The following is a 341817-nucleotide window of genomic DNA, read 5'->3' on the forward strand; positions in this document are numbered from 1 at the left end:
GTGGACGTGCTGAACAGCGCACTCACGAGCTCATACGGCCATACGGAAGCGCAATCGCCCACGCTTACCGACGATTCGGGCGGCATCACCACCACGCTCACGCAGGCCGTGCAGGCGGGCACCTATCAGGTGCGTATCGTCACGAACTGGGCGACCTATGCGGTGATCTCCACGCCGTGGACGAGCAGCCTGCTCGGCCAGCAGAATCAGGACATTCCCAATACGCCGCTCGTTTATGGGTGGACGGTCAACACCTACTATTGATCCGGTAGCAAGCGCACGTCCTCATCGCCGGCGCTCGCGCGCGAAAGGACGTGCTATAGCCGGAAGCGAGCAGGGCAAGACGCCCCTTCGCGCGTTGACGAAAAAGGGCCGCGAACCAATCATCGTCCTCACGACCAGCCTTTCGTGCGAACGAGACGATCATGCCCAAAAACGCCCTCAGCCTGCTGTTCATTCTCATCGCCGCCTGCGCGGCGGCCGTCGCTCACGCTGCGCCTGTCAACTGGCACACGCGAATGGTGGACTACACGGCCGATTCGAAAGACATCAAGGACGTCCTGCGCGATTTCGCGGCGAGCCAGGGGATTCCGGCCGACATTTCGAAAGACGTGCAGGGTACCGTCACCGGCAAGTTTCATATGCCGCCGCAGCGCCTGCTCGACACGCTCGCGTCATCGTTCGGGTTCGTCTGGTACTACGACGGCCAGGTGCTCGATATCGTCACGCCCGACGAGATGAAGAGCACGCTGATCAAGCTCGATCACAGCAGCACGACGCAATTGCGCAGCACGCTGGCGGCGATGAACGTGACCGATCCGCGCTTCAAGATCACCTACGACGACGTGCAGGGGGCGGCGATTGTCAATGGGCCGCCGAACTACGTCAAGCTGGTGGGCGACGTGGCGCAGCGCCTCGACTCCACCACCCGTCATCGCGCCGGAACGGTCGTACAGGTCTACCCGCTGCATCACGCGTGGGCGATGGATCGTGCGGTGGTGGCCGACGGGCAGAGCATCAATCTACCCGGCGTGGCCACGGTGCTCGCCAATATTTACCACCCTCAGCAGGGCAATTCCGGCAATGCGGGGGGCTCCGGCACCGGCCGGACGTCGAACGTGCAGCGAGCGCAGCCGATGGCGAACGCCGGCGGCAGCACGCGCATGCAGGGCGGCGGGCCCGGAACGCCGCTGCCCCAAGGCACGACGCTTGCTAACGGCGAATCGTCGCTGGGCGTGTTTGCCGGGCTCTCCGGCCGCCCGTCGCAGCAATTGACGTCCGTCGTCAACAGCAACGGGCCCGGCGCCGATGCCCCGTCCGGTTCGAGCGACGACGAGACACTGCCCGTGATCGAGGCCGATCAACGCACCAATTCCGTATTGATCAGGGATACCCCGGATCGCATGTATCAATACCCGGCGCTGATCCAGCGGCTCGACGTCAAACCGTGCCTGATCGAAATCGAGGCGCACATCTTCGAAGTCGATACGTCGTCGATCCGGCAACTGGGAGTGAGCTGGACAGCGCACAACAGCCATATGGACATTCAGACCGGCAACGGTCTCACGGCGCAGAACACTTATGGCGGCACGATCGCGCAGAATTTCGGCACCACGACGCTGTCCGGCAACGCGATCGCCGCGGCGACACCGGCAGGTGGCGTGCTCTCGGCGGTGATTGGCAACGCGGGCCGTTATCTGATGGCGAACGTTTCGGCGCTCGAGGAGCGCAACCTTGCAAAAATCGAAGCAAGCCCGAAAGTCACGACACTCGACAACATCGAAGCCGATATGGCCAATCAGACCCAGTTCTTCGTGCGGGTCAGCGGCTACACGTCGGCCGAACTTTACAGCGTCTCGACGGGCGTGTCGCTGCGCGTGTTGCCGATGGTCGTCAACGAAGCCGGCCGGACGCAAATCAAGCTCGATGTCGCCATTCAGGATGGGCAGCTTTCGAGCCGTACCGTCGACAATATTCCGGTCATTTCGAGCACCAACATCAATACGTCCGCGTTTGTCAACGAGGGCGAGGCGCTGCTGATCGCGGGTTACAAGGCCCATGACCGAAGCGATAACACCACCGGGGTGCCGCTACTGTCAAAAATTCCGGTAATCGGCAATTTGTTCAAATATACCGATCGGGAGGACAGTCGTATGGAGCGCCTTTTCCTGCTGACACCGCGCATCATCGAACTGTGACCGCGTAACGACAAAGGTGTACTGTCTTTGCGTTAAATGAGAGTGCGTATTCATGCCACTATCCGGAACGAATTTTGGCGAATGTTAGGCTGTTGACTATTTCAATAATACAAATGATATGCTCGCTCAATTGCTCGCTTTTGTTAAACGGGAAGCTGGATGGCCTCGATATCGACGATGGCTGGATCCGATGTGCGCCCAGCAATGGCGGATTGCGTGCCGAGCGCGACTGAGTGGGGGCAGATGCTGCTTGACGAGCAGCCTCTCGGAGCCATTGCTGTTGACGCCCGATTGGCGATTTTATTCGCGACACCGGCCGCGGCACGCCTGCTCGGCCGGTCGATAGACGTGGGCACGCCGCTTGGCCCGCTGCTGGATGAGTGCCTGCGGCGCGAAGAGACTATCGACGAAGGCGCGGACGCTGCCGACACCCTGCGGCACGACCTCGAACAGGGCGTCGAGTTTCAGGCGGACGGGCGGTGGCTGTGGGCCCGGCTCGATCGGACCCGGCCGGGGAGCAGGGCGGCGGCGGTACTGTGGCTGTTCGACATGACCGATTTGCGCCGGGCACTCGATCACCGTACGGAGTCGCTACGCTTTCTCTCCCACGATTTGCGCTCGCCGCAGAATTCGATCGTCGCGCTTACGCAGTTGCACGAACATGATCCGCAGGCATTCGAAGACTGCGGTGGCATGCAGCGCATCGCCGAACTCGCGCGTTACGCACTGTCGCTCGGCGATCAGTACATCTTCACCTCGGTGGCGGGCGCCTTGCGCCACCGCGATTTCGTGCGCTTCGATCTGCGTGCCGCCGTGCGCAGCCTGATTCCGAAACTCGAGGTTGCCGCCGTCTATCGCAACGTCGCGCTGCGGCTATGGCTTGCCGAAGGGCCCGCTGTGTGGGTGAGCGGCGTGCAGGTGTTCGTTATGCGCGCGCTGCAAAATCTGATCGATAACGCGATCCAGGCATCGCGTGCCGGCGGGCGCGTAACCGTATCGCTAAAGATCGTTAAAGAAGATGCCGTTATTATCGTGTGCGACGAGGCGGGTGGATTGCCGGGCCTGTCGCACGGCTGCCCGATGACGAATTTCGACGCGCTTTCTCCCAAATCGGCGGGCGGCTACGGCATCGGCCTCAAGCTGGCTGCGCGCATCGTGATGCTGCATGGCGGTGCGCTGCACGCACAGATCAATCGCGAGGCCGGCACGGATTTCGTTCTGCGCTTGCCACGGCTCGTGCTGCAGACGAGCACCCGAAGCTCGCCGGACGGCAGGCGCACTGGCCCTTCGGCGGGCGCGCCAACGCCGCAGGGCCAGTCACCACGTCAGCGGCGCTTTACACCGGGCTGAGCCCCTGGGCGGAAAGCAATTATGATCAATCAGACTCGAATCATGTTGTTGGAGGACGACCCAATCCAGCAAACGATGCTGGCCTCGTGGCTCAGAGCGGAAGGCTACCTGGTGGAGGCATTCGACAATGGCATCGAGGCGCGCAATTACCTGTCGGATCATTGGGCCGACCTGATGATCCTGGATTGGGACGTGCCGGGCCTGTCCGGCGACAAGCTGCTCAGCTGGATACGCGGGCGTTCGCGTTCCATGGTGCCGGTGATCTTCCAGACTGTGCATTCCGACGAAGAGGAAATCGTGCGGATTCTCGACACCGGGGCCGACGATTTTCTGATCAAGCCCGTCGATCGGATCGTCTTTCTCGCACGCATCCGTGCGCTGCTGCGGCGTTTTCAAACCGCGGGCAGCGAGCGGCGCCGCATGGTGGTCGGAGAATACATACTCGATCGCGCCAACCTGAACATCAGCCGCGGCGCGATCTCCCACACGCTTGGCGCGAAGGAATTCGATCTGCTCTGGCATCTTGCGGCGCATCGCGGCATCGTCGTGCAGCGCCAGGATCTGCATTCGGTCGTATGGGGATGGGACGGCGGATCGCAAAGCCGTTCGGTCGACATGTACGTGAGCCGCCTGCGCGCGAGGCTCAAGAGCTTGAATGTCGACTGGGTGATCCAATCGGTTTACGGCAGAGGCTACCGGCTCAATCTGAGCGATATGCCTGCCGAGCAGGAAATCGAGCAAGGCGACGAGGCGATCGAGTTCAAGCGTTGAACACGCTCCTCACGAGCTTGTGCATGCTGCTGCATCTCGGTTGCGGCAAGCCTGCACCCGCCGTGCCGGCGCCGGCTGCCCACCCGCCGGCATCGGCTGTCGCGGCGGCATCGCCCGCGTCGGCGCCGCCGCGCGCCCGCGGGGCGGCGCGCATGCCGTCGGCGGGCAAGGCCGCACACGAAGCGCGCGGCGCTCAGGCCGAGGCACGCCGGAGGTCGTCCGCTTGCCGCGTTCACGCGTGTGCGCTGCCCATTTTGCCGCCATGGCCATCCGGGTCGTACCGGTATTCCACCAGCGGGGCGACGCTGGCGGAAGCGCTGCGCGCGCTCTCCACCGCGACGCATGTGCCGATCGCGTTCGCCCCCGATTTGCCGGGCCGCGTCGAAGGCCGCTTCGACATGTCGCCGCAGCGTTTCGTCGAGGCACTCGCGCGCGCGTATGGCCTGGTCTGGTATTACGACGGCGCGGTGCTGCATGTCGATGCGGCCGGCGCGCAAACGACGTTGATCGTCCGGCTCAACTATGCGCGTCGGGCCGACCTGCACGCGTTGCTCGCGCGAACCGGCATTGACGATGTGCGCTTTACCGCGCGCGACGACGCACCGTCGCGCGGCCTCGTCACTTTTCGCGGCCCGCCGGCGTGGATCGCGCTCGTCGCTCGCGCGGCGCAACAGCTCGATGCCGAGGCGCGCGCCCGCGTGACGACGGCGGTGCGCATCGTACCGCTCCACTATGGCAGCGCGGCCGATCGCACCGCGTTTGCAAATGACCGGACCAACATCGTGCGCGGCGTGGCGAGCCGCGCCGCGCGCCTGCTCGATCCGCACGACAGCCTGCGCGCGGACATCATCGAATACGAGGCGCCGTTGCCGGTGCTCAGCGCTGACGCCCGCACGAATTCCGTGCTCGTGCGCGATCGCCCCGAGCGGCTCGATGCCGACGTGCGCGCGATTGCGGCCCTCGATCGGCCGCAGCAAAGCGTCGGCATCGCCTTGTTCGTCACGGATACCGACGTCGGTACCCTGCGTGCACTGGGGCTCGGCACGCAGGGTACCGTGATCGTACGCGGCCGCGAGGCAAGTGGCGTGGCGGCCGCCCTGCGCGGCTCGCACGGCGTGCGCGTGCTCGCGGACAGCGAATTGCAGACGGTCGATGGCGTGGCCGTGGCATGGCAGCGACGCGCCGAGCGTCCGGTTGTCGTGATGCGCGAGCGGCGGGAGGCGGCAGGCTCCGGCTCGACGGGCGCGAGCGGCGCCGGCAGCACTCCGAATGCGCATGGCGGTGAGCGTATTGAGCGCGTCGAGCGCGCTGCGAGCGCGGCCGCGCAACCGCCCGCCGAAGCGGCCGACGCCGCACCCGATGAAAACGCGGCCGGCGACGGTGCGCTGCGCATCGTGCCTACGCTCGACGCGCGTGCCGGATCACCCCGGGTCGTGCTGGCCGTCGAATGGCGCGGCACCGCGATCGATGTCGCGCGTGCGGCGCTCGGGCCCGGCGACGCACTCGTCATGGTGGAGCCTGCTGGGGCCGCGTCCACGTCCGCGTCCGAAGCCGATCGCGTGCCGATGCGGGTGATCTTTCTGGCGCCGCATGCGATCGACCATGTCGACGACGCCTATTGAACGCGAGCGGAACGGGCGGCTGCGACGATGACCGGGCGCTCGCGGCGCGGGCCGCGGACGGCGCACCGGGCTAAGCGCGCAGCCACTCGTAGTCGCCATTGACGATGCTCTGAAACATTTCGTCGGTCGATTCGATCATGTTGCGGCGCCAGTAGCGGCCATGTTCGGTGTAGTGCGAGACGGTGTCTGCAACGACGGTACCGTTCACATCGGGGGTGAGCGGCAGCCTCAGGATCAGAATGATGCCGCCGGTATCGGCATCGAGCCCGAGCTGGGCCTGATCCTGAGCGTAGATCAGCAAATTCGCCTCGAGCATGAGGCGGAAGATCACGAGCGTACGTCCGGCGGTGACTGTGCCGTAGTGGAAATTCACGTACATGGCCTCGGGATCGTTCTCGAAGTGGTCGAGCCGTACATCGAAGCCCTCGACCTCGATCATGCGTGTCTGCAGCACATAGTCGGCATCGGGCAGCCCGACCACGGCACAGGCGTCGCGTACGACTTCGGCGAAGCGTTCGATGCTCATGAAAATACGCCATGGCAATGGCGGAAAGGCGGCCTCGGGCCGCCTCGGTCCGCGATAAACCAGCTTGAACAACCACGGAATCGGAATCAGCCTTTCTTCGCATCCTCTTCCGTATCCTGCGCACCCGTCTTGGCGATGTTGCAGACCGACTGAACCATCGACATCATCACCTGGAGCATGGTTGCCTCTATCATGGTGGATATCATCGTACTCGCCATTCCCATCATTGCTGCACTAGCACCAAACGACATAACGACCTCCGGAAAAGTCAAACGACGGACAAGGCGACAAGCAAAACGTGACGCGAAAGCGCGCAGCGTTGCCTGAGCGCCCGATAACGGCGGGCTCGCGCCCGACGGCTGGACGAGACGCCCAACACCGGTTCAACGCCCGACGACCGCGTCTTCGAGCGCAAGTTCGTTGAGCCGATACACGATGCGCTGGCCTGCGATCATGCCGCGGTAGATCTTTTGCAGCGCTGCGCGCTCGTCGGCGTCGACGCAGGCGCTCGTTGCATCGCTCACGCGTTGCGCGCAGTCCTCGAATGCGGCGGCGATCGCTGCGACGCGCGAGCCTGCGTGGCCTTTCGCAAGAATCTGCTCGAGGTTGTTCATGTCGGCGATCATGGTTTCCAATGCTTCGTACATGGTGGCTCCTTCGTTGGCCTTGCTTCGGCCCCTGTGTTCGGCCCCTGTGCGGGCCGGGTTGATGTAACTAATGGATCTCGCCGCGGCTGGGCGTGATCGACTCGCGCAACGTGCGCGGCCCACCGGCAAAATTTCCGGTGCCGGCCGTGAAGACATGCTTGACGCCGTCGGTCGTCTGCACGTAGCGCGTGCCGCCCACGTCGAGCGTCGCGCTATACAGCACCACGCTCGCCTCGGGTGCTTCCGCCACGTTGATATCCACCCGTTTGATGTTGGCATTCAGATCCGCACGCAGCGGGCTCAGCGCCGCCTCGAGGCGCGCAAGCGACGGCGCGACGCCCGTGACCTCGAATACGCCGTCGCCCGCATAACGCACGTGCACGCCGTCGATCCCGATCGATTCCTGGATGCTCGACACGTCGTTGTGCGCGACGTCATACTGGCGCGCAACCGCGTGATAGCCGGACTGCACGAGCAGCGCGCGCGCCGCGATGTCCTGCGAGATTTCGTCGACGATCCCATCCACGACGACCGTGTCGCCCTGGGCTCGCGCACGCAGCCCGACGATATGCGCATCGTGCAACTGCTGCTGCAGTTTGGCTGCCACGGAGCGTGCATCGCGCGGGGCAGGCGGCGCACTGCGAGCAGGCCATACGTTGGCGATCACCGAGCCACCCGCCACCAGCAACGCGGCGAGCATCGCCACGACAAGCAGCGCGTGCACACGGCGGCGCGCGGGCGTTGCGTGTCCGGCGCCATCCCGATCGCCCACCTGCGCGGCGCCGGTGCCGTGATACATGCCGGCGAGCAATTCGATGTCGGGCGGCCAAGGGGCGTTTTCGTCGCCGAAGCACAGCACGGTCGTCCCGAACGGGAAGGCGACAAAATCGGGAATGCGCACGACGGACTGATCGGGGGCGGTCGCATCGGCGCGGCGGGCGCTGATCACGCCCTGTTCATCGAGCTCGACCAGAACATCGTCGTCGTCCCAGTCGGTGATGCAGATATCGGTGTCGTCGGCCTTGCCGATCCGATAGCGCCCGGGCGTGAGGCGCGCCTGAATCCCCGCATGGGTGCCGGTCAGGATGCGCAGGATCTTCATGTGAATGAGGACAAGGTCCGGTTAGCGTGCAAAAGGATTCGGCGATCGCACCGCGCAGGCGTGGCGTTGGCGCTCAAGGCATGTCAACGAGTGTAGGAACGGCATCGCTTCGCGCCGGCCGATATTGCGAAGCCATGGCGGGCGCCGCGAATCGGGGCGCTCATTGCGCCTTGTCACTTGGTGCGGGGCCGCGCACGAGCGTGATCGCTTCCAGTTGAACGAGTGAGCGGGAGCGCAGCGATGCCGTGGATGGGCGCAGATCGTGAAACGCCAGCAGCGGGGTCAGCGCTCCTCGAGCGCCGGTTCCGGCGCTCAGACGCTTGAAGTCGGCAAGAAAGCTTTGCAGGTCGTCGTAGCTGCTGCGCGAATCGTCTTTGGCCTGCTGGCGCGCGTGTACGACGTCGGTTGCAACGGCAAGGGGGTCATGCCCCGCGCAGCGCTGCAGGATGACCGCTTCGCGCATGGTTCGGGGATAAACGAGCGGCAGGTCCGCCGTGCGAGCCGCGAGCGTCTGCAATTCCGTGCGCACCACGGCGGCCAGGCGCTCGATCGCATCGGCACGGCGACGCTTCGTCTCGGGCGGTGCCTCGCGGCCTCCACCGTTCGAATTCGATCCGCCATCCTTGAGGAGCGGGGCCTCGTTATCGCCGCCACGTGCCGAGCGTGGTGCGTCCCGCCGTGTGTTCCAGATGCCGTGCATCGGATGACGGGGGCCACGGTGCTCGTGTTTCGGCATCTGCGTGGCGCTCTTTGCGTGACGCGGCGGGGGCTGTTGCGGTTGCCGATGTTGCTGCTGATGCTGCGGTTGTTGTTGCTTGTGCTTCTGTTGATGATCGGGCTGCGAGTTCGGTTGACGGTGGGGATGCGTCGCATTGCCGCCCGAATGGTGTTGGCGTCCGCCGTGGCCATCGTGACGCGGGAGCCCATGGGGCGCGCCGCCATGTCCTCCGAGCAGATGGTGCAGATGTTGCGCGGCGGCGTGTTGCGCGTGCGACGGCTGCCCCGCATGCTGCGTGTGCCGGAACAGGCTGTTGCGATAGAGGCGGGCGCGCAGATCGGGCCGCCCGCTCTTGTGCGCGGCCGTGCCGGGTCCGGTGTGCTCGATCTCGTGGGTGTGGGATGCGCCACCGGTGTGGCGGACGGTCGTCATGTCGGCACCGCTGCGCTCATGAGGCGCATCGCAAAGCGCAGGATCGTCGAGCCGCCCCAACCGGCGGTGAGCAAGAGCGTACCCGTCACCGCGAACAGCTTGATGCTGTGGGAGATCGTCTGATCCTGCAGGGACGTGATCGCCTGAAAGAAAGCGACGATCAGCCCGGACGCGGCGGACACGATGATGGCGGGCAACGAAATGTAGAGGCAGATCAGCAAGCCTTGCGAGGTCAGCCCGATCAGATTGTCGGTGTTCATCGCGCACCTATTTGTAAGTGAGGATCAAGCCGTGAATCAGCGTCGACCAGCCGTCCATCGCAACGAACAACAAAAGCTTGAACGGAATCGCAACGTTGGTCGGCTGAATCTGGTTCAACCCCATCGCGAGCAGGATGTTGGCGATTACGAGATCGACGATGATGAAGGCGATGTAAAGCAGAAAGCCGATCTTGAAGGCGTCGGCGAGCTCGGTCAGCGTGAACGCGGGTGCCAGCACGATCAGATCGTCTTCGCGCAGCTTGTTCGCCAGATTCTCCGGCCAGATCACATGCGCCGAGCGCAGAAAGAAGAGACGTTCGCGTTCGCGGGAATGCGTCTGGAGGAACTTCCGAAACGGCTCCTTGGAAGCGCCGAATGCCTGGACCATGATCTCCGCGGGCGAATTCGCCAGTTTCTCCCGGCTCATCGTGTCCGCCGCGTTCATGCCGATCGGCGCCATCACGTACATCGTCACGAGAATGGCGAGGCCGTTGAGTACCATGTTCGGCGGCACCTGCTGCACGCCGAGCGCGTTGCGCAGCAGCCCCAGCACGACGACGATCTTGGCGTAGGAAGTCACGACCATCGCGACGAACGGAATCAGGCCGATCGCAATGACCGTGACGAGCAGTGCCGTGAGTTCGTTAATCTGCGTCATGGCTGCCGAACATTTCGACGACACGCACGCCCAGTTGCTCGCCGACCGTCACGAGCTCGCCCAGGCCGATCAACTGTCCGTAAGAGACGAGCCGCACGCGTGCGTCGCGCAGCGTACCCGGCAGTTCGAGCACATAGCCCGCGCGCAGTGCGGCTAGTTGCGATAGCGGCAAGTTGACCGTTTCGATTTCGAATTTGACGGGCAAGTCGAGCTCGTCGATCGACGTTTGCGAATCGGCGTCCGGCGCGCCGGATCCGGGGTGATCGTTGTGGTAGGTCATGGCGGGGTCCGTGTCGAGAACGAGTCGTGAGCCGTCGAGCGTCGCGCGCGCGACATATTGATGCGTGCCGGGCACGCCCCAGCGCAGCGCGAGCGCGGGCGAGGGGGTAGTACCGTCAAGTTCATGAAGGGAGGGGGCTGCGAAACGCAACACGACGTCGCCGGGACGCAGACGCCTGAGGGTCGCGATCGCGAGTGGCTTTTCGCCCACGAGCAGGTAGCCCGGTACGCGAATGTCGGCGAGGCGAGGCGCCAACGGCGGCCGATGCATCGCGAGCTGACGCTCGATCAGATCGGCCCAGCTTTGTCCGGCAGGGCCGAGGCAGCACGCGTAGCGGCGCGTGTCGTGCACGCAGCTTATGTTCAGTGCGAGCGTGCCCCGGGTGTCGCCTGCGTTGCCGCCATCGTTCCGGCCGTCCGCGTTGCGATGCGCGGGTGCCCGGCGGCCGATGGAGACGACCCTGGCATCGGCTGCACCAAGCGTCTCGAGCAGATCGATCAGCGGCGTAAGCAGCAGGCCGGCAACCGCGCATGCGAGCGGTGCCGACTCGTCGCCGTCGAGCGCTGCAAGCGCGGGGTACTCGGCCACATCGAGTCCGATCCACGCGCGTGCCCCATCGTGTTGCAAGCAGATCCAGCAAAGCGCGTCACCCTGCGCATCGCCGAGCGAGACTTGCCACTTGCTCACGTCGCAGCGCTCGCGCAACCGCGTCTGCAGCCGTGCGTCGCAGAGCAGGCGTGTGAGGCGGGCGAGTTCCGGATCGACGCGCGGCAGTCCGTTCGGGTTGTCGCGCAGCGGGCGGACAGCTTGGCGGGCAGAGTGGCCGGGGGCTTTCATCGTGTCGTGCGTGAGCGGTTCTTTCGACGTGGCATCAATGGCATGCGGGAAGCCGTTTTCGATCGGGATCGGTCACGGCACTTCGATCGACACGTGGCGCGCAATTGCGAGGCGGTGCATAAGATTCACCAGTTGTTCGCGCAGCACGTGCACATGGCGGCAGATTAATTGGCGGGTGCTCGGCGAGTGGGCATCGAACCGAAGCACGAGTTCGAAATACGAAAGATGCAGCTCGAGCATGCATTCGGGCAGCAGCGCGGCATCGAGCTTGAGACGGATGGTCCAGTTTCCGTTCTCGATTACCGCCTGATCGCTGCAGAAATCGGCGACATGCGCGGCGACGAAACGCATCAGCTCGACCACACGCAGTTGTTCGGCGCCAAGCGCTGCGACAAATGGCTGCGTTTGCGCGTCGATGCGCCGTGCGCGGGCAGCCTCTCGTGCGTCCGGTGATGCAGCGCCGGCTTCGATGTCGAGATCGTCGTCGTCATGCTCGCCTTGAGCGTCTTCGTCGGCCGAGACGTCGTCCGGATCCGGACCCGCCGGAGCCGGCTCTTGCGCGACCGAGTCGCCTTGCGCGGTGGCCCCCGTGTCCATATGGGCGGCACCGCTGCGCAACCGCTGGCCATGCGCGCGTAGCGCCTCGCGCAGCGCGGCGCGTTCCCCGCGCTCGCGCGCGTTGCGAACGAGTTCCGCATAGTCGATGCCGCGCCGCGCACGTGGTGTGCGCGGCGGGCGGTGCTCGGCGTCATCCGGGTCGTCGTCGAGGATGTGGATGCGCGGCGTAATCGCGTTGCTCGTCATGGCGGGGCCTTTGCAAGGGCGTCGCGCGGGCGGCTTTACGCGGTGACGCGCCCAAGCGGACGCAACTCGACGTAATCGCCGAGCTCCTGGTACGAATACACGCGCAGCCAGGGCAGGTGCGCCTCGATCATCCGCCGCACGTACCTGCGGATATCCATCGACGTGACCAGGGCAACCTGGTTGTGCGGCACGTCGCCCACATAGGTGCCGATCCGTTCGGCAAGCGTGCGGACCTCGTCGGGAGAGAGGGCAAGATAGTTGCCGGTGGGCGTTTGCTTGATCGACTGGCGGATGTGTTGTTCGAGGTCGTTCGTAAACAGCACAGCCTGCAGCGAGGGGGCGCCGCCGGTGGCGCTGTAGGCGATGTAACGGGAGAGATCGCCGCGCACATACTCGGTCAGCAGCAGCATGTCTTTTTCCTTGGGGCCCCAGTTCACGAGGCTCTCCATGATGCTGCGGGCGTTGCGGATCGGTACGTTCTCCTCGAGCAGGCGCCGCAGGACATCGGCAATGCGCTGCAGCGGCAGCGCCTTTTGCACCTCGGCGATCAGTCCGGGGAAATCTGTGCCGAGCTGGTCGAGCACCCACTGCGTTTCCTGAATCCCGACGAAAAGCTTCGCGCGAGCACGCAACAGGGTGATCGTGTCGTTGGCGATGACTTGTTCCGCGCGCCAGACGGCCGCGCCGCCGAGCGGCTGGCGTTCCGCCGCCCAATAGCTTTCCGGCTGGCCGCCGGCGGCGCCCGCCTTTTCGCATTGCGCAGCCAGGGCGGGGTCGCTCGCTGCGCCGGGCACCATGACTTTTCCCGGGGGAACCTTGAACCGTGCGGTCGGCACGTCCTGCACCAGGATTTCGAACTCGCCCGGCTCGAGATCGGGCGCGGTCCACATCGTGATACCGGGAAATGGCAGGCCGACCTGTTCCTGAAGCGTGGTGCGCTGCGCCTCGAATGCGTCGTTGAGCGCGCTCGCGGAGAGGCGCTCCGCGAGGTCGGGCGCGAGCCGCACGCCGAGCGCACTCGTGAACTGCGGTGCGTGCTTGAGGATCGTCGGCGTATCGCCTTTCGAGCCCGCTCGCTGCAGCGCCATCACGGTCTTGCCCGACTGTGCCGACGAGGTGCCGTCGCCGCGCTGCCCGAGCCGGTAGCCCGCAAACGCGAGCAATGCGGAGAGCAACAGGAAAAGCTCCCACGGAAAGCCGGGCACCATCGCAAAGCCGAGAAGGAGCACGGACGCGAAATACATCGCGCGCGCGTTGGTCCCGAGCTGGCGCAGCATGTCGTCGCCGAGAGAGCTGCCTTGCTTGGCCGTTTCGTCGGACACGCGCGTGATCATCACGCCCGCGGCAACCGCGATCAGCAGCGACGGGATCTGCGACACCATGGCATCGCCGATCGAGAGGATCGAGAAGCGGTTCGCCGCGTCGCCAGCGGTCATGTTGTGATAGGCCATGCCGACGGCAATGCCGGCGGTCATATTGACGAGCGTGATGATGAGGCCCGCGATCGCATCGCCTTTGACGAATTTCATCGCGCCGTCCATCCCGCCGTAGAGCTGACTTTCGACCGCGAGCCGCGCCCGCTTGCGGCGTGCTTCGTCGGGCGTCAGGATGTTCGCGCGCAAGTCGGCATCGATGCTCATCTGCTTGCCGGGCAGAGCGTCGAGGGTAAAGCGCGCCCCGACTTCAGCAACGCGCTCCGAGCCTTTCGCGATCACGATGAACTGCACGGTCGTGATGATGAGGAACACGACGAGGCCGACGACGAGATTGCCCCCGACCACGAGCTCGCCGAAACTCTCGATGATATGCCCTGCGTCGGCGTGCAGCAGGATCGACTTGGTCGACGCTATGTTCAGCGACAACCGGTAGAGCGTGGTGAACAGCAGCACTGAAGGAAATGCCGAGAGCTGCGTGATCGAGGGCACGTACATGGTGACCATCAACAGCACGACGCTGATGCAGATGTTTACCGAAAGCAAGGCGTCGATGATGACCGGTGGCAGCGGCAGAATCATGAGCGCGACGATCGCGGTGACGAGCGCCGCAATGCCGATCTCGCCGCTCGCGGGTAGCTTCAGGTTCTTGAGCATGTTCGGCTCCAAGTGGTGTTCAACGAGCTTCGGACGAGGGTGCGCTCTGGCCGATCGCATCGACCCAGCGCAGGATGGCTGCAACCACCTCGAACAGCTCCGATGGAATCGGTCGGTTCTCGGCAACTTTGTGCAGGGCGCGGGCGACGGGAGGATTCGCGACGATCGGTATCTGGTGCCGTGTCGCAAGCGCGCGAATCTCGAATGCGGCGCTGTCGACGCCTTTGGCGAGAACGATCGGAAGCGGTGTTTCCCCGCGAACGTAGCGCAGGGCCACCGCGTAATGCGTGGGATTGACGACCACCACGTTGGCGCGGCCCACTGCGCTCGAAAAGCCTTCGCCACCGCCGTTGACGAGCTCCTTGGCGCGTTTGCGCCGCTCTTGCTTGAGCTTCGGCTCGCCCTCGCGTTCCTTCAGGTCCCGCTTGACCTCGTCCTTCGACATGCGTTGCGAGCGAATCATGAGCCAGTGCTGGATTTTCCAGTCGAGCACGCCGATCACCACGAACAGAATGCCGGCCGCGAACAGCAGCTTCAGCAGCGCGCGCCACAGGATTTGCGTGAGGGCAGCGAGCGGCTCGTACATCGCGGACGTGATCAGCGGAAACAGCGAGACGATCACTTGCCAGAGTGCGGCGGCGATCAGCGCCGCCTTGACGGTCATCTTCAGCAGATCGATGACCGCACGCTTCGAAAAGATCTGTTTGAGGCCCGTTGCGGGGGAGAGTCGATCCATCTTCGGCATGACCGGATCGAACGAGACCTGCAGGCCGACCTGCGCACCGAGCGAGAGAGCCGCCGCCAGCGCGGCGACGAGGCTGATTGCGCAGCAGATGATTGCGCCATTGGCCAAGGTATGGGTGAGCACGGACCAGAGACCCTGCATCGAGCGCTCCGACGCGCAGAAGTCGATCACGAGCGTGATGTCCTGATGGAGCACGTCGAGTAGCGGCCGCCATGCGAACGTGAGGAGCGCGACCGTTACGAGCACGAGCACCGCCGAAACCAGGTCGACGCTTTTCGCCACGGTGCCCTTCTTACGTGCTTCCTTCAGCTTGCGCCGGGTGGGCTGTTCGGTCTTTTCGTCGCTCATGAGCGCTCCGTTACGCCTCGCGCGAGGCCAGATCATGCGTGGCGGCAAGATAGCGCGGCGATATCAGCGCAAGGCGAAGGCGGGCGAAGGCGCAGCGGGCTTCCCGAAGCGTGCGCGCGGCTGCCGGGTGGCGTGCAGTGGTTGAAGGGGCGGCTTCGCGAGCCGAGGGATGGCTTCGCACTTCGAGGCAGCGGTGCAAATGCCATTTGCTACTTTGGCAGCGTGCAAGGCAGTCGTATTCCCGATATCGGGCACTCCCACTACCTGAAGGCGGACTTGAAAATGGATGGCAAACCCGAGTACATGAAGTGCAGCAACAAGCTCGTAGGTGCGATGCGCGAGGTCGTGCGTCTCGCACTGGTCGACAAGTTTCCGAATCCGCGCATGGCGAGCGATGAAGCGGAGTATCTGCTCGATGCGCTCCATACGATACATCCGGCGCGGGCCGAGCTGATCCTTTACGACGGCTTCGTGCATATCGTGCATCGCAATTGGATCGAGGCGATCGCCGTGTTCGAAGGGCTTGCCTCGCGCGGCGAGTGCATGCCCGGCAGCAAGGCGATGCTCGTGTACTGCCTGGCGGCAAGCGGCAACACGGATTGGCGCATCGTGGCGGGAAGGATGCGCGAGGACGAAAGCAGCTTGACCGAGGACGCGCGCGTGCTGCTCGATTCCGTCGAGCTGCGCGAGGAGCTGGAGCGCGCGAATCGCGACGCTCAGGCCACCGGGGCCTTCCATATGACGGAATCGATGAAGCGCCTGCGCGATCGCCTCGGTATCAAGGTGCCCACCGCGCAGGACGAGGCCAACGCCGAGGCCGGCGGCGATCGGCAGCCTGGCTCGTTATCGAGCGCCGAAGACAGTCAGTATCTGCGCCTTTGAGTCCGACGTCCGCTTTTCCGAAGGAGCCTACGATGAACTCGCCTCTCCCGATATACGAAGTCCAACAAGCGCTGGCGTATGCCCCCGATGCCACCGGGGTCAACGCTCCGGTCATGCCGGTCGCAGTGCCGCGCGACGCCGCCGCGAGCTTCGAGCAGATGATGCAGCGAGGCGTGAGCGCCGCTCCGGAGCCGCACGGCTCCAAGGCGGGGTCGCTCGCCACGGAGTTGATTCTCAGCGAGGACGCGGCGTTGCAGACGGTTTCGAACGATGCGCTCTACATGCTGAACCACGCGGACGAAATGTCGTTCAACCAGATCGCCGCCGCGTCCGTGCAGATGCAGATCGAGACGTCGAGCCTGCAGGTCGACATGTCGATGAAGATCAGTGTGGTGGAGTCGTCGAAAGGCGCCCTGGAAACCTTGATGAAGAACCAGTGACCATGAACCGTCGTCCCCGTATCGGCAGCCGTGCGAGCCTCTTTGCAGGCGTCGTGCTTTGCATCGCGCTTGCCGGCTGCAAGCAGGAGCTATATGGCAACCTCAGCGAGCAGGATTGCAACGAGATCGTCGCGGCGCTGCTGCAGGCGGGCATCGACGCGAAGAAGGAGAGTGCGGACGGCGGCAAGACGTGGAGCGCCCAGGTCGACAGCACGTATATCGTGCAGGCGATGAACGTGTTGCGCGAGCGCGGGCTGCCCGGGCACAAGTTCGACGATCTCGGCGCGCTTTTCAAGAAGGACGGGCTCGTGTCGACGCCCACCGAAGAACGCGTGCGCTTCATCTACGGCGTCTCGCAGGAGCTTTCGCAGACACTCTCGCAGATCGACGGCGTGGTCGTTGCGCGCGTTCACATCGTGCTGCCGGATAACGATCCGCTCGCGATGCATGTGAAGCCGTCTTCGGCGTCGGTGTTCATCAAGTATCTGCCGACAGCGAACCTGGCCACGATCGAGCCGCAGATCAAGAACCTCGTCGTGCATAGTGTCGAGGGGCTCTCGTACGACAAGGTGAGCCTGACCGCCGTCGCCGGCAGCCCGCTCGACATTGCGGCGCGCGAGCAGTCGGGGGGCGGCGTGACACGCTGGATCGCGCTCGCCGTGTTCGTGCTTGCGGGCCTCGCACTGCTCGTCGCTGCGGGGCGCAAGAAGGGCAGCCGCTCGGGTGGCACCGACGAAACGGCGGGGCGCGAGGAACCGCATGGGAATGCGGCGGAGCGCCTTGCCGCGAAACTGCCGGTCGGCCCGTTCCGTGCCCGGCAGCCCGCCGACGGCGCACCGCGCTGACCGGTACCCGAGGGCTGCAGCCGCGGAGGGCGCACGACGATGGATATCGACAAGCACGGTAGCGTCGCCTTTGAGATCGCACGTCGCCTCGCGCAGTACCAGGCGAATCGGGTTGCGCTGCTCGAATGGATCGAGCCGGGCTGGCTGCCGCGCGCGTGGCGGCAGCAGCCGGTGGCGGCGAGCGCGAATCTCGCGCGGGAACGTGCGAGGGCGGTCGAAGCATGGCTCACCCAGCAGGGCACGCCGGTGCCCGCCTTTCAGCGTTTTCGCGGTGACGATGGCCTGCTCGGCGGCCTCGAACTCGACGACGCACTGGGCGCGCTCTGTCTGCGAGCCCTGTATTTCCGGCGGGCAGAACTGCGCTATTGGGTCGATCGCGAGAGCCGCGAAAAAGTGGCGTATTGGCTCGGCCGATGCGGCGCCGCGGCGCTGCGTTGGCTGATAGAGACGCCGCACCCGCAGCCGGTGGAGCGGTTGATCCGCGATTTCGGCATGCTGCCGCTCGATCATCTCGACGAATTTTCGCTGAGCTGGGAGGGTTTCTGTCTTTTCAGGGCAAGCGGGCTGTGCGAGCCCGCGTCGCCGGCTGCGCTACTGCGCTACGCATGGCCGCGCGATGCGGTGCCGCCGCCCTGGCTGCACGTGAACGATGCGGATTCAACACACGAAGACAGCGTGCGGGTCCTGAAGCGGTTCGACGATTTCTATGCGAAGGAGAGCACGACATGATCATCTGGCTCAGGCAACCGGGCACGGAACGCGCAACGCGCGGCAGCGGCGCGGGCGTCGGCGTGCAATCGGACGTCGTGCCGCGCGAAGCCCTTGCATTGCTCTCGCAGCTCGACGCAGGCTATGTCGCTTTGCAGCACCAGCACGCGGAAGTGATGGCCCAGGCCGCGCGCGACGTGGATGCGATGCTCGCGGCCGCGCGCGCGGATGCGGAGGCGTTGCGAGCCGAAGCACGCGAAGAATACGATACGGCGCAACGGCGCGGATACGACGCGGGCTGCCGAGATGCACTCTCGCAATGGTACGCGCGCACCGCGCAATTGCTCGAGCAGCGTTACGAACTGCAGATGTCGCTGAGACAGCGCGTTGCCGAACTGGTGGTGTCCGCGGTAGAGAAGATCGTTGCCAACGAGCGTCCCGCTGCGCTCTTCGCGCGCGCCGCGGAGGTGGTCGAACGCATTGTCGAAGGGAGCCGTACCCTGCAGGTGCGGGTGCATCCCGACGAGCGCGACGCCGCTGTCGAGGAATTCGCGCGCGCAGTCGCGCAATGGCGCGAGCGCGGACAGCTCGTGCAGTTGACCGTGCAATCGGACCGCTCGCTGGAGCCGGGCGCATGCGTGTGCGATACCGATATCGGCTCGGTCGACGCGAGCCTGAAGGTTCAGATCGAAGCCGTGCGCATGGCTGTCGACGCCGCGCTGCGGCGCGTCGCGAGCGAGTCGGGTGTGCCGGGTGTGCCGGGCGAGCTTGCGCAGGACGCATTCGCCGAGGTCAGGACACATCCGGCGGCCGGGGCCGAACCGGCGCCATCCGGCCAGACGGGCGCTGACGCCGGTGCAGAGGTGACCGCATGAGCGACGTCTCTCAACGCGCCCGGCTCGACGCGGCGGGGCTCGACGCTTTGATTCAGCTCACGGATACGATCGAAAAGGAGTTCGAACGCGCAGCGCACCTTTCGACGCGGGGCAAGGTCATGGAGGCGTTGGGCACGTTGATTCGCGTGAGCGGCATCGACGTGCGTTATGGCGAACTCTGCGAGCTGAGGACGGGGCACGGCGAGTTGATGCAATACGCCGAGGTGGTGGGTTTTTCCCGCGATACCGTCCTGCTTTCGCCGTTCGGGCGGCTCGACGGCCTATCGCGCGATACGCAGGTAGTGGCCCTGCGTCGGCCGCTGGCGATCCCGGTGGGGCCGGCACTCTTCGGGCGGGTTGTCGACAGCATGGGGCAGCCGATCGACGGGCGCGGCCCCATCGAGACGGAGCAAACCGCCGCGCTTTACGCGGCTCCGCCCGATGCGATGAGCCGACCGCTGCTCGATCGCCCGCTCGATACGGGCGTGCGCGTGGTCGACGGAATGATGACCCTCGGCGAGGGCCAGCGTGTCGGCATTTTCGCGCCGGCCGGCGTCGGCAAGAGCACGCTGATGGGGATGTTCGCCCGCGGTACGCGCTGCGACCTCAATGTGATCGCCCTGATCGGCGAGCGTGGCCGTGAAGTTCGGGAATTCATCGAGCAGATCCTCGGGCCCGAGGGGATCGCGCGATCTGTCGTGGTGTGTGCCACGTCCGACCGCTCGTCGATCGAACGCGTGAAGGCAGCCTATTCGGCCACCGCCATTGCCGAGTACTTCCGCAACCGGGGTATGCGGGTCCTGCTGATGATGGACTCGCTGACGCGCTTTGCGCGCGCGCAACGCGAGATCGGCCTTGCGGCGGGCGAGCCGCCTGCGCGACGCGGCTTTCCGCCTTCGATCTTCGCCGAGCTGCCGCGCTTACTGGAGCGCGCAGGGCTGTCGGAGCACGGCTCGATCACGGCGCTTTATACGGTGCTGGCCGAAGATGAATCGGGCAGCGATCCGATCGCCGAGGAAGTGCGCGGCATTCTCGATGGCCATATGATCCTGTCGCGCGAGATCGCCGCGCGCAACCAATACCCGGCGATCGACGTGCTGGCCAGCCTCTCGCGCGTGATGCCGCAGGTCACCGACAGCGCACACCGGGAAGCCGCCGGGCACGTGCGGCGCCTGCTCGCGAAGCACCGCGAGATCGAGACGCTGCTCCAGCTCGGCGAATACCGTGCGGGCGGCGACCCGGTTGCCGACGAGGCGGTGCGCAAGATCGAGGCCATCAGGCAGTTTCTCTGCCAGCGCACCGACGAGTTCAGCGCCCGCGACGCGACGCTTGCCGCACTGCGCGGCTTGCACGCGTGAGCGCCGTGGCGGATGGCGACTCGCGCGGCAAAGGAGAACAATGATGAAAGACGCGCGCTTCAAAGCATTTTCGGTGATAAAGAGCCGTCTTTTGCGGGCACGCGATGGGTTGCGCGAAACGCTGGTCGAGCAACAGAACGAACGCGACGAGGCGAACGCGCAGCTTGCCGAACAGCAGGACGTGCTTGCGCGCGCCGTGGCGGAGGTCGAGCGGCGCAAGACGCGCATCGACAGCCTGCTCGACGGCCGTCGGCCCGTGCGCATCGAAGAACTACTCGACTGGGAGAAGCTGCTGGCCGATGCGCATGCGCAGCGCGGGCGCGAACTCGAGACGCTGGGGCGGATGCGCGACGGCGTCGCGGCGATCGAGCAAAAGATTGCGACGACGCGTGCCGCGATACTTCGCCACGACGTGCGCATCGACTTGTGCGACGCTCGCCTGGAGCGCCTGCGCCGTGCCGCCGAAGCGCAAGCCGACGACGTGCAGGACGAGGAGAGCGAGGAGGCCTATGTCGCTCGCGGAATCGCGCGGAACGCCAGGAAGCAGCGCTTGGAAACCGAGGTCGCGCGATGATCGATCCGTTCTCGACCGGCATTCCCCAGTTCGGTCACTTGCTGCTCCAGTTCCTGATCCTGGTGGCCGTAAGCGGTCTGCGCCTGCTCGTGCTGCTGACGATCTTCCCGCCGACGGGCGGTGAACTGATCACGAAGCGCATTCGCAACGCGATGGTCATGTTGTGGTCGGTCTACATCGCGTACGGCCAACAGGCCTTGCTGACGAAGCTGCACGGCGAGTTCCTGCTGCTGGTGGTCGTGAAGGAGGCGGTGATCGGACTCGTGATCGCGTTCGTCGCATCACCGGTGTTCTGGGTTGCCGAGGCCGTCGGCACCTATATCGATGACCTCACCGGCTATAACAACGTGCAGATATCGAACCCGAGCCTGGGCCAGCAGACCACGCTCACGTCCACGTTGTTGATGCAATGCGCGACGGTCGCGTTCTGGACCCTCGGAGGCATGACGTTTCTGCTCGGGGCGGTGTTCCAGACGTACGTCTGGTGGCCGCTCGGCAGCCTCGCGCCCGTTCCGCGCGCGTTCATCGAGTCGTTCGTGATGCAGCAGGCTGACTCGCTGATGGCCTCCATTGCGAAGCTGGCCGCGCCGGCGGTGCTGCTATTGCTGCTCGTCGATGTTGGCGTGGGTCTGCTTTCGCGGATTGCGTCGAAGCTCGATCTCGTGTCGCTCGCGCAGCCTGTCAAGGGCGCGCTCGCCGTGCTGCTGCTCGCGCTGATGATCGGCGTGTTCATCGGGCAGGTGAAGGATCAGGTCGCGCTGTTGCATATCGGCGATCAACTGCACGCGCTCGCGCTGTTGAAGTAACCCCGACGCGCCGCGCGGGACTGGACGCGGCGCACGACACGCACCGAGGAGGCATCGATGCCCGTCGCACCCAGTGTCAGGCGGTTTCTCGAGCGCCGGGCCAAGCCCGGCTCGATATCGGTCGACCAGTTGCCGTTGCAAGAGGCGCGCCGCTACTTTGCGTACTACGTGCCGCTTGCCGATATCGCGGCGCGCGACATCGAGCGCGTCGAAGACATTGCCGTCGACGTGCGCGACGGGGCGCAGGTGGCTGCCCGCGTCTATTACCCGCGCCCCGCCGACTGGAGCGATCCGCAGCCTGCGTTGCTGTACTTTCATGCGGGCGGCTACGTGCTCGGATCGCTCGAGACGGCCGATGCGGTTTGCCGCATGCTCGCGGCCGAGGCGCAGTGCGCGGTGGTGTCGGTCGCCTATCGGCTCGCGCCGGAGCACAAGTTCCCCTGCGCGGTCCAAGACGCGATCGATGCGCTGCGATGGCTGCATCGTCGGGCGCTCGTCTACGGCCTCGATCCGTCGCGTCTTGCCGTGGGCGGCGAGAGTTCCGGCGCAACGCTGGCGGCGGTGGCCGCCGTACACGCGCGCGAGCTGAACATCGGGCTGGCGCTGCAGTTGCTCATCTATCCGGCGCTGTCGGCCTCCACTGGCAGTGCGGCACACCGGCTCTACGGCGATGGACACTTTCTGACTCGCGACGTGATTCGATGGATCCATCGCAACTATCTGCGAGATAGCGGCGACGCCCGGGACTGGCGTTTCGCACCGCTCGACGGCAGGCGTAACGCACCGGCGGATCTGCGCGGCGTCGCGCCCGTGTGGCTGGTCTCGGCCGAATACGATCCGTTGCGCGACGAGCACGCGGGCTATGCCGACAAACTGCGCCGCGCCGGCAATCGCGTCGATGCGCGCTGCTATCGCGGGATGATTCACGGCTTCTTCTCGATGGGGCGGGCGATTCCCGAAGCGGCGCACGCGCACCATGACGCCGCCGCGGCGCTGCGCGAAGCGTTGCGTACCGAGGGGTGACTGTGAGATCGGCCGCGATTCACGCAGCATGCGTCACGCCAGCCGAAGTTTTTTCCTCAAGCTCGCATCAAGGAGCCCCGCGGGCATGAAGCGCCGCAACTTGCTGAGCAGCGACGCTTCGCCAGAGACATCGACAGTCGCGTCTCGTTCCGGCATGGCGCGTCACGACGGGCACGTGGCGACACGAACCGACCCGCCCTGCGATCCAAGCGGATTTGCCCTAAGCAACCTGTCGTGCCTCCAGGCGACTCCAGAGCATCCGCGATCGGTTTCCGGTTCGGCAATACGCGAGAACAGGCTTGGGCAACGCATCGAACAGCGCTGCAAATGCACCGACTTCCGCATCGCCGATCTGGCCGGATGTAACGGGCAGATATCGCGCCTGCAGGCCGAGTTCACGAGCCGCGGCAGCGATATCGTCGAAGCGCGGCTGCTCGATGCTCTCTCCGTCCGGCCGGTTGCAGATCACCGAGCGAAAGCCTGCATCGCGAATCGCGCTCAGTTCGCCCGGCGTAATCTGGCGCGACGCGGTAAATCCAGTTGATGTGGCCGACCGGCATTGCTCGATAGCGCGTTGAAAACAGGCGATTGCGAAATCGACGTCCTCATCCGCGGTGAAGCGACCGAAGCTGATGCGCACGGTGCGGCTGGCCGCTGCCGGATCGAGGCCGATCGCCGTCAGTACGTGCGACGGTTTGCCCGCTGCCGAGTTGCAGGCGGACGTCGAAGAGACGGCGAGTGCATCGCCCAACATGAACGGGAAAAAGCCGGGCTCGTTCACCGTCAGGCTCAACGTATGCGGAATCCGTCTGGCCGCATGAGCGTTGTGCGTGACATTCCCGAGCGCTGCAATCGAATCCCTCAATCGCGCGCTGAGCGCCGAAACAGGGGCCGTGCCGCTTTCAAGTTCCTGTGCAGCCAGTTCGCACGCGGTCCCCATTCCCACGATCTGGTGCGTAGCGAGCGTGCCCGAGCGCAATCCTCGCTCGTGGCCCCCGCCATGCATTTGCGGTGCGATCCGTGCCAAGACTTCGCGGCGCACGAACAACGCGCCGATGCCTTTAGGCCCGTACACCTTGTGCGCCGACATCGACATCATGTCGATGCCCAGCGCGCGCACGTCGATCGGCGTTTTGCCGAGCGCTTGCGCTGCATCCACGTGCAGCAGCGCCCCCACGGCATGCACAACCCGCGCGATGGCAGCGATGTCCGTCAGCGTGCCGAGTTCGTTGTTGACGAGCATCAGCGAAACGAGCCCTGTCTCCCGGCCAATCGCCGCGGCCACGGCGTCGACGGTGATCTCCCCATCTCGTGTAGGCGCGACGTAGGTCACCGACAGGCCGCGCTGCGCAAGACTGGCCATGGTGTCGAGAATGGCCTTGTGCTCGATGCGGCTCGTGACCAAGTGGCGCCGGTCGGCCTCTGCATCCGCAAAGCCTTTCAATGCGAGATTGTTCGACTCCGTGGCGCCCGAGGTCCAGACGATTTCGTCGGCGTGTGCGCCGATAAGCGCGGCCACCTGCTCGCGTGCACGCTCCACCTTCGCGCGGGCCAGCGTGCCGGCTCGATGCGAGGTCGAGGCGGGATTGCCGAATACGCCATCCATGCCGAGGCACGCCGTCATCGATTCGATGACCCGCGGGTCCGCAGGCGTGGTGGCCGCGTAATCCAGGTAATGCAACGCGTTGCTATCGCTCATTTTCGTCTTCTTGCCGCACGGGAGTGGGGCAATCATACGGCGAGATGCATGGAAAATGGCTCTAAATTTAATTGCGTACGGCGTCGGAGATAGAAAAATTTTCTAACGGGCCGTGCGTGGAACGAGGGAGCGGGCGCCCCGCCCTTGCCCCGCGTTGTACTCGCTCGCCTGTTCGAGCAGCCATTCTCGAAAACGCTCCAATGGTTTCCCGTGGCTTAGTTCCGTGGGATACACAAGGTAGTAGGCCGACTCGGCCGGCGAACTCGACTCGAATGGAATCACGATGCCCAACTGCTCCAGTTGATCTTCGACGAAGAACTTCGGCACGAGCGCAACACCCAACCCCGCTGCGGCCGCCGCGATCAACATCGTATGCAGCTCGTAGCGCACGCCATGCATCGTGGAGTTGTCTTCCACGCCGAGTTCGGAAAACCAATGCGTCCAGGCATCGGGCCGCGTCGTGGAATGAAGCAGCGGGTAGGCGAGCAACTCGTGTGCTTTCTTCACCGGCCTGCTCAAAAGCGACGGCGAGCAGATCGGCACCACCTCTTCTCCGAAGAGATAATCCGACGACGTGCCCGGCCAGTTCGGCTTGCCGTAATGAATGGCGGCCTCGAAGTGCGACTCCTCGAACGCGAACATGTCCGTTCGAACGCCCATATTGACCCGCACGTCGGGCGTGCGATCGTTGAAGCCCTTGAGCCGCGGTATCAGCCATTGCGAGGCAAACGTCGGCAGCACCGCCAGCTCGAGGTACCCGCCGCCGCTGCCGTGCGCGATGATCGACAAGGTGTCCCGGTCGAGCGTTTCGAGCGAGCGCCGCACCTGCGTGGCGTAGAGCCGCCCGGCACGCGTCAGCACCACGCGCTGCTTCGAGCGCACGAAGAGCCGTACCCCCAGATTCGATTCGAGCGTCGCGATCTGCCGCGACACCGCACTCTCCGTCAGAAAGAGCTCCTTGGCGGCATGGGTGAAGCTCTCGTGCCGCGCTGCTGCCTCGAAAGCCGTCAGCGCGCCCATGTTCGGGACTTTGAATTTGCGCATCATAGTTCCAAAAACTCATCAAGTAACAATTTAATCTCGCTTTACGGCGCACGCAAGCGTTCGAATAATGCAAATCGCGTAAGGCAGGTCTCCAGCCGGAGGCCGACACCAACACCCCTTGCCGCCATCGGGCGGCCGTGCTTTGAGAGATTTGGCGATGCGCAATGCAAACGTGGAACGTCTGTTGACGAAACTGCTCGGCGAGGAGAAGACCGGGTTCCTGTTCTCGACTCTCAACTTTCCCGCGGTGCTGGAAGATTGGGAAGAGGGGACCGTGACGCGCGCCGAACTCGCGCAGGCCATGAACATGGCACTCTTCGACGGCTTGCTGCAACGCTCGGAAAACGGCCGCATCTACACGGACGACGCCATTGCGAGCGGGGGCTCGGTGTTTTTCGATCATGGCGCGCTGCGTACGGTTCGCTGGCCGCACAACGGCGCCTTGCCGCCCGGCGAAGCCGCATTTACACGCATCCTGCGCCCGCTGGGATTCAAACTCAACGGCCGCTATCCGCTCGACAAGCTCAATATGACGGGACGCGCCTATGCACATGAGGACGCGCCCGACGAGATCGCGCAGTTCTTCGTGAGCGAGCTCCATCCCGAGCGTTTTTCGAAGGAGTTCCAGCAGGCCGTGACCAACGTGGTCAGTTCCTCGAAAGACCCGCTCACGCCGTTGGCCGTCTCACAGCTATCCGAGCTCGAGCGCGACGGCGCCTTGCCGATCGATGCGGCCGAGCAGTTGCTGCCCGTGATCGTCGGCGCGTTCGCGCGTCAACACGATATTCCTGGCGAAGTGGACTACGACACGCTTCTGCTCGAATCGGCGGAAATGGCCTGGATCGCGACCGAGGGCAACGCGTTCAATCACGCGACCGATCGCGTGCAGGACGTACACAAGCTCTCCGACATCGAAAAAGCGAAGGGCCGGCCGATCAAACCCGAGGTCGAGCGCTCGCGCTCGGGCCGCGTGTTCCAGACGGCGTATCGCGCCGATACGGTGCGGCGCCAGTTCAAATCGCCCGATGGCAAAGTCGTGACGCGTCAGGTCCCGGGCTCGTTCTACGAATTCATTACGCGCAAGCGCACGTTCGATCGGATGTCGCGCCGCTGGCTGACGGATCTGCGCTTCGACGCGGGCAACGCGACGGGCATCTTCAAGATGACGGCGAACGCAGCGAAGTGACGTGAAAGCAGCGACGCCGTTTCAAGCCAGCGAGCACCTTCTGGCGGTGCTCGAAGCGCAACTGCGCGCCGGCGTACGGGGGGAGGTCCGCTTCGATGCGGGCACCCAGGCACTGTATGCCTCCGATGCGTCGAACTATCGCCAGATTCCGCTCGGCGTGGTCGTGCCGGCCGACGTCGACGATCTCGTCGCGGCACTCGCGGTTTGCCGGCGCAACGATGTGCCGTTCCTCGCCCGCGGCGGCGGTACGTCGCAAAACGGGCAATGCGTAAACGTCGCGGTGGTTGCGGACGCAAGCAAGTATGTCAACCGTGTCGTGTCGATCGACCCCGTCGAGCGGACCGCCATCGTCGAGCCCGGTGTCATTTGCGACACGCTGCGCGACGCGGCCGAAGCTCATGGGCTGACGTTTGCGCCGGATCCGGCCACGCATAGCCGATGCACGATCGGCGGCATGATCGCAAACAATTCCTGCGGCGCGCATTCGGTCATGGCGGGCAAGACGGTGGAGAACGTCGAGGCGCTCGAGATTGCGACCTATGACGGGGAGCGCTTCTGGGTGGGACCGACGAGCGAGCCGGAGCTCGAGGCCATCGTTCGCGGCGGCGGGCGGCGCGGTGAGATCTACGGCAGGCTGCGTGATTTGCGCGACCGGTATGCCCATCACATTCGCCAGGAGTTTCCTCAAATCAAGCGGCGTGTCTCCGGTTTCAACCTCGACCAGTTGCTTCCCGAAAATGGATTCAACGTGGCGCGAGCGCTTGTGGGCACCGAGGGAACATGTGCGCTCACGCTGCAAGCGAAGGTGCGGCTCGTTCACAGCCCGTCGTGCCGCGTACTGCTCGTTCTGGGGTTCGCCGACATCTACACGGCAGCCGATGCCGTGCCTCACTTCACGAAGTTCGCGCCGATCGCCATCGAAGGGCTCGACCGAGGCATCATTCGTGGCCTCCAGGCACGTGGGCTCAAGGCCGAAGAGATTTCGCTGCTGCCGGATGGTGACGCCTGGGTCGTGCTCGAGTTCGGCGGAAATACCGTTCAGGCAGCACTCGTGCAAGCGCAACGAGCCGAGGCCTATTTCAACGCGGGTAAAGGCGGCGATGGAGTGGCAGGATTCGTCGTCGAAGAAAAAACGAAGCAGCAGAAAATCTGGTCCATTCGCGAGACCGGTGCATCGGCGGTGGCCTTATCGATCGATCCCGCGAGGCCCGATCCGATCGTCGGCTGGGAAGACGCTGCCGTCGATCCATTACGGCTCGGTGACTACCTGCGCCAATTTCAGGCGCTCGTCGACCGCTTCGGCTACGAGACCTGCCTTTATGGCCACTTCGGCGACGGCTGCGTTCACGCGCGGATCACATTCGACATTCGCACCCATGAGGGTGTGAGCAAGTGGCGCGCATTCCTGCGCGATGCGGCGCAACTCGTCGTCGATTTCGGCGGCTCTCTCTCGGGCGAGCATGGCGATGGTCAGGCCAAGGCGGAGTTTCTGCCCATCATGTATGGGCCGGAGATCATTCGCGCGATGGAGGAGTTCAAGGCGATCTGGGATCCGGCCAATCGCTTGAACCCCGGCAAGGTCGTCCACGCTTATCGCGCAGACGAAAATCTGCGCATGGGCCCCGCGTACAAAGCCGTGAAATGGGCGACGAAACTGACTTTCACGAGCCCCGAAGGCGACGGGCTGCGGCGCGCCGTCGAACGTTGCATCGGAATGGGCAAATGCCGCTCGCTCGATGGCGGGACGATGTGCCCGAGTTTTCGTGCAACGAGAGAAGAGCGTCACTCGACGCGCGGGCGTGCGCATTTGTTATGGGAAATGCTTCAGGGCGAGGTCGTCACCGGCGGATGGGCGAGCCGCGAAGTCAAGGAGGCGCTCGATGGATGTCTGGCGTGCAAGGGCTGCAGATCGGATTGCCCGACTCACACGGACATGGCTTCGTACAAGGCCGAATTCCTTTCGCACTACTACGAGCATCGTCGCCGCCCGAGGCAAGCGCTGTTCCTGGGGCGCATCGGGCAGTGGGCGCCGTGGGCGAGCCGCTTTGCGCGGTTGACGAACTTCATGACGTCGGCGCGCGCTTTCGCGCGCATCGGTAAATGGATCGCCGGCGTTGCGCCTCAGCGCGACCTGCCGGTGTTCGCTTCGAAGACCTTTCGGCAGATCGCTCGCGCCGATCGCCGGTCAGGCGCGAAAGACCGCGCGAATTCGGGCCGCCGGGTCATGCTCTGGGTCGACACGTTCAACGATCATTTCTCGCCGGAAGTGGCCGGCGCGGCGTGCGATGTGCTCGCCCGGCTGGGCTATGAGGTGATCCTGCCGCGCAAGCGGCTGTGCTGCGGGCGGCCGCTCTACGACTATGGGCTGCTCGACGAAGCGAAGGCGCTGCTGAGGACCGCCGTCGACGAACTGGCCGAGGACATCGTCGCGGGTGTCCCGCTCGTCGGCCTCGAACCGGGCTGCCTATCGGTTTTCAAGGACGAACTGGCGAAGCAACTGCCCGACGATGCGATGGCCCAAAAGCTTGCTGCGCAGACGTTTCTCTTCTCCGATTTCCTGGCCATGGCGGATGTCGAATGGCCACGGCTCGATGCAGAGGTTGTCGTGCATGGGCATTGCCATCAGAAGTCACTGTTCGGCATGAACGGGGAGACTGCTCTGCTCGAGAAGCTGGGCGTCAGATGGAAGTTGCTCGACACGGGGTGCTGCGGGATGGCCGGTTCGTTCGGCTTCAATACCGATCATTACGACCTTTCGATGAAAGTGGCCGAAGACGCTCTCTTTCCGTTGCTGCGAAACGTACCCGCCGACGCGTTCGTCGTAACGAACGGATTCAGTTGTCGCGAGCAGATCGAGCACGGCGTCGGGCGCCGCACGCTTCACATTGCGCAGCTCGTACTCGCGGCGTTCGAACGCCGCGGCTCGGGAATTCATTGATGCTGATGCCCAACGGCCGACGAGGGTTTCGCTCGATGCCCCTGTTGCTGCTGGCTTGATGATAAAACTGCATCACGTTTTGCATAGATATCGTTTGAAGCAGCGTAATTGGCTACCGACAATCGCGTCACGTCTTCGCCATTCGCGGCTGCATACGCAGACCGGAACTGGAGACGAGTCATACGCGCTGGCACCGTTGACGGTCATCAAAGTGCGTTTCGTAGAGATCATCGATATCCCGGGAATTACTCTTATGATTAGCCGTTTTCGCACTCGTCGTCCCGCACTCGCGGCTGCAATGTCTTGCCTTCTCGTTGCCGGTGCGGCCGGCGCACAAGAGAACGTGGTGAAGATCGGCGTGGCGGCACCGCTGACCGGTAGCGGCGCCGCTTACGGCAAGGATATCGAGAACGGCGTGCGGATGGCTGTGGACGAAGCGAATGCCGGGCATCCGACGATCGGAGGCAAGGCCGTGAAATTCGTGGTCGAGGCGCAGGACGACCAGAGCGATCCGCGTATCGGCGTACAGGCCGCGCAGCAACTCGTGGACGACAACGTCGCCGCTGTCGTGGGGCACTTCAATTCCGGCACGACGCTGCCGGCCTCGAAGATCTATGCCCGCGCCGGTATCCCGATGATCACACCGGCCGCGACGAATCCGGCTATCACGCAGGCGGGCCTCGATACGGTTTATCGCGTGATCGCCACCGATTCGCAGAACGCGGGCAATGCGGGCATGTACGCGGCCACGGTTGCGAAAGCGAAGCGGATCGCCATCATCGACGACCGTACGGCCTTCGGTCAGGGCGAGGCGGACGAGTTCGAGAAAGCCGTGAAGGCGGCCGGTGGAACGGTTGTCGCGCGCGAGTTCACCAATGACAAGGCGGTGGACTTCAGCGCGCAGCTTACGAAGATCAAGAGCGCAAACCCGGATCTGCTGTTCTTCGGCGGCCTCGATGCCCAGGCAGCCATGCTCGTCAAACGCATGCGCCAACTGGGCATGAAGGCGCAGTTCCTGGCCGGCGGCGGCGTGATGGACGCGACATTCATCAAGCTCGCCGGCGATGCGGCGGACGGTTCGTCGGTCTGGGAATACGGTCAACCGCTCGCCACGCTGCCGAAGGGCAAGACCTTCGAAGCGAAGTTCAAGCAGAAGTTCGGTGCGGACATGCTCGCCTACGCGCCGTTTGCCTACGACGCGGCGTGGGTGGCGATCGAATCGATGAAAAAGGCGAACTCGGTCAAACCGGCCGAATTCAACGCCGCGCTCAAGGGCACGAACTACGACGGCATTACCGGAAAGATCGCTTTCACGCAGAAGGGCGATCTGAAGAACCCGAGCTCGACGATGTATCAGGTCAAGAACGTCGCATGGGTGCCAGTGACGACCAAGGCCGCGGATTGAGGGGCGAGTATGACGCGGCCCGGCGACCCCTGGGTTGCCGAGCCACTTCGCGCGCTCCGGAATCGATGTGGTCACGCAGTCACGCCTGTCCCGCATTTCGGATGGGAAACGGGTGGCCCATGACGGGGGTGTGGCCGTCCCTGAACGGCGGCGACTGCTCGCAACCATTGAGAACAAGGAAAGGAGGGGTGTCGCCGATGTTGTTGGCGCCCCACCGGAAGTGTATAGTTTCCCGGCTTACTGAAATTTCGTATCGGAAACAAAAGGAACATCGAACGTGAAAGCATCGAACATTCTCGCGGATCTCGGCATTTCGCACCTGGCGGAAGCCGGCGATATCGCAGTCCATTCGCCTATCGACGGCGGGCTGATCGGCCGCGTGGCGAGCCAGACCGTTGCCGATGTGGATGCGGCACTGGCGAAAGCGCAAGAGGCCTATAAGGTTTGGCGCAGTGTTCCCGCGCCGCGTCGCGGCGAACTCGTTCGTCTGCTCGGCAACAAGCTGCGCGAGCGCAAGCAGGCGCTCGGTAGCATGATCACGCTGGAAACGGGCAAGATTCTGCAGGAAGGCCTTGGCGAAGTGCAGGAGATGATCGACATCTGCGATTTCGCCGTGGGTCTTTCGCGTCAACTCTACGGTCTGACCATCGCCTCGGAGCGCCCGGGCCACCGGATGGCCGAAACGTGGCATCCGATGGGCGTTTGCACGGTCATCTCGGCATTCAACTTCCCGGCCGCCGTATGGTCGTGGAACGCCGCACTCGCGCTTGTGTGCGGCAACGCGGTGATTTGGAAACCGTCGGAAAAAACGCCGCTCACGGCGCTGGCGGTGGACAAGATTCTGCAGGACGCGCTCGAGGCGTTCGGCGATGCGCCGGCCGGCCTGACGGCGGTGATCAACGGCGGGCGCGACGTGGGTGCCAAACTCGTGGCGGACCCGCGCTCGAGCATTGTGAGTGCGACCGGCAGCACGGAAATGGGGCGCGCTGTGGGCGTGGAAGTCGCGCGTCGTTTCGGTCGCTCCCTTCTCGAACTCGGCGGCAACAACGCCGGTATCGTTTCGCCCACCGCGGACCTCGAACTGGCACTGCGCGGCATCCTGTTCTCCGCGGTCGGCACGGCAGGCCAGCGCTGCACGACGCTGCGGCGCCTGTTCGTGCACGAAAGCATTTACGACAACGTCGTTCAGCGCCTCAAGACCCTTTACGGCAAGGTCGCGATCGGCAACCCGCTCGAGCAGGGCACGCTGATGGGGCCGCTCATCGACGAGCAGTCGTTCGGCCGGATGCAGGCGGCTCTCGCGCAGGCGAAGCACGAGGGCGGCACCGTGTTCGGCGGCGAGCGCCACACGGTCGCTGGCAATGAAAAGGGTTTCTATGTACGGCCCGCCATCGTGGAGATGCCGTCGCAGACCGACGTCGTGCTGACCGAGACGTTCGCGCCCATTCTTTATGTGTTGAAGTACCGCGATTTCAGCGAAGCCGTGGACGGCAACAACGCCGCGCACCATGGCCTGTCGTCGTGCGTGTTCACGACAGACCTGCGCGAGAGCGAACGTTTCCTGTCGGCCTCGGGCAGCGATTGCGGGATCGCGAACGTCAACATCGGCCCGAGCGGCGCCGAGATTGGCGGCGCGTTCGGCGGCGAGAAGGAAACCGGGGGCGGACGCGAATCGGGCTCGGATGCGTGGAAGGCATACATGCGCCGCGCCACGAACACGGTGAACTTCTCCTCGGCGCTGCCGCTCGCGCAAGGTATCGACTTCAATATCGGCTGAGTTTTTTCGTTTCGAGCGGGGGCGCAAGCGCTCGCCCCCGAACGGTCGATCGCAGACGCCGAGGCGAAACCGAATCGGCAAATGATCGCGGCGGGCGCCCGCAAGCGGGTGCCTCTTTATTCGGTACTGTGGAGCAAGACGTGAGTTCTCAAGTCGTTATCGTTGGCGGCGGCGTGGTCGGCAGTTCCATCGCTTACTTTTTGCGCGCTTCGGATCCGACGGTGTCCGTGACCGTCATCGAGCGCGACCCGAGCTATGCGAAGTCGTCGTCGGCGCTATCGGCTGCCTCCATCCGGCAGCAATTTTCCACGCCGCTTTCGATTCGGATGTCGCTTTACGGCATCGAGTTTCTGCGCAACATCGGCGAGCTTCTCGAAGTGGATGGTAACAAGCCCGAGATCGATCTTCACGAGGGCGGCTACCTGTTTCTTGCCACGCCGGCCGGCGAGGGGATCCTGCGCGAGAATCACGCGCTGCAGCGAAGCCTGGGCGCCGATATCGATCTGATGCCGGCGGATGCCCTCAAAGCCAGGTTCCCCTGGCTCAACGTCGACGATCTCGCGGCGGGCGCGTATGGCTTGAGCGGAGAAGGCTGGTTCGATGGCTACGGTCTGGTTCAGGCGCTGCGCAAGAAGGCCCAGTCGCTCGGCGCCCGTTATGTGCCTGCCGACGTGATCGGCCTCGAGCGCAGCGGCCGCAGGGTCACGCACGTCATCGCCAACGACGGCGAGCGTTTCGCTTGCGATACCGTCGTCAATGCCGCCGGTGCATGGACGCGACGCATTTCGCAGATGATGGGTATCGACATTCCGGTCTATGCGCGGCGCCGCAGCATTTTCAATGTTTCGTCGCCCGCGCGCCTCGAGCACTGTCCGCTGCTGATCGACCCCACTGGCGTGTACTTTCGGCCTGAAGGCAAGACCTACATCACGGGCACATCACCCTCGCCCGAGAACGACCCCGACGATCTGCCGCTCGACGAGGTCGATCACGGCATCTTCGACGAGATAATCTGGCCGACCCTGGCGCATCGCGTTCCCGAATTCGAAGCGCTGCGAGTGGAGAATTGCTGGTCCGGCTACTACGAGTACAACGTATTCGACCACAATGCCATCATCGGCTATCACCCCGACGTCGAGAACTGTGTATTCGCCAACGGCTACAGCGGGCACGGTCTTCAGCAAGGGCCGGCAACGGGGCGCGGCGTGAGCGAGCTGATCCTCACAGGCCAATACCGCTCGCTGGACCTTTCCTCGTTGAGCTGGGCACGCGTGCTCGAGAATCGCCCCATTGTGGAGCGCAATGTCGTGTAGTTTCGACGTACCCCATCCTCGCTTGGTGGATGGGTTCCTCCAGGTATCGTCGATACATTGGCCCGGCTTTGCCGGGTTTTTTTCGTTTCCGCGGGAGCGATTGCGGGCCAACGGAGTTGATGACGGCAGCGCATCATCTTGTGCATAGATATCGTTTGATGCGCGCGTATTGGCTGACCACAATTCAAGCATCGACGGGCCGTCAATAGTGTGAAGACGACCGCTTCAAGCGCGGCATGCCGGACGAGGCAGCCGCGATGGCCCGGCTCTTCTCAGCCAACCACAATGTACGCGTTCACAGCTCCCTTTCAGAACCCATCGGGCTCGCCGATCCGCGAGTTGTTCAAGTATCTCGGCGAGCCCGGAATGATTTCGTTTGCGGGCGGCTATCCCGCGAGCGACCTTTTCGACATCGACGGGCTCCAGGCAGCGGCCGCGCGTGCCTATCGAGCGCCTGCGCGTTGTCTCCAATACGGGCCCACCGACGGGCTGCCCGAGCTCAAGACGGAACTCGTTGCGCTGATGGCGCGGCGCGGTGTGGCATGCGCGAACGATGAACTGCTCGTGACGACCGGCTCGCAACAGGGGTTGGATCTGCTGCTGAGGATCTTCGTGGCCCCCGGCGATACGGTGCTCGTCGAGCAACCGGCCTATCCGGCAACGCTGCAGGCATTGAGGCTGCAGCAGGCCAACATCGTGACGGTGCCCGTCGACGCGGACGGCCTCGATGTGGACCGGCTCGCGGCGCTGCTCGCATCGGGCGCCGTCGCTGCGCCCAAGCTGCTTTACACGGTGCCGACGTTTGCGAATCCCACGGGAGCGACGCTTACGCGCGAGCGCCGCATCGCGTTGCTCGAACTCGCGGTGAAATACCGGTTCGTCATCGTCGAAGACGATCCCTACGGCGACTTGCGCTTTGCCGGCGAAGGCGTGCCGTCCATCATGGCGCTCACGCGCGAGGTCGCTGGCTCGCACGCCTGGGTCGTCCATTTCGCCAGTCTGTCGAAAATCGTTGCACCGGGCCTGCGCGTGGGCTGGATGGTGGCGCCCGCCGAGATCGTTCGGCGGTGCGTCGTGGCCAAGCAGACCGTCGATCTTTGCAGCGCGCCCTGGACGCAGGTCACGGCTGCGGCGTATCTGGCCGACGGGGCGCTCGAACGCCATCTGCCGCTTATCGCCGAGATGTACAAGCGCAAGAGCCATGCGCTCTGCGCCGGGCTTCGAGCGGCGTTTGGCGAAGCAATCGCTTTTCACGAGCCGCACGGCGGCATGTTCGTGTGGGCGCGCATCGCGGGCGTCGATGCCGCCACGCTGCTCGGGCACGCGGTCGCGAACAAGGTTGTTTTCGTTCCCGGCGCGGCGTTCTTCGCCGATAACGTCGATGTCTTCGCGTTGCGTCTGTCGTTCGCGGCGCCTGGTGTCGCGCAGATCGAGGAGGGCGTGACGCGACTCAAACGCGCCTATGAAGCGGCATGTCCGGTCCGGATTTGATCGGTTCAATCGTAGCAGGAGAAGGTGCTCGAAATGAAAGTGTTGGCTGCCGTGAAGCGGGTGGTCGACTTCAATGTGAAGGTCCGAGTCAAAGCGGATCAGTCGAGTGTCGAACTCGCCAATGTGAAGTGTTCGATGAATCCGAGGAATGCTGACGGCTTTTGTCGTGCCCTGCCGAAGCACGCGGCCGCGCTCTGCTTCACGCAAGCAGGCCGGTACCGGTAAGCGACTGCGCGAGCGCTTCGAACTGGGCACAAGCGGCTTCCCATTCGCCCGCGGTACAGATCGCCTGTAAGTTCAGGCATTGAGCCGCGGGCTCGTCGAGCCCCATGGCCAGCAGTGCGCCCTGAAGCCGATGCAGGCGCCGGCGCCCGCGATTGACGTCGCGCTGGGCCAGTGCCTCCTTGATGGATTCGTACTCGCCGGGCCAACTGCCGAGAAACGCCTCGCGAAGCGTCGCATCGAGCCGATCGAGCGCGCGCTGCCGCACCGCGTCCGCCGTGTGCTCGTCCTTGCCGTGCGCCGGGTCCGCGGCCTGCGCTTTTTGCAGCGCTTCGGCAAGATCCGCCAGCAGTACGGGCTTCAGCAGCACGTGAGAGAACAGCGCGGCGGCGGCCGGCGTAATGTCGCTCGAGCCCGCGGCCGTCGTCGCGATCACGAATGCGCCAGGGTTGCGTTCGCGGATGGCGGTGACCAGTTCGACGCCACCGACATGGGGCATGCCCACGTCCGTCACGACAACGTCTGGCTCGCGCGCTTGCCACATAGCGAGTGCCTCGCGCCCGTCCTTCGCGCTGCGCACCGACGTGTAGCCGAGCATCTGAAGCTGATGCTCGATCAGTGCCCGGTTGACAGGGTCGTCTTCGGCGATCAGGACGTCGAGCGAGCGATCGAGCCGATACGGCGACGCGCCAGCCTCGGCTGGCTCGCGCCGAGGCTGGCCGGACAGCGCCAGCAGGGCCGCGAGCAGTGCTTCGCTCGAATACAGCGAAATCGTCATGCGGTTGCCGGTTTGCGACGGCGCGAGCGGTCCGAGCGGCGTCGCCTCGACGATGCCCATGCAGCCCGCGTGGTCGCCCGCCCCGCCGTGCGTGTCGTCCTGTGCTTGCGCAGGCTCGGCCCGGGAGACCAGCAGAATATCGGCCGCCGTATCGCCGGCTGCGGCGGTACCCGGCCTTCGCACGCCCCAGCCGTCGAGCCGCGCTTCCCACATGCGTCGCAATGCGGCGTCGGGGGTGGCGATCGCCACCGATATCCCCTCGAGCGGCCGGACTGGGTGCTGCAACGCGGCATGGACGCCCAGCGGCAATTCCACGCCGAAGACGCTGCCCGTTTCGGGCTCGCTTTGCAGCGTGATGCGGCCGCCCATCAACTCCGCGAGGTTACGGCACAGGAAGAGGCCCAGCCCGGTGCCGCCGAACCGGCGGCCGATCGACGCGTCGGCCTGCGTCATCGGATTGAAGATCACGGCCTGCAGCGAGGAGGGAATCCCGATACCGGTATCGGCCACTTCGATGCGGGCCCACGTGCTGCCGCTATCGCGGCGAAGCAGCGCGGTGGACAAGGTCACCGCCCCGTGCTGTGTGAACTTGGTGGCGTTGCTCAGCAGGTTCTGCAGGATCTGCGCCACGCGATGATCGTCGGCTTCGACGAGGCCATCGAGGCCAGGGTCGGTGTAGCAATGCAACGCGATGCCGCGCCCGATCACGGTGGGCGCGAACTGCTGCGCGCAGTGCTCGACCACTCGATTGAGGCTGACGGGGCGAGGGTCCACCGTGAGCGCATGGGTTTCGATCTTGGCGGCGTCGAGCAGATCGTTGACGAGCGACAGCAACCCATCGAATGCGCGGCGTATCAGCGCAACGCGTTCGAGCTGGGACGGATCGAGCGCGCTGTGCTCGAGCAGTTCGAGATGACCGACGGCACCATGCATCGGTGTTCTGATTTCGTGCGTCATCATCGCCATGAACATGGACTTGGCTTTGTTCGCGCGATCGGCCTCGCGCCTCGCGTCGATGAGCATGGCTTCGCTCGCCTTGCGCTCCGTGATGTCGACAAGGCCGAGCAAAACGGCGTCATGCCCGCGAAAACGCGTCATGGACGACGCAACGCCGAGATAGCGCTCGCGTGCGCCCGCGGTCCAATGCACTTCGAAGAAGCGATGCCCCTCGGGCGAGGGCGCGTTCGCCGCGGCCGCTGCCTCGGCGCGAGCCCGCAACGCCTGCCGATAGAAAAGCGCGGCGTTCGCGCCGTCGGAGCCACCCAGCAGGTGTTTCGCCACCGCGTTTTCGAGCACGAGCGCCTGGGCGTGCAGGTCGAACACGGCGATGCCGACCGGAGCGGTATCGATGATCGACCGGTTGAACTGCTCGGCCTCGACGAGTTTTTCAGCATCGGTCTCGAATGGCCGGGCGACATGCCGGTCGAAGTAGCCGACACCGCTCCAAAGTAATCCGAGCGCACCGATGCACAGCAGACACGAAGCGATGACCTCCACGAGCATGCCCGTGGCAATGCCGCGCCAGTCGAACACGTAGGCCGCGATCCAGCCGGGGCCCTCTATCCTTTGCGCGACGATGAAGGTCAGCCCGTCTCGGATCACGACTCTCGTGTCCTTCAACTGCCGCATTTGCCCGGCGTGTTGCTGGATGATGCCGAGCAGGCGGGCATCGTGCGGAGACAGCGCGCCGTGCGCGAGCGGGCCGCCGGCGTCGCCGCTCAGCACGAAAAAGCCGGCGGGCCGCGTCTGACGAACGAAATACTGCAGGAACTGATCCTGGGGAATGTTCGCCACGAGCGTGGCGATGCGTTCGCGTCCATGGAAAATAGGGACGATGATTTCCGCCAGTGTTTGACCGCGGGCTGTGCCGGCCGTCGACGTCCACGACGTCCAGATAGGCCGCTCGGCTCGTAGTGCCTGCGTGTCGCGGCGCGCAAGCAGCGCCTCCACCGGGCCGACTTGTTCGTCTATGAATGCGCCGGGGCGGTTTCGGAGCCGAGCGGGCGATTCGAACGGCGGCTGCGGGGGCACCGCGGCAAGCAACGCTCGGTCCGGCGAGTACAGGTACCCCGACATGGTGATGTCGTTGCGACGCGGATCGAATGCCGGTGCGGCCGAGATGCGGCGCAGCAGGTGAAGCATCGTCTCGAGGCGCGGCGCATCCGCGATGCCCGCGGGCGTGGCCGCGAGCAGGAACGGAATGGCCGTGAGATCGCTTGCGGTGATCGTCACGCCATTTTGACGCGACAGTTCGCTGCGGTAGTGCTCGAGCGGGATGCGCTCCTGCTGATGAAACGCCCAGTTGTCCTCGTAGATATCCACCATGCTCATGACGCGCGACGACAACCGCACGGCTTCGGACTGTACGTATTCCTGGTTCTGGACGAACGTGTTTTCGCGATCCGAGAAAAATCGTGCGAGCGCGCTGTCGACGAACAGCACGGTCGCACCGCCGATCGTCGCCGAAAGAAGCACGGCGAATCCGTAAAGCAGGCGCCGATGAAAACGTGCGGTTTGTGCGAGGGACCGTTTCGGTCGCTGCATATCAAATCCCAGATGATGGGTTTTGTGCCGTCACTCGCGAAAAGGCCCGGTGCTGTATTGGAGCTTGGAGCGAGTTTCGAGTGGAGTGTACTTCAGCCATGGCGTAACGAACTGCGGAATTAGGCAGGCGCCTATCGATCTCTTTTGCTCCCGCCCATCGCGATGACTAAAAATGGCGAATAATATCCTGGCGACGAGCAACCCAGAACGTTCACGGGCGCAGGAAAAATCGTTTTTTGCGCGCCGCGAAACGAAACCTGAGTCGAGGACGGAATGAACGTTATCAAGGTGGCGGTGGCCGATGATCATCCGATCGTCGTGGCGGGCGTGAAAAGTATCCTGCTCGAAGAGCCGGATATCGGCCTTCTCTTCCACGCGGACAATATCAAAGATCTACTGGCTAAAATTCGCGACGAGCGGCCGGACGTGCTCGTATGCGATTACGAATTCGAGGACGACCCGGAAGCCGATGGCCTCAACCTGCTGCGCCGGCTCGTTCATATCGCGCCGAATACCCGCGTTCTTTTTCTGAGTTCCCATTCCGCGACGCATATCGTTTCGACGGCGCTCGCCAACGGCGCGGCTGGCTTCATCGGCAAATCGAAGGCCGACTTCGCCGCGCTCGCCGATGCAATCCGGCGCGTGCATGGCGGCGAGACCTACATCCCGCCTTCGATTGCGAGCGCCGTGCTGTCGAACATGTTTGCTAACAGAACGCGGGAGGCGGGCGGCGTTGCGACGCTGTCGCCGCGCGAACTCGAAGTCGTGCGGCTGATTTGCGCCGGGCATTCGATCGCCGAGATCGCGGAGCGCGTCCGGCGCAGCCCGAAAACCATCAGCAATCAGAAGAACGCGGCGATGAGAAAACTGGCCGCGCGAAACGACGTGGAACTGGCCAAGGCGGTGCGCGACCTGGGGCTCTTCGGTGCCGTCTCGCCCGGGGCTGTCGCTACGCAGTCATAGCGACGCGATGGCGAGCGAGATCGCGGCCGCGACCGAGACCAGGAGTACTGCCGTCCCGATCGCGCGGCGCCGCTCGAGCTTCAGCCACAGCAGCAGCCCCGTCAGCGACAGGAACACGAGCCCAACGGCAACCGAATCGCTCAGCAGTGCCCACGCGAGGCTCGTGCCGAGCGCCTTGTGCAGTCCTTCGAGTGTGCCGATGGGCCCACGCGGCTGACGTTTGACCTCGACCGCGTTCTCGCCTTTCCAATATTCCGCGGTGACGATGTAGTCCGGCGCGGCGAACCGGATCTCCCAGCGCTCGGGCTGCATGATGGAGCGATCGCCCCACGGCATGCGTCGCGCCGGTTCGCGTCTGATGCGATCGGGCGCGCGATCGAGGCCGAGCTGCGCACGCAGAAATTCTGCGAGCGCATCGGGCGTGCCGGCCACCTCGGCGCCTGGCAGCGCGACATGAACCGTCGATGGCTTCGGCGTCTCCGCCTTGAGGCTCACCCGGTGATTCTGCAAGATGCCCGTCACGCCGAACAGGAGCGTGAGCGCCATGGCCCAGAGCCCAACCCATCCATGCGTTTTGCGCAGCCATTTGAGGAACGCGGCGCGTTTCGCGTGCCGCGTGTCGGGGGTGCGCACGGTACGCTGCACGGTGTTCGATCGTTCGACGATATCGGACATGCTGGCTCTCTGTGAATGGATAAGTGGCGCGAGTCGAGCGGTGGCGTTTATCAGAACGAAACGGTGGTGGTGAGCGTCACGAGGCGAGCTTCCCCCACGGCGATGATCAGATTGCTCGAGCTCGACGGGTAGTACGTCTTGTCGAACAGGTTTTTCACATTGAGCTGCACGCGCGTGGGCAGTTTCCCGACTTTCGTTTCGTAGGCTGCGAACAGATCGGCCACGACGTAACCGGGCAGCGTGAAGCTGTTGGCCGTATCGCCGGGGCGCTTGCCGACGAGCCGCATGCCGCCGCCGAAGCGCCATTGCCCGCTGATATGCGGCAACGCCGTGTTGTAGACGGCGAAGAGGCTGCCCGAATGACGCGCGGCGTTGACCATCGGCGTGTTGTCCGAGCGATCGACGGCATCCGTGTAGGCATAGCTGCCGATCAGGCTCCAGTGATTCGACAGCCTGCCCGCGACGTCGAGCTCGACGCCGCGCGAGCGGGCGCTGCCGATCGTCGACGTGACGTCGCCGACGGTTACCGCCACGTTGTGCTTGTCGATCTGGTAGACCGCGAGCGTGCCGGCGATACCGGGCTTCAGATCGAACTTGAGGCCGGCCTCATAGATCTGCCCGCGCTCCGGCGCGAGCGGGGCATCGACGTCGTCGGCCACGTTCGGCTTGAACGACCGGCTGTAGTTCGCGTAGAACGCGAGCGACGGCGCGATCTTGTAGACGAGCCCGAACTGCGGCAGCCAGACATTGCCGTGCGAATCGTCGGCGACGACGAACGGCCGCCCGACGCCTGAATATTGCTGGTACGTCTCCCAACGGATGCCGGCCGAGGCGATGAGCCGATCTGTCAGATGCACGGCGTCTTGCGTGATGAGCGAGTAGGTGTGGACTTTCGTCAACGAGTCGCTTTGCGAAGCGCTCGCCTTGCCGCCCGCCGCAAGCGTGCCGTACACCGGATCGTAGAGATCGAAGCCCGAGACAGCGTTGCCGCGAATCGTATCGCCGCGGAAGACGCGTTGCCGCTCGTACTCCGCGCCGAAGTAGACGTCGTGCCGCATTCCGGCGATGTCGAGTTCGCCGATCGCGCCGATCGTTGCGATCTCGTCGGATTCGTTGCGGCCGAGGTTCGCATCCGACGAGCGGCTCAACGCGCCCGTCGTACTGTTGAACGAGCGCGCGCGGGTCAGGTATTGCTGATAGCGGTCGCGTGCCCAACCATAGCTCGCACGCAGTTTCCATTGGTCCGACAGGCGATGCTCCACACGCGCGCGGAATGTCTCCTGAATGCCCGTGCTCTGCGACCACGGCTCTTCGTAGCGGCGGTAGCGCAGGGAATCGTCGAGGTGGCCGTTCACGAGTACCGTGCCGCGATCGAACGGCATCGTGTAGTCGACATACTGATAGCTGACGTCGATCGACGTCTTCGCGTCGTGCCACGACAGCGCGGGGGCGATCAGCGAATCGCGCTGCCGGCCGAAGCTGCGCCAGTACCGGCTCGTGTCGTATTCGCCGATGAGGCGAAACGCGAGCGTGCCGCCGGCGACTTGTCCCGCCTGCCCGATCGGCCCCGTGAGGTCGAAGCTCGCACCGCTGCCGCCGTGGCTCGTGCGCGTGGCCGACACCGATCCATGAAACTCGTCCTCGGGCTTGCGCGTCACGAGATTGATCACGCCACCCGGTTCCTGAATACCGTAGAGCAGCGACGCCGGGCCCTTCAATACTTCGACGCGATCGATCGTGGCGAGGTAATTGTGCAGAACCGGCGAGCGCATGCCGTCGACGAGAATCGAGCCGTCGTCGTTCTCGCCGAAACCTCGCTTGATGAAAGCGTCGCGCGTGCCGCCGAGCGTGTTCGTTTGCGTGATGCCGCTCACGTTGCCAAGCACGTCGTCGAGCGAGCGCGCCTGCTGATCCTCCATGACGGTGCCGCTCACCACGGCCACCGCCTGCGGAATGTCGAGCAGCGATTGCGCGGTGGCGCTTGCCACGGCGCTCGTGCGCGGCTCGTATCCGCGTGTCGGGTCGGCCTGCGCGCTCGTGCGCGTGGTGACGGTAGGCAACTGTGTGGTCTGCTCGCTGCGCTGCGTGGTCGCGGCGGCGGGCGCGGCTGCGTCGGTGGCCGCCGCGCACAGGTTGCTCGCAATGGATGCGAGGAACGTTGCATAAAGCCGCGCACGCGCCGTCGGGCGCCGTGCTTCGCGCGTCTGCGCGTATTTGATTTGCATAAGTCAGCGGTGTGGAGGGCCGCAACATCGAAAGAAGCGGTCACGGCGGTTTCGGCAGCCCGCTCCCCGGGTGGGGCGCCGATAGGAAGGCGTGATCATAGTGCTAATACGAATCATTCGCAATATTAACGTTTTCATTTTGAATTCGACGGGTCGGTCCCTGCTTATAAATCAAGGGTTTACGAGAATTCAGCGGTGCGCGGAGACCTGCCGTTAAGCATCTGCTGAGCAGGGAATCCCACCTGCCGTGTTTCGATGACGTCTCATGAACTATCTCTCGCAGGTGTCTGTCAGCAGGAAGCTGCAGATCGTTCTGGCCGTGGCGCTGGCCAGTCTTCTTCTCGTCGGGGTCTTCGGCGCGGTGCAGATCGGCCGCATTGCCGCGAACACCGGTGCCATCGGCGGGCGCTGGATGCCGATGGCTGTCCAGGCGCAACGCATCGCGCAGCTCGCGGCTACTGTCCGCAACAAGGAATACGCTTACATTCTCGTGCGCTATGACCAGCGCGATCAGGTCCTGCCCGGCCTGCAAAAAAGTATCGAAGAGATGTCGGGCCAATTGAAGGCATTCGGCGGCCTGGCCCTCGGCGAGGCCGAGCGCAAGACATTCGATCGAGCCGCGGCCGAATGGCGCGAATATCTGGCCCTCAGTGCGCGGATTCAGGACGAGGTCGACAATGCCTCGCCGAATGCGGCGCGCGCGATCATCATGCAGGACAGCGCGAAGAGCTTCGAGCGGCTCACCGCTTCGCTGACCGATCTTTCGAAGGCCAGCCAGACGGAAGCATCGGGCGCGAGCGACGATGCCACGAGCGCCGCCAATCGGTCGCTGACGCTGATCATCTCGGCCGTGGTCATCGCCGCAGCCGTCGCCGCCACGCTGATGACGCTCGTCTCGCGTGCCATCACGGTGCCGCTCAACGCGGCCGTGGACATCGCGCAAACCGTTGCTCGCGGCGATCTCACGCGGCGCATCGACGCGAGCGGCAACGACGAGGTTTCGCACGTGCTTCGTTCGTTGTCCGAAATGTCGGAGCGTCTGCGCAAGCTGATCGCCGAAGTGCGCGAAGGTGTGGAGTCGGTCAATACGGCTTCCAATGAAATCGCGGCCGGCAACCTCGATCTCAGCGCGCGCACGGAGAAGGTGGCTTTCAGCGTGCAGCAGACCGCGTCGTACATGACTCAGCTCGGCAGCGCCGCTTCGCAATCGACCGATACGGCCTTGCAGGTCAACGACCTGTCGCGAAAGGCGTTCACGGCAGCCGAGCGCGGGGGAGATATCGTTTCGCGCGTGGTCACGAGCATGAACGAGATCACCACGTCGTCGAGCAAGATCAACGACATCATCGGCGTGATCGACGGCATTGCGTTCCAGACCAATATCCTGGCCCTCAATGCGGCCGTGGAAGCGGCGCGCGCGGGCGAGCAGGGGCGCGGCTTCGCCGTCGTGGCGAGCGAAGTGCGCGGGCTGGCTCAGCGTTCGGCCGCAGCCGCCAAGGAAATCAAGGAGCTCATCGAATCGTCGGTCAGGAGCGTCGATGCGGGTGGCCAGCTCGTGGGCGATGCCGGTACCGCGATGAGCGACATCATCGAGGCCGTGCGGCACGTGAGTGCGCTCATCAGCGAGATCGCCGCGTCGTCGCAGGCGCAGCAGCGCGACCTCGTGCAGGTACGCGAGGCGGTCGAGCATATCGACGAAACGACGCAGCAAAACGCTGCGCTCGTGGAGGAGTCCGCATCGGCGGCGGCTTCGCTGCGCGACCAGGCCGACCGGCTTGCAGCGCTCGTATCGATCTTCCGGGTGAGCGCGGCATGAAGCTGATTCGTGTTCTCGTTGCCGCGGCCGTCGTTGTTGCCGCCGCGGCCGGTTGCGGGCAAGCGTTTGCGCAGGCTGCCGAGGTGTCGAAACCGAAACTCGGCGTAGCCATGGCGGAATTCGACGATACCTTTCCCACACTCGTGCGCGAAGCCATTTCGAAGGAGGCGCGCAATCGCGGCTGGAAGCCCGTGTTTGCGGACGGGCATTCCGATCAGAAGCGCCAGGATCAGGAAGTGCAGGATCTGATCGCCAGGGACCACGTGGCCGCACTCGTCATCCTGCCGGTGGACGCCACCGCAACCTCGGTCATGACGAATGCAGCGCGTGCCGCCGGTGTGCCCGTCGTCTACGTGAACCGCAAGCCGGCGGAATCGCTCGGTAAAGGTTTCGGCTATGTCGGCTCCGAAGACATCGTCGCGGGGCGTCTGCAAGGCGAGTACGTTGCGCAGCAGCTCGGCGGCAAGGGCGATATCGCCATCATGATCGGGGTACCCAGCACCGCTGCGGCCGCACAGCGTACCCAAGGGGTGAAGGAAGTGCTGTCCCGCCACCCGGGGATGCACATCGTCGCGGAGGAAGTCGGCGATTGGCGTCGAGACAAAGGCCTCGAAATCACGAAGAACTGGTTGACGCAGGGCAGGAAGATCGATGCGATCGTCTCCAACAACGACGAGATGGCCATCGGTGCGATCATCGCCTTGCGCAAGGCAGGGCGCGCGCCTGACAGCATCTTCATCATGGGCGTCGATGCGACCCCTGACGGGCTCGCGCAAATGGACAAGGGCGCGTTGAAGGCGACCGTCTATCAGGACGCCGTCGGCCAGGGCAAGACGTCCGTCGACCTCGTGATGCGCATGAAAGCGGGCGATGCGTCGGCACCCGCCACGATGACTATTCCTTTTCGGCTCATTACGCCGCAGAACTACAAGGAATTGCTGGCCTACTGACGTCATGCGCCGGCGTGCCGCACGCCACGCCCGACCACGCCGGCGGCGCCCTTACTGAGTGGCGTCGCCGTCTTCCGCGGCCTTGCGCTCGCGGCGTTCCTCGTTGCTGCGGCGCGCGCGCAGGCGCTGCCGCGACAACACGGTGATCACTTCCTTGGTGCTCGCATCGGGAGGAATTTCATTGCGGATGACGTTCGGCACCATCGGCAGACCGGCGCGCTGGCGACGCAGCGCGCGGGCGATCGCCTTTCGGCAGTCGTCACCGTGACATTCCCATTCGTCCCGAATTTTTCCGCAATATCGGCACTTGTTCATAGGGCTCAGTCTAACCGCATTTGCCCGGGCTTTCCGGCGGCGCCTTGCCGACGGGGAGCCTGCAGGTCGCCCGTGCCGGTCGGCATTTTGCGCGTCTCATTCGATCATTCGAGCGACAGTCGCAACCCGCGTTCCCGCGTGCGACCCCGCGGCTCACACCTGCGTCATCGCCACGGCCAGTTGCTTCCAGAGGTGATCGGCTGCGGGCGGCAGGCGCCGGCCGCTTCTCGTCATTAGCTGGCTGCGGAAATTGCGCGCGATCGGATGATCGAGTGGTACGGCAACCAACTGCTTTTCCTCGATCCGGCGGCGCGCGGCGGCGGCGGACATGAACGCGATGCCGAGCCCGGCCGCCGCCAGCGTCTGGGCCGTCGAAAAGAGATCGCAGCGATAGGCCGGTGCGAGCGTCAGCGCTTCCGCATCGAGCATGGCCTGCAGGTGCTCCTGCACGGCGAAATGACTCGCCATGAAAATGAGCCGATGCCCCGCCAGCGCCGAAGGCTGCACTTTCGATGTGCCGGCCAGCGCATGGTCGGGTGTCATGACCGCGCATAGCGGCCCGAGCGAGAACGTTCGCGTCTTGCAGCCCGGCTCCCGGCCGGCGCCGACGCAAAGCCCGATGTCCACTTCGTCGTTACGGACCATGGCGACGACAGCGGACGTCGAGCCCGAACGGATATCGATCGAGATGTGGGGGTGCTTGAGGCTGAAGCGCTGCAGTGCGCCGGTCACGAACCCTTCGACGAATCCCTCCCCCACGGCCACCGTGATGCGGCCACGTTCGAGACCGCGGTATTCGGCCAACTGCGCGTGCAACTGCCGCGTGCCGCGTTGCCGGTCGCGGTGAAAATCGACGAGCATCTGGCCGACTTCGGTCACCACGACGGTGCGGCCCTGCCGCGTGAGCAGCGGCATGCGCAGCGTGCGCTCGAGCAGTGCGATCTGGCGGCTCACGACCGACGGATTCACGGCCAGTGCCTCGGCGGCCGCACGCACGCCGCCCTGCACGGCTACTTCGTAGAGGTAAGTCACTGCGCGCGAATTCAACGGATCGGTATTCATGCCGGGCAGTCGTCGGGATCGTTGCCTTGAAGGCAACATTGTTGCATGGTCACAGGCATTTCAGCGGCAAATTGGCGATGCAATACTCGGCGGCAACCGTATCGACGAGGATCCTGCCGAAATGACCGACCAATCCACCGAAGCCAGCGTGGCCGAACTTGAATCGTTCGGCGAAGAGCTCACCGCGATTCGCCGCCATATTCATCGCCATCCCGAGCTGTCGTTCGAGGAAGCGCAGACGTCGCGCTTCGTCGCCGAAAAGCTCGCGGCATGGGGGTACGAGGTGACGCGCGACGTGGGCGGCCACGGCCTCGTGGGCACCCTGAAAGCCGGCACGGGCACGCGATCCATCGGTATTCGTGCCGACATGGACGCCTTGCCGATTCGCGAAATGACGGGCTTGCCTTATGCGAGCGTGCACGACGGCAAGATGCATGCGTGCGGCCACGACGGCCATACGGCGGTGCTGCTCGGCGCGGCCTGGCATCTGGCCCGTACGCGCCGCTTCGCGGGTACGGTGCACCTGATTTTTCAGCCCGCCGAAGAAGCCGGTGCGAACAGCGGCGCCGAGCGGATGATCGCCGACGGCCTCTTCGAGCGCTTCCCGTGCGATGCGGTTTTCGGCTTGCACAATCATCCGGGCATGCCCGCAGGCACCTTTCTGTTTCGCCCGGGCCCTTTCATGGCCGCTTGCGATACCGTGAAGATCACGATTCACGGCAAGGGCGGGCATGCCGCGCGGCCGCATTTGAGCGCCGACCCGATCGTGATGGCGAGCAGCCTCGTCATGGCTTTGCAGACGATCGTTTCGCGCAATGTCGATCCGACGCAAACGGCCGTGGTGACGGTCGGCTCGATGCATGCGGGCCACGTGGCGAACGTCATTCCCGAGTGTGCCACGCTCGAACTCAGCGTGCGGTCGTTCGACGACGACGTGCGCCGCCTGCTCGAAGCGCGCATCCGTGCGCTGGCCGAAGGGCATGTCGCGGGCTATGGCGGACGGGTGGAGATCGACGTGATCCGCGGCTATCCGGTGCTCGTCAACAGCGAGGCCGAAACCGAGTTCGCGCGCCAGGTCGCCGTGGAGCTCGTGGGCGAGGAGCATGTCGTTGCACCGTTTCCGGCCATAGCTGGCAGCGAGGATTTCGCCTACTTTCTGCAGCAGCGCCCGGGCTGCTTCCTCCGTATCGGCAACGGCGCAAATGCGCCGATGCTGCACAACGCCCATTACGACTTCGCCGACGAGAATCTCATGCTGGGCGCGGCGTTCTGGACCCGGCTGGTCGAACGGTACCTGCCACGCACGTAAAAAACAAGGAAAAGACCATGAAGCGATACCCTCGCCCGTCGTTGCAGCAATACGAAGCGCAGGTGCGCACCGCGGGCGCGCAAGCGGATGCGGCGCCGGCAACCGGCCACATGTCGTCGCGCAAGATCGTGGTGGCCGCCGTCATCGGCAATCTGCTGGAGTTCTTCGATTTCACCGCCTACAGCTTTTTCGCATTGACCATCGGCCAGTTGTTCTTTCCGGCGCGCGATCCGATCACCTCATCGCTGCTGTCGTTCGCCGTATTCGCCGTTGGCTTCGTGATGCGCCCGCTCGGCGGCATCGTGATCGGGCGCTATGCCGACCGGGCGGGCCGGCGTGCGGCGCTGACGCTGACCATCGCGCTGATGGCGCTCGGCGCCGGCATCATCGGGCTTGCACCCACCTATGCGCAGATCGGGCTCGCGGCCCCGGCGCTGATCGTCTTTGCCCGGCTCATGCAGGGCTTCGCGCAAGGCGGCGAATTCGGCGCCGCCACGGCAACGCTGCTCGAAACAGGCGAGGACCGCAGCCGCGGCTTTCGCGCGAGCTGGCAGCTCGCGAGCCAGGGCGCGGCTGCGCTGCTGGGTTCGGGCATCGCGGCGTTGCTCACCAACGTGCTCGAAGAGCCGCAACTGCACGCCTGGGGTTGGCGCGTGCCCTTCCTCATGGGCACCCTGATCGCGCCGGTCGGCATCTACCTGCGCCGCCACATCGTGGAGGAGCCGCCCGCCGTGCGCGGTGGCGCGCGCAATTGGCGCGGGGTGGACGTGCGCAACTGGTTCCTCGTCGTATTCGCGATCATGGGCATGACGGTGGCGACCTATCTGCTGATGTACTTTCTGCCGACCTATTGCATCCAGACGTTGAAGCTGCCGCCGAAGCTCTCGATGTTCGTAGGCGTGGGCGCCGCTGCCGTCTCGCTCGTCATGTGCCCGATCTACGGCGCATGGTCCGATCGCATGGGGCGGCGCAAGCCGCTCGTCGTGACTGGCCGCGTCGCGCTGCTGTTGCTGATCTATCCGGCTTTCTGGGTCATGACGCACTTCCCGGCGCTGCCCGTCGTGCTGGCGATGATGTTCGTGCTCATGCTCTGCTACACGATGGGTTCCGCGCCGGCGTACGCGCTGATGCCCGAGAGCTTTCCGAAATCGATCCGTGCCGGCTTCATGGCTAGCGCCTATGCCATTTCCGTTTCTCTTTTCGGCGGCACGGCGCAACTCGTGGCCGGCTGGCTCATTCGCGCCACGGGCAATCCGATGGCACCGGCCTGGTACATGATCGTCTGCGTCGTCATTTCGCTCGTCGCCGTGCTGCTCTTCGAGGAAACGGGCGGAAAGGCACTCCAGTAATCAGCCTGACTTGCACGCCGAAGCGCGTTTGTGCGCGTACATTGCCTCGTCGGCATGCTCGAGCAGCTTGCCGATCGGCGGATTCTCCGCCGGGTCGTACACGGCGTGCCCGACGCTGTAGCGCAGTTCGTAGCGGCGTGCGCTACCGGCGTCGATCGCGCTACCCGCGCCACCCGTGTTATACGCGGCCACTTCCTCGCGCAGCCGCTCGACGATGCGCGCCTCCACCTCTTCGCTCGTATCGACGAGCAGCGCAACGAATTCGTCTCCCCCCAATCGCCCGATGACGTCCGTTTGTCGCAATGCGCGGCGCAGCAGCCCCGCGAAGGCCATGATCGCGCGATCCCCTTCGGCGTGACCGTACGTATCGTTGATCCGTTTGAAGTCGTCGAGGTCCAAAAAGAGTAGCGATGCGCGTGAATTCATGCGCTTGCACACGCGCAGCGCATAGCTGGCAAGGACCTCGAACCCGCGGCGGTTCGAGAGGCCCGTGAGTTCGTCGGTGGTCGCGAGTTGCAGTGCGACCAGCTCCTGCTCGGCCATGCGGCCGAGATCGTGCAGCAGCGCGAGTTCATCGCTATCGAGCGAGCGCGGCTTGATGTCGGCGATGCACAGGGTCCCGATGCGGATGCCCGGACCCAGTGCCAGCGGGCACCCCGCATAGAATCGGACGTTGGGCGCCGCCGTTACCAGCGGGTTGTCGCTGAAGCGCGGGTCGGCGAGCGCATCGGGCACGACGAGCAGGTCGTCCCCGAGAATCGTGTGGCCGCAGAATGACACGTCACGCGACGTTTCATGGATGGCCATCCCCATGCACGACTTGAACCACTGCCGGTTCGCGTCGACCAGCGAGACCGTCGCCATCGGCACGTCGAACAGGCGCCGCGCGAGGCGGGTCAACCGGTCGAACCGCTCTTCCGGGGCGGTGTCGAGCAGGTTCAGCGAATGCAGTGCCGCGACGCGAGCGGCTTCGTTCGGTGGTTTGTCTGGCGTCAGCATGCTTGCGGCTTGTCCCGGTTCAGGGTGCGATGGTGCGACTTCGCGCCCTCTTTTGCGATGAGTCGAAGAATAGTATGGCTCCGCCCGCGGCGATTCGTCGATAAAAGAACATGAATCCCGTCGCTTCGCCGAATCGAAACGCGTCGTTCGATCGGCCATTGGACTTTCGTACTACGAGACGTCGAACGATGTGCCGCCAATCTCATGCCTGGGGGCCCCGTGCCTTGCGGCGCGTCGTTCTCTTGCACGCTCAAGAACGGTAACCGTTCTGCCGTTATCCGCTTTACACCGGATTGGGCCGCCAGTGCCCGAACGTGCCTGTTTCGTAGGAGGAAATGTGAATCGTCTCAGTCTCAACGCCAAATTGTGGCTGGCGCTGCTCGTTACCTGGCTGGGCCTGTCGTTTCTCGGCGGCTGGGCTGCCTGGCAGACGCGCAGCATCACACTGACTGAGCGCAAGGCGGCGATACGCGACGTCGTGGAAGCCGCGGACAGCCTCGTTGCGGAGTACGCGAAGATGGCGGAGCGGCACGAGTTGACCGAAGAGCAGGCCAGACAGCAGGCCATGGCGCGGCTCGCAACGATTCGTTTCCCCGGCAACGGCTATCTCATGATCACGACGGCCGCGCCCGTCGTGATCATGCATCCGACGCTGGCCGATCTGCGCAACAAGGATGTGAGTCAGTACGCGGACACCGACGGCAAGCGCTTCTTCGTCGATCTCGTGAAGGTCGCGCAGGCCGACGGTCAGGGTTTCGTCGACTATATGGCGCGACTGCCCGGCAAGAAGGATCGGGTGCCGAAACTCAGCTTCGTCAAGCGCTTCGCGCCGTGGGACTGGTATTTGATCTCCGGCCTTTATGTCAACGATATCGATGCGGCCTTCAGAGCGGACTTGATGCGCTATCTCGTCGCCGTATTGCTGATCGGCGCGCTGGGTTCGGTCGCGCTCGTGGCCATCATTCGCAACGTCAAGCGCAGCCTCGGGGGCGAGCCAGGCTACGCGGCCGACGTCGCGCACGCGATCGCCGGCGGCGATCTGACGCAATCGGTGCACGTGGCGCCAGACGATCGTGGCAGCATGCTGCTTGCGATGCAGACGATGCAGCGCCGGCTCGTGGAAGCGATTCGCCGGATCCGAGGCAGTACCGAGACGATCGAGGAAGCCGTCCGGCAGATCGCCGCGGGCAACCTCGATTTGTCCTCGCGTACCGAGGAGCAGGCGGCCTCGCTTGGCGAAACGGCCGCGAGCATGGAGCAACTGACGGCGACGGTCAAGCAAAATGCCGACAACGCGCGGCAGGCGAACCGCATGGCGGATGAGACGTCGCGCGTCGCGGCCGAGGGCGGCGATGCGGTGGGGCAGGTCGTCACGACCATGCAGAGCATCGCCGAAAGCTCGTCGCGCGTGGTCGACATCATCGCCGTCATCGAGGGCATCGCGTTCCAGACCAACATCCTGGCCCTCAATGCCGCCGTGGAAGCGGCGCGTGCGGGCGAGCAGGGGCGCGGCTTCGCCGTCGTGGCCGGGGAGGTCCGCAACCTTGCGCGACGCAGCGCCGATGCAGCCAAGGAGATCAAGACGCTGATCGAGGATTCGGCCGGCCGCGTCGAAAACGGCAAGGCGCTCGTGGAAGTCGCCGGCGCGAAGATGCACACGCTCGTGCAATCGGTGGAGCGCGTGGGATCGATCATCCACGAGATCTCGGCGGCCTCCGAGGAGCAGAGCCGCGGCATCGAGCAGGTCAACATCGCGATCGCCCAGATGGATCAGACCACGCAGCAAAATGCCGCCATGGTCGAGGAGGCGGCCGCCGCCGCCCAGTCGATGGAGGAGCAGGCGCGCACGCTCTCGGATGTCGTCAATGCGTTTCGTCTCTCCACGGCTGCGGTTTGAGCGGGCCCGGCCGTATCGGTACTTTCAGGTAAACTCCGGCGCCGGATGGGTTGGATGGCGCCGGGTTTGCTGAAGGCGGGCGGCGCGCGGCGCGTGCAATACATCCCGTGCGCGTAGAGCGTGCGTCGGGCACCGAAGCAATCGGAGGCGGCAATGGACGAGACATGGCAATTCCAGATCAGAATCACCGCGTCGGCAGAATTGGCGCAGCGCTTGCGTGCCGCCGCCGACGATCCGCGCGACGAAGTGCTCAAGCGCATCCTGCGCGAGCATGACGCCTCGCTGGTGTGCCAGTACGATGCGTTTGCCGACTATGTCGCGCAAGCCGAGCGCGACGGTATCGACGGTTATCCGTTGTATCACTGGACGAAGGCGACGATCGAGAACCCGCAGAAGAAGGCAAGGTACCTGCAGTCGTTTACCGTCTACGTGAAGGGCGATCAGGTCTACGATCAGACAACGGCCGATTCTCTACAGGCGAAGCTTTCGGCGCACGCGGGCGAAAGCGGCATCGAGGCCGTCAGCAAGTTCGACACGAATCCCGCCAACAACCCGCAGCCGCCGATGCAAGGCGGCTGAGCGCCGGCGCTCGTGTCGCCGGCGAAGAAGGGCGGCGCACCGCGCGCCCTCTTCGTCGTGCGGAATCATCGGCCGTTGCGAAAGAGCCGTACCGCCAGCGCGCCGAACGAGGTGGCCGTGGCGAGAATCGTCACGGCCATCCACCCCCATTGCACGAACACGAGGTTGCCGAGGCCCGCGCCCGTCGCCATGCCGATGAACATGCCGACGAACAGCACGGCGTTGAGGCGGCTGCGCGCGCTCGGATCAGTGCCGTAGACGATGGACTGGTGGGCGATCAACGTTACCTGCACGCCGAGGTCGAAGCCGACCGTTGCGGCGGCCAGCAGCCACAGTTGGGCATGGGGGGGCAGGAGCGGTGTGAGCGCCATCGTGGCGAACGAAACCGCTGCGAGCGTTGCGCCGATGCGCGTTACATGCTCCGGGCCGCGCCGGTCGGCCAGGCGGCCGGCGAGCGGCGCGCCCAGCGCGCCGGCGGCGCCCGCGATGCCGAATGCCCCGGCGGCTGCACTGCCGAGGTGGAACGGCGCCGCGCCCAGCATCAGCGCGAGCGTGGACCAGAACGCGCTGAACCCGACAGCCAGCAGCGCCTGTGCGAGCGTCGCGCGCCGCAGCTTGCCATGACGCTTCCAGAGCACGAGCAGCGAATGGAGCAGCGCCCGATAGGAAAGATCGGTCGTCGGCGCGAAGCGCGGCAGTGTCCGATGTGCGCCGATGCCGACGGCCACGATACTCACGGCTGCGATCAGGAACATCGTGCGCCATCCGGCGTAGGCCGCGACAAGACCGCTCACGACACGCGAAAGCAGAATGCCGAGCAGCAGCCCCGTCATGACCGACCCCACAGTCTTGCCGCGCTGTGCATCGGGTGCGAGCGTGGCGGCCGCCGGTACGATGTCTTGCGTCAATGTGGCCGTGAGGCCGATGACGAGGCTCGCGGCGAGCAGCGAACCGATCGAGGGGGCCACCGCCGCCAGCACGAGCGCAATCGCGAGCGCGACAGCCTTGGCGCGGATCACGTTGCGCCGGTCGAAGCGATCGCCGAGTGGCGCGAGCAGCAAGAGCCCGAGCGCATAGCCGAGTTGCGTGAGCATCGGTACGAGCCCGATGGCGCGGTCGTTCGCGCCAATCGATGCGCCCATGATGCCGAGCATCGGCTGGCTGTAATAGAGCGAGGCGACCGCGAGCCCGGCTGCGGCGGCCAGAAAGATCACGAGCTGCGTCGAGAGGCCGTGCACGGCTGGATGCGTGGGTTGAAAGCTTTTTGAAATTTCATGTGGCGTATTGGCCGTCTGAAGCTGAGACATGGCGGAAACCCTCGGTTGAATCAGGATGGTTCGCAGTGTGACGGGTACGACGCAGGTCCGGTAGTGGCGGAAGATGTACTTCTGTTATACGCTCGGCGTATGACCATCCGCAAAACGTTGCGCTACCCCTGAATCGCCATGCCCCGTACCTCTCCGCGTATGGCCCCCGCTTCCTCCGATACGGGCGACCGTCTCCAGTTGATGGAGACGTTCATCCGTATCGTCGAGGCAGGCAGTTTGTCGGCTGCTGCGGCGCAGATGTCCGCCACCCAGCCGACCATCAGCCGGCGCCTGGCCGCACTCGAGCGTTCGCTCGGCGTGCGGCTGTTGCAGCGCTCCACTCATGCGATGCGGCTGACCGTCGACGGCGAACGCTGCTATAAGCGGGCGAAGGAACTGATCGCGAACTGGGCCGCCTTCGAGGCCGACGTGCGCGGCACTCAGGATCAGCCGCAGGGCACGTTGCGTGTGGCGGCGCCGCACGCGTTCGGGCAGGAACGCTTCGTCGGCCCGCTCGCGACGTTTCTGCGCCGTTACCCCCGCGTGTCCGTGGAGTGGCTGCTTTACGACGAAGTCAACGATTTCATCGGCGACGGCATCGATTGCGCGATTCGTGCCGGCGAGCCGACCGATCCCTCCGTGGTCGCGGTTCGTTTGTCGTCGGTGAAGCGCATCGTCGTCGCTTCGCCGGCGCTCTTCGAAGGCAGGCCGTTGCCGCAGGAGCCTGCCGAACTGGCGGACTTGCCCTGGCTCGCGCTGCGGACCTACTACCGCAACGAGGTTTCGCTGACGCACGAGGCGAGCGGTGAACGGCAGCGCATCGCGATCCGTCCGCGGCTCAGCACCGACAACCTCTATGCGCTACGCAGCGCGGCGCTCGAAGGGCTCGGCGTAGGTATCGGCTCGGCATGGCTGCTGACCGAGGCGCTGGCCGATGGGCGCCTCGTTCAATTGGTGCCGCAATGGCACGCGGCGCCGCTTCCCATTTATGTCACCTATCCGCATGCGCAGTTCTATCCGTCGCGGCTGTTGGCCTTTGTGGCGCTGATGCGCGAAGCCGTGCCTCCGGCGGTCGAAGGCTGAGGGTGCCGGCGCGCCTGCCGGGTCTGCTTCTTGCGCGTTGTGCCGAATCGGATTCAACGCGCAGTGGAGGCACAGATGGCGCAGACAGTAGGCGATTTCATCGTCGAAAGATTGCATCAGTGGGGCGTGCGGCGCATGTACGGCTATCCCGGCGACGGGATCAACGGATTGTTCGGCGCGCTCAACCGGGCCGAGGGCAAAATCGAATTCGTGCAGGCGCGCCATGAGGAGATGGCGGCATTCATGGCGAGTGCGCACGCGAAGTTCTCGGGCGAACTGGGGGTGTGCGTTGCCACGTCGGGGCCGGGCGCAGCTCACCTCGTGACGGGCCTCTACGACGCACGGCTCGACCATATGCCCGTGCTGGCAATCTGCGGGCAGCAGGCGCGGGCCGGACTCGGCTCGCATTATCAGCAGGAAATCGACATCGCGGCCATGCTCAAGGACGTAGCGGGCTCGTATGTGCAGCAAGCGAGCGTGCCCGCGCAGGTGCGGCACATGGTCGACCGCGCGGTGCGGATCGCGTTGGCCGAGCGCAAGGTGACGGCCATCGTATTGCCGAACGATCTGCAGGAACTCGAGTTTTCTCCGCCACCGCGCAAGCATGGAACCGCGCATTCGGGCGTAGGCTATGCGCGCCCGCGCATCGTGCCCGCGGCCGCCGACCTCGCGCGCGCGGCCGAGGTGCTCAATGCCGGTAGCCGGGTGGCGATCCTCGTCGGAGCCGGCGCACTGGGCGCGACGGACGAGGTCATTGCCGTGGCGGAAAAGCTCGGTGCCGGCGTGGCCAAGGCGCTGCTCGGCAAGGCCGTGGTGCCCGATGAATATCCATGGGTCACGGGCTCCATCGGCCTGCTCGGAACAAAGCCGAGCTGGGAGCTGATGACGAGCTGCGATACGTTCCTGATGATCGGTTCCGGATTTCCCTATTCCGAATTCCTGCCGAAGGAGGGGCAGGCGCGCGGCGTGCAGATCGACCTCGATGCGGGCATGCTGAGCTTGCGCTACCCGATGGAAGTGAGCCTGGTTGGCGACGCGTGCGAGACGTTGCAGGCACTACTGCCGCTGCTCGATCAGAAAAGCGACGATGCGTGGCGCAGAAAAATCGGCGGCTGGACGCAGGAGTGGTGGGATACGCTTGAAAAGCGCGCACTGCAGACGGGCAGAAACGGTGTGAATCCGCAGCGCGTATTCACGGAGCTTTCGCCGCGTCTGCCGCACGACGTGATTTTGACGAGCGATTCCGGATCGTGCGCGAATTGGTACGCGCGAGACTTGAAGATCCGGCGCGGCATGATGTGCTCGCTTTCCGGGGGGCTCGCCTCGATGGGGGCCGCCGTGCCGTACGCGATCGCTGCGAAGTTCACGCATCCGGGCAGACCGGTGATTGCATTCGTGGGCGATGGCGCCATGCAGATGAACAACATGGCCGAGTTGATCACGGTTGCGAAGTATTGGCACCGCTGGCCCGACCCGCGCTGGATCTGCATGGTCCTCAACAACGAGGATCTGAATCAGGTCACGTGGGAGCAGCGCGTAATGGAGGGCGACCCCAAGTTCAACTCGTCGCAGGAACTGCCGAATGTGCCGTTTCATCGATTCGCCGAATTGATCGGGCTCAAGGGCATGTATGTCGACGACGCCGAGCAGCTTGGAGCGGCGTGGGACGAGGCTTTGGCGGCGCGCGAGCCCGTGGTGCTCGAAGTCAGGAGCGACCCGGAAGTGCCGCCGCTGCCACCGCATGTCACGCTCGATCAGGCGCGCCATTTCATGCGCACGCTCATGCAAGGCGATCCGCGGGAGGGCAGCGTGATCGTCAATACGGCGAAGCAGGTCATGGCTTCCGTGCTGCCCGGGAGGAAGGAGTAACGATCCGGATCGGGGCTGAGTGCGCCGCCCGCGCGGGCGGCGTCGGGGGGCGTCTTCGGTCTTCGAAGCGGCACTATGGCGAGCGGCGCAAGCGACCCCGTGTCAACAACGCGACGAGCGCGATCGCCACGGTGGCGCCGAGCACCGTGCCGCGATGCATGTCGAGCCACAGCGCGGCGCTGTGTTTTTTCGTTTGCTTCTCGAACGGCCCACGCAAGCGGTGCGCGCCGGGCACCGGATGCCACAAATTGTCCGGCTTGAGCGGATCGGCCGGCTCGTCTCGCTGCTGAGCGCCGTATGCGGTGCGCGCAAGATAACGATCGAGGCAGCCGGGCGCCAGTTTATTGGCCAGGATCGCTTTTATCGACGATGTACCCACTTGCATCTCCCGTCGCGGATGCAAGGCCGACCAGACGATCGCCTCGGCCGCGACCTCGGGCTCGTACACCGGAGGCAAAGGGCGCGGGGCGCCTGGCATCCGGCATGCGGCCCACTCGAATTGCGGCGTATTGAGCGCCGGCATCTGCAGCATCGTGATGGCGATGCGGCTTTTCGCGTGCATCAATTCGCAACGCAACGCATCCGTAAAGCCCCGGATCGCGTGCTTCGCACCGCAGTAGGCCGACTGCAGCGGCACCGAGCGGTAGGCGAGCGCCGAGCCCACTTGGACGATGACGCCGCGATCGCGCACGCTCATTCGCTTTAGCGCCGCCATCGTGCCCCAGACGAAGCCGAGGTAGGTGACCTCCGTCACGCGCGCGAATTCGGCGGGCGTCATCCGGGCGACTGGCGCGAATATCGTCACCATCGCGTTGTTGACCCACACGTCGATCGGCCCCAACGCCGCCTCCACTTTCGCCGCGGCGGCATCGACGGCCTCGGCGTCGCTCACGTCCACCGCGATCGGCAGTGCTTGTGCGCCGAGCGCGCGTACGCCGCGCGCGACGGTATCGAGTGCCTCGGCATCGCGTGCCAGCAGCGCGACATCGGCCCCCGTGCGCGCAAATGCAAGGGCCGCCGCACACCCGACGCCGGCGCTCGCGCCTGTGATTACGACGACCTTAGGACGCACCATTGCCTGTGCGTTCCAAGGTGAACAGCATCTCCGCCCGCGTGCCGTTGCGCTGAGCGATGTCGATTGCGCCATGGCATTGCACACGCCAGCCTTCGCGCGTGGCGATGACGGGCATCGTGCCGCCCGCGCGCGTATCGATGTCGACGAGGCCTTCGGCCGGTGTCGGAATGTTGTTCTCGAGCGTGGCGTTCGAGTAGATCACGTTGTCTTGCCACTGCGACGATTCCCGGCGCGCTTCGAGGCCCTTGCCGTCGGTATCGACGGTATTGTCGGACGCCGCCATGCCCGCATTGTCGACCGACACGATTCTCGCTTTTGCGCGTGCCACGGGGTCGCCCGATTCGTTCCCGGCGCGAGTGGAGTCGATGGCCGGCAGCGGCGCAGGGTCCTTCGCCGCGACCGACTCGGCCGACGTCGCATGCCTGGTCGATCCGAATTCGCGGGCCTGCGTTTTCTCGTCAGGAGAAGCCGTGCCGGCTGCTGGTGTCTTGGCCGGACTCTTGGCTGCGATTTCCTTTTGCTGACCCTGCGTCGGGTTGTACTCGTTGCTTTCCACGGTTGTGCCCTCCGTGCGATTGCGAATGCCGGATGCTTTTGCCCGCCATGTCTGGCAGCGAAAAAAGCGCCTGCCTTTCATCCTCGCAACGAACGTGCCGGTTCCTCCGAGACGCTCGCTCGCCGCTACAACTCCCCACGCGCGCGCATCGCGGCGATGCGGTCGGCCGTGCGGCATGCGATGGCCTGGATGGTCAGCGAAGGATTGACGCCGCCCACGGTCGGAAAGACGGATCCGTCACAGATCCAAAGGTTGCGGATGTCCCAACTGCGGCAATCCGCATCGACCACGCTCGTGCGCGGGTCGTCACCCATGCGCGCCGTGCCGTTCAGGTGGCATGTGTCGTCGAGCTGCCGCCAGATCTCGCGGCCGCCCGCCGCGGCGAGCGCGTCGGCCATGAAGTCGAGCGCATGGCCGACGAGGCGTTTGTCGTTTTCGCAAAACGAGTGGGTGACACGCGCGACAGGCAGCCCCCAGGCATCTTTCTCTTCGGCGAGCGTGACCGTATTGCGCTCCTGGGGCAAGGTTTCGCCGACGATCTTCAATCCGGCCTGGTGGTTGTACTTTTCCATTTCGTCGTGCAGCGCCTGGCCCCATAGTCCGCGCCCGTTTTGCACGGCCACCCAGGCATTGGGTAGCGGGCCCTGGCTCATGTAGCAGTAACCGCCGAAGAAATCCTTGCCTTTGTCCGTGTAATTCCAATGCTCGGTCAGTGCCAGCGAGGGCGGTCCCTTGTACCAGCGGATTTCTTCTTCCATGACGCCCCACACGGCCTGGTTCGATTGCACCATCAGGTTCCTGCCTACGAGCCCCGAGCTGTTCGCGAGGCCGTCGGGAAAGCGCGGCGTGGCCGACATCAGCAAAAGCCGCGGCGTTTCGATGGCATAGCCCGCAACCACCACATTGCGCGCGCGCTGGAAGTGCCAGCGGCCTTCGCGGAAATATTCCACGCCGGTGACGAGATCGTCCGGACCGACATCGATACGGCCCACCATCGAGAGATCGCGGATTTCCGCGCCGGCGTTTACCGCGCGCGGGATCCACGTCACGAGTGCGCTTTGTTTCGCGTTCGTCGCACAGCCGGCGACGCAGAACCCGCGATAGACACAAGGATGCGCACGGCCGCGCGGCGCCGAAAGCGTGGCGAGCGGCGTCGGGCTCCAATCGATGCCGAGCGCCTCGGCGCCGCGCGCGAGCACGAGCGCTGCCGCGTTCAGTTCGTGCGCACGATACGGGTAGCGTCCGCGCCGCGGCCCCCATGGGTAACGTACCGGGCCGGAAATCTCGAGGGCGTTTTCCACCACGCCGTAGTAACGCCACATCTCGCGCCAGTCGAGCGGCCAGTCCGCGCCATAGCCGAGCAGGCTGCGCGACCTGAACCACTCGGGCCGGAAACGCAGCGACACCATCGCGAAGTGCACCGTGCTGCCGCCCACTGCGCGGCCGCTGTTGTTGCTGCCGAGCTTGAGCGGATCCTCGCCGTCGCAAATTCGCTCGTCGGTCCAATAAAGTTTGGCCTGATGCGTTTCGTCGGACGCGAACTCTTCGAGCGGTCGCCACCAGCCGCCCGCATCGAAGGCGACGACGGAGAACCCCTGTTCGGCCAGCCGGCACGCCAGTGTGCCGCCGCCCGCGCCCGTGCCCACGATCGCGAAGTCGACCGGTTCGTCTTCGCGGTATTCGCGCATCGGCACCCATCCGCCGATCGTGAAGACGTCGGGTGCGCGGCCGCCCTTGCCGCGTGGAGTATGCAAGGCGTCATCGGACACGGGCGTTCTCCCGCTTGGCCCGCGCCTCACGTCCGGGCCGTGCCTCCGATGCTTCCCACGGGTCGCGCCGGTCGGCCTGCATGCGCACATAGCCGCGCGGATTGGCCGGGCCGCCAAAGCCGATCTCGTTCCACGCGTGCGGATGCGAGTAGTAGGCGGAGCCGATGTCGTGCAGCACACGCAGGCTGAAGAAGACGTCGCTCGGCATGCCCTGCCAAGCGGGGCCACGCAGCTCGCCGCGCTGCATGCGCAGCAGCAGGTCGTGCTGCGCCTCGTCGCCCAGATCGGCAAAACCGGCACCGTGGAGCGCGCGGCTTTCCTCGTCGATGGCGGCCAGTCCGATGCGCCACGCCTGCCGCAGGGGAGGCAGCCGGGCATCGCGGTAGCCGTCGCGCGCATCGTCGGCGAGCTTCGTATCGACGAGCCCGGCCACCGGTACGCGCGGTTCGGCGAAGCGTGCGCTCGCGGCGGCGTCCGCGCGCCCGAGCGATTGCGGCACGATGGCCGCACACAATGCCGAAAGCGCGCGCCATTGCGCATCGGTGCAAAAGCGCGGCACGTTCGGCTGTGCAAGCCGCCTTTCCACGACGCGGCGCGTGACCCCGTCCCATGACGGCGTGTCGCGCTTGGCGAGCACGTCGTAGCCCGGATAACGCGACGCCCGATTGGGCGTGTGCTGCTGGCTCATCGCTCGGTCTCCCGTAGACGCAGCGCTGCCAAGCCAGCCGTCGCCAGGGCCGTGAAGCTCGGCGGCGCCGGAATCGGTGGCCCGTTCAGCACGTTTTGCGACCAATTGCGCCAGCCGCCCTGGTTACGGGCGACGCCGCGCACGTGAAATACGACCCCGATCGCACCGAGCGCCGCTGTCGCGCGCAGCATCGCGCGCGTCCACCAACGTGTGCGCGGCGCTCCGAGCGCGGCCCGTGCGAGCAGCGTGGCCGCGACGGGCGGCAGCACCACCGGCGCGTACATTGCGCGATGTTGAAACGAGCCGCGAAAATGGAGCAGCGCCACTTCGCCGACCGTGCCCGCGAGCCCGGCCGCCGTGAGCAGCGCCAATGCCTTGCCTGCCGGCAAGCCGAAGAGATTCGGGTCGTGCGCGGGCTCGTCGCGCAACCGTTCGCCGACCGTACCGAGCGCCCCGGCCAGAAAGAGCGCCATTGGCGCACCGAGCGGTGCGCCATAGAAGAGGTTGTGCCAGCTCATGCGCCCCGGCCGCTTCGTGACGTTGTAAAGATGGAAGCCGGTGCCGGCGATGCCGATACCGGCGGCCGCGAGATAGATCGCGTGACGCAGGCCGTGCGTGCTCGCGAGCCGGTCGGCGCTGCCGTGAAGGCCTGCCGCGAGCGACAGTGTGCCGGCCGCGAGCGGTGCGAACATCGCAGGGTTCGCGAACGAGCCCCGGTAGTGCTCGACGGCCGCGTCGGCGAGGGCGGACCAGGCAAGCAACGCGGAACTGCGGTTGAATGCACGCGCGGCGGCAATATGCGCTGCCGCGCCCCGGGGCGCCGCCGCCGGCTTGCGCGCGCGCAGTGGTCCGGATCGGGCCACGTGCCGCCCGTCCGTGCCGGCGCGCCTCGCTCGAGCCGCCGTCAGCGCGGTCGCGGCGCCGGCTGCGATACCGAGGCCAAGAAGCAGTTTTGCCGTCGCGTCGCTCATCTCTGTTCGGTTCGATGTCGTCGTTTCGGTTTCATACCGATAGCGCAAAGCGCTCCGCGTCGCGGTGCTTCAGTGCGAGCCCGCATCCAGGGCGTGTGAGATCCGGGGCGATCGACCCGTCGCGCAAGGGCGGGGCGCCGTCGAACAACATCGCTTCGATGCGCACGTGATCGTGAAACCACTCCTGATGGCGCAGGCCAGGGGCCGCCGAGGCGGCATGCAGATGCAACGCCGGAGCGCAATGCGCGGAGAGCGGCACATGCGCGGCGTCGCAGAGCGCGGCGGCCTGCAAGAATCCTGTGACTCCGCCGCAACGCGTCACATCCGCCTGAACGACATCGACGGCGTGCGCGTCGAGCAGACGCCGGAAATCGTCGGCGGTATAGGCGTATTCTCCGGCGGCAATGTCGATCGTGACGGGCGCCGCATCGCGCACGGCGGTGAGGCCGGCGAGGTCGTCCGACGACACGGGCTCCTCGAACCAGACCACGCCGAATTCGGCGAGGCGGTTTGCGCATGCCAGCGCCGATCTGACCGATAGTGCGCCGTTCGCATCGACGAAGAGCGCGGCGTCACCGATCGCACGGCGAGCGCATTCGACGCGAGAGACGTCGCGGGACGGGTCCCGCCCGATCTTCATCTTCACCGCGTGGCAGCCGTCACGTTCCACCCAACGCGAGAACTGTTCTTGCAATTGCGCGGCGGTGTAATTGGTGAAGCCGCCGCTGCCATAAACCGGCACGCGCTCGCGCAGGGCGCCTCCAAGCAGTTTGACGAGCGGTTGCCCGAGCAGTCGGGCGTTCAAATCCCACAGCGCACAGTCGATCGCCGAGATCGCCGTGGCGGCAACGCCGCTGCGGCCGAGGTTGCGCACGCGTCGCCAAAGGCGCGCTCCGAGTGCATGGGTCGACCTCGCGTCCGCGTGCAACATCTCCGGCGCGAGCGTTTGACGAATCAGTGCGGCCACGCAGGCATCGCTATACGTGTAGCCGAGCCCGGTGCAGCCGCCCGCGTCGATTTCGACCACGACGATCGTGGTCGCTTTCCATTCGAACGTGCCGTCGGCCTCCGGTCCATCGGTGGGAACGGTATAGGCTCGCGCACGCACGGCCGCGATCGGCGTCGTGTCGTGCGCGGCGTGCAGGGCATGGGCAACATCGGAGGAATCCATCGTATCGGCGGTGGGAGCGAAGGCAAACAACGACCGTTCAGCAATCGCCATGCCGCATCGAACACTTCGATAAAGCTGAGGCTTGCCTTGGCATGCGGCTTGCGCCGCTGCTTTCGATAGCCGGACGACGATGGAGGATTTCGCATGACCACGAACGACACGCGCAAACAGGGTCAGCAATCGAAGCACGAGGAAGAGCTGATCGACAAATCGGTGGAGGACACGTTTCCCGCGAGCGATCCCCCGGCGGTGGGCGGGACGACGAAGATCGGCCCGAAGAGCGGAACGCACGGAGAACGCCAAGGCGATGACGCGGGTGGGAGCAGCGAGGACGGCGGTGGCAGCGACGACAGCAAGCGCGCGCCCTCTCAGGGCTCGCGTTGAGCGATGACCGGTGACCGATGAGCAATGAACCCTGAGCGATGAAGGCCGCGCCGCTCGAGTATCTCGCGCACGCGGCCGGTCCGGCGAGCGTGCCGACGCAGCGGCTCGAATGGGTGCTGATTGCGCTCGTTGGCAGCGTGGTGGCGATCGTGGCTGCGTTGCTCGTGGCCGCGTTGACGCGGCGGCGCGCGAAGTCGGGCGAGATCGGAGCCGAAGCGGGGGGCATGGGGTGGATATACGTGGGCACCGGGCTGTCGTCGGTCGCGCTTTTTGCGGTGCTCGTGTACGTCATGGCGACGCTCGAATCGGTGGCTGCCCCGCCCGCGGCGCCGGTGCTGACGATAGACGTCACCGCATATGACTGGTGGTGGAAGGTCGAGTATTCCGACGTCGACAATCCGTCGCACGCGTTTGCAACGGCCAACGAAATCCACATACCGGTCGGCGAGCCCGTGCGGCTGGCGTTGCATAGTGCGGACGTCATCCATACGTTTTGGGTTCCGCAACTGGCGGGCAAGACCGAGATGATCCCGGGCCAGACCAACGAGCAATGGGTTCAGGCCGACAGGCCCGGTATCTATCGCGGGCAGTGCTCGCAGTTCTGCGGCGCGCAGCACGCGCACATGGCATTCGAGGTCATCGCGGAACCCGCCCCACAGTTCGACGCGTGGCGCCGGAGCCAGATGCGGGGCGCCGCTGTGCCGCCCGAAGGCGCGGCACGGGCCGGGCAGCGCATATTCGGCGAGCGATGCGCCGGTTGCCACGCGGTGCGTGGCACCGACGCAGCCGGTGCGCAGGGCCCGGACCTCACGCATCTGGGCGCACGCCGTTTGCTAGCCGCAGGGCAACTGCAAAACACGCCGGAAAACCAGCTCGAGTGGATCGAGCACGCACAGCGCATCAAGCCCGATTCGATGATGCCGTCCATCGCGCTGCCGGCCTCCGAGGCAAGCGCCTTGTCCGCCTACCTGTCCACGTTGCAGTAGATCGAGGAGTACCGATGCCCGATATGCCCGCGTCCGCATTGCCTGGAGATCCACCCGAAACGGTGCGCCTTTCGAGGCCGTTGCCGCGCGGGCGCATCGACGCCGAGAGCGAGCGGCGGCTCGCCGCGATCTGGGAGGCGCGGCCCGGCTGGCGCGGAATGTTGTCGACGGTCGACCACAAGACGATCGGGCTGCGCTATCTCGTCACCGCCTTTGCGTTCCTATTGCTCGGCGGCGTGGAAGCGCTCGTGATGCGCGTGCAGCTTGCACAGCCGAACGAGACGCTGCTCACGCCCGAGCAATACAACCAGCTTTTCACGATGCACGGCGTGACGATGATCTTTCTCTACGCGTTGCCGGTGCTGTCGGGATTCTCGAACTACCTCTGGCCACTGGTGCTCGGCTCGCGCGACATGGCTTTTCCTCGCTTGAACGCGCTTTCGTATTGGGTTTTTCTATTCGCGGGCATTTTTCTCTATGCGAGCTTTCCGCTCGGGCAGGCGGCCAATGCAGGGTGGTTCAACTATGTGCCGCTCGCCGGGCTGACCTACGACACGGGGCCCAACATCGACGTTTACGCGCTCGGCATGGTCCTGCTCGGCATCTCGACGACGGTCGGCGCGATCAACTTCGTCGTGACGCTGCTGCGCATGCGCGCGCCGGGCATGTCGATCGACCGCATCCCGGTACTCGTGTGGGGCACCTTGACGGCCTCGGGGGCGAATCTTTTTGCCGTGCCGTCCGTATCGCTCGCGTTTCTGATGCTCTGGATGGACCGGCGTACGGGCATGCATTTCTTCGACGTGCACGCGGGCTCCCACGCGCTGCTCTGGCAGCATATGTTCTGGATCTTCGCGCACCCCTGGGTCTATGTGGTCGTGTTGCCGGCGATGGGAATCGTCTCTGATGCATTGCCCGTCTTCTGCCGCCGTCCGCTCGTCGGCTACGGCCCCGTGGCGATCTCCACGGTGGCGACGATGGTGATCGGTTTCGTGGTGTGGATTCACCATATGTTCGCGACGGGCCTGCCGCCGCTCGCGTTGTCGTTCTTCGGCGCGGCGAGCATGGTGATCTCGGTTCCGAGCGCGGTGGCGACGTTCGCCTGGCTCGCGACGATCTGGACGGGACGGCCCGTGTTTCGCGTACCGTTTCTGTTCTTCGCCGGCTTTGTGCTGCTCTTCGTGATCGGCGGCGTTTCGGGCGTGATGACGGCGGCCGTGCCGCTCGATTGGCAACTGACCGATACCTACTTCGTCGTGGCGCACCTGCACTATGTGCTTATCGGCATCAACGTGTTTCCTGTCGTGGGCGGAACCTATTTCTGGTTTCCGAAGTTCACGGGCCGCATGATGGGAGAGCGGCGCGGCCGCATCGCCTTCTGGCTCATGTTCGTGGGTTTCAACCTCGGATTTTTCCCCATGCACCTTGCGGGCTTGCTCGGCATGCCGCGGCGTATCTATACCTATGGCGCCGACATGGGGTGGACGACCGTCAACCTGCTGACGACGATCGGCTCTTTCGTCTTCGCCGCGGGCGTGCTCGTTTTTCTCGTCGATATCGTCTACAGCCGCAGGCACGGACGGATTGCCGGCCCAAATCCGTGGGATGCGCCCTCGCTCGAATGGGCCGTCTCGTCGCCGCCACCGGTGTACAACTTCGCCGTGCTGCCGACGGTTGCGAGCCGTCATCCGCTGTGGGAGGGGCGCATGGAGGGCGAGCACCCGGTCGGCTCGCCGCGTTCGCGGACCGACGAGGGTTATCTGCTCGATCAGGGCCGTGAGGCGCTGGGCACGACGGCGCTCGAGGCATCGCCGTACGTCATCCTCAAAATGCCCGAGGATTCGTACGCGCCGTTCCTGCTCGGCGTTTTTTCCGCGCTGTTTTTCGCGGCGCTGGCGTTTCTCGCGTGGGTACCCGCGGCGTTGATGCTCGGCGCCTGCGCCGTTTCCGTGATCGTCTGGCTTTGGCCCGAGCGGCGTTTGATTCAGCGCGAGCCCCAGGCGGCCGCAGGAGGGTGAATGTCGTCCGATGCCACGCAAACCCCGCTACTGCTGCAGCCCGGCAACACCGTGCCGGTGGGCAGTGCAGGGGAGCGGTCGAGCGGCTGGCTCGGCTGCCTGATGCTGATCGCGACCGAAGGCGCACTCTTCGGCTATTTGATCTTCGCGTATCTCTATCTCGCCGTGCAGACGAAGGAGCATTGGCCCCCCGAGGGCTTGCCGGAGCTGCCGCTCGGCGCGATCAACACATTGATACTGCTGTCGAGCAGCGTATTCGTCTGGCTCTGCGAGCGGTACGTCAAGCGCGAGAGACGGGGCGCGGCCGTGGCGTCGATGGCGTTCGCGGTCTTGCTCGGCATCGTGTTCGTGGCCATCCAGTTGCACGAATGGCATGCCCATCCCTACGGCCCCGCCGCGCATTTGTATGGCTCGCTCTATTTCACGATCACGGGCTTTCACATGGCGCACGTACTCGTCGGCCTGGTGGTGCTGGTGTTGCTCGGTGTATGGACGGCACTCGGCTATTTCGACGAACGGCGACACGCGGCACTGAAGATCGGTGGTCTTTATTGGCATTTCGTCGACGTCGTATGGCTGTTCATTTTCAGCACGCTTTATCTGACACCCTATTTGTTTTGAAGTCCTGTGCGCGACGAGGCGCACGAAGAAGGAAACACGGGCATGAGCCAGCAGACCGACCCCGCAGCGTCGCCATCGCCATGGCGCCTCTTCGCCGCAGTGCTTGCCGCGCCCGCGGCATGGACGCTGCAAGTCTGCATTGCCGAGGCGCTCGTCGCGCAAAGCTGCTTTCCCCATGATGCGCCGACGCGCGCATCGTACGCGGATGCGGCGCTTGCAGCCGCCGTTGGTGTGAGCGTGGCCGCGCTGGCGGTGGGCGCCGCGGGTACCTGGTGTGCATGGCGCAACTGGCGGCGCCTTGCGCAACGCATGCGCGCGTCCGCACCGCGCGGCGCACCGCCGATCGTCTCCGGCGAGGCGTTCATAGCCGAGGTCGGCTTCATGGCGAGCGTGCTCTTTCTCTTTGCGCTCGTCGCGACCGATATCGCGTCGATGCTCGTATCGGCATGCGGGTGAAGGCAATGAACGGTCGACGTCGAAGCTTGTCCGCCGCCGTCTGCGCTGTGCTCGCTCTCGGGCTTCCGCTTGCGGTGCTCGCCCTCGTCGCCTCGTTGGCGGCCAACGGCGCCGCCGTCGCACAGTCGCGTGCGGCGAACGGACAAGGACCGGCCGCAGCCACGCCGGGCGCGAGCGTTTCCCCGTCGCTGATCGGACGCGGGGCCTATCTGGCCAAAGCAGCCGATTGCGCGGGTTGCCACACGGCTGCGCCGCGCAGCGACACCCGGCAGCCACCCCCCGCGTTCGCGGGCGGTTTGGCCGTCAATTCGCCATTCGGCCCGATCTGGTCCAGCAACATCACGCCCGATCCCGCGGCGGGGATCGGCCGTTATAGCTACGAGGACTTCGTGCGTGCGGTGCGCGACGGCGTCGCACCGGGCGGAACACACTTGTATCCCGCGATGCCGTTTCCGTCTTTCGCCAAGATCAGCGACGACGACATGCGCGCGCTTTATGCGTACTTCATGCATGGCGTCGAACCGGTGCCGGTACAGTCGCCGCGCACGCACCTGCCGTTTCCGTTCAATCAGCGTTGGGTGCTTGCGGTGTGGGACGAGTTCTTCGCGCCGCACGAACGGTTCCAGGCACGCGAAGACCTGGGAGCCGAATGGAACCGCGGGGCTTATCTCGTGCAGTCGCTGGGCCACTGCGGTGCCTGTCACACGCCGCGCGGGGTCGCCTTTCAGGAGCGCGGCTACAGCGATGCCGATCGGCTCTATCTGACCGGCGGCCGGCTCGACAACTGGTATGCGCCGAATTTGACGAACGCACCCAGTTCGGGCGTGGGGCAATTTTCGGCGGACGACATTGCTGCGTTCCTGAAGCATGGCCATGGCGGTGGCGTGACTGCTTTCGGCAGCATGTTGCAGGTGGTGGAAGATAGCGGCCAGTACCTGGACGATGCCGATCTGCACGCGATCGGCGTTTATCTGAAATCGCTCGCGCCGCACAACGAGCATGCGCTTGCGAGCCGGGACCCGGCCAGGCGCGATGCGACCGTCGATGTCTTGCGCACGGGCGCGGTCCAGTATCCGGGCGCGGGCATCTATAGCGGTTTTTGCGCGAAGTGCCATCATGCGGATGGCATGGGAGAAGCCGGGAAGTACCCCCGTCTGGCCGGCAACCCGGTGCTGCTCGCGCCCGACGCGACGTCGGTCGTGCGGCTCTTGATCGAGGGCGGGCGGACCGCCCGGACGCGCGGTGGTCCGGCGCCGCAGCGTATGCCCTCGTTTGGCGGCCGTCTCACCGATACCGAGGTCGCGCGCGTGTTGACGTTCGTGCGCAACGCGTGGGGCAATCAAGCCGCACCTGTTACGACGCGCGAGGTGGCGCGCGTGCGGCGGGCTATCGGTAAATGACGCGGCGGATGAAGTGCCTCAGGCCGAGCGCTCGCGTGTGGGCAAGCTAAGGAGGACGAAATGCGTTCGTATCGGGTGAAGATGTTGGCCGTTGCATTGGTGGCGTTGGCGCTGCTTGGCGTGTCGTCCGCGGCCGCAGCGCAGGGCAGCACGACGGGCGACGCTTCGGCTGGCGTGCAGCGCAAGCCGGGGTCCGAGGGGGCGACGAGCACCGCAGGCGCTTCGCGGCCGGGGAACGGCGGGCCGTCCGCATCGACGGCACCCGGTCCGGGTACCGGGCAGGGTGCGCAGGCGCGAACATGGGGGCCCCATACCACGGCAGGCACCCGCGGCAAGCTGAGGCGGCCGCCCGCGGCGAGCGATACGGCGCCGCGATAAATCGGGCTGAGCGCAGCCGAGAGAGCGCGAGCGATTTGTGCCGGGCCCCGCAGCCGCTGCCCGACGCGCGGGCGAGAAGCCGAAAGTGGTGGCCCTGTCTGGCTTAGAGCGGCTTGGAGCGGCTTACGGGGCGATGACGGCTTAGAGCTTTACCCCGCCGGCCTCGGGTGCATCGGGGTCGAGATCCTCGGCCCCGGCGCCGGCTCGCCGCTCGTATTCGTCGTCGGCGCCGAGCCCATGCCAATACGGTTCCCGTCCATAGAACTGATGGATCGAGGTGGCCCAGGTTCTGTCCGCCATCGACGGCCAGTGATCCTTGTCGAAGCCCGGCGCATGCCTTACGCGTTCCGACGAGAGGGAAAGAAGAAAGCACTTGCGTGTGGTATCGAGCGTGAGCGCGTTCCACGGAATGGCGAGCAGCTTGTTGCCGATGCCGAGGAACCCGCCGCTCGACATCACGACGTAGGCAATCCGCCCCGCCTGAACGTCGAGCATGATCTCCTTCACCTTGCCGACCTCCTCGCCGTCGGTGCTCAGGATTTTGTCGCCGTCGAGTGTGCTTGCAGCCATGACGTCCGGCCCCGGTCCGGCGGCTGTTTCGCTGCCTTTTCCAACGATGTGCGCACCCGTCGGGCGCGTCGTTTCGGTAGAGGTTCCATGTGTACGCATGATGTGTCCCTGCTCGGAGATTGATTCCGCTGAAGAACCAGCAACGCCCATTCCCGCTCTCAACGGCATTTGCCGCCACCGTCGATGCCGCTGCCTTGCCGCCAAACCTGCTTGCCTTGCTCCGACAGTTCGCCGCAACTGCGCGTGCGGTCCGCTTCGGTGCCCTCGACGGCCATTCGGCCGCCGGGCTGCTCGAGCGAAGGCAGTTTCGTCCCGTTGCGGGCCGCCACGCGCTCATCCTGCGATCTACCTGCATGCGAATTCATGGTCACCTCCTACGTTGCCGGGCGTTCGTCCGGGCGACGACCGCGCGGTGTTCGCCCTGCACTGCCGCATCGCGCATGCCGGCGCCTGACTGTCCGTGGCCCGCGCATTGCTGCACGAGGGGCAGACTGTGCGGCTGCGGCGACGCGGCCAAGTTGTTCGACTTCACGTTCGACTTCGGATTTCGAGGAGGTGGATATGAGCAGTACGCTGGATCCCGATAACCCGCTGCCGGAACCGGACGAGAAGGGCCGCGACACGGGGGCGCTGGGCCCGAGCGATTCGTCCGATAGCGGCAGCGACATTGCCGGCGCCAAGCGCCACGATTTCGATCGGGATACGGAGCTCGACGAGCACGCGTTGGAGACGGGCGAAGCCGAATTGGCGAGCGATACCGATCGCGCCGGCACGGGCGAGCGCTCGTCGGCCGACGGAGACTCGACGCTCAGCGACGACGCCGATATCGAGCCCGACAAGATCGAGAGGCCTTTTCAACAAGGGGACGAGCCCGAGTAGGCAACGGGAGGCTTCGCCGGACGAGCCTCCCGCTTTCCGCTTTTCTTGCGGAGGCGCCGCGGCCGATCGAGCGCCGGCGGGCGCCCCGGTCATTGGGCGTCGCGCCCGGCGGCCGCCTCCGGCTGCGGGGGCGATGCCGGCGTGAGTGCGCGAGGGCTGGGCTTCGCCGTGCTCGCGTCGACCGCTTCCGGATAGGCCGCGAGCAGTGTGCGCAGTACGCCGTTGGTCCAGCCGAAACCGTCCTGGAGCGGATATTCGCCGCCCCCGGCGACCGCCGCGGCGGATGCCGCGCCGCTGATGTCATATTTCTCGACGAGTTTTCCGGTGCGCACGTAGGCGGCCACGCTCGTGCGAATCCACCGTGTCGCGATCTCTCGCGCCAGTTCTCCCTGCCCATAGCGCCGAAGCCCCTCGACGGCGAGATACTGCAGCGGCGCCCATCCGTTCGGCTTGTCCCATTGCTGCCCGGTCCGGGTCTCCGTCGTCGCCAATCCCCCCGGCCTCAGCAAACGGGCCCTGATGGTCGCGGCGATCTTGACGGCTTGTTCGCGCGTGGCCATGCCGGCAAAGAGAGGGTAGACGGTGGCCGCCGTCAGACGATGCGTGAGCTGGCGGGCGACGAAGTTGTAGTCGCCGAACGCTTCGATGCGGGGGTCCCAAAGCACGCGAGCGACGGCTTCCGCGCGGGTACGGGCACGCATTTCCATGTTCTCGGCATGCGCGGCATCGCCCTCGAGGCGATAGGCTTTGGCCAGCGTGCGTTCGAGGCCATAAAGCAGCGCGTTCAGATCGACGGGAATCAGCGACGTCACTTCGATCGAGGCCAGCGTTGCATTGTCGGCGAACCAGCGCGAGCTGAAATCCCATCCCGTTTCTCCGCCAGCTCGCAGGTTCCGCCAGAGATCGCCCGGATCGCGTGCGGGGATGCGCCCGGCCGTTGCGACGTCTTCGCGATACGACTCGTCGCGCGGCGTCGCGAGATCGTCCCAATAGCGGTTCAGCAACGTCCCGTCCGCAAGCCGGACGACATGGCGATAGGCTTTGCCGGCTGCGAGCTTGTCCGCGCCGTTCATCCAATAGGCATACTCGGCTTTCAACTCGGGCAGGTATTGGAGATAGACGTCGTCGCCATCCCTGCCGGCGACGAGCCCGACCATCTGCGCAAAGAACGGCGGCTGCGAGCGGCTGAGGTAATAAGTGCGGTTGCCGTTCGGAATATGCCCGTAGCGGTCGATCAGCGTTGCGAAGTCATGCAATTCGTCACGGACGAGTTCGTGACGCCCGCTTTGCTCGAGCCCGAGCATGATGAAGTACGAATCCCAGTAATAGACTTCATCGAAGCGCCCCCCCGGCACGACGTAAGGCGCGGGAAGCGCAAGCAGCGACGACCAGCGGCTTACGAGCGGATCGGGCGCGCGGCGCAGCACGTCCCAGAGCGTATCGATGTGGGCGGTGACGTTTTGATTTGGATCGGACACGTAGTTCGACCTGTCTTGCGGCGGCGCGCTGAAGTGGCTTTCGACGAATTGCCGCAAATCGAACCCCGGTTGCGCGCGTGCCGCGCGGTATTGCGCGACGAGTTCGCGGGGCGTGGCCCGCGGGATCATGTCCGCGAAGGTTTTGCTGTCGGCGTAGAGGTGGGCGAGCTGCACGTCGCGATAGAGCGCCCCGTAAAGCTCCGCTGGCGAAGCGGGCTCGACCGGAGATGGCTGGGCATGCGGGTTCGCCTGAGAGGCCGCGATCGGGGGCAGGCGCGGCGCTGGGCTGTCCGGCAATACGGGTGCGACGGCAGGCGGTGCGCTTTGAGCAGCGGCGGCGGCGCCGAGCAGCACCGTGACAACGAGGCGCCTGGCGAGGGAAAAGCGCATGACGGCACTCCTTCGTTTGCCAACGCAGAGCAGGACCGCGGCGGGGAAGTGCGGCGAACCGTCGCGCGCGGGCGGGGGCGAATGCCTGCAGCGGGCCGCAAGGTCTATGCCGATGCGCGCAAGCCGCGAATCAGCGCGGGCGGAACATAAAGAAGCCGCGCGTTGGGGGACCCGCGGCGCGGCCAATTCCGTTCGAAAGACGCCTTATGCGGGGGCTAAAGGCGCCCGAACGGGGGCGGAAGGGGGCTATTGCAGATGTTGGCCGCCGTTGATCGAGATGTTCGCGCCGGTGACGAAGCCGGCATCGTCCGAACACAGATAGGCGACGAGCGCGGCCACTTCCTCGGGCTTGCCGAGGCGTCCTACCGGGATCTCCGGCAGGATTTTCGTCTTCATGATCTCTTCGGGCACGGCCGTGACCATACGCGTGGCGATGAAGCCGGGCGAGACGGTATTGACCGTCACGCCCTTGCGCGCCAGTTCGAGCGCCAGCGACTTCGTGAAGCCATGCATGCCGGCCTTCGCGGCCGCGTAGTTGGTCTGCCCGAATCCGCCCTTGCAGCCGATCACCGACGAGATATTGACGATGCGGCCCCAGCCGCGCGCCGTCATGCCCTCGTACCACTGCTTGGTCATGTTGAAGAGCGAATCGAGGTTCGTGCGCAACACGGCGTCCCACGCGCCTTTCTCGAGCTTTTTGAAGCTCGCGTCGCGCGTAATGCCGGCATTGTTGATCAGGATATCGACCGGGCCGATCTCCGCGCGGATTTGCGCCGCGCAGCGCTCGCAAGAGTCGTAATCGGCAACATCCGCCGGGTAGGCCCGAAACGGCCGACCTTGCGCATCCATTTGCGCGAGCCAGTTGTCGGCGTTCGTGTTGCTCGGCGAATAAGTGACGACCACCGTATGGCCGGCATCCTGCAGCTTGACGCTGATCGCTTCGCCGATTCCGCCCATGCCCCCAGTCACGAGGGCGAGTTTTCTTGTCATCTGCCGTTCTCCGGTAGTGTTGGAAGGACGAGGAAAGAGGCCGCGCCGCGCCCGGGCGCGCCTACCGTACGCGCGAGAAAGCCTCGAGTACGGAGTGGCCGTTTTGCGTGATCCGAGGCTGCGGCATGCCGCGTTCCGCTTGCTCGAGCGCCACGAGCTGCTGCTCCAGAAGCGTGCTCAGCTCGGCGCGATCTGCCGAGATCTGGTCGGGGGCATCCCGCACCAGGATCAGCGTGGCGAATTCATGAGGGCTCAACATGCTCAACTCCCAGTAAAACGTGACATCAACCGTTTTTCGATTCCCGAGGGGCCCGGAATCGCCTTGCGCAGAGAACACGTATCAGTTACATCGTCGGCAAAAACGGTGGGCGAAAACCGGAAAATATTCCTTTAACCGATTAAAGCGAAGCATGCGACCTCTAACGATATTTCGTGCTATGAATAAAAACGTTTTCTATCCGTCCGATGTCCCCTGACAGGAGATAGGTAGTAGTTACAGGCGGTATAGGCCAAGTCCGAGCTGACCCAGGTAATAGTTTCGGATGCCCCGGGGCCCGCTGCCAGCCAAGTGTCGCGCGGGTTTCGAAGTTTCACAATACTAATCCCGCCGCTTTCGATTCGCAATACGGCATCTGCGGTATCCAGGCGTGGATGCAAATCGAATGCAACTACAAAGATTTTGTACCCGATTCGCGTTTTATCGGATGCCGGCTGCGTATGGGCTTTCATTTATTTGAAACGTTGCCGTGCCTCGGCCGGAGCCGGACCCTCCGTTAATGTCGCCCGAAGCCGGCGGCCGGGGCGGTTTTCCTTCGACATGGAACGCGGCCGAACGCCATTCGTGAAATGTGCCGGGGTCCGCTTGTTGCTGTTCCCCACTCGACGCGGCGTGTCTGCGCCGCACTTCTGTTTGGAGAAAACGATGCAACAGGCAACGAACGAGCCGCCTCGCAACCCCGGCGACGAGGCGCCGCCCGATACAACGGGTGCGGGCGAAGCACCGTGTCATGCGTGCAAGGGTACGGGGATGGTGGAGGGGCGCCCGTGCACCATCTGCGGGGGCACGGGCAGGATACTGCAGGGAATCGGCGGGGGCTGAGCGGCCGACGGCGCGCCGCCGGAGGAGGCGACGCACCGCAGCGCGTGCGCCCGTCGGTCAGTGATGGCGCTCGTCAGGCCGCATCGAGCCCGAGGCCGCGCCGGTGGTCTCCATGCGCTCGCCCGTGTCCCAGTATGGCGCGCTGCCGTAGTAGTCGTGCAGCTCGCTCGCCCAGGCCACGTCCGCCATGGCCGGCCAGTGATCCTTGTCGAACCCCGGGGCGTTCTTCACGGTATCGGACGAGACCGAGAGCTGGAAGCACTTGCGGTCCGTGTCGAGCGTCAGGGCATTCCAGGGAATGGCGAGCAGTTTGTCGCCGATCCCGAGAAAGCCGCCCACCGACATCACCGCGTAGGCTATACGGCCCGTATAGACGTCGAGCATGATTTCCTTGATCTTGCCGACTTCCTCGCCGTCGGAGCACATGACCTTGTCGCCCTCCAGCGTGCTGGCGGCCATCACATACGGCCCCGGACCTTCCGCAGTCGCGCTGCCCTTACCGATGATGCGTGTTTCGCCCTTGCTGCCGAGCGGGTCTGGTGAAATGCTCATGATTCCTCCTTTCTCTGAAGACTGTCGAATCGGCTTGACGCCGAACCACTACGGAACAACGCGGAGCTACTGCATTTGGCCGATCGCCTTCGATACGGCCGCGGGACTGTCGTAATCCTTGTCGGGCAGGCGATCGAGCAGATCGACGATCTCCCGATCGGCATGGTGAGCCCGCGCGGTTTCGGCCAGGCGCTCGCGCGTCGTCGGATAGTCCACGCCCGCCAATGCCTTTTGGACTGCCACAGGCGTGGGCTGCCCCGAATGCCGATGACTCTGCGAATGAGCCGGGTGTTGGGCCATGTATGCCTCCTTCTGACGCAGCCGCGCCGATGCGGTTACCCGCGGTGGCCATGCCGGGCCATCGAGGCAGCAACGCGCGGCCGTCGGGTTGAACACACCCGGTAATGCAGCAACGGCCGTTCCATCGGACGATCCGATCGCGCTCCCGCGTACTTGCGTGTGCCTGGCCGGCGCTCGGCCGCTGCTGGAAAAATCTGCAACGTCCGATGCAGCCTTGGCACAACCGCATGGCCGCGCGGCCGCAGCCCGCCGTTCTCGGGTACGGACATTGCGCGCCACGGGGCGCATTTCGTTCACTCTCGACGAGGACTTTCCATGCGCGAAGATTCCGCTCTCGACCGGCTTGCCATCGATACGATCCGCACGCTTTCGATGGATGCGGTCCAAAAGGCGCGTTCGGGGCACCCCGGCACGCCGATGGCGCTCGCGCCCGTCGTCTACCAGCTGTGGCAACGCCATCTCGTCTACGACCCCGAGGCGCCGCTGTGGCCGAACCGCGACCGCTTCGTGCTGTCGGTCGGCCATGCGTCGATGTTGATCTATTCGATGCTTCACCTGGCGAGCGTCAAGGCTGTCGACGAAGCGGGCCGGACGTTGCCCGAGCCGGCCGTCTCGCTCGACGACATCCGCCGTTTCAGGCAGCTCGACAGCAAGACCCCGGGCCACCCCGAATACCGCATCACCACAGGCGTCGAAACGACTACGGGGCCGCTCGGGCAAGGCCTGGGCAACAGTGTCGGGATGGCCATTGCGGGGCGATGGTACGGCGCCCGCTTCAATCGCGACGATCTCGCGCTCTTCGATTACCGCGTGTATGCGCTTTGCGGCGACGGCGATCTGATGGAAGGCGTCTCGCACGAGGCGGCTTCGCTTGCGGGTCATCTCGGGCTCGGCAATCTGACGTGGATCTACGACAGCAACCGCGTGACGATCGAAGGGCATACCGATCTGGCCTATAGCGACGACGTCGAGGCACGTTTTCGCGGCTATGGCTGGCACACCCTGCACGTGGACGATGCGAACGACATGGCCGCGCTCGATGCGGCGCTCGACGACGCGAAGGCGAGGACCGATGCGCCGACGCTGATCGTCGTCAAGAGCATCATCGGTTGGGGCGCGCCGAACAAGCAGGACACGGCGGCGGCGCATGGCGAGGCGCTTGGCGAAGACGAGGTGGTGCTGGCCAAGCGCGCTTATGGCTGGCCCGAGGACAAGACTTTTTATGTGCCTGCGCAGGTTCCCGGACGTTTCGCGGAGGGCGTAGGGGCGCGCGGTGCGCGCGCGCGGCAGGCGTGGGAGCAGCGGCGCGAGGCCTACGCGCGCCGCTATCCAGAGTTTGCGCGCGAGCTGGCGCAGATCGAGGCGCAGACGTTGCCCGACGGTTGGGACGCCGATATCCCGCGCTTCGCACCCGACGCGAAAGGCGACGCCACACGATCCACGGCAGGCGAGGTGCTGAATGCGATCGCGGCGCGCGTGCCCTGGCTGATCGGCGGTGCGGCCGATCTTGCCCCCTCCACCAAAACGTTGCTGAAGTTCGAGGGTGCGGGCAGCATCGCGCGCGACAACCCGGGCGGGCGCAATCTGCACTTCGGTGTGCGCGAGCACGCGATGGGAGCCGTGGCCAATGGCTTGGCGCTCTCGAACCTGAGGCCGTTCGCGGCGACGTTTCTCATTTTCAGCGACTACATGAAGCCGCCGATCCGGCTCGCCGCGATCATGGAGGTGCCGGTCGTCTTTGTTTTCACGCACGATTCGATCGGTCTCGGCGAAGATGGGCCGACTCACCAGCCGGTGGAGCAACTCGCGTCGCTGCGCGGCATTCCAGGGCTCACGGTGTTGCGTCCTGCCGATGCCAACGAGGTGGCCGAAGCGTGGCGCGTTGCGCTCTCCGATCCACGGCGCCCCGCTGCGCTCGTGCTCTCGCGCCAGCCCCTGCCCACGCTCGATCGCTCGCGTTATGCGTCGGCCGAGGGCTTGCGCCGCGGTGCGTATGTCCTGGCCGATCCGCCGGGCGGCGAGGCGCCGCAAGTGTTGCTGCTTGCGACCGGCAGCGAGGTGCCGGTCTGCATCGATGCCTACGAGCGTCTTACGCGCGAGGGAATTGCGGCACGTGTGATTTCGATGCCCTCCTGGGACATCTTCGAGCGCCAGGACGATGCGTACAAGGACCACGTCCTGCCGCCCGAAGTCGAAGCACGGGTGGCTGTGGAGCAGGCCGCGACGATCGGCTGGGATCGCTACGTGGGCAGGACGGGTGCGAAGATCGTCATGCATACGTTCGGGGCGTCGGCCCCGATGCGCGATCTACAGAACAAGTTCGGCTTTACGCCCGAATGCGTGTATGAAGCGGCCAAACAGCAGATCGCGCGCACGGTGGCAAGCAAGGGGCTGCCGACCGGCGATTGACGAGCGCGGCGCGGCCGGCCTCTCGGCCGCTGCCGCTCGCGCGCGTGGGCCGTGCACCGCCAACGGAGGGCAGCGGCACGGCAGCGGTGCTCAGTGCGCGCGATCGGGACCGGACGGCGACGATATCGCGCCCAACGTCGAAGACATATTGCCGTCCTCGTGGGTAGCCAGATCGCCGAGCGAGACGACGCCGACGAGGTGTTTTTCGTTGTCGACCACCGGCAGCCGCCGGATTTGCCGATCGGCCATCTTGTCATGCACGGCGTTGACGTCGTCATCTTCGAAACACCACGCAACCGGCTCACTGGCGATGCGCTCGACTGGTGACTCGAGGTCCATCCCCGCGGACACGGCGCGTACCGCGATGTCGCGGTCGGTCACCATGCCGACGAGCCGCTTGCCATCGCAAACAGGCAACGCGCCCACGTTCAATTCGTCCATCATCCGCGCCGCGGCGCGTACCGTTTCGTTCGGGGCGAGTGTGACCGCGTCCCGGGTCATGACGTCTGCCACTCGTGTCATGGTGTGCTCTCCTTCGCTTTGACGGGCTGCGCTTCGCGGCAGCCTCGTTGAATGATGCGATCGACAGGGGCCGCCGCCTCTCGACAGACGGCCCCGTTGCCATGCGCCTGCCGCGCCCGCCAAGAGGGCGGCGGCCCGCGAGCGGCTGCAGGAAGACAGCACGCTTCGGCCGCCGCCTGGACGAGCGCGACCCGTGGTTACTGACGGCGCTGGTACGACGGGTCCTGCTGCGGGGTGGTGCCGTATCCGCCGGTCGTATTCGAGTTGGATGGGTTCGTATCGCCCGGCTGCATGGTCGAATTGCCCGAGCCGGTGCCCGTGGTGCCGGGGCTGCCGTAGCCGCCGCGATCGCGCTCGCGCTCGCGGGCGCTGCGATGGCTGCCGCGCGTCGACGGCTGGTTCAGCGTACTGCCCCCGGGCGTCGCGCCATAGCCCGGGCCGCCCACCGCACCGGAGTCGTTACCGCCGCCCGAGCCCGTGCCGCCCGCGCCGGTGCCGCCGCCAGCCTGGGCATAGGCGCCGCTCGCGCAAGCGAGGGCGAGTGCCGATACGAACAAGGCCTTCTTCGTGGCTTTCATCATGGTTCCTCCATCGAAAGTGCTTGTGTGATATGCGTCCGATTTGCACGCATGGAACGATGCGCAAAGGCCGTGCCTTTTTTCGTGCGGCGCGCCGGCAAAGCAGGAACGTGGCTTGCGCGTGCTTCGGCTGCTTCCGATGCGGCTGGTGCGCGCGTGGATCGATGCGCGCGGCGGCTGCGCAGCCGAAGGAGAATGAAATGACCGCCGCACTCGATGTCCGGCCGAGCGTCGTGGAAATCGAGCACGCGCTATCGAAAAGTTTCCCTTATCCGTCTACCGCGATTACGCACGTGACCGACTCCAGGGGCGTCGTGACGATCCGGGTGTCATGGGTGGCGTCTGCCGCGACCATGAGCATTCTCGATTCGCGCTGCGCATTGAATCTGGTGTTCGAGCCCGAGGCGACCGCGCGTTACGCCGCGCTGCGCGGTGCCGATCGTCTGCGCGCGCGCGAAGGGCTCCGCACGCTCGCGGAGGATGAAGTGCGCGCACACCTGCCCACGGGAGACTCCGATCTGACCGAGTGCAATCTGACGGTTGGAGTGCGGGCGTCGACCATCGACGAGGCTGTTCGAGGGCGCGCGTGAACGTCAGCGACCGACGTACCGCGCAGCGCATGCGCACCCGCCTCAGGCGGCGCATCGCCGCCGACCTCTGGGAGGCGGTCTGGCGCTATCGCCGGGAGACGCTCGGCGCGGCTGCGCTGATGGTTACGGCGAAACTGGCCGGCGTCTCGGTACCGCTGGTATTGCGCTCGATCATCGACGACCTGGGCCACCCGGCGCCGCTTGCACTCTTTCCGGTCTTTCTCGTGCTGGCCTATGCGCTGCTGCGGTTTCTCGGCGATGCGCTCGGCGAAGCCCGCGACGTCGTCTTCAGCACGGTCACGCAGCATACGGTCGCCTCGCTCGCCGAGCGCACGTTCGCACGCCTGCACCGGCTCGGCGCGCGTTTTCACGCGAAGCGGGAGACCGGGGCGATCGTGCGCGACGTGCAAAAAGGCACCGATGGCGTGGGATACCTGCTCGGCGTCGGTCTTTTCACGATCCTGCCTGCGCTCATCGAGATCGGCACCGTGATTGCGATCATCGCGACGAATTTCACGGTCGGCTTCAGCTGGATTATTTTTGCCACGCTGATCTGCTATGCGACGTATACAACGATCTTCACGCGGCGGCGCATGGTCGTACAGCGCGAGGTGAACCGGCTCGAATCGGCGGCCGACAGCCGGCTCGTCGACAGCATGCTCAACTACGACACCGTGAAGTACTTCGCCGCCGAAGAACTGGAGTCGGACCGATACCGCGGTGTGCTCTCGCATTGGGTCGTCGCACGGCTCAGAAATCAGCGTGCGCTGACCGCGCTGCATCTCGGCCAGAGCGCGGTGGTTTGCCTCGGTATCGCGGCGACGATGCTGCTCGCCGTGCAATACGTCACGGCCGGGCGTATGAGCCTGGGCGATCTCGTGCTCGTCAATGCCTACATCGTTCAGGTCTGTATGCCGCTCAACACGCTGGGCTTCGTCTTCCGCGAAACGAACGATGCGCTCGTGAACGTGGAGCGCATGTTCACCGTGCTCGCGGGCGAGAGTTTCGAAGAAGGCGCGGAGGCGGCCACGGACGAGGACCGCGACGAGCCCGGCGCGCCGCCGCTCGCCGTCACAGCTGGCGAGATCGCGTTCGAGCACGTGGAGTTCGGCTACGATCCCGCACGCCAGATCCTGCACGATGTCAGCTTTCGGGCGGCGCCAGGGCGCACGCTCGCCGTCGTCGGCGGCAGCGGATCGGGCAAATCCACGCTCGTACGCCTGCTCTTTCGTCTTTATGCGCCGAGCGCGGGGCGCGTGACGATCGACGGGCAGGACCTGCGCAACGTCACGCGCCGCTCGCTGCGCGAGGCGATCGGCATCGTGCCGCAGGATACCGTGCTCTTCAACGAGACGATCGCCTACAACATCGGCTACGGGCGCACGCAGGCGACGCGCGCCGACATCGTGCGCGCCGCGCGCGCCGCGCAGCTCGACGAGTTCATCGAGCGCCTGCCCGACCATTACGACACGCGCGTCGGCGAACGCGGGCTGCGGCTCTCGGGCGGCGAGCGTCAGCGGATTGCGATCGCGCGCGCGTTCTTGAAGGACCCGCCGATCATCGTCTTCGACGAGGCCACGTCCGCGCTGGACACGCGCTCCGAACGTGCGATCCAAAACGAGTTCCGCCGCCTCTCGGAGGGCCGGACGTCGATCGTGATCGCGCACCGGCTTTCGACGATCGTCGACGCCGACCGCATCCTCGTGATGGAGCACGGGCGCATCGTCGAGCAGGGCCGGCACGACGAACTGCTGGCGCGGCTCAATGGCGTCTATGCGCGGATGTGGGCGCTGCAGCGCGAGCAGGGTGAACTCGAGCATGCACAGCGCCGATTCGCCGCGCATCCGCGGCAGATCGGGGAGCTGGCCGCGGCGATTGCCGGGCGCGTGGCAACCGAGGCCGCGGCGCGCGCAGTCACGTTCGATGTGGAGATTGCCGACCCGCTGTTGCCCGTGACCGGCGAGACGGAGGAAATCGAGCGCGTGGTGGCGATGCTCTGCGCGAACGAGATCGCGCATGCGGCGGCGGGCGAGCGCGTCGCATTGCGGGCGCAACGGGCGGAGAACGCCGCGTGGCTCGTCGCGTTCGGCGCTCGGCCGAAGCCAGCGCCGCTCACCGACGAGCAGGCCGCCGATGCCGAGCAAGTGCTCGGCGCGGCCGGTGGCACGTTCATGCCCGCTTCGCTCGATGGCCGCGTAGCCTATGTGGCGGCGCTGCCGCTCGTGCCGGTGGTGCCGGTGGCTTCGCCGGCACGCGTGACCGAGACCGATGGCGCCGCGCAGACCGTTGCGGGTTCGGCGCCGCGGCTCGACGGTATCGCGGTACTGGCCATCGACGACGACGAGGAGGCTCGCGATGCCCTCGAGGCCGCACTCGTCGCGAATGGCGCGCGTGTGGCGCTGGCGGCGTCGGGCGAGGATGCGATTCGGCGGCTGGCCGATACCGCGCCGACGCAGTGGCCGGAAGTGGTCGTGTGCGATGTCTCCCTGTGCGACGAGGACGGCTGCGACGTACTTTCCCGCATCCGCGAGGTGGCGCGGCAACGGACCGCGCCGCCGCCGCCCGCGATCGCGCTGACCGGCCATGCCGATGCCGCCACGCGTCGGCGCACGGAGGAAGCGGGCTTTGGTGCACACCTCGTGAAGCCCGTGCGCATCGATGCGCTGGCTGGGGAGATCCGCCGGCTTGCCGCGCACGCTTGATCACGTGCTGCCCCGACGTCGATCTCGTCGGGATGGTTCGCGAACTACGGATTCAATGGAAGAATTTCGTCGAGGGCCACTTCGATCTGGCGCACGTGCGACATCGTCTTTTGCCGGTCGGGCGGCACATGGGCCGGCGTTCAGGCCACGCGCGCTGCTCAGGAAGACCAGCGTCGTTTGGGTTCCGCCGGGCGTTGCGCCGTCTGCTGCTTGTCGAATGCCCGGCTCAACGCGTCATCTCCGACGTTGGCATGCGCGGCCGCGTCCGCTGCCGCGCGCGAGCCGGCGCCGTGCTCGTCCGGCACTTCGCCGCTGAACACGAAATAGCCGTCCTCGGGATCGAGTGCGCCGATATCGAAGCCGTTGCCGATATCGATGCTCGACTCCCGGCCGGTGACGAACCTTACCCGCAGCCGCGTGAGGCCGGCCGAGCTGAACGTCTGCAACAGGGCGTCGATGACGCCCGCCGGCCGCGGCTCGTCGAGAAAGCCGCTCGGCCGCTCGAGGCTGACGGTGCCGCCGGGCCGGGTGACGCGCGCGACGTCGCCGAGTACCCCAGGGCGATCGGCCAGTGCCGGGCCGAACTCATGGCTCAGCAGGACGGAGTCGAAGCTGTCGTCGGCGATCGGCGAGAAGTCGTAATACGGGTTGTCGAGACGCAGGTTCGTGACTCGCGGCGTGGTGGGCCGTTGCGTCGAATGCGGCGCGCGATGATGCGGGCGCGGCTCGTTTGCCGCATCCTGCCGAACGGAGGACGCGCGCGGCGTATCGGCATGGTCAAAGCCGCGGTAGAGGGGCGTTGCCCGGAACGCCGTCATCGGCGCGCCCACGCGCAGCGTCTCGCCGGTGAGGCGCGTCAGCCGCACGGTTGCCGTGCCGTCCGGCCAGACCAACAGCTTGTCCGGTGGCGCCCAGACCGTTACTGGCCGCCCGGTGGCATCCGCGAGCCGCTGGGCCAGCGCGTCGGCGAACGCTGCGTTCGTACGCGGGCCGCGGCGCGCTTGCGCCGCGCGCAGCGGGGCGGCTTTCGGGGATCCGGCATAGCACGAATAGAGCGTGACGTCCTGTCCCGGTTCGAGCGAAGCCGCCACGCGTGCAGCCACGTCGTCGACGGTTATCGGGTGACCGTCGGGTCCCAGCATCTCGTCGGGCGAAATGCCGTGGCCGAAGATGACGTGGTGTCCGGGCGGCGACATCAGGCCGCGCTCCCCGACCGCGTGCAACGGATCGTCGGGCGGCATCAGCAGCGTCTCGGCGGGACGCAGGAATTCGGGATGTTCGTTCGCGGAGAGGCCTGTGACGTCGTCGAAGCCCGGCTGTATCAGTGCGCGCCCGTCGCGCGCGAGCGTCGTAACCACGCCGCTGCCGTCGGCGAGCAGCGCACGCCGCGTATAGGCTTTGCTGTCCTTCGGATAGATCGTCTGCGTTTTGCCCGACAGGTCTTCCTCCGTGCCGCGCGCCTCCCACTCCTCTGCCGTGAAGATACGATCGCCTTCGAGTACGACGGGCGGCTCGCGAAAGGGCTCGGGCAGGTTCCGCCCGGGCGGCTCGGGCGACAGCCGTGCGTTCGGCGATGCCGTTCCAGGTTCGTCGTCGGGCGCCCCGATGATGCCGTGCTGCTGCGTTCCCGGGTCGCCATCGTGCTCGCCGACGATAGGTTCGACCGGCGCGAGCCGATTGCTCGCGCGCGGAGTCTGGCGGCCGGCGCGCGGCCCGACGATGGGATGCCCCCCTTGTTCGACGATCGGTAGTCCCGGCATGAACCGAAAGACGCGCGGCCCGTTGAGCACGGCGTCTTCGATCTTGCCCGTGCGATCGTAGGCGCCCGGTTCGACCACGAGCCCGGTCGTGTAGCCTGAGGCGGGCAGGCCGTTTTTGCCGAATGGCGAGCGCCAGGCAACGAAGCCGCTTCCGCCATAGACGTCCACGCCCAGCACGTTCGCGAGCAATTGCGAGAGCGGGGTCAGGCGCGAGGCGGCACCGCATGCATAGAGGATGACCGGGGAGTGGCCGTCCCATCCGGCGGCGTGGATCAGGTTGGCCATTTCCTCGGGATCGAACGCGCGCCCATTCGAGGCGGCGAACGCATCGGTCCAGGCATGGCAATACACGGCGAAATGGCCGGGCGGCACCGGCAGCAGCGGCCGTTCGCCGGCAGGCAGCATATTCTCGGGCCGGCGCGGGTCGTCCGAATAGATGGCGAGGTCGGCTTCGCGGCGCGGGTAGGCCGCCCATTGCGTTTCGGCGTGGGTTGGCAACGCGTTGACCGCATCGATGCGGCGGCCGTTCTCCGCGCGGATCAAGGGCTTGCCCGGCGCGAAATTGCGCGGGTAGAGAATCCGAAGATCGCCTTCGAACTTCTCGTTCAGCGTCAGCGCAAGCCGGGTTCCGTTCGCATTGGGCGCGATCCGGCCGACGATCGCGTCGGCGCCCACCGCCCTGTTCGGCAGCACGGCCGAGCGGTCGACGAGCGCGAGGCCGTAGCGCCCGGCGAGCACGCCGTCGCTGCCCACCATCAGCGCATCCTGGAACGAGCGGTAGCGTGTGACGTCCAGCGGCTCGCCCGCTTCGGTCGCACGCGCCGCCGCCGCAGGATTGGCGGACGCCGCGGCCCGGCGTTCGTCCACGCGTGCGGCGTGCAGGTCCGAGCCGAGATCGCCCTCGTCCGTCGCGGGCAAGCCTTCTTCTTCGGGCACCCGCGTGCGCCCTTGTTCGTCGCGCAGCGCGTAGACGTAGAATTGCACGCCGTCGAGGCCGCTGCCGCTCCGGAGTGCGGAGATGATGACCTGCTCGAGCAGCGCGGTGTTGGATCGCACGTTGGCGGGAATCGGCCATGACGCGGGCGCGGCTCCGGCACGGGCGGAAGACGGGGCCGCGAGCGGATCGGCGGAGTTCGCCTGCGTGCCGCCGTCGAGCGGCACCGCCCCGCTTTCGCCCTGGGAGTCGGGCGCGAGCCGAACGAGCAGCGAGCCGCCCGCGGCGTCTTCGCTTTGCAGCCCATCGTGCGCCATCGTCTGCCGGAGAGCGACTGCCTTCGCATCGAGGCCCTTGTCGATTTCGAAGAGATCGAGGCCATCGTTCCTGACGCCGCCCGCCTCGTTTTCGCCTTCGAGCGCGCCCCGGCGCGGATCGCCGAAGCCGCCGGTCGAGCGGCGCTGGTTCTCCATGACGTCGAAACCCGGCCGGAAGGCCGCGTCGGTCACCGTGGGCGAGACCTTCGGTACATTCAGCATCGCGTGCAGCGGGCGCTCCATCACCGTCCTGGAGCCGGCGGCCGATTGGGCGAGGCCCAGACCGAACTGCAGCAGATTTTTCGCGCGCTCGGAGCCCGACATCGCATCCCAGTTTCTCAGCAGCGATGCACCCTGTTCGACGAGAAGGTCGGTGCCCGCGGCTATGCCCGCGACGTTGAATGCTTTCGAGACGAACTGCGTCGTATTGGCCAGGCCTTCGAACGCAGTGGCTTCGTGTGCGAAGCGTGCGGTGCCGCTGAGCGCGGTCGCTTCGTCGATCATGCCGCTGGCCGCGCCGACCTGATCGGACACCTCGCCGGTCACGCGCAAGAGCGACGCGGCTTCGGCGAGCGACTTCGTCGCGAACCCGAGGCCGCCGCTCGCTGCGCCCGTGCCGGCCCCGATGAGGCTGACCCAGTCCGCGCGCGCCTGGGCATTGCCGAAGCCGATCGATTGCCCGTGCTCGCGCAGGTTGTAAAGGTCCGCCGTGGCAACCGGCACGCCCACCGCCATGCCCGCGCCGATCGCGATCCAGGCGCCGGCCATCAGCGGCTCGGCGACGACGGCACCGACGCCGCTGGCCACGAGCACCACGCTGCCAGCCGCGGCCAGGATGCCGGTCGTGATTTCGAGTGCGTGTTCGACGTGCTGCCAGCCCGTGGTGATGTGCGCATCGATCGAGCCGTAGAGGGCGGAGCCGTCGACTTTCGCTCCCTGCACATCTTTCGGCACGTAGAGCTTCGCGTCGTCGGACAGTGCATTGTCGTGCTGGTAGTTGTCGATGCCGTCGTATTCCCAGCCGCGGTCGTCGACGTAGCGATACTCGCCGGGCTTGCCCTCCACCTCGACTTTGAAGAGCGCGCTCGGGCTCGCGCCGGATGCTTTCGACACGTAATAGGTCGGCACGAGCGTGACCGCGGGATGATCGCCGCCGACCTTCCGGATATGGTCGGCGACCGTGTCGATCATTTTCGTCGCCGCATCGTTACCGCCATAGAGCGATCGGCCGTTGGCCAACGCATTGTTGTTCAGCGTGCCGTTGCCGACAATCAGCTGGACGAGCGTCGCCATCGACGGGTTGTCTTTCGCATCGGTTGGCACGACGCCCGGATCATCGGGCTGGATGCCGAGGCCTGCGCCGATGAAGTTCGTCAACTGCGTCGAGTTCGCGGAAAAGGTGTGGGGCGCGTTGTCGTAATGCTGCTGAAAATCGTTGAAGTAAGGCGCGAGGGTTTTCGAGGGATCGACCTGAAACATCTTGTAGGTCGCCACTGCGTTGTCGTGCTGCTGAGTATGCTGCGCCGTATCGATACCCTGGCTCAGCATCAGTTGAAAGTCCTGCGCGAAATTGTTGCGAAAACGGTTGTCGCCCAGCATCTGTTTGAGCAGAGCCTGCGACAGCGTCGCACCGTAACCGCCTCCCACGGTGTCGCGCACACTGTCGAAGCCGTAAGAGGTGCTGTCGCCGCGCAGTATGTTGATCACTGACTGTGCGTTGCCCTTCGGATCCATCAGCCAGTTGACGACGTCATCCTCGCGCTTGACCGGCGTGCCGTCGGCCGTGGGCTGCAGATCCGCGTATTCGACGGCCAGACTGAGGCCCTTATAGAACTCGGTGCCGCGCTCCATCGCCGGTGTGCCGGCATTCGATTGCAGCCATTTGTCGCCGAAGCTCGTCTTGACCGTATCGAGCACTTCTCCGGCGAACTCCGGCGGCGCATCGGGCAGGATGCCCTGCATCCACTTGCCGACCTTGTCCGCGTACATGGTGCTGTCGTTGCGCGCGGACATGCTGGCCGGATCCGAGGCCGTGGTGTCCGGCTTGCGCATGAGCGGATCGATCTGGCTGTGGATGAATTTCGCGTCGAAGTGCGGCAGGCCGGCCTGGTTCCAAAGCGTTTGCCGCTCGTCGACGGAAAACGCCGCATTCATGTTCGTGTTAAGCAGCTTCAATGCCGCCTTGGGATCGCTGCCGGCACCCTGAGCGAGGAGGTCGACCTGCTGCTTCGTGTAGAGCAATCGAACGTCGGGCGCCGCCGCGGCCAGCATCTGCATCTGCGCTTTTTCGGCGGGATGCCGATCGGCGTACTTCATCGCATAGCCGAACACGCCGAGTTGGTCGAGTTCCTTCTTCTGCGTGTCGCTCATATGCGTCGGGTCCACATCGACCTTGAGCATCTTGACGAACGCGCAGGCAAGCGGGTTTTGCTCCGCGAGCGCTTTTTCCTTCGGCGAGAGGCCCGGTGCGTTCGGATCGACCTTCTGGCCCGTTTCCTGAATCAACGCGAACGTGACCGGGTCCGACTGCGCCAGTTGCTTCATTTGCGGCGTCAGCGAAGGATCGTTGGGATCGATCTGCCCGATATCGCGATAGAGCGCGCTTTGCGTACCGTACACGTCGACGAGACCCGTGTACCAGGCGCCCTCGTGCGCGCTCTTGACGTCGGAGACAGCCTGCTTTTGTTCGTCGGCCGTCACGTAGGTCAGCGCGTTGTCGTCGCCGGTCGCGACCTTGTCGTATTGCGTTTGTGCCTGCGAAAGCTCGCGCGACGCATCGGCCTCGTCCGCCCGGCGCGCGCCCGAAGGTTCCTTCTGCCACGCCGCGTAATCGGCTTTCGCATCCTGCAGGCGCAGTTTCGCCGCCTGCAGGCAGTATTCGTGGCGCAGCGCTTTCTCGAGATCGTCTTCGGTGCCGCCAAGGTTCTGGTCGGCCGTGTTCTTGGCCTGCGTAATGCTGTAGGCGTATTCGTCGCCCTGCTCCTGACGCTTGCCGTCAGGCAGTGCATTGTAGGCGGCGACTGTGTTCGTCGCGTCTTCGTCCTTTTGAGCGGCGATGGCGACCTGGAATGCTTTTTCGTTTGTGGCACGCTCCGGCGCCGTCTCCTTCGTCACGGCCTGCTGCGAGTCGGTCACGACCGCATCTAGCGTGGGATCGTCCGGGGCGAGCGCCCGGATAGCCGAAGCAGCGCTTGCAACGGCCTTTTTCGCGTCGTCGCCGCCATCGATCGCAACCCGCATCTGGTTTTGCACAGCCGCTTCGACAGCGCCCCAGGCTTGGGCTGCTTTCTTGTATTGGGCGTCGATATCGGCCTGCGATGCGCCGTTGTCGCGCAGCTTCAGCCATTGGGTGGTTTCGGCCTGCGCCGCTTTCAGCAAGGCGAGCGTCTGCGCCGCCGCGTCGGCGGCCGCCCGTTGCTGCGCCGTTTGCGCCGTGTTCGCCGTGTTGGCCGGCGGGCGCTTGGGCGTATCCGTATTCGAAGGGGGCGGCACGTAGGCCGTGCTTCCTCCGCCAATGGCCATCAATGACATTGTCGACACTCCGCAGATCGAGCGCCGCCACGCGGGATCCTGCCCCAGGCTCTGCGCACAGCCTCACATCATGGCTTTGGCAATATTTTCCGGAACGGCGTGATCGCGTAGTTTGGGGGGCCGCAACGGCGGGAACGCACGGCGATGCTACGAGGGCGCGCGCCCGCCCAACGCGGATTGCGCGCCGTGCAAGCCTGGGCGCGCCGGCGCCAATCCGCTCCCCGCAGCCGGACGGGCGAGGCCCGACGCCGGTTTCTCCGCCAGCCCGCGACGCTGGGCAGCCGACCGGCTCGGGCCCTCGCGTTGCTTGCGTTCGCTACCGAATGCGCATTTTTTTTCGGAGGGCAAACATGAAAGCAGTGGTATTTCACGGCATAGGCGATATCCGACTCGACACCGTACCCGATCCGACGCTGCAGGCGCCGTCGGACGCGATCGTCCGGCTCACGTCGAGCGCGATATGCGGCACGGACTTGCATATGGTTCGCGGTACGTTGAGCGGCATGAAGCCGGGCACGATCCTCGGGCACGAAGGCGTGGGTATCGTCGAAGAGGTCGGCGCGCAGGTGCGCAATCTGTCGAAGGGCGACCGCGTATTGATTCCGTCGACGATTTCCTGCGGATACTGTTCCTATTGCCGCTCGGGCTACACGGCTCAATGCGACAACGCGAATCCCAACGGGCGCCTCGGCGGGACTGCCTTTTTCGGCGGCCCGCAGGCAAGCGGCCCGTTTCACGGGCTGCAGGCGCAGTACGCGCGCACGCCGCTCGCGCATGCGAGCCTCGTGCGTCTGCCCGACGACATCGATGACGACCGCGCGATTCTGATGTCCGACATCTTTCCGACCGGCTGGTTCGGGGCGCAGCTCGCAGGCGTGCGCGTGGGCGATACGGTGGCCGTGTTCGGCGCGGGGCCGGTCGGTCAGTTCGCCATTGCAAGCGCGAAGCTCATGGGGGCCGGCCGCGTATTCGCGATCGACCGACTGGCGTCGCGGCTGACGATGGCGCGAGCGCAAGGCGCCGAGACGATCGATTTCGATCGGGAGGACCCCGTCGAGATGCTGCGGCAGTTCACGGGTGGCATCGGCGTGGATCGCGTAATCGATGCGGTGGGCGTGGATGCGGAGCGCGCGCAGGGCGGTCCGGCATCGAGCAGCGGCGCGGCACGCGCGTTCGACGCCGAGCTCAGGCAGGTTGCACCGCAGCACGCGCCCGAAGCGGATGCTGAAGACGGTAGCTGGAAGCCGGGAAGCGGGCCGACCCAGGCGTTGCAATGGGCCGTGCAGGCCGTGGCGAAAGCGGGAACGGTCAGCGTGATCGGCGTGTATCCGCCGAGTCTGACGACGTTCCCGATCGGCGAGGCGATGAACCGCAATCTCGTCGTGCGCATGGGCAACTGCAATCACCGCTCCATCATTCCGCATCTCGTCGAACTCGTGCGCAGCGGCGCGACGGATCCGACATCGATCCTCACGCAACGCGAGCCCATCATGCATGCGATCGACGCCTACAAGGCATTCGATGCGCGCGAGCCCGGCTGGATGAAAGTCAAGCTCGAGCCCTGAGCGCCCTCAGCGTATACGCGTGCGAGCCGCCTGCACCCGCTGCGTCGAGCCGTTCCCGGAAGTAGGCGGCGGTTTTGCGCAGGCCCTCGTCGAGCGACGTCGTGGGCTCCCAGCCCAGCAGCGCGCGCGCGGCGGAGATGTCGGGCTGCCGGTGCCACGGGTCGTCGATCGGCAGGGGACGAAAGGCGATCCGCTCTTCGGCGTCGGTTGCGTCGGTCCCATCGCTTGCATCGGTTGCGTCGAGCACGCGGCGCGCGAGCTCGATCATCGTGATCTCGTGCGGATTGCCGAGATTGACGGGATTGCAGCTTCCGTCGGGTGCATCCATCAGCCGCATGAACGCATCGATCATGTCGTCGACATAGCACAGCGAGCGTGTTTGGGCACCGTCGCCGTACACGGTCAGCGCGTCGCCCGACAGCGCCTGCACCATGAAATTCGATATCACGCGCCCGTCGGCCGGATGCATGCGTGGGCCGTACGTATTGAAAATGCGTGCGATTCGAACTTCGAGGCCGTATTGCCGACGGTAGTCGGCAAAGAGCGTTTCGGCGCAGCGCTTGCCCTCGTCGTAGCACGAGCGCGGACCGATCGGATTGACGTGCCCCCAGTAGTCCTCCTTTTGCGGATGCACGCGGGCGTCGCCATAGACTTCGCTCGTCGAGGCTTGAAATATTTTCGCCCGCACGCGCTTCGCGAGTCCGAGCATGTTGATGGCGCCGTGTACGCTCGTTTTCGTCGTGCGAACGGGGTCGTACTGATAATGCACGGGCGATGCGGGGCAGGCGAGGTTGTAGATCTCGTCGACCTCGACGTAAAGCGGGAACGTGATGTCGTGCCGCATCAGCTCGAAATTGCTGCGTGGAATCAGATGCGCGACGTTTTCGCGCGTGCCCGTGAAAAAATTGTCGACGCATAGTACGTCGTGGCCCGCTTCGACGAGCCGTTCGCACAGGTGCGAGCCTAGAAAGCCCGCGCCACCCGTGACGAGAATCCGTTTTCGATCGAGTTCCTTCACGTCGTCCCTCCGCTTGCTGTTCGAATGCCGTCGTATTGCCGATACGGCCGACAGGCAGCGCCGCCGCCCGGATCCTGCGGGCGCGTCGGGCCTTGCCTGCGGCGCTCAGTGCGTCACCTCGCGCAGTACGGCGCACCAGTCGTCCACGAATCGGCCGATCGCGAAACGCTCGAGTGCCGTGCGGCGTGCGCCGTCGCCGAGGCGCTTGGCCTCGCGCGGGTCGCGCAGCAGCGCTTGCATGGAGGCAACGAGTGCATCCGCGTCGGTTGCCACGAAGCCGTTCTCGCCGTTGCGTATCACCGTGGCCAGTTCCGTGGTCGCAAGTCCGACGATCGGCATGCCGATCGTCATCGCCTCGACGATCGCGAGGCCGAGGCTCGTCCAGCGGATCGGGTTGAAGAACAACCGGTAGCGGGCCGTAAACGCGGCGAGATCGAGATTGCCGACTTCGCCCAAGCCGCCGGCCTGCTCGGAATTCATGCCCACGAGATCGAGCGGCACGCGCGCCGATACCTGCTCGAAGACGTCCGCGCCGAGCCGCCGGCCGCGGCTCGCCAGATTATTGATGACGACGACGCCGCGCTCGAGCTCGCCCGTGTAGCGCACGCCCTCGGGCACGACGACACCGTGCTCGATGACGCGTGTGGGTGTGCCGCCGTTGTCCCACATCAGGCGGTTGAAATGCGTGACGTGCACGAGCAGCGTGTTTTCGTCGTCTACCCAGTGCCGTTCGCAAAACGCGTTGTTCTGCGGCGGGTCGTGCTCGAGATAGACGCGCGGCAAGCGGCGCTGCGCGTCGGACAGCACCGTCAGGCGGTCCTTGTCCCAGTGCTCGCGATGCTGGTAGAGCACGAGATCGAACTCGTGGGCAGGCACGTCCGCCGCGTCCACTTCGTGCACGTTGTCGCCCCAGGGCAGCACGCCCGTGCGCCCGGCATGCCCGGGCGGATTGCCCGGGCGCGTGACGAGCCAGAACTCGTGCGGTGCCTGTGTGAGGTAGTAGAGGTAGTTGCCGTGCACGTGCCAGGTCAGCACGCGCAGACGTCGCTCACGTCGCATGACTGCGCTCCTTTGCGCGCCGTGTGCGGCGCGCATGCAAGACACCCGGCGCCGCGGGACGCGCGCGCAGGCGCCGCGCCAGTTGCTCGAGCGCCGTGTCGACCACGCGCTCGACGCTCACGTTCAGCGCGCACGCGTGACCGTACGGGCAGTGGCGGAAAGAGCAGGGGCGGCAGGTCGGATAATCGGCCAGCACACGATGGCGTTCGCGGTCGAGCGGCGCCCACCTGCGCGTGTCGCTGCCTGAGGCGATGACGACGCTCGGCGTGCGCATGGCCGCCGCAACGTGCGAGATACCGGTGTCGTTGCAGACCACGAGCCGGGCGCGCGAGACGAGCGCGGCGAGCCCCCCGAGCGTCGTGCAGCCGGTCAGATGCAGCGCCGGTGCCGACATCGCGCCGAGCACGTCGGCGGTGATCGAGGTTTCGCTCGAGGTGCCTGTGATCGCGATCTGCCAGCCGTCGGCCGAAAGCGCGTCGCCCACCTCGGCGAAGCGCGCGGGCGGCCACCGGCGCGACGGCAACTGTGCGCCGGGATGCAGCAGCACGAGTCGTTCCGGCTCGATGCCGTGCGCTGTTTCCAGCGCGGCGTATTCGCAGCGATCGGGCGCCGTCAATGGAAACCAGAGCGTGTCGTCGGCGCCTTCGATGCCGAGCGCGCGGACGAGCGCAAGATAGCGGCGCGGCTCGGGCAGTACGTCGGGCCAAAGGATGAAGCCGGGCGCGGGCGCCTCGTGTGGCTGCAGGAAGCCCGCGCATGCCTCGGCGCCGAGCGATCGGACGATCGCATTGGCCGGCCCGCCGCTGCCGTGCAGCTGGATCGCGAGGTCGAAGCGGCGCTCGCGCATCGCCGCAAAAAAGCGGGGCAGGCCGGCATCCGTTTCCTCCTGTTCGGGAAAGCCGCGCGCCCCGGGGAACACGATCAGTTCGTCGACCAGCGTATCGAATCGCTCGACGAAGCGGGCGGCCCAGGGCAGCCCGATCAGGGCGATGTGCGCGCGCGGCCACGCGGCCCGCAGCGCTCGCAGGGCGGGTACGGCACACAGCATGTCGCCGAGTTGGAGCGCGCGGAAAATGGCGATGCGGCGCGGCGTCGGAAAGCGCGGTGAGCCGGGTGTCGTCGTAGTCACAGGAACCATATGCGGTAGCGAATGGCGCCGCGGATGCGCCAGTAGATGGAGAGGAACGGGATGACCGCCGAGGTGACGGCCATTTCGGCGACGTGCTTCCAATGCCGGCTGCGCGCGCGCATGCGCTGCGCGAAGAAGCGTGCGGTCAGCACGGCCCACACTGCGCCCGCGCTCGCGGCGACGCCATATGCCCCGCCGATCGCCGCGGCGCAGGCCGCCATCGCCGCGAGCACGATCGCGTAGTAGCGCCATGGTGCCGTGCGCGCGATTCGTGTCTTGTAGAGGTCGCGATGTTTGCTATAAAGCAGTGCTTCGAAGCAGCTCTTTTTCTGCTGCGAAAGACTCACGCCCCACCGCGCCGGCCGCACCGGATGCACGACGACGGCGTTTTCCGCTCGCACGATCTGTGCGCCCGTGCGCAGCAACGCAAACTGCAGATCGGAGTCTTCGCGCCATGCCGCGGTGAATCGTTCGTCGAATCCGCCGACGGCAGCCAGCGCCGCACGTCTGACGAATGCGTTCGCGGTGGCGAACTCGGCGCGCGCCAATCCGCTCGCGTCGGCTTCATAGTCGGTCGGCGCGCGGCCGATCGGCGCCACGGGCACCACGATCGCGCCCGACGCTGCCATCGCACCATCGGCGAGCGCGGCGAGGCCGGCTTCGAGCCAGCGGGCGTCGGGTATCGTGTCGTCGTCGGTGAATGCGACGATGGGTGCGCGGGCGCGGCGCCAGCCGGCATTGCGGGCGGCGGCCGGCCCTTGCGTCGCACTGATCGGCAGATAATCGACGTGTAAGCCGCGCGCGGCATGGGTATCGGCGACGTTCGCGACGAGTTCGCGCGTGCCGTCGTCGGGCCCGTCGTCGCATACGACGATTTCGTAGCAGTCGGGCGGCAGCGTTTGCGCGGCGAGCGCGCGAAGGCAACGCCCGAGCAGATCGGGCCGCCGCCAGGTGGGCACGACGACCGATACGCGCAGCGCCAGCGCCTCCGCGCACCGGTCGGCGCACGCGCGCTGCGTGCCGCCCGTTTGCGGCGCGAGCGTCGTTTCGCGTTCGAGCGGCTCGAGGGTCGTTTGCTGCTCGCGAACGTTCATGAGCGGCTCCCTCGCGCAACGTCCTTGCGGATCAGGAACGGCCCGATCACGAGCGCATCGAGCGGCGAGGTCCAGAACGATTCGAGCGCGTCGCGCGGCGAATTGACCATCGGCTCGCCGCGCGTGTTGAACGACGTATTGACGAGGATCGGTACGCCGGTGCGCGCGTGAAACTCCGCGAGCAGATCGTAGTAGAGCGGGTGCTGCTGCCGGTTGATGGTCTGCACGCGCGCTGTGCCGTCCACATGCCGCACGGCCGGAATGCGCTCGGCCCGCTCAGGCCGTACGTCGAAGATGAAAAGCATGAAGGGGGCGGTGCGTGCGCCGACGAACCAGTCGGCGGCCAGCTCTTCCATGACCACGGGCGCCACCGGCCTGAAGTCTTCCCGATCCTTGATCTCGTTGAGCTTTGCCTGCATTTGCGGGTCGACCGGCGACGCGAGAATCGAGCGCGCGCCGAGCGCGCGCGGCCCGAATTCGGTTCGGCCCTGGAACCAGCCGATTACCTGCCCCGAAGCGAGCAGATCGGCCGTTTGCGCCGCAACGTCGGTGAGCCGCTCGAAAGGCACCTTCGACCAGCGCAGGAATTGCTCGATCTCGGGGTCTGAATAAGCCGGGCCGAGATAGGCGTGATCCATGGCCCAGCGGCGCTCGTGATCGCCGAGCCGGCCGCGCTCGCGCCAGTCGATCCATAGCCCGGCGCCGAGCGCGGTACCGGCGTCGCCTGCCGCCGGCTGTACCCACACTTCGTCGAACGGCCCTTTGTCGCGAATGCGCGCGTTCATGACGCAGTTCAGCGCCACGCCGCCGGCCATGCAAAGACGCGGCAATCCAGTACGCGCGTGCAGCCAGTTCGCGAGTTCGAGTACGGTTTCCTCGAGCACCAGCTGCAACGAGGCGGCGATGTCGTAATGGCGCTGCTCGAGCGGGCCGCCGCGCTCGCGCGGTGCGCCGAAACGCTCCACGAGCCGCGGCTCGTCCACGGTATAGCTGCCGTCGCCGCGGTAGCGGACGATTTCGCGGAAGACGTCGGCATAGGCGGGTGTGCCGAAGGCGCCGAGCGCCATGACCTTGTACTCGTCGGACGAGTGCAAAAAGCCGAGCCATGCGGTCACGGCCTCGTAGAGCAAGCCGAGCGAATGCGGCAGTTCGACTTGCTTGAGCCGCTTGTAGTGCCCGCCGGCGAATTGCCCGAGGCTCGTCGTCACGCCTTCGCCGCGCCCGTCCATCGTGAGTACGGCCGTGTCGCCATAGGGCGCAGCGAGAAACGCACTCGCTTCGTGCGCGAGATGATGCTCGACGTAGTGCCAGGCGAACCGGTGCCCGTCTTCGGGGGCGCGAAAGCGTCTGGCGAGATGGTGCGGGGCGCCGTCGACGAGTTGGTCGCGCGCGTTGACGATATAAGTCAGAAAAAGCGGATCCCACGGCGAGGCCGACGGGTCGGCCGGCCGGTGCAGCGAAGGCTGCAAGGGCAGCGGGACCGTCGCGCCGCCGCGCGTGGTGGACGGCATCGCCGGCAGCAGCGACGGATCGTAGGAGTAGGCCACATGGTCGATGTCGGCGAGCGTGATGCCGGCCTCGCGCAGGCAGTAGTCGATGGCATCGAACGGCAACTGCCACGTGGAGAACGGCACGGGCCGCTTGGCGTGCTTGACGTGCGTGAATCGCTCGTCTTCCGCGGCGGCGATGACGACACCGTCGTGCACCAGGGCTGCGGCACTGTCGTGATAGACGGCATTGATTCCAAGGGTGTACATGGCTGCACTCGTCGAAGGTCGAAACTGAAAGGTCAAAACGGCAGGTCCGCCGCATGAGGCGCAGTGGTCGGATGCACGCGCTCGGCTTCGGCCGGCAGCCTGCCGTCCTTGAGCGCGAGTTCGAGCGCGGCGCTCGCCACTTCGGTGGCCGGCACGCCGAGCAAGCAGGCGTGATGCCCTTTGGGACAGACACTGCGGTAGCACCAGCGGCAATCCACATCGCGAAAGAGCACGCGCTGCTCGGTTTGCCAAGGGGTGTGCTGCGGGTTCGTCAGCGCATAGAGGTCGACCACGGGGGTGCCGAGCGCGGAGGCCAGATGCACGGGCCCGCTGTTGTTGGCGATGAGAACAGCCGCGCGTTCGATCAGCGCGGCCAGCTCGCCGATGCCGAGCTGGCCGGACAGATCGTGCAGGCGTGGTTGCGCCGATGGGCCCGCCGCCGTCATGACCTCGCGAATCAGATTGCGCTCGTCTGCGGCGCCGGTCAGCAGGATCGGCAGTGCCGTCAGTCGGGCAAGGCGCGCGGCGGCTTCGCCGAAGCGCTCGGGCGGGTAGCGACGCGATGCCGCGCTCGCACCCGGGTGAATGACGAACCACGGGCCGTGCGGCGCGATGCCGCGCGCAATGAGACGCCGCGTGAGGGCACGCCGTTCGCGCGCACCCAGGTCGAAGCGCATGCGCGGGTCGGCCGTCGTCGCGCCGATCTTCGCAACGAGATCGAGCTGCCGCTGTGCCTCGTGCCGCAGGCCGCCTTGCGGCTCGGTTTCGCATACCCAGTCGGTGAGCAGGTCGTAGGGGTTCTCTCGGCAGTAGGCGAGCCGCCGCGGAATGCCGGCCAGATGGCACAGCATCGCGGCGGGCAGCGGGTTCTGGCTGTACACGGTGAAGATGACGGCTGCGTCGAAGTTCCGTGTGCGCAACGTGTGCACCATCGCGAGATCGGCCATTGGATCGGGCGGGCTGGCGAAGCCGTGCCAGGGCGCGTCATAAGAGATCGCTTCATCGACATCGCGCAAGAACGGCGCGACATCCGCGCCGACCGACGAGCTCAGCAATGTCACGTGTCGTCCCGGCACCGCATGGCGCAAGGCGTGTATGGCCGGCGTAGTCATGAGCACGTCGCCGAGCCGGTCCAGGCGCACACAGAGGATCCGCTTCACGTCCGGGCCCCAGGGCGCGAGCGTCGATTCGCGCCCGTTCGCATGGGCGAGCACCGGCGCGATCGAAAAAGGCAGGCCGTTCATGAGCGCTCTCCGCTCGCGGGCGCGGCGGGCGACGCGTTCTTCGATTCGGCACACTCGTAGGCGGCAATGGCGAGCGCGGCGCGATGCAGGTCCGGTGCCCGCAGCGTCGGGCGGCGCAGCGGGCCGTCGCGCCACTCCGTTTCGTTCCCGTTGTCGACGAGTGCCGTGCGGCAACCCGCGCGTGTGCCCGCTTCGACATCGTCGAGAATGTCGCCGACGAACCAGCTTTGCGCCAGATCGAGCGCGTGTTCGCGCGCGGCACGCACGAGCAGTCCAGGAGCGGGCTTTCTGCAAGTGCAGGATACGGCGTACTGCGCGACGGTGCCCGCGGGATGATGAGGACACCAATAGGCGGCGTCGAGCGTGGTACCGCACGCGGCGAACATCTCGCGCAGCCGCGCTTGCACGGCGCCGAGCGCCTCATAGCGAAAGCGCCCGAGCGCGACGCCGCTCTGATTGCTGATGACGATGAGCCGGAAGCCATGCGCCGCGAAGAGCGCGAGCGCTTCGGCCGCGCCGGGCGCGAACCGCATCAGCGAGGGAGCGACGTTGTAGGGCACGTCGTCGAGCAGGGTTCCGTCCTTGTCGAGCAAAACGGCACGTTTTTTCATGGCGTTCGGCTGCCCTCATCCACGGCCCGCAGCCGCGCGCACGCTGGCCGCTTCGGGGGCGCGCCGGTCGCGGCGCGTTTCGGCGGCGACGGTTTCGTCGGCGACGGTTTCGTCGGCCGGCACGCGCGCCACGCGCCGATAAACGTCCTCCAACTGTTGCGCCACCCCCTTCCACGTGAATTGCGCATGCGCGCGCTCGTGTCCCGCCTGGCCCATGCGGTCGGCCAGCGCCGGGTCGTGCGCGAGGCGTGCGAGCCGCTCCGCCAGTGCTTCGGGGTCGCGGGGCGGCACCAGGAAACCGGTTTTGCCGTCAACGACCGTATAGCGGATCCCCCCCACGTCGGCGCCGACGACGGGGCGTGCGCAGGCCATTGCTTCGATCGGTGTGATGCCGAACGGCTCGTACCACGGCGTGGTGACGAAGACATCGGCGGCGCCGTAGAACTCGCGCAACTGGGCGCGCCCACGCCGTCCGACGAACGTTACGTGTTCGCTCGCGCCGCAGGTCGCGGCCACTCCGCGCAGTCGCGCGATTTCGGGCGTGGCGATTTCATTCGGCAGATCGGCATTGCCGCCGACCACATACAGATGCGCATCGACGTTTTCGCGCTGGCGCAGCAGCGCGTGTGCACGCACGACGTTGTCGATGCCCTTGCGCGGTACGAGGCGCCCGAGCTGCAGCACGGCGAACTGGCTGCTCGGCCAACCGAGCGCGGTGCGGGCACCCGCGCGGTCGGTCGGCACGAACTCGGCGGGGTCGAAGCCGCAGGGCACGATTTCGATGCGGGCCGGATCCATTGCGTAGTGCTCGCGAAGATCGGCGGCATCCTGAGGGCACTCCGCGATGACGAGATCCGCCTCGCGCACGAGCCGCTCCTCGATCGAAAAGCGCGCATCGGGGAAGCCGTCGTCGGCACCCTGATGCAGCCGGCGGACCTTGCCAAGCGCATGAAACGTCATGACGAGCGGTACGCCGAGCGCGTCTTTTGCCTTCAGCGACGCCAGCCCCGACATGAAGAAGTTCGCGTGAATGACATCGTAGAGCGTGCGTTCCTGCCGGCAAAAGCCCAGCAGGAAATCGGCGAATGCCGGCATATACGGCAGCAACGCTTCTTTCGGCATTTGCGTGGGCGGGCCGGCCGGTACATGGACGACGCGCACTCCGTCCATATCGGACACGGCCGGCAGCAGCGCGCGGTCGCGCCGCGTGAACACATCGACCTGGTGACCGGCGCGGCGCAACTGCCGCGCGACGTTGGCCACGTAGATGTTCTGTCCGCCGCTGTCGACGCCCCCAGCCACGGCGAGCGGAGACGCGTGTTCACTGACCAGTGCGATTTTCATGAGCAGTCCTTGTGATGGTAACGGCGCCTGACGTGCTTGCCCGACGCGCCTCGCGCGCCATCGGCGCGCACAGCGTTCGAAGCCGTTCGAGCATGTGCTGTGCCCATCGTCGAGAACCGACGAGTCAAACGTGCAGAAGCGTTGCATCGCGACGCAACGCTTCTGTGATCTTTACCGCCCGGCGGCGCGGGGCGCGCCGCTCTTACAGGGATGAATGTAATTACGCGATGGGCGGTGCACGCCGTGCCGTACCGGCATTGGCATCGGTTAGCGTTCCTTGGTCCATTGGGGCGGGTTTGCCGGGAGAGCTTCTTGCTGACCGCCTCTGCTGCCTCGCGCGTATTGCGCGTATTGCGCGTGTTGTTCGGCGAGCAAGATCGAAGGCCGCACAGCACAGCGGGAAGAACAGGAGGCCGAAACCCATGAGCGCGCGCATTTCGGTGGTGGTGCTGACGCACAATCGCGTGGACGAAGCGACTCGCACCGTGGCGCATTTGCTCGCGCTGCCCGAGCGGCCGCCCATCATCGTGGCCGATAACGGCTCGACCGACGGCACCGTTGTCGCACTGAGACGCCGCTTCCCCGAGATCGACGTCGTGGAGTGCGACGGCAATCTCGGCGCCGCGGGGCGTAACGTGGCCGCCGGGCGCGCGCATACGGAGTACATCGCGTTCAGCGACGACGACACGCAATGGGCGCCGGGGTCGCTCGAAGAGGCCGTGCGCGTGCTCGACGCAGCGCCCGACGTGGCGGTTCTTTCGGGCAAGGTGCTCGTCGGCGACGCGGGCCAGCTCGATCCCACATGCGTGCTCATGAGCGAAAGCCCGCTATCGCGCGCGGGCCTGCCCGGCCCCGCGCTCGTTGGCTTCATGGCGGGCGCCTGCGTATTTCGGGCGAGCGCGTTTCGCGCCATGGGGGGGTATGAGCCGCATCTTTTCATCGGCGGCGAGGAGGAGCTGCTGTCGCTCGATCTGCTCGATGCGGGACACGCGATCGTCTATTGCGGCACGATCGCCGTCACGCATCGTCCGTCGTCCACGCGGGATGCGCCGCTGCGCCGGCTCATGCTGGCGCGTAACGCCGCCATCGTGGCGTGGCTGCGCTTGCCGGCCAGCGAAGCGATCGTTCGCACGTGGCGTGCATTGGCGGTATTCGTGCGCGAGCGCCGCCTCGCGGCACGCGCGTGGCCGTTCTTGCGCGATATCGGCTGGGCGCTGAAGCGTCGCCGCGCCGTCGGGGCGCCCGTTCTCGCCATGCGCCGTCGGGTTCTCGACGCGCAGCGCGGTGCGGGTGCCGCACTTGCATTTCAGCCGCGCGAAGGCGGAGGGCGGTAGCGGGTGCGGTGCTTGGCCAACAACCGCCAGTAGCGTTCGGGTTCGGCAAGATCGTGCGGATACGCATCGTCGAGCGCGCGCAACTGACTGCGATAGGCGCGCACGCTGCGCCACTTCGGCGCCGCGGCGCGCGCGCCGGTGAGCGGTGCGAGCGCATCGGGCAACGTGGCATCGAGTTCGAAGCCGCGGCGGGCCAGTGCTTCGCGGCGCGCACGCATCTCGTTCGGGATGCGCCGATAAAGCGCGTCCTCGTACGCGACGGCTGACGGCAGTGCGCCGCGGGCCAGCAAGTCGCACACGGCGTCGGACGCGAGCCGGTGGTCCGAATGGAACAGCCCGAGCGGCGCGACGACGGGCGGGCTGTCCGCCGCGCGCCACGCGTCGAGCAGTGCGTCGGCGATGGCCTGCATCGACTGCGGGGTTTCGTATTGGCTATCGAGAAAGCCGAGCCGCACGCCGCGCGCGGCGAGTATGGAGAGCGCCCGATCGTCTTCGCGCCGGCGCGCCTCGAGGGCGGCGTCCGAATGCGCAAAGCCCGCGCTGCGGTCCCATGAGGTCGACATGGGCAATGACGGGCGGCCGGCGAACACCGTGCAGACCACGGACCCGGGATGGAGCGCGAGCAGCGTGCCGCATCCGAACGCGGCATCGTCGAAATGCGGCGAGACGACAAAAAGGGGAAGGGCGGTCATGGCGGTGGAGGCAGTCGGCGGATAGCGGAGCGCGAGAGCAGGCAGCGCCGCAAGGGCGGTGCCCGGCGCTGCGGTACCATGCGAAGCATTCTTTTCGGAAACGTGAGAAGTGGCAAGCATGGAGCTCGACAAGACCGACCGGGGAATCCTCATGGCCGTTCAGGCCGATGGCCGCACCACGCATGCGCAACTGGCCGAGACGGTTGGCCTGACGGAAACGCCGTGCGCCCGGCGGCTGCGGCGGCTGGAGTCGGACGGCTATATCGAGGGCTACCGCGCAATGCTTTCCAGGCGTGCGCTGGGCATTGGCGTGACGGCCTTTGCGCTCGTGCGCTTCGGCGTGCACGACCGGCACCTGGCCGACCGGTTCGAACGGGAGATTCAAGGTCTGCCGCGCATCGTTTCCTGTCACAACGTATCGGGCAGCGCCGACTACCTGCTGCACGTGGTCGCGCGCGACCTGGAGGATTACGGCACGTTCGTTCGCGACGAACTGCGGGCGTTGCCCGGCGTGACTTCGGTGGAATCGGTGCTGTCGCTGCGCGAAGTCAAACACGACACGGGCCTGCCGTTGCTTTGAGCGAACGGCAGGCCCGGCGAGGGCGGGCTCAGGCGGCCAGTGCCTGCCGGATGGCGGCGGCGAGATCGCCGGCCTGGAACTTCGCCACGTAGCCCGTGGCGCCCGCGTTCTTGACGTGGGCTTCGTTGGCCGTGCCCGTCAGCGACGAGTGGATGATGACGGGGATGTCGCACATGCGTTCGTCGGCCTTGATCTGGCGCGTGAGCATGAAGCCGTCCATTTCCGGCATTTCGAGGTCGGTCAGCACGAGCGCGATTTTGTCGCGGGCGCGTACACCTTCTTCCTGCGCTTCGGCGGCGACGTCGCGCAGGATATCCCATGCTTCCTGGCCCGTTTTGGCGACGATATACTCCGCTCCCAGTGCGGCGAGGCTCTGCTCGATGAGCTTGCGGGCGAAGCCCGAATCGTCGGCCGCGAGGATCTTGGCGCCGCGTTTCACGACGACGCCCGCGCCGACTTCGGCCGGATCGACACTCGGATGCTGGGCCGGGAAGACATCGCGCAGCACCTGCTCGACGTCCACGACCTGAGCGAGCCGCGAATCGCCGGTATTGCCGTCGATGCGCGCGATGCTGGTGACGGAGCTGCCGCCGGCCGAAGCCTCGGCGGACAGCACCTGGCTCCATTCCAATCGGACGATATCGTCGACTTCCTCGACGGCGAAGGCTTGAGTCGAGCGGGCGAACTCGGTCACGAGCAGGATATTGAGCCCGCGCGACGGGTTGCATCCCATGAGGCGGGGCAAATCGACGACCGGAATGATCTGCCCGCGGATGTCGACTGCGCCCAGCATGTGCTCCGACGCACCGGCAATCGGCGTAATTGTCGGCATCGTCATGATTTCGCGCACTTTGAACACGTTGATGCCGTAGAGCTCGTGCGCGTCGTCGTTGCCGGGGGCCGCGCCGAGCCTGAACAGCAGAAGTTCGAACTTGTTCGAACTGGTCAAATTGGTGCGTTCGTCGATCGAATGGTGATCTGCGGCCATTGGGGGTGTTTCCTTTAGGTTGCGCCCTGCGTGGAGGGGTTGCGCCCCAAATTCAAAAGAGGCATCGTCGACGCCGGGGCTGTACCGCTGATAACGGCGGGCGACGTGGAAAGTTGATAGCGCCTCTGGTTTCTCCCAGGGCGGGCGGCCGGGACCGGCATACCCGAAGCGGCGGGCCGCGCGATGCACGTGGACTTTTAAGCAGTTGCGGACAAACGCCTGATACGACCACCGATCACCGATTTTTCGACCGATTCTTTCATGAGCGACGTCCAAGAGAGCGGCTTGCCGCTGATAGAAAGCGCCTTCCAGCCGATCCTGTCGCTCGCGCATGGCTTGCCGATCGGATACGAGGCGTTGCTGCGCGCGTCCGACCGCGGCGTGCCTTGCTCGCCCGACAAGGCGTTCGGGATGGCGCGGGCGAGTGGGCGCTATGGCGAATACGAACGAGCGTGCGCGCACCACCATGTGCGGCGCTTTTGCCGGTCGGCCGACGACGAGAGCGTCCTCTTTCTCAATGTGCACCCGGACGTCCTCGTCGATCCTCACGACAGCGCGTGCCTCGTCGAAGACGTGCTGGAAAGCGGCATGGCGCCGTCGCGGGTGGTGCTCGAAATTCTCGAAGCGGGCCAGGAAACGACGGACGTGTTGGCCGATTCGGTCGAGCGGCTGCGCGGGCAGGGATTTCGCGTCGCCCTCGACGATTTTGGCGCCGGGTTGACCAACCTTGGGCGCGTGTGGGACTTACGGCCCGATATCGTCAAGCTCGATCGCGAACTGATCTGGAAAGCGGCGGCCAGCTATCGGAATGCGCGCAGTCTGCTACGGCTCGTGGATCTTCTGCACGATATCGGCACGCTCATTGTCATCGAGGGCATCGAGACGGAGGCGCAGGCGATGCTGAGCTTCGATTGCGACGCTGATTTCGTGCAGGGCTATTTTTTTGCGATGCCGGCGTTCGAGCTGGCGCCGCCGGCCGTGGCGTCTCCGGCGGCGGGCGAATTGGGTAGCCGTCTCTCTCGCGCGCACAAGCTGCGTCACGTCGCCGATATCGAGGAGCTGGGCCCGTATCGGAAAGCATTCGCGCGGGTAAAGCGCGACTTTTGCGCCGGGCGGGATATCGCCGAAAGCGCACGCCATTTTTTCGCGCTCGAATGGGGGCAGCGCGTATTCGTGCTCGATGAAGAGGGCTGCCAAGCGGGGGAGACGATCGAGTCGGACCGCCGCCCGCCGGGGCGCGACGTCATCTTCCCGCTGCTCGCGCGGCGCGTCGGGGCCAATTGGTCCAAGCGGCCGTACTTTCGCCATGCCCTGTTTCGGCCCGGGCAGATCGCGATCAGCGACCCCTATGTGTCTTCGAGTTCGCGCGCGCTTTGCGTGACGTTTTCCGTCTATGTGTCGCGCGGCGGCGGCGGATGCGTGCTGTGCGCCGATGTGCTGTTCGACGAGCTGAGCGCAAAGCTGCGATAGCCGCAGGTCGAGGGGGCAAACGGTATCCGTCTCTGCTCGCGCCAGGCCGAGTGAGCGCAAGCCCACTGGCGCTCATTCAGCGCCGCGCGAGGCAAAGGCGCGCTTCCTCGCGTTGCGCGGGCGTCAGCTCGGCCAGGAATGCGAACTTGCCGGCGATGAGCGTGGCGATGGCGGCCCCGTCGCGCAACAGCAGCCGGTTGCCGACGAGCGCCGGCACTTTGTCGCCGGGCAACACGGTGCCGACGAGGTTGAGCGGATCGGCGCCGCTCACGCAGACCAGTTGACCGTCGAGCGGGGCGCCACGGACCTTGCGCAGCAGCGCGACGGCTTCCGGCAGCGCGAACTGTTCGCCTGACAGGCCGTTCACGAAGCGGCCGCCGCGAACCTGCCCCCGTGCCTCGAGGCGCTGAAACGTACGCAGCAATTCGCGCCAGCGCGGCAGCCAGGCGGGTTCGCGCTCGAGCAACTGCCAGAACACCACGCCGTAGCGGCGCAGCAGCGCCATCGCTACGTGCTCGAGCACCTCGGCCGGCGCATCGTGCGTATGGCCTTGGGAATGGCCTGTGGCCGGGCGGAGGGCAGGCGCGGCGTCATCGGTTCGCGGTGCGCGGCGGATCAACGCCCAGCGGCCCGCGTCGTCCATGCCGCCGATGAACGCGCCCGCCTGCGAGGCTCTCGAGCGGCGACGCGCGTCGGCCCGGCGCGCCTGCTTGCGGGCGGCGGCGGGCTTGATGAGGGCGCGCAGGCCGGCGAAGCTGTCCGCGTTGACGAGACCCGAGGCAACGAGTTCGCCGAGCGCGGCTTCGAGTTCCATCGGCAGCGATCGGACCTCGTGCGAAAGCTCGTCGAAGAACATCGCGCCGTGCCGCGCGAGCGCATCGAGCACAGCCCGCGCCCGAGCGGACAGCGCGGTATCGTCGGGCGGCGGCGCGAGCGTATGCCAGAGCGGCATCTCGCGCCGTGGCAACAGGACCACGGGCGTCGCGCGCACGGGACCGTGCGCGGCCTGCGCACGGTCGACGAGCCGTGCCCAGGCGAGTTTGCCCGAGCGGCACAGCTCGTCGAGCGACGTGCCGGTGTAGTCGCGCACGCGCGCCGGCAGGATCTCTTCCTCCCATGCCGCGGCGGCCGCCTCGAAGCCTTCGAGCTGTTGCAGCGTGGCCGCGAGCGCATCGCGCCCCATGCCGCGCGCATCGCGCGCCGCATGCTGCCATTCGACGAGAAAGCGCACGAAGTCGGCACGCTCGACGGGTTCGATCTCGCGCCGCAGCCGGCGAATCGTATAGCGATGGATGCGCGCGAGCAGATGCCGCTCGCACCATTCGTCCTCGCTCGCGCCGGGACTGAAGCGGCCCGACATCGCAAAGCCCTCGCTCTGGAGCCGCACGAGCGCCGCGGCCACGCTCGATGCCGGCAGCACGAGCGCGCGTGCGAGGAGCGGCAGCGTAGCGGGGCCGAGTCCGCCGAGCCGCGAGCGCACGAGTTCGACGATCGCATCGTCGTGCGTCCACTCCCTGTCGATCTGCTCGGGCAAGGCGAGGTGCGGTGCGCAATGCGCATCGGGATAGACGGCCCGCACGCACGCGAGCCGTTCGAGCGCGAGCCATAGCCCCTCGTGCTCGGCTACCTGCATGCGCGTGGCGCGGCCGGTCGTGGCGAGCTGTCGCAACCACGCGAGCCAGCCTTCGTTCGCGGCGGCTTCCGCATCGGTGATGCAGCCGAGCGTCGTCAGCGCCTCGTGCATTTCGTCGGCATTGCGTGCTTGCGGCCAGGCCTCTTCGCGCACGGCGGCGACGGCATCGGCATCCAGGGCGCCGAGATCGTCGGCGGTATCGGGGTCGCGAAACCGGCGCGACAGCACGGCCTGCGTGCGGCGCTCCTCGAGTGGCGCATCGTCGAGAAACGCATAGGGGCGCGCGTTGAGGATCTCGGCCGCGAGCGGAGAGGGTGCAGGCAATTCGCGCGTGACGAGCCGCACCTCGCCGCGCTCGATCCGTCGCAGCAGCGCGAGCCATCCGTCGCAGTCCATTGCTTCGTGCAGGCAGTCGTCGATCGTTTGGTCGACGAGCGGGTGCGCAGGCAGTTCGCGTTCGCCAACGATGTTTTCGAGGCACGCCACCTGATCGGGGAACACGGCGGCGAGCAGGTCCTCGCTTTTCATGCGCTGCAACTGCGGCGGTGTTTTCCGCCCGCCTGTGAAACGCGGCAGCGCGAGCGAGGTCGTGGCATTCCAGCGCCAGCGCACGTTGAAGAGCGGCGCGTCGAGCAGCGCCTGGATCAGCACGTGTTCCGCGCTCGACGAATGCAGATAGCGCCAGACTTCGTCGAGCGCGAAACTGTGGCTGCCCGTGAGCGAGAGCACGATTGCGTCCTCGGTCGCGGCCGCCTGCAGCTCGAAGTTGAACGTGCGGCAAAACCGCTTGCGCAGCGCGAGGCCCCACGCCCGATTGATGCGGCTGCCGAACGGCGAATGGATCACGAGCTGCGTGCCGCCCGATTCGTCGAAAAAGCGCTCCATGACGAGCGTGTCCTGCGTCGGCAAGACGGTCAGCGCGGCGCGGGCGCGCGCAAGGTATTCGACGATCTGCCGCGCCGCGCTTTCGTCGATGGCAAGCTCGCGCATGAGCGCGGCGATCGTGCGCTCGATGGCCGCGGCGGGCGTTTCGTGCCCCTGGGCCGTGCCGTTCCCGCCTTGCAGCAACGCGTTGACGCGCCCGCGCAGGCGCGCGACGGCTGCGGAAAGCTCGTCACTGCGCCCCGGCGCCTCGCCGAGCCAGAACGGAATGTTCGGTGCCTCGCCGGCGGCATCGACCACCCGCACGCGCCCCGGCTCGATCCGCTGGATCCGATAGGCGCTGTTGCCGAGCTGAAAGACGTCGCCGGCCAGGCTTTCCACGGCGAAGTCTTCGTTGACGGTGCCGATCTGAATGCCCTGGGGTTCGAGGAGCACCGCGTAATCGGCATTGTCGGGGATCGTGCCGCCCGAGGTCACTGCGGTGAGCTTGCTCCCGCGGCGCCCGCGCAGCGTGCCGCTGACGATGTCGCGATGCACATAGGCTCCGCGCGGGCCGTGGCGGCTCGTATAGCCCTCGGCGAGCATGCGCACCACGGCGTCGAAGCGCTCGCGCGTGAGATTCGCGTAGGGTGCCGCGCGGCGGACGCATTCGAAGAGGTCGTCCTCACGCCATTCCGCGCAGGCCGCCTCGGCCACGATATGCTGCGCGAGCACGTCGAGCGGCGCATGCGGCACGATGAGTGCATCGAGCTCGCCGCGCCGCGTGCAGTCGATGAGCGCCGCGCACTCGATCAGATCGTCGCGCGAATTCGGAAAGAGCCGGCCCTTGGGCGTTGCGCCCACCTGGTGCCCCGAGCGGCCCACGCGCTGCAGGAATGCGGCGATGCCGCGCGGCGAGCCGAGCTGGCAGACGAGCTCTACATCGCCGATGTCGATGCCGAGCTCGAGCGAGGCGGTGGCAACGAGCACGCGCAAGGCGCCGCGCTTCAGGCGTGCTTCGGCATCGAGCCGATGCTCCTTGGCCATGCTGCCGTGATGGGCGGCGACGGCGTCCTTGCCCAGGCGCTCGCTCAGGTGCCGTGCCGCCCGCTCGGCCATGCGGCGGGTGTTGACGAAGACGAGCGTCGTGGCATGCGTGGCCGCCAGTTCGGCCAGCCGGTCGTACACCCGGTCCCACACTTCGTTGGCCATGACGGCTTCGAGCGGAACGGGCGGCAGTTCGAGCGCCAGGTCGCGTGCGCGCTGGTGGCCGACGTCGACGATCGCGCATTGCGCATGTTCGCTCGCGCCAACGAGGAAACGGGCAACGGCTTCGATCGGTTTTTGCGTGGCCGACAGGCCGATGCGCGGCAACCGTCGTTGGCAAAGCGCATCGAGCCGCTCGAGCGTCAGCGCGAGATGGCTGCCGCGCTTCGTCGCGGCGATCGCGTGGATCTCGTCGACGATGACCGTGCGCGTGGTGGCCAGCATGCGGCGCCCCGAGTCCGATGAGAGCAGGACGTAGAGCGATTCGGGCGTGGTGACGAGGATGTGCGGCGCCCGCTTGCGCAGCGCCTGACGCTCCTGCTGCGTCGTATCGCCCGTGCGCACGGCCGTGCGGATCTCGACAGGCGGCAGCCCCTCGCGCGCGAGTTCGGCACGGATGCCGGCGAGCGGGCGCTCGAGATTGGCGTGAATGTCGTTCGAAAGCGCCTTGAGCGGCGAGACGTACACGACCAGCGTTTCGTCGGGCAGTGCGCCGCCCGAGGCCAGACCGTCGCGCACGAGCGTATCGAGGGCCCAGAGAAAGGCCGTAAGCGTCTTGCCCGAGCCCGTGGGCGCCGCCACGAGCGTGGAGCGCCCTTTGCGGATATGCGGCCATGCGCGGCACTGTGCGTCGGTCGGCGCCGCGAATGCCGATTCGAACCATGCCGCGACGGCGGGATGGAACGCGGCGAGGGCTTCATGGGCGACAGCGGGGGTCATGGCTCTGAATTGGGGTGTCCCGGCGGATTATCAAGCGCGCAACCACGGCGCGATCAGTCGTCCTCGGTAAAGACAAAAAGATCCCGGCATGCCGCATAGGTCGACAAATAGGCGAGCGGCGCGACCACGACGAGCCCGATGCCCAGCGTGAGCAGCGCCGCACCGGCCAGCCCCGCGATGACGGCGCCATAGACGAGCGTGGCCCACGGATTGTGGCGCAGCGCGGCAAGGCTCGCTTTGAGCGCCTCCATGGGCGTCGCCCGGTGCAGTACGACGAGCGCGGGCGCGAGCCAGAGGGCCATGGCGGCGCCGAGCGCGACGGCCATATAGATTAGCGCAGCCAGCCACGCCATGCCGGCGCTCCCGTCGGCATGGCCGCTCACGAGGGCCTGAAACGAGGCGACCACGCGATCGCCGGCGAAATCGCAGACGATCACGGCGGCCAGCGACACGAGGCACAGCATGCAAAGCGGTTGCAGATGCTCGCGAATGCCGGCGAAGGCATCGGAGATCGAGACCGTGCCGCGTATGCGGCAGGTTTCGGCCGCGGCGCTCATGCCGCCGGCCCAGAGCACGGCGAAGACCGGCGCGAGGCCGTCGATGACGGGCAGACTCGCGAGGACGACGGTGACGAGCAGATCGATCGCCCCCAGCGCGATCCAGGCACCCGGCCTCGCGCGAAACAAGTCCCAGCCTTCGGCGACCCAATCCATTGCGCCCGATGCGCGAATGCTGCGCGTGATCAACATAGAGAAAACCCCGAAAGATGCGAGCTGTGATGGTAGTTCACTTGCGTGATTATGATGCGGCGGCATTGCGTCTTTCGCATCCCGCACTTTGCTCCGGGGGCGTGTCGCGCGAAGCCAGCCATGACGCGCCAAAGAAGCATGCCTACGGAACGGCGTCGTTTCGTAAATCATTTCAGCATGGTATAAGCGCGGGCATGGCATCGTGGATCAAGGAGGAGGCGCTATGAATTCGGAAAGCCGGATCAAATCGGTCGCGGCCGCATCGGCCTTCGTTGCACTTGCAACGACTGCGCTGGGCTTCGTCGAAAGCAACCCGGCCATTGCCCGCACAACGGCGAAGCCCGTACTGAGCGCATCGGCGATGGCCGTTGCCGACGAGTACAGCGCGGATGCTGCGGAGCAGATTCTCAAGGAAGGCGGCAACGCCGTCGATGCAGCGGTGGCCATTGCCTTCACGCTCGCCGTGACTTATCCCGAGGCGGGCAATATCGGGGGCGGCGGCTTCATGACGCTCTACGTGAACGGCAAGCCCTATTTTCTCGACTATCGCGAGCGCGCGCCGCTGGCGGCTACGAAGGACATGTACCTCGACAAGGACGGCAGCGTCGTGAAGGGCATGAGCCTCGTCGGCCCGCGCGCGGTGGGCGTGCCGGGCACGGTTGCAGGCATGTGGGAAGCGCAGCGGCGTTTCGGCAAACTCAAATGGAAGCAGGTGCTTGCGCCGGCGATCCACTACGCGCATGACGGCTTCGAGGTCAGCGATCAACTGCAGCAGCGCCGCGACAATGCGGCGAAGGACTTCGGCGATAAAACGAACTTCGGGAAGTACTTCGGAGGGCTGAATACCGGCGTCACGTTCAAGCAGCCCGAACTCGCGGCCACGCTCACGCGCATTGCCGAACGCGGTGCCAAGGAGTTTTACGACGGCAAGACGGCGGACCTGATCGCCGCATCGATGAAAGAGAGCGGTGGCCTCATCACCAAGCGCGATCTGCAGGAATACAAGGCTGTGTGGCGCCAACCGATCGAGGCCGACTGGAACGGCTACCGCGTGATCACGGCGCCGCCGCCGAGCTCGGGCGGCATCGGTCTCGTGCAGTTGCTCAAGATGAAGGCCGACCGCAAGGACGACTTCGCGGGCGTGCCGCTCGATTCGGCCAAGTACATTCATCTCGTGGCGGAAATCGAAAAGCGCGTCTTTGCCGATCGCGCCCAATACCTCGGCGATCCCGATTTCTTCAAAGTGCCGGTGGCGCAGTTGATCGACGATGGCTACCTCGCCAGGCGCGCGGCCGAGGTCAACCCGGACAAACCATCGGACACGAAGAGCGTGCAGCCGGGGCTCGGCACGTCCATGCCCGAAAAAGCCGAGACGACGCATTTCTCGGTCATCGACAAATGGGGCAATGCCGTATCGAACACGTACACGATCAACGGCTATTTCGGCTCGGGCGTCGTGGCCGAAGGCACCGGGGTGCTGCTCAACGACGAAATGGACGATTTCTCGGCGAAGCCCGGCGTGGCGAACATGTTCGGCGTGGTCGGCAGCGACGCGAATGCGATCGAGCCGAAGAAGAGGCCGTTGTCGTCGATGACGCCGACCATTCTCACGAAGGACGGGAAAGTGGCGCTCGTCATCGGTACGCCCGGCGGTTCGCGCATCTTTACGTCGATTTTTCAAGTCATCAGTAACGTTTACGACTTCAAGATGCCGTTGCCCGACGCAGTGGCTGCGATGCGCTTCCACCATCAACTGCTGCCGCCGAACACGATCTTCTGGGAGCCGTACAAGCCGATCGACGGCGAGCTAGCCCAACAATTGCAGGCGATGGGCTACGTGCTGCAAAAGCAGGGCTTCAACGGCGATATTCAGGCGATTCAGATCGACGGCCCGACGCCCGTGCCGGCCTCCGATCCGCGCGGCCGTGGCGTGACGCGGGTCGTGCAGTGAGGCGCGGCGCCGGCCGGAGCGCCGAACGATGGGGAGCGGGCGTGCCGGCGTTTGCTTACATTCGGTAAGAAAGGGGCCGCAGGTGCGGCCTCGCGCACGGGAAGGCCCGTGTCGATCTTTCGTCGTCGGGTGAGCGGGCGACGCAGGCGGCCTTGCGCGCCCGACATGGGAATGAGCTTTGCTGGTTTTCGGGCCAGGTGGGGCGGAGCACGCGCTGAAGCGCGCCGATTGCATTCGACACCCGGTTGGCAGACAGCAAGCGACACGTTCAACGATGACCATTCGCATCGGCATTTCCGGCTGGCGCTACGCGGGTTGGCGCGGCGTCTTCTATCCGAAGGAGCTGCGGCAGGCGCAGGAACTCGCCTATGCCTCGCGCGCCGTCGATACGATCGAAATCAACGGCTCGCACTACTCGCTGCAGACAGTCGGCAGCTATCGGGCGTGGCATGACGCGACACCCGCCGGATTCGTCTTCAGCGTCAAGGGGCCGCGCTATCTGACGCACATGCTGCGTTTTCGCGACGAGTCCGCGCGGCCGGCGATTGCCAACTTCTTCGCGTCCGGCGTGCTCGCCCTGGCGCCGAAGCTCGGCCCGTTTCTTTGGCAGTTTCCACCGAATTTCCCGTTCGATGCGGATCGCCTCGAGCGGTTTCTCGCTTTGCTGCCGGCCACGACCGGCGATGCGGCGGCACTCGCGGCCCGGCATGACACACGCGTCAAGCAGCCCTGGTTCGAAATCGATGCGAACGCGCCGCTGCGTCATGCGGTCGAAATCAGGCATGCGAGCTTTTGCACGCCCGAGTTCGTGGCGATTCTGCGCCGGCATGGGGCGGCGCTCGTCGTGTCCGATTCGGTGGCGGGCTGGCCCTATGCGGAGGATGTCACGAGCGATTTCGTCTATATGCGGTTGCATGGCACCGAGACCCTCTATAGCGGTGCCTACCCGGATCCGGCGCTCGAACGCTGGGCCGAACGCGTGAAAACCTGGGCGAGCGGCGCGCAGCCGTCCGATGCCCAGTTGATTTCCAAGGTGGCGCCGCCGCGGGCAAAGCGCGACGTCTACTGCTATTTTGATAACGACCAGAAGGTCGAAGCGCCGTTCGACGCGCAGCGGTTGCAGCGTTTCATCGCAGGCGACGAGCCGGTGCGGCCCTCGCAAAAGCGCGAGGGCGCGCGGCGGCGGCCCGTGTCGCGTGCGCCTGCCGGGCGAAAGCCCGCCGCGCGGGTGTCGGCGCGCCGGGAGCGCCGTAGCGAGCGGTAATCAACAAGACGAGGCGCCAGTGGGCGCCGAGGCATCAGCCGGCGCTGCGGCCGGCACGATGCATTCGATGAGGAGCAACGCCGATGGTCCGCGACGTATCGCGCCTGCAGCAAGCTTTCAGCGACATTCGCCAATACAGCGTCGAATTGGCGGCCCCGCTCTCGGCCGAAGACCAGCAGGTGCAGTCGATGACGGATGCGAGTCCGACGAAGTGGCATCTCGCGCATACCACCTGGTTCTTCGAAACGGTTCTGCTCGTGCCGCACGCTGAAGGCTATGCGCTTTTTCACGAACGTTACCCCTATCTCTTCAATTCGTACTACGAAGCGCTGGGGCCCCGGCACGAGCGCGCCCAGCGCGGATTGCTCACGCGTCCTTCGCTCGAGGAGGTGCACGCCTATCGGCGCCATGTCGACGAAGCGGTGCGGGCATTGTTCGAGACGGCCGACGAGGCGCAATTGGCCGCCATCGAGCCGATCGTCACGCTGGGCCTGCATCACGAACAGCAGCATCAGGAACTGATCCTCACGGACATCCTGCATGCGTTCTCGTGTAATTCGCTGATGCCCGCGTATCGCCCCTGCACGGACGCACGGGGCGCGGCCGGTGCAAGCCGGCCGATGCCGGGGGCGGGCGAGCTCGAGTGGCTGCGCCAGCCTGGTGGAATAGTCGGCATCGGGCACGGCGGTGTGGGCTTTTGCTTCGATAACGAAGAGCCGCGCCACGAAGTGCTGCTCAGGCCATATGAAATCGCACATCGTCTCGTCACGTGCGCGGAGTACGCTGCCTTCATCGCCGACGGCGGCTATACCCGTGCCGAATTATGGCTCTCGGATGGCTGGGCGATGGTGCAGCGCGAGTGCTTGCGCGCCCCGCTTTATTGGCGCAACGCGGCAGGGCGGAGCGAGCAGGAAGCGCAGCCGGGAGACTGGCTCGTATTCGGCCTCGACGGATTGCGGCCGATGAATCCCGACGCCCCGGTGTCGCAACTGAGCTTTTACGAGGCAGCCGCGTACGCCGAATGGGCGGGGGCGCGGTTGCCGACCGAGTTCGAATGGGAGGCCGCCTTCGACGCGCCCGGTATCGAGCAGATGGCGGATCACGTCTGGCAGTGGACGCGTTCCGCCTATGACCCGTACCCGGGCTTTCGCCCGCGGGCCGGCGTCGCGGCCGAATATAACGGCAAGTTCATGGTGGGGCAGCTCGTACTGCGCGGTGGCAGCGTGGCCACGCCGCCCGGGCATACGCGTCGCAGCTACCGCAATTTCTTCCCGCCGGCGGCACGCTGGCAATTTTCGGGAGTACGCCTTGTTCGAGACCTCTGAAGCAGCGCGTCTGGCCGGCACGGCCCGCTTTTCCGCCCCCGTCGACCGGACGCAATCCGCTGCCGGCACGCTCGAGTTCGAGCGCGATCTGATCCAGGGGTTGTCCACCAAACCGCGCAGTGTGTCGCCGAAATACTTCTACGATGCCGCGGGCTCGGCGCTCTTCGATCGCATTTGCGAGCTGCCCGAGTACTATCCGACGCGCACGGAACTCGGGATTCTCGACCGCCATGCGGGTGCCATCGCCGAATGTGTCGGCCCGCGTGTGGATATCGTCGAGTTCGGCGCGGGCTCCCTGGCAAAGATCCGACTTTTGCTCGATGCCTTCGACACCGAAGATGCGCCACGCCGCTTCTATCCGATCGACATCTCGGCCGAGCATCTCGAGAATGCCGCGAGCCGGCTGCGAGCGGACTACCCGTGGTTGCACGTGCATCCGGTCGCGGCCGACTATCTGAAGGACGGCGTACTCGCGGCGCTCGAAGAGTCTTCCGCGCGACGGGTGGGATTTTTCCCGGGATCGACCATCGGCAATTTCAGCACGAACGAGGCGCTCGATTTTCTGCATCTGGCGGCCCGATTGCTCGAGGGCGGCGGGCTGCTCGTGGGCGTCGACCTCGTCAAGGCTCCCGACGTCTTGCACCGCGCCTATAACGACCGGCAAGGTGTGACCGCCGCATTCAACCTGAACCTGCTCAAGCGGGCCAACGAGGAACTCGGCGCCGATTTCGACCTACGGCAATTCGCGCACTACGCGTTCTACGAGCCCATCAAACAGCGCATCGAAATGCATTTGATCAGCCGCCGTGCTCAGGTCGTGCGGGTGGGCGGCGAGGCGTTCCGCTTCGATGAAGGCGAAAGCATCCATACCGAAAGTTCGCACAAGTTCACGATCGACGGATTTCGCGCGCTTGCGGCTTCGGCCGGTTTCGAGCCGGGGCCTGTGTGGACCGACGAGGCGCGATTGTTCAGTGTGCATTGGCTCGAGAGTCCAATGCGCGGCGCGCGCGCGAACCGGTACTGATCGCGCTTGCCGGTCCGCTCACGCACGCGTGCGCACCCAATGACGTTGCAGGGGCATCGGCTGATCGCGCCGGCGCCCCGGCTACCGCGAGACTTCTATCCGCGGTCGTCAATCCCATCCGTGGCGCTCGTGCCAGTCACGCTGGCGCCACGCCTGCTCCCGCCATTGACGCTCGCGCCATTCGCGCCTGCGCCATTCGCGTTCGCGCCAATCGTCGCCGCGCCAATAGCCGGTAGCCACGGGCGCAGCGTAGACGGGGGCCGCATAGGCGGGGGCGGCGTAGGCGGGCGCGACATAGACGGGCCGTGGAGCGGGAGCCGCATAGACGGGTGCCGGGATGCCTACGCCGATTGCCAGGTCGACGTGCGCCGAGGCGGCGGTGGAAATCCCCAGCACCGTCGCGCCAATCAGTAGTCCGACGAGCTTCTTGTTCATCTGTACGACTCCGCGTGTGGTGACGACGAGCCCAGTGTAGAAGCGCATGCCGGATACATGTGAAAGGGCGCTGCGAGATCCGTAACGCCGCATTACCGAGTCTGCTTACATCGAGAATAAGCACGTAGGCGGACCCTGACGCGGTGCGTCAGTCCCGCACCTCGGGAAAAGCGGCTCGGCCTTGCGTCAGATCACGCAGCGCGGCGCGCGCGCCCTCGAGCCCGGTGGCGGGAAGCTGCACCACGAGGCGCACGTCGGCGTCGTGCTCGCTGGCGACGAGCGCGACGCCGTTTTGATCGATCCAGCGTCGCACGCGTGCTTCGTCGGGGTAGCCGATCGCCACGACGAGCCGCGCCTGCGCGATCCGCTCGATGCGCTCGGCGTCCTGCAGCGCCGATGCTACGGCGTCTGTGTAGGCGCGCACGAGTCCGCCCGCGCCGAGCTTGATGCCGCCGTAATAGCGCACGACGGCGGCCAGCACGCCTTCGAGATCCTGGTGCCGCAGTACCTCGAGCATCGGCCGCCCGGCAGTGCCCGACGGCTCGCCGTCGTCGGACATGCCTGATTGCCCGCCCGCCAGCAGCGCCCAGCAAACATGCGTGGCGGTGGGATGAGCCTCGCGTAGCCGGCGTATTTCGTTCATCGCGGCATCGCGGTCGGCAACCGGCATCACGTGCGCGATGAAGCGGCTCTTGCGGATTTCGAGTTCGCGGGTGCAGGCGGCGGCGAGCGAGTAGGACATGATGTTGCAAAGGAGGTCCGACGCGCTGGATTCGGACGGTGGCGGATTGCAGGATTGATCGATATTTTCGCCGGGGAGGCGCGGCCGGACGGTTTGCCCAGCCCTCGTCGGCTGCGGGAATGGCGATGATTCTACCTTGCCGCCGCAGCGGGGGCCCCTGACGGGCGAATGGCCGCGGCTCTCGTCACGGGCAAGCATGTGCGGGTGGGCCGCGCCGGCTGCCGCAGCAGCGACGCAGCGGTCCGTCCAGCGTGTGCACGGGCGGCACCGGGTTATCCCCAGTTTTTGTTGGCAAGCCTGTGTATAACTCGCGCACAGCAGGCGCAAGTGATTGATGCGAAAGCGAGTGCGCCCGCAGGTCGCATCGCGGGCAGCGGCGCGGTTGCCGGCCGCTGGCGTGCGAGCCCGCGAAGGCGGCGGCGAGCGATGCGCTCGAAAGGCAGCCACTGCAGGTTTTCCGACCCGCCCGGCACCGGCAATGGCATGATATGCGCCTTGGCTCCGCCATTTCGGCTCCGTTTTCACCCACCGCCCGTTTTCTGCCCAAAATGTCTGACCTGATCGTTCACGGCGGTCTGCCGCTTCGCGGCGAGATCGTGCCGTCCGCCAACAAGAACGCCGTTCTCCCGATCCTCTGCGCCACGCTGCTGACCGATGCGCCCTTGCGGCTCATCGGTGTGCCCGATATCACCGATGTCAGGAAGATCCTCGATATTTTCCGTACGCTCGGCAGCGACGTATCGATGGACTTTTCCACCGGCGTGCTCGAGCTCCACCACCGTGCCACGCGCTTCGATCCTGCCGTGCATCATCTGCCAGAGGAAATGCGCTCGTCGATCATGCTCGTGCCGCCGTTGCTCGCGCGCTTCGGCGTGGCGCGGCTCGAGAACGACGTCAAGGGCTGCACGCTCGGCGTGCGCGAGATCGATCCGCATGTCGAGGTGTTCGAGCGCTTCGGCGCGCGCATCGAGCGCACGAGCGATTCGCTGATCGTGCACAGCGATGCCGCGCTGCGCGCGAACGACCACTGGCTCGATTACGCGTCGGTCACCACGACCGAGAACTTCGTGCTGTGCGCGACGGCTTCGGCGGGCACGTCGACGCTCGTCAATGCCGCGTCCGAGCCGCATGTGCAGGAGTTCTGCCGGTTCATCGCGATGCTCGGGGTGCCGATCGACGGCATCGGCACTTCGCGCCTCAGCATCGAAGGCGGGCATGCGCTCGGCGGCGGCGAGTTCCGCTTCAGCGAGGATTTCCACGAGATTGCCACGTTCCTCGCGCTCGGTGCCATCACGGGCGGCGACATCGTGGTGAAGAACAGCGCGCCCGAGCAGTTTCCGCTGATCGACCGCACCTTCGCGAAGTTCGGCGTGGACATCGTTCACCGCGACGGCTGGTCGCGCGCGCTGCGCGAGGGCCCGCTGCGCGTGCGGCGGCCGTTTACGCCGAATATTCTGACGAAGGTCGAGGCGGCACCGTGGCCCTATCTGCCCGTGGATCTGCTGCCGATCTTCATCGCGCTCGGCGTGCGGGCCGAAGGCAGCGCGATGTTCTGGAACAAGGTGTACGACGGCGCGATGGGCTGGTCGGTGGAGCTGTCGAAGTTCGGTGCCCACGTCTTCCTGGCCGATCCGCATCGTCTCGTCACGTTCGGCGGTATCGGGCTGACACCTGCGAAAGTCGAAAGCCCCTACATCATTCGCGTTGCAATCGCGCTTTTCATGGTCGCGGCGAGCATCGAAGGGCGTTCCGTCATCAAGAATGCGGTGCCGATTCGTCGTGCGCATCCGCACTTCGTCGAGAACCTGCGCTCCGTCGGCGCCAACGTCGAATGGACTGAAACCGAGTAAGGTGCAAGGGCGCAACGGCACGCCGGCACGCCGCGCGGGCAGTCGTGCCGGCTATCGAGGCCCCCGTTACTCGCTCACGCCTTTCTTCTTGGCGAGGTCCTGCGCCATCCGGTAGTGCTTCTCGATGACGGGCAGGCCTTTTTGCGCGAGCTTTTTGAGGTCCGCGTTCTGCCCGTCGGAGATCTCCTTCTTGAAGGCCTCGATGGCTTCCTGGTGGCCCTTTACCCCGACCTTCGCGATATAGGCGTTGTCGAACTCCTTGCCCTTGAGCGGACGCAGCGAGTCGAGCAAGCTCGTATCGCTGTTGTCCTTGGGCGCCTCGACGTCATGCGGCACAGCCGCCTTCAGTTGCACCGTCATCTTCGTGTGGTCGTACATCATGTGCCGGGCGAACGATTTGACGTCCTTGTCGTTCGAGTTCTTCTGCGCGAGCTTGCCGGCGTCGATCTCGGTCGAGGAAGACATCGAAGCGGCCTGTACGAAGGCGCGATCGGCATCCGGCAGCGGATTGGCCGCCGTCGTGGAGGCCGCCTCGGTTTGGGCCAGCACTTCGGCGGCAGGCATCAGCAGTACGCAACAGGTCAAGGCGATGAAAGTTCGCTTCATATCGACTCCTCGTGGGTAAACGCTTCACGGAATGCCCGGTGCGGCAAGCAACGCGGGCTACCTGTCGATGCTGTGTCGCAAGCGCCGTACCGCTTTTCCCAGCCTGATGGATTCCTGTGTGTCGGAAAGGCGCAGGCCGGAGCTTGCCGGGCTGCTGGACCGCGGCTTCCGAGCACGGGCGCATGAATTGCTGTCCCTCTTTGCGGCAGTGAGAGGCAATGAGAAACGGGAGGTGTTGGCAAACATGGATACGATGCCGCTTACGCTCGATTGGCCCGCGGTCGTGACGCGTCTTGCCTTAGCGGTCGTGGCTGGCGCGGCCTTCGGCTTCAATCGCAGCGATTCGGGCAAGCCCGCTGGTTTGCGCACGACCTTGCTCGTTTGCCTCGCCGCCTGCCTGTCGATGCTGCAGGCCAATGCGCTCGTCACGCTCTCTGGCAAACACCCGGATTCGTTCGCGCAGCTCGACCTCATGCGCCTGCCGCTCGGCGTGCTGACCGGCATGGGATTCATCGGCGCGGGCGCCGTGCTGCGCAAGGACGGGCTCGTGACGGGTGTCACGACGGCCGCGACGCTCTGGTTCGTGACGATGATCGGCCTGACGATCGGCGGCGGACAGTATCGTCTCGCGATCCTGGGGACAGTGCTCGGGCTCGGCGTGCTCTGGGGCTTGCGCTATGTCGAGGAAAGGCTCGAACGCCGAAAAAGTGCGTGGCTCGTGTTCGAGTACGAGGCGGGCAGCGATTGCGCGCACCGGATCGCCACCGACCTGCGTGCCGCGGGGTGCTCGCTGAGCCGGCGCAGCGCCTGCTGGCGGCGCGGCGAGGACGTGTTCGAAGAGCGCCTTCTCGTGCGCTGGCGCGAGCAGTTCGACCTCGAATCCACTTCGCCGCGCTTCGTGGAACTGGCCAGACGAGCGGGCGCTCAGTCGGTGCAGTGGGCGATGATCGAATGAGGTCGCCCGAAGGCCAAGGGCCGGCGCGAGCGGCCTGGGAAAGCGGCGCGATCCGCGCGCGCCGCGGTGCCCGCGCTCGGTGGCGGCCGTCCGGTCAACCGCCGCGCAGCGGCGGCAACGATGGGTTTTCCGGCTGGGTATAGCGCCGTTCGACTGCCGCCCTGATGCGTGCGCGGCTCTCGTCGGCTGGCAACGCGAACGCTGCCTCGACCGCTTTTGCCTCGCTCGCGAGATCGTCGTCGCCGATCACTTCGCCGAACCAGCGCGAGTAATCGCCCCTTCGCAGGTGGAACTGCCAAGTGTCGGCATCTACGCCATCGGCCATTTCCAGGAACAGCACGAGGTTGTGCGCACGCAGGTTCAGCTTGCCGTCGGGGCCGCGAAAATAGAAGCTGCGCTCCGGTATCAGCAGTCCTTCGGCGTACTTGCGGTGGTGCCGGCGCCGTTGCGTCGAACCCGGCTCGACCGACACGAGCGCGGGCGCCACCTCGCCTTGCGGCGGATGCCAGACGAGCACCTGCCCGCGCTCGAGCGCATCGGCACCCAGCGAAACGCGCGGGGCCGTCACGCCGAGCGCGGACGCGAACGCTTCGAGCGTGGCGCGCGGTGTCGCGCCCGTGACGAGGGCTGTATTCATCTGCCGCAGGAACGGCTCGGCCACCTGATCGGGATGCACGGTCACGGCCAGTGCCGTTTCGAGCGCGAGCGGCAGCAGTTGTTCCGCAGGCGCCCAATCGGCTGGGAAGAGCTGATGGGCCTCTTCGAAGACGAGCCAATGCGGCCGGCCCGTGCGTGCGCGCAGTTCCTGCAGGCGCGCGAGCAGGCTCGCACAGAACCGAGGCCGCTCGAGCAGCGGAATGCGCAGCATATTGACGGCAACGCTCTCGGCCGGATGCGACAGCAACTGCAGCGCGTTGTCGATCGACGGCGGCGTGCGCGCGTCGCCGAGCGTGACGAGATTGCCCTCGCTGTCGTAGTCTCCTTCGGGATCGAAGATGCAGGCCTGATAGCCGGCTTCGCCGAGCCGCTCGAGCAGGGCGGCGGTGACCGTCGATTTGCCGCCGCCCGATGGGCCCGCCAGCAGGGCGATGGTGCCGTGCGCATTGAGGGTGAGCGCTTCGTCGCGGCCCATGCGGTGGCCGAGCAGTACACGGCAGCGCTCGATGCCCGCGGCCCGCGCCGCCAGATCGTCGTTCATCAGCGCGTGCGCGAGTTCCGCCACGCCTTGTCCGGCCGGTGCATCGGTAATCATGTCGGCATGGGCCTTCAACGCCGGCAACGCGTTGGCAACGGCCGTGGAGAAACCGCAGGCGGAAAGTAACGGATGGTCGTTTTCGGCATCGCCGACCGCCACGACGTTCAGCGGAGAAATCCCGAGTTCGTCGAGCGCCGCGAGGAGTCCGCTCGCTTTCGTCACGCCGGGCGCAAGAATCATCACGGCATCGCCGTTGAAAACCACATGCAAGTCGAGCCCGAGGTCGCGGATCGCCTCGAAGGCAATTCGCTCGTTCGGCTTCATCATGGCCACGAGCGTTTCGCTCACGCTGAAATCGGCAAGCCCTCGTTCGCGCAGCGCGGCAACGAAGGCATCGGGGGGCGGCGGCGCGAGCAGCCGCTTCTCGCCGCAATCGGGGCGATACAGTACGCCGCCGTTTTCCGCCACCACGCGCGAGAACAAATCGAGCCGCGGGCAGATCGTGCGCAGGTCCTCGAGTTCGCGCCCGCTCACGAGCAGCAATTGCCGCCCGGACTGACGCAGGCGTTCGAGCACAGTCCAGGTTCGCTCGGCCACGCGGCCGTCGGTTGCGAGCGTGTTGTCGTAGTCGGTTGCGAGTGCAACGAAGCGCATAGCTGACTCCTCATCGATCGGAACCCGTGCGGGCCGGATTGCTCGATTCGCGCACGAGCTTCGTATAAAGAGCGGCGTAATCGTCGGTCATTCTGTCGACTGTGAAGCGCTGCTCGAATGCGGCCCTGCATGCCGCGCGGTCGATTTCGGGCAGCCGGGCGAGTGCGTCGACCGCGCCTTGCACATCGTCTACGACGAAACCCGTGACGCCGTGCTCGATGATCTCTGGCACGGAGCCGCGATTGAAGGCGATGACGGGCGTGCCGCAGGCAAGGGCCTCGATCATCACGAGGCCGAATGGCTCAGGCCAGTCGATCGGGAACAGCAGCGCGCGCGCACTGCCGAGAAATCCGTTTTTTTCGTGGTCGCCCAGTTCGCCGCGGTACTCCACGCGCGGGTCGCGAAAAAGCGGTTCGATATCGCCGTCGTAATACCAGCGGTCGCCGTTGTCGATTTTGGCCGCGATCTTGATCGGGATATCGGCTCGCTCGGCGATTTCGATCGCAAGATCGGGGCGCTTGCTCGGCGCGATTCGGCCGAGAAATGCCAGATAGCCGCCGCGGCCGTCGCCGAGCGAGAACTGATCGACGGGCAGACCGTGATAAACCGTGCCGATCCAATCGGCCCACGGCAGCGGTGCGCGCTGCGCTTGCGAGATCGAGACGAGCGGTACGTCGGAGAATGCGCGATAAAGCGGCTCCAGGCCCGGCAGGTCGAGCCGCCAGTGCAGCGTGGTCAGATGCGCAGACGATAGGCGCCGGGCGAACGGAAAGCTTTGATAATCGGTGTGGAAGTGCACGACGTCGAACTCGGCGGACATATGCACGACTTGCTCGAGCATGGCGAAATGAAACGCTTGCGGGTCTGCCGTATCTTCGATGAGGCGCAACGCGCTCGGGCACGCCTTCACGAGCCTGCCACGCGTGGAGGAATCGCCGCTGGCAAAAAGGGTGACGTCATGCCCGCATTCGACGAGCGCTTCGGTGAGCCAGGATACGACGCGTTCGATACCGCCATATGCGCGGGGCGGTACGCTCTCGTACAACGTTGCAACTTGCGCGATTCGCATGGTCGGTTCTTACCGGGGGCCGGCTTGGTGCTGTCGTGCTGTCGACGGTCGAGCAGGCGTGCTCCGCTGAACTCGGCGACGCCGTGGCGCCGTGGCGTGTGGACGGCACGGCGTCGCCGGATCATGTCGGCTCGAATGCGCTCGAGCCAGGACGTCATATTCGGCCGAAAACGACGAGCAGAATGACGATGAGCAGAAGCAGGCCGAGGCCGCCTGAGGGCCCATAGCCCCAGCCTCGGCTGTACGGCCAGGCGGGGACCGCACCCAGCAACAGCAGAATGAGCACGACGAGCAGGATGGTTCCTAACATGTTTGCTCTCCCATGAGTGATGAAAAGGGACGCGGTAGCCAGCGCCGCATGGCTTCCGGTCCGCAAATGCCGTGCCGGGGCGGCCGGTAACGCGGGTATAGTCGGTTGCTCGGAAGGTCGGAATGCACGGATTCGGATGAAAGACGCGAAAAAGCCGCTCGCGGCGGCACCCAAAACGAGAGAAACCGGGTTGGTATGGTTCCGGCGCGATTTGCGCCTCGACGATCATGCGGCGCTGCATTACGCGCTCGCCGAATGTAATCATGTCGCCTGCGTGTTCGTATTCGATACGACGATCCTCGAGCCGCTGTTACAGCGCAAGCGGGTGAGGGGGCGCGATCGGCCGCCGGCCGATCGCCGCATCGAGTTCATCCTTGCTTCGTTGCAGGATCTCGAACGTGCATTGCGGCGGTGGGGCGCGCGCCTGGTCGTGTTGCATGCGGATCCGCGCAAAGCGATCCCGCGGCTCGCCGAGGCGCTCGATGCCGATGCCGTCTACGCGAATCGCGATTACGAGCCGGCGGCGATCGAACGGGACGCTTTCGTTGCGACTGCCCTGAGGCGGGCGGGGCGGGAGTGGCGCGACTTCAAGGACCAGGTCGTGTTCGAGGGCGACGATGTGCTCAGCACGCAGGCCAAGCCCTATACGGTGTTTACACCTTACCGCAACGCATGGCACAAGCGGCTCATGGCTGGCCACCTCGACCCTTACCACGTCGCGCCGCGCGATGGGCAGTTGCTGGCGCCGCCGCGGGTCGAGGGCGAAGCACCCGCATGGGAGCTCGACGCACTTGGGTTTTCGCCCAGCAACTTCGCCGAATTGAAACTGCCGGCCGGCATGAGCGGTGCGCGCGCATTGATCGAGGACTTCGAGCAGCGCATCGAGCGTTACGCGGCGCAGCGCGATTTTCCGGCCGTGAAAGGGCCCAGCTACCTCTCGGTGCACCTGCGTTTCGGCACGGTCTCGATCAGAGCGCTCGTGCGTATGGCGAAGTCGCTGTCATTGCAGCCGTCGGGGCAGGGTGCAACGGCATGGCTCAACGAACTCGTGTGGCGTGAGTTCTTTTTCATGATCCTCTCGCATCATCCGCGGCTCGCGCGCGGTGCATCGTTCAGGCCCGAGTGCGATGCGCTTCGATGGGAGCACGGCGCGCGCGCGGACGCGCATTTTGCCGCCTGGTGCGAAGGGCGCACGGGTTATCCGCTCGTCGATGCGGGCATGAGGCAACTCGTGCGCACGGGATACATGCACAACCGCCTGCGGATGGTGACGGCGAGCTTTCTCGTGAAGGATCTCGGGATCGATTGGCGGCTCGGCGAGCAGTTCTTTGCCGAGCATTTGAACGATTTCGATTTCGCCGCCAACAACGGCGGCTGGCAATGGGCGGCGTCCACCGGTTGCGATGCGCAGCCCTGGTTCCGGATCTTCAACCCCGTGACGCAATCGAAGGAGTACGACCCGCAGGGTGCATTCATCAGAAAGTACGTGCCCGAGTTGCAGACGTTGCCTGCCTCGGCCATACATGCACCGTGGATGGTGCGCGGCGCGTCGGGTGCTTTGCCCGAAGTCGATTATCCGCCTCCGATCGTCGACCACGCCGAAGCGCGCCAGCAGACACTGGCGCGCTTCGGCGCCATCGCCGGCGCCGGGGTACGCGCGCGGTAGAGCGCGATGAAGCGTCGCATGCCCGCTCAGCTCAAACCGAGGCGCGGGACCGGTAGGAATAGGCAAGAAAATGCAACGGCTTGTAGTCTCTCGTATCGCCGGCGAAGAGCCACTGCGGCTGGCCGGGCCGCGCGCATAGTCCCATGCGCGTCGGGCCCACTTCGCAAACGAGGGTGAACTGACCGCCCTCGTGCCAGTTGATCTGCCATTCGGTTGGTGGGGTGCTGCTGTTCTTGTCGGCCCAGAAGACCCAGTTCCATTTCGTCGATTGTCCGCGCACATGGAAGTGGCCCGCGGCATTGTCACGGTAGATGACGAGCGTGCGGCGCCCCGTCTGCGCGTTGCGCTCGAAACCGATGGCGAAGAGATGTTCCGCGCGCGTGGCGCGCGAACCCATGTACGGCTCGTCGCCTTCCATCAATAGCGTGCGTTGCGATCGTCCTGTTGCGGCATCCACGATCAGATAGGTCTCGCCGTCCACGATTTGCTCGACCGGGGTGGCTTTGCCCGTGTCGAAAAAAGGCAGCCAGGCGCGGTCGGCCACGGTTCTGCCAACGGCAGGCGGGTCTGTCCGCTGGGCGGGGGATATTGCCGGCATGGATTCCGATGACGGCTGAATTGTTTTCGCATCCATAACCACACTCCTGCGTTAGCGTGGGACAACATGAGCCACTTGCCTGCGGTATTGCATCGGTTGCAATACATCGAGGCAACACTGCTGGCGGCCGAATTTTCTTGAAGCGGATTGCGAATTCTCGGTGGGAGGATTCGAGCCGCGGGAGCGTCGACTGTCCAACCAAGGGGGACGGCGGTCGCGAATGAAATGCGGCCGCGGCGCAATGCCCGGATAATAAGCGATTCGTAATTGGCCAGGGCTCGGAAAAATTGTAGTACCCTCCGCGAGCCCGCCGGCCTTATCGTCTGCTATTTCGACGCGGGCCGTCCGAAGCCTGACGCCGACTCGGCGCGGCGGCTGCGAGTCCATCTGTTTTTTGTAATTGGAACAAGGGGTTAGTGAACGCGCGGGCGGTCGCGTGCTCCCCGGGGACGCCGCGGCGGCGCGGTGGAAGTAGCGCCGTTTCGCCGAGGCACGAACGTTGCTCGCACGCGACGCTGCACGTCGCAAGGACGCGCCATCCAAAAAAAATCGGCGCGGGGCGGGGAATTATTTTTTTTATTGAAATTCGATCAAAAATACGGCGTGCCCGCAGCTCAATGTGACAAGTGTTTGCATGTAATGAACTATTAACAAACGGTTTTAATTGTATCGATTCGTCTCCGCCGCAGTGGCGATGAAAATGACGGCTGTTTCTGCTGAAAATAGTCCGACCGGGCCCGGCTGCCGAGCGCCCCTTTTACAGCCGGCCGATCAATGGCAGAGCGTGCATTAATCGGCTAATTGGAGATCCGATATGACGGCGCCGAGAAAGCGAGCCGCTTCGCCGCCTGTCACGATGCGGTGATCGAACGTCAGGCTCAGGGGCAGCACGCGGCTCACGACGGCCTCGCCGTTTCGGGCCAGCACCGCGTCGTGCATCCGTCCGGCGCCGAGTATGGCGACCGTAGGCGGGACGACGATGGGCGCGGCGTATTTGCCGGCGATCATCCCGAAGTTCGACAAGGTGATCGTCGCGCCGCGCAGTTCGTCGGGCGGAATGCGGCGGGCCCGCGCATCGGCGCGCATGCGGTCCAGCCCCGACCGCAAATCGACTGCGTCGCGGTGTGCGACGTCGCGCAACACAGGCACGAAGAGGCCGTCCGGCAGATCGACGGCGATGCCGACATCGATCTTGGCCAGAACGTGCCGTCTTGCCGCGCGTCCGTCGAACCAGGCGTTCAGTCCCGGCTCCGCCCGGCAGCCCGCCACGAGCGCGCGGATCAGACGAACCGTCACGTCGGTGCCGGCGGGCCATGCGCCGATATCGGCGTCGTCGATGACCGTGGCCGCGGCTACCTCGCTTTGCGCGCGCGCCATGTTTTGCGCCATCGCGCGCCGCACGCCGCGCAGTTCCTCGGGCGGCCCCAGTTCCGTCAGCAAGCGGGCGGTGCGCTGTACATCGGCCGAGGTCACGATGCCGTCAGGCCCGGATGGCGTCACCATTGCCAGATCGATGTCGAGCGTGCGCGCGAGCGCGCGCACGGCGGGTGTCGCTTTGATGCCGGGCGCGCCAAGCCCGATGCCCATACCGCTTCCAGCGTGCGTGCCCCGGCTGACCGACGGCATTTCGCGCACCGTGCCGGCCTGCGCGCTCGAGGGCGCGTGCGGCATCGTGCCGACGACGGTGCCGGCGTCGTTCGCGGCACCCTCGAAGCCGACGAGCGCCGCGCCAAGGTGCATGATGTCGCCTTTCTTGCCGAACAGTTTCGCGATGCGTCCGTCGTGCGGCGACGGAATGTCGACGATGGCCTTGGCGGTCTCGACTGACAGCAGCGGCTGGTCGGCCTTGACTTGCTGTCCTTCTTTCACGTGCCATTCGATGATTTCGGCTTCCTGCAGCCCCTCTCCGAGATCGGGCAGCTTGAAGATGTTCATGTCGATGCCTCTAGCGTTTTACCGACCGCGCTCACGATGCGCGCAACGCTTGGCATGTATTGCGATTCGAGTCGAGAGAGCGGCACGACGACGTCGTAGCCGGTGACCCGCTCCACCGGGGCGAGCAGCGAATAGAGCCCGCGTTCGGCGAGAGTGGCGGCAATCTCTGCCCCGAGCCCGCAGGTGCGCGGCGCTTCGTGGACGATGACACAGCGCCCTGTCTTGGCTACGGACGCAACGATGGTTTCGATGTCGAGCGGCTTCAAGGTCGCGACGTCGATGATCTCCGCGCTGACGCCATCGTCGGCGAGCACATCGGCGGCGGCTTCGACTTCCTGCAGCATGGCTCCCCAGCTCACGAGCGTCACGTCGGTACCCTCGCGCAGCGTGAAGCAGGTATCGAGCGGCAGCGCCTCGCCGGAATCCTCGAGCGGGCGTTTGAACAAGCGATACAGCCGGGTCGGCTCGAGAAAGATGACAGGATCGGGGTCGCGGATGGCGGCGAGCAGCAGCCCGTAGGCGCGCTCGGGCGAAGACGGCATCACGACGCGCAGCCCGGGAATATGCGCGAAGAGTGCTTCAGGACTTTCCGAGTGATGTTCGGGGGCATGGATTCCCGCGCCGCACGGCGAGCGAACGACGAGCGGGCAGGTGAGCCGCGAACGCGTCCGGTGGCGCAGGCGCGCGGCATGATTCAACAAATGGTCGATGGCCGGGTAAATGAACCCCGTGAACTGGATCTCGGCCACCGGCAACAGGCCCATCGCCGCCATGCCCACAGAGGCGCCGGCAATGCCGGTCTCGGCGAGCGGCGTATCGATGACGCGCTGCGCGCCGAAGCGAGCCTGCAGACCGAGCGTGGCGCGGAATACGCCGCCATTCGCGCCGATGTCCTCGCCGAGCAGCACCACGCGTTCGTCGTGCTCGAGCTCATAGGCCAGCGCCAGGTTGACGGCTTCGACGAGATTGCGCTCAGTCATGGCCGCTCTCCGCTTCGGGGGCGAACCTCGAGGCCGTTTCCCGCTGCGCCTCGAGCGAGGCGGGCAGCGTCGCGTAAAGATGGTCGAACATTGCCGCCGTATGCGGCTGCGGCACCGACAGGTAATCCTGCACGGCCTGATCGACCGCATCGCGGCACTCCCCGCCGAGCGCTTCTTCCTGTGCCTTGTCCCACGCGCCGAGCCGCATCAGATATTTGCGCAGCCGTACGAGCGGCTCGTCGGCCCACGCGGCCGCCACCGCCTCGGGGTCGCGGTACCGCGTGGCGTCGTCGGCAGTCGTATGGTCGCCGAGCCGGTAGCTGAGTGCCTCGATCAACGTGGGCCCCTCGCCGCGCCGTGCCCTGTCGAGCGCGCGGCGCGCGACGTGATGCACGGCGATGACATCGTTGCCGTCCACCTGGAGCCCTTCGATGCCGGCCGCGAGCGCCTTTTGCGCAAGCGTGGCGGTAGCCGTCTGCCTGCCGCGCGGCATCGAGATCGCCCATTGATTGTTGTTGACGACGATGACGAGCGGCGCCTGCCAGACGCCGGCGAAGTTCATCGCTTCATAGAAGTCGCCCTTGGAGGTGCCGCCGTCGCCCACGATCGTCACCGCGACGGACGGCTCGCCGCGCAGCTTGAGCGCATACGCCGCACCGACGGCATGGCAGACCTGCGTGCCGATCGGCACGCAGTTGGGAAAGTCGCGCCTCGGTCCCGCGAAGTCGCTGCCGCGTTCGTCGCCGCCCCAATAGAGCAGGCTTTCCACCATCGTGACGCCGCGCAGCAATTGCGCCGCATGGTCGCGATACGAGGGGAACAACACGTCGTCGGGCTGCATGGCGGCGGCGACCGCCACGCCGATGGCTTCCTGTCCGAGCGAGGACGCGAACGTACCGAGTTTGCCCGTGCGCTGCAACGCGACGGCCTTGGTATCGAATGCGCGCGTAAGCGCCATGGCGCGATAAAGTGCGATCAGGGTATCCGGTTCCAGCGCGAAATCGGGTAACGGCTGGCTCGCGTTGCCTTCGGGATCGAGGTAACGCGTGTGGTCGATCTGAAAACTGGCGACCGTCGTCATTTCGAGGTCCGGATTTTTTGTGCACGCATCTTCTCAGGTGCCCGCAAACCGGCACCGACGATGCTGCCGTCTCCTTCGGCGGCTCGTGGCCGTCCACTCAACGTTAGTACGTTTGCCCGCGAAAACAAGGACAAGGCGCAGGCAACGCGCGCCGGCGCGCGTTGCCTGCGTAAGCGCTCCTAAACTTCGGGCGGCACGCCGAGCAGTTGCAGCGTGCCGCTGGCGATCGAGGAGAACACGGGTGCGGCCACCGCGCCGCCGTAATAGGAGCGGCCGGACGGCTCGTCGATCATCACGGCCACGACGATGCGCGGCGTGCCGATGGGGGCGAGCCCGACGAAGAGCGCGCGGTACTTGCCTTTCACGTACGCGCCGCCGGCGTGCTTCCAGGCGGTGCCGGTCTTGCCGCCGATGCGGTACCCGTCGATGCGCGCACGGCGACCCGTGCCGCCTTCCTCGGCGGCGGCACCCAGCATTTCGCGTATCGCGGCCGCCGTGGCCGGCGTGGTCACGCGCCGCGCCTCAGGCGGTTCGCCGCTGCGCTGCGGCGAGCCGAGGGCGAGCAGCGACGCGGGCCGTATCGTGCCGTCACCGGCAAACGCCGTGTACGTCTGCGCGACCTGAAGCAGGGAAGCGGAGAGCCCGTAGCCATAGGACATCGTGGCCTGCTCGATCGGACGCCATCGCTGCCATGGCCGCAGCCTGCCGGCCGCCACGCCGGGAAACGGCAGGGCCGGAGGCTGCCCGATTCCGTACTCGCCGTATTTGCGCCAGATGCGTTCGGCGGGCATGTTCAAGCCTATCTTCGCGAGCGCCACGTTGCTCGACTTGGCCAGCGCATCGAATACCGTGATCGTGCCGTGGTTCGACGTGTCGTGGATCGTATTGGGGCCGATGGTGTAGTAGCCCGGGCCCGTTTCGACCTTCGTTGCGGCGTTTACCACGCCGCTATCGATCGCCAGCGCGACGAGCAGCGGTTTGATCGTCGAGCCGGGCTCGAAGGTGTCGGTCAGCGCGCGGTTGCGCAATGCCTGCCCGCTGCGGCGGTGCGGCTGATTCGGATCGAAGCTCGGCGCGTTCGCGAGCGCGAGGATTTCGCCCGTATGTGCATCGAGCACGACGGCGCTGCCCGCTTGTGCGCGGTGCTCGACGAGCGCCGCCTTCAATTGGCTATAGGCGAGTTGCTGGATACGGCGGTCGATGGTGAGGCGGATCGTTTCGCCGTTGCGGGGCGGCATGGTGCCGCCGAGCTCGGAAACGACGCGGCCGAGCCGGTCGCGGATCACCTCTCGCGTGCCCTGCTCGCCAGTCAGCGCGGCGTTCGCCGCGAGTTCGATGCCTTCCTGGCCTTCGTCGTCGATATCGGTAAAGCCGACGACATGGGCGATCGATTCGCCCTCTGGATAGAAGCGCTTCGATGCGGCCGCCTGCGAGATGCCCGGAATGCCGAGCCGGGCGATGCGCTGTGCCGTCGGACCATCCACATGGCGCTTGAGCAGCACGTAGGCGCGATCGGTGTCGAACCGCTGCGCCAGCTCCGCCGGCGCGAGCTGCAGGGCGGACGCGAGTTCGGCGAGTGCGGAGCGGCCCGCGCGATCGAGGCGCTTCGGCTCGGCCCAGATTTCGTAGGTCGTCAGACTCACGGCGAGCAACGCGCCATGACGATCGACGATGGCACCGCGCATTGCATCGAGTTCCATCGTGACGCGATGGCGTTTTTCGCCCTGCGCCGCATGAAAATCATGCTCGATCACCTGGACCCAGAACGCGCGGCCGGCAAGTACGGCGAACGCGGCGCTCAGCGCGGCCACGACGACAGCCGAGCGCCAGCCCGGCAGGCGAGGTGTCAGTACACGGTTCCTTTCGAACGGAGCGAAAGCGGAGCGGGATTTCGGGTCGTGCGGCATCGTCGCGTGAGGTCACCTGAACGGAGCAAGCAAACGGCAAGCAAAAAAAGCCAATAGAAGGCAGTAAGGCCGGGCAATAAGAACGACCGGAGGCGCGCTACCCAAAGGCCGGCGGCCCGAGCGGCCACGTGCAGCAAGACATGCCTCGGGGCTGCTGCGCATTGTAATCAAAATGTAAAGAACGGGCGAGCCGATACATTCGGCTGCCGCGCGTGACCAGGCCGGCGAGAGCGCGAGGGGCGGAAGGAGGGGAGGAGTGAGGCGAGCGCTGCCGCACGAGGGGCGGCAGCCGGCGAGCGCGACTCAGGCGGGCAGGTTGAAGCCGGAGATGGCTTCGCGCAGAGCGGTGGCCTGGTCTTTGAGCGATTGCGCCGCGGCGGCGGCTTGTTCGACGAGCGCGGCGTTTTGCTGGGTCACCTTGTCCATTTCGCCGACAGCGCGGTTCACCTGCTCGATGCCGGCGCTTTGTTCGTGCGAGGCATGGCTGATTTCGCCGAGAATCTCGTTCACGCGCCGTACCGATTGCACGATCTCGCTCATGGTGGAGCCCGCATTCGTCACGAGCGCGGCACCTTGCTCGACGGTATGGGTCGACGCCTCGATCAATGCCTTGATCTCCTTGGCGGCCGTGGCGGACCGTTGCGCCAGGCTGCGTACCTCGGATGCCACCACGGCGAAGCCGCGCCCCTGTTCGCCCGCGCGCGCAGCCTCGACGGCGGCATTGAGCGCAAGGATATTGGTTTGGAAGGCGATGCCGTCGATCACGCCGATGATGTCGCCGATCTTTTGGGAGCTCGACGTGATTTCGTTCATCGTCTTGACGACATCGTCCACCACGCTGCTGCCGCGCGTAGCCACGTCGGCCGCTTGTTCGGCGAGCCGCGCGGCCTGAGTGGCGCTCTCGGCGTTGTGCTTCACGTTCGAGGTCATCTCGTCCATGCTCGACGCCGTCTGCACGAGAGCCGCGGCCTGCTGCTCGGTGCGCTGCGAGAGATCGATGTTGCCGGCGGCAATCTCGCTCGCGCCGACGTTGATGTTCTCCGCACCGGCGCGAACGCGCGAGACCGCTTGCGTCAAGCCTTCCTGCATCCTCGCCAGCGCGTGGAGCAGGCTTCCCTGATCGTCTCGGCTCACGGCCATGCGCGTCGTCAGGTCGCCCTCGGCGATGCGGTGGGCGGCCGATATCGCCTTCTCGAGATCGCCGCCGAGGCCCCGGCGTACGCTGCGCAGCACGAGCACCATGGCCGCCGTGGAAAGCAGACCGAGCACGCCGGTAATCAGTGTCCAGCGCAGGATGGCGTCACGGAACGCGGCGTTGACGTCGTCCATGTACATGCCGGTGACGATGAAGTAGTCCCACGGCGCAAAGCGCAGCGAGTACGACGTCTTTTGCACCGGTTCTTCGCTGCCGGGTTTCGACCAGAGGTAGCTTGCGAAACCGCCGCCTTCCTGGCTGCCCGCCTTGACAATGTCGAGGAACAGATGAGTGCCGGCCGGGTCGGTGAAGCTCGACATGTCCTTGCCGACGAGTTGCGGCTTGATCGGGTGCATCAGCATCACCGATTTCGAGTCGTTTACCGAGAAATAGCCGTCATGTCCGTAGCGCATGATCGACAGCGCTTCGAGCGCTTTTTTGCGGGCCTCGTCCTCGCTCATGGCGTGCTGCTGAGAGAGGGCGTAGTAATGCTTGATGACGCTTTCGCCCTGCTGAACGATCGCCTTGAGTTGCTCGCGGCGGTCCTGCAGCATGGACTCGCGGTATTGCCAAACGCCTGCTACGGCGATGAGGATCAGCCCGATCCAAAGCACGACCACCATGGAGCCGAGCTTCTGGTTTAGGGTCATCTTGTTCATTGCGTGCTCGCTTTTCCGGGAAGACAGATCGATCTGATAAAACGGCGGCCTTCGCGCCCAAAGAGCCTGCCTGACCGTTTTAACGACCGATCGAATCCACGGGCGCAGAGCGGGGAAACCCTGACCCCAAAACGCAATACGGTATGACGGATCCGCGCGCCTGAACCGGCCGGATCAGACCGGATCTTTATCGGGCGGCCCCTCGGGGCGCTGCGGCTCGTCGTTGTGGTGCCCGGGCGGCGGGGGAACGATGGGTTCGCTCTCCGGGTCTCGTGCCGGATCGGTGAGCGGATCGGGCGTTGGTGCAGTGTGCATCCAGTAGCTCATGGGCGGCCCCGTGGGAAAAACAAGGACATTGAAAAAACGCGGCAAACGGTCGCGCACCGAATCTGTCGAGCGTCGAGCCGAGGCTCTTTTCTTTATACGCTATCGACGCGCGCGTTGCGCGCCGCTTTGCCGGATCGCGCCGACGCGCATCTCTTCTTTTTCATGTCTCGCCGCGGAGATCGCCGGGCGTGTCGACGTCGGCCAGGATGCCGCGATCGGGCACTTCGATCTCCGTCAACTGCGCCGAGGCCAGCAGGGCGCGTGCGCCGACGTCGCCCCCGAGTGCGGCGAGCGTCTGCGCGTGCGCCGCGCCGAATCCGACGGGGTGCCCGCGGCGGCCTTCATGACGCGGCACTACGATGGAGGCGCCTTCGTCGAGCCGGCGCGCGACGGTTTCGATCGTTTCGGGCGCGATCCACGGCATGTCGGCGAGCGCGACGATCCAGCCCGGCGAATCGGCGCTCGCGCGCACGCCGGCGGCCAGGCTCGCACCCATGCCGCGCTCCGATTCGACCGAGAACAATACGTCGCAGCCCGCCTCCTCGAGCACTTGCGCGAGCAGGTCCGCGCCGGTACGCACGACGGCCACGACGCGCGGCACGCTCGTGAGCAGATGGCGGGCCGCGGCGCGGGCGACGGGTGTGCCGTCGGCGAGCGGGGCGAGCAACTTGTTCTGCAAGCCTTGCGGATCGAAGCGGGAGCCGCGGCCGGCCGCGAGCAGAATGCCCGTGGCGAGTGAGGCATAGGTCATGAGCAAAAGGAGAAGTGGCGCAAGCGTGCCGTCGATTGTGCGGTGCGAGGAGCGACACCGCAAGCGTCAGACCGTCGCCCGCGTCATCAACTTATCGAGCGTGATAGGCAGATCGCGTACGCGCACGCCTGTGGCGTGGTAGACCGCATTCGCCACCGCCGCGGCTACGCCGGTAATGCCGATCTCGCCGATGCCGCGTGCGCCGAGCACGTTGAACTGATAATCCGGGACATCGAGCACGGTTATGTCGATCGTGCCGATATCCGCGTTCACCGGCACGTGATATTCGGCAAGGTTGGCGTTCACGAAGCGCCCGTAGCGTGCGTCGAGCACGCTCTCTTCCTCGAGCGCGGCGCCGATGCCCCACACGATGCCCCCCATCAGCTGGCTTCGGCCGGTCTTCGCGTTGAGCAGACGGCCCACGTCGTAGACGGCGACCACGCGCGGCACGCGAACGACCGCAAGATCCGCATCGACGTGGGCCTCCACGAATACGGCGCCGAACGAATCGAATGCGAAGCGCTCATGTTCGCTGCCGCTGCGCGCCGTTGCGCTGGCCTCGATCGGGCGCGAGCCGGCGCGCGCGAGGATCGCAGCTGCGGGGTCGCGCTGCGTGGGACGCACGCGGCTCACCACCCAGCCGTCGACGACGGTCAATTCGTCGGCCGGCATGCCGTGCAGCGGCGAGCCCTCGTCGGCGCGCGCCAGCTCGATGAGTTTCGCGCGCGCGGCGCTGGCAGCTTCGTACACCGCCGGTGCGACGCTTGCGACCGATTGCGACCCGCCCGACACCGGCGCGTGCGGCAGCGTCGAATCGCCCAGAGCGAACCGCACGCGCTCGAGCGGGAAGCCCAGTGCATCGGCGGCTACCTGCGTCATGACGGTGTAGGTGCCCGTGCCGATGTCCTGCGTTCCCGAGACAACGGTGGCCGTGCCGTCGGGCAGGATCTGCGCCATGGCCGATGCCTCGCTGCGGCGGGCGGGGTACGTGGCCGTGGCCATGCCGAGACCGACGAACGTGTTGCCCTCGCGCAGCGAACGCGGGGTGGGCGGGCGCCGGCTCCAGCCGAAATGGTCCGCTCCCACGCGATAGCATTCGCGCAACTGCTTGCTCGACCAAGGTTTGCCTTCCTGCCCCGAGACATCGGCATGGTTCTTCAGACGCAACTCGACCGGGTCCATCTTCAGGGCATACGCGAGCTCGTCCATTGCCGATTCGAGCGCGAACGAGCCCGTGGCTTCTCCTGGGGCGCGCATGAACGTGGGTGTGCCGACGTTCAACGACACGAGGCGATGTGTCGTGACCAGATTCGGCACCGCGTAGAGCATGCGCGTGACCACACCGCAGGTCTCGGTCCAGTCCTCCATCGTGGACGTGTTCGCATGCGTGTCGTGACGCAAGGCCGTGATCGTGCCGTCCGCTCGCGCGCCCACCGCGATGCGTTGCTCCGTGCGCGGGCGCCCTCCCACGGAGCCGAACATCTGAGGGCGCGTGAGGGCGAGTCGCACGGGGCGTCCCACCTCGCGGGCGGCCATCGCGCATAGCACCACGTGCGACCAGACGGAGCCCTTGCAGCCGAACCCGCCGCCGACGAAAGGCGATATCACGCGGACGTGTTCGGCCGGCATGCCGAGCAGCGTGGCCACCGCGCGCTGGGCGTTGCTCACACCCTGCGTGGTGTCGTACAGCGTGAGTTGCGGGCCGTCCCACAATGCCAGCACCGCGTGAGGCTCCATGGGATTGTGATGCTCCATCGGCGTGGTGTAGAGCCCATCCACGCGTAGGCGTGCCGCACGCATAGCCGCATCGAAGTCGCCGCGCTTCGTGTCGGCGGGCCCGCCGATCATCGAGGCGGGTGCGTGCGAACCCGCCTTGCCGCGAACGAAATCGAGTGCGGGCGCGGCCTGCGTATAGGTCACGCGCAGCAGCTCGGCCGCATGCGTTGCGCGTTCGAGCGTATCGGCAACCACCACGGCGATCGGCTCGTTGTCGTAATGGACCTCGTCGTCCTGAAGCAGCGACAAGCGCCGCAAGGCGGGCGGTGCCACCTTCGCCTGGCCCTCTGCGGGCAAGCGTGGCGCATTGCGCGAGGTCATGACGAAGAGCACGCCGGGTGCTGCCTCGGCGCGCGCTGCATCGATGGCGGCCACCCGGCCGCGCGGTATCGTGCTCGTGACGAGCACCGCATGCGCGAGCTTGCCGGCTGGAAATTCGGCGGCGTATTGAGCCTGTCCCGTGACCTTGAGCACACCGTCGATGCGATCGAGCGGCTGACCGACTATGTTCATGCGACGACTCCCGTAGCGCCGGCGGCACCGCGGCCGGCGGCCAAGTTGACGGCCCGGACGATCGCCCGTTCGGCGAGCGCGACCTTGAAGCGATTTTCGCGTAGCGGGTGCGCTTGACGCAGCTCGGCCGCCGCTGCTTCGCGCAAGGCTGCGTCCGTGAGCGGCCTGCCTTTGAGCATCCGCTCGGCGAGCGTCGCCCGCCAGGGCTTGTGCGCCACCCCGCCCAGCGCGATGCGCACGTTCGAGGGCACCTGTGCGCCGTCGAGCGCGAGTGCCGCTGCCACCGAGACGAGGGCGAACGCGTAGCTCGCGCGATCGCGGATCTTCAGGTAGTGGACATGGTCGGAGAATTGCGGCGCGGGCAGATGAACAGCCGTGATGAGTTCGCCGGCCACGAGCGTCGTATCGAGATCGGGGCGCTCGCCGGGCAGTCGATGAAACTCGGCAAACGGAATGGCACGCTCTCCGCCCGCGCCCGCGCCCGCGCCCGCGCCCGCGCCCGCGACGTGCACGCTGGCATCGAGCGCGGCCAGCGCGACGCTCATGTCGGACGGATTGACGGCGATGCACTGGGCGCTGGCTCCGAGGATCGCGTGCGTGCGGTTGTGGCCGTCGATGGCGGCGCATCCGCTGCCGGGCAGGCGCTTGTTGCATTGCGCGAACGCGATGTCGTAGAAGTACGGGCAGCGCGTGCGCTGCATGAGATTGCCGCCGATCGTCGCCATGTTGCGCAACTGTGCCGAAGCGCCCGCGAGCAAGGCTTGGGAGAGCAGCGGGTAGCGCTCTCGCACGAGTGCGTGATTGGCCGCATCGCTGTTGCGGACAAGGGCGCCGATGCGCAGCCCGCCATCGGGCAGGGTTTCGATCAAGTCGAGCCCGCCGCCCACGTGCGTGATGTCGACGAGCTTGGCTGGCCGGGCCACGCCGCCTTTCATGAGATCGACGAGGTTCGTGCCGCCGCCGATGAACATCGCGCCCGGCTCGCCGCCCGCGCGCAATGCGCCGGCGAGATCGGTCGCGCGTTCGTACGAGATCGCTTCCATCGGGGGTCCTTGCCAGAATCGTTGAGCGGGCGCCGGCGTGCCGGCGCATTCAAGTGCCGCGGGTGCGGCGCTGGGCCGCCGCGACGGCGGCGACAATGTTCGGATAGGCACCGCACCGGCACAGATTGCCGCTCATGCGTTCGCGGATTTCGGCCGCACTCAGTTGGGGCGGGCGCCGCCGTACGTCGCCCGTGGCCACGCTGGCGGTACCCTCGGCGAACTCGTCGAGCAGCGCCGTGGCCGAGCACAACTGCCCCGGCGTGCAATAGCCGCACTGAAACGCATCGTGCTCGATGAACGCCTGCTGAATCGGGCTCAGCGCATCGCCGTGGGCGAGGCCTTCGACGGTCGTGATCGACTCGCCTTCGTGCATGACGGCAAGCGTGAGGCAGGCGTTGATCCGGCGGCCATTCGCGAGCACCGTGCATGCGCCGCATTGGCCGCGATCGCAGCCCTTTTTGGTGCCGGCGAGACCTGCGTAGTCGCGCAGCGCGTCTAGCAGCGTCACGCGCGGCTCGAGTTGCAGCACATAGGGTCTGGCATTGATCGTGAGCTTGACGGGGCGCGAAGGCGCGGCGCGCACGGCGGGGGGAGCGCTGCGCAACGGCGCGGTGGTCTGGTTCATGGGGGATTCCTCGGCCCGCAGATGCGGCGTTGTTCCGAGCGCGACCGCCGCGGCCGATTGGAGGAATCGGCGGCGTGCAGGGGAAGCGGTATGCTGCGGTTCGATATCGGCTGCGGGTGCTCGATCGCGCTCGCGCTCGGAAAAAGGCGGTTTCGACATGACGGTCGCTTCTCCGTTGATCGATGCGACCGCATCGCATTCGCTTGCGCTCGCAACAGTATCGGATGCGAGCAAGCGCGGTGCCTGAACGGCCGCTTGAAAGCGGAAAATGAATGCCCCGGCTCATTGAACGCCGAGTCGAACCCCGTGTACGGTGGGTGTGGACAGGCGCCGAATGACGGGTATCCGTAGCGACATCGATCGGTATCGTCGGGCACGCATATGTCGGTTATGCTCGTCGGCGCGCCAGCCGGCGCCGTGCTGTTGCTTGCCTCGTGCAGACTTGCCCGAGCGCTCATCCGACGGGAGAAAAAATGAAAGCGTGGATGCTCGACGAACCGGGGCGACCGCTCGCGTTGCGCGATGTCCCGACCCCTGCGCCGCGACGCGGCGCAGTGCTGGTGAGAATGGAGGCCGTGCCGCTGCTGAGCTATACGCGCAGCTACGTTCAAGGCCGATTGCCGTACGCGTATCCACCCTGTCCGTTTTCGCCGGGAACGAACGGCATCGGCCGCATCGAAGCCGTTGGCGAATGCGTGCACGCATTCGAGCCTGGTCAGCGCGTTCTCGTGAGCCCTTATTGGGTCAGCGACGAGGCCGTGCCCGAACCGCCGCAGGCGTTGCTTGGATTGACGGCCGTCGGGGCCGGCGGCACACGTCTGCTCGAGGAGTTTGCGCATGGCACGTGGCGCGAGCTGGCCGAGTTCCCGGCCGCCACGCTGGTGCCGCTCGCCGGACTGAGCGCGCACTCGCCCGAGCGTCTGACCACCTTGGCGAAGTTCGCGGTGCCCTTTGGCGGCTTGCGCCGGGGGCGATTGGCGGCCGGCGAGACGGTAGCCGTGAACGGAGCGGGCGGCGCGTTCGGCTCGGCCGCGGTGCTCGATGCGCTGGCGCTCGGGGCGCGCCGTGTCGTCGCAACCGCACGTAACGCGCAGCGCCTCGCGCGCATCGTCGAACTCGGCGGCAACCGGGTGGTGCCGGTGTCGTTGTCAGGCGAGGTCGACCGCGACACGGCCGCGATTCGCGACGCGGCGCAAGGCGGCATCGATCTCGCATTCGACATGGTCGGTCAGGCGCGCGACCCGAATTCGACGCTTGCCGCGCTCAAGAGCTTGCGCCGCGGCGGCAGGTTGGTGCTGATGGGCAGCATGCAGGTGCCGCTGCCCGTGCCGTACGGTGAGTTGCTGAGCAACAACTGGGAGTTGATCGGCCACTTCATGTACACGCGTGCCGATTACCTCGCACTCGTGGCGTTGGCCGCTTCGGGGCAATTACCGCTCGACGCCGTGGACGTGCGTGTGTTTGCGTTCGCCGATATGGAGGCCGCGATCGATGCCGCCTCGGACGCGGGCGCTTTGCAAAGCGTTGTTGTGAGTGCCGGAGCGCGCGGCGGCTGGAGCCTTTGACGGCCTGCCGCCAGCACGTGTGGGCGAGCCCGTTCCGGCGATGGTTTTACTGCCGGCGTTCAATCGATCCCGTGAAAGACCGCGTCGTCGGGGCCCAGGTACGTGGGCGGCCTCCACGCCGCGTCGCGCATCGAATGCTGAACTTGATTCTCGACGCCTAGCAGCACGGCGAAGATGGCCATGCGAACGGGAATGCCGTTGTCCGTCTGCCGGAAGATTGCAAGCCGAGGGTCGTGATTGAGATCGGTGCTGAGATCGTTGGCGCCGGGCCGGCTGTCGCGCGGCAGCGGATGCATGATCAGCGTATCGCGCCCGCAGACGCTATCGACGAGTGCCTGATTGATCTGGAAGTCGGGCGTGTAACCTTCGAACGATTCGTCGGTGAAGCGTTCCTTCTGAATGCGCGTGGCATAGACGACGTCGGCGCCGCGCAGGCCCGCCGCCAGCTCGCTCGTTTGCTCGACCACGTGCCCGTTGCGCGAAATCTGATCGACGATGTATTGCGGCATCTCGAGCGCGCGCGGCGATATCAGCGTGAATTTCACGCCGCGATACAACGCGAGCAGCTTCACGAGCGAATGCACGGTGCGGCCGTATTTGAGATCGCCGACGAGTGCGATATGCGCTTCGTCGACGATCTTGCCAAGCCGTGAAAACTCCCGCTGAATCGTGTAGAGATCGAGCAACGCCTGGCTCGGATGCTCGCCGGGGCCATCGCCGCCATTGATGACGGGCAGATTCGTCGCGCGTGCGAATTCGGCCACGGACCCTTGCTCGGGGTGTCGCACGACGAGCGCGTCGACATAGCCGCTGATCACACGGCTCGTATCGTAAATTGATTCACCTTTTGCCATCGACGAAAACGTGAAGCCGGTCGTGTCGCAAACGGAGCCTCCGAGGCGGCAGAAGGCCGCGCCGAACGATACACGCGTGCGCGTGCTTGCTTCGAAGAAGAGGTTGCCGAGCACGGCGCCTTCTAGAACGCGCGAGATTTTCTTGCGCCGGGCTATCGGCTGCATGATGTCGGCCACGCGAAAGAGCGCCTCCACCGCTTCGCGCGAGGAGAACTGGTCGACGGAAACCAACTGTGGCCGGCCCTCGAACAGGATTTGGCTCGAAAGCGGCGAGGGCTCTACGCTGTGCGTATATTTGTCGCTGGGCTGTCCGCGCTCGACGATCTCTCGGACGAAGCGTTCCACGATCTCGGGCATCGTGCGGGACTCCTGGGAGTCGTCGGGCAGCAGCCATGTGTCCAATGCGCGGCGGCTCACCCCGATACGCGTGGCGAACGCGTCCCGAGTCATATTCATGCGGCGCATCGCATCGCGCAGGAACGCCTGCTGGGGCACATTCATCGGAAGCCTCGCTTCGAAATAGGGGTATATACGCGGTGCGTATACTACGTCGAATGCGAGAGAAGTCAAGTTGCGGCGGCGGCCGAAGGGCGCGGAGCACAGCGGTGGCGCGGCTGCTTGGACGGCGCGCGCCGTGGAGAGCGAGCGACGTGGTTGCCGATACTGCCGATACGCCGCTATCTGCGGCCGATGGGCCGCTGCCGCCGTGGGCCGGCAAGCGGGCCCACTCGCGGCGGTGACGAATGTGGCGCTACCGGCTCAATAAAGCTTCTTCGGCGGGGATGCGCGTTTGATCTGCTTGCGCAACCGCGCGACTGCCGCCGCTTTTTTCCGCTTGCGCTTCGCGGTGGGGGTTTCGTACGTCATTCTGGCCCGCAGTTCCTTGATAAGGCCCGTGTTCTCTATAGTGCGCCGAAAGCGCCGCAGCGCGACTTCGACCGGTTCGTTCGGCTTCAGTGTGACAGTAGTCAATCTTTCTCCTGGTGATGCGATCCGGGCGGCCGAAACGGGGCAGCATCGAGCGCCTTTTCAAACGGCCGGTGGCGCGATGGATCGGCTGAATACCTTCGACGGCTTGCGCTGTATCGCCGTCGAAGCGGTAAGTGGACAGTGAGGAAATGCGGGCTGGAGCAGCGGGCCTTCGGCTCAGGCGTTCTCTGTTCTCGAGCCTGGTCTTCTCGGCCCTGGTCTTCCGCCTTTGGCGCCCAAGAATGAATTTCGCGCCGCGGCATCGGGCAGTCGAGCGTCCCAACGATGCGGCGCCCGACAGCAGCAACCTTGGCACTATACGCCTGATGGCCATTCCGGTATCGCGCTTCTTTCTCCACTTCCCGGCAGATCGCCGGCGGCCTCCGATCGTTTCCCGCTGTTACATCAATTTCGTTGAAATCGATTGACGCCTTCGAGCCAGCCGCGTATCGTTAGCGGTGAAGTATTCAGGAAGTCCAATTGGTGCTCGTCTCTTGTCCGCCATTTGCGCGGAGTTCGCTGTCCCCGGTGTTCTCTTTCTCCCCCTTGAAACTTCCCCGTTTCCATGCGACGCGGGCGTGATCAATTTATTTTTTGAGGTATCCATCATGGAAACCGGTACGGTCAAGTGGTTCAACGAAAGCAAGGGTTTCGGCTTCATTACGCCTGATGGCGGTGGCGCGGATCTGTTTGCGCATTTTTCCGAGATTTCGGCTGACGGCTTCAGAACGTTGACCGAGAACCAGAAGGTCAGCTTCGAAACGAAGCGCGGCCCGAAGGGTCTGCAGGCAACGAACATCAAGCCGCTGTAAGCTTAAGCGGCGTCCACAGCCTCTCGGCGTTGGACGCCGTTCGCTCTCGTTGGTGCGCCGGCGGGTTCTTGCCCGCCGCTCTGAGGTCTCTACGATGTCCTGGGCCTCGTCCGAGGTCTAAGCCGTAGTCCGCTCGCCCTTGATCCAGGGCTCCCCCTTTTGATCGAACGCATCGGCGCCTTCCACGGAGGCGGGCCGTCTTTTATTGCGTTCACCTATTCGTTTTTTCATTCTCTACAGGAAACAATGCAAATTCTTGCCACCCGGCATTACCGCGGTTACGCGGTCTCGCCGTCTGCGCACGCGCTACCCGACGGCTACTTCTCGTCGAACCTGAAGTTGACTCGCTCCGGTATCGCTGCACATCCCGCGTTTTACGAGTTTTACTCGCTCGGATACTTCGACAACGAAGCCGACGCCTTGGGTCATTCCGACCGCTGGGCGCAAGATTGGATCGATACGCGCGGCTGAAGCGCCGGTATCGAAGATCGCCGGCGTGCTTCGGCTCCCCTCGATCAGGCGTTCAACTGCGCCATGATCTTTCCAGCCTCGCGGTCCGACTCGCAACTCTGCATGCCGCGCTCGCGAAGCAGCGAACGTATCGACATGAACATCAAAAACGCATCGGTATGAACCTCGTGGCGCTGATCGCGAATCACGCGCTCCAGTTCCGCCTCGGCTCCCGAAGGCAGGTAACGGTCCACCAGTTCGCCGCCATCGTTCTTGATCCACTCCAATAAATCATCCCTGCGCATTCGAAACCTCCAGTGTTGCCGGCCCACGTCGCGCCGGTGACAAGTGTCGGGGGGGCTGCGGCTACGCAGCCGGAACTTCCGATTCGCTGTCGAGTACGCTCGCGCTCGACGGACACGCGTCGATGAGGTGCTCCGCATAAGCCATCGAGGCGCGTCGCGCGTCGCCCGCGCTCTGGAACGGCTTGCTGGCAGCGAGCCGGAAAACACGGCTGCGCGGGGCATCGGACGAGTCCTTTGGCTCCTGGATACGCACGGCCGCATCGAATCCTTCGTCGTAGTTGCGTGTGCGCCCGGGTTCCGTGGCGCGATGCGGATAGACCAGCGGATAAACTTCGAGCCCGCGGTAAAGGTGAAAACCGGTAGTTGTCATAAAGCCTCCGAAGCCGTCTTATCACGCGGCAAGACGGAGAAAAAAGAAATACTTGCGAATTCCGTGCCGGCGCGAGCACTTGCGTTGTTCGACCGTTGGCGGAGAACGTGCTCGATGACACCGAGATGTGCTACGCGGGAGAGGACAGGGCGACGAAGAAACTCGTCACGGGTCGATCGACCGTTTCATGCTACGCCTGTGGCAGGATTTGTACAGCGAAAGATTTTTGGGTTTCGCGGGAACATTTCTTCATGCGCGAATGTAAATCGAACAGACGGGTCTCGATACGCGAGCGCACACAAGGAGCACGATCATGCACCGGATTGCCATCGTATCCCTCGCATTGCTTGTTGCATTGTCCAACGTTGCCGCCGCAGCCGGGCACGAGGAACGGAGCTTCGCCCGCGAACTGGGCGGCGACCGCTTTGCCGCTGGCGGCAGCATCGAGATCGAGCAACCGGTGTCCGGCGACGCAATCGCGGCAGGCCGTGCGGTCGTGCTCTCGTCGAAGGTGGCTGGCGATGCGGTGCTCGCCGGGCGCAACGTCCTCGTCGATGGCGATACCGGCCAGAACCTCTACGCGGCAGGCAGCGAACTCGTCGTGAACGCTGCGATCGGCCGCAATGCCCGCATTGCGGGCCGCAGAGTCGACATAAGCCGGGGCGCGCGCGTGGCGGGCAACGTGAGTGCAGCCGGTGGGCAGATCAACGTGCTCGGCGACATCGAAGGCTACCTCGAGGCGGCAGGCGGCCGCATCTACATTGACGGCAAGGTGGGCGGCGACGTGGAGGCGCGCGGGCGCGAAGTGGTCCTCGGGCCGAACGCGCGAGTGGCCGGCGCGGTGCACTATCGCAGCCCGAACCGGATCGTGCAGCATCCGCAAGCCGTCGTGAGCGGCGGTATCGAGCGAACGATGACGCATCGTGCCGCGGCACCTGCGCGTGCGTGGTATCGGGTCGGACATTGGATCTGGACGATCGGGCTGATGGTGCTTGCCGCCGTGCTGATCGCAGCATTCCCGGGCTTTTGCGCGCGCGTGTCCGAGAGAGCCGGCAGACGCTTTCTCGTGAATTTGCTGCTGGCGTTCGTCGTGATCGTGTGTACGCCCGTTGCCGGGATTGCGCTGCTCGTGACCGGGATCGGCGCGCCGCTCGGCATCGTGGTGCTGCTGATATATCCCGCGCTGCTCCTCGTCGGCTATGCAAGCGCGGGCGTTGCGCTCGGCGACGCAGTGCTGCATCGCGTCAGGCCGCTGAACGCGGCGCTCAAAGGGTGGCGAATCGTATTTGCCGCCCTGGCTGTGCTCGTGCTTTCGCTGCTGGTGCGTGCTCCGTGGATAGGCGGCGCCGTTGCTGCGATCACGTTGCTCGCAGGAGTAGGGGCGCTCACGTTTCATGGATGGGCTGCGGCTTGCGGGCGAAAGCCGGCTGCCACCGTGTAAAGCGGCCGCCTTGCCGAACGCAGCGGAAGCTTTCTTCGCGGCAGGCGTGACGGACGTGCTTTACGCTGTCACCACGCGTGCGCCACGGGCGCTCGGTTCCTCGAATACCATGCCCAGCAGCCGGCTGGGGATCTTACTGTATGGAGCCGCATTCATGGCTGATGATCATCGTTCGCAGCAGCCCACGCATCCGGCCACGCGCGCTCTGGCTGCGCCGGGCGGGCACTATAGCCATGTCACGGTGGCGAACGGCTTCGTTTTCGTCTCAGGCCAACTGCCCATTACCGCGGATGGCGCGAAACTGACCGACCGGTCCTTCGCCGAGCAGGCCGAACAGGTGCTGCGCAACGTCGAGCATGCGGTGCTCGCCGCGGGCAGCGGCATCGATCGACTGGTGCAGGTTCGCGTCTATCTGGACGACATCGGCAATTGGCCTGAATTCAACCGCATCTATGCGGCCTGGGCCGGGGAAGCGCGTCCTTCGAGAGCGGTCGTTCCAACCGCAGCGCTGCACTTCGGGTTGAAGGTCGAGGTGGAAGCGGTCGCGGTGCTATGACCGCCAGCCGCCCGATCGGATAACGGCGTGGCCCTCAACGGTATGTCGTTTTGGACGATTGCAGCTTCGTCAACACCCCCCCTTTGAGTCGAAACCAGCCTTGCGAGGTTTGCATCACGGCCTCGTCGGCCTGCCAGAATACGCGCTTGATCGTCATGCGCTTGCCCGCCCGCTGCACGAGCGGCGGACGGCGGCGAAAGTCGTACAACACCGGGCCGAAATCGGTCTGCACGAGCGTGCGCATGACGGTGCCGCTTGCATTGCCATCGTCGTCGAAGTGTGTGAGCGAGGAAGCGGCGAAGCGATCGAAGATCTGCGTGTCGAGCGTCCCCACGAAATCGCGATCTGCACGCGCGAATTGCAGCGCGCCCGAGGGCGTGGCGAGGGGGCCCGGCGCGTTGCTCTGCGCCTGTACGCAAGTGGCAAAAGAGGCGGCTGCCAGCGCACCGAGGAAGAGTCGTCTCATGTTTATGGTGGATTCCTGAGCGGGGGTCACGTGCCGGCTACCGGCGGCTTGCAATACCGCGCGAGAAAGCGATCGAGTTGACCGGCGAACGCCTTGCTGTCCTGTGGCGTGTAAGGCGCGGGCCCGCCGGTGGCCACGCCGGAGTTACGGAGCTGATCCATTACCTCGCGCATCGTCAGGCGCTCCCGGATATTCTCGGCGGTGAACCAGCTTCCGCGCGGGTCGAGGACATGGCCGCCCTTGTCCAGAACGGCGGCGGCCAGCGGGATGTCCGCCGTAATGACGAGATCGCCTTGCGTCACCAGTTCGACGATGCGATTGTCGGCGGCGTCGATGCCCACCGGCACCTGCAGCGCCTTGATGAAGCGGGAAGGCGGCGTGCGCAAGTACTGGCTCGCAACGAGCGTGATGCACACTTCGACACGCCGCGCGGCCCGAAAGAGGATGTCCTTCACTGCAACCGGGCAGGCATCCGCGTCAACCAGCACTTGCATTGCAATACGTCCGAAAAGGGTGGCAGGCAGTCATCTTACCGCGGGCGAGCGCGGCGATGGTTCGGCCGGCGCGCGCCGCGTGACAGATCGCTACCGGGTTCGCGAAGCAAACGGTTTTGCCGCGCGTCCGTCCCGCCGCAGGGTGGGGTGCGACTGCGAGCGCCTCAATTGAGGCAGATCCGGTGCTTGTGGCGGCAGTGACCCGACCATGGGGCGCACGGGGTGGATGTCCGCGCGAGCAAACGGTTGCAGCAGCGGCTGGTCCCGCGCGGCGCGCTGCGCGCCCGGCAGCAGATCGCAGCCGATGATGCTTCCGTCGAGGCCGTAGCGCAGATGCGCCTCCGCGGTAAACAGCGAGCGCGATGTCTCGGCGCTGTCGTTGAACGCCAGCACCGGCAGCGGATTGATCGACAGCGCGCTGCGATTGGTGTCGCTGTCTTTGGCGCAGATCTCCGTGAGGCGGTAGGGCGCCGGCATCGTGCGCGCCAGCACGTTCAATTCTTCCCATGACATCGTGCCTTCGAGCATTTGCCGGTTGACAGCGTTGATGTAGCCGGGGTCCATCTGGAATACGAAGCGCGTGTCGTTTGTCCCTTCGAGCCTGGCCATTGCCCGCATGGCGTTATCCAGGCCTGGAATCGATTCGCGCGCGCGGACGGACGACTCCATGACCGGCCCGAGCGAACGGTGCGCCTTGCTGCTCTTTTGGCCTTTTTTCAATGCGTCGACGTTCGGAATGTTGATTTCGATTTTTGCGCCCGGCAGCAACATCGCGCGTCCCCGCTCGGCGAGCGCATCCTGCAACAGCATTTGCTCCGCGCGATGCACAAACGCAGCACGCTCGTGCTCGCTACTGGCGCTCCAGGTCGTGCGGGCATCTTCGAGCATTGCTGGAATGAGGTCCTTGAACTTGGGCCCCCCCATGTGCCCGATCGCATGAGACGGGAACACCGTCTTCGCGAGCTCGGCGAGCTGCTGCCACTCTTCCGGCGGCACGGGCGTTGCCGTTTTCCAGTCCAGGGTTCGCTTGAAGCTTTCGACGCCCGACCACTCCACGCTCGCGCCTATCAGCGTGACGTTGAGCGAGCGCAGCACCAGCGTGAATGCGTCGCTCACATGCGGCAAAAGCCCGCCCTGCTCGACGAGCGATGCGAAGGCATTGGCGGTCCAGCCGCTTCCTCCCTGATATTCGTAGCCCGAGATCGGCTCCCATGCGTGCTGCAACTTCAGGAGGAAGTCGCGCGCGGTCCAACTGACGTTGCCGCCCAGAAAGCCGCGTTGCAGCCCGGTTTGCTGGAATGCGTGCGCCGCGTTGCCGGCAGGCGGCCCGAACGCGGGGATCGGATCGCCGTATCCCGCAAGCCCCCCCACGGTCGCGCCGACAGTGATTTGTTTCTCTTGCATATCGAGGCCGATTGCCCCGCTGTTGATGCCGAGTTCCAGTACGCGGCCCGGATCTTCGTTGGCGTCGCACAGCCGGCGGCAGAATTCGTCGATGGCATTGGGCTGGACCAGCATGGCTGCGCCTTTCCCGTGCATCAGACCCGCTGTTCCCTGGATTTGCCCTTGGGCGCGCGTACCCAGCACCCGATTGAGCGGCTTGAAGTCGAGGCCGAATCCGCTGCCGGTGGCCACGCTCTTGACCGATTGACGCACGAAAAATGCAACGAGCGGTCCCTCGTTCAGTTGGTCGGCCGTTCGTTCGACGCCTACCATGGTTGTCCGGTCGATCCCGAGGGTCGTAAAGCCCCATGCACCGGCACGCGTGAATACGGCACCGGACGCCGTGGCGCCCACCGACGCGCCCCTCGATTCGATGCCGAACAACGTCGAGCGGTTGCTGAGTCCCTTCATGGCCTCGGCGAGTTTCACGGCCACTTCATCCGTGTGGCGCACGTCCTCGATCGCCAGGCTCTCCTTCAGCTTGCGAGCCAACGGCGCACGCGGTTTGGCGATTTCTTTGCGGAACGACTGCACGACTTCCCAATGCGCTTCCGCATCCTGCCAGCCGCTGAAGCCGAGCCGCGCAAGGCGCAGGATTTTGTCGCCGGATACCTCGCGTTTCAGTGCCGCGGCAGCGGCCGTGGGGTCCATATCGACTTCCGCGTTGCCAGCCCGTCCCTTGGCATCGTCCGTTGCAACGAGCCGCGTTGCGCGTTCGAACGTAAGCAGATGACGGCCGATGGCCCCGGCGGTGATCGCGGCGTCATGGCGATTGTCGCGCGGCAAGGAAAGGTCCGCGTCCGGCACCGTCAAGCCATGATCGCGAAGCTGCTGCATCAGCGACAGCACACGACGCATGCGACCGAGTTCCGCGCCGGAAAAGATCGGTGCATCGGTACTCGTGCCCTCGGTTGACGCGCGCCGCGCATTCGCCTCGGCGCGCGCGGTTGCCTCGGCGAACCAGGCGATCATCCGCGGCAGCAGGTCGTGCGGGTCCGGCTCCACCGAGCCCGCCGCCCGCCGGCGTTTTTCCGCCTTCGCGGTAAGGCTGAGGTCGGGACCGAGCACGCCTGCGCGCACTCCGATGCGCTGCAGCTCGGCTAGCATGCCCGCCAGCGCATCGTCACGCAGCGATGCGCACGTTTGTTCCTCGGCCTCGATGAGCGCAGGCCGAACGAAGGTGTCCGCTTGTGCCGCCGGCGGCAGCGGAAAATGGCCGCTCGCGAGCAGGCGGTCGAGCGCTTCATGAATGGTGCGCATTGCGCTGTATTCGGCCGCCATATCCTCGCGTCCGTCCCGTTCCTCGCGAATGCGCGCGATTGCCCCCTTTGGCGCGCTCAGCACGCGCTCGGCATGACCGAGCGCCGCCGAGAAACGGCTCTTTCCCCACTCGGTGACCCCGCCGCGAGTCTGGCTGACCGTTGCGAACGCACCCGTGCCGGGAATGCGAATCCGCTTTGGCGCCGCATCGACCAACGCCGTCGATACCGGCACCTCGTCCGGCCCGATCGCCTGTAGCCGGTAGGCGTCCCCGTTGCCGACAGGGGGCAGGAGGCGATACAGCTTGCGCTCGCCGCCGGGTTTGTCGACCGCCAGTTGCAGCGTGCCCAGATTCGAGATCGACAGATGCAGCGGATCGTCCCACGACACATTGATTCTGCAGTTGACCCACGAGGCCGATTGCCTGTCGAATCGGAACAGCGTGGGCATCCTCGGTGCATCGCCATGCCGCAAGGGGCCACGAGCGAGGGCGAACAGCTGATCGCCGTCGCCGGCAACCGCGATCTGCTGGATCCGTGCACGGCCGGGCAATGCGGGCAATGGTTGGGGCTGCGAGCCGGGTGCGGTACGAACGACGCTACGGTTGCCCGAGAGGTGATAGGCGACGTCTTTGCCGTCGACGGCGAAATCGAGCATCGGTGTGTCCGTCTGTGCAATCGCGGTAATGCGATTCACATGTCGTTGCGCGGGCAATGCGACCAGGCTGCCGCCCGCGCGCGCCGGCAGGCGGGCCAACGCCCCCCCCAGATCCAGCTTGAGTATTCGAGCGCGGCCGTCGCGGTCCTGTTGACGTGCGTAGATGGACTTCGCATCGCTCAACCCGGCCGGCCCGAGCTTCAGATCGACGAGATCGGGCACGCGCCGGCCGTCCGCCATCAACAGCGGTTGCCAACCGAGCTCGCCTTCCCGGGTATGAACATGCCCGTCTTCGGAAATCCCCAGCGAGATGCCGTTGCCGTAGTCGACCACGTTCGACATGGGCTCCTCCTCCAGGCCCCGGTCGTTGATCAGCAACAGCGGCTGTTCCACATGGAATTGGGGCTTCCAGGCTTCACCGTCCCATACGGCCGTCACGCGTTGTCCGTTGCTGCTCGAAAACACCGCATGGAGCGCTGCCGTCTGCCCTTCGCGATCGGGAGCCATGGTCAACGCATCGGTGCGCCAGCCTTCGCGGGCGGCCGGCTGATGCATCGGATTCGGAAGCCGGCGCGCAACGATCTGCCCGGAACGATTGTTTGAACCACGTAGATCGGCTTGATAAAGGTGCCCCGCACCGTCGCGCAGGAACGCCGTGTTGCCGTCCGGCGCCAGTTGAAAATCGATGGCACGAGCCCGCTCGGCGGGCTTGGCGGGGTTACCCAGCTCGATCGGTTCGAATGCGGCGCGGCCGTCGGAAAGCTGCAGCGCGATGGTGCAGGGGGCTGCGCCAGGCTGGTCGGGCCTGCATAGTCTTCCGCCTGAATCGAGCGCCCATCGCGCGCCATTCGGCCCGACGCATACGGCCGAATATGGGCCGCCGTCGTGCAGACGATGCGCTTCGATACCATGGGCACCGAGCTTCAGCAGCATCGACCCCGCTCGAGCCCATGCGTGCCCGTCGAGCTGCCGTCCGATCAACTCGATCGGACCGTGTTCGTCCGCGGCTGTCCGTACAGGTTCCCATTCGTTGCGCGTCGCGTCCCATCGATACAGCTTGCCGTGATGGGCGCGCCACAATCCGCCGTCGGCGGACCCGCTCACGCCCGCAAGGAGGCCGATGGGCGGCGGGGTCGACAGATCGCCGGCTGCATGGTGCGGTGCAAGCCCCACGATGGGAATTGCCGTGCCCACTGTTCCCAACCAGTGTGGTGGGCCGTCCTTGTGAAAGATCGTATAGCCGTGAGTGGCGTCGTTCCATGCGAGGCCGGTCACCGGACGTTGCTTGTTGTTGAGTTCTCGCTCCAGGCGGCGTGCCTGTTCGCGCGAAAAAGAGGGGTGCAGCGGCCGTACGCGCAGTTTCCCGCCCTCGAGCTTCAGGTCGAACGACGGCCTGGCGCGCGAATGTTCGTGCAAGCGCTGCGCGCGGGCGTCGGCAGGCGCCGATACGCGGTGTTTGCCCGCGCGCGGATGGCGGATCGAGTCGAAGAGCCGCTGCAGGCTGCCGCGCGGCGCAGCTTTTGCATTGCCCGCCTGCCGTACACCGTCTTGCTCGCGAGCGCGCAGTTGCTCGACGATGATTGCCGTGCGCGGCTTTGCAGGGCGAAGCATGCTGTGCTCGGTAGCCGCAGGCTTTTTCGATTCTTTCGATGCGCGTACGGTGAAACAACTGCTGATTATATTGCTCAGTTTCATAACGGTCTCGATAAAAAATTTCAACAGAGAAACGAAAAGGCGGCACCCGATTTAAAGCCGAGCGGGGCGCGCTACAAGCGCAACTTCGATCGGAAAAAGCTAAGGGCATGCGCTCGCGGCACCCACGGCCACCGGTGTTCGGTGGCTTGGGGCCGGGGGCGGGCGACGGTCGGTCCACGAGTGTGAAAACAGCTATTGCAAGCGGATTCGCGTGAACGTTTTATTCAGTATTGGAGCGAAATATAAATTTCGGTGTCTGGATTTTTATGGATTCGGAATAAAAACGGATCGATCGGTTTTTGGGATTTTATTGAGGATTTATTCGGGGTTTGTTTGGGGTTTATTCGAGGCTTATTCTGCGGTCCAGGGTTAATCAATACGGCGTGCTTGAAACCGCCTCGGTTCGCTTGTTTGCCCCATGCGCGCGAGTGGATCCCGCCCATACGGGGCCCATTCAACGCGCGATAGCCGCGCGCACCTGTGCCGCGGTGCCGAGCTTCAGCACGCGCGTGGCCAGCTCGCGGCACTCACCGAAATCCAGAGCCGCCAACCTCGCCTTGACGGCAGCGATGGCGGGGATGCTCACGGACAGTTCGTTGACGCCGAGGCCGACGAGCACCGGTGTCGCGGCCAGATCGGAAGCCATCGCGCCGCATACGCCCACCCACTTGCCGTGCGCATGCGCGCCGGACACCGTCAGGTCGATCATGTTCAACACGGCGGGATGCAGCATGTCGATGCGCGATGCCAGTTTTGCGTTGCCGCGGTCGATCGCGAGCGTATATTGCGCAAGATCGTTGGTGCCGATCGAAAAGAAGTCCACTTCGCGCGCAAGCGCCTCCATGATCGCGACGGCGGAAGGCACTTCCACCATGACGCCGATCTTTACCGGGTGGGCATACCGTTGCTGCTCCTCCCTCAAAATCCGCTTGGCCGCCACGACTTCGTCGAGATCCGAGACCATCGGGAACATCACATGAAGGTTTCCGCCCGGCGCCGCGCGCAGCATGGCCCGCAATTGGCTTCGAAAGAGATCGGGGTAGGCGAGGCTCACGCGAATACCGCGCAGGCCCAGGAACGGATTGCTCTCCTTTGGCAGGGGCAGATAGCGAAGCGGCTTGTCTCCGCCCACATCGAGCGTGCGGACGATGCACTTGCGCTGTGGCCCGAGTGCGTCCATCACGGCACCATACGCGGCACACTGTTCGTCTTCATCGGGAGCTTCCATCCGGTCTTCGAACAAGAACTCGGAGCGCAGCAGCCCGACCCCCTCGGCGCCCGCCGCCACGGCTGCTTGCGCATCGGCAGCATCGCGGACATTGGCGACGACTTCGACACGATGTCCGTCGCGCGTGGCGCCGGCCCGATGGGCCGCTTGTGCATGGACCCGGGCGGTTGCGGCCGCATCGGCCATCCGTTGCTCGACGTCGGCCAGCATCGCTGCATCAGGCTCGATCTGCAGCGTGCCGGCAGTCCCGTCGAGCACGGCGCGCGTGCCGTTGCTGAGCGACAGGACCGATACATCGATGCCGCATATTGCAGGAATGCCCATCGATCGAGCGAGAATCGCCACGTGGCTCGTTGGGCCGCCCGATATGGTACAGAGGCCAACGACGCGCGTCCGGTCGAGCGACACGGTATCCGACGGCGTCAGATCCGCGGCTACGACGATCGACCGCTCCGGCATCGACGAGGCGACACGGCGCACGCTGTTCAGCAAGGACATCACACGCATGCCGACGTCGCGCACGTCGAGCGCGCGCTCGCGCACGGTCGGATGCGGGTTGGCAGCCAACCATCCTGCCACCGATTCGTAGGCACGATGCCAGGCGGCGGGCGCACTCGCGCCACCGCGCAGTGCGGTGATCGCACCGCCGAGCAGCGCAGGATCGTCGAGCAGCGCGAGATGCGCATGCATGATCTCGCTCTCGGCGGTGTCGGCGTCGCAGCCTGTCGCGCCGAGTGCCTCGATTTGCTCGGCCGCAAGCCGCAGCGCAGTCAGAAGACGCGCGTTTTCTTCGTTGAACGAGCCTCCCGTTTCGCTGAACGCGAGGTCCGGCGCACGCCATTGCACGATCTGGCCAACCACGAGCCCGGTAGATGCGGGTACACCCGTGAGCCGTCCGTCGGCCGGCGGCAGCGCGCGGGCGACGGTTGGCTCCGCCGCTACGGCGGCACTCGCCGGTGGTGGCACGCTCTCGTCCACCGCCAGGACGGCGCCGTCTCCGACTCGCTCGCCGCAGCCGTCGCGCAGCAATCGCTCCAAGGTAGCGATCGCGCGCGCGGCGTCGGCACCGCGCGCCCGCACGCGCACGACGTCGCCGTACCGCGTCGCGAGTGCGAGCACGTCGATTGCCGATTTTGCGTCGGCGTCGGCCATGCCGCACGACAGCACGATGTGCGCGTCGTGGCGTCGGGCTTCCCTGGCCAGCACCGCGGCGGGCCGCGCATGCAGGCCCGACGGGTTGCGCAGCGTCACGAACTGCGAGTCGATCCATTCGCCGTCCTGAGGCGCCTCCGTGTAGGCTGGCGCATCCGCGGCGAGATGCAGCGTCATCAGGACGCTCCTGCCTGCTTCGACGGCCCCGGACATCTTTTCGATCGATATCGCCTCGTCGTCGAGCACGATGACTTCCGTCAGCGTGCTCGTCGCGCGGGCTGCCACGTAGGCGCAGTCGAAGCGCACCAGCGGCTGGCCGGCACGCAGATCGTCGCCTTGTTCGACGAGGACATCGAAGCCGTCGCCGTTGAGCATGACCGTATCGATGCCTACGTGCACCATGAGCTTCACGCCCGATGAATGCTCGATAACCACGGCGTGCCGCGACGCATGCAATTCGATCACGCGTCCGTCGATGGGCGCGAGCACGAGATCCGACCGTGGGTCGATCGCGAGCCCGTCGCCGACGATCTTCTCTGCGAATGCCGGATCGGGAACGTCCTCGATGGGCACGATGGAGCCGGACAGCGGGGCCAATACGCTTACTCGCGTTTGCTGAGTCGACATATGCCACTCCTGGAAATGGAAACGATGAGAGTCAGGTCGATGGGGTCACCACCAGCTTTCGACCTGAACGCCGAACATGTTGGTGGCGTGCCTGTCCGCGGACCACGAACCCCAGGCCGGGCCCTGCGCGTCGAGCGCGGCCTGATTCCAGGCAACGTGCGTCGCGTAGACACGAAGTTCCGGCCGGGTCATCAGATCGGGGCCGGTGCTGAAGGCGAGGGCTGCCGTATATTTGTCGAGCTTTTGGAGCGGGCCGCCATTGACGCGCAGCGTGGTCCAGCCGCATTCGGACAGCAGCTTCACGTGGCGGGCGAGCGCATAGGAAATCCGCCCGCCAAAGGAAGTGCCGGTGGTGCTGCCGGAATCGTGCTCGTCCTGTCCGCGTTGATATTCGGCGATCAGTTGCCCGCCAAAGCGGCCATGCTGCCAGCCGAGCGAATCGATGACACGCACGCTGTGCGTGCCGCTGCGGTTCTCCAACGCGCCGAATCCCGTTTCGAGCGATGCATAGCCCGTGCTGCCCTGCAGCCAGACGCTGTTCGTCACGCCGCGCAGCGGGAAGTCCGCCTGGTCATACTTGATCGTTAGCGCCGTTCCACCGCTGCCGCCGGGAAAATGCCCATGCATGACCTCGCCGATCACGCGCAGCTTTCCCCCCCGCGCGACGGGCAGGTCGTAGACGTCCACATTCATACGCGTGGCGTCCTCTCGATTTTCGGTGGGGCTGAATCGCTGCTGGCTGCGAAAGACGCTGATGCCCAGCCTGGCTCCGGCTGGAAGCGGAATGTCGTGGGCGCCGATTCCCGGGTCGATCGTCGGGCCGCCCACGCTGTAAAAGAAATGATCGACGATGTGAACGTCCTCGCGTTCGATATAGCGTTTCCCCGCCCAGAATTCCGTCGACGGCGAAAAGCGGTAACCGCTCGTCGCCACGTAGGCTTCTTTGGCGACATAGGCGCCATTGCCGCGCAGGCCTCGAAAGTTCGCCCCGTCGTTCCAATACGTTGCCGTGTAGGCCGCTGACCACCGGACGCCGCCATCGAAGCGAAACGTCTTCTTGAGACCGAGTTCCACATACGTATCGCCTTCGTTGCCGAGGCGGAACTCCTCGGCACCGTAGCCGAGCGCATATTTGTTGACGCCTCCGCGATCCGTTTCATGCTCGGATACGACACCCGCGCGAACGTAACCGCCGAATTCGAAACCGTCGCCGAGCTCCATTGCGATTGCTTTTTCGCACGGGCAAGCGAATACCATCGTGAGCAGCATTACGCGCCACGAGGTCATGTTTCTCTCCGCTTACTTTTCGTTGTTGGAGTTCGCTGATCGGGTCTGACGTGCACGTGCCGAATCGGCCACATATCGATTGCGTGAAGCCGGAGCGGACGTTTCGCGGTGAGGTACGGCGCCGCAGTTTCGCCGGACGGATAGCAGCGCGTGGTGAAGACTTCTTCGCCGTCGTTCACGAAGATCTCGACGGAGCTGCGATCGACGAACGCCTGAATGCGTGTCACGCCCGCTTCGAATGCGCATTCGCTGCGCTCGTCGAACTGTCCCGCCACGGGGCAGTGCCGGACAAGCGCGAGCATGCGCCGGCTTCCGTCATAGGCGAGGCGAAGCACTTGCTCGTCGCTCTCGAGGATATGCAGCGTCCAGCCATCGTCAGAGCCCGCGTCGAACGACAGGTCCAACTCCCAGGCGTCGCCGGGTGCGTGCGGCAACGCGGCTTTTCCTCCGGCATCGACGCGGATGGACGGCATTCGTACCGCGTCGCCGCGCAGGGCGGTCAATTCTCTGAGCGGCCGCTGGCGCAGGTGCCCCTGTTCGAGCGCCAGTTCTCGCGGCATCGTCAGGCAATGTGTCCAGCCGAACGGGGCCGTCGGCGTTTCGGGCCTCAGCGGCAGTCCCATCCAGCCGATCATGAGCCTGCGTCCGTCGGGGCTCCTTAGCGTTTGCGGCGCGTAGAAGTCGAATCCGCGATCGAGCGGGCGGAAGCCGCCATGCGCAAATTCGGCGCGGTCGAGTTCGAGGTTGCCGAGCGTATAGCTCGCGATATCGGCCCGGCTCATGACGCCGTTGCGCGTGTCCACGGTCTGTCGGCAACAGATCAGCACGGTTGTGCCGTCAAGCTCGAACAGGTCCGGGCATTCGACCATGTAGCAGGACGCTTCTGGTCTCAGCAACTCGCCGATCATTCGCCAATCCCGCAGATCCTCGCTCCTCGCGAGCACGACAGTGCCTTTCGAATCCGCTGCGCGCTGCGCGCCGATGACCGCATGCCACGCGCCGCGCTGTCGCCACACTTTCGGGTCGCGGAAGTGCCCGCTGTAGCCGGGCGGTGCGCCGGCGATCACGGGCCCGAGCTTTTCGAACTGGATGCCGTCGGATGAAAGCGCGAGGCACTGAAAGCTCGAGCGATCGCCTGCCGCATCGCGCACGTTTCCGGTATACAGCAGCGCCATTGCGTAGCCGAGATCGACGGCCGAGCCTGAATAGCAGCCATGGGAGTCATAGGCGGCGTCCGGCGCAAGCGCAGTCGGAAGCGCTTCCCAGTGGACGAAGTCCGTGGTCCGCACATGTCCCCAGTGCTTGTTCAGGTGCTCGCAGCCGTCGGGGTTCCATTGATAGAAGACGTGATAAGCGCCTCCCCAATGAATCAATCCGTTCGGATCGTTGATGAGCCCCCGCGGGGGGCACAGATGAAACGACTGCCGCCAGCGATCTTCGACGAATGCGAATACGGGGGGGTTATGCACCGGACATCTCCCCGTATGGCATCTTCGCTCCCACGCTGCGCAACAACGTGCCCACGAACGCGATGGAGAACGCGAGTACGCCGCCGATCAGATATTCGAAGAAGCTGTCGGGGCGAACGATGGCCAATCCGGGCAGCCCCGTCAGGCCGATGCCCGTCATTCCGACATGCGTCGCGACCACCCAGCCGCCGCCGACGGCACCGCCCAGTGCGCCGAATACGAATGGCCAGAAAAAGCGCAGGTTGACCCCGAATATGGCGGCTTCGGTAATGCCCATCAGGCAGGACAATGCCGCCGGAACGGACACCTGCCGGATCTTGGGATCGCGTGTGGTGAAGAACACGGCGAGTGCGGCGCCGCCTTGCGCGAAGTTCGCCATGGCCCAGATGGGCAGCAGAAAATTCACACCGATTTCAGGGTTCGCGAGCAAGGCGGCCTCGATCGCGTGGAAGCTGTGGTGTATGCCGGTAATGACGATCGTCGAATAGAGGCCGCCGAACACGATACCGGCCACCGCGCCGCCGTGTCGATAAATTGCCTGGAGGGCAAATGACAGACCGTCGCCCAGCGTTCGTCCAATTGGCGCGACCACGGTAAGCGCGATTGCTCCGGAGATGAGCAGCGTGAGAAACGGCGTGAAAATCAGGTCGACACTGTTCGGCACGAGGCGTTTCACGCCACGTTCGATCCACCCCATCATCCAGACCGCGAGGAGTACCGGCAAGACGGTGCCTTGATAACCGACTTTCGCAATCTCGATGCCGAATACGTTCCAGTACTCATGAACGCCGTTGCCGAGGGTCCACGCGTTCTGAAGATCCGGGTGAATCATGATTCCCGCCAGCGCTGCCGCCAGGAACGGCGAAACACCGAAGTCGCGTGCGCACGAGAATGCGATCAGAATCGGCAAAAAGACGAAGGCGGTGCTCGCGAAAACGCCGAGGATTTGAAATGGAGCACTGTCGGCGGCCGCCCATCCGCTGCTCTTGAGCATGCCGAGCAGTCCCATCAGCAAGCCCGACGCCACGATCACCGGGATGATCGGTACGAAAATGTTCGATAGCGTGCGCGCAAGGCGCTGCGCGGCGTTCTGCCTCGAATTCGCCTCCTGTTTCAGTGCCTCGAGCGACGCGGCCGCCCGCTCGCCGAGCAACTGATGCAGCGCGTCGTGCACCTTGCCCACCATCGATTGACCGACGATGATCTGCACCTGTCCCGCGCCGCTGAACGAGCCCTTCACAATTTCGAGCGCACCGATAGCCTTGTGGTCGACTTTGCCGCCGTCGCGAACGACGAGCCTCAGCCGCGTTGCGCAATGCGAGAGCCTCAATACGTTTTCCGAGCCGCCAATCAGTGGCAGCAGGGCTTTTGCCGTTTCGCTTTCGGTCATGCTCTGTCTCCATGTATGTGAATGTGGTATCGATACCATATGGTATCGATACCACATCAAAGCTATGAATCCCCTTGGAGATCGCCCGGCGCGCGCTCGGGTAGCGTGCGTCAGGTGCTGCGTCGCAGCGCGAGCCTGTAGGGCATCACGGCCCGTACGGGCTCGCCGTCTCCGTTTTCCAGCATGTTCAGCATGAGGCGTGCGGCCTGCGCGCCGGTGCCGGCGTAGTCGTAATGCACGGTCGACAGCGAGGGGCGTACCATGCGCGCCATGTCGCTGTCGCCCATGCCCGCCACGGCCATATCGCCGGGCACCCGAATGCCGTGATCGTGCAGGCACGCCAGCACACCCACTGCCAAGCGGTCAGTCACGGCCAAAATCGCGGTGCAGCGCATGGCGGCCGGCGCTCGCAGCAAGCGCTCCGCCGCCTCTTCGCCCGCTTCCGCCTGAAAACTCGCGCGAACGATCGACTCGGGAGCGACCGCCAGCCCATGGGCATGGAATGCCTCGAGATAGCCCGCTGTCCGTTCTCCGCCGATCTGTATATCGTCTTCGCTCACCGTGACGAGGCCGATGCGCGTATGCCCGCACGCGAACAGGTGCTCGGTGATCTGGCGCGCCGCCGAGCGCTCGTTTTGAATGACGCTGGTAATGCCCAGGTGGCTCGCGTCCTGCCCTACCATCACCATCGGCAAGCCGGCTTCGCGGATCGCAGTGACGAGATCGCCGTTCACCGTCGTTGCGAGGTGCAGTACACCCGCCACCCGCTGTCGTCGGAACAGGTCGTAGGCCGCCTGTTCCTCCTCCACCGAGTTGTCGGTGTTGACCAGCAGCATCCGATATCGCAGCGGGCTCAAAATCGAGGAAATGCCGGCCACCACTTCGCTCGTGGTATACGAATTGATCTTCGGGATGATGACGCCGACCAGGCCGGAGCGATGCGATTTCAATTGCTTGGCCAGCTCGGACGGCGTGTAATGCGTCTGGGACATCACCGCCTCGATGCGTTCTCGCACCGAGGCCTTTACATAGCCGGAGTTGTTCAGCACACGCGATACCGTGGACGTGGATACGCCCGCGAGTGTCGCAATGTCTCGAATCGTCAGTCTCTTTTGAGGCACCGTTACCATATATTGACGATAGGGGATTTCGGTTGCCGTGTAAATAGACCGACGCGTCTTCGATCGGGGGCTCGGTGCATCGCTAGCCGAGTGCCGCCGGCTCCGTGATCGTTCGCCGGTTGGGAGCGATGATTCCACCGGCGCCAGACTGCTGAATCAGCTGCGGCGAATATCCGCTTCGAAAACCGAAATCTGTGAGCGGCGAGCTGATTTTGCATCCGGATACTACTCGAAACGCGTAAATCGAATCGAGGCATTTGCGGCATGCCTGCCCATTGCGGCAATTTTCCGCAATGGGCAAACCGCAGTGCGCGGCTGGGCCCCGTTGCTGACGAGGTATGTCGTGGAACCGGGGCGATCCGCCTTTATCTCGAGCATGCATTCACGTCAAAACTTGTGGGTCATGCCGACGATGACGCCTCGCGCGTATGCTCCCGGCGCCACCGCGATACCGGAATACTGGGTCCCGTTGAGCGTATAGTCCGCCTGATTTCGATTCTGGATGAGCGCGGCGGCCGCGTACAGGATCGTCGTTTTCGAAACGAAGTACGCGTACATCAGGCCGATTTGCTGCGCGTTGTTTCCTTGACCCGTACGGTCGTGGGCGTAGCCGTACATCACCGAAACCATGTTGAAGGGGTTGAGCAGGTATGAGCCCGATACCTCGTAGACGTCCAGTTTGTCGCTATTGTCCGTCTGCCGTTCCGATTGATACGCGGCATAGAGCTGCGCGTTCCCGATCTTGTATGAACCGGCCGCTCTGATCGCTCTCTGTGTCGATGTGCCGTCGGCACTGCCCGATTGCTCATAGCCGGCAACCATGCGAAAGGGCCCATTCGTATAGCGGAGCGCGGCGTTGTACACGCGCACGCCATTCGAGGGTTGGGTCGACTGATCGCGCATGGCGACCATGAATTGGCCGGCCAGTCCGTACACGGTGGGCATGACATACACGATCGCATTGTTGGCGCGGACCGAGACGTCATTGAAGTTGTTCAACGGCGAGGCGAAGCTCTTTACCCCCGTGGGGTCCATGTCGTCGTTGAGAAAGAGGTACTGAGGCTTCTTTTGACGGCCGAAGCGTATCTCGCCGAACTTCCCGGACAGGCCGATCCACGCGAGGCGATTGAACGCGGCGGCGGGGTCGGACGCGGCGCCCGTTACGCCGGAAAAACCCTGTTCCAACTGGAAGTTGACGTGGAGCCCGCCGCCGATGTCCTCGCGGCCCTTCAGTCCGTAGACCGTGGCGAACAACCCGCTCGACGCCGCGCGTACTACCGGGCCCGCACCGCCGTTCTGGTATTCGATACCGTTGTCTATGACGCCGTACAGGGTGATCAGCGACTGTGCATGCGCGAGGTCGAACGCGCATGCGGATGCAATGGCAAAGATAATTGCGAACCGCTTTTTCATCTCGTCTCCGGTTTTCCTTCTAATTGTTCGAGACGCGGCGACTTCGTCCGGAAGCGTGCCGAGCGCGCAATCGGCAAGCCGCAGCCACCGATCAGCGCAGCGATCGGCATCGTCAAGCCGGTGTGAAAGCGGTCCGGGGCATTGCCTCGTTCGTGCTGAATGACGAAGCCGAAGTCGCCCGATCTCGATGACAACGGAATCGTTGTCGTGAGTCAGCGTATTGGATGTCCAACCCTCGGTCCCTGCACAAAAGCGAGTTTCGCCGGGACTTTTCGATTGGCGCGGGTTTTCCATGAGGCGCAGGGGCGCCGCGTATGGGCTCGGCTTGCGCGTGCACCGAGGCCTGGCTGGCTTTCAATGCGTTGACGACAGATGCCGCTTCGGCCGCTGGCACGTGGCCAGCATTTCACGGTGCAACCGGCCGCGCCTGCCATCGGACAAAAGTGCCATTGAAACTGACTTTTGTGCAGGGACGTCCGAGCCTTCCTCAAATATTCTTGCCTCATCGAAACGATATGCGGGCGCCGATGCAGTTCATCCGTCCCGCAGGCACGGAACCATCGAAAGGAGAGGATGTTGACCCGTAAAGTCCCGCTCAAGATTGCAATCGCGGAGCATCCGCACACGTCGGCCATCCGCAACGGATCCATTCCCATCGACGGCGTGGAGGCCGAGTTCGTCACGGTGCAACCGCAAATCGGTGCATTTCGCCGTATGGTGCGCGACGTCGAATTCGACGTTTGCGAATTGGCGCCGACGACTTATATCATTGCGCGGGCCTATGGCGCGCCGTTTGTCGCGTTGCCGATTTTCGTCGTGCGCCGCTTCCATCACGCGGGACTGCTCGTGCGCCCCGACGCGGGTATCGAGACCCCGAAGGACCTCGAGGGCAAAAAGGTAGGCGTGCGCGCCTATTCGGTGACGACGGGCGTATGGACGCGCCAGGTTCTCATCGACGAGTTCGGCCTCGATTCGTCGAAGGTCACGTGGGTCGTCGACGACGAAGAACACGTGACGCAGCTCCAGTTGCCGCCGAACGTCGTTCATGCGTCCGCCGGGCGCTCGCTCGCCGACATGATGGCCGCCGGCGAATTGTCGGCGGGCTTTGACGCCGCCGCCGGTATAGGCCGCACCGGCGCGCCCACGGGCGGCTGGAAGGAAGTGGAGGCCGACTACCCGGATCTTTTTCCGAACGCGGCGGAGCTCGAACGCGATTACTACGCACGGACCGGCGTATATCCGATGCACGGCACCATCGTCGTGAAAGACTCGGTACTTGCCGAACATCCGTGGATCGCTCGATCGATCTTCGACGCCTTCGCGCAGGCCAAAAGGGAATGGCTGGGGCGCCTCGACGCGGGCCAGGCCACGGCCGCGAGCGACAGGAAATACCTCGAACTGCGCAAGGTCGTCGGACACGATCCCTTGCCGTACGGGCTCGCGGAAAACCTGAAGACGATCGAAGCGCTTGAGGCCACGGCATTCAAGCAGGCGCTCACGCCGCGCCGCATGTCCATCGGCGAACTGTTCGTCGACCCCCTGGCTCGCTGAATTGCACGGAGACAACATGATCATCGATTGCCACGGCCATTTCACGACCGTGCCTGCTTCATTTCGTCAGTGGCGTGCGAAACAGATCGAATTTGCGAACGACCCAGCCGGCGCGCCGTCGCGCGCCGAGGCGCACGTGAGCGACGACCAGATTCGCGAAGCGATCGAAACCGGCCAATTGAAGCTGCAACGCGAACGCGGCAGCGACCTGACGCTCTTTTCGCCGATTGCCGGCTTGATGAGCCATCATTTGGGCAACGAGCGCACGAGCCTCGAGTGGGCCGAACTATCGAACGACCTCGTCTACCGCGTAACGACGCTTTACCCGGAGAACTTCGCGCCCGTTTGCCAGTTGCCGCAGTCGCCGGGCGTGGATGCCGAGGGCTGCATTCCCGAGCTGCGGCGCTGCGTCGAGCAGCTCGGCTTTGTCGGATGCAATCTGAATCCCGATCCGACGGGCGGCTACTGGACCGGAAAGCCGATGACCGACCGCGAGTGGTACCCGCTTTACGAAGCGCTCGTCGATCTCGACGTTCCCGCCATGATTCATGTCGCGGCGTCGTGCAATCCCTGCTTCCACGGCACGGGTGCGCATTATCTGAATGCCGATACATCGGTATTCATGCAGCTGCTGCAATCGGATCTCTTCAAGGATTTTCCGACGTTGCGCTTCGTGATTCCCCATGGCGGCGGCGCCGTGCCTTATCACTGGGGCCGTTATCGCGGCATGTCGCTCGAAATGCGCGAGCGGCCGCTGGAGGGGCTGCTCGACAACGTTTTTTTCGATTCCTGCGTCTATCACCAGCCCGGTGTGGAATTGCTGACGAAGGTCGTACCCGTCGACAACGTTCTGTTCGGGTCGGAGATGATCGGCGCCGTGCGCGGTAAGGATCCCTCGACGGGCCAGTACTTCGACGACACGAAGCGCTACATCGATGCCTGTCCGGCATTGACGAGCGACGACCGCTTCAAGATTTTCGAAGGCAACGCACGACGCGTCTATCCGCGCCTCGATGCGCGCCTGAAAGCGCAAGGCAAATAGAACCGGCGCAAGCGCCGGGCAATGCAAGCAGCTTCGAGACATTCATGAATTCTTCAATTGTCGATATTCACCCGCACATCATCTCCGACGACGAAACGCGCTATCCGCCGGCGCCATTGTTCGGCAAGCGTTCGGATTGGTCGAAGGAGCGCCCGACCACGGTCGAGACCCTGATCGCGGCGATGGACGCAGCCGGCGTTGAGAAGGCGGCCGTGGTGCATTCCTCCACGACCTACGGTTTCGACAACCGTTACGTGGTCGAAGGCTGCGCCCGATATCCGGGCCGGCTCGTTGCCGTCGGCTCGGTGGACGTGCTGCAGCCCGATGCGCCGCTGCGCATCCGCGAATGGGTCGGGCTTGGCCTTGCGGGCTTGCGGCTCTTCACGGGCGGCAGCACGAAGGCGTTCGACCCGAGCGAGCTCGACGATCCGCGCTCGTTCCCGGCGTGGGAGCTGTGCGCCGAACTGGGCCTGCCGATGTGCATCCAGACGGGGCCGATCGGCCTGCCGCAAGTCACCGCGCTCGCAAGACGTTTTCCCGAGGTGGCGATCGTCCTCGATCATCTCGGTCGTCCCGACATCGCCGATGGGCCGCCCTACGCGCGGGCACAGAGCCTGTTCGATCTCGCGCCGCTCGAGAACATCTATCTGAAGCTCACGCCGCGCATCTTCGGCGACGCGAAAAAGGATAAAGCCAGTGCGCAGACGTTTTTTCCGCGCGTGGTCGAGGCCTTCGGCGCGAGCCGATTGGCCTGGGGGTCGAATTATCCGACTTCGCCGGGCACGCTCTCGGAGATTCTCGATGCGGCGCGTGTCGGGCTTGCGTCGTTGAGCGAGGAAGACCTCACGTGGATCTTCGGCAAGACCGCGGGACGACTCTATCCGGCTCTCGCCTGAGTGCTTCCCCACGCGAGCCGGTCGCCAACGATGCCGAAGTGCATCGACGCGGCCGGCAGACACAACCCGACGACACCACAGAGAAAGACACAGATGGAGACAGGCAAACCTGGACGATCGGGGAACGCGGGCCGTTGGGCCGTACTCGCGCTCCTTGCATTCGGCGTTTTGATTTCATTCATCGACCGGACCAGTATTTCCTCGACGCTGGCCGACGCGGCATTCATTCGCCATTTCGCGCTCACGAACGTCGATCGCGGCTGGATCAACGCCGCGTTCTTCTGGTCGTACGGGGCCTTCCAGATTCCGATGGGCTGGGTGGCCGACCGCTACGGGGTGAAATGGCCGTACGCGATCAGCTTCGCATTGTGGTGTCTCGCCACGGCGCTGATGGGTGCGGTGACGGCGCTTGCGGGCCTCGTGGTCATGCGCCTCGTCATCGGTATGGCGGAAGCCATCGTGATTCCGGCGAGCTACCGCTGGATTCGCAATCACTTCGACGAAACACAGAACGGCTTCGCGGTCGGGATTCTGGCCATGGGCAACAAGTTCGGCCCCGCGCTCGGCGCGCCGGTTGGCGCATGGTTCATCGTCCACCATTCCTGGCAGGCGATGTTCATCGTCACCGGTCTCGCGGGCCTCGTCTGGCTGGTGCCCTGGCTGCTGCTCGTGCGCAACGATTTTCCGTCGAAGACGATGCTCGCGCAGGCCCATCGAAGCGCGCGCTCGGTCACGCTGGCGAGCATTCTGTCGAGCCCGGTCGTATGGGGCGGCATGATCACGAACTTCTGCTACGGCTACTTCACGTTTTATTGCATGACGTGGATGCCTGCCTACCTCGTCGAACAGCGTCACCTCTCGCTGTCGCGTTCCGGCCTTTTCACCTTCTTCAGCTTTGCGGGCATCGCAATCGTCGCCGCAGTTGCCGGCTGGGCCGCGGACCGGATCATCGCCCGCGGGCACAACCCGATTCTCGTACGCAAGGTCTTCGTTATCGCGGGCTTCGTCGGCGGCAGTACGGTCGTATTCGGCGCCTATGCCGGTTCGCTCGAGATGGCGCTCTTCTGGAACGTGTTGTCGCTCTCGCTGCTCGGCTTCGTCACCGCGAACAATCTCGCGCTGTCACGCCTCACATTGATTCCCAGGCAGTGCATCGGCCTCGTCACGGGCGTGCAGCAGGTTGCCACCAGCCTCGCGGGCGGCGTGGCGGCAAGCCTTTCCGGATGGCTCCTCCACGTGAGCGGAAGCTATGGGCTGCCGATGAGAGTGATCCTCGTATTCCTGCTGATCGGCGCGGCGGCGACGGCGATCCTCTACCGGCCCGAATGGGCCCCCCGGGAAACGCAAGCGGAGCCTGAGCTGAAGCGCGCCTGGAAATAGCTGTCGCAATACCGATGCGGCCCGTATGGCCGGCACGGTCGAACATGTCAATTCACTGAGAACCTGTAAATGGCGAAGATTGTATTCGGGATGGCAGTGCCGCACAGCGGCATGCTGGGTCAGGCACCGGAGGACTGGTTGAAAAACGGAGAGCGCGACCGCGGCAATCCGGAACTCTGGTACCGCAATCGGACCTGGACTTATCCCGAACTCGAGGCGCATCGCGAAGCGGCGTTCGAAAAGTTTCTGACGTTGGAGGAGCGTACGGCCCGTGCCGCGCGCTGCCGCGCCGCGCTCGACGCGATGGCGGCGGCCTACCGCGAGGCAAGGATCGATGTGGCGATCGTCCTGGGCAAGGACCAGAAGGAGATCTTCACGCATATGTCGCCCTCCATCGCCATCTACAGCGGCGAGGAAGTGCACAACGGGCCGCCGCAGCGCCCCGTCTACGCACCGGACCGTCACGTTACGCACCGCTGCCATCCGCGACTCGCCACCTACCTCATCGAGCACTTTCAGCGTGAAGGATTCGATCTGACCGATCTCTTCGCATGGCCGGACAACGTATGGATGAAGCCGCTTCCCGCGTATCCGGTGGTGCCTCACGCCTACAGCTTCGTCTATCACCAGATCATGAACGACGATCCGCCCCCGCACGTTCCGATCATCATGAACTGCTTCTACCCGCCCACGCAGCCGTCGATGTCGCGCTGCATCGAGTTTGGCGCGACGCTGCGCGATGCGATCGAGGCGTGGCCGGAAGACGTGCGCGTCGGCATCTTCGCCTCCGGGGGGCTGTCGCACTTCGTCAACGACGAGGAGTTCGACCGCCGCATCATGAAGATGCTCGGTGGTTACGACTACGACGGGCTGGCCGCGGTGGACAACCGTTCCTACCAGTCGGGCACCTCCGAGATCAAGCTTTACGTCAGCGTGATGAAAGTGATGGAGGACACTCGTGCCGAGATGACACTCGTCGATTACGTGCCGTGCTGGCGCACCCCTGCGGGCACCGGTGAGGGCATGGGATTCATGTACTGGAAAGCCGCCGAGTGAACGGCGCACCGATTCAAATCAACGAAGAGAGAAAGAGTATGAGCGACGTTCGCCTCAATAGCATCATTCGCGCATTCGAATCGGGAAAGCCCGCATTCGCCGCATTTTCCAAGCTCGAAAAGCAAACCGCGATCGAGATGAGCGATGCGCCCTACGACGGCATCGTGTTCGAAATGGAGCACAACCCGTATGACGTATCGGCGCTCGGCGACGCGTTGCAATACATGCTCAGCCGCAAACGGATCGCCGAATCGGGATCCATCGCGCCGGGCGTCACCCCGCTCGCGCGCATCCCGGCAAACGGCGTGGAAATGAATCAGGCCTTCGCCAAGCAGGTGCTCGATCGCGGCGCCTACGGCGTCATCTGGCCACATGTTTCGACGGTGGAGCAAGCCTATAACGCCGTGGCCTCGTGCCGCTATGCGCGGCCGAAAAACGCGCCGCTTTACGAACCCAGGGGCGTACGAGGAGATGGTCCCGCCACGGCTTCGCGCTACTGGGGCGTGAGCATGGCCGACTACTACAAGAAGGCGGACGTGTGGCCGCTGGCCGAGCAGGGCGAAATCCTCGTCGGCTTGATGTGCGAAAGCACCGAGGCGATCGACAATCTCGACGACATCCTGTCGAACGTACCCGGCATTGGTTTCATCCTGATCGGCGAGGGCGATTTGAGCCAGGAACTCGGCTACCCGCGCGAGTACGAGCATCCAGCCGTACTCGATGCGATGCGCAAGATCGTCGACACATGCCGCAAGCACGACGTCGTGGTCGGCCATCCGCATGTCACGGCCAAGAATCACAAGCGTCTGATCGAAGAAGGATACCGGCTGCTCATGTCGGCGCCGCTGCGCAGCTATGGGGTGGTCGGGATGGCGCGCGAAATGGCGGGGTACTGAATGAACGGCGCGCAAAGCCTGGTCCGAACGCTGACGGAGCAGGGGGTCGACGTCTGCTTCGCCAACCCGGGCACCTCCGAAATGCACTTTCTGCGAGCGCTCGAGAATCCGCGCATGCGTAGCGTTCTATGTCTTTTCGAGGGCGTCTGCACCGGCGCGGCGGATGGGTACTACCGGATGAAGGGCACCCCGGCGTCGACGCTGCTGCATCTAGGCCCGGGTCTCGCGAACGGTCTCGCGAATATTCACAATGCGAGGCGTGCGTCGTCGGGCATGGTGAACATCGTCGGCGAACACTCGGCGGCCCACCTCAAATACGACCCGCCGCTCATGTCAGATATCGAGGGCCTCGCGAGGCCTTTGAGCCACTGGGTGCGGCGCGTCGAGTCACCGCGGGCGGTGGCGTGGGACGCCGCGGCGGCGGTGCACAAGGCCAGCGAGTACCCGGGAAGAATCGCGACGCTGATCCTTCCCGGCGATACGTCATGGCAGGACGCGGGCGAGACGATCGCCGCGCCGCGCGCGCATCATTGGCCCATGCCGCCCGATGCGGCGCGTATCGACCACATTGCGCGCGTGCTGCGTTCGGGCGAGCCGACGCTCGTCATCCTGGCGGGCCGCGCCACGCGCGGCCGCGCGCTCGAACTCGCGGGCAAGCTCAAGGCCGCAACGGGCTGCCGTCTCGCGACACAGTTCTTCACGGCGCGCATCGAGCGCGGCGCGGGGCGAGTCGCGCTCGAGCGCATTCCCTATGCGGTCGGCCCAGCCGTGGCGTACCTGAAGGATTTCAGGCATATCGTCACGATAGAGACGACCGAGCCGATCGCCTTTTTCAGCTATCCCGACAAACCGAGCCTGCTGAAAGCACCGGGTACGAGCGTGCATGCGCTCGTCGAAGCCGGCGAAGATGGCGCGGCCGGCCTCGATCTGCTGCTCGACGCGCTCGACGCCACGACGGCGGCGCCGGTTTTGCAGCCGCGCGCGGAGGTGGGCGTTCCCACCGGCATGCTCAATCCCGCGAGCATCGCGCAGGCACTGGCGGCCGCGTTGCCGGAGGACTGTATTCTCGTCGACGAGTCGCTGACCACCGGCCGCGAGACGATGGGGCTGACCATTGGCGCGGCGCCGCACGATCTCATCAACAACATGGGTGGCTCGATCGGCTACGGCACGCCTGTGGCCACGGGGGCGGCGCTCGCGTGCCCGGAGCGGCGCGTGTTCTGCATGGTCGGCGATGGCAGCGCCATGTATACGATCCAGTCGCTGTGGACGCAGGCCCGCGAAGGACTCGACGTGACGACGATCATCTTCGCCAACAACAGCTACGCGATCCTGAAAGCCGAATACGCCAACATGGGCGCGGGCGCACCCGGTACCCGTGCACTCGACATGATCGACATCGATCGTCCGCGCATCGATTGGCTCTCGATGGCGAAAAGCATGGGCGTGCCGGCCGTGGCCGTCGATACGGCCGAGGCTTTCCATAAAGCAATGACTGATTCGGTGCGCGAGCGCGGGCCGTGCCTGATCGAAGTCAGACTTTGATTGATCTCATGCATAAGGATGGACATTCATGACAACCATGCTGAGCGGCGTGCCAACGCTGCGCACCAACCTGTCCGATTATCCGGTGACGAGGGCGATGAAAGACGGGCGGGTGGCCTCGGATATCGTCAGGCTCGACTATTGCGGGCCGACGCCCGCTCATAACGGCTTCAAGGCGATGGTGCGGGAAAACGCATTCGACGCGGGCGAACTCGCGATCGTCACGTTTTTGCAGGCCAAGGCCTACGGCAAGCCTTACGTCCTGCTGCCTGCACCGATATCGGGACGCTTCCAGCATCATTGCGCGGGCTACAACATCGACTTCGGTCATCTCGATCCGAAGGACATCGAAGGCAAGCGAGTGGGCGTGCGCACCTATACGCAAACCACTGCACTGTGGATTCGCGGAATACTGCGCCACGAATACGGCGTCGATCTGGACAAGGTGACGTGGATGACGCTTGGCGAAGGTCATCTCGCCGAGTATCGCGACCCGAACAATTGCGTGCGTCTGCCGGCGGGCTCGAATATCCCGCAGATGATGCTCGACGGGCGGCTGAGTGCCGCGTTGCTCGGCGAGGACATGCCGAAAGACCCGCGCGTGCGCACGCTCGTGCCCGATGCCCAAGCCGCGGCCAAAGACTGGTTTGCACGCGAGGGAATCGTGCCGATCAATCACATGTTCGTCGTACACGAGGACGTTTCGAAGCAGCGACCCGATATCGTTCGGGAGCTGTACCGGATGATCGTGGAAAGCCGTTCGCTTGCCGAAGGCGTGCCAGCCGCGTTTCCACCGATCGGCCTCGAGCGCAACCGCAAGGGCATACAGCTCGCGATCGATTGGGCACTCGACCAGAAGATCATTCCCCATCGCCTCTCGGTGGATGAGCTGTTCGACGATGTGACCGCCAGCCTGGACTGAACGAGGCGCAGACGACGGCATAGAAGGGACGAGCGATGGCGACACGTCGAGCGGCACCATCGAAGGCGGAGAATCCCTGGTCCGTGCTCGTGCTCCTTGCGCTCGGGCTTTTGATTTCTTTCGTCGACCGCACGAGCTTGTCCGCCGCGCTGGCGGACAAGGGCTTCATTCGCGAATTTGCGCTCACGAGCGTGGAGCGGGGCTGGCTCAACTCGGCTGTTTTCTGGTCATACGGCATCTTTCAGATGCCGATGGGCTGGCTCGTCGACCGCTACGGAGTGAAGTGGCCGTACGCCGTGTGCTTCGTCGTATGGTGTCTCGCGGCCGCAGCGACCGGGCTCGTGACGTCGATGTCCGCATTGATCGTCATGCGTTTGCTGATAGGGGTGGCCGAGGCGGTCGTCGTTCCGGCGACCTATCGCTACCTTGCGAACAACTTCGAGGAGACCCGCAAGGGCACGGCGCTCGGCATCTTCTCGATCGGGGGAAAAATGGGACCCGCGCTCGGGGCGCCCATGGCCGCGTGGATGATCGTGGCCTACTCGTGGAACGCGATGTTCGTCGTCACCGGCCTCGCAGGCCTGTTCTGGCTCGTGCCCTGGCTTCTTGTCGTGAGGAACGACTACCCGTCGAAAGACGAATTGGCCGCGGCGATGCGCCGTGCTTGCGCCGTCCCGCTCGGCAACCTGCTGTCGAGCCCGGTGGTGTGGGGCGGCCTCGTCAACAATTTCTGTTACAGCTACTTTGCGTTTTACTGCATGACGTGGATGCCCGCTTACCTTGTCGAGCAACGGGGGCTCTCGCTCCGGCAATCGGGGCTTTACACGTTTTTCAGCTTTGCCGGTATCGCCATCGTGGCCGCGGTTGCGGGATGGGCCGCGGACCGGCTGATCGCACGCGGCCAGGATGCCGTTTTCGTGCGCAAGTGCTTTATCGTCGCCGGGTTCGCGGGCGGAACGACGGTGCTGCTCGGCGCGGCGGCCCCATCGCCTGGTCTGGCCTTGTTCTGGAACGTGCTCTCGCTCTCGCTGCTGGGCCTCGTTACCGCGAACAATCTCGCGCTTTGCAAACTCACGCTGATTCCCAAACAGGCGGTGGGACTGAACACTGGCCTGCAACAGGTGGCGACGAGCCTTGCGGGCGGCGTATCGGCGAGCCTGTCGGGATGGTTGCTCCATCTGGGAGGCAGCTACGCGTGGCCGATGAGGGCAATCTTTCTGTTTCTCGTGCTCGGCGCGGCGAGCACGATCCTGCTGATGCGGCGCAAGTGGGCGCCGAAGGTCAACGACATGTCTGAGGTGCTGGGGCACGACGGCGCACCGGACGCCGTATCGGGCACTGTCGGGCCGCGCGGTGGGGTGGGCGATGAATAGCGACGCGCGGCGTATTGATCCGATCGAAAAAAATGCCAGCGAATCTGACTTTTTTATAGGGACGTGCAATCGAGCATCGCATAACCTCGGATTCGCAGAATAACAACGTACCAGGAGACACAATGAAAAAGACGGCCGCCGCGATATGCGGCGCAGCATCGGCATGCGCTTTTCATGTTGCGCATGCGCAATCGTCGGTCACGCTCTACGGCATCATCGACAATGGTATCGAATATCGCACCGCCGCTTCAGGAACGGTGGTCCGTGCCGTATCGGGCGGGCTCTTTGCGAGCCGATATGGGCTGAAAGGCAGCGAGGACATCGGCGGCGGCCTGCGAATCAACTTTCAATTGGAACAGGGCTTTTCGGGTGTGACGGGCGCGGCGGCCAATTCGGCCGAGGCCTTCAACCGGCAGGCGTGGGTTGGTATTTCGGGGAGTTTCGGCGAGGCGCGCTTCGGCTTGCAGAATACGCCGCAATACGTTTTCATGAATCCCGAGCTGGATCCGGTGGCGGTTCAAAGTCTCGGCTCGCCGATGAACAGCTTCAACAGCCTTACGATCCGCGTCAATAATGCGATTTCGTATTTCACGCCGACGCTCTACGGCCTGAGTGGACAGTTCATGGTCGCGATGCGCGATTCGACGACGAAGCCGGCAAACGGTTTTCAGTTCTACAACGCAGCACTGCGCTACGTCAACGGGCCGCTTCGTTTGGCGGCAGGCTATGAGCAAGCGGCCAATGCCGCCGGTACCTCGATATTGAAGATCTTCAATGCGGGTGCGTCCGTCGGCGTGGGGGCGGCCCGGCTCTATTTGGCCTATCACAACGAGCGCCAGACCGACAATAGCGTCAAACGCGACGTGTACGAAGTGTCCGGCTCGTACTCGTTCACGCCGGCCGACCAGCTCTCGCTCATGTACGGGTATGCGCACGACCGGCTGGGGCAGGGCAACAACGCCCAGCAGATCGGTCTGACCTACTCGTATTCGCTCTCGAAGCGGACCACGCTTTATGGCTCGGCCGGATTCCTTCAGAACCGCAATCAGGCGCGTTTCACGCTCAACGGCACCGGATATACGGGCCTCGCCGTCACGCCGGGCGCCAATACGCGCGGCGTGATACTCGGAATGCTGCATCGATTCTGAAGCGGGCAGGCGCCGCGGTGAGCGCGGCGCCTGCGTTCGGGTAAATAGCAGGAGCGCCAGACAGATACATGCGGAAGAATATCGTTTGCTCCCGATTGCTCCAAAGCCGTTTTGGCCGCCCAGGAGACTTTATGACATACGGTGCCTCGGCGAAGTACCCGCCCAAGCCGGCCCGGCAAGCGCCATTGATGACCGTTCCGAAGGTCCGTCTATACGTCGAGCGCCCGGAGGAAAAAAACTGGTTCGTGCACGTGGGACACGTTACCGAACGCGGGCGGTGGCGAACGGAGCCCCATGCGCACCCGGCTTACGGCCAGGTGATTTTCGTTCGCAACGGCCGTGGCGTCATGAATCTGGAGGGGCGGCGCGTACCGTTCGAGGGGCCGTGCGCGTTGCTGGTGCCGACCGAATGCGTACACGGGCTCGACTATGAGCTCGACGTCGACCGATGGGTCGTGACGATCGAACTCGCTTATCTGACACAGGTCAATGCGAAGTTGCGCGAATTCATCGCGCTCTGGGCGTTACCCCGCGTGATCCCGCTTGTCGATTCCGCCGATGCGGGCGTGGCGTTTTGCGGTTTGATACAGGGCCTCAAGCGAGAGGTGGAGTCCGACGCGGTGGGCCGGGTGGTCGGTACCGAAGCACTGCTCACGACGCTTTTGCTCATGCTCGTGCGCGAAGCGCACGTGGACGAAGCCGGTGGTGAAAATGCCACGCGCAACGACGTTCGGCAGGTCGAGCGGTTTCGCAAGCTGATCGACGAGCACTTCCGCGAGAATCTGACGCTGCAGGATTACGCATCGATGATGGCCATATCGCTCGTGCAATTGCGCGCGGCCTGTGCTTCGGCTGCGGATCAAAGCCCGACGAAGATGATTCACGCCCGTATCATTACCGAAGCCAAGCGCAGCCTTATTTTCGGCGATATGTCCGTGGAGCAGATCGCATTCGGGCTGGGCTTTGCGGATGCGGCGTACTTCACGCGGTTTTTCCGGCGCGAAGTCGGACAGGCGCCAAGCCAGTTCCGTGCCGCCGCGCGACAGCAGACACACCACGACGTCTTATCGAAGTAGCGGCGGCACGATGCCGCCAGCCTCGCCGTGGGCCCACAGCGGCGATCGACATCCCGGTGTGACGGGCGGCCTGTGCGAGCGGCGCAGGCCGGCGTGCCTCTTTTCGATCGGTCAACGCGATATGACACCTTCCTTTCTGAAAACGATGTGGTCGCGGTATGGCGCCAGTGCGGTGGTGACCGCAATGGCATTATGGGCTGCGATGCAAAGCCTCGATAATCGAGCGGCCGCCTTATCGAAAGATTCGGCCGAATTCGTTTATATCGGCACACAGGACCGCCGAATTCACGTGTTGCGATTCGATACCTCGACGGGCGAGCTGGCGGAAATCGGCCCGGCGGCAGAGGGTCCGAGATCGACATGGGTGACGGCTCACCCGAGGCTGCCCATGCTCTATGCGGTGGACGACGACAATTCGAAACAAGGGAGCGTGACGGCTTATGCCGTGAATCGCGAGACGGGTGCGCTTGCCAGAATCGACGAGGTCGAAACCGGTGGAAGCGGAACGACGAACCTTTATCTGGACGTTCCCTCGGCGACGTTGCTGGCTGCGAACTACGGTGGCGGTTCTGTCGCCAGCATTGCACTCAACGACGAAGGAGGTCTCGGGCCACGTATCTCGACGATCAAGGAAACAGGCTCGGGCCCCAACCGCCGGCAGGCGAGCGCGCATGCCCACAGCGCCGTCGTGGATCCGTCCGGGCGCTATGTGCTCGTTCCCGATCTTGGCGCCGATCGCGTTTTCGTTTATGGCTTCGATCGCGCGACGCACCGCTTACTGCCCGATGACCATAAGCCTGCGCGATCGTTCGTTGCGCCGCCGGGCAGCGGTCCGCGGCATATCGCGTTCGGATCGAGCGGGCAATTCGCTTATCTGCTGACCGAACTCAGCGCCCAAGTCATGACGTTTCGCTGGGACGCCTCGGAAGGACGTTTGACGCTGGTGCAGACACTGCCGATCACGCGTGCGCAATTCGACGGCGTGAAGAGCGGAGCCGGAATAGCCGTGAGCCGGGACGGGCGCTTTCTCTATGTCGAAGACCGTGGTGAGGATGCGTTGGTGGTCTTCCGTATTGACGAAGCTTCGGGCGAGCTTTCGCCCGTCCAACGCATAGCGTCGGGCGGCGAGAAGCCCTGGGGGTTCGCGCTCGACCCTTCGGGACGGTGGATGCTCGTGGCCAATCAACGTAGCGGGAGGGTGAACGTATTCGGCATCGACCCGGTATCCGGCCGGCTGTCGGACACGGGGCACTGGGCCGATGTCGTCACGCCCGTCAGCGTGGCCTTCATGAAGTGATCGGGCGATAAGCGCGCGACGGCGGCGCGTTGACGCGATATTCACAAAACGAAAGTTAGCGGTTAGAATGGCGCCCCTCATTGCCCAGGTGGCGGAATTGGTAGACGCACTATCTTGAGGGGGTAGCGCCGAAAGGCGTGCGGGTTCGAGTCCCGCCCTGGGCACCAGGAAGTCATTTCACGATAGCCTCGCCCCGTGCTCGGTGTGGCGCATCACGCAGCAACTCGAGTGATCCGCGACCGGGAAAGATTGGGGGGAGGCGCCGTGCGGCGGCCACGAGTGGTGTGTTGATGAGGGAGCAGCACGTCTCCTTCCTATGCGGCCGAGCTTGACACCATCTGTGCAAGACTACTCGTTATCGCTTACCTTGGACCCTCCGAGCGTGCCGATGATGAAAGACCGTATGTCGAATGACTCTGCATCGAAGGTGAGTGGATCGGATTCATCCGGAAACACTTTTCCGTACCGAGCGCATGCTTTGCGAAGGCGTTGATTTTGTGCCAAGTACTCATCGAGATCGAATTTCTGATCGACAAATACATATCCTTCCGCGTCAAGTGCCGATCGGGTCTTATTGAATAACGCTCGCAATTGCTCGACTGTCATCACTTCCCCTCCAGTTGGATGCCGTTGAGACAGGAAAAGTACGTTTGCTGGGCCTTCCGATAGCAGTCAGTCTTGTCGGGGCCTTGGGGCTTAACGATGATGGCTATACAGCGCCAGACGACGAAGCTGCTGCGAGACACAGATCTGCCACAAATGACGCCGTTGCGCCTGCGATTCTGTGATCTGCGAAATATTTCATTACTTTTATATCGACCGATCGCCTATTTGTAGCGGGGCGGGCCCTGGGCACCCATCATCACGCAAGCACCGCTATCGGGGGGCTCATAGTGGTCTTTCGCATTCCGGTGCTGCAAACGGGTAGGGCTGATCGCCAAACTCGTTTATACTCGCCGAATGGAACCCGGCCGTACGTACTCTCTCGTTCGTTGCTCCGCACTCGCCGCGATTGTGGCGAGCGTGCCGGCGCGCACGGTTTCCAAATCCAAAAAACAGCTGCTCGTCTGACCGGCGCGCTGTTGCCGTCGGACGTGCGACGGGACAGCGATCAGCCTCTTCACCCTCATTCGCCTTCCTGTTTCCACTCGACGGAATTCCCTCGGTCGGTTTTGGAGGTGAAAGCATGTCGAATTTTTCCGGTATCTGGATTCCGCTCGTGACGCCGTTTTCGGGCGGTGCGGTCGACCACGCGGCGCTGGCCGCACTCGTCGCACGCTATCGCGGCGCGGGCGTCGCAGGGTTCGCCGCATTCGGTACGACGGGCGAACTGGCGGCGCTCTCGCACGACGAACAAGCGAGCGTATTGACCACGATACTCGATGCAGCCGAAGGCACACCGGTGATCGCGGGCGTGGCTGGCAATCAGCCGGCCGCGGTCGCGGAGCGGATACGGCATTTCGGCGAAATGCCGCTGGCGGGTTTGCTCGTCAGCGCGCCATATTACATTCGCCCGTCGCAAGCCGGGCTCATCGACTTCTTCTCGACGCTTGCGGACGTGAGCGCGCATCCGTTCGTGCTCTACGACATTCCGTACCGTACCGGCGTGCGTATCGAACTTGAAACGCTCTTGACGCTGGCCGCGCATCCACGCATTGCGGCGATCAAGGATTGCGCCGGCTCGGTCGATACGACGAGGGCGCTAATCGCGGATGGCCGGCTCCAGGTGCTCGCGGGCAACGACGACGCGATCTTCCAGACGCTTTGCATGGGCGGAAGCGGCGCCATTGCGGCGACGGCACACCTGAAGACGGAACGCTTCGTCGCCATGTACGAGGCCTTGTCGCAAGGGCGGCTCGTCGAAGGGCGTGCGATCTTTCATGAACTCGCGCCGCTCGTCAACGCGCTGATATCCGAGCCGAATCCGGCCCCCGTCAAGGCGGCGCTCGCGATTCAGGGGCTTATCGCGAACGAGCTGCGCAAGCCGATGACCGTGGCGAGCGAGGCGCTCGGCGCACGGCTGGCGCAATTGCAGGCGCAGCACTAGCCGCACTAACGACGGCGTATGCCGAGCGCGGGAGCCACCGGCCTCGTTGACGGTACGACGGTACGCGGGCGTTGGCCCACGCACATGCCGCTGCGCGTTATTGGCGGTGTGCCTCGACACGTTCGGCCAACGCGCCCGCCACGGAATCGATGACGTTGGACCAATCGCCGATATTCCGGCTCGCTTCGTCATGTTCGGCGGCGGTTTTCAACTGCGCGGAGGCCGGGCCGACTTGCAGACTGAAGAAACGTACGCCGCTCGTGCCGCAACGAGCCGCGCATCACCCACTGCGGCTGCTGCCGGTCGTCTCCTGCAGGTAGCTCTTACTGGCAGGCGACAACGAACTGTATTGCTCCACGTGCTCGACCGCTCTCGCTCGGATGTGCGATTTGCCAGAGATTCAATTCGCACATCGATCAGTACTGGAGTCTTTCGGTCGAAGTGGAGCAACTTCGGGCAGACGACGGGCGGCTTCATCGGAAGGTGAAATTCGGAGGAGCGCTTAGCGATCTGGTCAACGGGGGCGGCGCATCGTTATTGCGAATTGGACTATCGCTGCTGTGAGCACCCAACGGCTCGCCAACGGAGTGCGCGCGTGCGCCCGACTTCAGAAGTGTCATGAACGCTCTCGGAGCGAGGTCGCCCATGTGCAGCGCGCTAGTGGCAAATGGCGCGCCGAAATAGTTGCGCTTCAATTTATCCGGGGCTACCTTGTGCAGCGTGATCGCCGAAGCCATAGACCGCTCGTCGATCAAGCGAACCTCGTCGTTTTCCGACAGATCGATGATGGCGTCCAGGCCGCGTTTGACCGCAACGACGTCTCTCGGATCGAACGACTCGAAAGAGGAAGCGAAGTTCGCAGTAATGATGTCCGGGCAGGTATCGCGGAAACGTGTGACGATGTTTGCGGCCTTGAGACAGGCTCCCTCATCGGTAAGATCGAACGGTGGGAGATTCTGTTGACGGTCGCCATAAACGGCCCGCACGGCTTCCTTATAAAAAGGCTTCGCACGCCTAAGCCTTTCGTTCAAAACGGTAATTTCGTGCTGTATCTCCGCCAGAGAAACGGGTTGTCGGTTCACGTATAGGCATGAAACATTCAAGTAAAGATCGCCCTGATTGGCTTGCTTATCGACGATACGCTTGGCAATCTCGGCGGCCGTTGTTCCGATTCGATTGGCGCCGTTGATTGCTCGCAGGTTGTCGTCGCTAAGTGTGCCGAGCAGCATTCCGTCTTTGGGGGGATTGCCCAACTCCTCGATGAATTCTCGCTTCACGGTCTCCCGGATGGACTCGCCCTTCTCGCAGGCCCCGTTGGTCTGGATATTGAGTTTGCGTCGCTGGCTGTTGGCTGCCACCAGAAACAAGCCTTTGTCCGTTTGAACCATGAGCATTGCTGCGCCGCTCGCGTTGACGGAAAGACCCATCGCACGCTCAAGCAATTGACGGTTGGTGTCTGCGTGCTCGGCGGTTTTGTAGCTCTCGGGGAGTGCATCGAACAGTGTCTGCAAAACTCGACTTTTGGGAACCTTCAACTGGTCCTGGACGAATTGGAGAATTGAACGGGATGCGAAATGCGGGGCATCATAGACATCCACCGGCGGGAGCCAGCGCGGTTTACTGCCTGGCTTTATCTGCATGCCCGACTGAGTGGCGCTGCGCCGGACGACGCTCGACCCGATCCGGCTTCTGATTGAAGGGGAGGGCGAGTGCACGCTATTCGAATGACGCTTTGGACACAACTCGCTGAGGTGCTCACTACGCTGGATTGTCCGATTCCCCTCGTGCGTCAGGCTGTCGTTCGATAGCCGCGCTTCAGTGTCATCTGCGTGACTGAGGGAAGTCGCTACGCTCACATTACCGATTTGATTGATCACGACCTGATTATTCGTCTGATTAATGTGGGGATAAGGTCGCACTTTCGAAGTATGGCTGATGCGTTGAAGAGCGAAAAAACGGCCCTCGACGAGAAATTTTTGGGTATATGCACGCAATTTCACGACGTCATGATGATAACGGTACGCGCGACGGCGCAGCTCGAGACGGAACGCTTCGTCGCTATGTACGAGGCCTTGTCGCAAGGGCGGCTCGTCGAAGGGCGTGCGATCTTTCATGAACTCGCGCCGCTCGTCAACGCGCTGATATCCGAGCCGAATCCGGCCCCCGTCAAGGCGGCGCTCGCGATTCAGGGGCTTATCGCGAACGAGCTGCGCAAGCCGATGACCGTGGCGAGCGAGGCGCTCGGCGCACGGCTGGCGCAATTGCTGGCGCAGCACTAGCCGCACTAACGACGGCGTATGCCGAGCGCGGGAGCCACCGGCCTCGTTGACGGTACGACGGTACGCGGGCGTTGGCCCACGCACATGCCGCTGCGCGCTATTGGCGGTGTGCCTCGACACGTTCGGCCAACGCGCCCGCCACGGAATCGATGACGCTGGCCCAATCGCCGAGCGCCGGCTGCCGGAAGAGCCGCGCGCTTCGGTACCACGGGCTGTCCTCGCGCTCGAGCATCCAGCGCCAGCAGGTATCGAGCCGGTTCAGGATCCAAAGCGGCTTGTTCAGCGCGCCTGTCAAATGCGCGGTGGACGTATCGACCGAAATCACGAGGTCGAGGTTTTCGACGAGCGCGGCGGTATCGGCGAAATCGCGCAGGTCGTCGGTCCAATCGACGATATTCCGGCTCGCTTCGTCATGTTCGGCGGCGGTTTTCAACTGCGCGGAGGCCGGGCCGACTTGCAGACTGAAAAAACGCACGCCGCTCACGTGGACGATCGGTGCCAATTGCTCGAAGCTCAGCGAACGCCGCGCATCGGTCTTGCGCAGCTCGGGGACGTGCGGTCGCGCGCCCCCGGCCCACACGAGCCCGACCTTCAACGTCTTTTCGTCGATACCGTTTGCCGCGATGCGCTCGCCGAAGTGGCGCACGCTCTCGGCATCGGCTTGCAGATAAGGTGTTTCGCTTGGAATCGAGGCAAGTCCGGTGCGCAGGGCAAGCGGCAGACTCAGGAGCGGGCAATGGCAGTCGAAGGGCGGCAGCGGCTGACCGGCCTCGACGAGTTCCGCCACGCCGGCGAGAGGGCGGAGCAGACGCATCAGTTCGGGCTGCACTTCGAGAACGACGCGCGCACCGCGCCGCGCAACCTGAGCCGCGTATCGGCAAAACTGGATCGTGTCGCCGAGCCCCTGCTCGGCGTGCAGCAGGATCGTCTCGCCGTCGATTGAGGTGTCGCCGAGCCAAAGCGGTTGTGCGAACGGGCGTTTGCCCACCTTGATGCGCTTGCGTTCCCAGCGCCATTCGTACTCGCGCCAGCCCGCATCGAAGCGGCCCATCTGCAGCAGGCAGAGCGCGCGGTTCCAGTGTGTCTCGGCCGCATCCGGCATCAGCGCGAGCGCGCGATCGTAGCAGGCGAGCGCATCCGCATGACGGTTCAGGTCGACATACGTCAAACCGAGGTTGCTCCAGGCATCGACGAGCCCGGGCGCCAGCGCGAGCGCCCGTTCATAACTCTCCAATGCATCCTGCGGCCGGTTCAGATCGGACAGCGCGTTACCGCGATTGCTCCACGCCTCCGCGTAGTGCGGACGCAGCGTCACGGCCTGGTCGCAACTCGCGAGTGCGTCGGCGGGATGCCCGAGGTCGCGCAGCGCGCAACTGCGATTGCTCCAGGCCTCGGGATAATCGGGCCGTGCGGCAATCGCCTTCTCGAAGCTCGCGAGGGCTTCGGCGGAACGATCGAGGGCGGCAAGCGCAGTGCCGCGATTGTTGAGCGCGTCGGCGAAGCCGGGTTTCAGCACGAGCGCACGATTCGCCGCGGCCAGTGCGGCGTCCGGCCGACCCAGCGCATTGAGGGCGAAGGCGAGATTCGAGTGAATCGGCGCCTGCATGCCGTTGATGGCGATGGCTTGTTCGAGCAGGCGCGCGCCTTCTTCGAGGCGCCCGGACTGCAGCGCAAGGGCGCCGAGCAGTTGCAGCGCGTCGAAATGCCGGGGCCGCTTGGCCAGGATTTCGCGATAAAGCTCTTCGGCGTCAGCGAACGCGCCGTTTTGCTGCAGCGCCACGGCCTGGTGGAGAAGCTGGTCGAGATGCCGCGGATTGCCTGGCTTGCTCATGAACGCTCGACAACGATGGAATGAAAGGCGAGTTGCGTGCGTCGAACTGCATCGCGGCGGCGCGACGCCCGAAGGCAGCGATTATCGCGCAAAGCGGTTCCTTCCGCCGCAAACCGGCTTCACGCTGCGCGGGATCGTTTTCTCGCGGGTGCGTAGTCGCGCTCAGACGTTCGTGTACTGGCTGCACCAGCCCTTCGCGGCCACCTCTTTCTGGCCGAACAGAATACAGCCGCCCCAGGCGTCACCGGACTTGCCGTCGAAGAGAGAACAGTTCGCACAGCGCTGGCCGAACTTGTAGGTGGGGTAGCGGCTCGCATCCACTTTCGAAGCATCGAGCCGATACCCATACTGCTTGGCCTGGGCATCGCTTTCCTCGAGCTTCGATGGCTCCGCGGCGGCTCGAGCGCCACGCTGCATTGCGAACGAAGCGGCTCCGAGGCAGGCAATCACGAACGTGCGACGCGATGCGTTCATGCGTGGCTCCTGTCGATCGATGTAGGGAACGTTGCTTGATTGTGGTTTTGCCGGGCCGCCGATGCAAGGTGCGGCCCCGCGCGGCCCAAGGTGCGATCGCGTTCGCTCATCCGGCCGGCAGCGAACGCAGGTCGACGGCGGGCTCGGTGCCGAACGCATCGCTCAGCAGGTAATCGACGAACTTGTGCGCGGCTTCGTCCGGCGACGTGAGCTTGCCCGTCGCTTTGAGGTCGACGAACTTGCCGCGCGACGGAAAGCGCGCTTCGTCCGTGGCCCGCAGCGCGGCCTGCATGTCCGTATCGACCACACCGGGCGCGATCGTCGCGATGCGCATGCCGCGTTCGCCGTCGAGCGCCGCGGCGCGCGCGTGGTGATCGAGCGCTGCCTTGGTCGCGCAGTAGATGCTCCAGCCGGCATAGGGATTGCGCGCGGCGCCGCTCGATACGTGAGCGATACGCCGGTCGGCTGCTTCGCACGTGGCCTCCGAGAAGGCGCTCGCAAGCATGAGCGGCGCCGCGACGTTGAGGACGACCGCGCGCGCGACCTCGAGCGGCGGCTGCTCGCCGCACGGGCCGATCGGCGCAACGGTCCCGGCATTGTTGATGAGCACCGCGTGCGCGGCGTGGCTCACGAAGCGCCTCAACTGGCCTTGCGCAAGCCATTGCTCGATGGCGCGCGTATCGGCGAGATCGACTTCGGCTTGCTCGACGGCATCGGCATAACGCGAATCGAGCGTGGCTTGGCGCGTTCGGGAGACACCGAGCACGACGAAGCCGCGTGCGAGCAGCGCTTCGCTCAGCGCGGCGCCGAGGCCGCGCGTGTGGCCCGTGACGATGGCTTTGGGCGCGGATGGGGTCGGAGGGGTCATGGGCAATTCCGATAAGTCAGTGAGGGCGGCTAACCAGGGAATTGGCGGCAAGACCCGATGATGGCGCAAAGAGGGGCATGACTGCAACCGGGTCTGGTCGCGACCGCCGCGGGCAAGTCATCCCGGTGAGCGCTGAAGCCGTTTGGAAACGACGGCTGCATACTCGCAACGGATGTGGCCCAGCCGTGCGCGGGCGCGCCCCGCGCAAGGCTGGGCCCGGCAGCATCGGGCGCTTCCGGGTGGCCGTTGCCGCGCTCAAGCGGCGGCGAGCTTGGGGTAGTCGATATAGCCGGCCGGGCCTTGCGCATAGAACGTGGCCGGGTTGGGTTCGTTCAGCGGCGCGTCGGATGCAAAGCGCGCGGGCAGGTCAGGATTGGCGATGAAAAGCTTGCCCCATGCGACGGCGTCCGCTTCGCCCGAGGCGAGCACCGCCTCGGCCGATTGCTTCGTGAATTGCTCGTTGGCGATATAGACGCCGCCGAACGCCGCTTTCAGCGACGGGCCGAGGCGGTTGTCGCCGAGCGATTCGCGCGCGAAGAGGAACGCGATGCGGCGCCGGCCGAGTTCGCGGGCAACGTAGCCGAACGTTGCTGCGGGGTTCGAATCGCTCATGGAGTGCGAATCGCCGCGCGGTGCGAGATGCACGCCGACGCGGCCCGGGCCCCATACGGCGATGCACTCGTCCACGACCTCGAGCATGAGCCGCGCGCGGTTTTCGATCGAGCCGCCGTAGGCATCGGTGCGTTTGTTCGTGCCGTCTTGCAGGAACTGGTCGAGCAGGTAGCCGTTGGCGCCATGCACTTCCACGCCGTCGAACCCGGCGGCCTTGGCGTTTTCCGCACCCTTGCGGAACGCGGCGACGATGCCCGCGATCTCGTCGAGTTCGAGCGCGCGAGGCGTGACATAGGCGCGTTGCGGCCGAACGAGGCTGACGTGGCCGCCCGCGGCAATTGCGCTGGGCGCGACCGGCAGTTCGCCATCGAGGAAGATCGGATCGGAGATGCGGCCCACGTGCCAGAGCTGCAGCATGATGCGGCCGCCGGCGGCATGAACGGCTTCTGTGACGAGCTTCCACCCGGCCACCTGCTCGTCGGACCAGATTCCCGGCGTGGCGGCATAGCCGACGCCTTGCGGCGTCACCGAGGTGGCTTCGCTGATGATGAGGCCGGCGCTTGCGCGCTCGGCATAGTACTGCGCCATCATCGCGTTGGGTACGCGTACGTCTCCCGCGCGCTGGCGCGTGAGCGGCGCCATGACGATTCGGTTCGGCAGTGTCAGGTCGCCGGCGACGAGCGGATCGAAAAGAGTAGGCATGGTCATTTACCTTGTTGGCGGGGCGTGCCCGCGCTGATCGGATAGTTTCGGAACGGCGGTCTCGCTAGAGATCCGCTCGCAGAGCGTCGAGGAACGTCCGAATGACGGCTTCGTTGCGCAGGAAGAACGACCATTGGCCGATGCGCGTCGCGGTGACGAGCCCGGCACTCTGGAGCGCCGCCAGATGAGCGGAGCAGGTGGACTGCGACAGGCCGCAGCGCGCGGTGATCTGGCCGGCGCACACGCCGTGGTCGAACGCGAATGCCTGATCCGGAAAGTTCTTTTCCGGGTCCTTCAGCGCGGCAAGGATTTCACGACGCACCGGATTGGCCAGCGCTTTGTGAATGGCATCGACGTCGATCGTCATCTCTGGGCAGGGCAACGTAAGCAAACATTCGAGCGAACATGAATCGCTTCGAGTGGAATCATATATCGGAACTTAACGATATGTATAAACCATGGTGAAGGTGTGGTTAATGTGGCCGTGGTGACGGGGCCCGAGTGCAATCAGCGCTGGGGTGTTCCGTGCGAACGGCCTGTTTGCGCTCAGGCATTGAAGACGGACACGGCATCGACGAGTTTGATCGTTCTTGCTTGAAGCCCGTCTGCTGCATCCCGCAATTGTTCGACGAGCGTGGCGTTTTGCTGCGTCATTTCGTCGAGTTGATTGATGGCGATGTTCACCTGGCCGATGCCATCCGCCTGCTCTCGCGTGGCGGTGCCGATCGCGCCGAGGAATTGGGCCACGCCGGCGACTTGCGCGACGATGCCTTGCATGGCCTCGCCCGCCTTGTGGGCGAGATCGCTGCCGCTTTCGATCTTGTCGACGCTGTCGTTGATCAAGCCTGCAATTTCCTTTGCGGCAGCCGCGCTGCGCTGGGCGAGCGAGCGGACTTCGCCCGCCACCACGGCGAAGCCGCGGCCCAGGTCGCCCGCCCGCGCCGCTTCCACGGCTGCGTTGAGCGCGAGAATGTTCGTCTGAAAGGCGATGCCATCGATCACGCCGATGATCTCGCGGATCTTTTGACTGGCCGCGGTGATCGTCGCCATCGTGTCGACCATCTCCGTGACGGCTTCACCGCCGGCGGATGCAGCCTTGTGCGCCTCGCCCGCGAGGTCGCTCGCCTGCTTGGTGGTCTCCGCGTTGCTGCGCACGGTGCCCGTCATCTGCTCCATCGACGCGGCCGTTTCTTCGAGGTTCGCGGCGGATTGTTCGCTGCGCTTGCTCAGATCGCCGTTGCCGGCGGCGATTTCGTTCGATGCGGTTCTGAGGCCGCTCACCTGTTCGCTGACGTCGGCAACGAGCGAGCGCAGGTTCAATCCCGATTGATTGACGGCACGCAGAATCATGCCGATCTCATCGACGCGGTTCAAATGAACGTTCTCGCCGGGCTGGCCCGCCGCAACCGATTGAGCCTGCTGGAGGACGCGCTCGAGCGGCCGGGCGACCTGAGCGTCGAGCCATGCCATCGCAACGAGCGAAAGGACCGCGGAGAGCCCGCTGAACCCCGCGAGCATGGCATCACGCAGCCCGAAGCCGAACGCGCCGGCGATGGAGAGGGCGAGCGCGCTCAGCAACGCCGAGCGGATGCGCCAGCGCACTGGCATCGTCTGCAACAGCGACATCCACGCGAAGGCGCCCGTGCGAACGATGATGCCTTGATGAAACCGCCGGCTGCCTGCCTTGTCTTCGCGGAAGTCGCGATAGAGCTTTTCCGTGGCGGCGATCTCGTCGCGCGTGGGCTTCGTCCGCACGGACATGTAGCCGACGAGCGCGCCGTTGCGGATGACCGGTGTCGCATTGGCCCGGACCCAATAGTGATCGCCGTCCTTGCGCCGGTTCTTGACCAGCGCGGTCCACGAGCGGCCGGCCTTGAGCGTGCTCCACATGTCGGCGAACGCCTGCGTCGGCATATCGGGGTGCCGTACGAGGTTGTGCGGCTGCCCGATGATTTCATCGTGATCGAAGCCGCTCACCTGCACGAATGCGGCGTTCGCGTATCTGATATGGCTTTGGGCGTCGGTGGTCGACATCAGCGTCGCGTCATTCGGAAAGTCGAATTCGCGTTGAGTAACAGGAAGGTTGGTGCGCATGCGTGTTGCTTTCTTCGAGTTGGCTGCGGGCTACGCAATGGGATTGACGGCGCGGCCGACAGCTAGGGTGGTTTCCGGTTCCGGACCGTCGCCACTGTTGGTATGGGTGGCCTTCGCGGAGCGGTGTCCGCAAATGGTCTGTCAATTCTGGCATGACGAAAGCACGAAACGTCGTGCGTTCCGGCGAGTTGACGCCAAATTCAGATTTGCCTGACGGATCGATATCGCGCTCTGCGCGAGGCACTGCGCCGACTGTGATGTCGTTGCCACAGGAAAGGAGCAGTTCCCGGACTGAATACCGTTTTCGCCTTATAGTCGGACTAAATATCCGACCATTTCCCGAGAGAGGAGGAGACGAGCATGAACCGGAAGTCCGAGGCAACGACGCATACGCAGTACCGCTGGCACGTGCTGATCTGGCTGCTGATCGGCGGCATCATCAACTATCTGGACCGGGCCAATCTGTCGATTGCCGCGCCGGGCATGATTCAGGATCTCGGCCTCACACGTACGCAAATCGGCCTGCTCGGCACGGTGTTCTCCTGGACCTACGCGGTGATGCAGTTGCCGGCAGGCTGGATCATCGACCGCTTCGGCGCAAAGCGCGCCTACGCCGTCGGCATGATCTGGTGGAGCGTCGCAACCTGGTTGACCGGCGTTGCCGGTTCGATTGCCGGGCTGATCGCGATGCGTGCGATGCTGGCCATTGGGGAGGCGCCCTGTTGGCCGACCTCGGCGAAGATCACTGCTTCCTGGTTCCCGGGCAAGGAACGCGGCTTCGCAACGGGGATCTGGGATTCCGCGTCGAAGTGGGGCCCCGCGCTCGCGCCCGCGTTGCTCGTGGCGCTGATGATCTCGTTCGGATGGCGCTCGCTTTTTCATGTAACGGGCGCAGTCGGCATCGTCTTCGCGGTGCTGTTTCTGCTTTTTTATCGCAACCCTACGGAAAGCCGGCGACTCTCGCGCGAGGAGTTCGCCTACATCGAGGCGGGCGGCGGCGGGCACGAGCAGCCGCTCTCGAGTTCGGCGCTCAAGTGGCGTTCGCTGTTCATGCATCGCAGCGTGTGGGGGATGATCTTCGGTTACTTCTGCGCGATCTGGCTCTGGAACATCTTTCTCGTCTTTCTCCCGCTTTATCTGTTCGATCGCTTTCATGTCTCGCTGGGGCAACTCGGTGTCTACGCGAGCATCCCCTGGTTCGGCGGCGCGATCGGCGAGATCGCGGCAGGCTGGGTAGCGAGGAAGATGGTGGATGGCGGAGTTGCTTCGTCGATGGACGCGAAGCGTATCGTCATTGTCTGCTGTGCGTTGTTGGCGGGCGCCTGCGTGATCGCGCTGCCGTTCGTGCAGTCGATCGCCGCGACGCTCGCGTTGATGACGTTCGGCCTTGCATTCATCGCCGCGACTATCGGCAATGCGTGGGCGCTCGCGGCCGACCTCGCGCCGCCCGCCATGGTCGCTTCCGTCAGCTCGGTGCAGAACTTCGGCGGCTATTTCGGCGGCGCGTTTTCGCCCGTCGTGGTGGGACTGATTGCCGACCGGACCGGCTCTTACTCGCTCGCGTTCGTCAGCGGCGGGGCGATCGCCGCATGTGCCGCGTTCTTCTACTGGTTCATGGCGCGCCGGCGCATAGAAGGTGCTCCGCGCGACGATGCAGCGGCCATGCGGCGCGGCGATTCGCTCGTCTGATCGCTCGTTTGATCGCTCACCTGACCGGGGCGGCGGCGGGCGCCTTCCCCTCGCAGCCGGTTCGGTTGTTGTCTGAGCACTTGATTTCAACTACATAAATATAAAAACGTGGAGGAATCCTCCAATCGGTGCTACGCACTTGCCGTCTTTCGCCAGAATTCGCTCCATATCGTCGAGCACAATAACGTCATTCCTTTTTGCATATTCGAGGTTTGGCGATGGTGTCGGTGGAGTTGCTTTTGGCGTTCGTGGCCGCGCTGGCGGTGGTCTATGCGATTCCGGGCCCCGATATGGCGCTGGTCGTGCAAACGAGCATCGCAGGCGGTACGCGCCGGGGGCTCGCGGCGGCGGGCGGTCTGGCCGTCGCGCGTGCCACCCACGTGGTTCTTTCGGCCTGCGGGGTGGCGGCGTTGCTGAAGGCGGCGCCCTGGCTTTACGAGATCGTGCGCTATGGCGGAGCCGCCTACCTCGCATATGTCGCAGTGCAGATTTTCCGCTCGCCGTTGTTCGCGCTGCCCGATGCGGCGCAAACGGGGCAGGCCGTGCCCTCGCCGCTGCGAGCGGCGTTCGTCAAGGGCATGTTCACCAATTTGCTCAATCCCAAGGCGCTGCTCTTTTGCTCGGTGCTGCTGCCGCAGTTCGTGCGGCCGTCTGCGGGATCGATCGGCTCGCAGGTGAGCGAACTCGGCGCCGCGCTCGTCGCATTCGGCATGCTCTTCGACATCTGCTACGCGGCGGGGGCGGCACGGATCTCGACGCTGATCCGCAAGCACCCGCGCGCACAAACGCTGCAACGGTGGGGATTTTCCGCCGCGCTGCTGGGCTTCGCGTTGCGCCTTTCCTTCGACTGACACCGGGCCCGTTCACGCCAATTGCAGTGCAAGGCGCAGGAACGCACACGGCCGTGGCCCGGCGTTTGCGCGCACGCGGTTCCACGGCACTTCCATGCTCCGGCCGGTGAGTTCCGGCCACTTTCGAAAGTGCATCTGCAGTGTGCCTTTCGAGTCCCCACAGTAAAGTACGACGTTCACGCCGCGCACCGCCCGCTTGCGCGACCGCGCGTTCGAGCCCGTGCGCGAAAAGCGGCCGTGTGTCGTTTCACCGCCTGTCGTGGTTGCTGCCGGGCGCATTCGATCATGGCCCGTACGTCACTTTCCAAAGGGGACGGAGATATGAAGAAGTTGATGAACAAGCCATCGGACATCGTGCGCGAGATGCTGGAGGGGATCGCGCGTACCCATCCGCGTGCCCGGATTCTCGGGGCCGAAAACGTGCTGGCTCTCGCGCCCGCGACCGACGCTCCACGCTGCGTGGCGCTGATCTCGGGAGGCGGAAGCGGCCACGAGCCCGCGCATGCCGGGTATGTCGGCGAGGGCATGCTGAGCGCTGCCGTATGCGGCGAAGTCTTCACATCGCCTTCGACCGACGCGGTGCTGCACGCCATCCGGGCAACGGCCGGCCCGGACGGCGCGTTGCTGATCGTGAAGAACTACACCGGCGATCGCTTGAATTTCGGTCTGGCGGCCGAGCTTGCCAGGGCCGAGGGCATTCCCGTGCGCATGGTGATCGTTGCCGACGATGTTGCGCTGCCGGGGGCGCGCCAACAACGGCGCGGGATCGCGGGCACGGTGTTCGTCCACAAGATCGCGGGGGCCGCGGCAAACGCAGGCCTGCCGCTCGACGAAGTGGCGGAAATCGCGAGGCAGGTGAGCGAGCACCTCGGCACGATGGGTGTTGCGCTGGACGGATGCTCGCTGCCGGGAGCCGACGGGCACGGTTTCGAACTCGGGGTGGACGAGATCGAACTCGGGCTCGGCATTCACGGCGAACGGGGCGTCGAGAAAAGGACGCTGCTTCCTGCCGACGACCTGTGCGAACTGATGGTCGGGAAGATCGTCGACGATCTCGGGCTTCGGCGCGGCGAGAAGGTCGCGGTATTGATCAACGGTCTGGGCGCCACGCCGGCGATGGAGCTTGCGGTCATGGCCAGGGCGACTTACGACGTCCTCAGCCAGCTCGGAATAGAGGTCGAGCGAATGTGGTGCGGTACGTTCATGTCCGCTCTGAACATGCCCGGCTGCTCGATCAGCTTGCTGCGGTTGCAGCCGGGCATGTTGCAGTATCTCGATGCGGCAACGAATGCACCGGCGTGGCCGGGGCCGGGCCTCGTCAACCGGGAGACCGTCGAGGCAGGCGGTGCAGGGAACGTCGAGGCACTGGCGCGGCACGAGCGCGCTGACGCTGGCGTTGGCGCGCATCGATGGGTATCCGTGTTGAAGCCCGCGCTTCTCGACGCCGCACGTGCGCTGCTCGAGCGCGAACCGTTGCTGACTGCGCTCGATTCGAAGGCGGGCGATGGCGATCTCGGCGCCAGCATGAAGAGAGCGGCCGAAGCTATTCAGGCGTTGCCCGACAGCGCATATGCTTCGCCAGCGCGTGCGCTTGCCTCATTGGCCGCGGCGCTGCGCCGGGCAATTGCTGGCAGTTCGGGGCCGTTTTATGCCTCGGCGCTGACCCGCGCGGCCCGCATACTCGCCGATAAGGCAGAGCCGTCAGTCGAAGATTGGGCTGCGGCGTTCCGCTCCACAGCGGATGCGATTCAGGAACTTGGCGGCGCACGCGTGGGCGATCGCACGATGCTGGACGCGCTGGTGCCGGCGATCGATGCGTTCGAGGCGGCACTTCGTGCGGGGTTCGTGCCCCGCGAAGCGTGGCTGCGTGCGATAGATGCTGCCGAAAGCGGTGCGCACAAGACGGCGACGCTCGTGCCGCGCGCGGGAAGAGCGAGCTATATCGGCGAGCGCGCATTGGGCAGCGAGGATGGCGGAGCGGTGGCCATCGCGTGCCTGCTCGGGGCGCTCGCACCGCATATCGGGCGGCGCTGATTCGCCTGGGCGTGGCGGTCGCGCTTCGCCCAACGCCTGCCATGAGACTTGTGCGAAGCGCACAAGGCCACTCCCCCATTGCCGCGGATGACCCGCGGCATTCCCAGGGTTGACCGGCCTGCCGGTCAACAGCCGCCAGCCGCCCCACGGCTTTCCGCGAGCGCCGACGAGTACAAACGAGCACCAACGAGCATCAACGAGCGCCCGACCACGGCGCTTCCCGTCTTTATCTCGTTGAGCCGAGAGTCGCCGGACGCACCCCTCCTTGGAAAATGTGAAATCCCGAGATTAGAGATTTAGAGAAATTTCCGTGTCGTCACGCGAGATGAAAACGTAGGGTATGTACGCATTGCGACCGCAAATTATTGGCTTGATGCGTTGTTTTCGGTGTCGTGGAAGTTCTCATTGTTGAATTTGACAAATCCCGTTTTACGGGATTAAAGTGAAATCATTCGAAACTTCTCATCGATGGTGCCGTATGGAAGAAGTGCCGCAGAACGACCGTGACTCGAATGGCGCCTGCATCGTGCTCGAGACGGCACGCCGCGCGGGTGTCGAGGTCTGCTTCGCAAACCCGGGAACGACCGAGATGCCATTCGTCGGTGCGCTGGACAAGGTGTCGGGTGTGCGCCCGGTTCTAGGCTTGTTCGAAGGCGTCTGCACGGGTGCTGCCGACGGCTACGGCCGCATGGCCGGCAAGCCTGCGATGACGCTGCTGCACCTCGGCCCGGGCCATGCGAACGGGATTGCGAATCTGCACAATGCGCGCCGCGCCCGCACGCCCATCCTGAATATCGTCGGCGATCACATGCGCGGGCATCTGAAGTACGACGCCCCATTGACTTCGGACATCGAATCGCTCGCGCGCCCCGTGTCGGTCTGGTACCGCCGGGTCGCGCTCGAAACGGATCTCGCCCGCGATACCAGTGAAGCGATCGGGGCCGCGATGGGCGCGCAGCGCGGAGTTGCGACGCTCGTGTTACCCGTCGATCTGCAGTCCGCCTCGGTGAGTGCCCGCGCGCCGCATCCGCTGCCGCACGTGATGACTCCGTCGTTCGACGCGTCGCGCGTTGCGCGTGTCGCCGAGTTGCTCAGGACGCGGGCGCCCATCGTGCTGCTGCTCGGAGATCGCGCGCTTTCCGAGGAGGGGCAGCGCGCCGCCGCACGCATTGCCGCTGGCACGGGCGCGGTGTGTCTCGGCGAGACATTCCCGGCCCGCACCGAGCGCGGCGGTGGATTACCCGACATCGATCGGTTGCCGTACTTTCCCGAGCCGGCCCTCGAGGCGCTCGCCGGGCGCAGGGTCGTCCTTGCCGGCGCGCGCGCGCCGATCACGTATTTCGGCTACGAAGGCATTCCCGCGGAACTCGCCCGGCCGGAGGACATCGTGATATTGGCGGAGCCTGGCGAGGCGGCGGACGAGGCACTGTCGGCACTGGCCGCCTGCCTCGATGCGCCACCCGTCGCTCCCGGTGCGGATGCCGCGCGTTGGAACGTCGAACACGGTCCGCTGAACCCGCAGGCGGTCGGACGGATCGTCTCCAATGCGCTGCCCGAAGGCGCCATCGTCTCCGTGGAAGGCGGCACTTGCGGCTACCCGTTCGTGACCGCATCGGCGCGGGCGAAGCGGCACACGGTCCTCACCAACACGGGAGGCGCCATCGGCCAGGGGCTGCCGGTGGCCATCGGCGCCGCCATCGCCTGCCCGGCTCGCCGAGTGTTCGCCCTGCAGTCGGACGGTAGCGCTCAATACACGATCCAGTCGCTATGGACGATGGCGCGCGAGCGCCTGCCCGTCATCGTGCTGATCGCCTCGAACCGTCGCTACGGGATTCTGCAAACGGAACTTGTCCGCAGCGGGTTGCCCGCCGACGCACCTCATGCAAGTCGCCTCACCGTGCTCGACGATCCCCCGATCGATTGGTTGGCGATTGCGCAAGGCTATGGGGTCGCCGCTGAGCGCGTGCGTACGACGCAGGCGCTCGAACTCGCGCTCGACGATGCGTTGGCCGACCTCGGAGGGCCGCGTCTCATCGAAATGTGTCTGCCCTGAGCGCGTCCGGCAGCGCCCATCAATTCGTTTTTCTCAATCGCATCTGTTATTGCCATGGATCTTCAACTCAAAGGAAAGTCCGCTTTCATCACGGGCGGCAGCATGGGCATCGGCAAGGCGGTGGCGCTCGAACTGGCCCGCGAGGGCGTCGACGTAGCCATTGCCGCACGGCGCATGGAGCAGCTCGAAGCCGCGGCGGCCGACATTCGCGCAGCGCTTGCGCCGCTGGGCACCGGCGTGGGCACGATACTGCCCCTCAGTGCGGACACGACCGACATGGCGTCGGTGGAGGCGGCGATGGCCGCTGCCGCCGCCCGGTTCGGCCGACTCGACATCCTGCTCAATGGAGCGGCGCACCCGGGCGGCCTCGTGCGCACCGAACTTGAGAATGCCGATCCGCAAGGGCTCCTGCTCGATATCGACATCAAGGTAGTCGGCTATCTGCGCTGCGCGAAGGCCGCGGTCCCATACATGCGCCGCAACGGCTTCGGCCGCATCGTCAATATCGGCGGCTTGACCGGGCGCGGCAGCAAGCAGCTTTCGGGCATGCGCAACGTCGCGATCGTTCACATGACCAAGACCTTGTCCGACCAGCTCGGACCTCACGGCATCACGGTCAACACCATTCATCCGGGGGTGGTCGAGACGCCTCATATCCACGAACTCTACGAAAAGGAGGCCGTGAAGCAGGGGCTGACGGCGGGCGAAGTCGAGGCCAATTACGTCAAGGCCACGCCGATCCGCCGCGTGCTGCAGCCTGAGGAAATGGGCTGGATCGTGGCATTCCTCGCCTCGCCGAAGGCCGGTTCGATCACTGGAGAATCGATCGGCTGCGACGGTGGCCTCACGCGCGGCATTTTCCTGTAACGCAGGGAGTATTCGTTCATGACGGCAACCCTATTGGTCGCAACGGCGGGGCAGGGCATTCTGCGCTCCAATGACGACGGCAAGACCTGGCATCGGCTCGGGCTCGAGGAGCCGATCGAGTTCGACGGCATCGTGCGCTCGCTCGCCGTGGATCCCGCGACGCCATCGCGCGTCTATGCGGGAGCCGATTCGGGCCTCTGTATCAGCGAGGACGGCGGCGCGCACTGGCGTCGCCCCGACAATATCCTGAACGGACAGACGGTCTGGTCGATCGCGATCGATCCTGGCAACCCGCAGGTGCTTTACGCGGGGACGGGCGCGCCGTCGCGCGCCGCACTGTTCAAGTCCACCGACGCCGGGCTGACGTGGGCCCGCACCGCGCCCGAGCTGCCGGAATTCTGCGCCGGCGTGAACCGCCCCCGCCTGCTCACCATCTGCGTCGATCCCGACGACGGCCGCAACGTCTGGTACGGCGTGGAAGAGGGCGGCGCATGGCGCAGCCGCGATGCGGGTGCGAGTTGGACGCGCGTGGATGGCCCCGGCACGGCGATTCGGAACAGTGACATTCATGCCATCGTCGTGCTGCCCGCGACAGCCGACAAGGCCAAGACCACACTCGTGCTGACCGTCAACGCCGTGTATCTGAGCGAGGACGATGGGCAGACATGGGACGGCAAACTCTCGCGCGAGCGCTTCGACGGGCTCTATTACACGCGCACGGCGGTTCAGTTGCCCAAGCCTTCCGGCGAGTTGCTGATGGCCATCGGCGATGGCACACCCGGTAGCCGCAGCCGCATCTACCGCTCGACGGACCGCGGATATGCGTGGAACGAAATGACGCTGGCCACGCCGCCGAATTCGACCTTCTGGGCCTTCGGCACACACGCGGCGCAACCCGAACTCGTCTATGCCGGGACGAAATACGGTCACCTGTTCTGCTCGCGCGACGGCGGTTGCAACTGGACGAAGGAGTGGCGCGACTTCAGCGAAATCACGGCCGTGGCGTGGACGCCGTTCGAAGCGCCTCTTGTCGCCCATGCGCAATCGACCCACTGAACGAAAGAGCGTGTCATGACACCATCCGAAATGCAGCGGCTCGCCAACGAGGCGAGCGCAAAAGGCCTGCCGTTGCCCGCACCGCGGATTCGGCGCACCCATCTCTCGCTTTGGGTGCGTGATCCCGATCGCTCGGGCCGTTGGTATGCCGAGGTCCTCGGCATGACGGAGACAGCGCGCGACGATCAATGGGTATTCATGTCGTTCGGCCGGAAACACCACGATATCGCGCTCGTTCGCGCCGTGTCCGATGCCGAGCTCGGCACGATCGGCCTGCAGCATTACGGGCTCGAGATCGACGGCGATTTGAACGAGCTGAGGCGGCTCTACGGCATGCTGCTGCGCCGCAACGTGCCGATCGTCAAGATTACCGACCACAAGGTCGGCGTAGGCGTGTATTTCACCGACCCGGACGGCAATCGCCTCGAGTTCTTCTGCGAGACCGTCGCGGACGATGAAGAAGGCAAGCGGGTACTGAACCGTTATCGCGCGCCGAGCGACCCGACGCAACTCGAACCCCTCTTCGGATAGATCGCCGATCGCGATCTCCGTCACACCAGCCTGTCAATCAAGGAGCCGCCGCCGTGAGCAAGGCCGCAAATTTCGAAACCCTCCATATCCGCAAGTGGTACACCCAGATCGAAGATTCGCTTGCCAACGAATCAGGGCAATTGGCCGACGGCGAGCCGTTGCGCAAGATCGCGATCGCCGCGGCCGTGCACAATCCGTACGCCGGCCGCTTCAGCGAAAACCTCGATGATCTCGTCGATCCGTCTCCGGCGCTTGGCCGGGAGTTCGCTCGCCGGATCGAGGTGCTTGCCGGCGATCGGAAGATCGAGAGCTACGGCAAGGCGTGCCTCGTCGGAGCGGCCGGCGAATACGAGCACGGCAACGCATTTCTGACCTCGATTTTTGCCGAGCCGATTCGCGCCGCGCTGGGCGGCGGAAAGTCGTGGGTACCTTCGAGCGGCAAGCGTGGCCCGATCAACACGGTGATCGACGTGCCATTGGCTCATAAGGACGCCCTTTACGTGCGGTCGCACTATGACACGCTCAGTTGCCTGTTCCCCGATGCGCCCAATGCCGACGAGATACTCGTGATTTTCGCCTTCGCGACGCGCGGCCGTCTCCATGCACGGCTCGGCGGCCTCAGGGCGAGCGACATCGTCGGCAGGGACGGGCTTGTCTGACATCGAATGGGATGGGTGGAGACCATGAACACGGCATCGGCGCGAGAGGGATGGATCGGCAGCGACGGCCTGCGGTTGCGTTATCTGAGCTGGGGAGCGCACGATGCGCCGCCCGTCGTCATGTTGCACGGGCTGCGCAGCTATGCGCAGACATGGGCACCCGCGGCAGAAGCGCTCGTCGAGCGCTACCGCGTGATCGCGCTCGATCAGCGTGGGCGCGGGCTCAGCGATTGGGATCCGAAGCGCGATTACTACGCCGCCGCCTACCTGCGCGATCTGGAAACCCTCGTGGATGCGCTGGGCTTACGAAAGTTCGTGCTCGTGGGCCACTCGATGGGTGGAACCAATGCCTTTGTCTATGCGGGCAAGCACCCGGCGCGACTGGCCGGGCTCGTAATCGAGGATATGGGGCCCGGCGCCTCGGTCGATTCCCGAGGCTCGGAGCGTATCAGGCGCGAACTGCGTTCGACGCCCGATTCGTTTGCCTCGTGGGCAGAGGCGCGCGCTTTTTGGCACCGGCAGCGGCCGAACATTTCCGAGGCGGCGCTTGCCTCGCGTGTCGAGCATTCGCTGAAGGACAACGGGCAGGGGCGAGTCGTCTGGCGGCACGATGCCGAAGGTATTGCGGCCGCGCGTCTTGCCGCTACGCCCGAGCAACTGGTCGACCTGTGGCCGCTCGTGCGTGGGCTGCGTATGCCGACGCTGGTGTTGCACGGCGCGGATTCCGACTTCCTGTGCGTGGAGGCGGCCGCGGCGATGACGGCCGCGAACCCGTACCTGCGTGCGCACGCGATTGCCGGCGCCACGCATTACGTGCACGACGACCAACCGGACGCATTCAATCGCAGTGTGCGTTTGTGGCTCGACAGCCTCGACGATCCGACATGGAGAGAGGGGGCTGACCGGTGAAAACGGACCTGTCATGCCGGACCTCGGTGGCGATCGTCGGCGCGGGACCGAATGGCGTAGCGATGGCGAATATGCTCGGCCTGTACGGTGTCGATACGGTCGTCATCGAAAAGGAGGCGCGAATCGTCGAATTTCCGCGCGCCGTGGGCATCGACGATGAAGCGCTGCGTCTCTTTCAGACTGCGGGCCTGGCCGACGAACTGAGCCGCGACATCATTCAGAACGTGCCGCTGCGTATGTTCAAGGCGAACGGCGTGTGCTTTGCCGACATTCGTCCGTCGGTGCGCGAATTCGGTTGGTGGCGGCGCAACATCTTCATGCAGCAGCTCGCCGAAAAGACGCTGCGGCAAGGGCTCGAGCGGTATCCGCACGTCCAGCTCCGCACATGCGAGGAACTCGTTCATCTGGAGCAGGACGCGCAAGGCGCGACGTTGCGCGTGCGGCGCGATGACGGCGAATCCTATACGCTGCGCGCGGACTACGTGGTTGCTGCCGACGGCGGCCGCAGCCCGACGCGCGAGATGCTCGGTGTGAAGCTGGCCGGTACCACGCATCCGATCAAATGGGTCGTGGTCGACGTTAAAAACGCCGATCTCGAGCAGCCGTGCACGGCGCTCAATTGCGACCCGCGGCGTCCGAACGTCTGCATCTACTTGCCGTTCAATTTCCGGCGGTGGGAATTCCTTGTCTTTCCGCACGAAGACGAAGAGGCGATCGCGCGGCCCGAGTCGGTCCGCAAGCTGATCGCGCCGTACGTCGGCAATGTGGAGAACGTCGAGATCGTGCGTGCCCGGACATATACCCACCATTCGCGCGTGGCGGAGCGGCTGCTCGTTGGCCGCGTCGCGCTCGTCGGCGATGCGGCGCATCTCACGCCGCCGTGGATCGGCCAGGGGCTCAACGCCGGATTGCGCGACGTCGGCAACCTGGCCTGGAAGCTGGCCGGAGTCGTCAAGGGCACGCTGCGGACCGACGTGCTGGCGACCTACGAGTCCGAGCGTCGCGGCCACGTGAAGGCGATGATCGATCTCGCCGATACGTTCGGCGCGATGCTCATGCCCACGCGTAAGAGCGTGGCGTTTCTGCGCGACTGCTTTTTCGATCTTGCCCGGTGTGCGCCCGGGTTGCGCAGCTACCTGCTGCAGATGCGTTTCAAGCCGATGCCCCGGTACACGAACGGCGTGGCCCTGGCTGGCCGTTCGGGCACGACCAGTGCAATAGGCGCCACGGGCACAATGGGCTCAAGGGGCACAATCGGCTCCATCGGCACGATGATCGTGCAGCCCGACGTCGAGACGGCCGACGGCATGCGTCGCAAACTCGACGACGTGCTCGGGCCGTGGTTCTCGCTCGTGGGCTGGCGATGCGACCCGCAGGCCTTTTTGAGCGCCGCCGATCGCGCGTACTGGGCGGCTCTCGGCGCCAAGTTCGTGCAGGTGAATCGTTCGCGCAGCGGTGCGTGCCGCGAGCGGCGCGTCACGAGCGCGTTCGATACCGAATGCGTCGAGGATGTCGATAACGCGATGGCGGACTGGTTCGAGAAATACCCGGGACCCTTGGTGCTCGTGCGGCCCGATCGATACGTCGCCGCGCAAACCGATGCCGCCGGTATCGGCGACATGACCGCGGCCTTTCAGGCGTTCGCGCCGCGGCAGCCGGAGACAGCCCATGTTTGTTGAACAGCGCATCTACACGCTCGTGCCGGGTGGCACTGCGGAATATCTGCGAACCTATGCCGAATGCGGTCGTGCGGCGCAGGAACGGGTGCTCGGCAAGATGCTCGGATGCTTCACCACCGAAGTCGGGCCGCTCAACCAGCTCGTCTATCTGTGGATTTTCGATTCGCTCGAAGAGCGCTCCGTACGTCGGACGACGCTGATGGCCGACCCGGATTTTCGGGAGTTTCGCGCAAAGGTGCGTCATTTGCTCGTCAAGCAGGAGAACCTGATCCTCAAACACGAAATCGGCGGCTTGCTGGCCGATCGGGAACGGTAGTGCCCCGGAGCATCCACGCAGGTCTCGCGCGGCCCGGCAGCCGGCCTCACCACCGTCCGTACGACAACCACGATCGAGGTGTTCATCTTGACCCCATCCAATCCATCGGCCACGGGTGCGGCTGCGTCGCAAGCGCCTGATTACCCATCGCTCCATCTCTACATCGACGGCGAGTTTCACGCCGCGAGGGGGCGTCGAACAGAGCCGGTCGCCGATCCCGGAAACGAGCGCGTCATCGGCGAGCTGCCGCATGCGGATGCAGACGACGTTGCGCGCGCCATCCATGCGGCGCATCGGGCGTTCCGCGCGTGGAAGCGGGAGTCGCCGCTCGCCCGTTCCGAGGTGCTGAGGCGGGCCGCCCACCTCATTCGCCAGCGCGCCCGCGAGATCGGCTCCCATATCACGATGGATCAGGGCAAGCCGCTTCATGAAGCGGTGGCGGAGGTGATGTCGTCGGCGGAGCATCTCGAATGGCATGCGGAGGAGGGGCGGCGAATTTACGGACGCGTGGTGCCGTCGCGCTCGCCGGACGTGACGCAGACGGTGCTGCGAGAGCCGATTGGTGTGTGCGCGGCGTTTTCGCCATGGAACTTCCCGTTCAACCAGGCGTTGCGCAAGGTCGCGGCGGCGCTGGCATCCGGCTGCACGCTGGTGCTGAAAGGCCCGGAGGAGTCTCCAAGTGCGATTGCGGCGCTCGCGCGCATCTTTCACGATGCCGGCTTGCCGCCCGGTTGCCTGAACGTCGTGTGGGGTGTGCCGTCCGAGGTCTCTGCGCAACTGATCGAATCGCCGGTCGTGCGCAAAATCTCGTTCACGGGATCGGTGCCGGTCGGCAAGCGTCTTGCGGCACTCGCCGCATCGCAGATGAAGCGCATGACCATGGAGCTGGGCGGACATGCACCCGTGATCGTCTGCGACGACGCGGACGTCGAACGCGCCGCCACCATGCTCGCAGCCTACAAGTTCCGGAATGCCGGCCAGGTCTGCGTGTCTCCAACGCGGTTTCTCGTGCAGCGCCCCGTGTTCGAACGCTTCGTTCGGACGTACCTCGAAGAGGTGGGCAAGATCCGGGTGGGCTACGGTCTCGAAGAAGGCGTGACGATGGGCCCGCTCGCGCAGGAGCGGCGCGTTTCGGCCATCGAGGCGTTCGCTGCCGATGCGCGGGCGAAGGGCGCGCACATTGCCGCGGGCGGTATGCGATTGCCCGGCCCCGGACATTACTTCGCGCCCACGGTCATATTGGACCCGGCGCACGACAGCCGTCTCATGAACGAGGAGCCTTTCGGGCCGATCGTCGGCATCGTGCCGTTCGACGATCTGGATGGCGCGCTGACCGAGGCGAATCGGTTACCGTTCGGTCTGGCGTCGTACGCTTTTACGACATCGACGCGAAACGCTCATCGCATCAGCCGCGAACTCGAAGCCGGCATGGTCAACATCAACCATTTCGGCATGGCGCCCGCCGAGATCCCATTCGGCGGGATCAAGGATAGCGGCTTCGGCAGCGAGGGCGGCACCGAAACCTTCGATGGCTACCTCGTGACCAAGTTCGTGACGCAGTTCTGCTGATCAGGTTGCCGCGCCGATGCGCGCGGCCGCATCGACCAAAAGGGTGCCGAGTACCCGCTGATCGAAGAGGGCGAAATGCTCTGCGCGGAATATCAGCGACAGGCTGCTGTCGATGCTGCCGCCGCTGGCGGACCGGATGGGGGCTGCGATACCGACGAAGCCTGCGTCCAGTTCGCCCCGCGAGATGCAGTAGCCGGTCTCGACGATCTCCTGGCAGTGCCGCCAGAACGCCATCCAATCGTTGAACTCGCCCATCTCCGCATGGTGGCGCTCATGCAGCCGCTTCAGGCGTGCACGGGACATGAACGCGATGATCGCTTTCGACGATGCCCCCTGGAAGAGCGGCATGATGCGGCCGCGCCCGAAGCCCAACTCCAGATTCTCGGCGCCGGCCTCGTGCATGACGTTGATCACCTGCTCGTCGTACAGCGTCGATACGACCGCTTCGCCGCCCGTTACGCGAACCAGTTTCTGGACGATCGGCGTGGCGGCGATCAGCGTGGGATCCGATTGCCGCATGTTGTAGTCGAGATGGATGATGCGAGGCCCGAGGCAATAGCGGCCGTTGTTGCTTACGAGCAGCCCCGCCGATGCCAATTCCTTCACGTACCGGTAGCAGGTGGTGCGCGAGAACCCCATGTGCCCGGCGATCTCTTCCGCCGTCATCGACATCGCCGACGACGAAAAGACATCGAGGACGGAGAGCATTTTGGTGAGGCTCGACATGACATGATCCCGGGGCAGGTTGTGGCTGTGCGATGTTTGCGGCTGAGATGGCTCGAGCCTGTCCGGCGCGGCGCGAACCTTCGCGGCCGTAATGGTTGTGAACGGCCGTGAAGGGCAGCTTTGCGAATTTTGCGAATGGGACAAGCGCTGACGGATTTTAGCAACCTTGCGGGCCGTCATTCGGTGCACGGGCCACGTGCCGGTGCGTGGAGCGGTACGCGCGCGGGGCGGCTAACCATGCTTGCGGGGAATCGCGATCTCGAAAACGCTGCCGCCGTTGGCCGAGCGCCGATAGCGCGCGTGGCCGGCATGGGCGAGCGCAATCGCGCGCACCACCGAGAGGCCGAGCCCGGAGCCGCCGGAATCGCGCGAACGCGAAGCGTCGCCGCGCGTGAACGGCTCGAACGCCTGGGGCTCGAATTCGGGCGGGAGTCCCGGGCCGTCGTCTTCGACGCGCACAACGACGTAATCGTCGTCAGCGATGATCTGTACCCGCAACACGCCTGCGCTCGCGTAGCGCCGAGCGTTATCGAGCAGCGCGAGCAACGCTTGCCTGATCCGGGCGCCATCGCACGTCACCACCGTGGGCGAGATCGACAGTTCGACGGATAGCCCGGCCTGCTCGAGTGGCTGCCGGATGGAATCGACTGCACGCCGGACTTCCGCGCCGATGTCGATCGACGCCACGCGCATTTCCAGATGGCCGCTGTCTTGCAGCGTGACGACGCGCAGATCGTCGACGAGGCGGGAAAGTCCTTCCACCTGGAACAGCAGGCCTCGGAAGAGGTTCTCGTCGGGCTGGAACACGCCTTCGGCGAGGCCTTGCAACCGCCCTCTGAGCACCGTGAGGGGTGTGCGCAACTCATGCGCGATCGCCGCATTCCAAGCCGCCATATCCGCGGCCATATCCTGAAGCTTCGTGGCCATCGCGTTGAAGTCGTCGACGAGATGGGCCGTTTCGCCCAGCGAGCGATCGCCTGGGACAGCCCTTGCGGCGAGATCGCCGTTGGCGATACGCTGCGCCCCTTCAGCCAGCGAGTTGAGCGGAATCAGGATGCGTCTCGCAAGACGCAGCGCAAGAATCACGGCGATCACGAGGCCGACGAAAAGCACTGCGGCGAAGATCAGGTAGTCCGGCGCCTCCGGGATGAACATGTCCTCGGGCGGGCCCGCCGGTGGCCAGAACGTGTAGAGCAGCCCGTAGATGAGAAACGAACCGACGAAGGCGATCAGCGTGGTAATGGCGGAGACGAGGCCCATGGAGGCCACGATCTGCCGGCTCAGCTTGCTGCGCCCGGGCATCAGCTTTCCGTCAGACGGTAGCCGACGCCGCGCACGCCGGAAATCATGCCCGGTGCGCCGGCCTGATCGAGCTTCTTGCGAAGGTTGCTGACGTGGCTGTCGACGGTTCGTTCGCGGGCATCGCCGCCGGGCAGACAGGCATCGACCAGTTCACTGCGCCCGAAGGTGCGGCCGGGCGACCTGGCCATGTGGACGAGTATTCTGAACTCGGTCAGCGTCAGCGCAAGCGGCGCGGCGCCGTCTTTGCAGGCCACCGTGGCCACATAGCTTTCCGTATCGATCTCGAGCTTGCCCAGCCTCAGCACCCCGGCCTGCCGCGACTGGCCGGCACGCCGCAACACGGCCTGGATGCGGGCCACCACCTCCATCGGGTTGAACGGCTTGACGATGTAGTCGTCCGCGCCGAAACGCAGGCCCTGCAGGCGGTCGATATCCTGGTCGAGCGCGGTCAGCATGATCACGGGCGTATTGCTGCGGCGGCGCAGTTCCATCAATACTTGCCAGCCGTCCAGCTTAGGCATCTTGACGTCCAGCAGGACGAGGTCCGGCTTCAGCACGGCGTGAGCCTGCACGGCGGCCTGGCCGTCCGCGACCTGGTAGCTTCGGAACCCTTCCCGAGTCAGATAGGCGTCCAGGATCTCGGCGATCTCGCGTTCGTCTTCGGCGATGAGGATCAAGGCGTTGGTCATACGTCATTTCTCGTTTTTGTACAGATGTCACGCAGGCAGTGCATGCTTGCACAGCGCGCCGCGCTGGTAAACAGGCTCAACAGAATCTCGATCATATCTCGACGGTTTCTGGACAATGCGCGCTCATGATCGGGGAGTATTCGGCCGTTACGTTCGATCGCCTGCCAAGAGCGCGAACCGGGGTCCGCTCGCTTGAACCGCAACGACAGGATGTTTTGTGAAATACATAAAAAAATCGGCAATCGTCGAGGCAATACGGTACGACCAGCCCGGGCGCCATCCGCTCGTGGACGCATTCGAAGGGGGATGGCGAATCCCGACGCCCGACGGCTGGCGCAGTGTCGATCTGGGCGATTGGATCGTCACCGATTCAAGCGGGGTCTCCTGGCCCATGTCCGACGCGATGTTCATGCAAATGTACGAGCCCTGCGAGGCCGGCGACTGATCTCCACCCGATCTCCATAACGTCTCCACACGATCTCGGCACTGCGGTCCTACGATCGGGCAGCTTCGATAGTGCCCGCATCGGCGAACGGAAGCGCCCGCTGCCGGGCGCGCCCGATGGCGAGCCGGATCAACCATGGCTACGGGAGTCGCTTTGTTGGAGATGAAGAACAACTGGAGAACGGCGAAGGCTGCAACGCTGCTCGCGTTGCTGTCGCTTGGCGCGTGCAAGGAGCACGGCGAGCCGGCCGGGCAGACGAGCGCGCGCGCGCAGGTCAGCGTTGTCGTACTGCGCGCCCAGTCGGTGCCGCTTTCCACCGAACTGCCGGGACGCGTGGTGGCCTCGCTGGAAGCGGAGGTACGCCCCCAGGTCACCGGCATCATCAAGCAGCGGTTTTTTCGCGAAGGCAGCGATGTCCGGGAGGGCGAGGCCCTCTACCAGATCGACCCGATGACTTATCAGGCGGCGTACGACAGCGCGCTTGCCGCGTTACAAAAGGCGGAGTCCGCCGTGCCGGCGGCGCAGGCAAAGGCCGATCGATACAGCGCGCTGGTGAAGCGCAATGCCGTCAGTCAGCAGGAGTACGACGATGCCCAGGACGTTCTTGCCCAGGCCCGTGCCAGTGTGCGAGCGGCGGGGGCAAACGTCGAGGCGGCGAAGATCGCGCTCGACTATACGACGATTCGGGCGCCGATCTCGGGCCGCATCGACAAGTCGTCGCTCACGGCCGGGGCGCTCGTCACGGCCGGTCAGGCCACGGCCTTGACCACGATCCGCCAGATCGATCCGATCAACGTCGATCTGACGCAGTCGAGCATGAGCTTTCTGGATATGCGCGAGGCGCTCGAAGCGGGGCGCTTGCGATCCGCGGGCGGGGGCGTGGAGGTGAAGCTCAAGCTCGAGAACGGCACGACCTATCCGCTTGGCGGGCGACTGGAGTTCTCCGAATCGAACGTGAGTCCGGCGACGGGTACCTTCGTGTTGCGGGCCGTCCTGCGCAATCCCGCCCGCCTCCTGCTTCCGGGCATGTATGTGCGGGCCGTCGTCGATGAAGGGACGATCCCGCGCGCATTTCTGGTACCTCAGCGCGCCGTGAGCCGGGACCTTCGCGGCGAGGCGACGGCGCTCGTCGTACGAGAGGGGAAAGTCGTTCAACTGGCGCTGGGCGGTGCGCGGCAGTACGGCAACGACTGGCTCGTCGATAAGGCCGTATTAGATGGCGATCAGGTGATCGTCGAAGGCGGCCAGCGCGTGCGCGAGGGCGACGCCGTCGTCACGCGGCGGGTCGAGATCGATACCGCGACGGGCGCGATCCGTCCGGCAGCTCCGCTAGCCGGGGTCCGCGACGCGGGCGCACCTGCTTCCGGCCGTCCCCTGCTGAGCCGAGATCGGCAGCCCAATCGCGGTTGAGGGCGCCATGTCGGAATTTTTCATCAAGCGGCCCGTGTTCGCATGGGTCATCGCGATCGTCGTCATGCTCGGCGGGCTGCTCGCACTGCGCACGCTTGCCGTGGCGCAATACCCGGAAATCGCGCCCACCACCATATCCGTCATGGCCAGCTATCCCGGTGCGGATGCGCAGACGATCGAGAATTCGGTCACGCGCGTCATCGAGCAGGGAATGACGGGGCTCGACAACCTGCAGTACATGTCGGCGACCTCCAACTCGACAGGCGAGGTCGAAGTCAGGTTGACCTTCACCCAGGACGCCAATGCTGACGTGGCTCAGATGCAGGTGCAAAACAAGCTGCAGCTCGTCACCTCGCAATTGCCGCAGATCGTACAGGCCTCGGGCCTCTCGGTGACGAAATCGTCGGCGAGCTTCCTGATGGTGATCGGGTTCGTATCGACCGATGGCCGGCTGTCTTCCGCCGACCTCGACGATTACGTGGCGAGCACGCTCAACGACACGATCAAGCGCGTGCCCGGCGTCGGCAATACCCAGTTGTTCGGCTCGCCATACGCGATGCGGATCTGGCTCGACCCTACCCGGCTGGCGCACTATGCGTTGATGCCGGCGGACATCGAAGCGTCGCTGAGGGCGCAGAACACGCAGGTGTCGGCCGGGCAGTTGGGCGCTCAGCCGGCGCGCCCGGGGCAGCAGCTCAATGCGACGGTTACCGCGCGCAGTCGCCTGCAGACGCCGGAACAGTTCGGCAACGTCATCGTGAAGAGCGGGGCTGACGGCGCGATCGTCCGCCTGCGCGATGTCGCACGGGTCGAGCTCGGCGCGGAGAACTACACCTACAGCTCGCGCTACAACGGCATGCCGGCTTCGGGCCTCGGCATCAACCTCGCGGCCGATGCGAACGCGATCACCGTCGCCCGGGCCGTCAAGGCGTCGATCCACGCGCTTTCCGGCACGCTGCCCGCAGGGGTGAAGGTGTTCTACCCGTACGATACGACGCCCTTCGTGACGCATTCGATCAAGGGGGTCGTGAAGACGCTGCTGGAGGCCGTCGTCCTGGTCTTCATCGTGATGCTCGTGTTCCTGCGGAGCGTGCGTGCCACGCTGATCCCGGCACTGGCGATTCCGGTGGTGCTGCTCGGCACGTGGGGCGTGCTTGCGGCCGCCGGCTATTCGATCAACACCCTGACGATGTTCGCCATGGTGCTGTCCATCGGACTGCTGATCGACGACGCGATCGTCGTCGTCGAGAACGTCGAGCGCGTCATGGCCGAAGAAGGCCTCTCGCCGCGCGAGGCGACGCGCAAGTCGATGAAGGAGATCACCGGGGCGCTCGTGGGCATCGCGACGGTTCTGTCCGCCGTGTTCGTGCCGATGGCGTTCTTCTCCGGGGCCACCGGCGTCATTTATCGGCAGTTCTCCGTCACGATCGTCACGTCCATGCTGCTGTCGGTGCTCGTCGCGCTGATTCTCACCCCTGCGCTGTGCGCAACGTTGCTGCGGCCGCGCGAGGCGCATGGCGGGCGGCGCGGCCTCGGGAGATGGTTCGACTCCACGTTCGAGCGCGGCGTCGCGGCTTACGGCACCGGTGTGCGGGGCGTACTGGCTCGCGGCAATCGAATACTCATCGCCTTCGTTGTCTCCCTTGGGGTGCTTGCCTGGTTGTTCGGCCGCCTGCCCGGCTCCTTCCTGCCCGTGGAGGACCAGGGAATCGTAATGACCGCGGTGCAGTTGCCCACGGGCGCGCTGCGCGACAGGACGGCGCGCGTGCTCGACGAGGTGACGCGCTACTACCTGAGCGAGGAGCGCGATGCGGTCGAGGGCGTCATGACGATCGAGGGCTTCGGCTTCAGCGGGTCGGGACAGAACGTGGGGCTCGCGTTCGTGCGGCTGAAGCCCTTCGCCGAACGGCGCGCGGCGCGCCTCTCGGCGGAGGCCGTGGCGCAGCGTGCGACGGCGGCTTTCGAGCGGATCACCGATGCGCAGGTGTATGCGCTGCTGCCTCCCGCGATCGAGGAGATGGGAACGTCGAACGGTTTCGACTTCTACCTGGAAGACAGCAACGGCACGGGGCGTGACCGGCTCGCCGCCATGCGTGACCGCGTGCTGGCCGCCGCCTCGCGCAGCCCGCTGCTAAGCAACACGCGGCCGGCCGGCCAGGAGGCCGCACCCCAGTTCGTCGTCGATATCGATCAGGAGAAGGCGAGTGCGCTCGGGCTGAGTCTGCATGACGTCAATACCACGCTGTCGGTCGCGTGGGGAGGTGATTACGTCAACGACTTCATCGATCGCGGCCGTGTGAAGAAGGTTTACCTGCAGTCCGTTGCGGATTTCCGGATGCAGCCGGGCGATATCGACCACTGGTTCGTGCGCAACGGAGGCGGCGAGATGGTGCCGTTCTCGTCGTTTGTGCGGAGCAGATGGGCGCTGAGCCCGACGCAACTCGAGCGCTACAACGGCCGCGCCGCGGTGCAGATTCAGGGCGAGGCTGCGCCGGGCGTGAGCTCCGGTGCGGCCATGCGGGAGGTGGACCGCCTCGTCTCGCAATTGCCCGCCGGATACCGCCACGAATGGACCGGGCTGTCATGGCAGGAGCGACTGTCGCGCGACCAGGCCACCGCGCTCTATGTGATGTCGGCGCTGGTGGTGTTCCTGTGTCTCGCGGCGCTGTACGAGAGCTGGTCGATCCCGCTCGCGGTGATGCTCGCCGCGCCGATCGGCATCGCCGGCGCCGTATTGGCCGCGCTGGCATTCGGGCAGACCAACGACATCTATTTCAAGGTGGGATTGCTGACGACGATCGGCCTGGCGGCGAAGAACGCGATTCTCATCGTCGAGTTCGCGCTGGAGCGCGAGGCGCAGGGCGAGCGGGCCGTGGATGCGGCCATCGGGGCAGCGATACAGCGCCTGCGCCCGATTCTCATGACATCGCTGGCGTTCATTCTCGGGGTTGCGCCGCTCGTGCTCGCAACGGGGGCGGGGTCGGGCGCGCAGCACTCGATCGGTATTGGCGTAATGGGCGGAATGATTGCCTCGACAGCCGTGGGCGCGCTCGTCATTCCCTTGTTTTTCGTAGCGGTGCGCATGGCGTTTGGCGGTTCGCCGCGGGCTTCGGGCCATGTCGGAGCAGGGGGCGGGTCCGGGCAGGACACGCCAAACGATCGGAAGGATGACGGGGGAGAGGCGCGATGAGCGCGATGAAGGCGATGAGACCGATTGCCGGGATCGTTGTGAGAACAACTATATCGGCTTGCCGGACGAAGCACGGCCCATCGCGTGCCGGCGTATGCGCGGCGGGAGCCCTCGCAGCATGCTTTGCGCTCGCGAGCTGCACCGTTGGCCCCGATTACCGTCCGACGGCTTTGCCCGTACCCGACGCCTGGTCCTCGGCGGGAGGGCAGACCTCGGCAGGCCGGCCCGAGCTCGCGCGATGGTGGACTCGGCTCGGTGATCCGCTGCTCGACGCGCTCGTCGACGAGGCAGTGGCCGGCAATCTCGACGTTGCGAGCGCGCAGGCGAAAGTGCGCGAGGCGCGCGCGATGTATCGGCAGGCCGGCGCAACGATGTTCCCTGCGCTGAAGGGGGCTGTTTCCGGGACGCGTTCCGGCGGCGCGAGCCGCCGGCTGTCGTCGGGTGCTCCCGGCAGCTCGTCGGGCGATCGGAGCGGCGCGAGCGGATCAGGCCTGTCGGCCGGTTCGAGCGAGCTGTTTCAGGCGGGATTCGACGCGAGCTGGGAATTGGACCTTTTCGGCGCCAACCGTCGCGCGACGGAGGCGGCGAAGTACGGCGTCGACGCGGCGCAATGGGCATTGATGGCGACGCAGCTTACGTTGATCGGCGACGTGGCGTCCTCCTACGTACAGGCGCGCGGTTACCAGGCGCGGCTTGCGCTGGCTCGGAGCACTGCGGCATCGCAGCAGGAAACCGCGCGCATCACGCAGCTCCGGTACGAAGCGGGCGCCACGTCAGGGCTCGACGCCGCCAATGCGACGGGACAGGCGCAAACGACGCTCGCGGCGGTGCCGGCGCTCGAGGCGGCCTACACGCAAGCGGTGCACGGCCTTTCCGTGTTGTCGGGGCGAACTCCCGAGGCGCTGCTGCAGCGAATGAGCGAAGCCGCGCCGCTTCCCGCGCCACGGTTGCCCATTGCCATTGGCGTGCCCGCCGACGTGCTGCTGACGCGCCCTGATGTGCGGCTGGCGGAGCGCCGATACGCGCAATCCACTGCACGGGTGGGGCAGGCCGAGGCTGCGCGTTATCCCAGCGTCAACCTCGTCGGAAGCATCGTGACCACGGGTGCGCGGCCCGGCGAGTTGAGCCGGCGCTCGTCGATCGGCTGGTCGTTCGGGCCGTCCATCACGGTTCCGATTTTCAACGGCGGCAGGCTCAAGGCGGGTGTCGAGGTGGCTCGCGCCGAGCAGGACCAGTCTTTCGTCGCCTATCGTCAGGCCGTCTTGATCGCGCTGAAGGATGTGGAGGATGCGAGCGTTGCTTTGTCCCGGGAGACCGAGCGCATCGCGGCGCAGCAGGCAGCCGTTGCGTCTTATCGGACGTCTTCGGACCTTGCCCACTTGCTGTACCGGACGGGTGCGACCGGCTTTCTCGAAGTCCTGACCGCGGAGCGCTCGCTCTATCAACTGCAGGACGCACTTATCCAGAGCGAGGTTTTGCTCGCCGTCCATTACGTCGCGTTGAACAAGGCGCTCGGCGGAGGATGGGACGGGCAAACGGACACGTCGAGCTCGAGCGTCGCCCGCCCTCCTCTGACGAACGTATCGGACTGACTCTTTCATGCGAGCAGTGATCAAACTATTGGCCGATACGTCGGCCCTCCTTTCCACGTTCATACCGGGTCACGACGCGAAGTCGCGTTTTCGCAGGCTGCGCATATGGCTCTACGCGGCGCTTTATCCCGGTGCCGCGTACTGCTGGTTCAAGGCGCTTTCGCAGAACCGTTTTCTCGTCGATATGGCGCGGCAGGATCGGCGTTTCGCGGAGCAGCCGTTTCATGGCCTGGTGCGCCGACATCTCGACGCAGTGGCACGCGTTGCGATGATGCGCGACCATTTCACGTTCATGGGCCGATTGTTCGGCGAGCCGATCGCCGAGCGGCTGTATTTGCGCCACGAGCGGATCGTGCTGGCCACGTCTCCCGATTTCACGATCGTGCTCAAAACGGTCACGCGCTGCCGGCGCGAGGGATTCCTGACGGTCGCATGTACCGACATTGCAACCGGGGTGGATCTCGCGTGGGCAACGCTCACGATCGAGCAGCGGCCTGACGGCCACGCGCCCGAGCTTTTCATCGGCGGCTTGCAGGGCCCGGCGGGCGAAGCCCGCGAGCGCGTGCGTTCGGTCACCCGGGCGAATTACGGGTTGCGGCCGAAGGCGGCGGTCATGGAGGCGATTTGCGCATTGTGCGGCCTGCTTGACATTCGCGCACTGACGGCGGTGACCCGTGCCTTCCATATATCGACAGCGAATGCCAACGCGTTCAGATCGGATTACGACGCCTTCTGGCAGGAGATGGGGGGCGTCCGGATCGGCGATCGCTTCGTGTTGCCGCTGATCCCGCCTCATCGCACGATAGACGATGTCCCGTCGAACAAGCGCGCGGCCTTCCGGCGCCGCCAGACGTTGATATCGGAAATGAAACGCGAGATTCGGGACAACCTCGAGCGCCTGCTTCTGGGAGAGCGGTCGATGTGCGAGGTCGAGCGGGCCGAATGATCGGCGCCGCCGTCGTGACAGGGGAATCAGAAGCGATGAATCATCGCTACGCGGTAGGCCATTTGATTGCCGCCCGACGATGCACCGGCCGACCCGATGATGCGCGCGCGATCGAAATCCGTTCCCGTTTTCCCGGTTGCGCGCTGATAAGCACCCTGGATGTACACCGATGTCCGCTTGCTGAGGTCGTAGTCGAGCGTGAGCGAAACGTGGTGCCAGCTCGGCGACGCGTCACCCGACGTGGCCGTGACACGTGCGTGCGTAAAGGTGTAGGCTGCGCCGAGCCAAAAATTGGGCTCGAAGAAATACTGGCCATTGATTTCGAAGTTATCGAACTTCCACGCATTCTGGCTGCCCGATGCGGGCTGATTGGCGAAGTAGAGATTCGCGCTCGGCTTGTACACGTCGACATGGGAGTAGGCTGCCGAGACGGTGAGCTTGTCGTTGAACTTGTACGACAGTGCCACGTCGATGTTTTGATGAGTCTCGCCGACGAATACCGCATCGTCGCTCGACAGTGCGCCGGCGGCGCTGGTGCCCGCGTTGTTCGTCCTGAGGTAGGCGACGGCTGCGGAGAACGCCGCCATCTGATATTGAGCGGAAGCGCTGTACACGCGGTTCCGAGCAAATCCCCCGGCCTGGTTGCTGAAGCCGTACAGCACTTCGCCCTTGAAACCGGCGTAGGCCGGCGAAACGTACTTGACGCTGTTCTGAATCCGGTAATCGAGGTCGGAATTGTCGTTATCGTATGGGTGTGCACTGAAGTCTCCCCCCCAACTCCCCGCGGCCGTAAAGGGGCTCCACATGTCGACCGTGGGATCGTATTGGCGTCCGAACGTGAGTGTGCCGTATCGGTCCGAAGTCAATCCCACGTAGGCCTGCCGTCCGAACATGCGTGATGCGAGTCCGACGTTTCCGTTGCTTGCATTAAAGGCGTTTTCCAACACGAAGATTGCGGAGAGTCCTCCGCCGAGATCCTCGGATCCCTTCAATCCCCAAAAGCTGGCGATGGTATTGCCGCTCACCATCTGGTAGGTGCGGCTTCCGGCGGCATTGGTCGTGAAATTAATGCCTTCGTCGATCAAACCATATAGCGTGACGGCATTCTGCGCATGACCAGCCGTGCTGAAAGCGGCCAGGCTCGCGGCCGCGAGGGCCGGAATATTTTTTTTCATCGAGATCTCCACATCCGGAAGGAGGGGGGCGGTTGAGTGACGGCCTTGCGGCGGATTACAGGATTCGCCGCAAGACATCGTTTCGGCGGTCAGGATCGAAAAGCCGGTGTCTCAATGCGCCGGCGATATGCAAGACGATGAGTGCGAGCAGGGTATAGGCGAGCGTTCTATGCAGCCATTGAAATACGGCAAACCAGTTGTCGTTTTTGGGAAGCAGTTCGGGCAACTGGCCGATGAAGAACGGCACGCCGTCGCTTTGCGTATAGGTGCTGGACATGGAATAGCCCATCAGCGGAACGACGATTGCCAATAGGTACAGAAGGCGATGAGCGGTCTTCGCGCTCTTCTTTTCCCATGCCGGCAATCCGGAGGGCAGCGAAAGCGGTGCGGTCCGGGCACGGATTGCCAGTTGCGTCAGAACAACCAGCAGCGTGAGCACGCCAAATTCCTTATGCGTGGGGTAGTACCAGTCGTATTTCGTGGCCACGTTGTCGCCCAACCGAACCATGTGCCATCCGGTCCATAGTTGCGCGCCGATCAGAATCGCTCTGAGCCAGTGAAGCAGTCTCACCACGAACGGGTATTTGTCGGGTGCGTAATCGACAGTCTGGACTTCCATTGGTTTCCCCTCTGGTCAATCGAGTGCGAGGTTTCGAATTGCGGGCCGGCGTCTCGCGCACCGATGGCCGGTGGGCCGTCGATGCGCGTTTCGACAGGACGCGATCAATGGGCGGAACAGACGCTCCGGCAGCACTCGTGCAATGCTTCGCGAAGCGTTCCCGCCATGAAGTCGGCTTCGCCGAGTTCGAGCGTGAGCGGTGGCGAGATGACGACCTTGTTCGCGATGGCGCGAACCAGCACGCCGCGCCGGCGCGCGGAATCGGCTACGCGCGCCGCGAAGCCTTCGTTCGGATCGAGCGGTGTTCGGCTGGCCTTGTCGGTCACCAGGTCGAGCGCCAGCATGAGACCCTTGCCGCGCACATCGCCCACTGTCTCGAATTCCTCTCTCAATGGCAGCAGTTGCTCGAGCAGATACTTGCCGACTCGCGCGGCGTTGGCCGGCAGATTTTCGGCTTCGACGATGTCGAGTACGGCGAGGGACGCTGCACAGGCGAGCGGGTGGCCGCTATACGTATAGCCGTGCATCACCACATGAGAGAAGCCTTGTCCATGCTCGATTGCCTGCGCGATCCGTCCGTTGTACATCGTCGCGCCGAGCGGCACATATCCCGCCGAGATGCCCTTGGCGAGGCACAGGATGTCGGCGGCTACCTTCCATCCGCGGCTGCCGAGCATGCTGCCCGTGCGGCCGAATCCGGTGACGACTTCGTCGGCTATCAGAAGAATGCCGTGTCGGTCGCAGACTTCGCGAACACGAGGCCAATACGCGGCCGGCGGCACGATCAGGCCGCCGGCGCCTTGCACGGGCTCCGCAATGAATGCCGCGATCGTTTGGGGGCCATGGAACGCGATGGCCTCCTCGAACTGCCGGATGCAGTGCTCGACGAGCTGAGCAGGATCTTCGCAGCCCCACGGGTTGCGATAGAGCCAGGGCGTGTCGAGCAATACGCACCCAGGCAACAATGGGCCGTGGTTATAGTGATATACGCCATTGCCACCCACCGACGTGCCGCCGATATGCACGCCGTGATAACCGTTGCGCAGCGAAATGAACTTCGTGCGCGACGGCTCGCCTGCCGCGACCCAATACTGGCGTGCCATCTTCAAAGCGGTTTCGACCGCGTCCGAGCCGCCGCTGCCGAACATCACGCGTTGCATGTCCTCCGCTTCGAACATCGCGCAGAGGCGATCGGCGAGATCGTAGACGCGCGGATGGGCTACGCCGTCGAACGTCTGGTAGTACGACAATTCGTCCATTTGGCGCGCGATTGCCGCTTTGACTTCGGGCCGGTTATGGCCGACATTGACGTTCCACAATCCGCCGACGCCGTCGAGCATCCTCTGCCCGTCGACGTCGAAGACGTAATTGCCCTCTCCTCGGGCGATCACGACGGTGGGTGTGGAGTGTCCGGCGGCTGCGGAACTCATGGGATGCCAGAAACGCTTTTGACGATTTTGATAGCTCATGGTGTTTGTTGGTACTCGTGAAGTGCTTCGGAATACTGCACGGGAGCGACCGCATCGGTCGCCGGTTTCCGTGCGCTCAGAGCGCAGCGGTGACGACTTTCTCTTCGAGATACGAATCGAGTGCGGCGCGCGACAGATCCCTTCCGGTCCCGCTATGCTTCACGCCGCCCCAGGGCAGGCGAGGATCGAGCGGGCTCCAGGCGTTGATGGCGACGGCACCCACGTGCAGACGTTGCGCGACCCGATGGGCGGTGCCGAGATTTCGCGTCCAGAGGGACGCCGAAAGCCCGAACGACGTGTCGTTCGCGATGTGGACCGCCTCGTCTTCGCTGTCGAACGGCATGACCATGCCCACGGGACCGAACACTTCCTCGCGGGCGATGCGCATGCCGGGATGCACACCGCCGAGAATCGTCGGTCTGACGAACCAGCCGCGCGGCGGCACCGCCTCGTCGCCTGCCAGTACGACCGCGCCTTCGGCGAGCGCTCCGTCTATATGCGCGCGCACGCGCTCGAGGTGACGTTGGCTGATGAGCGCGCCCATCTGCGCGGTGGGCTCCGAGGGTGGGCCCACGCGGATCGTGCGAGCCGCATCGGCGAGCTTCGCCTCCACGGTCGGCGCGAGCGAGCGGTGGACCAGCACTCTCGATCCGGCGGCGCACGTTTGCCCCTGGTTGGCGAACATACCCATCGCCAAAGCGGGAATGGCGGTTTCGAGATCGGCATCGGAAAAGACGATCTGCGCAGCCTTGCCGCCAAGCTCGAGCGTGACGCGCTTGAAGGTTTTCGCCGCTTCGCTGGCGATCGCACAGCCGACTTCGGTGCTGCCGGTGAAACTGATCTTGCTGACGCGCGGATGGGCGACGAGTGCGGGGCCGACTTCGGCGCCGGCTCCGTGAACCACGTTGACGACACCGTCGGGAATGCCGGCTTCGCAAGCGAGCTCGCCTAGTCTCGCGACGGCGAGCGGCGCGTCCTCCGACGGCTTGATGACGACGGTGCAGCCGGCGGCGAGTGCCGGTGCCAGCTTCCATACGGCGATCATCAAGGGCGCGTTCCACGGGATGATCTGCCCGGCAACGCCCACTGGCGCGCGCAAGGTGTAGTTGAGCGTCGGACGGCCCATGAAGCCGTCGGTTGGGATCGTCCGCCCCTCGAGCTTGTCGGCCCATCCCGCGAAGTAGCGCAGCGTGTCGATGCACAGTGGCACGTCCATCATGCGCATTTCGGCAGGGGGGCGCCCTTGCTCCTGCGCCAGGAGCATCACGAGGGCATCGGTGTGGCGTTCGAGAAGGTCGGCGAGCCGGTGTATCGCGGCCGCGCGGGCGGCTCCGCCCATACGAGCCCAAGGGCCCTCGTGCAGCGCGGTGTGCGCGGCATGAACGGCGCGCCCGACATCGTCGGCGCCCGAGGCCGGCACGAGCGCCAGCATTTCGCCGGTAGCCGGCGCGTATTTTTCCAGGTAGCGGCCGGACGCTGCTTTGCAGCGGCGGCCGGCGATCAGGTTGTCGAGTTTCATCATGATGTCCGCATGGCTGAGGGAACGCGTCGCCGGATCGCTTCGACGGCGCCGGCTTCGCGCGAGGCGTGCAAGGTGGCGTCCGGCCGACTTCGAGTACCACTCTATGTCGATGAAATCCCGAGGCTTGTCCGCTTTTGGCAATCGCTGCGGGCTGGCGGTAATAGGGGATACCCGAGGCGTTGCGGCGGTGGATGCAACGAGCGCGCGCGGGCGCACGCACGGGCCGCGGCGGCCGTGCGCGTCCGACTGCGTGTTCGGTTACTGAACGGCGCGCCCGAGGTCCTGATACAGCGCCGGGTCGTTGCGCTTCAAGCGCAATGCGGCCCAGACGCCGAACGTGCCGGTAGCGAGAACGAGGTAGGGGAAAAGCGCGACGAGCGTCGAATCGGAGCCGCTCAGCACCGAGAGGTTGCGCACGACGAGGACGAGGCACGCGCCGAGCGCGACGACGCTCACGAGCGGCGCAATCAGCCGGTGCACGATTCCCGCATCGCGATGATCGCGGGCGAAGAAGGCGATCACCGATGCTGCCACGAGGATCTGCACGGCGATGATGCCGATCGTTGCGAGCGCACTCATCCACGAGAAGACGATCGCGAACGGATCGAGCCGGAACGCGGCGGAGCCGACGATGGATGCGAGTGCGATCGCCGTCTGAACTTTCCCGGCAACGTCCGGGCAGCAATGGACGGGGCTCGTGTGTCCGAACTGTCGCCAAAGCACCCCTTCGCGGCCCATCGCATAGAAGTAGCGCGCGATCGTGTTGTGGAACGAGAGGATGGCTGCAAACAGGCTCGTGACGAGCAATACGTTCATCGCATCGGTGGCGGCATTGCCGAGCAGACGCCCGCTGACGGTGAACCACAGATTGGCGGGATCTTTGGCTGCCTGCGAGGCGATGTGGGTTTCGCCCCAGGCCTCGACGATCGCCCAGGACGAGAGTGCGTAGAACGCCATGATGAGAAGCACGGCTACGTACGTCGCACGCGGAATCGTTCGCTTCGCGTCGCGGGCCTCCTCCGAAAAAATGGCGGTTGCCTCGAAGCCCATGTACGAGCCGAGAACGAAAACGAGCGCCGTGCCCAGGCCGGGCGCGAGCACCGTCGAGGGACTGAAAGGCTTCATGCTGAAGCCGCCTGTTGCGCTGCCGTGCACGATGATCGCGAGATCGAGCAGCATCACGATGCCGATCTCGCAGATCATCAGAACGCCGAGCAGCCGCCCGCTGAATTCGATTTGCCTCGCGCCGCAAAAATGGACGATTGCGGCGCAGGCCAGCGCGAATACCCACCATGGCACGTTCTGGCCATAGTGCTGCTGGATGGCATTGTTGAGAAAGAAACCGAACATGCTGTAGATGGCGATCTGCACGGCGTTGTAGGCCACGATCGCGATGAAAGCGCCGCCCACGCCGAGCGGCCGTCCGAGGCCATTGGCGATATACGCGTAAAACGCGCCGGCGTTGGAGATGTGGCGGCTCATCGCGGCATAGCCGATGCTGAAAACGAGGTACATCAGGCCGGCCAGCACGAAAACGCCGGGTACCCCGGCGCCGTTGCCGAGCGAAAAGGCGGCCGGTGTGGCGCCCACCATTGCGGTGAGCGGCGCCGCGGCGGCGACGACGAAAAAGACGATCTGCGCCAGCCCGACGGCGTTTTTGCTGAGCCCGCCCGCGGGCCGGGTCGATATTTCGTTCATGGGTGATCCTCGTGACCGGGCCGCTCGTTCGAGCTCGCTTCCGGCATGCCTTGTCCATAGCCCTGCGTTCGAGGTTGCCGGCAAAGGGTTTTCTGGCAAATCCTATGACGTTTCCGCGATGCAGACGCGCTTCGACGGCCATCCTGGGAGGACCGGCCGCTGGGTCGGGCCGGATAACCGTCGAACCACTCTATGGCGACGAAATCCGGACCTTTGTCCGCAATTGGCAATTCGTGCGTTTCGCGCTGCCTGGGAGTTACCCCAGTGCGCATCGTCGGGCGGGCGCGGCGATCATCGCGACCGCCGTGTCTGCGATGGCAACTCGTGGAAGTGCTGCTGGTAGTAGTACGAGAAACGCCCGAAATGGGAAAAGCCGTACTGTGCCGCCGCATCGCCGATGCGGACCGAGGCGGGGGTGGCCATCAGGAAGCGGCGGACCGCATTGAGCCGGATCGACCTGAGGTAGGCTGTCGGCGTCGTACCGACGACGTTCTGGAAGCTGTATTGCAGCGTTCGGCGGCTGATCTTCAGGTGGTGGCAGAGATCGAGAACCGTCAGGACGTCGTCGTCGCTGCCGAGCGCGAGTTCCTGGCTCTTGCGCACGATGTAGCTCTGCGTCGACATCGGCGGCAGCGCGCGCTGTTCGGAATCGTCGGGCTGCAGCAGATCGAGCAGAATGCCAACGATGCCATGCGCGAGCACCTTTTCGTCGAACGCGTCGCGCTGTGTGAGCGATTCGGCGTCGAGCGCCTGATGAAGCAGTTGCTCCAACCCGCTCACGGCTGCCCGGTAGCGCTCGCTCGGTACCGGCAGCACCGGTTGCGTCAGTATGCGCTCGGGCAAATCGGCGAATGCCGCCTGCTCGCGCTCCGTGACGAGCGAGCGTTCGAAAGTGAAGGCGATTACATCGGTATCGCAGGGCAGGTGGGCGACGAATTCGTCGCCGCCGCGCAGCGTCAGAAGACTGGGGCAACTGACCGCGCGCCCCTGGACGACCGGGGCGACGGCATGCACCACCGGCAAGGCGAAGCACAGCCGGTTGCGCGGCGCGAAGCCGTGCTGCATGACGCGCTGGTTCATCCGCTCGCGAAACACCTGGAAGCGCTGCCCCGTGATCTGACGCAGCGAGGTATTCGCGAGGCCGGGGCTGATCTGATCGTAGCGCTGACTCCAGCTCGCAATGGCTTGCGAGTGAAGGAACACATCCGAGAAGCACCGTGTTTCAGTACGCAGATTCATGATCCGTTTCACCGTTCGCCGCTCGACGTGGCAGGCCAGGACCGGGAACCGGACGTGGCCGATCGCCGTATTGAAAGCCTTGTTTTGAAGCCTTGTTTGGAAGCTTCGTGCCGCGCTTGTCCGATGCCTCCGGGAAAGAAAGCATGCAGAGCCGCAGCATAACAGCCGCCGCCGGCATTTCGATATTCCGTCATAAAAGCCGGCTTCGCACCGGCTGAACGACGATCCGGTCGTCCGCGAAAGCGGTGACGTGCGGGTGTCTTACAGGGAGGAGGCGATTCGCGGAAATTGAATGCTTTTTGAAAGAAAGCGTGTTGTTCGGCGAACAACGGAAGGAAGCGCCGGCCCGCTGACAGGGGGCATCTCGCCGGCCGGCGCCATGGTCTGGCTATTTTTATTGTTGCCCGGGTTGCCCGGGGCGTCCGAGGTAGTCGAACTTGCCGAGTTCCACGCCGTTGTGCCGGAGAATGTCGTACGCGGTGGTGATGTGGAAGAAGAAGTTGGGCAGCGCGAAATGCAGCAGATATCGGGAGCCCGAGAACTCGAGCGTGCTCGTCGACGTCGTCAATTTGACGATGCGTTCCTTACTGCCCTCCAACGCGGCGGCGTCGATGCCGCGCACGTAGCCCATCGTTTTCTCCAGACGGGCGTCGAGCTCGTCGAAGGTGCGCTCGACGTCCTCGTACTTGGGCGGATCGAGCGCAGCCAGACGCGCCACGCAAAACTTGGCGGCATCCGCCGCGATCTGGATCTGGCGCGTGAGCGGATGCATGTCCGGAAAGAGGCGGCTTGCCAGCAGCACGGCCGGGTCGATCTTCTTCATGTGCGCATGTTCCTGCCCCTTGTGCAGAATCGCGCGGAGGTTCGTGAGTCCGCGCTCGAACACGGGTACCGACGCTTCGTACATCGAAAGGCTCATTGAATTCCTCGACGTTGTGGTTGCGGGCATCGCCGACATTGGCCGCGCCGCGCTCGCATGATATGCCACGTGCATGATGCGCGCCGCCGAGTCGTGCCGTCAGGCCCTGCGCTTATCCGATCGGCCAGGACACGTATTGTCCGATTCCGGCCGTACCCTGCATGCACTACACTTTGGATCAGTCATCCGACGAATCGTGTTGCGATGCCGCATGCGGGCCAGTTCGTGAGAGGGAACTGCGCGAGCATGGGTCGGTCGGAATTCCGACGTGATCCTTCCAGACAGGAGCGTCAAATCATGACAAAAGCAAGAGAGCGAATCGAGGGCAGCGATCGTGAGCAGGTGAAGGGCTCGACTTGTCTCGGGCCGTGTGATCCCGCGCAAACGATCCGCGTAATGCTGACGCTGCGGCGCCAGTCCGAGGACACGCTCGAGCAGGCGGTGCAGAAGATTGCGCGCGGCGAGCAGGAGGAGCCGCTCGCGCGCGACGCGTTCGCGCAGCAATTCGGCGCGCTGCCGGCCGATATCGCGAAGGTCGAGGCGTTCGCCGCCGAGTACGGCCTGCGCGTGTCGAGCGCCGACACGGCGGCTTCCACCGTCATCCTCGAAGGTACGATCGAGCGATTCCAACAAGCGTTCGGCGTGCAGCTCTTGCATTACGAACATCCCAAGCTCGGTCATTTTCGAGGGCGTACCGGCCACTTGACCATACCGGCCGATCTCGGAGGCGTGGTCACCGCCGTGCTTGGCCTCGACGATCGTCCACAGGCCCGGCCGCACTTCCGCATTCAGCCCACGATCGAGGCACGGCGCGCAGCTGAAACGTTTACGCCGCTGCAGGTCGCGCAACTCTATGATTTCCCGCCGGGCGACGGCAGGGGGCAATGCATTGGAATCATCGAGCTCGGCGGTGGTTACGATCAAGACGAGCTCAAGCAGTACTTCACCGACCTGGGCGTGAAGGTGCCCGAAGTGGTGGCGGTGGGCGTGGGCGGCGCGGCGAATGCGCCGACGGGCGACCCCGGCGGGCCCGATGGCGAAGTGATGCTCGACATCGAGATTGCGGGCGCGATCGCGCCGGAAGCCAAAATCGCCGTGTACTTCGCACCGAACAGCGACGCGGGTTTCATCGCCGCGCTCAAGCAGGCGGTTCACGATACGGCGAACCGGCCTTCGGTCATCTCGATCAGTTGGGGCGCGCCCGAATCGTCATGGACGTCGCAGGCGATCAAGGCGTTCGACGAGGCCCTGAAGGATGCGGCGGCGCTGGGCGTAACCGTATGCGTCGCATCGGGCGACAGCGGCTCGAGCGACGACGTTGCGGGCGGCGATGCCGTCGATTTCCCGGCATCGAGCCCGTACGCGGTGGCGTGCGGCGGCACGCGGCTCACGGCCGCGTCGTCTGGCGGGGCAGGCCTTGCCATAGCCAGCGAGGTCGTCTGGAACGATGGGCGGTCGGGTGGCGCGACGGGCGGCGGCATCAGCGAGCATTTCCCGCTGCCGGCGTGGCAAAAAAGCCTCGAAGTCGCGCGTACCGATGGCCCCGCCTCCGCTTTGACGGGCCGCGGCGTGCCCGACGTGGCGGGCGATGCGTCTCCCGGCACGGGCTACGAGGTGCTCGTGGGTGGCCGCCGGACTTCAATGGGCGGCACGAGTGCCGTCGCGCCGCTCTTCGCGGCCCTGCTCGCACGGATCAATGCGGCAAAGGGCAAGCCGGTGGGTCTCGTGCATCCGGCGCTGTACCGGAATGCGGCTGCGTTCCGCGACATCACTCAGGGCAACAACGGCAGTTTCGCGGCCGCGCCCGGATGGGACGCGTGTACGGGCCTCGGGAGCCCTCACGGCCGCAATCTGGCGGCGGCGCTGGGCGCGAGCGGCGCTTCGTAGCGGCCAGCCTCCTCGATTCCGCGCCGCGATCTGCCACATCTGCCACACCGATCGCGCGCGTGTAGTTGCAGCAGCAGTGCGCCAACACAGTCGGCGAGCGTCCGGACACGACTCGCCGGCTTCAACCGACATGGAGCGAGCACGATGAACCCCAACCCCGGTTCCGCAAATCCGCAATCGCCGCACGAGCACAATACGCACGCCGCCACGTCGGGCCGAGCGTCGATGCCGCATACGTTCCACATCGGCACGACAGGAGGCGACGAGCCGTTCTTCGACCCGATCGCCTACGGCAATGGGCCCGACGACTCGGTGACGGACACCACGGAGGCGGCAGCCGTCACGCATCACAAGATGACTATCGGGGGGCGTGAGATCGCCTATACCGCAACGGCGGGCCACCTCGTCACTGTCGACGAGAGCACCTCCCAGCCGAACGCGAAAATGTTCTATGTCGCGTTCACGGAAGACGGCCAGCAGGAGGAGGCCCGGCCCGTGACCTTCTTCTACAACGGCGGGCCCGGCTCTTCGTCGGTGTTCGTGCTGCTCGGCTCATTCGCGCCGAAGCGGATCAAGACGTCGATGCCGGGATTCACGCCGCCTGCCCCGTATCACCTCGAAGACAACCCCGACAGCCTGCTCGACCGGAGCGATCTCGTCTTCATCAACCCCGTTGGTACTGGGTATTCCGCCGCCGTGGCCCCCCATACGACCAAGGAGTTCTGGGGCGTGGACCAGGATGCGCGATCGATCAAGCAATTCGTCAAGCGGTTCTTGACGAAGAACCAGCGCTGGAATTCGCCGAAGTACCTGTTCGGCGAATCGTACGGGACGGCGCGCAGCTGCGTGCTCGCCTATCTGCTGCACGAGGACGGCGTCGATCTGAACGGCGTCACGCTGCAATCGTCCATCCTCGACTACGGCCAGGCGGGCAATCCGATCGGCGTGCTGCCAACGGCGGCAGCCGACGCGTGGTATCACAAGCGCCTCGGCGTCACGCCCACGCCGACGAACCTCGTAGGCTTCCTCGAAGAGGTGGCGCAGTTCGCCCGCACCGACTATCTCGCGGCCCTTCGCAAGTTTCCGCAGACCGACGACGCGACGGTCGAAAAGCTCTCGCAATACACAGGCATCGACAAGGCGACGCTGATTGCGTGGGGGCTCGACATCGCGGGCTACGACAGCCGCGGCAACTCGCTCTTTCTGACGACGCTGCTGAAATCGAAGGGGCTTGCGCTCGGCGCTTACGATGGGCGGGTGACCGGCATCGAGACCGGTATCGCCGGGCAGATCGACCCGAACTCGGGCGGCAACGATCCGACGATGACGGCCGTCTCGGGCGTCTATACGACGATGTGGAACACCTACCTGAACGAGCACCTCAAGTACACGTCGAATTCGTCGTTCACTGACCTCAACGACCAGACCTTCAAGCACTGGGATTTCAAGCATACCGATCCCACAGGGGCGCAAAAAGGAATCGACGACAAGGGCAACATCGTCCTTTATACGGCCGGTGACCTTGCGGCTGTCATGGCGCTCAACATCGATTTGAAGGTGCTCTCCGCAAATGGCATGTACGACTTCGTGACGCCGTTCTATCAGACCATCATCGATCTGCAGCGTATGCCGCTGCTCGACAAGCAGGTCCGCCAGAACCTGTCCGCGACGTTCTATCCCTCGGGGCACATGATTTATCTCGACGGCGGGTCCCGAACCGCGCTGAAGGCCGATCTCGCCGCCATGTATGACCGGACCACAGCGGACCGGCCCGCGATGGCGCGCATTCGTTCTTTGCAGGAGCGGCACCGCAGTTGAGCGTTGGGAACTGACCGCGTGCGGCGGCGACGGGCTTGCGGCTCTCGCCGCCGTTTTGTTTTTCGTGTTCCGAAGCCGTGGCGAAGCGCTGCGCACGGCATTTGCTGAATCGTTCGCAACGAGGCTCGCCGTGACGGCGCCGAACGCCGCGATGCGGAAGGTACCGCAGGCCGGCTGGTCGGTGGGGCGGCAAAGGTACCAGGCAAGTGCCGAACGGAAAGAAGAAGCGGAATGCAATGGTGGCGAGCATGGACCGGCGGGGACATGCAGGCGCGAGATTCGGCGAAAACAGATGGCTGCTCGGTCTTGCGTGCGTGGTGTTCGCCGGCGCGAGCATCTGGCCTTGGCCCTGCGGCGCACAATGGCCAGGCCCGCCGGTTGCCGCGGCGTCGAATGCAACGCGGTTCCCGGCTGCTGCGGGCACTGCTCCTGCAACGGACGGGCAGGCCGGGCGGGCGGCGAGTGGTGCATCGAATTCATCCGCCGCATCGAATGTATCGGGTGCATCGGGTGTGCGCGGGGTGGCCGATGCGGCGGCGGCCGCCCAAGCCGCCTCCGAGGCAGCGGCTCGCGCTGCACTGGCGCTATCCGCGAAGCAATTCGCCGAAGTCAACGCGCGGCTCGATCCGCGCGACGGGTTGCGTTTGCGAGACGCATTCGCCGCCGAAGTCACGCGGCGGTTGCCCGTTCCCGAGCGCGATGCAAGCGCTTATGCGGAGCGCCTGCAGGCGGCGTTGGCGGCGCGGGGCCTCGCCGGGCTCGCGCGGCAGTACGTGGTTCTGGTGGATCGCGCACCGCGCGTCCAGGCGCTCTTCATCTATTTTCGAGGCGGCGCGTCCGAGCCATGGCGGCTGATCGGAGCATCGCCGGTCGCCACGGGTTTGCCGCGCGGCTACGAGCATTTTTTCACACCGCTAGGCGTGTTCGCCCATACGCCGCAGAACATGGATTTCCGCGCAGAAGGCACGGACAACGAGAACGGTATCCGCGGTTACGGTGCAAAGGGCGCGCGCATCTTCGATTTCGGCTGGACTCAGGGCGAGCGCGGCTGGGGCCGAGGCGGCGCTTCGCCGATGCGGCTGCAGATGCATTCGACAGACCCGGACAAGCTCGAGCCTTTGCTCGGCATTCCCCATTCGAAGGGATGCGTGAGGATTCCCGGGTCGCTCGACGCGTTTTTGGATCGGCACGGAGTGCTCGATGCGGATTATGAGGTGCTGGCCGGCGCGGGCAACGTCGTACGCGTGCTGCATGGCGACCGCGAAGCCACACCTTGGGCCGGCCGTTATCTAGTAGTCGTGGATTCGGGCAGCCCGAAGCGCCCGGCGTGGGCGCCCGAGCCGGCTGCCGAGGCCCGCGCGCGGATGTCGGAGGCGGCGGACACCGCCGATTGATCGGGCCGCCGGTGGGCAAGGTCAAAAGCGAATGGCGTGGCCGGGCGGGCGATGGGCACGTAATGGACACGTCATGAACACGAGCGATCCGGGACCGTCAAGCGAACCACACGAGCGCCACGCCGAGCAAGGCGCCGGTGACGGCACAGGCCCAGAGGAGCCGGCGCGTGCGCCGCTGCTCGTGTGCTATTTCGCGCAGCCGCCGTACCGTGTCCACGCCGATGCGGTGTTCCCGTGGGCTCTGCAGCCGGTTCACGAGCAACAACGGCAAACGCGGGACGACCGGTGCCAGGTGGGGGAGTTCGCGTGCGAGGTGCTTGAGCCATCCGCGGTGGTCCACGTTCTTGCGCGCGAGCCCGCCGAGCGATGCTTGCGCGATGCGCCATGTATCGAGCTCCGGCGCGAGCATGCGTGCGAGCGATTCCGCACGTTCCAGCGAGTGCCCGGCCAGTGCCAGCACAGGGGGCACGGCGCCTTCGAAGGGCTTCACGGCTTCGACGAGGTGGCGCAGCAGGCCGCCGGCCCTGCGCTGCGTACTGGGTCGGGCGAAGTGCGGTTCGCTGCGCGTGCGCAGTTCGGCTTCGAGCCTCTCGGGGCGCGTGTCCGGAGCCACGTGACCGACCTCGTGGTGCATGCCCGCAAGGGTGCCGTAGTCCTGACCGAAAAGTGCGGTCGCGCCATGGACGAAAAATTCGCGCTCGGGCTCAGTCAGGCTCGACATCAGCGAGCAGTCGGCCAGCACGATGCGGCCCAGCGTATCGCGCCCGACGCTCACGCGCACGTGGCGCTCGCTCATGACGGTGTGGAAAAAGCCATGTTCGAACGCTTGTTCGACGGTGACTTCCAACAGGTTCACCGCGAGCCGTTCCAGATCGACGCCATGCCGGGCAAGATCTGGAAGGTCGCCGACGGGCAGCGTTTCGAGGCGTTCGGTGACGAGTGCGTAATCGGTGGAGTATGCCCAGACGACGTCCGGCACGGCGATGCGGGCGTCGTCGGCGAAATGGCGCCCTGTCTGCGAGAGGTTGGCCGCTTCGGCGCGCAGGTCGAACCGGCGCATGACCTCGCCCGAGAACGATTGGGCGAGTGCATGCAGCCGGAGCTCGCGAGCTGCCGGAAAGAGCCGCTCGAGCAGTGCGGCAAGCCAGCGCAGGACGGCCACGTCGTCTTCGATCCGCTCCACCTGCCCGCGCCGCAGGAGCTTGACCACCACCTCGCCGTGCCGCTTGTCCGGTGGCGGCTCGCGCAGCCGCGCGGCATGCGCCTGCATGCCTATTCCGGTTTCGAGCGGCGTCCAGTCGATCCAGGCGAATACTTCGTCGAGCGGCCGCCCGAGGGCCGCCCGCAGCGCGGTCGGCATTTCTTCGCCGGTGAGCGGCGTCGTAAGCGCCGTTTCGGTACGGCTGGCGAATTCGAGGGCGTCGTGCAACGTACGCATTCCCTCGCCGGACTGCGCGGCAACGCCTTCGGCAAATGCGCCGGCGAGCGCGTCGACAAGCCCGTCGGCAAGCGGGCCGAGCTGAGGCAAGGCGCGATGCAGCAGCCCACGCGCATTCGGCGAACGGTGAAGGCGCGTCACGAAAATGGCGATCCAATGGACTTTTCCGTCGGGCGGCGCGGCCTGCCAAAGCAGCCGCGCGCCGTACCGCAGCGCGCAGAAAAGCAGGAGCAAACGGCGAAGCGTAGTGCGCATGAGAAATGCGTCAGACGATTGGGTTGGGACAAGCGTTCCGTTCCCCGAACAGTCGACGTTGGCCGGGGGCATCAGGATGCCACGGCTGCGCGGCACCGTGTCGCGCAGACGGCGAAGCCCGCCCGCCAAGGATATGCCGCAATGCACAACGAAAAATCGGAGGTCGACCCTAAAGTCCATCCACGTCGTGCCGTAAATCGATTATCGAGCGGGCCGACCCCATACGCCGGCCGCTGGTTCTGACGGGTCGCACGCCGTCGTTGCCATCAGAGAGAGTCGACGATGTCGCATCGCATGTTTTTCAGCCGTCTTGCACCACAACGGATCGCAGTCGATCTCGGCACTGCCAACACCCTGATTTACATGGGCGGCAGGGGGATCGTACTCAATCAGCCGTCGGTCGTATGCTTCCAGAAAGGAATGCATGCCGGAAGCGGGCGTGTGGCGGCGGTCGGGGAAGAGGCGCGGCAATTGCTCGGGCGCTCGCCTGGCAACCTCGAGGCGATTCGACCCATGCGGCACGGCGTGATTGCCGATTTTTCCGCCGCCGAGCGCATGTTCCGCGAATTCGTCGAAATGGCCCATTTGCGCTCGCTCTTCGGCCGTCGCGCCGAGTTCACGATCTGCGTGCCGTGTGCCGCCACCGAAGTCGAGCGCCGTGCGATCCGCGAGGCGGCGCTTGCGGCCGGCGCGGCCAAGGTCAATCTTATCGACGAGTCGCTGGCGGCGGCCGTCGGCGCGGGCCTGCCCGTCGGCGAGGCACGCGGCTCGATGGTCGTGGACATCGGCGGCGGGACTACCGAGGTGGCGGTCATCGCGCTCGGCGGCGTCGTCTATCAAGGGCTCGTGCGCGTAGGCGGCGATCAGTTCGATGCGGCCATCGTCAGCCATGTGCGTAACCTCTATGGAGTCGTGCTCGGCGACCAGACGGCCGAACATGTGAAAAAGACGATTGGGGCCGCCACGCTGAATATCGCGGACGAGCGCATGCGCGTGGTGGGACGCAGCCTGACCGACGGGTTGCCGCGCACGATCGAGCTCTCGAATCACGACGTGGCCGATGCACTCAGTGCGCCGCTGCGCACCGTCATTTCGGCCATCAAGGGCGCGCTCGAGGCCGCACCGCCGGAACTCGTCACCGATATTGCCGAAAGCGGCATCGTGCTCACGGGGGGCGGCGCGCTGCTCGCTCATCTCGACGCGCGTCTGCGCGAAGAAACGGGGCTTGCGGTGCGCGTCGCGAACGAGCCGCTCACCTGCGCGGTGCGCGGGGCGAGCGCGGCCGCCGGCTGCGTCGACGCCGCCGCCTTCAGCTGAGGCGAAAGGCGCGTGGCGCCGCGTTTCGCCCAGGTGGGGGGCGGAGCGCGGCCGATTAACGAGAGTGTTACCATCGCCGCTTTCGGATCGGCGTTTGCCCTGCACATCCCCACCATGGCGAAGATCAGCCAGCTCAACGTTTATCCCATCAAATCCTGCGCCGGTATTGCGCTCGATTCGGCGCATTTGACCGCGCACGGGCTCGAGCACGATCGCGACTGGATGCTCGTCGATCCCGAAGGGCGCTTTCTTACGCAACGGACGCTGCCGCGCCTTGCACTCGTCACGCCTGAATTGAAGGGTGGCGAACTGATCGTACGCGCCCCGGGCGCCGCGCCGCTGCATACGCCGATCGACCCGGCCGAACTCCGGCAGGCGCCGCGCCGGGAGGTAACGGTCTGGCGCAGCCAGCTCCCGGCACTCGATGCCGGCGATGCGGCGGCATCCTGGTTTTCGTCGTTCCTCGGCACGCCCGCGCGGCTCGTGCGCTTCGATCCCGAAGCCGAGCGGATCGCGAGCCGCGACTGGACCGGCGAGATCGTCGCGCCGGTGCGGTTCGCCGATGGTTTCCCGCTGCTCGTGATCGGCGAGGCTTCGCTCGAGGCGCTCAATGCGCGGCTCGTGGCGAAAGGCGTGGACGCCATCCCGATGAACCGGTTCAGGCCGAACCTCGTGCTGAGCGGCACGGACGCCTACGAAGAGGATTACTTCGAGAGTCTGCGCACGAGCGGGCCCGGCGGTGCGGCCGAACTGCGATTCGTCAAGCCCTGCACGCGCTGCCCGATGCCCACGATCGACCAGCTCACCGGGGCACCCGATCCGCGCTGGCCGAACGAGCCCACCGATACGCTGCTCGGCTATCGCGGCAACAGCCGCATGAACGGCGCCGTGACGTTCGGCGAAAATGCGATCGTCATCGAGGGGGCGGGGGCCACGCTGACGATCGGAGACGCTGCCGATGTCGAACTGCGCTTCGAAGACTGATTCCTTTCCAATGCTGATGTCAACCCGTCATCGATCGCTTGAGACCGCCACGGCGGCGGATGCGCGTTTCGCCGAACTTTCCGGTGGATTGCGCATGGCTTACGTCGAGCGCGGCGAGGGCCCGCTTCTTTTATTCGTGCATGGCTCGCTTTGCGACTATCGATATTGGCAGCCGCAGGTCGATGCGCTGTCGTCGCGCTACCGCTGTATTGCCGTGAGCCTCACCCACTACTGGCCGCTCGCGGATCTGCCGGGGACGCTCCCTTTCAGCTGGAGCCGGCATGCGGACGAGCTCGCCGAATTCGTGGAGCAGCTCGGCGTGGGGCCGGTGCATGTAATCGGGCACTCGCGGGGCGGCTGTGTGGCGTTTCATTTCGGCTTGCGGCACGGCCGCCACGTACGCACACTGACCCTCGCCGACCCCGGCGGTCCCTTGCAGATACCGGGGCAGCCATTGGCCCCCGTGCCGGAGACGGTCAATGCGCTGCGCGCGCATGCGGCGATGCTCGTTGAGTCGGGCGAAATCGAAGCGGGGATCGAACTCTTTGTCGATTCGGTGAGCCGCGTCGGTTCCTGGGCGAAAAGCACGGCCGGCTTCCGCAGGATGGCGCTCGACAATGCGCAGACGCTGCCGCGCCAGTTCGCCGATCCGCTGCCGGCCTACACGTTCGAGGCGGCGTCGCGGTTGCAATTTCCGACGCTTCTGATCGACGGCGAGAAGAGTCCCGAACTTTTCCGGCGCAACGTGGCCGTACTCGACGAATGGATACCGCAAGCGCAGCGGCAAACCATTAGAGGTGCGTCGCACGGCATGAATCTCGCCCATCCGGCCGCGTTCAATCGGCATCTGGACGAGTTCATACGCGCGACATCGGCACACGTGCACGATCACGGGTGAGCTGAGCCGCGGGCATTCGGCTTGCGGCACGGGCCGATCGGGGCAGGCGACGCAGGTTGGGTTTTTTCTTCGCCGATCGCTTTCTACAATCGAGAAAAGCCGACATCAGGAGCGAAACGATGCTGGATACCGACGCACTGGGTGGACCGACACGGGCAGACGATTCGGGCGACACGGGCGAACGCCAGCCCGACGGCGCCTTCATTGCCCCCGAACACCCCTATATCGCGCGAACGAGCCAATACGTGCTCAAATCGGGCGATACGTTCGTCGTCAACGATCCGTTGGGCGATATCAACGGCCTCGACGACGGCCTCTTCGTCAACGACACGCGCACGTTGTCCCAACTGCGGTTGACCTTCGGCGGGCGGGCGCCGTCTCTGCTTTCCGGCAACGTCAGCCAGGACAATGCAGCCTTCACCGCGCACCTCACGAATCGTCCCTTGCCGCCCATCGGCGGCGAAGGTACGCGCGAAGGCGTCATTCACGTGGAGCGGATGCGCGTTCTTTCGGGTACGGTGCTGCACGAGGCCATCACGCTCACGAACTACGGTTCGGCCGATGCGCGTGTGCCGCTTTCCATCTCGTTCGCCTGCGACTTCAAGGACATGTTCGAAGTGCGCGGCCTGAGCCGCCCGAAGCGCGGCACAGCCGATACACCGCGCGTGGGCAGAACCGACGTGCGCTTGCGCTATATCGGCCTTGATCGTGTCGAGCGCGATGTGCGTATTGCGTTCTCGCCGGCACCCGATCAACTCGCGGCCGATCGGGCCGATTATTCGGTCGAGCTGCCTGCGCAGGCCTGCGTGTCCATTTACCTGTCGGTCGCCGTCGAAACGCGGTCGCTCGGGCCTGCGTCCGCGGGCGCTCCGGAAGAGGCGCCGGGCGCGCAGGTGGCGCAACCGCCGCATAGCACGAACCCCGCACATCTGACGCAGATCGATGCCGTGCGTCCGAGCGTCGGCCGGGCCGCGGTGCGCTCCGCACTCGCGAGCGCGCACTTGTCGATGCGCGAGCGCCGTCGAGCGACGGCGCGCATCCGCACGAGCAACCCGCTTTTCAACGCCTGGCTCGAACGTTCGTTTGCGGACCTCGGCCTCTTGACGACCGATTTGCCGAGCGGCCCTTATCCCTACGCCGGCATTCCGTGGTTTTCGACGCCGTTCGGGCGCGATGCGGTCGTGACCTCGCTGCAGACGCTCTGGCTGCAGCCCTGGCTTGCGCGCGGCGTACTGCGTTTTCTTGCGGAGCATCAGGCGCGCGAGGATTCCGCCTTTCACGACGCATCGACGGGCAAGATCATGCACGAGATGCGCAAGAGCGAAATGGCAGGCACAGGGGAGGTGCCGTTCGCGCTTTACTACGGCGGGGTGGACACGACGCCGCTATTCATCGTGCTGGCAGGGGCCTACTTCGAGCGGACCGGCGACAGCGCATTGATCGACGATCTCTGGCCCGCGCTCGAGCGCGCGGCGCAGTGGGTCGCGGGCGTATGCGACAAGAACCCGAACGGGCTCGTCGATTATCAATGTGCGTCGGATCGCGGCCTTGCGAATCAGGGCTGGAAAGACAGCCATGACTCCGTTTTCCATGCGGATGGGCGTATGCCCGATGGGCCGATCGCACTCGTCGAAGTCCAGGCCTATGCCTGCGCCGCTTTCGACGCGATGGCGCGCTTCGCGGCGAACCGAGGCCGGGCCGAGGATGCCGCACGGTATGCGACGCGTGCCGCGCGGCTGCGCGAACGGGTCGAGGCGCTCTTCTGGATGGCCGACGAGGGCTTTTACGGCATCGCGCTCGATGGCCATGGCGATCTGTGCCGCGTGCTCGCATCGAACGCAGGGCATCTGCTCGCATTCGGCTTGCCCGAACGGCACCGCGGGGAAACGGTTGCGCGCAAGCTCGAATCGACGCTCTTTCATACGGGTTGGGGGGTGCGCACGCTCGCGGCCGACCAGGCGCGCTTCAATCCAATGTCGTATCACAACGGCTCGGTATGGCCGCACGACAATGCGCTTTGCGCGCGCGGGCTCGCGCGCTACGGCGGCAAGCCCGCGGCGGTGCGCCTGCTGCAGGCGCTCTTCGAGGCGGCGGTCAACTTCGATATGCGTTTGCCCGAACTTTTCTGCGGCTTCATGCGGCGTCGCGGCGAGCCGCCGACGGCCTATCCCGTGGCTTGCCTGCCGCAGGCGTGGGCCGCGGGCGCACCGTTCATGATGCTCGAGGCCTGCCTCGGCATGACCATTGATGCTACGCGCGAGGAGGTGTTGATCGAGCAGCCGGCGCTGCCGGAAGGTATCGACTGGCTCGAAGTGAACAATCTGCGCGTAGGCCGGAAGACAGTGTCGATTCTGTTCAGCCGCGTGGGCGGGAAGATCGTTGCCTCGGCGGATCGGTCCGACGTGCGCGTTGCCGCGTTGCTTTGACCCCGGGGCGGCAGGCCGATCGGGCTACGCCTCGAGCGCGAGCAGCGCAAACGTGGCGAGCCAGTGCTCGCCCATATAGTCCCCGGCAACGTGCGGCAGCGCGGCTAGCAGGTGAGCTTCGGCACTCCTTTCGAGGACGGCACGGCGTGGATCGCCGGTCGGCAGCGCCTTGGCCAGTGTGCGCTGGCACCACGCCCGGCTCAGATTGAGCCCGTCGAGATGCGCGATCTTCCCGTCGCTGCGGTCGGTCACGGTCACCGGTGCAAAGAGCGTGGCGGGCTCGCCCAACGCGAGCCGCGGGAAGAAGCGATCGAACCATTCGGCAAAATCCCCGGGTGCGGAAACCCGCCGCATTAATTCGGCTTCCATCAGCGACGGCGACAGAAACTCGTCGCCGCCCGGTTCCCAGGCCTGGCAATCCGAATCGCCGAAGTGCCAGCGCCGGGCCGTCTCTTCTATCAGCGCGGCGAGTTCCGTATGCCCCGTCGTTCGCGCGAACTCGAGCGCGAGCGAAAGGGCAAATGCGGTATTGAAATGCGTGCCGACGCGCAACGGGTAAGTGGCCTTCGGCAGAAACTCCATGAAGCGTTCGACGATCAACTCGGCCAGCGGCGCGAGCACGGCTGACCAGCGCGCCGGATCGCGGCCCGGCATTGCATGCAACTGGCCCGCGAGCGCCAGCAGCCAAGCCCAGCCATAAGGCCGTTCGAAGCCACGGTTGTGAGGCAGCCTCAGATAGGCGATCTCCTTGGCCACGTTCGGCGCGGTGAAATGCGTGTCGACCGTGGCGGCGATCGTCGGTGCCTCCGGCAGGTCCGGATAGAGGCCGGCAAGCCGCAATACGAGCCAATAGCCGTGGACGCAAGAGTGCCAGTCGTAGCTGCCATAGAAGATCGGGTGCAGCGCGCGGGGCGGGCGTACGTCCTCGGGGCCGGCAAGCGCGTGCGTCAGCTTGTTCGGATATTCGCGCGTGAGATGCGAAAGCGCGAGCGCGGCGAATTTCGAGGCGATGGCCGGTGTCAATCGTGTCGACATGAGCGTTTCGGGCAGGCGTTGAACTCCGCTCACGATATATGCGCACGGGTCGCACCACAAGAACCCCCTGGCTTGCCCCTTGCTCAATGCGCCCCGGCGGGCTAGCGATGCGCGCAAACGGTTCCTGGGAACGAGCGAGTCCTTGCCCCCGATCAATTCGATAGCTTGCACGCTGCCACGCGATTGACGGAAATCGAGCCGTCGCCATCGCTGTGAGCCCAGACCACGTCGCCACTGGCGGTTGGAACCATCTCCTCGAACGAGTCGAGCGCGAGATCGGTCGTGACCGGTCCTTCCAGCGTCTTGCCTGTGGTCGCGTCGGCCACGGCGAGCGTGAGCTTGTTGCCTGACCTCCACCCGAGCAGCAGTTTGCCCGTGCCATACGCCGCCATATAAGGCCTGAAAGGATAAGTGCTATCGATCGATTTCGCGATGGCCACCGTACGCAGCGGATGCATCACCGATCCGCTATCGGGAAGCTTCGCGAGCTTCAGCGATAGGGTCCCGCCGGATGCTTCCAGATAGTCGAGCCAGAATCCGCCTTTGGCGGGCACGAGGCCGCCGAGCGCACGCTGCGTCGGGTCGCTATCGTTCAACCATTGAAGCGTATTCTGCGTGGCGGCCGGCGCTGCCATGTGCGCGTACTGCATCGCATTCGGATAGGCATCGCCGTGGCAGACGGCCGCCCATTGAGAACCGTCGTAGCCCGCACGGACCGACCAGCTGTGGCTGCATCCCCAGTTCCAGCCACCTGGCACAAGCGCTCCGGTGGTGGCATTCACGAACTGCAGCGTATCTCCCGCATGAATGTCGACTTCGCCCGGTACGTTTGGCCGGGCCGTCGACATGGCCGAACGGTAGTAAACCTCCACGGTTTTGCCGTCGGTAGCCAACCGCGCGGTATGACCGTACCACCAGATGAACTGTGCGCCCACGCTGTCGACGTTCGTCTTGCCGGTCAACGTGGTTCGGGCGGTCTGCTGGCCCTTGCCGTTCAGCAGCACGAGGTCCATCTTTCCGCAAACCGCCTTGTCTGGCGTGGCGCCGCTGTTGCAGTACTTCGGCGAATAGATGTCCGGGTCGTTCGCAACTACAGCCAGAGCGATTTCGCCATTCGGCGTGGCGAGCGCAGCATGCACCTGCAGTCCCTCTACGCTGGGCAACGAGCGCACGGGCACATTATTGGCGGTCAGTTCGAGCAAGCGAATGCTGTTCGATGCGGTATCCGTCCATGCCAGTACAGAGCTGCCGTCTGCGCGCGGCGCGATGATCGTCGGTGTGTCTTCGCTGCTGGGCGCCACGCTGCCGCCAACCGCCACGCTCGTTGATTGTGCGCGCTGGTCCAATGTGTCGCAAATGGTTGCCGACCACGTCATTCCGGAACAGGTTATCAGCGCGATGCCAGCCGAAATGGGTAAAGCCGATTTTATGATGCGGTTTTTGTCGCGTTTCACTGGAAAAGTAGTTTGCCGAGGTTGCCCGTATTGCTGCTGATCGCTGCGGTGCCCGCAATAAGGTTGGATCGTCAATCGAGGTATTGTGTCAACACCGACATCTGCGGTTTGTCCGCGCCATTGGCTGGCTCGATCGAGTACATGTAGTTGCCCCACAACGGGCCGCCTGCCCACCACGTCCAGCCGGTCCAGACGTCGGCGTTATTACGCATGAACGCGAGCGTATTGCCAACGGCCTGATCGCAGGTGTCATTCGCACCCGCACCGATCTCGCCCAGGAATCCGCGATAGCCGTTGGTGCGAAGCCAGTTGGTGAAGTCCTGCAGTCGCTCGACACCGATCGTTGCGCTCGTGCAATCAGCCGAGCGGCCGGAAGCGTCGCCGTCCAGGTATTCATGCACCTCGAAGACGAAATTGTGCCCCGGGTCGACGATGCCCTTCATGGCGACGCTATTCGGCGTACCGTACCAGCTTTCGCTCCAACTGTGCGTGCCGGTCCAGGCGTTGCCAGGCACGAACACCACGTTACTCGCTTGGGCTGCCCGGATAGCTGCCAGCGCGGCGTTTGCGGCCGACAGCCATTGCTCGGTAGGCATTGAATTCGGTTCGTTCATCAATCCGAAGATCACGCGAGCGTTGCCCTTGAACTTCGACGCGAGGCGCCTCCACAAATCGGCATAGGCGCTCTCGGGCACCGCACTCGAACCGATCACGTTGCCGCGATAGCGCGCGTAGTTATGAGGATCGAGCAATACGGTCTCGCCGGACAGCGTCACCGTTTTGACGAAGCCCTCGAGACGCGACAGTTCGACTGTGTCGAACGGCTCGTTCAGCGTCGGCTGCAGACGCTCCCAGAGGAACGGCAGCCGCACGATATTCATGCCCTTGCTTTTGTAGTACGTCACGCTCTCGGTCGTCGGGTACATATAGTTGCTGCCGTAATTGCCGGGCAAACTGCCCGGAGCGAACTCGGCTCCGGCAAGGCTCACGCCGCGCCAGAGCGGGCTACCCGTGCCTTGCAGTTGCTGACACACCCTGTTCACGCTGACAGCCGTTTTCTGGCCGAAGAACGCGGCGGTGCATCGGCCGCTGCCGGTGACACTCTTTTCGACCCACGAGCTCCCTGCGCCGAAGCGCAAGGCTTTTGTGCCGCTCACCTTGAAGGAGGCATTCTCCTTGGCAATGGTGAGCCATACCGATGAATTGGTGGAGGCGTTGGTGCCGATGGATACCGCTTTGGCCGTGGTATTTGCCGAGTGGGCTGTGGTTGCCGTATCTGCGTCCCCACCACCGCACGCACCAAGCATGAAGGCCATGAAGGAAGCAATTGCAAGCGCGCAATATCGATGCGCGTTGTCGTTGAGCTGAATTCTGTATTTCTTGTTCATTATATGGATTTTGATCGTTTTGTGTGCGACATAAGAGGATAAATAAAATAAATCGCGTAAAAGGATCGACATCATGAAAACTAAATTATTGGATGTCAATGGAGAAGATTATTCGAAAGCGAAAATCTGTGGAATCGGGTGAAATTTTGATTCGATGGCCAGGCGGACATGGGTGTCCGTCGAAGGCGGCCCCTTCGAGGTTGATTCGAAAACGTCGATGAGCAGGCGAGTCGTGGCGTAGAGATTGAGCGGGCGGGATGCCCGCTGTGTCGAGCGCAGGCTATGCGCCACCTTTGCGATTCGTGCGCATCCGTGTTGCGCGCGCTGCCTCTCCGCTGGGTCGAGCCGGTGCGGCTGCATGTTCATAGCGCCGCATCGCTTCGTCGAGTTCGTCCTTCAACTGGGCGAGCGCGACGAGCGCGGGCTCGGGCGGCCGGAGCGCGGACCACAGCAGGTCGACGAGCCGCTCGGCGGTCGCATCGATATCGATGCTGCGGTGCGCGAGCGTTGCCTCCCACAGCACGTGCTCCATCGGTCCGAACACCATCGAGCGCATCAGGCGCAAAGGCACGTCCGCACGAATCTGTCCCGTCTGCTGCGCTTGCGAGAGCACGTGCATGAGCGGTGCCGTGTAGCGTCGTTGCAATTCGGTCAACTCGTCGCCGAGGGCATGATGCCGCGCCCGCCCTTCGGAGAGCACGAGCGAGCAGAGGCCCTTGCCATGACCGAGCATGAGCCGAAGGTGCATCCGCACGATAAAGGCGAATTGCTGCCGCGCGCCGCCGTCGCGCGGCAGGCCCGCTTCGATTGCGCCGATGATCTCGTCGTACCAGTCGGTGATCACGCGCACGCAGAGTTCGCGCTTGCCGCGGAAGTAGCTGAAGACGGTGGCTTCGGAGATGCCGACGCGCTGCGCGATCTCGGCTGTCGTCGCGCGCTCGTACCCCTTCTCCGAAAACACCTCTCGCCCGGCGGCAAGAATGTCCTTCACGCGCTGCTGCGACTTGCGGCCAGCCGGTTGCCGGCGCGCGCCATTGGCAGGGGCCCTGGTTTCGTCCATCGTATGAGTCTGGGTCAGTTTTTCAGACCGTCGGAAATCCGTCCCCGCGATATTAGCACTGCCTATGCGGACAGATCCGCTTTCCAAAAAAGTGAGTGGTACTCAGAAAAACCTATTGACGCATACGTAAATGTGGCGTGAAATCGCGCTGTTCGAGTGAGCGTCACGAGCGCCACCTGTGCGGGCTGCCGGCAGCCCACGGAATTCGAGGAGGAGACAACCCGATGAGCAACCTGCCTGGACTGCAGTTCGCGCTTGGCGAAGACATCGACATGCTGCGCGATACGGTCGCGAATTTCTCGGCGAAGGAAATCGCGCCGCGCGCCATCGAAATCGATCGCACCGACCAATTCCCGATGGACCTCTGGCGCAAGTTCGGCGAGCTCGGTGTGCTCGGCATGACCGTTTCCGAAGAGTACGGCGGCGCGAACATGGGCTATGTGGCGCATATGGTGGCGATGGAAGAGATTTCGCGCGCCTCGGCTTCGGTCGGTCTTTCCTATGGCGCGCATTCGAATTTGTGCGTCAATCAGATCCACCGCAACGGCACCGATGCCCAGAAGCGCAAGTACCTGCCGAAGCTCGTCTCCGGCGAGCATGTGGGCGCGCTGGCCATGAGCGAGCCCAATGCGGGCTCCGATGTCGTCGGCATGAAGCTGAAGGCCGAAAAACGGGGCGATCGTTACGTGCTGAACGGCACGAAGATGTGGATCACGAACGGCCCCGATTGCGACACGCTCGTCGTCTACGCGAAGACCGATGTCGAGGCGGGCTCGCGCGGCATCACCGCCTTCATCGTCGAGAAGGGGATGAAAGGCTTTTCGGTGGCCCAGAAGCTCGACAAGCTGGGCATGCGCGGTTCGCACACGGGCGAACTCGTGTTCGAAGACGTGGAAGTGCCGGAGGAAAACATCCTCGGCCGGCTGGGTGGCGGCGTGAACGTCCTCATGAGCGGGCTCGACTACGAGCGTGCGGTGCTGGCGGGCGGTCCCACCGGCATCATGCTCGCCTGCATGGACGCAGTGGTGCCCTACGTTCATGATCGCAAGCAGTTCGGTCAGGCGATCGGCGAGTTTCAGCTGATCCAGGGCAAGCTCGCGGACATGTACACGACGCTTCAGGCGTGCCGCGCCTATCTCTATGCCGTGGGCCGGCAGCTCGATACGCTCGGCCGCGAACACGTGCGGCAGGTGCGCAAGGACTGCGCGGGCGTGATTCTCTACACGGCCGAGAAAGCCACCTGGATGGCGGGCGAGGCCATCCAGGTGCTCGGCGGCAATGGCTATATCAACGAATACCCGGTGGGCCGGCTCTGGCGCGACGCGAAGCTCTACGAGATCGGCGCGGGCACGAGCGAGATCCGCCGCATGCTGATCGGCCGCGAACTCTTCGCCGAGACGGCGTAAGCAGGCAGCGCTCGTCTACGAAGTTCGCGTCAACGGAGTTCGCGTTCATGTCGATTATCGAAAGCAGGCTCAACCCTCGTTCGGAAGAGTTCCGGGCCAATACGGCTGCATTGGAGGCGCTCGTTGCCGATTTGCGCGAAAAAATCGCGCAGCTCGCGCTGGGCGGCGGGCAGGCGGCCCGCGACAAGCACGTCTCGCGCGGCAAGCTGCTGCCGCGCGAGCGCATCGCTCAATTGCTCGATCCGGGTACGCCGTTTCTCGAGCTTTCGCAGCTTGCTGCCTACGGGATGTATCACGACGCGGCGCCCGGCGCGGGGATCATCACCGGCATCGGGCGTATCGCGGGCCAGGAGTGCGTGATCGTCTGCAACGACGCGACGGTCAAGGGCGGCACTTATTACCCGATGACGGTCAAAAAGCATGTCCGGGCGCAGGAAATCGCCGCCGAGAATCGTCTGCCTTGCGTCTACCTCGTCGATTCGGGCGGTGCGAATCTGCCGAATCAGGACGACGTTTTTCCCGACCGCGATCACTTCGGCCGGATTTTCTACAACCAGGCCAACCTTTCAGCGGCCGGCGTTGCTCAGATCGCCGTCGTCATGGGCTCATGCACGGCGGGCGGCGCCTACGTGCCCGCGATGAGCGACGAGTCGATCATCGTCAAGAACCAGGGCACGATCTTTCTCGGCGGGCCGCCGCTCGTCAAGGCGGCAACGGGCGAGGAGGTCAGCGCGGAAGATCTGGGCGGCGGAGACGTGCATACGCGCCTGTCGGGCGTCGCGGATCATCTCGCCCAGAACGATGCCCATGCGCTCGCACTCGCGCGCGGCATAGTCGGCAAGCTCAATCGCGTGAAGGCCCCGCAACTCGCCATGCGCGAGCCGAAGCCGCCGCGCTACGACCCGGCGAGCCTTTACGGCGTGATTCCGGCCGATACGCGCAAGCCGTTCGATATCCGCGAGGTGATCGCGCGCATCGTCGACGATTCGGCATTCGACGAATTCAAGGCGCGTTACGGCACGACGCTTGTAACCGGCTTCGCGCACATCTGGGGCCATCCGGTCGGCATCGTGGCGAACAACGGCATTCTGTTTTCGGAATCCGCCGTCAAAGGGGCGCATTTCATCGAGCTTTGCTGCCAGCGCAAGATTCCGCTCGTGTTTCTCCAGAACATCACGGGCTTCATGGTGGGCCGCAAGTACGAAAACGAAGGCATTGCGCGAAACGGCGCGAAGATGGTGACGGCTGTCGCCACGGCGCGCGTACCGAAGTTTACGGTCATCATCGGCGGCTCGTTCGGCGCCGGCAACTACGGCATGTGCGGGCGGGCCTATTCGCCGCGCTTTTTGTGGATGTGGCCGAATGCGCGCATCTCCGTGATGGGCGGCGAGCAGGCCGCGTCCGTGCTGGCCACCGTGAAGCGCGACGGCATCGAGGCCAAGGGCGGCGCGTGGAGCGCCGACGAGGAAGAGGCGTTCAAGCAGCCGATTCGCGAGCAATACGAGCATCAAGGGCACCCTTATTATGCGAGCGCGCGCCTGTGGGACGACGGCGTCATCGACCCGGCGCAAACGCGCGATGTGCTCGGGCTCGGCCTCGCGGCCGCGATGAACGCGCCGATCGAGGAAACGCGCTTCGGCGTATTCAGAATGTGACGGCCGTCCGGTGCGGCGGTTCCTGCAAGGGGGAAACGATGCAATACGCGATGCTCGAACTTGCGATCGAAGGGCACGTTGCGACGGTGACGCTCGATCGCCCCGATGTGCGCAATGCGTTCAACGAGGCGATGATCGCGGAGCTCACGGCCGTATTCGGCGCGCTCGACACGCGCGACGATGTACGCGCGGTGGTGCTCGCGGCGAATGGGCCGGCTTTCTGCGCGGGCGCCGATCTGAACTGGATGAAAAAGATGGCCGCGTTCTCCGAGGCGGAGAACCGCGCCGACGCACGGCGCCTGGCCGATATGCTCGCGGCGGTTTATCGCTGCGCGAAGCCCGTCGTCGCGCGCGTATCGGGTGACGCATATGCAGGCGGGGTGGGCCTCGTGGCCGCGAGCGACATCGTCGTGGCTGTCGAGGGCGCGCGGTTCTGCCTGTCCGAGGCGCGGCTTGGACTCGCGGCGGCGACGATCGGCCCCTACGTCGTTCGCGCCATCGGCGAGCGCGCGGCGCGGCGCTACTTCGCAACGGCCGAGGCGTTCGACTGTGCGGCCGCGCAACGGCTCGGGCTCGTGCATGAACGCGTGGCCGCCGATGCGCTCGACGCCGCGGTCGGCACGCTTTGCGCCGCGCTCGTCGCCAATGGGCCGCAGGCCGTGCGCGAATCGAAGCGGCTCGTACTCGACGTGGCGAGCCGGCCGCTCGACGACGCGCTGATCGACGAAACCGCAACGCGCATCGCACGCATTCGCGCGAGCGCCGAAGGGCGCGAAGGCATAGCGTCGTTTCTCGAAAAGCGGGCGCCTTCCTGGCGTGCCTGATAGCGCGCTCGCGCAACGTCCGACTCACGCTTCTGACCGGCTTGGCCGGCCGACTTCGAGGCTTCATATGTTCGACAAAATCCTGATTGCCAACCGAGGCGAGATTGCCTGCCGCGTCGCGGCGACCTGCAAGCGGCTGGGCATCGCGAGCGTGGCCGTGTATTCGGACGCCGATGCGAACGCCAGACATGTCGCCGTCAGCGACGAAGCCGTGCATATCGGTGGCGCGGCGGCGGCCGAAAGCTATCTGCGCGTCGATCGCATCATCGAGGCCGCGCTGCGCACAGGCGCACAGGCTGTCCACCCGGGCTACGGGTTTCTGTCGGAAAACGAGGCGTTCGCGCAGGCGTGCGAGGCGGCCGGGCTCGTATTCATCGGGCCGCCGGCGTCCGCGATCGCGGCAATGGGCTCGAAAGCGGCGGCGAAGACGCTGATGCAGACCGCGGGCGTGCCGCTCGTGCCCGGCTATCACGGCGACGATCAGGACGCCGGGCGGCTGCGGCGCGAGGCCGATGCGATCGGCTATCCCGTCTTGCTCAAGGCGAGCGCGGGCGGTGGCGGCAAGGGCATGCGGGTGGTCGCCTCGCGCGAGGAATTCGACGCGGCACTCGTCTCTTGCAAGCGCGAGGCGGCCGCGAGCTTCGGCAACGATCGCGTGCTGATCGAGAAATACCTGACGCGCCCGCGCCATGTGGAAGTGCAGGTGTTCGCCGACCGGCAGGGCGGCGCGGTCTATCTCTTCGATCGCGACTGCTCGGTTCAGCGGCGGCACCAGAAGGTGCTGGAAGAAGCGCCCGCGCCGGGGGTGCCCGACGAGCTGCGGCGCGCGATGGGCGAAGCGGCCGTGGCCGCGGCCCAGGCCGTCTCCTATGTGGGGGCCGGCACGGTCGAGTTCATCATGGCCGATGGTGTTTTCTACTTCATGGAGATGAACACGCGGCTGCAAGTCGAGCATCCGGTCACGGAAATGGTGACGGGCCTCGATCTCGTCGAGTGGCAGTTGCGGGTGGCCGCCGGCGAGGCGCTGCCGCTGCGGCAGGATGAACTGCGGGTCGAGGGCCATGCGATCGAGGCGCGCATCTACGCCGAGAATCCGTCGCGCGGCTTTCTGCCCTCGACGGGCACGCTCAAGTACCTCCGTATGCCGGCGGGTGCGGCGTTCTCGATCGGCGAGCCTGTGCGTGCCGCGGTGCGCATCGACAGCGGCGTGCGCGAGGGCGACGCGATCACGCCGTTCTACGATCCGATGATCGCCAAGCTCATCGTGCACGGCGCGAGCCGTGTCGAGGCCCTGGCGCGCATGCGTCAGGCGCTGCGGGCCTGCGAGATCGTCGGCCCGCAGACGAACGTGGCGTTCTTGCAGCGGCTCGTTGCGTGTCCACCGTTTGCGAACGCGGATCTCGACACGGGCCTGATCGAGCGGCATCACGACGCGCTTTTCGCGGCCCCGCGCAAACCGGTGAAGGAAGCACTCGCGCTTGCCTGCGCGGCGCTGCTCGCCCGTGAGGGCGGTACGCCGCACGGCGCTTCGCCATGGGATGCGCTCGCGCAGTGGCGTCTGAACGCCGGGTACCGGCAGACGATCGAATGGCGCGAGCCCGAATCGGAAAACCCGCTGAGCATGACCTATGCGCGCGACGGCGAGCGGCGTACGCTGAGCGCCGCTGATTGGTCGGCGGATTTCGATTGGTGGCGCGAATCCGGGCCGCACGAATACGGTGTGCGAATCGATGCGGCGCGTGTCACGGGGCGCGTGTTCGTCGACGGCGATACGTTCCATGTGTTTCACGATGGCGCGATGCTGACGTTCGAGTGGACGAATCTGCTCGCGCATGCGGCCGATGCCGAGCACGGCGAGGGCCGGCTGACCGCACCGATGCCGGGCAAGGTCATCGCCGTGCTCGTCGAGCCGGGTGCGCGTGTCGAAAAGGGCGCACCGCTGGTCGTCATGGAGGCGATGAAAATGGAGCATACGATAGGCGCACCGGCGGCGGGAACCGTGGCGGAGGTGCTCTACGGCGTAGGCGATCAGGTGGCGGACGGCGCGCAACTACTGGTCATGGAAATGGGGGAGTAGCGCCGCCCTGGCGGTTGCGGCTATTGCCGTCCTATGCTGAAGACCAAGGGCGTCAAGTCGTTGGGCCCGGGGCATACGATCGTGACGCTCCTGTGCGATCGGGGCAGCCTCTATTTCGGCCGGCTCTTCAATCGCGAATGACTCGCACAGCGCGGGCTTTCGGCACCGTGATCCCCGAGGCGGCACGCCTATCTGCTTGCGTGCGCCGTCATCGCTCGTGAGCAACCATGCATTGATGATCGAGCAGGCCTTCCGCGGAGCCTGTGCCGTCATCGACGTTCGTTGCGCTGTTGAGAATGAACCAGCCGCCGTCGTTCGCCGACGGCCCAGCGCCGACGACGAGAATCGTCTGCATCGCCATCAGGTCGGGCCCGGGATTGTCGCGCGCGACGATCTCGAAAGGATCGAATGCGAAGGCAGGGCCGCTCACGCGCATGATCCGATAGCGCGTGCCGTCGATCGTGTCCCAGTGCCAATGCCCCGGTGCATCGGTTCGATGCCGGGCAAGCGCGGCACTCGCGCCTGCCTGCATGCAATCGATGTGAATGTGCAACTGTTCCTGCGAACGCCGGTACGCCGAATTGACCTCGAGCCCGAGTTGATCGTCGGCCAGCGTGGCGCGGTCCGCTTTCTCCAGCGATTTTTGCACGAACGTGCGCGCCGCCCATGCGTCGGCCCAGTAGTTTTGCGCCCCGGGCCCGAGCAGCAACGGGCTTTCGACGCCCGATACCCGTTCGGTAGGAATCAGCAAGTGCTGCGCGACGCCATTGCGATCCTTGAGGATTGCGTAGTGCCGGGGCAAATCGACGCTCGCGCACAAGCCCGTGCGTCCTGTCGTGCGCGCGGCCGGTGCGCAGTCGAAATGCACGATTTTCCAGAGCGCGTTCGGATCGGCCGCGGCCAGCGTCTCGCAGCCGGCTGCCGCCAGGGCCAGGCACAGGGCGAGCGCGTGCCAGCGCATGCGCGACAGGCGTTGCCGCCACCGTTGGATGTTCATGTCATCTCGAGAGAAGGCGCCGTGCGAATCTCGCCATGCGCGGCACGAAGATGGGCCTCGGGAGCGGTGCGTCGTAACCGCTCATGCGCTTTTCGTCTTCCTCCAGATGCGACCATTCGATGACGGCCGGCTTATGGAGGTGGTCCGTTGCCAGCAGCATGCGGGAGAACAGACGCTTGCGCGCATCGGAGCCGAGCTCGAACGGCTCGGCGTCCCCGACGGTGCAACGAGGCGTGGCGCGGCCGGCCGTTGCTTCGTGCGACAGCGTGTCTGACATGGCTTTTCGCGTAATGGCTTCGGGAAAACGCGGCCATTTTGTCATAGAAGCCCGGTTCGCCGCGCCGAGTTGCTCCAGCCGCGGCTGCGCGGGGTAGCGAGGGCACCGCCGGCAAGATAGTGGCCGGCAAGAGGGCGGCCGGCCAGCCGCGGCGGGGCAATGGTCAGAACGTTTTGGTCAGCGTGGCGAGGAAGGTTGTCTTCAACGGGTTCGACACGGCGATGTTGCCCGAGGAATCGGCCGCGCCCGTGGTGTAGCGATCGTAGACGTTTGTCGCACCCCAAGCCTTCGTGACGGCGCCCGTCAGGGTCCAGCCGCCGTCGAACGTCTTCGATACGGCAATCTTCGCGTCCTGCCAGTTGTAGGCCGAGAAGTTCTGCACGCGCTGCCAGCCGTAGTGCAGCAGCAACCCGAAGCCGTGCGTGAGGTCGATGTTCGTATTGAGATCGAGATAGCCCGAGCCGCGGCTGCCCTTGTCGCCGGGCTGGCCGAGCGACCGGCTGTCGTAGCCGAAGTAATTCGGCGTGTACGTCACCCAGTACTTGGCGGTGAACCATTTGTAGGTGAGCGCGGCCACGAACTCGCCATAGTTGTAGTTCGTTGCAGTGGCCTCCATGCGTGCACCGGGGTATACGTAGTAGTAGACGGTGCCCGCATATGACACGTCGCCGATCGAGCCGCCATATCCCGCGTACAAATCCCATTCGACGGTGCCGCCTTCGATGAACTTGCTGCTCACGCTCGAAAGCCAGGTGCCGGCGAAGAGCCCGCTCGAATGCGCGTAATCGAACCCGCCTTGCAGCGCTGGCTTGCCCCATGTCTGACGGAAGCCGCGTGACACGTATTGCGAGGCAAGCGTGACGTTGGCCGTGAACGGCGAGGTCGCGGGCGCGGCGGCGGGGGCAGTCGCCGGTGCCGGTGCCGGTGCCGTGGCGGCCGCCGTCGTTGCCGGCTCGGCGGCCGGGTTGGTGGCCGGGTTGGTGGACGCGGCAGCGCCGGTATCGCTCGACTGCGCATGGACTTGCGATATGCACAACGGGCCAATGCACAACGCTGCGGCCATGCCGAGCACAGTGGAAAGAGGGCGTGACTTCGTCTCGATATCGTGCATGGGTACGCTCCGTCGTTGTGGGAATCGCCGGCCCGGGCTGTTTGCCGGGAACGGGAACCGGCCTGGAGCGGCCGGTCGGGCTGAGTATTGCCAGCCGATATGGCCCCTGCGCACGCGCATTCGGACGCGAATTTGTCGAATCGCGACATCGCCTATCCGATTGCGACGGCCCGGCGGCGGCTCGTCAGCCGCTATGCCCCGTCCAGCAAGGCTCGAGGCCCGAAGCGACGGTCGCCGCTTGCTCGGACGTGTCGCATTTGCGCAAGCGTGCGTCGGAATTCGTCGGCCAACGTGGGATTTTTCTGGCAACCATGTATGGAGACGATGCAGGCACGCGCCTGCCGCAAGGAGAAAACATGAGTTCACCGAAGGTGATGGTCGAAGGGCTCTGCAAGGTGTTCGGCAGCAACCCGCGGCAGGCGCTCGACATGCTGGCCCAGGGCGCGACGAAGGACGAGATCTTCTCGCGCACGGGGCAGGTCGTGGGCGTGCACGATGTATCGTTCGACGTCCGGGAGGGCGAGATCTTCGTCCTGATGGGCTTGTCCGGCTCGGGCAAGTCGACGCTGATCCGCCTCATCAACCGGCTCGTCGATCCGACGTCCGGCAAGGTGCTCGTCGACGGGCGCGACATCGCCGCGGTGCGCCGCAGCGAGCTGACGGCGCTGCGCCGCCGCGACATGAGCATGGTGTTCCAGTCGTTCGCGCTGATGCCGCAGCGCAGCGTGCTGTCGAATGCGGCATTCGGCCTCGAAGTGGCCGGCGTGCGGCGCAAGGAGCGCGAGGCGAGGGCGATGACGGTATTGGAGCAGGTCGGGCTCGCGGCCTTCGCCAACAAGCTGCCGTCGGAGCTTTCGGGCGGCATGCAGCAGCGCGTGGGGCTCGCCCGGGCGCTGTCGGTCAATCCTTCGCTGATGATCATGGACGAAGCGTTTTCCGCGCTCGACCCGCTCAAGCGCAAGGAGATGCAGAACGTCTTGCTGCAACTGCAAAAGGAGCAGCGCCGCACGATCATGTTCGTCTCGCACGATCTCGAGGAGGCGCTGCGGATCGGCAGCCGCATCGCGATCATGGAGGGTGGCCGCCTCGTGCAGCTCGGCACGCCGCAGGAAATCATCAGCCGCCCGGCCGACGATTACGTTCGCGCGTTTTTCGAGGGCGTGGATACGAGCCGCTATCTGACCGCAGCCGATCTGATGCAGCCCGACGGCGTGCCCATCGTGCGCCAGCTCGATGCGGCCGGCGTGGCGGAATCGCTGAACGGCAGCGCCGACTACGCCTTCGTGCTCGACAGCCAGCGCAAGCCGCGCGGGTTCGTGACGAGAGAATCGCTCGGCAGCACGCAACCGCGCGTGAGTCAGGTCGAATGCATCCCCTGCGCGGCATCGCTCGAGCAGGTCGTTTCGCGCGTCGTGGCCCACGCGCGTGCTTTGCCGGTCGTCGACGACGACGGCTGCTACTGCGGCTCGATCGATCGCGCCGTCGTTCTTCAGGCGCTCACGCGCATGCGAGGTTCCCACCATGTCTGAACTCATCCCGCTCGGAAGCTGGGTCGATCAATCGGTCCACTATCTGCTCGACCATGACAGCCGCACGTTCGATATGATCGGCCGCACGATCGAGGGGCTCGCGGCCCTGGTCGAGCATGGGCTGCAGGCCATCCCGATGTGGGCGTTGATGGCGGTTTTCATCGGCGTGGGGCTATGGCGCGTGGGCTGGCGCTTCGCGATCTTCACGACGCTCTCGCTGCTGCTCATCTATGCCACGGGGTTCTGGGACCAGACGGTCGTGACACTGGGTCTCACGCTTTCCTCGACGATCATCAGCCTCGCCTTTGGCATTCCGCTTGGCATCTGGACGGCCAAGAGCAAACACATCGCGCTCATCGTGCGGCCGATCCTCGATCTGATGCAGACGATGCCCGCGTTTGTCTATCTGATCCCGGCGGCCATGCTGTTCGGCCTCGGCCGCGTGCCCGGCATTCTGTCGACGGTCGTTTTCGCCATGCCGCCCGCGGTGCGCCTGACGAGCCTCGGCATTCGCCACGTCAATCGCGAGATCGTCGAGGCGGGGCAGGCATTCGGCTGCACGCCGTGGCAACTGCTCTACAAGGTTCAGTTTCCGAACGCGCTGCCGTCGATCATGCAAGGTGTGAACCAGACGATCATGATGGCGCTGTCGATGGTGATCATTGCGTCGATGGTCGGCGCGGGCGGGCTCGGCAACGACGTGCTCGCGAGCATTCAGCGGCTCGACATCGGGCTCGGCTTCGAGAGCGGCTTGTCGGTCGTGCTGCTCGCGATCGTGCTCGACCGCATTACCGAGAGTTTCGGCCGTGCGCCGGGCACCGCGCCGGCGCCGCTCTTCAAGGGCTTGCGCAGCGTCATGCGCGTACGGGCCGCCCAGCAACCGGCGGCGCAGAGCTGAAACCCGGGGGAAACGATGAACGTGGAAACCGCGCCGCAGGTGTACACGGTCCCGGCGGCGAGGCCCGAACCCGAGCACTTCGGGTTTCTGACCTTGCCCAACTTCTCGATGATCGCGTTCACAAGCGCGGTGGAAGTGCTGCGCATGACGAACTACGTCGGGCGCGCGACGCGCTATCGATGGTCGGTGATCTCGCCGGACGGCGTGCCTGTGCGCGCGAGCAACGGCGTGACGCTCACGCCGACGTCCACGCTCGAAGAGGCCGGCGTGCCCGACGTCCTCATCGTATGCGGCGGCACGCAGATACGCGAGGCGGTGGACGTGCGCGTGCGCAGCCTGCTCGCCTATGTGGCCTCGCGCGGCGTTCCGCTCGGCGCTCTGTGCACGGGGGCCTATGCGCTGATGAGCGCCGGGCTCCTCGACGATTACCGGTGCACCGTGCATTGGGAGGATATGTCGGTGCTGCACAAGCAATTCCCGCGCGTGAAGTTCAGCGACGAACTCTTCGTGATCGACCGCGACCGGCTGACCTGCACGGGCGGCACTGCACCGCTCGACATGATGCTGCATCTGGTCGGACGGCGCCTCGGGCAAAGCCTTGCGGCTCAGGTTTCGGCGCAATTCATCCTCGAGCGCATCCGCAACGCATCGGACCATCAACCTATTCCCGTGGATGCGCGCATCGGTTTTTCGCGTGCCGAGCTGATCGAGGTCGTGCGGCTGATGGAGGCCAACATCGAAGAGCCGCTGTCGCTCGAGGAACTCGCGCGGCTCGTGCGGCTGTCGCAGCGCCACCTGCAGCGCATGTTCAAGGTTTATCTCGACGTTTCGCCGACGCACTACTACCTGGCGTTGCGCCTGCGGCGCGCGCGGGAGCTGCTGCGCACGACCGATGCATCGATCGCGCGCGTGACGGCGGTGTGCGGATTTCAGTCGCCGTGCCATTTCAGCAAGGCTTACCGCGCGCAGTTCGGCTATGCCCCGAGCCGTGAACGCAGGCAGGAGCACTGAGCCGGATTGCCCGCGGCCCGAACACCCATCGAAGTGAACCGAGGAGAAACGACCGATGAAGCAGATCATGACCCGAGCCAGTTGCGCGGCGATGGCGGCGATCGCCGCGATGACCGCAATGGCGCTGACGACGCCGGCGCGCGCAGCCGACCCCGCGACCTGCCGCAACATTCGCTTTGCCGATGTGGGCTGGACCGATATCGCGGCCACGACCGGGCTCGCGTCCACGATATTCGAAGGTCTCGGCTACCGCCCGACCAAGACGATCGCATCGGTACCGATCACGTTTGCGGGAATCAAGAGCAAGCAGATCGATGTGTTTCTCGGGTATTGGTCGCCGACGATGGACCCGATGATCGCCCCGTTCGTGAAGGCGAAGCAGGTTATGGTGCTGAGCGCGCCGAATTTGACCGGCGCGAAATACACGCTGGCGGTGCCCGACTACGTCTACAACGGCGGGCTCAAATCGTTTGCCGACATCGAGAAGTTCGCCGACAAGCTGGGCGGCAAGATATACGGGATCGAGCCCGGCAACGACGGCAATGCGCTCATCGACAAGATGATCAAGGGCAATCAGTACGGGCTCGGCAAGTTCAAGCTCGTGGAGTCGAGCGAGGCGGGCATGCTGGTGCAGGTGAACAAGGCCATCCGCGAAAAGCAATGGATCGTCTTCCTCGGATGGGAGCCGCATCCGATGAACGTACAGATGAAGATCGACTATCTGAGCGGCGGGGACGACGTGTTCGGGCCGAATTACGGCGAGGCGAAGGTCTTCACGGCGGTGCCGCCCGACTATGCGATGCGGTGTCCGAATGCGGCCAGGCTCGTGTCGAACCTGAAGTTCACGACCGACATCGAGAATCACGTCATGGTGCCGATCATGGACAAGCAGGACCCGACGAAGGCCGCCACGGCCTGGCTCAAGAAGAACCCACAGGTGCTCGATCAGTGGCTCGCAGGGGTCACCACGTTCGACGGGAAGGACGGGCTGACGGCGGTGAAGCAGTATATCGGCAAGCGGTAAAGGGTCTCTTGCAGGAGCGGCGGGCTTCAGTCCCAGTCATGGGCGGAGGGCTCCGCCTGCACCGCCGTCAATTCGTCCTGCTGCAATCCAGCCTGCCGCTCCCGGTAAGTGACGGGCGGCATGCCGAATTGCTTGCGGAACTCGCGCCCGAGGTGCGAGGCGTCCGAAAACCCGCAGCTCGAGGCGATGTCGGCCACCGTGCGATCCGAACTCGTCAGCAGCCACGCGGCCGTGCGCAGCCGCACGTGCTTGGCGAACGTCTGCGGGCTCTTTCCCGTTTGCGCCTTGAAGAGCCGCTCGAGCTGGCGTGGCGATAGATCGAGCTTGCCCGCCAGTTCCTCGAGCGGCAGCGCCCGCCCGACATGCTGCTCCATCAGCAGGATCGCGCGCTTGACCTTGGGATGCGTCGCGGGCTGGATGCCCGGCGGGTGGGGCTGCGGCGCGTTGCCTTTTTGCATTTCGCCGACGAGCAGGATCCGCAACGCCTTTTGCACCGTCGCGTGATCGAGGTGCCGCAGCAAGATCGCCGCGGCCACGTCGATCGACGCACGTCCGCCCGAGCAGGTAATGCGCCGCCGGTCGATGACGAAGAGCCGGTCGGCCACGAGTGCGCCCGTTTCGGCCGACGGAAACCGCTCGATGAAGTCCCAGTAGTGAAACCAGCTCACGCAGACGCGGTGGCCCTCCAGCACGCCGGCGCGCATCAAGGCGAAAACACCGGTGCAGATGCCGACGATCGTGGCGTCGCCGTGCGCCGTGCGGCGGATGAATGCCAGTGTTTCGTCGTCGGCCTGCGGGCCGGAATGGAGCAGGCCCCCGACCACCACCAGATAGTCGAACGGCTCGGCTTCGTCATACGTTTCCCACGGCGTCACCTGGATGCCGCAGCTCGCGCGGATCGGCGCGAGCGTTTTGCCGACCACGCTCCAGGCGCAGCGTACGGGCTTGCTGAAGTCGCTGTCGTCGGCCGACAGGCGCAGCATGTCGACGAAGCCCGAAAACGCCGTCAGCGTGAAATTGGGCAATAGCACGATACCGAACCGGATGCGCGCTTTCGGCGGAGCGGACAGGATCGACGGTGACGAATCGGCTGCGTTCATGCGAAAAAAGTCAATACGGAGTTTCCGGCCGAAGTACGGCACGGGGCTGCGGCTCAGGGTGCGGAACGCCGCACCCGGACTCCGGGCCAACGGGATTCTCCCATGGCACAGCGTCGCCGATCGGCATGGCCGGTATTTGCGGTTTTCCGCCGTGAACCATCGCGAATGCGCGCCGCGGCGCCGGGTACGGCCGCGGTTGGCGATGGCATCCCACGGCAATGCCGCTTTTGTTCTATCGGCGGATTTTACGCTTTGGTGTACTGGCGTCCATCGGCCAAGGCGGCGTTCGCCATGCGCTTCCCGCCAACCATGTCCGGCAACCACGACCGGCAATCGTCATTCGAGACAGCCCCCATGAACGTCAGCGTTTTCGATTTGTTCAAGATCGGCATCGGCCCGTCGAGCTCCCACACGGTGGGGCCGATGATCGCCGCCTGCCGGTTCGTGTCGCACGTGGAGGATGCCAATCTGCTCGGCTATGTGCGGCGCGTCAAAGCGGAGCTTTACGGCTCGCTCGGCGCGACCGGAAAGGGGCACGGTACCGACAAGGCCGTGCTGCTCGGCCTGGAGGGCAACCTGCCCGACGCGATCGACCCCGACGGTATCGAGCCGCGGCTCGCGCAAATTCGGCGCGACAAGTCGCTGCGCCTCGTCGGCCGGCACGACATCCGGTTCGAAGAGCGGGAAGACGTGAGCTTCTACCGGCGTGTCATGGCCGGCACGAGCGTCGCGCATCCCAACGGTATGCGCTTTCAGGCGTTCGACGAAAACGGCCAACTGCTCGTCGAAAAAGAGTATTACTCCGTGGGCGGCGGCTTCGTCGTCAACCGGGACGGCGACCGTGTGAACGGCGTGTGTGCGGGTGCCGACGTGCCTCATCCGTTTCGCACGGGCGCCGATCTGCTGCGTGCCTGCCAGGCGAGCGGGCTGTCTATCGCGGAAGTGACGATGCGCAACGAATCGGCGCTGCGCGACGCGGCCGAGGTGCGCGAGGGACTGCTCGCGATCTGGCGCACGATGGCGGGCTGTGTCGAGCGCGGCTGCAGGACCGAGGGCGAACTGCCGGGGCCGATGCGCGTCAAGCGCCGTGCGTCGGAGCTTGCGCGGAACCTGCGCGCCCGCTCGGAGGAATCGCTGCGCGATCCGCTCTCGATGCTCGACTGGGTGAACCTGTATGCGATGGCCGTCAACGAGGAGAACGCCGCCGGCGGACGCGTCGTCACCGCGCCGACCAACGGCGCCGCGGGCGTCATTCCGGCCGTTCTGCATTATTACGTGAAGTTCGTGCCCGGCGCCGACGAGGACGGGATCGTCGAGTTCCTGCTGACGGCTGCGGCCATCGGCATCATCTACAAGGAAACGGCATCGATCTCCGGTGCGGAGGTCGGGTGCCAGGGCGAGGTCGGCGTGGCCTGTTCGATGGCGGCGGCCGCGCTCGCGGCGGTCATGGGCGGCACGCCGGAACAGGTCGAGAACGCGGCCGAGATCGGTATGGAGCACAACCTCGGCATGACCTGCGACCCGGTGGGCGGCCTCGTGCAGATTCCCTGCATCGAGCGCAACGCAATGGGGGCCATCAAGGCGCTCAACGCCTCGCGCATGGCGCTCAAGGGCGACGGCCAGCACTACGTCTCGCTCGACTCCGTCATCAAGACGATGCGGGAAACCGGCGCGGACATGAAGACGAAATACAAGGAAACCTCGCGCGGCGGGCTCGCCGTCAACGTGATCGAGTGCTGACGCGCGAGCGTGCACGCCTCCCATTCATTCCTATTCAAGCAAGTACCCGAAGACCGCAAGGATCACCGCTATGAGCCGCTATTCGATATTCAGCCTGGTGCGCAACGGCTTGTCGTACCACGAGCATTGGGAGCGCCAATGGCGCAGCCCCGAGCCGAAGCGCGAGTATGACGTCGTCATCGTGGGCGGAGGCGGGCACGGGCTCGCCACGGCCTACTACCTGGCGAAGGAGCATGGCGTGCGCAACGTCGCCGTGCTCGAAAAAGGCTGGCTCGGCGGCGGCAACACGGCGCGCAACACGACGATCATCCGCTCGAACTATCTCTGGGACGAATCGGCCGCGCTTTACGAAAAGGCGATGAAGCTTTGGGAAGGGCTCGCGCAGGATCTCAACTACAACGTCATGTTCAGCCAGCGCGGCGTGATGAACCTCGCGCATACGCTGCAGGACGTGCGCGATACGCAGCGCCGCGTCAATGCGAACCGGCTCAACGGCGTGGATGCCGAGTACCTCACGCCGCAGCAGATCAAGGAAATCGAGCCGACCATCAACCTCGACAGCCGCTATCCGGTGCTCGGTGCCTCGTTTCAGCGGCGCGGCGGCGTGGCGCGGCACGACGCGGTGGCCTGGGGCTTCGCGCGCGGCGCCGATTCGGCGGGCGTCGATCTCATCCAGAACTGCCAGGTGACCGGCATTCGCCGCGACGGCGGCCAGGTCACCGGGGTCGATACGGTGAAGGGCTTCATCAAGGCGAAGAAGGTCGCGGTCGTCGCCGCCGGAAACACGACCACGCTTGCCGATATGGCCGGCGTGCGGCTGCCGATCGAGAGTCACCCGCTGCAGGCGCTCGTCTCCGAGCCGATCAAGCCCGTCGTCAATACGGTCGTGATGTCGAACGCGGTGCATGCGTACATCAGCCAGTCCGACAAGGGAGATCTCGTGATCGGGGCCGGCATCGATCAGTACACGGGCTTCGGCCAACGCGGGAGCTATCACATTATCGAAGGCACGCTCGAGGCGATCGTCGAGATGTTCCCGGTGTTCTCGCGTGTGCGGATGAACCGCCAGTGGGGCGGCATCGTCGACGTCTCGCCCGATGCCTGCCCGATCATCAGCAAGACCGACGTCAAAGGCCTCTACTTCAATTGCGGCTGGGGAACGGGCGGCTTCAAGGCGACGCCGGGCTCGGGCTGGGCTTTCGCGCATACGATCGCTCACGATACGCCGCACCCGTTGAACGCCGCGTTTTCGCTCGACCGGTTCTACACCGGGCACCTCATCGACGAACACGGCGCCGCCGCCGTCGCCCACTGACGGGCGCCGCAAGGCACATAAAGCACATAAGGCACGGAGAATCACATGCTGCTGATCGAATGTCCCTGGTGCGGCCCGCGGGCCGAGTCCGAATTCACCTGCGGTGGGGAGGCCGATATCGCCCGCCCTCTCGCGCCCGAGACGCTCTCGGACCGCGAATGGGGCGATTACCTCTTCATGCGCAAGAACCCGCGCGGCGTGCATAGCGAGCAATGGCTGCATACGCAAGGGTGCCGGCGCTGGTTCAAGGCCACGCGCGACACGGTGACCTACGCCTTTCACGGCTATGACACGTTCGGAGCCCCGCATGCCGAGACGCATGCCGAGACGCATGCCGATCAACGCACTTCAGAGGGCAAGCAATCATGACGAATCAGCCGGATCGGCTTGGCACGGGCGGTCGCGTCAATCGCGCCATTCCGCTCACGTTCACGTTCAACGGCCGCACCTACCAGGGCTACGAGGGCGACACGCTCGCTTCGGCCCTGCTCGCCAACGGTGTGCGGTTTGTCGCGCGCAGCTGGAAGTATCACCGGCCACGCGGCATCGTCGCGGCCGGCGTGGAAGAGCCGAACTTCGTGGTGCAGCTCGAGCGTGGCGCGTATACGGTGCCCAACGCGCGCGCGACCGAAGTCGAGCTCTATCAGGGCCTCGTCGCGACGAGCGTCAACGCCGAGCCTTCCCTCGAAAACGACCGCCTGGCCGTCAATCAGAAGATCGCGCGGTTCATTCCCGCTGGCTTTTACTACAAGACGTTCATGTGGCCGCGCAGGTGGTGGCCGAAGTACGAGGAAAAGATCCGTGAGGCGGCGGGCCTTGGCAAAGCGCCGGACACGCGCGATGCCGATCGCTACGACAAGTGCTTCGCGCATTGCGACGTGCTCGTCGTCGGCGGCGGGCCGGCCGGGCTGGCGGCCGCGCATGCCGCGGGGCTCTCGGGCGCGCGCGTGATCCTCGTCGACGATCAGCGCGAACTGGGCGGCAGCCTGCTGTCGTGCCGCGCACAGATCGACGGCAAGCCCGCCGTGCAATGGGTCGAGAAGATCGAGGCCGCGCTCGCGCAGATGCCGGAGGTCAAAGTGCTCACCCGCAGCACCGCATTCGGCTACCAGGATCACAACCTCGTCACGGTCATGCAGCGCCTGACCGATCATCTGCCCGTGTCGATGCGCAAGGGCACGCGCGAGCTGCTGTGGAAGATCCGGGCCAAGCGGGTCGTGCTGGCCACCGGCGCTCACGAGCGCCCGCTCGTCTTCGGCAACAACGATCTGCCCGGCATCATGCTCGCTTCGGCCGTGTCCACTTACATTCACCGCTATGGCGTGCTGCCGGGGCGCGAGGCCGTGGTCTTCACGAACAACGACGACGGCTATCAGTGCGCGCTCGATCTGAAAGCGAGCGGCGCGAAGGTCACCGTCGTCGACCCGCGGGCCGAGACGAACGGCTCGCTGCCCGCCGTGGCGCGGCGCCACGGCGTAACCGTGCTCAACCGTGCGGTGGTCATGACGGCGCACGGAAAGCGCCGGGTCGAATCGGTCGAAGTGCGCGCGTATGCGGGCGGCCGGATCGGCGAGAAGCAGGCCACGCTGCGCTGCGACGTGGTGGCGATGTCGGGTGGATGGAGTCCCGTTTTGCACTTGTTCGCGCAGTCGGGCGGCAGGGCGCATTGGAACGACGAGAAAGCCTGCTTCGTGCCCGGCAAGGCGGTACAGGCGGAGGTGAGCGTGGGCGCGGCGGCCGGCGAGTTCGATCTTGCGCGCGGGTTGCGGCTTGCGCTCGATGCCGGCGCCGAGGCTGTGCGCGCGCTCGGCTTCAAGCCGCAGCGGCCGGCCACGCCGCAAGTCGCCGAGATCAAGGAAGCGCCGCTCTTGCCGCTATGGCTCGTCGGCAGTCATGCCGAGGCATCGCGCGGGCCCAAGCAGTTCGTCGATTTCCAGAACGACGTGTCGGCCGCCGACATCCTGCTTGCCGCGCGCGAGGGCTTCGAATCCGTCGAGCACGTGAAGCGCTATACGGCGATGGGCTTCGGCACCGACCAGGGCAAGCTCGGCAACATCAACGGCATGGCGATTCTCGCCGGTGCGCTCGGCAAGACGATTCCCGAGACGGGCACGACCACATTCCGTCCGAACTACACGCCCGTGACGTTCGGGGCGGTGGCCGGGCGCGAGATCGGCGATTTCATCGACCCGATCCGCAAGACCTGCATTCACGAGTGGCACGTCGAAAACGGTGCGATGTTCGAGGACGTCGGCAACTGGAAGCGGCCCTGGTATTACCCCAAGGGCGGCGAAGACCTGCATGCGGCGGTGAAGCGCGAATGCCTGGCGGTGCGTAACGGTGTGGGGATGCTCGATGCGTCGACGCTCGGCAAGATCGACATTCAAGGTCCCGATGCGGCCAAGCTGCTGAACTGGGTCTACACGAACCCGTGGTCGAAGCTCGAGGTCGGCAAATGCCGCTACGGGCTCATGCTCGACGAAAACGGCATGGTGTTCGACGATGGCGTGACCGTACGCCTCGGCGAGCAGCACTACGTGATGACCACGACGACGGGCGGCGCGGCACGCGTGCTGACGTGGCTCGAGCGCTGGCTGCAGACCGAGTGGCCCGACATGAAGGTGCGCCTCACGTCGGTGACCGACCACTGGGCCACCTTCGCCGTGGTCGGGCCGATGAGCCGCAAGGTCCTGCAGAAAGTGTGCCGCGATATCGACTTCGGCAACGACGCGTTCCCGTTCATGACGTACCGCGAAGGCACGGTGGCCGATGTCGCCGCGCGCGTGATGCGCATCAGCTTCTCGGGCGAACTGGCCTATGAAGTGAACGTGCCGGCCAATGCGGGCCGGGCCGTGTGGGAAGCGTTGATGGCGGCGGGAGAGCCGTTCGGCATTACGCCGTACGGCACGGAGACGATGCACGTCTTGCGCGCGGAGAAGGGCTACATCATCGTCGGCCAGGATACCGACGGTTCGGTGACGCCATTCGATCTCGGCATGGGCGGGCTCGTCGCCAAGTCGAAGGATTGCCTCGGCAAGCGCTCGCTGTCGCGCGAAGACACCGCCAGGGAAGGTCGCAAGCAGTTGGTGGGACTGTTGACCGACGATCCGGCGTTCGTTTTGCCGGAAGGCGCGCAGATTGTCGAACGCGGTACCCGAACCCCAGCGGCGGGACAAGTCGCGGCTACACCGGTGCCGATGCTTGGCCATGTCACGTCGAGCTACTTCAGCCCGATACTCGATCGGTCGATCGCCATGGCGGTCGTGAAGGGCGGGCTGGGCAAAATGGGGCAGAAGGTGTCGATCGATGTCGACGGCAGAACCGTCGATGCCACGATCGCAAGCCCTGTCTTCTACGATGTCGAAGGAGCGCGTCAGCATGTGGAATGAGAACCGAAACGATCCGCTCGCGGCGGGCACGAGTGTGAAGTTGGAGTCGCCGCTCGTCGGCGCGCAGGACTTGCTGAAGGTCAACGCCGCATTGCAGTCGAAAGCGTTTCGTCTATACGAGCGCCCTTTTCTCGAACTCGTCAACTTGCGCGGCGACCCCCGCGACGAGGCGTTCATGGCAGCGGTGCAGGCGGCGCTCGGTACGCGTGTGCCGGTGGCGCCGAATACGGTCGCCCGGGGTACCGAATGCGACGTGCTGTGGCTTGGGCCCGACGAGTGGCTCGTGCGCTCGAGCGAGGCGCGTGCGACGCAGCTCGAGGCGAAGCTCGCCGCCGCGGTCGCGGGCATGTTCGCCTGCGCGGTGGACGTCGGCAGCGGCTACACAGTGCTCGAGGCAAGCGGCGACAAGGTGCGCGACGTCCTCGCGCGCGGCTGCCCGCTGGATCTGCATCCGGCCGTGTTGCCGCTCGGGCGATGCGTGCAGAGCCATTACTTCAAAGCCTCGATCGTGCTGATGCCGACCGCCGACAATACGTTCGAGATCGTGGTGCGGCGCAGCTTCGCCGATTATTTCTGCCGCATCATGCTCGACGCCGCGGCGCCGCTCGCCGATTGATCGCGGCGTCGCGCGGGCCCACGAACGCCAATCAGGCAAGCAATATCCACCGCAGGACATCGGGTCGCGATACGCGGCCCGATGTCCTTTTGCATGACCATTCGATCCGACGGCGGAATCGACGAGAGTTCGTTCGAAAGGACCTCTCGGCATGCGCCAGGGTGGTACGAGCCCGTCCGCCTCTTCACCGAAGTTCCTCGATTGGTTGACGTTCACGCATGCGGCGCCTCGTCGTCCATGAAGGCATCGACGGTGACGCGTATTCGAAACCCGTGCCGCGTTTGCCGAATTCGATGATTCCCGCAACCCTGGATTCGAGGAGAACGTGCGATGCCGTGGGATATGAATAAATGCCAGTGGGGCGTGCCGCCGGGCTTCACCAACGCCGATGCAGCCCTTGCAGTGACGAATGCGGACTTTTCGAACGCTGTATTCGTCCAAACGTCCGGGACCGGAGTCACAAAAAAGGCGTACACCTACTATGAGGTGAACGGGTTTCGAATCTGCGTTGTCGGCGACGTTCATAAGAACGATGTTTCCGGCCAGTGGAATATTGCCGGCAACAGCTTCATTCCGGGCTGGACAGGCTGGAGCTTGCAGACCCCGGCCGCGCAGGTTGCCGTGATCGGGCCGTTGCAGGACGGAGGGGCGTTTCCCGATGACGATCGATATCCACACCCGGTGATTTAGGCACGCAGGGAACGCAGCGGGCCGATCGTCCGCGCCGCTTCGGCCGTGGCTCGGCCGGCTGGCGGGCCTCATTCGAGGGGCGCGCGCCAGTGCGAGCGGCCACTCCGCTGCACGTATTCGCCATGACGATTATGCTTTGGGCTGCGGCTTTTCAGGGCCGCCGATACCCGGAGGAATCGTCATGGAATATCGCAAGCTCGGCCGCACCGGCCTTTCGGTTTCGCGCCTGTGCCTCGGCACGATGACGTTCGGCTTCCAGACCGACGAGGAAACGGCGGGCCGCATCATGGCCACCGCCGCCGACGTCGGTGTGACGTTCTTCGATACGGCCGACGTCTATCCGCTCGGCGGCGGCGACGAACGCGCGGGCGAAACGGAGAGAATCGTCGGACGCTGGCTGAAGGGGCAGCGCCAGCGTTTTGTGCTCGCGACAAAAGCGGTCGGCAAGATGGGGCCTTCGCCGTGGGACCAGGGGGCCTCGCGCAAGCATCTGCTCGACGCGATCGACGCGTCGCTCGCCCGGCTCGGGACCGATTACGTCGATCTTTATCAACTGCATTCGGATGACCGCGAGACGCCCCTCGACGAAACGCTCGAGGCGCTCGACATGATCGTGCGCTCGGGGCGGGCGCGCTATATCGGCGTCTCCAATTTTCTCGCCTATCGGCTGGCGCGCGCGCTGGGCCGCGCCGACACGCTGCGGCTCGCGCGCTTCGTCTCCGTACAGCCGCGCTACAACCTGCTGTTCCGGCAGATCGAGCGCGAACTGCTGCCGCTCGCCGAGGAAGAGGGGCTCGGCGTAATTCCCTACAACCCGCTGGCGGGCGGGTTGCTCACCGGCAAGCACAGCGCCGGTGACGCGCCGCCCGCAGGCCGTTTTACGCTGGGAACGGCGGGTAAGCTTTATCAGGACCGCTACTGGCACGAGCGCGAGTTCGAGACGGTCGGCGCGTTTTGCAGGCTGGCCGACGAAGCCCGTATCGCGCGCGTGACGGCTGCGGTCGGGTGGGTGCTCGCCCATCCGGCGATTACCTCGGCCATCGTCGGCGCGAGCCGGCCCGAGCAGTTGGCGGATTCGCTCGCAGCGGTCGACAAGCCGCTCGCCCCGTCATTGAAGACGGCGCTCGACGAACTTTCGCAGCAGTACCGGTTCGGCGACGCGGCGCGTTGATTCGAATCGGCGCCAGGCGCGCGGCCTTCACCGCGGAGGCGTCGGACTCCGTCGGTGAATGCCTTACTCCGCGGTCACGTACTGACGCCGCGGCGCCATGGTCACGGGGGGCACGCCCACGACGGCGGCCCGCATGCGCCGTGCCTCGTCCACCGGGGGCACGCCGAAGAGCCGCTTGAACTCGCGGCTGAACTGCGAGGCGCTTTCGTAGCCCACATGCGCCGCCGCGGCACTGACATTGAGGCCATCCTGCGCCATGAGCAGCCGTGCGTGGTGAAGGCGCGTCGTTTTGACGTACTGCATCGGCGAGGTAGCCGTCACGGCCTTGAACTGCGCATGGAAAACAGCGAGGCTCATACCGGCCTCGCGCGCAAGCGTTTCCACGTCGAGGTTGTTGTGGTAATCCGAGTGAATGCGTCGCAATGCCTTCGCGATCCGACCGAAATGATGCTGATGGGTGAGCGCGTGCCGGATCACGTCGCCCTGCGAGCCCGTCAGCACGCGATAGCAGATCTCCCGCAATATCGCGGGCCCGAGAATCCGCCCATCGGCGGGGGAGCCCAGCGCTTCGAGCAGCCTCAGCACCGCATCGCCGAGCGGCCGATCGACAGGCGTTGCATAGAACGCTTGCGGCTCCCCGGATATAGGCCCGCGCGTGTCGTTCAGGGCGATCAACAACTCGGCCACGACCGTCAAATCGATGCCGATCGAAATGGCGAGTAGCGGCTCTTCCGGGCTGGCCTGCGTTTCGCATTCGAACGGCAGCGGCACGGCCATGACCAGGTAGTGCTGGGCATCGTAGACGAAGCTTTGCTCGCCGATGAACCCGCGCTTGCTGCCTTGGCAGACGATGACGATGCTTGGTTCGTACATGACGGGCATGCGCGGGCGGAATTCGTTCACGCGCATGAACTTCACGCCTTCGAGATCCGAGCGCGTGATGCCCTCGGCTGGGGCGAGCTGCCCCAGCAGCTCGATGACGCGGGCTTGGGCGGCGTCGGGAAGCGCCGTTTGCGAGGAGAAATCGTGCATGATTGCGGGGCTGAGTATCCGGAGGATTCGGCTCGAAATCTAGCACCGTTTGCGTTTCTTTGCTGGCAACCCAGAGAAACAGGCAAGTCTTAAATAGCTTCAGGTATTCCGCAACTGCCGTGCGCTTGCATAGCATAGGCCCTTTCTCGCGAACGCATTCGCGAGCTGTTTTCCGTTGTTTTCGTAGGAGAGCACATGTACAAGACCCATGCCTATGCCGCCCGCGATGCGCAATCCCCGCTCGCCCCGTTCGAGCTGGAACGCCGCAGCCTGCGCGAGCACGACGTGTATATCGAAGTGATGTTCTGCGGCGTTTGCCATTCCGACTTGCATCAGGCACGCGACGAATGGCGCAACACGATCTATCCCGTCGTGCCGGGGCATGAAATCGTCGGCCGGGTGAAGGAGGTCGGGCCGGCCGTTACGCGCTACAAGGCCGGCGACCTGGTTGGCGTGGGCTGCCTCGTCGATTCCTGCCGCACGTGTGCGAGCTGCCAGGAAGGCCTCGAGCAGTACTGCGAAAACGGTTTTGTCGGCACCTACAACGGCACCGACCGCGTCACGGGCGAGACCACCTATGGCGGGTACTCCACGAACCTCGTCGTGGACGAAGCGTTTGTGCTGCGCGTGCCGGACAATCTCGACCCGGCCGCCGTTGCGCCGCTGCTGTGCGCCGGCATCACCACCTACTCGCCGCTGCGCACCTGGGGTGCCGGTCCGGGCAAGAAAGTGGGCGTGATCGGCCTGGGCGGCCTCGGGCATATGGGTGTCAAGCTCGCGCGCGCGATGGGCGCACACGTGGTGCTTTTCACGACGTCGCCCTCGAAGATCGAAGACGCGAAGCGCCTTGGCGCACACGAGGTGGTAATTTCGAAGCACCCGGAGGACATGCAACGGCATGTCAACAGCTTCGATTTCCTGCTCAATACGGTGGCCGCGCAGCACGACCTCAATCCGTTCATCCAATTGCTCAAGCGCGACGGCACCATGACGCTCGTGGGCGCGCCCGAGCACGATCACCCTTCGCCGCAGGTGTTCGGGCTCATCATGAAGCGTCGACGGCTGGCGGGGTCGCTGATCGGCGGCATTGCCGAAACGCAGGAAATGCTCGATTTCTGTGGGCAGCACGGCATTACGTCCGATGTCGAGCTGATTCCGATGCAAAAGATCAACGACGCTTACGGGCGGATGTTGAAGAGCGACGTGAAGTACCGCTTCGTGATCGACATCGATTCGCTGCGGCAATAACCCGGAGCCCGCTGGCAGGGCGGCGATCGGGCGGCGGGCGCGTCGGGGTGGGGCGCGCACCGCCGGCAAGCCGCCGCCTCAAAGAATGACCGGCGCGCCGGGCGGCTCCGCCCGTGTCGAATCCTGCAGTGGAAAATGCCGCTCCAGCAGTGCCGTAATCTGCTCGACGCCGGTTATGGCGCCGTGCTCGTATTCGTTGCGCCGGAAGTGGGCCTCCATGTCCTGGCAGATTCGCTCCCATTCGTCGGGCGCTACTCTCGCCGAGATACCCCGGTCGGCCACGATCTCGACGTCGCGATCGGCGAGCAGCAAGTAAACGAGCACGCCGTTGTTCTGCTCGGTGTCCCAGACCCGGAGCTCCGAGAATACGTCGATTGCGCGTTCTCTGGCACTGACGTGCCTGAGCAGCGCGGCCCCGTGCAGGGCGCCTTCTACGGCGAAGTGCAGGCGCGCTACATGGCCGGTGTGACTGTCGCGCACCGCTTGATCGATGGCACGCAGCACGCGCGGCCCAAATGCCAGGCCAACGCGCCAGCGGGTCATGCACAGGTGCCTGAGGATGCGGGCGAGGTCCATGGCTACCACCTTCCCGACGCGCCGCCGCCACCGAATCCGCCGCCTCCGCCGCGGAAGATGTCGTGTCCCGAACGATTGCCGGCTCCGCCCGATCGTCCGCCGAGATAGCGGCCGCCGGCATAAGCGCCGAGTCCTCCGCCCACGAGCGTGAAGAACAGGGCGACGAGGCCTGCTCCAACGGCTATGAGCAACGCGCCCGAGAACAGCCACGCGATCAGGCCGACGAGGCCGCCCGTTGCCAGCGCGCCTGGAAAACGGCCCAGCAGCGCACGCAGGAACCCGCCGGCCGCGATTGCCACAACGAAGAGCACCGGCAGCAGCCGGCCGAATCCTTCGCCTTGCGTCATACGGCGCGCGGGCGGCGCAAGCGGCTCGCCGTCGATCACCCGCATCATGCTGTCGAGCCCGGCATCGATCCCGCCGTAGAAGTCGCCGTCGCGAAAGCGCGGAACGATGACCTCGTCGACGATGCGGTGGCTCGTGGCATCGGTCAATGCACCTTCGAGGCCGTAGCCGACCTCGATGCGCAACGTGCGATCGTTTTTGGCGACGATGAGCAAGGCGCCGTCGTCGACACGTTCACGGCCGATTTTCCATGCCTCGGCCACGCGTATGCCGTATTGTTCGATCGTCTCGGGCTCGGTGCTCGGCACGAGGAGCACGGCGATCTGGCTGCCCTTGCGCGCCTCGAAGGCCGCGAGCTTCGCCTCGAGTGCATCGCGCTGCGCGGCTGTCAGCGTTGCGGTGGTATCGGTCACGCGGCGCGTCAGAGCCGGCACCGGCGCATCGGCGGCGAACGCGTGCTGTGGCGGCCCGCCCGAGAGGCCGGCGATGAACGCGGCGAATAAGACGAATGCGAAAGCCGCGCGGATCAATTGCCGCCCCCGCTCGCGGGGGCGGGCATGGCCGGACGGCCACTGCCCTTGCCCGCGTTCATACCCGAGCCGAAGTCGACCGCCGGTGGTTTCGTAATCTCGGCCTCGTTCGCGACCGAGAAGTTCGGTTTTTCCTTGAAGCCGAACGCCATGGCGGTGAGATTGTTCGGGAAGGAACGTACCGTCGTGTTGTAAGCCTGCACCGCGCGGATATAACGATTGCGTGCGACGGCAATGCGGTTCTCGGTGCCTTCGAGTTGAGCCTGCAGATCGCGGAAATTCGCATCGGACTTCAGCTGCGGGTAATTCTCGGAGACGACGAGCAGGCGCGAGAGCGACGCCGTCAGTTGCCCCTGTGCGGCCTCATATCGGGCGAATGCCTGCGGATCGTCGAGCATTTCCGGCGTGGGGCGGATCGATCCGACCTGCGCGCGCGCCTGAGTGACCCCGATCAGTACGTCTCTTTCCTGATTGGCGTAGCCTTTCACCGTATTGACCAGATTCGGTACGAGATCCGCACGACGCTGGTATTGGTTCAGCACCTCGGACCAGTTGGCTTTTACCGCTTCGTCCTGCGTCTGGATCGCGTTGTAGCCGCAACCCGCAAGGCTTGCTGTAAGCGCGGCAAGCAGCCAGACAATGAGTGTGCGCATCCGGGCCTCCATCGTGCGGGATCGTTGATTGCACGCTACGCTGCTCGCGTGCGGGGCCTTTGACGCAGGTCAAGTCCGGGGTGCGCCCTCATGCCCCTCGCGCATCGGCGCCGCGGCTATTGCGCATGCTTCGACTGCCAGAGTTGCATCAGCCGGATTTCCTTTTCCTGAGCAACGATGATCTGCCTGGCGAGCCGCCGCAGCACCGGATCCTTGCCATACTTGAGCTCCACCTGCGCCATGTCGATTGCGCCCTGATGATGAGGGATCATGTGGGAGACGAAATCCTTATCGGCGTCGCCCGTATAGCTGGGCGCGTTCATCTCTCTCATCATTTTCTGGTCGGCGTCCTTGAACGCCTGCGTCGACGGCCCGGAGGCGCCCGAGGCGGCGGATCCGCCGCTTGCGGCCGGCGCCATGATGACGCTCGACATGGGCGGCGAGTTCGTTTGTGCCGTCGCGGCGAACGAGGGTAGGCAGAGCGCCAGGCAGGCCAGCGTCAGCGGAAGTGACGAATGTTTGCGCATCGCGAATCTCCTTTGGGCGGGCCGGATACAACGGCCGGGTGTCTGGGAGCGAGCCAGTTTCGTGCCCCTTAGCTTATCGCGCTCGCCGCCGACGCGGCTTGGTTGAGGCAATCGTTCGCAGACGGCTGGGTCGTCCGGGACGTCGATTTGGGGACGCATGGGTGCCGGCAACGTTCGTACGACGACGAGGCCAGACAGGCGCGAACGCTGGCCGATGAAGGGGACGCGCAGTGGCGTGTCGCCCTTCGTCCGCGAAGCAGGCTCGATGGAACCCGCCGTTTATGGCTGAACGCCTTCCCGGGTGGCCGCGCGGGGGCGCGCGGCCGGGAGATCGGGCTGCGTCGCGAGCGCTTCGAGCGCAAGCCCCTTCGTCTCGATGCCGAGCAGGGCCACCGCGGCCGCGGCCAATGCAAACGACAGCGCCCCGAGCGTAAATACGCCGCTTTGCCCGAACACGGGCAACACGAGGCCAACGGCATAAGGCCCGATCAGCGAGCCGACGCGTCCGATCGCCGAAGCGAAGCCGGACCCCGTGGCGCGCGCACCCGTGCCGTAGAGCTCGGGTGTGTACGTATAGAGCGCGGCCCACATGCCGAACAGAAAGAATTGCATGGCGAGCCCCGCGGCGATTACGAGCCCGAGCTCGCCGCCATGGAGCAGGGCCTGGCCATAGAGATAGGCCATCGCCGCGCCGCCCGTGAGCGAGGCGACGCACGTGGGCTTGCGGCCCCAGCGCTCGACGAGCCACGCCGCGCACAGGAAGCCGGGAATGCCGGCCAGAGAGATCAGCACCGTATAAAGCACCGATTTCGTCACGGTGATGCCGGCCTGTTGCATGAGTGCGCCGAGCCACGACGTGAGGCCGTAGAAGCCGAGCAATGCAAAGAACCAGAGCGTCCAGACCATGAGCGTGCGCTTGCGGTACACGCCGCTCCAGATCTCGCGGAAGGCGCCTGTGCGAGACGCAGGCGGCTCGATATGGTCGTTTTCGCCAAGCGGGGCAAGGGCGGCGAGCCCGCTTGCGCGCATGACCTTTGCTTCGATGGACGCGAGCACGGCCTCGGCTTGTGCATCGCGGCCGCGGTGCTCGAGCCAGCGCGGCGATTCGGGCACGATGCGGCGTACCACGAGCACGAACGCGGCTGGAATGGCCAGTAGCGCGAAGACGGTGCGCCAACCGAGCGGTGCCAGCGTGAAATAGGAAACGATGCCGGCCGTAATGAAGCCGAGCGGCCAGAAACCGTCCATCAACGCGATGAGGCGCCCGCGCGATGCCGTGGGCACGAATTCGGACAGCAACGCCTGGGCAACGGGAAACTCCATACCCATGCCGATGCCGAGGACGATGCGATAGACGATCAGCGTATCGACGGTTTGCGCAGTCGAGCACAGATACGAGGCCACGCCCCAGAGCACCATGCTCCACTGAAACACAGGGCGGCGGCCGAAGCGGTCGGCGAGCAGGCCGGCAACAGCCGCGCCGAGCACCATGCCGAAAAAGCTCGCACTCGCAACGAGCCCGGCCATGGCGCTCGACAATCCGAATTCCTGTTTGATCGAACCGAGCACGAACGTCATCGTGCCCAGGTCGACCGAATCGAAAAAGAAAGCGAGCGCGATAACGATGAATAGTGTGCCGTGATAGCGCGAGAACGGCAGGCGTTCGAGACGAGCCGCCGCGCGTACGCGCGGCTGGCCGTGTGAAACGGGACGGGACATGGCGGGCTCCGGTGGAAAAGGCGGCGCCATGAAGTGGCATCAGGCAGGCGGCGGCCGCACCGCATCAGTAGATGCGGCCATTAAAACGCGCCATAGAAAAAATCCGGCATGCCGATGGAATGGTCGCGTCACCTGCAAAGACACCGTTCCTATCGGCGTGCCGCCCGTCTCACACGGTGTGAAGCGCGCTCGAATGTGCCGCGCCCATCCCCGCGCGGGCAGGTGCACCATGTGCGACGTAGTAGGGTACGTCGGCGCGGGGCAACGGTTTGCGACCGCGTATCTGGTCCGCGATCTTTTCGGCGATCATGATCGTCGGCGCGTTGAGATTGCCGGTGATGATGCGCGGCATGATCGACGCATCGACGACGCGCAGCCCCTCGAGCCCGTGCACGCGGCCCTCGCGATCGACGACGGCCATCTCGTCGTAGCCCATCGCGCAGGAGCCGCACGGATGGTAGGCCGTCTCGGCCCGTGCGCGCACGAACGCGTCCAGTTCGGTGTCGCTTGCGCAATCCACGCCGGGACTCAGCTCGCGTCCCCGATAGCGGTCGAGCGCGGGCTGCGCAATGATTTCGCGCGTGATGCGGATCGCGTCGCGGAACTCGCGCCAGTCGAGCGGCTCCGCCATGTAGTTGAAGAGGATGCCCGGATGCGCGTGCGGATCGCGCGAACGCAGCTTCACGCGCCCTCGGCTCGGCGAGCGCATGGACCCGACGTGCGCCTGAAAACCGTGCATCTCGATCGCGTTCGAACCGTTGTAATTGATCGCGATCGGCAGAAAGTGATACTGGATGTTGGGCCAGGGGTCGTCGTCGCGCGTGCGGATGAAGCCGCCGGCCTCGAAGTGGTTGCTTGCACCGAGGCCGGTACCGTTGAGCAGCCACTCGAGGCCTATCGCCGGCTGGTTGTACCACTTCAACGCGGGATAGAGCGATACCGGCTCCTTGCACGCGTACTGCATGTACATCTCGAGGTGGTCTTGCAGATTGCGGCCTACGCCCGACAGATCGAGCACGAGCGGGATTTCCAGTTCGCGCAGCCATTCGGCGGGCCCGACCCCCGAGCGCTGCAGGATTTGCGGTGAGGCGATCGCACCTGCGCAAACGAGCACTTCGCGTCTGGCGTGAGCTGTCAGCTGGGTGCCGTGATGGAGATAGGCCACGCCGGTCGCGCGCTTGCCGGAAAAGAGAACGCGGTCCGTTTGCGCACGCGTGACGATCGTCAGGTTCGCGCGCCCGCGTGCCTGATCGAGATACCCGCGCGCGGTGCTCGCTCGTCGGCCGCGTGCCGTCACCGTGCGATCCATGGGGCCGAAGCCTTCCTGGCGGTAGCCGTTCAGATCGTCGGTACGCGCATAACCTGCCTCGACGCCCGCTTCCACCATCGCGCCGAAAAGCGGATTGTTGCCGGGCTTGCTCGTCGTGACATGCACGGGACCGTCGCCGCCGTGGTAGTCGTCAGGACCGACATCGCGTGTCTCCGCTTTCCTGAAGTAGGGCAGACAGTCCAGATAGCGCCAGGTATCGAGCCCGTCGATCTCCGCCCAGCCGTCGTAATCGAGTGCATTGCCGCGGATGTAGCACATGCCGTTGATCAGCGAGGAGCCGCCGAGCCCCTTGCCGCGCCCGCATTCCATGCGGCGATGATCCATGTGCGGCTCGGGCTCCGTTTCGTAGGCCCAGTTGTAGCGCCGCCCTTGCAGCGGATACGCGAGCGCGGCCGGCATTTGCGTGCGGAAGTCGAAGCGGTAGTCCGGCCCGCCCGCCTCGAGCAGCAGGACCGTGACGTCGGCATCCTCGGTGAGCCGCGTTGCCATGACGTTGCCGGCCGAGCCGGCGCCGATCACGATGTAATCATATTCGCTGACATGCATGGGGGCGTCCTCAGAACGCGGGTCGATACGGGCCGAGCTCGACCTGCACGGATTTGATCTGCGTGTAGTGCTCGAGCGTCGTGAGGCCGTTCTCGCGGCCGACGCCCGATTGCTTGTAGCCGCCTACCGGCATTTCGGCCGGCGATTCTCCCCAGGTGTTGATCCAGCAGATGCCGGCCTCGAGGCGATGGATGACGCGATGCGCGCGGGCCAGCCGTTCGGTGACCACACCGGCAGCCAGACCGTAATGGGTTGCGTTGGCGCGTGCGATGACTTCGTCTTCATCGTCGAATTCGAGCAGGCACATGACCGGGCCGAACACCTCCTCGCGTACGACGCGCATGTCGTCGCGGCAGTCGGCGAAAACGGTCGGCGCGACATACTGCCCGCTCGCATAGTCGCCCTCCACGAGCCGATGCCCGCCGGCCACGAGCCGCGCGCCCTCGCGCCTTGCGCTTTCGATATAGCCGAGCACCTTGTCGAGTTGCGCGGCACTCGCGAGCGGCCCGAAGTTCGTCTGCGGATCGCAGGGCTTGCCGACGCGTATCCGTTGGACGCGCTCGAGTACGAGCGCTTCGAACTCGTGCTTGATGCGCCGATCGGCGAACACGCGCGTGCCGTTCGTGCAGACCTGCCCCGCGCTGAAGAAGTTGGCGGTGACGGCGATGTCGGCGGCGCGCGCGAGGTCGGCATCGTCGAAGACGATCAGCGGCGATTTGCCGCCGAGTTCCATCGTCACGTCTTTCAGCGAGGAGGCGCCCGCGAGCGCCATGACTTTCTTGCCCGTTTCGACACCGCCTGTGAACGAGACTTTGGCGATGCCCTCATGTCCCGCAATCAGCGCGCCAACGCTGCCGTCACCCTGCAGCACGTTGAAGACGCCGGCCGGCAAGCCGGCTTCGGTATAGATCTCGGCAAGCTTCAGCGCCGAAAGCGGCGTGAGCTCGCTCGGTTTGAAAATCATCGCGTTGCCGGCGGCCAGGGCGGGCGCCGATTTCCAGCAGGCGATCTGGATCGGGTAGTTCCACGCGCCGATTCCGGCACACACGCCGAGCGGCTCCCGGCGCGTATAGACGAAGGAATCCTCGCGCAGCGGAATCTGCGCGCCCTCGATGGCCGCAGCGAGGCCCGCGTAGTACTCGATGACGTCCGCGCCGGTGACGATGTCGACACTGCGCGTTTCGGCGATCGGCTTGCCCGTGTCGCGCATTTCCAGTTCCGCGAGTTCGTCGTTGCGCGCACGTAGCAATTCGACCGCGCGGCGCAAAACGCGCGAGCGGGCCATCGCGCTCATGGCCGCCCATTCGCGCTGGCCCTGCCGCGCCGATGCGACGGCGCGCTCGACATCGGCCGCGCTCGCCTGCTGAATGGTGGCAAGACGCTCGCCCGTGGCCGGGTCGAACGAATCGAATGTGATGTCGCCGGCCGCATCGGCATAGGTCCCGCCGATGTAAAGACGCTGCAGGCCATAGACAGAGGACGGGCTCATCGACAAGCTCCCACGCGCGATTTCGGAAGGTCTCAACGATAGGCGTTTTGCTCCGCGCGTTCAATCGATCGGCGCGAAACCGGGACCGCGATGTCGGGTTCCGGCAAGGACGTGTCGCGTTTTGGGGGATTGCGGCGGGGGGCAACGGCGGCAGGCATTGCCCGTATGCGAGGAAGCGGCGCACCGGCCGGCTGCCACGAAAGCGCGCAGCAGGCCGGTGCGCGACGCGCGCGCCGGGGAATCAGGCGGTCTTTCGCCGGGCTTCCCGCTCGCGATAGAGCTCGAACTCTTCGCTCATGGCACGCGCGACGGCGGGGCGCGCCGTCACGCGTTCGTAGTAGGCCTCCACGGCCGGCCATTGCGCGAGATCGACGTCGCAGTACTTCGTCCAGCTGAGGACCACCGCGAGGTACGCATCGGCCGCACTGAAGGTGTCGAGCAGCCAGTCGTGCTCCGCGAAGCGCGCATGCAGGAAGTCGAACCTTGCCTTCAATTTCTCGCGCGCATAGCGTTTGACCTCGGCTGGCGCACTGCGATCGAGCAATACGGTAAATATGCCTTTGTGCAATTCCGTGCTCGCGAAGGCGAGCCACTGATGGAACTTTGCCCGCGCCACGCCGCTCGTGGGCGCCAGATGCGCGTCGGGAAAGCAGTCGGCCACACACGAAAGGATCGCGACGTTTTCTGTCAGCAGCGTGCCGTCGTCGAGACGCAGCACGGGTACCATGCCGAGCGGATTGACGGCCAGGAAGTCGCTGCCGTCGGGTAGCCGCTTCGCCTTCGTATCGACCATCGTGTACCGCGCGTCATATCCCGCTTCATAAAAGGCAATGCGCGTGGCAAGCGAGCATGCGAGCGGCGAAAAGAACAGTTCCATTGGCGTCGTCCTCCTGATTGATTTTTGTACTATATTGCACATAAAAACCGGCGGTCAATATTTTTATTCAATATGGTACAAAAAGACGATAGCGGCGGCCCGAAGCGCGGGCGCGGCCGGCCGCGCGCCTACGAGCCCGAGCACGCACTGGCGCGCGCACGCGAGACGTTCTGGCGCAACGGCTACAGCGGCACGACGCTCGACGATCTGAGCGTGGCGACGGGCATGAACCGGCCGAGCCTGTACGGCGCGTTCGGTGACAAGCACGCGCTTTATCTGGAAACGCTTCGCGGGTACGTCGACGCGAGCCGGCGGGCGATGGAGCAGGCGCTGGCGGAGGACCGTCCGCTGGCGGAAGCACTGAGTCACATTTATGAGCTCGCACTGGGGATGTATCTGCGCGAGGATCGGCCGGCGCTGGGCTGCTTTCTGATCGGAACGGCCGCTGTGGAGGCGGTCAACGACGACGCGGTGCGCGCCATCCTCAACGATGCACTGCGGGTGTTCGACGGTTGTTTCGAGACGCGTTTCGAGCGCGCCCGCGCGCAGGGGGAAATCGGCGCGCAGGCGGATCCTGCGTTGCTTGCGGTGATGGCTTCCGCGGTACTTCATACGCTCGCGTTGCGTGCCCGGGCAGGGGAGGCACGCGAGGCGTTGCAGGCAATTGCGCAAGCGGGTACGGCGATGATTTGTGGCGCCGCTGTCGCCGGTGCGGCCGGTGCGGCCGGTGCGCCCGGTGCCGCAGGCGGCAAGCACGGAAAGGAGGGAAAGCAAGGAAAGGGCAGCCCCGTGCGCACGAGGCGCGGCCGCCCATAGACCGATTGCGCGTGCGCCCGCTCAGGCCGCGCCGCCGAGCCTGAATACGGCAACGGCCTCGACGAGCTCCTGCGATTGCGTTTTCAGGCTCTCGGCGGCGGCGGCGCTTTGCTCGACGAGTGCCGCGTTTTGCTGCGTGGAGATATCCATCTGGCGCACGGCTTCGCCGACCTGCGTCACGCCGCGGCTTTGCTCGCGGCTGGCCGTCGATATTTCGCCGACCACGTCCGTGACGCGTTGAATCGCCTGCACGATCTCGCTCATGGTCTCGCCCGCATGGCCCACGAGTGTGGAGCCTTCCTCGACGCGCTCGACGCTGGCCGTAATGAGTGCCTTGATCTCGCGCGCCGCATTGGCGCTGCGCTGCGCGAGGTTGCGGACCTCCCCGGCCACGACGGCGAAACCCCGGCCCTGCTCGCCGGCCCGGGCGGCCTCGACGGCTGCGTTCAGTGCGAGGATGTTGGTCTGAAACGCGATGCCATCGATCACGGCGATGATGTCGGCAATCTGCTGCGCGCTCTCGTTTATACCCCGCATCGTCTCGACGACGCGTGTTACCGTCTCGCCGCCCCTCGCGGCGATTTCCGACGCTCGGCGAGCCAGCTCGTCGGCGGTGCCGGCGTTGTCGGCATTCTGTCGCACCGTCGTGCCGACTTCCTCCATCGATGCCGCTGTTTCCTCGAGCGCGCTCGCCTGACTCTCCGTGCGTGCCGACAAGTCGCGGTTGCCCTGCGCGATTTCGGCGCTGGCCGTGGCGACGCCTTCGGCATTGCCGCGCACGGTGCGCACGACCTGTGTCAGCGAGGCCTGCATGTCGGCCAGCGCTTGCAGGAGCGGAGAAAACTCGTCGCTGGCCGAATCGGAAACGGTCGTCGTGAAGTCGCCGTCGCGCACGCGCTCGGCCACGCCTTGCGATTGCGCGATTCTGACGCGAAGGCGCCGTCCGATGTACTGCACCGACGCGAGCAGCGCCACGGCGATGATCGCGGCGAGGCAGACGAGCATCAGACGCGTGGCACGCGCGGCCTCGTCGATCGCCGCCACCTCCGCTGCGAGGAAGCGGCCCTGCTTCGCCCGTTCGTCGCCGAGCCACCGCTGCATGTGCGCGAATGTCGGAATCGTCTTGCCCATCAGCATCTGGAAGGCCTCGTCGCGGTGGCCGTCCCGTACGAGCTGCAGGTTCTGTTCGGCAACAGGCCAGGTATCGGCCTGCATCTTCAGCCAGATCGAGCGGAATGCCTCCTTGCCGGCCTCGTCGCCGATGTCGTTCAGAAACGCATCGTCGTTGCGGCTGATCTGCTGACGCTTCGCAGTGATGTCGCGCGCCGCGGCGTCCACATCCGTAGCGGAATTGACGAGCATGGCATGGCGCAGATCGAGCAGAACCTGCGTAACGCTCAGCTCCGTGCTCGCGATCCGCTCCAACTGCAGAACGCGAATATTGCCCGCTTTCGCCGCGAGCCGGCTGGCATTCGACAACTGGACCCACGAGACGATGGCCAGCGCCGACAAAGCGACGATGAGCAAGGCGGAAACGGTGTAAAGGCGTTGGGTGAGGCCAAATCGGGCAAGTGGTTTCATAGCGTGGCGTATCGTCTGAGGAAATAAACCTGAAAATAATTTGCGGTCTATTTGTATGTCGACGTTACGCTGCCTGCGCTGAACCCCGCTTGATTGACCTGAATCAAGCGCGCTTCAAATTGACAAATCGAAATGGCGATACCGCCTGTATGCGGTGCGGTGAAACGTTTGCGGAAGGCTGATAGCGCGAGCCGGAATGCCGAGTCCGACTCTATCGTGCGATGAATCGAGCGCGAATCACGCGGTCGCGGCGGCTTCGGAGGGCGCGTGCATGGGCGGCCTCATCGCCGCTGGCGGGCGAGGCCGCAATCAGGCATGCAATGCCACTTCGGGCGCGCCCGGGACAACGGCGTTCGGGCGTGCGAGCGGCGCCACTTGCTTGCGCCGTTCACGTGTGGGCGCCGTACCGAATGCATCGCGGTAGCTTTTGCTGAAATGGCAGGCCGACTGGAATCCGCATGCCATCGTGATGCTCATGATCGACATGTCGGTTTGCAGCAGCAACTCGCGCGCGCGCCGCAACCGCAGCGTGAGGTAGTAATGGGTTGGCGTCATCCCGAGATGCTCGCGGAAAAGCCGCTGCAATTGGCGCTGCGACATATTGGCCAGCCGCGCCAGCTCTTCGCGCGAAAGCGGCTCTTCGATATTGCTTTCCATCAGGGAAATTACTTCGAAGAGCGATTTGTTCGCGGACCCAAGTCGCGCGACGAGCGGCATGCGCTGCTGCGCGCTCGTATCGCGCACGTGATCGACGATGAATTGCTCGGCGATCTGCGTGACGCGCGCGGTGCCCACGCGCGGCGCGATCAGATACAGCATCATGTCGAGCGGGGCGACGCCGCCCGTGCACGTGACGCGATCCCGATCGACGACGAAAAGCTCCTTCAGAAAGCGCGTGCCGGGGAATTCCTCCTTGAGCGCGGACATGTTCTCCCAATGAATCGCACAGGCATAGCCGTCGAGCAGGCCGGCGCGGGCAAGCGCGTACGTGCCGGTACAAAGGCTGCCGAGCATGACACCCGTGCGCGCGAAACGGCGCAGCTCCGAGAGATGAACCGCGGTGGTCGCGCGCTGCACGTCCACGCCGCCGCATACGAAGACGATGTCGGGCTGCTGTGTGAGCGAGGCTACGGGCAACGTATCGACCGAAAGCCCGTTGCTGGCGACGACCGGGCCGCCGTCGGGACTGACGACGGTCCATCGGTACAGCGTTTGGCCGCTCAGGTAATTCGCCATTCGCAGCACTTCGATCGCATTCGAGAACGCAATCATCGTGAAGTTGGGCAAGGCCATGAAAGCGAAATGCGCGAGCGACGCAGTACGGGCGGGTGACATGGGGAGACTTCCTTCGTTTCCGATGTATTGCGGCCGATGGGGGGAACATCGGCGCATTCATTGTGGACGGCAGGGCAACAAGCATGCCATACGGCCAAACCCTAATCGCTACGGGGCCCGACCAAATCCGCTGCACTGCAAACGTGCCGTCGGCGCCTCGGTAGCGCGCACGATCCGCGCGCTCGCGGTGCATGCATCCGCCGCGGCGCGGCAACCGCGAATGCCTTGTCTGGGGTTCCGGTGCGGATGCCGCCCTGCGCCAACCAAAGCTGCAATGCGGCGGCGGATCGTCGGATGGCCGCGCACAGGCGGGCCGGGTCGGGCAGCGGGGGCGGGCCGGGGCGACGGGCCGGTATGCGGCCTGACTTGTCGAAAACGGACGCCGGTGTCGCAAAAGGCCAAGAACGCGTCTGAATTCGTCAATTCGCGAAAAATGCGAACGGCAAGAATAGAACCGTTGCCAACGAACGCGGGCCGCTCGAATGGCACCGTGCCCGATCACGATCGCGCCCGGCCATTCGCGCGTGCCCCGACTCATCGACGGCTCGCCGACATACGTCGGCCAACCCTGCCCGAACAGGACGTGGACGAATCCGGAGCAAATATGAACGTATCGGCAGACATTCGCGAGCTCGTTGAGCGACGCAAGCCAGGCTACAGCCTCGATGCGCCGTTCTATCTCAGCGAAGCGATTTTCGCGCTCGACATCGACGCGATATTCCGCAAGCACTGGATTCAAGTGGCGGTGGAACCGGACGTGCCCGAGCCGGGTGATTACGTGACGGTCGAGATCGCGGGCGAGTCGGTGCTGATCGTACGCGACGACGACATGTCCGTGCGCGCGTTTCACAACGTCTGCCGGCATCGAGGTGCCCGCCTTTGCAACGAGGACAAGGGAACGGTCGGCAACATCGTCTGCCCTTATCACAGCTGGACCTACAACCTCGGCGGCGAACTGATGTTCGCGGAGCACATGGGCGAGAAGTTCGACCGCTGCAAGCACAGTCTCAAGCCCGTGCATCTGCATAATCTCGCGGGCCTGATCTTCATCTGCCTCGCCGAGGAGCCGCCGGCCGATTTCCCGAAGATGCGCTCCGCGATGGAGCCGTATCTGCTGCCGCACGATCTGCCCAACTGCAAGATCGCGGCGCAGGTGGATCTGATCGAGGAGGGGAACTGGAAGCTGACGATGGAGAACAATCGCGAGTGCTATCACTGCGTCGCGAACCATCCCGAGCTGACGATCTCGCTCTACGAATACGGTTTCGGCTATCAGCCGTCGCCGAGCAACGCCGAGGGCATGGCCGCATTCGAGCGCGCCTGCGTCGAGCGCGCGGCCGAATGGGAGGCAATGCGGTTGCCGTCGGTCGAGATCGAACGTCTTCTCGACACCACCGGCTTTCGCACGCAGCGCCTGCCCCTCGATCGGAGCGGCGAATCGCAGACGCTCGACGCGAAGGTTGCATCGAAGAAGCTGCTCGGCGAATTCACGCGCGCCGACCTCGGCGGCCTTTCGTTCTGGACCCAGCCGAACTCGTGGAATCACTTCATGAGCGATCACATCGTGACGTTCTCCGTGATCCCGCTGTCGGCGGGCAAGACGCTCGTGCGCACCAAGTGGCTCGTGCACAAGGACGCGGTGGAGGGTGTCGACTACGACGTGAAGAATCTGACCGCGGTATGGAATGCGACGAACGATCAGGATCGCAGGCTCGTCGAGTTTTCTCAGCGCGGCGCGGCGAGCAGTGCCTACGAGCCCGGCCCCTACTCCCCGTACACCGAAGGCCTCGTGGAGAAATTCTGCGATTGGTACGTGACGCGCCTGGCCGAGCATCTCGGCGTGGCGAATCGATGAACGCGCGAGGCGGACGATGAAGCGAGATGCGCAACCGGCGGAGCCGCTCGAGAGCCGGCTCACGCGCAACGCGTTTTGGAACCGGCTCGGCGAGCGCTGGACGAGCGAACTCGAAGAGACCCTCGTATGTTGCGAGGTGCGCGACGAAACGCATGATGTGAAGAGCTTTTTCTTCATGTCGCGCGAAGGGCGGACGTTTTCGTTCGAGCCGGGGCAGTTCGTCACGCTCGAGCTCGAAATCGACGGCGAGCCGGTCAATCGTTGCTATACGATTTCGTCGGCGCCTACGCGCCCGCACACGATTTCGATCACGGTCAAGCGAGTGCCCGGCGGCAAAGTGTCGAACTGGTTGCACGACCACCTGCGAGCCGGCGATGCCGTGCGGATGCTCGGGCCGGCAGGCGAATTCACATGCGCGCGCCACGCTGCCGGGAAATACCTGTTTCTATCGGCCGGTTCGGGCGTGACGCCCTTGATGTCGATGAGCCGCGCACATTACGAACTCGGCGAGGATCGCGATATCGTGTTCCTGCACAGCGCGCGAACGCCCGACGACATCATCTTCGCGCGCGAACTCGAGCTGATGGCGGCGAACCGCCGGCACTTCCGTACGGCGTTCGTCTGCGAACGGCTGGGCGCGCGCACCCACTGGCCCGGCGTGACGGGTTTCCTGACATTGCCGGCGCTCGAGCTGCTCGCGCCCGATTTCATGGAGCGCGAGATATTCACCTGCGGCCCGGCACCGTACATGAGCGCCGTGCGCACGATGCTCGCCGAAGCGGGATTCGACAGCAGCCGGTATCACGAGGAAAGCTTTTCGTTCGAAACGCTGGCCGAGCCCGCTTCCGCGCCGGCTGAGAATACGCCTGAGGATGCGAGCGATCCGACCGGTTCCTTCACGGTGACCTTTGCGAAAAGCGCGCGGGAAATCGAATGCGGGCCCACGCAGCACGTGCTCGACGCCGCGCGGCAAGCCGGCGTGCGGCTGCCGGCATCGTGCACGCAAGGCATGTGCGGCACCTGCAAGGTGAAGCTCGTCGCCGGGCAGGTGGAGATGAAGCATAACGGCGGCATTCGTCAGCGCGAAATCGACCAGGGAATGGTGCTGCTGTGCTGCAGCAAGCCGTTGTCGGATCTCGTCATCGACAAGTAAGCCCGCGCGCGTCGTTTACGAGCAAGCAGGCGTCGGAAACCGCACACCATCGGCATTTATGGCTACGGAATCTAAGGGCTCCACTATGCATAAATGCTCAGGAGGCCTGAAGATGAAGCTGATCAAACACCTGCTGCTCGCCGCGTCGGCGACGGCGCTTTTCGCCGCGATGGTGGTGCCGGCCGCAGCCGATACCAAGCCGACCATCAAGATCGGCTATGTCGAAGGCTGGGACGACAGCGTGGCAACGTCGAACGTCGCCGCTACCATCATCGAAAAGCGTCTGGGCTACCCGGTGAAGCTCGTGCCGGTGGCGGCAGGCGTGATGTGGGAGGGGGTGGCGCGCGGCGACCTCGACGCGACGCTGTCCGCGTGGCTGCCCGTGACGCAGGGCGCCTACTGGAAGCGCTTTCAAGACAAGGTCGTCGATCTCGGCCCGAATTTTACCGATGCGAAAATCGGCCTGATCGTACCGGCCGATGCGAAGGTCAATTCGATCGCCGACCTCGAGGGGCAAAAGGAGGCCTTCGGCGGGCGCATCGTCGGCATCGACGCGGGCGCGGGCGTGATGGCCAAGACGGCCGACGCCATCAAGGCGTACAAGATCGGCTACCAGTTGATGCCGAGTTCGGGCAGCGCCATGACGGCTGAGCTCGCCCGCGACATCAATATGAAGAAACCAGTCGTGGTGACGGGTTGGGCGCCGCATTGGATGTTCGCGAAGTGGAAGCTCAAATTCCTCGAAGATCCGAAGAAGGTGTACGGTGAGGCGGAGCACGTCGATAGCGTGATCAACCCTGAACTCGAGAAGAAGGCGCCCGAAGTCGTCGCGTTCCTGAAGAAGTTCCAGTGGAAGACCGGGCAGATCGACAGCGTGATGCTCGCCGCGCAAAACGGCAAGAAACCGCCCGAGGCAGCCAACGCATGGCTTTCGGCGCATCCCGACCAAGTCAACGAGTGGCTGGCCGGAACGAAATAAAGCGGGTCTGCGCTCTCCTCGTTTCTTCCGCCTGCTCGTAGTGCGCGCCGCACCCGGATGATTGTCCGGCGTGCGGTTTTTTACGTCGGTGCGATAGATGCGATAAATGAGGTAGATGCCGTACGCGCCGAAGGGGCACCGATGGTTGGCGGCGCGCCGGCGCTTAAGTTAGCCGACGCTCGGTGCGCACCGCCGCCTATGCGCGCGGTTGCCACGCGCTGCTTGCTGCTGCCGCGTTTACTGCAGCACAACCGTGCGTTCGCCGTTGATGAAGATCCGCCGCTCGATATAGGCTTTGACGGCGCGGGCGAGCGTGATGCATTCGACGTCGCGTCCGACGGCAAGGAGCCGCTCGGGGCTGTGCGAATGGTCGACGCGCTCGACTGCCTGCTCGATGATCGGCCCTTCGTCGAGATCGTCGGTGACGAAATGCGCCGTCGCGCCGATCAGCTTTACGCCACGCGCGTGCGCCTGGTGATAGGGCTTCGCGCCTTTGAAACCGGGCAGGAACGAGTGGTGGATATTGATGGCGCGGCCGGCGAGCCGGCGGCTCGTTTCGGCGGAGAGAATCTGCATGTAGCGGGCGAGCACCATCAGTTCCGCGCCGCTCGATTCGAACAGTTCGAGAAGACGCGTTTCTTGCTGCGCCTTCGTGTCGGGCGTGACCGGAAGATGGTGAAACGGCAGACCGTGTTGCGCGGCGAGCGGCTCGAGCGCGGAGTGGTTCGACGCCACGCCCACGATGTCCATTGCCAGTTCGCCCATGCGCCAGCGAAAGAGAAGATCGCTCAGGCAGTGCTCGAGTTTCGACACCATGATGAGCACCGTCGGCCGCACGCTGGCGTCGTGAATGTCCCACTGCATGTCGAATTCGCGCGCGATCGGTGCGAACGCCGTTTTCAGCACGTTCACATCGAGCGGGACGTCGTTATCGTGGATGCCGTGGAAGACGCAGCGCATGAAAAAGCGCCTGCAGCTTTCGTCGTCGAACACGGTCAGCTCATCGATGTAGCCGTGATGGCGGTCGAGCAGGCCGACAACGGCGGCTACCTGTCCGGCGGTGCTGGGGGCGGCGAGCGTCAGCACGAACTGACGCGGGCGGTCGGGCGAGAGCATGCGCATCCTTTGGTACCTCGAAAGATCGGTGGCGCGGGCGAAGCTGCCGCCTCGCCCGCGGATGCGCAAGTAAAACAGGCGCCGCCGGCCGGGGATAGAACCGGGGCGCCGTCGGCGTGGTATCGGTACGTCAATGCATGGCGTACGCTCGGCTTATGTGAGCGAGGCGCTGAGCGGCCGCGTGCGCAACGCGACATGCGAATCGAGCGCGGCGGCCACGAGGGGACCGATTTGCTCGACCACGTCGGCCTGCATCATCGTTTCGTGCAGGCAGGGAACGTCGATGCTCATGATGCGCCCGGTCGCATAGGCTTGCCACGCATCGGGAGAACGAGGGGCGGGGCGCCCGGGGGGCGTGCCGGCCGCGCGGACGAAGAAAATGTCGCCGTCGAAAACGCGGGGACGGTATCGGCTCGCGAGCGTGGGTGCCGCCTTGAATTGACCGACGATCGCATTGAAGAGCGTACCCTCGGGCGGCATCGCGACCGCGTTGCGGTTGCCCGTGCCGTTGATACCTGCTTCGTTTTGCCCGGCCGCGCGAAGCGGTGCGGAGGCATCCGGCTTGCCGAGCATGCCGGCTGCGTCGGGCAGGGCGCGCGACAGCAACTCCAGGATTTCGTTCTCGGTTGGCGCGGGGGCAGCTTCCTCCGCATGCAGCGGATAGCCGTCGAGCATGATGAGTTGTTCGACCGCTTCGCCGTCGGCTTGCAGGCTGGTGGCCATTGCATGTGCGATATGGCATCCGAGCGACCAGCCAAGCAGATGATACGGACCGCGTGGTTGCACGCGGCGGATCTGCTCCACGTAGTCGGCAGCCATTGCCTCGATTGTCGGCGCGTCGGCGTTCGGCTCGCTGAGGGCGCGCGCCTGCAGCGCATAGACAGGGCGATCCGGAAGATGACGAACCAGCGCTGCATAGGGCCAGGCGAACCCGCCGCCCGGATGCACGCAAAAGAGCGGGGTGCGTTGTCCGGTACGCTGCAGTGGCAGCAGCACGGCGAGTGCATCGGCTTCGTCAGCCGGGCTTGCGAGCGCGCACGCGAGCTGCGCGACGGTCGGCGCTTCGAAGAGTGTGCGGATCGAGCACGCGCGCCCGAGTGTCTTTTCGACCGTGGCCAGCATTCGCACAGCCAAAAGCGAATGTCCGCCGAGCGCGAAGAAGTTGTCGTGGCGGCCGACGCGTGGCAGGCCGAGCAGATCGGCCCAAAGGGAGGCGAGCGCGATTTCGATCTCGCCGGACGGAGGCTCGTAGCGCGCGTTGGCCAGTGCGTCGTCGTCGGGGGCGGGCAGGGCCTTGCGGTCGAGCTTGCCGTTGGGCGTGAGGGGCAAGGCGTCGAGCATCACGAAGGCGGCGGGGACCATGTGCTCGGGCAGGCGCGTTTGCAGGTACGAGCGCAGCAGTTGAGGAAACTCGGCTGCGGCCTCTGCCCGAGGGTAATCGACATGGTGTTCGGCAGCGTGCTTGAGCGTGACATAAGCGACGAGCCGCTTTTCGTCCTCCCCATGTTCGTGCCCGCGCGCGATGACGACGGCTTCGCGCACGGCCGGATGCACGGCCAGTTGGGCCTCGATCTCGGCGGGCTCGATACGAAAGCCGCGGATCTTGATCTGCTCGTCGTTGCGGCCGAGGAAGACGATATTGCCGTCGGGCAGATAGCGCGCGAGATCGCCGGTGCGGTACATGCGGGCGTCGGCGTTGCCCTTTGCGCGCTCGAACGGATCGGGCAGGAAGCGCTCGGCGGTGAGTTCGGGACGGTTCAGATAGCCGCGCGCGACGCCCACGCCGCCGATGTAGAGCTCGCCGACGGCACCGATCGGCACGGGCTGGCGCGCCTCGTCGAGCAGATAGATGCGCGTGTTGGCGATGGGCTTGCCGATGGAGAACACGGCTTCGTTGGGCGAGACGATGCCGGAGGTGGCGACGACGGTGGTCTCGGTGGGGCCGTAGTTGTTGACGATGCGCAGGGAGTCGGGCAGGTTCGCGGGCAAGGCGGTGAGTCGGTCGCCGCCGAGGAGCAGTGCGCGCAGGCTCGGTGGCAGGCCGGTCTGCATGGCGAGCAGGGCGAGTGGGGTGACGAGAAAGGCGCTGTCGAAGGGCTGTGCTCGCCACCACTGGAGCAGGGCGAGGGTGTCGCCGGCGAGCCGGGCGGGCGGCAGCACGAGGGAGGCGCCGGCGAGGAGGGCGGGCCAGATCTCCCAGGTGCAGGCATCGAAGGCGAGGCCGGCGGTGCAGGGCACGAGCATGCCGGGAGCGAGAGCGAAGCGCGCGATGTGCCAGCTCACGAGGTTGCCGAGCTGGCGATGCTCGACCATGACGCCCTTGGGTGTGCCGGTGGAGCCGGAGGTGTAGACGAGATAGGCGAGATGGTGGGAGGCGAGGCCGAGGGAGCGCGGCTCGGGATTGGAGTCGGGCTGGTGGGCCCATGCGGCGGGCTGGGTATCGAGTTCGATCAGGGTGGGGGTGTCGGACGGCTCGGGCGGTCGATCGGCATGACGTATGCGCCAGGTATCGGCGAGCGCCAGCCGGCCGGTGCTGTCGACGATCACGACGTGCGGCGCGGCGTCGTCGAGCAGGTGGGCGAGACGAGCGTGCGGGTAGGCGGGGTCCAGGGGCAGATAGGCGCCGCCGGCCTTGAGGATGGCGAGCAGTGCGACGAGCCAGTCGGCGTGGCGCTGCATGCACACGGCGACGGGCGAATCGGGTACGACGCCGAGGTCGACGAGGTGGTGAGCGAGGCGGTTGGCGCGGGCGTTGAGCTCGGCGTAGGAGAGAGCGCTCTCGCCGGCGAGCACGGCGGTGGCCTGGGGTGTGCGCCGGACCTGTTCTTCGAACCGCTGGTGGATACACAGATGCGCGGGATAGGGCGCGTGGGTGGCGTTCCAGGTCTCGAGCAGCAACTGCCGTTCTTCGGCATCGACGAGCGGCACGGCCGCCAGGGGCTGATGTGGATCGTCCATCATGGCGCGAACGAAGGCGAGCAGATAGCGGCAATGCCGCGCGATCGTCGCTTCGTCGAAGAGCGCGCTCGCATAGCGAAGCGCGCCGCCGATCGTTTGGCCATCGTCGCCCAGATCGAGTTCGAGGTCGAACTTCGCACGGTCGAGCGATCCGCCAACGGGCTCGAATCGCAGCCCCGGCAACTCGAGCGGGCCGACGTCGATGTCCTGCCACGCCATCATGGTCTGGAACACCGGCGTATGGTCGAGGCGGCGCGGTGGCCTGACGATTTCGACCACCTGCTCGAACGGCAGGTTCTGATGCTCCTGCGCGGCAACGACGGCCGAGCGCACGCGCGCAAGCAGGTCGAGCACCGTGGGCGTGCCGGACAGATCGATGCGCAGCGCGAGCGTGTTGACGAAAAGGCCGGCGAGCGACTCGAGTTCGGCAAGCGGGCGGTTGGCCGTCGGCGTGCCGATGACAAGGTCGTTCTGCCCCGACAAGCGGGAGAGCACCGCGGACCACGCCGCGACGAACACCATGAAGAGCGTGACGCCGCGCGCCTGTGCGAACCGCCGCAAGGCCTGCGTGGATTCGAGATCGAGCCGGATCGGCAGCCGCGCCGCGTCGAAGCATTGTTGCGGCGGCCTCGGCCGGTCGGTCGGCAACGACAGTAGCGTCGGTATGCCCGCGAGCGTCCTGCGCCAGAACCGGGCCTCGCCGGCCAGGCGCTCGGCGTTCACCCACTGGCGCTGCCAGGCCACGTAGTCGCGATACTGGAGGGCCGGCGCCGGTGGCGGGTTTGCATGCACGGTCAGCGAGCGATACAGCTGACAAAGCTCCTTCACGAGTATTCTCAGCGACCAGCCGTCGGACACTATGTGGTGCTGCACGAGCATGAAAACATGTTCGGTGCCGCTCAGCCGGAGCAGCCGGGCCCGCACGAGCGGGCCGAACGCCAGATCGAACGGCGCCAGTGCTTCTTCTTCGCAAAGGCGCTGCAGATGGCCCAGCGGATCGGCAAGCGTCGACAAATCGTCGTCGCGCCAGAGCATGCCTTGCCCGGGCGGGAGCAGGCGCGCGACCGGCTCGCCGTCCGTGAGGGGGAAGATCGTGCGCAGCGCCTCGTGGCGTTCCCACAGCGCGTCGAGTGCACGGTGCCAGGCCTCGATATTGAGCGCGCCCTGGATTCGCAAAACGAGCGGCACATGGTAGGTCGTGCTCGTTTGCTCGAGCTTCGTCAGGAACCAGAGCCGCTGCTGGGCAAACGACAGCGTAAGCGGCGCATCGCGTGGCGTCGCGACGATGGCTGGCAAGGGAGCGGGGCTGCCGGCACGCTGGTCGCGCCGCTCGGCAACGGCCTGTGCGAAGGCCGCGAGCGTCGGACGCTCGAACAGCACGCTGAGCGATACGTCCCCGCCAAGGATCGTACTCACGCGGTTCAGCATGCGAACCGCAAGCAGCGAGTGGCCACCAAGTTCGAAGAAATGGTCCCGGCGGCTGACGCGCGAGACCTGCAGCAGTTCGCACCAAAGCGCCGCAAGCGTTGTTTCGATCTCGCCATCGGGCTCCTCGTGGTTTGCGTGTGCGAACGCGTCGTCGTCGGGGGCGGGCAGGGCCTTGCGGTCGAGCTTGCCGTTGGGTGTGAGAGGCAGGGCGTCGAGCATCACGAAGGCGGCGGGAACCATGTGCTCGGGCAGGCGCGTTTGCAGGTGCGAGCGCAGCAACTGAGGAAGGTTGGCAGTCCTGACTGATTGCTGTGTGTCGTCGCCGCTGCCGTTGGCAGGCTCGGCATCGATACCGCGGAAACCGGCGCCGTCCTGGCCGGGCCGCTTGAGCGTGACGTAGGCGACGAGCCGTTTTTCGTCCTCGCCATGTTCGTGCCCGCGCGCGATGACGACGGCTTCGCGCACGCCCGGATGCGCGGCCAGTTGGGCCTCGATCTCGGCGGGCTCGATACGAAAGCCACGGATCTTGATCTGCTCGTCGTTGCGGCCGAGGAAGACGATATTGCCGTCGGGCAGATAGCGCGCGAGATCGCCGGTGCGGTACATGCGGGCGTCGGCGTTGCCCTTTGCGCGCTCGAACGGATCGGGCAGGAAGCGCTCGGCGGTGAGTTCGGGGCGGTTCAGATAGCCGCGCGCGACGCCCACGCCGCCGATGTAAAGCTCGCCGACGGCACCGATAGGCACGGGCTGGCGCGCCTCGTCGAGCAGATAGATGCGCGTGTTGGCGATGGGCTTGCCGATGGGCACGACGTCGTCATCGAAATGCTCGGGGCAAGTCCAGGCGGTGACGTCGATGGCGGCCTCGGTGGGGCCGTAGAGGTTGTGCAGCGCGGTGCGGGGCAGTATTTGCGCGAGGCGGCGTGCGGTGGCCGCAGGCAGGGCCTCGCCGCTGCAGACGATGCGCCGCAGGGAGGAGCAGTGTGAGGCGTGGGCGGCATCGAGAAAGCCGCTGAGCATGGAGGGCACGAAGTGGGCGGTGGTGACGCGATGAGCGGCGATGAGCGAGGCGAGATAGTCGGCATCGCGGTGCCTGTGCGGGGCGGCCATCAGCAGGGTGGCGCCATAGGAGAGGGTCCAGAAGAACTCCCAGACGGAGACGTCGAAGCTGAAAGGGGTTTTCTGGAGGACGACGTCGTCGGCGCGCAGGGCGTAGGCGCGTTGCATCCAGACGATGCGATTGACGAGTGCGCGGTGCTCGTTTTGCGCGCCCTTGGGCATGCCGGTGGAGCCGGAGGTGTAGATGACGTAGGCGAGATGGTGGGGGTCGAGGCCAAGCGCCAGGGGGTGGGGGTTGGAGGCGGGTTGGCGGGCCCAGGCGGAGGCGTGGCGTTCGAGATCGACGATGTCGGTCGGAGCCGAGGAATCGGCCTGAAGTGCTTCGAGCGCATCGGCAAGCGCGTGCTGGCCGTGGCGATCGACGAGGAGCATGGTGGGGGCGGCGTCGCGCAGGATGTGCGCGAGCCGTGCGGGGGGGTAGCCGGGATCGAGCGGGACGTAGGCACCGCCGGCCTTGAGGATGGCGAGCAGGCCGACGACCATGTGCAGGCCGCGCTGCAGGCAGATGGCCACGCGAGCGTCGGGCACGACGCCGCACTGAATGAGGTGATGGGCGAGTTGGTTGGCGCGCGCGTTCAATTCGCCGTAGGAGCAGCTCCGTTCACCGTCGATGACGGCAATGGCGTCGGGCGCGCGTTCGGCCTGAGCCTCGAAGAGCTGATGCAGGCAGGACCGTTCCGGAAACTCCGCGTCGGTCGCGTTCCAGGCGTCGAGCAGCAGATGCCGTTCATGCTCTGTAACGATGGGCAGTTCGTCCGCGCGATGCTCGGGCGCCGCACACGCCGTTGCGAGGAACGCGAGCAGGCGTTCCGCGTGGCGTGCAACGGTCGCGTATTCGAAGCAGCCGCGATTGAAGCGCAACTCGAGTTCGATCGGCGCTGTCCGGCCGAACTGCGTGAAGAGGAACGACAAGCCGTTTTCCGGGCCGCAGAGCCACTGTATCGGCGCGGCGTCGCCGCCTATCGTGACGGGATGACGCAGGAAGAGTGTATTGACGCTGACGTCGATGTGCCGCGGCGCAAGCCTGTATTGCCGGACCATCTCGCCGTACGGGTAGCGGCCATGATCGAGCGCGTCGCGGAATGCATCGCGCGCGTTGTGTACGATTGCGCGCACAGGCGTATCGGTGCCGCCGAGCATGACATGCAGCGGAATGACTTTGGCGAACTGGCCGGGGATGTCGAGCGATTCTTTGGTCCGGTTCAAAAACGAGACGCCGATCACCGGGTCGCGCGTCCGGGCGACACGTGCGAGGTAAAGCGTGGTCAGAGCGGTCAGATACTCCGCCTGCGAGACCGACAGAGACGCGGCGGCGTGCGCGAGCGCCGTCTGCAGCGCGGGGTCGACGATCCTGCGTACCGATTCGACGCGGTCGGCGGCAAGGGCGGCATTGGGCCGGTCGGCCAGTTGAGTCACGAGCGGCGGGCCGTCCATCCTGGCGCAAGCGGCACGCCAGTACTCGGCGTCGCGCTCATACGCGGGCGAGGCGAGATAGCGGTCTTCAGCCTGCAAGGTATCGAGAAAACGCCGATCCATCGCGAATCGATGTCCGGAGTCCTTTGCGAGTGCCGTGTAATTCTTCGCGAACCGCTCGAAAAATCGTATTGCGGACCAGCCGTCGTTTTGCACATGATGCGAGCGCAGTGCGACGATCAACTCCTCATCGCCTTCGAAAACCGCGACCGAGCTCGTTCGCGCATCGCCGTTTTCGTTCTGATGCCGATGCCAGGCCAGCACCGCTTGCATGGCATCGGGGCCGTGCGCGGTATCGGCCAGACGGTGTTCCTCGAAGCGGGTGGTGGGCGCGGCGGCTTCGCGTTGCAGGCCGGCAGGCGTCCATTCGAGCCAGAACGATTGATGCTGGTCGATCAGCGCGCGAGCGGCGGCCTTCACGCGGGCTCGATCGGCTGTGGCCGGGCAACGCATGGCCGCCACGGAGAAAAAGGACGTTCCACGCGGCGCGGCCTGCTCTTGCAGCCAAACCGATTGCTGTGCGGGCGAGAATGCGTACCAACTGCCCGGCACCGGCGCGCGAGGCTCGAGCAGGCGCGCCACGGCCGCGCCGTGTGCACCGGTTCGCGCATCATCGGTTGCGTACCGCCAGACGTCGGCGATCGGCGTCGATGGGTGACGAAGAACGTGCGCGAGCAGGCTCAGATAGAGTTCGACAATCGCCTCGGCGGTGCCCGCATCGAACAAGTCTGCACTGTAGCTGACATCGAGCCGCACTGATTCGTCGGTTTCATGGAACATGACGGCGAGTTCCGCGCCGCGGCCGACCGTTTCGCGGGCGAGGGCGTCGATCCTCAGCCCGGCCAGGTCTGTGCGCGTGCTGCCGAAGCCGTGCTGAAACTGGCAAAACACCTGGAAGACCGGGTCGTGCGAGGCCGCGCGAACAGGGTTGACCGCCGAGACGATGTCGGCGAACGGAAGTTCGCTCGCCTCCAGAGCGCCCACGAGCTCATGGGCCGTGCGTGCGAGATGCTCCGACAGCGGGGCATCCCGCGCGATCGCATGACGCAACGGAATGGTATTGACGAAGAGTCCCACCATGTCTTCGACGGCCGAGTGACGCCGGCCGTCGGCGACGGTGCCGATCACGACCTCGCGGCCATGCGAGAGCTGCGCCGTCAGCAGCGCAAGCGTTGTTTCGAGCACGATGAACGGCGTCACACGATGTTGCGCGGCGGTTTGCTTTACTGCGTCCGCGAGCGTGCGTGCAAGCGTGCGGGCTGTTTGTCCCGCCCGATCGGAGAGGGATGCGGGGCGCGGGCGATCGAACGGCAGATCGACACACACAGGGGCGCCCGCGAGCCGTTCCCGCCATGTTTGCCGAAGCGCCGAAAGCCGGTCTTCGTCGAGATGCATCCGCTCCCATGCGGCGAAGTCGCGGTATTGGAGCGCGAGCGGCTTGCAGGCGGGGGCGTCTGCGTCGGCCAGTGCATCGTACGCCAGTGCGAAGTCGCGCCAGACTGTCTTCCATGACGCGGCGTCCATGGCGATGTGGTGGATCGACAGCACGAGGGCGGCCCGTTCGGGGGACTCCATCCAAAGCACGGCGCCGAAGACAGGCCCCGTCATGCAATCGGGGCTTTGCATCGCCGCCGCTTGAGCGAGGCGTATCGCCTCGCCCTCGTGCCCAGAGGCCTGTTTGACGGTGAGTTGCCAGGCATCGGGCGTATCGATAATGGCGACGAAGCGTCCTGTGTCTTCGTCGAGCTTGTAGTGCGTACGCAGAATTTCGTGGCGACGCACGACGAAGGCGAGTGCCTGTTTCAGAAGGGCGGGGCGTATGACGCCCGACAGCGCGAACACGCGCGACGAATTCAGCATCGCTGCGCGCGCGGCATCCGCCTGGACCGCGAGCACGCGCTCTTCGGCGAAGGAAACCGGCAAGGGCTTGGCGCGATCCGCCACGACGAGTTCGAGCGGCGCGTCGTTCGGCTGGCCGTCGCGCGCCGATTGCAGCGCCAGCGCCAGATCGGCGACCGTCGGGGCATCGAACGCCGCGCGCAGCGGCAGCACGGTACCCGTCGCGGCATGCAGCCGGGCGATCATGCGTACGGCGAGAATCGAGTGGCCGCCCAATTCGAAGAAATGATCGTGGCGTCCGATGCGTTGGACGTCGAGCAGCGAGCGCCAGATATCGGCGATGGCCTGTTCGATTGCGCCGCGCGGCGGCTCGTAGGCCACGTGTGCGAACGCGTCGTCGTCGGGGGCGGGCAGGGCCTTGCGGTCGAGCTTGCCGTTGGGCGTGAGGGGCAAGGCGTCGAGCATCACGAAGGCGGCGGGGACCATGTGCTCGGGCAGGCGCGTTTGCAGGTACGAGCGCAGCAGCTGAGGAAGGTTGGCAGTCCTGAATGATTGCTGTGTGTCGTTGCCGCTGCCGTTGGCAGGCTCGGCATCGGTATCGCGGAAACCGGCGCCGTCCTGGTCGGGCCGCTTGAGCGTGACGTAGGCGACGAGCCGTTTTTCGTCCTCGCCATGTTCGTGCCCGCGCGCGATGACGACGGCTTCGCGCACGGCCGGATGCGCGGCCAGTTGGGCTTCGATCTCGGCGGGCTCGATACGAAAGCCGCGGATCTTGATCTGCTCGTCGTTGCGGCCGAGGAAGACGATATTGCCGTCGGGCAGATAGCGCGCGAGATCGCCGGTGCGGTACATGCGGGCGTCGGCGTTGCCCTTTGCGCGCTCGAACGGATCGGGCAGGAAGCGCTCGGCGGTGAGTTCGGGGCGGTTCAGATAGCCGCGCGCGACGCCCACGCCGCCGATGTAAAGCTCGCCGACGGCACCGATAGGCACGGGCTGGCGCGCCTCGTCGAGCAGATAGATGCGCGTGTTGGCGATGGGCTTGCCGATGGGCACGATGTCGTCATCGAAATGCTCGGGGCAAGTCCAGGCGGTGACGTCGATGGCGGCCTCGGTGGGGCCGTAGAGGTTGTGCAGCGCGGTGCGGGGCAGTATTTGCGCGAGGCGGCGTGCGGTGGCCGCAGGCAGGGCCTCGCCGCTGCAGACGATGCGCCGCAGGGAGGAGCAGTGTGAGGCGTGGGCGGCATCGAGAAAGCCGCTGAGCATGGAGGGCACGAAGTGGGCGGTGGTGACGCGATGAGCGGCGATGAGCGAGGCGAGATAGTCGGCATCGCGGTGCCTGTGCGGGGCGGCCATCAGCAGGGTGGCGCCATAGGAGAGGGTCCAGAAGAACTCCCAGACGGAGACGTCGAAGCTGAAAGGGGTTTTCTGGAGGACGACATCGTCGGCGCGCAGGGCATAGGCGCGTTGCATCCAGACGATGCGATTGACGAGTGCGCGGTGCTCGTTTTGCGCGCCCTTGGGCATGCCGGTGGAGCCGGAGGTGTAGATGACGTAGGCGAGATGGTGGGGGTCGAGGCCAAGCGCTAGGGGGTGGGGGTTGGAGGCGGGTTGGCGGGCCCAGGCGGAAGCGTGGCGTTCGAGATCGACGATGTCGGTCGGAGTCGAGGAATCGGCCTGAAGTGCTTCGAGCGCATCGGCAAGCGCGTGCTGGCCGTGGCGATCGACGAGGAGCATGGTGGGGGCGGCGTCGCGCAGGATGTGCGCGAGCCGTGCGGGGGGGTAGCCGGGATCGAGCGGGACGTAGGCGCCGCCGGCCTTGAGGATGGCGAGCAGGCCGACGACCATGTGCAGGCCGCGCTGCAGGCAGATGGCCACGCGAGCGTCGGGCACGACGCCGCACTGAATGAGGTGATGGGCGAGTTGGTTGGCGCGCGCGTTCAATTCGCCGTAGGAGCAGCTCCGTTCGCCGTCGATGACGGCAATGGCGTCGGGCGCGCGTTCGGCTTGAGCCTCGAAGAGCTGATGCAGGCAGGACCGTTCCGGAAACTCCGCGTCGGTCGCGTTCCAGGCGTCGAGCAGCAGATGCCGTTCATGCTCCGGCACGACCGAGAGTCGATCGAGCGTGGCGGGCGCAGCCCCGTCGAGTGCATCGGCCAATTGCGCGAGCGATTGCGCCATGTAGGCGCCCACCCGTTCCGGCGAGATCGATTCGGCGGCTTGAACGGCAAGCGTGAGCGATGCGCCGTCGTCCTCGATGGAAAGTACGAGCGGATAGTGCGTGCGCTCATGTCCTCCGAGAAACGTCATGCCGGGTACCACGAAGCGTCCATCTGATGGCGACGCGTCGTGCCGATAATTCAGCAGTGCCCCGAACAATGGCACATTGGGCGGCACGGCGCTGCAGCGCTGGGCCAGCGCGAGCGAAGCATGTTCGTGCGCGAGCAGGGCTGCCAGTTGCAGCTGCGTCTCGCGGATGGCCTGCTCGACCTGTGTGTCGCCCACGTCGAGCCGCAACGGCAACGTATTGATATAAAGGCCCATCGTACGATCGGCGCCTGCTCCCGCGGTCATGCGCCCAAAGAGCACGGTGCCGAACACGACCTGACGCGTGGCACTCACTCGCGAGAGAACCACCGCCCAGCTCAAATGGCAGATCGCCGCGAGGCTCACGCCAAGCCGCCGGGCATGTGCCCGCAGTCGCTCGTCGAGGCTGGCCGGCAGCGCCAGCCGCGCTTCGCCGATCGCGGGCGCCGAACGTTCGATGCGGGCGATGCCGAAGGGGTGGGTGGGGACGGAGACATCCTGCAGCATCGCGCGGAAGAACGCGTCGTGCTCCTCGTCGGGCATGCCGAGCCGCGCCTGCGCGACGAGGTGGCGATACGGCAGCGGAGCGGGCAGGCTCGCGCCGGCGCCCGTCATGAACGCCTGGACCTCGCTATGCAGGACGGCAAGCGTCGTGTGATCGCCGACGAGATGGTGCAGCAGCATGACTGCGTGCCAGCCCCGGCCGGGCTCTTCGGCGATCGCGAAATGAAGCAGCGGGGCCAGCGTGAGGTCCATCCGGTAGCGCTGCGTGTCGAAGCGCCACATCAACTGTTCCGCAATGGGCCCACCGGCGGGATCGAGCGCCGGCTCCATGACGGGCGTGCGTGCGTGCCGCCAGACGACCTGAGCCGGGGCATCGAGCGTGTCCCAGACGAACGCCGTGCGAAGGATGTCGTGGCGGGCGACGAGCGCTTGCATGACCTCGAGATAGCGCTCGAGTGTGTCGCGGTCATCGAAGAGCAGGTGGCCGCGCAAGAGATAGGGGTCGTTGCCCGGGTCGAGCAGGTGATGAAAGAGAATGCCGTCCTGCAGCGGGGAAAGTGCATAGATGTCCTGCACGTTGCCGACGCCGCCGGGCACCGTTGCGACAATGCGGTCGATGCCGTCTTGCGCCAGATCGATCAGCGGCAGCATGGCCGGCGTGATCGCGGGAGCGTTCGGGGCAATCGCGTTGGGCGGCACCGGCACCTCGAACGGCTGCGCGAGTCTCGTCGCAAGCCCGGATAGCGTGGGGTGCTGGAACAGATCCTTGATGGCTAAACCGATTCCACGCCGGCGCAGGCGTTCGATCAGTTGGACAGCCAAAAGCGAATGTCCGCCGAGCGCGAAGAAGTTGTCGTGGCGGCCGACGCGTGGCAGGCCGAGCAGTTCGGCCCAAAGGGAGGCGAGCGCGATTTCGATCTCGCCGGACGGAGGCTCGTAGCGCGCGTTGGCCAGTGCGTCGTCGTCGGGGGCGGGCAGGGCCTTGCGGTCGAGCTTGCCGTTGGGTGTGAGAGGCAGGGCGTCGAGCATCACGAAGGCGGCGGGAACCATGTGCTCGGGCAGGCGCGTTTGCAGGTACGAGCGCAGCAGCTGAGGAAACTCGGCTGCGGCCTCTGCCCGAGGGTAATCGACATGGTGTTCGGCAGCGTGCTTGAGCGTGACATAAGCGACGAGCCGTTTCTCGTCCTCGCCATGTTCGTGCCCGCGCGCGATGACGACGGCTTCGCGCACGCCCGGATGCGCGGCCAGTTGGGCCTCGATCTCGGCGGGCTCGATACGAAAGCCGCGGATCTTGATCTGCTCGTCGTTGCGGCCGAGGAAGACGATGTTGCCGTCGGGCAGATAGCGCGCGAGATCGCCGGTGCGGTACATGCGGGCGTCGGCGTTGCCCTTTGCGCGCTCGAACGGATCGGGCAGGAAGCGCTCGGCGGTGAGTTCGGGGCGGTTCAGATAGCCGCGCGCGACGCCCACGCCGCCGATGTAAAGCTCGCCGACGGCACCGATCGGCACGGGCTGGCGCGCCTCGTCGAGCAGATAGATGCGTGTGTTGGCGATGGGCTTGCCGATGGAGAACACGGCGTCGTTGGGCGAGACGATGCCGGAGGTGGCGACGACGGTGGTCTCGGTGGGGCCGTAGTTGTTGACGATGCGCAGGGAGTCGGGCAGGTTCGCGGGCAAGGCGGTGAGTCGGTCGCCGCCGAGGAGCAGTGCGCTCAGGCTCGGTGGCAGGCCGGTCTGCATGGCGAGCAGGGCGAGTGGGGTGACGAGAAAGGCGCTGTCGAAGGGCTGTGCTCGCCACCACTGGAGCAGGGCGAGGGTATCGCCGGCGAGCCGGGCGGGCGGCAGCACGAGGGAGGCGCCGGCGAGGAGGGCGGGCCAGATCTCCCAGGTGCAGGCATCGAAGGCGAGGCCGGCGGTGCAGGGCACGAGCATGCCGGGAGCGAGAGCGAAGCGCGCGATGTGCCAACTCACGAGGTTGCCGAGCTGGCGATGCTCGACCATGACGCCCTTGGGTGTGCCGGTGGAGCCGGAGGTGTAGACGAGATAGGCGAGATGATGGGAGGCGAGGCCGAGGGAGCGCGGCTCGGGATTGGAGTCGGGCTGGTGGGCCCATGCTGCGGGCTGGGTATCGAGTTCGATCAGGGTGGGGGTGTCGGACGGCTCGGGCGGTCGATCGGCATGGCGTATGCGCCAGGTATCGGCGAGCGCCAGCCGGCCGGTGCTGTCGACGATCACGACGTGCGGCGCGGCGTCGTCGAGCAGGTGGGCGAGGCGAGCGTGCGGGTAGGCGGGGTCCAGGGGCAGATAGGCGCCGCCGGCCTTGAGGATGGCGAGCAGTGCGACGAGCCAGTCGGCGTGGCGCTGCATGCAGACGGCGACGGGCGAATCGGGTACGACGCCGAGGTCGACGAGGTGGTGAGCGAGGCGGTTGGCGCGGGCGTTGAGTTCGGCGTAGGAGAGGGCGGTCTCGCCGGCGAGCACGGCGGTGGCCTGGGGTGTGCGCCGGACCTGTTCTTCGAACCGCTGGTGGATACACAGATGCGCGGGATACGGCGCGTGGGTGGCGTTCCACGTCTCGAGCAGCAACTGCCGTTCTTCGGCATCGACGAGTTCGATTTCCTCGATCGGCCGCTCGGGAGCCGCCAGCGCGGTGTCGATGAAATGAAGCAGCCGCTGCTTGTGCGCATCGAGCGCGCGCGCATCGTAGAGCGTTGCATTACCGTCGACGTGTAGCATGCAGCCGGCCTTTCCAGGCGTGCCGATGACCGTGATGGCCAGATCGTGGACGAGCCCGTTGGCGAGCGAATGCGACGTCGCGGGGCTGCCCGCAAAATCCCATTCGTCCTCGAACGGGATGATATTGATCCGCGGCCCGAAGATCGGCCCGGCCTCCAGGCCGCGCATCTGCTTGATATCCTTGCCGCGGAATTGCTGATGCTTCACGTGCTTGAAGACCTCCGCTCCCACTTGCCGGCTGAGCTCGGCGACTGTGCTCCGAGGCGATAGATGGAGCTGCAACGGCAGCACATTCGCGAACATGCCGGGCATGGCGCGCGCTTCTTTCGGGCGCGCAGCGACCGGGAAGTCGAACACGGTCACGCGTGAATCGCTGACGCGGAACAGGTACGCGGCGACGATGGCCGTCAATAGTTGCGGCCATCTGCTGGCATTCTCTCCCGAGGCCGCGAGCCGGCCGGCAAGCGCCGGCGGCAACGGTGCCGACGCGCGATTAAAGGCGCCGCTGCCTTCGGCTGGCGCGCCGCATACGGTTTGGGGCCAAGGCAGGCGCGCGACGTAGTCGAGCCAGTAAAGCCGGTCGACCTCATGGCGCGCAGACCGGCGATACGCCTGATCGCTTTGCAGCATGGTATCCAGGCCGCCGAATTCGGCGAGCGGTACCGCTTGCCCGCTCGTGAGCGCGCCGTAGATCTGCATGACGCGTCGGATGGCGATCGGTACGCTGGCGCCGTCCATTGCGATGTGGTGATATCGCTGGTACCAGATGTAATGAGCGTGGCCGAGCTTGAACAATTGCTGTGTGAAAGTCGGGCCCGCGATCAGGTTGAAGAGGCTGCTCGATGCCTCCTGCATCATCTGCCATGCCGCGGCGTCGGGATCGGCACGCTCCGATACGTCGACGAACGCGACTGCGCAGGCGCGCGTAGTGTCCAAATATTGAACCGGCCCGGCTGCGGTTTCCGTGAAACGCAAATGGAGCACGTCGGCCTCGTCGACAAATCGGCGCACCGCCTGAAAGAAGGTCTCAATATCGATCTCCCCCTGGATGTCGACATAGGCTCGGCTGTCGAACAATGGATTATCCGGTTCGACTTGCTGCGCAAACCACATTTCCAGCTGAGGCCCGGTGAGATCGGAAAATGCGACGGTATTGGGTGCGCCCACGAAATATCCCTCCCCAAAACAGACGACGCGGCTCGCGCGGGCACGGATAATCCCCACGTAAATGGCTGGAGCCCACGCGGTCGATGATTTTCAGCTGATCGCCGATCAGACGAGCGCCGGCAACCGGCTCCTTACGAGCCGGCAGACGTTTAGATGTGGCGATCCTGGCGGGTTACGAGCGGAGGGTAGTTATCCGCTTTGAGGCGAAGACATGGAAATCCCTGTCTTGTTCGGAAAATAATTCTCAACGTCCGCGGCAACGTGCGCAATTACCGATTCCGCGCGCATGGCGCTGGCCGTTGTGATGACGGCCTGCCCTGGCGATGCCTGCCGCGTGACACGGATATGGCCATTGGGGTACTGCCTTGCCCTCGGAGTGAACACGGAGATAAATGCGCCGAACATTGCGCGTGCGCAATTTGCTTCGTGCATGCATGCCTCCTGTCAGTTTGAACCTCAGGTATTCTTTCTTCTTGTGGCGTTCGTAAGCTAGCAAAAATCGCATCGATATGCAAACGGTATATGCGCAGTTTTGGTTCGGTAAATACGCATGATTTACGGTATCGTTGCCGATGGAAAATGACGTTTTTATAAAAACCTATTAGACAGACGCGTTCGTTGCGGAAAAAAATGGAATTGAGCGCGGTGGAAATATGGAGGACGGAAATTATTACGCCGCGTCCGGTCGCGAACATCGGCGTATTGATGCATCAGCGTATTGTCGAATTTGCCGCCCTATTCCGTGGACGACCGTGTCGGGGAAACGTCCATCGCAAGGCCGCAGAACCAGCCCTTCGACTGATCGTCGCTCGACGTATCCCACTCCGCTTTTCTGCCCAACACGCGATCGCAGGGCTCCGGCAATGGCGGGAGCGGATCGGCCGCCGTGCAGATCGGCGCTCGGGCATCGGCAGTGACGCGCCCGTGCGGCACCGGCGGCATCCGATCATCGGTGCTTCGATCGTCTGCTCGGTCTGGGGCGCGCCGTGGGTCGTCGTTTTTCCGTGCCAATTCGCTCGCTTGTCGCCGTAATTCGGCGATTCTCGATCGGTACCAGCCGAGCAGGCAGTCATGATCGGTGCAATTCTGCTCGCGCCACACCCATTTACTGTCGCTGTCCGCAACCAACGCACGCCGGTCGCTCGTTTGCCGGCGCAGCCGCTTGAAGAGATCACCGAGCTCATCGTCGAGTGTCGAGAGGTCCGCGTGAGTGCAGATCGTTTTTTCGGCGACGGAATGGCCTCGGCGGCAGTCGAAACTGGCGGCGTGAGCGGGGAGTTGGGCAAGCAAAACGATGGCGAAGCAGGCGTACTTGACGAGTTTCATGCTGGAGGGTGCAGCGTTCAGGACCGATACCGCATGATCGGCCTGCGGCCATCCTCCTGGTGGCTCGATCAAAAGAGCGTTTTCTCGATTGCTTACGAGATATTGCCGGCCGGCACACCGCTGCGCCGCCGCGGGCTGGCGGAGGCGCGGCTCAGGCTGCGCACGCCTCCGCCGTTTCGCCTTGCTGTAAAAAGGCTTCTACTGAAATCATGGCTGATGCGTTGGCGGGTGCGGGTCGTTCCGCTGGGCGGAATACGGCATCGCCGCGCCGGATCGCTCGACGCGAGACAACGCAGGTTCCCGACGAATTGGCCGAGCGGCGGCGCCAGCGCTGTTCGCCGTAATGGCAGCGCCCCGGCTCCACCCAGCGAATGATGAGCGTATGCTCGGATTGCTCGAGAATCTCGATCTGGACGCGGCTCAGGTCTAGGGCGGAAGATTTTTTAGTCCTCATTGCTGCTCCTTGAAACGAGCCCCCTAAATGTATTCGCCCGCGCGGGCCGCGAACATCGTTATATCGGTAGAAACACAATTCTCGAATCAGCAATAATGACGGCTCGTTACGGCGGATTTACGCTATTGTTCGCTATTCTCGACTAATGAGCGAAACCCTGTCGGACAAGCTGCCAAAGGCTCACTGTCTCGCCTTTCAATTGCAATACAGCGCGGCAGGAAAGGAGCACCTGCCAAACGATGGGGCCGCAGCCATCCCCGTGCTATCCACGGTGGGCGTCGCACCATCGAAGGGAGTGCGTGATTGGTGCGGCAGGCGCGATGATAGTGCATCTATGGCACTTTAGCGGTGCAAGTGCGCAAGGCAGAAGCCCCCTGCATTCCGGCACGTCAGCCCGTGCATCCGTGCGATCAGCTGGAATGCACTGTCTTCGCGCATTTATCCCCAATATGGTACGTATCTTGCGTCCGTTGCCCAATTTTTGCGCGTGGCGCGGCGTTTATGAACGAATTGAAGTCCAGTGCGGATACGCTTTTTCTTCTTCTTGGCGCAGTGATGGTGCTTGCGATGCACGCCGGCTTCGCCTTTCTCGAGCTCGGCACCGTTCGCCAGAAAAACCAGGTCAATGCGCTCGTCAAGATCATCGTCGACTTTGCTGTCTCGACTATTGCCTATTTCTTCATCGGCTATTCCGTTGCCTATGGCGTACAGTTTTTTGGCGATGCCGCGACGCTCTCAGCCCACAACGGTTATGCGCTCGTTCGCTTTTTCTTTTTGCTGACCTTTGCCGCTGCTATTCCCGCGATCGTTTCGGGCGGCATCGCGGAACGCGCGCGCTTCAACTCGCAGTTGTGCGCCACGTTCGCGCTCGTCGGCTTTGTTTATCCGTTTTTCGAGGGCATCGCGTGGAACGACCGGTTCGGCCTGCAATCGTGGCTGACCACGGTGCTCGGCGCCCCTTTTCATGATTTCGCGGGCTCGGTCGTCGTCCATGCTTTCGGCGGCTGGGTGGCCTTACCCGCCGTGTTGTTGCTGGGCGCGCGGCGAGGCCGCTATCAGCGCGACGGCCGGGTCGCTGCGCACCCGCCTTCGAACATTCCGTTTCTGGCGCTTGGTGCCTGGGTGCTGGCGGTAGGCTGGTTCGGCTTCAACGTCATGAGCGCGCAAAGTCTCGACAAGATCAGCGGCCTCGTGGCCGTGAACTCGCTGATGGCAATGGTGGGCGGTACGCTGTCCGCCTGGGCAGCGGGCCGCAACGATCCCGGGTTCACCTATAACGGACCGCTCGCGGGGCTCGTTGCCGTGTGTGCGGGCTCGGACGTCATGCATCCGCTGGGCGCACTCATCACGGGTGCGATCGCGGGGGGGCTCTTCGTCTACATGTTCACCTGTGTCCAAAACCGCTGGCGCATCGACGATGTACTCGGCGTATGGCCGTTGCACGGGCTTTGCGGTGCGTGGGGCGGCATTGCGGCCGGCATTTTCGGCCAGCGCGCGCTTGGCGGCATCGGAGGCATCTCGCTCGTTGCCCAGATCGTGGGTACGTTGGCGGCGATCGTCGTCGCCGTGGCCGGTGGGGCGCTCGTCTACGGTCTTTTGCGCGCGACTGTCGGCATTCGCCTCGATGAAGAACAGGAATTCGACGGTGCCGATTTGTCGATCCACAAGATCAGCGCCACCCCCGAGCGCGAGACGGTGCGCTGAGACGATCGATGACGTGCCACGCGCCGGCCCGCGCACAGTGGGGCGAATCCTGCATCAGTGCGCGGAGTCGACGCAGCATCAACCACTTACGGTGCGTGTCCGCAGCTTGTCCACAGGCTTGCCAACAAAAACTGGGGATAAGTCTGCCGGCGCGCGGCGGCAGTCGAAAGCCCGCAGCGGCTGCCCCGCGCGCGTCAGCACCGCGTACTCGTTGTGCCATCAACCACTTACGGCGTGTGTCCGCAGCTTGTCCACAGGCTTGCCAACAAAATCTGGGGATAAATCCGGTGAGCCGCCAGCGCGGGTGCGACATGAGCGGTAGCGGCGTTCAAGCCGCAAGCGACCAGCGTGTCTTGCCTCCCGCTTTCGCAAGATAGAGCGCGGCGTCGGCTTTTTGCAGCGCCGTATCGAGCCCATCGGCGCCGTTTTCGACGAGTGCGATGCCAATGCTCGCGCTGACTTTGACGGTAGTCGCGGGGCCCAGCGCATAAGGCTTGGAGACTTTCTCGATCAGCGTATCCGCCAGGCGGCTCACGTGTATGTCGTGCGAGATCCGCGCAAGCATCACGAATTCGTCTCCACCGATACGCGCGACGAGGTCGCCGGCGCACAGCGTTGCGCGAAGGCGCTCCGCGACGGCAACGAGCAAGGCATCGCCGACGGCGTGGCCATATTGGTCATTGACGGGCTTGAAGCCGTCGAGATCGAGGTACAGCAAAGCGGTGCCGCAGCCCTCGGCCGCTGCCTGGACGTCCGTTAGCGATGCGAAGGCGTGCAGCAGGCCGGCGCGATTGGGCAAGCCCGTCAACGGATCGTGCCGCGCACGTCGATCGTTTTCGCGCTCGGCCTTCATCGTCGAGACGAGCAGTTTGTTGAGACGGAACGCGGCAATGCTCATCGCCGCCACGTAAAACGGGATTTGCAGCAGCGTCAGCAGCATGATCGGCTGACCGGAGAGCGCCGCAGCGGGGCAGCAGAGCCCGAGCGACAGCAGGATCATGACTGCGACGAGGCGTGGGGCGCCGAAGTTGCGAAAGCAGATGCCGCCGACCATCGCCGCGGCGGACAGGCACGAAAGCGAAGCCGCCACCCAGTCGCCGCTCAGCAGGCAGACGAACGCGCCATAGCCTACGCTTGCGCCCCAAAACACGCCCAGCGTGATGTACCAGTCCGTTTGTGTGCGCCGGCCCGCGCGGGCGGCGCGACAGGCATCGACGAGCAACGCCAGCCGCGCCGAGCAGAGCACCACTTCGAGGATGACCCATCCGACGAAGAGCGGAGTCGGGTGGCGCAGCGCAATGACGAGCGACACCGCGATGGTATTGAGCACGCCGCCCGCGAAAATCGGCAGCGTGCCGAACAGGCTCGCAACGAGTGCAGCGCGGATGTCGTCAGGTACGTCCTCGCCCGCGTGGAGCAGCCATTGAGTCGTTTTCCAGCGCGGGAGGCTGAACGCGATCGTGCGTTCTGTCATCGGTGATTGCCCTTCGGTTGCCTACGCCGACGGGACAGGGGCGTCAATGCCGGCGTTGCCGCTTACATGGCGGCCCGCGGCGATCCCACGGGCCTACAACCGTATATCGGCCCCCAATCTGGAGATCTTGAGGGCAGGGCGGTGGAACAGGCGGTGCGTCAGGCCGGCTCGGGCGGCGCGGGCTCGGACAAGGCAGGCGGCTGCTTGTCGTCGTCTTCGACTTCGATGCCCCAGTCGCCGTAGGTGTACCAGTCGTCGCCGAGCGTTTCGGCGGGATGCTGCGTGCGGCTCGAGCCGTTGCCGCAACGCATGTCGTTCATCGGACAGTAGTGATCGCAGCCCCAGCAGATGCGTTCGGGGTGCTTGGGGTGCAGCGGAAATTTCTTCGCCATTTCTTCGACTCGGCTGATGCATGGCTCGCTGACCGAGCATGCTGGCTCGATTATCGAAGTGGCACGCAGTCCGCGCCTTGATATTTGCTAAGCCAGGGTGCGGGCGCGCCGATCCACCAGGGACGTACCGACGCACCCGGCCCGGGGACCACGGCCCGAACGGACCCTAGGCCGGCCGGGAGCGGAACGGGCCCATGTCGATGCCGTGGCGTGCGATCTTGTCGTAGAGCGTTTTGCGTGGCAAGCCGAGCAGTTCGGCCGCCCGCTGCACCTGACCTTGCGCAGCGCCAAGCGCTTCCTCGATGAATGCGCGCTCGGCGCGCGCCATTTGCGCCTCGAGCGAGTGAGCATCGTCGGCTTCGGGTTGAGGCAGCCCGTCGTCGAGGCCGAGGCAGAACCGCTCCGCCACGTTCTTGAGCTCGCGAACGTTACCGGGCCAGTCATGCATCCGCCAGCGCGCCATGTCAGCCGGCGTACACTCGGGCTCCGGGCGCCCGTAGCGGGCGGCTGCGTCGCGCACGAAATGCATGAAGAGTTCGGGGATGTCGTCGCGCCGCTCGCGCAGCGGCGGAAGATCGATCGTGGCGACGTTCAGGCGGTAATAGAGATCTGCGCGAAAGTCGCCGCGCTCGACGAGCGTCTTCAGGTCTTCCTTGATGGCGGCGATCACGCGCACGTCCACGGCAAACGGCGTATTGCTGCCGAGGCGCTCGACCGTGCGTTCCTGCAATACGCGCAACAGCTTGGCCTGCAAGGCGAGAGACAGATTTTCGAGTTCGTCGAGAAACAGCGTGCCGCGATCGGCATGCTCGAACTTGCCGATCCGCTTTTGCTGCGCGCCGGTGAACGCACCGGGTTCATGGCCGAATATCTCGCTTTCGAAGAGAGACTCCGGGAGCGCGGCGCAATTGACGGCCACGAACGGCCCTTCTCGACGGCTCGCGTCATGCAAAGCACGGGCGAGCACCTCTTTGCCGCTGCCGGTTTCTCCGCGGATCAGCACGTCTGCCGGCGTGGGACCGATCGCTGCCACGAGCGCACGGACGCGCTCGATCGCGGGTGAGCGTCCGAGCATCGCGCGTGCGCCGTGCAACTGCGCCCGCAGGCTGCGGTTGTCGACCACGAGGCGCCGATGGGCGAGCGCACGGCGCACCGACTCCACGAGCCGATCGGAATGGAACGGCTTTTCGATGAAGTCGTAGGCACCGGCGCGCATCGCGGTTACGGCCATTGCAATGTCGCCGTGACCGGTTACCAGCACGACCGGAATGTCGGCGTCCCGCGCGCGGGCGCGTACGCTTTCGAGCAACGCGAGGCCGTCGATGCCCGGCAGCCGGATATCGCTCACGATTGCTGCCGGCGTTTGCCCCGACAACGCGGCGAACGCCGATTCAGCGTCCTCGAACTCTCGCACGTCGATGCCGGCGAGCGAGAGCGCCTGCGAGCAGCCGAGGCGTACGGCAGCGTCGTCCTCGACGAGGTATACGCAATGTCCGGCAACCAAATCGATCGAATTCATGGAGCTAGCTCTGTTGTCTGCGCTGCACGCTGCAGCTCGACGGTAAACACGGCGCCGCCGTGCGGTTGGCCGGTTGCGCGGTTTCCGGCGCTCAGGCTGCCGCCGAACTCGTCGACGATGGCCTGCGAGATCGCGAGCCCGAGGCCGAGCCCTTTGCCCGTGGTCTTGGTCGTATAGAACGGCTCGAAAAGCCGAGGCATCGTATCGGGCGTGATGCCGGGGCCGCTGTCCTCGACGCTCACGCACACCGTGCGCGACGTGACGGCCGTTCTGACGCGCACCTCGCGCGCACCCGCCGAGAGCGCCGCCGCGTCGATTGCATTGGCGAGCAGATTCACGAACACCTGCTCGGCGCGAATTGCGCTTGCCAACACGATCGCGTCGGGCGGAATCGGCTCGACGCGAATCGTCACGTCCATCGCCTTGCGGTGCGCCTCGACGAGTGTCAGTGCTTCGCGCAGGGTGTCCTCGATCGCGACGGGCTCGCGCACGAGCGCGTCGTTGCGCGCGAATGCCTTGACGTGCCCGACGATCTTGCCCATTCGCTCGGCCAGTTCGGTGATGAGCTGCAGATTGCGCGGCAGATCGCGCGCGCGGCCAAGCTCGATCAGCCGCACCGCATTGTTCGACAGCGTCATCAACGCCGTCAACGGCTGGTTCAGCTCGTGCGTGATGCCGGCCGCCATTTGTCCAAGCGCGGCGAGCTTGCCCGCCTGGATGGCGGCGTCGCGCGTGTCGCGCAGAATGCGGCGGGCGTCGTCGAGCGCGTCGACTTTTTTCGCAAGGTCCGCATTGGCGAGCGTGAGCTCGGCCGTCCGCTGCGCGATACGGGCTTCGAGGTCGCGGTGCGCCTGCTGCAGTGCCATGCGCGAGCGGATGCGCTCGCGCTCGCGCGTGTGCCGCAACCAGGCGGCTGCGGCCAGCGAGAACAGCAATGCGCTGGCCGCGGCGCCGCCGATGGCGGCGAGCGCAGCCGTTTCGCGGTCTTCGGCGGGGTCGGTCAGAATTGCGATCTCCCAGCCGAGTGGCCCGGTTGGCCGGTATTGCGCGTCGTAGCGGCGCACGGGCTGTCCCGGCAGCGCCACGCGCAGCGTCGGCGGCGCGCCGGCCGGGTGTGCCGCCGGCGCGGGCGCTGCAAGGGCACGTGGCGCGGGCAGCGCGTCGAGCGGCGCATCGCCGTATTGACGCGTGGCGACCAGACGCTGGCGCACCGCCGGCGAAAGCGGCACGAGTGCGCGATAGCGCCAGGTGGGAACCGAGGAGAGGAAGACCACGTGGTCGCGATCGGTCAGCGCGACCACGTCGCCGCTTTTGGCGAGTGCGTCCTCATAGCCGTCGAGCAGCGCCTTGATTGCGACGACGCCGATCGGTCGGGCATTCGGCCGCTCGGGATCGCGTACGGGAACCGCAAGGAAGTAGCCGGCTTCGCCGGTGGTGTTGCCGACCCCATAAAAGCGGCCGAGACCATGCGCAATCGCCTCGGTGAAGTAGGGGCGATAAGCGTAGTTCTTGCCGACGAAGCTGCCGGGTTCCTGCCAGTTGCTCGCCGCGATCGTGTTGCCGTCGGCATCCATGACGTAGGCCGCCGCGAGCTGCGCGTTGAGCTGGACGGCCTTCAGATAGTCGTTCGCCGCTGCCCGCAGCGATGCGGAACCTGGCGCTTCCAGGACGTTCGCGATAGCGGGAGCGAGCGCCGCGATGCGCGGCATAGACTCGTACCGCGCGAGTTGGGCCTCGAGCGAGAGCGCGTAGAACGACGCGCGCTGCGCCACCTCGGCGGCCCGTAGATCGCGATAGTGGCGCAGCGCCTCGGCGTAGGCGAGCCAGGCGGTGACGGCGCAGCAGGCCAGCACGGCCGCGACCATGACGACGTGGCGCAGGCGCAGATAAAGGCGTAGCCGCGACGCGGCAAAGGGTTTCATCGCCGCGTGCTCTCGCTGCCGCGCGTGGACGGCTCAATCCTCGATGCGCGAATGACGCTTCGAGTCCCGCGTGCCGACGTAGACGAGCAATGAGCAGAAGATTGCCGCCGTGACGTACCAATAGAACACTTCCTCATGTCCTGCCTGCTTGAGCCACAATGCGATGTACTCGGCCGTGCCGCCGAAAACCGATACGGTAACAGCATAGGGAAGGCCGACCCCCAATGCACGCACTTCAGCCGGAAACAGTTCGGCCTTGACCACGGCATTGATGGACGTGTAGCCGGACACGATCACGAGTGCGGCGATGATGAGGAAGAACGCGGCCCATGCGTTGTGCGTGTGGCTGATCGCCGTCATGATCGGCACGGTGAAGAGCGTGCCCAATACGCCGAACGCGATGAGGATCGGACGGCGGCCGATGCGGTCGGAAACCGAGCCGATCACGGGCTGCAGCGCGGCGAAGATCGCGAGCGATGCGCCCGAGACGAGCGTGGCGTCGAGCTTGCTCATGCCGACCGTATTGGCCAGGAACTTCTGCATGTAGATCGAGTACGTGTAGAAGGCCACCGTACCGCCCATGGTCAGGCCGACGACGGTCAGCACCGCGCGCGGATGCTTGGCGAGTTCGGCGAGCGTGCCGCGTGCGCGATTCTTCGCGCGGGCCTTTTCGAATTCACCGGTTTCTTCCATCGTCGCGCGCAACCGCATGCCCGCGAGCGCACAAGCGGCGCCGATGAGGAACGGCACGCGCCAACCCCACGATTCGAGCTGCTGGGACGTGAGCAGGAACTGCTGCATGACGATGAGCAGCACGATCGCGACGAGCTGTCCCATGATCAGCGTCACGTATTGGAAGCTCGAGTAAAAGCCGCGGTGTTTGGCCGTGGCGACCTCGCTGAGGTACGTGGCCGACGTTCCGTACTCGCCGCCGATGCTGAGGCCTTGCAGCAGGCGCGCGGCAACGAGCAGGGCCGGCGCGGCTGCACCGATCGTCGCGTAGCTCGGGCAGAGCGCGATGATGAGCGAGCCGGCGCACATCATGACCACTGAAACGAGCAGCGCGGAGCGCCGGCCGTGGCGGTCGGCATAGATGCCCATGAGCCAGCCGCCGATCGGGCGCGCGAGAAAGCCCACCGCAAACACGGCCGCCGTATTGAGCAGTTGTGCCGTCGTATTGCCGGCGGGAAAGAACGACTTGGCGAAATACAGGGCAAAGGCCGAATACACGTACCAGTCGTACCATTCGATGAGATTGCCGATTGAGCCCGAGAAAATCGAGCGCAGGCGGCGGCGTACGTCGGCTGCCGCGCTCGACGGGGCAGCGAGCGCCGAGCCGCTGGCAGAGGTGACCGTGTCGGAAAAATGAGGCTTCATGGTGTCTCCAGTCGCATTGTGAGTGTTCGCCCTGGTGGGCGACGCGGCGGGTCAATGCAACCGGCGTGCCAATCCGGTCCCCGATCGGCACGCTTCCAAGTGATTGTTTTTATTAGGAGTCCTATTGGGCGGCGGGCGCCCGCCGCCGGCGGTTGTGCGGTTCGCCGCAATCGGCGGCGAACGGTGTGCGGATTTCCGCCGCGCGAGGAACGTTGGGCGGGCGCGAGGCCGGCTCAGGGCGCGGGGTTGGGTTGCGCTTCGTAGGCGGCTTCGATATCGGCGAGGGCCTCGGGCGGCAGCGTGACGGCGATGCTCGCGATGTTTTCCTTCAATTGTTCGAGCGACGTGGCGCCGATCAGGTTGCTCGTGACGAACGGGCGGGAATTGACGAAGGCCAGCGCGAACTGAGCGGGCGATAGCCCGTAACGCTTCGCCAGAGTCACGTACGCGCTCGTCGCCTCGAGTGCCTGGGGCTTGCTATAGCGCTGAAAGCGTTCGAAGAGGGTGATGCGGGCTCCAGCGGGGCGCGCGCCGCCTTCGTATTTGCCGGACAGCCAGCCGAACGCGAGCGGAGAATAGGCGAGCAGGCCGATTCCCTCGCGGTGGCTGAATTCCGACAGGCCGATTTCGAAGGTCCGGTTCAGCAGGCTGTACGGGTTCTGTATGCTGACGATGCGCGGCAGCCCCAGCCGTTCCGATGCGCGCAGGAACTGCGCGACGCCCCACGGCGTTTCGTTGGACACGCCGATATGGCGCACCTTGCCCGCCTTGACGAAATCGGCCAGTACCGAGAGCGTTTCCTCGATCGGCACCGTGTACTCGTCGTCCACCCGCGGATAGACCGGGCGCCCGAATGTCATCGTGCTGCGGTCGGGCCAGTGAAGCTGATAGAGATCGACATAATCGGTTTTCAGGCGTGCGAGGCTGCCGTCGAGCGCTTCGGTCAGGCTCTTGCGATCGAACTGGTTGTGCCCGCCGCGAACGTGCCGGGGGTTGTGCGGCTGGCGCCCGGGGCCCGTCGCTTTTGTCGCGAGCACGATTTTTTCGCGTGCCGCGCGATGCTTCTCGAGCCACGAGCCGATGAAGCGCTCGGTCGAGCCTTGCGTTTCGGGCCGCGGCGGGACCGGGTACATTTCGGCCGTATCGATGAGATTCACGCCCTGAGCGAGCGCGTAGTCGATCTGCGCGTGCGCTTCGCTCTCGGTGTTTTGCTCGCCCCAGGTCATCGTGCCGAGGCCGATGACGCTGACCGAGACGTCCGAATTGCCAAGTTTGCGGTATTCCATCAGGTCGATCGTCCGTTGCCAGTTGCAAAGACGCGAAGCTATCACGACGCCGGCATTCGTGCAGGCGAGCGCGGCATGCGCGAGTGGGGTTATGGGCGGGCGCGCCGTCCCGATCCCTTATGATTCGCACACCCGAGCCCTTCCCTCAACAGAAAAAAACGCAGGCACTTCCCTTTCCGATGCACCGACGTCTCACGCCGAGTACCGTTGTTCTGCTTTCCGTGCCGCCGTTTCTCTGGGCCGGCAATGCCGTCGTCGGGCGAATGATCGGCGGCCTCGTGCCGCCGCTCACGCTCAATTTCCTGCGATGGCTGCTCGCCTTCGTCATCTTGCTGCCGTGGGCCGCCCGCGTCCTCCATCCGCGCAGCGGGCTTTGGCAGCATTGGCGCCGCTTCGCGTTGCTAGGGCTCTTCGGCGTCGGCTGTTATAACGCGCTGCAGTATCTCGCGCTCAGGACGTCGTCGCCACTGAACGTGACGCTGATGGCGTCGAGCGTTCCGGTCTGGATGCTCGGCGTGGGCTGGCTATGCTTCGGGCAGCGCATCAGCGGCCGCCAATTCGTCGGCACGCTGCTTTCGATCGCAGGTGTGCTGCTCGTGCTTTGCCGTGGGCGGTGGTCGGTGCTCATGCAGTTCAGGCTCGTGCCCGGCGATCTTTACATGCTCGCCGCCGCATTCGCCTGGTCGCTCTACAGCTGGCTGCTTACGCGCACACGCGAGCCCGCGGCGTGGCGCGCCGACTGGTCGGCTTTCCTTCTGGCCCAGATCGCCCTGGGCCTCGTCTGGTCCGGACTTTTTTCGGCGGGGGAGTGGGCACTGACCGACCCGCACGTCGTCTGGGGCTGGCCGCTCGCGCTGGCGCTCGTTTACGTCGGCGTGGGCCCGGCGATTCTCGCTTACTGTTGCTGGGGATTCGGCGTGCAGCGTGTCGGCCCCGACATCGCGGGTTTCTTCGTGAATCTCACGCCGCTTTTCGCCGCGCTGCTGTCTGCCGCGTTTCTCGGCGAATGGCCGCAGCTTTATCACGGACTGGCGTTCGTGCTGATCGTGGGCGGGATCGTCGTCGCATCGCGGGGTTAGCGCGGCGTCGCGCGCGGCACCCGCGAATCGCTATCGCAGCATGAACGACATCGCCGATAAGCAATTCAGCGTACGCACGACGTGCTCGCTCGTCGGTGCTGGAAAGCGCAGCGTTTCCGCGCCCGCACGCTCGATCGTCGGCCATTGCGCGAAAAGGTCGGCCAGTGCCGGACTTTGCACCTGCAGTTCACATGCGATCGGTACGCCGGCCGCGCGAACGGGTATCGCGCGTGACGCCGCCCGCCTGCCTTGCGCCACGGCTTCGCGCGCCGCCGCCGAGATGGCTGCCCGAACGTTTGCGAGCGAATCGGTCGTTCCGCTGCTGTGCCCGGACGCGCTCTTGGTCGTGACGAACGCTGCCTCTGGGAAGGCGGCGCGTGCCTGTTCGACGAAGACGTCGTCGCCCGAGAGCAGCGCGACGCGGGCTCCGCGCTCGGCCGCGAGCGCGCCGTAGAGCTCGGCTTCACCCACCTCCGCACCGTCCACTTTCACGCGCGCGAACGCAAAGCTGTTGATCGTATGGGCAAGGATGCCCTCGGTTTTCGACCTTGCGTGGTAGCCGATCATGAAGACGAGCGCGGGCGTATTTTCGAGCCCTGCCATCATGCCGAGCGTACGCGGCTTGCCAAGCACGACGCGGGCACGCTCGTCGAGCAGATCGACGAGCAGATTGCGAAACGAGCCATGCGAATCGTTGACCCATACCTGCGTGGCGCCGCCGGCGAAGGCGCCTGCGATGGCGGCATTGGCTTCTTCCGTCATCCAGCGGCGCGCGCGCTCGTATTCGGCATTGCCGGGGCGTGTTTGCTCGGCATGAAAAACGCCGGCTATGCCTTCGATATCGGTCGAGATCAGAACTTTCATGGCGTGTGTCGTACGAGGAATCGCTCGAGTTCGGGACCGAGGCCGAGGCTCTCGGCAGTGTCGAGCAGTGAGAGACGGCGGTGTCCGTCGCGGCCGGTGACGGACACCGCCGAGCAGAGCGCATCCGCGATCGCCTGCTCGACGCTGTCCGCGCAGGCTTCGAATAATACGTCGAGCCGTGCATCGGCCACGAGCGGCGGCAACGTAACGAAGGGTGCATCGTGCGGCACCGTGTAGGCGGTCGAAAACGCGAGTGCGATATCGCCGCTGCCGTGGCCGTACACCGACCCGGTGCGTGCAAGGCCGGCGGCACTGCGCATTGCCAGGCGCCGTAGCTGTCGTGCATCGAGCGGTGCATCCGTGGCGATCGTCATGATGATCGAGCCCTGCTCGGGTTGCTCGGGCTGCCAGCGCTGTTCGCGGCGCTCGGGCCGCACCCGCGCGGGGCCGGCCACGCTGTGGGGCCGCCGCGCTTGCGCCAGCCGCTCGTCGAGCAGACGGCCGAAGGGCTCCCCGGCCAGCGTCAGCATCGGCAGGCGGCCGAAGTTCGCGAGCACGAGCGCACCCACGGTATAGGCGGCATCCGCGGTGCGCGCGATGCGCGACGCGCTGCCGATGCCGCCTTTCAAGTCGAAGCACGACATGCCGCGGCCCGCGCCCACGGCGCCGCGCCCGACCCGTGGGCTGGCCGCGTCGAGTGCATGACCATAGTGGGCCGGTCGCACCGCGAATGCCTGGATGTCGTTGAGAAAGCCGTCGTTGCATTCGAGCACGAGCGCGTTGACGGTCGGCCATTCGCGGCCGATGCGCGGATTGCGTCGGATTGCTTCGCGGGCCTGCGCTTCCGCCACGGCGGCTACACCGAACGTGTTCGTCAGTGCAATGGGCGTGTCGAGCACACCCAGTTCCTCGAGCTGGACGAGCCCGAGGCTTTTGCCGAAGCCGTTGACGACGGCGGCAGCGGCGGGCACCTTGCGCCGATAGATGTCACCGCCATGCGGGCGAATCACAGTCACGCCCGTTTGTATCGCGCCGTCGTCGAGCGTGCAATGGCCGACCGAGACGCCTTTCACGTCGGCGATCGTGCCGCGCGCCCCAGCTTCCAGGCGGCCGATATGAGGCGGGGCGGGATACTTTGGCCTGCTGACGGTTTTCGCGGCGGCGTTGCGCATACTCATGGACGGTCGAGCTTCGGATCGAGCGCATCGCGCAGGCCGTCGCCGAGCAGGTTGAACGAAAGCACGGTAAGCAAAATCGCGAGGCACGGAAAGAGCGCGATATGCGGTGCGGCGACCATATCGGCGCGGGCCTCGTTGATCATGGCTCCCCATTCGGGCGTGGGCGGCTGCGCGCCGAGGCCCAGAAACGAGAGGCTGGCCGCCGTAATGATCGAGGTGCCGATGCGCATCGTGAAGTACACCACGATCGACGACAGCGAACCGGGCAGAATGTGCCGCACGATGATCGTCCAGTCGTTGGCTCCGATGCTGCGCGCCGCTTCCACATAGGTCAGATGCTTGAGCATCAGCGTATTGCCGCGCACCAGGCGCGCGAATGCGGGCACGCTGAAGATGGCGACCGCGCAGACCACGTTCACCATGCCGTTGCCGAGCACGGCCACGACGCCGATGGCGAGCAGCACGCCGGGGAACGCGAACAGCACGTCGGCCACGCGCATCGTCGCGCGATCGATCCACCCTTCGTAATAACCCGCAAGCAGGCCGAAGAACGTGCCGACGAACGCGCCGATCGCCACGGAAAAGAACCCGGCCGCGAGCGAGATCCGCGAGCCGGCGATCACGCGGCTGAAAATGTCGCGTCCGAGAGAATCCACGCCGAACCAGTGCGCGGCCGAAGGGCCTGCATTGAGTGCGTCGTAGTCGAAATAGTTCTCGGGATCGTAGGGAACGAGATGCGGCGCCACGATTGCGCACACGGCAAGCAGAACGACAAACACCGCGGCGGCAATGGCGACAGGCTGCTTGCCGAACTTGCGGCGAAACTCGCTCCACGGCGTGCGAATTGCCTCGTTGCGCCCGTGTTCGGCAGTTGCCGCAACTGCGGCAACTGCGGCGGATGTATTGCCGGCTGCGCCGTTCTCGGGTGTCATGTTCATCATGCGGCCCTCACTTGAAGCGGATCGTCGGATTGATGACGGCATAGAGCACGTCCACAACAAGGTTGATCACGATGAATTCGAAGGAAAAAAGCAGCACTTCGGCTTGAATGATCGGGTAGTCGCGCATCGAGACGGCATCCACGAGCAACCTGCCGAGCCCGGGCCAGTTGAAGACCGCTTCGACGACGATCGAACCGCCGAGCAGATAGCCGAACTGAAGCCCCATCATCGTGACTACCGGAATCAGCGCATTGCGCAGGCAGTGCCTGGCGATGACCCACGATTCGCGCACGCCCTTGGCGCGTGCTGTACGCACGTAGTCTTCGTTGAGCACGTCGATGAACGAGGCGCGCGTGAAGCGCGCCATGACGGCCGCCACGCCCGCGCCAAGCGTGAGCGAGGGCAGCACGTAGCTTTTCCAGGTGCCGTCGGAGACGATCGGCAGCCAGCCGAGCTTCACTGCGAACAACTCGATCAGCAGCATGCCGAGTGCGAACGGCGGGAACGAAATGCCCGAGACGGCGAGCGTCATGCCGATGCGGTCGGGCCAGCGGTTGCGCCAGATGGCCGAGGCGATACCGATGGCCATGCCGATCGTCGTCGACCACGCCATGCCGGCGATCGTGAGCCAAAGCGTCGGCCAGAAGCGCTCGCCGATCTCGGCCGTCACCGGGCGCTTGCTGCGCGTCGATGTGCCGAAGTCGCCCTGCACGATGTGCGCGAAGAACGTCGTGAATTGTACGGGCAGCGGCTTGTCGAGCCCGAGATCGGCGCGCACGAGTGCGACCGTAACGTCGTCGGCATCCGCGCCGGCTGCGAGCCGGGCCGGGTCGCCCGGCAGCAGGTGCACGAACAGGAACACGAGCACCGCGACGATCAGGAGCGTCGGCAGCAAACCGCAGAGTCGTTTGACGAGAAAGTTGAACATGTCGAGCGATGATCGATGCCAATCGGGTACGGCGGCGCGTGACTGCTCGCTGCCGTGCGGTGCTTGTTCGCCGGTTACTTCATCGCAATGTCGTCGAAGTTGAACGAGCCGTCCGGCATCACGTAGATCCCCGAAAGCCGCTTGCTGCGCGCATAGACGACGTTCTCGCGCACAAGGAAGATCCACGGCGCGTCATGCCAGATCTGCTTTTGCGCCTCGGCGTAGAGGGTGGCTTTCTGCGAGCGGTCGGTCGTCTGCAGCGCTTGCGAGAGCGCGCGGTCGACCTCGTCGTTCTTGTAGTAGGCGGTGTTGGGCAGCTTCGGCGGGAACGAGGAGCCCGCGAGCAGCGGCGTGATCGCCCAATCGGCTTCGCCGGTCGACGACGACCACCCGATGTAGTACATCCGCACCGGTGCGGTGGCGGGATCGGGGGCGCTCTCGACCTTGGCTACGCGCTGGCCGGCTTCGAGCGCCTGGACCTGCGCCTTCACGCCCACTTGCGCGAGCTGCTGCTGGACGAACTGAATGACTTTTTGCGAGGTCGTGTTGTTATAGCCGGACCACAGCGTCGTTTCGAATCCGTTCGGATAGCCGGCGTCCTTCAGCAGCGCGCGAGCCTTGGCGGGATCGTAAGGCCAGGGGCCGAGCTTGACGGCGTAGTCGACGCCCGGCGGCACGACGCCCTCGGAGGGCACCGCGTAGCCGGAAAACGCGACTTTCGCGAGCGCTTCCTTGTTGATCGCGTAATTGAGGGCCTCGCGCACCTTCGGATTGTCGAACGGCTTTTGCAGCACGTTGAGGCTGACATAGCGCGCGATGATCGAGGGGCCCGTGATCAGGTCGACTTTCTCGCTCGATTTCAGCGCGGGAGCCTGCTCGAACGGAATCTGGAACGCGAAATCGGCCTCGCCCGTTTGCATCAGCGCGGCGCGCGTATTGTTGTCGACGACGGGTTTCCAATCGATGGTGTCGATCTTCGGATAACCCTTCTTCCAATAGCCGGCGAATTTCTTGACCTTCAGATCGTCGGTCTGCTTCCACTCGACGAATTCGAACGGACCGGTGCCGACCGGATGAAAGGCCACGTCCTTGCCCCACTTCTTGAGGGCGGCCGGCGAAATCATGACGGCGGACGGGTGCGCGAGTACGTTGATGAATGCGGAAAACGGCGTTTTCAGCGTGATTCTGACCGTATCGGGAGCGACGACTTCTGTCTTTTCGATTCGATTGAACATGCCGTAGCGCTTGAGCTTGTTCGCGGGATCGGTGACGCGATCGAAATTCGCCTTGACCGCGGCCGCATCGAAATCTGTACCGTCCTGGAACTTGACGCCCGGGCGCAGCTTGATCGTGTACACGCGGGCGTCGGGGCTTGCCTCATAGCTCGCTGCCAGCACGTTCACGAGCTTCATGTCCTTGTCGAACCCGAAAAGCCCTTGATAGAACGACTTGGCCACGGCCATCGACAGCGTATCGTTCGCATCGTACGGATCGAGCGTCGTGAAGGTCGACGCCACCGCCATTACAGCCTGCTGCGCCGCATGGGCTGACGCGCCGAACGCGAGGGTCAGCGCGAGCGCGCAGGCAGTGCCGCCGGCGGATCGTCGCAGGCGGGCGGGAATGGACGCAATGGCCGGATTCATTTCTGTTTCTCCTTGTGGTCGAAAGGCGAAGGTGCGCGGGGTGGGGCGGCTTCGTCGTGTCAAAGCAACAGCGGTTCGCGGTTCGTTCTTCGGGGTACGTTCTTCGGGGTACGTTCAATAGGCGCCGCCGACGCGATGGGCGGCGACGAAGTGACCGGGGCCTACGGCAACGAGCGGAGCGACGGCGGGTTCGTCGCCGACGGCACGAATCGGGTTCGGCACTTCGTCGGCAACGACGCTGCGCTTGAGGTGCCGGCGCGCGGGGTCGACGATGGGCACCGCGCTCATCAGCTTCTTCGTGTAGGGATGCTGGGGCGATTCGAAGATGGCCCGGCGCGGGCCGATCTCGACGATTTGCCCGAGATACATGACGGCCACGCGGTGGCTCACGCGCTCGACGACGGCCATGTCGTGCGAGATGAACAGATAGGCGACACCGAGCTCGCGCTGCAGGTCGAGCATCAGGTTGACGATTTGCGCCTGCACCGACACATCGAGCGCGGAGACCGATTCGTCCGCGATGACGACTTTCGGGCTCAGTGCGAGTGCCCGTGCGATGGCGATGCGCTGCCGCTGTCCGCCGGAGAATTCATGCGGATAGCGGCGCGCCGCATCGGCCGGCAGTCCGACTTTCTCCAGGAGGTGCGCGACGCGCGTGCGCGCCTCGGGGCCGCGCGCGACCCTGTGAACGAGTAGCGGCTCCATGATCGAAAAGCCGACGGGCACCCTCGGATCGAGCGAGGCGAACGGGTCCTGAAAGATGAACTGGATGTGTCGGCGCAGCGCCTGCAGGTCGCCGCGCTGCAGCGTGCTGATGTCCCGGCCGTCGAATTCGATCGTGCCGCTTTGCGATTCGACGAGCTTCAGCAGCGACCGGCCGGTGGTGGACTTGCCGCAGCCCGATTCGCCGACGAGTGCCAGCGTCTCGCCCGGATAAAGGTCGAAGCTCACGCGTTCGACGGCGTGCACGTTTTGCGTGACGCGCCCGAATATTCCGCTTCTAACCGGAAAGCGAGTGACGAGATCGCGCACGCGCAAAACGGGCGTGCGGGCGGCGGGCGCGTCGCCAGTTGTGGGCGATAGGGCTGCCGCGGCGGCTTCGGCATCGGCACGCTCGACACTGGGCACGGCGAACGGCGCCGGCCCGTCGGTGCCGCGCATCGCGCCGAGACGCGGCACGGCGGCGAGCAGTGCCTTCGTGTAGCCATGCGCGGGTGCATCGAAGATCCGCGCGGCGGGGGCCTCTTCGACCTTCTCGCCACGGTACATGACGAGCACGCGATCGGCTACTTCGGCGACGACGCCCATATCGTGGGTGATGAAGATCACCCCCATGCCGATGTCGTCCTGCAGGTTGCGTATCAACTGCAGGATCTGCGCTTGTATCGTCACGTCGAGCGCGGTCGTCGGTTCGTCGGCGATCAGCAGCGATGGCTTGCACGAAAGCGCCATTGCGATCATCGCGCGCTGACGCATGCCGCCCGAGAGCTGATGCGGGAACCTTGCGAAAACGCGGCGAGCCTGTGGGATGCGGACGAGGTCCAGCATGCGCAGGGCTTCCGCCTGCGCCTCGCCACGGCTCTTGCGTTGATGCAGCGCGATTGCTTCGACGATTTGATGGCCGACCGTAAAAACCGGATTGAGCGAAGTCATCGGCTCCTGAAAGATCATCGCGATGTCGGCGCCGCGAATGGCGCGCATCGTCGATGCCGAGGCATGCACGAGGTCGACGGCGCGGCCGTTGCGGCGGCGCAGCGCGATGTCGCCGTGCGCGATCCGTCCGCCGCCGTGCTCGACGAGGCGCATCAATGCGAGCGAGGTCACGGACTTGCCCGATCCCGATTCGCCGACGATGGCGAGTGTCTCGCCGAGATCTACCGAAAACGAAACGTTGCGCACAGCCTCGAAGACCTGTCCTTCGCGCTGGAACGCCACTGAAAGGCCGTCTACGCTCAGCACGCGCCGTTCGGGGAGCGCTTGTTCGAGACGTTGAGCCGCCGGTGTTTCGGGACGCATGATCGGTTCCTTCAAAATGCTGCGCCGGCGCGAGGCGTGCGGTAAATCGCGATGCTCGGGCCATCGCCCGCGCGTACGAAACCCCGGTACATGCCTTCGGTATTGAACGGCAGGGCGACGTTGCCATCCGCATCGACCGCAACGAGCCCGCCGCTGCCGCCGATCGGCGCGAGCCGCTCCATGACGACCGTCTCGGCGGCGGCGGCCAGCGTGGCGCCGCCATAGGCCATCCGCGCGCTCACGTCGTGCGCGGCGACGAGACGCATGAACGTCTCGCCCGTGCCCGTCGTCGAGACGGCGCAGGTCGCATCGTTTGCATAGCAGCCGGCGCCGATGATCGGAGAGTCGCCGACGCGGCCGGGCTGCTTGTTGGTCATGCCGCCCGTCGACGTGGCGGCGGCGAGGTGCCCGTCGGCATCGAGTGCGACGGCGCCCACGGTACCGAGCTTGCGGTCGGGATCGATCGGCGCGCACGCCTCGGGTGCACCCGGATCTTGTGCCGCCGCGCGGGCCGCGTCGTGGTCGAGCATCGTCCGGCCGGCATGGCGTGCGTTCAGCCATTGCACGTAGCGCGCCTCGGTGCCGAAATAAGCGGGCTCCACGCATTCGAGCCCCTGGGCCTGGACGAACGCATCGGCCCCCGGCCCGGCAAACATGACGTGTTCGCTCGCTTCGAGCACGCGCCGCGCCGCGAGGATCGGATTTTTTGCACGTGTGACGCCGCATACGGCACCCGCCGCGAGCGTGCGGCCATCCATGATCGCGGCGTCGAGTTCGTGCGTGCCGGCCGCGGTGTAAACGGCGCCGCGGCCCGCATTGAAGAGCGGACAGTCCTCGAGCAGACGCACCGCGAGGCAGACTGCGTCGAGTGCGCTGCCACCTCGCGCGAGCAATTGCTCGCCGGCCCGGAGGACATCGCCGAGCGCCGTCAGATAAGCGCGCTCGGCTTCATCGGTCATCGCGTGCCGGACGATCGTGCCGGCGCCGCCGTGTATCGCGAGAACGGGGCGGCGCTTCATACTTTCTTCCCTGTGCCGCGTGCACTGCGCGTGCGTCGTTTGGAGGCATTGGCGGTGGCGATCTGCGCGCTCCGTGGCGGACTCGCCAGCCACGGATGGACGAACTCGGTCATTTCGGCGGCTGCCATGACAGCGCGCTTCGATCGATGCGCGACGGCGTCGACGAGTGCTTCGATCGCGGCGAGCACGGCCGCATCGCAGTTCGCGCCAAGATGACGCTCCGCACGCACGATCAGGGTCAGTCCGGCAATGCGCGCGAGCGGGGATTCGGCGCTGTCGGTCAGCGCGAGCACGGGCACGCCGAGATCGGCGGCGCGCGAAGCGAGAACGATCGTGTCGTTGATATAGCGCGGGAAGGCGATCGCGACGAGCAGGTCGTTCGCGGTGGCGCGCCCGAGATGCCGGGCCGCATGCGTTACGCCGCCGATTTGCGCAAGCGACTCCACGCCTTCGTGATACGGCGCGAGGTTGTACTCCATGAGCCCGGCCAAAAAGCCGCTCGTGCCAAGCCCGAGCACGTAAACGCGGCGCGCCTTCAGGATGGCGCTGACGGCTGCCTCCGCGTTGGCCGCATCGATTGCGTCGCGCGTGGCGTGCAGATTGACGATGGTCTGATCGAGAGAGCGGTCGAACACCTCGCCGCGTGCCGTAGGCGATTCCTGCGCCGTACGCAGCCGTTCGACGTGCGCGAGCGTCGCTTCGAATCCGCGGACGAGCGCTTCGCGAAAGGCCGGATACCCGTCGAAGCCGAGCGTGCGCGCGAACCGATTGGCGCTGGCCACCGATGCGCCGACGGCGCTGGCGAGTTCGTCGATGCGCATCGTGGCCGCGCGGTAAGGGTTCGCATGCACGTATTCCGCCATACGCCGATGCACGGGCGTCAGCGCTGGAATGGCGGCGGCGATTCGCGCCGAGATCGTCGTTTCGGGGGTTTCCCGGGGCTGCGGGAGCGCTTTCGTCATGCGGGCGGGAGCGACTGAGCGGTCTCAGTCTCGCGTTGCTGGAATGAAAGTATGTTTACATGAAAGACCCGCTGAAAAAAAATAATTTTCGCGAACGAGCGTGCGTGTTCGTGCCGGCGAGGTTGCCGTTGCGACCGCGGGGGCGGTTTGGGTGTGTATCGGAGAGGAAGCGCGGCGCGGGGCGGCGCTCGGCACTCGACGCTAGAGCGAGCTGCCGCCGCAGACGAGGATCGGCTACCCGGTGATGGCGGGACAGGCGATCAGTCGTCTTGGCATGCTGGTTCCGGTTTCGTCGGGTGGCCCCCGATTCGAGCTTCGCCGTGGCGAGGGACGATGCTCACGCTGCTTCGCCTTTCCGTGCGCGGACGGATTCGATCGTCACGGCGGGCACCGCCTCGAACGCGCGCAGCCCGGCATGTGCGGCATCGGCGTCGGTGATGAGCCTCCATGGCCCGTCGATCGGTGCCCAGTGCTGCTGGCTGCTGCGGTTGAGCTTGTCCGACGTCGCGAGCACGTAGACCTGCGCCGCTTGCCGCATCAGGCACTCCTTCAGCCATGCCTGATCGGCGGTTGCCTCGCACAGTCCGCGGCCCGGTACGACGCCGTCCGCACCAACGAAGGCCTTGTCGACGCTGATGCGCGTGAGCATCAGCTGGGCCAGCGGTCCCAGGGTGCTCATGCTCGGCTCGCGGACTTCGCCGCCCAAAAGCGTGAGCGGCACGCCGCTGCCGGCGAGCGTCTGCACCACGAGCAGGTTGTTCGTGACGACGTGGATGTCGCGGCGCGAATGCAATGCACGCGCGAGCGCGGCGGTGGTCGTGCCGCTGTCGAGAAAGATCGTGTCGCCTTCGGCGACGTGCCGCGCCGCCGCGCGGCCGATCGCCTCCTTTTCGGCGCGAAAGCTGTGGCTGCGCTCGTCCAGCGACTCTTCGGGCACATGTGCGGCGACCGAGGCGGCGCCGCCATAAGTGCGTAGAATCAAGCGCTCGTCGGCCAGTGCGCGAAGGTCGCGCCGCACGGTCACTTCCGAAATGCCGAAGTGCTCGCAGAGCGCCGAGACCTCGGTCATGCCGGACAAAACAGCCTGAAGCATCGCTTCGCGGCGGCGTGCAACTTTCATATCGGGATCGGAAATCGGTTCTGAAGACCGCCCGTGCCACTGTTTCGAGCGGGAGCGGGCGGCGGCGCTCGGTTTGCCGCGCGCGAGTAGTTTATCCATTTCCGATATCGCAGGCGCGTCGATCGGCCGCCGCGCGCCATTGCGCTCAGGTTCCGGATCGAACCCAGTCTTGCGTGACGCACACATATTTGATGCGCTGCCGGAAGTACGTATAGGCGATATGCAGACGCCCGTCCGCCGTTTGCACGATCGTCGGATAGGAGAATTCGCGGTTCAACCGCTGCGCGGAGTTGTTCGTCATGCAGTAGCCGTCGCCCGTTTCCAGATTTCGCTGCTCGGGCCACGTTGTTCCGCCGTCGTGCGAGACGGCAAGCGTCATCGGCGCGCGCGGCGCCCCCCAGAAGGCCGTGCCGCGCGCGGATGGGGCCTGGTCCGCGACCGTGCCGTCGGCTTCGTCGTCTTCGATCTCGTCGTAAAGAGAAGCCCGGCGCTCGGTGCTGTCCTTCGCGCTGCTGTGGTTGAACACGAGTGCGAGATCGCCGTTCGCGAGCGCGGCGCATTGAATCGATGCGTTGTTGTTCGGCAGTGCGAGCGGCTGCGGCGCATCCCACGCCACGCCGTCGGCCGAGCGGCTCAGATAGAGGTGGTCGGCCCAGCGGCTGCGAAAGAGCGCGACGAGCGAGCCGCCGGCGAGCGGCTGAATGCTCATGTGCACGCAGCCCACGCTTTGCGGTACTTCGTGCTCCTTCCAGCTCATGCCCTGATCGGTCGAGCGCATGACCACGCTGATGTCGTCGTTGCCCGACCAGCGCTCGCCCGGGCGCGTGCGGCACAGGAAAGCTGGGCAGAGCCATGCGCCGTCCGGGGCCACGACGATCGGTTGGCGCACGAACGTGCCGGGCTTGTCGAAGAGCGTATCGATTGGCCCCCACGTGCGGCCGTTATCGCGCGAAATGCGCCGGCGGACGATCGCCGTGTTCTGATGCCCCGAACGCTGGGCCGTATAGACGAGCCACAACGCGCCGTCGGGCGCGGCGAACAGCACGGGATTCTGCTCGGAGCGCGTTGGATCGTCGGAGAGCTTGAGGGGGGCGCTCCAGCAATCGCCGTGCGCCTCGAGCCGGGAGAGATAGATGGAAATGTCGGCCACGCCTTCCTGCGTACCGCCGAACCAGGCGCACAGCAGATCACCGTTTGCGAGCGCGATCAGATTGGCCGCATGGCTCTGCACCGTAGCGGCGGGCAGGTAGGCATCGATGCGCGCGGCGTCGCCGTCCGCGCGATGAAGCTTGCCCGGCATGGAAAGCGCGGGTGCCGGCAAGGTGGAGATGGAAGTCATCGTCATGAGTCCGAAACGAATCGAAGGGGCTCGCTTGTGCGCCGGCTGATTACGAATCGCGGCGCGCCATGCGCACCGCCTGCTCGGCAAGGGCGCCGTGCCGGCTGCTCGAGGGCAAAAGGCGTTCGATTGCCATGACGATGGCGGGCACGAGCAGCGCCACGTACATGTTGTCGATGCCGAACGGGTTGCCGGACAGATACCAGGCGGTGGTCGCGATCGTGGCGAGGATCATGCCGGCCACGGCGCCGCGGCTGCTGTTGAACAAGGGCAGATAGATGCCCATGAGCGCGACCACGGTGACCGAGAGCCGCAGTGCCCTGGTGAAGAACGAAAGCGCGAGGATCTGCGGAACGAAGAGCACGAAAATGAGCGGTGCGAAGCCCACGGCGAACGAAATCGTGCGCGTGACGCGCAATTCGCGATCGGGCGAGGGACGATAACGCGGTACATAGAAATCCTTGACGATCAGCGATGCTATTGCGAGCGCGACGGTGCTTACGCTCACGAAAATCGAGGCCACGAGCGAGACGGTGACGAGGCCGGCGAGCAGCGGGTTCATATGCTGCAGAAAGACCGGCAATGCGTAGAGGCTTTTCATGCCGGGGAACAGGAACTTCGCCGCCACGCCGATGATGCCGAGCGAAATAGCGACAGGCACGCAGAGTGCCGCCGCGATGAGGGTCGAGTTGCGCGCGTCGTTGGCCGACTTGGCGCCCGAGATTGCCTGGATGATGAACTGGGTCGAGAAGATCGCGCCGGCGGTGCCGATCACCCACGCGCCGATGGTGCTGCCGCCCAACGAGCCTTTCCATGTGAAGTAATGCTCGGGCATGGCCTGCATCATCGGCGCGATGCCACCCGTCATGGACAGCGCGACCCAGACGAGCACGCCGATACCGATCAGTTTGACTGCGCTGTGGAGAATCGTGACATAGGCCACGCTCTTGAGCCCACCGTAGGCGTAGTAGAGGGTGCTGACGACGGCGGTGATCAGCGCGGCGGTGGTGAGATTCACGCGCAGCACGGTCGAAATGGCCGCGGCGCCGCTCACATAATTGCCGACGTTTACGATCAGCAATGCATAGATCATGATGGCCGAAACGACGAGGCGGGCCGATTGCCCATATTTTTGTGCGATGAAGCCGGAAATCGTGAATTCGCCGGATTTATAGAGGCGTTTGGTCATGAACAGGCCGAAAAGCAGAAAACCGATTGCCGCGGCGATGACGGACCACGAGGCGGCGATGCCGACGCCGAATGCCTCCTGCGAGGTACCGATGGTCGACTTCGCGCCGATGAACTCCGACATCAGCAAAATGGCGATGACGATGGCGGGCGCCGAACGTCCCGCGACCATGAACTGCTCGGTCGTCTTGCTGCGAAGCCGAACACTGATCCACGTCGTGACGACGATGTAGATGGCGACCATCGCGACGATGATGGCCGTGTCCCAAACGCTGAAATGATTCATGGCTGTCTCCGATTGTTGTCTGATGTCGGCGCGAGGCAGTGCGGCTCGCGCCCGGGGGGCCTTTTCAGGCCGCCTGCAGCGCCCGTCGCGTCGCAAGGTCTTGTGCCTGCTTGAGCGCTTCGAGCATGCTGCGTTCGTCGGCGATGCCCTTGCCCGCGATATCGAACGCGGTGCCGTGGTCTACCGACGTGCGGATGACGGGCAGGCCGACCGTCACATTGACGCCCGCCTCGAGCCCCATCACCTTGACGGGGCCATGGCCCTGATCGTGGTACATCGCGACGACGACGTCGAAGTCGCCGCGCCCGGCGCGAAAGAACAGCGTGTCGGCCGGCAGGGGGCCTTCGACGTCCCATCCGCGTTCGCGGACGATCCCAATGGCCGGCACGATCTTTTCCTCTTCTTCGCCGTAGCCGAAGAGGCCGTTTTCGCCCGCGTGCGGGTTGATGCCGCACACGCCGATACGCGGAGAATCGATGCCGGCCCGTACGAGCGTTTCGTGCGCGCGTTCGATCGTGCGCAGCACGAGGCCGGGCTCGATCTTGCGGATCGCGTCGATGATGCCGATGTGCGTCGTGACGTGGATCACGCGCAGCGTCGGCGCGACCAACATCATCGATACTTCGGGGATGCCGGTGAGCTTGGCCAGCATCTCGGTATGGCCCGGGAAAAGGTGTCCGCCCGCGTGAAGCGCCTCCTTGTTGAGCGGCGCGGTGCAGATCGCATCGAGTTCGCCGGCGGACGTAAGGGCGACCGTGCGCTCGATATACCGATAGGCGGCGTCTCCGGCGAGCGCGGAGAGCTTGCCGTAGGGGAGGTCCTCGGGAATGAGACCGAGGTCGATGCAATCGACTTCGCCATAGGCGAAGCGCGCCTCGGCCGGCGCCGCGATCGCGCGCACGCGCAGCGTCACGCCCGCGCGCAGCCCGGCGTCGGCGAGCCGCCTCGCGTCGCCGATCACGAGCGGGCGGCAGCCGTCGTAGACCGACTGGTGCGCGAGACTCTTCATGATGATTTCGGGGCCCACACCGGCTGCATCGCCCATCGTGATGCCTATTACGGGACGAGAACTCATGGTTTCCTCTTTACTGGGTGCTTGCATGGCAGGCGGTTGTTGAGGCGATCGCAAGGCGACGAGATGCCGCCAGCAGCGGTAGAGCGTGTCGCTTTCGCCGAATGCACCCGCTTTCGTGACGACGGGTATGGCTTCTTCGTAAAGGGGGACGCGCGCAAGCAGCAGGGGCACGCCGGGCTCTATTTCCTCGACGACGGTCAGCGAGGCGATGCCGATCGCATCGAGCAGCGCACGTGCCGTTTCTCCGCCCGTCGCGATCAGCGCACTGGCCTCGCGCGCTGCCGGTGCGAGCGCATGCGCGAGCCGCTCGGTGAGGCACGCGGCCGTTGGGGCCGGCATGCGTTGCCGTTGGGCGAGATGCACGAGCACATGGCGGCCGCGCGTGAGCCAGTGCGCCACGCGGCCGCCCAGCGTGACGATGCCGGGGTGATCCGGCTCGAGCAATGTGGCCGCGTCGATTTCGACCGACTCGAACGAGCCTGCGGCGCTTCCCTGGAGCATGGCGGCCTGCCGATGCGAAACGCTCGACATGCTGCCCACCGCCACGAGCACGCCGCGCGCATGGAGGCGGTTCGGTTTGGCCGCGGGCGTGGCGATGCGTGCCGTGGCCTGCGAGGCGCCGGCAAGGCTGCCGGCCAGCGCCTCGACGAGCGGCCGCATCAGGCCAGCGGAGCCGACCCAGAACACCGTGTCCAATGCAGCCGATGCCTGCGCGATCGATGCAAGATCGGCGTCGGTCTCGCTGTCGCAGATGACCGCCTCCGTTCGTGCGGCGAGGAATGCGGCCAGTTGCGCGTGCAACGATTCGGGCCCTTTGCGGACTTCGTCGAGCGAAACGTGTGCGGTGCGCAGCGCGGCTCGGGAAAGCAGGAGCGTGAGGTCCGCTCGGCCTTCCATGCCCTCGTTTCGCCAGAGCTCCGACGTTTCGACGGGAACACCATGAACGAACTGGCGTGCGTCGACAGTCGTCCGCCCCGCATGCGGCAAGGCGGGGGCGACGATCGCCATGCCGGCGAGCGGCACGAGCGTCGCGATCTCGCCGGCAATGTGGCCGCGCAAGGTCGAATCGATTTTCTTGTAGACGCGGCGGCCGGCGGCATGCCGTTGCCAGGCTTCGCGGGTAGCGGTAATCGCCGATGCGAGATCGAGCCGGCGCGAGTCGGTATCGATGGCGAGTACGTCGGGGGCCGGCGAATCGGCCGCTGGTCTGCGGCGTCCCGCGCCCTCGGTGCCCGGAGCGTTCAGCACGACGACGGCGTGCAACCCGTGGCGGCGGCAGACGACGGCGGCATCCGCGGTACCCGAGAGATCGTCGCCGATGACGATCAGCTTGACGCTCCCCTGCGCACGTGTGCTCATGGCAGGAGCCGGCGATAAATACCGGCGATGTCGTCGCGGCTGAGTGGCTTCGGATTATTGGCGAGCAGCCGCGTGACTTTCGAGGCCGCGGCGGCAAGCGCATCGACGTGTGCCTCCGTTACGCCGAAGCGGCGCAGATCCTGGGGAATGGCGAGCGCGGCGGTCCAGCTGCGAATGCGTTCGAGCAACGTCTCGGCGGCGGCCATCTCGTCGCCTCCGGGCGCGGCGAGCGCGAGGGAGCGGGCTACCTGGGCGAGCCTGGGAGCGATGGCGTCGCGGTTGAAATCCATGACGTGCGGCAGCAGCATCGCATTGGCGACGCCGTGCGTCACGTTGAACATCCCGCCGAGCGGATAGGCGAGCGCATGCACGGCGGCGGTGCCCGCGGCCGTGAGCGCGAGGCCGCCGTACATCGAGCCCAGCAGCATCGCCTCGCGTGCGCGCAGCGAATGCCCGTGCTCGTAAGCTTCGACGAGATTCGCGCCGATGAGACGCATCGATTCCATCGCATACATGTCGCTGATCGCGTTCGCTTTCGTCGAAATGTACGACTCGAGCGAGTGGATGAATGCGTCCATGCCCGTGGCGGCGGTGATCGGCTGAGGTAAATCGAGCGTCAGCGCGGCGTCGAGGATCACGAGCTGCGGCAACAGATGGCGGCTGACTATGCCGACTTTCAGGGCTTCGTCGGGGAGCGTCACGATGGCGTTCGGCGTGACTTCGGATCCCGTGCCGGCGGTTGTCGGCACGAGGATCATCGGCACGCCCGGGGTACCGATCTTGTCGATGCCGAGCCATTCGCGCAGCGGCTGACGATTGGTCAGCCGCACGGCGAAGAGCTTGGCTGCATCGAGCACGCTGCCGCCGCCGACGGCAAGCACCGCATCGGGCTTGAACGGCTCTATTTGCTCGCGGAAGACGGTTTCGACGTTTTCGATAGAAGGCTCGGGCTCCACGCCGCGCACGATCATCACTTCGACATCGCGCGCTTGCAGCGCCGCCACGACATTATTCGCTATGCCGTTTCTTTCGAGGGCCGGCTGCGTAATGAACGCGATACGCCATATGGGACGATCGAGCAGCGCGAGCTTGTCGGGCAACTGCGCGAGACTGCCGGCCCCATGGACGATGTGCTTGACCGTTTGAAAATGATGAACAGTGCTCATGATTCGATTTTCAGCTGATACGCGGATAGTGTTCGAGGGCTTTGGCGAGCCGCTCGCGCGCATTCGCGTCGAGCGGCTGGGCGGGGGCACGCGCTGGCCCCGCCGGCATGCCAAGCATCGCGGCGGCCGCTTTCAGCACGACGGGCATCGTGCCGAGCGAAAACGCATCGCGCAGTGCGCGCAGCGATTCCTGTGCTTGCCGCGCGGCGGCAAGGTCGCCGGCTTGAAAGCTGTTCCAGATCGACATGACGACCTGGGGCACCGCATTGGTGGTCGCCGCAACGGCACCGTCGCCGCCGGCCATGAGCGTCCAGAGGATCAGCGAATCCGTACCCGTAAACACCGCGAAGTCGTCGCGACGCAGCCCGATCAATTGCACGAGCCGATCGAAATCGCCGCCGCTGTCCTTGATGCCGCGAATATTGGGAATCTCGGCGAGGCGGCGCACCGTCTCGATGGCGAGCGTCACGCCCGCCTTCGCGGGAATCGTATAAAGCATGACAGGCAGCGAGGTGGCGCGCGCGATGCGCTCGTAGTGCGCGAAAAGTTCTTGCTGAGTCGCGCCGTTGAAGTACGGGGTAATGACGGAGACGGCGCCCACGCCAACGTCTTCCATTTTCCGGTTGAGCGCAATGACGTCGCGGGTCGCGTAAGCGCCAGTGCCGGCAATGACCGGTACGCGCGAGCGGGCCTGATCGACGGCGATCCGGGCGATACGCAACTTCTCCTCTTCCGAGAGCGCGATGAATTCGCCGTTGGTGCCGAGCACGAAGAGGCCGTGAACGCCCGCCTCGATCAGGCGTTCGACGAGCACGCGCAGGCCGCGTTCGTCCACCTCCTCTTCGGCCGTCATCGGCGTAACCAGCGCGGGAATGATGCCTTTGAACTCGACTGCCATTGAAAGCTCCGATGAGGTCTCGGGGGCTGGGGAAATGATCGTTTCGATCATCCCTGTGCGCTGCCGGCGGGCATATTGCCTCGGCTTGCTGGGCACATTCGACCGTTTCGATCATTGTAGGCGATCAAAGCGGTCCATCAATCGCGTGTAAACCCTCGTTTTGATCGATTCGATCGTTTTGGTCGCTCATGGGTGCCACGCACGAACAATACGATCGTATTGTTCGTGGTAACATCCGGCGCATGTCCATACGTCATCATCGGCCCAAGGCCCCGGAACTCGTCAGGGCCGCTTTGCTCGAAGCGGCTGCCCGCCTGCTTCAGGACGGCGCCACTGTCTCGATCGGCTCGGTGGCAGAGGAGGCCGGCGTATCGAAGGGGGCTGTTCAGCATCATTTCGCGAGTCGCAGCGGCCTCTTTACCGCACTGGCCGACGAGCTGATCGCTACGTTCGAGGAAGACGTGAAAGCGGAGATCGGCCGGGATCCGATACGAGCGGGCGCCCACGCACGGGCATATGCCCGTGTAGGCGCCCGCGTGGCGATCACCGAGTACGAGTGGTCGCGTGCTGTTATTTGCGCTTCGGTGGCCGAGCGCGACGTCGCGGCGCGCTGGCGCAATTGGGTGCAGGACGATCTGGCGCACGACGAGGGCAGCGAGGCCGGGAAGATCGATTTGCTTCTCGCGCGGCTGGCGGCGGACGGGCTCTGGCTTTCGGACATCCTCGGCACCTATCCGCTGTCGTCCGATATCCGCGAGAAACTTCTCGAACGGATCGAGGCGCTCACGCTGCCCGCGCAGGACTGATCCGATGAATGCGTACCTTTACCTGGGTGTGGCCATTGCCTGCGAAGTCGTGGCGACGACGCTGCTCAAGGCGTCCGACGGGTTGAGCCGGCTCTGGCCAACGCTCGGCACGATAGCGGGCTATGCGGCTGCGTTTTTTTGTCTCTCTCTTACGCTGAAGTCGATCCCTACGGGTGTGGCTTACGCGATCTGGTCGGGTGTCGGGATCGTTCTCATTTCGATCGCGGGCTGGCTTTTCTTCAAGCAGACGCTCGACGCCGCGGCCATTGCCGGCATGTCGCTGATCGCGGCGGGTGTGGTCGTGATCAACGTCTTTTCGAAGTCGGCGGCGCACTGAGCGCTAAATCCATTATTTCGAAGGCAAGTTATTCGATGCGCACTTGATCGCTATCGCGCCCCGATTCGCACTAGAATCGAGAGCGGTTGTTTGCTTATTGCGAAGCGCAATCCGGTGCAATGGAAAACTTGTTCATGTCCCGTGCAAGTGCGATAGCGTTATTGATCGACGTGCGGCGGGAATTGCTCGATCATCAGAAGGAAAACGGGCGCGACGAACTCGCGAGGGAGGCGCTCGACCGCTTGATTCTCGACGTGCGTGCGAACCGCGTCGACATCTTCGAGCTTCGTTTTCCCGCCCTGCGCCGGGTGACGGTGCTTTAGCAGCCGATCGACAGTTGCGTCACGGGCGATTCCCGATTTCCGTTCTCCGCCGGTCATATCGAATACACATCTGCACATCTGCACGTTCGTGGATGCACACCAGGTGCATGCATTTCGATTGCCATCGCGATGCCGAAGTCATTGAACGAGCCTCATTGCTTCCGTGCTGCTTTTTCACTGATTTGGATCAAAGTACCTCGGCGCCAGGCGCCACTAAGATGAGATTGGTTTTCGCGATCGCGACGCAAGGCAAAACGAAGCCTTCTGCTTTTTCTTCCTTCGTCAAGCCGGGCCATTCGATCCGATAGGAAACCGTGCCGCCGCGCAACTGAGCGAGGCACGTCCGGCAAGTGCCGTTGCGGCAGGAGCGCGGAAGGCGCACACCAGCGGCAGTTGCGGCTTCGAGCAGGCTCAAGTGCGCGGGCGCCTCGAACGACCGGCCGAGCGGTTCGACGCGAATGAGCGGTGGTCGTTCGGAAGTGGGCATGGGCTCGTGGACGATCGGTATGAGGTGGCGAATGTGTCGCGCCGCAGCATACCGGAAAACGAGTTCGGAGGTAGGGGGGCGGACTCGGACCGCGGGAATGTTCTTCTTGCGATCGTGCGCAATGTTGCAACGATTGAAACGATAGCGCGCGTGGCACGACGCGCGCCGCGTTCGGGAGAACGCCATGATTCGCACCGAATTGAGAGTCGTATTGGCCGTCATTGCGACGTTCGTCGCGCTGGGCGGCATTGCGCTGGCGATCCACGGTCTGCTCGTCGACAAGAGCGACGCCGTTTTCTACGGGGTGGGGGCGATCGTCGGCGGCGTCTTGGGCTGCGCGGTGCTGCTGAACATATGGCCTCGCGATACATCGGAGCGATGACGGCTTTTTGTCGCCGGAGTGCGGGGTGGCGGGTACCGGCCGCAAGTAATGCTTGCGCACTGCGCCAGACGTTCTAAAGTACATGCAACCGACGGAAGCCGGTTTTTTCCGTTGCGTCAGGCCGCGCCTTCCTGAAGAAGGCGGTCATCCCCACGGGCGCGGTTACCGGTGTGTTTCGTCATGGCAAAGGCGAATCCCATGCAGATCACATTTCCGAAGGCAGTCCCCGAATACTCGGGGCGCGAGTTGACATTGGCTTTCCCGGCGCTCGTCGATGGCGAGCGAGTGGAATGCACGATCACGGCCGAGGCGCTCGAGGACCATTTCGGTGCGGCTTCATCCCGTCTCGAGGACATGATGGGCGCGTTCGACGCGCATCGGGCGCGCATCGAGGCGGCGGCGCGGCGCCTGCTATCCGAAACGGATGCCCGCTGCGCCGAGCTGCGCAGCGGCTATGTGCGCTTCTACGAGGCCAATGCCCGCGCTTGAGGTGCTTGGGGTGATTGAGGCGCTCGAGCCGGCGTACGCGCCGGTCGCCTTCGACATACGTCGGTTGCGCTGCCTCGAATCCTTGCTGGGCGGAGCCGGCAAGCGCGCGGCCGGGCGCCGCTTCCACCGTTCCCACTGTTCCCACTGTTCCTATTCGGAGCCCAGATAGAAGTAGCGAAAGAGAAACACGGCGGCGATGATCCAGACGATCGCCTTGACTTGCCGTGCGCGGCCCGTGAGCAATTTCAAACCTGCATAGGAAATGAAGCCGAACGCTACGCCGTTTGCGATCGAGTACGTGAACGGCATCATGAGCGCGGTGAGCGCGGCGGGTACGACTTCCGTCGCGTCGTCCCAGGGCAGGTCGGCCAATTCGCGCAGCATCAGGCAAGAAACATAGAGTAGTGCGGGCGCGGTGGCATAGCCGGGCACGACGCCGGCGAGCGGCGCGATGAAGAGGCACGCGAGAAAGAGTACGGCCACGGTGATGGCGGTCACGCCGGTGCGTCCCCCGGCCTGCACGCCGGAGGCACTTTCTATATAGGCGGTCGTGGACGAAGTGCCCAGCATGGCGCCTGCGACGATGGCGGTACTGTCCGCGAGCAGGGCTTTGTTGAGGCGGTGCATCTTGCCTTCGACGAGGAGCCCGGCGCGATTGGCCACGCCCATCAGCGTGCCCGTGGCATCGAACAGCTCCACGAGGAAGAAGACGAGGATGACGTTGACGATGCCGGCGGACAGCGCCGCGCGGATATCGAGGTGAAAGAGCGTCGGGTCGATCGAGGGCGGCGTGGAAATGACGCCGTGGAATTGATTGCCGCCGAAGAAGAACGAGAGCACCGTCACGCCGAGGATGCCGATGAGGATGGCGCCGCGCACGCGCAGGTGGTCGAGCGCGACGATGGCGAAAAAGCCGATGGTGGCGAGGATGACGGGGGGCTTGTGCAGATCGCCGAGCGTGACGAGCGTGGCGGGGCTGCCGGCAACGACGCCTGCCGTTTTGAGCGAGATGATGGCGAGAAAGAGGCCGATGCCGCCTGTGATGGCGACTCGGATCGAGTGCGGGATGCCGTTGACGATCAGCTCGCGGATGCGAAAAAGGGTGACGGCGAGGAACAGGCATCCGGAGATGAAGACGGCGCCGAGCGCGGCCTGCCAGGTGAAGCCCATGCCTTTGACGACGGTGTAGGCGAAATAGGCGTTGAGGCCCATGCCCGGTGCGCAGGCGATGGGGTAATTGGCGTAGAGCCCCATGATGAGGGAGGCGAGGGCGGCGACGAGGCAGGTTGCGACGAAGACGGCGTCGCGCGGCATGCCGGCGTCGCCGAGGATGGCTGGATTGACGAAGATGATGTAGGCCATCGTCAGGAAGGTGGTGACACCGGCGAGCACCTCGGTGCGCAGAGTGGTGCCGGCTTCATCGAAGCCGAAATAGCGTTTGGCGGATTCGAGCATAGGGAAGGTTCTGGTTTGTTCCATGACGGTTGTGGGCCCCATGCGGGCGGTCAGGCCAAGTCAGCGCTTCAACGCTGCGTCAAAACGTCGTATGCGGGCTGTGCCTTACTCTACACAGCCGGCGCGGCGAAGCTAGCGGCCCGCCGTAATAGCGACTATTTGCCCGGCAGCACCTGCGCGCATGGCTCGTGCCGCGATTATCGCGGCGCCAGGGGCCTTAGCGCCGATGGAGCAACGCATCCAGGACATCGATCGGCAGCGGGAAAACGATAGTGGAGTTTTTGTCGGCAGCGATTGTAGTAAGCGTTTGCAGATAGCGCAATTGCATGGCCTGGGGTTGCCTGGCGAGGGTCTGTGCGGCTTCGAGGAGCTTTTGCGAGGCTTGCAGCTCGCCGTCGGCATGAATGACCTTGGCGCGGCGCTCGCGCTCCGCCTCTGCCTGCCGCGCGATGGCGCGGATCATGGATTCGTTGATGTCCACATGCTTGATCTCGACGTTGGATACCTTGATGCCCCAGGCATCGGTTTGCGTGTCGAGCACTTTCTGGATATCGGCATTGAGCTGCTCGCGTTCGGCGAGCAGTTCGTCGAGCTCGTGCTTGCCGAGCACCGCGCGCAGCGTCGTTTGCGCGAGCTGACTGGTTGCTTCGAAAAAGCGGGCAACCTGGATGACGGCCCGCTCCGGATCGACGACGCGAAAATAAACGACGGCATTGACCTTGACGGACACGTTGTCGCGCGTAATGACGTCCTGCGGCGGCACGTCGAACACGACGGTGCGCAAATCCATCCGTACGGCTTGCTGAATGATCGGGACGATGAGCACGAGCCCGGGCCCCTTGACCTTCCAAAAGCGTCCGAGCATGAAGACGACGCCGCGCTCGTACTCGCGAAAAATGCGGATCGACGACGCCACGAGGATGATGGCGAAAAAAATGAGCAGGCTACTGAAGCCGAACGTAAAGCCGATCATGAAGTTCTCCTTTCATTGGCGCTCGGTGCTTGTTCCGGGCTGTGCGCGGGGCAGGGAGGATCGAGCGGCGCGACGGTCAGCGTAAGGCCACTGCGCGCGGTGACGCGTACGCGGCATCCGGGCGCAAGCGGTTGAGCACAGCGCACGCGCCAGCGTTCGCCTTGCACGCGGGCCCAGCCCGTCATTTCGGGCGCCGCGTCCTCCTGGGCCTGCAAGCCCTGGTCGATGATTTCGCCGGTGCTGCCGATCAGTGCCTGCGCGCCGGTGACGACGGGGCGCAGGCGGGCCTGCATGGCGAAGCGCGAGACGAAAAGGACCAAAACGAGGCCTGTGGTGGCGAGCGCGGCGATGACGGGCCAGGGTATGCCGTAGCCGGGCACGTCGGTATCGATGAGCATGACGGCGCCCGCCGCGAAGGCGACGATACCGCCGAAGCCCAGGGAGCCGAAGGTCGGCAGGAACGCTTCGGCGACCAGAAAAGCAAGTCCGAGAAAGATCAGGGCGAGCCCCGTATAACTTATCGGCAGTAGTTGCAGCGCAAAGAGCCCGAGCAGCAGTGAAATGGCGCCGGCCACGCCCGGCAGTACGAAGCCCGGGTTGGCGAACTCGAAGAAAAGCCCGTACACGCCGATCGTGAGCAGGATAAGCGCGACGTTCGGATCGGTGATGACGGCGAGCGCGCGCGTGCGCCAATCGGGCTCGAGCGTGACGATGGGGGCATGCGCGGTGGCCAGTTGCCTCGCACCGGCCGCGGTCTCGACACGCCGGCCATCGAGTTTGCGCAGCAGCTCCGCGGTATCGCTCGCCATCAAGTCGATCACATGCTGCTCGAGGGCCTCGTTTGCCGGCAAACTTACGGCCTCGCGGACGGCGCGCTCGGCCCAGGCAGGGTTGCGCCCGCGCATCTGAGCGAGGCTGCGGATATAGGCTGAGGCGTCGCCGATCCGTTTTCTTGCCTCGGTGGACTGCGTATCGGACGCACGGGGTTCCGAGGCCTTTTCGGTAGCGTCGCCGCTGCCGGGCGTTCTGCCCCCGCCGCCGATCTCGATCGGCGTGGCGGCGCCGAGGTTCGTGCCGGGCGCCATGGCGGCGATGTGCGCGGCATAGACGATATAGGTGCCAGCGCTGGCGGCGCGTGCCCCGCTGGGCGCAACGAAGGCTGCGACGGGCACGGGCGACGCGAGAATCGCCTTGATGATCTGTCGCATCGACGTATCCAGCCCACCGGGCGTGTCGAGTTCGATGACGACGAGCGCCGCTTCCTGGTGGGCGGCGCGCGTGAGGCCACGCGTGATGAAATCGGCCGAAGCGGGGCTGATCGCGCCGGAGACACGGATGACGATTGCTTCGTTTGCCGCGGCGGCGTCGGGGAGGGCAGCCGCCAACGAGGCAAGCCCGGCGAGCAACAACGCTGCGCCGACGAGGCGTGCCACCGGCGCCCAGGCGCGGCGGGCATGCGGCACGCGACCGGATGCGCGCGCGCCAAGAGGGGAGTGGCGGGTTTCCATCGTTTTTCGATCCAGCGCATCGGTGCGCCGCCGCCGGCGGCAACAGGCCGCCCTGACGTCTAAAGCTTAGGACGATTCCGCCGCGACGGGTAACGGTGGGTGGGCGACCGCCCCCTATTTCGATGATATCCCGCGCGCGTCGCATTCGTGTATGCCTGCGCCCGCCCGCCTCCCACGGTTATCGTGCCAAACCGTTGTCCGGGAGATAATGGGCCAAAAGCATCGATCTGCTTCTCACGGCATTCGGCCCGGGGGCTGCCCGCCGGAGATGCGGTATGTCCCTACAGGGTACCTGGGCGCATGAGCGCACGAACCGGCGCTCTAGCGCTGAGCGATTCGTACGTCATATCCGGCATCGTAGAAAGCAACGAGGAATTCCTCTGCAAAGAGCCAGGAGTCGACTTCGACGGTGTTCGTGCACGCGTCCGTGACGACCTTTGCATCAGGGTCGACAGAAATGATGGCGCTCCGGATTTTCGGAGCGTCATGGTCGGATAGGTTTTCCAGGATCCTGAACTTCATCTTTCCACCGGTTTGGTTGGATATCGTGGATGCGGACTGTCCGTATTCAGCAACGACCGTGAATCGGCGCGCCTATTGCCCGCGCCAGCCGCGTTTCTCACGTTACCGCGGGGAAGCGGGACGATATTGCTCTGGATCAAGTCGGCGATATATGTATCACAATATGATATATAGCGGATCGCGCCTGCGGCTGCGACGAGTGCCGCGGCGAGTGCTGCCGCGAGAAGCAGCGACGCAGCCGTGGGCGTGGCTACGGGCGGAACCGAGCGTTGTGGTCAAAGAGAGAAGAGTATGGATGCGAAGCGAAAGAGCGACTGGGACCCCCGATCGGAGGAGGTGCGGCGCGACCAGGTGGCCGTCTACGACGAGATGCGGGGCCGCTGCCCTGTCGCGCACAGCGAATATTTGCATTGGTCGCTGTTTCGGCACGAGGACGTCATGCGCGTGCTCAATGAACCGGAAACGTTCAGCAGTGCGGTATCGCACCACCTGTCCGTGCCGAACGGCATGGATCCGCCCGAACACGCGCAATACCGCGAGATCATCGAGCCGTACTTCGATCCCGAGCGAATGGCCGCCTTCGAGCCGAAGTGCCGGAGTATTGCTGCGAGCCTGGTCGATGCCTTGCCGCGGCACGGTGAGGTGGAGTTTATGGCCGGATTCGCCGAGGCGTTTGCAATGCGAATCCAATGCGCCTTTCTCGGCTGGCCTGGGCAATTGCATGTTCCGCTGCGCGAGTGGGTTCGCCGGAATCATGCTGCCACGCTCTCGGGCGACAAGCGCGCAATGGGTAGCGTCGCCGTCCAGTTCGACGGTTATATCAGCGCGCTGCTCACGGAGCGCCGCCGGCTCGGTTGCGATGCTCCCGAGGACATCACGACGAGTCTGATGCGAGCGCACATAGGCGGGCGGCCGCTGAGCGACCCGGAGATCGTCAGCATTTTGCGAAACTGGACGGTAGGGGAACTGGGTACGATAGCGGCCTGCGTCGGCATCCTCGCGCAGTACCTGGCCGTACGCCCGGACGTGCAGGAACAGGTCCGCGCGCACAGCGCATTGCTGCCCGCGGCTATCGACGAGATACTGCGCATCCGTCCGCCGCTTATCGCGAACCGCCGCGTTGCGGCCAAGGCCGTGAATATCGGTGGACGCAACATCGAGGCCGGAGAGCGAATCACACTGATATGGGCGTCCGCGGATCGCGATGAGGCGGCCTTTGGCAACTCCGATGAGTTCCGGCTCGACCGCGATCCGGATAAGAACCTGTTATACGGTGCGGGCATTCATGCGTGTCCGGGCGCACCGCTCGCCCGGCTCGAGTTGCGTGTGGTGATGGAAGAACTGTTGGCGAAAACCACGCGGCTTGCGCTTGTATCGGATAGCCCGTCTGTGTGAATGCGGTGTACCCGGCCGCTGGCTATTCGGTCTTGCCGCTATGGATCGAGTAGGCAGGGCGAACATCGATTGATTGGAACGGCTTCGCTTGCCTCAGCTCGGACATGAACCCGCGAAGGTCTGGCGGGCCAATGGTGGCGTCGAGCCGGATCGGCGGGGGCGGGCCGACCATATCGGCGGACGAGGCACATTCCGTCGGGCAGACGGGCGCGATACCCGCCCGCTGCCGCTGTGCTTGCCCCGGTTCAAAAGATCGATCGCCCGGAATAAGTCGTCAGCCACTCTAATGCCAGCGTGCCGGCGAGGGAATTGCCGTTTGCGTCGAGCCCGGGCGACCAGACGCATACGGCCATCTCCCCAGGCAGCACGGCCACGATTCCGCCGCCCACGCCGCTCTTGGCGGGCAACCCCACGCGATAGACGAAGTCGCCCGCGGCATCGTAGGTGCCGCAGGTCAACATGAGCGCGGAGAGGCGTTTGGCCGAGCTTGGATCGAGCACGCGCTCGTTCGTAGCGGGCGCAATCCCGCTGTTCGCGAGAAAGAGGGCCGCGCGCGCGAGTTCGACGCAGTTCATTTCGATCGCGCACTGACGGCAATACGCATCGACGACCGACTCCGGCGGCATGTGCAGATTGCCGAAGCTCGCGATGAAATGAGCCATGGCGCGATTTCGTTCGGCATGCAGAAGCTCGGACTGCGCAACGCGCGAATCGTAATCGACGTCTGCGGCGCCGCTCAGGCGGCGCACGAACTGAACGAGCGCGGTTTCGGCGCGCACGAAGCGGCGGCAGAGCACGTCGGTGACGACTAGTGCGCCGGCGTTGATGAATGGATTGCGCGGCAGACCGCGCTCGGTTTCGAGCTGCACGAGCGAGTTGAATGCCGTCCCCGATGGTTCGCGACCGACCCGTTGCCAGAGGGCGTCGCCGAGCAGTTGGAAGGCGAGCGTGCACGCGAACAGTTTCGAGATGCTTTGGATCGAGAAGCGTTCGTCGGCGTCGCCGACGCGATACACGTCGCCGGCGAGTGTGACGATGGCCATGCCGAAGCTGTCGGCAGGCACTTTTGCCAGTTCGGGAATGTAGTTCGCCACGCGCCCAATGGAACGCCATGGCGTGATGTCGTTATAGATCTGGTCGAGAATGGGTTGGTAGTTCATACGCAAAGGTGCAGCGATGGCGTTCGGGGCCGTCCGGCTACCTAACTGTCTGTTTGTCGTCTGTTTGTCTATAGGCCGCTATGTATACGCCTCTAAGGTTGGGCGGATGCCGGCGGCGGAGCCCGTATGGAACAGGCAGCGGCGCCGGCCGTCAAGCGTTGCGACGTGGGTTGCGAATGCCGGCCCGCAAGATTCGGAATACGTGGCGTCGAGCGACGCGAGGGTACTTGCGCTCTTCGAGGAAGGCGCCTAGAATCACGCCCTTTCCGCGCTACCGAAAGCGGCGGCGCGGGGGAAGCGAAGGGTTGTAGCGATGGAGTGGCGAGGCGTTGTGCGAGGTTTGTGCGCGGTAAGTGGAAGGGCGCAACGCAACGGCCGAGTCGATGGGTGAAGCGAGCAGCGATGCAAAAAACCTGTTGACGAAAAGCGAAACGCTCTGCATAATCTCGCTTCTCTGCTGCTGATGCAGCAACGCAAGACGGGCGGTACGGAAGGTAGGTACTGCGGTGTTGAGCGACGTGATCTTTAACAATTCACAGCCGATAAGTGTGGGTACTTGATGGCGAGCGCAGTCGAATCCTTCGGGGTTCGATGAAGCGAAAGTATCAAGTCTCACGCTGTATTGAGAGTAAGGTTTGTCCGTCGAGAGATGGATGAATCCTGTCAGTACGTTGAGTGAGCGACCGACTCGAGAGAGTCGAAAACAGTAACAGGTATTGAACTGAAGAGTTTGATCCTGGCTCAGATTGAACGCTGGCGGCATGCTTTACACATGCAAGTCGAACGGCAGCACGGGGGCAACCCTGGTGGCGAGTGGCGAACGGGTGAGTAATACATCGGAACGTGTCCTGGAGTGGGGGATAGCCCGGCGAAAGCCGGATTAATACCGCATACGCTCGGGAGAGGAAAGCGGGGGGCCTTCGGGCCTCGCGCTCAAGGGGCGGCCGATGGCGGATTAGCTAGTTGGTGGGGTAAAGGCCTACCAAGGCGACGATCCGTAGCTGGTCTGAGAGGACGACCAGCCACACTGGGACTGAGACACGGCCCAGACTCCTACGGGAGGCAGCAGTGGGGAATTTTGGACAATGGGGGCAACCCTGATCCAGCAATGCCGCGTGTGCGAAGAAGGCCTTCGGGTTGTAAAGCACTTTTGTCCGGAAAGAAATCCTGCCTGTTAATACCGGGCGGGGATGACGGTACCGGAAGAATAAGCACCGGCTAACTACGTGCCAGCAGCCGCGGTAATACGTAGGGTGCGAGCGTTAATCGGAATTACTGGGCGTAAAGCGTGCGCAGGCGGTTCGCTAAGACCGATGTGAAATCCCCGGGCTTAACCTGGGAACTGCATTGGTGACTGGCGGGCTAGAGTATGGCAGAGGGGGGTAGAATTCCACGTGTAGCAGTGAAATGCGTAGAGATGTGGAGGAATACCGATGGCGAAGGCAGCCCCCTGGGCCAATACTGACGCTCATGCACGAAAGCGTGGGGAGCAAACAGGATTAGATACCCTGGTAGTCCACGCCCTAAACGATGTCAACTAGTTGTTGGGGATTCATTTCCTTAGTAACGAAGCTAACGCGTGAAGTTGACCGCCTGGGGAGTACGGTCGCAAGATTAAAACTCAAAGGAATTGACGGGGACCCGCACAAGCGGTGGATGATGTGGATTAATTCGATGCAACGCGAAAAACCTTACCTACCCTTGACATGGACGGAATCCCGCTGAGAGGTGGGAGTGCTCGAAAGAGAACCGTCGCACAGGTGCTGCATGGCTGTCGTCAGCTCGTGTCGTGAGATGTTGGGTTAAGTCCCGCAACGAGCGCAACCCTTGTCCTTAGTTGCTACGCAAGAGCACTCTAAGGAGACTGCCGGTGACAAACCGGAGGAAGGTGGGGATGACGTCAAGTCCTCATGGCCCTTATGGGTAGGGCTTCACACGTCATACAATGGTCGGAACAGAGGGTCGCCAACCCGCGAGGGGGAGCCAATCCCAGAAAACCGATCGTAGTCCGGATTGCACTCTGCAACTCGAGTGCATGAAGCTGGAATCGCTAGTAATCGCGGATCAGCATGCCGCGGTGAATACGTTCCCGGGTCTTGTACACACCGCCCGTCACACCATGGGAGTGGGTTTTACCAGAAGTGGCTAGTCTAACCGCAAGGAGGACGGTCACCACGGTAGGATTCATGACTGGGGTGAAGTCGTAACAAGGTAGCCGTATCGGAAGGTGCGGCTGGATCACCTCCTTTCCAGAGCTTGCGCGCTCAAAATTAAGTACTCACGCTTATCGGCTGTGAAGATTGACAGACTCAGGGGTCTGTAGCTCAGTCGGTTAGAGCACCGTCTTGATAAGGCGGGGGTCGTTGGTTCGAATCCAACCAGACCCACCAATTGCGATGATCGTTAGTGCTTTAGCACTTACGAGCATCTCACTCCCGAAGGGAGTTAAGCGGTGGTGATAAGCGACGGAGCTATCTGAGTGTCAAATTGGTTGTGCCTTGGGGGGCATAGCTCAGCTGGGAGAGCACCTGCTTTGCAAGCAGGGGGTCGTCGGTTCGATCCCGTCTGCCTCCACCATCGTCCCCAATGACAAATGCGTGAGCGCATCCGCTCGAGCCTTTGTCATTGGCGATAGAGCCAGTCAGAGCGACTGAACAAGTCGGCTGTCGATCTTTAACAATCTGGAAGAAGTAGTAATGGATATTGGAAGCGTCTGATGAGATGGACGTGGAAGATATCAATGGGTAGTGATTGTATCGAAGTATGAAAAGGGAATCGAAAGATGCCCTTGGAATACGGCACAAATGCGAGAACTCAACCTGTAGCGCAAGCGGCTCGAAGAGAGACGCTCTCGTTATAGGGTCAAGCGAACAAGTGCATGTGGTGGATGCCTTGGCGATCACAGGCGATGAAGGACGCGGTAGCCTGCGAAAAGCTCCGGGGAGCTGGCAAACAAGCTTTGATCCGGAGATGTCCGAATGGGGAAACCCGGCCCGCATGGGTCATCCATGGCTGAATACATAGGCCATGCGAAGCGAACGCGGTGAACTGAAACATCTAAGTAACCGCAGGAACAGAAATCAACCGAGATTCCCAAAGTAGTGGCGAGCGAAATGGGATGAGCCTTGTACTCTTTATCTTTGTTGTTAGCCGAACGCTCTGGAAAGTGCGGCCATAGCAGGTGATAGCCCTGTAGGCGAAAACAGCGAGGAAGAACTAGGTGTACGACAAGTAGGGCGGGACACGTGAAATCCTGTCTGAAGATGGGGGGACCATCCTCCAAGGCTAAATACTCGTGATCGACCGATAGTGAACCAGTACCGTGAGGGAAAGGCGAAAAGAACCCCGGGAGGGGAGTGAAATAGATCCTGAAACCGCATGCATACAAACAGTCGGAGCCTCGTAAGGGGTGACGGCGTACCTTTTGTATAATGGGTCAGCGACTTACGTTCAGTAGCAAGCTTAACCGATTAGGGCAGGCGTAGCGAAAGCGAGTCCGAATAGGGCGTTCAGTTGCTGGGCGTAGACCCGAAACCAAGTGATCTATCCATGGCCAGGTTGAAGGTGCGGTAACACGTACTGGAGGACCGAACCCACTAACGTTGAAAAGTTAGGGGATGAGCTGTGGATAGGGGTGAAAGGCTAAACAAACTTGGAAATAGCTGGTTCTCTCCGAAAACTATTTAGGTAGTGCCTCGTGTGTCACCTTCGGGGGTAGAGCACTGTCATGGTTGAAGGGTCCATTGCGGATTACTTCGCCATAGCAAACTCCGAATACCGAAGAGTGTAATCACGGGAGACAGACATCGGGTGCTAACGTCCGGTGTCAAGAGGGAAACAACCCAGACCGCCAGCTAAGGTCCCCAAATATGGCTAAGTGGGAAACGAAGTGGGAAGGCTAAAACAGTCAGGAGGTTGGCTTAGAAGCAGCCACCCTTTAAAGAAAGCGTAATAGCTCACTGATCGAGTCGTCCTGCGCGGAAGATGTAACGGGGCTAAGCCATATACCGAAGCTGCGGATGCGTACGTAAGTACGTGTGGTAGGAGAGCGTTCCGTAAGCCTGCGAAGGTGTCTTGTAAAGGATGCTGGAGGTATCGGAAGTGCGAATGCTGACATGAGTAGCGATAAAGGGGGTGAAAGGCCCCCTCGCCGTAAGCCCAAGGTTTCCTACGCAACGTTCATCGGCGTAGGGTGAGTCGGCCCCTAAGGCGAGGCAGAAATGCGTAGCTGATGGGAAGCAGGTCAATATTCCTGCACCGTCGTGAGATGCGATGGGGGGACGGATCGCGGAAGGTTGTCCGGGTGTTGGAAGTCCCGGTCGCTGCATTGGAGAAGGCGCTTAGGCAAATCCGGGCGCGTAATTCAAGGGTGTGGCGCGAGTGGCTATAAGCCGCGAAGCAATCGGAAGGGGTCCCAAGAAAAGCCTCTAAGCTTCAGTCTCACGATGACCGTACCGCAAACCGACACAGGTGGGCGAGATGAGTATTCTAAGGCGCTTGAGAGAACTCGGGAGAAGGAACTCGGCAAATTGGTACCGTAACTTCGGGATAAGGTACGCCCTTGTAGCTTGACTGGCTCGCGCCAGGAGGGTGAAGGGGTTGCAATAAACTGGTGGCTGCGACTGTTTAATAAAAACACAGCACTCTGCAAACACGAAAGTGGACGTATAGGGTGTGACGCCTGCCCGGTGCCGGAAGATTAAATGATGGGGTGCAAGCTCTTGATTGAAGTCCCGGTAAACGGCGGCCGTAACTATAACGGTCCTAAGGTAGCGAAATTCCTTGTCGGGTAAGTTCCGACCTGCACGAATGGCGTAACGATGGCCACACTGTCTCCTCCCGAGACTCAGCGAAGTTGAAGTGTTTGTGATGATGCAATCTCCCCGCGGCTAGACGGAAAGACCCCATGAACCTTTACTGTAGCTTTGCATTGGACTTTGAACCGATCTGTGTAGGATAGGTGGGAGGCTATGAAACCGGAACGCTAGTTTCGGTGGAGCCGTCCTTGAAATACCACCCTGGTTTGTTTGAGGTTCTAACCTTGGCCCGTGATCCGGGTCGGGGACAGTGCATGGTAGGCAGTTTGACTGGGGCGGTCTCCTCCCAAAGTGTAACGGAGGAGTACGAAGGTACGCTAGGTACGGTCGGAAATCGTGCTGATAGTGCAATGGCATAAGCGTGCTTAACTGCGAGACCGACAAGTCGAGCAGGTGCGAAAGCAGGTCATAGTGATCCGGTGGTTCTGTATGGAAGGGCCATCGCTCAACGGATAAAAGGTACTCTGGGGATAACAGGCTGATACCGCCCAAGAGTTCATATCGACGGCGGTGTTTGGCACCTCGATGTCGGCTCATCTCATCCTGGGGCTGTAGCCGGTCCCAAGGGTATGGCTGTTCGCCATTTAAAGAGGTACGTGAGCTGGGTTTAAAACGTCGTGAGACAGTTTGGTCCCTATCTGCCGTGG

The 341817-nt window shown here is 65.0% G+C and carries 267 protein-coding genes, 3 tRNA genes, 2 rRNA genes and 2 pseudogenes (1 of these 274 running past the window's edge); 128 read left to right on the forward strand and 146 right to left on the reverse strand.

Going from position 1 to position 341817, the window contains the following annotated elements; all coding sequences use genetic code 11:
* From U0034_RS27835 to U0034_RS27855, 5 genes are all read left to right on the forward strand, one after another.
* On the forward strand, window positions 1-264 hold the final stretch of the coding sequence (locus tag U0034_RS27835) for a prepilin-type N-terminal cleavage/methylation domain-containing protein (protein WP_085227481.1). 1347 nt of this gene lie to the left of the window's left edge; 264 of the gene's 1611 nt are visible here — the last part of the coding sequence; the start codon falls outside the window, past its left edge; its stop codon occupies window positions 262-264.
* 161 nt (window positions 265-425) lie between these two features.
* Window positions 426-2198, forward strand: a complete 1773-nt coding sequence (gene sctC / locus U0034_RS27840; protein WP_085227480.1) for a type III secretion system outer membrane ring subunit SctC — start codon at window positions 426-428, stop codon at window positions 2196-2198.
* A gap of 204 nt (window positions 2199-2402) precedes the next feature.
* The gene (locus U0034_RS27845; protein WP_386092540.1) at window positions 2403-3548 is read left to right on the forward strand and encodes a sensor histidine kinase; all 1146 of its coding nucleotides are present in this window, start codon (window positions 2403-2405) and stop codon (window positions 3546-3548) included.
* A 21-nt stretch (window positions 3549-3569) separates the two neighbouring features.
* The gene (locus U0034_RS27850; RefSeq protein WP_085227478.1) at window positions 3570-4319 is read left to right on the forward strand and encodes a response regulator transcription factor; all 750 of its coding nucleotides are present in this window, start codon (window positions 3570-3572) and stop codon (window positions 4317-4319) included.
* Window positions 4316-5941, forward strand: coding sequence for a secretin N-terminal domain-containing protein (locus U0034_RS27855; protein ID WP_085227477.1), 1626 nt, complete (start codon window positions 4316-4318; stop codon window positions 5939-5941). Before U0034_RS27850 ends, U0034_RS27855 begins: the two co-directional genes overlap by 4 nt.
* Before the next feature lie 70 nt (window positions 5942-6011).
* On the opposite strand, the gene U0034_RS27860 is transcribed toward U0034_RS27855, so the two are convergent.
* The 10 genes from U0034_RS27860 to U0034_RS27905 all read right to left on the reverse strand — a co-directional run bounded on the left by U0034_RS27860 (window position 6012) and on the right by U0034_RS27905 (window position 15388).
* Window positions 6012-6467, reverse strand: a complete 456-nt coding sequence (locus U0034_RS27860; RefSeq protein WP_085227687.1) for a type III secretion system chaperone family protein — start codon at window positions 6465-6467, stop codon at window positions 6012-6014.
* A 383-nt stretch (window positions 6468-6850) separates the two neighbouring features.
* Complete coding sequence (locus tag U0034_RS27865) at window positions 6851-7114, reverse strand: hypothetical protein (protein WP_085227475.1); 264 nt, start codon at window positions 7112-7114, stop codon at window positions 6851-6853.
* Between the two features lie 67 nt (window positions 7115-7181).
* Complete coding sequence (gene hrpD5 / locus U0034_RS27870) at window positions 7182-8216, reverse strand: HrpD5 family protein (protein WP_085227474.1); 1035 nt, start codon at window positions 8214-8216, stop codon at window positions 7182-7184.
* A gap of 160 nt (window positions 8217-8376) precedes the next feature.
* On the reverse strand, window positions 8377-9366 hold the full coding sequence (locus U0034_RS27875) for a hypothetical protein (protein WP_085227473.1): 990 nt from the start codon (window positions 9364-9366) through the stop codon (window positions 8377-8379).
* On the reverse strand, window positions 9363-9626 hold the full coding sequence (sctS, locus tag U0034_RS27880) for a type III secretion system export apparatus subunit SctS (RefSeq protein WP_085227472.1): 264 nt from the start codon (window positions 9624-9626) through the stop codon (window positions 9363-9365). Before sctS ends, U0034_RS27875 begins: the two co-directional genes overlap by 4 nt.
* 7 nt (window positions 9627-9633) lie before the next feature.
* Window positions 9634-10284: a type III secretion system export apparatus subunit SctR gene (gene sctR / locus U0034_RS27885; protein WP_085227471.1), complete on the reverse strand. Its 651-nt coding sequence runs from the start codon at window positions 10282-10284 to the stop codon at window positions 9634-9636.
* Window positions 10271-11401: a type III secretion system cytoplasmic ring protein SctQ gene (gene sctQ / locus U0034_RS27890; RefSeq protein ID WP_085227470.1), complete on the reverse strand. Its 1131-nt coding sequence runs from the start codon at window positions 11399-11401 to the stop codon at window positions 10271-10273. The genes sctR and sctQ overlap by 14 nt, the downstream gene beginning before the upstream one ends.
* 72 nt (window positions 11402-11473) lie before the next feature.
* The gene (gene sctP / locus U0034_RS27895) at window positions 11474-12205 is read right to left on the reverse strand and encodes a type III secretion system protein SctP (protein ID WP_085227469.1); all 732 of its coding nucleotides are present in this window, start codon (window positions 12203-12205) and stop codon (window positions 11474-11476) included.
* Window positions 12206-12240: 35 nt separating this feature from the next.
* Window positions 12241-14295: a type III secretion system export apparatus subunit SctV gene (gene sctV / locus U0034_RS27900; protein WP_085227686.1), complete on the reverse strand. Its 2055-nt coding sequence runs from the start codon at window positions 14293-14295 to the stop codon at window positions 12241-12243.
* A 19-nt stretch (window positions 14296-14314) separates the two neighbouring features.
* Window positions 14315-15388 carry an EscU/YscU/HrcU family type III secretion system export apparatus switch protein gene (locus U0034_RS27905; protein ID WP_085227685.1) on the reverse strand — a complete coding sequence of 358 codons (1074 nt, stop codon included), beginning with the start codon at window positions 15386-15388 and terminating at the stop codon, window positions 14315-14317.
* 282 nt (window positions 15389-15670) lie between these two features.
* Between U0034_RS27905 and U0034_RS27910 the strand changes: the two genes are divergently transcribed.
* From U0034_RS27910 to U0034_RS27950, 9 genes are read left to right on the forward strand one after another with little or no spacing between them, the layout of a single operon-like run.
* On the forward strand, window positions 15671-16270 hold the full coding sequence (locus tag U0034_RS27910; RefSeq protein WP_085227468.1) for an HrpB1 family type III secretion system apparatus protein: 600 nt from the start codon (window positions 15671-15673) through the stop codon (window positions 16268-16270).
* Window positions 16271-16302: 32 nt separating this feature from the next.
* Window positions 16303-16710 carry a hypothetical protein gene (locus U0034_RS27915; protein WP_085227467.1) on the forward strand — a complete coding sequence of 136 codons (408 nt, stop codon included), beginning with the start codon at window positions 16303-16305 and terminating at the stop codon, window positions 16708-16710.
* Between the two features lie 2 nt (window positions 16711-16712).
* Window positions 16713-17555, forward strand: a complete 843-nt coding sequence (gene sctJ, locus U0034_RS27920; RefSeq protein WP_085227466.1) for a type III secretion system inner membrane ring lipoprotein SctJ — start codon at window positions 16713-16715, stop codon at window positions 17553-17555.
* Window positions 17556-17594: 39 nt separating this feature from the next.
* Window positions 17595-18284 (forward strand): type III secretion protein HrpB4, encoded by a 690-nt coding sequence (locus tag U0034_RS27925; protein WP_085227465.1) that lies wholly within the window; start codon window positions 17595-17597, stop codon window positions 18282-18284.
* Window positions 18281-19138, forward strand: coding sequence for a type III secretion system stator protein SctL (gene sctL, locus U0034_RS27930; protein WP_158243500.1), 858 nt, complete (start codon window positions 18281-18283; stop codon window positions 19136-19138). The genes U0034_RS27925 and sctL overlap by 4 nt, the downstream gene beginning before the upstream one ends.
* On the forward strand, window positions 19135-20496 hold the full coding sequence (gene sctN, locus U0034_RS27935) for a type III secretion system ATPase SctN (protein WP_085227463.1): 1362 nt from the start codon (window positions 19135-19137) through the stop codon (window positions 20494-20496). Before sctL ends, sctN begins: the two co-directional genes overlap by 4 nt.
* 40 nt (window positions 20497-20536) lie before the next feature.
* Window positions 20537-21070, forward strand: coding sequence for a hypothetical protein (locus tag U0034_RS27940; RefSeq protein ID WP_085227462.1), 534 nt, complete (start codon window positions 20537-20539; stop codon window positions 21068-21070).
* The gene (gene sctT / locus U0034_RS27945) at window positions 21067-21876 is read left to right on the forward strand and encodes a type III secretion system export apparatus subunit SctT (RefSeq protein WP_085227461.1); all 810 of its coding nucleotides are present in this window, start codon (window positions 21067-21069) and stop codon (window positions 21874-21876) included. The genes U0034_RS27940 and sctT overlap by 4 nt, the downstream gene beginning before the upstream one ends.
* A 57-nt stretch (window positions 21877-21933) precedes the next feature.
* Entirely contained in the window at window positions 21934-22899 is a 966-nt protein-coding gene (locus tag U0034_RS27950) for an alpha/beta hydrolase (RefSeq protein ID WP_085227460.1), read from the forward strand.
* 33 nt (window positions 22900-22932) lie between these two features.
* Here the strand turns inward: U0034_RS27950 and U0034_RS27955 are convergent.
* From U0034_RS27955 to U0034_RS27965, 3 genes and pseudogenes are all read right to left on the reverse strand, one after another.
* Window positions 22933-23025: pseudogene (locus tag U0034_RS27955) on the reverse strand (oxidoreductase); the annotation flags it as partial.
* 94 nt (window positions 23026-23119) lie between these two features.
* The gene (locus U0034_RS27960) at window positions 23120-24598 is read right to left on the reverse strand and encodes an aminotransferase class V-fold PLP-dependent enzyme (protein ID WP_085227684.1); all 1479 of its coding nucleotides are present in this window, start codon (window positions 24596-24598) and stop codon (window positions 23120-23122) included.
* A gap of 102 nt (window positions 24599-24700) precedes the next feature.
* Window positions 24701-25642: a LysR substrate-binding domain-containing protein gene (locus U0034_RS27965; RefSeq protein ID WP_085227683.1), complete on the reverse strand. Its 942-nt coding sequence runs from the start codon at window positions 25640-25642 to the stop codon at window positions 24701-24703.
* Window positions 25643-25799: 157 nt separating this feature from the next.
* Here U0034_RS27965 and U0034_RS27970 point away from each other — a divergent pair, with 157 nt between their 5' ends.
* The 7 genes and pseudogenes from U0034_RS27970 to U0034_RS28000 all read left to right on the forward strand — a co-directional run.
* Window positions 25800-26828, forward strand: coding sequence for a DUF1338 domain-containing protein (locus tag U0034_RS27970; RefSeq protein WP_085227459.1), 1029 nt, complete (start codon window positions 25800-25802; stop codon window positions 26826-26828).
* 1 nt (window position 26829) lies between these two features.
* Entirely contained in the window at window positions 26830-29766 is a 2937-nt protein-coding gene (locus tag U0034_RS27975) for an FAD-binding and (Fe-S)-binding domain-containing protein (RefSeq protein ID WP_085227458.1), read from the forward strand.
* A 298-nt stretch (window positions 29767-30064) separates the two neighbouring features.
* Window positions 30065-31171, forward strand: coding sequence for a branched-chain amino acid ABC transporter substrate-binding protein (locus U0034_RS27980; protein WP_233211883.1), 1107 nt, complete (start codon window positions 30065-30067; stop codon window positions 31169-31171).
* Between the two features lie 277 nt (window positions 31172-31448).
* Window positions 31449-32948 (forward strand): L-piperidine-6-carboxylate dehydrogenase, encoded by a 1500-nt coding sequence (amaB, locus tag U0034_RS27985; RefSeq protein ID WP_085227456.1) that lies wholly within the window; start codon window positions 31449-31451, stop codon window positions 32946-32948.
* A gap of 140 nt (window positions 32949-33088) precedes the next feature.
* A complete protein-coding gene (locus U0034_RS27990; protein WP_085227682.1) occupies window positions 33089-34261 on the forward strand; it encodes an NAD(P)/FAD-dependent oxidoreductase in 1173 nt (390 codons plus the stop codon).
* 285 nt (window positions 34262-34546) lie between these two features.
* A complete protein-coding gene (locus U0034_RS27995) occupies window positions 34547-35752 on the forward strand; it encodes an aminotransferase-like domain-containing protein (protein WP_085227455.1) in 1206 nt (401 codons plus the stop codon).
* A 33-nt stretch (window positions 35753-35785) separates the two neighbouring features.
* Window positions 35786-35896: pseudogene (locus U0034_RS28000) on the forward strand (electron transfer flavoprotein subunit beta/FixA family protein); the annotation flags it as partial.
* Window positions 35897-35951: 55 nt separating this feature from the next.
* On the opposite strand, the gene U0034_RS28005 reads toward U0034_RS28000, so the two are convergent.
* A complete protein-coding gene (locus U0034_RS28005) occupies window positions 35952-39227 on the reverse strand; it encodes an ATP-binding protein (RefSeq protein ID WP_158243501.1) in 3276 nt (1091 codons plus the stop codon).
* Window positions 39228-39569: 342 nt separating this feature from the next.
* On the opposite strand from U0034_RS28005, the gene U0034_RS28010 reads away from it, so the two are divergent.
* Window positions 39570-40259 (forward strand): response regulator, encoded by a 690-nt coding sequence (locus U0034_RS28010; RefSeq protein ID WP_085227453.1) that lies wholly within the window; start codon window positions 39570-39572, stop codon window positions 40257-40259.
* Here U0034_RS28010 and U0034_RS28015 read toward each other — a convergent pair.
* Entirely contained in the window at window positions 40254-40934 is a 681-nt protein-coding gene (locus tag U0034_RS28015; RefSeq protein WP_085227452.1) for a PepSY-associated TM helix domain-containing protein, read from the reverse strand. The genes U0034_RS28010 and U0034_RS28015 overlap by 6 nt on opposite strands.
* A 50-nt stretch (window positions 40935-40984) precedes the next feature.
* Complete coding sequence (locus U0034_RS28020; protein WP_085227451.1) at window positions 40985-43159, reverse strand: TonB-dependent siderophore receptor; 2175 nt, start codon at window positions 43157-43159, stop codon at window positions 40985-40987.
* Between the two features lie 265 nt (window positions 43160-43424).
* On the opposite strand from U0034_RS28020, the gene U0034_RS28025 reads away from it, so the two are divergent.
* A complete protein-coding gene (locus U0034_RS28025; RefSeq protein ID WP_085227450.1) occupies window positions 43425-44975 on the forward strand; it encodes a methyl-accepting chemotaxis protein in 1551 nt (516 codons plus the stop codon).
* Window positions 44972-45925: a sugar ABC transporter substrate-binding protein gene (locus tag U0034_RS28030; RefSeq protein WP_085227449.1), complete on the forward strand. Its 954-nt coding sequence runs from the start codon at window positions 44972-44974 to the stop codon at window positions 45923-45925. The genes U0034_RS28025 and U0034_RS28030 overlap by 4 nt, the downstream gene beginning before the upstream one ends.
* A 51-nt stretch (window positions 45926-45976) precedes the next feature.
* On the opposite strand, the gene U0034_RS28035 is transcribed toward U0034_RS28030, so the two are convergent.
* Both U0034_RS28035 and U0034_RS28040 read right to left on the reverse strand, forming a co-directional pair.
* A complete protein-coding gene (locus tag U0034_RS28035; RefSeq protein ID WP_085227448.1) occupies window positions 45977-46240 on the reverse strand; it encodes a hypothetical protein in 264 nt (87 codons plus the stop codon).
* A gap of 153 nt (window positions 46241-46393) precedes the next feature.
* On the reverse strand, window positions 46394-47302 hold the full coding sequence (locus tag U0034_RS28040) for a LysR family transcriptional regulator (protein WP_085227447.1): 909 nt from the start codon (window positions 47300-47302) through the stop codon (window positions 46394-46396).
* Window positions 47303-47423: 121 nt separating this feature from the next.
* Between U0034_RS28040 and U0034_RS28045 the strand changes: the two genes are divergently transcribed.
* On the forward strand, window positions 47424-48611 hold the full coding sequence (locus U0034_RS28045; protein WP_085227681.1) for a M20 aminoacylase family protein: 1188 nt from the start codon (window positions 47424-47426) through the stop codon (window positions 48609-48611).
* Window positions 48612-48628: 17 nt separating this feature from the next.
* Complete coding sequence (locus tag U0034_RS28050; RefSeq protein WP_085227446.1) at window positions 48629-49960, forward strand: MFS transporter; 1332 nt, start codon at window positions 48629-48631, stop codon at window positions 49958-49960.
* Here the strand turns inward: U0034_RS28050 and U0034_RS28055 are convergent, their stop codons facing one another.
* Window positions 49961-50959, reverse strand: a complete 999-nt coding sequence (locus U0034_RS28055; RefSeq protein WP_085227445.1) for a sensor domain-containing diguanylate cyclase — start codon at window positions 50957-50959, stop codon at window positions 49961-49963.
* Between the two features lie 337 nt (window positions 50960-51296).
* Here U0034_RS28055 and U0034_RS28060 point away from each other — a divergent pair, with 337 nt between their 5' ends.
* Complete coding sequence (locus U0034_RS28060; protein WP_085227444.1) at window positions 51297-52856, forward strand: methyl-accepting chemotaxis protein; 1560 nt, start codon at window positions 51297-51299, stop codon at window positions 52854-52856.
* A 153-nt stretch (window positions 52857-53009) separates the two neighbouring features.
* A complete protein-coding gene (locus U0034_RS28065; RefSeq protein ID WP_085227443.1) occupies window positions 53010-53435 on the forward strand; it encodes a hypothetical protein in 426 nt (141 codons plus the stop codon).
* A gap of 65 nt (window positions 53436-53500) precedes the next feature.
* Here the strand turns inward: U0034_RS28065 and U0034_RS28070 are convergent, their stop codons facing one another.
* Window positions 53501-54742, reverse strand: coding sequence for an MFS transporter (locus tag U0034_RS28070; RefSeq protein ID WP_085227442.1), 1242 nt, complete (start codon window positions 54740-54742; stop codon window positions 53501-53503).
* Window positions 54743-54880: 138 nt separating this feature from the next.
* Between U0034_RS28070 and U0034_RS28075 the strand changes: the two genes are divergently transcribed.
* Together U0034_RS28075 and U0034_RS28080 are read left to right on the forward strand one after the other, a co-directional pair.
* Window positions 54881-55825 (forward strand): LysR family transcriptional regulator, encoded by a 945-nt coding sequence (locus tag U0034_RS28075; protein WP_085227441.1) that lies wholly within the window; start codon window positions 54881-54883, stop codon window positions 55823-55825.
* 75 nt (window positions 55826-55900) lie between these two features.
* Window positions 55901-57694, forward strand: a complete 1794-nt coding sequence (locus U0034_RS28080) for a thiamine pyrophosphate-requiring protein (protein ID WP_085227440.1) — start codon at window positions 55901-55903, stop codon at window positions 57692-57694.
* Window positions 57695-57767: 73 nt separating this feature from the next.
* On the opposite strand, the gene U0034_RS28085 is transcribed toward U0034_RS28080, so the two are convergent.
* The 6 genes from U0034_RS28085 to U0034_RS28110 all read right to left on the reverse strand — a co-directional run bounded on the left by U0034_RS28085 (window position 57768) and on the right by U0034_RS28110 (window position 63924).
* The gene (locus U0034_RS28085) at window positions 57768-58769 is read right to left on the reverse strand and encodes an SDR family oxidoreductase (RefSeq protein ID WP_085227439.1); all 1002 of its coding nucleotides are present in this window, start codon (window positions 58767-58769) and stop codon (window positions 57768-57770) included.
* Window positions 58756-59325, reverse strand: a complete 570-nt coding sequence (locus U0034_RS28090; protein ID WP_085227680.1) for a DUF3005 domain-containing protein — start codon at window positions 59323-59325, stop codon at window positions 58756-58758. The genes U0034_RS28085 and U0034_RS28090 overlap by 14 nt, the downstream gene beginning before the upstream one ends.
* Before the next feature lie 125 nt (window positions 59326-59450).
* Entirely contained in the window at window positions 59451-61094 is a 1644-nt protein-coding gene (locus U0034_RS28095) for a GMC family oxidoreductase (protein ID WP_085227438.1), read from the reverse strand.
* Complete coding sequence (locus tag U0034_RS28100) at window positions 61084-61782, reverse strand: gluconate 2-dehydrogenase subunit 3 family protein (protein WP_085227437.1); 699 nt, start codon at window positions 61780-61782, stop codon at window positions 61084-61086. The genes U0034_RS28095 and U0034_RS28100 overlap by 11 nt, the downstream gene beginning before the upstream one ends.
* A complete protein-coding gene (locus U0034_RS28105; RefSeq protein WP_085227436.1) occupies window positions 61779-62753 on the reverse strand; it encodes a hypothetical protein in 975 nt (324 codons plus the stop codon). Before U0034_RS28105 ends, U0034_RS28100 begins: the two co-directional genes overlap by 4 nt.
* A 31-nt stretch (window positions 62754-62784) precedes the next feature.
* The gene (locus U0034_RS28110) at window positions 62785-63924 is read right to left on the reverse strand and encodes an enolase C-terminal domain-like protein (protein WP_102622929.1); all 1140 of its coding nucleotides are present in this window, start codon (window positions 63922-63924) and stop codon (window positions 62785-62787) included.
* A 144-nt stretch (window positions 63925-64068) separates the two neighbouring features.
* Between U0034_RS28110 and U0034_RS28115 the strand changes: the two genes are divergently transcribed.
* From U0034_RS28115 to U0034_RS28145, 7 genes are read left to right on the forward strand one after another with little or no spacing between them, the layout of a single operon-like run.
* Window positions 64069-64308, forward strand: coding sequence for a hypothetical protein (locus U0034_RS28115; RefSeq protein WP_085227434.1), 240 nt, complete (start codon window positions 64069-64071; stop codon window positions 64306-64308).
* Between the two features lie 38 nt (window positions 64309-64346).
* The gene (gene coxB, locus U0034_RS28120; RefSeq protein ID WP_085227433.1) at window positions 64347-65294 is read left to right on the forward strand and encodes a cytochrome c oxidase subunit II; all 948 of its coding nucleotides are present in this window, start codon (window positions 64347-64349) and stop codon (window positions 65292-65294) included.
* Window positions 65295-65308: 14 nt separating this feature from the next.
* Window positions 65309-67312 carry a cytochrome c oxidase subunit I gene (gene ctaD, locus U0034_RS28125; RefSeq protein WP_085227432.1) on the forward strand — a complete coding sequence of 668 codons (2004 nt, stop codon included), beginning with the start codon at window positions 65309-65311 and terminating at the stop codon, window positions 67310-67312.
* Window positions 67313-67933, forward strand: a complete 621-nt coding sequence (locus U0034_RS28130; protein ID WP_085227431.1) for a cytochrome c oxidase subunit 3 — start codon at window positions 67313-67315, stop codon at window positions 67931-67933. It begins immediately after the preceding gene.
* Between the two features lie 42 nt (window positions 67934-67975).
* Window positions 67976-68389, forward strand: coding sequence for a hypothetical protein (locus tag U0034_RS28135; protein ID WP_139831153.1), 414 nt, complete (start codon window positions 67976-67978; stop codon window positions 68387-68389).
* Entirely contained in the window at window positions 68380-69789 is a 1410-nt protein-coding gene (locus tag U0034_RS28140) for a c-type cytochrome (protein ID WP_386092344.1), read from the forward strand. The genes U0034_RS28135 and U0034_RS28140 overlap by 10 nt, the downstream gene beginning before the upstream one ends.
* Before the next feature lie 60 nt (window positions 69790-69849).
* A complete protein-coding gene (locus U0034_RS28145; RefSeq protein ID WP_139831152.1) occupies window positions 69850-70167 on the forward strand; it encodes a hypothetical protein in 318 nt (105 codons plus the stop codon).
* 141 nt (window positions 70168-70308) lie between these two features.
* On the opposite strand, the gene U0034_RS28150 is transcribed toward U0034_RS28145, so the two are convergent.
* Together U0034_RS28150 and U0034_RS28155 are read right to left on the reverse strand one after the other, a co-directional pair.
* Window positions 70309-70836, reverse strand: a complete 528-nt coding sequence (locus U0034_RS28150) for a PRC-barrel domain-containing protein (protein ID WP_085227428.1) — start codon at window positions 70834-70836, stop codon at window positions 70309-70311.
* Between the two features lie 59 nt (window positions 70837-70895).
* A complete protein-coding gene (locus U0034_RS28155; protein ID WP_085227427.1) occupies window positions 70896-71102 on the reverse strand; it encodes a hypothetical protein in 207 nt (68 codons plus the stop codon).
* Window positions 71103-71298: 196 nt separating this feature from the next.
* Here U0034_RS28155 and U0034_RS28160 point away from each other — a divergent pair, with 196 nt between their 5' ends.
* The gene (locus U0034_RS28160; RefSeq protein WP_085227426.1) at window positions 71299-71616 is read left to right on the forward strand and encodes a chemotaxis protein; all 318 of its coding nucleotides are present in this window, start codon (window positions 71299-71301) and stop codon (window positions 71614-71616) included.
* A gap of 89 nt (window positions 71617-71705) precedes the next feature.
* Here U0034_RS28160 and treF read toward each other — a convergent pair whose 3' ends face one another.
* The 5 genes from treF to U0034_RS28185 all read right to left on the reverse strand — a co-directional run bounded on the left by treF (window position 71706) and on the right by U0034_RS28185 (window position 76425).
* Complete coding sequence (gene treF / locus U0034_RS28165) at window positions 71706-73484, reverse strand: alpha,alpha-trehalase TreF (protein WP_085227425.1); 1779 nt, start codon at window positions 73482-73484, stop codon at window positions 71706-71708.
* A gap of 246 nt (window positions 73485-73730) precedes the next feature.
* Window positions 73731-74474: an acetoacetyl-CoA reductase gene (phbB, locus tag U0034_RS28170; protein WP_085227424.1), complete on the reverse strand. Its 744-nt coding sequence runs from the start codon at window positions 74472-74474 to the stop codon at window positions 73731-73733.
* A gap of 61 nt (window positions 74475-74535) precedes the next feature.
* Window positions 74536-74733, reverse strand: a complete 198-nt coding sequence (locus U0034_RS28175; protein WP_085227678.1) for a hypothetical protein — start codon at window positions 74731-74733, stop codon at window positions 74536-74538.
* An 897-nt stretch (window positions 74734-75630) separates the two neighbouring features.
* Complete coding sequence (locus U0034_RS28180; RefSeq protein ID WP_085227422.1) at window positions 75631-76125, reverse strand: PRC-barrel domain-containing protein; 495 nt, start codon at window positions 76123-76125, stop codon at window positions 75631-75633.
* A 66-nt stretch (window positions 76126-76191) separates the two neighbouring features.
* Window positions 76192-76425, reverse strand: coding sequence for a DUF2795 domain-containing protein (locus U0034_RS28185; RefSeq protein WP_085227677.1), 234 nt, complete (start codon window positions 76423-76425; stop codon window positions 76192-76194).
* A 315-nt stretch (window positions 76426-76740) separates the two neighbouring features.
* Here U0034_RS28185 and tkt point away from each other — a divergent pair, with 315 nt between their 5' ends.
* Complete coding sequence (tkt, locus tag U0034_RS28190; RefSeq protein ID WP_085227421.1) at window positions 76741-78834, forward strand: transketolase; 2094 nt, start codon at window positions 76741-76743, stop codon at window positions 78832-78834.
* 90 nt (window positions 78835-78924) lie between these two features.
* On the opposite strand, the gene U0034_RS28195 is transcribed toward tkt, so the two are convergent.
* A complete protein-coding gene (locus U0034_RS28195) occupies window positions 78925-79356 on the reverse strand; it encodes a CBS domain-containing protein (protein WP_085227420.1) in 432 nt (143 codons plus the stop codon).
* A 197-nt stretch (window positions 79357-79553) separates the two neighbouring features.
* A complete protein-coding gene (locus U0034_RS28200) occupies window positions 79554-79937 on the reverse strand; it encodes a hypothetical protein (protein ID WP_085227419.1) in 384 nt (127 codons plus the stop codon).
* A gap of 197 nt (window positions 79938-80134) precedes the next feature.
* Here U0034_RS28200 and U0034_RS28205 point away from each other — a divergent pair, with 197 nt between their 5' ends.
* Both U0034_RS28205 and U0034_RS28210 read left to right on the forward strand, forming a co-directional pair.
* On the forward strand, window positions 80135-80524 hold the full coding sequence (locus U0034_RS28205; protein ID WP_158243502.1) for a DUF3022 domain-containing protein: 390 nt from the start codon (window positions 80135-80137) through the stop codon (window positions 80522-80524).
* 29 nt (window positions 80525-80553) lie between these two features.
* The gene (locus tag U0034_RS28210) at window positions 80554-83226 is read left to right on the forward strand and encodes an ATP-binding cassette domain-containing protein (protein WP_085227676.1); all 2673 of its coding nucleotides are present in this window, start codon (window positions 80554-80556) and stop codon (window positions 83224-83226) included.
* Window positions 83227-83270: 44 nt separating this feature from the next.
* Here U0034_RS28210 and U0034_RS29315 read toward each other — a convergent pair whose 3' ends face one another.
* Together U0034_RS29315 and U0034_RS28215 are read right to left on the reverse strand one after the other, a co-directional pair.
* Complete coding sequence (locus U0034_RS29315) at window positions 83271-83354, reverse strand: hypothetical protein (RefSeq protein ID WP_114717895.1); 84 nt, start codon at window positions 83352-83354, stop codon at window positions 83271-83273.
* Between the two features lie 30 nt (window positions 83355-83384).
* A complete protein-coding gene (locus tag U0034_RS28215; protein WP_114717897.1) occupies window positions 83385-89768 on the reverse strand; it encodes a DUF4781 domain-containing protein in 6384 nt (2127 codons plus the stop codon).
* A 350-nt stretch (window positions 89769-90118) separates the two neighbouring features.
* Between U0034_RS28215 and U0034_RS28220 the strand changes: the two genes are divergently transcribed.
* Window positions 90119-91333, forward strand: coding sequence for a zinc-dependent alcohol dehydrogenase (locus U0034_RS28220; protein WP_085227416.1), 1215 nt, complete (start codon window positions 90119-90121; stop codon window positions 91331-91333).
* On the opposite strand, the gene U0034_RS28225 is transcribed toward U0034_RS28220, so the two are convergent.
* From U0034_RS28225 to U0034_RS28260, 8 genes are all read right to left on the reverse strand, one after another.
* Entirely contained in the window at window positions 91317-92351 is a 1035-nt protein-coding gene (locus U0034_RS28225) for a UDP-glucuronic acid decarboxylase family protein (protein WP_085227415.1), read from the reverse strand. The two genes, U0034_RS28220 and U0034_RS28225, sit on opposite strands and share 17 nt — an antisense overlap.
* Window positions 92352-92456: 105 nt before the next feature.
* Window positions 92457-93410, reverse strand: a complete 954-nt coding sequence (locus U0034_RS28230; protein ID WP_085227414.1) for a glycosyltransferase — start codon at window positions 93408-93410, stop codon at window positions 92457-92459.
* Window positions 93400-94458, reverse strand: coding sequence for a glycosyltransferase family 9 protein (locus tag U0034_RS28235; protein WP_233211895.1), 1059 nt, complete (start codon window positions 94456-94458; stop codon window positions 93400-93402). Before U0034_RS28235 ends, U0034_RS28230 begins: the two co-directional genes overlap by 11 nt.
* 77 nt (window positions 94459-94535) lie before the next feature.
* Window positions 94536-95633, reverse strand: coding sequence for a glycosyltransferase family 2 protein (locus U0034_RS28240; protein WP_085227412.1), 1098 nt, complete (start codon window positions 95631-95633; stop codon window positions 94536-94538).
* Window positions 95630-97390 carry a carbamoyltransferase family protein gene (locus U0034_RS28245; protein WP_085227411.1) on the reverse strand — a complete coding sequence of 587 codons (1761 nt, stop codon included), beginning with the start codon at window positions 97388-97390 and terminating at the stop codon, window positions 95630-95632. Before U0034_RS28245 ends, U0034_RS28240 begins: the two co-directional genes overlap by 4 nt.
* Before the next feature lie 32 nt (window positions 97391-97422).
* Window positions 97423-98550 carry a glycosyltransferase family 9 protein gene (locus U0034_RS28250; protein WP_386092502.1) on the reverse strand — a complete coding sequence of 376 codons (1128 nt, stop codon included), beginning with the start codon at window positions 98548-98550 and terminating at the stop codon, window positions 97423-97425.
* 80 nt (window positions 98551-98630) lie between these two features.
* A complete protein-coding gene (locus U0034_RS28255) occupies window positions 98631-99245 on the reverse strand; it encodes a D-glycero-alpha-D-manno-heptose-1,7-bisphosphate 7-phosphatase (RefSeq protein ID WP_085227409.1) in 615 nt (204 codons plus the stop codon).
* A 15-nt stretch (window positions 99246-99260) separates the two neighbouring features.
* Entirely contained in the window at window positions 99261-100589 is a 1329-nt protein-coding gene (locus tag U0034_RS28260) for a glycosyltransferase family 4 protein (protein ID WP_085227675.1), read from the reverse strand.
* Between the two features lie 422 nt (window positions 100590-101011).
* On the opposite strand from U0034_RS28260, the gene U0034_RS28265 reads away from it, so the two are divergent.
* Window positions 101012-101923, forward strand: coding sequence for a glycosyltransferase family 2 protein (locus tag U0034_RS28265; protein ID WP_085227408.1), 912 nt, complete (start codon window positions 101012-101014; stop codon window positions 101921-101923).
* Here the strand turns inward: U0034_RS28265 and U0034_RS28270 are convergent.
* Window positions 101896-102615 carry a PIG-L deacetylase family protein gene (locus tag U0034_RS28270; protein WP_158243503.1) on the reverse strand — a complete coding sequence of 240 codons (720 nt, stop codon included), beginning with the start codon at window positions 102613-102615 and terminating at the stop codon, window positions 101896-101898. The two genes, U0034_RS28265 and U0034_RS28270, sit on opposite strands and share 28 nt — an antisense overlap.
* Before the next feature lie 118 nt (window positions 102616-102733).
* On the opposite strand from U0034_RS28270, the gene U0034_RS28275 reads away from it, so the two are divergent.
* Window positions 102734-103195: an Lrp/AsnC family transcriptional regulator gene (locus tag U0034_RS28275; RefSeq protein ID WP_085227406.1), complete on the forward strand. Its 462-nt coding sequence runs from the start codon at window positions 102734-102736 to the stop codon at window positions 103193-103195.
* 28 nt (window positions 103196-103223) lie between these two features.
* On the opposite strand, the gene U0034_RS28280 is transcribed toward U0034_RS28275, so the two are convergent.
* Window positions 103224-104183, reverse strand: coding sequence for a chemotaxis protein (locus tag U0034_RS28280; protein ID WP_085227405.1), 960 nt, complete (start codon window positions 104181-104183; stop codon window positions 103224-103226).
* Between the two features lie 261 nt (window positions 104184-104444).
* Between U0034_RS28280 and U0034_RS28285 the strand changes: the two genes are divergently transcribed.
* Window positions 104445-105653 (forward strand): sensor domain-containing phosphodiesterase, encoded by a 1209-nt coding sequence (locus U0034_RS28285; protein WP_085227404.1) that lies wholly within the window; start codon window positions 104445-104447, stop codon window positions 105651-105653.
* A 76-nt stretch (window positions 105654-105729) separates the two neighbouring features.
* Here U0034_RS28285 and U0034_RS28290 read toward each other — a convergent pair whose 3' ends face one another.
* Both U0034_RS28290 and U0034_RS28295 read right to left on the reverse strand, forming a co-directional pair.
* The gene (locus U0034_RS28290) at window positions 105730-110133 is read right to left on the reverse strand and encodes a DEAD/DEAH box helicase (RefSeq protein ID WP_085227403.1); all 4404 of its coding nucleotides are present in this window, start codon (window positions 110131-110133) and stop codon (window positions 105730-105732) included.
* Window positions 110134-110186: 53 nt separating this feature from the next.
* Window positions 110187-110882, reverse strand: a complete 696-nt coding sequence (locus U0034_RS28295) for a BPSS1780 family membrane protein (protein WP_085227402.1) — start codon at window positions 110880-110882, stop codon at window positions 110187-110189.
* Window positions 110883-111105: 223 nt separating this feature from the next.
* On the opposite strand from U0034_RS28295, the gene ggt reads away from it, so the two are divergent.
* The 4 genes from ggt to egtD all read left to right on the forward strand — a co-directional run bounded on the left by ggt (window position 111106) and on the right by egtD (window position 116446).
* On the forward strand, window positions 111106-112833 hold the full coding sequence (ggt, locus tag U0034_RS28300; protein WP_085227401.1) for a gamma-glutamyltransferase: 1728 nt from the start codon (window positions 111106-111108) through the stop codon (window positions 112831-112833).
* 274 nt (window positions 112834-113107) lie between these two features.
* Window positions 113108-114097 (forward strand): DUF72 domain-containing protein, encoded by a 990-nt coding sequence (locus tag U0034_RS28305; RefSeq protein WP_085227400.1) that lies wholly within the window; start codon window positions 113108-113110, stop codon window positions 114095-114097.
* Between the two features lie 83 nt (window positions 114098-114180).
* Complete coding sequence (egtB, locus tag U0034_RS28310) at window positions 114181-115422, forward strand: ergothioneine biosynthesis protein EgtB (protein WP_085227399.1); 1242 nt, start codon at window positions 114181-114183, stop codon at window positions 115420-115422.
* Between the two features lie 88 nt (window positions 115423-115510).
* Entirely contained in the window at window positions 115511-116446 is a 936-nt protein-coding gene (gene egtD / locus U0034_RS28315) for an L-histidine N(alpha)-methyltransferase (protein WP_233211896.1), read from the forward strand.
* A gap of 108 nt (window positions 116447-116554) precedes the next feature.
* Here egtD and U0034_RS28320 read toward each other — a convergent pair whose 3' ends face one another.
* Both U0034_RS28320 and U0034_RS28325 read right to left on the reverse strand, forming a co-directional pair.
* Window positions 116555-116881, reverse strand: a complete 327-nt coding sequence (locus U0034_RS28320; protein ID WP_085227674.1) for a hypothetical protein — start codon at window positions 116879-116881, stop codon at window positions 116555-116557.
* Between the two features lie 148 nt (window positions 116882-117029).
* The gene (locus U0034_RS28325) at window positions 117030-117623 is read right to left on the reverse strand and encodes an IMPACT family protein (RefSeq protein ID WP_085227397.1); all 594 of its coding nucleotides are present in this window, start codon (window positions 117621-117623) and stop codon (window positions 117030-117032) included.
* A 548-nt stretch (window positions 117624-118171) separates the two neighbouring features.
* On the opposite strand from U0034_RS28325, the gene U0034_RS28330 reads away from it, so the two are divergent.
* On the forward strand, window positions 118172-119473 hold the full coding sequence (locus U0034_RS28330; RefSeq protein WP_085227396.1) for a UDP-N-acetylglucosamine 1-carboxyvinyltransferase: 1302 nt from the start codon (window positions 118172-118174) through the stop codon (window positions 119471-119473).
* 66 nt (window positions 119474-119539) lie between these two features.
* On the opposite strand, the gene U0034_RS28335 is transcribed toward U0034_RS28330, so the two are convergent.
* Complete coding sequence (locus U0034_RS28335) at window positions 119540-120079, reverse strand: DUF4142 domain-containing protein (protein ID WP_085227395.1); 540 nt, start codon at window positions 120077-120079, stop codon at window positions 119540-119542.
* 244 nt (window positions 120080-120323) lie between these two features.
* On the opposite strand from U0034_RS28335, the gene U0034_RS28340 reads away from it, so the two are divergent.
* Entirely contained in the window at window positions 120324-121034 is a 711-nt protein-coding gene (locus U0034_RS28340; RefSeq protein WP_085227673.1) for an MgtC/SapB family protein, read from the forward strand.
* Between the two features lie 94 nt (window positions 121035-121128).
* Here the strand turns inward: U0034_RS28340 and U0034_RS28345 are convergent, their stop codons facing one another.
* The 3 genes from U0034_RS28345 to U0034_RS28355 all read right to left on the reverse strand — a co-directional run bounded on the left by U0034_RS28345 (window position 121129) and on the right by U0034_RS28355 (window position 124262).
* Window positions 121129-122883 carry an HAD family hydrolase gene (locus U0034_RS28345; RefSeq protein WP_085227394.1) on the reverse strand — a complete coding sequence of 585 codons (1755 nt, stop codon included), beginning with the start codon at window positions 122881-122883 and terminating at the stop codon, window positions 121129-121131.
* A 10-nt stretch (window positions 122884-122893) separates the two neighbouring features.
* Entirely contained in the window at window positions 122894-123952 is a 1059-nt protein-coding gene (locus tag U0034_RS28350) for a glycosyltransferase family 4 protein (protein WP_085227393.1), read from the reverse strand.
* A 154-nt stretch (window positions 123953-124106) separates the two neighbouring features.
* Window positions 124107-124262 (reverse strand): DUF3309 family protein, encoded by a 156-nt coding sequence (locus tag U0034_RS28355; RefSeq protein WP_085227392.1) that lies wholly within the window; start codon window positions 124260-124262, stop codon window positions 124107-124109.
* Window positions 124263-124398: 136 nt separating this feature from the next.
* Here U0034_RS28355 and U0034_RS28360 point away from each other — a divergent pair, with 136 nt between their 5' ends.
* The gene (locus U0034_RS28360) at window positions 124399-125928 is read left to right on the forward strand and encodes a cryptochrome/photolyase family protein (protein WP_085227391.1); all 1530 of its coding nucleotides are present in this window, start codon (window positions 124399-124401) and stop codon (window positions 125926-125928) included.
* A gap of 31 nt (window positions 125929-125959) precedes the next feature.
* Here U0034_RS28360 and U0034_RS28365 read toward each other — a convergent pair whose 3' ends face one another.
* From U0034_RS28365 to U0034_RS28415, 11 genes are all read right to left on the reverse strand, one after another.
* On the reverse strand, window positions 125960-126562 hold the full coding sequence (locus U0034_RS28365) for a hypothetical protein (RefSeq protein ID WP_139831151.1): 603 nt from the start codon (window positions 126560-126562) through the stop codon (window positions 125960-125962).
* A 753-nt stretch (window positions 126563-127315) separates the two neighbouring features.
* A complete protein-coding gene (locus tag U0034_RS28370; protein WP_085227389.1) occupies window positions 127316-128461 on the reverse strand; it encodes a dihydrolipoamide acetyltransferase family protein in 1146 nt (381 codons plus the stop codon).
* Window positions 128458-129441, reverse strand: a complete 984-nt coding sequence (locus U0034_RS28375; protein WP_085227388.1) for an alpha-ketoacid dehydrogenase subunit beta — start codon at window positions 129439-129441, stop codon at window positions 128458-128460. Before U0034_RS28375 ends, U0034_RS28370 begins: the two co-directional genes overlap by 4 nt.
* Window positions 129434-130522, reverse strand: a complete 1089-nt coding sequence (gene pdhA, locus U0034_RS28380; protein WP_085227387.1) for a pyruvate dehydrogenase (acetyl-transferring) E1 component subunit alpha — start codon at window positions 130520-130522, stop codon at window positions 129434-129436. Before pdhA ends, U0034_RS28375 begins: the two co-directional genes overlap by 8 nt.
* Before the next feature lie 179 nt (window positions 130523-130701).
* The gene (locus U0034_RS28385) at window positions 130702-132429 is read right to left on the reverse strand and encodes a peptidoglycan D,D-transpeptidase FtsI family protein (RefSeq protein ID WP_085227386.1); all 1728 of its coding nucleotides are present in this window, start codon (window positions 132427-132429) and stop codon (window positions 130702-130704) included.
* 303 nt (window positions 132430-132732) lie between these two features.
* Window positions 132733-134274, reverse strand: a complete 1542-nt coding sequence (locus tag U0034_RS28390) for a methyl-accepting chemotaxis protein (protein WP_085227672.1) — start codon at window positions 134272-134274, stop codon at window positions 132733-132735.
* Window positions 134275-134457: 183 nt separating this feature from the next.
* A complete protein-coding gene (locus U0034_RS28395) occupies window positions 134458-134598 on the reverse strand; it encodes a hypothetical protein (RefSeq protein WP_162800993.1) in 141 nt (46 codons plus the stop codon).
* Window positions 134599-134770: 172 nt separating this feature from the next.
* The gene (locus U0034_RS28400) at window positions 134771-135361 is read right to left on the reverse strand and encodes a nucleotidyltransferase family protein (RefSeq protein WP_085227385.1); all 591 of its coding nucleotides are present in this window, start codon (window positions 135359-135361) and stop codon (window positions 134771-134773) included.
* 66 nt (window positions 135362-135427) lie between these two features.
* Window positions 135428-137650, reverse strand: coding sequence for a xanthine dehydrogenase family protein molybdopterin-binding subunit (locus tag U0034_RS28405; protein WP_085227384.1), 2223 nt, complete (start codon window positions 137648-137650; stop codon window positions 135428-135430).
* Window positions 137647-138693, reverse strand: coding sequence for an FAD binding domain-containing protein (locus tag U0034_RS28410; protein ID WP_085227383.1), 1047 nt, complete (start codon window positions 138691-138693; stop codon window positions 137647-137649). The genes U0034_RS28405 and U0034_RS28410 overlap by 4 nt, the downstream gene beginning before the upstream one ends.
* A 49-nt stretch (window positions 138694-138742) precedes the next feature.
* The gene (locus U0034_RS28415; protein WP_085227382.1) at window positions 138743-139477 is read right to left on the reverse strand and encodes a 2Fe-2S iron-sulfur cluster-binding protein; all 735 of its coding nucleotides are present in this window, start codon (window positions 139475-139477) and stop codon (window positions 138743-138745) included.
* 314 nt (window positions 139478-139791) lie between these two features.
* Between U0034_RS28415 and U0034_RS28420 the strand changes: the two genes are divergently transcribed.
* Window positions 139792-140883 (forward strand): zinc-binding dehydrogenase, encoded by a 1092-nt coding sequence (locus tag U0034_RS28420; protein ID WP_085227381.1) that lies wholly within the window; start codon window positions 139792-139794, stop codon window positions 140881-140883.
* Between the two features lie 59 nt (window positions 140884-140942).
* On the opposite strand, the gene U0034_RS28425 is transcribed toward U0034_RS28420, so the two are convergent.
* Entirely contained in the window at window positions 140943-142238 is a 1296-nt protein-coding gene (locus U0034_RS28425; RefSeq protein ID WP_085227380.1) for an aspartate carbamoyltransferase, read from the reverse strand.
* A 258-nt stretch (window positions 142239-142496) separates the two neighbouring features.
* Window positions 142497-142709 carry a 30S ribosomal protein S21 gene (gene rpsU, locus U0034_RS28430; RefSeq protein ID WP_085227379.1) on the reverse strand — a complete coding sequence of 71 codons (213 nt, stop codon included), beginning with the start codon at window positions 142707-142709 and terminating at the stop codon, window positions 142497-142499.
* Between the two features lie 605 nt (window positions 142710-143314).
* On the opposite strand from rpsU, the gene U0034_RS28435 reads away from it, so the two are divergent.
* Both U0034_RS28435 and U0034_RS28440 read left to right on the forward strand, forming a co-directional pair.
* Window positions 143315-143518: a cold-shock protein gene (locus U0034_RS28435; protein ID WP_085227377.1), complete on the forward strand. Its 204-nt coding sequence runs from the start codon at window positions 143315-143317 to the stop codon at window positions 143516-143518.
* Between the two features lie 159 nt (window positions 143519-143677).
* Entirely contained in the window at window positions 143678-143989 is a 312-nt protein-coding gene (locus tag U0034_RS28440) for a hypothetical protein (protein WP_386092349.1), read from the forward strand.
* Window positions 143990-144033: 44 nt separating this feature from the next.
* Here U0034_RS28440 and U0034_RS28445 read toward each other — a convergent pair whose 3' ends face one another.
* Window positions 144034-144273 carry a hypothetical protein gene (locus U0034_RS28445; protein ID WP_085227376.1) on the reverse strand — a complete coding sequence of 80 codons (240 nt, stop codon included), beginning with the start codon at window positions 144271-144273 and terminating at the stop codon, window positions 144034-144036.
* Between the two features lie 61 nt (window positions 144274-144334).
* Window positions 144335-144643: a hypothetical protein gene (locus U0034_RS28450; RefSeq protein ID WP_085227375.1), complete on the reverse strand. Its 309-nt coding sequence runs from the start codon at window positions 144641-144643 to the stop codon at window positions 144335-144337.
* A 313-nt stretch (window positions 144644-144956) separates the two neighbouring features.
* Between U0034_RS28450 and U0034_RS28455 the strand changes: the two genes are divergently transcribed.
* Together U0034_RS28455 and U0034_RS28460 are read left to right on the forward strand one after the other, a co-directional pair.
* Entirely contained in the window at window positions 144957-146084 is a 1128-nt protein-coding gene (locus U0034_RS28455) for a bactofilin family protein (RefSeq protein ID WP_233211885.1), read from the forward strand.
* Window positions 146085-146238: 154 nt separating this feature from the next.
* Window positions 146239-146640, forward strand: coding sequence for a RidA family protein (locus U0034_RS28460; RefSeq protein ID WP_085227669.1), 402 nt, complete (start codon window positions 146239-146241; stop codon window positions 146638-146640).
* Between the two features lie 34 nt (window positions 146641-146674).
* Here the strand turns inward: U0034_RS28460 and U0034_RS28465 are convergent, their stop codons facing one another.
* The 9 genes from U0034_RS28465 to U0034_RS28505 all read right to left on the reverse strand — a co-directional run bounded on the left by U0034_RS28465 (window position 146675) and on the right by U0034_RS28505 (window position 162342).
* A complete protein-coding gene (locus U0034_RS28465; RefSeq protein ID WP_085227374.1) occupies window positions 146675-147106 on the reverse strand; it encodes a hypothetical protein in 432 nt (143 codons plus the stop codon).
* A gap of 26 nt (window positions 147107-147132) precedes the next feature.
* Window positions 147133-147600 (reverse strand): YaiI/YqxD family protein, encoded by a 468-nt coding sequence (locus tag U0034_RS28470; RefSeq protein ID WP_085227373.1) that lies wholly within the window; start codon window positions 147598-147600, stop codon window positions 147133-147135.
* A gap of 90 nt (window positions 147601-147690) precedes the next feature.
* Window positions 147691-152571: an AvrE-family type 3 secretion system effector gene (locus tag U0034_RS28475; RefSeq protein ID WP_139831150.1), complete on the reverse strand. Its 4881-nt coding sequence runs from the start codon at window positions 152569-152571 to the stop codon at window positions 147691-147693.
* Window positions 152572-153109: 538 nt separating this feature from the next.
* Window positions 153110-155662, reverse strand: a complete 2553-nt coding sequence (gene ptsP, locus U0034_RS28480; RefSeq protein WP_085227371.1) for a phosphoenolpyruvate--protein phosphotransferase — start codon at window positions 155660-155662, stop codon at window positions 153110-153112.
* 45 nt (window positions 155663-155707) lie between these two features.
* Window positions 155708-156949: a carbohydrate porin gene (locus U0034_RS28485; RefSeq protein WP_085227370.1), complete on the reverse strand. Its 1242-nt coding sequence runs from the start codon at window positions 156947-156949 to the stop codon at window positions 155708-155710.
* The gene (locus tag U0034_RS28490) at window positions 156946-158418 is read right to left on the reverse strand and encodes a glycoside hydrolase family 32 protein (protein ID WP_085227369.1); all 1473 of its coding nucleotides are present in this window, start codon (window positions 158416-158418) and stop codon (window positions 156946-156948) included. The genes U0034_RS28485 and U0034_RS28490 overlap by 4 nt, the downstream gene beginning before the upstream one ends.
* The gene (locus U0034_RS28495) at window positions 158411-159808 is read right to left on the reverse strand and encodes a sucrose-specific PTS transporter subunit IIBC (RefSeq protein WP_085227368.1); all 1398 of its coding nucleotides are present in this window, start codon (window positions 159806-159808) and stop codon (window positions 158411-158413) included. Before U0034_RS28495 ends, U0034_RS28490 begins: the two co-directional genes overlap by 8 nt.
* Window positions 159809-159918: 110 nt before the next feature.
* Window positions 159919-160938, reverse strand: a complete 1020-nt coding sequence (locus U0034_RS28500; protein WP_085227367.1) for a LacI family DNA-binding transcriptional regulator — start codon at window positions 160936-160938, stop codon at window positions 159919-159921.
* A 378-nt stretch (window positions 160939-161316) separates the two neighbouring features.
* On the reverse strand, window positions 161317-162342 hold the full coding sequence (locus U0034_RS28505) for a porin (protein ID WP_085227365.1): 1026 nt from the start codon (window positions 162340-162342) through the stop codon (window positions 161317-161319).
* A gap of 573 nt (window positions 162343-162915) precedes the next feature.
* Between U0034_RS28505 and U0034_RS28510 the strand changes: the two genes are divergently transcribed.
* The 13 genes from U0034_RS28510 to U0034_RS28570 all read left to right on the forward strand — a co-directional run bounded on the left by U0034_RS28510 (window position 162916) and on the right by U0034_RS28570 (window position 176691).
* Entirely contained in the window at window positions 162916-163893 is a 978-nt protein-coding gene (locus tag U0034_RS28510; RefSeq protein ID WP_085227363.1) for an ABC transporter substrate-binding protein, read from the forward strand.
* 16 nt (window positions 163894-163909) lie between these two features.
* Window positions 163910-164935, forward strand: coding sequence for an amidohydrolase family protein (locus U0034_RS28515; protein WP_085227362.1), 1026 nt, complete (start codon window positions 163910-163912; stop codon window positions 164933-164935).
* A gap of 44 nt (window positions 164936-164979) precedes the next feature.
* Window positions 164980-165831 carry an amidohydrolase family protein gene (locus U0034_RS28520; RefSeq protein WP_085227361.1) on the forward strand — a complete coding sequence of 284 codons (852 nt, stop codon included), beginning with the start codon at window positions 164980-164982 and terminating at the stop codon, window positions 165829-165831.
* A 93-nt stretch (window positions 165832-165924) separates the two neighbouring features.
* Window positions 165925-167211, forward strand: a complete 1287-nt coding sequence (locus tag U0034_RS28525) for an MFS transporter (RefSeq protein ID WP_085227668.1) — start codon at window positions 165925-165927, stop codon at window positions 167209-167211.
* A 69-nt stretch (window positions 167212-167280) separates the two neighbouring features.
* Window positions 167281-168267: a DODA-type extradiol aromatic ring-opening family dioxygenase gene (locus U0034_RS28530; protein ID WP_085227360.1), complete on the forward strand. Its 987-nt coding sequence runs from the start codon at window positions 167281-167283 to the stop codon at window positions 168265-168267.
* A gap of 38 nt (window positions 168268-168305) precedes the next feature.
* Window positions 168306-169163: an HpcH/HpaI aldolase family protein gene (locus tag U0034_RS28535; protein ID WP_085227667.1), complete on the forward strand. Its 858-nt coding sequence runs from the start codon at window positions 168306-168308 to the stop codon at window positions 169161-169163.
* Window positions 169164-170708 (forward strand): acetolactate synthase large subunit, encoded by a 1545-nt coding sequence (locus U0034_RS28540; RefSeq protein ID WP_085227359.1) that lies wholly within the window; start codon window positions 169164-169166, stop codon window positions 170706-170708.
* Between the two features lie 28 nt (window positions 170709-170736).
* Window positions 170737-171630 (forward strand): type 2 periplasmic-binding domain-containing protein, encoded by an 894-nt coding sequence (locus tag U0034_RS28545; protein ID WP_085227358.1) that lies wholly within the window; start codon window positions 170737-170739, stop codon window positions 171628-171630.
* A 35-nt stretch (window positions 171631-171665) separates the two neighbouring features.
* Window positions 171666-173003 (forward strand): MFS transporter, encoded by a 1338-nt coding sequence (locus tag U0034_RS28550; protein ID WP_085227357.1) that lies wholly within the window; start codon window positions 171666-171668, stop codon window positions 173001-173003.
* A 122-nt stretch (window positions 173004-173125) separates the two neighbouring features.
* Window positions 173126-174151 carry a porin gene (locus U0034_RS28555; protein ID WP_085227356.1) on the forward strand — a complete coding sequence of 342 codons (1026 nt, stop codon included), beginning with the start codon at window positions 173126-173128 and terminating at the stop codon, window positions 174149-174151.
* Window positions 174152-174282: 131 nt separating this feature from the next.
* Window positions 174283-175227 (forward strand): helix-turn-helix domain-containing protein, encoded by a 945-nt coding sequence (locus tag U0034_RS28560; protein WP_085227355.1) that lies wholly within the window; start codon window positions 174283-174285, stop codon window positions 175225-175227.
* Between the two features lie 202 nt (window positions 175228-175429).
* Window positions 175430-176524 carry a lactonase family protein gene (locus U0034_RS28565; RefSeq protein ID WP_254902551.1) on the forward strand — a complete coding sequence of 365 codons (1095 nt, stop codon included), beginning with the start codon at window positions 175430-175432 and terminating at the stop codon, window positions 176522-176524.
* Window positions 176525-176606: 82 nt separating this feature from the next.
* Window positions 176607-176691 (forward strand) — tRNA-Leu (locus tag U0034_RS28570).
* 181 nt (window positions 176692-176872) lie between these two features.
* Here U0034_RS28570 and U0034_RS28575 read toward each other — a convergent pair.
* Complete coding sequence (locus U0034_RS28575; RefSeq protein WP_085227354.1) at window positions 176873-177130, reverse strand: hypothetical protein; 258 nt, start codon at window positions 177128-177130, stop codon at window positions 176873-176875.
* Window positions 177131-177710: 580 nt separating this feature from the next.
* On the opposite strand from U0034_RS28575, the gene dapA (U0034_RS28580) reads away from it, so the two are divergent.
* Window positions 177711-178571, forward strand: a complete 861-nt coding sequence (gene dapA / locus U0034_RS28580) for a 4-hydroxy-tetrahydrodipicolinate synthase (RefSeq protein WP_085227353.1) — start codon at window positions 177711-177713, stop codon at window positions 178569-178571.
* A 473-nt stretch (window positions 178572-179044) separates the two neighbouring features.
* Here the strand turns inward: dapA (U0034_RS28580) and U0034_RS28585 are convergent, their stop codons facing one another.
* Window positions 179045-180571, reverse strand: a complete 1527-nt coding sequence (locus tag U0034_RS28585) for an NUDIX domain-containing protein (protein ID WP_162800994.1) — start codon at window positions 180569-180571, stop codon at window positions 179045-179047.
* A 6-nt stretch (window positions 180572-180577) separates the two neighbouring features.
* Between U0034_RS28585 and U0034_RS28590 the strand changes: the two genes are divergently transcribed.
* Window positions 180578-180850: a dihydrodipicolinate synthase family protein gene (locus tag U0034_RS28590; protein ID WP_386092353.1), complete on the forward strand. Its 273-nt coding sequence runs from the start codon at window positions 180578-180580 to the stop codon at window positions 180848-180850.
* A 97-nt stretch (window positions 180851-180947) separates the two neighbouring features.
* Here the strand turns inward: U0034_RS28590 and U0034_RS28595 are convergent, their stop codons facing one another.
* The 6 genes from U0034_RS28595 to U0034_RS28620 all read right to left on the reverse strand — a co-directional run bounded on the left by U0034_RS28595 (window position 180948) and on the right by U0034_RS28620 (window position 187431).
* On the reverse strand, window positions 180948-182681 hold the full coding sequence (locus tag U0034_RS28595; RefSeq protein WP_085227350.1) for a tetratricopeptide repeat protein: 1734 nt from the start codon (window positions 182679-182681) through the stop codon (window positions 180948-180950).
* A 162-nt stretch (window positions 182682-182843) separates the two neighbouring features.
* Window positions 182844-183155 carry a high-potential iron-sulfur protein gene (locus U0034_RS28600; RefSeq protein ID WP_085227349.1) on the reverse strand — a complete coding sequence of 104 codons (312 nt, stop codon included), beginning with the start codon at window positions 183153-183155 and terminating at the stop codon, window positions 182844-182846.
* A gap of 106 nt (window positions 183156-183261) precedes the next feature.
* Window positions 183262-184023 carry an SDR family oxidoreductase gene (locus tag U0034_RS28605; RefSeq protein ID WP_085227348.1) on the reverse strand — a complete coding sequence of 254 codons (762 nt, stop codon included), beginning with the start codon at window positions 184021-184023 and terminating at the stop codon, window positions 183262-183264.
* A 255-nt stretch (window positions 184024-184278) separates the two neighbouring features.
* Window positions 184279-185337: an alkene reductase gene (locus U0034_RS28610; protein WP_085227665.1), complete on the reverse strand. Its 1059-nt coding sequence runs from the start codon at window positions 185335-185337 to the stop codon at window positions 184279-184281.
* Window positions 185338-185401: 64 nt separating this feature from the next.
* Entirely contained in the window at window positions 185402-185704 is a 303-nt protein-coding gene (locus U0034_RS28615; protein ID WP_085227347.1) for an ArsR/SmtB family transcription factor, read from the reverse strand.
* Window positions 185705-185883: 179 nt separating this feature from the next.
* Window positions 185884-187431: a methyl-accepting chemotaxis protein gene (locus tag U0034_RS28620; RefSeq protein ID WP_085227346.1), complete on the reverse strand. Its 1548-nt coding sequence runs from the start codon at window positions 187429-187431 to the stop codon at window positions 185884-185886.
* 360 nt (window positions 187432-187791) lie between these two features.
* On the opposite strand from U0034_RS28620, the gene U0034_RS28625 reads away from it, so the two are divergent.
* From U0034_RS28625 to U0034_RS28680, 12 genes are all read left to right on the forward strand, one after another.
* Window positions 187792-189120 carry an MFS transporter gene (locus U0034_RS28625; protein WP_085227345.1) on the forward strand — a complete coding sequence of 443 codons (1329 nt, stop codon included), beginning with the start codon at window positions 187792-187794 and terminating at the stop codon, window positions 189118-189120.
* A 218-nt stretch (window positions 189121-189338) separates the two neighbouring features.
* Window positions 189339-189971, forward strand: coding sequence for a LysE family translocator (locus tag U0034_RS28630; protein WP_085227344.1), 633 nt, complete (start codon window positions 189339-189341; stop codon window positions 189969-189971).
* 321 nt (window positions 189972-190292) lie between these two features.
* Window positions 190293-192005, forward strand: a complete 1713-nt coding sequence (locus U0034_RS28635; RefSeq protein WP_085227342.1) for a dihydroxyacetone kinase family protein — start codon at window positions 190293-190295, stop codon at window positions 192003-192005.
* 478 nt (window positions 192006-192483) lie between these two features.
* On the forward strand, window positions 192484-194058 hold the full coding sequence (locus tag U0034_RS28640) for an acetolactate synthase large subunit (RefSeq protein ID WP_085227341.1): 1575 nt from the start codon (window positions 192484-192486) through the stop codon (window positions 194056-194058).
* A 54-nt stretch (window positions 194059-194112) separates the two neighbouring features.
* The gene (locus U0034_RS28645; RefSeq protein ID WP_085227340.1) at window positions 194113-194925 is read left to right on the forward strand and encodes an SDR family NAD(P)-dependent oxidoreductase; all 813 of its coding nucleotides are present in this window, start codon (window positions 194113-194115) and stop codon (window positions 194923-194925) included.
* Window positions 194926-194943: 18 nt separating this feature from the next.
* Window positions 194944-195981 (forward strand): beta propeller repeat protein, encoded by a 1038-nt coding sequence (locus U0034_RS28650; protein ID WP_085227339.1) that lies wholly within the window; start codon window positions 194944-194946, stop codon window positions 195979-195981.
* A gap of 30 nt (window positions 195982-196011) precedes the next feature.
* Window positions 196012-196512 carry a VOC family protein gene (locus U0034_RS28655; protein ID WP_386092505.1) on the forward strand — a complete coding sequence of 167 codons (501 nt, stop codon included), beginning with the start codon at window positions 196012-196014 and terminating at the stop codon, window positions 196510-196512.
* A 53-nt stretch (window positions 196513-196565) separates the two neighbouring features.
* Entirely contained in the window at window positions 196566-197171 is a 606-nt protein-coding gene (locus tag U0034_RS28660; RefSeq protein ID WP_085227337.1) for an amino acid synthesis family protein, read from the forward strand.
* A gap of 24 nt (window positions 197172-197195) precedes the next feature.
* A complete protein-coding gene (locus U0034_RS28665; RefSeq protein WP_085227336.1) occupies window positions 197196-198080 on the forward strand; it encodes an alpha/beta fold hydrolase in 885 nt (294 codons plus the stop codon).
* A gap of 62 nt (window positions 198081-198142) precedes the next feature.
* Entirely contained in the window at window positions 198143-199759 is a 1617-nt protein-coding gene (locus tag U0034_RS28670) for a bifunctional 3-(3-hydroxy-phenyl)propionate/3-hydroxycinnamic acid hydroxylase (protein WP_233211897.1), read from the forward strand.
* Window positions 199749-200075, forward strand: a complete 327-nt coding sequence (locus U0034_RS28675; protein WP_085227334.1) for an NIPSNAP family protein — start codon at window positions 199749-199751, stop codon at window positions 200073-200075. The genes U0034_RS28670 and U0034_RS28675 overlap by 11 nt, the downstream gene beginning before the upstream one ends.
* Window positions 200076-200162: 87 nt before the next feature.
* A complete protein-coding gene (locus U0034_RS28680) occupies window positions 200163-201644 on the forward strand; it encodes an NAD-dependent succinate-semialdehyde dehydrogenase (protein ID WP_085227664.1) in 1482 nt (493 codons plus the stop codon).
* On the opposite strand, the gene U0034_RS28685 is transcribed toward U0034_RS28680, so the two are convergent.
* The 3 genes from U0034_RS28685 to U0034_RS28695 form a co-directional block, all read right to left on the reverse strand.
* A complete protein-coding gene (locus U0034_RS28685) occupies window positions 201645-202370 on the reverse strand; it encodes an IclR family transcriptional regulator (protein WP_085227333.1) in 726 nt (241 codons plus the stop codon).
* 231 nt (window positions 202371-202601) lie between these two features.
* Window positions 202602-203672 carry an ATP-binding protein gene (locus U0034_RS28690; RefSeq protein WP_085227332.1) on the reverse strand — a complete coding sequence of 357 codons (1071 nt, stop codon included), beginning with the start codon at window positions 203670-203672 and terminating at the stop codon, window positions 202602-202604.
* Window positions 203672-204361 (reverse strand): response regulator, encoded by a 690-nt coding sequence (locus U0034_RS28695; protein WP_085227331.1) that lies wholly within the window; start codon window positions 204359-204361, stop codon window positions 203672-203674. Before U0034_RS28695 ends, U0034_RS28690 begins: the two co-directional genes overlap by 1 nt.
* Window positions 204362-204578: 217 nt before the next feature.
* Here U0034_RS28695 and U0034_RS28700 point away from each other — a divergent pair, with 217 nt between their 5' ends.
* From U0034_RS28700 to U0034_RS28720, 5 genes are all read left to right on the forward strand, one after another.
* On the forward strand, window positions 204579-204806 hold the full coding sequence (locus U0034_RS28700; protein ID WP_085227330.1) for a hypothetical protein: 228 nt from the start codon (window positions 204579-204581) through the stop codon (window positions 204804-204806).
* Between the two features lie 135 nt (window positions 204807-204941).
* Window positions 204942-206216 (forward strand): efflux RND transporter periplasmic adaptor subunit, encoded by a 1275-nt coding sequence (locus tag U0034_RS28705; protein WP_233211889.1) that lies wholly within the window; start codon window positions 204942-204944, stop codon window positions 206214-206216.
* Between the two features lie 7 nt (window positions 206217-206223).
* On the forward strand, window positions 206224-209406 hold the full coding sequence (locus U0034_RS28710; RefSeq protein WP_085227328.1) for an efflux RND transporter permease subunit: 3183 nt from the start codon (window positions 206224-206226) through the stop codon (window positions 209404-209406).
* Between the two features lie 50 nt (window positions 209407-209456).
* Window positions 209457-210998, forward strand: a complete 1542-nt coding sequence (locus U0034_RS28715) for an efflux transporter outer membrane subunit (RefSeq protein ID WP_386092507.1) — start codon at window positions 209457-209459, stop codon at window positions 210996-210998.
* Between the two features lie 7 nt (window positions 210999-211005).
* A complete protein-coding gene (locus tag U0034_RS28720) occupies window positions 211006-211944 on the forward strand; it encodes a VirK/YbjX family protein (RefSeq protein WP_085227327.1) in 939 nt (312 codons plus the stop codon).
* Window positions 211945-211970: 26 nt separating this feature from the next.
* Here the strand turns inward: U0034_RS28720 and U0034_RS28725 are convergent, their stop codons facing one another.
* From U0034_RS28725 to U0034_RS28755, 7 genes are all read right to left on the reverse strand, one after another.
* Entirely contained in the window at window positions 211971-213119 is a 1149-nt protein-coding gene (locus U0034_RS28725) for a porin (protein WP_085227662.1), read from the reverse strand.
* Between the two features lie 55 nt (window positions 213120-213174).
* The gene (locus U0034_RS28730) at window positions 213175-213738 is read right to left on the reverse strand and encodes a cytochrome b (RefSeq protein ID WP_085227326.1); all 564 of its coding nucleotides are present in this window, start codon (window positions 213736-213738) and stop codon (window positions 213175-213177) included.
* Between the two features lie 104 nt (window positions 213739-213842).
* Window positions 213843-215207: an aspartate aminotransferase family protein gene (locus U0034_RS28735; RefSeq protein WP_085227325.1), complete on the reverse strand. Its 1365-nt coding sequence runs from the start codon at window positions 215205-215207 to the stop codon at window positions 213843-213845.
* Window positions 215208-215283: 76 nt separating this feature from the next.
* Complete coding sequence (locus tag U0034_RS28740) at window positions 215284-216729, reverse strand: aldehyde dehydrogenase family protein (protein ID WP_085227324.1); 1446 nt, start codon at window positions 216727-216729, stop codon at window positions 215284-215286.
* Window positions 216730-216987: 258 nt separating this feature from the next.
* On the reverse strand, window positions 216988-218427 hold the full coding sequence (locus U0034_RS28745) for an APC family permease (protein ID WP_085227323.1): 1440 nt from the start codon (window positions 218425-218427) through the stop codon (window positions 216988-216990).
* Window positions 218428-218718: 291 nt separating this feature from the next.
* Window positions 218719-219666 (reverse strand): helix-turn-helix domain-containing protein, encoded by a 948-nt coding sequence (locus U0034_RS28750; protein WP_085227322.1) that lies wholly within the window; start codon window positions 219664-219666, stop codon window positions 218719-218721.
* Window positions 219667-220060: 394 nt separating this feature from the next.
* Complete coding sequence (locus U0034_RS28755) at window positions 220061-220585, reverse strand: DUF1993 domain-containing protein (RefSeq protein ID WP_085227321.1); 525 nt, start codon at window positions 220583-220585, stop codon at window positions 220061-220063.
* 297 nt (window positions 220586-220882) lie between these two features.
* Between U0034_RS28755 and U0034_RS28760 the strand changes: the two genes are divergently transcribed.
* From U0034_RS28760 to U0034_RS28770, 3 genes are all read left to right on the forward strand, one after another.
* The gene (locus U0034_RS28760) at window positions 220883-222472 is read left to right on the forward strand and encodes a S53 family peptidase (RefSeq protein ID WP_085227320.1); all 1590 of its coding nucleotides are present in this window, start codon (window positions 220883-220885) and stop codon (window positions 222470-222472) included.
* 144 nt (window positions 222473-222616) lie between these two features.
* Window positions 222617-224290 carry a S10 family peptidase gene (locus U0034_RS28765; protein WP_085227319.1) on the forward strand — a complete coding sequence of 558 codons (1674 nt, stop codon included), beginning with the start codon at window positions 222617-222619 and terminating at the stop codon, window positions 224288-224290.
* A 248-nt stretch (window positions 224291-224538) separates the two neighbouring features.
* Window positions 224539-225684 carry a L,D-transpeptidase gene (locus tag U0034_RS28770; protein ID WP_085227661.1) on the forward strand — a complete coding sequence of 382 codons (1146 nt, stop codon included), beginning with the start codon at window positions 224539-224541 and terminating at the stop codon, window positions 225682-225684.
* Between the two features lie 97 nt (window positions 225685-225781).
* On the opposite strand, the gene U0034_RS28775 is transcribed toward U0034_RS28770, so the two are convergent.
* On the reverse strand, window positions 225782-227377 hold the full coding sequence (locus U0034_RS28775; RefSeq protein ID WP_085227318.1) for an ABC1 kinase family protein: 1596 nt from the start codon (window positions 227375-227377) through the stop codon (window positions 225782-225784).
* A 282-nt stretch (window positions 227378-227659) separates the two neighbouring features.
* Here U0034_RS28775 and mreB point away from each other — a divergent pair, with 282 nt between their 5' ends.
* From mreB to U0034_RS28795, 4 genes are all read left to right on the forward strand, one after another.
* Window positions 227660-228694, forward strand: a complete 1035-nt coding sequence (mreB, locus tag U0034_RS28780; protein ID WP_269149698.1) for a rod shape-determining protein — start codon at window positions 227660-227662, stop codon at window positions 228692-228694.
* 114 nt (window positions 228695-228808) lie between these two features.
* Window positions 228809-229678, forward strand: a complete 870-nt coding sequence (locus U0034_RS28785) for an MOSC domain-containing protein (protein ID WP_085227317.1) — start codon at window positions 228809-228811, stop codon at window positions 229676-229678.
* Between the two features lie 94 nt (window positions 229679-229772).
* Complete coding sequence (locus U0034_RS28790) at window positions 229773-230576, forward strand: alpha/beta fold hydrolase (RefSeq protein WP_085227659.1); 804 nt, start codon at window positions 229773-229775, stop codon at window positions 230574-230576.
* 119 nt (window positions 230577-230695) lie between these two features.
* The gene (locus U0034_RS28795; protein WP_085227658.1) at window positions 230696-233002 is read left to right on the forward strand and encodes an amylo-alpha-1,6-glucosidase; all 2307 of its coding nucleotides are present in this window, start codon (window positions 230696-230698) and stop codon (window positions 233000-233002) included.
* 24 nt (window positions 233003-233026) lie between these two features.
* On the opposite strand, the gene U0034_RS28800 is transcribed toward U0034_RS28795, so the two are convergent.
* The 4 genes from U0034_RS28800 to U0034_RS28815 all read right to left on the reverse strand — a co-directional run bounded on the left by U0034_RS28800 (window position 233027) and on the right by U0034_RS28815 (window position 237939).
* Window positions 233027-234037, reverse strand: a complete 1011-nt coding sequence (locus U0034_RS28800) for a DUF2891 domain-containing protein (RefSeq protein WP_085227316.1) — start codon at window positions 234035-234037, stop codon at window positions 233027-233029.
* Between the two features lie 152 nt (window positions 234038-234189).
* Window positions 234190-235413 carry a hypothetical protein gene (locus U0034_RS28805; RefSeq protein ID WP_085227315.1) on the reverse strand — a complete coding sequence of 408 codons (1224 nt, stop codon included), beginning with the start codon at window positions 235411-235413 and terminating at the stop codon, window positions 234190-234192.
* Window positions 235414-235562: 149 nt separating this feature from the next.
* Entirely contained in the window at window positions 235563-236879 is a 1317-nt protein-coding gene (locus U0034_RS28810) for a glycoside hydrolase family 5 protein (protein ID WP_085227657.1), read from the reverse strand.
* A 280-nt stretch (window positions 236880-237159) separates the two neighbouring features.
* Window positions 237160-237939, reverse strand: a complete 780-nt coding sequence (locus U0034_RS28815; protein WP_085227313.1) for a TetR/AcrR family transcriptional regulator — start codon at window positions 237937-237939, stop codon at window positions 237160-237162.
* 224 nt (window positions 237940-238163) lie between these two features.
* Between U0034_RS28815 and U0034_RS28820 the strand changes: the two genes are divergently transcribed.
* The 4 genes from U0034_RS28820 (at window position 238164) to U0034_RS28835 (ending at window position 243901) form a co-directional block, all read left to right on the forward strand.
* Window positions 238164-239345: an isovaleryl-CoA dehydrogenase gene (locus tag U0034_RS28820; RefSeq protein WP_085227312.1), complete on the forward strand. Its 1182-nt coding sequence runs from the start codon at window positions 238164-238166 to the stop codon at window positions 239343-239345.
* A gap of 47 nt (window positions 239346-239392) precedes the next feature.
* The gene (locus tag U0034_RS28825; protein ID WP_085227311.1) at window positions 239393-241000 is read left to right on the forward strand and encodes a carboxyl transferase domain-containing protein; all 1608 of its coding nucleotides are present in this window, start codon (window positions 239393-239395) and stop codon (window positions 240998-241000) included.
* Window positions 241001-241038: 38 nt separating this feature from the next.
* Complete coding sequence (locus tag U0034_RS28830) at window positions 241039-241824, forward strand: enoyl-CoA hydratase/isomerase family protein (protein ID WP_085227656.1); 786 nt, start codon at window positions 241039-241041, stop codon at window positions 241822-241824.
* Window positions 241825-241891: 67 nt separating this feature from the next.
* Window positions 241892-243901, forward strand: coding sequence for an acetyl/propionyl/methylcrotonyl-CoA carboxylase subunit alpha (locus U0034_RS28835; protein WP_085227310.1), 2010 nt, complete (start codon window positions 241892-241894; stop codon window positions 243899-243901).
* A gap of 208 nt (window positions 243902-244109) precedes the next feature.
* Here the strand turns inward: U0034_RS28835 and U0034_RS28840 are convergent, their stop codons facing one another.
* The 3 genes from U0034_RS28840 to U0034_RS28850 all read right to left on the reverse strand — a co-directional run bounded on the left by U0034_RS28840 (window position 244110) and on the right by U0034_RS28850 (window position 246286).
* Window positions 244110-244898 carry a CDP-diacylglycerol diphosphatase gene (locus U0034_RS28840; RefSeq protein WP_085227309.1) on the reverse strand — a complete coding sequence of 263 codons (789 nt, stop codon included), beginning with the start codon at window positions 244896-244898 and terminating at the stop codon, window positions 244110-244112.
* Window position 244899: 1 nt separating this feature from the next.
* Window positions 244900-245175 (reverse strand): hypothetical protein, encoded by a 276-nt coding sequence (locus U0034_RS28845; RefSeq protein WP_085227308.1) that lies wholly within the window; start codon window positions 245173-245175, stop codon window positions 244900-244902.
* Window positions 245176-245338: 163 nt separating this feature from the next.
* The gene (locus U0034_RS28850; RefSeq protein ID WP_085227307.1) at window positions 245339-246286 is read right to left on the reverse strand and encodes a TorF family putative porin; all 948 of its coding nucleotides are present in this window, start codon (window positions 246284-246286) and stop codon (window positions 245339-245341) included.
* A gap of 356 nt (window positions 246287-246642) precedes the next feature.
* Between U0034_RS28850 and U0034_RS28855 the strand changes: the two genes are divergently transcribed.
* The 4 genes from U0034_RS28855 to U0034_RS28870 all read left to right on the forward strand — a co-directional run bounded on the left by U0034_RS28855 (window position 246643) and on the right by U0034_RS28870 (window position 250748).
* Window positions 246643-247815, forward strand: coding sequence for a quaternary amine ABC transporter ATP-binding protein (locus U0034_RS28855; RefSeq protein WP_085227655.1), 1173 nt, complete (start codon window positions 246643-246645; stop codon window positions 247813-247815).
* On the forward strand, window positions 247808-248713 hold the full coding sequence (gene choW / locus U0034_RS28860; RefSeq protein WP_085227306.1) for a choline ABC transporter permease subunit: 906 nt from the start codon (window positions 247808-247810) through the stop codon (window positions 248711-248713). Before U0034_RS28855 ends, choW begins: the two co-directional genes overlap by 8 nt.
* Window positions 248714-248728: 15 nt before the next feature.
* Window positions 248729-249724, forward strand: a complete 996-nt coding sequence (locus tag U0034_RS28865) for a GlxA family transcriptional regulator (protein WP_085227305.1) — start codon at window positions 248729-248731, stop codon at window positions 249722-249724.
* 91 nt (window positions 249725-249815) lie between these two features.
* A complete protein-coding gene (locus U0034_RS28870) occupies window positions 249816-250748 on the forward strand; it encodes a choline ABC transporter substrate-binding protein (protein WP_102622933.1) in 933 nt (310 codons plus the stop codon).
* Between the two features lie 26 nt (window positions 250749-250774).
* Here U0034_RS28870 and U0034_RS28875 read toward each other — a convergent pair whose 3' ends face one another.
* Entirely contained in the window at window positions 250775-251848 is a 1074-nt protein-coding gene (locus tag U0034_RS28875) for a GlxA family transcriptional regulator (protein WP_085227303.1), read from the reverse strand.
* A 354-nt stretch (window positions 251849-252202) separates the two neighbouring features.
* Here U0034_RS28875 and U0034_RS28880 point away from each other — a divergent pair, with 354 nt between their 5' ends.
* From U0034_RS28880 to U0034_RS28910, 7 genes are all read left to right on the forward strand, one after another.
* Window positions 252203-253588, forward strand: coding sequence for an L-serine ammonia-lyase (locus U0034_RS28880; RefSeq protein WP_085227302.1), 1386 nt, complete (start codon window positions 252203-252205; stop codon window positions 253586-253588).
* Window positions 253589-253658: 70 nt separating this feature from the next.
* A complete protein-coding gene (locus U0034_RS28885; protein WP_085227301.1) occupies window positions 253659-254903 on the forward strand; it encodes a sarcosine oxidase subunit beta family protein in 1245 nt (414 codons plus the stop codon).
* 45 nt (window positions 254904-254948) lie between these two features.
* Window positions 254949-255272 (forward strand): sarcosine oxidase subunit delta, encoded by a 324-nt coding sequence (locus tag U0034_RS28890; protein ID WP_085227300.1) that lies wholly within the window; start codon window positions 254949-254951, stop codon window positions 255270-255272.
* Window positions 255269-258292 carry a sarcosine oxidase subunit alpha family protein gene (locus U0034_RS28895; protein ID WP_085227299.1) on the forward strand — a complete coding sequence of 1008 codons (3024 nt, stop codon included), beginning with the start codon at window positions 255269-255271 and terminating at the stop codon, window positions 258290-258292. The genes U0034_RS28890 and U0034_RS28895 overlap by 4 nt, the downstream gene beginning before the upstream one ends.
* A complete protein-coding gene (locus U0034_RS28900) occupies window positions 258282-258908 on the forward strand; it encodes a sarcosine oxidase subunit gamma (protein ID WP_085227654.1) in 627 nt (208 codons plus the stop codon). Before U0034_RS28895 ends, U0034_RS28900 begins: the two co-directional genes overlap by 11 nt.
* Window positions 258909-259238: 330 nt before the next feature.
* Window positions 259239-259598 (forward strand): hypothetical protein, encoded by a 360-nt coding sequence (locus tag U0034_RS28905; RefSeq protein ID WP_139831148.1) that lies wholly within the window; start codon window positions 259239-259241, stop codon window positions 259596-259598.
* Between the two features lie 181 nt (window positions 259599-259779).
* Entirely contained in the window at window positions 259780-260769 is a 990-nt protein-coding gene (locus U0034_RS28910) for an aldo/keto reductase (RefSeq protein WP_085227297.1), read from the forward strand.
* A gap of 63 nt (window positions 260770-260832) precedes the next feature.
* Here U0034_RS28910 and U0034_RS28915 read toward each other — a convergent pair whose 3' ends face one another.
* The gene (locus U0034_RS28915) at window positions 260833-261801 is read right to left on the reverse strand and encodes an AraC family transcriptional regulator (protein WP_085227296.1); all 969 of its coding nucleotides are present in this window, start codon (window positions 261799-261801) and stop codon (window positions 260833-260835) included.
* Window positions 261802-261996: 195 nt separating this feature from the next.
* On the opposite strand from U0034_RS28915, the gene U0034_RS28920 reads away from it, so the two are divergent.
* Window positions 261997-263049 carry an NAD(P)-dependent alcohol dehydrogenase gene (locus U0034_RS28920; protein ID WP_085227295.1) on the forward strand — a complete coding sequence of 351 codons (1053 nt, stop codon included), beginning with the start codon at window positions 261997-261999 and terminating at the stop codon, window positions 263047-263049.
* 78 nt (window positions 263050-263127) lie between these two features.
* On the opposite strand, the gene U0034_RS28925 is transcribed toward U0034_RS28920, so the two are convergent.
* The 8 genes from U0034_RS28925 to U0034_RS28960 all read right to left on the reverse strand — a co-directional run bounded on the left by U0034_RS28925 (window position 263128) and on the right by U0034_RS28960 (window position 271641).
* A complete protein-coding gene (locus U0034_RS28925) occupies window positions 263128-263625 on the reverse strand; it encodes a TPM domain-containing protein (RefSeq protein WP_085227294.1) in 498 nt (165 codons plus the stop codon).
* A 2-nt stretch (window positions 263626-263627) separates the two neighbouring features.
* Entirely contained in the window at window positions 263628-264458 is an 831-nt protein-coding gene (locus tag U0034_RS28930; RefSeq protein ID WP_233211899.1) for a TPM domain-containing protein, read from the reverse strand.
* Between the two features lie 38 nt (window positions 264459-264496).
* Window positions 264497-265153: a LemA family protein gene (locus U0034_RS28935; protein ID WP_199187047.1), complete on the reverse strand. Its 657-nt coding sequence runs from the start codon at window positions 265151-265153 to the stop codon at window positions 264497-264499.
* Between the two features lie 116 nt (window positions 265154-265269).
* Complete coding sequence (gene copM / locus U0034_RS28940) at window positions 265270-265680, reverse strand: CopM family metallochaperone (protein WP_085227291.1); 411 nt, start codon at window positions 265678-265680, stop codon at window positions 265270-265272.
* Window positions 265681-265959: 279 nt separating this feature from the next.
* Window positions 265960-267399 (reverse strand): MFS transporter, encoded by a 1440-nt coding sequence (locus tag U0034_RS28945; protein ID WP_085227290.1) that lies wholly within the window; start codon window positions 267397-267399, stop codon window positions 265960-265962.
* A gap of 169 nt (window positions 267400-267568) precedes the next feature.
* Window positions 267569-269275: a choline dehydrogenase gene (betA, locus tag U0034_RS28950; protein WP_085227289.1), complete on the reverse strand. Its 1707-nt coding sequence runs from the start codon at window positions 269273-269275 to the stop codon at window positions 267569-267571.
* A 10-nt stretch (window positions 269276-269285) separates the two neighbouring features.
* The gene (gene betB / locus U0034_RS28955; RefSeq protein WP_085227288.1) at window positions 269286-270764 is read right to left on the reverse strand and encodes a betaine-aldehyde dehydrogenase; all 1479 of its coding nucleotides are present in this window, start codon (window positions 270762-270764) and stop codon (window positions 269286-269288) included.
* Window positions 270765-271005: 241 nt separating this feature from the next.
* Window positions 271006-271641 (reverse strand): glutathione binding-like protein, encoded by a 636-nt coding sequence (locus tag U0034_RS28960; RefSeq protein WP_085227287.1) that lies wholly within the window; start codon window positions 271639-271641, stop codon window positions 271006-271008.
* Between the two features lie 72 nt (window positions 271642-271713).
* Here U0034_RS28960 and U0034_RS28965 point away from each other — a divergent pair, with 72 nt between their 5' ends.
* Entirely contained in the window at window positions 271714-272457 is a 744-nt protein-coding gene (locus tag U0034_RS28965) for a TetR/AcrR family transcriptional regulator (RefSeq protein ID WP_085227286.1), read from the forward strand.
* A 21-nt stretch (window positions 272458-272478) separates the two neighbouring features.
* On the opposite strand, the gene U0034_RS28970 is transcribed toward U0034_RS28965, so the two are convergent.
* Together U0034_RS28970 and U0034_RS28975 are read right to left on the reverse strand one after the other, a co-directional pair.
* Window positions 272479-274038 carry a methyl-accepting chemotaxis protein gene (locus tag U0034_RS28970; RefSeq protein WP_085227285.1) on the reverse strand — a complete coding sequence of 520 codons (1560 nt, stop codon included), beginning with the start codon at window positions 274036-274038 and terminating at the stop codon, window positions 272479-272481.
* Between the two features lie 309 nt (window positions 274039-274347).
* On the reverse strand, window positions 274348-275430 hold the full coding sequence (locus U0034_RS28975) for a GlxA family transcriptional regulator (protein WP_085227284.1): 1083 nt from the start codon (window positions 275428-275430) through the stop codon (window positions 274348-274350).
* Between the two features lie 547 nt (window positions 275431-275977).
* Here U0034_RS28975 and U0034_RS28980 point away from each other — a divergent pair.
* The 3 genes from U0034_RS28980 (at window position 275978) to U0034_RS28990 (ending at window position 279360) form a co-directional block, all read left to right on the forward strand.
* The gene (locus U0034_RS28980) at window positions 275978-277228 is read left to right on the forward strand and encodes an aromatic ring-hydroxylating oxygenase subunit alpha (protein WP_085227653.1); all 1251 of its coding nucleotides are present in this window, start codon (window positions 275978-275980) and stop codon (window positions 277226-277228) included.
* Between the two features lie 16 nt (window positions 277229-277244).
* Complete coding sequence (locus U0034_RS28985; RefSeq protein WP_085227283.1) at window positions 277245-278381, forward strand: hybrid-cluster NAD(P)-dependent oxidoreductase; 1137 nt, start codon at window positions 277245-277247, stop codon at window positions 278379-278381.
* Window positions 278382-278493: 112 nt separating this feature from the next.
* Entirely contained in the window at window positions 278494-279360 is an 867-nt protein-coding gene (locus tag U0034_RS28990) for a glycine betaine ABC transporter substrate-binding protein (protein WP_085227282.1), read from the forward strand.
* A 237-nt stretch (window positions 279361-279597) separates the two neighbouring features.
* Here U0034_RS28990 and purU read toward each other — a convergent pair whose 3' ends face one another.
* The 3 genes from purU to U0034_RS29005 all read right to left on the reverse strand — a co-directional run bounded on the left by purU (window position 279598) and on the right by U0034_RS29005 (window position 297781).
* Window positions 279598-280476, reverse strand: a complete 879-nt coding sequence (gene purU / locus U0034_RS28995) for a formyltetrahydrofolate deformylase (RefSeq protein ID WP_085227652.1) — start codon at window positions 280474-280476, stop codon at window positions 279598-279600.
* Window positions 280477-280629: 153 nt separating this feature from the next.
* Complete coding sequence (locus U0034_RS29000) at window positions 280630-296001, reverse strand: non-ribosomal peptide synthetase (RefSeq protein WP_176072561.1); 15372 nt, start codon at window positions 295999-296001, stop codon at window positions 280630-280632.
* A gap of 1477 nt (window positions 296002-297478) precedes the next feature.
* Window positions 297479-297781: a DUF3331 domain-containing protein gene (locus tag U0034_RS29005; protein ID WP_085230736.1), complete on the reverse strand. Its 303-nt coding sequence runs from the start codon at window positions 297779-297781 to the stop codon at window positions 297479-297481.
* 501 nt (window positions 297782-298282) lie between these two features.
* On the opposite strand from U0034_RS29005, the gene U0034_RS29010 reads away from it, so the two are divergent.
* Entirely contained in the window at window positions 298283-299485 is a 1203-nt protein-coding gene (locus U0034_RS29010) for an ammonium transporter (protein ID WP_085230735.1), read from the forward strand.
* A gap of 328 nt (window positions 299486-299813) precedes the next feature.
* Here U0034_RS29010 and U0034_RS29015 read toward each other — a convergent pair whose 3' ends face one another.
* From U0034_RS29015 to U0034_RS29040, 6 genes are all read right to left on the reverse strand, one after another.
* Window positions 299814-300959, reverse strand: a complete 1146-nt coding sequence (locus U0034_RS29015) for a GGDEF domain-containing protein (protein WP_085230734.1) — start codon at window positions 300957-300959, stop codon at window positions 299814-299816.
* Between the two features lie 158 nt (window positions 300960-301117).
* Window positions 301118-301351 carry a DUF3079 domain-containing protein gene (locus U0034_RS29020; RefSeq protein WP_085230733.1) on the reverse strand — a complete coding sequence of 78 codons (234 nt, stop codon included), beginning with the start codon at window positions 301349-301351 and terminating at the stop codon, window positions 301118-301120.
* 166 nt (window positions 301352-301517) lie between these two features.
* Complete coding sequence (locus U0034_RS29025; RefSeq protein WP_085230732.1) at window positions 301518-302870, reverse strand: sigma-54-dependent transcriptional regulator; 1353 nt, start codon at window positions 302868-302870, stop codon at window positions 301518-301520.
* Entirely contained in the window at window positions 302867-304792 is a 1926-nt protein-coding gene (locus U0034_RS29030; protein WP_085230731.1) for an ATP-binding protein, read from the reverse strand. Before U0034_RS29030 ends, U0034_RS29025 begins: the two co-directional genes overlap by 4 nt.
* Before the next feature lie 33 nt (window positions 304793-304825).
* Window positions 304826-306169 carry an MFS transporter gene (locus tag U0034_RS29035; RefSeq protein WP_085230730.1) on the reverse strand — a complete coding sequence of 448 codons (1344 nt, stop codon included), beginning with the start codon at window positions 306167-306169 and terminating at the stop codon, window positions 304826-304828.
* A 233-nt stretch (window positions 306170-306402) separates the two neighbouring features.
* Window positions 306403-307455: an NADP(H)-dependent aldo-keto reductase gene (locus tag U0034_RS29040; RefSeq protein WP_085230729.1), complete on the reverse strand. Its 1053-nt coding sequence runs from the start codon at window positions 307453-307455 to the stop codon at window positions 306403-306405.
* Between the two features lie 179 nt (window positions 307456-307634).
* On the opposite strand from U0034_RS29040, the gene U0034_RS29045 reads away from it, so the two are divergent.
* Window positions 307635-308534: a DMT family transporter gene (locus tag U0034_RS29045; protein ID WP_085230745.1), complete on the forward strand. Its 900-nt coding sequence runs from the start codon at window positions 307635-307637 to the stop codon at window positions 308532-308534.
* A 30-nt stretch (window positions 308535-308564) separates the two neighbouring features.
* Here the strand turns inward: U0034_RS29045 and U0034_RS29050 are convergent, their stop codons facing one another.
* The 14 genes from U0034_RS29050 to dapA (U0034_RS29115) form a co-directional block, all read right to left on the reverse strand.
* Window positions 308565-309398, reverse strand: coding sequence for a M55 family metallopeptidase (locus U0034_RS29050; RefSeq protein WP_085230728.1), 834 nt, complete (start codon window positions 309396-309398; stop codon window positions 308565-308567).
* Window positions 309395-310576: a DmpA family aminopeptidase gene (locus U0034_RS29055; protein ID WP_170151723.1), complete on the reverse strand. Its 1182-nt coding sequence runs from the start codon at window positions 310574-310576 to the stop codon at window positions 309395-309397. The genes U0034_RS29050 and U0034_RS29055 overlap by 4 nt, the downstream gene beginning before the upstream one ends.
* Window positions 310573-311508, reverse strand: coding sequence for a glutathione ABC transporter permease GsiD (gene gsiD, locus U0034_RS29060; protein ID WP_085230744.1), 936 nt, complete (start codon window positions 311506-311508; stop codon window positions 310573-310575). The genes U0034_RS29055 and gsiD overlap by 4 nt, the downstream gene beginning before the upstream one ends.
* 16 nt (window positions 311509-311524) lie before the next feature.
* Entirely contained in the window at window positions 311525-312445 is a 921-nt protein-coding gene (gsiC, locus tag U0034_RS29065; protein WP_085230726.1) for a glutathione ABC transporter permease GsiC, read from the reverse strand.
* Between the two features lie 74 nt (window positions 312446-312519).
* Window positions 312520-314088 carry a glutathione ABC transporter substrate-binding protein GsiB gene (gene gsiB / locus U0034_RS29070; protein ID WP_085230725.1) on the reverse strand — a complete coding sequence of 523 codons (1569 nt, stop codon included), beginning with the start codon at window positions 314086-314088 and terminating at the stop codon, window positions 312520-312522.
* Window positions 314089-314202: 114 nt separating this feature from the next.
* A complete protein-coding gene (locus tag U0034_RS29075; RefSeq protein ID WP_085230743.1) occupies window positions 314203-316104 on the reverse strand; it encodes a dipeptide ABC transporter ATP-binding protein in 1902 nt (633 codons plus the stop codon).
* A gap of 11 nt (window positions 316105-316115) precedes the next feature.
* The gene (locus tag U0034_RS29080; RefSeq protein ID WP_085230724.1) at window positions 316116-317123 is read right to left on the reverse strand and encodes an isoaspartyl peptidase/L-asparaginase family protein; all 1008 of its coding nucleotides are present in this window, start codon (window positions 317121-317123) and stop codon (window positions 316116-316118) included.
* Window positions 317120-318085, reverse strand: coding sequence for a MurR/RpiR family transcriptional regulator (locus U0034_RS29085; protein ID WP_085230723.1), 966 nt, complete (start codon window positions 318083-318085; stop codon window positions 317120-317122). Before U0034_RS29085 ends, U0034_RS29080 begins: the two co-directional genes overlap by 4 nt.
* A gap of 337 nt (window positions 318086-318422) precedes the next feature.
* Window positions 318423-319205 carry a DeoR/GlpR family DNA-binding transcription regulator gene (locus U0034_RS29090; RefSeq protein ID WP_085230742.1) on the reverse strand — a complete coding sequence of 261 codons (783 nt, stop codon included), beginning with the start codon at window positions 319203-319205 and terminating at the stop codon, window positions 318423-318425.
* A gap of 145 nt (window positions 319206-319350) precedes the next feature.
* A complete protein-coding gene (locus U0034_RS29095) occupies window positions 319351-320544 on the reverse strand; it encodes a sialidase family protein (RefSeq protein WP_085230741.1) in 1194 nt (397 codons plus the stop codon).
* A 49-nt stretch (window positions 320545-320593) separates the two neighbouring features.
* Window positions 320594-322018, reverse strand: coding sequence for a sodium:solute symporter family protein (locus U0034_RS29100; protein ID WP_085230722.1), 1425 nt, complete (start codon window positions 322016-322018; stop codon window positions 320594-320596).
* A 64-nt stretch (window positions 322019-322082) separates the two neighbouring features.
* Complete coding sequence (gene pdxA / locus U0034_RS29105; RefSeq protein ID WP_085230721.1) at window positions 322083-324452, reverse strand: 4-hydroxythreonine-4-phosphate dehydrogenase PdxA; 2370 nt, start codon at window positions 324450-324452, stop codon at window positions 322083-322085.
* The gene (locus tag U0034_RS29110) at window positions 324449-325618 is read right to left on the reverse strand and encodes an iron-containing alcohol dehydrogenase (RefSeq protein WP_085230720.1); all 1170 of its coding nucleotides are present in this window, start codon (window positions 325616-325618) and stop codon (window positions 324449-324451) included. Before U0034_RS29110 ends, pdxA begins: the two co-directional genes overlap by 4 nt.
* Before the next feature lie 10 nt (window positions 325619-325628).
* Window positions 325629-326516 (reverse strand): 4-hydroxy-tetrahydrodipicolinate synthase, encoded by an 888-nt coding sequence (gene dapA / locus U0034_RS29115; protein ID WP_085230719.1) that lies wholly within the window; start codon window positions 326514-326516, stop codon window positions 325629-325631.
* Window positions 326517-326758: 242 nt separating this feature from the next.
* Here dapA (U0034_RS29115) and U0034_RS29120 point away from each other — a divergent pair, with 242 nt between their 5' ends.
* From U0034_RS29120 to U0034_RS29130, 3 genes are all read left to right on the forward strand, one after another.
* Entirely contained in the window at window positions 326759-327322 is a 564-nt protein-coding gene (locus U0034_RS29120; RefSeq protein ID WP_158243590.1) for a TetR family transcriptional regulator, read from the forward strand.
* A 4-nt stretch (window positions 327323-327326) separates the two neighbouring features.
* Complete coding sequence (locus tag U0034_RS29125) at window positions 327327-327659, forward strand: SMR family transporter (RefSeq protein ID WP_085230717.1); 333 nt, start codon at window positions 327327-327329, stop codon at window positions 327657-327659.
* Between the two features lie 134 nt (window positions 327660-327793).
* Window positions 327794-327982, forward strand: coding sequence for a hypothetical protein (locus U0034_RS29130; RefSeq protein WP_139831234.1), 189 nt, complete (start codon window positions 327794-327796; stop codon window positions 327980-327982).
* Window positions 327983-328169: 187 nt separating this feature from the next.
* Here U0034_RS29130 and U0034_RS29135 read toward each other — a convergent pair whose 3' ends face one another.
* Entirely contained in the window at window positions 328170-328469 is a 300-nt protein-coding gene (locus U0034_RS29135) for a 2Fe-2S iron-sulfur cluster-binding protein (protein WP_085230740.1), read from the reverse strand.
* A gap of 184 nt (window positions 328470-328653) precedes the next feature.
* On the opposite strand from U0034_RS29135, the gene U0034_RS29140 reads away from it, so the two are divergent.
* Both U0034_RS29140 and U0034_RS29145 read left to right on the forward strand, forming a co-directional pair.
* Window positions 328654-328851: a DUF2964 family protein gene (locus tag U0034_RS29140; RefSeq protein WP_085230715.1), complete on the forward strand. Its 198-nt coding sequence runs from the start codon at window positions 328654-328656 to the stop codon at window positions 328849-328851.
* A 198-nt stretch (window positions 328852-329049) separates the two neighbouring features.
* Entirely contained in the window at window positions 329050-329340 is a 291-nt protein-coding gene (locus tag U0034_RS29145) for a DUF1488 family protein (protein ID WP_085230739.1), read from the forward strand.
* A 150-nt stretch (window positions 329341-329490) separates the two neighbouring features.
* Here U0034_RS29145 and U0034_RS29150 read toward each other — a convergent pair whose 3' ends face one another.
* The 4 genes from U0034_RS29150 to U0034_RS29165 form a co-directional block, all read right to left on the reverse strand.
* Window positions 329491-330795 carry an NCS2 family permease gene (locus tag U0034_RS29150; RefSeq protein ID WP_085230714.1) on the reverse strand — a complete coding sequence of 435 codons (1305 nt, stop codon included), beginning with the start codon at window positions 330793-330795 and terminating at the stop codon, window positions 329491-329493.
* 217 nt (window positions 330796-331012) lie between these two features.
* Entirely contained in the window at window positions 331013-331768 is a 756-nt protein-coding gene (locus U0034_RS29155) for a slipin family protein (protein WP_085230713.1), read from the reverse strand.
* Window positions 331765-333276 (reverse strand): NfeD family protein, encoded by a 1512-nt coding sequence (locus U0034_RS29160; RefSeq protein WP_085230712.1) that lies wholly within the window; start codon window positions 333274-333276, stop codon window positions 331765-331767. The genes U0034_RS29155 and U0034_RS29160 overlap by 4 nt, the downstream gene beginning before the upstream one ends.
* Window positions 333277-333597: 321 nt before the next feature.
* Window positions 333598-333798, reverse strand: coding sequence for a hypothetical protein (locus tag U0034_RS29165; RefSeq protein WP_085230711.1), 201 nt, complete (start codon window positions 333796-333798; stop codon window positions 333598-333600).
* Between the two features lie 291 nt (window positions 333799-334089).
* Here U0034_RS29165 and U0034_RS29170 point away from each other — a divergent pair, with 291 nt between their 5' ends.
* Window positions 334090-335193: a cytochrome P450 gene (locus U0034_RS29170; protein ID WP_233212108.1), complete on the forward strand. Its 1104-nt coding sequence runs from the start codon at window positions 334090-334092 to the stop codon at window positions 335191-335193.
* Between the two features lie 245 nt (window positions 335194-335438).
* Here U0034_RS29170 and U0034_RS29175 read toward each other — a convergent pair whose 3' ends face one another.
* Window positions 335439-336353 (reverse strand): glutaminase, encoded by a 915-nt coding sequence (locus tag U0034_RS29175; protein ID WP_085230710.1) that lies wholly within the window; start codon window positions 336351-336353, stop codon window positions 335439-335441.
* 718 nt (window positions 336354-337071) lie between these two features.
* Between U0034_RS29175 and U0034_RS29180 the strand changes: the two genes are divergently transcribed.
* The 4 genes from U0034_RS29180 to U0034_RS29195 all read left to right on the forward strand — a co-directional run bounded on the left by U0034_RS29180 (window position 337072) and on the right by U0034_RS29195 (window position 341817).
* Window positions 337072-338602 (forward strand): 16S ribosomal RNA (locus U0034_RS29180).
* Between the two features lie 64 nt (window positions 338603-338666).
* Window positions 338667-338743 (forward strand) — tRNA-Ile (locus tag U0034_RS29185).
* Between the two features lie 111 nt (window positions 338744-338854).
* Window positions 338855-338930: transfer RNA gene (locus tag U0034_RS29190), tRNA-Ala, on the forward strand.
* A 283-nt stretch (window positions 338931-339213) separates the two neighbouring features.
* A 23S ribosomal RNA gene (locus U0034_RS29195) occupies window positions 339214-341817 on the forward strand.
* The 16S and 23S rRNA genes sit together here with 2 tRNA genes alongside, the layout of an rRNA operon.

Origin of the sequence: Trinickia caryophylli (assembly GCF_034424545.1) — a bacterium.
Classification (GTDB): domain Bacteria; phylum Pseudomonadota; class Gammaproteobacteria; order Burkholderiales; family Burkholderiaceae; genus Trinickia; species Trinickia caryophylli.

Excerpts from the sequence above, each read along its gene's own strand:
- sctC (WP_085227480.1), top strand. The coding sequence starts at position 426 with ATGCCCAAAAACGCCCTCAGCCTGCTGTTCATTCTCATCGCCGCCTGC.
- U0034_RS27845 (WP_386092540.1), top strand. The coding sequence starts at position 2,403 with ATGGCGGATTGCGTGCCGAGCGCGACTGAGTGGGGGCAGATGCTGCTT.
- U0034_RS27850 (WP_085227478.1), top strand. The coding sequence starts at position 3,570 with ATGATCAATCAGACTCGAATCATGTTGTTGGAGGACGACCCAATCCAG.
- U0034_RS27860 (WP_085227687.1), bottom strand. The coding sequence starts at position 6,467 with ATGAGCATCGAACGCTTCGCCGAAGTCGTACGCGACGCCTGTGCCGTG.
- U0034_RS27865 (WP_085227475.1), bottom strand. The coding sequence starts at position 7,114 with ATGTACGAAGCATTGGAAACCATGATCGCCGACATGAACAACCTCGAG.
- hrpD5 (WP_085227474.1), bottom strand. The coding sequence starts at position 8,216 with ATGAAGATCCTGCGCATCCTGACCGGCACCCATGCGGGGATTCAGGCG.
- U0034_RS27875 (WP_085227473.1), bottom strand. The coding sequence starts at position 9,366 with ATGACGACCGTCCGCCACACCGGTGGCGCATCCCACACCCACGAGATC.
- sctS (WP_085227472.1), bottom strand. The coding sequence starts at position 9,626 with ATGAACACCGACAATCTGATCGGGCTGACCTCGCAAGGCTTGCTGATC.
- sctR (WP_085227471.1), bottom strand. The coding sequence starts at position 10,284 with ATGACGCAGATTAACGAACTCACGGCACTGCTCGTCACGGTCATTGCG.
- sctQ (WP_085227470.1), bottom strand. The coding sequence starts at position 11,401 with ATGAAAGCCCCCGGCCACTCTGCCCGCCAAGCTGTCCGCCCGCTGCGC.
- sctP (WP_085227469.1), bottom strand. The coding sequence starts at position 12,205 with ATGACGAGCAACGCGATTACGCCGCGCATCCACATCCTCGACGACGAC.
- sctV (WP_085227686.1), bottom strand. The coding sequence starts at position 14,295 with ATGCTCAAGAACCTGAAGCTACCCGCGAGCGGCGAGATCGGCATTGCG.
- U0034_RS27905 (WP_085227685.1), bottom strand. The coding sequence starts at position 15,388 with ATGAGCGACGAAAAGACCGAACAGCCCACCCGGCGCAAGCTGAAGGAA.
- U0034_RS27910 (WP_085227468.1), top strand. The coding sequence starts at position 15,671 with ATGGATGGCAAACCCGAGTACATGAAGTGCAGCAACAAGCTCGTAGGT.
- U0034_RS27915 (WP_085227467.1), top strand. The coding sequence starts at position 16,303 with ATGAACTCGCCTCTCCCGATATACGAAGTCCAACAAGCGCTGGCGTAT.
- sctJ (WP_085227466.1), top strand. The coding sequence starts at position 16,713 with ATGAACCGTCGTCCCCGTATCGGCAGCCGTGCGAGCCTCTTTGCAGGC.
- U0034_RS27925 (WP_085227465.1), top strand. The coding sequence starts at position 17,595 with ATGGATATCGACAAGCACGGTAGCGTCGCCTTTGAGATCGCACGTCGC.
- sctL (WP_158243500.1), top strand. The coding sequence starts at position 18,281 with ATGATCATCTGGCTCAGGCAACCGGGCACGGAACGCGCAACGCGCGGC.
- sctN (WP_085227463.1), top strand. The coding sequence starts at position 19,135 with ATGAGCGACGTCTCTCAACGCGCCCGGCTCGACGCGGCGGGGCTCGAC.
- U0034_RS27940 (WP_085227462.1), top strand. The coding sequence starts at position 20,537 with ATGATGAAAGACGCGCGCTTCAAAGCATTTTCGGTGATAAAGAGCCGT.
- sctT (WP_085227461.1), top strand. The coding sequence starts at position 21,067 with ATGATCGATCCGTTCTCGACCGGCATTCCCCAGTTCGGTCACTTGCTG.
- U0034_RS27950 (WP_085227460.1), top strand. The coding sequence starts at position 21,934 with ATGCCCGTCGCACCCAGTGTCAGGCGGTTTCTCGAGCGCCGGGCCAAG.
- U0034_RS27960 (WP_085227684.1), bottom strand. The coding sequence starts at position 24,598 with ATGAGCGATAGCAACGCGTTGCATTACCTGGATTACGCGGCCACCACG.
- U0034_RS27965 (WP_085227683.1), bottom strand. The coding sequence starts at position 25,642 with ATGCGCAAATTCAAAGTCCCGAACATGGGCGCGCTGACGGCTTTCGAG.
- U0034_RS27970 (WP_085227459.1), top strand. The coding sequence starts at position 25,800 with ATGCGCAATGCAAACGTGGAACGTCTGTTGACGAAACTGCTCGGCGAG.
- U0034_RS27980 (WP_233211883.1), top strand. The coding sequence starts at position 30,065 with ATGTCTTGCCTTCTCGTTGCCGGTGCGGCCGGCGCACAAGAGAACGTG.
- U0034_RS27995 (WP_085227455.1), top strand. The coding sequence starts at position 34,547 with ATGTACGCGTTCACAGCTCCCTTTCAGAACCCATCGGGCTCGCCGATC.
- U0034_RS28010 (WP_085227453.1), top strand. The coding sequence starts at position 39,570 with ATGAACGTTATCAAGGTGGCGGTGGCCGATGATCATCCGATCGTCGTG.
- U0034_RS28015 (WP_085227452.1), bottom strand. The coding sequence starts at position 40,934 with ATGTCCGATATCGTCGAACGATCGAACACCGTGCAGCGTACCGTGCGC.
- U0034_RS28020 (WP_085227451.1), bottom strand. The coding sequence starts at position 43,159 with ATGCAAATCAAATACGCGCAGACGCGCGAAGCACGGCGCCCGACGGCG.
- U0034_RS28025 (WP_085227450.1), top strand. The coding sequence starts at position 43,425 with ATGAACTATCTCTCGCAGGTGTCTGTCAGCAGGAAGCTGCAGATCGTT.
- U0034_RS28030 (WP_085227449.1), top strand. The coding sequence starts at position 44,972 with ATGAAGCTGATTCGTGTTCTCGTTGCCGCGGCCGTCGTTGTTGCCGCC.
- U0034_RS28035 (WP_085227448.1), bottom strand. The coding sequence starts at position 46,240 with ATGAACAAGTGCCGATATTGCGGAAAAATTCGGGACGAATGGGAATGT.
- U0034_RS28040 (WP_085227447.1), bottom strand. The coding sequence starts at position 47,302 with ATGAATACCGATCCGTTGAATTCGCGCGCAGTGACTTACCTCTACGAA.
- U0034_RS28045 (WP_085227681.1), top strand. The coding sequence starts at position 47,424 with ATGACCGACCAATCCACCGAAGCCAGCGTGGCCGAACTTGAATCGTTC.
- U0034_RS28050 (WP_085227446.1), top strand. The coding sequence starts at position 48,629 with ATGAAGCGATACCCTCGCCCGTCGTTGCAGCAATACGAAGCGCAGGTG.
- U0034_RS28055 (WP_085227445.1), bottom strand. The coding sequence starts at position 50,959 with ATGCTGACGCCAGACAAACCACCGAACGAAGCCGCTCGCGTCGCGGCA.
- U0034_RS28065 (WP_085227443.1), top strand. The coding sequence starts at position 53,010 with ATGGACGAGACATGGCAATTCCAGATCAGAATCACCGCGTCGGCAGAA.
- U0034_RS28070 (WP_085227442.1), bottom strand. The coding sequence starts at position 54,742 with ATGTCTCAGCTTCAGACGGCCAATACGCCACATGAAATTTCAAAAAGC.
- U0034_RS28075 (WP_085227441.1), top strand. The coding sequence starts at position 54,881 with ATGCCCCGTACCTCTCCGCGTATGGCCCCCGCTTCCTCCGATACGGGC.
- U0034_RS28080 (WP_085227440.1), top strand. The coding sequence starts at position 55,901 with ATGGCGCAGACAGTAGGCGATTTCATCGTCGAAAGATTGCATCAGTGG.
- U0034_RS28085 (WP_085227439.1), bottom strand. The coding sequence starts at position 58,769 with ATGGTGCGTCCTAAGGTCGTCGTAATCACAGGCGCGAGCGCCGGCGTC.
- U0034_RS28100 (WP_085227437.1), bottom strand. The coding sequence starts at position 61,782 with ATGAGCCAGCAGCACACGCCCAATCGGGCGTCGCGTTATCCGGGCTAC.
- U0034_RS28105 (WP_085227436.1), bottom strand. The coding sequence starts at position 62,753 with ATGAGCGACGCGACGGCAAAACTGCTTCTTGGCCTCGGTATCGCAGCC.
- U0034_RS28110 (WP_102622929.1), bottom strand. The coding sequence starts at position 63,924 with ATGGATTCCTCCGATGTTGCCCATGCCCTGCACGCCGCGCACGACACG.
- U0034_RS28115 (WP_085227434.1), top strand. The coding sequence starts at position 64,069 with ATGACCACGAACGACACGCGCAAACAGGGTCAGCAATCGAAGCACGAG.
- coxB (WP_085227433.1), top strand. The coding sequence starts at position 64,347 with ATGAAGGCCGCGCCGCTCGAGTATCTCGCGCACGCGGCCGGTCCGGCG.
- ctaD (WP_085227432.1), top strand. The coding sequence starts at position 65,309 with ATGCCCGATATGCCCGCGTCCGCATTGCCTGGAGATCCACCCGAAACG.
- U0034_RS28130 (WP_085227431.1), top strand. The coding sequence starts at position 67,313 with ATGTCGTCCGATGCCACGCAAACCCCGCTACTGCTGCAGCCCGGCAAC.
- U0034_RS28135 (WP_139831153.1), top strand. The coding sequence starts at position 67,976 with ATGAGCCAGCAGACCGACCCCGCAGCGTCGCCATCGCCATGGCGCCTC.
- U0034_RS28140 (WP_386092344.1), top strand. The coding sequence starts at position 68,380 with ATGCGGGTGAAGGCAATGAACGGTCGACGTCGAAGCTTGTCCGCCGCC.
- U0034_RS28145 (WP_139831152.1), top strand. The coding sequence starts at position 69,850 with ATGCGTTCGTATCGGGTGAAGATGTTGGCCGTTGCATTGGTGGCGTTG.
- U0034_RS28150 (WP_085227428.1), bottom strand. The coding sequence starts at position 70,836 with ATGCGTACACATGGAACCTCTACCGAAACGACGCGCCCGACGGGTGCG.
- U0034_RS28155 (WP_085227427.1), bottom strand. The coding sequence starts at position 71,102 with ATGAATTCGCATGCAGGTAGATCGCAGGATGAGCGCGTGGCGGCCCGC.
- U0034_RS28160 (WP_085227426.1), top strand. The coding sequence starts at position 71,299 with ATGAGCAGTACGCTGGATCCCGATAACCCGCTGCCGGAACCGGACGAG.
- treF (WP_085227425.1), bottom strand. The coding sequence starts at position 73,484 with ATGCGCTTTTCCCTCGCCAGGCGCCTCGTTGTCACGGTGCTGCTCGGC.
- phbB (WP_085227424.1), bottom strand. The coding sequence starts at position 74,474 with ATGACAAGAAAACTCGCCCTCGTGACTGGGGGCATGGGCGGAATCGGC.
- U0034_RS28175 (WP_085227678.1), bottom strand. The coding sequence starts at position 74,733 with ATGTTGAGCCCTCATGAATTCGCCACGCTGATCCTGGTGCGGGATGCC.
- U0034_RS28180 (WP_085227422.1), bottom strand. The coding sequence starts at position 76,125 with ATGAGCATTTCACCAGACCCGCTCGGCAGCAAGGGCGAAACACGCATC.
- U0034_RS28185 (WP_085227677.1), bottom strand. The coding sequence starts at position 76,425 with ATGGCCCAACACCCGGCTCATTCGCAGAGTCATCGGCATTCGGGGCAG.
- tkt (WP_085227421.1), top strand. The coding sequence starts at position 76,741 with ATGCGCGAAGATTCCGCTCTCGACCGGCTTGCCATCGATACGATCCGC.
- U0034_RS28195 (WP_085227420.1), bottom strand. The coding sequence starts at position 79,356 with ATGACACGAGTGGCAGACGTCATGACCCGGGACGCGGTCACACTCGCC.
- U0034_RS28200 (WP_085227419.1), bottom strand. The coding sequence starts at position 79,937 with ATGATGAAAGCCACGAAGAAGGCCTTGTTCGTATCGGCACTCGCCCTC.
- U0034_RS28205 (WP_158243502.1), top strand. The coding sequence starts at position 80,135 with ATGACCGCCGCACTCGATGTCCGGCCGAGCGTCGTGGAAATCGAGCAC.
- U0034_RS28210 (WP_085227676.1), top strand. The coding sequence starts at position 80,554 with ATGCGCACCCGCCTCAGGCGGCGCATCGCCGCCGACCTCTGGGAGGCG.
- U0034_RS28215 (WP_114717897.1), bottom strand. The coding sequence starts at position 89,768 with ATGTCATTGATGGCCATTGGCGGAGGAAGCACGGCCTACGTGCCGCCC.
- U0034_RS28220 (WP_085227416.1), top strand. The coding sequence starts at position 90,119 with ATGAAAGCAGTGGTATTTCACGGCATAGGCGATATCCGACTCGACACC.
- U0034_RS28230 (WP_085227414.1), bottom strand. The coding sequence starts at position 93,410 with ATGCGACGTGAGCGACGTCTGCGCGTGCTGACCTGGCACGTGCACGGC.
- U0034_RS28235 (WP_233211895.1), bottom strand. The coding sequence starts at position 94,458 with ATGCTGTGTGCCGTACCCGCCCTGCGAGCGCTGCGGGCCGCGTGGCCG.
- U0034_RS28240 (WP_085227412.1), bottom strand. The coding sequence starts at position 95,633 with ATGAACGTTCGCGAGCAGCAAACGACCCTCGAGCCGCTCGAACGCGAA.
- U0034_RS28245 (WP_085227411.1), bottom strand. The coding sequence starts at position 97,390 with ATGTACACCCTTGGAATCAATGCCGTCTATCACGACAGTGCCGCAGCC.
- U0034_RS28255 (WP_085227409.1), bottom strand. The coding sequence starts at position 99,245 with ATGAAAAAACGTGCCGTTTTGCTCGACAAGGACGGAACCCTGCTCGAC.
- U0034_RS28260 (WP_085227675.1), bottom strand. The coding sequence starts at position 100,589 with ATGAAAATCGCACTGGTCAGTGAACACGCGTCTCCGCTCGCCGTGGCT.
- U0034_RS28265 (WP_085227408.1), top strand. The coding sequence starts at position 101,012 with ATGAGCGCGCGCATTTCGGTGGTGGTGCTGACGCACAATCGCGTGGAC.
- U0034_RS28270 (WP_158243503.1), bottom strand. The coding sequence starts at position 102,615 with ATGACCGCCCTTCCCCTTTTTGTCGTCTCGCCGCATTTCGACGATGCC.
- U0034_RS28275 (WP_085227406.1), top strand. The coding sequence starts at position 102,734 with ATGGAGCTCGACAAGACCGACCGGGGAATCCTCATGGCCGTTCAGGCC.
- U0034_RS28280 (WP_085227405.1), bottom strand. The coding sequence starts at position 104,183 with ATGGCCGCAGATCACCATTCGATCGACGAACGCACCAATTTGACCAGT.
- U0034_RS28285 (WP_085227404.1), top strand. The coding sequence starts at position 104,445 with ATGAGCGACGTCCAAGAGAGCGGCTTGCCGCTGATAGAAAGCGCCTTC.
- U0034_RS28290 (WP_085227403.1), bottom strand. The coding sequence starts at position 110,133 with ATGACCCCCGCTGTCGCCCATGAAGCCCTCGCCGCGTTCCATCCCGCC.
- U0034_RS28295 (WP_085227402.1), bottom strand. The coding sequence starts at position 110,882 with ATGTTGATCACGCGCAGCATTCGCGCATCGGGCGCAATGGATTGGGTC.
- ggt (WP_085227401.1), top strand. The coding sequence starts at position 111,106 with ATGAATTCGGAAAGCCGGATCAAATCGGTCGCGGCCGCATCGGCCTTC.
- U0034_RS28305 (WP_085227400.1), top strand. The coding sequence starts at position 113,108 with ATGACCATTCGCATCGGCATTTCCGGCTGGCGCTACGCGGGTTGGCGC.
- egtB (WP_085227399.1), top strand. The coding sequence starts at position 114,181 with ATGGTCCGCGACGTATCGCGCCTGCAGCAAGCTTTCAGCGACATTCGC.
- U0034_RS28320 (WP_085227674.1), bottom strand. The coding sequence starts at position 116,881 with ATGAACAAGAAGCTCGTCGGACTACTGATTGGCGCGACGGTGCTGGGG.
- U0034_RS28325 (WP_085227397.1), bottom strand. The coding sequence starts at position 117,623 with ATGTCCTACTCGCTCGCCGCCGCCTGCACCCGCGAACTCGAAATCCGC.
- U0034_RS28330 (WP_085227396.1), top strand. The coding sequence starts at position 118,172 with ATGTCTGACCTGATCGTTCACGGCGGTCTGCCGCTTCGCGGCGAGATC.
- U0034_RS28335 (WP_085227395.1), bottom strand. The coding sequence starts at position 120,079 with ATGAAGCGAACTTTCATCGCCTTGACCTGTTGCGTACTGCTGATGCCT.
- U0034_RS28340 (WP_085227673.1), top strand. The coding sequence starts at position 120,324 with ATGGATACGATGCCGCTTACGCTCGATTGGCCCGCGGTCGTGACGCGT.
- U0034_RS28345 (WP_085227394.1), bottom strand. The coding sequence starts at position 122,883 with ATGCGCTTCGTTGCACTCGCAACCGACTACGACAACACGCTCGCAACC.
- U0034_RS28350 (WP_085227393.1), bottom strand. The coding sequence starts at position 123,952 with ATGCGAATCGCGCAAGTTGCAACGTTGTACGAGAGCGTACCGCCCCGC.
- U0034_RS28355 (WP_085227392.1), bottom strand. The coding sequence starts at position 124,262 with ATGTTAGGAACCATCCTGCTCGTCGTGCTCATTCTGCTGTTGCTGGGT.
- U0034_RS28360 (WP_085227391.1), top strand. The coding sequence starts at position 124,399 with ATGAAAGACGCGAAAAAGCCGCTCGCGGCGGCACCCAAAACGAGAGAA.
- U0034_RS28365 (WP_139831151.1), bottom strand. The coding sequence starts at position 126,562 with ATGGATGCGAAAACAATTCAGCCGTCATCGGAATCCATGCCGGCAATA.
- U0034_RS28370 (WP_085227389.1), bottom strand. The coding sequence starts at position 128,461 with ATGAACATCTTCAAGCTGCCCGATCTCGGAGAGGGGCTGCAGGAAGCC.
- U0034_RS28375 (WP_085227388.1), bottom strand. The coding sequence starts at position 129,441 with ATGACTGAGCGCAATCTCGTCGAAGCCGTCAACCTGGCGCTGGCCTAT.
- pdhA (WP_085227387.1), bottom strand. The coding sequence starts at position 130,522 with ATGACGACGGTCGCCAGTTTTCAGATCGACCACACGCGTTACCTCGAT.
- U0034_RS28385 (WP_085227386.1), bottom strand. The coding sequence starts at position 132,429 with ATGCCGCACGACCCGAAATCCCGCTCCGCTTTCGCTCCGTTCGAAAGG.
- U0034_RS28390 (WP_085227672.1), bottom strand. The coding sequence starts at position 134,274 with ATGACCCTAAACCAGAAGCTCGGCTCCATGGTGGTCGTGCTTTGGATC.
- U0034_RS28395 (WP_162800993.1), bottom strand. The coding sequence starts at position 134,598 with ATGCACACTGCACCAACGCCCGATCCGCTCACCGATCCGGCACGAGAC.
- U0034_RS28400 (WP_085227385.1), bottom strand. The coding sequence starts at position 135,361 with ATGACCTATGCCTCACTCGCCACGGGCATTCTGCTCGCGGCCGGCCGC.
- U0034_RS28405 (WP_085227384.1), bottom strand. The coding sequence starts at position 137,650 with ATGAACATAGTCGGTCAGCCGCTCGATCGCATCGACGGTGTGCTCAAG.
- U0034_RS28410 (WP_085227383.1), bottom strand. The coding sequence starts at position 138,693 with ATGGAAGCGATCTCGTACGAACGCGCGACCGATCTCGCCGGCGCATTG.
- U0034_RS28415 (WP_085227382.1), bottom strand. The coding sequence starts at position 139,477 with ATGTCGAAACCGCCTTTTTCCGAGCGCGAGCGCGATCGAGCACCCGCA.
- U0034_RS28420 (WP_085227381.1), top strand. The coding sequence starts at position 139,792 with ATGAAAGCGTGGATGCTCGACGAACCGGGGCGACCGCTCGCGTTGCGC.
- U0034_RS28425 (WP_085227380.1), bottom strand. The coding sequence starts at position 142,238 with ATGAATGTGCCCCAGCAGGCGTTCCTGCGCGATGCGATGCGCCGCATG.
- U0034_RS28435 (WP_085227377.1), top strand. The coding sequence starts at position 143,315 with ATGGAAACCGGTACGGTCAAGTGGTTCAACGAAAGCAAGGGTTTCGGC.
- U0034_RS28445 (WP_085227376.1), bottom strand. The coding sequence starts at position 144,273 with ATGCGCAGGGATGATTTATTGGAGTGGATCAAGAACGATGGCGGCGAA.
- U0034_RS28450 (WP_085227375.1), bottom strand. The coding sequence starts at position 144,643 with ATGACAACTACCGGTTTTCACCTTTACCGCGGGCTCGAAGTTTATCCG.
- U0034_RS28455 (WP_233211885.1), top strand. The coding sequence starts at position 144,957 with ATGCACCGGATTGCCATCGTATCCCTCGCATTGCTTGTTGCATTGTCC.
- U0034_RS28460 (WP_085227669.1), top strand. The coding sequence starts at position 146,239 with ATGGCTGATGATCATCGTTCGCAGCAGCCCACGCATCCGGCCACGCGC.
- U0034_RS28465 (WP_085227374.1), bottom strand. The coding sequence starts at position 147,106 with ATGAGACGACTCTTCCTCGGTGCGCTGGCAGCCGCCTCTTTTGCCACT.
- U0034_RS28470 (WP_085227373.1), bottom strand. The coding sequence starts at position 147,600 with ATGCAAGTGCTGGTTGACGCGGATGCCTGCCCGGTTGCAGTGAAGGAC.
- U0034_RS28475 (WP_139831150.1), bottom strand. The coding sequence starts at position 152,571 with ATGCTTCGCCCTGCAAAGCCGCGCACGGCAATCATCGTCGAGCAACTG.
- ptsP (WP_085227371.1), bottom strand. The coding sequence starts at position 155,662 with ATGTCGACTCAGCAAACGCGAGTAAGCGTATTGGCCCCGCTGTCCGGC.
- U0034_RS28485 (WP_085227370.1), bottom strand. The coding sequence starts at position 156,949 with ATGACCTCGTGGCGCGTAATGCTGCTCACGATGGTATTCGCTTGCCCG.
- U0034_RS28495 (WP_085227368.1), bottom strand. The coding sequence starts at position 159,808 with ATGACCGAAAGCGAAACGGCAAAAGCCCTGCTGCCACTGATTGGCGGC.
- U0034_RS28500 (WP_085227367.1), bottom strand. The coding sequence starts at position 160,938 with ATGGTAACGGTGCCTCAAAAGAGACTGACGATTCGAGACATTGCGACA.
- U0034_RS28505 (WP_085227365.1), bottom strand. The coding sequence starts at position 162,342 with ATGAAAAAGCGGTTCGCAATTATCTTTGCCATTGCATCCGCATGCGCG.
- U0034_RS28510 (WP_085227363.1), top strand. The coding sequence starts at position 162,916 with ATGTTGACCCGTAAAGTCCCGCTCAAGATTGCAATCGCGGAGCATCCG.
- U0034_RS28515 (WP_085227362.1), top strand. The coding sequence starts at position 163,910 with ATGATCATCGATTGCCACGGCCATTTCACGACCGTGCCTGCTTCATTT.
- U0034_RS28520 (WP_085227361.1), top strand. The coding sequence starts at position 164,980 with ATGAATTCTTCAATTGTCGATATTCACCCGCACATCATCTCCGACGAC.
- U0034_RS28525 (WP_085227668.1), top strand. The coding sequence starts at position 165,925 with ATGGAGACAGGCAAACCTGGACGATCGGGGAACGCGGGCCGTTGGGCC.
- U0034_RS28530 (WP_085227360.1), top strand. The coding sequence starts at position 167,281 with ATGGCGAAGATTGTATTCGGGATGGCAGTGCCGCACAGCGGCATGCTG.
- U0034_RS28535 (WP_085227667.1), top strand. The coding sequence starts at position 168,306 with ATGAGCGACGTTCGCCTCAATAGCATCATTCGCGCATTCGAATCGGGA.
- U0034_RS28540 (WP_085227359.1), top strand. The coding sequence starts at position 169,164 with ATGAACGGCGCGCAAAGCCTGGTCCGAACGCTGACGGAGCAGGGGGTC.
- U0034_RS28545 (WP_085227358.1), top strand. The coding sequence starts at position 170,737 with ATGACAACCATGCTGAGCGGCGTGCCAACGCTGCGCACCAACCTGTCC.
- U0034_RS28550 (WP_085227357.1), top strand. The coding sequence starts at position 171,666 with ATGGCGACACGTCGAGCGGCACCATCGAAGGCGGAGAATCCCTGGTCC.
- U0034_RS28555 (WP_085227356.1), top strand. The coding sequence starts at position 173,126 with ATGAAAAAGACGGCCGCCGCGATATGCGGCGCAGCATCGGCATGCGCT.
- U0034_RS28560 (WP_085227355.1), top strand. The coding sequence starts at position 174,283 with ATGACATACGGTGCCTCGGCGAAGTACCCGCCCAAGCCGGCCCGGCAA.
- U0034_RS28565 (WP_254902551.1), top strand. The coding sequence starts at position 175,430 with ATGCAAAGCCTCGATAATCGAGCGGCCGCCTTATCGAAAGATTCGGCC.
- U0034_RS28575 (WP_085227354.1), bottom strand. The coding sequence starts at position 177,130 with ATGACAGTCGAGCAATTGCGAGCGTTATTCAATAAGACCCGATCGGCA.
- dapA (WP_085227353.1), top strand. The coding sequence starts at position 177,711 with ATGTCGAATTTTTCCGGTATCTGGATTCCGCTCGTGACGCCGTTTTCG.
- U0034_RS28590 (WP_386092353.1), top strand. The coding sequence starts at position 180,578 with ATGATGATAACGGTACGCGCGACGGCGCAGCTCGAGACGGAACGCTTC.
- U0034_RS28595 (WP_085227350.1), bottom strand. The coding sequence starts at position 182,681 with ATGAGCAAGCCAGGCAATCCGCGGCATCTCGACCAGCTTCTCCACCAG.
- U0034_RS28600 (WP_085227349.1), bottom strand. The coding sequence starts at position 183,155 with ATGAACGCATCGCGTCGCACGTTCGTGATTGCCTGCCTCGGAGCCGCT.
- U0034_RS28605 (WP_085227348.1), bottom strand. The coding sequence starts at position 184,023 with ATGACCCCTCCGACCCCATCCGCGCCCAAAGCCATCGTCACGGGCCAC.
- U0034_RS28610 (WP_085227665.1), bottom strand. The coding sequence starts at position 185,337 with ATGCCTACTCTTTTCGATCCGCTCGTCGCCGGCGACCTGACACTGCCG.
- U0034_RS28615 (WP_085227347.1), bottom strand. The coding sequence starts at position 185,704 with ATGACGATCGACGTCGATGCCATTCACAAAGCGCTGGCCAATCCGGTG.
- U0034_RS28620 (WP_085227346.1), bottom strand. The coding sequence starts at position 187,431 with ATGCGCACCAACCTTCCTGTTACTCAACGCGAATTCGACTTTCCGAAT.
- U0034_RS28625 (WP_085227345.1), top strand. The coding sequence starts at position 187,792 with ATGAACCGGAAGTCCGAGGCAACGACGCATACGCAGTACCGCTGGCAC.
- U0034_RS28630 (WP_085227344.1), top strand. The coding sequence starts at position 189,339 with ATGGTGTCGGTGGAGTTGCTTTTGGCGTTCGTGGCCGCGCTGGCGGTG.
- U0034_RS28635 (WP_085227342.1), top strand. The coding sequence starts at position 190,293 with ATGAAGAAGTTGATGAACAAGCCATCGGACATCGTGCGCGAGATGCTG.
- U0034_RS28640 (WP_085227341.1), top strand. The coding sequence starts at position 192,484 with ATGGAAGAAGTGCCGCAGAACGACCGTGACTCGAATGGCGCCTGCATC.
- U0034_RS28645 (WP_085227340.1), top strand. The coding sequence starts at position 194,113 with ATGGATCTTCAACTCAAAGGAAAGTCCGCTTTCATCACGGGCGGCAGC.
- U0034_RS28650 (WP_085227339.1), top strand. The coding sequence starts at position 194,944 with ATGACGGCAACCCTATTGGTCGCAACGGCGGGGCAGGGCATTCTGCGC.
- U0034_RS28655 (WP_386092505.1), top strand. The coding sequence starts at position 196,012 with ATGCAGCGGCTCGCCAACGAGGCGAGCGCAAAAGGCCTGCCGTTGCCC.
- U0034_RS28665 (WP_085227336.1), top strand. The coding sequence starts at position 197,196 with ATGAACACGGCATCGGCGCGAGAGGGATGGATCGGCAGCGACGGCCTG.
- U0034_RS28670 (WP_233211897.1), top strand. The coding sequence starts at position 198,143 with ATGGCGAATATGCTCGGCCTGTACGGTGTCGATACGGTCGTCATCGAA.
- U0034_RS28675 (WP_085227334.1), top strand. The coding sequence starts at position 199,749 with ATGTTTGTTGAACAGCGCATCTACACGCTCGTGCCGGGTGGCACTGCG.
- U0034_RS28685 (WP_085227333.1), bottom strand. The coding sequence starts at position 202,370 with ATGTCGAGCCTCACCAAAATGCTCTCCGTCCTCGATGTCTTTTCGTCG.
- U0034_RS28690 (WP_085227332.1), bottom strand. The coding sequence starts at position 203,672 with ATGCCCGGGCGCAGCAAGCTGAGCCGGCAGATCGTGGCCTCCATGGGC.
- U0034_RS28695 (WP_085227331.1), bottom strand. The coding sequence starts at position 204,361 with ATGACCAACGCCTTGATCCTCATCGCCGAAGACGAACGCGAGATCGCC.
- U0034_RS28705 (WP_233211889.1), top strand. The coding sequence starts at position 204,942 with ATGGCTACGGGAGTCGCTTTGTTGGAGATGAAGAACAACTGGAGAACG.
- U0034_RS28710 (WP_085227328.1), top strand. The coding sequence starts at position 206,224 with ATGTCGGAATTTTTCATCAAGCGGCCCGTGTTCGCATGGGTCATCGCG.
- U0034_RS28720 (WP_085227327.1), top strand. The coding sequence starts at position 211,006 with ATGCGAGCAGTGATCAAACTATTGGCCGATACGTCGGCCCTCCTTTCC.
- U0034_RS28725 (WP_085227662.1), bottom strand. The coding sequence starts at position 213,119 with ATGAAAAAAAATATTCCGGCCCTCGCGGCCGCGAGCCTGGCCGCTTTC.
- U0034_RS28730 (WP_085227326.1), bottom strand. The coding sequence starts at position 213,738 with ATGGAAGTCCAGACTGTCGATTACGCACCCGACAAATACCCGTTCGTG.
- U0034_RS28735 (WP_085227325.1), bottom strand. The coding sequence starts at position 215,207 with ATGAGCTATCAAAATCGTCAAAAGCGTTTCTGGCATCCCATGAGTTCC.
- U0034_RS28740 (WP_085227324.1), bottom strand. The coding sequence starts at position 216,729 with ATGATGAAACTCGACAACCTGATCGCCGGCCGCCGCTGCAAAGCAGCG.
- U0034_RS28745 (WP_085227323.1), bottom strand. The coding sequence starts at position 218,427 with ATGAACGAAATATCGACCCGGCCCGCGGGCGGGCTCAGCAAAAACGCC.
- U0034_RS28750 (WP_085227322.1), bottom strand. The coding sequence starts at position 219,666 with ATGAATCTGCGTACTGAAACACGGTGCTTCTCGGATGTGTTCCTTCAC.
- U0034_RS28755 (WP_085227321.1), bottom strand. The coding sequence starts at position 220,585 with ATGAGCCTTTCGATGTACGAAGCGTCGGTACCCGTGTTCGAGCGCGGA.
- U0034_RS28760 (WP_085227320.1), top strand. The coding sequence starts at position 220,883 with ATGACAAAAGCAAGAGAGCGAATCGAGGGCAGCGATCGTGAGCAGGTG.
- U0034_RS28765 (WP_085227319.1), top strand. The coding sequence starts at position 222,617 with ATGAACCCCAACCCCGGTTCCGCAAATCCGCAATCGCCGCACGAGCAC.
- U0034_RS28770 (WP_085227661.1), top strand. The coding sequence starts at position 224,539 with ATGGACCGGCGGGGACATGCAGGCGCGAGATTCGGCGAAAACAGATGG.
- U0034_RS28775 (WP_085227318.1), bottom strand. The coding sequence starts at position 227,377 with ATGCGCACTACGCTTCGCCGTTTGCTCCTGCTTTTCTGCGCGCTGCGG.
- mreB (WP_269149698.1), top strand. The coding sequence starts at position 227,660 with ATGTCGCATCGCATGTTTTTCAGCCGTCTTGCACCACAACGGATCGCA.
- U0034_RS28785 (WP_085227317.1), top strand. The coding sequence starts at position 228,809 with ATGGCGAAGATCAGCCAGCTCAACGTTTATCCCATCAAATCCTGCGCC.
- U0034_RS28790 (WP_085227659.1), top strand. The coding sequence starts at position 229,773 with ATGGCTTACGTCGAGCGCGGCGAGGGCCCGCTTCTTTTATTCGTGCAT.
- U0034_RS28795 (WP_085227658.1), top strand. The coding sequence starts at position 230,696 with ATGCTGGATACCGACGCACTGGGTGGACCGACACGGGCAGACGATTCG.
- U0034_RS28800 (WP_085227316.1), bottom strand. The coding sequence starts at position 234,037 with ATGTCGACACGATTGACACCGGCCATCGCCTCGAAATTCGCCGCGCTC.
- U0034_RS28805 (WP_085227315.1), bottom strand. The coding sequence starts at position 235,413 with ATGACGTGGTCGGCAACCATTTGCGACACATTGGACCAGCGCGCACAA.
- U0034_RS28810 (WP_085227657.1), bottom strand. The coding sequence starts at position 236,879 with ATGAACAAGAAATACAGAATTCAGCTCAACGACAACGCGCATCGATAT.
- U0034_RS28815 (WP_085227313.1), bottom strand. The coding sequence starts at position 237,939 with ATGGACGAAACCAGGGCCCCTGCCAATGGCGCGCGCCGGCAACCGGCT.
- U0034_RS28820 (WP_085227312.1), top strand. The coding sequence starts at position 238,164 with ATGAGCAACCTGCCTGGACTGCAGTTCGCGCTTGGCGAAGACATCGAC.
- U0034_RS28825 (WP_085227311.1), top strand. The coding sequence starts at position 239,393 with ATGTCGATTATCGAAAGCAGGCTCAACCCTCGTTCGGAAGAGTTCCGG.
- U0034_RS28830 (WP_085227656.1), top strand. The coding sequence starts at position 241,039 with ATGCAATACGCGATGCTCGAACTTGCGATCGAAGGGCACGTTGCGACG.
- U0034_RS28835 (WP_085227310.1), top strand. The coding sequence starts at position 241,892 with ATGTTCGACAAAATCCTGATTGCCAACCGAGGCGAGATTGCCTGCCGC.
- U0034_RS28840 (WP_085227309.1), bottom strand. The coding sequence starts at position 244,898 with ATGAACATCCAACGGTGGCGGCAACGCCTGTCGCGCATGCGCTGGCAC.
- U0034_RS28845 (WP_085227308.1), bottom strand. The coding sequence starts at position 245,175 with ATGTCAGACACGCTGTCGCACGAAGCAACGGCCGGCCGCGCCACGCCT.
- U0034_RS28850 (WP_085227307.1), bottom strand. The coding sequence starts at position 246,286 with ATGCACGATATCGAGACGAAGTCACGCCCTCTTTCCACTGTGCTCGGC.
- U0034_RS28855 (WP_085227655.1), top strand. The coding sequence starts at position 246,643 with ATGAGTTCACCGAAGGTGATGGTCGAAGGGCTCTGCAAGGTGTTCGGC.
- choW (WP_085227306.1), top strand. The coding sequence starts at position 247,808 with ATGTCTGAACTCATCCCGCTCGGAAGCTGGGTCGATCAATCGGTCCAC.
- U0034_RS28865 (WP_085227305.1), top strand. The coding sequence starts at position 248,729 with ATGAACGTGGAAACCGCGCCGCAGGTGTACACGGTCCCGGCGGCGAGG.
- U0034_RS28870 (WP_102622933.1), top strand. The coding sequence starts at position 249,816 with ATGGCGGCGATCGCCGCGATGACCGCAATGGCGCTGACGACGCCGGCG.
- U0034_RS28875 (WP_085227303.1), bottom strand. The coding sequence starts at position 251,848 with ATGAACGCAGCCGATTCGTCACCGTCGATCCTGTCCGCTCCGCCGAAA.
- U0034_RS28880 (WP_085227302.1), top strand. The coding sequence starts at position 252,203 with ATGAACGTCAGCGTTTTCGATTTGTTCAAGATCGGCATCGGCCCGTCG.
- U0034_RS28885 (WP_085227301.1), top strand. The coding sequence starts at position 253,659 with ATGAGCCGCTATTCGATATTCAGCCTGGTGCGCAACGGCTTGTCGTAC.
- U0034_RS28890 (WP_085227300.1), top strand. The coding sequence starts at position 254,949 with ATGCTGCTGATCGAATGTCCCTGGTGCGGCCCGCGGGCCGAGTCCGAA.
- U0034_RS28895 (WP_085227299.1), top strand. The coding sequence starts at position 255,269 with ATGACGAATCAGCCGGATCGGCTTGGCACGGGCGGTCGCGTCAATCGC.
- U0034_RS28900 (WP_085227654.1), top strand. The coding sequence starts at position 258,282 with ATGTGGAATGAGAACCGAAACGATCCGCTCGCGGCGGGCACGAGTGTG.
- U0034_RS28905 (WP_139831148.1), top strand. The coding sequence starts at position 259,239 with ATGCCGTGGGATATGAATAAATGCCAGTGGGGCGTGCCGCCGGGCTTC.
- U0034_RS28910 (WP_085227297.1), top strand. The coding sequence starts at position 259,780 with ATGGAATATCGCAAGCTCGGCCGCACCGGCCTTTCGGTTTCGCGCCTG.
- U0034_RS28915 (WP_085227296.1), bottom strand. The coding sequence starts at position 261,801 with ATGCACGATTTCTCCTCGCAAACGGCGCTTCCCGACGCCGCCCAAGCC.
- U0034_RS28920 (WP_085227295.1), top strand. The coding sequence starts at position 261,997 with ATGTACAAGACCCATGCCTATGCCGCCCGCGATGCGCAATCCCCGCTC.
- U0034_RS28925 (WP_085227294.1), bottom strand. The coding sequence starts at position 263,625 with ATGGACCTCGCCCGCATCCTCAGGCACCTGTGCATGACCCGCTGGCGC.
- U0034_RS28935 (WP_199187047.1), bottom strand. The coding sequence starts at position 265,153 with ATGCGCACACTCATTGTCTGGCTGCTTGCCGCGCTTACAGCAAGCCTT.
- copM (WP_085227291.1), bottom strand. The coding sequence starts at position 265,680 with ATGCGCAAACATTCGTCACTTCCGCTGACGCTGGCCTGCCTGGCGCTC.
- U0034_RS28945 (WP_085227290.1), bottom strand. The coding sequence starts at position 267,399 with ATGTCCCGTCCCGTTTCACACGGCCAGCCGCGCGTACGCGCGGCGGCT.
- betA (WP_085227289.1), bottom strand. The coding sequence starts at position 269,275 with ATGCATGTCAGCGAATATGATTACATCGTGATCGGCGCCGGCTCGGCC.
- betB (WP_085227288.1), bottom strand. The coding sequence starts at position 270,764 with ATGAGCCCGTCCTCTGTCTATGGCCTGCAGCGTCTTTACATCGGCGGG.
- U0034_RS28960 (WP_085227287.1), bottom strand. The coding sequence starts at position 271,641 with ATGGAACTGTTCTTTTCGCCGCTCGCATGCTCGCTTGCCACGCGCATT.
- U0034_RS28965 (WP_085227286.1), top strand. The coding sequence starts at position 271,714 with ATGGTACAAAAAGACGATAGCGGCGGCCCGAAGCGCGGGCGCGGCCGG.
- U0034_RS28970 (WP_085227285.1), bottom strand. The coding sequence starts at position 274,038 with ATGAAACCACTTGCCCGATTTGGCCTCACCCAACGCCTTTACACCGTT.
- U0034_RS28975 (WP_085227284.1), bottom strand. The coding sequence starts at position 275,430 with ATGCGCCGATGTTCCCCCCATCGGCCGCAATACATCGGAAACGAAGGA.
- U0034_RS28980 (WP_085227653.1), top strand. The coding sequence starts at position 275,978 with ATGAACGTATCGGCAGACATTCGCGAGCTCGTTGAGCGACGCAAGCCA.
- U0034_RS28985 (WP_085227283.1), top strand. The coding sequence starts at position 277,245 with ATGAAGCGAGATGCGCAACCGGCGGAGCCGCTCGAGAGCCGGCTCACG.
- U0034_RS28990 (WP_085227282.1), top strand. The coding sequence starts at position 278,494 with ATGAAGCTGATCAAACACCTGCTGCTCGCCGCGTCGGCGACGGCGCTT.
- purU (WP_085227652.1), bottom strand. The coding sequence starts at position 280,476 with ATGCTCTCGCCCGACCGCCCGCGTCAGTTCGTGCTGACGCTCGCCGCC.
- U0034_RS29005 (WP_085230736.1), bottom strand. The coding sequence starts at position 297,781 with ATGAGGACTAAAAAATCTTCCGCCCTAGACCTGAGCCGCGTCCAGATC.
- U0034_RS29010 (WP_085230735.1), top strand. The coding sequence starts at position 298,283 with ATGAACGAATTGAAGTCCAGTGCGGATACGCTTTTTCTTCTTCTTGGC.
- U0034_RS29015 (WP_085230734.1), bottom strand. The coding sequence starts at position 300,959 with ATGACAGAACGCACGATCGCGTTCAGCCTCCCGCGCTGGAAAACGACT.
- U0034_RS29020 (WP_085230733.1), bottom strand. The coding sequence starts at position 301,351 with ATGGCGAAGAAATTTCCGCTGCACCCCAAGCACCCCGAACGCATCTGC.
- U0034_RS29025 (WP_085230732.1), bottom strand. The coding sequence starts at position 302,870 with ATGAATTCGATCGATTTGGTTGCCGGACATTGCGTATACCTCGTCGAG.
- U0034_RS29030 (WP_085230731.1), bottom strand. The coding sequence starts at position 304,792 with ATGAAACCCTTTGCCGCGTCGCGGCTACGCCTTTATCTGCGCCTGCGC.
- U0034_RS29035 (WP_085230730.1), bottom strand. The coding sequence starts at position 306,169 with ATGAAGCCTCATTTTTCCGACACGGTCACCTCTGCCAGCGGCTCGGCG.
- U0034_RS29040 (WP_085230729.1), bottom strand. The coding sequence starts at position 307,455 with ATGGAATACCGCAAACTTGGCAATTCGGACGTCTCGGTCAGCGTCATC.
- U0034_RS29045 (WP_085230745.1), top strand. The coding sequence starts at position 307,635 with ATGCACCGACGTCTCACGCCGAGTACCGTTGTTCTGCTTTCCGTGCCG.
- U0034_RS29050 (WP_085230728.1), bottom strand. The coding sequence starts at position 309,398 with ATGAAAGTTCTGATCTCGACCGATATCGAAGGCATAGCCGGCGTTTTT.
- U0034_RS29055 (WP_170151723.1), bottom strand. The coding sequence starts at position 310,576 with ATGAGTATGCGCAACGCCGCCGCGAAAACCGTCAGCAGGCCAAAGTAT.
- gsiD (WP_085230744.1), bottom strand. The coding sequence starts at position 311,508 with ATGACACCCGAGAACGGCGCAGCCGGCAATACATCCGCCGCAGTTGCC.
- gsiC (WP_085230726.1), bottom strand. The coding sequence starts at position 312,445 with ATGTTCAACTTTCTCGTCAAACGACTCTGCGGTTTGCTGCCGACGCTC.
- gsiB (WP_085230725.1), bottom strand. The coding sequence starts at position 314,088 with ATGAATCCGGCCATTGCGTCCATTCCCGCCCGCCTGCGACGATCCGCC.
- U0034_RS29075 (WP_085230743.1), bottom strand. The coding sequence starts at position 316,104 with ATGCGTCCCGAAACACCGGCGGCTCAACGTCTCGAACAAGCGCTCCCC.
- U0034_RS29080 (WP_085230724.1), bottom strand. The coding sequence starts at position 317,123 with ATGAAGCGCCGCCCCGTTCTCGCGATACACGGCGGCGCCGGCACGATC.
- U0034_RS29085 (WP_085230723.1), bottom strand. The coding sequence starts at position 318,085 with ATGACGAAAGCGCTCCCGCAGCCCCGGGAAACCCCCGAAACGACGATC.
- U0034_RS29090 (WP_085230742.1), bottom strand. The coding sequence starts at position 319,205 with ATGAAAGTTGCACGCCGCCGCGAAGCGATGCTTCAGGCTGTTTTGTCC.
- U0034_RS29095 (WP_085230741.1), bottom strand. The coding sequence starts at position 320,544 with ATGACTTCCATCTCCACCTTGCCGGCACCCGCGCTTTCCATGCCGGGC.
- U0034_RS29100 (WP_085230722.1), bottom strand. The coding sequence starts at position 322,018 with ATGAATCATTTCAGCGTTTGGGACACGGCCATCATCGTCGCGATGGTC.
- pdxA (WP_085230721.1), bottom strand. The coding sequence starts at position 324,452 with ATGAGCACACGTGCGCAGGGGAGCGTCAAGCTGATCGTCATCGGCGAC.
- U0034_RS29110 (WP_085230720.1), bottom strand. The coding sequence starts at position 325,618 with ATGAGCACTGTTCATCATTTTCAAACGGTCAAGCACATCGTCCATGGG.
- dapA (WP_085230719.1), bottom strand. The coding sequence starts at position 326,516 with ATGGCAGTCGAGTTCAAAGGCATCATTCCCGCGCTGGTTACGCCGATG.
- U0034_RS29120 (WP_158243590.1), top strand. The coding sequence starts at position 326,759 with ATGTCCATACGTCATCATCGGCCCAAGGCCCCGGAACTCGTCAGGGCC.
- U0034_RS29125 (WP_085230717.1), top strand. The coding sequence starts at position 327,327 with ATGAATGCGTACCTTTACCTGGGTGTGGCCATTGCCTGCGAAGTCGTG.
- U0034_RS29130 (WP_139831234.1), top strand. The coding sequence starts at position 327,794 with ATGTCCCGTGCAAGTGCGATAGCGTTATTGATCGACGTGCGGCGGGAA.
- U0034_RS29135 (WP_085230740.1), bottom strand. The coding sequence starts at position 328,469 with ATGCCCACTTCCGAACGACCACCGCTCATTCGCGTCGAACCGCTCGGC.
- U0034_RS29140 (WP_085230715.1), top strand. The coding sequence starts at position 328,654 with ATGATTCGCACCGAATTGAGAGTCGTATTGGCCGTCATTGCGACGTTC.
- U0034_RS29145 (WP_085230739.1), top strand. The coding sequence starts at position 329,050 with ATGCAGATCACATTTCCGAAGGCAGTCCCCGAATACTCGGGGCGCGAG.
- U0034_RS29150 (WP_085230714.1), bottom strand. The coding sequence starts at position 330,795 with ATGCTCGAATCCGCCAAACGCTATTTCGGCTTCGATGAAGCCGGCACC.
- U0034_RS29155 (WP_085230713.1), bottom strand. The coding sequence starts at position 331,768 with ATGATCGGCTTTACGTTCGGCTTCAGTAGCCTGCTCATTTTTTTCGCC.
- U0034_RS29160 (WP_085230712.1), bottom strand. The coding sequence starts at position 333,276 with ATGGAAACCCGCCACTCCCCTCTTGGCGCGCGCGCATCCGGTCGCGTG.
- U0034_RS29165 (WP_085230711.1), bottom strand. The coding sequence starts at position 333,798 with ATGAAGTTCAGGATCCTGGAAAACCTATCCGACCATGACGCTCCGAAA.
- U0034_RS29170 (WP_233212108.1), top strand. The coding sequence starts at position 334,090 with ATGGATGCGAAGCGAAAGAGCGACTGGGACCCCCGATCGGAGGAGGTG.
- U0034_RS29175 (WP_085230710.1), bottom strand. The coding sequence starts at position 336,353 with ATGAACTACCAACCCATTCTCGACCAGATCTATAACGACATCACGCCA.